A 455,874-nucleotide genomic window follows, 5' to 3' on the forward strand; every position below is an offset into this window, starting at 1 on the left:
AGGTGATCATGGCCACCGGGTCCGGCAAGACTCGGGTCGCGGCCCGCGGCGCGGAGAAGCTCCGTGCGGGCCGCGTGCTGGTGCTCGTCCCCTCGCTGGACCTGCTCACCCAGACCGAGGCCGCGTGGCGCGAGGCCGGCCGCACCGGCCCGATGATCGGGGTCTCGTCCCTGCGGGGCGAGGACGTGGCCTTCCCCAACACCACGGACGTGGAGGAACTGGTCGACTGGGTGCGGCCGTTCGACAAGGTCACCGTGTTCGCCACGTATGCCTCCCTCGGGCTCGGCACGCTGGAGCGGGCGCACAAGGGCGGCCTTCCGGGCTGGGACCTGATCGTGGTCGATGAGGCGCACCGGACGTCGGGTCGGCTGGGCAAGCCCTGGGCGGTCGTCCACGACAACACCCGCATCCCGTCCCTGCGCCGCCTGTACATGACCGCCACGCCCCGCCTGTGGCAGCTGGACGAGGATGCCGAGGGCGCGCCGGGCGAGCTGGTGGCGAGCATGGAGGACGACCCGGACGGCCCGTTCGGTGCGCGCTGCTTCACGCTGACCCTCTCGGAGGCGATCGACCGGGGGATTTGTGCCCCCTACCAGGTGGTGTGTGTGGACATCACCGACACCCAGCTCCAGGCCGCGCAGCTCCTGGGCGTGGAGGGCCGCTCGGACGAGGTCCGCGGGGCCCGGCTCGCAGCCCTCCAGACCGCGCTGCTCAAGGCGTCCTCGGAGGAGAACTTCCGGCGCACGCTCGTCTTCCACCATGTCGTCAAGGAGGCCGAGGCGTTCGCGGCCGGCCTTCCCGACGTCGCCAAGCGGCTGCACGCCGCCGACCCCGAGCTGTACCCGCGCACGATCTGGGCCAACTGGCTGTGCGGCGAGCACAAGCCGGGTCACCGGCGCCGGGTACTGGGCGAGTTCACGTCCGGGATCGCCACGGACGGCACGGTCGTGGAGAAAGGCTTCCTCGGCTCGGTGAAGGTCCTCGGGGAGGGCGTGGACACCCGGGAATGTGACTCCGTCTACTGGGCCGACGTCCGCGGCTCCATGCCCGACCTCGTCCAAGCCGTCGGCCGCGCGCTACGCATGCACCCAGGCGAGGGCAAGGTCGCCTCCCTCGTGGTACCGGTCCTGCTCGACCCCGGCGAGACCGCCGACAACATGCTGACCTCCAGGGCGTTCGGCGGACTGGCGAAGCTGCTGGAGGCGCTCAGGGCGCACGACGCCCGAGTGGTGGAACAGCTCGCCGAGCAGCAAGCGCAGAGCCGTGTCAGGGGCGTTCAGAGTCGCAGCGGGGGCGAGGAGAGCCGGGGCGAGGGGAACGGGTCCGGCGGCCCGTCGGCGCCGGCGCGGAAGCTGCTGAAGTTCTCCGTGCCGCGTGATCCGGCGCAGCTGGCCGCGTTCATCAACCTGCGGGTCCTCAACCCCGAGCACGAGCACTGGCGGCGTGGCATCGAGGCCGCCGTCATCTACAACCGGCTGCACGGCGACCTGAAGGTGCCCTTCACCTACCGGGTGCCCAGCGGCGAGGACCAGGTGGTGGAGGCCGAGGGGTGGCCGGCCTCGCTCGTGGGCTTCCCGCTCGGGCAGTGGATCGCCGACAACCGGCGCTTCTACGCCCGCGGCGACATGAACGAGGACCGCGTCGAGCAGCTGGAGAAGCTGGGCATGGTGTGGTCGCACTTCGACGTCGCGTGGGAGGAAGGTCTCGCAGCGGCCCGCGGCTGGGCAGCCGAGGCGGGCCACCTCCTGGCCCCGCTCGACGCCACCTACCAGGGCTACCGGGTCGGGATCTGGCTGAAGAACGCGCGGGCCGCCGCCCGCAAGGCGCAGGAGAACGAGCAGCGGCGTGCCGAGGGCCTTCCCGTGAAGTCGTCGGCCGGGACGCTGTCGCAGACGCGGCGCGAGCAGCTGGAGGAGATCGATCCGTCGTGGTGCCCGAGCTGGCCGGTGACGTGGCAGCGGTGCTTCCACCTGGTCCGGATGCACCTGGATGCGGGCGAGGCGCTGCCCACCGAGGCGGGCGACGTCGTGCGCCAGGGCGCGGACCTCGGGCGGTGGGTGCAGTCAGTGCGGCTCGGCTGGGACCAGCTCACGACCGTGCAGCAGTGGATGTGCGAGCAGGTCCTCGGGATCACACCCGCCAGCGAGGACGAGAAGCCGAAGCCGCGCCGTACACAGGCCGACAAATGGGCCCTCAACTACCAGGCCGCCAAACAGTACTACCAGCGCGAAGGACACCTACGGGTACCGAGGAAGCACATCGAACGGATCACCACCGGCGGCAACGGGAGCGGCGGCAGCGGCGACGACCAAGAGGTTCGGGAGCTTCGGCTCGGTGCATGGATCGGAAACCAGCGCTCCCGGGCGGCGACGCTGACACCGGAGCGAATCGAGCAACTCTCCGTCATCGGCATGCGATGGACGTGAGGGCCATCGTCATCACCGCAGCCACCGCGCTCACGACCGGCTACCTGCTCGGGCGGCTTCGCCCGTGACAGCGGCTGGGCGACTGGGCAGCCGATCAAGTCCGCTTCACGCTCGCCCATGCCGAGGCGGAACGTCCCTCACGGGTTGATGTCCGACCAGAACAACGCGGCATGGGCAGACCCCCGCTCTCGCCCCGAGCATCGCCAGTGTGGGATCTCAGATCCCGTGGCCGAATCTCAGGGGAAATGGCCAGCCCGTGGCCGAACGGCCACGGTCGTGAGACTGCCTGGTCAGCCTGTTCACTCTCGGGAGTGAGGGTAGATGTGGCCGAGGCGTCCTATGGACAGTCTGTTGGCAGGAGGGTCGGTCGCCATCCGGCCCGCGCTGGGGGACGCGGCCAACCTTGACCTGCCGGTGCAGAGCCTGAACGTGCCCGCCCTGGTCTTCAACAAATACAGCGACGTGCTCGCCGCCGACCAGTTGGCCCGAGCTCTGGCACCGGACCTGAAACCCGGGACGAACCGCCTTCGAGTGCTCTTCTCCGAACAGGCAGCCCATGACTACAGGCAGCCCATGACTACGGAGACGACTGGGAAGAGTACACAGCCACCGCTGTGGCCTACCTGCGCGCGCAAATGGGAACCGAAACGACGACGCACGCCTGCATTCCCTTGTCAGCGAGCTCTCCGTCGAAAACGAGCGCTTCAGGCAACTATGGGCGCGCCACGAAGTACGCACCGCGCACGACGTCACTTTTCGCATACGGCACCCTCAAGTCGGCCCATTGGAACTGCTGGTCCAGAAATTCCACGTACCGGGCCCCTACAGCTGGAAGCCTTGCTGCTCCACACCGCACCGGGCAGCCCATCGGCACACGCTCTTGCTCTTTTGGCAACCCTCAACGACTCGGAATGCTGAACTCGATCAGGTGGCCGTTCGGCCACGGGCCGGCCTTCTCCCCTGAACTTTGACCGCGGGATCTTTGCCGGCCCGCGCGCTGGACAGGTGCTCCAGCCCACTTCGCCCGGCGCCCGGCACCTGTGCCGGGTGCCACCTCTGCGCGCCGATGGGTCAGCTGAAGGTGCGCCGGTAGGTTTGCGGGCTGACGCCGGTGGTGCGCTTGAAGCGGTCACGGAAGGTGGTGGACGAGCCGAAACCGACCTGCTGGCCAATGCGCTCGACGGAGTGATCGGTGATCTCCAGCAGGTGCTGGGCCTGGCGGATGCGAGCCCGGTGGAGCCACTGCAGCGGGGTGGTGCCGGTCTGATTGCGAAAGCGTCGGATCAAGGTGCGCGTGCTGGTTCCGCCCTGCGCGGCCATATCGGCCAGGGTGAGGTCGCGGGCGAGGTTTTCCCGGAGCCAGGCCAGCAGCGTCTCCAACTCGGTCCCCTGCTGCGGGGCCGGCGCGTGGTCGTGGACGATGAACTGAGCCTGTCCGCCCTCGCGTTCGAGTGGCATCACGGACAGACGGGCGGCATCGGCGGCCACGGCTGAGCCGTAGTCACGACGGATCATGTGCAGGCACAGGTCCATGCCGGCGGCGGCGCCTGCCGAGGTGAGGAACTGGCCGTTGTCGACATAGAGCACATCCGCGTCGACGGTGACGTTCGGGTACAGGGCGGCCAGCAGGTCCGCCGTACGCCAGTGGGTGGTGACGCGCAGCCCGTCGAGAAGACCGGTGGCCGCGAGGGGGAACGTGCCCACGCACAGTGAGGCGATCCGCGTCCCGGACGCGGCGGCCGACCGCAGGGCATCGCATACGGCGGGAGGGAGCGGGGCCGTGGGGTCGGCGATGCCCGGCACGACGATCGTGTCCGCATCCTTCAGACCCTCCAGCTTCCACGGCGCGCGCAGGGTGAAGACGCCGGCGTCGATCTCGTCGCGTTCTGCGCAGACCCGCAGTTGATAGCCGGGCCGCCCGTCGGGCAGGCGGGTCCGGGCAAAGACCTCAATCGGCGTGGACAGGTCGAACGGGATCACCTGGTCCAGCGCGAGAACGGCGACGGTGTGCATGGCGAGAACCTACCTGTCCACAACATGACAGAACCTGGGACAAAGCACTGATACGCCCAGGTGACAGCAGCTTTGATGCCCGCGAAAGCGTATGGCAATTTCCCGTTGGAATATGTCACTCCTGCCACTGGGCGATCGAGTCGGCAGACGGTTGACTTTCATCACGACTCAGCGAACCCGATCCCGGAGAACCGCCCATGCACGTCCAGATCGTCCTGTTCGACGGCTTCGATCCGCTTGATGTCATCGCCCCCTACGAGGTGCTGTACGCCGGTGGCACGGCCACGGAGGGCGCGGTGAGCGTGGAACTGGCATGCGCGCAGGGGCCCCGCGACGTGATCAGCGGCACCGGGGGGCTGGTACTGCGCGCCACCGCCGCCCTCGATCCGAAGCGGGCGGACATGATCCTGGTGCCCGGCGCCTCCGGCCGCGTCGGTGAGCCCGGTGAGGTCCCGCAGGAAGAGGCGGGGGCCGGCGAGTGGAAGCAGGACGAGTTCATCCCGGTACTGCTCGGCCGCACACTGACCACCGAGCTGCCCACGCTCCTGAAGCAGGCGATGGACGATCCGGACGTGACGGTCGCCGCCGTCTGCGGCGGCTCACTCGTCCTGGCCATGGCGGGCTTGCTGGAAGACCGGCACGCCACCATGCATCACATGGGCCTGGACCTGCTGGACGCCGCCGGAGCGGACGCGGTGAGCGCCCGTGTCGTCGACGACGGCGACCTGATCACCGGCGCCGGCGTCACCTCCGGACTCGACCTCGGCCTGTACCTACTGGAACGCGCGGCCGGGCCGCGCATCGCACACGCCGTCGAGGAACTCTTCGCCTACGAGCGACGCGGCACCGTCTGGCGCGCCGAAGGCCCCACTCCCGCCAGCCTCTGACCCCCGGCCCGCACCCACCGCCGCGGGCCCGTCTCTCACGCCTTGGCGCACCGCAAGAAGGAGCATCACCATGCCTGTTGAAGGCAACTGGAACCTGTCCGTCTCCACCCCCATCGGCAAGATCAAAGCCGTGGTGGAACTGTGCAGGCAGGACGACGGCACCCTGACCGGCGTCGCTCACGGAACCGGCGAGGAGGTACCACTCAGCGACATCGCCCTCGACGGCGACCGGCTCACCTGGAGGCAGACCGTCACCAAGCCCATGCGACTCAACCTGGCCTTCGACGTGGTCGTGGACGGCGACACGCTCACGGGCACCTCCAAGGCAGGACGCCTCCCGTCCTCGAAGGTCACCGGCGAGCGCCTGACGGCCGTGGAGCGCCCGGCGTGACCAAGATCCTGCTGTCCTTGCACGTCCTGGCCGCCATCCTGGCCGTCGGCCCCGTCACCGTCGCTGCGAGCATGTTCCCCGCGACACTGCGCCGCACCACCGGCGACCGGGACGGCGCCCGCACGACCCTGCAGACGCTGCACCGCATCTGCAGGGTCTACGCCGGCATCGGCATCGCGGTCCCCGTCTTCGGCTTCGCCACGGCCAGCAGCCTCGGTGTCCTCGGCGACGCCTGGCTGATCACCTCGATCGTGCTGACCGCGGCAGCCGCCGGGATCCTGATCCTGCTGATCCTGCCCGGTCAGGACCGCGCCCTGACCGGCACGGCGGCCCCGTCCGAAACGCCGGCGCCCGCAGCTGCGCACCGTCTCGCCATGGCAACCGGCGTCTTCAACCTGCTCTGGGCGACCGTCACCGTCTTGATGATCATCCGCCCCGGCTCGACCACAGGAGCGTGATCATGCGTCCGCGTTCACCGCGCCACCTGCGCATCGCAGCTCACGCCGAGCTGATCTCCCTGATCGTGATGCTGGCCAACGTGTTCACCGTCCACCTCAAGCCCGTCTCGTCCGTGATGGGACCCACACACGGCTGCGCGTACTTGTTCGTAGTCGTCGCGACATGGCGCCTCAAGCCAGGTCCGGCCGTCAACACCGCGGCCCTCATCCCCGGAGTCGGCGGACTGCTCGCGCTGCGGCTGCAACCACGGCGCCGCGACCCCTGCCCGAGCCGAAGAGACCGCACCGTCCTGACCCTGCGCCCCGGGTGGCCAGCGCCGCATCGGCACGACAACCTCGCCGGGCCGTGATCGGAACGCCCGCCAGTCAGGGCGGCGGCACGGCCCGGAGCGCGGCCGGATCCGGGGGTCTGGGCGCACCGCGCGGGCCCAGGCCGTCCGGACGCCGGCGACGAGGGCCTGGCACCCCGGAGTTTGCGTATCCCAGGTGCCTCAGTTTCTCACTGCGCGGGGGCAGCCTGGTCTATTGCCGCCAAGCGGCAACGCTCTGTTCGAAGTCGTCCTTGTAGGAGCGGCGCAGGGTGAGGTCGGCTTCGGTCAGCTCCGGGTGCACCGGGGGAGCTTCTGGGGCGGCCCACAGTTGGATCAGGTGGTGCTCGCCGCGGTCGCCGACGCCCGGCTCGTGGTCATCGACGTGGCAGTACAGGCGCATCCGGATCCACGTCGGTACACGGTCGGGGAAGCGTGAGCGGGCCGTTTTCGGGTTCGGCTTCCTCGAGGTCGCCGCTGCCGAGCACGTAGACGACGGCGGTGTCCTCGACTGGCGTGGAGGCTGACTTCTTCCGCGGCGCTCCGTGCCGGGTCGGTTTCGGGTGGAGGCGGTCCGTCGTGGGTCTGGAGGGTGATGGTGAGGGTGCCCGTGTCGGTGTCGGTGTCGGTGATGTGTGCCATGTCTTTTGCGATGGGCCCGCGCCGCCAGCCGTATGGCCACTCGGGCGGCCATTCGTAGTCCTCGCCGACCGTGCGGAGGTAGCCGTACTCGCCGGTCTCCGGCGTCAGAGTGGTCTCCGTGGTGATCAAGGTGGTGTCCTCAACGCAGAGGGCGCCCCGGTGCGCGCGGGGGTGCCCTGTGGGGCCGTTGCGTTCAGCCTGTCAGGGCGTCAGGCGATGACGTAGAACGGGTCCTTGTCCATGACGTGCGTCGGCCGGCGCCAGTTCGTGATGCGGGCGCCCTGGGTGTTGTTCTCGTTCGGGCTCACCCATGTCGACTCGCGCTGCGAGGCGGGCAGTTTGGTGCCGCCTTGGTAGGTCGAGGCGAACGGGTACTCGTCGCAGTAGGTGCGGCCCGCCTTCCGCATGCCCGGCGGGGCCGTGCGGCTCCTGGGGCAGACCGCCTGGCGGTTCTTGGTCTTCTGCTTGCTGTGATCATCCATGTCAGGGGCTTGCCGCCCTGGGGGTCGCCGTAGTGGCCGCCGTGGGCGCGGAGCTTGCGGATTCCGTCGTCGATCCACGGAATGCACACCATCGACACCGCGGTGGGTGCATCGGTCATGGCGCAGCCGGTGGTGCCGTAGTAGTTGTCGCACCGCCAAGTGGCCGACTTGCAGCCCGCCGAGCCGGGAACGTAGCCGGTGAACGTGGCCGTGCCGACCTTGATGACGCGGCTGACCCTGACGCGGACGGTAGCCCACTCGCACCCGCAGACCCTGGGGCGTGTCGCCCTCGTCGGGTACGGACGTGGCCATCGCCGCTGGAAGCGGGGTTACGGCCGTGGCTGTCATGGGCACCTGGGAGATCCGCAACCGATTCGGGCAGGTGTTCATGGGAATGGCAGGCGGGCTCCTGGCTGCCTGGGTACGGCGTTCGGTCGGGTACGCGCGGGCCGCTCTGCGCTCGCCGGGGCCGGAGCGTGATGATGCGGTCCTTCTCGGGAAGTCCGTGGCGGCGGCGACCGCGGCGTGGTCGGTGGCGCGCTGGCTCCTGCCGAGCACCGTCTGGTCGTTCGCCCCTTTGACCGCGCTGCTGGTACTGCAGGCCACGGTGTACCGCTCCCTGCGCCACGGAGCGCAGTATGTGACCGCGCTGGGGGTCGGCGCGGGCCTGGCCGCCGGGCTGGCCTCGTGGGCCGGCATCCAGGTGTGGACCTTCGCGCTGCTGATGCTCGCCGCTCTTCTTCTGTCACGGCCGAGACCGCTGGGCGCGTACGGTTTCCAGGTGGTCGCGGTAGCGATCTTCGCGTTCAACGCGGGACAGGGAAGGATCGCTTACGTCGGGCATCTGATGGCCGCGGTGGCGATCGGCGCGGCCTGTGGTGCCCTCGCCCACGCGATCGCGGCGCCGGCCCGCCGCCCCCTGCACCGCCGAGAGCGCGTCGCGCGCCTGTACGAGCGCCTCGCAGACGTCCTGCGTGACATCAGCGAGGGCCTGCTGGAGGGGGACGACCGCGTGGCTCTGCGGGCATCCGGGCAGTGGAGGAGCAACGCCGCACGTCTGTCCGGCGAAGCGGAGCACGCCGAGGGCGCGGTCGCCGCTGAACAGGAGAACGCGTGGTTCAACCCGCGCCGGGATCCGACCGACTCCCGCCATCTGCTCCCCCGCACCCGTTGCGCCGTACGCATCGCTCATCTCTGCGTGAGCCACGTACGGTCTCTCACCCGTACCCTCGACCACGCCCGCGCTGACGGCCAGGAAGGCTGTCTGACGCGCTCCTTCCGGACCGGCTACGCGGAGTCGCTGAACTTCCTGGCGGACGCACTGGAGCACGTAGGAAGGGTCGAGCGCACGGACACCGATGCCCTCGACACCGTCCTGCGGCGGGCCCGGGACCCGCTGAACGGGCTCGACGCTCTTCCCGCCTGCGCCGACGGCAGCTGCCACGACTGCCTGATCCTGCGCGGCGCACTCGTCAACGACGCCGCCCGCATCGCCGTGGAGCTGGACCACGCCGCAACCGGCATGGACCGTGCCGAAGAAGCGGCCCGCGCACCCCGTCATCCGCGGCGGGGCAACCGGTCGGCGTCCTCATCGCATGCCGCATAGCCGCCCGCGGACGGCCGGCCCCGATCGAACCCAGAGCAGCAGGCCGGCAAGCCGCATCCCGACCGAGAGATGCCACCGCCCAGAGTGTCCATGACACGTTCTGGGACTTCGTCTCACTGCACACCGAGGCCTCCGCCTCGTCAACGCCGAGGGTGCCACGACACTGGTGAAGTTCCACCGGAAGCCCGAGCTCGGCGTGCACTTCCTGCTTTAAGAGGCCCAGATCGCATCCGGCGTGGACCCGGGGGCACCCGCACCGCGTCCAGCACCGTGTCGAAGACCGTTGAGTCGTTGACGTTGCCTGGGGTGACGATGATGGCCAGAGGAAGGCCGCGGCCGTCGGCTGCGAGGTGGACCTTGGTGGTCAGCCCGCCGCGGGACCGGCCGAGTGCCTGGCCAAGCGTCGGATGTGGCGGATCTTCCAGTTCGTCCTGTGCCAGTGCCCCCCTTTTGCGAGCTGCGGCGGCGTGTTGGTGGGCACAACCGGATCGAACAGGTCGTGGAGCAGTTCCCGGACCGGGTGTTCGCGTTCGACGAGTTCGGGCCGCTCGGTATCCGGCCCGCCGCCGGGTCGTGCTGGGCCGAGCAGGGACAGCCTGAGCGGCACCCCGACCTGTCACCGCACGCACGGGGTGCGCTGCTTACGGCTGCTGTTCGGTCGGCGACGACAAGTTGTGGGGCGTCAAACGCAGGGAGAAGGGCGCCGCGAACACCCTGGCCGCGCTGAGGCCGATCCACGGGCCCGTCGCGCACGTGCCCGCGTCCGCCGCGAGAAGGGCATCCGCTGGGGCGGGCGCCCCCTGGAAACCGCGGCCTGAAGAATCCGGCGATCTGTGTCCTGGACGGGCGAAGCTGCCGCAGGGGGCAATGAGTTGATCTTGAAGCTCTGAAGGGCCCGGCCCGTCACCCGTTCCACTGGGCTGGATCCTCCCCCCTCGCCGAACGTGGCGCGCCGTCCGGCGGCAGCGGGACCCCCATGCGAAAGGGGTGAAATGTGAAGCCCCACCCCCTGCGGACCAGGAGGCTTCGCATTGCCAAGGAGTGTGCGGGGCGGCCAGGTACTCGTGCGGGTCGTGGTCCGCGGCGGTCCGGGCGGGTGTCTCCGCCCGGTCGTGTCCGTGGCGTCACTTGGTGGGCCTTGTCGGTGTCCAGTCCGTATCGGCCCGCCCAGGTCCCCCAGGTGCGGCGTTGGTTGGTCACCGTGTCGGTCAGTGTGCGGTCGATGTCGAACAGGACGTACTTCAGGGAGTCCGGCTGTCCGGGTTCATTGGTCAAGGGGCGATCGCGCCAGGTGGCGGGCGGGCCGTCGCGGTGTGTCTGTCCGCCGTCGGCACCGGCAAAATTTCGTAAGGATGCGGCCACACGTCACACGGTTCAGGGACCAACTCCTGGTTTATCCGTCGCCGGAGAGAAGAAGTCATATACCGACGCCGTCAACAGGAGGATCGGTGCAGTGGATTCCATGCTCTGCGCAAGTATTTCGCCCCCATCAGCCAGTACTGATGCACCATCGGGGAAATCTTCCACGTATACGTGGCTTGTCCGATCTGTGAGGCTCACTTCTTCCCCGGCGACTTAGCTACCCAGAGTGATCATTACGATACGTCGAGTTGTCATGTGGCTCCGGACAGGAAATCAGTGCGCAGCACGTCATCCCTAACACCGCGGCGGAAAGGGCCGAACGGCGGCCGCTCTGGCGACCGGATTCGTTTACATCCGTGACGCGAACCTCTTCGGCTCGGTCGCCCCCCTCCGTGATTCCATGCCCGATTCGGTCTCTCTTTCGGCTGAGACGGCAGACTGCGCGAAAGTCCCCCTCAAGGACACTCCCCTGCCGTCTGTATCGGATTCGGCTTCGCGGCCTTATTCTGACGCTCGCCGACGGGTGCCGGTCGGGGTATTTTCACAGGGCGCTGACGAAATATCACAGAATTGACAGGTCATGAATCCATTCTCACGAGAGAGTTTTACATAGTGGAGTCGACGCTTTCCCTCGCGAACGTCAGCCGGCAGACGATTGTCCCGCTCTTCTCTCGCCTGCGTACCGGTCGGGGGCAGGCAAACCCTCTGGCCGCCTATCAGGAGCTCAGGAAACTGGGTGAAGTGTTTCCGGCGCCCTGGGGCGGGTATTTGGTGACTTCTCACCGGCTCTGCCATCAGGTCTTGCGTGACAGATCGTGGCGGGTTCCTGATCTGCATTGGCGTCTCAGTCAGGATGACTCCGCGCGCTGGAGTTCTCCTGCTTCGCGGCAGATGGCGGCCTCCTTGCCGATGCTGAATCCTCCTGATCATACGATGACGCGGAAGTCGCTCGGGAATATATTCGACCGTCACTCGCTGGCCAGATTGCGGCCGTTCATCGAGGAGACAGCGGATCGACTGACGGACCGGTTCTTCGAGGAAGCCCGTGAGGGATCGGCGGATTTCTGTTCACTCGTCGCCGATGAACTGCCGGTCATTACCATAGGGCAATGGATGGGGCTCCCCGAAGCGGATCATGAACTGCTGCGCACGCTGACTCATGACCAGGTCCACACGCAGGAACTGTTCCCTTCCCGAAGCCAGTTGGCGCTTTCCGATTCGGCCACGGCGCAGCTGCGTCAGTACTTCACCGACGTGATCCGAGAACGCCGAAGCAGTCCGGGGGAAGACCCGATCTCTTCTTGGCTCCGGGCGTGGGACGGTATTGAGTCCGATCGCGCCCGGGCTGATGCCGCGGTTCATTCTCTTGCGTTGTTCATGATTCTCGCGGCTCTGGAGACGACCTCGCACGTGTTGTCCGCGAGTGTGCGCCTGCTGGTCGACCGCCCTCATGAGTGGGAGTGGCTGCGCCGGCATCCGGAGGACGTGGGCGGCGCGGTCGAGGAGACGCTCCGATACGATGCTCCGATACACATGATCAGCCGGGTGGCGTCGATGGACTGTGAGGTCGGTGGCGTACTCGTACGCGAAGGGGAAATGGTTCAGCTCATGACGGGCGCGGCTCATCATGACCCGAAGCAGTATGCCGATCCGCATGTTTTCGATATTCGCCGGGCGCAGGCTCATCTCAGCTTCGGCGGGGGTATCCATTACTGCCTGGGGAACGCTCTCGCCCGGCTGGAGGCGACGGCGCTTCTCAACTCGCTGCTGAAACGGGATGCGCGGCTGTCCATCAGTGCGCCTCCGCGGTGGGAGCCGCGCATCGCTTTTCGCCGGATGACGTCCATGCAGTTGGCTCTCGGCTGAGGAATGATCATTTTCGATGTGCAGAGTCTGAAGAAAGAAGTAGACACATCAACAGCTACAAGACGCTTCTCGTCACGCTCGAATCCTCTGTCCTCACCGTTCAGTTGAATATCCCTGAGTCCGATAACGCCATATCGGGGAAGGTCCTCGATGATCTCCTTGACGTCCTGTTCCGTGCGGAGGCCGATCCTGGTATTCGTGTGCTGATACTGGCCGGCGCCGGGGACGACTTCAGCGTGGGAGGGGACCGCACCGAGTTCTCGACGCTTCTCGCACAGGATCCGTCGGGCGAGGCGCTCAGCGCGCTCCTGACCAAGGCGGAGCGCTTGTGCGATGCCCTCAGGGGAACCGAGTTGGTGACCATCGCGCGGCTGCACGGCCGGGTGATCGGTGCCGGTCTGGGACTGGCGGTGCTCTGCGATCTGCGGGTGGGGGCGGACAACTGCCGTTTCCGTATGCCGGAATTGGGGCTCGGTGTCCCGCCCGCGTGGGGCGGCATTCTCCCCCGTCTTCTGCGCGAAGGGGGGCAGCCGGAAGTCCGCGAGCTGCTGCTGACCTGTGCTGCCTTCGACGCCTCGAAGGCGAAGGAGCTGTCCCTTCTGAACAAGGTCGTGCCGCTGGAGCAGCTCGACTCGGCCGTCAGAGAGTGGAGCAAACCGCTGACCCGCCGTTCGCCGCTGGCGCTGCGTATGACCAAGAAGGCGTTGAACGCCTACGGCAACACCGCCCAGCTGGCCGTCGGTTCCTCCTTCGACACGGCGCTTCTGACGTCGGTGCTGTCCGCCCGGGAGTTGACGCGCCGGCCTTGAGAACGGCTCCGGTCACCCGCCGTAGGCCCCGTCCTCAGGGGCCGGTCCTGCGGCGGCTGCCGGTGCACCTGCCTCATGCGTCTTTCCGGCGGCAGTGCGTTGTGGTGGCGCATCGCGGCGGACCGGCTGGTGAAGCAGTACATCGGTCGGATCCGGGAGTGGTTCGCCGAGCTGAACCCGGCACTGGCCGACGAGCGCGGGGTGCCGGTCGCCGTGGAGCGGGGGTGGCCGCGGGTGATCGGGCCGGTCCGCCCGACCCTGGAGTCGCGGTACCCTCTCGCGCCGATCGAGTCGTTCATGGGGTGGGCCCGCCCGGACGGCACCTCGCTCGACCCGTGGATCCGCACCCACCAGCGTCCCGGTGCGCGCATCGTCGCCGCCGCGCCGGCCTCGCAGACGAGGACCGGCACGGTCTGCGAGTGGGAGCGGTGGACGGGCCTGGTCTTCCCGGCGTCGGGCGAGTACGTCGTCCCGCGGGGGCTCGGCCTGCGGCGTGTCGACAAGGACAGCGGTCAGGGCGCCTATGTGGAGCCCGGTGTGTGGATGCGGCACATGTGAGAACCCCTGGGATCCTGTGCTGTGACCGGCGGGGTCGGCCGGGGTGTCCGTTCTCTGGGCGCGTCCGGTGCGGTTGCCGCCCGCGGCACTACTGTGCCGGGGTGACCGAGAACCAGGATTCCCGCGCCGTCGTCGCTCTGAGGGGTGTCGCCGTCCACCGGCGTAGCAGCGGGCAGGAGATCGTCCTCGACGGGATCGACTGGATTGTCCGGTCCGGCGAGCACTGGGCGCTGCTGGGGGCGAACGGGGCCGGCAAGACGACCTTGTTGCGGCTCGTCGGGGCGGCCATGTATCCCACGCTCGGCAGCGTCGAGGTTCTCGGTGACCGGCTCGGCCGCATCGACATGCGTGAGCTGCGGGCGCGTGTCGGTCTGGTGTCCGCCGCGCAGAAGGTCCCGCCCGACGCCACCGCCCACACGGTCGTCCTGACGGGGGCGACGGGGACGGTGCAGCCGTTGTGGCGGGAGTACGGGACCGCGGTGCGCGAGCGTGCCCGCGTCCTGCTGGCCGAGCTGGGGTGCAAGGAGTTCGCCGACCGCCGGTTCGGTGACTGCTCGGGCGGCCAGCGGGCCCGGATCCTGATCTGCCGTGCGCTGATGGCGGATCCGGCGCTGCTGCTGCTCGACGAGCCGTTCAACGCCCTCGATCTCCCCTCCCGTGAGGATCTCGTGGACGCGCTGCAGCGCCTGGCGGCCGACCAGCCCGCCCTCGCCACCGTCACGGTCACGCACTATGTGGAGGAGCTCCCGCCCAGCACCACGCATGCCTTCCTGCTCAAGGAGGGCCGAAAGCTGGCGTCCGGGGCGGTGGACGGTGTGCTCACCGCGGACAACATGACGCTCTGCTTCGGGCGTCCCGTTCATGTGGCCCGCCACGACGGCCGGTGGTACGCGCGCTCGGGCCGCTGATGCCGTAAGCCGGCGGCCGGCCCGCCGGCTTACGGGCCGGCGCGGTGTGCCGGTGGGTCTACAGGTCGCGGCCGACGAGGTAGTCCAGCACCGTGAGCAGGTCTTCCACGGCGCCGGTGGCCAGGGGTGTGCGGGTCAGGAGGGCGCGGGCGGCGGCCGTGTGGGTGCGGGCCTCGGCCAGTGCCGCCGTGCGGCCGCCGGCCGCTTCGATCAGGGCGGCGGCCTCCTGGGTCCGCGCCGGTGAGTTGAGCAGGTCGGGCAGGGCGCGGGCGTCCGGGGAGACGAGGGCGGCCAGGACCGGGTAGGTCTTCTTGCCCTCCCGCAGGTCGCCGCCCGTGGGTTTGCCGGTGACGGCGGGGTCGCCCCAGATCCCGAGGACGTCGTCGACCAGCTGGAAGGCGATGCCGAGATGCCGTCCGGCCCGGTCGAGCGCGTCGGTGGTGTCCTCGCCGGCCCCGCCGAGCGCGGCGCCCAGGGCGCAGGCGCAGCCGAGGAGGGCGCCGGTCTTGGCCTCGGCCATCGCCTGGTACTCCTCGGTGGTCACCTTGCCGGGGCCGGTATGGGGGCGGCCGGTGAACAGCAGGTCGTCGGCCTGTCCGCGGACCAGGTCGGTCAGGGCTGTGGACAGGAGCCGTACGGCGCGGGCGCCTTGGGGGGCGGCGGCGAGGGTCTCCACCGCCAGGGCGAACAGGGCGTCGCCGGCCAGTACCGCGGGGCCGGTGCCGTATGCCTTCCACACGGCGGGGCGGCGGCGCCGGGTGGCGTCGCCGTCCATGATGTCGTCGTGCAGGAGCGAGAAGGTGTGGACCAGTTCCACGGCGACCGCGGCGGGTATTGCGGTGCGTGCGTCGGCGCCTGCCGCGCGTGCGCCGAGTACGGCCAGTGCCTGTCGAACGCCTTTGCCGCCGGCGGTGGTGGTGGGTGTGCCGCCCACCTCGCACCAGCCGAAGGAGTACGCGGCCATCTCGGCGGTCCACGGGTGCAGCCGGCCGATCGCCTCGCGCAGGGCGGGGCGTACCAGCGCGGTGCAGCGGGCGAGGACTTCGGGGGCTGCGGGCGGGGCGTGCAGGGCGGTCATCGTACGGCCTCCGCCTCGCGTGCGAACTCCTCCTGGGCGCGGGTCACCAGCCGTTGTACGTGTTTGAGGCCGCTGCCTTCCAGTGAGCGTGCCAGTGCGGTGAGTTCGGCGGTGGTCTCGGCGTGGGTGCGGTCGAGTCGTGCCCGTGACTTGGCGAGGCCGAGGCGGGCGAGTGCCTCGCCGCGGGGCTCGCTCATGGCGCGGAACTCGGTGAGTGCCAGCTCGTACATCTGCCGTGCTTCTTCGTGGCGGCCGGCCCGGTGGAGGACGTTGCCCTGCATCTTGTGGTTGTAGGCAAGGGCGCTGGAGAGGTTCATCGCGCGGCAGCCGGTCTCCGCGCGGGAGAGGAGTTCGAGTGCTTTCTCGGTGTTCTTGTCGCGTACCGAGAGGATGTCCGCGAGGCCGCGCAGGGCCCAGGCGTGGCCGCGGGTGTCCTCGGCGCGTTGGGCTATCTCCGCAGCTTCTTCGAAGAGGGTGTAGGCGCGGTCGTAGTCGCCGGTGTTGCGGTGCATCTGGGCGATGCCTTCCAGGGCCCAGACCGTGTGGCGGGCCTCGCCGCGCCTGCGGGCCTCGGCCAGCAGTTGTTCGTGGAGGCGGCCGACGGCGTCGTAGTCGCCCTGGATGCGGCCGGTTTCGGCGAGTCCGGCCAGGGAGTAGCCGCGGCAGACGATGTCGCCTGCCTGTTCGCCGAGTTCGGCGGCGAGGCCGAGCAGTCGCCAGGCCAGGGGGAAGGCTCCGCGCTGGCGGGCGAGGGTGCCGCCGCTCCACAGGGCCCATGCCATCGCGGCGGTGTCGCCGGCCTGGCGGGCGGTGCGGTAGCTGGCCTTCCAGGCCTGGTCGGCTTCCCGTACCTTGCCGAGGCGCCGGTAGGCCTCGGCCACGGCGAGTCCGCAGCGGGCGGCCTCGGCCGGGTGCCCGGACCGTTCGGCCTCGCGGAGCTTGTCGATGCCTTCTGTCAGCACGTCCGTCAGGGAGGAGTTCACGGACAGGGTGGTCAGGGCGCCCTGGTACTCGGGGGCGAAAGCCTTGCCGTACATGCATACCTTTCCATACACGACGTGTATACACAGAGTGTATAGGGGGTCGGGGGTACGCCCCGTCCGGGAGGACCGGGGCGTGGCGGTCTGTTGTGGATCAAGACGCGGGTACGGCGGCGGGGGTTGTCCGTGTGGTGCGGATCATGATGTGGAGGTTGTGTGCCGAGTAGCCCAACGCCGCTGCCCGGGGCCGTTGTTCAGCGCTGCGGGCCCGGTGGCGTGGTCTGCCGCAAGGCTGGGGTGCTGGGGGCCGCCGGGCGGGGGCGCGGAAGTTCCGCCCGGGTGTGCCGACGGGCCCCGGCCGTGGGGCCGGGGCCCGTCGGGGCCGGGCTGCGCGGATCGTCGTGCGTGCCCGCCGCGCAGAGGCGGGGTCCGCCCGGCAGGCCGGGGGTCACTCCTTGGGGGGCTTGACGGCGACGTCCAGGTAGAAGGTGTCGATGCTGCGGACCGCCGCCTCGAACTCCTCCAGGTTGACCGGCTTGGTGACGTAGGCGTTCGCGTGGTGGCTGTAGGCGCCGGAGACGTCGTCGGGGGCGGCGGAGGTGGTCAGCACGACGACCGGGATGGTGCGCAGCGCGGGGTCCTCCTTGACCACGGCGAGGAACTCGCGGCCGTTCATGCGCGGCATGTTGAGGTCGAGGACGATCAGGTCGGGGCGCGCGTTGTCCGGGTCGCGCAGGTAGTCCAGGGCGGCGACGCCGTCGCAGACCTGGGTCAGGTTGCGGGCCCCGCGCTCGGAGAGGGCGTCCTGGATGAGCATCGCGTCGGCGACGTCGTCCTCGACCAGCAGCACGTCATAGGGGCGGATAGCGGCGGCGGCCATGGTTCACAAGCTCCGGGGGGTGGGTTGGGGGGTCCGATGACAGGTGCTGCTGGTGATCAGTCCGGGCCAGCGGCGCCGGGCCCCCTGACGGCTCATGTTCAGGGCCTGGCCGATCTCGGGGTAACCCGCGCCGCTCGCGGCCGCGACATGGGCGGCCTGGTCCTCCAGGCGCCTGAGGGCCTGCTTGACGCCGGCGAGGACCTGAAGGCGCTGCAGCGCGCGCCGGCGGGTCTCGCCGGCCGTGTCGGCGCCTTCGTCCAGCGGCAGGACGGTGTCCGGCATGAGACGCCGGGCGAGTTCGTCCACCACCTGCGTGACCAGTGCGGCCGTCTCCGCGGACGAACGTGAGGCGGAAGATGGACCAGGCATGGGGTCACCCTACGTCGCCGATCTCACCTCGGACAACATGCGTTGTCGGACCCTGGGTACAGTGTCTGCGCCGTGCGCCGGGACACGGTCCGGATCACCGAGGGACACATGCGAACCGCACAGAACAGTGAGCCGCCCCACGACGAGGGCGTCTTCTCCCGCTGGACGACCCGGCGCTGGCTGCGCGCCGGGGTCTTTGTCACGCTGGCCGTCCTGGCCGTCCTGGGATCGCTGGGCGGCTGGGCGATGTGGCGTACGTCGCAGATCACCTCGGAGCTGGTGGACCGGCGCTCGCCGGCCCTCATCGAGGCGATGCGGGTGGAGCAGGCCCTGGTCAACCAGGAGACCGGGATCCGCGGCTACGGGCTGTCGGGCCGCCCGGACTTCCTCCAGCCCTACACGCAGGGCGTGGCCGACGAGAAACGCGCCCTGGGGCAGCTGCGTCCGCTGGTCGGGGACGACGCCCGGGCGAGCGCCGACCTGGCCGAGACCGAGAAGCTGGCCGGTGCCTGGCAGCAGCGCATAGCGCGACCCGTCTCGGCGGCCTCCCCCCGAAACGCCGTGAAGCTCGCCACCGAGCGGACGGCGCAGGGCAAGACCGCGTTCGACGCGCTGCGCAAGGCCCTGACGCGCCAGCAGGCGCACCTCCAGGACGAGCGGGCGTCGGCCACCGGTGACCTGCGCCGGGCCGTCACCCTGCGCAACTGGGTGTTCGTCGTCATCGCCGTCGTCATCGCCCTGGTGGCGGTGCTGGTCTTCGAGGGGCTGCGCCGGGGCATCACCGGGCCGCTGAGCCGGCTCGGCACGGACGCCCGTGAGGTGGCGCAGGGCCGCTTCGAGCGCTCCATCACCGGCACCGGCCCCGCCGACCTGCGCCGGCTGGCCGCGGACGTCGAGTCGATGCGCGGGCGTCTGCTGGAGGAGCTCACGTTCAGCGAGGCGTCCCGCGTCCTGCTGGACGAGCAGGCGGCGGATCTCAAGCGGTCCAACACGGAGCTGGAGCAGTTCGCCTACGTCGCCTCCCACGATCTGCAGGAACCGCTGCGCAAGGTGTCCAGCTTCACCCAGCTGCTGCAGCGCCGTTACGGCGGCCAGCTGGACGAGAAGGCCGACCAGTACATCGCCTTCGCGGTCGACGGCGCCAACCGCATGCAGAACCTGATCAACGACCTGCTGGCCTTCTCCAGGGTCGGCCGCCAGTACAACGACCACCAGCGGGTCGACCTCGAGGCGCTGCTGGACAGGGCCCTGGACAACCTGAGCGTGACCGTGGAGGAGACCGGCGCCGAGATCACCCACGACGCCCTTCCCACCGTCGTGGGGGACCCGACCCAGCTCGGCATGCTCTGGCAGAACCTGCTGTCCAACGCGGTCAAGTTCCGCAGCCCCGACCGCTCTGCGCGCATCCACGTCAGCGCCTCCCGCGAGGACGACACCTGGCACTTCGCGGTCAGCGACAACGGCATCGGCATCGCTCCCGAGTTCCGGGAGAAGGTCTTCGTGCTCTTCCAGCGGCTGCACACCAAGGACGCCTACCCCGGCACCGGCATCGGCCTGGCGATGTGCAAGAAGGTCGTGGAGTTCCACGGGGGCAGGATCCGCATCGACGCCGGCCACGAGCCGGGCACCCGCGTCGCCTTCACCCTCCCCGCCGCCGACAGCGCCCCGGCCGCCCCGCAGAGAAAGACGCAGCCGTGACCGAACACGTCGCGGGCCGCACGCAGCCGTTCCGTCTCCTCCTGGTCGAGGACGACGACGGAGACGCCCTCCTCGTCGAAGAGCTCCTCTACGACACCGGCCTGCCCTACGACCTCACGCGCTGCCGCACGGCCGCGGAAGCACGCCAGGCACTCAGGACGGACCCCGTCGACTGCGTCCTGCTCGACCTGCACCTGCCGGATGCCTCCGGCGTGGACACGGTCCAGGCGATCCAGCCGGACGCCGACGCCGCGGTCATCGTCCTCACCGGCCTGGACGAACCCCGCGCGGGAGTGGACGCGCTCGCCGCCGGCGCCCAGGACTACCTCGTCAAGGGCCAGGTCCAGCCCGACCTCATGCAGCGCGCCGTCCGCTACGCCGTCCAGCGAAAGCAGGCCGAACGCGCCAACGCCGCCCTGCAGATCGGGCGCCTGCGGGCCGAGGAGAACGCCCGCCTGGAACGCGGACTGCTCCCCGAACCCCTGCTGTCCTCCACCGTCGTCACCGCCTCCAGCCGCTACTACCCCGGCCGGGCGCAGGCCCTTCTGGGCGGTGACTTCCTCGACGTCGTGCAGACCGACGACGGGCAGGTGCACGCCGTGATCGGAGACGTCAGCGGCCACGGCCCCGACGCCGCCGCGCTCGGTGTCTGCCTGCGCATCGCCTGGCGCGCGCTCACCCTCGGCGGGCACCGCGACCAGGAACTGCTCGGCCTGCTGGAACAGGTCCACATCGCCGAACGCGCCGACGGCGACCTGTTCACCACCTGCACCCTCATCACCCTGGACCCGGACAGCCGCGTCCTGACCCTGCACCTGGCCGGCCACCACGAGCCCCTCCTCGTCACCGCCAAGGGCACCCAGGAGGTCGACGCGGCCCACGGGGTCGCCCTCGGCATCGCGCCCGGACTGGGCAGATGGCCCGCCACCACCCTCGCGCTGCCGGCCCGGGGCGCGCTCATCGCCTACACCGACGGCCTGGTCGAAGGCTTCGCGGACAGCACCGGCGCCCGGCTCGGCGTGGAGGGCCTGCTGCGGATCATCGACACGATCCCCTCACCGGACCCCGGCACCCACCTCGACGAGCTCATCGCCCGGACCCGCACGCTCAACGCGGACCGGCACACCGACGACCTCGCCGTCCTTCGCCTGGACTGGACCGACACCTCGGCGCCCGCCCTCTGAGAGCGCGGGCCGGGCCCGGACCGGCTCGGGTTCGGTGAGGAGGAGAAACCGCCCGCCGTCCCCGGGAAAGGGCAACGGCCCCGCGGGCAGGAGGAGCAGGGTTCCACTGCTGAGCCCGCGGGGCCGTTGCACGATTCACGTACCCTGCGGTGCGTCCGATAAGCCCGATCCCTCCTGCCCCTTCGGCCGGGCCCGTGCACGGCAGCGGGCCCGGCCGCTTCGGCCGGGCCCGCTCATTGCTCGCGCGGGGCGCGTTCCTCGCGCCGGATGCCTTCGTCTACCAGCGGTACCAGCGGCCCTTGCGGCCGCCGCTGTCCGCGGAACGGACGACGAAGCCCAGCAGCCACACGATGAGCACGATCACCGCGATCCACCACAGTGCCTTCAGCGCGAAGCCCGCGCCGAAGAGGATCAGAGCCAGAAGAAGAACGAGAAGCAGGGGAACCATAGTTATCAACCTCCTGGCCATCGAATGCCCTTACTTCGCCCCTACAAGCACACAAAATATGAGTTATTTCTGTGAAGCGAGGGGCATATGCAGACCCCGCGCCTGGACGGTTCCCCCTCTCCCCCGCCTCACGCACCACGGACACCCAGCACGTATCACCCGGGGCGATGCCGTGGCCCTGGATCCACCGAGGCCGTGACAAGGCCGGCCCCAGGGCCGCCGGCGCCGGGCATGCGTGCGTCCATGAGGGTGACGCCGGGGCGGAGTCGGGGCCCCGTGCCGGTCATCGGCCGCGGTCGCGGTGGGCGGCGACGCGGACCCGGGTTCCGCAGCGGGTCGAGCAGTAGCGCTGCGGGGCGCGGCGCCCGGTGTCGATGAAGCAGCGGTCGCAGCCGGGTGCCGCGCAGCGGCCCCACGCGCAGTAGCCGCGTTCGCCGAGCCAGAGGGCCAGGGCGAGCGCGGCGGTGGACAGCAGCCACCGGGCCGGGTCCCGGTGGTGGGGGCCATGGTGTGCAGGCTGGGCGGCGATACTTTGCGTGTATGGACGGCGAAAGGGACGGGGCGGTATGGAAGCGCGGCATCTGCGGTACGCGCTCGCCCTCGCCGAGCACGCGCACTTCGGCCGGGCCGCCCGCTCGCTGGGTATCGCGCAGCCCCCGCTGTCCAAACAGATCGCCGACCTGGAGCGCGAGACCGGGGCCCGGCTGTTCGACCGTACGCGCCAGGGCGTGTTCCCGACCGCCGCGGGCGAGGCGTTCCTCGTGCGGGCGCGGCGGGCGCTGGAGGAGATGGCCGGGGCCACGGCCGACGCGGGGCGGGCGGCGCGCGGGGAGACGGGCCGGCTGCGGCTGGGATTCGTCGCCTCCGCGCTGCTCGATCCGCTCCCGGACGTCCTGGGCCGGTTCGGCCGCGAACGGCCCGGCGTACGGCTGGAGTTGCACGAGATGGCATCCGGGCGCGGCGCCGCCGCTCTCATCGCCGGGGAACTGGACGTCGCCGTCACCCTCGGTGCGCCCCGGGGCGCCGGGGCCGAGCATCTGGTGTCCGTCCCGGTCGGACGCGATCACCTGACCGCCGTGGTCGGCAGCGCGCACCCCTACGCGGGCCAGGCGTCGGTGAGCGTGGACCAGCTGCGACGGCAGCCGCTGATCGTGGCCGCCGGGGAGGACGAGCCCGCCGTCGCCGCCTGCCTGCGCGTCCTGCTGGGCGAGGACACCGCGGCGCTGGACGGTGCCACCATGGCCAGGGACGTGCACACGATCATGGGCCTGGCCGCCTGCGGGGCCGGTGTGGGCCTCGGGCCCTCCCGTATGCGGGAGGCGCCGAGAGCGGGGATCCGGTTCTGCGAGGTGACGCCGAGGACGGCGCTGCCCGACCTGGTCCTGTCCTTCGCCGGCCGTGACCGCTCCCCGGCGCTGGGCGCCTTCCTCGACACCGTTCGCCGAACCTGCCCCCACGTCGGCGCCGCACTCGACGCGCGATCGGGCCGGGCGTGAGCAGCGCACCCGGTGGGTCCGTCCGGTCTCCTGCACGGCCGCGGTCAGGGCGGGCTCCCGCCCGCACCCCGCCCCCGCGGGCCGAACCGGCGCGAGGGCGGGGGCGGGCGCCGGTGCGCGCGGACCAGGCCGGCGAGGCGACGTTCCCCGCGTTCGTCCGCGCCTGCTGGGACGCCGGGGTCGCCCGGTACGACGTCGACACCGCCGCCCGCACCTGCACCTACTACGGCAGCGACGGCGACTCCTGCACCGAGGTCTGCCCGTTCGTCACGCTTCCCTGAGAGACCGGAGCCGCTCTTGTGAGAACCCCGCCGCCGGCCGGTGCCGCGGCCCCCTCCGGATCCGGGCGGCACTCCCGCGCATCCGTTTCGGGGGCGCGAGCGGAAAAACCACCGAGGGACCGGGTCTGCCGCCCGGTCGAGCGCCCGTCGGTCGAGGGACCTGGGAGGCGGTGCGCTCCCGGGCCCCGCACGGCGGTGCGGGGCCCGGTCCGGGGCCGGCGCCGGTCGCGGCCGTACGCGTACCACTTCGGGCGGGGCGTCACGCCGGCCCGCGGCCGCCGCCCGGTTCCAGGAACAACTCGTCGGCATAGCACCAGGCCCACTGGTGGCCGGGCTCCATCGAGCGCACGAGAGGGTGCCCGGTCGACTCGTGGTGGGCGGTGGCGTGAGCGCCGGGAGAACTGTCGCTGCACCCCACGTGGCCGCAGGTCAGACACAGTCGCAAGCGGCGCTCGTGACGTCCGCGGGCGACGCAGTCGAGGCACGCTCCGCTCAGGGGCGTCGGCTCCGGACCCGCGGCCGCCGCGTGCGGACACGCACGGCCCTGCGGGCGGCCACCGTCCGGTCGTACTCTCCACACCGTCACCCCAGCGCCTCGCTCCCTGCCATCGCCGGTCCGTACCGTCCATCGCCCGTTCTTTCGGGCGTGGGCGTGCGTGCGGATGCGACGAGAAGCCCCGTCATCGCGTACGACGCGCTCACCGCGGCGCGGGGAGCGGGCGGCCGTCGGCGAGATGTCCGCCTGGCGGGAGTCCGATGAGTCAGCGGCGGTTGTGCGGTCTACCCGTCGACGAAGGGAGCGCACCATGCGCAAGATCATCATCTGTACGTTCCTCACGCTCGACGGCGTCATGCAGGCGCCGGGCGGTCCGGACGAGGACACGCAGAGCGGTTTCGAGCACGGCGGCTGGCAGAAGCCCTCGTCCGACGACGAGGTCGGGGCGGCCATCGCCGGTTGGTACGAGTCCTGCGACGCGATGCTGCTCGGCCGCAAGACGTACGAGATCTTCGCGTCGTACTGGCCGACCGCCGACCCTGACAACCCGTTCACCGGTCGGATGAACCGCATGCACAAGTACGTGGCGTCCCGCACCCTGACAGCTGCCGAATGGCAGAACTCCACGCTGCTGAAGGGCGATGTCGTCGATGCCGTACGCGAGTTGAAGGCGTCCGACGGCCGCGACATCAACGTCGTGGGCAGTGGCGACCTCGCCCAGAGCCTCATGCGGCACGGGCTCGTCGACGAGTACCGGCTGACCATCCATCCGGTGATCATCGGCACCGGCAAGCGGCTGTTCGCCGACGGCGCGATCCCCACCGCGCTGGAGCCGGTCAGCGTCTCGACGACGAAGGGGGGCACCGTCGTCGGCGTCTACCGGCCGAACGGTGAGCCCCGCCACGACAGTTACTGAGGCGTGTGGGGGAAACGGGCTCGGGCAGGGAGCCGGTCGTTTCGTAGGGGTCGGGGCCGGCGGGCGCCGTTGTGGGCAGGGGCGGCCGGCCACGTCGCGGGCGAGGGCGAGGGTCCGGCCGTCGGCGTCGGGTCCGCGCGTGGCTCCGGGAGGCGGTGGGAGAGCCTGGTGACCGTGCCGGAGCGCCGCGGTGCGCAGCAAGGGGCCGGCGGCCTGGACGAGGCGGGGGTGGATCGGCCGAACCGGCCCGGGCCCACCTCGACGCCATCGAGGTGGGGGAAGGCTTCGGGCCGGCCGAGGTGTCCCTGGCCGAAGGCGCCGGCAGGCCGCGCGGGTGCGGGCCGGTCACGTCTTCGGGATGACGGGGATCTCAAGCGTGGAAGCGTTTTCGGGCGAAGAGGGTCGCCGAGGAGCTCAACGGGATGAGCACGTCGACTTCTTCGCCGTCCCGGACCGGCTGGAGCGTCCGGAAGGTGTGCTCGGGCTGGTGGGGGGTGCTGAGCACCGGGTCGAGTTCGCGCAGCGCGAGGCGCAGGCGGCCTTGTGCGACCAGGTCACGCCCGTAACCGTAGGAGCCCTCGAACGGGACCGGCGCGCCGTGCGACCGCTTCTCGATTCCGGCGAAGAGCCGCGGGTCCTCGGCGCCGGTGGTGGCCACGCGTAGTCGCAGCGTCATCGGGCCGCTCAGCTCCGTGTCCTCGTCGAAGCGGTGGTCGAAGACGGCCGCCTCAAGGAGACGCGGTGGAGCTGGGCCCGACGAACGGCGCAAGCGCCGCTTGAGCACCCACCCGGCCGCCCGGGCCGGTGCCATCGACGCCCTGCCTGAACGCCCGGCGCCGCCACCTGGAGGAAGGTGGCGGCGGCGGGCGTCAGCGGGCTGAGCGGGAGCCGGAACAGAGGCCGGCCGTATGTGCGGCTCAGACGACCGACAGCACGATCTTGCCTGCGGTGCGGCCCCGCTCGCCGATCTCGTGCGCCTTCGCGGCCTCGGCCAGCGGCACGACGGTGTCGATCACCGGCCGCAGCGCGCCCCGCTCCACCAGGGCGGTGATCTCGCGCAGCCCCAGGTGGTCGGGTTCGACCAGCATCCACACCGCCCGCACCCCGTCCCGGGCCGTGGGAACGTCGTCCGGGCCGGGCAGCGTGATCAGCCGGCCACCGGGCCGCAGGACCTTCAGCGACCGCTCGGCCGTCTCCGCGCCCAGTCCGTCCAGCACCACGTCGACGTCGCTCACGACGTCCTCGAACCGCACCGCGCGGTAGTCGATCACCTCGTCCGCGCCCAGCCGGCGCACCAGGTCGTGCTTGGCCGCTCCGGCCGTACCGATGACGTACGCGCCGCGGGCCTTGGCGATCTGCACGGCGAGGTGACCGACCCCGCCGGCGGCCGCGTGCACCAGCACCCGCTCGCCGGGACGCAGACCGGCGGTGTCGACGAGGGCCTGCCAGGCGGTGAGCGCCGCGAGCGGCAGGGCCGCCGCCTCCACGTGGGTCAGGGCGGCCGGCTTGGGTGCGAGATGCCGGGCCGGCGCCACCACGTACTCGGCATACGCGCCCGCCTGACGGGGGAACGACGGCATTCCGAAGACCTCGTCACCGGGGCGGAACATGCCCACACCGGGGCCGACGGCCTCGATCGTGCCCGACACGTCCCATCCGACCGCCGGCACCGCGCCCCACTCGATGAGAGCCCCACTGGCACGCGTCTTCCAGTCCACCGGGTTCACCCCGGCCGCGTGCACCCGGACCAGGACCTCGCCCAGCCCCGGTTCCGGGCGCGGCATCTCGCGCTCGACCAGGCTCTCGGCCCCGCCCCACTGCTCCACGACCACCGCACGCATCGTCTTCCTCATCCTTCGCTGTTCCCGGCTTCGTATCGGTCCGCGCCCGCAGTTCCCCGGCGCGACGCAGCCCAGCATCGGCCGCCGCGGCCCGTCACGGTGTTGGCCGTACGGCCACTATGTGCCAGGATCTGGCCATGGACAGCACCCGGTGGACAGCGGCGGAGAACGCGAGGGGCCGCGCGGACGACACCCCGCGACGGCACCGGATCGCCGTGCTGGCACTGCCGGGGGTCCCGCCGTTCGAGCTCGGCATCCCCTCCCGTGTCTTCGGCAGCGCGCAGGACGCCGGGGGCCGCCCGCTGTACGACGTCACCGTCTGCACCGCCGACGGCGCCCCCGTGCCCAGCGACGCGGGCTTCACCGTCCAGCCCGCGGCCGGCCCCGAGGCCCTGGCCGCGGCGGACACCGTGATCTTCCCGCCCACGCACGCCATGCCCGAACTGGGCCGCGGCGGACCCCTGCCCGACAAGATCGCCGCGGCCATCGCCGGCATCCGGCCCGGCACCCGGCTGGTGTCCATCTGCACCGGCTCCTACGTCCTGGCCGCGGCCGGACTGCTCGACGGCCGTCCGGCCACCACCCACTGGAACCTCGCCCCGGAGTTCCGCCGGGCCTACCCCGGGGTCAGGCTCGACGAGGACGTCCTCTTCGTCGACGACGGCGACCTGCTGACCTCCGCGGGCGTGGCCGCCGGCGTCGACCTGTGCCTGCACATGATCCGCCGCGACCACGGGGCCGCCGCCGCGAACCGGGCCGCCCGCATGTGTGTCGTACCGCCCTGGCGGGACGGCGGGCAGGCCCAGTACATCGACCGTCCGGTCCCCGAACCCACCGTCGCCGGCACCACCGCGACCCGTGCCTGGGCGCTGGAGCACCTCGGCGAGCCGCTCACCCTCGCCCGGCTCGCCGAGCACGCCCGGATGAGCCTGCGCTCCTTCACCCGCAGGTTCCGCGACGAGGTCGGCATGACCCCGGTGCAGTGGCTCACCGCACAACGCCTCGAACTCGCCAAGCAGTTGCTGGAGACGACCGACCTGTCGATCGACCTGGTCGCCCACCGGGCCGGGTTCGGCACGGCGAACTCGCTGCGCGCGCACATGAGAACGGCCTTCGGGGTGTCGCCCGCCTCCTACCGCCGTACCTTCGGCGCGACCGGGCCCCCGCAGGCCGGCCGGCACCGCACCGATATGCGCACCGGGTCCAGGGCACCCGCCGGCCCGGGTGCCTGTTCCCCCGCGGGGAGCTCGCTGGGCGCCTGACGCCGTCGGCGGCCGACGGTACCGGCGGGCCGAGGGCCGAGGGCCGAGGGCACAGCCTCGCCGCTGCCGACGACGCTCATGGTCAACGCCCTTGGGCGTCCCCGGTGGTGGCACCGGCCGCCGTGCAGCGGGAGACTTCTCGCCCGGCCCTGCACCGAAGGAGAGGCCCGTGGCGAAAGCACGGTTACGCACCGCGCGCGATTACGCGCTCGTCGTCGGCGTGCTGATCGGCCTCCTGTGCATCGTCTGGGGAGGAGTCGCGGCCACCACCTGGGCGCTCAGCGAGATGACCGGCTGCGGCCACCACTGCGCCGCCCGCGTCCCCGACACCGGCGGGGGCGGAGGCGGGGGCGGGGGGTAGCCGGCAGCTGCCGCACCGCTGCGCACCACGACCGTCCGCCAGGCCGTCCGGCCCGTCCGCTCCGGCCTGCGTGCAAGTGGCCGTCAGCGCCGGGGGGTTCACCGCGCCCCGGCCCCACGGGGCGTGTTGTTCGGCCTGGTCGGTGTGGCCGGACGAGGGTTCGAACGGCGCGGCCGGCGTGTGATCGGTTTCCGGCTCGGCCGGCGTCCTGGTCGTGGCGGGCCGGAGGCGTCGTGGCGGCCCCGGCGGGGCGTGGTGGCGGTTCAGATGCTGCGGGCGGTGATGTCGCCGTGGTCGGTGGTGGCGTGGATGTCGAGGGCGGGGGTGCCGTCGTTGCGGAGGGTGTTGCTGATGCGGCCGTGGGTGGTGCCGGCGTCCAGGGTGGCGGAGGTGCCGGGGGCGGCGCCGATCGTGATGTCGCCGGACCGGGTGCGGAGCACAACGGTGCCGTGGGTGGCCTCGGTGATCTGGATGTCGCCGTGGGCGGTGCTGATCTTCGCGGGGCCGCCCAGGCGGCCGACCTCGATGTCGCCGTCGACGGCGGTGAGTTGGAGGCTCGCGGTCTCGTCCAGCTTGATCCGGCGGTAGGCGCCGTCGAAGGCGACGTCGCCGAGGCGGCCGACAGCACGGAGTTCGGCGCCGGCGGTTTTGGCGTCGACGCGGGAGCCGGCGGGCAGTTTGACCGTCACCTCGACGGCTCCGGTGGGGCCGAGGTGCCGGTCCCCCGCCGGGGTGTCGATGCGCAGGACCCCGCCCGCGTATTCGACGGTGGTCTGCTGGGCCGCCTTCGCGTCGCGGGCCTTGGAGGCGTTGGCGGGCAGGACCTCGACCACGGTGTCGGTCCGGTCGGCGGCGATGAACTGGACGCGGCCCGCGGGGATGGTGAGGACGGCGGCGATCGGGGCGGGGGTGTCGAACTTCTGCATCACGGTCTCCCGAGTTCGTTCCTTGTTTCTGACACGGGAAACGCTATGTTGCGTTCACTGATCGGGCAATGGACTTGTTGCGCTTCAAGTAGATCACCGCAGGTCACAAGTAGTGAATCGTTGCGGCGATTTGACGGGTAACGCAACGGTCTTCGACGCGTTCGTTGCAATGAACTGGTGGTGAACGCTATGGTGGCGCTCCCGCCGAGCATGAAGGAGACCGCGATGCCGGGAGGCAGGCTCACCCAGCCCGAACGCCAGCAGATCGCGCTGGGCCTGGCCGACGGCCTCGCCTACGCGGAGATCGCCCGCCGCCTGGAGCGCCCCACCTCGACCGTCACCCGCGAGGTCATGCGCAACGGCGGGCCCACCGCCTACCGCGCCGACCTCGCCCACCGCGCCACCGGACACCGCGCCCAGCGCCGCAGGCAGCCCGCCCCCCGGGCACCGCGGACCCCGCCGCAGCCCTACGGACGCGACGCCGGGGCGGTACGCGCGTACGAGGAGACGCTCACCGCCGTCTTCATGCGGTCGGGCACCCCCAGGATGATGGCCCGGGTGATGGCCTGCCTGTGCGTCAGCGACGCGGGCACCCTCACCGCCGCCGAACTCGTCCAGCGACTCCAGGTCAGCCCCGCGTCCGTGTCCAAGGCGATCGCCTTCCTGGAGAGCCAGGACCTGGTGCGCCGCGAGCGCGACGAACGCCGCCGCGAGCGCTACTCCATCGACGACGACGTCTGGTACCAGTCCATGATCGCCAGCGCCCGCGCCACCGCCCAGGTCGCCGAGACCGCACGGCAGGGCGTCACCGTCCTCGTCCCCGGCACCCCGGCCGCCCGCCGGCTGGAGAACATCGGCCGCTTCCTCGACTTCGTCTCCGAGAGCCTCACCCGCGCCGCGGACCAGGCCCGCGAGGTCCTCCACACCAAGCCCGGCACCGCCGCGGACGGACAGCAGGTGCGACCGGGTACGCCACCGTGAGCGGCCCGGTGCCGGATGCCGGTGAGGGTGTCAGTGGGGTCCGGTCGGACGGCCGTACGACTGTTCACGATGTCGCTCGGTCTCTTCCCGACGCCGGTGCGCTGCGCGACCTGTCAGGGGCGCCGCCTGGATGCCGTGGCCGAAGCGGTCACCTACTTCAGCACCCTCATGGGCGACCTCGCCCGCCTGCGCCGCGGCAGCCCCGCCGACGACGTGACGACCACCCTGGTCCGGGCCACCGTGGACGGCCGGCTGCTCACGACGCCGAACTCGGCGCGTTCCTGCGCATCCTGCTGGTCGGCGGCAACGGCACCACCCGCAGCACCCTGGCCCACATGCTGCACCCGCTGACCGACAACCCCGGCCGGAAACAGCTGCTCCTGGCCGACCTGCCGGGACGTATGCCCGGCACCGTCGAGGAAACCCTGCGCCACGCCACCCCGGGAACCTGGATGCGCCGCAACGTCACCCGCAACACCACCGGGGTGTCCGTCCGCGGTTCGCGCGGCGGGCCCCTCGCTCGACGGCCGGTCCGGCCGGTCAGCGGGCGGTCAGGGGTGTGTCAGCGGGGCCTGGCACGGTAGTACCCGTGAACGGCGCTACCGCACAGGCCGGACACGAGGAGAGGTGCCCGGAGTGGTTTATCGGGGACCAGGGCAGTAGCCCGAAGTCGGATCCGCAAGGGTCCACGCAGGTTCGAATCCTGCCCTCTCCGCAACGGGAAGCACGCAGCCGGCCCCATTTCCCCCGCAGGGCCTGTCTCTTGACACCGCGGCGGCTTTTTGGCTTTTCCGCCCTTCGGTCATAGTCGCCGCCATGGACTATGACGTAGTGGTGGCCGGGGGCGGCCCGGTCGGGCTGATGCTGGGCTGTGAACTCCGGCTCGGGGGCGCGCGGGTGGCCGTCCTAGAGCGCCGCACCGAGGTGGACTCGACGATCAAGGGCGGGGCGATCACCACGCCCGGCGCGGAGGCGCTCTACCGCCGGGGCATGCTGCCCGCGATGGCCGAGGTGCAGCGGCAGGCGGTGGAGAGCTTCCGGGCGTTCATACGCGAACACGACGGCGGGGACGAGGGCGGGGGTGCGCCCGCGGGGCAGGGGCTGGGGGTCGTCGGGCACTTCGCCGGGATCATGCTGCGCGCCGACCTGGTCGACCGCACGGAGGCGGGCCTCGGCGACGCCGGGCCCGCCTCGGAGATCGCCTTCGTGGCGCAGCAGGACATCGAGCGGCTGCTCGGCGAGCGGGCAAAGGAACTCGGTGTCGAGGTGCGCCGGGGAGTGGAGCTGACGGGCTTCGACGCGGACGAGAGGGGCGTCACCGTGCGAAGCGGCCACGGGGCCGTGCGCGCCGGCTGGCTCGTGGGCTGCGACGGCGGCCGCAGCACGGTCCGCAAGCTCGCGGGGTTCGCATTCCCCGGCACGGAGCCGGAGATCACGTGCCACCAGGCGGTCGTGGAGATGACCGGCGCCGAGGATCTGAAGGTCGGCTGGACCGCCACGGACACCGGGGTGTACGCCTACGGGCCGATGCCGGGCCGTATCGTCACCGTGGAGTTCGACGGGCCGCCGGCCGACCGGGACGCGCCGGTCACCGCCGAGGACCTCCAGGCGCGGCTGCGGCGCGTCTGCGGCGTGGACGTCACGGTCACCGGGGTGCGGACCGCGACCCGCTTCACCGACCACGCCCGCCAGGTCACCGAGTACCGCAGGGGCCGGGTGCTGCTGGCGGGCGATGCGGCGCACGTGCACTCCGCGTTCGGGAGCCAGGGGCTGAGCCTGGGGATCGGGGACGCGATGAACCTCGGCTGGAAACTCGCCGCGGTGGTCGGCGGCCGGGCGCCGCAGGGACTGCTGGACACGTACACCCGCGAGCGGCACCCGGTCGGTGCGCAGGTCCTTGACTGGACCAGGTCCCAGGTCGCGGCCATGCGCCCGGACCCGCGCTCCCGGGCCCTGCGCGAGATCGTCAGCGACCTGGCGGGGACGGTCACGGGCACCACGTATCTCACCGCGCGGCTCAACGGCGGCGGGGTGCGCTACGACCTCGCGGGCACGCACCCGCTGACCGGACGCAGCGCCCCGGACCTCGAACTCGCTGGCGCCGGCCGCCTCGCGGACCATCTGCGCGCGGGCCGGGCGCTCCTGCTCGACCTCGCCGACGACCCGGGGCTGCGGGCGCTTGCCGCGGGGTATGCCGGCCGCGTCGACACGCTGACGGCCCGTTGCCCGTCCCGCCCGAAGCTGGCGGCGGTCCTCGTGCGTCCGGACGGCTTCACGGCCTGGGCGGCCGACGCGGGGGCACCGGCGCCGGCGGCCGGGCTGGCAGAGGCGCTCAGGGAGTGGTTCGCCGTGCCGGAGGGCGCGGTGACGCCGGGCTGATCCGCCGCTCTACCTGTCCGACCCGGACCGCGGCCGCTGCGCCAGAGGCCGCGGCGGTCTTCCCGGCGTGTTCGAGGTGCCCGTCCCGAGCGCGGCGGCCGCCCGCGCCGGGGCCGCCCCGGCTGCGGGTGCGAGGTCCGTGCCGGGCCGCGCCGCAGCCGGTCCGGGTCCGGCACCCGCTCCCCCGGCGGCGAGTCCGGCGCCGCCCGCTCTGCGCTGCCTGCTGCCCGGTGTGGGGCGTCCGGTGCGGGGTGTCCCGCAGCCGCTGGTCCGCCGCCTCGCGGACCGGGGCCGTCGGTCTCGCCGGCGTCGTCGCCCCCGGGAGCAGCACCCGCCGCTCACGCGGGCGGCCGGCCGCCCGGTCGCACGACGTCTTCGGGTCTTCGTCCGCCTGCGCGGCCCGCGCGTCCGCCCGCCTGCGCGGTTCGCCCTCCGCCTCGGTGAACTCCCGGTGCCGCACCGGCCGCTGCGGCTTTCGGGCGTGTCCTCGGGTGCGCAGTCGTGCGTCAGCGGGTGGTCAGGGGTGTGTCAGCGGGGCCTGGCACGGTAGTACCCGTGAACGGCGCTACCGCACAGGCCGGACACGGGGAGAGGTGCCCGGAGTGGTTTATCGGGGACCAGGGCAGTAGCCCGAAGTCGGATCCGCAATGGTCCACGCAGGTTCGAATCCTGCCCTCTCCGCAACGATCGACAACGCCTCCCGGCTCCCGGCTCCCGTGACAGCGTGAGGATCCTCGCAGGGCTGGTCGAGGAGATCGCGTGGGAACCTGGGGCATCGGCCCGTTCGACAGCGAGGCGGCCGCGGCGGAACGCGTGCCCGTGATCCGCCGGGTCCTCGAACGCGCCGCCGCCGGTGCGGAGTTCCTGGAGATTCCCGATGCCGAGCGGACGGTCGCCGCGGCGGCGCTGGTCGCCGGGCAGCATCCTGCCGGTGGGCCGGAGCGTCCTGTCGGTGGGCCCTCGGGTTCGGGCTACGGCCCGTCGGAGCCGCTGCCTCCATTGCCCGCAGAGTTCCGGACGCTCGCCCTCGCGGCCCTGCACCAGGTGGCCGGCGGGCTGTGCGGACTCGCCGTGGTGCGGGACGAGGCGGTGGACGGGCCGAAATGGCGCCGGGGCGTCGTCCGTCTCCGCGAGGTCCTCGGCCCTCCGCTCCCGCCGCAGGGGGAAGTCCTCTTCGCCGTCTGACCGGTGACGCGCCGTCATGGACCGCGGAAGCCGGGTCCGGGCCCCGCCCCGGGGGCCGCCGGAGCGCGCGGGGCATCACGCCGGCCGGCTGCTGCCGGGCCGTGCCGATGCCTCTGCTCTTGGATCCGGGGCCCTGGAGGCGCCGGGCGGCGTGGGAGGAGAGCGGGCGGCCGGGCCGGAGGCGTTCTCGCGGGCTCTGGGGCGGCTGTCGGCCGTCCGTGGTCCGTGGCCGGGCGGGATGCCCCCCCCGGGGGCGGGGGCATCCCGCCGCGCATGCCGTGGCCGCCCCTTCCGGCCGGCCGACGGCTGCCTCTCCACCCTGCGCGTCCGCCCCGTCCCGGGCCGTACCGGCATCGCCCAGGTCCAGTGGTCCGGCCGCTTCAGCCCCCGGGGCGCCACCGAGGACGAGGCCGTCGCCCTCTTCACCGGCACCCACCGCGACGGCCTCGACGCCCTCCACCGGGCCCTCGCCGTCTGACACCGCGCCGGGCGGGCAGGACACGGGTCCCGGGGGCGGCGGGGCGATCGTGGGAAAACGCTGGGGCGTATGGCGTAACCCCGGTGCGGTCCGTGGCGCGCCCTCGGCCGCGGGCCGGGAACATCGTGATCCCTGAGTCCGTCACCCAGGCCGCGACGGGCGGCACCGGGCAGCGCCGCGCCGGCGCCACCGCCTCGACGGGAAGAACCCCATCATGCAGATCGATCTCTCCGGCCGCACCGCCCTGGTGACCGGCTCCACCCAGGGCATCGGCCTCGCCATCGCCACCGCGCTCGCCCGCGCGGGCGCCCGGGTCGTCGTCAACGGCCGCGGGGAGGAACGCGTCGCCGACGCCGTGCGCACGGTACGCGCCGGCTCCGGCAGCGAGGACGTCACCGGCGCCGCGGGCGACCTCGCGACCGAGCAGGGCGCCGCCGATGTGCTGCGGGCCGTGCCCGCGCTCGACATCCTCGTCAACAACCTCGGCGTCTTCGGCAGCGCCGACCCGCTGGAGATCGACGACGCCGAATGGCGCCGCTACTTCGAGGTCAACGTCCTGTCCGCCGTCCGCCTCATCCGCGCCTGCCTGCCCGGGATGAAGGAACGCGGCTGGGGACGGATCCTCGACCTCGCCAGCGACTCCGCCGTGGCCATCCCCGCCGAGATGATCCACTACGGCATGACGAAGACCGCGCTGCTCGCCATCGGCCGCGGATTCGCCAAGGACGCCGCCGGCACCGGCGTCACCGTCAACTCCGTCATCGCCGGACCCACCCGCACCGGCGGGGTCGAGCAGTTCGTCCGCGAACTCGTCGGCGACGAACTGCCCTGGGACGAGGCGCAGCGCGCGTTCATGGTCAAGTACCGGCCCCAGTCCCTGATCCAGCGCCTGATCGAGCCCGAGGAGATCGCCAACATGGTCGTCTACCTCGCCTCGCCACTGGCCTCCGCCACCACCGGCGGCGCCCTGCGCGTCGACGGCGGCTACGTCGACTCCATCCTCCCCTGAGCCCCACCGGGCCACCGGGCCGAGGAGATGCAGGCCCTGGCCGCCCTCGACCGCGGCCTGCGCACCGGGCCCCACCCCGGCGAACTCAACTGACCCCGCACACACCCGCCGTTGCCCGCCGTGCCCGCCGTGGAGGGCGTACGGGCGGGCGCGGTCAGGGCTGTTCGTGGCGGGTGAACGCGGCGACCAGGTCGTGGACCGTGCTCTCGCCGGGGTCGATGCCGGGGATCCCGGCGGATTGCAGGGCGCGTTCGAACATGGCCTGCTCGTACGCGGCGAGCGCGGCCTCGGTGTCGCCGGGACGGGCGGCCAGCGCCCGGCCGAGTTCGGCGCCGTCGAGCATGGCCAGGTTGGCGCCCTCGCCGTTGGGCGCGGTCAGGTGTGCGGCGTCGCCCAGGAGGGTCACGCCCAGGACGCGGTCCCAGCGGGTCCCGGCCGGCAGGGCGTAAAGGGGGCGCAGGGCCGGTGCGGTGTCGGTGGCGGTGATCAGCGCGGTGAGTTCCGGCGCCCAGCCGGCGAACTCGGCCGCGATCCGCGCGGCCGCCGCCGCGGGGTCAAAGAGGTCGACGGCCGCGAACCAGTCCTGCGGCACGGACAGGCCCGCGTAGGCGTGCAGGGTGTCGTCCCGCTCCCGGTGGACGAAGATCTCCCGGCTCCGCGCGGACACCATCGTCGAGCCGGCGCCGACCGCCTTCGCGGTGGCCGGGTGCCGGGTGGCGGCGTCGTACAGGTAGGTCTCCACGACCGACCTGCCGGTGTAGGCGGGTTCGGCCGCGGTGAGCAGGGGGCGCACGCGTGACCAGGCGCCGTCCGCGCCGACCAGCAGGCCGGTGACCACGCTCCGCCCGTCGGCGAAGACCACTTCGTGGCGGCCCTCCCCCAGGGCGCGGGTGCGGGTGACCTTGCGGCCCCACCGCACGGTCCCGGGCGGCAGCGAGTCGAGCAGGATCTGGCGCAGTTCGCCGCGCTGTACCTCGGGGCGGCCGCCGGTGCCGTCGTCGCTCTTGTCGAACAGGACGGTCCCGTCCGTGTCGAGGATGCGCATCGCCTGCCGGCCGTCCAGGACGATGGCCCGGAACTCGTCCGTCAGGTCCGCTGCATGGATGGCGAGTTGGCCGTTGTAGTCGTGGATGTCGAGCAGTCCGCCCTGCGAGCGGGCGGTCGGTGAGGGTTCCGCCTCGTAGACCGTGGCCGGTATGCCGTGCAGGTGCAGGACGCGGGCGAGGGTGAGGCCGCCGAGCCCGGCACCGATGATCGTGACGTCCGTGGTCATGAAAGAGGGGTCCTTCCGCCGTCGGGGTGCTCCGGGGCCGGGCCCCGGCAAGGGCCGGTGTCCGGATGGGCTCCACTGTCCGGGCGGGCGTCGACAGTTCACCGACACGGCGCCGTCGGCGCCGACAAAGAGCCGACATCCCCCGGGAGGCCGGGCCCTGGGGGGCGGTGGAGGGGCGGGGTGCCCGGTCAGCCGTCCGGCATCAGGAGCCAGACCTCCGAGAAGGCGAGGCCGTGCTCGCGGGTGGCCGTACCGCACGCGCGGCCGAGCGTGATCGCCTGCCAGTCGCAGACCACCGTCCAGGGGCCCGTCGTGCCGCCGCACCCGGGGCAGCCGACGGTCTCGGCCGTCCACACCCCGGGGCCGGGCCTGCCGTAGCGGCGGAAGCGGCCTTCGTGGCGGGCGTGCCAGGGCTCGGCGGCGGGGGCGAGCGGGGCGGTGCCGGGCGGGGGTGGTGCGGCCAGGGTGGTGAACAGGGCGATCAGGGCGGGCAGGAGGGCCTCGCCCGCTTCCGTCGGCGGTGTCGGTGCACGGCCCGGGGGGTGCGGTGCGGCGGTGTGGGCGGGGACCGCGGCGGCGGGCGGCGGGTTCGGGTGGGCGTGCCAGGGCAGGAGGGCTCGGGCGACGGCGGCGAAGAGGGCGGCGGCGGGCGGGCTGACGGCGCCCGCGTCGAGGTGGTGCAGGGTGGTGCGCAGGATCCGCTGGAGGCGCCGGTCCCGGGCCACGGCCAACCGCCTCTCGGTCGGCGCCTGTCGGGCCGGGAGGGGGGCGGTGAGGCGGGCGAGGACTGCTGTCGCGGCCTCCGTGTCAGGGGCGGTGGGGCGCCACCGGCCGCCGGCCAGGAGGTGCCGGGCGCGGTCGGCCTCCCGGGTGAGGGCGCGTGTCACCAGCGGGCGGCCGTGTGGGGCTGTGGTGTCGGCGTCGTACGGGCTTGGCATGGTCCTCTCCCGGGGCAGGGACTCGGGGCGGTCTTCTCCAGGCGGCGCAGGGCGTCGTGGGAGGCGGGGTCGTCGGGGAGGTAGGTCAGCAGGTGGTGGCCGGGTTCGTCGACGGCGGCCAGTTTGACGTAGCGCAGGCGCAGTTCGCCCGCCGCCGGGTGGTGGAAGCGGCGTACGGAGGGCTGGAAGGCGGTGGTCTCGCGGTCGGCGTACCAGCGGGCCGCGTCGGGGTCGGTGAGGAGCCGGCCGAGGAGTTCGGTGAAGCGGGGGTCGCCCGGGCGGTGGGCGGCCCGGGAGCGGAACTGGCCGAGCAGGGCGCGGGCTTCGCGCGGCCAGTCGGCGAGGAGGGTGCGGGCCGGCGGCCAGCAGAACACCAGCCACAGCAGGTTGCGTTGCTTGGGGTGCAGGCGGGCGGGGTCGGTCAGCAGGGCGGCGTAGGAGGTGTTCCACGCCAGCAGGTCCCAGTGCGGGTCCAGGACCACGGCGGGGTAGGGGGCCATGCTCTGGACGAGGGTGAGCAGGTTGCGGGAGACGAAGGTGGGAGGGTTCGCGGGGGGCCTGTCCTCGGCGGTGAACGACAGGACGTGCGCGGTCTCCGCCTCGTCCAGGCGCAGGGCCCGGGCCACGGCGCGCAGTACCTGCGGGGAGGTGCGCACGCGGCCCTGTTCCAGCCAGGTGTACCAGGAGAGGCTGATGCCGGCGCGTTCGGCGACTTCGGCTCTGCGCAGGCCGGGTGTGCGGCGGCCGGGGGCGGCGGGCAGGCCGACGGTGTGCGGGGCGAGCCGTTCGCGGCGGGAGCGCAGGAAGGCGCCCAGTTCACGGTGGGGGAACGCGTGGGGCGTCGTCGGCGGCCCGGAGTGCGTCATCGGCGGGGGTTTCTCCTTCGGGCGGCGGGGTGTTCGCCCCCCGGGGTGCCGCCCCCTGGCCCCGGGGTGCCGTCCACCGGCCCTGGGGGGTGTCGTTCCACCGGCCCGTCCGGGGGGTGTCGTTCACGGTCCCTGGGCGGGCGTTGCCTCGATGGTGCCGTGACCGGGTGCGCGGGCGGGCCCGGGTGGGTGTGAGCAAGGGTAATAGCCTTCCGGCTTCGCCCTGCCGCCGGCCGTGGTGGGCTGGTGGCGGGCCGGGTCCGCCCCCGGGCGGCCGGTCCTGATTCACGTCCTCGCCCTCGCCCTCGTGGACTGCGTTCCGCGTCCTCGTGGGCCCTGTGCGGACTCCGTGCGGGCTTCATGCGGGCCCCTTTTTTCCGGAGCAGGGAGTGTCCCTCTTGTGAGTACCAGCATCGTCGCGGCACCGGTGGCGGCCCTGCCCGCCTTCGCGGTGCGGCTGTTGCGGGCGGCCGGGTTCGTCAGCAACTTCGACCGTTTCTGCATCGCCCCCATGCTCGTCGTCCTCGCCTCCCGGCTCGGGGCCCCGCTGCACAGCGTGGCGGCGGCCGCGAGCGGCTACTACCTCGCCTACGGGCTGGCGCAGCCGGTGTGGGGGGTGGCCAGTGACCGGTGGGGGCGGGTGCGGGTGCTGCGGGTCTCCCTGGCCGGGGCGGCGCCGGCCGCCCTGGTCTCGGCCCTCGCGCCCAGCGTCCCCGTGCTGATCGGGGCCCGTGTGGTGGCCGGGGGGTTCTTCGCGGCCGCGATCGCGGTGTGTCTGACGTATGTGGGCGACACGGTGCCCGCGGCGGTACGGCAGCGGCCGCTGAGCTCACTGATGAGTGCCTTCGCGCTGGGCACGGCGACGGCCACGCTGGTGGCCGGGCTGGTGGCGCAGTGGCTCAGCTGGCGGCTGGTGTTCGCGCTGCCCGGTGTCCTCGCCGCGCTCCTGGTGGTGGCGCTGCGGCGGCTGCCCGAGCCGCCCCGGGAACGCCCCACGCCGGTGGCGCCGCTGCGGGTGGTGCTGTGTTCGCGGTGGCAGTGGTACGTCATGGCCGTGGCGCTGCTCGAAGGGGCGGTGCTGCTGGGCTTCTTGACGTATCTGGCGCCGGCGCTGGAGGCGCGCGGGGTTCCCGTGGTCCTCGCGGGGGCGGTCGCGGCCCTGTACGGGGTGGGGTCGATGGGCGCGGCGCGGGTGGTCGGGCGGCTCGTCGGCCGGTGGAGTCCGGTACGGCTGATCGTGGCCGGCGGCGCCCAGACGGCTCTGGCGTATCTGCTCGCCGGGTACAGCCAGCGGGCCGGGGTGCTCGTGGTGGTGGCGCTGCTGCTGGGGGGCGGCTGGTCGTTCCTGCACTCCACGGTGCAGTCGTGGGCGACCGCCGTGTCCGCGGCGGCCCGGGCGACCGGGGTGGCCCTGTTCGGGGTCGCCCTGTACGCGGGCGGTGCGGTGGCCGGTGTGCTGGCGGCTCCGGCCGCGCAGGCGCACGCGTACCGGCCGTTGTTCTGGCTGGCGGCGGCCCTGACGGTGCCGCTGACGGCGGCGGGGGCGGTGGGGCGGGCGCGGTGGCGGTGAGCCGGGGGGTGAGCCGGGGGGTGAGCGGCGGGCCGGCGGTGGGACCGCCGGGTCCGTGGCCGCGGGGTCGTGCGAGGTGTCCGGGGGGCGCGGAACGCTCGCCCGTGAACGCTGCCGACGATCTGGACAACCGCCCTGCCGTGAGCACGGCTTTGCCGGGGCCGGGCCCCGCGGGCCGTCTCGCGTGCTCGCGCCGGTTCCCGAAAGTGGTGCCGCCCGGTGCCGGGGGGTCCGCGGGGCCGGGCGGGGCGCGGTGTCGTCCCGCCGGCGCCCTCCGGTGAGGGCGCCGGCTGCGGGGGCACGCGGCAACGTGGTCCCGCCGGGTTCCCGGTCGTCTTGGTGGAGCCCGCAACGCTCAGGAGTCGTGTTCCGACACCGGTAGAGGTTGCCGCCCGGCCCTGAACGACCGATGAACCGCGTCGCGGCGTGATTGGGACGGCCCGCGGACCGGGGGCCGTGCCCGCTCCGGGTGGCGCTTTCCGGAGCCGGGGGTGCCGGTGTGTTCGAAATGGTGTCCTTTGTTGTCTGACGGGTCGTCATTGTCCTTGCGGGACCTGTCTGACGTGCCGGAAGAGGTACGCGTCACAGCACACCGGCGGGCGTTGCCGTGTGTGTTCGTTCGTTGCTAGCTTCACTGCGCAAGTGAGTTGGAATTCCAAACTGAGATGGGACGAACATGAGCCTCCCTGACGGCCGGACCGCCGATACCCCCGGTCCCACAGAGCAACGACCGCGGCTCGGGGTGGTCTTCACGGTGATCGCCGCCGGGGTGGCGATGGCCAACCTGGACGTGTTCATCGTCAATGTGGCGCTGCCGGACATCGGGCACCAGTTCTCGGGGACGTCGCTGGCGTCCCTGTCGTGGGTGCTGAACGCGTACGCGGTGGTGTTCGCCGCGCTGCTGGTGCCGGCGGGCAATTTCGCGGACCGGGTCAATCCGCGGATCGCCTATCTGTCGGGCATCGCGCTCTTCACGCTCTCCTCGGTGCTGTGCGCGCTGGCGCCGGGGATCTGGCTGCTGGTCGGGGCGCGGGTGCTGCAAGCGGTCGGCGCGGCGATGCTGATCCCCTCCTCGCTGGGTCTGCTGCTGGCGACCGCGCCGCCCGAGAAGCGGCTCGCGTCGGTGCGGGGGTGGACGGCGATCAGCGGTGTGGCCAGTGCGCTGGGTCCGGTGCTGGGCGGGCTGCTGACCGATCTGAGCTGGCACTGGGTGTTCCTGGTGAACGTGCCGATCGGGGTGGCCGCGCTGCTGGGCGGTCTGCGGGTGCTGCCGCGTGTTGCCGCCCGGGACCTGCCGCGGGCGGACGTGCTCGGTGCCGCCGTGCTGACCGTGTCCATCGCGCTGATCGCGCTCGGCCTGGTCAGGGGCGACGACTGGGGCTGGGCGTCACAGAAGTTCCTCGGCGCCCTCGTGCTGGGGGTGCTGGGGCTGGTCTGGTTCACGGTGCGCTCCGCCCGCCACGCCTCGCCGGTGCTGCCGCTGCCGCTGTTCAAGTTCCGCGGTTTCAGCCCGTCCGCGTTCTCCAACGTGCTGTTCGCCGTCGCCTTCGCGGCGATGCTGCTGTCGAGCGTGCTGTGGTGCCAGGACGTGTGGCACTGGTCGGCGGTGCGGACCGGGCTCGCGATCTTCCCGGGCACGCTACTGCCGCCCGCGCTGGCCATGAGCATCGGGCCGGTCATCCACCGCTTCGGCTCCAGCGTGGTCGCCTTCACCGGGTGCGTCGTCTTCGGCGCGGGCATCGCCTGGTGGCTGGTCCTGCTGGGGCCGGACGCCGGCTACGCGGGCGGGATGCTGCCCGGCATGCTGCTCACCGGCATCGGGGTCGGCCTGACCCTGCCCACGCTGATCAGCGCCGGTGTCTCCGGCCTGCCGCCGCAGAGCTTCTCCACCGGTTCCGGTGTCATCACCATGGCCCGCCAGGCCGGCACCGTCCTGGGCATCTCGCTGCTGGTGGCCACCATGGGCTCCGGCGCCGCCCACCAGGCGGACTCCTTCGACCGGGGCTGGGAGATGACGCTGACGGCCACCGCGGCCGCCGCGATCGCCTGCTTCTTCGTCGGCAGCGTCGGCAAGACCCCCCGCACCACCCAGCCCGCCCGGCCCGCCGAAACCACCGAAGCCGGCGGGGCCGCGGGGGCCGGCGGGGCGTGAACAGCCCGTAGTCACCGTCCCCCGGCCCGGGCCGGGGGAGGGCGGGAACCGTGTGCGACGGCCGGTCAGATCAACCGATCTGACCGGCCGTCAGCTCTTTCCGGGAACCGCGGCACCGAATTCCGGTTTTGCGCGGCGCGTTCGGCCCATGGAGAGGACGGGGATTCACGACCGTCACATCCGTTCGACACATGGAGACATCACGGAGACATGACGTACGCCACACCGGTAATGCGGAGTGGATCACTGACAACGGTGTCTTTGCTTCCGCGGAGGCGGACTGCCGTATTCCGTCCGGGTGTTCACGGGCCCGCGCAGCGGTTTCATGCCCTCGATACACATTCCCGGCGGACGCGACCTTACCGGCGCGTAACTCTTGCGTATCCGCTGATCGCGGGGATTGCCCGGGGGCGAAGAAGATTGTTATTGTCGCTCGAACAATCGAGTTGGACATTCCAACTCGACGAGTACGACGAGTACACAGAGCCCATTGAGTTCGGGCTCTGCACCATTGCACCGCGAACCACGTGTCCGGCCCGGATCACCTGCCTCGGACACGCTGATGCACCGCGCACCACCGGCAATTACCGAACTCGCCCTGTACCGCCCGCAAGGACACCACCCCTGTACCGCACGCACCGCATGCCCGGCTGCCGTCGAATACCCGGAGTGAGAGTGAGTCCCACGAAAACCCTGGCAGACCCGATCGACGTGATGGGCCGTCTGCTGTCCTTCGAGGGCAAACAGGACCCCTACCCGCTGTACGAGCAGATGCGGGCCCACGGGCCGGTCGTCGACGTGGGCGGAGCCCACCTCTTCGTCACCGGCCACGCCGAGTGCGCGCGGGCACTGCGCGAGCCGGACCTGCTGTCGACCGACGCCGCCGTCCAGGACGGCAAGCTGCCCGGCTGGCGCGAACACGCCTCCTGGTCCTGGCTGACGAAGAACATGCTGTTCTCCAACGACCCCGACCACGAGCGCTACCGGCGCTTCTTCTCCAGCGCCTTCTCCGCGCGCAGCGTGGAGGCCTGGCGGCCCCTGGTCGAACGGCGGGCCGCGTACGCCGTCGAACGCGTCGCCCGCCTCGCCGCGGGCGGGGAGGCGGTCGACGTGGTCGCGGAGTTCTCCTTCCCGATGGCCGCCGGCGTCATCGGGGAACTGCTCGGCATCCCCGACGAGGACCACGACGCGTTCCGCGCGGACGTCGGCGACATCACGCTGACCCTGGAACCGATCCGCGACATGGGCCAGCTCACCGCCGGCGACGCGGCCATGGAACGCCTCGCCGTCTACTTCCACGACCTCGTCGCCCGCCGCCGCGCCCACCCCACCACCGACCTGACCAGCTCCTTCACCGCCGCCCGCGACGCGGGCGGCGAACTGAGCGAGACCGAACTGGTCGCCAACCTCATGCTGCTCCTGGTCGCCGCGACCGAGGCACCCCAGGACCTGCTCAGCAACATGGTCCGTCTCGCCCTCACCCACCCCGCCGAGGCCGAACGGCTGCGCACCGAACCCGGGTTCGCGGCCGGCTTCACCGACGAGACCCTGCGCTTCGACCCCGCCGCCCAGATCCTGAACCGCGTCGCCTCACGCGACCTGGACTTCTTCGGCGTCAAGGTCGCCCAGGGCGTGCCGCTGACCCTGCTCATCGCCGCCGGCAACCGCGACCCGCGCCGCTTCACGGACCCGGACGTCTTCGACCCCGCCCGCCGCGACAACAGCCCGCTCACCTTCAGCGGCGGCGCGCACTTCTGCCTGGGCGCGGCCCTGGCCCGGATGTCCGCGGAGACGGCGGTGCCCCTGCTGCTGCGCCGGCTGCCCGGGCTGCGGCTCGCCGGCGAGGCCACGTTCCGCGACCAGATCGTCCAGCGCGGCCACGGCCGGCTCCCGGTCACGGCCGACTGACCACACCCCCCACCCAACCCCAACCCCGACCCCGACCCCCGGGATCCCACCGCCCCGGACCGCCCCGGACCCCCCGGGACCGCCCACGGCAGGACCCGGGCGACCCCGGGGACGACCCCGCCGGGACGGCCTGGCCGGGACGGCCTTTCGGGGTCCCGGCGGTCCTTCGGGGCGGAGGTTCCCGGCCCGGCCGGGGTCCGGAGGGGGACGGCGGTCCCGGGGCGGTCCCCCGGGCAGAGCCGTCCCGACCGCACCACAGCAACGAGGGAGAGCACACTGATGGGCACGAACGTACCGTCCGACGAGGAACTCGCCGCGTCCCTTGAGGGCGGCTTCACCAGCGAGTACGCCGACGTCAACGGGGTGCGGCTGCACTACGTCACCGGCGGGCAGGGCGAACCGCTGTTCCTGCTGCCGGGCTGGCCGGAGACCTGGTGGGAGTACCGCAAGGTGATGCCCGCCCTCGCGGAACACTTCCGCGTCGTCGCGGTCGACATCCGCGGCATGGGCGGCTCCAGCCGCCCCGGCTTTGGCTACGAGAAGAAAAACATGGCCGCCGACATCCGCGCCCTGGCCGAACACCTCGGCCACAAGCGGATCAACATCGCCGGACACGGCATCGGCGCCATGGTCGCCTTCGCCTACGCCGCGAACCACGAAGCGGCCACCAACCGCCTCGCCATCATCAACACCACGCACATCGACGACAGCTACCAGAACTTCCGCCTGATGCCGAAGCCCGAGGACACCCCCCCGCACCGCTGGTGGCTCGCCTTCAACATCGTGCCCGGCTTCCCCGAACAGGCACTCGCCGGCCGCTACCGCATCATGATCGACTACATGCTCGGCCTGAGCCTGGTCAACCCCGACGCCGTCCTGCCGCAGGACCGCGACGTGTACGCGCACGCGTACGACACACCCGAAGCCATCCGCGCCAGCCAGGGCTGGTTCCAGGCCTACCAGCAGGACATCGACGACTTCCGCGGCTACGGCAAGCTGTCCGTGCCCGTCCTCGGCCTCGCCTACGGCGGGTTCTACGACTACATGAACCGCGTCCTGCCCACCTGCGGCAGCGACGTACGCGTCATCGAGGTCAAGAACACCCGCAACTACATGGTCGAGGAACAGCCCGAGACCGTCGCGGCCGAACTGACCGCCTTCTTCGGCTGACCCCCACCCCCGGCCCGGGGCAGGCTCCTGTACAGCCCGCCCCGGGGCCGGCACCCCCGCACACCCCCCTCTTTTCCACACACTCGGACGGGACGCTGTCTTCGCATGCTGAACACTGACGGGGCGACACCGGGAGCCCTCCTGAGAAAACCGGTGAACGGGTGGCTGCAAGCGGACGCGCACCTGCGCGGCTTCGGCGGGTTCCACGGCGGTCTCGCCCTCGCCCTGCTGACCTCCGCGATGCGCGAACACGCACCCGGACTCGAACTCCAGAGCGTCACCGGCCGGTTCGACCGGCCCGTCGACCCCGGCTTCACCGTGGACGCCGCCCTGGTACGGGCCGGACGGACCCTCAGCGTGGTCCGCGCCCAGGCCCAGAGCGAGAAGGGCACCGCGATCGAGGCGAGCGCCGTGTTCGCCCGCCGCGGCGAGAACACCTGGCAGCCCGTCACCCCCCAGGCCCCGCCCGCACCGCCCCCCGCCGAGTGCGAAGTGTTCGCCATCCCCGCGGAGTTCGTACCCATCGCCACCAGCATGGAGATCCGCCCCGTCGGCACCGCCCGCCCCTACGCCGGCGGCCCGCAGCCCGAACTCCTCGCCTGGGTACGGCTGACCGAGGACGACGAAGCCCCCGACCCGCTCCGCCTCGTCCTGCTGATGGACGCCCTCGCCCCCTCCTACGCGGCGATCCTGTCCACCCTCGCCGTCGTCCCCACCGTCGAACTGACCGTACGCCCCGCCCCGGGACTGGCCACCGCCACCTCCCCCTGGATCCTGCTGCGGGCCACCACCCGCACCGCCGGACCCGACGGCTGGGTCGACGAACAGATCGACGCCTGGACACCCGACGGCACCCACCTGGGCAGCGCCCAGCAACTACGCGTGGTCCGCACCCTCTGACACCACCCCCACCCCAGCACCACCCGCACCCCCTCCGCACACCCACACGCCACAGGCCCGCACATCACGAGCCCCGGCACCACGCACCACGGCACCACGAGCCCCGGCACCACGGGCACCGGTGACACGCGCCACGCGCCCGCCCCCGCGGGAACGCGGCGTCACAAGTCCCGGCGTCACACGCCCGCGCGCCGCGGGAAGGCGGCGCCACAGCCCCGTCACAGGCCACACGTCCGGGCCCCGGCGCCACAACCTCCCGGCCGCGGGCCCGCGCGCCACGGGCCACGCACCGCAAGGGGCCCTCCCGCTCTCCCGGCCCCACGGCCTCGGGGGGTTCGGGGGCTCGCAGCCTCGGAGGCCCGGGAGCCCGGGGCCTCAGGGGCTCAGGAGCTCAGGGCCGCAAAGGCTCGGGGGTTCGGGGCCCAGGAGCCTCGGGACCTCGGGGCCTCAGGGGCTCAGGAGCTCAGGGCCTCAAAGGCTCAGGGCCTCGGGGCCTGGAGGCTCGGGGCCTCCAACTCGGGGCCTCGGCCTCGGGGCCTGGAGGCTCGGGGCCTCCAACTCGGGGCCTCGGCCTCGGGGCCTGGAGGCTCGGGGGCTTGGGGGGTTGGGGGTTGGGGGTTCGCCCACAGATCACGCACGTGTCCCACACGCAGACCGACCCGGAAGGCCGTATTCCTGTGAGTCCGCTGCCACCGTCCGCCCACACCTCGCTGGTCCACGTCCTCGAACACCGCGCGACCCGGACACCCGACCGGCTCGCGTTCCGCTTCCTGCCCGACGGGACCGGCGACCACCCGATCGACTGGACCTACCGCGAACTCGCCGACCGCGCCGGCGCGGTCGCCGCCCACCTCAACGAACGCGGCCTCACCCAGGGCCACGTCGTCCTCGCCCTGGACCCCGGACTCGACTACGTCGCCGGACTCTTCGGCATCATGCAGGCCGGCTGCACCGCCGTACCCTGCTTCCCGCCGTTCGGACGACGCGCCACCGCCCGCTTCCTGTCCGTCCTGGACGACTGCAACCCACGCGCCGTCCTGACCGACCCCCGCTTCGCCCCCCAGGTCGACCACTTCCACCAGCAGCTCACCCCCACCACCGAACACCCCCAGTGGATCTTCCCCGAACCGGACTTCTACCAGCCGCCGGCCAACGGGCCCGTGCCCTCACGGGTGGTGGAGCCGGCACTGATCCAGTACAGCTCGGGATCGACCGGCGACCCCAAGGGCATCGTCCTCACCCACGAGAACCTGCTCAGCAACTGCCGGGTCCTGGACACCCACATGGGCTACGAGGAGGACCGCGTCGGCTGCTCCTGGCTGCCCCCCTACCACGACATGGGCCTGATGGGCACCATCATGCTCGCCCTGCACGGCGGCTGGCCCCTGGTCATGCTCTCCCCCATCCACTTCGTGCAGGACCCCTACCGCTGGCTCAAAGCCATCACCGACCACAAGGTCACCATCTCCGTCGGCCCGAACTTCGCGTTCGACCTGTGCGCCCAGAACATCACCGACGAAGAACTCACCACCCTCGACCTCAGCCGCCTGCGCCAGGTGTTCTGCGGCAGCGAACCCGTCTCCGGCAACACCATGGAACGCTTCGAGGAACGCTTCGCCCCCGTCGGCTTCGACCCCGGCAGCCTCATCCCCTGCTACGGACTCGCCGAAGCCACCCTCTTCGTCTCCGGCAAACCCGAAACCGCCGACACCATCCGCACCGAACAACTCGACAAGACCGCCCTCGAACAAGGCCACGCCCACCGCACCCACCCCCACAGCGACGCCGCTGACAGCGACGGCGCCGACAGCGGTGCGGCCGACACGGGCACGGTCAAGGTCGTCAGCTGCGGAATCATCGCCGACGGCCACGAGGTCCTCATCGTCGACCCCCACACCCTCACCCCGTTGCCCGACGGCGAGAGCGGCGAGATCTGGGTCAACGGCCCCAGCGTCGCCGCCGGCTACCTGGGGCGCCCCGAACTGACCGCCCGCACCTTCGGCGCCCGCCCCGCCCACGCCACCGACGACCACCGCACCTACCTGCGCACCGGAGACCTCGGCTTCCTCCTCGACGCGGAACTCTTCGTCACCGGACGCCTCAAGGACCTCATCGTCATCAGCGGCCGCAACCTCCACCCCCAGGACATCGAACACTCCGTCCTGCGCGCCCACCAGGACCTGCGCCGCATCGCCGCGTTCGCCCTGCCCCACGCCACACGCGACGAGGAAGAAGTCGTCCTCGTCGCCGAATTCCGCGGCACCGCCAGAGAATTCGCCGCCCAGGAGAAAGAACTCCTCGAGAAAATGACCGCCGCGGTCACCGAGGACCACGGCGTACGCCCCGGCCGCATCCACATCGGACCCCCCGGATGCGTCCTGATGACCACCAGCGGCAAAGTCCGCCGCCGCGACACCCGCAAGGCCTACCTCGACGGCACCCTCAAAACCTTCCCCGCACCCGCAGACACCGCGGCCGCCCCGGCGGGGGTGTCATGAGCAGCGCCCGCACCGGGGCCGGCCAGGCACCGCCCCGCACCACCACGGCCCCCGCCCGGATCGACCGGCAAGCCCGCAACCTCGCCTGGGTCACCGTCGGCGTCCCCACCCTCGGCACCGCCGCCGCGATCGTCTTCGCCGCACACTACGGCTTCACCTGGATTGACGCCCTGCTGCTGGTGGTGATGTACGCGATCACCTCACTGGGCGTGGAAGGCGGCTTCCACCGCTTCTTCTCCCACCGCTCCTTCGCCGCCGGCCCCGTCGTCACCACCCTGTGGGGCATCGCCGGAAGCATGGCCGCACAGGGACCGGTCGTGTTCTGGGTGGCCATCCACCGCCAGCACCACGCCTTCACCGACAAGGACGGCGACCCGCACTCCCCGCGGGCGCTCGGCCCGGGACTGGCCGGACGGCTGCGCGGATTCTGGCACGGACACGTCGGCTGGCTCTTCACCGTCCAGCGCCAGGACTGGGCCCGCCGCGCCCCCGACATGGTCCGCGACCGCCTCGTCATGCGCCTGAACCAGTACTACTTCGTGTGGGTGCTGGCCGGGCTCGCGCTGCCGGCACTCGCGGGCTGGCTCCTGTCGGGAGGAACGACACACGGCGCGGTGGGCGGACTGCTGTGGGGCGGACTGGCCCGCATCTTCCTCCTCGACCACGTCACCTGGGCCGTCAACTCCATCGGCCACACCATCGGCCACCGCCCCTACCGCACCCGCGACACCAGCCGCAACGTGGCCCCCCTCGCGGCGATCTCGGTCGGCGGCTCCTGGCACAACAACCACCACGCCCGCCCCTCCCTGGCCCACAACCGGCACAACCTCCTCCAGATCGACCCCACCGGAGCCGTCATCCGGGCCCTGGACGCCCTCGGACTCGTCCACGACGCCCGCTACCCCGACCGCATGCGCCCCCACCCCACCACCCGGCACCCAACCCCACACCCACCCGACCCGCACACACCCGCACCGGACGACCCGGCCACCCCCGCACCGGACAACCGGACCACGCCCACGCCAGACCGGCCCGAACCCGCACCGGAGCCCGCCCCCCGCACACCGGAGCAGTCCGCGCCCGCACCGCACCACACGGGGCACGCCCCGAAGCCCGTCTCACACCGAGAGGAAGGGAGTTGACGATGTCCGCGACCGCGGCCGCGAACGCCGTCGTCAGGCTCGACCCCGTCAGCCTGCGGATCAAACGGTTCTCCGCCCTGACCACCATGACCCTGCCACTGATCGGAACCGCGGCCGCCGCCTACCTGCTGTGGAGCGGCCACTACACCGCGACCGACCTGTGGCTGTTCGCCGCCATGTACTTCGTCCACATGTTCGGCATCACCGTGGGCTTCCACCGCTACCTCGCCCACAAAGCCTTCAAGACCTCACCCGCCTTCGAAGCCCTCATGATGATCACCGGATCCATGGGCGCCCAGGGCCCCCTCATGTTCTGGGTCATCACCCACCGCCGCCACCACCGCTTCAGCGACCAGGAAGGCGACCCCCACTCCCCCAACCTCCACGGCTGGGCCCTCAAAGCCCGCCTGCACGGCCTGTGGTACGCCCACATGCCCTGGATGCTCAGCCCCGAAGCCAGCAAGGTCACCGTCTTCGGACCCGACGTCCTGCGCAGCCGGCGCCTGATGTACTTCAACCGCACCTACCCGCAGTGGGTACTGCTCGGCCTCGCCCTGCCCGCCCTCATCGACTACGCGATCGTCCGCACCCCGATGGCACTGCTCGGCGGACTCGTCTTCGGCGGCCTCGCCCGGATCTTCGTCGCCAACCAGGCCGCCTGGTGCGTCGGCTCGATCTGCCACGCCTTCGGCGGACGGCCCTTCGACAACGAGGACCACAGCGCCAACAACTGGCCCGTCGCCCTGCTCACCTTCGGCGAAGGACTCCAGAACAACCACCACGCCTTCCCCGGCTCCTACCGCCACGGCGTCACCTGGTGGGAACCCGACCTCAGCGGCTGGCTCCTCATGGCCCTCGGCAAACTCCACATCGTATGGAACCTCCGCGAACCCGACAAAACCACCATCACCCGGCGCAGGCAAGAAGCCAGAACCACCACCTGACACAACAGCACACACACAACACGCCACCCGGCACCGGCAGCACGAGGCAGTACGACGAGGAAAGGCACACCATGTTCAACCGCAAGAAGGTCCAGCGCCCCCAGGGGCCCCTCACCGAGCAGGCCCTGCGCCAGTGGCTCGTGGACTACCTGGTCGTCCACGTCGAGATACCGCGTGAGGACATCGACACCGCCAAGACCTTCGAGGCCTACGGCCTCGACTCCCGCGTAGCCGTCCAGGTCTCCGGCGCCCTGGAGAAAGTCATCGAACGCCGCCTCTCCCCCGGCCTCCTGTACGAGTACCAGTCCATCGACGCCCTCACCGCCCACCTCGCCGCCGAACTCAAGCTCTGACACCGAAAGGACGACGACCACCATGGGGGCATTCGACTTCCCTTCGGCACCGCAGGACAACTTCCGGGCCTTTATGCGCCAGGCGGAACAGCTGGAGGGGGAACGCCTGGCCGGCGCGATACCCAAGGAGTACTTCGAACCGCGCGTCAGCCGCGGCCTGATCGGGTTCGCGGTCAGCTGGCTGCTGTACGCGGGCGCGATCGTGGGCGTGGCGTACGCGCCGAGCCCGCTGCTGTGGATCCCGCTGTGGATCGTGGCCGGACTCGGCGGCTGGGGGCTGCACTGCATCGCCCACGACTGCGGACACGGCTCGTTCTCGCGTTCACGCAGGTTCAACTACGCGATCGGGCACATCTCCCTGCTGCCGCTGATCTACCCCTTCCACGCCTGGCGGCACGTCCACAACATGCACCACTCCAGCACCAACCACCTGGAGTTCGACACCGACTGGCGCCCCATACCCGCCGGCATGTTCGAGCGGATGTCGCTGTGGGACAAGACGGTGTACGTCTCCACGCGTACGTGGGCGTTCTGGGGCGGCACCATCAACTACTGGGCCGAATCCGCCCTGCGCCCCGGCTTCTTCCCCAAGGCCGGCCAGCGGCGCGAGGTACGGCGCTCCATGCTGTTCGTCGCCGCGGTGGCCCTGCCCTACGCGGCCGTGCTGGTGTACTTCACCGGCTTCACCGGACTGCTGATCTACTTCGTCGCCCCCTGGATCGCCACCCACGCCTGGTTCAGCGCCACCACCCTCATGCACCACAGCGCCAGCGACATCCCCTACCTGACCGCCGAGTACTGGACCCGCAACGCCAGCCGGCTGCTGGTGACCACCGACTACGTCTACCCGCGCTGGCTGCTGTTCCTCACCCACAACATCTCCATCCACACCGCCCACCACGTCGCCCCCGTCATCCCCTACTACAACCTGCCCAAGGCCCAGGAGACACTGAAGGCCCGCTACCCGGGAATGGTCCGCGAACGCCGGTTCTCCTTCGGGCAGATGTGGGACATCGTCCGCCACCTCCACTTCTACGACACCGAGTCCGGGTACTACGCCGACCTCGCCCGCAACAAGGTCGAACCGAAGACAGCCCTGCCCTCGGCCGCGAAGGGCACCCCGTGACCAGCCGGTGGCTGCGCCGCCACGCACACCGCACAGCAGGCGCACTGGCACCCCGGCTGGCAGCACGCTGGGCCACCGACGTGTTCTCCAGCACCCGCACCTACGGACTGCGCCCCGACGACGTCCTGCCACTGGGCGCGGTCCCCTTCACCGTCCACGGCGACCAGAACGTCACCGACGGCTTCCTGTGGAACGAGAACGCCACCCAGGGCAGCGCCCTCCTCGTCCACGGATGGGCCGCCAACAGCAGCAGCATGCACTCCCTCGTCCCCCCACTGCGCGCCCAGGGCCTGCGCGTCGCCGCCTTCGACGGACCCGCCCACGGAGTCCGCAAAGGCGACCAGGCCACCATGACCCAGTACACCCACGCCACCGGCGCCGTCCTGGACACACTCGGCGACGTGCGGGTGGTCGTGGCGCACTCGCTGGGGTCCATCGCCGCGATCGCCGCCATCGCACAGCACACCGGACACCAGCCCGAATGCGCGGTCCTCATCGCCCCACCCGCCACACTCGGCAACGTCCTCGAACGCTGGGACGGCGGCGGGCTGCGCCTGACTCCCCCGCTGGTCCAGGGGATCTACCACGAACTGCACCACCGCAACGGCGTCCCCGTCAGCCACTGGGACCTGACCGCGCTCGGCGCCGCACTCGACCTGCCCACGCTCATCCTCCACGACCCAGGCGACCCCATGGTCCCCTACGAAGACGCCCGCACCGTCACCGCCAGCCTGAAAAACGCCCAACTCACCGACGCCGACGGCGGCCACACAGGCATCCTCATGAACCACACCACCACCACCCACCTCACCCACTTCACCACCGAACACCTCACCGCCCCCCACAGCCCGCACACGCACACGCACCACGAAGGAATCGCATGAACGACACCCCCGGCAAACGCGCCTGGATGTGCCTGCTGTGCGGCTGGGTCTACTACGAAACCCTCGGCCTCCCCGAAGAAGACATCCCCCCCGGCACCCCCTGGGAAAACATCCCCGACACCTGGCAATGCCCCACCTGCGGAGCAAGCAAGGAAGACTTCGTCATGGAACAACTCTGACACCCCCCAACACCCGCATGACGAACACGACAACGGGCCGGGCCGGGTGACCCGCCCCGGCCCGGCCCGGCCACCTGTGCGCACGCTACCCGCATGCCCCGGCTGTTTCCGGGGTTCGAGGCAGTGCCGCCGTCACGGCGCAATACGCGATGCGGCTCTGTCTGATGCACCCTGAGATACGCGACTTCTACGCCGACCGGGAGCAGGTGTTGCGGTACGAGGGCGCCCACCTGCGCGCGGCATGGGCCGCGCACCCGGAAGACCGGGAGCCGTCCAGTCTCATACTGGCCTCGACGACCTCGCCGAAGAACTCGTCAGGGCCACCAGACCCGGCGACACAACCATGTTCCGCGAGGCGGCGCAGCTGACGCCCGCACCTCGATGCGCCGCCGCTTCGACCGGACGGCTGCGAGTCTCTCCTCGTCGTCGTATGTCACTGGCATCAGTGAACGCGTGGTCAGCTCGAAGCTGTCGCCGCCCAGGGTGCCGACCACCGGGGCCAGGAGCTGGGAGGCGGCCGGCGCGGTGTACAACACCGACACCGTGGCCAGACCCGGCAGAGCCGCGGTCTCCCGATGCCGGCCCGCAAGTGATCGGCTGAGATGGCGCTCACTGGAGTGGAGGGGTGTGGTCCAAGCTGGTCCGCTCCCTCCTGGAACGGAGGCACCTTTCCGCCGACCGGCGCCCGGCGTTCACCGCCTTACCCCGCTCGGACTCCCTGCCGGACGTGATCTGGCCCTTCGACATGGGCACCGGCACCACCATCGCCATGGACCGGCGCGACGAGCCGGACCAGGAGGGGGCTCGTTGGCTCTCATCCGGCGTCTCGTCTGCGGTAGCGGATATGAGTGGTCAGAGGAGAGCTGAGCACCTCGACGGGCTCGAAGTCGAAGGTCTCGACGCCGTCGAACAGGCGCTCGCCGCTGCCGAGTAGGACGGGTGCGATGTCGAGGGTGAGTTCATCGATCGCGCCGGCGTCGAGTGCCTGTCGAACCGTCGAAGCACCGCCGGCGATGTCCACACCCCTGCCGTCGGCGGCCTCGAGCGCCTGCGCGTAAGCGGCGTTGAAGCCTTCGGTGACGAAGTGGAAAGTGGTTCCTCCTGCCATCTCGATCGGTTCGTGGGCGTAGTGAGTGAGCACGAAGACCGGGGCGTGGTAGGGGGGCTCGGGACCCCACCATCCATCCCAGCTCTCGTTCCACTCACCTCGGATGGGCCCGAACATGTTCCGGCCCATGACGTAGGCACCACGCGGGCGCATCAGCCAGCTGGTGGCCTTACGGTCGGCTTCGGTCGCGCGCGGGTCGCCGATGTGCCAGCCGTGCAGCTCTTGGCCGCGCTTGCCCAGCGGATGGTCTCGGCTCTGCTCGGCTCCGGCGACGAAGCCGTCGAGAGAGATCGACATATGGCAGGTGGTGTCGGACATCAGCTTCTCTCCGGAGGCAACGGTTGCGCTTGTCCTGGGGTCATCGGACCACACGGCATATACACAGACTGGCAGAGACGGCCGAACTCATCGCGACATCGGGTAGCCCTCGAAGCTCCGGCCGCCGCGTGATCGGACGGATCCTCGCCGTACCCGGATGAACGTGGCCCCGACCGGCAAGAACCATGAACACCGGTCACAGCGGTAGAGGACCGGGCCACACACCGAGGGCCAGAGACCGGGCGTCGGGGACCGTCATCGCAGCCAAGCCTGCCAGTCCCAGGGGAGAACTGACGGCGAGATCGCCAGGGCCGCCTCTCCCCCACCCGGGCCGAAACCCTGACCCTGATCGATCTGTGGTGGAATCCACCCTGGCCCCTGCCATGGCAGCAGGCCTACCACCGCCGCCTCCGCACGGCAGCTAACAGGTGCCGTCGGCGTATCGGCCATGAACCTCTCCCACACACCCGGCCACCCCGTCGAACCGCCAACTCCGCCTCTCAACAAACCCACAACACCCCAGGCCACCAACGACCCGGCACACCAACAAACCCCCCTCCGAGCGTTAATGTCCCCGAACGCGGTGATGAAGGGGACGACGTGTGCGCCAAGCAGGTGTTCGGTTCCTCGGACCGGCGGCCCGAGGAACCTCTTACCGTGAGGAGATCCGGCGAGGGACGGTCAGGAAGCGCTGCCGCAGCCGGAGAAGGTCTCGCTGGTCCGGGCCAGGTAGATGCTGGCACCGCCCTGGTCGTCGCTGAGCAGCGGGACGGTCAGGGTGTCGGCGGCGGTCCAGGGGTAGCCGTTGACGTCGAAAGTCCAGGTGCCGGTGACCTTCGTCGCCAGCTCCGACAAGGCGACCCAGCCGTACTGCGCCGGCGGCACGCTGATGGTGAGGCTGTTGCCGAGTTCATCGGTCAGGCTCTGGGTGACCTTGCCGCTGATCTGTGTGCTGATCTTCGCGGTGACCGGGGACGCGCCGCCGGTGCCGAGGTCGGAGCCAAGGCTGAAGCCCAGCTCGGACCCCCAGCCGGTGGTGCGCTTCATGGAGAACGTCCAGGGCACCGCCGCCGTCGTGCCGTTGTACCAGACGGGCGAGACGCACTGCTGCGGCAGCGGCGCGGCCGGGGCCTGGACCAGAGTGCGCCAGGAGCAGCTGGAGGTGTCCTTCACGCAGCGAGCCGCCGCGTGGTCGACGGCCGACGCGACGGCGGCCTCCTGGGCGCCCGCGGGGAGCCGCCACTGCTGGGCCTGGCTGCCGTTGCAGCCGTAGGTGTCGGTCCAGGCGTCATTGTACTGCGCATTGTACCAGACGTCCAGGCACTTGTCGTCCTGGACGTTGCGCACCATGAAGGCGCCGGAGCCGCCGGCCACGGGCTGGAAGTACCAGCGCTCGCCGTTGCGGCCGTCGCAGGGCTGCTGGGCGAGCGGCAGCCCGGCGGTGGCGCACTTGCCGGTGTCGTCGTTGACGAGAGTGAAGGAGCCGTCCGTGTCGAGGTGGGCGCTCCACTTCTGGTGGTAGCCGGGGGCGCTGTTGGTGACGAGGAAGACGCCGTCGCCGGTGTTGCCGTTCTGCACGTCCAGACCGCGGCCGTTGCTCACCGAGGTCAGCGTCAGGCCCGTCAGCTGGGCCGGGTCGGGGGCGGTGGTGGCTGCGCTCGCGGGGGCCGCTGTCCCGACGGTGACCCCCACGAGCACCGCGAGCGCGCCGAGCCCGACGGCGGCCGCGCGCCGGGCCCGGCGCCATCGGGATATGGGCTGGTGTTCCACGGGCTGTCCTTTCGCCGGTTGCAAGACCCGGGGAAACTAGGGTCTGTTGCGAAAGTGGATCTTGTTCGTTGATGATCACCTTTCGTGGGACGTGGGGATCTGACGAACGGCCAGTGGGCCCGGCTTGAGCCGTTGCTGCCGCAAGGCATCAAGCCGGGTCGTCCGCAGGTGTGGACGCGGCGGCAGCTGATAGACGGCATACGGTGGCGGACCCGGACCGGTGCCCCATGGCGTGACGTGCCCGAACGCTACGGGCCGTGGGACCGGGTTTATGACCTGTTCCGGCGCTGGCAGCGGGACGGCACCTGGGCGAGGATCCTCACCCAGCTCCAGGCCGAGGCCGATGCGGAGGGCCTGGTCACCTGGGACGTGAACGTCGACTCCACCGTCTGCCGGGCTCACCAGCACGCTGCCGGCGCGGTGAAAAGGGGGATCTCCAGAAGGAACCGCCCGGCGGGATCTTCGTCGAGCCGGCCGACCACGGTCTCGGACGATCCCGCGGCGGGCTGACCAGCAAAATCCACCTCGCGGTCGAGCAGGGGCAGAAGCCCTTGTCCGTCGTGATCACGGCTGGACAGCGGGGCGATTCCCCGCAGTTCGAAGCGGTCCTGGAAGCCATCCGGGTTCCGAGGCTGGGACTCGGCAGGCCGCGCAAGAGGCCGGACCGGGTGCGGGCCGACAAGGCGTACGACTCCCGCAGCAACCGCTCCTACCTGCGCAGACGCGGCATCAAAGCCACCATCCCAGTCCCTGCGGACCGCGTCCGCAACCGCCTCAAGCGCGGCTCGCGCGGCGGGCGTCCACCGGCGTTCGACAAGGACGACTACAGGCAGCGGCACGCGGTCGAGTGCGGGATCAACCGGCTCAAACGCCACCGGGCCGTCGCCACTCGGTACGACAAACTCGCCGTCCGCTACGAAGCGACAGTGCTGGTCGCAGCCATCAACGAGTGGCTTTGACCAGCACTTTCACAACACGCCCTAGCCGTGCAGGTTCCGGCGCGGCGCGCGATCCCGGCGAGCGCCCGGATAAACCACCCCTTTCCCGTCAACGGCCCTTTCCGGACACCTCCCAGTGCGCCCGCGCCAGCGCCAGCGCCTCAGGGTTGACGAAAAGCCGGTCCAGCCCAGCAGGGCCGCGCCGAGCACCAGGCGCGCGGTGACGCCCCGAACCCGGGCCTTGGGCGCACGGGCCGCCAGCAGGGTCCGGACGCCGCCATCCAGCCGTGGGTGCCCGGCGGCGAGCACGCTGCAGCCGGGCAGCACCGGAACCGGTTCGTCCAGCAGGTCGAGAGGCGACGAGGTGGTCAGCAGCAGCTTCCTCTTGATGGGCCTGCGGGAGTTCACGGAAGTCGCCCGGCTGGATGTGCTGGGACGCTGGTGGCATGTGCTGCTGACTCCATGGGGTAGATGCTGGTAGCTCGCACGCAGGTGACATCGAGCGGCTACGGTTGGGTCTGCTGCACGGACCGGTTGAACTCGCCCAGTTCCGCTCACGGAAGTTCGTGTCCGTCACCGCACATCACGACCTGGTCGGCTCAATGAGCCGGGTCGGCGCGGCCGGCGACAACGCGGCCATGGAGAGCTTCTTCGCGCTGCTGCAGAAGAACGTCCTCGACCGCCGTACCTGGGCCACCCGCCAGGAACTGCGGATCGCGATCGTCATCTGGATCGAGCGCACCTACCACCGACGCCGATGTCAGAGACGCCTGGCCCGATTGACCCCCGTCGAGTACGAGACCATCATGACCCCAGCCGCAGCCCTGGCTGCATAAACTCCGCCGTCACCCAACCCAGGTGAGTCGAGGACCTCGCTGACCTTCACGAAGCTGCCCTGGGTGCCGAGCGGATCGGTGCGGATCTCGATGTCAGGGAACGGGAGATGGAACCCCGTGGGTCTTGATCCCGTGGGTGTCGAGACGCCAGTCCTCGTTCTTGAGGGACCAGGCGGCAGCCGTGATGGCACGGCCGGCCTGGCTGAGGCCGCAGAAGGCCAGGACCGGGCTCGTGGCCGGGCCCACGCCGGCAGCAGCGCGGAACAGTTGCTGACCCTGCTCCAGGGCTGCTGAGTACGTCTTGCGGCGGGATTCGGTGTTGGCTCTGGCCGGCGGATTGGAGCGGCTGGCCCGTAGCCGCTCCCACGCCTCATCGGCGTCGAGATCGCTGTGCATGGCCGGGACGCTACCCGCTGTCGAGTTGACGCCGCAGGATGAATTTCTCCCTCGCGTACGCGGGCGCGGATCTAAGCGAATGATCTCAATTGGCACATCCTTCAAGACTCTTGACAGCCTTTCAGCACCCGGCCCCGTGTCGCCCCGAAGCCGAACTGCAAGTTCAGGTAGCCGCAGAGGAAGGACGCGGCGCCGAAGCCGATGCCGGCGGTCGCCGCGACCCGGCCCAGCACCTTGGACCAGCCGGTGGACCCGCCCAGGCCACCGAGCGCGGGGGCGCCGGCCGGGGGCCCATAAGAACAGGTCGGCCGACGTCGGGTAGCGGACAGATCTCGGCCATCGCCAGGCCCACGAGCAGGGCCATCGGCCCACCGCGACCCGGCCCCAGGTGGTCACCGTCGAGCCACCGATGATCACGCCGAAGAGGTACAGGGTGAGCAGCCGGACAGCACCGAGATGCTCGTGAAAAATGGCGTAGTTCGAGAACGCCGACAGCCGCCGGGCGAGGACCTGCGTGCAACCGAGCTGGGCCAGCCGTTCTTCGTCCACCAGGCCGGCTCACTCGCACTCGCGTCAGCCGTCATGCCCCCAGCAATTCCCTTACCGGGGGCGTGACATCACCTCAGCACCGGATGGCGCTAGAACAGGCCCTTGTAACCCTGCCAGCCACCGGAGATCTTCACCCGGGCCCCGAACGACCCTTTGCCGTCACCGGCGTTGCGGTACAGGTTGCCCGCCGTGTCCCGCTCGACCAGGTCGTTCCTGCCGTCACCGGTGATGTCGCCGACGCCGACGACCGCGTTGTACGTGGCGCCCCACGCGGAGAACACCTTCACCCGGTCCTTCAGCAGGCCGTTGCCCGCCCCGTTGTAGCGGTACAGCGTCCCCGCCCTGTCCCGGGCGAGGACGTCGCCGATGCCGTCGCCGTTCAGGTCCCCGGCGCCGACGAGCTTGGTGTAGCCCGTCCACCCGGACCGGATCTTCTTGGCCGCCGCCAGCGTGCCGTCGCTCTTGGCCGCGAAGAGGTACACGTCCCCGGTCGACGCCCTGCGGGCCAGCAGATCGGCCCGCTCGTCACCGGTCAGATCACCCGGCGAGGTCAGCACGTCGTACGCGTTCCAGCCCGTGCCGAGCTTTTGGTACCCCATCGAAGGCTGCGGCGCCAGACCGCACTTGACCTTGTAGCCGCGCAGCGAGCCGTCACTCATGCGCACCAGCACGTCGTTGCAACGGTCCCCGTCCAGGTCCCCGAACGGCACCGCCAACACCTTGGAGGACCAGCCGCCCCCGGACTCCTTGCCGGAGAACGTGCCCTTGCCCGTGCCCTGCTGGAAGGTCAGCGTGCCCGAGGAGTTGAGCGTGAGCAGGTCGGCGGCGCCGTCCGGCAGCCCGTCGGAGCCCACGTGATCGTGGCGCACCGGCGCGCCGTGCAACAGCCGGACGGTGCCGCGCACCTCCAGCGGCGCGCCGACGCCGTCCGCGGGAGTCACGGTCAGGGTCCAGTCGTAGGAGCCGTCGGGCACGAACGTGTCCCCCGGCTTGGTGGGGTCGAGGCCGTGCCAGCCGACGGCCAGTTCGCCGCGCGCCGGCCCGCCGTCGCGGCCGTCCGTGTAGACCTTGCCGGTCGCGCGGTTGCGGACGCTCAGGTCCCACTTCGACGACGGCTTGGACAGCAGCACGGTGGCCAGGGTGTCCGGCACCGTCTCGTACTCGTGCCCCTCGACGTACGGCGTCGTCCCGGCGGGCGCGAGCAGCCGCAGCGGCTGCTGACGCACCCCGGACGGCACGAGGTGCACCCGCTCCTCGCCGTCCACGTACGCCACGTTGCCGCCCGACTCGTCCACCGTCCAGCGGACGTCCCGCTGGGAGACACCCGTGTCGGGCAGCGCGCCGATCACCCGGCTCGCCGGGGTGCCGTCGGCGAACGTGGTGAGGACGAGTGCGCCGGCCTGCTTGTCGTGCGTGACGACGTAGCCGTCGCCGAGTTTCGCCTCGCCGGCCGGGACGGACACGGACGCGCCCGCCGTACGGTCGAAGACGCCCGCCCTGCCCCCGTCGCAGATCCAGTAGATCCAGCGGCCCAGTGCCTGCAGTTCCGTGGGCGCACAGCCGGCGCCGGTGTCCCAGGTGCCGGTGGTCTTCTTCTCGGTCAGGTCGTACGCCGTGACGGTGCCGGGGGCCGAGCCCGCCGTCCACAGCAGGTCACCGGAGAGTGCGGCGGCGCCCGGGGCACGGGTGACGGCCGGGGCGCCGTAGTTGCCGATCTCGTACACGTACTGCTTGTCGGCGCCCGTGAAGAGGAGGTGGCGGCCCGAGACGTCGGTGATGCGTCCGCCGGCGGGCACGGTCCGGTCCCAGAAGCCCCCCGTGGCCGGCCCGTTGACGCGGATGCGGTCCTCCGTATCCGAGACGTGCTCCAGCCAGGCGATGCGACCGTCCGTGGTGCCGTAGATCTGCGAGCAGGCCACGTCGGTGGCGGGGCAGCTGCCGATCGGCACGTCGGAGGAGACCTGCGGCGTGAAGTCGGAACGCTCGCCGTACTCGGGCGTGCCGCTGGCGGCGACCGTCCGTACGTAGTCGTCCCGGCGGCCGCGCCGGCTGGCGTCGGTGACGACGAGCCGTCCCTGCTCCAGGGACAGTCCCTGGATCCGCGCGGGTGGCTTGGGCAGGGCCTTCACCTGGGTGACGGACGGCCTGCCGTCGGGGCCCGGTTCGATGCGCTGCAGTCCCCAGTCGTCGGCGGTGGTACGGCCCAGGAAGACGGCGGCGCCGTCCCGTGTCACGGAGATACCGGGGTCGGACACGGCGAGCTGGACCGATGAGCCGCCGGCAAGGGGCTCGGCCAGCACGGCCGTACCGCTGCTGGGCCGGTACACCAGCCAGTCACCGACCACGGCGAGGTTCTGCGCGGGGTTGACGCTGCCGCCGCCGGCGAGGGTGACCTCGGTGCCGGGGGCCGACAGGTCGGACCGGTCGAGCACCAGGACCTTGGACTCGTTGATGTTGAACAGCACGACGTGACCGGCGGTGACGTACCCGTTGAGGTACGCCTTGCCGCGGGCCGGGGTCCAGCTCAGCGTCTCGCCCGTGCTCCGGTCGACCAGCACCGACACGTACTGCTGCCCCTGCACGGCGTTGAACAGCAGCACGGAGGCGTCCCCGCCCTGGGGCTTGAGCAGCTTCACCCCGTCCGGCAGCCCCGTGACCGGCACGTCGCGAGTGGTGCCACCCGGCTCCGGGAACAGCAGGTGCATCTCCTTGCCGGCCGTGCCGTCCCCGCCGGTCACGTTGCGGTACCCCACCGCCAGGTCGTCGTAAGCCGTGTAGAGCCCTTGGCCCGCGGGGACCTGAAGCGTGCGCGTGGTGCCGTCGGCCGCGTTCCACAGGTCGACCCGGCCGCCCTCGTAGCGGTACGCCAGGACGTCGGAGCCGGTGGCCCAGGTGGCGAGGACGCCCTCGGGCTGCGTCACGGGCACGGACCGCCCGTCCGCGTACCGCGTCCAGACCAGCCCGGAGTGGCCCTCCAGCCGGTGGAAGACGCCCTCGGCGCCGGCGCCGTCATGCCCGCCGTAGGTCGACGTGCTGTACAGCGAGGCCGACGTGTATGTGTCACGCGGCGTGGCCGGTACCACCGTCTCCTGGGGTGCGCCCACCGCCGCGGCGGACGGTGCCAGCGGGCCGAGTGCGGCTGTCAGTGCGGCCGACGCGACGACGGCCAACGCGGCGCGTCCCGTCCGGGCCGGACGTATGAGGGCATGGCGAACCAAAGCGGGTCCTCCCCGGGGAGCGGTGGGGGGACGTGTGCCGCTCGCGATCACCCCGCCCGGCCTGTCATGTCCCCTCGGAAGTCGCCCGATAGTACATGCGTCCCGCAGGTTGCCGGACGGTCCGTCGGGCAAATCGGTGGCCGGACACGAGGAAGGGCTTGAATGACCGGAGTCGTGCAGGCCCTTCATCGCCTCACTCGGCGTCAGCCGTTGCGCTTTCAGCGCGGCTTGTCGTCGCGGCGGCCGAAAGAGCCGGTGCCGCGCTGGTCGTCACGACGGCAATGCGGCACTCGTGGCCACCGGCGCGAAAGCCCGGGCGGTCGTCGCGGCGGTCACAGTCGAATGGACGGTCGCTGTCCCGGCGGCCGCCGCGCTGGTGCGGTCCGGGCAGCGCCGGCCGGCCCTTCCTGGACACTGCGGTGTGCCCCGGCCAGGAGCAGCGGCAGCAGCCGGTCGAGGTCTTCGTACGCGCCAGCCGTGAACAGCCGTTGTCCCAAGGAGACGCCGCCGGGCGGCCCGGGGCGAGGCCAGCGGATCCGCTTCCCGGGGGTCGTCGGCCCCGGGTGTTCCGTAACGGCGGTGCTGGTGGAGTGGCGAGGGCATGATGCTGGCAAGTCGTGGAGGGGGTTGGGAGATGGCAGAGCGTGGGGTGTCGCGGGCGGAGTTCATCCGGCGTCGGCGCGGATCGGACTTTGTGGGCCGGCGTGACGAGGTGGGTGTCTTCCAGGCCAATCTGGAGCGGGTGGCCGGCGCTGACGGCTTTGAGTTTCTGTTCCACGTCCACGGGATCGCGGGGGCTGGTAAGACCTCGCTGGTCAGGCAGTGGGACACCAAGGCACGTGATCGCTACGGCGCGGTGACCGCTCTTGTCGATGACGACGTGCACAGTGCCGTTGAGGCCATGGCGGCGGTCAGTGAGCAGCTGGGCCGGCAGGGCTGCGGGCTGAAGGGCTTCGACAAGCTGCTGGCTACCTACCACCAGCGTCGGCACGAGGCCGAGACGACGGCGGTCGGCGCGCCGGCAGCCGAGGCGGAGGGGTCACCGGCGTCGGTGTCGAGCACGGTGGCCACGCAGGTGGGTCTGGTGGGCTTGAGCATGGTGCCGGGACTGGCCCCGTTCACCAGCGCGGTCGATGCCAAGCAGGTGGCCCAGGGCGCGGATCGGCTGCGGGCGGCGCTGAGCTCCCGTTTCCGCAGCCATGACGATGCACAACTGGTGCTGTCACCCGTGCAGGTGCTCACGCCGGTCTTCGCCAGGGAACTGACAGAGGTCGCGCAGCGTGTCCCGTGGGTCGTGCTCTTCTTCGACACCTATGAGCAGACCGCCCCAGTCCTGGACAGCTGGCTGCGTGACCTCCTGGTCGAAGGAGACTACGGCAGCCTGCCGCTGAACGTGATCGTCGTGCTGTCCGGGCAGGGGCGACTGGACGCCCGCTGCTGGGGCGACTGCCTCGGCATGATCGACGAAGTGTTGTTGGACGTCTTCACCGAGGACGAAGCCCGGCAACTGCTGGCAGCCAAAGGGATCACCGACGAAAGGCTGGTCGAGGTGATCTTGGAAGTGTCAGGCCGGCTGCCTGTCCTCGTCGACGCGCTCGCCCAGGCCCGGCCGAGCGATGCCGCAGCCGTGGGTGACCCGGCCGACACCGCAGTCGAGCGGTTCCTGAAGTGGATAGCGGATCCGGCCGAACGCGCTGCCGTGCTGTCCTGCGCCTTACCGCTGCAACTGAACGAGGACATCTACCGCGCCGCCGTCGGCGAACCCGAGGCCGCCGGGTACCCGTGGCTGCGGAGCCTGTCGTTCGTCATCGACCAGGCCGGCCGCTGCCGCTACCACCAAGTCGTACGCAGTCCCATGCTGCGCGTCCAGCGCGCCGCTTCACCCACCCAGTGGAGCCGTGACCACGCACGCCTCGCCGACGCCTTCGGACAGTGGCGCGAAACCCTGGAGGCCACCCTTCCCGCCGACGGCCACTGGGACAACCAGCACTGGCGTGACCTGCGGCTCAACCAGACCTACCACCAGCTGTGCGCACAACCCCACAAAGCCCTGCCCGACGCCATCCACGAGACCGTGCAGGCCTGCGACCACGGAGAAGCCACCCTGCGCCGCTGGGCCCAGACACTCACCCAAGCCGGCCAGGACACAAACACCCCCGCCCTCGCCCAGCTAGGCCAGAACCTCCAGGACACCGGGACCGATGCCTCGTTCCTCATCGCGGCCCTGACACAGCTGCTGACCATCCCAGTTATCACCGCCACCACACGAACGCTGGCTCACACCATCCGCGGCCGCGAACACCGCAACGCCGGCGCATACGAGGCGGCCCTTGCCGACTACAACACGGCACTGGCCCACGACCCCGACTACGAAAGAGCGGTACAGGGGCGAGGGCTGACGTATGAGCGCATGGACCGCTACGAAGAGGCGCTGAATGACTACAACCGCGCCATAGAACTAAAACCAGATGACGCAGATCGCATTGCCGGTAGAGGCGCGATCTATGCGCAGTTGAACCGGCTTGACGAGGCACTCACCGACTTCGACCGCGCCATCCAACTCGACCCCGACTACGCCTGGGCCATCTATGAGAGCGCCGTCGTCCTTCGATTGCTGGGCTCTGAGGGTGCAGCGGAGCGGTGGCGCCGTGCGGTGGAGGCCTCCCAGGCCGAGGCAGCGGGTGAGGGCCTGGAAGCGGTCTGGGCGGCAGGCGGCTTGCTTGTGGTGCTATGCGGCCTACCGGACTGGCGAAGGGCGCAAGATCAGGTAGAAGTGTTCCTCTCAGCCAGTACCAGCCGTCATCAGATCAAGGATGTGCTCAACGACCTTGCAGACCTGCGGGGCGTCCTGCCCGTGGATGCCAGCCAGCTCGATCCCATCGTGAGCCGCCTGGAAGCAGCGTTGTCCCAGTCGTAGAGCTCTCGGCTGGCAGCGAGGGCGGTAGCCGGCCTCCGTACCACGACCGGATACACGGCGGCGGCCGCGGCGCGGCGGGCCTGGCCGCCGCGCAACCAGACCGAGCGCGCCCGCAGTCCCCGGCCGCAGCCGTACCGCCCATCCCGCCCCTCCCTTCCCTCCACACCAGCCAAGAGACATGGGCAAAGCGGCCGCAACGGGGATGCCAGCGCCCCGACCACGCCCGCGCGGCGGGGCTGATCTGCACCGATGCGGGCGACGCCGGCAGGCCCCGCGCAGGAGAAGTCGCAAGAGATGCCGCAAGAGTTTCCGCAGGAGATGTCGCCACGGCCGAGTCCCACGGTCTCCTGCCCGGTCGCACGCAGGAAGCACGAGCGAAGGCCACGAGCACGTACAGCGCCCCGGTCCGCCGATGGCCTGGGCCCGCCGGCCGCAGCGGCGACCGGTCTCCTGACGTCCGGTCCGGGGCGGACCGTGGGGCGCTCATGCGAGGTCGATGCCCAGCTCGGGCCGGCAGATCGGGCACAGCTCGGCCCCGATCACCGTGTCCGCGAGCACCAGGCGGGCCTGCTCCGCAGTGATTTAAGCGGGGGTCCGCCGCCCCTGCCGGATCGTGCAGTCGCCGACGTGGACGGGTGACCGGCCACGGGTCCTTCGGGTTCAGCTTCGTCTCCATCAGGTACTGCGCCGACGGCGGCCGCCGCGGCCGGGACTCCCGCACCTCGCGATCCCGCCCGGGGCCGGAAGACGTCTGGGCGTGGGCGAGGGCCTTGCGCACCGCGTGGCACTGCAGCCGCAGGTAGATACCCACGGTCTCGGTCTCGGCGATCTGCCGCTCCAGATACGCCAGGATCGCCCGCAGCCGCGCGGATTCAGGCGGCAGACCGGACACGGCCGGCACCCTGCAGCGCAGCCCACGCCCCCGAAGGCCGGCCCCGCCAATGCGGATGGGACACCACCCGTACCGACAGGTCCAGGAGACGGCGCCGCAGCTCAGCGCGGGGGCACTCAGCGAGCTGCCGGTAGGTGGCGTGCCACTCCTCGTGGGCTCGGGCGAGGTCATCAGGGATCGGCCGCATGACTCGATTCAATCACCTGTTCGAATTTATGTTCCAGTCGGCACTGCCCGGTCGCCTGCACCTGACCCCCAAGCTGCCGAGGGGTAGCCGGTCACAGTCCGACCAGTCCGCGCCCTCGTCGCCGCCACACGAACCCCTCCTTTTCGCGCGGCGGGCGGCCACGGGCAGACGCCGTCGGCTGTACCGGGTGGGCGGCGTGGAAGGGATCACGGCATGACCTGGTTCCTGCCCGAGCCGATGCTGACCGTGGCCGTGGACAACCCCGTGCTGCATGCCGGATGGGCGGCCGGACGGCTACCGTGCCCAGCTCGCCGTGTATGCGGGCGGGCGAGTGCTGCTGCGCTCCCGGCGCGGAACGGACATGACCGCAGCCTTCCCCGAGATCAAGGCAGCAGCCCTCACCCAACTGCCCGCGGACACCGGCCTGGACAGCGAACCAGACCAGCGAGCCCATCCCCCACTGATCCGCCCTGCCGGGCTCAGGCGGCGACCCGAGCCCGGCACCGCTGCCCAACCCGCAGGACGCTCCCGTGAACGCTGACTGACTGCCGGCCCGCTGTCCGGGCAGGGCGCCGGGCTGCCGCCAGCGGCTCAGCGTCAGGCGTTCTGCCTACGCAGGACCTCTGCCCTCAACAGAGAGGCTGCGTAGGTCAAAAGCAGGTTCTGGCTCACTTTCCGTGAAACCGCACCGGCCGGGTTTGCGCCCGCCTCCGGGTAAGCCCCCGACCTGCCGGTTCACCAGGATGTCCGGCCTCGGACGCCGGGGATCCACGCGAGTGCACGGAAGTTGCGCCAGAGCCCGAGTCTGGATGGCATCGGCGGGGCGTCGTGTTCGGTGTTCGTGAGAATCGACTCTGGCTCAACTTCTGTGGTGCCGACCCAGGCGTTCGACAACCGCCTGGCCCCTTCCCCATACGGCCGTTTGCCGCGTGACCTGAGCAGACGAGGACGCGTTCATACGGTATGCGAAAGATCATCACTTGCGGCCTGCTGGCCGCTGCGGCCCTGTCCACCGCCACTCCTGCATTCGCCGACAACGACAGCACCTTCGGCAGTGGGGTCAACGCGGCCAACAACTGGAACTTCACCGCCGCCGACGTGTGCAGCCAGGAGCTCGCCGTCGTCCCCGCCCTAAGCGACTGGACCGGCGACCACAAGAACGAGTGCTCTAACGGCAACGTCATCGACCACTCTGGCAGCTCAGCGACGCCCGGTCACTGACCAGCATCGTGGGTCTCAAGCCCGAAGGCCCTGCGCACCCGGCGCGGGGCCTCACCACAGAAGCTGAGCCAGAGCCTGAGAATCGACAGCGCCGCTACACCCCGCCGTCGCAGAGCCGCCACCCGGGAGGCCGCGACGCCCCCAGCGGCTCTGCGCAGTGTCTCCATAGCCCCGGGCGACAGGGGCGGGCAGAATCAGGGAGCGGGTGCCGTGACGCCCAACATCCAGGGCGGCCAGGGCGGGGTGATGTCCATGCTGGGGCGCCGGGTGTCCGGCGAGGCGACCCCGCTGAACCCGGCCATAGAGACTTGGCAAAAACCGTTTGACGGACCCGGTTCGGCCACTGCTACATTCGCGGAGGCCGTGCGAGAAACCGAGGAGGTGGTACCCGTGAACGTATCGACATGGGTGCTCTCCTTAGGGGTCACGGTCGGGCGATAGGCAGGTCGTCCGGGAGCGCCATTCCAGTGCACTCCCGAAAGGCACGACCATGCATGTCACCTCTGAACAGCTTCTCGACGACGGCGTCCGCGAGCGCGCCTTCACCCTCGGCGACATCCCCGGCTTCCTCTGGACGCCCGCCTCCGCCTCCGCCTGCGCACCGGTGCCGCTGATCCTGCTCGGCCATCCGACCCTCGGGCTGGCGAGGATGTATCCCCGACTTGCGGCCCGGGCCCGGCACTGCGCGGCGCAAGGCTTCGCCACGGCCACCGTCGAACTCCCCGGATGCGGGGACCGCCCCCGCTGGCCCGCCATGGAGCAGGCCCGCACCGAGCTCCGCCGAACCCTGCAGGCCGGTGAACCCGTCGGCGACGAGCTCGTCGACGCCCTTATCCTCCCGCTGGTCGACAAGGCGGTCCCGGAGTGGCAGACCGCCCTGGACACGTTCCTCGCACTGCCCGAGGTTGGCGGACCAGTCGGGTACTCGGGAGGCGTGATCTCCATCGGCATCCGACTGGCGGCGGTCGACCCGCGCATCGCCGCCGCCGGTCTCTTCGCCGGGAGTTACGTGCCGCGCGCCATGTTCGAGGAGGCACGGAAGGTCACCATTCCGCTGTACGTCCTGCTGCAGTGGGACGACGAGGGCAACGACCGACAGGCCGCCCTGGACCTGTTCGACGCCTTCGGCTCCACGGAGAAAACCCTGGAGGCCAACATGGGCGGCCACACCGGCGTCCCGCAGTTCGCGGGCGAGGCCGCGGGCCAATTCTTCACACGGCACCTGAAATGAGGCCGGGCCGTCAGACCGGCGGCAGCCGGTAACTGAGACCGGCGGCATACCGCTCGTCAAGGACGGTCCCGGCGTCCCGGCCTCCGTCCACACCGTGGGCCCCTCGCTGAACGTTCGGCAGGGGCCCATGCTGCCTAAAAGTCATGAACTCGATTTCTGTGGAGCCTTCGAGCGCTGCCCAGACTCGGGCTCTGGCGCAACTTCCGTGCACTCGCGTGGATCCCCGGTGCCCGAGACCGGACAATCCTGGTGAACCGGCAGGTCGGGGGCTTACCCGGAGGCGGGCGCAAATCCGGCCGGTGTGGTTTCACGGAAAGTGAGCCAGAACCCGAAAGCAGGAACGCTTGTCGACGGGTTCCGGGAACGACCGCAGTGGTCCCGCCCGGCAGATGTCGGCTCGAACGGCGCGTGGTCAGGTCGGCGACTCCCCCGAGCGCGGCCAACCCTGCTTCAGCGCACTGTTCGCCTGTCTCGGCGCGTCACCTAATACGTCCCTTACATGGCTGAAGGATCAAGAGCCCTCTGACCAGCGGATGCAATTGACAGGTACAGATAGGGCCCGCCGCGCGGTGCCGCTTCGGTCGGCACGGCATCGCCGCCGGAGGCACAGCTGTGCAGGGTGGCCGTGTTCGGGGTGCCGGTCGCCGCGGCCGTGCCGCTCCCCCGCGTGCCGGCGGACCGGCGGCGGGTCACGAGGCGCAGCCGCGGCGGGCGGGCCGGCCCGGGAGGTACTGGGCCCATTCGTGCGCGGTCAGTCCGCGGTGCAGGGCGTGGCAGATGCTGGTGACGGCCGCGTCCGGATCGCCGGGGGTGACGGGCCGCAGCCGTACGGTCCCGTCGTCGTCGCTGTCGGTGGCCAGGGTGTGCCCGTCGGGGCTGAGGAAGACCTGCGGCGAGGAGCGGGGCGTGGCCAGTGTCCGCTGTGCCTGGCCGGTGGCGAGATCCCACAGCCGCACGGTGCCGTCTGCGCCCCCGGCGGCCCGCAGGTGCCCGTCCGGGCTGAACGCCAGGGGGCTCGTGCCGGGGGGAACGGTGAGCGTGGCGCGCGTCCGGCCGGTGGCGGTGTCCCACAACTGCTCGGTGCTCTCGGAGGTGGCGGCGGCCAGCGTGCGGCCGTCGGCGCTGAAGACCACGGGGGCGTCCAGGACGATGTGGTGTTCGGCGATCTTTGTGAAGCCGCCGCGGGTGTCCCACAGCCGCAGCGGCTGTGTGGTGTCCGTGTCGTGCAGCGGCTCGTCCGCCGTGGCCAGCAGCCGGCCGTCCGGGCTGAAGGCCGCCGGCCAGCCGGCTGGCGCGGTGAAGGCGGTGCTCTGCCGTCCGGTCGTGACGTCCCACAGGTGTACGTCGTCTTCCTCGCCGCCTATGGCCAGCGTGTGCCCGCTGCGGACGAACGCCAGGGCCGTCACGGCGTGTCCGAGGCGGGCCGGGGTGGCGCGCAGCCGGCCGGTGGTGGTGTCCCACAGCCGTACGGTGCCGTCCTCGGCGCCGGTGGCCAGCAGGCGTCCGTCCGGGCTGAACACCGGTGCGCAGGTGGAGTCGGGGTCGCCCAGCGTGAGCCGGGGCCGGGGCGGGGCCGCTTCCACAGGCGCACGGTGCCGTCCTCGGCGCCGGTGGCCAGGGTGCGCCCGTCCGGGCTGAACGCGGCCGACACGACCAGGTTCGTGCGTCCGGGCAGGACGGTGCGCCGGCCGGTCGCGGTGTCCACCACGCTGACGGTACGGTCGTCGCGCGCGATGGCCAGGGTCCGCCGGTCGGTGCTGATCGCCACCGCGCTGACGGCCGCGCCCGGGTCGGGCGCCGCGGCGGCATGCGGGTGGCCGGTGGCCGTGTCCCGCAGCCGTACGGTCCCGGCCGTGTCCCCCACCGCCAGCAGCCGTCCGTCCCTGCTCAGCGCCACCGCGGCGGCGCCGTCGCCGTACCCCCCGGACACGCCGAGCAGGCGGCGGCCGGGGACGTCCCACAACCGCAGCGTGCCGGCCTGCTGGTCGAGGGCGGCCGCGGTGCGGCCGTCGGCGCTGAACACGAGCTGCACGCCGCCGGAGGCCACCGGACCGCCACCGGAGGCGGCCGATCCGCCGCGCAGGGCGGCGAACGAGGAACGGGTGCGGCCGGTCGCGGTGTCCCGCAGCAGGACCGTGCCGTCGGCCTGGCCGGTGGCCAGGGTGTGCCCGCCGTCGGTGAAGGCGACCGGCGCCACGCTCTCCTCGTGCCGGTCGAGGCCGCTTCCCGTGCGTGTGTCGCCCGTGTGCCAGGTCCGCACGGCGCGGCCGGTGGCGAGGTCCCACAGCCGCGCCGTCCGGTCGGCGCCGCCGGTGGCCACGCTCCGGCCGTCCGGGCCGAACACCACCGAGGCCACGGCGCCCGTGAGCCGTGCCAGGGTGGTCAGGCTGCGGCCGGTGGCGGTGTCCCACAGGCGTACGGTGCCGTCGTCGCTCGCGGTGGCCAGGGTGTGCCCGTCGGGGCTGAAGGCCAGCGAGCCCACCCAGGCGGTGTGGCCGGACAGGCGCTGTTCGAGCGGGGAGGAGGCGGCGGCGTACAGGCTGGCGGCCGCCTCGGCGGTCGGGTGGGTCCGGTAGGCCCGGACGGCCAGCAGCGACGCCAGGTCGGGGTCGGTGCTCAGCAGTCCGGCCGACTGCGCGGCCAGTTGGCGGGACAGCGCTGTCCGCCGGGCCGCGTCGGCCGCCTGCCGCCGCCGCTCGCTGTCGCGGCTCTGCTGCCAGGCGATCAGGCCTGCGGTGGTGGCCAGCACCAGCAGGACCGCGAGCGTGGCGGTGAGGGCGCGCAGTCGCCCGGCGGTGCGGGCGGCGGTGCGGGCCTCCTGGTCGCGCTGTGCGAGGGCGGCGTCGAGGAACGACTTCTCCAGGGCGGTGAGGCCGGTTGGCCGCCCCGGACCGGTGAAGACCTCCTCGGCCGCAGCCAGGCGGGTGCCGCGGTAGAGCGCGCCGGGATCTTGGCCGAGGTCGTGCCAGGCGCGGGCGGCCTCGGTGAGCCGGCGGTGCGCGCGCAGGCGCTCACGGTTGTCGTCGATCCATGAGCGGTAGCGCGGCCACGCGGTGATGAGGGCCTCGTGGGCGAGATCGGCGCCCTCGTCGTCCGGGGTGATCAGCCGTGCCCGGGCCAGGACTTCGAGGACGTGGCCGGCCTCGGGGGTGGCGGCGCCGAGTTCGACGCGGTCGGTGGGGCGGCGGGTGTCGGGGGTGCCCTCGCCGGGGGTGACCATGCGCAACAGGATCTCCCGCGCGGCGGCGGCCTCGGCGGGGGTGAGGCTGGAGTAGGCCTCCTCGGCGCTGCGTGCGATGGCCCGGTGGATTCCGCCGGCGGCCCGGTACGTCTCCAGCGTCAGCGTACGACCGCGGCGGCGTCGCCAGGTCTCCAGCAGGGCGTGCGAGAGCAGCGGGAGGCTGCCGGGCTGGTCCGCGGCCTCGCCGACCACCTCGGCGGTCAGCTCGCGCTCGACGACGAGCCCCGCCGCGGCGGCGGGTCCGACGACAGCCTCGCGCAGTTCCGCAGGCGACATAGGGCCGACCAGCACGGTGGCCTCGCGCAGGGCGTGAGCCAGTCCCGCGTGCTCGGCACAGCGGCCGAAGAAGTCCGCCCGCACGGCGATCACCGCCCGCAGCCGGCTGCCCGGCGCGCACGCCGCCAGCAGGAGGCCGAGGAACGCTCCGCGCTCGCCGGGGTCCGCGCCCAAGGTGAACAGTTCCTCGAACTGGTCGACCAGGACGACGGTGTTCCCCTCGCCGGCCGCCGGTTCGAAGGCGCGGGCGTGCGAGGCGGGACGGGGGCCCGGGGTGAGGATGCGGACGGCCGCCGGACGCCCGCCGGGGGCGTCCGGCGCGCGCAGGGCGGGGACGAGCCCGGCGCGCAGCAGCGACGACTTGCCGCTGCCCGACGCGCCGACCACCGCCACCAGGCGCTGGCGGCCCACCGTCGCCGCCAGTTGCGCGGTGAGCCCGGTCCGGCCGAAGAACAGGTCCGCGTCGCCGGGCTCGAACCGGCGCAGCCCCCGGTAGGGCGGTTCGGCGCCGTCCTGGTCGGCGCGGGGCTTAGCCGCGATCTCGCGGGCCGCCAGCCGCCACCGCCGCTCCCACTCGCACACGTCGCCGCCGCAGGCCCGCACGTAGGCCAGCACGGTGGCGAGCGTGGGCAGGCGCTCGCCGGCTGCCGCCTGTGACAGAGTGCTGGCCCCGGCTCCGGTGAGGGCGGCCATCCGCCGGTAGGTCGGACTGCCCGCCTCCCCCCGCAGCGTGCGCAGTTCGCACGCCAGGCGCTGTAACGGCCCCTCACCCGCATCCAGCGGCCTCTCGGGGCGTCCCGCCACCACCCCCACCTCCCCTTCGCTCCCTGCGGCGCCCCGCCGGCCGGGCCGCCGCACGGCCGCACGGCCGCACGGCACGGTCGGACGGTTTGCCGCCCGCCTTTACGGCCTCCGCCGGTCAGCGACGACGTGGACCCTCCCGCCGGTTCCCGCAGCCCGCCCATTGATCCGCCTGGTCAAAGGGGTCTGCCATTCAATTCCGGCCGCGGTCGAGTCGGTTGCGAGGCGCCAGCACCCCGCCTCGGGGGCCGCGCCCGGCATCCGGCACGAAGACACGAAGTCACAAGGAAACGAAGAAGGGGAAACACGCGCCATGAGGACCACCAAGCGCGCCGCGCTCGCCCTGACCGCCGCCGTGTGCGGTGCCGCGGCCGTCTCCGGAACGGCCGCGCAGGCCGTCGAAGCGCCCGCACACCACTCCGCCGCCGCATCCCACTCGTCCGTGCGGCCCGACGCGGCCCGCACCCCCGCCACCGCGGCCGTCAGGGCCGGCGACCACTACAAGTACTTCAGCTGCGGCGGCGGCCAGGTCAAGGTGTGGTACCGCGGCTACGACAACAACCGCACGATGCTGCGCGAGACGTACCTGCGTGACAAGGAGGGCCTGAAGTTCATGACCGCCTCGGCGATCTGGCGCGCGGACGGCGGCAGGACCACGATCCAGAAGCTCAGCATGGAAGCACGCAGCTTCCCGCGGGTCTACGACTCGCAGACCAAGGACGTGGCCATCGCCAAGCGCCGGCACCCGTACGTGAAGGTCACGATCCACACGGTCTTCGACTCCTGCCACGGCTACATCCACCTGTACTGACCGCCGGACGGGCAGGGCGGGGCCGTCCACCGGTGGACGGCCCCGCCCTGCCGGACTCCAGCCCCAGCCCCAGTGAGGGTGAGGGTGAAGGTGAAGGTGAGGGTGACGCCCGAAAGCCCGGATGTCCGGCCCGCGCGTTCGCCTTCCCGCGGGGCGGCCCGATCGGGGCCGCCCGCGGTGTCCGCGCCGGGCCAGGGCAGGTGCCAGCGCTGGGCGTTGGTGCCGTTGCAGCCCCAGATCCGGAGTCGCGTGCCGGCCGTCGCCGAGCGGTTCGGGTCGTCCAGGCACGTGCCGGAGTCCGGGATGAGCACGGACCCGTTGGACTGCAGCTGCCACACCTGCGCACCGGACCGTCGCAGTCGTAGAGATCGACGGTGATGCCGTCGGCGGTGCCGGCACCGTTGACGTCGAGACACTCGCCCAGGACCTGAAGGGTGCTGCCGGCGGCGACGGTCCGCTGCTGGGCCCCGGTACCGTTGCAGCCCCAGCTCTGGACCGGGGTGAAGTTCGCGGTGCTGAAGGGCCGTCCAGGCAGAGCAAGGAGGACACGCCCGAGGTGATCGCCCTGGTGTGCTGGGTGCCGCCGGTGCCGTTGAACGCGCCGAGGCCGCTGGGAGTGCCCAGCCTGGAGGGTCCGTCGTAGCCGATGGTGCCGGTGCGCAGGTAGGACGGGGCTGAGCCGTCCGAACCGGAGGTGACGCCGTTCAACGCACAGGCGTGGGCGTACAGGACCGAGGCCGCCGCAGTGGAGGGCGCGCCAGCGAGCGCGAACGATCATCGGCGTGAGGCGCTGGCGGCGCCGACGACGAACCAATCCCCTGACCGTAAGTGCCGTACACCGCGACGCCCGTGGCGGGGTCGGCGACCGCCGCGGCATCGGCGACGGTACGGCGGCTGCCGCAGCCGGTGTCCTTCTGCCACGAACACGGGGGCTGACCTGCAGACAGCACAGGGCCCCGGGCGGTGCGTCGCCCGGGGCCCTGTGCTGTCTGTTCGCTGTGCGGGGTGAGTCCTACGGGTGGTGCGCGGCGGGGGCCGATGCCGAGTGCGAAGGCGTGGTGCCGGCCGGTGCCTTGCTGCTGCTTCCCGGTCCGCTGGTCAGAGCCAGCAGGAACAGGAACAGCAGCAGAGTTCCGCCCCCGGTGCCCGTTACGAGGGCGACGGTGCGCGGGCTGATGGACCGGTGGTGCGCGCGTACGCGGATCCCGTCGGTGCGGTAGTAGGAGCGGACATAGGTCGTTGGCCCGGCGGGGACCGGGCGGGGCCGCGAGGTGGCGCGGCCGGGTGCCGTATGGGGCTGTGCGGTGCGCGGCCGGGTGCGGCGGTTGTGGCCTTTGACGTAGGTGCCGTCACGGCGGTAATGGGGGCGTACGTAGGTCACGGGCGGTCCTCGGCGGTGAAAGGGGGCAACGCCCCCAGGCGGGGCCGGGTGTTCCTCGGCGCAACATTCGACGGTAGCGGGGGGCACTGACAATCCAGAGCGGCCAACTCCTCGACTGTGCGCACCTGTTGGGCTTCTGCCAGCGATTTTCGGACGGGCGATCCCGACGGCGGCCCGGCTGTCAGTGCCGGGTGCTGTCATGAAGGCGGCGGGGAGTTGCAGGGAGGGGGAACTATGCCCGGGAACAGGGGATACGAAGGCGTCGATCACACCGGCCGGGATCGGCGCGGGAGGCTGCGCGCCGTGGCGGCGGAGGTCTTGCGGTGAGCCCGCGCCGGCGGCGCCGCAAGAGCGACGACGATCTGCTCGTCGCTCTGGGCGGGCTGGTGGTCGTCGGGTTGGTGCTGGTCAAGCTCGGACAGTGGGTGTGGGCGCACTGGTGGGCGCTGGTCGTGCTCGGCCTGCTGGCGCTGCTCGCCGGTGCGGGCTGGATCTACCAGAAGGTTGACCAGATGCGGTCCGCGCAGCTGCGGGTCGAGGGCCTGACCTACTCGCTCGGTCAGCTGGACGCGATGCACCACAGCGTCTTCGAGCACGCCGTACGTGACCTGCTGGCCCGGGACGGCTCCCGCGACGCGCTGCGCTGCGGCGGCCGGGGCGACCTCGGCGCCGACGTGAAGGGGCACGATCCGTTCGGCCGTCTGTGGGTGATCCAATGCAAGCACCGCAGGAAGGGGCTGGACGGCTCGGCTGTCGGAACTCCGGAGCTGCAGACGCTCAACGGCACCGGCCGGCCGGTGCACGGCGGGGACGTCGTCGTGATGGTGACCAACGGGAGGATCTCCGGTCCCGGCCGCGACTTCGCCCGTCGGCAGCGCCTGCACCTGGTCGACCGGCGGGTGCTGGAGCAGTGGGCCCGGGGCGGGCGACCGCTGTGGGAGATCCTTCCGGCTGTTCCACCGCCCCGGAAGCCTCCACAGCTTCGCTGAGTTTCATCATGCCGGTGGGCGGGACCGGTTGGTCCCGCCCACCGGCATGTCGCCCTTGCCGCAGAACAGATGCCCAGCGCTCTACGCTTCCGCTCATGACCAGTAAAATCCCCGTACGTGGGGGCAGGAAGGGGCAGCAGCACCGGGCGACCCCGGACGATCTGCGCTCCTACACCGTATCGCCGGCGTCGCCGGTGACGGTGGCCCGGGCCGACGGCTCGACGGAGACCCGGGCGGCAAAGGCGGCGCGCGAGACGACGTCGGCACTGCGGCGGCGGGGCCCGGCCGTGTGCGCGAGGTGCGCCGACCCGATCGAGGGCAAGGTGTGGGTGAGCCGGGAGCTGGGCTCCAGCTCGGCTGCACGGATATCCAAACTCCTGTGCACATGCTCACGACGCGGTGCGCTGTACCTCGACCTGGGCGTATGGCGAGGACCGGCCGGCCAGTAGCGGTTCCGGCAGGCCGCGGGCCACATGGTCGACGAACGCGGCCAGGTAGGCGTTGGTGATGGTCAGCGCGTCGTCGCTGTCGATCGACCCGAGCCCGACCACAGACCGGATCGGCGCGGCCAGGTAGTAGGCGCCGTAGTCGCTGAAGTTGAAGTGCTCGGCCCCGTTGAGCCGGTAACTCCAGACAGGCCCGCTGCTGGCTGCCAGCAAGGCGCGGGCGGCGTCGCGTTCGGATTGCTCGTCGGCATTGCTCGGCCGGCAGGTTCCGGTGATGCAGGAGCTCTGGCTGGCCAGCAGCATCATCGGTTTACCGAGTCCCGAGTGGACGACCGTGCCGAACTGGGTTCCGTCCAGGTCGGCTGCTCCGGCGCAGTGCGGGTCGTCGTGGCAGGCTTGCAGCGCGGCGGCTCCGCCGAAGGAGTGGCCCAGGTACATGGTGGTGGCCGCGTCGACGTGCCCGGCGAACCGGCCGGTGGCGTCCAGCGCGGCGACCCGGGTTGCGGCGAAGCGGTCGTCGGCCGCCCATACGCTGACCAGCCGGTCGTTGGCCGGGCGCATGGCGGCCGCGTCGGAGTCCTGCGGGTTACCGGCGGGTGTCGCGTTCGCCGGCCGTCCGTTCAGCACGGTCAGGTTCGCGCTGTAGGTGGGGGTGATTCCGGCGACCAGGTATCCGTGGCTGGCCAGGTTCTCCGCGAGCGTGGTGTACTGCGGCGCGGCCAGACCCAGCCCGGGTTCGAGCACCACCACGGGGAACCGGCCGGCGGCGACGGGGGCGTCGGCGACGGCGTGCACCCGGATGTCGTCGAAACTGGTCTCGCCCAGCCCAGGCAGGCCGCCCATGTGCAGTCCCGACCATGCGCCCGGGGCGTAGGGCGCGGGTGGCGCGCCGGGGGCGGGTGCGGCCGGGTACCACAGCCACGCGGACAGCTCCCGCGGCATGCCCGGCCGCGGGGCGAGTGGATCGGTGCGGGCAGGGTCGGTCCAGTCGGCCGTGGTCCGGCCGACTGGATAACGGCCGGTCGGGGCGGGCAGGGTGACTTGCTGCCCCCGCCGGACCGCCACATAGCCGATGTAGCCGCCGAGCGTCACCACCAGCACGATCACCAGGACGAGCAGGGTCTTCAGGGTTCGGCGTAGCCACCAACGGTCAGTGCGCATCGACGCTGGCCCGGGTACGTGCGATGGCGGCCCGCAGGCCGCGTGCGGAGGAGGTCGCCGCGATCACCAGCGTGACCGCCATGACCGTGCCGTAGCCGGTCAGTGCCGTTAACCCGGGCCGGTCGGCGAAGGTGACCAGGCCCCAGCCGACGCTGGCGGTAACGGCCACCGCCATGAGTGTCGTGGCGACCGCGCTGGCCACGGTGGCGACGCGTAGCCCCGCACCGCTCGGCGTGACGTGCCGCAGCGCGGCGGCCGGTCCGGCGGCGAAGGCGGCACCGGCCAACAGGCCGAGCCCGACCAGGACCAGAAACCCGGTGGGGCCGACACCCACCCCGTGGGTGATCAGCCGGAGAACCACCGCAGCACCCAGGAAGGCCGATACGGCGACCGGTGGGGCGAGCAACAGCAGGCGGGCGCGGCGGCGTCCGAGATGGCATTGCGGGGCGCGGAGGACGGCGGCCACCGAGGGCAGCCAGCCGACCGCCATGGCCAGCGCCGACGTGGCCGAGGCCAGCGCGTAGACGTTGTACCACCCTGCGGCCGAGTCGGTGTGCCCGGTGGCGTACCAGGCCCCGTCCCGAGTGGTCTTGGCGAACAGGACGGCGCCGGCCGCCAGCGCCGTCCACGCGCACAGGGTCACCGAGACGGTGGCGCACATCCGTCCGGTCCGGTCGTGCAGGTGCCTGCTGGGACGGGCCCAGACGCGCACCGCCGCAGCCGCGACGTCGACCACCTGCCGAACCCCGACGCCACTGTCCTCCAGCAGGGCCGCGAACTCCGTGGCGTAGCGGTGCCGCCACACGGGCGGATACAACCCGACCAGCACGCGCACCCGCCAGTCGGGCCTGTCCTCGGCGGCGTTCGGGATTTTCACGGCATGGCTCCTGCGGCCCGGAGCCGGCGTAGCCCCAGATCGGCCACCCGCTGCATCTGCTCCGCCTGCTCGGCCAGCGTGCGCTGGCCGAGACCGGTGATCCGGTAGGGGCGGCGACGCCCTTGCGCGGGCAGCGCCTCGATCAGCCCGTCGGCTTCCAACCGGGCCAGCACCCCGTACAGGGTGCCGGGGCCGAGGACAACACCGACCGAGTTCGCGATGTCCTGGGTGATCGCGTAACCGTGCCTGGGTTCGTCGGCCAGGCTCGCCAACACGAGTACGGCCGGATCGGTCTCGGACGCCATGATTCCCTCTCCGTCGACCTACGCGGGAGGATATAACGTGCCACGATCTATCGCCAAGCATGGTAAGCGAGAGGTCGCGGGCTTCTGGAGCGAGTCCCACGCTGTGGTGTTGAGCAATTCTCGTGATACTGGCGGGCTCGCGTATTCAAGTGTCGTGAGTTCGGGGTGAGTGCAAGCGGGGTTGGTCACTGTCGGTGCCCACCGGGAGCTGTTCCCGGCGGGCTGTCGTTGCTGGACTCGCGACTACGACTCGGCTACGGCGATGTAGAACGTCACCGCCGCGAGGAAGGGTCCGGTGGAGAGGTGCCCCAGCCAGCGTCCTGCCGCTTCCTCCGTGAGATATCCGGCGGCCATAGCGCGTTGCGTCGTCCGCTCCAGTCCAAGGATCTTGTCGGCTGCCTGGGCATCTCGGAATACGGGGGTGATCGGGATGACCGAGGGCACCGTGAATCCGGCCTCTGTTGCCAGTCGGGGGAGCTGCCTGCCGATGCGGGAGTTGCGGACGACCTTGTCCGTGACGTACTGGGTGTAGGCGCGCGAAAGGTCGCTGTCCGGATGGTCGACGGTCAGGGTGTCCCAGTCCGGCTCACCCATGACGAGCCGTCCGCCGGGTCGTAGGACGCGGTGAATTTCCCGGAGCGCTCGGGCAGGGTCGGCGACGTGTTGCAGTACCCGGTCTGTGCGGGCACGGTCGGCGGTGTGGTTGGGCAGCGGCAGGTCGTGGATGTCGCCGAGTTGCACTGTGACAGTGTGCTGGTCGGCGGTGCGTTCCCTGGCGGCGTCGACCGTGGCCTTGTCGTGGTCGACACCGATCACCGTGCCTGTCGCGGTGACAGCTTGGGCGAGCGAGGTGAGATCGGTGCCGGGGCCGCAGCCCAGGTCGAGCGCCGTTTGGCCTGGACGGATGTCGAGTTCGTCGAGCATGCGCCCTTTGTAGGAGCGGCCGAGGTCGGTCGCGGCAATCCGGTCGAGGTAGGCGATCGGGTCGGAGGCGGCGGTCTCGAACGCTGTTGAGGTCATGCGAATCAGTCAACCAACTCCGGCAAGCTGACGGTGTCCTGGCGGTGAGTTTGCGGTACCAACCGCTGTGAGTGCCCCGTGGGTTCAGCTCCACTCCGCACAGCTCGACCGCCAGCCACTCGGCGAGCTGGGCCTGGTCCTCCTCGGTGCACTCACGGAAACCGAACGCGCCCCGGATCTCCATCCGGTGCCGCTTGATCGCCCGCCCCGACCAGTCGTACGCGGCCCACTCCTCCGCGGACACCCTTACCTGCTGGGCGACGTAGGACACCGCGGCTTGAACAACCTTACCGAGTGGATCTCAGGCATCTCTGCGCCGTATGTGCAGATGACCCTCGTGGGGAAAGGAGGGCGGCGCTGCGGACAGGACTGTGTCGAGGCCGTACCGGCTCTTGTGTGCCACGCGGCATGAGGCCGCGTTGTCCACCTGATGCAGGAGTTCCAGATGCTCCAGCGCGTCGGCCCCCAGGACGTCGAAGGCCCAGCCGGTGAGAGCCTCCAAAGCGCGCGGCGCCACACCCCGTCCGCGGGCATGCGCCGCGGTCCAGTAGCCCACCTCGGCCGACGGTTTGCCAGAGGCTACCTCCTTGAGGACCGCATGGCCCACCAACTGCCCGCGGGGCGAATCGGGTCGCGCTTCAAAAACCGCGAACCCGAACCGGTCCTGCGCTGCCCAGCCTCGCTCCTGGCCCCGCACCCACCGCATCGCATCGCCCTCGTTCTCTACGAGCGAGCTGGTCCAGTGGCGCAGCGCGGGGTCCCGGAACACGTCGACGAGGGCAGCAACGTCCTCCATGCACCAGGGACGAAGGACGAGGGCGGGAGCGGACGACGTCGCGCCCGCATGCAGGATGACGATGTCGTTCACCTGCCGATCGTATGCGGCAGTGCTCCACCCCCACGCCGACGATCCCGGCCCATTACCGTTCCATTCGCACGCGCACGGCCTCGATGGACCAGTTGAACGCCGGCACGAGGCTCTCCGGAGCGGGCCAGCCGTTGATCACTGCGAGCAGCTGGAGGTGTCGATCCCGGCGTGGGTCGCTCACACTCTCCAGCCGGGCCAGCAGCAGGCGGCGCAGCTCGGCGTCGTCGGGGCGGCCAAGGACGTGTGCATAGTGAGCCGCAAGCGCCGCAACGATCGGATCGGCTTGGTGCGAAGCCGGGGCGATGCCCGCCGCCAGGGCGGGGCCGACCCGGTCACGGACGACCGCACCGAGGTCGCGGCGCGGGCCCGTGGTGTCGCCTTGTGCCTGTTCGGCCGCGTGGTCCTCGGCCATCCGCCGCACGCCGACGCGGAAATCTGGGTCTGCGGCCAGTTCGGCCCACTCCACCCATGCCCGGACCTGCTCCGCCTCGGGGCTGTCGGGTATCTCGGGAGTCATCGAGCGCCTGATCCCCGCCAACGCGGAGTCGGTGTCGAGACTGCCGAAGGCGGCATCAAGGAAGTCCCCAATCAGACGTCGGCGTTCGTCCTCGGAGAGCTGGGCCAGCTTGTGCATGAGATCCGTCTCTTCAGCAGTGAGCCCGCGCTCCGCCACCGCCGTCAGCACCGCATGCCGCAGGCGCAGGACGCGGATCTGCACGGCCAGGGCTTCGGCGTGCGTTGCGGCGACATCGGGAAGCGACAGTTCCCGATCCACGACCCTGCGGATCGTGGGCAGGTCAACCCCCAGGTTCCGCAGGGTCCGCACAAGGTCCAAGCGCGCGACGGCGTCGATGTCGTAGAGGCGGTAGCCAGCCGGGCTGCGGTCCGTCGGCGCCACGATCCCGCGATCGGAGTAGAACCGAATGGTCTTGACCGTCAGGCCGGTCCGCCGGGCCAGTTCGCCGATCGAGTAAAGCGTGTCGCCGTCCATGCCCCCACCTTGACGTTTCCCCCTACAGGAGACTCAAGCCCATCCACCTGCCGATCGCTCCACAAGTTCTGACAATGCCTCTGTGGTGTTGGGGTAAAACCGAAGCGGACTCGATCGTTCTGGATGCCAAGGGGCTGCGTACTTTCTCACCACGAACCTGACTGGGATGCGGCCGGAATGGCGTGAGATGGACCGCGCGAGCGGGCGAGACGCCCAGGATCGGCAACCCGAGGAAACCGTTCAGTCAGCCAGTGCGAATCCGGCTTCGGGGATCAATCAGGACGTGGTTACCGGTAGTTCGTTAAATCCGGTGGTGGTGCGGGTTGACGACAGGCCGGGTTGGTCGTAGGCCGGTGGTAGGAGTCAACTGCCTTGCTGGGGGCTGAAGATGACCTCTCGTCGTCCGTGTCCGCCTGCGCCGGGGCCGTTGGAGGACTACGCGGCCCGGTTCGACAACCTCTTCTTCAGCCTGGCCCAGCGGCGAGGGTTTCGCGAGTACCTGACCGGGCTGCTGGCGCCGCGGGAGCGGAACAAGACGATCACCTGCCTGGCAGGGGCAGAACCGGTGGCCGGTGCAGGGACGCCGGGGGGGGGCAGCGGCTGCAGTTCTTCCTGTCCGAGTCGCCCTGGGAGGCCGAGCTGATCAGCGACCGGCGGCTTGAGCTGCTACGCGAGCAGCCGGCCACCGCCCCGCACGACGACGGGGTCATCGTGATCGACGACTCCGGGGACCGCAGGACGGCACGGCGACCGCGCACGTGGGCCGGCAGTGGCTGAGCCGTTTACAAGTCATCTCATTTGGCGAGCCGGCGGTAGCAGATGAGGGTGCAGGCGAGGCTCGTGAAGGCGAGGAAGTGCTCGGCTTTGCGCTCGTAGCGACGGTGGAGGCGACGACATCCAGCAAGCCATGCCATGGTGCGTTCGATGGTCCACCGGTGCCGGCCGAGCCGCTGTGAGGTATCGACTCCTTTTCGGGCTATGCGGTGCCGGATGCCCGGCTGGGATAACCATCGCCGCAGATGGGAGTAGTCGTATCCCTTGTCGGCGTGCAGTTTCTCGGGCTTGCGCCGTCGGGGGCCTCGCCGGGATCGGATCGGCGGTATGCCCTTCACGAGCGGGATCAGGGCCTGGCTGTCGTGGACGTTGGCACCGGAGATGCCGACAGACAGGGGCAGACCGGTCCACTCGGCGATCAGGTGGATCTTTGAGCCGCACTTGCCCCGGTCGACAGGATTCGGACCTTTCAGGTCCCCCTTTTCAGGGCCCGCATGTTCACCGAGTCGATCGCGCAGCGGGACCAGTCCAAGTCGCCGCGTGCGCCGAGTTCGTCGAGGACCAGGCGGTGCAGCTTGGCCCACACGCGGGCCTTCGCCCACTCCGTGAAGCGTCGGTGGGCTGTCGCGCCGGACGGCCCGAACGAGGCGGCCGGAAACTGCTGCCACGTGCAGCCTGACGTCGCCACGAACACGGTCGCGGCCAGTACTTCGCGGTCGCCGTGCCGACGCCGGCCACCACCCTGAGGTCGCGACGGTGCCTCCGGCACCACCCGCTGGAACAGCTCCCACAACTCGTCCGGCACCAGCCGCTCAACGATCCTCGACACGACCAGCAGCTTACTCAGCCAAATGAGATGACTTCTTAAGACCGTGTCCTATGTGGTGAGGCGTCGTTGACCTCGGTATGGGGCGGGGTACGTGGAGTTGGATTGTTCCGGGCGGGCTGTGGGAGATCGCGAGGCCGCTGATCCCGCCGTCAAGGAGGCGGCCGCAGGGCGGCGGAACGCAAGACACCCCTGATGAGACGCTGTTCGCGGCTATCGTCTATGTCCTGGTCAGCGGCTGTGCCTGGCGCCAACTGCCGCCCTGCTTGGGCATATCGAAGTCGACCGCCCACCGCCGGTTCCTGATCTGGTCGAGAGCCGGCGTCTGGGGGCGGCTGCACGAGGCGGTGCTGCACCGGCTCGACGACGCCGGCCTCATCGACGTCACCCGCGTCGTCCTGGACACCGCCCACGTCAGGGCTAAAGGGGGGGCGAACACACAGGTCCGAGCCCCGTGGACCGGGGCAAGCCGGGCTCCAAGATGCACATCCTGTCGGACGCGAACGGCCTGCCCCTCCTCGTCGGCGTCTCCGCCGGCAACACCCACGACAGCGAAGGACTGAAGCCGATGGTGGAAGGTCACCAAACGAGACACGACCCTCACCGCGGCCGGTACTTCAAGCCCCAGCGCCTCCACGCGGATAAAGCCTATGACCGCGCTGATCTGCGTAGATGGCTGCGCGGTAAACGCATCGGAGTGCGCATCGCCCGCAAGGGCATCGAGTCCAGCGAGCGATTAGGGCGACGTCGCTGGGTCATCGAGCGCACCATGTCGTGGCTGTCCGGCTACCGCCGACTCAGCCCCCGCTACGAACGCGATCCCCGCAACTACCTCGCCTTTCTGGGCCTCGCCGCCACCCTAGGCTGCTACAAGCGACTGATCCGCCTCACCACATAGGACACGGTCTTAGTACTGCAACGGTGCTTGTTGTGATGGGTGGTCGGTCAGGGGCTGTGTCCGCGTCGCTTGTAGTGGCTGGTGCGGGCCTGGTGTTGTCGCCGCCGGCGCCAGGTCGACCAGTGCGGGATGTGTTCGACGGTCATGGGCTGGCGGCGGGTAAGGCGGGTGATCAGCCGTCGTATCTCGGCGAGGCTGAGGTGGATGAGCTACCGCCCCACAGCCCGGCTTGGAGCAGTGCGCAGACGATACGGGAGGCCCGGACACCGGGTTCTCGGGCGGAAGGTAGACGGCCCCGCATCCGACGCACAGGAAGATCGGTCGCATGGTGCTCTCCTCCGTCAGCCCTGGCCACTGCCATGACAAACTCCACAGGACCCGGTCCACGGCCAGCTCAACCGGACGGCGTGTCTGGGGACCACACGACGAACCACTGCTCGGCGCCGTTCTTCTCGAACCACTCCTTCTCGGTGAAGCCCACTTCGCCGCTGGACCCATGCTGCAGGCAGCAACTGCTCCCGTGACGTGGCGCAGTTGTTCCGTCGCTGAGAACGACACCGCCAGCGAGGCTGGCACCACGTCGGCACGCGGTGCCCGGAATCAGTGCATGAACTCGCTTTCACTTTGCGTCATGCCTTCGCACGGACGGGAGCGCCAGTACCACCGTGACTGCGGTCAGCTGCCACAGCACACCGAGCCCCAGGAGCCGGTCTGCTCCCACGAGGCCCGACACCGGCCCGGCCAGTGCCAGTCCGAGCGGTCCCAGAGCGAAAGCGCCCAGGCTGTCGAAGGCGCTGATGCGTCCGCGGATCTCGGCGGGGATCTCACGCTGGATGACCGTCGTCACGAGGGTATTGCACACCGCTGCGCCGCCCCCCGCGAAAAGTGCAGCGACCCCCACCCAGGCCAGGGGCACCCGCGCGGCCAGCGCGGCCGCCGGAATGGCCCAGCCGACGGATGCGACCATGGACCAGGCGAGTGCCCGCCTGGGGTTCCTGCCGAGCAGGAACAGGCCGCCGACGATAGAGCCGATGCCGTACAAGGCCAATACCAGCCCCCAGGCCCTCGCGCCGCCGAGCCGCTGCTGGGCGAGAGCCGGTCCCAGTACCAGGAACGGAGCCCAGAGGAGGAAGTTGAACAGGCTGATGTGGAGGGTCGTGACCCACAACCAGGTGCGGGAGGTGAACTCCTTCCAGCCGCGCCCCAGTTCGGTGAACAGCCCGCGGCGGAGCGCGGCCGCCTGCGACAGGGGCAGTCCGGCCAGGGCCACGACGCTCACGCCGTAGCTGACCGCGTCGACAGCCACCACTGAGCCTGCATCAGAAACCACGATGAGCAGACCGGCCAGACCTGGCCCCGCGACCGAGGCCACAGCCTGGGCGATCTGCAGCACCGCGTTGGCGTCCCCAAGGTCGTCTGCAGGAACAAGGCCAGGCACCAGAGCTGTCAGGCCCGGGCTGAACCCTCCCTCACCGATTCCGAGGACCACCGCCAGGGCGACCACTTCCCAGATTCTCGCGCTGTGGGTGAGCAGCAGCACGGCGAGCACGCCCTGGGAGGCGAACCGGAGCAGATCCGCTGTCAGCATGACCGCACGGGCCCCGAGCCGATCGGTGAACACTCCGCCGAGCAGCAGCACGGCCAGCACCGCGAGAATCCGAGCCGCCATCACCACGCCGACAGCGTCGACCCCTCCGCCAGGGAGCTGCAGTACAGCGAAGGTCGTAGCGATCGTGTTCATCCCGGAGCCGAGCAGCGACGTGCTCTGGCCGACGAGGAAACGGCGGAACCGAGGGTGCCGCAGCGTGCGCAGACGGTGAGCAGCCGTCCGGGGCCTGGATGCAGCGGGAGGGCGAGTGCGAAGCGTCATGGGTCCGCACTCTTCCTCCACCAACCTTTTCCCGGCAAGCGATTCCAGGAAGAAAGCTGATTCTTTCACGAGCAATTTTACATCGGCATGAATTGCCGCAGTAAATGGCCCGCATTTACTGCAACATGCCTGGTGATAGGCTCAGTTACGGAAGAGCAAGGCAGTCCTCACGAAGCTCATTTACTGCGGATGGCTAGCATGAGTAAGCGCCAGACCGACGGCGTTGGCACACTCCGTCCGGCCCCGGTGGAATACAGCGCCGCCGTCGACCGCTACCTCGCTGCGGCCGATCTCGGCGGCGCCTCCCGCCGCGTCTACCGCATCTCGCTGCACGGATGGGCCTGGCCACTGGTCGATCGCCGGGCCCCGTCCGGTCGCGAGCGCAGGGGCGCCCACCCACCCGTCGTTCCTCTTGCCCTGCTCGACGACCCGAGGGCCCCAAAGCGGCTGCAACGGGGACTGGCCGACCGCGCCGCCGCCGCGCAACCACGCACACTGACCCGCGAACTTGCCTGCCTTCGAGCAGCTACGGCATGGTGGCTGGCCCAGGGCTGGACCACCACAGACCCAGCGACCGGACTGGCAGCGCCAACACCGGGCCCTGGACTGACACCCGCCCCCGCTGGTGCTTCTACGGCTGCGAGGGCGACCGCCGCTAACCCGGATCGGGCCCGCGCCGCCCTCGCCTTGCGGGCTCCACTCAGGGAGTTGGCTCTGTGGCACCTCATCCATGAGTCGCGAGCCCCCGTTGCACAGGTACTCGCCCTCGACATCGACCACCTAGACCTACCCCGCCGACGCACCAAGGAGCATGCGGTAGGACCCCTGAGCTGGGGACCCGGCACAGCACGCCTGCTGCCCATGCTGCTGGCCGGACGCACCGCGGGGCCGGTGTTCGTCACCGACCGACGGGCCCCCGCCGCCACACCGGCAGCTGAGCGCTGCCCAGTGACGGGCCGCGGACGGCTTTCCTACCGCCGAGCCGCAGAACTCTTCACCGCCGCGACCAGACCACTCGATCCAGCCGGCCGCGGCTGGACCCTGCTTGTCCTGCGCGACCGAGCACCCCGGAACTGGGCTTGATCCGCTTTGACGGACATCGGAGATCAGGGGTTTCGGCCCCGGAAGGATGATGTTCATCATGGAGAGTATGGGGAAGAAGAAGCCGCGTCCTCGCCGCTCGTTCACGCCGGAGTTCAAGGCCGAGATCGTCGAGCTGTGCCGGCGTGGGGACCGCTCGGTCGGTCAGGTCGCGAAGGACTTCGACCTGACCGAGACCGCGGTCCGCGACTGGGTGAAGCAGGCCGAGATCGACGCTGGCGAACGCGATGGGCTGACCAGCAGCGAGCGTGAGGAACTGGCCGCGCTGCGGCGCGAGAACCGCCGGCTGCGGGAGGACGTCGACATCCTCAAGCGTGCGACGGCTTTCTTCGCGAAGGAGACCCGGTGAACGTCGACCCGTTCATCGAGGCGGAGAAAACTGCAGGTCACAACGTAAAACGGACGTGTGAACTCCTCAAGGTCTCCCGGACCGCCTACTACGCCCGCCGCACAGGCACCCCCGCCCCCCGCGCGGTGCGGGATGCCGAGCTGACCGAGCAGATCACCGCCGTCCACCAGCGGTCCCGCGGCACCTACGGGGCACCACGCATCCACGCCGCCCTCCAGCGTGAAGGCGCCGGCTGCGGACGCCGCCGCGTCGCCCGGCTGATGCGGCAGGCCGGCCTCACCGGCCGGCACCGCCGACAGCGACACCGCACCACGATCCCCGATCCGCACGCGGTCACCCGCCCTGACCTGGTCCTTCGCGACTTCCGGCCCGACCCGGCAGGCCTCGACACCCGCTGGTGCGGCGACATCACCTACATCGCCACCCAGGAGGGCTGGCTCTACCTGGCGACCGTCATCGACATCGCCTCCCGACGCGTTGTCGGCTGGGCCACCGCCGACCACCTGCGAACCGAGCTCGTCGCCGACGCCCTGCGGACTGCTTGCCACACCCGCCGCCCGCACAGTCCGGTGATCTTCCACTCCGACCGGGGCTGCCAATACACCAGCCGTGAACTCGCCACCCTCGCAACGGAGTTCAACGTCCGTCTGTCGGTCGGACGGACTGGCCAGTGCTGGGACAACGCCCTCGCCGAATCGTTCTTCTCCACCCTCAAGAACGAACTCGGCGACAACCGGCCCTGGCCATCCAGAGCCGCTGCCCACACCGCGATATTCGAGTGGATCGAGAGCTGGTACAACTTGCACCGGCTTCACAGCAGCCTCGGCTACCGCAGCCCCGCAGAATACGAGACAGCCTTGGCGGCCTGACCAACACACCAACGGTGTCCGTCAAAGCGGAACAAGCTCACCCCATAACCGAACCAACGACCAACTGGCCATGTAGGACACGGTCTAATACTCCAGCAGCGGATCGTGTCTTGAGCTGGTGATTGTCGTTGTCCCGGCATGGAGGGCATGACTGAAGTCGATTGCTGGGCTGCGGAGTTGGAGTCGGTGTTCGCTCGGGTGGCGGGCCGGTTCGCTCGGGCGGATCTGCGGTGGCGGATGCGGGACTACGTCCGCGGTCTGCTGGGCCAAGCGGCACGGAAGAACGGCTGGCAGCTCGCGGAATGGGCCGGCCACCGCACGCCGGACGGCTTCCAGCGGCTGCTGAACAGCAGCCGCTGGGACGCGGACGCCCTGCGCGACGATGTCCGTGCCTACGTCGGTGAGTCCCTTGGCCCCAATGGAGTGTTGATCATTGACGACACCGGGTTCATCAAGAAGGGCACCACCTCGGCCGGGGTCGGCCGGCAGTACACCGGCACCTCGGGAAAGATCGACAACTGTCAGATCGGCGTGTTCGCCGCCTACGCCACCCGCTCGGGCCGGGCCCTGGTGGACCGCGAGCTCTACCTGCCCAAAGCCTGGACGTCCGACCGCGACCGCTGCCGGGCGGCGAAAATCCCCGACGACCGCGGGTTCGCGACCAAGGGCGAGCTGGCCCGGGACATCGTCCGCCGGTGCCTGGCCGCCGGCCTGCCCGCCACGTGGGTCACCGCGGACGAGGCCTACGGGCAGGACTGGCACTTCCGCCGCCTGCTCGAGCAGTTCGACCTCGGCTATGTGGTGGCGGTGCCCAAGTCGCAGCAGATCAAGTCGCTGGCCGGGATCTGGCGCATCGACCAGCTCATCGAAGACGCCCCTGCCGATGCCTGGCAGCGGCTCTCCTGCGGCGACGGGGCCAAGGGCCCGCGCGTCTACGACTGGGCCGCGGCCAAGCTACCCGCCAACTTCATCTTCGACCCCGACCCGCCGACCCATCACCGGTGGGTGATGGCCCGCCGCAGCCTGTCCGACCCCGGCGAACTTGCCTACTACCTCGCCTACGCACCCGTGGGCGTCGAGATCGCCGAGCTGGCCCGCATCGCCGGCTCCCGCTGGGCGATCGAGGAGTGCTTCCAGGCCGCTAGAACGAATGCGGCCTCGACCAGTACGAGGTCCGCCGCTATATCGGCTGGTACAGGCACATCACCCTGGCAATGCTCGCCCACGCGGTCCTGACAGCACTCGCCGCTCAGGCCGCCGAGGCCGCAAAGGGGGCTGCAGAAACGGATCAGCCCTCGTCCCGCTCACCCTGGCAGAGATCCGGAGACTCCTGGACGCTCTCCTGCCCCACCCACGAGCCAACCGCGACCCCGCAACCCACGCACTGAACTGGTCGGCCTGGAGAAGACACCGCCAAGCCGTCGCCCGCCGCTGCCACTACCGAAAACGCAGCTCAGAATACGATCCGCTGCTGGAGTACTAAGAAAGTCACAGACGATGCCCACGCCATCACCGGACCGGCGGCGGCACACCAGGCCGGCCTATGTGCTGCGATGGGCCGCAGGCCGCCGACAAACGTCAGTTGGCGGGTCCCCAGCCGGTAAGACCGTTGGCCTCGTCGAGCACCTCGACCTGGAGGTTCTGGCCGGGTCCGTCGTAGACGTCGCCCTGGTTGCCAGCGGGTGACATCGACGAGTAGGCCGCGCGGCCGGCGTTGTTGTCCCAGATCACGTAGAGGCACGAGCTCTGGTCGACCGTCGGGTCCACGTACATGTGGTCATGACCCGATTCGATCCTGGTGAACTCCAAAGCCTGGCAAGCCGCGTCAGCCGCCACCTTGACCGGGGCCACGCTGGCGTTGGCCAGGCCCGATGCGGCAAGCACCATTGCGGAGGCGCCCACCGCCAGCGCACCGACCCGGACGAAACCCTTGCGAGGCATTTGTGCTCCTTCGATCTGCAGCCCAAGTGGTCGCCACACTCCCAGGATGCTGGGGTGCGGCCGATCGCCTTCTGTGCCGGCGCCCATCGTGCGACCAGCGGCACCCCAGGGTCAATACCGTTGTTTTAAGCCTCGGGCGTTGGTTCCTGGGTCGTAGAGCAGGGCCTCGCATGCCTCGCTGCGGAAGAGGATGGACCGCCATCAGAGCGCTGTACGACGGCCGGCGAATCCGTTGCAACTGAGCTTTGCAGTCGGCCCAGTTGAGCGCATGGGGTGGGGGGCAGGTTCTGGGCGATACCCCAGCTGTAGTCCCGGGCCGCCAGATCCTCGACGAGGAAGGCGCGGCGGGCCGGGCGCACGCTGGTGAGGCAGCGGACCAGCGGCGCGCCGATCGCGGTGTCGCAGGGGCGCAGCTGGAACACGGACGACGCGGGGTGCTTCATGTCCACGGCGGCGTACAGGCAGTCCGAGCCCGCCCACGCCGTCACCATCGGCAGGAGCGCCTTCTTGTACCGGTCCCCGCGGCCGCGAGGGCCGTGGCGTGGGACGTCGGACCGATCACCGCGCACACCCGGCCGTCCGTGACGAGGCGTTGAGCCGCCTTCTCGGCCCGGTCCGCGTCTCCCGTGTCGCCGAGGATCGTCGGGGCCAGGTCGAAGGGACGGTCGGCGCGCGTTGTGCTGTTCCACCGCCAGCCGGACACCGTGCTCGACCGAGGTGCCCAGTGCCTTACCGGGGCCGGAGAGGCCGGCCTGCACGGCGACGGCACGGCGTGAGCGGGAGACGGCGGTGGACGGCGGATCGCCGCGGCCGGTCAGCCAGGCGGCCCCAAAGCCACTGGCGGTCAGCGCGGCGGCCGCCGCACCGCCCAGTACCAGCAGGCGCCGCCGGCTCGGCGCGGGCGGCTCGTCCACCGGCGTCCCGGGGGCCGCGGGCCGCTCGGGCTCGGGCAGGTGCAGCACCCGGGCCGAGCGTTCGGCGATCACTGCGGGCAGAGTGGGCGGCAGCCAGTCGTCGGTGGCGAAGTCTCCGAGCGCGGCACGCGGTTCCGGCACGGTCGGGCGGGCGGCGCATCAAGGTGTCTGGAAATACCAAGAAGATGGGCTGCCTCGACGCCATGGAGGCACAGATCGCGATGGGCGAGCCGGGCATCGAGCCGTACCAGGTGTGCCGCCCGCAGGACTGACCGGGAGCGGAAGGCGTCAGCGCGATCGTGCGGGGCGCTGGTGTTGAAGGTGACGTGGTCCTTGCCCGAGCCGATGCCGGACTCCGTCGCCGGCACTGAATCCAGCACGCGGAATCGCCAATGACCGTCGTCCGTGCAGTCAGGAGGTCGCCGGGCCTTCAGGCGCGCCCAGTTCTCGCGCTACCACGTCGTCTGCATCACCCCAACCGACGACAAGGTCGGCCGAGCAGCCGTCGACCAGCCGACTCCGCCACCCAAACCCCTCCGTTCGAATTCCGAGCTGGGCAAACGCCCGGACACCACCGGTTGCCACGTCATGCCCAGCTCAGAGGAAGAACTCAGGGAGTGTGGACCACATCCAGGTTGGTCACCTTCGCGCAGACCGCGAAGGCCTGGAGCGTGCCCGGGTTGTTGGGGTCACTGTTCGTGGCGTAGGCCCACCACGTCTCGTTGCCGATCGGTCTGCTTGCCGCGAGGTTGTAGCGCTGGACGTAGGAGTTTCCGGCCTTCACCTCGGCACCGCCGCCCGTGAGGACCTCCCCGGCCGGACACGTGGCCGAGGCCGCCGCGTCCCCGGCGTAGCCGTTGCCGGGCGATGGGGGAAGGGTGACAGTCTTGCCCTCGACGATGTGCATCGTTCCCGTGCTGGCAGCTGTCGCAAAGCCGGCCGGACCGACCAGCATCGCCGCAGCGGCTGCTGCCACGAGACCGTACTTCACCGCGCGTTTGACCACTGAGGTCTCCTTACTTTTCCGCGGCGGGAGGGGGAGCCCTCCGCTCGATGCACCATGCTGGCGTCGACCATGACCGACACGCCCGAATACAGAAAAGAAGCGCACTTTCTATGGAATCGACGGAAGACTCCGCTTAAAGCTACAACTGACGGGGATCCTCAAGGGCTTTCCGAAAGCCCTACGCAGCGGCTCGAACCTTCGATTCCTGACCTGAGCGAACCTCAACCCCACGGATTTTCATGTCATGTCCAACTAAGAAACAGGCACTGACCTTGTTCTTTAAGGTCGGACCCGCTGGCGAGATGCGGCCGCGGGTTACCAACCGCCCCGAGCAAATCCGATGGCACCGACAACCTACGGCGACAAGACTGCACCGGTGAATACCCTGCCACCGCCGCCCGACCCGCTCCTCCTGCCGGGACGAGACCCGCGCGCCCGCGACCTCGTTCTCGACTATGCGGAGATGCACGCTCTGGTTGCCGACCTGGTGCTGCCCGGCGGCGCGTCGATGTACGTCATGAGCGCGTTGGAAACTTCCCGCGAGCTCATCCGGCACTCCTACTACCGGTACGAGTTCGCCACCGTCGCCGTCACGCATTCCCTGTTCGCCCTGGAGCACGTCCTCGCTGAGTGTCTGGCCACGAACGAACCGCTCCACGTCCTCATCGAGCGGGCCACCGACGCCGGGCTCATCACGGCCGAGCTCGCCATCGAACTCGACCGCAGCCGATTGCTGCGCGACAAGCTCACGCAGGGCGCCGAGTCAAGTGCCGCCCTCCGCCCGGTCCGGGCCGTCGCAATGCTGCGTGCCGTCTTCGATGCCGTCTCCCTGCTCCTTCGCCCACCGTCCGCGGCAGAGGCGACAGCCGCCGACGTGGGCGGAGCACAGCCCGAAGGAGGACTCGCCCGTTTGTGGGAGGACCACCTGCGTGCATTGTTCCCCGACGGCTTCCGCGGTGTGGACTTCGACGGCGTGGATCTGGTCCTCCTGGACGCCGACGTCGCCGGCCTCGTGCAGAGGGAGCTGAAGGGCGGGCTCGACGGCAGTGGCATCGCCTACCTCTGGGGCTGCATCGCCGACCTCGACAAGATCGTTCCTCTGATCAACGAGGAGTACTGCGCCTCCTACTTTGCGAATCTTCGGACGATGGCCCAGGTCGCAGCAGCGCCCTACGTCCCCACCGCGACGTGACCACCGAGGTTGAAGCAAACGGTCTCCCACGGCCTCGTCAGGGTCTGGCTCGGTTCCGTTCGATGATGCTCTCGGGTCGCTTGACCGTTTTGCCCACGTCGTAGCGGGTGGCGGGTCGCTGGTTCTTCGAGCCGAGGGGTCTGCCGGGGCCGGGCCGGGTGGGTTTGGGTGCACGGGCCGGACAGGGCAGGTGGGGGCGGAGGTTCCTGAACCCCCGGCGGACCCGGGCCGGGGTGAGCCTGTTCGGTTCCACCGGTCTCTCCCAGGGGCGGCGGATGTCCTCCGCGAGTGGCCGGGCAAGACGGAGCTGAGTGTGCGCGACGACGATCAGCCACGTCCAGCGGTCTGCCGCTTCTGGGGTACGGAGCTTCGGGCGGGTCCAGCCGAGCGTCTGCTTGATCATCCGGAACGTGTGTTCCAGGTCGAATCTCCGGAGGAACGCCTGCCAGCGCAGATCGACATCAGTGCCAGTCATTCCGGTGGCGGAGGACCACAGCCAGAGCGGAAGCGGGTCACCGCCGCCGGGTAGGCGGTCGACCTGCAGGCGGATCAGCGTTCCCTCGATGATGGGCAGTTCGCGGTCGTGGTCGATCCAGGCGGAGCGGGTGGTGAGCCTCGGGTGGAGACGGTCCCAGGCCATCGCTTGTGCGGTGCCGTAGCGGTCGGTGACCTGGACGGTCGCCGCATCGGGCTCGCCCCAGGTCTCGGGTTTGGCGAAGCGGAACTCCTTGCCGTGCTTCGGCGGCCGCCCGCCTCGGGGATAGGCGTTGGCGTACTCCAGCTGTGTGGGTGTGGGCCGGCGCATGACGCGGTCCGAGCGCATCCGGCCCAGGATCTCGACGGGCAACCCGTCGAGAAGGTGGGCCATGCGCGGGGCGTCGTAGCCGGCGTCGAAGACGACGAGGATGTCCGGATCGCCCTCGCGCCACCGACCGTCGGCGATGAGGTCTTCGACCACGCGGCGGACCTGGACGGCGGTGACCTCGGCGACGTCGTCCTCGGGCCCGAGCCGGACTGCGTCCAGCAGCTGGCACCAGGAGGTGCGGCCTGATTCGAGGGCGGCGACGAACGAGTACGGCCAGCCGGGGATCATCAGGTGCTGGTCCCGGCCTCGGCCGAAGGTGTGGCAGAACAGGCGATCCGGGCTGCACTCGGCGTCGGGCCGCAGCCAGTTGGTCACGTCCACGGCCAAGACGAGTCGGTGGTCGGCGGCCTGTGGCTGCGGCAATGCGGCAAGCGTCCGCCGCAGCCGGCCGACGTCGATACGGCCTTCGTTCAACGCCGCGTACAACGCGCCGTGCCCTCGGCGATGCTCGGCCAGCAGTGTCAGATCCACCGGCGTCCTCACCGGCCCGTCCGCACACAGCAGGGCGTCCGTCAGCTCGAACAGTTCGTCGCCATACGCGCGCAGGCACGCGTAGAAGTCATCTCGGAAGTGTGACGCCACAGCGAACGCATCCCGCCCGGCATCGTGATGCAGCAGACTCATTCCCCCACGGCCTTCGTGCTGGTCAAGTGCCTCTTTCGTCGGAGCACAGGATCAGGCGAAGGCCGTGTTCACGTCCCCGGAATCCACGTATGAGCGATCACGTTCGGGGCATCGTTCGAGGTCAGACCTTAAAACACAAGCTGACGGGACAGTCATGCTGCGGACCGTACGCGCGCTCTGCGTGCCGAGTCGTCGTTCCTGCCGCTGGCGTCGGGGTGCGGCGTCCTGTGGTGCACGGCCCGGCGTGGGTGCTCCGGGCCGGCGCAACCACCCTGATGGAATCTCTCTGGTGCGCTGCCTGCCCGCCCACGTCCCCGTGGGTCAACCGGAGTGTCTTGCCGCCCGACCTGCTGGTGTTGTCCGTCGCTTCTGCGGCCAGCGCCATCACCCTCTGTGGGTAGTCGCAGCGCTGTTGTTCCTGGTGTTCGTACTGCTGACGGTATGTCCGTACCGGATGCGCGCGGGCGGACGTGCGGTTCGAGAGTGACAGCAGGTCTTCGGTGTCCGGCAACCCAGGCCGCGCGCGGCATACCGCGGCCTCGCACTGGATCACGCCCGAAGGCCGTGGTCATACGGTCGTCAACTACCGGAGTTTGCCGCGTCCGCCTCCGGGCGCCGCAGCGCCACGCTTGCCGTGGACGGGCCGGCGTCCCAGCCGGGGCCGACGGGGTTCGCCTTCCAGCCCGCCCGCTCGCCGGGCCAACTCCCCCAGCTTCTCCTCCGACAGCCCGGACATCTCCACGGCCTCACGGACGACCGCCCCACAGCCCGGCTTGGAGCAGTGCGCAGACGATACGGGAGGCCCGGACACCGGGTTCTCGGGCGGAAGGTAGACGGCCCCGCATCCGACGCACAGGAAGATCGGTCGCATGGTGCTCTCCTCCGTCAGCCCTGGCCACTGCCATGACAAGCTCCACAGGACCCGGTCCACGATCGCGTGACGGGTACCTGATTGCCGTTCTTGTCGAGTTCGACAGTGTGCTCGGTGTGTTCGGTCAGTCCGCTACCACCGCAGGCACCGCAGGACTGGTCCTCAGACATGTGACCAGGATGCCCTATTCGTAGGAGGGCTGTCAGGGCGTGGGGCGCATAGTCGCTCTTGTGGTGGGTTCCTGACCGAGCACGCCAGGCAGTTCGTCCTCGTTTCGTCCACCACCACGCTCCACGCGCAAAGGCAGGCCGCCACCTGCTCGCTGACCAGTACGGCGGCCAACTCCTCGGCCGCGTCGGAACGTATGCAGCAACAGGGCAGCGCTCGCGCCACCCTGGTGACGCCCTTCGCGGGGCATCTCGGCCTCGCCGAGCATCGGAAGCAGGAGAGAAGGCGCTGTGTGCTGTCGGTCGGATCCTCACTGCTGTTCTGTGCGGCCTCAGCGAGCGGGACAAGCTCCGCCCAGGACAGTCCAGGCCGGCCTCGTGGCAACGAGACCTCGCCTGCCCGGGTGCTGGTACGCCGCCGGATCGCCGCGAACATCTCGGCCAGGTACTTCGTGATCGGAAAATCGAGGAACTGACCATGAGAGGGGCACATCTCGCGACATGCGGAAGGACTCAAGCCCACCACGACGGGGCATCCCTACGGGCGCAAGGAGCAGACGACCGGAGACTTCCGCCCGGTCGTGAACCAGGGATCATCCCCGCAGCCGCGGGGAGCAGACTTCCTGACCGGCGGCTTTACCGCTCCACAGACGCGTTTCCGTGGACTTTTGCAGTCTCCGGAAAACGCCGCATGTCTCCTATCTCCTCATGCCGTGGCAGCAGGCAAGCATCGTCATTCGGGGGCCGGGACTCCGCTGCATCGTCCGGCTGCCTGGGTGTTCATCCATGCACGAGCGGAGACGGCCTTGGGTCCAAGGGTCCCAGGGTTCTCCTGTAGCCGTGCGGCTTCTCCAGCAGGACTCCGGCTGGACGCCGGGCTGCTGGCTGGAAGCCGCGGCCTCAAACTCTGGCCGGCTGCGCGGTCCCGGACAGGGCCGCTCATGCCGCTCGGCCGGGAAGGAGTGCGGGACGTGGCTGTCGCGAGCTGATTCCTTCCAGTTCGTCGACCGGAACGGAGGCGCACGTGGTGCAGCGGTCGTCGCTGTCGGGGCGGGCGCGGCGGGGGGTTGGGCCGGGGCATGTGCGGCAGAGCGGCCAGTGGAGGCAGGCGGGGCAGAGGTCTTCGCCGGGGGCGGTTCGGGGGGCGCCGCAGCCGGTGCATTCGACGAGGGCGCGGTAGGCCAGGGCCTCGCTCACTGTGCGCGCGGCTGCGGAGGTGGTTGGCTGTGGTGGCGGGGTGTCCCGCGGGGGGTGGCCGTCGCGGTCGGCGCCGGCGAGGGCGGGTGGTGGGTATGCCTGGGCGGTGCGGAGGCGGGCGGCGATGATCGCGCCGACCGTGGTGCGGACCGGGTGTGGCAGCGACCGGGCAGCGATGACGTGTTGTAGCTGCTCTCGGCTCCAGCCCAGAGACCGAAGCGCAGACGGAAACCGACCGGCCGGGGCAGACACCTGCGCGGCGCGTCAAAGGCACCAGGACGGAGGAGAACAGGACCCTGGGGCGGACGCCGCAGAGAAAGGCAGTGCGAGGAACCCCGTCAGCCACGCTCGGTCGCTTCAGCAGCTGCTCGCCTGGCCCCCACCGCGTTTGGTCGCGCCTCGTCTCTTCGGTGATCAACAGCCTCGCCAGTACGTTGCCCGGCGGCGACAAACCGGAAGGGCAGGCAGCACGGCGAGCGGAACGGGATGAACGGGTGTTGCGGATTGCGGTGTGGTGCTGATCGAGAGCGACTGATCCCCACCCTTGTGAGTGACAGCGCCCTGGTGGGCGTTGGCGCCTGGCCGCTACGTTCCCCCTGACTTGGTGATCGAAGGGGGAGGGCGTGGGATGGGCAAGCAGCGGGTCGCGTTACGGGGGCTGCGGATCCTGATGTGGGTGGTGATCGCGGTCGAGGTGCCGATGTACCTGGTGTGGCTGGTCCAGGTCGGCTACCGGACCGGGCAGCAGCTCCCCCGCGGCGACGTCGCCCGGTGGGCGCCGCCTGTGCTGCTGCCGCCGGCCGCCGTGCTGTTCTGTGTGGCGGCGGGCTGGGCGTGGTGGGGCGCGGTGATGGCCGGCACTCGGTCGCCGCTGCGGGAGCGGTGGATCCTGGCGTCGTTGGCGTTCGTCGCCGCCTTCTCGGTGTTCTGCGGAGTGGCCTCGGTCGAGGACCCGTCGTTCCCGGTGGGCCTGCTGATCGCCACCGTGACCGCGCTCGGCATGACCGGGCTGTTCTTCATCCCGGCCGCCGCCTCCCGCCAGCTGCCCGACGTCATCCGCCGGAGCTCCCGACGCACGACGGACACGCCGGGCGAGGCGGCCCCGGGTCCGCGGTAGGCCCGGCCGTCCGATTGCCTGGGGAATGGTGCGACGAGCATGCTTCACGTTCTGCGAGGAGAAGGGAGAGAGTGTCCGAACATGGCGACGCTGGCGTGGCTGAGGCGGCGCTCAGGAAGGCTGCTGAGCTGCTGCCGGACGGCGGCACGGGCGACGGAGCCGAGCCGGCGCAGCAGGCGGTCCAGGAGGCTCTCCGGGCGCTTTCTGGCACGCAGGAGCTGGGCTGGACTCCCCGAGCAGGAGAAGCAGATCCAGGCGATGGTGCGCGAGCTGCGCACGGTCCGGCAGATGGACCGGCCGGGCGCCGGTCTGCTGCGTCGGCGTCGTCAGGGGCAGGCCCGCAAGCGCTACGTCGGCCTGGCCGTGTTCAGCGCCCCTCAGCTGGTGGACGAGGCCGAACTGCGTGGCCATCCTGCCATCCGCGGACGGTGCTGTAACCGGCCCCTTCCGCCCCCAGCGGCCCGGCCACACCGTCCAGATACCGCGGCATGATCACGCCGGCCCCCGCCACTGTCACCCAAACGCCTCCGACACGCTTTCGTCGCGTCGATCGAGTGCCGGTCCCCCGGACAGAAGCTGGACGCGAAGCGTCTCGCCGCACTCACGCCGCCCTCCGGGAAGGCACCGGGCCTCCTTGTTCCGCACCGACAGCACTTGGCTTCTGGCCGCAGCGCCAACCAGCGTGTACGCGACATCAACGCGCTCCGCAGACATCACGCACATCCGCTCTGTCTTCTCCTACCGATGCGTCCTGTCACACCCACCGTCGCGGAGGACGGAGGTGACGCACCAGGGGGCCAGGTCTCGTCCGCTTCGCAACGGGCTGCTGGATCGAGCCCGGCTCAAGGTCATGGTCGATTGCCGGAAGCGGAGAAGTGGTTCGTCTCGTCTCCTCGCCCCCAAGATGAGGAGACGAACCCTTTCCGCGCCAGAGCCCTGTGCCGCGTACCGCCTCCGCCGGGGCTGTCCGGGCGGCGGATGCCGGAAGCGCGGTGCCATGCCCCGCTCGACGCATGCGCGGGGTGTGGCCCGCCTGAAGTCACCGCCCTCCGGGAGGGGAAGTTCGAGCCGCCGGGCGTTCAGTCGTTTCGCTCCGCGGACTTGAGGCGCAGCGCGGAGATGAGGAAGAAGACGCCGCCGAGGAAGGCGTACCCGGCGAGATTCGTGAGCGAGGCTCCGTCCTTGTCGGCCTGGAGGAAGAAGCTCGTGCCGGCGAGGGCGGAGATGGTCCCGCTCACGAGCATCGGCCACTGCCCTCCCATCCGGCGACGGACCAGGCCCACGGCAAGTTGCGTGATACCTGCCGTGACGGCCCAGACGCCCCAGACCCGCAGGACGGCCGGGATACCGGAGGCGAGTGCGAAGGCCAGGGCGATGCCGGCGAGAACGCTGAGCGCGATGTTGACGGACAGCCTCCTCACCGCGTCGTCGGCCGTCCGGGCCGACCGCAGGTCGACCACCGCGCAGGCCGCGTCGAAGAGGGGGTAGAGCACCAGCAGTGTCCCGCTGAGCGGGCCCAGCCTGTCGGCCGTCGCGAACAGCAGGGCAGCCCAGACGGCGGCGAACGCGAAACGCAGGAGATACAGCCTGCGCAGAGCCGACGGGAGCTTTGTCAGGGCGGTGGGAGCGGGCTGGCTGACGGTGTTCATGGCGGAGCACCTCTCAAGAGGAGGGAGAACGTTCGGTCTCCTCTTATCGTTGGGCTCGCCGGACCACCTGTCAAGACCGAACGTTCTCCCCCGCATGTAGGGTGGGAGCCATGAACCGGAAGACAAAAGAGGGCGGCACATCCGCGGCCAGGGCGCGGCTGCTCGGGACGGCCGTGAGGATCTTCTACGCGGAGGGGATCCACGCCGTCGGTATCGACCGGATCATCGAAGAAGCGCAGGTGACGCGGGCGACCCTGTACCGCCACTTCTCCGGTAAGGAGGATCTCGTCCTTGCCTACCTCGAACAGGCCGACCAGGGCATCAGGGCCCAGCTGACGGCCGCCCGGAAGGATGCTCGAACGCCCGATGACAAGGTGCGCGCGGTCGGCCGCGCCATCGCCGACGGCATCCGGTCGGAGGGCTTCCGCGGCTGCGCCTTCCTCAACGCCGCGGCTGAGTATCCCGATCCGGCGCACCCGATCCACCAAGCCGTTCTCGCGCACCGGCAGTGGTTCCTCGACACCGTCACGGACCTGCTGGCGCAGGTCGGGAGTGCGCCCGCCGGGCCGGCGGGACGGCACTTCGTCATGCTCCGGGACGGCGCCATGGCCGCGGGGTGCCTCTCTGATCCGGGGATGATCACCGAGACGTTCATGGAGGGCGTCGAAGGGATCCTGCGGGCCCGATCCGCGGCATATACGGCAAGCTGAGCCCGCCTGCGTCGACGCGCTGCGGTCCACCCGGTGCGCACCGCGTCAGTGCGATCGGACGGTCCGGCACCGGCCCGGCGGGAGCGAGGGCGGGGCGCGGGACCCGCGGGACCGAAAAGCGGCGCCGGCCTGCCGGATGCCGGCTCGCCATGAAGCGCAGACAGCGGCCTTCTCGTCGCTGTGGATCTCGCTGCGGGCGAGGCGGCCGTGGTCGTCGACGGCGAAGTGGACGCGGTCGAAGCCCACGCTGCTTCGCCGGGCCCGGCCGGCTTGCCGGCCCAGGACCTTGTGGCCGCCGCCGTCGGGGACCCGGCCGAGCTTCCTGACGTCGACGTGGACCGGTTCGCCCGGCCGGTCCCGTTCGTGGCGTCGGATCACTTCCCCTGTGGACCGGTGCAGGAAGGCGAGGCGGTTCAGGCCGTGCCGGAGTGAGGGTGCGGTGCACGGCGGAGGCGGGCAGGCCCAGGATCGGTCCGATATGTGCGGGGCCCAGCTCGCGGTTCTGCCGCGGCCTGCAGACATGTGTCCCGGTGGCGGCCGCGGTCCGGTGCGCTGTCCTGTGGAGACGGCTGGAACGGTCGATGAGTCCGCTCTCGCCCCCGGACCGCCAGCCCCGGATCCACTTGTGGGCTGCGCAGCGGGAGACGCCCTTCTCTGCGGCGCTGGGGGCTGCCGGAGCGGACACGTTCGACGAGCAGTCGCCCGCCGTGAACGGTCAGCCGGGCCGGCGCCATTCCATGACCGCCGCCGCTTCGGACAGGGAGTCAGGCGGGACCGCGACCGGTATCCGGTTCGCGATGAGTGACGCCGCGTCGGAGGTCGAACGGGCCCGTGGAGAGTCGGCGCCGGGCGAGGGCATGTTCACGGTCAGGGACTCTTCGTTCCGCCGGGCCGAGGGCATCGGCGTGTCCTACCGGACGGCAGCGGGCGCCGGGCAGGCGGTGTCGAAGCAGCCGGCTCGTCAAGCTTGTTCAGCAGCCGCGCATACGCCTCACGCTCCGGCCCGCGCGGCTCGGTCGTCTTCTTGACCGCCTCCCGCCCGGCACCGGCGCCCGGCGCACCTTCAGCGCGGCGGCGGCCTCATCCGGCGTCAGGCCATGTGCGACCCGCAGCCGCTCGCACTCCTGCGCCGGCGGCAGCGGGGACCGGGACGCAACCAGCGCGTCGAACAACTCGGACATGGCACACCTCCCGACGGCCTCCTCTGTCGGCGGGAGCACGAAGTGCCGACGTTCAACCGTGCGGATCGCCTTCGAGGGGGCGGTGGCCTGGTACGGCGGGCGGCGCCCCGTGCAGATGGCCAAAGGCCCGCCACCGGACACCGCCGTCAGGCGTCCGCGACCCAGCTGCCGTGGAAGCCCAGGGGTACCCGGCCGGGCAGGTGTACCCGGGCCAGCGGGTGGCCGGTGAAGTCCTGCGCCGAGAGGATCACCAGGTCGGTTGCGCCGCGGTCGGGGTCGTTGACGTACGCCAACAGGTAGCCGTCGTCCTCGTCCCGCGCCCCGCGCCGCGGCACGAACACCGGCTCGCTGACCGCCGCGCCCCCGGGGAAGCGGTGGAGCTGCCCGCTGCCGCGCAACATGTCGTGCTTCACCAGGTAGTTCGAGAACTTCTCGTCGGGCGGCACTCCGTCGGCCGTCTCGTACGCGCGCCACATCTCGGCCGCGCTGGCGGTGTACGCGTATCGGTGCCGGCGTGAGACCAGGGCTTCGTTGATGCGGGGGAACTCCTGCGGGCGGTCGTCCAGCCGGCTGCCGCGGAGCCGGCCCGCGCGCACGTCGACCGTCCAGCGGTCGAGCGTCGGCGATCCGGTCGCGGAGGGACCGCCCATGCCCCGGCCGGCCGCGTAGAACGGTGCGGGGAACCCTATGTACTCGAGCACGACGGTGTCGCCCTCGTCGTAGGCGTTGAGGGTGTGCGAGTAGTACACCGGGTCGATCTCGAACCAGCGTGTGGTGCCGCCGGTTCGCGGCAGCAGCCCAACACGCATGGGGTGCCGGTCGTTCCACACGTACGGCACGATCGCGCCTGCCTGCGCGGCGGCGGCGTCGAAGGTGATCGGTACGTCCACGATCACCACGTACTTCTCGGTGAGCGCGAAGTCGTGCATCATCGGCGCGTCCGCGACGGGGATCCGTGTGGTCCGCACGACCCGGCCGGTCCGGTCGATCATGATGTGCCTGACGTGGTCCCAGGTGGGGTAGTACGCGATCGCGTGCAGTTCGTCGGCCACCGCGTCGTACTTGGTGTGCGCGGTGAACGCGCCCGTGAGGGTGGAATGGAAGTCGTACGGGCGGACGGTGTTGAGCTCACCGTCCAGTTCGTACGGCAGCGGCCCGCTCTCCTGCAGGGCCAGGATGCGGCCCTTGTACGGGATGACGTGCGTGTTGCACGCGAAGTCGTCCGGCGGTACCTGGCCAGGGTAGGTCTCCCCCAGTTTCGCCGTCACCTGCGAGGAGCGCACCCAGCGGTTGCGGTACCACTCCGCGTGCCCGCCACGGAGGCGGACCCCGTGCACCATGCCGTCGCCGAGCATCCAGTGATGAGCACGGACGTCCGCAAGGCGCAGCGGGTTCGGTCCGTTGCGCAGGTAGCGGCCGTCCAGATCGTGCGGGATCCGGCCCGTCACCTCGAGACCGAAGGCGGTCAACTCCTCGGTGACCGGCGCGAAAGCACCTTCCAGGTACGGTGTCGCCCCGATCGCCTCGCTCTTCCCTGCCGCGGGAGCCGCCCGTGCGGCGGCCGTGAAGAAGCCGGGACCGAGACCGCTCCCGACCACGCTGCCCGCTGCCGCGACCGCGGCGCCCTTGAGGAGTCTGCGCCGTGTGTGACTGGCCATCACGTTTCCCCGCTCCCGTGTCGATGTCCGGCGCCGCCCCGGCTCCGGTGACGGGAACAACCCTCCTCCCCGGCGGCCCGTGAAACAGTCGGCCCAGCCCCCGAAACAGGGGTGCTGCTGACACCACCACCCCCGGCGACATGGCTCCACCGGAGGACGGCCAGGCTGGTGCGATGCCACTCAGTCCTGTCGCGGTCGCGCAGGGACGCCGTACCCGCAGTCGCACAACTCGGCGACGAGGCCGCGTGCGTAGTCGTCGTTCGTTTCCGGGATCGAGAACACCACCCGGAAGTAGAGGGGCGCGACCACGTGATCCAGCACCCGCTCCAACGGTGGCGCGCTCTCGCCCCGCCGGGCCGCGGCCTCCAGAGCCGCGTGGAAGCGGCCGCTGACCCGCTCCAGGCACTCACGCAAGCCCGCTCGCCGCTCATCCACATCCGGGGCCACTTCGGCCCGGAAGAAGGCGACCCCTCCCGGCTGGGAGAGGTCGGTGAGCGTCCAGACCGCGGCCCGTTCCAGGTCCTTGCGCAGATCTCCGAGCAGCTCCGGCGCGCCCTCGTCCTGGCGCTGGGCGGCCACGTCCGCCAGGAGGGCTGAGACCGTCCCCCAACGGCGATAGAGGGAGCTGGGGTTGACGCCGGCGCGGCGTGCCACCACAGGGATGCTGACTTTCTCGGCTCCGACTTCCTGCACCAGGTCCACGGTCGCCCGGTACACGGCGGCGCGTACGCGGGCGCTGCGGCCACCGGGGCGGCTGTCTTTGCTTTTGGCGGGCATGCCTCCACCTTAAAGCATTGAGTTGCGCTTTAGTGGGTGAGGTACTTACAGTCTTTAAAGCGGAGATCGCCGCTTTAACTGTCGTTCCCAGGGAGATCCGATGGCCCGGTACGAGGTCCAGCACCAGCTCGGCAAGAAGTTCCACGCCTATCTCACCGCGGGTGACTGGGAGGGCATCCGCAGCCTGCTCACCGACGACGCCACCTGGACGCTCCCGGGCGACAACACCATCTCCGGTACGGCGGTGGGAGCGGAGGCCGTCGTGGAGCGGGCGAAGAAGATCGCCTCCTACGGTCTCGACTTCGAGCTGCTGCACATCCTGGTCAGCCGGGAAAACATGGCCCTGTCCCTGCACAACACCGCCCGCCGGGGCGATGTCCGGCTGGACGAGCACCTCTCCACCGTCTGCCGCCTCCGCGACAACAAGATCGCGAACATCGAGACCTACCTGTCCGACGTTCCCGGCATGAACGCGTTCTTCGTCTGAGCGGCACCCCGCACACCGTTCACCGGGCCGGCGACCGCGCGACGGCGCCCCCGCCCCGCCGACCCCGAGCCGTCGGCCGCCGCCGATCACCGGGTGCGGCCGTCGTACTCCTCGCGGGCGGTGATGACTTCTTCGATGTGCAGCACGGACCACTCCGTGAGTGCCTTCAGCGGTTCCCGCAGCGTCTGGCCGAGCGCGGTCAGCTCATACTCCACGTGCGGCGGCACCTCTGGGTAGACGGTCCGGCTGACCAGCCCGTCGCGTTCGAGGGTGCGCAGCGTCTGGGTGAGCATCTTCTCGCTCACGCCCGCCAGAGCCTGCCGGAGCCGGCTGAAGCGAGAGGTCCCGTTCTGGCCGAGTTCGCCCAGCACGAGGACCGCCCACTTGCTGCCGATCTGGTCGAGCAGGTCCCGCGACGGGCAGCCGCGCTCGTACGGATCGAATGACGGCACGGGCCCGGTCGCGTTCTCGACAGCAGTCATACGGCTCACCTCAATGCTTTCAGTTTGGTAAGTACCGTACCAAGAAGTGGCTACTTCCCAACAGAGAGTGTCCAGGTCATTCTGTGTTCCATCCCGCCGCGGACGGACCGCAGCAAGCGTGCGAGGCACGCTCGGAAGGAAGGAATGACCGACATGCCGATCGTCGTCACCGGAGCCACCGGCCAGCTGGGCAGGCTCACCATCGAGGCGCTGCTGCGGCGCGGGATCCCGGCCGCGGACGTCATCGCGACCGGCCGGGACATCTCCCGGATCAAGGACCTGGCCGATCGGGGCGTCACGGTACGCCGCGCCGACTTCTCGGCCACTGACGGCCTGGCCGAGGCCTTCGCGGGGGCGGACAGGCTGCTGCTGATCTCGGCCTCGGTCCCCGTGGGCGAGCGGGTCGCCAACCACCGCCGCGTGATCGACGCCGCGGCGTCCGCAGGCGTGTCGCTAGTGGCCTACACGAGCACGACGCACGCGGACACGGCCACCACCGTCATCGGTGCCACACACGGCGAGACCGAGGAGTATCTGCGCGACCGCGGAATCCCCAGCGTGCTGCTGCGCAACGGCTGGTACCTGGAGAACTACACCAGCCAACTGCCGCAGATCCTGCACAACGGCGCCGTCGTCGGCGCCGCAGGCGAGGGGCGGATCAGCGCCGCGTCCCGCGCCGACTACGCCGAGGCCGCAGCGGTCGTCCTCACCACTGAAGGCCACACGGGCGCCGTGTACGAGCTCGGCGGCGACGAATCCTTCACCCTGACCGAGCTCGCCGCCGCGATCTCCGCCGCGGCCGGAAAGCAGGTCACCTACGCCGACCTCCCGGTGACCGACTTCGCTCAGGCACTGGCCGCCGCGGGCCTGCCCGCCGAGCTGGCGGAGGTCCTCGCTGACGCCGACCGCGGCATGAACCGCGGCGAGATGTACACCGACTCCGGCGACTTGCGCCGCCTGATCGGCCGCCCGCCCGTGACCCTGGCCGAGGCACTTGCGCTCGCCCTGCATCACCGAGGCTGAACTCGTGATGCGGCCGGGCTGCCCAGGTGGCACGGAGCGCCCCCGCGAGGGGGAGCCAAGGGGACTCTGACACCCTGCAAGATCCGCATGACGGACGTGACGGCGGGGCCGGCCGGGTGGCCCGCCCCGGCCCGACCCGGCCAACTGTGCATACGCTGCCCGCACGTCCCGCCCGCGGGTCGACAGACCCCGCCCGACCCAACCCGCCAGCCGCCGCCCGGAGCGGCGTGCGACGCGGCCTGCCGCACGAGCCGGGTGACGGCCCCAACGCCGGGCACGCCTGAGACCCGGACACCCGCGGAAAGCGGCCGCCGGCCCACCGACGACAGCAGGAGCGTCGCCGGCCCTGGCCCGGTGCGTCAGCCCGGAAAAGCGCGGTGAACGGCCAGCGCGTCCAGACGACGGGCTCTCGCGTCCGACGGTGCGTACACCAGAGGGCCGACCCGCATCGCCGGGCCGGCCGGAACGCGCTCCCCGCGCAGCGCCGTCTCGACGAAGCACCGCATGCGTCCGCCACAGCGACGGTAGAACCGCAACTGCGTGCGGCGGCCGAACAACCGCCATCCCAGAGAGGTGACGGGACCCAGCGAGGGCGCGCCCTGGGAATGGCAGGTGGCCACGAACTCCACCGCGCCGCTCAGGCCGTGCTTCACCACCTCGTAGGTGACCTTGCCCCGCTCCAGGTGGCCGTCGAGGGTCTCATAGGCCCACCCCCAGGAGTGATCCTTGCCCCCGCGCGTCTCGTCGACCACTTCGGTGACGCGCACACCGCAGTAGAAGTGAAGGCCGTGGAACCGCGCTTCGAGGAGCATGTCGCGACCGAGGAGGGGCTCCGCCGGGTCGTACAACGCCCGGACGATCTCCGGCGGCGAGAACTCGTAGTCACGCACCAGACGGCGGGCATGCTCCCAGGACCCCCCGGGGACGGGAGGACCAGGCGGCTCGGCGGGCAGCGGGGTGCGGTACGTGTCGATGTTCCACGCGGGGCACCGCACCTCGTCGATCGAGTAGTTGACGGACGCGTCGGCGAGCTTGCGCCACGCCGCTGCCGCGTCGAACCGCCCGAAGGCCCGGTCACCCAAGGGTCATCACTGCGGCTCCCGCAACGACTCGCCGATCAGCCACAGCATCGGCGGCCACAGACCGACGAAGAGCGCGCGCCGTTCGGCGTTCCCGCGCTGCTCCTGGTCGATGGTCTTCGCACGCACCCACAGCGTCACGCACAGACCGATCGCACCGAACGAGGCGAGGTGCAAGTGAGCACTGCGCGCACCCGCCCGGTGCAGCAGCCCGACCACCATGTACGCCTCCGGGTTCGCCCGCTCGTGTCACGCCACCGTGTCACCAGCCCTATACCAGGGTATGCACCCATTCATACCTAATTGCGACAAATATGATGACGTGAGGGAGCCCGATGTCCCGTCCACCCTGCCCGCGGGCGCTGACCGTGCTGGCACGGTGGCTCCTGGGCACGATGCTGGTCACCTGGCGCTACCTCTGGCAGACGACCCCCCTGCACCGCACCGACGTACGCGAGGAGGACGAGCGGATCCGGCCGCCGCGGCTTCCTGACGCGGCGGCCGGTGACACGGTGCAGCGGGCCGAGGACGGCCACGGCCCCCTGTTCCACCGCGTCTTCCGCGTCCGCATCGCCGAGGCCGACATCGACGGCCCCCGGCTCCTCGAACACGTCTGCCGCCATTTCGAGCACTTCGTCCCGTCCGAGGTCGTCGGTATCCGTGCCGACGAACTCCGCGCACAGGGCTTGGACGTCGCGGACGAGCTGCTGGTGGAAATGCCGGGCCCCTGGAACGGCCCGGTGCGGGTCGTGCGCCGCGACCGCGAATCGCTGCACCTGGTGACCCTGCGCGGCCACATGGAGGCCGGACAGGTGCAGTTCTGCGCGCACACGGACGGCGACCTGCTGGTCTTCGAGATCGAGTTGTGGGCACGCGCCGCCACCCGCCTGGTGCACGTGCTCTACTCCCATCTGCGCGTGGCGAAGGAGATCCAACTCAACATGTGGGTCCGCTTCTGCCTGTCCGCCGTCAAGATCTCGGGCGGCCGGCTGGTGGACGGGGTGCACATCCACACCCGCCGGCTCAGCCCGCCAACCCGGCCAGCACGGAAGAGGTGAGGGCGCGGCCCACAGCGAACAACCCCCTCAAGAACCGGACCGCCGTCATCACCGGAGCCACACGCGGACCGGGCGCAGCACTGGCACACGAACTCGGCCTCCGTAGAACACGCCTGGCGCTCCTGGGACACGAAGAGGCCGGGTTACGCACCATGGCCGCCTCCCTGCCCACCGCGTCCGTGGCCATCGAAGTCGACGTCACCGACGCCACCGCCCTCACCCGCGCGGCCGCCCAGGTACGCGCCCGCCTGGGCCGGCCCTCCGTGGTCGTGGCGAACGCAGGCTTCGCACAGGGCGGTCCCTTCGCCACCTCCTGGCGCCGCGTCATCGACGTCAACCTCACCGGCAGCGCCCACACGGCACGGGCCGTCCTGCCCGGCCTCATCGCAACCGCCGGCTACTACCTGCAGACCGCCTCGCTCGCCTTCCTCGGCGCAACCCCCATGATGAGCGCCTACTGCGCCTCCAAAGCAGGCGTGGAAGGCCTTCGCCCACGCCCTGCGCGCAGAAGTCGCCCATCAAGGAGCGGCGGTAGGCATCACCGGCCCCTCCTGGACGGACACCGACATGATCCGCGACGCCGAACAACACACCACCCTGCGCGAATTACGCCTCCACATGCCCCCTTGCCTGCGCACCATCCACCCGGCCGACGCCGATGCCACCGGCCTGGCAGCGCAGTCGGACAGCGCCGGACAGAGCGCACACACCGTCCTGACTACACGACACCCAAACCACCCACTGCGCCCTCCCCCGCAACCCACCAGGCGGAACACGGGCCCTGCGCTGCCGTTGCGCCGGCATGGTCACGGACAAGGGCGGCTCGACGAGCAAGCCGTACGGCAGTGAGCTCGATCTGCGCAAACTGCGGGTGCTGGTGGAACTGGACCGGCGGGACACGGTCAGCGCCGTGGCGGCCGCGCTGCATCTGACCCCATCCGCGGTCTCCCAGCAACTGACGTGACTGGCGGAGGAGTTGAGCATGCCCACAACCGAGCCGGTGGGGCGGCGGCTCACCGGCGCGGCGAAGGTGGTGCCGCGGCGCGCCGAGGAGATCTTCGGGAACACCGACCGGCTCCATCGCGCCTCGCCGAGCACAGGGGCGGTGCGCGCGGCGAGGTGTCGGTGTCCGGGTTCGGCACCACCCTCGCACCGCTGATCCTGCCGGCCGCCGCCATACTCAAGCAGCGCCTGCCCGAGCTGCGCACGACGCTCGCCGAGCTCGATCCGCCGACCAGCTTCGAGCTGCCGCAGCTGGGGCGCACGGATGCGGTCATCGCCGTGGAGTCGCCGCTGGCGCCCGCCGCGGACGCTCGCTTCGACAAGCGGCCGCTGATGACAGAGGTGTTCGACGTGACTGTGCCCGAGGACCATCCGCTGGCGCAGGCGCCATCACTGACCCTGCGAGACCTGGCCGACGAGACGTGGGTCTTCGCCACGGTCGGCATGTGCCAGGAGATTCCCCTTGCCGCCTGCACGGCCGCCGGTTTCACCCCGCACGCGACGCATGTCATCGGCGACTGGAACGCCACCTTCGCCGCCGTCCGCCAGGACCTGGGCATCTGCCTGATGCTCCGGCTGGCCCGCCGGTCGTCCGAGCCCGGTGTCACGATGCGGCGTTTCGACGACGCGCCCTGGCGCGGGGTGTTCGCCGCCATACGGCCCGGCAGCGGGGACGTGCCGCATATCGAGCCGGTACTGGAGGCCCTGGGTGAAGGGGCTCCGGCGGCCGAATCAGAGCTCGACAGGGCGCCGCGGGGTTAATTTCGTAGGCGATAGGCGCCGAACTACCGAAGCATCGAACGTTTCAGGCGGCCTTCGCGTTGATCGGAAAGATTTTATTGCTGGACCGCGGGTGGGGGCGCGAGCGACGCTCTTGGTGCGGTTCGGCGGAGCGCTTCCGCCCCGCCCCTGCCTTCCCCCTTCGCTCTTGTTGTCCGCTGAAGGTGAGGGCCCGTCATGAAATCGGGCGCGCTGCTGCACTGTCCGGCCTGAGTCTGCTGTGGGGCTCGGTCTTCCTCTGGATCAAGATCTCCGGGTACGGCTTCTCGCCCGTGGAGATGGTGTTCGTGCGGCTCGTCCTCGGGGCCGCCATGCTGATGGCCACCGGACTGTCCCGAGGGCAGAGCCCACTCCGGGACCGCAAGCTCCTCGAGCACATGGCCCTGGCCGCGCTGCTCGGCAACGCCGTGCCCTGACTGCTGTTCGCCCAGGGTGAGGTGCACGGTTCCAGCAACGTCGCCGGCATCGTCAGCGGCACTGGCCCGGTCTGGTCACTCGGCGCGGCCGTGCTGTTCGGCACCGAGAAGGTGGACAAGCCCGCCGAGCAGACACCGGTCACCGCGAACACCGACACCCCCGCACCGGCCAAGGGGCTCGCGGGCGCACGGTGAGGGCCGGGGTCCTCGCCCCACGAACCGCACGCAATGAACGGCGCCCGGCGGGACGGTCCGCTCCCCGGCCGCTCTCCGCACCACCTCCCGCCGTCGGAGACGCAGGCCGCTCGCATCGCTGCCGTCACCGGACCTGCACAGATGCCGACGATCGAGCTGGCGGACGCCGGGCCGGCTGACGAGTGCGTCGAGGTGTCGCCCGCCCGCTTGTCGAGCGGGGCGCCTTGTCGGTCTGCTGCATTGGCAGCACCAAGGTCACCGGGTAGGAGGAACCAGCCCCTGGCCACCAGGCCGGGGACACACTCCGGTGTGATGATCACAAGGAGATGACACCACGGCTCCGGTCGATGACCCTGCCCCGCAGGAGGATCCAAGAATGAACGCGACTGTGAAACACCTTTTCGGCATCGGCGCGGCGATCACCATAGGCGCGCTGGCCCCGCTCGCGTCCGCAGCTCCCGCCGCAGTCGCGGTCACGGGCGCGCATTGCGTCCGTGCCGAGCAGGACGTGTGGGACAGCGGGCCGAGCCGCACCGTGACCGCTCGGGGCTGCGGCATCCCGTCCCAGGAGCATCGGTGGTACAAGGTGGAGATCGACACCCTCGTCGAACGCCACTACAAAGGTGACAGCGTGGAGTCTGGAGTCGACCGGTCCACGACCGTGCGCAGTAGGACCATCAGGTGCCTCGGTTACACCTCTGATGCCGGCACCGGCGCGGTCGACTGGTTCGGCTGCCCGCCCGTCTGACGCGCCCGCTGCAAACCGCTGTCCGACCCCCGTTCCCCGGAAGTGATCGACCCGCACGGCCGCGCCCCCGGAGGAGCGCTGTCCGGCGGCGGTGCGGAGCGGGTGGCAAGACGGCCGGGTCCGGGGATCTGTGCCAGGTCGCGAACATGCCCGCCGGCCATCAGCCGTACCGCTCCGCGCGGTCCCAGCGTGGCGGCCCGTTCCTGGGAATCATGGAGGAGGTTGTGCGTCACGTGCGGGAGTTCAAGCGCTGGCGGCGGCGTGTTCGGCCTGTTGGCGGGTGCCGTGGGCTCCCCGCACGGCGCGGGTTGCCGATCGCTTCGAGGAGGGTCCTGTGCGTCGGGCGGGGGCGCGGCGCCGGAAGACCGCCCCGCCCCGACATTGCGGAACGGCGGAGACCACCGCGCGGAGCGACCTACGCCTGACCGTGCTCCTTGAGCTGTTTCATGCCGATGACCACGATGATCAGCTTGCCGTCGTACGTGTGGAAGCCGGGGCGGGCGGTGCCACCGGCCGGGCTATCGGCACCAAGCAGGGCCCGCAACCAGCTCGAAGGTTTGTCTGAGCTTGCGTCAGCCGACCACCTTCCCCCCGGCCGACCCCCCGGCCGGCGTACGGCGTCCTCACCCACGACCGCTGGAGCGCGTGCGGCCTCGCTCCCCTGCCCCCGTGGCGCGAGCCCCTCGCGCGGGCCCTGCGGACCTGACCGCTCCCGCGGCAGGGCCGCCACCGCAGCGCGTCGACCGGCTCCCCGCGAGCGGATCGCGGGGACCTCACGACGGCTCACGGCGACTTCGGCCCGGAGACGAAGGCGCCGTTCCTGTCGTAGGGCCAGGCGTTGGCGACGCATCCGTGCAGCCCCTTGATCTGCTGCATCATCACGGGGGCCAAGCGGCCGGGCCCGGCGCAGGTGGTGTGCGTGTAGCCCAGGAAGTGCCCCATCTCGTGGTTGATGATCAGCGCCCGGTAGTCGTGGATCGGGCCGTCGAACGTGGGCGAGCCCTCGACCCAGCGCTTGAGGTTAACCACGACTCCGCCGGGGACCTCGCAGTTGTACTCGCCCCCGGTGTCCTGGTGGATGCCCGCCCAGCACAGGGCATCGGCCGTCCCCGGCGTCGCGATGCTCACCGTGAGGTCGTGCGGCTGTCCCGCGCCCACCAGCTGGAACGCGTAGGCCGGGTTGTGGCTCCAACCCCGGGGGGCGGCGAGTATGCCGGCGATCTCGTCGGCCGCCTGGGCCGGCGAGAGGTCGAGGCCGGTCTCGGTCTTCACGACGTAACGGAGCGGACGCGGGCCCCGGCCGACCTTCGCGCCGCCGGCCCGCGCGGTGACGAATACGCCGGTGCCCTTCGAGGGGACCTCGGTCCCGGTGTCGGTCGGCGAAGGGGAGGGCGGCGGAGCGGTCTTCCTCTTCGCCGTGTTATTGGTTTTGCTCTGGGTCTGGGCCTCGGGTGGAGCGCTCACTGCGCTCCGCTGACGCGGCGCGCCGCTCGACGCGTCGCTCCGGCCGTCCAGGAGGACGGCGGCGGAGCCGAGCAGTCCGACGACCGTCAGTGCGGCGACCGGCCAGCCCCTGCCCCGACGGCATGGCCGTCGCCGGCGGCGGGAGGGCCGGCGGCGTTCGGCCCGGTGAGATGCGTGCATGGCAGCTCAAACTGGCCATTTCAGATGATCGCCATGAGCGCGAATCGTCACGGAAAGGTAACGAGCGGCTTTCCGGCGGTGCCCATCACCGCGGGCCCGGCGGGCGGCCCCTCGGCCCGGTGTGATCATTTGGTAACAGCCCCCGCCCGGGGCCCCCTCCTCCGGACGGTCAGCCGCCGGCATCTGCCTACACTCCCGAGGTGCCACGAGTTCTGCTTGTCGAGGATGACCCAGACGTACGCGAGGCCGTCCGGCTGGGCCTGCGACATCAGGGACATGAGGTGATCGCCGCCGAAACGGGCGAAGAGGGCTGGGAACACCTCGGGCTCTTCCGCCCGGACGTCGTCGTGCTGGACCTCATGCTGCCCGGCATGTCCGGCCTCGACGTGTGCCGGCGCATCAGGGACCGCGACCAGGTGCCGATCATCATGGTGACCGCCAAGGGGGACGACATCGACGTGGTCGTGGGGCTGGAGGCCGGCGCGGACGACTACGTGGTCAAACCCGTGCGGGCCCGGGTGCTCGACGCGCGCATACGGGCCGTGCTGCGCAGGCAGGACCCCTCCGTCTCGAACACCGCCCGGCCACGGCCGGAGTCGCACGGGGACCTGGTCATCGACCGGGCCGGACTCGTGGTGACGCACAGCGGTGAACGCGTGACGCTCGCCCCCTCCGAGCTTCGGCTGCTGCTGACCCTCTCGGCCTCGCCCGGCCAGGTGTTCAGCCGCCAGCAACTGCTGGAACTGGTCTGGGAGCACAGCTACTACGGCGACATACGGCTCGTGGACGCCTGTGTGAAGCGACTGCGCGGCAAACTCGGTGAGCCCGCCGGCCGGCCCCGGTACATCCAAACCGTGCGCGGCTTCGGCTACCGCTTCGGCACCTCGTGAACGGCCCGGTGTCCGGGCGGGCGCCCTTCCTGCGGGCGGCCCTGGCGCGCGTCCCGCTTCCGCTGCGGGGCCTGCGCCCCCGCCTGATCGCGGCTTTCGTCCTGGTCGCCACGGTCAGCGCCCTGAGCACCGGGGCACTCGCCTTCCGGGGCGCGCGCACCGGAGTGCTCCAGCAGAGCCAGGACGCCGTCATCCGGCAGTTCCGGACCAGTGTCAACGCCGCGGCCGTCTACACGCCCCCGGTGCCGGGCGCCTCGGACCTCCAGCGGGCGGTGGACCAGGTGCTGCACGCCAACCCGGAACAGGGGTGGCGGGTCCTGGCGACGTACGGCGACCACCGCGCCTGGGCGCCGAGCGCCGGCTTCGACAAGCTGAGCCCGGAACTGCTGCGGTCCGTGCGGACCAAGCGCGCCGCGGTGTTCCAGCGGGTGAACACCCAAGGGCATTCCTTCCTCGTCGTCGGCATGCCGGTCACGTACACCACCGCCGCGGACCAGACGCCCAGGCTCTCGGGAATGGCGATGTTCCTGGTGGTGCCGCAGAACACCGAAGAGGCGTACGTCGACGCGATGGTCGGCAACATCGAGCGCGCCACCCTGGTGGCACTGTGCCTCGCCGTCGCCTTGGCGCTGATGGCCGCGAGCGGTGTGCTCCGTCCCGTGCGGGCGCTGCGCGGGGCGACGCGCCGGATGGCCGAAGGGCACCTCGACGTCCGGCTGGCGGTCAGCGGTTCCGACGAACTGGCCGATCTGTCGCAGTCCTTCAACGACACGGCGGCCGCGCTGGAGCGGTCGGTGGCGGAGCTGCGCCGGCTGGAGGCCCAGGCGCGCCGCTTCGTCGCCGATGTCTCCCATGAACTGCGGACGCCGCTGGCCGCGATGTCGGCGGTCACCGACGTGCTGGACGAGAACGCGCTCCACCTGGACCAGGAGACCGGCCACGCGCTGCGGCTCGTCCGTGAGGGGACCAGCCGGCTGAGCGGACTGGTGGAGGACCTGATGGAGATCTCCCGCTTCGACGCGGGCGCGATCGAACCCCACCTGGACGAGCTCGACCTGGCCGAGTCCCTGGCGAACACCCTCGCCGCACGCAACTGGCAGGACTAGGTGGAGACACACGTGCCCGGACCGGGCGTGCTCCGGACGCGTGTGGACCCACGCCGGTTCGACGTGGTGATGGCCAATCTGGTCGGCAACGCGCTGCGGCACGGGGCAGCGCCGGTGCGGCTGACCATGGAGCGGGAGGAGCGAGCGGACGGGGCGTGGGCGGTCGTCAAGGTGAGCGACAACGGGCCGGGGATCACGGAGGAAGCGATGCCGCACATCTTCGAACGCTTCTACAAGGCGGGCGCCTCGCGGACCAGGAGCGAGAGCAGCGGACTGGGACTGGCCATCACGGCGGAGAACGTCCGTCTGCACCAGGGACGCATCAGCGCGGCGAACCTGCCCGGCGGCGGCGCGGAGTTCACGGTCGAACTCCCGCTGCGGCGCGACTCCCCGGACACCGACGACGAAGCCGCCGGGGGACCCCGGTGAAGGGCTCACGCGTACCCGCGCTGCTGGCCGGATTCGCCGCGGCGCTCCTGACGGCGGCCTGCGGAGTCCCCCGGTCAGGTGTCATCGAGGCGGGTCAGCCGGCAAGCGGCATGGCCGCTCCCGATCACCAGTCACCGCCGCCCACCATGACCCCCGTCTACTTCCTGCACGACGGCGAACCGAAGCCGTACCCGCGCGGGATCGACGGCCCCGGGGACTACGAAGGCGCCGTGCGCGCGCTGTTCGACGGACCGTCCACGAGCGAGGCCCCGGCGATCACCACGGAACTGCCCCGGCTGACCGCCGCGCCGGACGTGACGACCGTCGACGACGACACCATCTCCGTCCGGCTCCCCGCGCGCGCCCCTGCCCTGAGTCAGGCCGCCCTGATGCAACTGGTGTGCACGGTCGCCGGCGTACCCCAGCCGCCCGCCCTGCAGCCCACGGACCCGACCGGCGCCGAACGCCTCGCGGCCTCCGCCGTCCCCACCCGGCACCCCCTCACCTCCCTGACCGTCCACGTCCGCGGAACCGGCTGGGCGCTGACCCGGCCCACCGACTCGTGCCCGGACTCGGCCCTGCCGTAGGAGCACCCGGCCGGGCGGCGGCTGCGCCGTCGCCGCCGCAGAAGAGCTGAACTGCGTACGAGGGATCAGCCGTCCAGACACGGGAAAAGGAAAAGGACCCGAAGGGGGGCCTTTTGATCCCGCATGTCCGCGAGATCGGCGACGCGTCGATACGCGATACGTTGCCACTACACATTGAACGGGAATGTCCTGCAGTCTGATCCTGACCTGCGGCGGAGCACTCTGGCTTCCGGCGGCCGTTTACGGGTGTCCTGCGGACTGGCCGGGGGCTCCGAGGCGGCGAAATCCCTGGCACACCGGCGGGGTCTGCTGCCCCGTCTGCTTCTGGGAGGACGACGGGGTCCAGTTCCGCTGGCCCGCCATGAGCGGCGGCGCGAACAAGGTCTCCCTGGTCGAGGCCCAGCGGAACTACCAGGACTTCGGCGCCTGCGACGAACATGGCCGACGGTACGTCCGCCCTCCGGCCGACGACGAGCCCCTCGACCCCGCATGGCGCCCCATCGATCTGGCACGGGATTCCTTCGAGGACTGGTCGGCTGAGGAGCGCGCCCCGTGGCCCGACGACCGCTTGGTGCTCTGCTGGTGGCTGCCCACCTTCTGGCGCCGGGACCACTCCGCGTCATGACCTCCCGCATCGAAACACTCGTCCAGCAGCTCGACGGCAAGGCCGACGAGTCCTACGACGCCCGCGCGGAGCTGATCTAGATAGGCGCCGACGCCATATCCGCCGTCATCAACGGCCTGCCCTCCCTCGGCGGCTTCGGTCAGCTGACCGCCATCGAGGTCTTCGAGGAGGTGGGCGATCCCCGTTGCGGCTCGCGCAGGGACGGACTGGGCCCCGGAGGCCCGGACCGCGATCCCAGTGGCACGGCCGTTCCTCTCCTCCGTCGGTGCAACTCCTGGGCCGACACGAAGTCCTGGCAGCCCGCGAGTGCCCACGTGACCGCCTTGCGTTGTCGGGTCGTCCGGCCGTCGGCAACCGGACGGCAGGCCGGTGCCTTCGGGACGGTGGGATGTGACGGGAACCTCCCCCTGGAGCACCTCCCGGACTCCCGACCCCCGTCGATAATGACCTTGTGCGCTCGCTAACCAGGAATGCCGTCCTGCCCCTGACGCTGGTCATCATCGGGACAGCCGCAGTGGCGGGCGACGCCGCGTGGGAAACTCATACGGCCAGAAGCAGTGGGCGCAGCGGTTTCGGCAAGTCCGGCGAGCGGGGTCAGTCCCCGCAGGACCAGGACCAGGCCCTCTCCGCGACGGCCCCGGCCAAGGACGGCACCGCGTACACCCCCCGCAGGACCGAGCAGAACGCTCGGATCGGCGCGGTCTTCGAAAAGGACGACCAGGGCGCCCACTTCTGCACGGCGAGCGTGGTGCAGAGTCCGGGCCGGAACATGCTGATCACTGCGGCCCACTGCGCCTTCGACGCCGACTCCGGACAGCCACTGAACGACCTGGTCTTCGCCCCCGGCTATCGCAACGGCGACGAACCCACCGGCCTGTGGAAGGTCAGCAAGGTGGTCGTCGACGAGCGCTGGGCCAAGTCGCAGGACGAGGACCTCGACGTCGCCTTCCTCGTCCTCGACCAAAAGGAGGGCAAGAACATCCAGGACGCCCTGGGCGGCAACACCCTCGGCATAAACCGCGGCTTCGACAACAAGGTCAAGATCACCGGCTACCCCGCCAGCCGTGACACCCCGATCTCATGCCAGAACCACACCACGAAGTTCAGCGACACCCAGCTGCGCATCCAGTGCACCGATCTCGAGGATGGGACCAGCGGCAGCCCCTGGCTCGCCGACTACGACCCCAAGAGCCACACCGGCACGGTCATCGGCGTCCTGGGCGGCCACGAGGGCGGCGGCGACCAGAACGACGTGTCCTACGCCGCGTACTTCGACGACGACATCGCCAAGCTCTACCGACGAGCCCAGGACGAGGACTGAGCCCAGTTCATCCGCACCCGGCTCACGGCGAAGGGCCGTACTCCGGTGGCGCTTCCGGCGGGCTTCCTCGCTGAGGCCGGCGCTCATGGGCTGCGCTAGTGTCCTGAGTCCTTGATCCATCGTTGGTCAGGACATGGGACGTCCTGGGCCGAGACTGGCCGAGTTGGTGTTGTCGGATCACGAGCGGCGGGTGCTCGGTGGGTTGGTGCGGGGGCAATCGACGCCGCAGGCTCTGGCGTTGAGGGCCCGAATCGTGCTGGCGTGCGCCGAAATGGAGCCTGATGGACTGCCCCGGTCGGCCAGTTCGGTGGCCGCTGCCGCCGGGGTGACCACGGAGACGGTATCCAAGTGGCGGGGCCGTTTCCTCAGAGACCGGCTGGACGGCCTGGGTGACGCGCCCCGCCCGGGCCGGGAGCGGACGGTCACCGATGAGCAAGTCGCCGAGCTGGTCCGGATGACGCTGGAGACGAAGCCGAAGAACGCCACGCACTGGTCGACACGCTCGATGGCCGAGCGGGTCGGCCTGTCCCAGTCCACCGTCTCCCGGGTCTGGCGGGCCTTCGGCCTTCAGTCCCACCGGGCCGAGTCATTCAAGCTGTCCACCGATCCATTCTTCGTCGACAAGGTCCACGACGTGGTCGGGCTCTACCTCGACCCGCCCGAAAGGGCACTGGTGCTCTGCGTCGACGAGAAGTCCCAGATCCAGGCACTGGACCGCTCTCAGCCTGTGCTGCCGATGATGCCCGGTGTCCCGCAACGGGCCAGCCACGATTACGTGCGCGCGGGCACCACGACGCTGTTCGCCGCTCTGAACACGGCCACCGGCAAAGTCATCGGCTCACTGCATCGCCGCCACCGCACTGCCGAGTTCAAGAAGTTCCTGGCCAAGCTGGAGCGCGAGATCCCGACCGGCCTGGAGGTGCACCTCGTCCTGGACAACTACGCCACTCACAAGACCGAGACGATCAAGAAGTGGCTGCTGGCCCATCCCCGTTTCCAGCTGCATTTCACACCCACCGGCTCGTCCTGGCTGAACCTGGTCGAGCGGTGGTTCGCCGAGCTGACCAGCAAGAAGCTCCGCCGCGGCGTCCACCGCTCCGTCCAGGCCCTCGAACGAGACATCCGGGCCTGGGTCGCCGACTGGAACGACAACCCTCGCCCATACGTCTGGACCAAGACCGCCGATCAAATCCTCGAATCCCTCGCCAGCTACTGCCGACGGATCAAAGACTCAGGACACTAGGGCCTGTCTGACGGCGCTGGAGCGGCTGCTCGGCGAGCACGCGCCGCCCGCCGCCACCGAAGACCGCCATGACGGCCGACGACGTCCAGCCCCAGCAAGCCCAGCCGGTGAAGGTGGAGACGGGCCGCAGTGGGAACCGGGCAGCGAGCCTACCCGGGTGGCGGGTGCTATCTCGGGTGTGGCACGCATGGGTGAGTCGGCTGGCCCCGGGCCGGGGCCAGCCGACTCACCATTGCTGCCTTCCGGCTGCTCAGCCGCGAACGATGTTCTGCGCCTGCGGGCCCTTCTGCCCCTGGCCGATCTCGAAGGTGACGTGCTCGCCCTCGGTCAGCTCGCGATAGCCGCCGCCCTGAATCTCGGAGTAGTGCGCGAAGACGTCCGGGCCTCCGCCGTCCTGCTCGATGAAGCCGAAACCCTTTTCGGCGTTGAACCACTTCACGGTACCGCTGGCCATACTGGTCGATCCTTCATGTCATACCTGGGAACAGCCCTTCGACCGGGCATGCTCCGGCTCGCGCAACTGCACCAGCCAACAACTGTTCTACCCCGTGTTCCTTTACTCATCCAGTTGAAACTCAGCCGTAGTCATGGGGCACGGGGGCTGTTCGTGCCAGCGGACCGGTGGCGCCCGCGACGGCCGCCGCTCCCTTGCCCCGATGACCGGGTTTGGGCGGTGGCCCGGTGCCTGGCCAAACAATGCAGGGCCTTCCGTCAGCCGGAAGGCCCTGCATTCGAGAGGACTGAAACGGAGGAGGGACGTCAGTGCTTGAAGGCGTCCTTCGTCTTCTCCTTGGCCTCGCGGGCGTCGCCCGTGCTCTTCTCCGCCTGGCCCTCGGCGGCCATCCGGTCGTTGCCGAGGGCGCTGCCCGCGGCTTCCTTGGCCTTGCCCTTGGCCTGCTCGGTCTTCGCCTTGGCCTTCTCGCCGGCACTCATGAAAGACAGCCTCCTCGAAGTGTTCGTTCGCTTGCGGTGACCAACTCGTGCCCCGGCGCAGTCCCGGTAAACAGAGGCGCAGCCGAGGAGTGCCCTCCCAGGTGGAGGGCATACGGCGCTCAGGAGGTTGATAACTATGGTTCCCCTTTTGCTGGTACTGCTTCTCGCGCTCATTCTTTTCGGCGCCGGTTTCGCCCTCAAGATTCTCTGGTGGGTGGCTCTGATCGTCCTGGTGGTATGGCTGCTCGGGTTCGTGGTGCGTTCCACGAATTCCGGCGGTGGCCGTGGCCGCTGGTATCGATGGTGACCTGAGGTCGAACACGTCTGTCTGTAGGGCCCGGCCGGTTCAACGGCCGGGCCCTACAGACATGTCTGCGGGGCCCGAACCACACCCGGCGAATGCGTCCGAGACAGGAACCGGGGTAGACACGTAGCAATAGGGGGTGGGGCGGACACGCGCGCCAGGAACCCCCGGCGGGCCGGCCAGGACGGGGGCCCTCTCGGCACGCGGACACCCCATGAAGCAGGTGCCGGGCGCCGAGTTCTGAAGGCTCCTCGCCGACGCACACAGCGCCCCCAGGTCACCTTGCACGCAGGGCAGGCGGTCACCGGCATCATCGAGCGCCCGGCATCGCCTGGCGGGCGATGCCCACGGACTTTCCCGCGTGGGACGGCGTCTACGCCTTCTTCCGGCGCTGCCGCGACAACGGCCTGACCTCCGAGTTCCACGACCGGTTGCGCGACCGTGTCCGCGGGGCCGCGGGCCGCGATCCGGAACCGACGGCCGGTGTCATCGACGCGAGTCGGTCAGAGGAGCCGCGTCGGGGCCTGCCGCGACCAGGGGTTTCGACGGCGGGAAGAAGGTCAACGGCCGCAAGCGGCGCCTCGTGGTGAACACCCTCACCGACCGGGACGGGGGCCTGACGCTGCTGGTCCGGCTGCACGAGCGGCACTGGCGCGTCACGCGGGTCTGGGCCGACGGCGGCTACACCGGACAACTCGTCAACTACACCCGCGAGGTCCTGCGCGTCGTATAGACCGTGGCCGGACGCAGCGACAACACCAGCGGCTTCACCGTGCTCCCCCAAAGGTGGCCGGTGGAACGCACGTTCGCCTGGCTGATGCACTCACGCCGCCTGGCCCGCGACTACGAGGCGCGCACCGACACCTCCGAAGCGGTGATCCGGCGGTCGATGAGCATGGTCATGAGCCGCCGGCTCGCGCGACGGGCACACTGAACAGGCCCGGCCGTTCCTCCGTCAGCCAGCCCCGCGCGGCCAGGCGCTTCGCCTTCGACCGCACTCCTTCGACGTTCGCCGGGACCGGCTCCAGCCCGAGAGCCGCTGCGAGTTGACGGCAGTCCATCGCCTCCCCGCCCGCGCCGTTCCCACCGGCCGGGATGTCCGTGATCCGCCGGTAGTCCGGTGCCAGAACCGTGGGCGCGAGTCCTTCCTTCCAGTGCAGCACCACCGAACCGGACACCGCGGCCGTGACCTGCACCGGCCGTTCGCCGGCCACCACCGCCTGCGGGGTGTCCCCGGCCTTGCGGGGCTCACCCAGGACCTCGCCCACCGTCTCGCGGGCAATCACGAACCGCTCCCCCACGGCCTCCGCCTCGCGCAGCTCGGCCTGCAGAGCCTCCACCCGCTGCCGAGCGGCGCGTTCACGCTCCTCCAGCAACCTCATCACCGACGGCGTCCCGGCACCTCCACCGAAGAGACGACACGACACCTCGTCCCTGCCGCCGAAACACCGCCCCTATACCTGAACGCCACCAACGTAAAACAGGGCGTGCGGGTGGAGCTGGCGTGGCCGCCAAGCGGCACGGCATACCGACCGTCGCGGTCATCGTCGCCACACCGCTGCCGCTCTGTCTGGAGCGCCTGGGCCCGCGGCCGGCCAACTGGCGCGTGCCCGAGGACACCGTCCGCTTCCAGCACCAGACCAAGGTCGCTTCGCATCAGCGGCTCGGCGCCGAAGGCTTCAACACGGTGGTCTTCGCCGACGCCCTGTACCGGCTGGAGCCGTTTCTGGAGCGGCTCTCGCAGGTGCGGGAGGCCGACCTCGGGCGCGACGGCAGCGAGGGCCTGGGTGTTGCGGGACATGACGTTGGTGACAGAGACCAACGCCCGTGCAATCAAGGTGCCTCGACGGACAGTGGTCGGGTAGCGTGCAGGCCATGTCGAGTCCTGAGTCAGACAAGGTGGGGGCTTTCGGTCACGCCGTCAGCCCCCTGAACCATTGAGCTCCTAGACCTGCCGTCGCACCGCGTTCTGCCGTGCGACGAGGGCGCCCTTCAGGGGCTGGCCGCGGTGACGAGATGACCTTGTCGTGCTTCTCCTCGCCCCGGAGCCACTCGATGTCTCTTCCGCTGTATCTGCTCGCCGTGGCCGTCTTCGCCATGGGCACCTCGGAGTTCATGCTCGCCGGCCTCTTGCCGGACATCGCCTCCGATCTCAACGTCACCGTCGGGACAGCAGGCGTGCTCACCTCGGCCTTCGCAATCGGCATGATCGTCGGCGCCCCCCTTGTGGCCGCACTCGCCCGCAGCTGGCCCAGGCGCTCCAGTCTGCTCGGGTTCATCCTCGCTTTCGCGGCAGCCCACGCCATGGGCGCCATCACCACCAGCTTCCCGGTCTTGTTCGCCACCCGGGCCGTCGCCGCGCTCGCCAACGCAGGTTTCCTCGCAGTCGCCCTGGCGGCTGCCACCACCCTGGTCTCGCCCGACAAGAAGGGCCGTGCGCTGGCCGTCCTGCTGTCAGGCACGACGACCGCCACGATTGCCGGTGTCCCCGGTGGCTCGGTGCTCGGCACCGTGCTCGGCTGGCGGGCCACATTCTGGGCTGTCGCCGCTCTCTGTCTACCTGCAGCTCTCGGCATCCTGAAGGGCATCCCAGCGGGACAGGCGAAAGACCAGACGCCTGGCGGACCAGCCCTGCGAGCGGAACTCGCCCAGCTGGCACGGCGGAGGTTGCTCCTGGTGATGCTGCTCGGCGCGCTGGTGAACGCGGCCACCTTCGCCGGCTTCACTTTCCTCGCCCCTGTCGTGACCGGCACAACCGGGCTCAGCGAACTGTGGATCTCTGTCGCCCTGGTGCTCTTCGGTGCCGGTTCCTTCGCTGGGGTCACGGTCGCCGGTCGACTGTCTGACCAGCACCCCGGCACGGTCATCGCGGTCGGCGGCCCGCTGCTGCTCATCGGCTGGCCAGCCCTGGCCATGCTGGCCGCCAAGCCGGTCGCCCTGCTCACCCTCGTATTCATCCAGGGAGCCCTGTCGTTCGCACTGGGCAGCACCCTGATCACGCGGGTCCTTTACGAAGCCGCAGGAGCCCCGACCATGGCCGGCTCCTACGCGACCGCGGCACTCAACGTCGGCGCTGCCGTCGGCCCCCTCATCGCCGCGACCACCCTCGGCACCGGAGCCGGAAACCTCGGGCCGCTGTGGTCGAGCGGGCTCATGGTAGCTGTCGCGCTGCTCATTGCGCTCCCCCTCCGCACCGTGATCGCGGCCGGCCGAAACACCGAGGTGCTCCAGTGACGCATGCGAACGCCCCCTTGACCATCCAGGGACGCCGAAGGCTCGAACGCTGCCGCACCCGTCCGATCACCCACGTCGCCGCCGAGACTGGAGTCTCCCGCGCCTGCCTGTCCAAATGGAAGAGCCGCTACGACCAGTACGGCGAAGCCGGGCTGCAGGACCGTTTGAGCGTCCCGCACACCTCACCGACCCAAACTCCGCCCGACGTCGTCGAACGGATCGAGCAGCTGCGGCGGGACAGCAAGCGGTCCGCCCGCAGGATCGCACTCGAACTCGCGGGCCACGGCGTGCGGATCAGCGAACGCACCGTGGGCCGGTGGCTGGCGCGTCTGGGCATAAACCACCGCCGGTTCCTCGATCCCGACGGCTCGGTCAACCGGCGCCCGCCGAAACGAATCGTGGCCCGCTACCCAGGCCACATGGTCCACTCGGCGCTTCGTGGCCAGTGCAGATAGCGGGTGGCGAAATGGGCACTGCCCGCCCACCCACCGCGCCCATAGCGAGCCCCGAGTCCACCGCCCCGTGCGCCCACCACCCGGCTCTACCCGCCAGCACCCGGCCCAGAAATCGGTGTACGTAACCGTTCCAGCCCGGACCCGTGACCGCCTCGGGGGGCATGTACCGCCCTCATATGGGTCTACCTCCGCCGTGGAACTGACTTATTCGTAGGCGCCTTCTTCGCCGGTGCCTTCTTCCCGGGCGCCTTCTTCGACCGCCACGAGGGGACCGAGTTGCGCACCATGGCCGCCTCCCTGCCCACCACCACGGTGATCGAAGTCGAGGATGCAGCACCGGTGACAGACCTGCGGGGTCCGACCGTGATCGCTACCGGCGGCGCAACGAGGTCGAGCGGACCAGCAACCGACAGCCCGGCAGGACCCGGTCCCAGGCGCCGCCCGCCGACCAGCGGCGATGCCGCTCGCAGACCGTCTTCCAAGGCCCGTAGCGTTCCAGCAGGTCACGCCACGGGACACCGGTCCGAACCGGGAACAGAATCCCCTTGATCACCCTGCGATGGCCGCTTCACCAGCTTTCCCGACCACCCCCGGACGGCAGATGCGGCTCGAGCAGCGACCACTCGCGATTCGTCAGATCCCCCGGCTCATGCCCCGCCCGACGAGCAACCCGGTCGGAAAGTCACATGATCCGCCGGACAGTGCCTAATGGTCCAGGCTCAGGGCATGCTTGAGTTCGCGGCGACCGTGCTGGATCCGCCAGCGCATCTTCGCCCACCGCACCAGGTCGGCGACCGGTGTCGTGGCGAGCAGGTTCGATATCCAGTAGTCCGTCGGAGTGTCCTGGCCGTCCGGCCATTCGACGAGGAGCGTCTGGACGAGCAGGACGCCGCAAGGTGGGAACAGGCCCGCGTGAATACTGAGTTGCGACGCTCTGTGGCCGTTGGCGAGACCTGCGCGGATCCTTCGTTTCAGGTCGCCTGCGTGGCCAGCCTGCGCAAGGCCCGCACGGCAGGTGATCCGGGGTCGGCCGTCATCAGGACGACTTCCTGGTCATCCTCGGGCACGAGCAGGACGTCGCAGTTCAACCGCAGCGCACCGGCCTCCGGATGGTCCAGGGTCTTGGTGCGATGCCCGGGAGCGTGGACCGGACGCGCCTCCCAGATCTGCCGGAACTCCTCACTGCCGGCGCGCAGTTCGGCCAACAGCGCGGCCAACCGCGGGTCATGCGGGTAGCGGTCCGCGGCCCGGCGCAGCCGCGCCACCACGATGTGCCCGAATTCCTCGGCGCTGGAGCTCCCGTACATCCGCCCCTGGCCCAGGAAGCGGCGTCGGGCCAGGTTCGTCGTCCCGCACCCAAGGTCGGCGCCGAGCAGTGCCCGGGCCAGGGGGTTCCAGGCGACAACGTCGTACGCCGCGTCAGTGACGATGGCACCGGTCTCCGGCAGCCGCTCCAGCATCCGGGCCACGTGCGGGCGCACCCGCCGCACGGCGGTGATGCCGGGCGGCGCGCTCGAACCCGCCAGGCGGAACAGATGGCTGCGCTCGGCCGGCGTGAGCCGCAGCGCGCGGGCCAGCGCGTCCAGGATCCGGGCCGATGGCCGCGGCCCCCGGGCCTGCTCCAGCCGCGTGTAGTAGTCGACCGACATGTGGGCGAGCTCCGCCACCTCTTCGCGGCGCAGACCCGGTGTGCGGCGGTCGGTGCCCGTCGCTGCCAGGCCGATCTCGTGCGGACGCAGGGCCGCCCGGCGGTCCCGTAGGTAGTGGGCCAGCTCCTGCCGTGCCATGTCGCCTCCTTCCACTGCCTGGTACAGGCTGTCCCTGGCAGGGCGCTCACGACCAGGGAAGTGTGGTTGCCATGAACGAACGCACAGCTCTGGTCACCGGTGCCAACAAGGGCATTGGCAAGCATATCGCCCGGCTGCTCGCCGCCGAGGGCCTCACCGTGTACGTGGGCTCCCGTGACCCCGGGCGCGGGCAGCGGGCCGTCGAGGAGATCGGAGCCGGGGCCCGTCTGCTGGTCCTCGACGTGACCGATCCCGACGGCATCGCGCGGGCCGCGGCTCAGATGGACCGCCTGGACGTACTGGTCAACAACGCCGGCATCTCGCCGTCACTCGCCCCGCCGGCCGACACCGGCGTCGAGGAGTACCGGCGCACATACGAGACCAATGTGTTCGGGGTAGTGGCGGTGACCAATGCCTTCCTGCCCGTCCTGCGCCGGTCCCCGCGCCCGCGCATAGTCAACATCTCCAGTGGCACGGCGTCGCTGACCTGGAGCACCACCCCCAACCCCCAGTTCACCCCGGGAAGCGGCGGCGGCGCTGCCTACCGGTCGTCCAAGGCCGCCCTCAACGCCCTCACCGTCTTCTACGCCCAGACGCTGGCCGAGGACGGCTTCAAAGTCAACGCGCTCGCCCCCGGCCTGCGGGCCACCGATCTCAACCCCCGGGCCGCCGATACCGGCGGCGACCCGGCGGAGGCCGCCCACGGTGCCCTCCGCCTGGCCCTGCTGCCGGATGACGGCCCCACCGGCGGCTTCTTCTCCTGGGACGGAACGCCCGTGCCCTGGTGATCAGCCATGGGCGGCGCCGAGAACGGGTGTCCCAGAAGTGCGTGGTCCATACCTGCCGGACCAGACGCCTCGATCCCGCGCTGCCAGGCGGTCGCTCCCGCCCTTTGCGCCCTGCGTGGATGCCGGGCCCGAGGCGGCGCGTAACGTCCCTCGCCGTATTCCGGTGCCCGCAGTCGGCGTTCTCGTCTGACCGCGGGTGCCCGGCGAGCTGGTGGGCCTCTGGCGCCCGTCAGCCGCGCGGGACGACCGTCGACTGGACGTCCGGCAGGGCCTTCCAGTCATTGGACGCCACCGTGGCGTGTGCTTTGGCCAGTTGGGTTACCCGGGCCTGCGCGTCGGCCGTTGAGGGGTTGACGTCGTCCAGCGCCGGCGGCACGTTCTGCGCGTCGGTCATGAACAGCAGATAGTGGTGGGTGTCGTACCATCCGGTGTCGATGCTGCCGTTGAGGTATGTGGCCGCGTCGCCGTCGAAAACCACGAACCAAGGGCGCAGCGACGTGTCGGAGTAGCGCGAACGGGGATCGCCTGCCTGGGCATTGTGCACCGAAGGGAAGACGTTCGCCTGTGACGTCCTGCCCTGGGTGTGCAGGTCGCGCAGGTAGCCCGCGTACTCCTGGTCGGTCCACAGAGAGTCGGTCGGGTTGCTCTCCTCGACCGTGCCGGGAATGACCTCGAGGATGACCTTGCCGGCCAGTTGCTGCCGAGTGGGCCAGTTGCCGGCGCGAGCGGCCTCGTCGAGCGTGGCATACTGCCCGCCGCCTGGCTTGTCGAGCAGGTCGGACGGCTTGAACACCAGCCCGCCGAGGTGCGCGCTGATGGACTGGTCGAGCTTGGCCGGGCTCATGCCGAACGTGGCCTGGAAGCCCGCCTTGATCTCCAGCTTGATGTACAGCGGGCCGTGCCCGGGGTGCGCCCCGAGCCACAGCCGGACGTCGTCCAGGCAGCTCTCCAGGTCCTTGTTCGCCCCGCCGGTGTAGAGCTGGGAGGCCGAGGACGCGTTGACGCAGTTGTTCGCGTTGCCCGTCGGATTGGAGTGGCTCACCTTCCACTCCTGGGTGAAGAAGTCGTCCCAGACATCGAGTTCGATCATCGAGGTGCCTGTGTCGAGAGCCTGGGCTAGATACGTGAAGGCGCCGGGGTCGTAGCTGTTGTGCAGGCCTGACGTCGTGGCGCCGGACAATGGTAGCGCGTCCGTACCGGCGGCGGAGGCGGTGACGCCCCCCGGGCCGGCCATGGTAAGCGCCAGGCACGCGGTGAGTGCCCCGAGCAGCGCGGCGCGCACGACGGCGTGTGGTCGGAACAGAGCTCGACGGGTGAACGGTCCGGTCACGTGCCCTCCTGTGGGTGTGGCTCTCCGTCAAGGACGGTGACGGCCACGTGTGAATCGACGGAGGCATGACACGTAACACGACTTGGAATCCTCCTGACAGCTCCACTTCGAGCCGAACTCCACTACGCGGGACGGGGGTTCATGTGAATGAAGCGCTCCGGGTCTGGTGGAGGCTCTGATGTGCTCCGGCTTGCGTGGAGGCGAGTTGCTGGAATCGAAACCCTCGTCAGGGGGTGGGTGGCCAAGCGTGCCGGCGGGGTCAGGGCTGCGGCGGAGCAGGGCGCTCTGGATCAGGCCCATGTGGCTGAACGCCTGCGGGAAGTTGCCGAGCCGGCGCTGCTGGACGGGGTCGTACTCCTCCGCCAGGAGCGCGAGGTCGTTGCGCAGAGCGAGGAGGCGCTCGAACAAGGCGCGGGCCTCGTCGAGGCGGCCGGTCAGGGCGAGGCCATCGACGAGCCAGAGGGCACAGGAAGAAAGTGCCCTCGTCGCCGGTCAAGTCGTCCACCCCGGCGGCCTCACCGCAGGCCCGGTAGCGGTACACGATCCCGTCGTCCGTGGAGAGCTCACGACGTACGGCGTCCACCGTGCGGAGGACGCGCGGCTCGTCGGGCGGTGGGAAGCCGGTGCGCGGGACGAGCAGCGTGGCAGCGTCCAGTTCCTTCGAGCCATAGGCCCGTGTGAAGGTGTTGCGCACCGGGGCGAAGCCCTTGTCACAAACCTCCCGGTGGATCGGCGCCCTCAGTTCGACCAGAGGGGCCACGTCCATGTCGAGCGCGCCGGCTTCGGCCAGGCGGATGGTGCGGTCGATCGCCACCCAGGCCATCACCTTGGAGTGGACGAAGTGCCGCCGGGCCCCGCGGATCTCCCAGATGCCCTCGTCGGGCTCCTGCCAGCGCCGCGCCAGGCGCTCGACGAGCCGCTGGTGCAGGACCGCGGTGGCGGCGCAGTGGGCGACACCGCTCTGGTGTCCAGCCAGGGGCTATTGCCTGATCGAGGCCGTCCGGGTTTCATCCGGTGAGGCCGAGGGCGGCCAGGGGCCTTCGTCAGTCGTGGGCTGTGTGACGTAGGGCGGCGGCGATGTTGGTGTGGCCGTCTTGACGGTGGACGCCGATGGCGAGGTTGCGCAGGCCGGCCATGATGCGCGGGAGATGGTCGGCATGGATCTTGGAGTCGTCCTCGCGGAACGTCCGGTCGCGGACGTGGTGCGGAAGGTTTCCGATCTTCCAGTGCCCGCTGATCCAGTCGGCGAGCTGGGCGCCGGTGACCGCGCCGGGCGGCAGGCTGGTGATCAGGTAGGCGCGCTCGATGGTGAGCTTGCCGCTCGTGAAGTCCTTCCCCCAGCGAACGACTTGGAGGGCCTGACGTGCGTCGGGAAAGTGGAGGTGAGCGAAGGCGGTGGTCTTCAGCCGTCGGATCTCCAGGCGGTGATGGCCCCGGGTGCGGTCGCGGTGGTCGAGCGTGATCTCGCGCCAGGGCAGACGGCGGACGAGGTCGAAGGGGCCGGGATGGTCGGCATCGACCTGGGCGATGTAGTGGGCACCGCGCTCGCGGAGGTAGGTGCCGTGGGCGTGCTGGGTGTGCAGGGCGTCGGCGGTGATGACCGTGCTGGTCAGGTCGACGCTGTCGAGCGGGGGCCGGAAGGCGGGGAACTCGTTGCTTTGTCGGCGACCTGGCGCGGGGCCAGGACATGACCGGTGTGGTCCACCGCGGCGAGCAGGGTGATCTCCCCGGTGACGTGGGTGCGCGAGCCGCGCAGGGCTTGCCGTCGACAGCGATCGCCCGCAGTCCGGGGCGGGCCGGGGCTGCGCGGGCGGCGGCATGATGCCGGACCGGACCACCCCGCGGGCGCGGGGACAGGCCGGTTCAGCCTCCGGCCCTGGCCGATCACGGGGGTTCATGGACGTTATCGAGACGCCGACCCCACTTTCCAGCCAACTGTCGAACACGCTGCGATCACACCACCTCGGCCCCGACACGGCCCCGGGGCGTCGGTAATCGGCGACATCGCATGCGGATGAGGGCATGGGTGACGGCCCACCCGCGCGGATGGTCGCGCCGGCGGAGCATTCGCCACCGCATCGCCCATCGCGGGCCGAGCAGTGACCTCACAGGCACGAGCGGGCAAAACTCCAGCAGCCGGAAATTGTCTTCGCAATCTGTGCTTCGCCGGGTCCGGCGGCCTTGTCGTGCAATCCCGGCCGCTCCCCTCCCCCGACCGGCCCCTTGACCACCTGGTCTTAAGCCAGACCCGGTCCCGTGCGCTGGGTGTGAACAGCGTGACGCATGGGAAATGTTGGCGCGACACGCGGACGACGGACACGACCGTGGGTCCGTGTCGGCGGGAAGAGGGGAATGGGATGCGGTACTTCCGGCTGCTGGTCGCGGGCAACGCGATATCCGCCTACGGCAGTTATCTGAACATGGTGGCGCTGAACGTGTTCGTCTACGACGTGACGCACAGCGCCCTGGCGGCCGGGGTGTTCATGGCCGTTCGGCTGGTGTCCGGAGTGGCCTCCGGATTCGTGAGCGGACGCCTGGTGTCGTCGTTCGACCGCAAGCGGCTGATGGTCGGCGCCGACGTCTGCCAGGGCGCCGCCCTGGTGGTGCTCCTGCTGGCTCCGCACGGCGCCCGAGTCACCCTGCTGTACGGCCTTGCCCTTGTCACCGGCTGCTGCTCGACCCTGTCCCAGGTCGCACTGCGCAGCAGCGTGCCGGAGATCGTCGGCGCGGAGCACCGGACCCGGGCCAACGGACTGCTGGTCACCGGCCGCTCGCTCGCCATGATCGCCGGCTTCGCCTCGGCCGGTGTGGTGGTCGCCCAACTCGGCTACGGCTTCGCGTTCACCCTGGACGCCCTGACGTTCGCGGTCTCGGCGACCGCCCTCCTCCTGCTCCCGATCCGCACCAGGGCGGCCGCCCCCGGCTCGGTGGGCGAGGAGAGGACCGAGGGCGGCGCGAAGCCGGCCGGCGGCCGGACACGGCTGCTGGTCCGGCAGGTCGGTCCGGTGATCCTGGCGATGATCGCCGTGCGCGCGGTGGACGGGCTGGGGTCCTCCTCGCACAACGTCGCCCTGCCGGTGTACTCCAGCATGCTGAACCCGGCGCACCCGGCCACCTTCGTCAGCCAGTTCTGGGCGACCTGGGCGATCGGCAACCTCGTCACCCAGCAGGTGCTGGCGGTGCTCACCCGCCGCTGCGGGCGCACGCCCGGGGAACGCGCCTTCGCGCTGGGTGCCTGTGTGATGTCGGCCTGCTTCATCCTGGTGTTCTGCTCGCTGCCCACCCTCGCGGCCATCGCGGTCGCGCTGATCGCCGGGGGCGCCGACGGGTTCACCGAGGTGGTGTACGTCTCCCGGCTGCAGGCGGCGCCCGACGAGCAGCGCGGGCGCCTGTTCGGGCTCTCGGCCTCGGCCGAGAACGGCGGCTTCGGCCTGGGCATGCTGGTCAGCGGCGCCCTGATGGAGTCGTTCACCCCGCTGACGGTGGTGGCCTGGCTGCACGGAGTCGCCATCGTGCTCTGTCTCGCCCTGCTGGTCTGGCTGGTCGTCCGCGGCAGAGGGCCGGTCCCGCAGGAACTCGCGGCGGACGGATCCGAGCGGTTGCCGAGGACTGCCACGCCGGAGGGGTCCGGCCGATGAGCGGTTCCCCCGACCCCCGCATGGCGGTCATCGGCATGGCCTTCCGGCTTCCCGGGGCGGACACGCCCGAGCAGTTGTGGCGGATCGTCCGCGACGGCGAGATCCGCATCACGCACTTCGGCCGGGAGGAACTCGCGGCCGCCGGCGTGCCGCCGGAGCTGTACACGCGCGACGACTTCGTCGGCGCCTCGGCGATCCTGGACGACATCGCGGGGTTCGACGCCCGGCACTTCGGGATGAGCGCCCGGGAGGCCGAACTCACCGACCCGCAGCACCGGTTGTTCCTGGAGTGCGCGCAGCACGCGCTGGAGGACGCCGGCTACCCCGGCGAACGGGGCGGCACCCGGATCGGCGTGTTCGCCAGTACCGGCTACCACCTGTACTCCATGCAGAACTACCTGCTCAACAACGTGCTTCCCGACCGGGAGATGACCGACTGGCTGTCCAGGATGCAGGTCATGGTCGGCAACTACGCCGACTTCACCGCCACCCGGACCTCCTACCGGCTGGGCCTGACCGGCCCTTCCGTCAACGTCCAGACGGGGTGTTCCAGTTCACTGGTCGGCGTGCAACTGGCCGCGCAGTCCCTGTTGTCGGGGGACTGCGACATCGCGCTGGCCGGCGCCACCGCGATCCACCTGCCGCAGGTCCTCGGCTACCACTACGTCAAGGGTTCGATCCTCTCCAAGTCGGGCCGGTTACGGGCCTTCGACGCCACTGCGGACGGCACCGTCGGAGGCACCGGCGTGGTGGCCGTGGTGCTCAAACGGCTCGACCGGGCACTGGCGGACGGCGACACCGTCCACGGGGTCGTCCGGGGCTGGGGCGTCAGCAACGACGGCTCCCGGAAGCGGGCGTACACCGCGCCCAGCGCCGAGGGGCAGCGCGAGGCGATCCGCTACGCCCTCGCGCGGGCCGGGGTCGGCGCGGAGACCATCGGTTACCTGGAGACCCACGGCACCGGCACTCTCAAGGGCGACCCGATCGAGTTCGAGGGCGCGACCGCCGCCTTCCGCGAGGACACCGAGCGCACCGGCTACTGCGCGCTCGGCGCCGTGAAGGCCAACATCGGGCACCTCGACGTCGCGGCGGGGCTGGCCGGACTGGTCAAGACCCTCCTGGTGCTGCGGCACGGTGTGATCCCTCCGATGGCCGGGTTCAGCGAGCCCAACCCGCTGCTCGCCCTGGACGGCAGCCCGTTCCGCATCCCCCGTGAGGCCACGCCCTGGCGCCAGGGCGCCACCCCGCGCCGTGCGGGTCTCACCTCGCTCGGGGTGGGCGGAACCAACGTGCACCTGGTCCTGGAGGAACCCCCCGACCCCACGCCCCGCACCGCGCGCCACGCCGCCCCGGACGTGCTGCTGGTGTCCGGGAGCTCGGCCGAGGCCCTGGCCGACAACGCCCGCGCGCTGCGCGACCGGCTCCGGGAACGCCCTGCCCTGCCGATCGCCGACCTGGTGACCACCGCCGCGCTGGGCCGTACCCACGGACGTCACCGCGCCGCCGTGCGGGGCGACCGGCCCGGCGCGCTGGCCGAGGCGCTGGACGCCTGGCTGGAGGGCACGGACGCTTCGGCGGCCGGGCGCGCCACGACCGCGGCGGGGCCACGCGAGGGCGCGCCTCGGGTGGTGTTCCAGTTCACCGGCCAGGGCTCCCCGTACCCGGGGATGGCGGCCGCCCTCCACGACCGGTTCCCCGTCGTGCGGGAGGTGCTGGAGGTCTGCGACCGCGCCCACCGGCAAGAGACCGGGGACCCGTTGCTGCCGGTGCTCCTGGAGGAGGGGGCGGGCGTCCGGGAGGCGTTGCGGCGGACCGATCTCGCGCAGCCCGCGCTCTTCGCGCTGCAGTGCGCGCTGGTGCGGCTCTGGCATGAGGCGGGCGTGGTACCCGACGCGGTGACCGGTCACAGTGTCGGCGAGTACGCCGCCCTGTACGCGGCGGGGGCGCTGCCACTCGCCGACGGCCTGAGGCTGGTCACCGCTCGCGGCCGGCTGATGCGGCGGTTGTGTCCGCCCGGCGCGATGGTGGCGGCGGCGCTCGACCGCCCCGGCGCGGCCGCCCTCACCGCGTCGGTTCCGGGAGCGGAGCTGGCCGTGACCAACGGCGCGCGGGCACAGGTGCTCGCCGGGCCCGTCGCCGCGGTGGAACGTTTGTGCTCGCTGCTGGAGGCGCAGGGCACGCCGCACGAGCGGCTACCGGTGGACCGTGCCTTCCACACCGAGCATATGCGGCCGATGCTGGAGGCGTTCCGGGCCGTGCTGGAGGAGGTGCCGTTCACGCCGACGCGTCTGACGTTCGTCAGCGCGCTCGACGGCATCGCCCGTCCCGCCGGCTGGGTCCCCGACACGGACCATCAGGTGCGGCACACCAGGGAACCGGTGCGCTTCGACGAGGCGTTGCGCGTCGTCGGCGAGCGGTCGCCGGACATCCTGCTGGAGATCGGACCGCACACCACACTCAGCTCCCTGGCCCGGCGCGCCCTGCCGGACGTGCGCACGGCCCCGTCACTGCGCCGGGGCGACGGCCTGGGCGCGCTGTGGGGCGCGGCGACGGAACTGCACTGCGCGGGTGCGGACGTCCGCTGGGAGCTGTTCCTCGACGGCTGCGGCGGACGGAGGATCCCCCTGCCCGGCTACCGGTTCCAGCACCGGAACCACTGGACGGGGCCCCGGCCCGGGGCCCCGCAGGACGCGACGACCACAGGAAAGGAACCCGCCGTGGCAGCGGAGCAGGTACAGCGTGAGGCGCTGGTGGAGCAGATACTCGGCGCCATCGTGGAGTCGACCTCCCGGAATTTCGGTGAGGACCCCTCCGCGGTGGCAGGCGACACGCCCTTCTTCGACCTCGGGGCCGACTCGCTACAGATGATCAACGTGCTGCGCGAGTTGGAGAAGGAGTTCGAGGTCAAGGTCACCATGCGGGAACTGTTCGAGGAGACGGGCACGCCGCGACTGCTGGCCCGGCTCATCGCCGAGCGTGTCCCGGCGGGGGCGCTGACGGCCGCGGCGGGGCCGGCGCCGGCGGAGGGCCCCGCCCCGACGGACTCCCCGGCCTCGTACGCGCCACCCGCTCCCGCCCCGGCCTCCTCCGCGCCACCCACTCCCACCCCGGTCTCCTCCGCCCCGCCCGCTCCCGCCCCGGCCGCCGCCTCCGCTCCCTTCGTGCCCGCCCCGCCCGTCGCGGCACCGGCTCCCGTCACCGCGGCCACAGCTGCGGCCGCCCGTCCGGTCGCGCAGGGCGTCGTCCCCGCCCCGGCCGCCGGAGACTTCGTGACCCGCGGTGAGCTGGAGGAACTCGCCCGCCGTGTCGCGCAGTTGTCGCAGATACAGCTGCAGATGATGTCCCAGCTCTCGCAGTTGCTCGCGCTTCAGGCCGCCGCGGTGACGGGCCGGCCGACCGAGGTGGCCCGGTGAGCGATCTCGACGAACTGACCGCCTCCCTGGACCGCGACCTGGCGGCCATGACCGACCTGGCGGGGCACATCGCCGGCCGACTGGGCACACCCGCGTCCGCGCCCCCCGCCTCCGAGGCGCCGTCCGCCTCGCCCGCCGCCGAGGTGCACGGCCCCCGGGTGACCGTCGCCCCCGGTTCCGGCATGGTGCGGGACGCCTCGCCCCCGTCGCAGCGCGCCCATCTGGACGACCTGGTCCGTCGCTTCACGGCGAAGACCCCCACGTCCAAGAGCATCGCCGCCCGCCACCGGCGCGTCCTGGCGGACAGCCGCGCGGTCGTCGGCTTTCGCCGGGCCACCAAGGAGATGCTGTACCCCCTGGCGGGCAGCAATGCGAGCGGATCACGGCTGGAGGACGTCGACGGCAACTCCTACGTCGACATCACCATGGGCTTCGGCGTCCTGCTCTTCGGCCACGAACCCGACTTCGTCCGCGAGGCGGTCCGCGAGCACCTGGCACGCGGCATCCGGCTCGGGCCCCGCAGCACCGAGACCGGCGAGGCGGCGGAACTGCTGGCCGGACTGACCGGGATGGAGCGGGTCGCCTTCGCCAACTCCGGTACGGAGGCCAACGCCGCCGCCATCCGGCTGGCCCGCGCCGCCACCGGCCGGGATCGCATCGTCACCTTCCAGGGCGCCTACCACGGGCACGCCGACAATGTGCTGGGCCGCCCGTCCGGCGGCGGCGCCGTCCCCGTCTCCCGGGGCATTCCGCAGAGCGCCGTGGCGGACCTCACCGTGCTCACCTACGGCAGCGAGGAGGCGCTGGAGGCGATCGAGCGGGATGCCTCGCGGATCGCCGCGGTCGTGGTCGAACCGGTGCAGAGCCGCCACCCGGCCCTGCAACCGGTGGAGTTCGTCCGCCGGCTACGGGAACTGACCCGGCGGCACGGGATCGTGCTGCTCTTCGACGAGATGCTCACCGGATTCCGGCCCGCGGCGCGCGGCGCGCAGGAGCTCTACGGAGTCGTCCCCGACCTGGCGACCTACGGCAAGCTGATCGGGGGCGGCTTCCCGATCGGCGCCATCGCGGGCCGCGCGGACATCCTGGACGGTGTCGACGGCGGCTACTGGGCCTACGGCGACGACAGCACACCGCCGTCCGACACCACCTTCTTCGGCGGCACCTACCTCCAGCACCCCGTCTCGATGACCGCCGCGCGGGCCGTCCTGGGGCATCTCAAGGAGCACAGCCCCACTCTCCAGGAACGGCTCAACGCCCGGACCGCCGCCCTCGGCACGGGGCTCAACTCCTTCTTCGAGGAGGAGGAGTTCCCGCTGCGGGTACGGTGGTTCGGCTCACAGTTCCGCTTCGAGCATCACGCGGACATGGAGTTGCTATACCAGCACCTGCTGCTGCGCGGGGTGTACGTCTGGGAATGGCGCAATTTCTTCCTGTCCACGGCCCATACGGACGAGGACGTGGCCTTCGTCGCCGACGCGGTCCGCGGCTCCCTGCGCGAGCTGAGAGCGGCGGGCTTCTTCCCCACCCGCCGCCCCGCCGCCTCCGGGCAGGCTCCCCGCGCCACCGTGCCGGTGCTCGACTCCGCCTCCACCGCGCCGACGGCCCACCGAGGCTCCGCCACGCCGCCCGCCGTCGCGCCCGCCCCCGCCCCGGTACCCGCCCAGCCGCCGGCCCCCCGCCGTGTCTCGCCCTCCGCGCCTCCCCCGGCCGCCGAGCCCGTCTCGGCCGCCGCCTCCGTCCCGGCCGCACCAGTCCCGGCCGTGGCCGCGCCGCGCCCCGGCTCGGGAACCGAGGCGGAGACGGCGTCCGCACCCGCGTGCCAACGCCAAGTCCGCCGTCACACACCGGACTTCAGCCTCTACTTCTTCGGCGACTACCCCCAGCCCCCCGACGGCGACCGCGCGGGGCGCTACGAACTGCTGCTGGAGGCCGCCCGGTTCGCGGACAAGCACGGCTTCCACGCGCTGTGGATGCCCGAACGCCACTTCAACTCCTTCGGCGGGCTGTTCCCGAACCCCGCCGTGCTCGCCGCGGCCCTGTCCCGCGAGACGCGGCGGGTCCGCCTCAACGCCGGCTCCGTGGTGCTGCCGCTGCACGACCCGATCCGGGTCGCCGAGGAATGGTCGATGGTCGACAACCTCTCCGGCGGCCGCGTCGGCCTCGGCGTGGCGAGCGGGTGGAACGCCAACGACTTCGTCTTCTTCCCCGAGCGGTTCGGCCGCCACAAGGAGGAGATGTTCCGGCAACTGGAGGAGGTGCGCCGGTTCTGGCGCGGCGAGCCCCTGCTGCGTGCCACCGGAGACGGTGATCGCGAGGTCCGGCTCTTCCCCCGTCCGGTGCAGGACGCCCCGCCCATGTACACCGCCGTGGTCGGCAACCCGGCCTCCTACGAGCAGGCGGCCCGCCACGACCTCGGCATCGTCACCAACCTGATGACCCAGAGCGTCGAGCAGCTCGCGGAGAACATCGCCCGCTACCGCGACGCCCGCGCGCGGCACGGCCTCGACCCCGACGCCGGGCGGGTCGCGGTCCTTCTCCACACCTACCTCGGGGAGTGTCACGACACCACCCGCGCCGAGGCGTTCGAGCCGATGGCCCGTTACATGCGGGCGTCCTTGGCCCTCTTCAACGGGGTGACCAACAGCCTCGGGCACCAGGTCGACCTCTCCACCTTCAGCGACGCCGACCTCGACGCCCTCTTCCGGCAGGCCTACGGGCGCTACTGCGACCAGAGATCGCTGATCGGCACCGTGGAGGGCGTGCAGCCCGTGGTGGACGCGGTCGCCGCGGCGGGCGCCGACGAGATCGTGGCGCTTGTCGACTTCGGCGTCCCGCCCGCCCTGCTGCGGTCCGGGCTGCCGCACCTCGACGCCCTTCGGCGCCGCACCCGGCAGCGGGCCGCGGAGACCGAGGCACCCCTGTCCCCGGGTCAGGAACGCATCTGGTTCCACGAGAACCTGCTGCCCGGCCGCACCGCCTACAACGAGGTGAAGGCCGTCCGCCTCGACGGCCCTCTCGACACCGTGGCCCTGCACGAGGCGCTGCGCACGCTCGTCGCCCGGCACGCGAGCCTGCGCACCGTCTTCCGCGAGTCCGGCGGCGAACCCCGTCAGGTGGTCCGCGCGGCGGGCGAGCCGGACTTCGCGGTCGTGGACGGCGGGAACGACGGCGACGCCGCCGTCGCGCGCGTCCTGGCGGAGGAGAGCGCACGCCGCCACGACCTCGCCGAGGGCCCGCTGTTCGTCACCCGCCTGGTGCGCACCGGCCCGGACCGGCACGTCCTGGTCCTCTCCTTCCACCACCTGGTGGTGGACGCGGCCTCGGCGGCCGTGCTCAGCGGCGATCTCTCCGCCCTGTACCGGGCCGCTCGTGACCGCACGGAAGTCGAACTCGCACCCTTGACCTGGAGTTACGCCGAACACGCGGCCGAGCGGCGGGCTGCCGGGGACGGCCGCTCGGCCGCCGCCGACCTCACTCACTGGCGGAGCGTCCTGGGCGGTCCGCTGCCGGTGCTGGACCTGCCCGCGGACCGTCCGCGCCCGCCGGTGATGACCTCCAACGGCCGCGCCGTCTTCCGGACCCTGGACGCCGGACTGTCCCGAAGGCTGCGGGAACTGAGCCGCGCCAACCGGAGCACCCTGTTCATGACGCTCCTCGCGGGGTACGCCGCGATGCTGCACCGGGTCACCGGCCAGGAGGACATCGTCGTGGGCACACCCGTCTCGGACCGGCCGGAGCGTGCGAAGGGGCTGATCGGGTTCTTCGTCAACACCCTCGCCCTGCGTTTCGACCTCTCCGGCGACCCGTCCTTCCGCACGCTGCTGCGGCGGGTCCGGTCCGTGGCCCTCGACGCCTACGACCACGCGGGGGTCCCCTTCGAGACGGTGGTGCGGGAACTGTCCCCAGAACGCCGGACCGACCGTACCCCGGTGTTCCAGGTGCTCGCCGAATTCCAGCCGACCGAGCCCTTCCGCTTCGATCTCCCCGGTATCGCGGCCACCCCGCTGGACGCCGGCCCCGACAAAGCGCTGACCGACCTCACCGTCTACTTCACCGACCAGCCGCAGGGCATCCGCTGCCACCTCGAGTACAACAGCGATCTCTTCGACCCGGAGACCGTCGACGGCTTCTTCGGGGTCCTCGACGCTCTGCTCACCGCGGCGGCCGACGCCCCGGACACCCCGCTCTCCGCGGCGCTCCGGACGGCGGCGGAAGGCGACCCGGTACCGGAGAGCTGGGAGCACGGGGCGGAGCGTCCGGTGGACGCCACCACCCTCGACGCCTGGGTGGCACGCCGGGCCGGCGAACGGCCCGACGCGCCGGCGGTCCTCGACCGCGGCTCGGTGCTGACGTACGGCGAGCTGGACGAGCGCGCGAGCCGTCTCGCTGCCGCGCTCCGGGAGCAGGGCCCCCTCGCGGACGACCCGGCGGCGGTGGTCGCCGTCCGGCTGCCGCGTTCCGCGGACCTGGTCGTCGCCGCCCTGGCCGTGCTGAGGACAGGCCGCGCCTACGTGCCGCTCGACCCGTCCCTGGGCGCGGCGCGGGCGGCCCAGGTGATCGCCGAGTGCGGGGCCCGGGCGGTGGTGTGCCTGCCGGAGGCCGCGGCCGAACTCGGTCTGCCCGCCACGGTCGCCGTCGTACCGCCCGACGCGAGCCCCACGGGACCGGCCGGCGCCACCGTGTCCGGCGTCCCGGGGACCCGGGACGGCGCCTCCCCCTGCTGCGTCCTGTACACCTCTGGCAGTACCGGCGTGCCCAAGGGGGTGGTACTGACCCACCGGGGCCTCGTCGACCTCTGCCAGTGGCACCACCGGCGGTTCGGCCTCCGGGAGAGCGACCGCTCTGCGCTGGTCTCCAGCCAGAGTTTCGACGGCTCGCTGCTCGAACTGTGGCCCGCGCTGACGGCCGGGGCGTCCGTCGCCGTGGCCGACGACGCGGTCCGTCGCGACCCGCGCGACCTGGCGCGCTGGTACGCCGCCCACCGTGTCACCGTCGCCTTCCTCCCCACCGCACTCGGCGAGCAGGTGCTGCGCCTGCCCGCCGGGGACCAGCCGCCACTGCGGGTCCTCATGCTGGGGGGCGAGGCACTGCGCACCAGGCCGCGCCGGGAAGCGCCCTACGAGACCGTGAACATCTACGGGCCCACCGAGACGACCGTGCTGTGCACCACCGACACGGTCGCCCCGGACGGCGAGGGCCCCGTCCCGATCGGTCGGCCGGCCGACAACGTGCGCCTGCGGGTGGTGGACGAGGCGGACAAGCCGGTCCCGGTCGGCGCGGTCGGTGAGCTGTTGGTGGGCGGACCGGGGCTGGCACTCGGCTATCGCGGGCTTCCCGATCTCACGGCCGAGCGCTTCACGGCCGACCCCGTCGGCGGGGACAGGGCGGCCGACCGCTTCTACCGCACGGGTGACCTGGTGCGATGGACGCCCCTGGGGCGGCTGGAGTTCGTGGGGCGCCGCGACGACCAGGTCAAGATCCGCGGTTTCCGGGTCGAGCCGGAGGAGGCTGCCCGCGCGCTGAACGAGCTGACCGGTGTGGCCCGCGCCGTGGTCCTCGGGCTGCGGCGGGAGAACGGTGAGGCGTATCTCGCCGCGTACGTGGAACCCGACCGCGCGCTCGGCGACGACCGCCCGCAGCGGGAGGCGTTCGCCGGGCGTCTGGCAGCGGAGCTGGCCGCACGTCTGCCGGACCATCTGGTTCCGCGCGCCTGGCGGATCGTCCCGGTGCTCCCGCTGACCGGGACCGGCAAGCTGGACCGCGACGCCCTTCCCGCGCCCGACCTGGTCACCCCTGCCGCCCGGCCCGCGAGCCCCGCCGGATCCGCGCGCCCCGCGGTGGTCGCGAAGGCCACCGAGCCGGTGCACCCCACCGAGCACGGAACGACCGGGGACCACGGCGAGCGCGGCATCATGGAGAGCGGACGGACGCCCGGCACGGACAGACGCGGCCAGGTCGAGCGGCGGCTGTGGGAGTTGTGGGCCCAGGAGTTCGGCCTCGCACCCGAACAGCTCGGTGCCGACGCGCATTTCTTCGACCTCGGCGGCCACTCGCTCAGCGCCATGCGGCTGGTCAACCGGGTCCGCGAGGAGTGGGGCGACGACTACCCGATGGTCCTCTTCTACCAGGAGCCCACCCTCGGCGCGATGGCGGCCCGCCTCACCGGGAGTGGTGCCGCCCCCGCCCTGCGCGAGGGCCCGGCCACCGAGACGCAGGCCCGGTTCGCCGAACTGCACGCCGTCCACGACCGGCCCCAGGTGTTCAACGTCGGTCTGCGCGTCACCTTGCGGGGACCTCTCGACGAGGACGCTCTGCGCCGCGCCCTGGACGGGCTGGTGGAGCGTCACGAGGCGCTGCGCACGCGGCTGGTGCGCGACGGCGAAGGCGCCTGGCGGCAGGAGGTGCTCGCCCCTCGCCCGGTGGACTTCCCGGTGGAGGACCTGACCGGCCTGTCCGGTCCGGACCGCGAGGCCGCACTGCGCCGGGCGGCCGAGCGGGCCGCCGAGACACCGCTGGACCCCTCTACCGGGGAGGTGCTGTCCGGCAGGCTGCTGCGCGCCGGGGAACAGGAGCGGACCCTGCTGCTGGTGCTGCACCACTGCGCCTGCGACGGGTGGGCGGTGAGTCTGCTGCTGCGCGAACTCGCCGTGCTCTACCGGGCCTTCCTGGACGGCACGGACCACGGGCTGCCGTCGGCGCCCCAGCAGATCGAACACGCCCACCGCGAGGCCGAACGGGACGCCGCCACCTTCGGGCGCCGGCTCGAGTACTGGCTGCGGGAGCTGGACGGGGCGGACTTCTCGGCGACCGTGCCACCGGACCGGCGACGCCCCGAGACCCTGAGCGGGCGGGGTGGCGTGGTGACGTTCACGGTGCCGGCCGAGGTGCGGGCCGACGTGCAGCGGCTGGCCGCGCGGCGCGGCACCACCCCGTTCGCGGTGACGGCGGCCGCCCTCGGCCGCACGATCGCCGGGGAGGCCGGCGCGGCCGACGTCCTGCTGAACATCTCCTACGCCAACCGGGAGAGCAGTGCCGACGAGGCGCTGGTGGCCTGCACGGTCACCGGGTTCACCCTGCGGGTGAGGGACGCGGCCGCTGGTCCCTTCGCCCACCTGGTGGACCGGGTGTCCCTCACAGCGCTGCGGGGCATGGACCACGCCTTGCCGGCCCGACGCATCGCGCCCGCGATGCGCGAACGCACGGGGGCGGAGATGCCGGCGATGCTGCCCCTCGGGTTCGCCTACCAGAGTTCGCTGGACACCGGATTGTCCCTCCCCGGGGTCACCACTTCTGTCGAGGACCTGGCACCGGCCGCGGCACGTTCGGAGTTCATCGTCGTCCTCACCCCCGCAGGGGATGTGCTGGAGGGTGCCGTGGAGTACTCCGCGGATCTGTGGGACCGGGAGACGGTCGAGTCCTGGACCGGCCGGTACCTCGGGGTCCTGCGGAAGTCGGTGCGGGAGGCGCTGGACGGCTGACGCCGCCCGGGGTGCCGGCCACGGGGGTGAGTTCCTTTCGCGGAACTCACCCCCCTGCGGCACGACGGCTGCCTCGGTGTCGTCTGCCCAGACCCTGGGCCGTAGCCATCCCGCGACACGGGGCTCGCCGCCAGCGCCTGTTGTACGCCGGGTCGCGCCTCTTCATCTCGGCGTCTACAGGGAGATACGTGGCACCGCAAAGCGGGGGCGTTCAGTCCAGAGCAGCGAGCACTGCCCCTGCCGGTTTCGGCTTATGGCGCACCGACCTGACGGGGTGTCGGCTCGTGCCGCTGTTCCCCCGTCGGAACCACCGTGGTGACCGCTGACGGCGGCTACCGCGCCACCCTCCCGGAGGCGGCCCACCGTGAAGGACGCCGCACAGGCGACGAGCCACGGTGAAACTGGATGGTGGTCCCGGACCGTCTCTGGTAGTCGACGCCCTCAACGCCCGCACCACCGACCACGACTTCACCGGATTGGCCCTACTACGACCACGGAGCCACCTCAGATGATCCGATCGGCTGGCGCGGCGTCCACGTCCCCCTTCACACGGCGTGCCTGGCCCACCTGGAGGAGGCTGATCACACCGCCTGCCTGGCCGCTCTGGTACAGCTGCCTGCTGCCGACATCGACCACCGCGGCACTCTCTTCACCGACGAGCTGTCGAACGAACGGCTGACCGCGCTCACAGACCCCGCTACGGGCCGTCCCCGCTTTGGCCAAGCAAACTTCGAGCAGGCGACGTTCAGCGGTGACGCCGTGCTCGAAGGGCCGAAGTTCGACGGCGATGCCTGATTCCGTGGCGCGGAGAGATCGGTGGCATCGCCGATTTCGGCGGGGCGACGTTCAGCAGCGATGCTTCGTTCCGCGAGGTGGGGTTCACAGGCGGCGCCTGGTTCGGTGGTGCGGAGTTCCGCGGCGACGCGAGGTTTTTCAATGCCGAGTTCGAACGCGCCACAGGGGTGGGGCCGTTGGTCTGCACAGGGACGCTGGATCTGTCTGAATCAGTGTTCCAGGCCGCCGTGCGAGCAGCGGGGCCTGCTTTCGCGCCTCGATCTCCTCGATCGGCTGCCCGGGCACGGTCGCGCGTCGTGCCGTGTCCGGGTCTGCGCCGTCGTCCAGGAGGTGCCGCTCGATGCGGTCGGCGTCCGGGTGTCAGTAGGGCGTGTATCGAGAGCGCGGACAGGCCGGCGGGGTGGTGCCCCTGCCGGGCCCGTCCGCTCTCTGCTAGAGGTCGAGCTGATGCTGGTGTGCCGTGTGGGTGGGTGTGTAGCCGAGACCGTCGTTGATCTCTCTCATGTGCGTGTTGCTGTCGGCGGTGTCGGTCAGGAGGCCGCCGAGCTCCGGGTAGCCCCTACTGGCCTGTCGGATCGACTCGGCCTTCATCCACCGGCCGAGGCCGTGACCACGATGCTCGGGCAGCACAGCGGTGCCGTAGTGCTGGCCGTCACCTGCGCCGTTGCCGGGGACGACGAGTTCGGTGAACCCGGCGATTGAACCGTTGGAGGTGTCGATGGCGACGACGGTGTGCAGGTGGTCGCCGCGCTGTTCGACGGCCTTCGCCGCGGCCCGCACGCGGTCCACGTCCCAGGTCACAATGCCCCAGTCGCTGTCGTCCGTGGGCATGTCGTCCATGGCGCGGCGTGAGGCGGCGAACGTCTGGGCGAGGTCGTCGGGGACGGTTCCCTGCCATGACGTCAGCCGGTAGCCGGGATGCGGACGCTCGATGATCTCGGTGAGGATGGCGGTGTCCACGTCGGCCAGCGGCAAGCGGGTGTACCTCAGGGCGAGGACTTTCCGGAAACCGCGCGCTGCCAGGAAGTGGTCGCCGGGCGATCCGGCTTTTGCCTGTGCGACAACGCGGCGTCGGGCGTTGCCCCGGGCGGTGGCCACGGCGGTGTCGAGGAGCCGGGAGCCAACGCCCCTGCGGCGCTCCGCGGGATGAACATGGAGGTCGTTCGACCTCGGCACAGCCGGTGAGGATGCCGACCGCCGCCTTGTCGTCGGGGCCGAGGTCGCGTGCGAGGCGACCTCGACCGACCACCCCGCCCACGGATACTTCACGGACCGGTACACCTGTGTGCTCGACACGGTCGCAGCTCAGGTCCGCGCGTTCCAGACCAGGGACTCTTCCGCCCTGACCTTGACGCCGAGGCGGAGGCGGCCTGGTTCGCGGCCTTGTGGGACGGGCTTCAATCACATAGGGCACGGTCTCAGCCGCTCGACCTGGGATGCCCGACGGGGGCGCCGAAGTACTGGGCGATCGCCTCGGCCCGACCCGTAACACCGAACTTGCGGTATACGGAGTGCAGATTGTTCTTCACCGTGCGCTCCGCAATACCGAGTGTGCGACCTATCTGACGGTTCGACATTCCGGTCACCAGTAGATGGAAAACCTCATTCTCGCGGTCCGTCAGGGATTCGATCCTGTTGTCGGGCAACAGGGATTCAGGGACGGACGAGTCGGAGCCCGGCTGACGCTCCTGAACCAGGATCTGTAACAAACGAACGATTTCATTGACATCCCGGACCAGCGCCCGGAGACTGCACGCGATTTCCTGGCAGCAGAGTTCTTCTTCGTCAGGCATGACGTCGCCCCCGAGGGATGAGTCTGTTGCTCACACACGGGTCAGCGGCATTGACGCCGATATGCGGGACAGACAGAGCCGTTATTCCCTGGTTCGCGTAACGGGGAACCCACGATCCGGTCAGCGTTGGTTGCCCAGTGGACGTCCACCTCCGCGCCACGTCTCTGCCTCTTCGTCAGGCCGCCCACACCACCGGTGCGCCAGCGCCCCTGTGGCACCTGGAACCACCCGATGGCACTCCTTCGTACGTGCCGGTCTGTGGCTCATTATAAGCGGGATTGCCGAGCCTTTACGACGGCACGGGTGAATAAGCGACCAAAGGACCTGGTGCCGTATCGAAGGTACCTAATGCTTCACTGTTTCCGGGTACGAGGCGCGGGCACTCGCGGCTGCATCGAACAAAGAAGGAAAATCACTGACGAGGGAATTCATGGATACCGGTCCCGCATCTGCTGCAGCACGGTTACTCTTCGAACAGGAGCAGATCATCAGGCAGCGTGACAACGCATTGCTGCGCTCAGCACGTGACGGCCGGGTAGGCCGACAGGATCTTCGCCGCATGGTGCAGGCCGACCAACTGTGCCTGGAAACCGAGACAGTGGCCTATGCGGTACTTCTTGCCCGGTTCCCGAGTGGACCGGCTGCTGATCTCTTCACCGGGCTGAACGCTGCCCTGCGCTCGCTCAAGCCGAGCCTCGACCGATGCGCGAGGGCTCTGGACTCGTCACCCTCCTCCGCTCTCGACCCGTCAAAGGACGCCAACGCGTTCGCCTTCCCCAGGGCGGTTTCCTGGATGTGCCTGCACGCCGGACCCGTCGAGGCCGCGCTGGCACTGCGTTCTGACTTCGCGGCCTACGCACGGGAGTCCCGGGAACTCCTGCGGACGCTGACCGACAATGACATCGAGGTGCCCGAGGCATTCCGTGACCACTACAGCCTGCCGACACCCACGGAGCTGCTCGACCTTGCCGCCGCCGTCGTAGAGGACGGCGTCCGCAAGGGTGAGTCACCTGACCGCGCCACTTCTGTCGCCGACATGCTGCTGGCCGGCCTCGACGGCTTCTGGCTGTTCGCCGCCGGTGCGCGCCGAGCACCGTCCGCGGTCGCCGCAGGCCCACGAAGTCGGCAGGGGTGACTGCCGTGCGCGTAGGAATAGCGGGCGGCGGGATCGCGGGTCTGACGCTGGCCTGGTTACTTGGCGAGAGCCACGAGGTGCTGCTGCTCGAAGAACGGCCAAGGCTCGGCGGGAACGCGGAGTCCGTCCAGACGACCGTACGAGGCGGTACCTGTGTCGTCGACCTCGGTGTCAGGGAGACACCCGTAGAGTCGTCTCCGCTCTGGCGGCACATGGCGGCGTCAGTGGGTATTCCTGCGGGGGATCTGGTGGAGACCACGTCCTCTCGCGTGGTGTTCCGCGAGCGCGAGCGCTCAGCCCTGTGGGTCTCCGCCGCAGGCCCCACCGACACGGTGCGGCCGGTCACGGCCGGCGGCCCGGCGTACCGGGCCATGGCCCGCTTCGCCGAGGAATCCGCGCGGTGGGAGGCGGAGGGGATGTCCTGGGACCTCACGCTCGACGAGGTCCTGAACTCCTGGTCGCTGCCATCGTCCTCGGTGGAGCACCTCCTGTGCGCACTGCCGGCTTCGCTCCACGGCTGCACACTGGACGAGGTACGGAGCCTGTCCGCGCGGGCGGTAGGGGCGACCCTCACCCCACCGGACGCGGTTCCCCGGACGACGTACCTGCGTTTCGGGGCCACGTCCCTCGTCCACGGACTCGCTGCGGGCTCCCCTTCGGTCAGGATACGACTGGGCACCGGCCTGCTGGCGGTGCGCCAAGCAGGGACGGGCTTCGAACTCGTGGACGGAGCCGGGGCCGTTCACCCGGTGGACGCGGTGGCCCTGGCCCTTCCGGCGGACCGTGCCCTGACCGCACTCTCCGGTCTGGCAGGCACGAGTGCCTGGCAAGCCGCGCTGAACTCCGTCGCGTACCGGAAAGTGACCTACGTCCTGCACCGCGACCCGTACGGGATGCCCGAGGACCGGCACCTGTGGTCCGCCGGCAACACGACCGTGGACGAGCACCGGAGTCAGACGACGACCTGGTATGGCCCCTCGCTGGGTGTCGACCTGTTCGTCAGTCAGGTCGATCACCGCAGCGGGCGGCCGCGCGAGGAACTCGCCCGCTCCTCGTTCCGGACGACTCTTCCCACCCCGGCGGCCTGCCGGGCGCGGCAGCGGCTGGGCGAGATCGAAGCCGGGCAGCGCCTGCTCTTTCTCGGACATTGCACGACCCCGGTGGAAACGCAGGAAGCGGCCATGAGATCGGCTCTGGCCGTGGCACTTCACCTCGCGCCCCGCGGCGCACGGCCGCGGAGGCTGCGCGACTACCTGGAAGGCGGATGACTGATGCGGCATGGCAGCAGTACCACGTATTCCCGGGCTCAGGTGGCCCGGCAGGTGATCCCTTGCATCGACGTGCGCGACGGCGTGGCGACCGACCCGTCCGGAATCCCCGGTCTCGCCGATCCCCTCGACGTCGTAGGCATCGCCGTCGGCTACGCGCACGACGGGGCCGGCCAGTTGTTCCTGGATGTCGTCGACCCCTGCGCTGCCGTCGGCTACCTGCCGGACCTCCTGCGCGAGTTGCACAAGACCGGTCTGGAACTGCTCGTCTCCGTGCAGCACGGAGTCTTGCCGTCGCCTGCGGAGTGTGAGGACTTACTGTCCGCGGGCGCGGACGCGCTCTCGGTCAGTACCAGTATGGTCGAGGAGCCCGACCGGGTGGCGGACGCGGTCCGCCTGCTCGGGGGACGACGGTTCGTCGGCGTCGTGAACTGCTCCGGGGACCGGCAGCGGGGATGGCGGGTGCTCGTCCACGGCGGCGCCACCCGCACAGCCGCGGACGCGCTCACGGTGGCCCGTCGGTTCGGCGAGCTGCGTCTGCGCGCGCTGCTCGCCAACAACGTGGACCGTGAGGGCACGGGCATCGGTTACGACCTGGATCTGACTCGCGCCACCGCCCGCGTGTCCCAACTCCCGGTCATCGCCTCCGGCGGCGCGGGCTCCGCGGGGCAACTGGCCGACGCGCTGTGCGGCGGCGACGCCGCCCACGTACTCGTCAACAAGGTCGTCCACAGCGGCCGGGAGACGATCGGTTCGCTGAGCGAGGAACTGTGCCGACGCCTCCACGGGGAAGCGGGCTGATCGTGCGGGCCTTGGCTTTTCGCGAATACGGCGAACCTTCCCATGTGCTCCGCCTGTTGGACCTTCCACGGCCCGAACCGGGGCCGGGTGAGGTGCGGGTACGGCTCTCCGCCCGCCCGGTCAACCCCTCGGACCTCCTGTTCGTCCAGGGATCCTACGGTCGCGACGCACGCTTCACCCTGCGACCGAACGGTGGCGGCCAGGAGAGCGGCTGGGCTGTCGCCGGGTTCGAGGGCGCAGGCATCGTGGACGCTCTGGGCCCCGGTACGAGCGGCCCTGTACCAGGCACCCTCGTGGCGGTCTCCGCCACGGGGACCTGGCAGGAGCACGTCTGCGTACCCGGCACCTCGGTGATCCCGGTCTCACGCGGCGTTTCCGCCGAGGCCGCCTGCCAGCTCACCGTGAACCCCTTCACCGCCCACCTGCTCGTGCGTGACATCGCCCTCGGCCCCGGCGACACGCTGCTCCTCACCGCGGGTGCCTCCGCGGTGAGCCGAATGGTGATCCGCCTGGCGAGCGAGCGCGGTGTCCGGTGCTTGCCCGTGGTCAGGCACCGCGAGCAAGCACGCGCGCTGACCCGCCCGGGTACGCGGCCCCTGACGGTCGGCTCCGCCGACGCTCTCCCCGGGGCGGTGCGCGGCGCCCTGGAACACGGCCGAGTGGACGCGGTGCTGGACGCGGTCGGTGGGGCTCTCGGCACCGCGGGGCTACGGTGCCTGCGTCCCGCCGGGCGGTTCGTCTCCTACGGCATGCTGTCCGGTCACCCCCTCCTGGTGCGTCCCGACGACCTGGTCTTCCGACAGGTGAGCATCAGCGCTTTCTGGTTGCCCGCCCGTATGGAGCGTCTGGGCGAGCGCGAGCTGAGCACCCTCACCCGGCAAGTCCAGGAAGCCGTCGTGCGTGGCCTGCCCGGCCTCGATGTCGCGGAGCGCCGTGACCTCGCGGACTTCCAGTCCGCACTCGAACGCACGATGCGGCCCGGACGCGGCGGAAAGGTCGTGCTCACTGGCTGATCACGACCGCTCCCGCACGCGCCGACCGGACCTCTCACGAAAGGACGCACGCATGCCGTCGACGGCGCCCACCCCGGACTGCCGCACCCCCGGGCACGTCCGCGCATACGACGACACCCGTACCGGCTACCCCCGCGACGTCCTGCTCCCGGACTTGTTCACCCAGCGGGTACGGCAGTCCCCCGACAGCGAGGCGCTGGTGTGGAGCGGCGGCCGCTGGACGTTTCGGGAACTCCACGACAGGGTGCTCCGCGCCGCCGAACGGTTACGGGCCCGCGGCGTGGGCAACGGTGACGTCGTCGCCGTGCTCCTGAACCGCTCCCCGCAGTCGGTGGTGACCACGCTCGCCGTCCTGGAGGCAGGCGCCGTCCACCTGCCCCTCGACCCCGGCACCCCCGGCAGACGGCTCGCCGCGATGATCCGGGACGCCGCTGCGAAATGTCTGGTGACCCTGCCCGGCGCCGCTGTCCCTTCGTCCCTCCCGCTCGTCCGTGTCACCACCCACGAGCTGGAAGGGACATGGGCGGCCCGGACGGAACCGTGCCGCACCACGGGACGGCTGGCGACAGACGCCGCGTACCTCATCTACACCTCCGGCTCGACCGGTGTGCCCAAGGGCGTGCTGTGCCACCACCGGGGACTGGTCCGCTTCGTGACCGCCGACCATCCGGCGGTTCCCGGGCCTGGCGACCGCCTGCTCGCCACGGCCAGCCCGACGTTCGACGTCTCCTGCTACGAGATCTTCTGCACCTTGCTCAACGGAGCGTGCCTGGTGCTGCCGGAACCCGACGTCCTGCTCGACACGGAGGCGCTGGCGCAGTGCCTGCGCGATCAGGGCATCACCACCCTGTGGCTGGCTGCCGGGCTGTTCCACGTTCACGCCGGATCCGCGCCCCACATGTTCTCCGGACTGCGCTGTCTGATGGTAGGCGGCGACTCGGTCAGCCCCGGCGCAGTCCGCGCCGTACTGGCCCACGGCGCGCCGGGCGCCATGGTCAACGGCTACGGGCCGACGGAGAACGGCGTCATCAGCACCTCGTACACGGTTCGCGACCTGTCCGAGCAGGCGGAGCTCGTACCTATCGGCAGGCCGGTACCCGCCACCACCGTCCACGTGGTCCGACGCGACGGCAGCCTGGCCGAGGCCGGGGAGGAGGGGGAGCTGTGGGTGGGCGGGGACGGCGTGGCGATCGGCTACCTCAACGACCCGGAACGGACCGCGGAGCGCTTCGTCCCCGACCGTTTCGGTGACGATCCGCGCGGCCGCCTCTACCGGACGGGCGACATCGTGCGCCGGCGGGACGACGGCGTGCTGCAGTTCCTGGGGCGCACGGACAGGCAGGTGAAGCTGCGGGGCTTCCGGATCGAGCTGGACGAGGTCGAGGCTGTGCTGTGCGGCCATCCAGACGTCCGGGAGGCCGCTGTCGACATGCTGGGCGAAGGACCGGGGCAGCACTTGGGCGCGGTCGTGGTAGGCCAGCCGGGCATTGACGGCACCGTCCTGGCCGCGCGTCTGCACGACCACGTCCGGGGCCGCCTGCCGGCCCACATGGTGCCCAGCAGGCTGGTCTGCGTCCCGGACCTGCCGCTGACGACGAGCGGCAAGGCGGATCACGCCCGCCTCATGGCCCGGCTCACGCAGCCGGCGGCCGGTGGATGCGGGGGCGGAGCGCCGGCACGCGCGGACGAGAGGACCGTCGAGCGGATCTGGTGCGAGGCGCTGGACAGGGAAACCCTTGGCCGGGAGGACGACTTCTTCGCTTTGGGCGGCACCTCGCTGACGGCGACACACGTCGCCGCGGCCACCCGCCGCCACTTCGGCATCGCCCCGGCCAACAGCAGTGCCCTCGTCCGCGAGCTGCTGAACAATCCGACCCTCGGGGCTTTCACGGAGCGGGCGCGGCATCTCGCCGAGCAGGGGACGGCGCGGGCATCACACACCAAGCCGGACTTCCACGCGGAAGCGCGACTGCACCGGGCGATGCCCTTCACCGGGCCCCTGCCCCAAGCCGGAAACCCCGGACGGGCGTTCGTCACCGGTTGCACCGGCTTCCTTGGCGTCCATCTCGTCGATCGGCTCCTGCGGGCCGGTGCGGAACACCTGTACTGCCTCGTCCGCACCCGGGACAAAGCGCACGGCGCCGCGCGCATGGCTGCCCGGATGCGACGCTACGGCCTGGACCCGCACATCCTGGGCGGCCGGGTCACGGTGGTCCCCGGCGACCTGTCCACCGAGCGGTTCGGGCTCGACCGCGCCGCCTGGGAGCGGCTGGCACAAGACACCGATCTCATCGTGCACTGCGGCGCACGGGTCAACTTCGCCTACCCCTACGAAGCGTTGGCTCCTGACAACGTCGGCGGCACACGTACGGTCATCGAACTGGCCGCCACGCACCGGCTCAAACCTCTGCACCACATCTCCACCGTCGATGTGCTCGCCGGCCTTGGCCTCGCGGGCGTCCGACACGCGACGGAGCGCACGCCGCTCGCCCATCCCGACCGGCTGCCAGGCGGTTACGCGCAAACCAAGTGCGTCGCCGAGAAGCTGGTGGCGGAAGCCGCGCGTCAGGGGCTTCCCGCGTCGATCATCCGCCCATGCGAGGTCACGGGCACCAGTGACCGGGGGGTGTGGAACGCCGACACCCTGATGTGCGCGCTGTTCCGCACGATCGCGCAAGGCGGCGAGGCCCCCGACGTGCCGTTGCCGCTCGACCTCGTCCCCGTGGACCACACGGCGGACGTGATCACCCGGGTGGTCACCCACCAGCATCCCGACGGCCGCGTCTACCACCTCACCAATCCCGACCCGGCACGCCTGTCCCTGCTCGTGGACCGTCTGCGTGCCATGTCCTACCGGGTGCGCACGGTCACATACCGGGACTGGGTCTCCGGGGTCGTCCGGGCGATCGATACGGACCCCCGGCACCCGATGACGCCGTACCTCCCCCTGCTCGTCGAGTCCGCGTCCGGCACGGGCCTCGCCCCCGAGCAGCCGTACTTCACGAGCACGTTTCCCCGGCTCGGCCGCGACAACACCGGCCGTGTGTCGACGGACACCGGGCTGGCCTGCCCGCCGGTGGACGCCCGGCTGATCGACCTCTACCTCCGACGTCTCCGGGAGAGCGGGTACCTACCGCCACCGGAAACCACCGACGTCGTCGCCTGAGGCGTACACCCACCCGAACCGGCGACGGTCGCCCGTCGCCGACCACCACCGAAGGGAATCACATGACCACCCGAAACCACACCGACGCCAAAGCCCTGGCGGAAGACGTCCGGCAGCGCCTCACCGGCGAAGCGCCCGGCAGCCCGCTCGTCCTGGCACCCGTCACGGGCCCCGGCGTCCTGGAACCCCTGCGCCGTCTGGTCGCGGTCGAGTACCAGGCCCACCCGGTCGAACTCGTCGCGTACGGCACCCTGCTGGCCCGGTTCCCCCACCGGCCCGCCGCCGAACTCTGGGTGACTCTGGCACGCATCGTCCACGAGGCCACGCCCAAGCTGCGCGAGGTAGCCCGGGCCCTCGGGATGTCCGAGACCGACTTGGCGGGCCGGACGGCGGACGGCGGCGCCTACGCCTTCCACGGCGCCATGTCCTGGATCGCCACATCCGGAAGCCAGAGCGCGGCAGCCCTGGCCGCCCACACCGACATGCAGGTCTACTACTCCGGCGCCACCGCCGTCGCACGACGCCTGCGGGAGACGGGCGCCCCGGTGCCGCAGGAGTTCCTCGACTACTACGACGACCCCGGCGACGGCGCTTTGGAGGAACTCGCCCTGGCCGTCGCCCAGGACGGCCTCGACCGCGGCGACAACCCCCAAGAGGCGCTGTTCCACGCCCACCGCGTCTCGGACGCGCTGCTGGGCGTCTGGAAGGCCACGACGGCCGACCCGGCCTGAACCAGTGAACCTGCGGTGCCGGAACGACCACCCCGGCACCGCACGACCTACCGAAAGGAAGCCGTCTTGAACGGCACCGACGAATCGACGTACGAGGTACTGCCGAGCCGCCAAAGCGATCCGTTCCGAGACCACGTGGTCCGGGCCTACGAGGACTCCCCGGCAGACTGGCAGAAGGTCATCGGCGAGCAACTGCACTTCCAGTGGGGCGTCTTCGGCCATCCGGACGCGCCTCGCCCCGTGTCCCTCGACGAGGCAGGGCTCCGGTACCTGGAACAGCAACTCGCCCTCGCCACAGGCGAGAGGACCGGACACACGCGCCCGCAACGCATCCTGGACGTGGGATGCGGGTGGGGAGCGACGCTGAGGCACCTCGCGCAGGTCTTCCCCGGCTGTCCACGCCTGGACGGCGTGAACATCAGCGCCGAGCAACTCGCGCACTGCGCCGGCCTCGTGCGCGACGTGCCCCGACCGGGCCGCGTCCGCCTGTATCTGTGCGACGCCGCCGACATCGCCGAGCTGCCCGACCCGGAACAGCCCTACGACCTGGCGCTCGCCCGGGGAGTCATCACGCACCTCCCCCCTCGGGTGTACGAGGCCGCGACCGCGGCGCTGTCCCGGCGCATGCGGCCGGGGTCGCTGCTCGTCGTCTCCGAGACGCTCTACAGCGAGGAGTTCCTGGCCCGTGAGCCGCGGCTGCCCGCGGACGCGGACCATCTGGCGCTGGAGCACCGCAAGTCGCTGCGCTATGTCACCGACGTCATGCGGGACAACGGCTTCCGGATCAGGGACGAGCGAGTGCTGCCCTGCGCGGAGGACGCCGCCCGCTGGGTGCTGGAGCTCAAGAGCAACATCGACGTCCACTTCCCCAAGGAGGCGAGCCCACCCCTGGAGGCGATTCGGCGCATGGCCGCGGATTTGGCGGTCGCCCTGCTCCGGCGGGAAGCGTCGGTCCACAGCATCGTCGCCGAACGAATTCCCGCATAGGGCACTCGGTACCGGCCTCCCTTGGCGCGGCGCCGAGCGGCCCCTCCTGGGCGGCGGATCGTGAGGTCCGCCGTCACCGCGGCGCCGTGCGGCAATTCCCGTACGCGCGCCCGACATCTCGCCCCGGGTACTGGCGCGCAAGGCGCCCGACGGGCCGAACCGCACACATCCGCGTCAGCCATCAGCGGATGACGCCGGAGAACGACGACCTCGACCACCTAACCGAATCCAAGGAGTCGACGTGGCAACACCAGGCGAAACCACCCCCACCTCCCTGCCCCAGCATGCTCATGACTGGAATCAGGTGTCCGCGACCTACTCCCGGACGGCCACCATTCCTCTGCTCTTCGCGGAACAGGCCGACGCCCGGCCCGAAGCGACGGCCGTCGAATGGGCGGACGGCGCATGGACTTACCAGGAGCTGGCAGCACGAGTCCGGCGCGGCGCCACGGCGCTGCGGGCGCACGGGATCGGCGCCGGGGATGTGGTAGGGGTGGCAATGCGGCGGTCCCCGGCGGCGGTGGCCGCCATCCTCGCGGTCCTGCACGCGGGCGGGGTGTATCTCCCGCTCGGTCCGGATCAGCCCGCCGACCGGCTGACCGGGATCATGCGGGACGCCGGCGTCCGGGTGGCTGTGCACGGTGCGGACGAACCCGTGGAGGTGCCGGACTCCACGACCGCCGTCTGCGCCGACGACTTGTTCGGTGGCCCCGAGGACGCCGATCCCCGGTGGTGGGGTGAACGTGCCGCCGATGAAGCGGCGTACGTCATCTACACATCGGGATCGACCGGCGCTCCCAAGGGCGTGGTGTGTCCCCACCGCGGCCAGACCAGGCTGGCCCGCGGGGCGGGGGAACTGCGCATCCGGCCCGACGACCGCGTCCTCGCCACCACCGATCTGACGTTCGATGTCTCCTGCTTCGAGATCTTCGCCACTCTGCTGAACGGCGCCTGCCTCCTCCTCGCGCAGGACTCGGAGCTGCTGGACTCCAAGGCGCTGGAGAACGTGGTGAGCGGCCGGGGCGTCAGCTTGATGTGGCTGAGCGCGGGCCTCTTCCACCAGCACGCCCACGTCGCACCCCACCTCTTCGCCGGGCTGCGTCTTCTCGTCGCGGGCGGTGATGTACTCAGCCCTCGCGCCGTGCGGGCCGTTCTGACGGAGAGCCGGCCCGCCGTGTTCCTCAACGGCTACGGGCCCACCGAGAACTCCTCCTTGTCCACCGTCTGCCGGTTGGACGAGCTGTCCTCGCAGGCCGAGAACGTGCCCATCGGGACGCCGGTCGCGGGCTCGACCGCCTACGTGGTGCGCGAGGACGGCACGGTCGCCGCCCCCGGTGAGACGGGCGAACTCTGGGTCGGCGGGGACGGGGTTGCCCTGGGGTACCTCGGCGATCTGCACAGGACGGCGGAACACTTCGTCGAGGACCGGTGGAGCCCCGCCGACATACGTGGACGGCTCTACCGCACCGGCGACATGGCACGGTGGCGCGAGGACGGAGCGCTCGAATTCCTCGGGCGGCGCGACCGGCAGGTCAAGATCCGCGGCTACCGCGTCGAGCTGGACGAGGTCGAGTCCGTGCTGTCGGCACATCCGCACGTGCGTCAGGCGGCGGTCGATGTCGTCGGCGAAGGGGCGGGGCAGCGGCTGATGGCCGCTGTCGTGGTGCACAGCGGACGTGACCAGAAGGACCTCACGGCTCACCTGCACGAGCACGTACGCGACCGGCTGCCCAGCTACATGACGCCGACGCGCATCGCGCTGGTGGACGCACTCCCCCTCACCTCCAGTGGCAAGGTCGACCGCAGGTCGCTGTCCGCCCTCGCCACACCCGCCGCTTCGGCCCGCGACGACGCGCCCCGCGGAGAGGTGGAGGAGATCCTCGCGAGCGTGTGGCGCGATGTCCTCAATGCGGACATGGTCGGACGCGATGCGCACTTCTTCGCTCTCGGCGGTACTTCGCTGCGTGCCACACAGGTCACCGCCGCGGTGCGCGAACGCCTCGGAGTGCCGGCCGAGTTCGGGCGTGCGATGATCCGCAGCCTGGTCGCGGACCCGTCCCTGCGGGACTTGGCCGCGACGGTGCAGGATTTACTCGACGGTCACGAAGAACCCATCGCCCCGGACACCGACTTCGCGATCGAGAGCCGACTCGACCCGGAGCTGCGTTACACCGCGCCCGCGACGGTCGCGGCCCGGGTCCCGCGCCAGGTGCTGCTGACCGGCTCAACCGGCTTCCTGGGGGTCTACCTCGTCGACCGGCTGCTGCGGGACGGCGTGGAGCGAGTACACTGCCTGATCCGCGCCGGCGACTCACCTCGGGCCCTCGCGCGGCTGGCGGCCAGGATGCGGCGCTACGGCCTCGACCCCGAACCGCTGCTGGACCGTGTCGTCCCCGTCTGCGGAGAGCTGGCCGAGCCGCACTTCGGGCTGTCCGACGAAGAGTGGGACCGGCTCGCCCGTGAGATCGACCTGATTGTGCACTGCGGCGCCCGGGTCAACTTCGCCTACCCCTACCACGCGCTCGCGCCGATCAACGTCGGTGGCACCCGCACCGTCCTGGAGCTGGCGGGCGAGCACACCACCAAGCCGCTCCATTACATCTCCACCATCGCGGTGATCGCCGGGTTCGGCACCGCCGGTGTGGCGCACGTCGACGAGAACACGCCTCTCGACCACGTCGACCGCTTGTCCCTGGGCTACCCCGAGACCAAATGGGTCGCGGAGAACCTTGTCGTCTAGGCCGGACAACGCGGCCTGCCCACGGCCGTCCACCGCCCCTACGAGGTGACCGGCACCGTGGACCGGGGCGTGTGGAACACCGACACCATGATGTGCGCCCTGTTCCGGACCATCGCCGAGACCGGCCTCGCCCCGGACATGGCCCTGCCGCTGGACTTCGTGCCGGTGGACTACACCGCGGACGCGATCACACACCTCATCACCCACCAGGAACCCGACGGCCGCGTCTACCACCTCACCAACCCTCGCCCCGCCCGCCTGCCGCTGATCGTGGAACGCCTGACCGCCATGGGATATCCGGTACGGACCGTGCCCTACAACGCGTGGACGGAGATGCTCGCCAATCTGACGGCCCGGCTGCCCGACCACCCCATGGCCCCATATGTCGCCATGTTCATCGAACCGGCCCGGGACAGTGAGGTCTCGGTCAAGCAGATGTACACCGATGGTGTCTTCCCCGCCTTCAGCCGCCACAACACCGACGCCGCACTCGCCGGCAGCGGACTTGTCTGTCCGCCCGTCGATGCCGGGCTGCTCGACACCTACCTGCGCGAATTCAGGCGCAGCGGGTTCCTTGCGCCGCCCTCCGCGTCCAACCGCGCCGCATCTGATCCCGGGGACATCGCATGACGTCGCGCCACCATATCGGCATGTCGCGTAAGTTGTCGGGTGTCTCCTACAGTCTGCGTGGGCCGCTCGCGGCACAGGCCGAACGCATGCGAGCCGCCGGGGAGGACGTACTCACGCTGAGTCTCGGAGACCCCGCCACGCACGGTCTGCCACCCGCCCGTGAAGTGGTGCAGGCGGTACGTGACCGCCTCGACGACTCCTGCGGATACAGCGGCGCCGCCGGGCTCCCGGAGGCCCGTGATGCGGTGGCCCAGCACTACCGCGGCAAGGGACTCGACACCGTACGGTCGTGCGACGTCTACCTCGGCAACGGAGTTTCGGAACTCGCACCGCTGTCCCTGCACGCGCTCCTGGACCCCCACGACCAGGTTCTCATCCCGGCACCGGACTATCCCATGTGGACCGCCCCCGTCGTCGTGGCAGGCGGGCGGCCGGTGCACTATCCGTGCGACGAAGCCTCCGACTGGTACCCGGACCCGGGCGACATCGCCCGCCGGGTGACCGACCGGACACGGGCCATCGTGGTGATCAACCCCAACAACCCCACCGGCGCAGTATGGCCTCGCGGGGTCCTCGACGGCATCGCCGACATCGCCCGCAGGCACGGCCTGGTCCTCCTGGCCGACGAGATCTACGCCGACTTCCTCTACGACGACACCCGTCACACGCCGCTCGCGAAGTGCGCCCCGGACGTACCCTGCCTGACGTTCGGAGGGTTGTCCAAACGCAGCCGCATCCCCGGCTACCGCATGGGATGGCTGGCACTGACCGGTTGCCGCGGCCCCGCGCGCGACTACGTCGCCGCGCTCGACACCCTCGCGTCGCTGCGGCTGTGCCCGAACGTTCCCGCGCAAGGCGCCGTGGCAGCCGCGCTGCGCATCGACGACACAACGGCGTTGACCGCCCCAGGAGGTGCACTGTGCCTTCGACGAGACCACCTGTGTCGCCTGCTCGCCGACATCCCAGGCGTACGGACCGTCAAACCCCGCGGCGCGTTCTACGTCTTCCCCCGCATCACTCCCGGTCAGTACCGTCTGGGCGACGACGAGAGCCTGGCCTCCGACCTCCTGCACGAGGAGGGGCTGTTCCTCGTCCCCGGATCCGGCCTCGGACCGGTTCCATCCGGCCACCTGCGCATGGTCACCCTGCCCCCGCCCGATGTCCTCACCGAAGCGGCCACCAGGCTGGCCCGTTTTCTCGACCGCCGCAGAACAACCGGCCCGTCGACGACGAACCGTGGCAGGTCGCCCAGGCCCCGCCTCCGTAACGGTGAGGAGCGTCAGCCTCCTGTCTGAGGAGCACGACGGCACCCCGCCTGGTGCAGCACCTCACCAGCTACGCCGGCCCGCTCTCATCTGCGCTGCAAACGACTCGACTGCCTCATCCCACGGTATGGAATTCCGCGGTGTTGTTGAAGGCTTTCGTGTCCACCTGGATCAGGGCACCGGTCTCCCGCTGCCAGTTCGGTGCCTCGTCGCGTATGTGTTCCACGAGGTCCTTGGTCTTCTCGTCCGCCGGGCCCTTCTTCGGCACGACCTGGACGACCGCGCTCCTGCCGCCGTCGAGGAACTGCGGCCTGCCGACCGCGGCGACGCCCTCGGTGGCCTTCAGCTCCTTGGTGAGAGCGGTTGTACCCTGCCGGGGTCATCCGTGTGCGAGGTGTCCGCGAGGATCAGCAGCGGGCCGTTGAAACTTGGGCCGAACTTCTCCGAGACGACGTCGTACGCCTTGCGTCGGGTGCCGTCGACGGCCGCGGAGCCGTTGTCCGGTAGGGCGAGCTGGAGGTCCCTGGCGCGTACAGCGACGGCAAGCAGGCCGACCAGCACGGCGAGCAGGGTCGGCATCGGACGCCGTACGGCGGCACGGCCCCAACGTTCGCCGGAGGGCCGCCGCCCACCGTGGTCCGGCTGCTGCGTGGCACGCTCGCGGCGGGCGGCACGCGAGCCCGGCTTCGGGCACAGCCACTCTCCTGCGAAGCCCATCATCGCGGGCAGCAGGGTGGTCGAGACGGCGACCGCGATCAGAACGGCGCCGGCCCCGGCCAGCACCATCACGGTCAGAAAGGGGGGTCCCGTTCCCGGTCGGGCGGAACGTGCAGCGGGCCGCCCGGCTTGTGGCGGTAGGCACTCGCCAGGCCCGGCGCGCTGTCACGCGGTCCCGCACCGCCAGGCGGCCCCCCGGCGTCCAGGGCGCCGGCGTCAACGGTGTCCCAGTGGTCTGCGTACGGGGCGAAGGCGCGCAGTACGGATTCGTGCAGCAGGTCCAGCGCCCTGGGGTCGTCGGCCCACAGCTGGGCGTGACCGGTCCACGGTCCGTCGAAGGGTTCGGGCGGGTGGCTCCGTGGTGCCGGCAGCAGCTGGGCGGCCAGCCGGGCGCGGTTCCACAGGCTCATGGCGACGCCGCCCGGTGTGCGTTGCAGCAGCTGCCGGGCGGCGTCGACGGTTTCCGGGAGGCGGCGCTGATCGGGCAGCCGGAAGACCACGGTCCGGGTCAGCCCGGGGCGGGGATTCAGCCACAGTTCGGCGGACACCACGACACCCGGGCCGCCCTGGAGGAAGAGCCCGGTCAGCGCGGGGCCCGGGCCCGGGCCGGTCGACAGGCGGCTGCCGTCCGGGCGGACGACCTCCAGCCGCCGCAGATGGGAGGCCATGTCCTGGTACGGCCCCTGCCCGATGCCGCGTTGCAGGGCGTTGGCCAGGACGGAGGTGCCCCCTCCAGCCCCGGTGGACGGGGGCAGCAGGTGCGACGAGCGCCGCCGAAGGGCCCCGGCCAGCTGCCCGAAGGTGACACCCGGCTCCACGGTGACCAAACCGAGCTGCTCGTCGTGGCCGAGGATCCGGTCCAGCCGAGCCAGCCGCAGCACCACGGTGTGGTCGGTGGGCGGGCAGCCTGAGCCGTATCCCCAGTTCCTGCCGGTGCTGACCGGATGGACACGGATGCCGTGGCGGTGGGCGATCCGCAGGCAGTTCCGGGTCTGAGCCGCGTCGGCGGGGCGCAGGACCGCTGCCGGTAGCGGGGCCGGGAAGGTGCACCGCCCGGCGGCGGCGCGGTCCTCCGGCCCGGTGAGCACGTGCGCCTCCCCCAGCACCCGGCGCCAGGCCGCCACGGCAGCGGGGGGGCAACTCCGGGCCCGGGCCGGACAGCCCCCGGCGGTCACCACCACCCCGCAGAGGGAGCCTAGTCGCCCCGCAACCGGCTTCTGCCCGCGCGGCCACCCCGTCGGGTCTCTGCGGGCGGGGGACCACTCGGACGAGGGACGCCCGGGGGCGTCGGTGGCCGGTGAGGGCTGCGGGGTCAGCCAGAAGGCATCCCCCAGTGCGGGGAGTTGCCCGCGGCACCAAGGGGGAGCTCCCACAGGGGACGCGGGTTACGCAGGAGCAGGCCAGGCCCCGGGCCGAGGGCAGGAGCGTAATCCCTGGACGCGCCTGCCCAAGTACGACGAAGAGTTCAACGGTCACCTCGCTCTCGGCGCGCCCTCCGGGAACTGGTATCAGCACTCGTGATCGTACAGCGACAGCGCCCGGTGGACATTGGAGTCACGGCTGGGACACCTAGGGCGTGTTGTGAAAGTGCTGGTCAAAGCCACTCGTTGATGGCTGCGACCAGCACTGTCGCTTCGTAGCGGACGGCGAGTTTGTCGTACCGAGTGGCGACGGCCCGGTGGCGTTTGAGCCGGTTGATCCCGCACTCGACCGCGTGCCGCTGCCTGTAGTCGTCCTTGTCGAACGCCGGTGGACGCCCGCCGCGCGAGCCGCGCTTGAGGCGGTTGCGGACGCGGTCCGCAGGGACTGGGATGGTGGCTTTGATGCCGCGTCTGCGCAGGTAGGAGCGGTTGCTGCGGGAGTCGTACGCCTTGTCGGCCCGCACCCGGTCCGGCCTCTTGCGCGGCCTGCCGAGTCCCAGCCTCGGAACCCGGATGGCTTCCAGGACCGCTTCGAACTGCGGGGAATCGCCCCGCTGTCCAGCCGTGATCACGACGGACAAGGGCTTCTGCCCCTGCTCGACCGCGAGGTGGATTTTGCTGGTCAGCCCGCCGCGGGATCGTCCGAGACCGTGGTCGGCCGGCTCGACGAAGATCCCGCCGGGCGGTTCCTTCTGGAGATCCCCCTTTTCACCGCGCCGGCAGCGTGCTGGTGAGCCCGGCAGACGGTGGAGTCGACGTTCACGTCCCAGGTGACCAGGCCCTCCGCATCGGCCTCGGCCTGGAGCTGGGTGAGGATCCTCGCCCAGGTGCCGTCCCGCTGCCAGCGCCGGAACAGGTCATAAACCCGGTCCCACGGCCCGTAGCGTTCGGGCACGTCACGCCATGGGGCACCGGTCCGGGTCCGCCACCGTATGCCGTCTATCAGCTGCCGCCGCGTCCACACCTGCGGACGACCCGGCTTGATGCCTTGCGGCAGCAACGGCTCAAGCCGGGCCCACTGGCCGTTCGTCAGATCCCCACGTCCCACGAAAGGTGATCATCAACGAACAAGATCCACTTTCGCAACAGACCCTAGTCCGTCGAGGATGCTCTGCGCCTGGTCGGGCGTGAACCACTGCGGCGGTTTGACCGCGATAGGCGGCAGGTCGATGCTGCGGCACGGACTCACCGCGATCACATCGTCATCGACCGCCGCACGCATGAGGGACGACGTCAGGTTGTAGGCCCGCTTGATCGCGGCAGGGCCTGCGCCCTTCTCGACCAGGGAGCGTATCCAGCTCTGGACGTCCATGCGGGTAATGGCCCGCATCTCCCAGTCAGCCCAGTACGGCATGACGTGGTTCTTGATGCTGGACGCGTCGCCCCGAAGGGTGTGGGGTTCGACGATGCGGGCGTTCCACCACCGGTCGTGCCACTCCCGGAACGCGATCTCGCCGGCCCGCGGGTCGCGCATGCCTCCGCGGGCGAACTGGGTCTCCAGCTCGATGCCCCAGGCCCGCGCCTGGGCCTTGAGGGGGAAGGACTCGCTGAACCGGTCTCCGGCCCGGTTACGAACGGTCGCCTGCCACTTGCCGGACTTCAATTTGCGCAGGTACGCGGTACTACTCCTTTGTTCGGAAGCGGTGAGGGCTGGACTGGGGGCGAGAGTTCACCGACGGGGGCGCGGGGAACCAACCAATCTCCTGGCGATGAACTCCTCAAGCCCGGCAGCAGGGACACGGACGCGAGATCGTTCCGTCCCGGTGCGCAGGTCGACGACGGGGAGGTCGTCGGCGGCGATGAAGCGGTAGACGGTGCGGCGGTCGACGTCCAGGGCGGCGGCGACAGCGGGAATGGACAGCAAACGGGCAGGCATGCGCGAGTCCTCGGAAACAGAGGAGGAAAGACCAAGCAGGTGAATTGATTCAGCCGGGCTGCCGGCAGTCCACGGCGCAGGTCAACCGGCCCTGTAGGGCGGTGGGAGCCAGATCGCTGGGGGTCGAGCCATGTGACACGGCCGCATGCGGCGTGGACCGCCGACGTTCGAAATGTACTCGGCGGGTGGTCTTCGCGCTCGGAGCGCGAGAGGGGAGACTACCGCTAGGGAATGTCCGGAAGGCGCAGGATCTCTTCCAGGTGCTCCCAGTCGATCTCGATGTCTTCCAGCCGGAAGCGGTGCGGGTACCGCAGCGCAATCCAGCTCGCACTCACGCCAGCCCACTCGGCGACACCCCACGCAGGAACGCCCGCCTCGAGCCAGCGGTCCAGACAGGAGTCACGCAGGCTGGAGACCTGCTCCCCCAAGCCCGCCTGTACCTCGTCCGGGCTCAACACCGCTTGGCGAGCGTGCCTCCACGGTGACGGACAACAGGGAGATGGTCGAGGACTTTTGCGTATTGAAGCGGTGCTTCAACAGGTACCTGGAGGGCCTGGCGCCGACGCACCAGCGATAGACGTCCTGTTTCTCTAGGCTGGCGCCCTTCCGGCCCCGGGTCTGGAGCCGGGCTGGCCGGGCCTGGCCGAGCAGTTGCAAGATGCGCTGGAGGCCCCGTCGGCCGGATCCGCCCAGCCCCCCTGGGCGGCCCACGGTCGGTCGCGTCACCCGGACAACTGCGTACTTTGCTGGAGGCACGGGTGGCTGACTTCGCCAGGGACCCCCTCTGGACAGCAGCCAGGCGGGCTCGGGGGCTGTGGGCCGGTGATGGTGGTGGCTGGGCGAGCGGCTCGATGTCCGCGACAGCCCGCCACACCTACGAACCCAGGAGACCGCCTGAACAGCATCGAGAGGCACCTGATACCCCATCAGAACGAGCATCAAATGAGCGTCGAGATACCTTGCAGAGCGTCATTTCAGCGTCAAGATATCGCCCGTAACGCCCACATCGCACATAATGCGCACGCACAAAACCGCAGGTCAGGAGCCCTTTTCGGTCGGTTCGAGGATGGCGACGCACTCCACATGATGCGTCATCGGAAAGATGTTGACTTGAGCAGGGCACACAAAAGACCAGGTCAGGCCCAGTTTTTCGGTCCGCCGCCCCGCTTGCGGGCGCCCAGAGCGTCAAACGAGCGTCACGGCCGGCGGTCGATTCTCCGGCCGCCACAACGCGGTCATGCCTTCCGACTCTCTTGCATGTGGGCGGTTCCGGCCATGGCGGCAGCCCCCGCGCTCGGCGAGTCGGGCACCGAGGAACAGGCCGTCCTCCCTCGTCGGTGGCGTCCAGCCCCCATGCGGTGAACTGGCGGGGCGGCGCCCATGCCCGGGCGTCCGAGACAGCAGCCGGATCGGCTGGCATCTGCCAGTGAGCGGTGTCCTCGCCCGGTACGGCGCGGGTACGTGCACCAGCAGGGGCGCGTCGTCACGCGGTGCTGTGTCCACCAGATCGGCGAGCAGCACCCTGCCGGTCTCGTCCAGAGCGCGGTCCGGGCGGCAGGAGGTGGGGAGCGCCCGTACGAGATGCCGCAATCCGCGGCGGGTTCCTCACCTCAGCGACGGTGGTGCGCGGGTGAGCGCCCGCTGGTGTACGGAATGCTCTCGGCCATCGCCAGGTACTCCTCGTCGGGCGACGGTTCGCGGGGCCTGTGTCCGCGCCGCCGCTCATGCCACGTCGGGCCAGACGGCAATACCGGTCACCGTGACCGCGACGGTGACCGGCTCCGCGGCACCGTGGGTGGCGAGGTGGGTGATGAGGGCGGCTGTCACCCGGTCGTGGACGTTTCGGGCGATGTCCAGCGCCCGCCGACTCTCCGTCAGGACGCAGCGCACCTCGATGTGCCATCCCGAACCGTCCGGAGCACGGTCGGCGCGTATGCCGGCCTCGGGCGGCGTGGTGTCCGCCCGGGTGGGCGCGGCGGCTGCCGCGAGGCGCCGGGCGAGGCGGGGTTGCAGGGCGGCCACGCCAGGAACCGCGAGGGCTGCCTCGGCCGCTACGCCGAGGAGCGCGGTGGTGCCGGTGGCGGTCATCACGCGCCGGCGCCCGTCGGGAGGCGGGGACCCAGGGGCGGCCCCGGTTCCAGTACGTCGGCCACGGTGATGTCGACGGCTGTCACCGTGAGCCCCAGGTCCTGGCCGGCCGAGCGGAGGACCGATCGGCGTACCTGGTGGACCCGGTCGGGCAGCGGGCGGTCGAGGGCGACGGCCAGGGTCATGGTCACCCGCACGTCGGTGCCGTTGCCCTCGGGTACGAGCCGGCAGGTCGCGGCCCTGGAACCGGGGACCGTGTCCGCGGCCCGCCTCAGCACCTTCGCCGCGGCGCTCTCGACGATCCGCAGGTCCCGGTCGGGGTCGGCCAGGGGCAGCAGCCGCCCGGACCGGACCTCTGCCCTGACGGCGTCCATGACCCGGTCCGCGAGTGCGCGCAGGCCCGGAGGGTCCTCGTCGCGCAGCGCCCGGGCGGCCGCGTTCACCGTGGCCAGTCCCTCGACGGCCTCGCGGCAGTGAGGGCAGGACACCGTGTGCGGGTCCGGGGGCGGTGCCGCGTCGTGCGCCTCCTCCCAGGCGCGGCTGAGCAGGCGGCCGCAGGGCAGGACCTCATCGCCTGCGAACGGGGGCACGTCGGCGGCGGAGCCGCTGCGGGGCCGGCCGGCTCCGGGCGGTGCGGAAGGCCGCTTGTGCGGGTCGTCTAGCGCCATGGGCCCATCGCCTCCTGCAGGGACCGGCGTGCCCTGAACAGTCTGCCGCGTACCGTCTGCTCGCTGGTCCGCGTCACGTGGGCTATCTCCTTGTAGGGCAGGCCCTGCAGTTCCCGCAGGATCCAGCAGACCCGCTGTCCGGCGTCCAGCTCGGCGAGCGCGCGGGACAGGGCGGCTGTGGCCGCGTCCTGCTCGGCGGTCCGGGCGGGCTGGCTCCACGCGTCGCCCGTCGCGGGTTCGGCGACGACGTCCAGGGGGAGGAGCGGCGGTCGGCGACGGCGCATGGTCAGGCAGCGGTTGACGGTGATCCGGTACATCCAGGTGCGGAACTCCGCGCTGTGACGGTATTCCGGCAGTCGCCGCCAGGCGCCGACGAAGGCGTCCTGAACGGCCTCCTCGGCGTCCTGGGGGTTGTCCAGCATGCAGCGGGCCAGGGCCAAGAGGGGCCGGCTGTGCCGCTGGACGAGAAGGGCGAAGGAGTCGTCGTCTCCCTCGGCCGCCCGGACGGCCAGCAGTCGGTCGGGCAGGTCGGCTCCCGGTCGTGGGGAAGCAGTTTGTTCGATCATGACGCTCCCACGCAGGCTCGGAACGAGCGTGTACCCCCACTCAGAGATGTGATGCATGTCACACGACATGCGCGTGAGGCGTACGCCGCACTGTGTGTCCAACACTTTGACGGGCACCACTCCGGTGTCCGGCCGACCGATCGAGGCGACCGCCATGACGGACAACATCACCAGCGTCGGCGGGGGCAGCCGGCCCGACACAGGCGTGAGCGCGCTGAAGGGCCGCACCGGGGCCGGAGCTCCGGCCGAGACCCGGGGGAAGACCACCATCGCCGACGGCGTCGTAGCCAAGATCGCGGGCATGGCCGCCCGCGAGGTACCAGGCATCTACAGCCTGGGAGCGGGGATGGCCCGCGCCTTCGGCGCCATGCGCGAGCGCGTTCCCGGAGGCGGAGGCGGAGCCGTCACGCGAGGAGTGAAGGTCGAGGTCGGCGAGCGTCAGGCCGCCGTGGACCTGGACGTCGTCGTCGAGTACGGCGTCCCCATCGTCGATGTCGCCGGCAGTGTCCGCACCAATGTCATCAGCGCCGTGGAGCGGATGACGGGCCTGGAGGTCGTCGAGGTGAACATCGCCGTCGACGACGTCCACCTGCCCGACGAGGAGGAAGAAGCCGAACCGGACGAGGGCCGTGTGAGGTGATCCACCGCCGCGCCCGAGCGGGCGCGGACGATCACGCGCACGGCGACGCTCCTGCGCGAGACGGGTGAGTGCATGATGAACGCAGCAACGACGGGCCTCGCGGCGGGCATGGTCCTGGGCTTCGCGGGTTACTTCGGCGGCTTCTGGGCCTTTCTGCTGGTGCTGGTCCTGGGCGCGGCGGGGCTGATCGTCGGCCTCGTCGTACAGGGCGACCTCGACCTCCGGACACGGAGGCAGCGATGAGGACCCGGCCCGGTTCCCCCGGCGAGGGGCCGGGCCCGCCGGCGCCGGCCGCCGGGCTGCCGCCCCCGGCCGAGCGAGGCGCCACCGTCATCCCGGACAGGGTGGTCGCCCGGATCGCCGAGCAGGCCGCGCGCGCGGCGCAGTCGCGGCGCGCCGCCGTACCGCCCGAACGGGGCGGGCCTGCTGCACCCCACGCCTCCGCCGCCGTCCGTACCGGATCGGTGCGCCTGCATCTGACCATGGACCTGCCCTACCCCACCGACATCCCCCGTGTCTGCGAGCGGATCCAGCGGGACGTCGCCGAACGGGTCGCCCAGCTGACCGGGCTGCGGGTGGGAGAGGTCCTCCTCACCGTCCGGCGGCTGGTGACCGCCGCCGACTCGAGCCGGGGGCGGGTCCGGTGAGCGGCCGGGCGGCCCGGGTCACCGGGCACGCCGTGCAGGAAGGGCGATCGCGATGACATCCGATCCACGTCCCCCGGGCCGCGGCTCCGCGTCGTCCACGCACCGTGCCGAAGTGCCGCTGACGAAGGAGCCCGACCCTGCCGAACGCGACGTGTCCACCTCGGACCTCACAGCCGGTGAGCGCGAAGGAGGGCACCGAACCCGTCGCAAGTGGTCCGCGCGCCGCATCGCGGCGGCGCTGGTCGCCGCGGTGATCCTCGTGGCCGCGGTCGCAACGCTCGTCGATGTCATCGCCGTACGGGCGGGACGTCCGGCCGCGGCCTGGCGACGGCACCTGGCCGACGAACTGGCAACCCGCCCGGTGGACGACGTGTGGATGCTGACGGGGGCCGCCGTGGCCGCCGCCGTCGGCGTCTGGCTGATCGTCCTGGCCCTCACCCCCGGTCAGCGCCGTTGGCTGTCCCTGCGCTCACCCGGCGGCTGCCCGCGAGTGCGGGCCTTCGTGGACCGCGACGGAGCCGCCGTCCTGCTGCGCGACGCCGCCATGTGGGTCCCCGGAGTCGGCGCGGCCCACGTCATGGTGGGCCGCCACCGCATCAAAGCCCGCGCGGAGGTCCGCTTCCGAGACCCCCGACAGGTGAAGGACGACCTCACCTCCGTCCTCGCCGAGGAGCGCGACCGGCTCGCCCTCGCCCGTCCTCCCCGCATCGCCGTACGGACGCGGCGACCCACCCGCTGACACAAGACCCGCAGCACCGGAGCCCGCCATGACGCCGCGATCCGCTCTCAACCGCACTCTGCTGGCCCTCGCCGGACTGGTTTTCCTCGGCGGCGGACTGCTCATCCTCTTCGCCGGGCTCGACCTCTACCGGCGGCACGATCTGGCCCCGCCCGCCGGCTGGCCCCTGACCCACCCGGCCGACGTCCTGCTCGGCTCCGCCGACCGGGCACGCTGGAGCAGCCAGGGCTGGTGGTGGTGGCCCGCAGTCATCGCCGCACTCGCCCTCACCGCCCTGCTCGCCCTGTGGTGGCTGCTCGCCCAGCTGCACCGACGCCGCCCCGGCTCACTGCCCGTCGGCGACACACCCTCGCAGGAGGGCGTCGACCTGCGCGACCGCGCACTCAGCGAGGCGATCGGGAACGAAGCCGGTGCCCTGCCAGGGGTAGGCGATGCGTCCGTACTCATCACCGGCCGACCGGGCCGCCACCGCACCCTCATCAAGCTCACCCTCACCCCCGAGGGCACGCCCGGCGCCACTCTCGGTGCCCTGTGCGAAGGCCCGCTCAGTACCGCACGTCGGGCCACCGGCATCGACATGCCCGCCGAGGTCCGTCTACAGGTCAGCCGCCACGGACCACACCGCGTGAAGTAAGGAGGAGATCGGCCGTTCCCGCCGACGCCCTTGCGAACCACAGCAGTTCGCGGGCGCGTCGGCGCCACTCCCCGAAGGAGAGATCATGATCATCCTGGGCGTCATTCTGCTCGTCGTCGGCTTCCTCACCGGCCTGTCCATCCTGTGGACCATCGGGATCATCCTGTTGGTCGTCGGAGCCATCCTGTGGATCCTCGGCGCGATGGGCCACGCCGTCGCCGGTCGACGCCACTACTGGTAGTCGGGATCACTGCCCTGCAGGGCAGTGATCCAGGCCGCGGGCAGGCCGGCAGACGGCGCGGACCCCACCAAGGCGTTCGCGGCGGCGGACGACGACGGCGGCGGAGAGGTCGATCCGGCTGAGGCCGCCGCCGGGGCCGACCAGCCGCCGCGGCTCTGCCGGGGCGGGCCCGGTGGCCGTTGTGCCGGTCCCCGCCGCACGAGCGCACGGCCGACTCGTTGCGGAGTCGGATCGGCCCCCACGATCCGGACGGAAGTTCCACGCGTCGGCCGGTGAGTCTCCGTCGGGAGTTCGTATGCACAGCACCTTCGTGAAGATCCGCCAGAACGTCCCCCCGGGCCACGACGATGACGGGCGGTGAGCGGCAAGGGCCCGCGGAAGGCTCCACCTGGTCGGAGCACTTCGGGGAGGAGCTTCTGGGAATCCTGTTGGACCAGGGGCACGAGTTGCCGCCGCACCAGCTCGGTCCGCTCGTCGCACGGCAGATCGGCAGGCTCGACGGCCGCGAGACCTCGCTCTTCTTGCAGGACTACGGCCAGAGGTGGCTCGTCCCCCTGCCGGGTGACGGGCTGGCAGCCGGGGAACCGCAGCCGATCGACGGCTCCGATGCCGGTCGTGCCTTCCAGGAGGCGCGTCCCGTCGAGGTGCCGCAGGCCGGCGGTGTGCGGGTCTATCTGCCCCTGCTGGACGGTGGCGACCAGGTGGGCGTCATGGCCGTCACCCTGGACCGCCTCCAGGACGACCAGCGACGGCTGCTGCGCAGGCTCGCCTCACTCGTGGCCGACATGCTGGTGACCAAGCACGGTTACACCGATCTGTTCTTCCGACTGCGCCGCAGAGAACCGATGACTGTCGCGGCGGAGATCCAGTGGTCGCTGCTGCCACCCCTGGCGATGTCCACGCCCCGGGTCGAGCTGGCCGGGATACTGGAACCTGCCTACGACGTGGCCGGCGACAGCTTCGACTACGCCCTCAACGGCGATGTCCTGCATGTGGCCATGATCGACGCGATGGGCCACGGACTGGATGCCGCCACGATGGCCACGGTGGTCATCGGAGCCTACCGGCATGCCCGGCGCATCAGCGTCGGCCTGCCGGAGATCTATGCGTTCATGGACCGGGCCGTCGCCGAGCAGTTCGGCCCCGACCACTTCGTGACCGCTCAGATGATGCGGCTCAACACGGCCACGGGCAGGCTTCAGTGGGTCAACGCCGGACATCCCGCTCCTTTGTTGATTCGTGGACACCGTGTCGTACGACGGCTGCAGGGCCCGACGACGCTGCCCGTAGGCTTCGGCGGTCACGAGCCCCGGATCAGTGAAGTGGCTCTCGCCCCCGGCGACCGGATCATGTGCTTCACCGACGGACTGGTAGAGGAGCGCGATGTCGGCGGCGAGGAATTCGGTGAGGAGCAGCTCATCGCGTGGGTGAACCGCCTTGAGCCCACGGCCCGACAGATCCGGACGGTGGCGCGCTCCCTCTCCCACACGCTGCAACGGGCGCGGGGCGGGATCACCACGGACGATGCGACGCTCCTGCTGATCGAATGGCACGGGGGCCCCACCGACCACCTCGCCTTCCCGGCGTGAGCCGGCAGCGCACGACCGGGGACATGGCCGCCGGCACGCTGGACGTTCCCCTCCCGCCGCTCTCTGCGTAAGTCCTACCGGCGGAACCGGCCCCGCGATCCTCCTTGGAGCGGGTTCACTTCTCTGTGCGGTGCCATGGCGAGAACCGCCACCGCCGGGTACGGCCGGAGGTCAGGGTCTCATCGTGGCTCGCGGTGAACAGCTGAATCACGATCACACCAATGACGATCATTGCGAGGAGCACACTCACCGTCACGAAGGTGCCCATATCTCTCACACTCCTACTGCCGTGGTGGGCCCGTGACCGGTGACCGGTCCGTCAGGAGTGCGTGAGGCGGGGTGGCGGGCGTCGTGTCCGCCTTCGGAGTCCCAGACCGCCTCCCGGAGCGAGTCCGAGTCGGCCGCTGCCTCTGCCGCGGCCCGGAAACGTTCGGCCCATGGATCAGGCGGGTCGCCGTGAGGCTACGCGACGGGTCGGTGGCCGTGGCCATGAGCCGGGCCGCGGTGGCCGGGGCTGTCTCCGGTGGGATCACCAGCAGGTCCCAGCGGCCGAAAGTGTGGGACAGCAGCAACAGCGTGTGCGGGTCCTGCCCGGCGTGGGACCAGCCGACGCGCACCATGTGGCCGTGCGCGGGCACTGCTCCCGGGATGACCAGCCAGAACGCGCGGCTCACCGCTATCCGGGTGATCCGCCCCCACAGCGGGTCGAGATATTCGACGAGCGCCGGGAGCTGCTCCGTCAGGTTGCGCGAACGGGGCCACCAGGCACCGTCGATCAGGGCCGGAGGGGCGCCGGCCGGCGCCAGCGTGAGTCGGAGCGGTGACGAAGACGGGATCCGGCCTCCGACTGCGGGTGTGAACGGAATCGCGGTCATGGCGCGGACCCAACCCCGGGCCGGTCACGGCCGGCCCGGTTGTCATGAATCGCCGAGGACGACCCGGCGTGGAAGCCGGTGTACGAGATGCTCTCGGTAATCACCACGATACTCCTCGCCGAAGCCCGGCGGACCGGCGGGGAGCGACGGGCTGAACGGAACACGGGGAACACCCCCACGTCACACAGCCAGGGAGTGCCGGGCCAGGGCATGCGGGCCGTCGGGCGTGAGACCGGTACGGGAGCCGGCACACGAAGGGCCCCGGCGCCCTCGGCCCACTGCCGCCGGTACCGACAGCCGTTTCACGGAACGCGGCGGCGTCTCCAACCGCCCCGGCGTGTGCGGAGTACCGTGGACAGCACCGAGAGCATTTCGCACACCGGCTTCCACGCCGGGTCGTTCCCGGCGAGAGACGAAACCCGGGTCGCCGCCAGGGCGGCCCGGAGACGGGTCCGCATCATGTCGGCGACCTTGCATCAACCCCTGCCACACCGCGAGCCCGTCGCAGCCCCGGCCGCGCGTCTCGCGCTGAAGACCGACGGCCCGTCGCGCGGCCTCCTGGACGGTGCCTGGTGGCCCCGCTCCCGGGACCTGGCCAGCGAGCTGCCCGCACTGACCGATGTGCTGGACCCTCTGTGGGGCCGCATCACCCGCATCGTCGTCAACCCGAAGTTCTGGCCGGTCATCCCGCACAAGATCCCCGTGGGCGGTCATGTCGTCAAGGTCGGATGGTTCACCCCGGAGATCGATCCGCACAAGCTCTTGCTGCTCTCCTACGGCACCGGCCGCTGGGACCTGCTGGTCATCCCACCCGAGACCGAGACGGATTCGGCGGCCCGCCTGATCGCGGCCGCGTCCGACTGCGACGGCCCACCGCTGACCGCAAGCGCTCTCATGGCCGCGGACGAGACCCGGCACGCCGTCTCCGCCGCCGACCGGCCACTCGAACCGGGCGAGGCAGGGAAGTACGGGGACGGCCCCGCCTCAGCGGCCGTCGAGCGTCCGGCACGGACCGATCGCGCCAGTCGCCTGGTCATCGGCATGTGAGACAGCCACGGCCGACTTCTCGGAACACGCTCCCCGGGACTGCGGTTCATCATCCCGTTCGCCGACGCCCTGCACCGGGTGTCGCTGCGGGTCGTCACCATGCCGATCCAGTCCCAGGGCATCATCACCCGGGACAACGTGAGCGTTGACGTGTCGGCGGTCGCCTACTTCCGGGTCGTCGACACCGTGAAGTCGGTCGTCGCCGTGGAGAACGTCAACGCGGCGATCAACCAGATCGCCCAGACCACCCTGCGGAAGGTCGTCGGCCGGCACACGCTCGACGAGACGCTGTCGGAGACGGACCGTATCAACCTGGACATCCGCCAGATCCTCGACGTCACCACCGTCGACTGGGGTGTGCAGGTCACGCTGGTCGAGCTCAAGGACATCCAGCTGCCCGACACCATGAAGCGCGCCATGGCCCGCCAGGCCGAGGCCGAGCGGGAGAAGCGAGCGAAGATCATCAACGCGGAGGGCGAGTCCCTGGCCGCAGCCGCGCTCGGCGACGCCTCGGACACCATGATGGCCCACCCCCTGGCGCTTCAACTGCGCAATCTCCAGAGCCTGGTGGAGATCGGTGTCGACCAGAACACCACCGTCGTCTTCCCAGCCCCCCTCATGAGCACGATCGGCGAGCTCGGCTCCTTCCTCGCCCGGGAATCCGCTGCCGCCGCACCCGCCGCGGCAGCGCCACCGGCCGGCACCGGCCGCACCGACACGTCCCCCAGCCCGGCAGGCAGCGCGGCGTGAAGCCGACTACGGCCCGAGCGATCCGTGGCACCAGGGAGGATTCGTGACCGTCGCCTGTCGCGCGCGTCCTCCGGGCACCGGCTGATGATGGGAGTACGGCCGAACACGCGGAGCTGCTCATGACGGGTTGGCGGGTCAGGGACTACACCCAGGACGATCTCGAAGCGGTGATCCGTGTCGACATGCGGAGCGGCACGACCGAGTTGCCGCCGCTCTTCCCGCTCTCGGACGCCGTGACGGCCCTCCAGACCCGCCACCCGGCCGTGGTGGCCACGGCCGACGACGTGCTGATCGGCGCCGCGGTGAGCAGGGTGGAGGGCGAACGGGCATGGATCCTGCGCATCTGCATGGCGCCCGGCTGGCGGCAGCGCGGGCTGGGCAGTGCCCTGATCACCGCCCTTGAGCAACGGCTCTTCGCCTCCGGTGTCCGCGCGGTGCACGCCGCCCTGCCCGAGGGCGAGACCGGTGCCACCGCCCTGCGCAACTGCGACTTCGCGGCCCACCCCGGCCTGGTCTTCTTCGAGAAACGCGGACCGGTGACCCCGCAGTCGGCCGACACGCTGTCCTCGCTCGGAGCGGAGCTGCCGCCAGGGGGGCTGTGGCAGAAGGTCGCGGGCATGCAACGGGAGAAGCAGCTCATCGAGCGGCGCTTGGTCCTGCCACTGGCCCATCCCGAACTGGCCGCGCAACACGGAGTGGAACTGCCGCGGGCGGTGATGCTGTTCGGCCCGCCCGGGACCGGCAAGAGCACGTTCGCGCACGCGATCGCCAGCCGCCTGGGATGGCCCTTCCTGGAACTGTTCCCCGCCCGTCTGGCCGCCGAGTACGGCCTGGCGACCGGGCTGAACCGACGCTTCGACGAGATCTCCCGGCTCGACCACGTCCTCGTCTTCATCGACGAGGTCGAGGAGATCGCCGGCGAACGCGGCGGCGCGGACGCGACCGCTGTCGGCGTCGTCAACGAACTGCTCAAGGCGATCGTCCGGTTCCGCAGCCAGGACGGACGGCTGCTCGTGTGCGCCACCAACAACGTGACCACGCTCGACTCCGCGTTCCTGCGGCACGGCCGCTTCGACTACGTGCTGCCGATCGGCCCTCCCGACCACACCGCCAGGACCGCACTGTGGGAAAGCTACCTGGCACGAGCGGGCGCGCGGGCCGACAGTGCGGTACTCGCGTCCGCCAGCGAGGGGTTCACCCCCGCCGACATCGCCCACGCGGCGCGCACCGTCTCCCAGGCCCAGTTCGAGCGCACCTTCGACACCGGAACCCGGACCACCCCCACCACCGACGACTACCTGGACACGATCCGCAACACCAAGCCCACGGTCAGCGCCGCCATGGCCCAGGAATTCGCCCAGCAGACGGAGGAGTTCGCCCGCATCTAGCGCCTCTGTTTGGATCATGCCGGGCTCGCGGGGCCCGGCACCGCGCCTCGCCGCTGCCGTCGCTCCTCCGCCTTGCGATGCACGGCACCGGGCCCCGCTCCCTGATCCGGCCTGATCCAAACGAAAGACCCTAGCGTCCAGGCAGGTGGAGAGTCGATCTGCGACGGACGTGTCAGGCCGGCGTAGGTGGCGTGTCGCTGCCCGTCTCGATGAGGATCTGCCTGGCCGCGGTGACGTTGTCGGCCCGTACGGCCCGGGCCATCGCGGCGCGTGCCGCATCGGGCGGCGTGTCCGGAGGGACCAGCATCAGGGAGAAATGGTCCCGGTCGCCCCGGGTGATGAGGACGGTGTCGTCACCGACCGGAAAGGAGTCGATGTGCACGACTCGGCCGTCGACCATCACCCGGGTCGGCAGTTCGTCCCAGGCACTGCCGTCCAGACCGACCCGGGTGACAGGTCCGAGGTGCTCGGTCAACGCGGAGATCAGCGAGGGGAGTTCCGCACCGATGTCCCGGGACCGCGGCCACCATGCGCCGTCCAGGATTCCCTCGCGTGCGTGTGTGGTCTCCAGCCGCACCAGGGCCGTCCCGGGGTGCACCGACCGGTGGACGGCGTCCGGCAGGAGCCTGGGGAGGTCGGGGGTGTCTGAGTCGGCCATGGTGTCCGCCCGTCCGCAGAGAGCAGTGCGACCGCAGGACGCGCTGCCACGATACGACCCTGCTACCTCACGGTACTCCGCACGACGCTCCCGCAGGCGCTTCGCCGCAGGGCGCGGTTGCGGAAACACGCAACGGCTCCGGCGTATACCCGCCGGAGCCGCCCTTCCGGGTCATTGCACGTGAGCGTGCGCCGACCCGCCTTCCAGGTTACGCCAAAGGGACTAATCCGCCATAAGCAATCCTTGCGAGGGTTCACTTCGGTCCGAGAAGCCGACGCGGCGGCTCAGCCACGCCCTTCCTCTTCCATCTCCATCTGCCGGATCCCCTGGTGCGTCAGCGTGATCATCGCGGGCGTGTTGCCCCTCCCCCAGTCCACGACGACCCAGCCTTCGCCCGCCAGGTACATACAGGCAGCGGCCATGTCCTGCTCAGGGATCCCGAGGTCGGTGCGGAGCTTCGCCCCACCGACGCCCAGCAGGCGATTGCCCTCGGCGGCTTGGTACAGAGCCTGCATGATCCTCTCGCGGTACGTCTTCCGGTCTCGCAATATCGCCATGACGCGCCTTCCTCTACTGCCCACGGCCGGGCCGAAGTCGATGTCATCCGCGGTAGCCGTCGCGGTGGGGCGCGTCGGAACGATCGCGTCCACCGCCGGGCGACCGTACCTCCGGGGCCGGCGCCCGATCCCCGGCAGAACATCGCTGTAGTGGAAGGCGATGATCCGTTCGTCGTGCTGAGCGTTGAGCTGGTGGATCAGAACGACTCCGACGGCGGTCAGAAGGAGCAGCGCGGCCGCGGCGATGACCGTCATGGTTCTCTCACCTCCGTCGAACGGCCGGCGAAGGGCCTGCCGATCCGATATGCCGGGGCAGGGACGCCGGCCCGGCCTGCTCCGCCGTCGGTCTCCCACGCTTCTTCCCTGATCCGGGCGTCGATCCTTTCTGCTGCTTGCCCCCGGTCCGGGGCGTCGATGCCGTCGCCCGCCATCAGCTGCGCGGCTGCCTCTGCACCGGTTTCCGGCGGAATGACCAGCACGTCTCGGTGGCCGTCGGGCAGGGAGAGAGTCAGCCTGTGCGGATCCTGGGCCTCGGTGGACCAGCCCACCTGCACGGTGCGCCCGGCGACGGACACCCAGTGCGGGATGACGGGCCAGTGGGCCGGGTGCACGGTGACACCTGTGATGCGGCCCCAACGTTCGCCCAGTGCAGCCGTCAGGGCGGGCAGCTCACGGGTGAGGGCACGGGAGCGAGGCCACCACGTGCCGTCCAGCCCGCCGGGCGCGGGCGTCAGGGACAGCCGAGCCGGCTGCGGCGGCGCGCGCCTGCTCGATGTCGTACGGTCAATGGTCACGGGCATGGCGCGGACCTGTCCCCGGGCTCGTGGGTGCGGCCCGGCATTGTCGATCTCCGGAAACGGCACCCGCAGCGGAGCCGGTGCGCGAAGTACTCCCGGTGCCTTCACACTACTCCGCCCACCGGCCCGAAAGCCGGGGGTGACCAGGTGTTTTCCTGCCTCAGGAGCCTGGCCGCCAGTGCCCGGCACCGGGCCGGTCAGAGCCAGTCCTTTCGCTTGGACGTCACGTACAGCAGTGCGGACGGGTCCAGGATGACGGCGACGGAGGTGATGGATACGGACTGGCGGCCGAAACCTGTACAAGCAAGGTTTCGGCCCTGGTAGCCGGTCATGCGACTGGCTTGGACCCAGAGGTTCGCCTCCATGACCGGGGCCACCAGGTCCCGCAGTGCGGGCGACGACATCCCTGATGTCGAGACCGTCGTCCTTGCGGACGGTGAAAGATCAGAAAAGGGCGGATGCCGCGCTCCTCGAGCTGTTAGGAAAGCAAGGGGCCGACTCCGCTCCGAGCGGTAGGAGACAGCGGCGTTCCTCCAACGACGCGTCACGTCGGCCGGAGCGGTCGAGTCGAGCAGTTGCATGAGGCGGCAAGCTCAGGAGGTCCTGCCGGGGTTCCGCGAACATGCGCACAAGTGTGCTGGCGAGAGCCCGAGGGGCGCATACGGCCACACCCTGAGCAACCCGAGAGAACTACAGGTCAGAGCCCCTTTGTAGCGGGCTCCAAAATGGCCACGCACTCCATGTGCGAGGCCATCGGAAAGATGTCGGCCTGAGCAGATGCTGTGAAATACCAGGTCACAGCGCTATGTCGGCTCTCTGCCTCCCTCTCCGCGTGCGCAGAGCGTCAAACGAGCGTCATGACGACCGGCTCGTCACTTCCCCGGGGACCGAACGGCTGCCACGACGCGGCCACCGCGCCCGTGATCAGCCTGCTTCAGTCAAGGCTGCGTGCGCGGCGGCGAGGATCTCCCCGGAGAGCGGGGAGCCCTTGGTGGCCCGGGACAGGACCAGCGCACCGAACAGGGTGCAAAGGCGGACGATGCCGTCCTGGTCGTCACTGGCCAGGAAACCGGCGAAGTCGGCCACCCCCTCGGCGTAGACGCGACGGGCCTCGCGCCCCCCGCCCTCGCGCGCGATGTCGGTGGCGAGCGCGGCGACCGGGCAGCCGTCCGCCGGGTCGTCGCGGTGCTCGACGGAGAGGTATGCGTCGATCAGCGCCTGCTGGGCGGCGGCGCGCTGCCCGTCGTGCCGCTCGAGCCCGGCGCTGTAGCGCTGGGCGAGCTCGGCGAAGGCGTGGGCGGTGGCCTCGTCGACGAGCGCCTCCTTGGAGGCGAACTGCTTGTAGAAGGCGCCGTGAGTCAGACCGGCCACCTTCATCAGGTCGGCGACGCTGACCTGCATGCCCTGCTCCCGGAACAGCCGGGACGCGGTGTCCACCACCCGCCTGCGATTTTCCTCCGCCTGCGCCAGCGATACGCGGCCCATGGTCACCTCCCATTTAGATGTCGACTGGCATCTATCATAGACCCATGTTTAGATTGCATCCATAATCTAAACAGTTGCGGGTGGCCGCCGCCGCCCGCCACGGCCAGGAGTGAACATGGAACTGAGGAACGCGGTCGCAGTCGTCACCGGCGCCAACCGGGGCTTCGGGCGGCACCTGGCCGCCCAGCTCGTCGAGCGCGGCGCGAAGGTGTACGGCGGGGCCCGACGCCCCGAGACAGTCGACGTGCCGGGCGTCATCCCGCTGCGGCTGGACGTCACGGACGAGGCGTCGATACGAGAGGCCGCGCGCGTGGCGTCCGACGCGACACTGCTGATCAACAACGCGGGCATCTCCACCGGCGCGACGCTGACGGGAGGCGACGTGGCTGAGGTGCGCCGGGAGATGGAGACCAACTTCTTCGGCCCGCTCGCCGCGACCCGCGCCTTCGCCCCCGTCATCGAGGGCAACGGCGGCGGCGCCGTGCTCAACGTCCTGTCCGCCCTGTCCTGGTTCCACCCGGCAGGACTCGGCTCCTACGCCGCGTCCAAGGCCGCCACTTGGGCGCTGAGCGACGCGACCCGTGAGGAGCTGGCACCGCGCGGGATCACCGTCTCGGCGCTGCACGTCGGCTACATGGACACCGACATGGCCGCCGGCGTGCCCGCCGATCAGAAGGTCGCCGCCGCCGACGTCGCGGCCCAGGCCCTGTACGGCATCGAGACCGGCCTGCCCGAGATCCTCGCCGACGAGACCAGCCGGTACGTCAAGCAGAGCCTGTCCGCGGCACCCCAGCCGAACGCGGACTGACGCTCACCCCTCCGCCCCGGCGCGACCACCCTCACACCCCTCATGCAAGGACATCTCATGCGCTACACGACCTTCGGCCACCGGACCGGACTGCGCGTCTCCGAGTACGCGCTCGGCACCGCGAATTTCGGCACCGGCTGGGGCGCAGGCGCCAAGCCCGACGAGGCCCGGCGGATCTTCGACCGGTTCGCCGAGGGCGGCGGCACCTTTCTCGACAGCGCGGACGGCTACCAGTTCGGCGAGTCTGAGGAACTGACCGGAAAGCTGATCTCCGCCGACCGCGACCACTTCGTCCTGGCCACGAAGTTCACCCTCGGCGCGGCCCCGCAGCCGGACATCTCCAAGACCGGCAACAGCCGCAAGACCATGGTCGCCTCGGTCGAGGCCAGCCTGAAGCGCCTGGGGACCGACTACATCGACCTGTTGTGGGTGCACTTCCCCGACGAGCTCACTCCGATGGAGGAACTCCTGCGCGGGCTCGACGACCTGGTGAGCGCCGGCAAAATCCACCACGCCGCGCTGTCCAACTTCCCCGCCTGGCGCGTCTCGCGCGCGGTAACCCTCGCGGACCTGAAGAACTGGGCCCCGATCGTGGGCATCCAGCACGAGTACAGCCTCGTCGAGCGCACCGCCGACCGTGAGCTCCTGCCCATGGCCGAGAGCCTCGGGCTCGGCGCAGCCCTGTGGTCCCCGCTCGGCGGCGGACTGCTCACCGGCAAGTACCGCAGCTCCGCCGAGGGGCGCCTGAGCGACCTGGGCATGGTCATCCACACCGAGAGCACCGGCCAGAAGACCGCCGTCGTCGACGCCGTCCTGGCGATCGCCGAGGAGACCGGCGTGACGCCCGCCCAGGTGGCGGTGGCCTGGGTGCGCGAGCGCGCCGCCCGCTCCGTTGCCACGCTCGTCCCGATCATCGGCCCGCGCAGTCTCTCCCAGCTCGACAGCTACCTCGGCGCCCTCGACGTCCAGCTGACCGATGAGCAGTACACCCGCCTGGCCGAGGTCAGCGCGGTGCCGCTCGGCGTGCCCCACGAAGGGATCGCCGCCACCTTGGACCGCCTCCAGGGAGGCGCCGCCGACCGCGTCACCGCCTCGGTCGTGCCGGTGGCCTGATGGGTGAACGCGGCTGAGGACGAGGTGCGCCCGCGCCGCAGCTAGGAGCGCAACACAGCTGTCTCGTACTGGGAGAAGCCCGGGGCGAGCGGAGACCCCGACCTTTCCCGGACGGGAAACGGAACGGAGACAACTATGAAAGCTTTCATGGTCGAGAAGTACGGCGACCAGGCCGGGATGCGCGCCGCCGAAGCACCCGACCCCCAGGTGGGCGCCGACGACGTCCTGGTCAAGATCCACGCGGCGGGCGTCAACCCGCTGGACATGAAGATCCGCAACGGAGACCTCAAGGCGATCCTGCCCTACCGCCTCCCGCTCGTCCTGGGCAACGACCTCGCCGGGACCGTCGTCCGGGTCGGCCCGTCCGTCGACCGCTTTGCCGTGGGCGACGAGGTCTACGCCCGGCCCCACAAGGACCGCATCGGCACCTTCGCCGAACTCATCGCCGTCCACCAGGACGACCTGGCGCCCAAACCGGCCACCCTCACCATGGCCGAGGCCGCCTCCCTCCCCCTGGTCGCCCTCACCGCATGGCAGGCACTGGTCGAGCGGGCCCGCGTGCAGCCGGGCCAGAAGGTCCTCGTCCACGCGGGCGCCGGCGGCCTCGGCTCCATCGCCGTCCAGCTGGCCAAGGCGCTGGGCGCTCACGTGGCCACCACCGTGAGCACCGCCAAGGTCGACCTGGCCTGGGACCTCGGCGCGGACGTCGTCATCGACTACCGCACCCAGGACTTCGAAGAGGTCCTCGACGACTACGACGTCGTACTCGACAGCCTCGGCGGCGAGAACCTCGCCAAGTCGCTGCGCGTTCTCAAGCCCGGCGGCATGGTCATCAGCGTCGCGGGGCCGCCCGACCCGGCCTTCGCCCGCGAACTGGGTGCGAACCCGATCCTCCGCCTGGCCATGACCGCCCTCAGCTTCAGAACCCGGCGCAAAGCCAGGCGCCACGGTGTGACGTACTCGTTCCTGTTCATGAAAGCCAGCGGCGACCAACTGCGCGAACTGACCCCCCTCATCGACACCGGGAAGATCCGCCCCGTCGTCGACCGCGTCTTCCCGTTCGAAGAAACCCTCCAGGCCATGGAATACGTCGAGAGGGGACGGGCAAAGGCCGGCAAAGTCGTCGTCGCGATGACGTAAGGGGAAAAAGAGTCCCAGGCGCCAGTCACCTCCGACAGCAACAAGACCCTGCACGCCCCACTCCCCCGCCACACCACCTCAGGACCCGGCCATGAGCACACCGTCCAGTTCGCCCGCCCCGATGTCGTACAAGAACACGCCGAACCACTCCGTGTCCGTGCGTGGCGTGACCTTCGCCTACCGGCGGCTCGGCACGAACGACGGCGTACCCCTGATCCTCCTCAACCACCTGTCCGCAGTCCTTGACAACTGGGATCCCCGCGTCGTCGACGGACTCGCCGCCCGGCGCCCCGTGATCACCTTCGACAACCGCGGTGTCGGCGCGTCCGGCGGTTCCAGACCCGACACGATCGAGGCGATGGCTCGCGACGCCGTGCTGTTCATCCGGGCCCTCGGGTACGACAGAGTCGACCTGCTCGGCCTGTCGATGGGCGGCTTCATCGCCCAGGTCATCGCGGCAGAAGAACCCGATCTTGTACGCAAGCTCATCCTCGCGGGCACGGGCCCCGCCGGAGGCCCCGGCATCGACAAGGTCACAAGCCTCACCATCAAGGACACCGTCAAGGCAGTCCTGACCCGCAAGGACCCCAAGCAGTACCTCTTCTTCACCGACACCGCGGGTGGCCGCCGGGCGGCCCACGCCTTCCTGGACCGGCTGAAGGAACGCACGAACGACCGCGACAAAGCCATCTCGCTCTCATCATTCCGCGCCCAGCTGAAGGCCATCCACCGCTGGGGCCGCCAGGCACCGGCCGATCTGTCGCGCATCCACCAACCGGTCCTGGTGGCCAACGGCGAGAGCGATCGCATGGTCCCGAGCGTCAACACCGTCGACCTGGCGGCCCGGCTGCCCCAGGGCGAACTGGAACCCCTCTACCCCGACGCCGGACACGGAGGGATCTTCCAGCACCACGACAGATTCGTCCCGCGGGCGCTCGAATTCCTGGAACGGTAGCCAGCCGCCGGACAGGTCCATGGCCCCTGCCCCGCACTCAGCGAGACCGGCACCAGGAAATCCGTCCTCACACATCGCCGCCACTCTGGGAGCCCCACCGACTGCGGCTCGCCTGCTGACCACGGCCGGACAGCTCGTCACCACCGGCCGTCGGTGAAACCTCCGCCTCGCCGGCACTGGCCCTGGACCGGTCACATCACCCCAGCCCTCGACCGGCTCACCCCCCGTGCCCGCCCCATCGGATCTTCGGCATGCGCACCCTCAACCCACGGCACGAAAGCGGTCCACCGACTCCGCCGACGAACCGTCATGAAACTTCGAGGCCGACGCGCTGCTCGACGGGTCAAGCCCGACACGTCGATTGACCCACGCTAGCTGATCCAGGACGACCACCTCACGCGCCGTCAGAAACAGCGTCGAACGAGCGTCAAGACATTTCCGAACCCGTCCCTGACGGCGTTGAGACAGAGCGTTCTCGACCCACGCCCCACTACGAAACCGCAGGTGAGGCACGTGACGGAAACCGGCAACATGCTCCACCCGGTGGGCCTACAGAAACAGGTCGGCACAACCCGCCCGCAACCTGGGGAATCAGACAATCAGCAGGTCAGGAGCCCTTTGCTACGGGCCCAAGAATGGCCACGCACTCCACATGCGAGGTCATCGGAAAGGCGTCGGCCCGGACGGCTGTGCACGAAACAGCAGGTCAGACGCCGTTTTCCGACTCGACCAGGGAGACGGACAGGGCTCGGAGCGTCAAAAGAGCGTCACGGTGATGAGTGGATGACGCTGGGGTAGACCGCTGCGAGACCCTATACCGCCGCCATAACGGCCGCGGTCGGTAACAGCCTGAGGTACCTGTATGGAGGACCATCGCACGCCAGGTGCGGTCCACTCCCCTAGGTTGGCCTTCCCGTCCACGGACCGCCGAGGAGCCGACGTGGTGAAGTACGCGTTGACGGAGCCCCAAGTCGATTTGCTCCGCGAGATCGCGGCAGCTTCTAGTGCGATGCCTATCCCACCTGCCCGGATCCAGACGTCCTGGGCATTGGAACAGCGGGACTTGATCAAGCGAACCTGGCGTGGAAGCGGACACGTCGCCGTCGTCACTGCGGACGGCCGTTACTACCTCAAGCACGGCAAGCATCCCCGGCAGGTCCAGGTCGAGAAGGAGCGGCTGGAGGGCGATGCCGCCCAGGCCGCGCGGGCTCCGGCCGACGGAGCCGAGCTAATCTCCCGTCTGCAGTCGGCCCCGGGGAAGATCGCGGTTCCCGATCCTGCCGCGCAGACCCGGGGTCGATGGCGGGCGGCGTACTACGACGCACTCCACCATGGGCACGTACCCACAGGGCACAAGCTGCGGTGGAACGGCCGACAGCGCGGCGACTGCGTCTTCACGCTGATTGACGAGGAGGCCGAGAAGGCCGCTCAGCCTCTTCCCGTGCCTGCCATCGACGTGCCCGAGACCCTAGTGTCCTGAGTCTTTGATCCGTCGGCAGTAGCTGGCGAGGGATTCGAGGATTTGATCGGCGGTCTTGGTCCAGACGTATGGGCGAGGGTTGTCGTTCCAGTCGGCGACCCAGGCCCGGATGTCTCGTTCGAGGGCCTGGACGGAGCGGTGGACGCCGCGGCGGAGCTTCTTGCTGGTCAGCTCGGCGAACCACCGCTCGACCAGGTTCAGCCAGGACGAGCCGGTGGGTGTGAAATGCAGCTGGAAACGGGGATGGGCCAGCAGCCACTTCTTGATCGTCTCGGTCTTGTGAGTGGCGTAGTTGTCCAGGACGAGGTGCACCTCCAGGCCGGTCGGGATCTCGCGCTCCAGCTTGGCCAGGAACTTCTTGAACTCGGCAGTGCGGTGGCGGCGATGCAGTGAGCCGATGACTTTGCCGGTGGCCGTGTTCAGAGCGGCGAACAGCGTCGTGGTGCCCGCGCGCACGTAATCGTGGCTGGCCCGTTGCGGGACACCGGGCATCATCGGCAGCACAGGCTGAGAGCGGTCCAGTGCCTGGATCTGGGACTTCTCGTCGACGCAGAGCACCAGTGCCCTTTCGGGCGGGTCGAGGTAGAGCCCGACCACGTCGTGGACCTTGTCGACGAAGAATGGATCGGTGGACAGCTTGAATGACTCGGCCCGGTGGGGCTGAAGGCCGAAGGCCCGCCAGACCCGGGAGACGGTGGACTGGGACAGGCCGACCCGCTCGGCCATCGAGCGTGTCGACCAGTGCGTGGCGTTCTTCGGCTTCGTCTCCAGCGTCATCCGGACCAGCTCGGCGACTTGCTCATCGGTGACCGTCCGCTCCCGGCCCGGGCGGGGCGCGTCACCCAGGCCGTCCAGCCGGTCTCTGAGGAAACGGCCCCGCCACTTGGATACCGTCTCCGTGGTCACCCCGGCGGCAGCGGCCACCGAACTGGCCGACCGGGGCAGTCCATCAGGCTCCATTTCGGCGCACGCCAGCACGATTCGGGCCCTCAACGCCAGAGCCTGCGGCGTCGATTGCCCCCGCACCAACCCACCGAGCACCCGCCGCTCGTGATCCGACAACACCAACTCGGCCAGTCTCGGCCCAGGACGTCCCATGTCCTGACCAACGATGGATCAAGGACTCAGGACACTAGATCGACCTCATCGTCTCGTTCGTGCAACGCGCAAGGCTCTCGGCCGATCCCAGAGGGTGACCGACACCAGGGGCAAGCCGGAAGTCATCCCGCTGTACCTGTCGCGTCCCCTCGCCGACCGAGCCCTTCGGATCATGCACGCACTGAGGTCTTTCAGCGTTGACGCTCCAGGGTGAGGACGGCGGCGGAGATTGACGACAGGCGGTTGGGGCTGCAACGGGCCCGGCGGAAGATCCGCCAGGACTTCAGCCTCGCGACGCTTCGTTCGACTGGAGCTCGCGCTGCTGACAGAGCTCGGTTGATTGTCCGTTGGGTCGGGCTGAGGTCCTGGTGCGGGAGCCGTCTGATCGGTGTGGTCACCCAGTAGCCGGCGCCGAGGACGGGAACGCCTTGGCGTTCGCAGATCCGGATGATGCGGTGGGTGCGGGCCGCGGTGAGATCGTGGGTGCGGCCGGGCAGTGCGGGCGAGATCCACAGCAGCTTGCCCGTGGGATCGGCCACGACCTGTACATTCACGCCGTGGCGGCGGTGCTTCTGGGAGAAGTCCGCCCGGCTGTCGCCGACCCGGTCGCACTCGGCGAGGGTCCCGTCGAGCAGGACGTGCTCGGGATCGGTCTCCCGCAGAACTCGCAGCAGGCCGGGCGCCCGGTGGGACAGGTGATCCACGAGGGCCGTCACGTAGGCATGGGCGGTGCCGACGGATATGCCGAAACCAGCGGCGATCTGCGCGAGTGGGTCGTGCCGGCGAAGGTAGATCAAGCCGACGAGAGCACGCTGGTGAGGCGGTAGCTTGCAGCGGCGGTCACCCTCACGGGTGACGATGAGCATGGTTACCCACTCGACCAGGGCGTGAGGCAGGTCGAGTGCGGCAGGATACGGAACCAACGAGGCTCCTGCGCTGATGAGTTGAGACGTCGAACACCTCTCTCAACGGCACAGGAGCCTCGTGCGTTGCGGACGTTGACCTCGTCACCCGATCAGTGGCCACCCTGAAAATGCTCACTGTTCACTGAAGCAGAAAGACGCGGCTACACGGTCGAGGCCCAGAGCGATCTGCAACGCGGTGAAGCCGTACACATGGTCGCGATCGTGATCCGGTGCCGAGCCTTTCACCTCGCTCTCACGGAGCGGACGACTAAGGTGCCGCACGACCCGACCCCGCAGGAGCGCCGTCAACAGGAGCGCAATCCCTGGACGCGCCTGCCCAAGTACGACGAAGAGTTCAACGGTCGCCTCGCTCTCGGCGCACCCTCCGGGAGCTGGTACCAGCACTCGTACTCGTACAGCGACAGCGCCCGGTGGACATTGGAGTCACGGCTGGGACACCTACTGCAGGATCTCGAACGCCTTGCGGCGGAAGCCGACCGCCGGGAGCGGGAGAAGGAGCTGCGTGAGGCCGAACAGCGGCGCCGTTGGTACGCGGCCGTCGCGCGGGCTCGCGAGCAGCAGATCGAGCAGCAGAGGGCGACGATTCTTACCGGGCAGATTCGGGCCTGGCGGCAGGCCGAAGAGATCCGCGCCTTCTGCCAGGCAGCCCGCGCCCGAGCAGACGACGCGCCGGTCGCGGCGGACGAGGCGGACTGGCTGGAATGGGCTGAGGTGTACGCGGCGCAACTCGACCCCATACGGGAACCCTTGCGCACTCCTATGGATCCGCCGGCCGGGCAGGAGGTGCTGCGTGAGCTGGCGAAGATCGACTCCTACGCCTACCCGTGGCCTTTCGACACCGACGGCCGCTGGACGCTTCCCGACGACCGGCCAACCGACCCACGAACGTGACCCGGCCCTATCCGACCAGGAAACGACTTCGCCCTGTCCGTGAAGGGCAGGGCGAAGGAACGTTCATGCGGCGATGGTGAGCGGGGTTTCCATGCGTTCCCAAGCTCCAAGGACGGCCTTGTGGGCATCCGGCTGAAGGTGGGCGTAGCGCTGGGTGGTCTGGAAGCTCTCGTGGCCGAGGAGGTGCTGGACCTCGTAGAGCGAGACTCCCTTCTGGACCAGCCACGAGGCGCAAGTGTGGCGCATGGAGTGCGGTGGGTAGTGCGGGACGAGCTGCAGTTCACCGTCGTCGCCGAAGTGGTAGGCAGCCTCGACAGCGGGCCACCAGGTCTGCCGGCGCCAGTTGCTGTCAGCGAGTAGGCGCCCGGAGCGGCCCTTGGTGATGGTCGTGAAGACCACTGCGTCGCGGTCGAGCCGGTGGATGTGGCGTTCGAGGGCCTCCAAGACGTGGGGCGGGAGCGGGACCTCCCGGCGGCTCTTGGAACTCTTCGGGTACTCCTTGATACCGCTCTTGGTATTGACCTCCACCACGAACAGGCGCGAGCGGCGTGTGTCGATGCGGTGGCGGTGCAGGCCGGAGAGCTCGCCCCAGCGCAGTCCGGTGTAGAAGCCGAGCAGGCACATCGTCCGCCAGACGGGGGCGAGTCCGTCGAGGATGCTCTGCGCCTGGTCGGGCGTGAACCACTGCGGCGGTTTGACCGCGATGGGCGGCAGATCGATGCTGCGGCACGGGCTCACCGCGATCACATCGTCGTCGACAGCAGCGCGCATGAGGGACGACGTCAGGTTGTAGGCCCGCTTGATCGCGGCAGGGCCTGCGCCCTTCTCGACCAGGGAGCGGATCCAGCTCTGGACGTCCATGCGGGTGATGGCCCGCATTTCCCAGTCTGCCCAGTACGGCATGACGTGGTTCTTGATGCTGGACCCATCACCCCGAAGGGTGTGGGGTTCGACGATGCGGGCGTTCCACCACCGGTCGTGCCACTCGCGGAACGTGATCTCGCCGGCCCGCGGGTCGCGCATGCCTCCGCGGGCGAACTGGGTCTCCAGCTCGATGCCCCAGGCCCGCGCCTGGGCCTTGAGGGGGAAGGATTCGCTGAACCGGTCTCCGGCCCGGTTGCGAACGGTGGCTTGCCACTTGCCGGACTTCAATTTGCGCAGGTACGCGGTACTACTCCTTTGTTCGGAAGCGGTGAGGGCTGGACTGGGGGTGAGAGATCACCGACGGGGGCGCGGGGAACCGACCAGCCTCCTGGCGATGAAGTCCTCCAGTCCCGCAGCAGGGACACGGACGCGGGAGCGTTCCGTCCCGGTGCGCAGGTCGACGACGGGGAGGTCGCCGGCGGCGATGAAGCGGTAGACGGTGCGGCGGTCAACGTCCAACGCGGCGGCGACAGCGGGGATGGACAGCAGATGGGCAGGCATGCGCGAGTCCTCGGAAACAGGAAGGGAAAGACCAAGCAGGCGGATTGATTCAGCCGGGCTGTCGGCGGTCCACGGCGCAGGTCAACCGGCCCTGCCAGGGCAGTGGGACCAGATCGCTGAGGGACCGAGCCATGCGACACGGCCGCGTGAAAGGTGGACCGCCGACGTTCGGGATGCACGCGGCGGTGCTCCCGCGCTCGGATCGTGAATCGGAGCGCGGGACGGGAAACTACCGCTCGGGAATATCCGGAAGACGGAGGATCTCTTCCAGATGGTCCCAGTCGATCTCGGCATCTTCCAGCCGGAAGCGGTGCGGGTACCGCAGCGCAATCCAGCTCGCACTCACGCCAGCCCATTCGGCGACGCCCCATACAGGAACGCCTGCCTCGAGCCAGCGGTCCAGACAGGAGTCGCGCAGGCTGGAGACCTGCTCCCCCAAGCCCGCCTGCACCTCGTCCGGGCTCAACACCGCTTCGCGCGCTTGCCTCCACGCCCTCTTGTACTCGGAGGACGCCAACGGCCCACCCCGCTCAGCCGGGAACAGCAGATCTTCAGCTTCCAAATCTGCCTCGTCGATCCAGCGCCTCAGCACACCCACGATGTCCGGGGAGACAGGAGCCCTTCGGCCCTTGCCGGCACGGACCAGCACCTCCCCGAATTCCCCGTCCGGGAGCGTCACGTCCTGCACCCGGATCGAGGCTGCTTCACCCGGCGAAAGCGCGGTGCCCGCCACAGAGGCGAGGAAAGGGAAAACGGCCCCCGAAGATGCCTCCTGGATCCACTCCAGAAGGGCGCGAACGTGGTCCGCAGAGAGCAAGGACGATTCGTCTATTGCCAGCTTCGACAAGCTACATGACTCCTCACACGAGACATCGGGACGCGTCGGCGTCCCCTGGTCATTCAATGGTCTGGAGAAGCGCCGGTTTGACCAACCGGCGATCGTCGGCTATGTTGCGCCCGCGACGCACCTGTCGCGGTTCGGTCGATGCGCAGAGAGCAGGTTCTGCTTTCCCAAGACCGCTCTAGGTTTGCTTCCTTCGCCGAGTTAATCCAGTCCGTATGGGACTCAATGTGTCTGCTGTCGGCGAATCTGCCCTAACCCACCCATACCTGCACCTCGACGGCCAGGAAACGTGAGGACAGAGCAGGCGCCTTCTAAGCGCCTGTCCTGTCGAACGGAACATCGCGTAGAAATGCGGAACGCGAATCGCGGAGAACTGGCAAGATGGAGCGCGCCAGCACCGCTCTCTTCGGCGACACAAAGGGTCGCGCTGAACAGAAACGCACCCTTCTCGACATGACGCTGGCCGATGAAGAACGATCAGGCGCGCCAATACGCCGCTCGACTCACGTCTGCTCACGCGGAGAACATTCCGTGCAGGCGGAGTGCCACTTCCCCGCCCGCGGCTCACCTACGCGCACGCTGAGAGCACTCGTAGACCGCCCGGGAGCGCGGGGCGCCGTACGTCGCAGCTCCGCTCGCGCTATGAACACCACGCGGTGCCGCCTCAGGTGCGGCGTCCCTGCGGTTCACCTACGCGTCAGCGGAGCGGTCGTCGCCTGCACCAACCCCACCGGCAAGCACGGCGGTTCACCTCCGCCTGCACGGAGCGGACACGTGCCGGGCGTGCTCGGTGTTGTGCTGGCGCGGTTCACCTCCCCCTGCGCGGAGCGGACCGCGACGAGCGCGAGGGCTGGCGACCAATCGGCGGTTCACCTCCGCCTGCGCGGAGCGGAAGCCGATGCGGGGGTCGAGGACGCGGATGATGTCGGTTCGCCTCCGCCTGCGCGGAGCGGACTCCCCGAAAAAGCTGGCGATGGGCCCGAGCGTCGGTTCACCTCCGCCTGGGCGGAGGTGAACCGCCGCTCGCGGATACCTTTGACGACCCACGCTGGTCCGCTCCGCGCACGCGGGGGCGCCCCCGCCGCCCATCGGCCAGGCCGCCCGCGCCGCCGTAGTCCCCGCGTACGCCGGGGTAGTCCCCCGTCGCCGGCTGGAGGTTGGCCGCGGCGTGTGGTCCCCGCGCACGCGTAGGTGGTCCCAGCATCGCGAAGTCCCGCGGCACGCAGGGGGTTTGGTCCCTGCATACGCGGGGTGGTTCCTGAGCGAGGTCCTGGCCAGCTCGAATCACGTGATGGTCCCCGCGCGCCAGCTCACACCGCGCCTCCCAACGGCATAGGGCCGAAAGAGTGGCTGCGGACTGTGGAAGCGCCTTGGGACTTCTCTGGGACTTCCGGCTGCATCAACGAGCACGAGCGGGAACAGCGGAAAGGCCATTCGTGCAGTTCAGTGGCCCGTGATCGGCCATCACCGTAGATGCCACCGCTGGCTGGCCTCTTCCGGGACATCGACCAGGGAGGACCCACTGCTCCGCGCAGAGCGTCGCCCCCGTACGCGGCCTCACTGAGGTACACCATCCTGAACAGGCCCTGACCTGCCCAACAGAACTCCTGACGCCCCATCAGAACGAGCGTCAAATGAGCGTCGAGATACCTTGCAGAGCGTCATTTCAGCGTCAAGATATCGCCCGTAACGCCCACATCGCACATAATGCGCACGCACAAAACCGCAGGTCAGGAGCCCTTTGCGGTCGGTTCGAGGATGGCGACGCACTCCACATGATGCGTCATCGGAAGACGATCCAGGCACGTGTGTTCACGGCCCCTTTTTGATGCGCGGCCACTCGTGCGCGATCCAGCGGGTGATCTCCGACTCGTCCCGCTCGACCGCCCGCCGTTCGGGCCGTGCAGGCTCCATCCGAGCCGGCCGGTCAGCAGCCGCCACACCGACGCCCTCGACAACACCACCCCCGTTGCCCGGGTGACGACCGTGCCGACTCGTTCCAGAGTCCACAGGTCGGCCTCGAAACCATGAGCCTGGGCACCTTGCTCCAACGCGGCCCGGACCCTCTCGACCTGGGTGTCGTCCAGCTTGGGCGGGCGTCCGGTGGCCGCACGCCGCCGCAGGGCCGAAGCACCGCCTTGCTCCCACACCCGACGCCAGCGCCGCACACTCTCGCCACACACCCCTACGGCCCTCGCGATCTCCGCGTTGGAGACGCCGTCCTCGAACAACTCGACTGCCCGAACACGCCGTGCCTCCGCCAACTGCGGCCGTGACAAAGGAGGAAGAGAGGAGCCGGCAGCCGAGGGGGAAGGTCGATAAGCCACCCGGACATCCTTCCACCCACAGACCCAGCACACCCACCGAACTTACGAAAAGATCAGTAGTACGCTGACCGGGATCCCAGTACCTGCGAGAGTATGACTGTGACTTCCTTCGACCGCCGCCCGGAGCCCGACGGGATCGCGCGCGTGACCTCCACCGCCGCGGAGTTGCTGGAAGTCCTGTGGGGACGGGCCTCCACCGCGCCCGCGTCGGCGTCCCAGCTGCGCCTGCTGCATATCCTGGAACACCACGACGGCATCAATATGCGCACGCTCGCCGCGTCTCTCGCCTCGACCCCGCCGGCGACCAGCCGGCTGTTCGACAGGCTGCAGGCGGCCGGCTTCGTGGAGCGCGAGCACAGTCCGGAGGACCGGCGCGAGGTGCGGCTGCGACTCAGCGGCCGGGGCCGCGCCTTCCTCACCGACCTGCGCGGACGCCGGGAGGCGGAGTTGCGGGCCGTGCTCGACCTGATGCCGAGGACGAAGCGGACCGCCCTCGCCGAAGGGCTGCAGGCGTTCTGCGCCGTGGCGGCCGCGCGGATACACGACGGCACGCAGGGCTCCGACAGCAAGTCCGCCCGAACCACCCCGCCCGGCGCGGCCGTTCCCCCCGTGACCGGTGTCCGCGCGACCGGCCTCCCCTGACCGGAGCATTCCCTGTCCTCCCCCCGTGTGTGCGAGACACGGCTGCCTCGTGTTGACCCGCTGTGGTCGCTGGTCGCCGACGGCGCGAGTGTGACGTCGTGTACGGGTACCTCACGATCCCGCGCACAACTCCGTCCACCCCGTGGAGCGCCGGATCCTCGCGAGGTGTGGCACAACTCTTCGCGACGCCGGGCGCGGCGGGGCGCGGGACCCGGTCAGGTGACCCCGGCGCGGGTGGTGTCGTCCTCCTCCCCGAGACCGTGCGGTGCCGCGGACATGGCGGGGCCGGTGAGATGGTCGAGGATGTCGGTGAGGCGCAGCCGCTGGTCCAGGAAGCCGGGGCGGTTGTCCAGGCACAGGACGGCGCCGATGGCGCTGGTGGTCCGGCGGATCATGAGCAGGGCGGACAGACCCGAGGAGTCGATCCAGGTCAGGCCGCTGAAGTCCAGTCGCACCGCGGAGGTGCGCGGCCGGTGTCGGAGAAGCACGACGACGGTCTCGACCAACTCGTCGCTCGTGTCGTAGTCCAGCTCGCCCGCGACGCGCACGGTGCAGCGCGTCTGCTCTTCCGCGATCTCGACACTGAATTCGGGAGGAACGTATCCGGTCATGCTGTGGTCTCGTGGTCGGCGGTCGGCGTGCTGGGGCGGGCGTCCAGCGCGTGGACGCCCTCGTTCAGGATGTTCAACGCCCGGGGGAAGTCGTGCAGTTGCCGGGCCAGGAGGTCCAGCCCCGCCGACAGGGACCGCGCCGGGACACCGCGCGCCTCCAGGATGTCGGCGGTCCAGGCGAGGAACGCGGTGAACACCTCGGCGTCGTCCACGTAGAGGGCGCACGCGAGGAAGTCGACGAGGTGGGCGACGTCCTCGGCGGTGCGCTCCCGCTGGACGTCGGTGTAGGAGCGCGCCGCGGGAAAACGGTCCTCCAGGTCGGTGAGCGTCTGCTTCACCAGGGGCCCCTTGGAGTGGATGACCAGTGTGTACTCCTGGTCGGCCAGGTGCGGGAGGTCGTCGGCCGCCTGCCGGACCGCTGCCGGGGTGGGGCGCGGGAGGCCGCCCGCCAGCACGTCCCCCACTCCGCGGGCGTCCGGGGCCCATCCGTCGGCCCCCAGCGCTCGGGCGTATCTGCCGTTCGCGCCGAAGGCCCTGCCGCCCGCGAGAACCGGGACGCCGACGGCCTGGCAGGCGGTGATCGCCATGTGCGCGGCCGGCAGCCGGGTGGGCAGCGAGCTGGACAGCAGCACGGCCTGCGGATCGGTGTGGTGCAGGTGGGCTATGAGGTGGGGGGTGGGCGTCTGGGCACCCAGGTAGTCCACCTGCCAGCCGCGCAGCCGCAGCACCTCCGCCACCAGGCGGGCCGGGAATGAGTGCCACTCCCCGTCCACGCAGCCCACGGTCACCCGGCCCCTGGCCGCCCGCTGAACTCCGTCCGGCCGCGGTCGCAGGGCCAGGGCAGCGACCACCCGTTCGTTGATGGCCGTGGCGGCGTGTTCGCGAGCGACGCTGATCCGGTTGGCCGCCCAGTCCGTGCCGATCGTCTCCTGGACCGGGGCGACCACTTCGAGCAGCACCGCCTCCTCGCCGATCCCGTCGGCCAAGGCGTCCTGGACGGCTGCCACGGCGGCATACTCGTCACCGGCCACGACTGCCTCCCACAGCCGCTCCCGGAACGGGGCGACCCGGGCGAGCTGGTTCACCTGCTCCTCCTGTTGTGCGCATGCCGGACTTCGCCTCCCACGACCGACAGCGGGCCGGTCTTGGGAGCGCTGATGGCGAGGACGGCCATGTCGTCGTGCCTGCCCCCGCCGAGCCACTGGGCCGCAAGCATCTGGACCCGTTCCACGACGGCTTCGGCCGGCATGCCCACGCACTCCGCAAGCGCCCGTCGAAGCCGGTCCTCCCCGAAGAACTCGTCGCCGAGCGGACCGCCGCGCGCCTCGGTGATCCCGTCGGTGTACAGCAGACAGGTCTCTCCCGGCGCCAGCGTGGTCTCGACCGTGCAGGCGCTCACCTCGGGAAGCGCGCCGACCAGGGTGCCGCGGGTGGCGGCCTCCTCCACCTCGCCGCTGTTGCGGACGATCAGTGGGGGCATGTGTCCGGCGCTGGTCAGCCGCGCCTGCACCCACCCGCCGCGCCTGGACACCGAGGCCAGCACCAGCGTGGCGAACCGCGCGTGGTGCGAGGTCAGCAGGGCGCCGTTGAGCAGGGACAGGACCTGCTGGTGGTCGGCGGCGAGCGGTAGCAGCGCGTGCAGGGTGTTGCGGATCTTGCCGGTCAGCACGGCCGCGTCCAGGCCCTTGCCCGCGACGTCGCCGAGGACCACGAGCGTCTCCTGGGTGGGATCGGCGCCCGGGTGGAAGTCGTAGAAGTCGCCGCCGACCCGTTCGTGATCCTTGGCCGGACGGTAGCCGGCCGCGTACTCCACGCCGTGCACGCGTTCCAGGACCGGCGGGAGCAGCTCCCGCATCAGCGTGGCGGTGATGGCGGCCTGTTCGGTGTACAGCCGGGCCGCGGACAGGGCGGCGCCGGCCCGTGCCGCGAACAGCCGGGCGAAGGCCTCCTCGCCGTCGGAGAAGCATTTCCTGGTGCTGGAGCGCAACAGGACCAACGCGCCCGCGGGCACGCCGTGGCCGGGCAGCGGGGCGATGATGACCGAACCGACGGGCTCCGTGAACCCCTCGGGAATCAGCCAGTCGGGAATGTCGTCGGGGTTGATCCAACGCGCCGGGACAGGTGGGTAGCCCTGGAGTGCCTCGCTGAGACCGGCCACGCCGCGCGGATCGATCTTCCGGGTCACCTGGCTGACGGGTCCGCCGCGGTGCGCGTACGTCAGGGTGTGCCGACGGCCGTGCGGCGGGGCGACGAGCACGGCGGCCTCGGCCAGGTGCTCGGCGGCCATCGCGGCGGTCACCTCCATGCAGCGCGGCACGTTCAGCGTGGCCAGGAGCCGGCTCGAAGCCTCCGCCAGGACGGAAGACCGTTCCTGGGCGCTGTGCAGGGCCTCCTCGGCCCGGTGGCGGTCGGTGCCGTCGACCAGCCACCACACCACGCCGCCCTCGGCGGACGGCGAGGGGTATGCCTCGAAGTGGCGCTCGTCGATGGAGCCGGTCAGCGGGCCCGGCGAGACGCCCGGTTCACCGGCGGCCATGTGCCGGTGGGCGTCGGAAAGCCAGGACGGAGCGATGTCAGCCAGCCGGACGCCGCCGCAGGCCCGCGGCAGCAGGGACCGGGCGGCCCGGTTCAGCTGCACGAGGGCGCCGTGCCGGTCGACGACGAGTACGGGGCAGGGGGCCTCGCTCCACACCGCCCCGACATGGGCAGCGGCGTTGCGCGGACTTGCCGGGGAGCCGCGGAATGCGCACACAAGCAGAGGCACGCCTGGTGCGCGCCCCACCACCTTCCCGCCTTCGGAAATAGATGTCGTGTGGCAACAGTTCCCCATCCTGCTGCCGGACGCAAGTCGCTCTGCCCGGCCACCGGCGATTCGCGCCCGACGAACCCCGTACGAGGGACGGTCGCACGCGCGCGTGCCAGATGAACGCGCGGGCGCGCAAGAAGGCCGTCCGCGCGTGTGAGAGGGACCTCGTGCACTGAGTGCTTCCCCAGTCGACGCAGAGGTCGATGGTCGACGCAGGATTCGATGGTGGGCATGCGATACAACACGGGCAGGACGCGGGGGTCGCGCAGGAACCCTGTCCCGGCGCCGGGCATCGCTCGGGCCAGGCCCTTGAGGCACCTCTCCCCGCACGCTCAAGCGCACATCTCGCGTACCGACTGCGTGCGCTTTGGTGATGCCGCCGCTTCCTCTTATCTTCCGTGCGCTGCTCCCGCTGCGCCGGCTCGTCGGTTCTACAGGGGCGTGCGACCGGTAACCGCGCCGCCGGAGCGTCAGCCAGGGCGAGGCGGCCGGTGATGCGTTTGCCGACCGGCTCGCGCTGGACCTCGAAGCCCTGGGCCACGGCCATCACGATCTCCAGGCCATGGTGGCCGACCCGGTCCGGGCTATGGGCAGGACCGGGTCGGAGTCCCACACCACGACCTCGATCAGGTCGCCGAGGATGCGCAAATCCAGCAGCACCGGGGCGGGAGCGTATTTGCGGGCGTCGGTGACCAGCTCGCTGACCACCCGCGAACCGCTCCAGAGCGGCCTCCTCGGTCGGCGCCGTGTAGACCGGCTTCAGAAGCTTGGCGATCTTGTCCCAGTCCTGGCGGGCGGCATAGCGGAAGGAGTTCCGCAGCAGATGCCACCACGCACGTCTGCACGACGGTCCGCGGCCAGACGGTCTCCACCGCCTCGGGCAAGCCCTTGAGCCCGTCGCAGACCAGCAAGAGGACGTCGTTCACGCCGCGGTCCTTGATCTCGGTGAGGATGTGCAGCCAGTGCTTGGCGCCCTCACCGCCGTCGCCGGCCCACAGGCCCAGGAACTCCCGCCGGCCCTCGGTGGTGACCGCCAGAGCGACATAGATCGGACGGTTGGCGACCGCGCCGTCGCGGATCTTCACGTGGATGGCGTCGATGAAGACCACCGGATAGACGGGGTCCGGAGGGCTGCTCTGCCGCTCGGCCACGCCCGCGAGAACCTTGTCGGTGATGGTGGAGATGGTCTGCCGGGAAACCTCGGCGCCGTAGACCTCGGCCAGGTGGGCCTGGACCTCACCGGTGGTCAGGCCCTTCACCGCCAGCGAGATCACCATCTCGTCGACGCCGGTCAGGCGCTTCTGCCACTTCTTGACGATCTTCGGCTCGAAGGAGCCGTCCCGGTCGCAGGGGCACGGCTATCTCCACCGGCCCGACCTCGGTCAGGACGGTCTTGGAGCGCTTGCCGTTGCGGGAGTTGCCGCCGTCCTTGGCGGCTGGATCGTGCCTTGCATAGCCGAGGTGGTCGGTGATCTCGCCCTCCAGGGCGGATTCCAGTAGCCGCTTGGTCAACTGCTGCAGCAGTCCGCCCTCACCGGTCAGCTACAGGCCCTCGGCCTGAACCCGGCTCACCAGTTCGTCGATCAGCTGGTTGTCCACGGCCTTCGCCGACACAGCCGCTGCCGACTCGACAGTCTCCTGCCCGGCCACGTTCTCACTGGTCATCGATGCATCTTCCATGATCGGGAGTTACACCGAACGATTTACAGTCCCTGTCCAGGACGGTGACCGTGGCACCGGAGGCCCTGACCGGCCGAGGAGCGAGCGGACATAGGCGGAGCCGATGAAACCGGCTCTGCTGGGGCCTGGCCACCCGGGTACACATGGTGGCCGCCCGCCCGGAATTCCGGCGCCGCGGCTACGCCCGCACAGTGGTCACCGCGCTGCTCGACCACCTCGCTGACGCCGAGGGCGTCACCTTGTTCGAGCTCCACGCCGGCGTGGAGGCCCAGCCGCTCTATCGGAAGCCCGGCTTCAGGGGGCATACGACGCTGATGCGCAGGACACGTCCCAACCGCAGCGGGCACCCGTGAGAGCGGCACTGCGCGTATGCCGCCCGAGGAGTACGCCGAGACGGCCTTGCGGGCCACCGCGTTCGCGTGCGTCTACTTCACCGACGCGGACGACCGGCCGTCCAACTGCACTCCGTCTACTCCCACGCCCATCCGTGGCAGCTGGTCGGCGGCACGATGGACATCGGCGAGCGGCCCTACGAAACGGCTGTGCGAGAGTGCCAGGAGGAGACCGGCCTGACCGCGCCCGGGCCGCCCCGGCTGCTGGCCACCGCGTACGGACTGCTCGGCGCCCAGTGGCCCCATAGCACCATCGGCATGGTCTTCGACGGCGTCCGACTCACGGCGGCGCAAATCCGCGGCACCGCCCCTCGACCCGAAGGAGCACGACCAGTTCCGTATACCTGTCCCCGGACGAGTGGAAAGCCCTGATGCGGCCCGTGACTTCGCGCGACCGAGCGCGGTGGAGGGGGCCCGCCGCACCGGCGTGGCCGCGTACTTCGGCATCTGGGACTGGGGGAATGAATGAGCAGCAGCAGCAGCATCGTGGTGGTATCCCGCGCCGACTGGTCCGTGCACTACGACAGGGGTCGGGCCTCCATCGGCTCGGGACGAGGAGAAGGGCTAGGGCGTGTTGTGAAAGTGCTGGTCAAAGCCACTCGTTGATGGCTGCGACCAGCACTGTCGCTTCGTAGCGGACGGCGAGTTTGTCGTACCGAGTGGCGACGGCCCGGTGGCGTTTGAGCCGGTTGATCCCGCACTCGACCGCGTGCCGCTGCCTGTAGTCGTCCTTGTCGAACGCCGGTGGACGCCCGCCGCGCGAGCCGCGCTTGAGGCGGTTGCGGACGCGGTCCGCAGGGACTGGGATGGTGGCTTTGATGCCGCGTCTGCGCAGGTAGGAGCGGTTGCTGCGGGAGTCGTACGCCTTGTCGGCCCGCACCCGGTCCGGCCTCTTGCGCGGCCTGCCGAGTCCCAGCCTCGGAACCCGGATGGCTTCCAGGACCGCTTCGAACTGCGGGGAATCGCCCCGCTGTCCAGCCGTGATCACGACGGACAAGGGCTTCTGCCCCTGCTCGACCGCGAGGTGGATTTTGCTGGTCAGCCCGCCGCGGGATCGTCCGAGACCGTGGTCGGCCGGCTCGACGAAGATCCCGCCGGGCGGTTCCTTCTGGAGATCCCCCTTTTCACCGCGCCGGCAGCGTGCTGGTGAGCCCGGCAGACGGTGGAGTCGACGTTCACGTCCCAGGTGACCAGGCCCTCCGCATCGGCCTCGGCCTGGAGCTGGGTGAGGATCCTCGCCCAGGTGCCGTCCCGCTGCCAGCGCCGGAACAGGTCATAAACCCGGTCCCACGGCCCGTAGCGTTCGGGCACGTCACGCCATGGGGCACCGGTCCGGGTCCGCCACCGTATGCCGTCTATCAGCTGCCGCCGCGTCCACACCTGCGGACGACCCGGCTTGATGCCTTGCGGCAGCAACGGCTCAAGCCGGGCCCACTGGCCGTTCGTCAGATCCCCACGTCCCACGAAAGGTGATCATCAACGAACAAGATCCACTTTCGCAACAGACCCTAGATCGTCGAGCACGCGCCGCCTGACTCCCGCCACACCTCACCACACACGATTTCGTCGTGACCGGCAGCTTCACCAAGCCGGCCGCGAACCTGGCCAGAAAGCTCGACATGCACCTGGTCGACTGCAAGGACAGCTGCGGTGGGCGCTGAGCGTTCCGACTGCTCGACCTGCTTGAGCCGCACACCGCGCCGGCCACGTCCACTGCGGCTGTCGCTTCGGGACAGCACGGGGGCCGCTGGCGAAGCGGCGGCCACAGCTGGCTGAGGAAGGCCCGGCTGGGTCAGGAGTCTTGCCGTCAGCCGCTCGCCCAGGGCGGCGCCCTGTTCCCTTGTCGGATTCTGGCGGTGTGCTCCACGTGGCATCCGGGCAGCGCTGCTCGGTCCCGTCGACGACGCAGTAGCGGCAGGTGGCGGTGCTCAAGCACTTCCCCGCCACCGAGCGGCGACCGGCCTGGACGCAGCAGTAGCCGCAGGGCCGACACCACGATCCTGGCAATTCGCAGGAGGTCGGCGGGCAAACATCAGGAACGCGCCACGGATCGGCCCGCCCGTCCCGTGCGTGGGCGGGAGGGCCGCCGGCACGGTGACTCGCCCGGCGCCGGGCTGTCCAGGCCTACGTGACCGGCGTTCCAGAGGCGGACAACCGCCCGGTGCGTCCAGCAGGGAGGGGCGCCGTCGAGCGGTTCTGACCGACGACGCCGGGCCTGCACCGGAACACCTGGCGCGGCACTTGCCATCTGGGCGTCAGCCCTTGATCACGACCCTGGCGGCGCCAGACCAACGGCACCGGCCCGGGTGTGCCTCTGCTGCCTGCCACGGCTTACGCGCTTGGTCTTTCGTCGTCGATCAAGACTTGTCGCACGACGCGCTATGCGACACCTCGTCTCTCCCGCCGAGGAGAGCCTCACAGGCCGCGTCCGCTGTGTCGAATATCCGGCAGGTCATGCCGACCCCGGTCAGGTCGAGAACACGTCGCACCACTTGGGTGGGCGCGGCCAGGGACATGGACCCGTCGATGTGCCGCATCTCGTTGACGGTCCGTACGATGACGCGCAGCCCGGAGGAGTCCATGAACGGCACGTTCGCCAGATCCAGCACGAGATGACGTCGTCCGTGCACCACCTGGCCGGCCAGTTGGTGCTGAAGGGCGAGTCCGGTGTCGGTGTCGAGCTCTCCGCAGACGGTGATGACAGCGGCGTCGGAGCTGATCACAGCCACCTCGACGCCCAGACCTTCTGGTTCGCTCACAAGTTCTCCTCGCTCGGGTGCTACGACAGCAGCCCGGCTACCCCGTCCGACGACGTTCATCCACGCTGGACGCGGTTTCCCGGCCGGGCCGGCCTCATCGACACCCACTGCGCGCGTCGCGCGGTGATCGAGCCCTTCGCCCGCGCCGGTTTCCGCCTCGAACCGGTTGAGCCAGGAGCTGTCAGTCGAGGTGTAGGCGATCTCCACATTGTTCGCCTCTGCTCAGGTCCCGACGCGCTGGCATCGCCTGGTCGTCAGAAGGTGAGTAGTTGTCGCAGATGATCGTGATACGCGTGCCGGCCGGGTGGAGGGAGCACAGGTAACGGCTAGGTTCTGTCGTCTACTGATGGTGCGGCGGCCGGTGTCCGCGTCCCACTCCTTGGGCAGGAACAGCCGCCACTGCAGCGGGCAGGAGGCGGTGTCGCCGGCGGCGTGGACGCTGACCGCGACCTGGCAGTTGGCGCGTTTGCCCGTGGCCCCGCAGTACCGCGGGGCCACGGCGACCGACATTCTTCCGTCCTCGGGCAGCGACACGTCGTCGATCACCCAGGCCGTCGGGGCGATTAGGACGGGGGCAGGCCCAGCTTGGACAACGCAGTCGTCCAGTCGTTGACGATGGCCTGCTGCGCGGCGCGGAGGGTCACCTTCCCGGAGCAGACCGCGGTGTGCAGCTTCGACTCCACCGGGTCCTTCCGGTTGTTCACGCCCGAGCCGGCCCTGTGCGCGGGGTCAGGGGGCTCGACCCACAGGTTGCGGGCGTCGTTCGGGTCACCGCCGAGCTCGAGGGAGATCAGGTGGTCGTACTCGGCGTCGCCGAGACGGCCGGTGTACTTGTAGGAGGCGGCGTTCGCGCGCTTCTCCTGGCCAGTCACAGTCTCCGGGGGCCGGATGCCCTTGGTGTAGCCGCCGCTACGGCAGATCGTCGACGCCAACGTCGTCTGCGTCACCGCCGGCGAAGTGGCGCCCGGCGTGCACGCGGGGTCCTCACGGGGCTCGCCCTTCTCGTACCGATAGCGGCAACTGCCCGCGGCCGGCTGTCGCTGCACCGTGTACGTCTTCTGCGGCCCCGCACCCACCGGGATCTTCGCCGCCCCTGCGGGTGCACCCGTGCCGGACGGTCCCGCCGCCGGCGCACCGCCCTTGCCCGAGGCAGCCGACCCGGATGGCGACGCGGACGAACAACCCGTCAGCAGCAGGCAGGACAGCAGCACCGGCGGCACCGAACGGCGGACAAAACCCATGACGACCCCTCACGGACGACCAGCGGCCAACCACATGCTCCCCCTCCCGGCGGTTTCGCTACCCTCCGCGGCCGGGTGCACAGATGTGCGTGGTGTGCAGTGCACTCCGACGCGGCTGCGTACGTTCTGGTCTGGCATGTGCGGGCGGTGCCGCCCTGGCCGCGATATTCGGTCCACCTACGCGGTGGGACGGGGCAGTTCCCCGGCGGGGCGGCCGCCGGCGCCAAGCGTCCGCCGTACGGTCGGGGTCGTCGCTGCGCGGGTGTTGAGAACACCTTGCTTCGACCACTTCACCTGGCTCGTGGTGCGGGCCGTGGGGCGTGCACGGGGAGTTCGGGCCGGCCTGGCACTTCGGGCAAGTGACCTCCTCTCCCATGCCAGATCCGAGCTGCCGGGCACGTGGTCTCCTGCGTTTCCCGCTCTGCCCTGCGTCGCCGAGGAGGCCGGGCTTTGCCTGGGGCAGGCGGTGTCATGCTTCGTGGTCGGGGTCGAGTACCACTCTGAACCTGTTGCCTTCCGGATCGGTCATCAGGGCTTCGACGCCGTCGTGGAGTTCCACGAGAGAGGCGCCCTTGGCGGTCAGCGTCTGGACCTGTTCGGCGAGCGCTCCGACGAGGACGGTGACGACCGGCAGCACTGCCGGAGATTCCGCTTGGCCGACGCTGTATGCGCCATGGCCGGGGATGCTGCCCCAGAACCTGATCATTTTCTCGGGGTCCACGGCTTCAAAGTGAACATGCATGCTCGCTGTCTGCCTTTCATCTGTGCGACTGAAACCGGTAACGGCCCGTCGAATCGCTCGGCAGGCCGTTACGGGTGAGCGGGCTTTTCAGCAGTCGATCACGGTGTTGTGCGAGTCCGCGATTCCGGGCGTGCTGAAGCGTCCGCGGTACTCGACCTGAAGGGTCACCTGGGTGTTGTACGTCTCCTTGTGGCCGTCATGCACGCACTTGAGCCCCGGGGCGGTGTAGCGCCCGCTGCACTTCGTCCACCCGCTGCCCTTGTGCATCACCGCGTGCGCACACTTGCTGTCGGGGACAAGGACCCACTGGTGAGCACGGCGCCGAACCCGCCATGTCCGACGCGCCTTCATAATCTACGGAACGAGCGGGCCCAGCGCGAATGAGGGAAGGATTCTTTTTGGCTTCATATCCGGTAGCAGTCGTCTGCGGGCAGGATCAGCCGGTAAATGCTGCCGTGTCGGTGGCGGATGTCGGCGACCGTGGCGTGACGCGGCTCGTGTACGTGCCGGTGCAGGCCGGGACTCTCCTCTGGCTCCGGCAGGGTGTGGATGCGGTTGTCCCAGTCGAGGACGCGCCCTGCGCGGACCCTGTCTCCACCGTGAGGTCCAAGTCGAGCAATGGCTTCACCATTGCGACAGTCCGAGGCCTATCAGGATCAGGACCCCTGAGAGCCACCAAAGCCTCCAACAAGGGCCTCACGTTCTCCCATCCCGGCCCCGGCACGAATCGCCCAAGAAGAACGGCTGGTCATAGCCGTACTCACTCAGCTCACCGAGCAGGTTGTCACCCTGCCGAAGCTGCCACTGCATCACGACCTGCCCCGTCCTCAACCACTCAGCCGAGAACGCATCCTCGCAGCGCGCAACCACCCGGCCAAACGGCATTCTGAAATGATCAGTTAGTTGATGCAGGTCGTCCATGACCGCAGCGAGTAGCCGCTCATGGACGTCCATGCGGCCGCAGAGGCGGGGGGAGCGGGCGAGACCGGGCCGGCGTCCAGGTCACGCGGTCAGCCGGGGCGATCCGGGTGCCGCGCCCGGTGGAGGTTCCACACGCTCACTCATTCAGCCGACGGGTGGAGTCACCGCAAATCAATTTCCGGCACATATTCTGCGAAAAACCCCGTCGGCGCCCACTCCATCGGAGATCAGAAATGCATGACCAGCAGGATGCGAAGGAATTCCCCCGGCGTCAATTCGTCGCGCTGTCCGGTGCCCTCGGTGCCGCGACGGTCCTGACGGGCGCGGCCGCGACGGTCGGCGGTTCCGCTGCGGCGGCGAGCGGTCTCGATGCTGGTCCGACCTCCGACTCGTGCCCCACAACGCCTCCCCCGGGCGGCACCAGCCCGTGCCCGCCTACTAGCCTCCAGGGCATCTGCGGCCGGCCCACGGACAACGATCCGCTGTGGCACGACGTCCAGTACTGCACCAGCGGAATCGTCCCCCCGCCGCCGCAGCCCAAGCCGGACTGCCTGAAGGTGACATCGAATTACGTCGTGCTGCACGGGCAGCCGGAGACGACACACAACTATCTCCTGTCGCCGACGTGCCGGGTCACGGGCATCGAGTGCCCGTTCCTCGTGACCAGCGGGCCGCCCAACTACTGGAACGAGGCGTGGCAGAACGCGCGCAGCGGCGGAGACGTCCCCGTGCAGTACCCGAACATCGGCCTGGGCATCAACTCACAGACCGCCCGCCGCTTCAATCAGCTCCACATCCACATGGCCGGCGTCCGGGCGAGCACGCAGCTGCGCCTCCAGGAACTCGAGTCGCAGGGCCGCATGGCCACGTCCCCCTCCCAGTGGGCGAACCCGGCCAACCAGGCCGCCGTCACGGGCTCGGCGGGCGACCGCGTGTACCGCATCCTCCGGCTCCCCAACCTCCAGGACAACCTCTTCGGCCTGCTCTACACGAACGTCGTCCGCCCCAACTCGCTGAACATGGCCGACCAGACGATCATCGTGGTCCCGAAGATGACCGCCGCCGGGTTCGCGGGTGCCTTCTACGTCCTCAACAGCGACACGTCGATCCACGACGGCACGAGCACATGCGACTACCTCCTCGTGTACAGCTGACGCACCTGTGCCGGGCGACCACTAGGGTCCTTCGTTTGGATCAGGCCGGATCAGCCCGGCAAGATCCAAACGAGAGGCCCTAGCTGGGTTTCATGGCTGATTGGGTGAAGGTCGCGGGCGGCCTCGCGGCGATCTCAGCAGGGTCCAGGACGACGGTGTGGGGGTGGACTCCGCCGGCGACGTCTACCGGTACACCAACTTCGACGCCAGCGGCACCAACCCGTGGATCGAGATCCCCGGCACCGCCACCGACATCACGGCCGGCGCCGATGGCAACGCGTGGCATGTCAACAGCGCGGGAGACATCTACCGCTACACCGGCGACCAGCCCAGCTGACCCCCGCCCCGACGCAACATGCGGGCTCCCGGCCGAAATGCCGACAGCCCGCACCGGCGTCCGGGTGTTCACCAGTGATGTGAAGCGAGAGCAGGGCAGGCCTCCTCAGGTGGTCGGCGACTGACGTGGTCGGGCCGTGTTCCTGGTAGCCGAGCACAGCAGGCGAGACCGGCTGATCTGGTTCGGCGTCAATCGCCGAGGGGCGCCGCCTTATTTACATAGATATACCTTTTAACTCACATTGGTTCTGATACAGGTTTTTTCCTCGAAGGCCGGCACATGACGGAAGGATGTTGTCGGGCTGGCCGTTCGGCCTGCTTGCCTCGCTGTAAGGAGACCGCACATGCTTCGCGCTTCTTCTCGCCGCCGCGCCGCCGGGCTAGCAGCGGCGATGGCCGCTGTCGCCCTCCTGCCCATGGCCTCCGCTGCACCGGCGAGCGCCCAGACACTGCCGGCGCACGTGTGGTACGTCCAGCAGGACGGCTGGGGCAACACGAAGTACGACGTCACCTTCAATGGCATCGTCAGTCCTGACGGCCCCGAGCACTACACGATCGACGGAGAGCTGGACGGCTACTGCTCACACGGTGCCGCCACCCGCCAGTCCGTCACCTTCGGCTACAGGAACTGGAACGGAACGTGGCACTACAAGAGCGCCTGGTGCGATGAGACGCCGGTCCACATCTCCGTGCGGGGCACCCGGCATGACGGAGGCTCGGTGGAAATGATCGTGGGAGCGACCAGCGGTGTCTTCAACCTCTACGACTACGGGCCGGTGGAGTTCTACAAGATCGGTTACTGACCGGCGCCGTAGCGGCGCAGTCCGCCTGGTGAACCGCGGGCCTGCTGCGTCCAGCGCCGCGCCCGCCTCATGCGGGCCCTGTACACGCGGCTCGACCGTCTCCCCAAACCTCTCCCGGCCATACGCAACCCGAGAGAGTCCGCCCCACAGACGCCCCCAGCCGTCACGCAGGCAAGAGACCGGGCCCCAGATCCCAGGTCGGGGGTTGAGGAACATCGGAACGGAAACCGATGCTAAGCCATCCCCGTTCTCCGGAGCCCGTCGACCTGTGCTTCCGTGGTGGTCGAACCTCTGGCGGTCGTGTTGATCAACTGTCTGGGGGTCCGGGGTGCCGGTCGGATTTCTGACGGATGAGCAGGCCTCGGGGCACGCGGCGTTCCGGTGGGGGGCACCGGCCCGCGCGAGCTGGAGCGGTTCTTCTTCCTGGACGACACGGACCGGGAGCTGGTCGAGTCGAAGCGGCGCTCGCACAACAGGATCGGCTTCGCCGCCCAGCTGACGACCGTGCGCTACCTCGGGATGTTCCTGAACGACCCCACCGACATCCCGCTGGGAGTGGCCAACTACCTTGCCGAGCAACTGGACATCGAGGACGCCCCGGTGCTCAAGGCGTACAGCGAGCGGGAGAACACCCGGCTGGACCATGTGCGAGAGCTGCGGCGGCTGCTGGAGTTCCGGGAGTTCGCCGAGGTCGAGCCCGAGGTGCGGGCGTGGGTGACGCGCCAGCCCGGACGACCGGCGAGGGGCCGAAGGCGCTGTTCGACGCGGCGGTGGGGTGGCTGCGCGAGCGGCGGGTGCTGCTGTCGAGGATGACGACAGTGGCCCGGCTGGTGGCGTCGGTGCGGGAGGCGGCGAACCAGCGGCTGTGGGACAGCCTGCGCGGCATGCTGACGCCGGGACAGCGGGCGGTGCTGGACGACCTGCTGGCGGTGCCGGTGGGCAGCGGGTCTCGGAGCCGGACCGGTGCGGGTGTCGGGGCCGCAGACGAACGGCCTCGGGAAACATCGGTACGGCGGTTGATCGACAGCGCGTGCAACGCGACGTTGGTCGGCCCGAACACCGTCCAGGCGATGTTGCTGCTATCGGGCACAGCGCGCGCCGCCGGCGACGCACGCTCCCTCAGCCGCTCACGCGCCTCCCACCACCGCCGGCGCCGAGCCGCCCCAACCACCGCGACGAGCTGAAGCGCCCCACCCATGGCCGTCCGCTCCACCTCCGGCATCTGGGCGACGGCGACTTGCTCAGCGGCGCGCAATGCCAGTTCCTCAGCCTCGACCGGCTGCCCCGCGGCGAGCAGGACGTGGCCCAGCTTCCACTGGGCGGCAGCGATGCGCAGTGGATCGTCGGCGTCCTCGGCTGCGCGCACGGCCCGGTCCGCGGCGAGAGGCGCCAAGTCGACACGCCCTGTGCGACGCAGGTACGAGCGGAGCAGGCAGTACAGATCGGCTGCAGACCGCAGTACAGCCCGTCGTTCAACCTCATCCGTGCCAGCGCGCGCCGCGCGGACGGCGTGCTCGACGTCGGCCACGAGAGTGGGCAGCGTCACGGCGGCCTGCGTGAATCGGTCCCCGGCGGTCTGCCAGCTCGTCCACGCCGCCTCAACCCGGTGCCGCAGCACGGCCGCCCCCACCGGTCCACTGCTGCACACGGGCCCGTACCCGAGCAGAGCGCGGCCTACCGCGGCCTCGGCCGTGTCCATACTCGCCTCCGCCGTGGGCTCTTACTCCGACAGCAGTGCGGAAGCCGGGACGCCGAGCTCCTGCGCGAGGGCGTACAGGGATCGGCAGCAACGGCACCTTGAGCCCGCGTTCGGTCTGGGACAGGTAATCCGGGCTGATGCCCACCAGCCCGGCAACGGCGTCCTGCCGTCGTCCGCCGCGGTAGTGCCTGGTCCTGTCCCCGATGGGGAGATCTGCTGCAAGCACGCGCCATCTCCTGCCTGTGTGCTCCGAGCGCAGGGTGCCCGGCATATGGGGACTCGGCGCCGGGGCGAGATGAGACACAGGTGTTGGGACTTGTGTTGTGGGACATCTGGGCCTGGACCGGCGCCTACGCCAAACTGCCCGACGCCGACCACCCGCACCTGGCCGCGGCGCGCGCGGAGTTGCCCCTGATGGCGGGCGGCTCGTTCGAGTCGGCGTGGGTTCGGCCCCGGTTCGTCGCCGCCACGCGAGAGCGGTCCCGCCGTGGTTTCATTCTGGGGTGGAACAACCGGTGCGGCCCATGACGGAAGAGGCTTCCGGCTGCGGTGTACGGCGGCGCGAGGACGCGGATCTCGACGCCTGCGTGGAGCTGCTGGCCGAGGTGCACAAGCGGGACGGCTACCCGGAGAACTGGCCCGAGCGTCCCGGTGACTGGCTGGCCCGGCCCGCCCTGTTCGCCGCCTGGGTGGCCGAGCTGGAGGGCCGGATCGTCGGTCATGTCGGCCTGTCCGAGGGCGGGGTGGAGGACCGGGCGCCGGGCCTGTGGAGCCGCCGGGCCGGGACGCCCGTCGAGGCGACCGCCGTGATCAGCCGGCTGTTCGTGTCCCCCGCGCTGCGCGGCCGGGGGGTCGGCGCCCTGCTGATGGAGCGGGCCGCGGGCGAGGCCCGGCGGCGACGGCGCCATCCGGTCCTGGACGTGCTGACGTCCGACACCTCGGCCGTGGCCCTGTACGAACGGCTGGGGTGGACCTTGCTGGACACCGTCGACCAGCGCTGGGGCCCCACCGAGACGGTGACGGTGCACTGCTATGCCGCGCCCGTCACCCCCAGCGGCGAGCGGCGGGCCCCGTCCGGGCCATGAGCCGGATGCCGCCGTCGCGGGTCACTCGAAGGTGAAGGTGAAGACCGAGCGGACCTGTTCGGCGATCTCATGGAGATCGGCGACGCCCTCCGCGATGATCATGGCCTCGGCGAAGAAGTTCTCCCGCTCCATCGTCACCACCCGGAAGTTGTCGAACAGATAGCCGTCCACCACTCCGGGGATCCGCTTGAGCTCCTCGACGGGGGTGGCGCTCACCAGGGTGCCTACCCGGTCGGCCTCGAAGGGGAGCATGGCCAGCAACTCGCCCCCGCCGCGCGTCGCCCCCGCCAGGGCGTCGTCCAGCCGCTCGCCGAGCGCCATGCGGACCGACATGTCGATGGGGTCGACCCCGCAGGTCCGCTGGGTGGCCGCCCGGTACATCCGGCCACCGGGACGCGGGTTGATCTCGACCAGCTCACAGCTGCCGTCCGCGCGCGCCCGCCCTTCGACATGGAACCAGCTGCCCTCCAGGCCCAGAGAGGCGCAGAGGGTCCCGATCCGCTCCGACAGATCGCGCACGGCCTGCCGGACGTGCGCGGAGGGCGGGGGCGAGATGAGGAGTCCCGCGTCGTGGTGCCGCTGGTTGTCGTGCTCGGTCTTCTCGACCTCGAAGAGCGGGTGGAACAGGCCCTCCAGCACCGGACCGTCGACCGAGAACTCGACGCCGTCGATGTACTCCTCCACGATGGCGTCGGTGTCCGGGCCCATGATGTCGGCCAGGTCCTTGAGGCGGGAGCGGAGTTCCACGGCGTTCTCGGCGCGGCGGACGAGCCGTGAACCACCCGAGTCCTGATCGGGCTTGACGATGACGGGGTACGCGGTGACCGCCTCGACTTCCAGGGCGGCGACGGTTCCCGCGACGAACGGGAGCGAGGACAGGCCCCGTTCCGTCATGGCCGCCCGCACCCGCGCCTTGCTCAGCAGAACCTCCCGGCCGCGCTCCCCGCCCGGCAGCCCGTAGTGCCGCGCCGTACGCACCTGCCAGGAGATCAGCGAGTCGACGAAGTTGACGACGGCGGTCGGCTCCACGCCCGCCGCGTCGACCGCCGCCACCAGCTCCGCCAAGCTCGCCTGCTCCCAGTCGACGACGATGTGGGCCGCGCAGTGATCGCGGTTGACGTCCTTCGGCTCGTCGGAGACCAGGACGGGGCGGCGTCCCATGTCCGAGAGCATGCGCGAGACGAGGCGTACGCCGCCCTCGAAGCGCTTGGAGTAGATCAGGACATCTCGCTCAACAGCCACGTCGTTTCTCTCTCTGTGTCCGGGCAAAGGGGCGGGAGGTGATGCGGGGCGGGCGTGCGGCCGGTCAGGAGGTTGAGGGCCGCTCACCGGCGGTGTCCGCGGTCCGCGACCCCTCGCCCAGCACACGGGCCTGTTCGAGGGTGGTGGCGGAGCGCAGCGGCGAGAACATCAGCCAGAAGGAGACGCACAGGTACGAGGCCCCGACGATCCAGATGGCCCGGCCGGGCCCCAGCGCGTCGGCCAGCGCCCCACCGGCGAAGGCACCGAGCGGCAGCGTCCCGAGGGCCACCAGCCGGTAGCTCGCCGTGACCGCGCCCAACTGGTCCTCCGGCGGGATGGTCTGGCGCAGACTCACCGCGAAGACGTTGAAGAGCGCCACTCCGAAGCCGTTCACGACGAAGGCGAGGGCGAAAAGGGTCACCAGGACGACGGTACCGAGGTCGAAGACCGCGACGGCGGGGACGAGGAGCAGGCCCACGGCGGCCAGGACCACGCCCCAGGTGAGCGCCCTGCCCACGGTGAACCGGGCGCCGATGCGGGCGGCCACCAGCGAGCCGACCAGCGCGCCGACGCTGCCGATGCCGATGGCCACGCCGATGGTGGTGCCGTCGAGGCCCAGCTCGCGGACGGCGAAGACCAGGAAGACGGTCAGGAAGCACTGCTCGTGCAGGTTGGACAGGCCCGCCTGGGTGCACAGGTCGCGCAGCGGCCGCAGGGACCAGGTGTACCGCAGCCCCGTACCGATCGAGCGCAGTGCCGACTGCCGCGGCACCCCGGGGGCCTTGACGCCGCGGAGGAGTGATCCGCTGAACGCCGCGCCCGCGAAGAGCGCGGCGGTGACGGCACAGGTCGACGAGAGCCCCGCCCTTCCCACCAGGAAGCCCGCCGCCGAGGGGCCGGCGAGCTGACTGATGGAGTAGGTGGCCTGGTGCAGTCCGTTGGCCGAGGAGATGGCGTCCACCGGGACGATCTTGGGGAGGACGGACTGGTAGGCCACCTCGTAGAAGACGGTGGCCGTGCCGATGACCGCGGCAGCCGCCACGACCTGAGTGGCCGTCAGCCCCCCGGCGGCCTGGGCGAGGCCGAGGAGCCCCAGCGCGGCGCCCCGCACCAGGCTGGTGAGCACCAGCGTACGGCGGGGCGGGTGGCGGTCGACCACCATCCCGGCCACCAGCGACAACAGGACGACCGGGACGAACTGCACGGCGGAGATGAGGCCCACCTCGGTACCGCTGGCGTGCAGGGCGGTCACCGCGACCAGTGGGAGCAGGAAGTTGGTCAGCTGGGCCCCGAAGTGGGCGGCGGACTCCCCTGTCCATACGTTTCGGAAATCCCTGTTCTCCTTGAGGAGAACTCGGATTTCGTCGTCTAGGATCGCCATCTCGTCCTTCGATCGCACCAATTTGAAAATGAACCTAGCACACGCCTCACCCATACGCTAGAGTGCGTTGCGGACCGACGGTTCGACAGACGTCCAGAGAGACGAGGATACGGTGTCGGAATATTCGGTATTGACAGAGGAAGAATTAAAGCTGCTGCCGTCGGACGAGGATGTCCTGCGCTACGAGAAAAACGGCTGGTATCTATCGCAGAAGCTCCTCAGCGACGCGGAGACCGAGGCTCTGACCGAAGCCAGCGAGCGCTTCTACGCAGGTCACAGGGATCGCGAACTACCTGTTCGACCGGACCGGCTGGCCGACTGGTCCGCCGCCGACGGCGAGATCCAACGCAACAGCGACTACATTCATTACCGGGACGAGACCATCGCTGGAATTCTCCGTAAACCCCTCGTAGCAGCCGTGGCCGCACGATTGGCGAGAACTCCGGAGATACGCACCTTCCAGGCGACTCTCATTTACAAGCCGGCGGCCCCGGAAGAAACGTCGAACATTGTCTCCTGGCATTTCGACAAATACTTCTGGCCCACCTGCTCCTCCGACAACATGCTGACCGCCTTCATCCCTTTCCATGACTGCACGGAAGAGGCGGGCACCATCACGATGGTGCCGGGAAGCCACCGGTGGGAACGGCGCCACGGCGCCGAGCGACCGGCCGGCGATCCCGCCGACGTGGCCCGCGAATACCTGCTGGAGGGAGACGCGGAGCGCAACGGCGCCACCGTCGAACGGGTGCCCGTGCACATACCGCGGGGTCATATGACCTTCCACCACTGCCTCCTGTACCACGGCAGCGGGCCCAACCGCAGTCCGCACCCCCGCCGCGCGATCTCGTTCCACCTCCAGGACGGGTCCAACGCCTACCGGCACTACCGGAACTCCGACGGCCGCCAGCAGCCGTACAAGCACGACGTCCTGGTACGGCGGACCCCGTCCGGCGAACCGGACTACGCGGACCCGGAGTTCTGCCCCACCCTCTGGCCCGCCGGGGGATGAGGGCTCCGGCCCCCGGGACCCACGCGGGTCCCGGGGCCGAGGCTCGCCCGGGGTGCCGTACCGGTCGGCAGGCGCGTCACCCCGCGAAGTCCGTCGTACGGGTCACAGCGGGGTGATCCGGCCGAGCTCCCACTCCGCCTCGTCCATTCCGCCGCCGGCCTCGGCCCGCAGCGAGTCGGCGAGGGCCTGGTCGGCGGCGGTGTCGCGGGTCAGTCCCGCGCCCCGGACCAGCGGCAGCGGCAGCACCGCCGCCCAGACCGGATGGAGCCGCGCCCCGCGCCTGACCTTGGCCTCTACCGCCGACAGGCCCAGATGCAGGGTGTCGAGCCGGCGCCGCTCCATGTGCCGCAGCGGGCCGTAGTACACGGCGTTGAAGTACTCGTAGGCGCCCCGGGTGCGGGTGTAGTCGAACCCGGCCACCCGGGCGTAGAGCATCTCCCGCCAGGCGAAGGCGACATGCCCGCCGACCAGACCGCCCTCCTCGTCGACGACACGGAAGACCGTGCTGAGGCCGTCGAGGTGCTCGGCCTGGACCTTGAGGAACGCCCGGATCTCCGCCAGGTCCAGGGACGCGTCGTACCGGTCCATGGTCTGGCCGATCAGCGGCGCCAGTTCGTCCACGCACTCCGACAGGGGTGCCGTCGCCAGCGAGAGCCCGGCCTGTTCGAACTTGCGCACCTCGTAGTCACGTTTGCGGACGTTGTGTCCGAGCAGTCGGCGGTACGACTCGAAAGTGCCCTCCTCGTTGTGGATCACGGCCTCCGCGCTGCGCAGCTGTGCCCGGACCGGGAACAGAGCGGCGAGCGACCGCAGGCTGTCGGTGGTGAGGAAGTCGAAGAGGAGGGCGTCGCGGCCGAGCCGGGCGGCGTGGTCCGCCAGGCCCTCGACCAACTCGGTCAGGGCGGCCCGCCGTTCCGCCTCCGCTCCGGCGAGCAGGAATTCATTGTGGTAGCCGGTGCGGGTGCCGACGCGCAGGACCGCACGGTCGGCGGCGACCGGCGGAAGGGGCGGGGCGTTCTTCGCGGGGAAGTCGTAGGACGGCGTGGCGGCGAGCAGCCTGCCGTCCGAGGACACCACGGTGTAGGTGGCCGCGGCGAAGTCGGGGCGCTCCTGCCCGGCGAGCCAGCCGTGGCTCTGGTAGAAGCAGGAGGCGGGCACCAGGGAGTCCCAGGTGTCGCGTGCGATGTCGCCGATCGATGTCAGATGCCTGGTCTCGGTCATGGCCGGGGCCTCCTCGCGCACCGTTCGGTCCGCGGCGCGGTACGCGTCTTCACAGCTGCCAGTCCTTCGTGTCGACTCCGCCCACCACGTGCCGCGCGTACGCGGCCCCGAACGCCTCGGTCTCCTCGCGGTTGCGTTCCCGCACGGCGTCCGGGTCTGCCCCGAGGGGTCGGTCCACGCCCACGAGCACCGTGTACAGGGGAACCGGCTGGGCACCCCGGCTCAGCTTGGCCTCGAAGGTGCCGAGTCCGAGGTGGATGGCCCGGGTGGACCGGCCCGTCCCCTGCGCGATGGGGTGGTAGACGACCAGGTTGAAGTAGTCCGCCTTGTTCTCGTAGCCGTAGTCGAAACCGGCCACCCGGGCGTACAGCATGTCCTGGTGGCGGTAGCGCAGGGCGAAGCCGACGGGGTTCTCGCCCTCCTCGGCCAGCAGCAGGGTGCTGCGCTCCCCCAGGTGCCGTCCCTGCCTGCCGTAGACCTCCGCCGCCTTGGCGACCCCGTAGTCATGGCCGTGCTTGCGCATCAGCGCGCTGTTGAGGGGGGCGATGCGCTCCACGACCTCGGGCAGCGCCACCTCGCGCACGGTGCGCCCGCTCTCGCGGAAGGTGCGCACCTCACGCCGGGCACGGGGGCGCCGTTTCGCGGGGAGCCACGCGTAGTAGTCCTCCAGGTCCTCCCAGAGGCCGACCGGGAGCACCGTCTCCACGTCGTGGAAGAGGACGACGGCATCCTCGTGGGCGCGGGCGAGATCGAGCGCGTCCTCGCGGGGAAGGTAGTAGTAGGCGAGGACGGACGCCTCTGCCTTCCCGGCGAAGGCCAGGGCCTCGGACGTCAGGGCCTCGACGGCCGCCGCCCGCCGCTCGGGCCCGGCGTCCGGGTGGTGGACGACCTGGCCCCGGAACTCGGACCAGCCCGCGCCGATCGCCAGGGGCCGCGCGGCGACCGCCGCGCGGCGCTCCTCGTCGACGAGTCCGGCGAGCAGATCGGCGGGCGTGTAGAGCGCGTGCGGAGGCCGGGCGAACGTGTAGACCTCGAGGCCTGCCGCCATGGCGCCCTGGGCGTCATGGGCCGTGACGCGCCGGGCCCGCGCCCCGGGCGGAAGCTCTTCCTCACGTACGCCCTGGAAGCCCGCGGTCGAGTAGATGGTGGACCCGGACGTGAGAGAGTCCCAGTCGGCGCCGGGCAGCGCGCCGACTGTGTCGTAGGTGCGGACATCCATGGGTAACTCCCGACATTGACAAAAGGGTTGGTGCATCGGCCTGGAGAGGATCAACGGGGGATCCGGCCGACGAGGTCGCGTACGTCGCCGCCGCGGAACCGGACGAGGCGCACGCCGGACCTCGCCAGGCGTGCGAACAGCTCCTGGTTGGCGCGCTGTTGGTCCGCCCGCACCTTGAGGGCATACCAGAGGATCGAGCGGGGGCCGACGACGGTCCACAGGGTTTCCCGGGTACCGCCCCAGAGCTTCTCCCGGCGTATCCAGCGGCGCAGGGTGCGGCGCAGCAGCCGGGGCCAGGCCAGGCGCAGCGGCGGGTCGACCCAGACCACGCAGTCGGCGGTGTGCGCGTAGGCCGCGACGGCGGCGGGGAACTGGCCGTCCACCACCCAGCGTTCGCCCTCAAGTGCCTTGCCGACCTCGGCGATGAACTCCTCCTCCGGCACCGGTGTCCACCCGGGTCCCCAGAACAGGGCGTCCAGGCATACCGGGGGCGCCTCGGACCGCGTCAGCAGTCCGGCGAGGGTCGACTTACCGCAGCCCGGGCCGCCGACTATCCATATCTTCCCCGCCGGTGGGCCGCCGAAAGGGTTCTCTTCGCTCACAGCAGGTTCCTCTCCACCCACATGGCCACCCCGTCCTCGTCGTGGGAGGCCGTCAGTTCCGTCGCCGAAGACCGTACGTCAGAAACGGCGTTGGCCATGGCCACCCCCCTGGCGGCCGCGCGCAGCAGGCTCAGGTCGTTGGGCGCGTCGCCGAAGGCCACGACGGCGCTCCAGTCGAGACCCCGGGTGCCGAGGAGCCATGAGACGGCCGACCGCTTGTCGGCCCCCGGCGCCGAGACCTCGACCAGTCCGGCGTCCGAGGAGGTCCAGCCGAGGCCGGCGGGTGCGAGGAGGGCGGGCGGGGGCGGGTCGGCGCGCAGGGCCATGAGGCAGAGGACGTCCTCGTCGTCCGGCACCTGGCCGACTCGGGGCGCGTCGGCTCCCCCGCTGCTGAGGACGTCCGGCCAGTCGGGTCCGAGCAGCCGCCCGGAGGGGCGGTCCAGAGCCCAGGGCACCGGGCCGAGGAGGGTGAGCGCCTCGCGCACCCGGGCCGGTGCCATGGCGCGGACCCGCCGCGGCCGGAGGTCGTCCAGATCGCCGGTGACGGCGCCGTTCGAGGAGACGAGGGACGCGCCCAGGCCGCGCAGCGGCAGCAGCACCTGCCGGGCGGACCAGGCGGGGCGGGCGGTGGCGAGGACCAGGTGCACGCCGGCCGCCACGGCCGCGGTGAGGGCCTCGGCGGTGCGCTCGCCGACCTCATGGTCCGCGTTCAGGAGGGTGCCGTCCAGGTCCGAGACGACGACCGCCGGGCGGGCGCCCCCGGGAAGGTGGGAGCGCCCGCCGGTCCGTGCGAGGTCCGTGGAGGTCACGGGGCCGGTTCGGGGGTGGTGGGCAGCGGCATGCGGTGCACGATGGCGGCGGCGTACCGATGGTAGTGCCATTCTTCGTAGCCGAGGTGGCTCTCGCCCCGGATGCCGAGGTCGGCGTTCTCGAAGAGCTGCCAGCCGGGACGGTCGACGATGGTGTCCATCTCCTCCCTGGGCGGGTAGTAACCGCACCGACGCTCCTCGTCGTTGAGCCCGATCAGGTACTCGCCGAAGAAGATGCCGCCCGGGGCGACCATGTCCATCGCGTGGTGGATGAGCGCTTCCAGGGTGTGCGCCCGGTTGGGGGGCATCGACCACAGGCCGCTTCCCATCACCAGCTGGAAGTCGCCCGAGGCCGGGAGGGTCATGTAGTCCTGCTCGACGATGACGCAGTCGTCGGTGAGGCCCTCGGAGGCAAGCCGCTGCCGGAGGCCGACGACCTCGTGGTGGCCGTCGACCAGGTCGAATTCGCCCCCGTTCAGGAAGAGCGCGTCGGTCTCGACGCCGACGACCTCCCAGCCGGCGCGCAGCAGGGGAAGGGCGAACTTGCCGTCCGAGGCGCCGAGCACGCAGGCCCTCGGGCGGACCCGGCGGGCATACTCGCCCAGCGGGATGTAACGGGCGAGCGCGGGGAAGTACGAGTAGTACGGCCCCCAGTAGCTCTTCTCGTCGACGTCCAGCACATGGTCTTTCAAGGGAATCCTTCCGCTGGTGGGCGTCATGCGCCTACGGGGGTCGCCGACTCGGCGGCGCTGTTGCGGGTGCTGCCCCAGCGCTTGGCCGAGGCCTCGTGGATGAACCAGATGTCGTCTTCGTCCAGGAGCCGGGAGACCACTTCTGGGTACGCCTCTTCGAAGTACGTGTAGGGTGGCCGGTTGTCCTTGCGCGAGTGGTAGTCGAGCCGGTCCTGACCGTGTGCCGCGGTGATGGCGGTGCCGGGGTGGTAGGTGAGGATGTTGGGGCTGGCCATGACGAGCAGTCCGTCGTCGATGAGCCGGCCTATCTCCTCGATCGTCTCCTCGATGGAGTCGCGGTCCTCGCCGTCGAGTCCGAACAGGACGGAGCTGCCGACGCGGATCCCGTGGTCCCTGATGGTGCTCAGGGCTTCCCGTACCTTGCTCACCCATGCCTCGGGGTTGCGGCGCAGCAGGTTCTTGCCGACGTTGCGCATGACCTGCTGGGCCATGCTCTCGATGCCGATGTAGACGTAGGTGCAGCCGTTCTCCCGCATGAGGTCGAGGGCCTCGTGAACCTCCTGCGCCTTGGCACGGTTGAGGACGACGTCCACGGTGAGCTGTGCGCCCCACTCGAACGACCGTGACCGCGGATTGCGGGCGCGCAGGCGTGCCAGGTCGTGGCAGAAGTCGGTGATGGCCTTCCAGTTGCCGCCCCAGAAGACGGGGTCGTCGAAGAAGGCGGCTTCCGTTCCCCAGCCGACCAGTTGCTCGATGCGCTGGGCGACGTGCTCGGTCTCGGACACCGCGAAGCGTGTGGGGCGCTTGGAGACCTGGATGCTCTCGGAGCAGAAGGTGCACTTGAAGGGGCAGGCGTCCAGTGTCATCACATGGGCGGTCCGGCTGCCCAGGGGGGAGCTGCCCGCGCGGGTGAAGATGCCGAACCGGGCTCGCACGGAGAATGCCTGGTACGGCGAGGGGAGTTGCGAGGCGTCGATGCGCTCACCCCGCACGGGGACGAGCACGGCCTCGTCCGCCGTGAGGCCGACGATGTTGCCGGCCCCCTTGATCGTCCCGTCGTGGGCGGCGACGAGTGCGAGGGCGTCGAGGACCTCCTCGACGGAGGTGGGGCCTGGTTCGGGGGTCATGACCAGTGCGGCCGCGCGTAACAGCAGGTCGAGGAGGGGTGATCCGTCCCCCGCGACCACGAAGTCGACCACGGGCCGGGCGCGCCCGTCGCGGATGACTTCCACGGTGCTGCTCCAGGACAGGTCGGCCGTGCCGGTGGCGCCCTGGTAGCGGACGGTCTCGTCGGCGTGTCTGCCGCCGACGATCACCAGGCAGCCGGGGGCTTGCTCCTTGGCCAGTTCGGCCATCTCCAGCGCATAGCGGTGGCCGGCCGACACCGAGCTGAGCAGCAGCACCTTGGGGCGCAGCGCCCGGAGTTCGGTGATGAACGCCGTGCGGGCCACATCGTCCCAGATGCGCGGGTCGAAGACATGGCCGTCGGTGGTACGGCTGTCCGCCACGAGCACGGAGCGGGGTCCGTCCTCGGCGAGGCGGTAGGCGTCGTCCGGGTAGCGACCCCAGTCGGCGGCCACGTCGTCCAGGGACGGCTGTTCGGGGAGCCCTCGCTCCAGGCGTGCGACGGACCGCTCGACGGTGAGGGAGAGCGCCGAATAGAGGCACATGGGGTCGCCCGGGTAGGCGACCTCGCCGCCGCGGCTGGTGGCGACGGGGACCAGGGCGGCCATGATCGGGAAGAGGTAGGGGTCCCGGACCGGGTGGGAGGTGGGGTCAGCGGCCCGCTCGAAGAGCTCGCGGCGGCGGGAGAGGCGGTCGGCCAGCTCCTGCTGGGCGGTGGAGTCGGGACATCGCGGTTCCATGGGGGTACGAACCGTCAGTATCACGTGGGGGCCTGCAATTCCGGTGATCAGATCGAAGAGATCAGCTCGGCCACGGCGGGTTCGGCCGCACGGCTGGTCACCAGGGAGGTGGTGTCGCCGAGCTTGCGGTAGGCGTGGGTGGCCAGACAGGCGCGGGCCACGTCCGCGTAGTCGGTGACGGCCGGCGTCGCGGCTATCTTGTCGACCGCGGCGGTGTCCTTGGCCAAGGCCGCCTGACGGAGCCGGGATTCGAGATCGACGAGTTCCCGGGCCGCCTCGCGGGCGCCCTCCGGGGTGGTGGGGAAGGCGGGCAGGGAGGCGGGCACCGCCGGGTCGTCCGTGATCTTCCGGGCGAGCGCCGTCTCGTTCTCGTAGAAGTGGAACGTGCCGGCCTGGTGGATGTACCGGCCGGCGGGTACGCCGAGCAGACCGGCGGCGTACTGCTGCAGGCCCATGAACAGGAAGGCGTCGTACGGCAGGACGGTCAGCGCCTGCTGGGCACGCATCACGGTGAGCCAGACGAGAGCCCCGTCCCGCAGGAAGAGGTGCACGCCCACGGCGCAGGGGTATTCCCGCGACTGCCGGAAGTTGTCCTGCGGCTCCAGGACCAGGGCGAAGGCGCGGCGGTGGGCGGGGTCGCGCTCGATGCGGCCGACGACCTCCTCCAGCTGGTTGCCGTTGGCCGTGATGAGCCGGTGGCCGAAGGCGCCGCTGAGGGTGTGCTGGTCGTCCGAATACTCGTGGGCGCCCCGGCGGTAGTACGCGGGGGTCTCCACGTCGTTGCGCCCGTCGAGCGACCATGCGAGGAGACCGAAGCAGTAGGAGAGGTTCACCGGCAGGTGCGGGGTCACGGCGAGACAGGACGTCGGGTCCTCGACCGTGCTGCGGTGGGCGATGACTTCGCGGTAGGGACGGTCGTTGCGGCCGAAGTCGGATGCCTTGGAGAGCGGGTCGCGGACCGAGGCGATGTCGCTTCCCTCGTCGAGGACCGCCTGGAGGCCGGCCGTATAGGCATCGGCAAAAGAACGGAAAACATCCATGCCACGTTCCTTAATTCTGAGAGCTGTCCGAGAGATGGCGAAGAGTTCACCTCACGTCAACCCGGACAAATGATCGTGACCGGTTGGCCAGCTACCCGAGCGATCCCACACCAGGTACCCGATCATTGTCAACCAACCCCCTGGATAAGCGAGTTACCGCCCCCTGCCACCTCGCCGGTTGCCCAGGAATCGGCAAAGTCGCCGAGCGTTGACACGCATTGGAGAGGCCCTGCTAGTGTGCGCGCTTGAATTTCCGGTAATCACCTGGCTGCCGGTGGAATGAGGTCAAACAATGGCTGGTTTCAATCGCTCCGCCCCGCCATGGCTGAACGAACGATGGCGCATCGGCATGGGCACCGGCGTGGTGCTCGTGACCTACGCGGGGCTCATCGCCGTCCACCCCACTTCGAAGCACGGCGTGGGTGGCCCGATCGCACTGCTGGCGCTGGTGGGTTACACACTCGGCGCCCTGCTGATCGTCTCCGGCGCGGTGGCCCGGCTGCCTCCCACCACCGTGGCTCTGTTACCCGTGGCCATCACGGTGAACATAGTGATGGGCAAGATCGTCTATTTCAGCGGCCTTCCCCTGCAACTGGACTCCATCGGCACCGTGCTGGTGGGAGTGGTCGCGGGGCCTGCCGCCGGGGCCGCCACCGGGGCGCTGGCCAGCGTCATCGTGGGCATGACGATCACTCCCGGCGCCCTGCCGTACGCTGTGACGGCGGCCATGATCGGCTTCACCGCGGGCGTGCTGGCCCGCGCCGGGATGTTCCGGCGGCTGCCCACCGCGGTGCTCGCCGGTGGCTTGATCGGAGTGGTGGCGGGCGTCATCTCGGCCCCCATCACCGCCTTCGTCTTCGGCAACGCCAGCGGATCGGTGGGCCAGTCCGCGCTCATCGCGACCTTCCAGGCGTTCGGGAACGGCATGCTCAAGGCGGCCACCCTGCAAGGGCTGGTGGCCGATCCGCTCGACAAGGCGCTGACGGTGGTGCTCGCGATGGCCATTCTCAAGGGCCTGCCACCGGGATTCCTGTATCGCTTCCCGTTCGTCCGGGAGCGGCATGTCCTGGCGCCGCGTGCCGAGTTGGTGAGGGCGGCGTGAACGCCGTGCGGAACGCCGCCCGCACGGACGGCGTTTCCGGGATTCACGGGCTCAATCCCCTGACGAAACTCGTCTTCGCCGTGACCGTGACGGTCTGCGCTTTCGCCGTGGTGGATTACCGGTGGCCCTTGCTGCTCTTCGCCGCCCTCCTCCTTCCGGCCGCGATCGGCGCGCGAGTATTACGCCGATTCCTCCTCCTGCTCGCCACGTTCTGGGTTCCGGTGGCCGTGGTCCTGTTCGTGATCCAGGGATTCTTTCTTCCCGGCGCCCACGATGTCATCGCCCGGCTCGGCCCGCTGGAGCTGAAGAGCGAGGGTGTCTCCTTCGCCCTGCAGACGGCGCTGCACATCCTGGTGCTGATGAGCGGGTTCTTCCTTCTGCTCCTCACCACCCACGCCGGCGCGTTCATGAGCGCCCTGAGCGAACGCAACGTGTCGCCGAGCCTCATCTACATCGTGTCGGCGGCGCTTCAGATCGTGCCGGCGCTCAACCGCCGCGCCACGTGCATCCTCCATGCCCAGCAGGCACGCGGCCAGGTGATCCACGGGCTGCGCGGGCGGGCGCGGGCGCTGGTACCGCTGATGGGCCCGCTGATTCTCGGCGCCTTCACCGACGTGGGTGAACGCGCCGCCGCCATGGAGACCCGGGGCTTTGGCGCCACCCGCCGTCCCACGAGCCTCACGGAGGTACCCGACAGCGGGGTACAGCGCTGCCTCCGCGCCGCGATGCTGCTCTGCGCCGCGCTCGCGGTCACCGTGAACGTCTGGGGAGTACTGCGTTGATCGAAGTCAAGGGTTTCTCCTTCACCTACCCCACCGGCTCCCGGCCGGCCCTCACCGATGTCGCCTTCGAGGTCGCCCCGCGCGAACTGTGCGCGGTGGTGGGCGGCGGCGGCACGGGCAAGAGCACCCTGGCCGGAGTGGTGAGCGGCACCGTTCCCCATCTCACCGGCGGTACGGCGGAGGGAGTGGTCCGGGTCAACGGCCGGGATCTGGCCGAAACACCGCTGTCCGGACTGGTCGGCGAGGTCGGGCTGGTCATGCAGAATCCGTTCAACCAGATATCCGGCGCCCGCTTCTCCGTACGCGAGGAGATCGCCTTCGGCCTGGAGAATCTCGGCGTCCCGCGGGACGAGATGGCGGCCCGGATCGACCCCGTCCTGGAGGACCTCGGACTCACCGGGGTGCGCGACCGGTCGCCGTACGAACTGTCGGGCGGCCAGCAGCAATTGCTGGCCATCGGGTCGATCCTGGTCATGCGGCCGACCGTCATGGTGCTCGACGAACCGACCTCGCAGCTCGACGCGGCCGGGAACGCGCTGGTCTTCGACGCGCTCGGCACCCTCAAGGAGCAGGGCGTGACCGTGCTGCTGATCGAACACCGCATGGAACGCCTGGCCCGCGCCGCCGATCGTGTCCTGGTCCTCGACCGGGGAGCGATCGTGGCGCAGGGCCCGCCCGGTGAGGTGCTGGCGGACGAACGGCTGGAGGAATGGGGGGTCTCACCCCTGCGCTACACGGTGGCCGCGCGCCGTGCCGCGGCCCGGCGGCTCTGGCCGGACCGCAAGCCGCTTCCGGTGACCCTCGACGCCGCCGCCGAGGGATTCGGCGAGACGGCGGGCCGCCTCTACCGAGGAGACCGAGGAGACCGAGGAGACCGAGGAGACCGAGGAGACCGGCGATGATCATACGGATCGATTCCCTGACGTTCCGCTACCCCAACGGCACAACGGCCCTGGACGGGGTGTCCTTCGGTGTCGGGGCCGGTGAACGGGTGGCGATCGTCGGTGCCAACGGCGCGGGCAAGAGCACCCTCGCACGGCACCTCGTCGGCATTGAGCGTCCGGCTTCCGGAACCGTCGAGATCGACGGCCGGCCGACCGACAGGCTCGGCATCGCCGAACTCGCCCGCACCGTGGGATTCGTCTTCCAGAACCCGGACGACCAATTGCACGCGGCGAGCGTCGTCAAGGAGGTGGGGTTCGGGCCGCGCAACCTCCGCTTCCCGGCCGCGCGCCGCGCGGAGCTGGTCGAGTCGGCCCTGCGGCGGACGGGCCTCACGGCGGCCCGTGACACCCACCCTCATCACTTGTCGCTCGGCGAACGCAAGCGGGTCGCCCTCGCCTCGGTCCTGGCCATGGACACCCCGGTCGTCGTCCTCGACGAGCCGACGACCGGTCAGGACCACGCCTCGATCGTCCTGCTGGGGAACCTGGTCGACAGCCTGGCCGCCGACGGACGGACCGTCCTCGCCATCACCCATGACATGGACTTCTGCGTGGAGCACTTCGACCGGGTGATCGTCCTGGCGAACGGCCGGGTCGCCTGGGACGGCCCGGTCGTCGACTGGCCGGCACATGTCGCCGACACGGCGGACGAGAGCCTGGAACTGCCCCAGATGACACGGCTCGGCCGCCGACTGGGCTGGGCGGGACCGGTGACGACCGTGGCAGGCTTCCTGGAGCGCCTGCCCGCCGAGGCCGGCCCCGCGCCGGTTCCGCCAGGCGGGTGACCACCGTCCGCGCGGCGGCGCGGGCGGTCGCCCGCTTCCGTTCCGTACGCTCAGACCCCCCTTGACCATCCAGGGACGCCGAAGGCTCGAACGCTGCCGCACCCGTCCGATCGCCCACGTCGCCGCCGAGACTGGAGTCTCCCGCGCCTGCCTGTCCAAATGGAAGAGCCGCTACGACCAGTACGGCGAAGCCGGGCTGCAGGACCGTTTGAGCGTCCCGCACACCTCACCGACCCAAACTCCGCCCGACGTCGTCGAACGGATCGAGCAGCTGCGGCGGGACAGCAAGCGGTCCGCCCGCAGGATCGCACTCGAACTCGCGGGCCACGGCGTGCGGATCAGCGAACGCACCGTGGGCCGGTGGCTGGCGCGTCTGGGCATAAACCACCGCCGGTTCCTCGATCCCGACGGCTCGGTCAACCGGCGCCCGCCGAAACGAATCGTGGCCCGCTACCCAGGCCACATGGTCCACTCGGCGCTTCGTGGCCAGTGCAGATAGCGGGTGGCGAAATGGGCACTGCCCGCCCACCCACCGCGCCCATAGCGAGCCCCGAGTCCACCGCCCCGTGCGCCCACCACCCGGCTCTACCCGCCAGCACCCGGCCCAGAAATCGGTGTACGTAACCGTTCCAGCCCGGACCCGTGACCGCCTCCGGGGGCATGTACCGCCCTCATATGGGTCTACCTCCGCCGTGGAACCGACTTATTCGTAGGCGCCTTCATCGCCGGTGCCCTCTGGCGCCTTCTTCGCGGGCGTCTTCTTCGCCGGTGCCTTCTTCGCCGCCACGAGGGGACCGAGTTGCGCACCATGGCCGCCTCCCTGCCCACCACCACAGTGATCGAAGTCCAGGATGCAGCACCGGTGACAGACCTGCGGGGTCCGACCGTGAGCGCTACCGGCGGCGCAACGAGGTCGAGCGGACCGGCAACCGACAGCCCGGCAGGCCCCGGTCCCAGGCGCCGCCCGCCGACCAGCGGCGATGCCGCTCGCAGACCGTCTTCCAAGGCCCACGGCGACGGTCGGGTCCGGCGGCCGCGGAAGTCCGCCTGCGGCGGACGGCACGGAGGTTCTTCTCGCACGTGCCGCCGGCGGTCCACCTGATCGGCCGTGTCCTGCGCCCTGATCCACGGTTGCCGCTCGGGTTCGGTCGCTCCCACCAGGGCCGTCACGAAACGTCTGCGCGGATCGTCGCTCTCCCGCCGCGCTCGCGCCCCACCGTCCGGCACAAGGTACCGAGGCGGCCCGCGATCAGCGTCGGAGGCAGGTGCCGGTCGCAGGCCCCCGCGATGTGCAGTGGACCGAGCGGTGGCCTTCCTTCTCAGGCGCAAGTGCCTTCGTCGCCGGTGAATCGGCTGATGACGGCACCCCCGGCCCGGCGGCGGAGCGAGGACTTCGACGGTCGTGCGATCGACCGCGCCGAAATCGAGGAACGACTTCGGATGCCGCCACCCGAGCTGTTCCCACACGCCGTCACCCATGCGCGGGAGCTCACCTGGGGCACCGGGCACGACCGGTTCAGCTTCGCCCTCACCCTGCTGCTGCAAGGGCTGGCCCTACCACGGCCCTGAACACCCCCCTGCTGACGGCCTCGTGCGCGGTCGGGCACGGCTCCTCCCCGGGTAACTCGTGAAACGCGCATGGACGGTGCCCGGGCGCGTGAGCTGATCGTGGCGGATTCCCCGGCAACCGGGCTGCCACCACTGATGACCACCGAACCCTTCTCTGCGGTTGGGCCGTCGCGACACGAAAGGGTCAGGCACGTCCGGTGGCTCGGCCGCGGTGACGGGGGCTGTAGGAGCCTGAGCGAGGAACGAGTTCGGATTCGCAGGCCGGTTCGCGGCCGCGCTGGTGAATACGGAACCCACGGCTACCGGTTCACGACTGCTGCAGAGCCTGCACGTCCCCGCCCGGGAGCCGCTCGGCCATCCGCTGGATCTCCTTCCGCCGCGGGCCATCCGGCATCAGGGACCGTCCGGCCGTCCTCGGCGAGGCCGAGGACGTCGAGCAGGACCGGGAAGTGGCTGGACGACGCGTGGTTGGTTCCGGTGACGGTAGATCAGCGCTTCCAGCCGTCGAGCCGGGGTCGGCTCGCGGCCAGCTGGGGCCCTCGGCGCCATCCGGCAACCGTTCTCGTCGCCTCCCCGCACGGCACGGCACGGCACCGGCGACCGGACCCTCGAATTCCACCCGCTGGAGCCCAGGAGTCTCTGTCCTGCTGCGCGCGGCCTCCCGGGACCAACGCCCTTGAGACTCCCCGGCTTCGGCTCCTTCTCCTGGTCGCTCTTCCCAGTCCGGCGCCCGCTTGCGGACCAGCTGCCGGCGAGGGTGCTCCCCCGCGTCGTCCGGCTCCAGGGCTCGGCGCCGGCGTGGAACTCAGCGGCGGATCGGAATCTTCAGCTCGCCCCGGGTGACCGCGCGGATGTGGTCGCTCGCGAGCAGCTCGTGCGGGTGACCGAGGCTGACCGTGCTGATCTCGTCGAGGCGGGCCAGCTGGGCTACGGTGAAGTCGACTTCCAACGCGCCCAGGTTGTCCTCCAGTTGAGCCGGCGTGCGGGCACCGATGATCGGGGCCGTCACACCGGGGTTCCGCAAGGTCCACGCGAGTGCAACCTGCGCGGGGGTACGGCCCGTCTCCTCGGCGACCTCACCGACGACTTCAGCGACGGCGAGGTTGCGTTCGGTGACCGCACCGAGTGCGACGTTGAAGGCCCTGCGGGTGCCGTCGCCGACACCCGCGTCCGCCGCCAGGTCGGCGCGGCTGTACTTGCCGGTGAGGACGCCGCCGGCTAGGGGCGAGTACGGGACGACGCCCAGCCCCATCTCGCGAGCCATGGGGATCAGATCTCGCTCCCCGGTGCGCTCGATCAGGTTGTACTCGATCTGCAGCGCGATCAGCGGTGACCAGCCGCGCAGAGCGGCGGCGGTCTGCATGCGCGAGACCTGCCAGGCGGGGGTATTGCAGATCGCCACGTAGAGGATCTTGCCCTGCCGGACAAGGTCGTCCATGCCGCGCAGGATCTCCTCGACGGGTGTCGTGAAGTCCCAGACGTGCAGGTAGAGCAGGTCGACGTAGTCCGTGCCGAGCCGTCGCAGACTCTCCTCCACCGAGGCGAACAGGCTCTTGCGGTGACTGCCCGAGGAATTCGGGTCTCCGGGGCGGCGCAGAGTCGTGTACTTCGTCGCCAGTACCAGGCTCTCGCGCCGGTTCCGCGCGAACTCGCCCAGCAGGCGTTCCGAGGTACCGCCGCTGTAGGTGCTGGCGGTGTCGATGAAGTTCCCGCCTCGCTCGACATACAGGTCGAACAACTTGCGCGCCTCGTCCTGTTCGGCGCCCCAGCCCGATTCGGTGCCGAAGGTCGCCGCGCCCAGTGCCAGCGGTGAGACCCGCAGCCCCGACCGGCCCAGCAGTCGGTAGGTGTCGAGGGTGAGTGGCATCGCGTCCTCCAGTGGTCGTGATCGTGATCGGTGCCGGGAACAAGGCTGCGACGGAGGCGGGCCCGGGGTAAGGGAAGGGACATCCTGGGAACGCCGGTCCTACCCTCGCTGTTGCACCGAACATGACGACGCACACCGCCTCCCAGACCGTGGACACGACACAGGAGCTGGCCGCGTTCCTGCGAACCCGGCGCGAGCGGCTGGATCCGCGCGACTTCGCCCTGCCACCGCGGCGAAAGGCCCGACGGACCCCGGGACTCCGCCGTGAAGAGGTCGCCGAGCTGGCCGGGGTCAGCGTCGACTACGTCGTACGGCTGGAACAGGCTCGCGGGCCGCGGCCCTCGGCGGAGGTTCTGGAGGCACTGGCCCGGGCGTTGAGGCTGGGCGCCGATGAACGTGCCTACCTCTTCGACCTGGCCCGGCAGCGGGCCCGCGACGTCGACGGCCCGGCCACCACCGCGGCACCGCCGCTGGCCCGGCTGGTCGCCGACCTGTCACCGATGCCGGCCATGCTGATGAACCACCGCACCGACATCCTCGCCTGGAACGACGAGATGGCCCGCCTCCTGCTGGACTTCGCCACTCTGCCGCCGGAGCGGCGCAACGCGATGTGGCTCTGCCTGATGCACCCGCGAACCCGTGATCTCTACGTCGACCGCGACCGGGTGCTGCGGGAGGGTGCCGCACACCTGCGGGCCGCGTGGGCCGCGCATCCGGATGACCAGATGCTGGCCGCTCTCATCACACGATTCACCACACACGTCGACGGCTTCGCCAGCCGGTGGGCCGAGCAGGACGTCAGAGGGAACGGCCGCGGCAGCAAGGAGATGCGCCACCCCGAGGTCGGCCCGGTCGCCGTGCACTACGAGATGCTGGCACCGATGCAGGACCCGGACCAGCGGCTGATGATCTGCCGGCCTGCGGACGAGCGCAGCCAGGCAGCCTTCGACCGACTGGCCGCACGATGAGGTCGTGCACCTGGGCTGTTTCTGACGGCTCTTGCCGGGGTGGTGGATCAGTGCTCTGGCTGGGCAGTTGCGTCGTATGGCGCGGCGACATGAGCTCACGGACGCGCTGTGGCAGAAGATCGCGGCGTTGCTGCCCGCCAATGGCAAGCCTGGTGGGCAGTGAGCCGATCACCGCATAGTGATCAACGGGGTGCTACTCAGGGCCCGTACGGATGTTCCTGGCCGGACCTGCCCGAACGGTACGGCCCCTGACAGGCCGTCTACGAACATCACCGCCGCTGGTCAGCTGACGGAACCTGGCAGCAGATCCTGACCGAGCTACAGATCGAAGCAGGCACCACCGACCCCGACGGGACCCTGGCCAAGGACATCGAGAAGGAAGGTGTGCCGCGTCGTCGGCCACCGCGGGACTTTCCGCAAAAGGGGGCGATGCGTGTGTGGACACAAAGGGGCGTGAGGCGCTGGGGCGCTCGCGAGGTGGACCGACCAGCAAGGTCCATCCGCTGGCCGATGACCGGGCTCGCCCGTTGACCTGGCAGACCTCTCCAGGTCAGCGAGGCGACAGCCCCATGTTCATCCCCGTGCTGGAGGGGCTGCGGATCCGACGGCGTGGGTCGGGCCGGCCCCGCAGCCGTCCGGATCGTGTCCGCGGTGACAAGCCGTACTCCAGCTACGACAACCGTGCTTACCTGCGAAGACGGGGTATCAAGGCGACCGTCGCGCAACCCGAGGATCAGCGGGCCAACCGCCGGCGCAAGGGCCAGGCCGGCGGAAGTCCTCCAGCCTTCGACAAGACGCAGTACTGCCGCCGCAGTGCCGTCGAGCGCTGCGTCGGCAAGTGGATGCAGCACCGCGCGGTGGCCAGCAGGTACGACAGACGCGACTACATCTTCAACGGCACCCTCACCGTCGCAGCAATCGTCATCTGGCTCCGCGACACCGTCCAAGAGCCATCACAACAGACCCTGATGCCGCATCGAACAACGTTCGCCTCTTAAGTCGCCGCGCTCCTGGACGTGAGAATGCCCGGGCGTCGCGTACGGAGACGCTGTCGTATGGGGGCAGGAGGGCCGCTCAACCTCCCCAGGCTTACCCGGCCCTCCTGCATCCCGACAACCTGGTGCCCGGCCGCGCCCCCGTCATGCGCCGCCTGGGCGCACCCCTGCGGCGCTTGGAGGAGGGGCGGGCGTCGGGATCGGGCGCAGCTTCCGCGCCGCACAGCACGGCCGGCCATGAGCAGTGCCTGACGGTGTCGGGGATCTTTACGACGGCCACGTTCTGCCGGAGCGAGCATGCGCGGAGCGAGCCACGTGTGTGGGATGTCAGGCCGCCGCCAGAACCCGCTCCAGCCAGGAACGGCGGGCCTGCCACGCTGCTCGGCTGATCGCCGCGTCCGGGACCACCAGGTCGAACGCGTGGTAGCCGCCGGACCACACATGCAGCTCGGCAGAGCCGCCGGCCCGCCAGATCCGGTCGGCGTAGGCTACGGCCTCGTCGCGCAGCGTCTCTGCCGAGCCGACGTCGATGAACGCCGGGGGCAGTCCGGACAGATCCGTGGCGCGGGCCGGTGCGGCGTAGGGCGAGACGTCCGGGGTGCCACATGCGGAGCCGAGCAGGGCCGTCCACCCGAAGCCGTTCCAGCTGCGGTCCCAGAGGTCGACACCGTCCATCTGGTGGGCCGAAGCAGTGTCGTTGCGGTCGTCGAGCATCGGGCACATCAGCAACTGCCCGACCAGCTGCGGGCCTCCCTTGTCGCGCACCGACAGACTCAGCGCGGCGGCCAGGCCACCGCCGGCACTGGTCCCCGCGACGACGATCCGGTCCGCGTCCAAACCGAGTTCGGCCGCGTGCTCAGCGGTCCACAGCAGCCCGGCGTAGACGTCGTCGAGCGGTGCGGGATACGGATGTTCCGGAGCGAGCCGATACCCTGCCGAGATCAGCGATGCCCCGAGCCGTTCGGCCTCGCTCAGCAGCGGCTTGATGAAGAACAGGTGCCGTGGATCGCCGCTGAAGTAGCCGCCGCCGTGCACGAAGTAGAGGACCGGGCGCGACGCGGCAGGACCCGCCACGGCGGCAGGCGTGCAGATCAGCAATTCGGTTTCAGAGGCACCGGACGCCCCCGGAACGGGGACCGAGGTCACCTCGAACTGCCCACCCCGCCGCAGCTCGTCGAGTGTCGGCACCTCCGCGGCGTCTTCGGTACGGACGGACGACAGCCGCTCCAGGCTCATCGGGCCCGCACCGGTCTCCCGCACGGCGCGGTATCCGTCCAGCAACGCCGCGTCAAAAGGTATTGCCGCCATCAGTCCACCCTCGTCAGAATGCGAGCGCCATCCCCGAGCATGGCGCTCATGAACTCCGAACGCCCGCCCCGTGATCCCTCACTGGAGGCGGGAGTCCAGTCGCCATGAGCAGTGTAGATCTTGCTCCACGTGGCCAATCCCCGCGGTCCTGCGGAGGGCCGGGGCGCAACAGACAGGAGCACCTCGTCTGTGGTGAGGCCTGGCGGGCCGCGGGGACCCGAATGCCTGACGGCACCCCCTCATGTGCTCGGCGGGTTCGGGGCGCGCGGCCGGACGATCGACAACGGTGGTTTCACGGTGTCGGTCACCGGCGGGTCGCGCGCCTGCGCCATCGACCTCGCGGACTACTGGACGCCCCTTGGAAGCGGGCCCTACCACTCGGGTGCGACCAAGGCCGCGGTGCTCGCCGTCTGGGCGCTTGTCGTCGGCGTCGCTGTTGCCGCCACGGTAATCGCCGGCCAGCAATCACAGGCCGGCGAAAAACGAATTAGCACGGGGGCTACGGCAGATCGGCGCGCGCCGGCGTGCGCGTACTACCGCTGGGCAGAGCATGTCACCGGCCGGCCTGCTGCGCCCTTCCGTTGATCCAGGACGCGACCGTCGGCTTCCATCAGGACGCAGTGCGCCACGCCCTTGCCAGTAGGCACGACCTTGAGGCGTGGAGCATGCCCGCCGTCCTCCCGTGCGCTCCAGCTCGCTCCGCTCACCTTGGCCGGCACGCTTACCGCACCGTTGAGGCCATCGGTGTAGTCGTGCCTGACGGATTGCAGGTTGCCTCCTTCGGTCCACGCTTTGTACGTCACGTCGGAACTATCGGCACTGCAAGCCGTCAGGAGTCCGCAGGTAACAGCCAGCCCCGCCATCGTAGTGATGAGCTTAATGGGTGCTGGTACGGGGGATGCGGGCATGGCTTGGCCTCTCGCTCGGTGGGGTCACTTGGTTCTGGGGTCGGGGAAGGATCTCTTGCCGAAGAGGGCTCGGCCGGCCGCGGCCCGACCGAACAGTGCGCGTAGCAGAGTGAAGGCCGCTGCTGCTGTGGTTGTGGGCCTCCGCACGTGGGCCAATGCTCGGCGCAGCATGAGTCGTCCGCGGAAGTGAGGGCGGAGTGCGGCCCCGTCGTAGTCGGTGAGTGCTTACGGTCTTCCGGTGCGCAGTGCGTCGTCGAGGACCTCAGCTGCCAGTTGCGACTGCCGTAGACACGGGTCCAGGCCGCCGGCAGTGAGTGGGGAGACCGCGCCTGCCGCATCCCCCACGAGAAGCCCGTCGGCGCAGCTGATGCGGCGCAGCAGGCCGCCGACGGGTATGGGGCCTGCGCGCCGCTCCACCGCTCCGGGACGTTCGACGCCGGCCAGTCAGGGCGCTGAGGCGCTGAACCGCTCCATGGCTCGGCGAAGACCGTCTGGATAGCGGTCGGCGTAGCCTGCGACTCCGACATGTGCGTGGTGGCCGTCGTTGACTACCCAGGCCAGATAGCCGGGGGCGAGTGAGGGGTCGAGTACGCAGTGGAATGTGGGGGGCCGGTCGCTGCCGGGTAGCGCGAAGACTTCTTCGGCGCCAGGTGGTGGTTGCGGTCGAGAGCGAGGTCTCGGGCGACTCCTGAGCGGGCTCCGTCGGCGCCGACGACGAAGCGGGCCCGGACCATGGTCGGTCCGTCGCGACCGGCCAGGTGGAAGATGTTGCCCTGTCGGCCGGTGTAGCGCATGCCCAGTGCGATGCGTACGCCGGTGTCTGGTCTGTCTTGTTCCTTGTGGAGTCCGTCATCGGTGTTCGGCGCACGGCAGGCACCGACCGCCTGCGGACAGCACGGAGCGGCCCGTGGCGCGATGAGGCGTGCGGACGTCATTACCAGGTCATCACTCGTGAGCTTGCCGACGACCAGGCGGAGCGGGTCGCGCGGCAGTGATGGTCGAGTGCGTCGCACCTGGTGATCGTGGGCAGGCGGCCGGCTACCGCGACTGCGGTCGTCACGGCGAGGATCCAGCTGGGACGGATGCTCCGGATTCGTGCGCAGCCCTGTCCCGGTCCCCGGGGTCATCGGGCTCCCAGCACAGCAGGTCTCCAGGCTGGCACTTGAGCACCTCGCACAACGCGGCGAGCGTGGTGAAGCGCACCGCCTTGGCGCGGCCGTTCTTGAGCACGGCCAGGTTGGCGGGTGTGATCCCCACCCGTTCCGCCAGTTCGCCCACGGACATCTTCCGCTTGGCCAGCATCACGTCGATGGCGACAACGATCGGCATCAGATCACCTCGGCCAACTCGGCCCCCAGCTGCGACGCCTCGATGTCGCGCGCGACGGCCTGGGCGAGCAGCAACCGCAGCACGAACACGATGAGCGCGTTGCCGAAGAGCGCCAGGCAAACCCCGCCCAGCAGGGCCACACCCACAGGGGGCACGACCTCGCCAGGTGCCAGCACCGCTCCGAGCACGAACACCAGGAGCGCGGCTGCCGCGAACGCGCCGATCACGATATGGACGTAGCGGAATGCGGCGTGGGAGAACACGGTTCCGCGCTGTGCCATCGTCACCAGCCGCCACACGCAGACCAGGACGACCTGGACCGTCACAACGCCCAGGACTGCGATCACGAGGACCGGAGTGCGGCGGCCCGCAAGCACGCTCTCCTCCATGGCGCCCGTCAGCATCGCCACCATCACCGTCTGAGCGCAGACCGCCCCGGTGTGCAGCACCACCATCACGGCGCGCAGCGCCAGCGCCGTCAGCTTCCCCAATGCCACTCCCTAGATCGAATCGCGATGGGAATCTATCGAATATCGATAGGGGTGGCAAGTCGGATCCGTCGGCGTGATGGGCCTGCGCGCCCTCCCGAACCGCTGACGCAGTGAGGCGAGCTGCCTCCAGTGCCCAGGTGGAGCGGGGAAGGGCCGGTCGGGCGGTCAGGCGGTCAGCGCCGCAAACTCGGACTTCTCCTGGTCGTGCTGGTCACACCGGTGTCCGTGACCGACCGGGACGGCGCCCGGGAACTTCTGCCACAGACTGCGGGCCGCTTCCGGCGGCTGGCGCGAGTCTGGGCCGACGGCCGCCACACCGGCCACCTCACCGACTGGACCGGCCGGCATCTCGGGATCTTCCTCGACATCGTCCGCCGCAGCGAGGTCGTCCGCGGCTTCCAGCCACTGCCCCGCCGCTGGGTCGCCTGGGTTCTGCGCGGCCGGCGCCTGGTTCGGGACCACGAACGACGCACCGACACGAGCGAAGCCGTCATCCGCTGGTCGATGATCGCCCTCATGAACCACCCCCCGGCCGCACAGCCTCATCCGTGCGCTGTTCTGCCGGCAGCGTGAACCTTCCGGGCATTGCCTCCACCAGCCAGCCCCGTTCCACCAGCCCCTTCAACCGTGCTCTCAGCCCCTTCAACCGTGCTCTCGCACCCTCGACGCGTGAGGCCGAGGCACGGTCCCAGCCGAGCACCACGGCCGCCCGCCGAGCACCCGGCCCGTCACCCCCGGCCTCGGCCGCCGCTGCCATCACTGCCTGGCAGTCGACGGACAGATCATCGGGCCCGGCCGGGTTCTGACGATGCGGCACCGCACAGCGCGGCCCCACCGGCTTGCCCGGCGACGGGCCGACGACCGTCCCGGCCGGCTGTTCCTCCTCGGCGAGCGCTTCCAGATACCGCTCAGGGCCGATCGTCCGAAGCCTGAGAACCTCCTCAGGTTCGTCAAGGCCGCCCGCAACCTCTCCAGTTCGGCTTCGAGCTCCTCCACCCGCACGGCAGCAGCCTTCCGCCGCGTTTCCAGCACCGCCCGCATCCACAGCATCCGCCACCCCCCACACCGACTCGATCACCAACGAGTCGCGACCCCGCCACAGCCGCAATCTCATACCTGACCAGCGGAATCCGCACACGGCATTCGGAAAGCGAACGGCCTCTCAGGGATTGGGGTTCCGGTAGATGGTTGCGGCCATGGCGCCCAACTGCTTGTTGGCTTTGAGTGCCAGATCGATGGCACCGTTCACGGTGTTGCCCGGTGCGGGGATGCCGTTGACGTAGATGGCGAAGGCGTAGCGGCGGCCGTTCTCCGCATCGACGTATCCGGCGAGTGCCTTGGTGGTCAGTACCAACTTCCCGTTGGCGGCACCGATCAGAGTGCCGGTCTTGGCTCGGATGTGGCCTGCGGCCGGGTCGGTGGGCTTGATGACGCCGGCCAGCGAGCCGTCCACACCCATGGCCGGCATGGAGTCGTACAAGACGCCGAAGTAGTCCTTCCGGGAGAGATTCCGCAGTAGCTGTGTCTGGGCGGCCGGCGTGGCCCTGTCACAGGTGAGGCCCTGGGCGTCCACGAGATCGAAGGAATCACGGTCGATTCCGGCACGCATAAGAAATTCCCGTTCGGCCTTCATGCCGTCGGCGTAGGTGTGCTTGCCGTTTTGGACGGCCATCAGAGGCGGCAGAAGGTTGGCGCCGAGGTTGTGACTGACCTTGTTGATCAGTTTTGCGTATTCCTTGAAGGGGGGTGACGTGTAACTTGCGGAGACGGGCAGCCTTTTGACTTTCTGCACCGGCGGGAGTTTGTTGCTGGGATTTTCCCCCAGGGCTGGAGAGTCGACGGAGACGCCATGCTTGACGAGTGCCTCGATGAGTACTGTGCGGGCGAACGCGGCCGGGTCGGGCACTTGGTACGTCGCGATGAAGGGCGCGGTGGCGTCCGCCGGTACGGAACCCCGTATCCGGATGCGTCCGGCAGCGGGAGAGTCGGTCTTCACGGCCGGCTTCGTCCCCGCGGGAGTCGTGGTGACGCGCGAGTCGACGGTGAACGCTGCGGTCTTGGGGCGCCAGTCGACGGTTGCCTGCCTGCCGGGCTCTGCAGGGGTGATCAGCAGATCGATGAGGTTGTCGTTGACGACTGTTGGCGTGAGGGGTGTGCCTCCGATCGCCACAGGTGCCCAGAGACGGTCGTCGATGACCACGTCTCCGTCGATGTGCCGGATGCCGCTCGCCGCGACCTGTCGGGCGAGGTCGTTGATGCCGGCGAGGGGGTCCTCACGCGTGAGGGTGGCCATACCAGGCACGGCATTTGCATCGGTGTGGTCGAAATCCGGGATGTCGACCTTTCCGAGCGCGTTGGTCCGCCCGCCGAGTGTCAGATCACCGCTTCCCACCATGATGAGGTCTCCGGAGAGGCGGCCGTCGTGCGATATCGAACCGGAGCGAACAAGGGGGGTGCGGAACCGATGGCTACTCCCGAGTGTGTCGAGCGCGGCGCCGACGACGAAGGTCTTGGCCGTCGAGCCTGTCACGAACTTGGACGTGGCGTTCTTGGACTGCACGACCTTTCCGGTCTTCAGGTCGGTGACCTGAAGACCCCACTGTCCCGAGGACCATGGGACACCTCGCATGAGTTTCTGCAGCTCTGCGCTCACTCCAGCAGCGCTCGATGATCCTGGAGCCGAAGGATGCCTGTCGGTTGTGCCGGTGTGGCACACGGAAGCGGTGAGCGCAGCGACCGTCGAGGCGGCGGCGACGGTGCGGGGCCATCGGCGTCGTGCCTTCGGCTTGACGGCGTGTGCGCTGTTCACGAGAGTGCGCTCCTGCAAGGCGACGCCTTGGTGGTCCGACGGGGTATGACGGCGCACGAAGCCAGTGATCCTGGAGAACATTTGGGGTCGATCCTCATCTTGTTGCGCGGCGGTGACGCGAGTGGTCTTGCCGGAGTTACGAACGCAGGACCCTGGCAGCGACCGTGCGTGACGTGCGGGCAGCCTGGAGGGCAAGGGCGAGGCAGGTGGTCAGAAGGGTCACAGCGGCGAGTGCGCCGAGCGTTTCCCACGGGAGACCGTTCAGAACGCGGGCGACACTGATCCTGGCTCCCGCGGCGATGGTGACACTCGTGACGGCGATGGAGATCGCGCCGAAGAGGATTGCCGTCCCGGCGTAGATGGCTCCCTCATAGATCGTCGACCGGGTGACCACGCCCGGTCGTGCGCCGGCGACCGTCACGACGGCGGAGTCACGGGTGCGCTCCCGCCCGACCAGGGCGATCACGGCGAGGCCGCCGACCCAGGACACGACGAAGACCCAGCCCAGGACAACCATGACGTCACCCAGCCCGGCTGTGCTTCCGGGCATGACGTTCCCCATCACCATGAAGAGCCCGACGAACGACAGGGAGAGCGCGAAGGGCAGCACCGTAGTGACGCTTCGAGCTGCCCGTGCACGGCACGATTGCACGGCAAGGTGCCAGGTGATGCTGCGCGACGGTACGAGTGCGGTCCAGAGCTTCATCAGAGGCGTGAGAACCCACGGTCCCATCAGCAGCGCGAGGCAGATGAGGAACAGGTCACCGGCGAAAGCGAAGGCCGTCCGCTGTTCGACGCCGCCTTCGAGTTCCAGTCCCAGCCCGGGAATCCACATACCGACCACTCCGGCGAGGAGACACAGGGCGAGAACGCTGCGTGCGGCACCCGGCCGGGCCGGCGGATCCGAGAGGTCCCGGAAGGCGCGCATCTCCGGTGTCTTGGCGGCGCGGCGTGTGACTCCCCAGCCGCCCAGCAGACACGGAACCACCCCGAACAGCACGGCTACGCCCACGTGCCAGAGCTCGAAGCCGACCGTCGCTCCGTGCAGATCGAGTCCCGTGGCCGTCCACTGGTCGAGGGCGATACCCGCGACCAGCGGAGCCAGCGGCACCGCCAGCGCACCGGCAATCGTGCCGAGCACCATCAGTTCGGTGCGCAGGATGCGCCTGACTCGATTGCGGGGGATCCCGAGGATCACCCACAGGGCGTGTTCGCGTCGCTGGGTCTTCAACGTCAGACCGACCGCGGACGCGACGATGCCCACGGCGGCGAACAAGGTGAAGAAGACGATGTTTCCGCCCAGCGCGATCGACGCCGAGGACATGCGTGTATCGCCTGCTGCGCGCGCCGCCGAGACAGCGGTGAACATGGCAATGACCGAGCCGGATGAGCATGCCGCGCCGACCGCCGCACACACGAGCGTCCACAGCCACATGGATGCCTGCATGCGGATGTCCGACAAGACGAGTCGCATCATGCTGCTTCGTCACCTGCCTCATCCACGGACTGCGCCGCGAGGACGGCATCGCTCACCGCGCGGGAGTCGCCGCCGGGAATGACGGCGTGAATGCGCCCGGACCCCATCACCACGACCTGGTCGGCCCGTGCGGCCGCGTGAGGGTCGTGCGTGACCATGAGGACCGTGGTCCCCTGCGCGGGGAGCGCCTGGAGCCAGTCGAGCACGACATGACCGGACTTGAGGTCGAGCGCCCCGGTCGGCTCGTCGGCGAAGACGATCCGCGGCTGATTCGCGACGACCCGGGCCACTGCGACGCGCTGGCGTTCCCCGCCGGAGAGGCGGTCGGGACGTCGCCGGGCGTGCTTGGCGATGCCGAGCCGCGTCATCGCGTCGTCAACACGGGGCTTGGGCACACGGTGGCCGGCCAGCCGCGCCGGAAGGGAGATGTTGTCCTCGACGGACAGAGAACTGACGAGGTTGTACTCCTGGAAGATGAAGCCGACTTTCTCGCTGCGGAATGCAGCCTGCCTGCGCGGCGAGAGCGAAAGGATGTCCGTCCCGAGGATCTCGATGGAACCTGTGGTCGCTCGCTCCAGGCCCGCCGTGCACAGCAGGAGCGTCGACTTGCCGGACCCGGACGGGCCGACGACAGCGGTCAGCCGGCTTTCTGGAACGTCAAGGTCGATAGCGTGCAGCACACGTGTTGTCTCGCGCCGACGCCCCGGGACCGGAAAGTCCATCTGAAGGCCACGCAACCGAATACACGGAGCAGAAGAGGAAGCTGAAAAAAGCATGCCTCAAGGCAAGCAGGGCGCGAGGGCCGATGCACGGGTGCCTGCACTGCTTGAGGGTAGACCTGGGTCTACCCTGTGACTGTGTGCGACAATGCTCGCCATGACGCAGATTCGCTTGGCCCGGAGGGTACTGACAGAATTTGTCGCAGCAATAACCTTCCCGATTCTGCTACTTTCTCTCCTCGTTGTGCCGGTAGCGGCCCCAGTGGTGGCAGAGGTAGACCGTTCACGAGCCCATTGGTGTGGCACTGAGACACTCCCCCTGAGGCCCGCTGCTCAGAGCTGGACTCGATGGGCGATACTCCGGCTGCGTTCAAAGTCAGTATGGAGAACCGACCTCCCTGTTTTTCTCGGCACATTGTTCCTGTCCGTGCTGTCATTGTTGATTTCCTTCTTCGGGTTCATCGGCGCCGCCGCCTTGGTATTCTCTCCCGTATTCTGGGCCTTCGGTATCGCAGCACAGGTCGGCCCGTTCACGCCGAAATCAGTACAGCAAACTCTTCTGGCCGTGCCCGCAGGAATCGCTCTGGGTGCAGTCACCGTGAGTTCTTTGACCGGAGTGTCCCTTCTTCGCGACCTTCTCCTGCGCGCTTTCTCGAGAAGCCGGGACTCAGACCTGCTGGCGAAACTTGAGGAGCTCCGCAGCAGCAGGGCGTCCCTGACCGCCGCCTTCGAGATTGAGCGACAGCGAATCGAACGCGATCTGCACGACGGAGCCCAGCAGGAGCTCGTCGCCGTCGTCATGCGTCTTGGGATGCTGGAGGCGGCAGCCGCCGACCACGAGCGAACCGTGCAGCTGGCACGCCAGGCGCAGGCCCACGCGGAACGCGCCCTGGAACGGCTGCGGGAAACAGTGCGTGACATCCACCCCCGTGAGCTGAGTGACCTCGGCCTCATCGCAGCTGTCCGGGAACTGGCTGCGCGATCACCCCTGCGCGTCGAGTTGACCAGCAATGGCGACGACTCTCAGCTTTCGTCCCCAACAGCGACGGCGGTATACTTCACAGTCTCCGAAGCTCTGACAAACATCGCGAAACATGCAGGTGTGGGCACCGCGCAGATCGACATGAAATGCACTAAAACCGACGTGGAAGTGCGCGTTCGTGATAACGGTGCCGGCGATGCGAGAATCGACGCGGGTTCCGGACTCGCAGGACTGCGTGAGCGAATGCGGAGCGTCGGCGGGGATCTCGAAATCCTCAGCCCGGCCGGTGGCGGAACAGAGGTTACAGCGTCCGCCCCCACCCAACCCCCATGGTAAATGAAACAGATTGAGCAACCCGATAGGGGTGGGCATGAGAATCGTCCTGGCGGATGACAGTGTGCTGATTCGTGCGGGTATCCGGGAGATCTTGACCTCCAACGCACATGACGTCATCCATGAATGCGAAGACGCCGATGAGCTGGTGGCCGCTGTCGATACACTGGCGCATGCCGGGACTGCCCCAGACATCGTCATTACAGACGTTCGCATGCCACCGGGAAACACAGATGACGGGCTCCGTGCTGCAATCGATCTGCGCTCCCGGTACCGGGATCTGCCAGTGGTGGTCCTTTCCGCATATGTCACGGGACCATATGTGCGAGAGCTCCTCAACGGACCAGGCGCTGACGGAGCCGTCGGGTACCTGCTCAAGGAGAAAGTGGGAAGAGTCGCCGACTTCCTCCGGGCTCTCGAGACGGTCTCCAGGGGCGGAGTAGTGATCGACCCCGAGGTCGTCCGCCACGTCACGCGCGCCCACTCTCCCCAAGGACCGCTTGCCCGACTCACCGCCCGCGAGCGAGAGGTGCTCGCCCTCATGGCTGAGGGGAGCTCCAACGCGGAGATCGCATCGAAGTTGTTCCTTTCGGGCGCTGCTGTCAGCAAGCATGTGGCGAATGTTTTCGCGAAGCTCGGCATGGCTCCCGGCGAGGACAACAGACGAGTCAAGGCCGTTCTGACCTGGTTTGAATACAATTGACTCGATGCCGATACCAGCCGGTGAGCGAGTCCCCGAACTTCTGGTCCGGGCTCGAATCCGTCGACGTTGAGCTGGCCTTCCCCACAAAGAAGACCCAGCCCAGCACGAGCGGCAGGGCCACACGACAGACGCGGTGGATGCGGACGGCGTCGGCGCGGCTGGTGCGGTGTCCGACCGCAGCAATGACCGCAGCTGCAAAGGAACGCGACGCCCGTGCTTCATTGTGAGCTGAGCACGCTGCTTGTCGACTGGTGTCACCTACAACGCTCCGTCACAGTCAGCACAAGCAGAATCGTTGACATCCAAGTCAGTCGGCTCACGTCAGAGGGCTGCACGCGACTAACTTCGCCGTCCTCGCCGGGAGTGATCACCGGGTCGAGGGCGGTGGGCTCGGTCCTGGGGTGGTGCTTTCCTGCTTGTTCCGGGGTGTTCAGCGGACCCAGGTGTGGGTGAGGGTCTGAACGGCGGAGCCGTCGAGGTCGGCGAGAGTGGTGGCGACGAAGTCGCGGGCCCACTGCGAGGTCTGGACCCGGAACGGCGGGCGCTCAGCGGTCAGGGCGTCGATGATCGGGGCTGCGGCCTCGGCCGGGGTCTGGGCGTTGCCGAAGGACTCCCGGGTGCGGGCAATGTACGCCTGAAGGGCAGGGGCGTAGGGACCGGCCTCGGCGAGCAGGGCGGGGACGTCCAGGCCGAGGTTGGCGACGAACTCACTGGCGACCGCGCCCGGTTCGATGACGGTGACGTCGACGCCGACGGTGGTGGCGACGGGGGCGAGGGACTGCATGAAGCCCTCGACGGCGAACTTGGCCGCGCAGTACGCCTCGTTGAAGGGCTGGCCGACGGCGCCGCCGACGCTGCTGACGGTGATCACCCGGCCCTGGGAGGCGCGCAGGTGCGGCAGGGCGGCCCGGGTCATGGCCACGACGCCGAAGAAGTTGACCTCCATCGCAGCGCGGATGTCGTCGAGGCTGCTCTGTTCGATGGTGCCGACCTGGGCCGCGCCGGCGTTGTTGACCAGCGCGTCCAGTCGGCCGTGGTCGGAGATCACCTCGTCCAGGCAGACCGTGACGCTCTCGGGGTCGATCACGTCCAGGCGCTTGACCTGAACACGGTCGGCCACCCCGGCCTCGGCAGCGGCCGCCAGCAGGGCTTCGGCCTTACCCGTGTCGCGCATGGTCGCGATCGCCGTCCATCCGGATCGGGCGGCGCCGACGGCGGCGGCCAGCCCGATGCCGGAGGACGTGCCGGTGATCAGGACGGTCTTCGAGGAGGTCATGCGGGTCTTCCTTGCGTGGGGGGGGCGTGACGGGCCGGACATGTAAACGGGGAGTCCCCCGGTTCTCTTCCAACGTAAACGGGGAACTCCCCGATTGTCCAGTTAGACTGACCCCCTGACGAAGGGAGCAGCCTTGACCACCCAGCCGAGCGCACAGCGCGCCGACGCGCGACGCAACCGGGAGCGCATCCTCGAAGCGGCCGTGCGCGCCTTCTCCGAGAAGGGCGCGGAGGTCCCGATCGACACGATCGCCAAGGCCGCGGGCGTCGGATCGGCCACGCTCTACCGCCACTTCCCCACCCGCGAGGCACTGGTCGAGGCGGCCTACCGCAACGAACTGGCCCGCGTCTGCGACAGCGCCGCCGACCTGCTGGCCGACAACCCGCCGGACCGGGCGCTACGGCTGTGGATGGACAGGTTCATCGACTACCTGGCCACCAAGCACGGCATGGCGGACGCCCTGCGGGCCGCGGTCGCCAGCGGCGCGGACCCCTTCGCCGAGACCCTCGACAAGCTCGGCACCGCGCTCGGCACCCTGCTACGCGCCGGCGCCGAAGCCGGACTCCTGCGCCGCGACGTCGACCCCCTCGACGTCGGCTTCAGCCTCGCCGGCCTCGCCCTCGTCACCAGCGCCCCCGACCACCGCGAACGCGCCGGCCGCCTCCTCGACCTGCTCCTCGACGGCCTCCGCCACAAAACGGCCGAGCCAGCGCCGACCCCAGAACACCCCCTCGGGCTTTCGAGGTGACGGGCGGACCGAGAGTGATCGCCTCGTTGCCGGCCACAGGGGCCGGCGACTACCGGAGGGACGAGTTGCACAACGCAGGGCGCCTGCGTAGTGCTTCGGCGCGGAGTCCGTCCACGGCGGTGCTCTCCGTCGCGCAGTCTTCCGGTCCCGCAGCCAGGCATGCGCGACGCCGGCGACACGGTCACGGCTCGCAGGCCGCCACTCGCGCTCCCCCGTCCACCTCGACAGCTGCAATGGGCCGGCTGCTGCGCATGAGATCGGCAAACGTGCCGCTGAGAGCAGCCTCGGAATGGGCCAACAGCACCGAACGGCTTGCCTGCTCGGGTGCGGGCAGGCGGTCCAGCCACTCCATCGGGCGGGGGAACATCGCGTCACCGGTGGCCATCGTCGGCAGCGCGAAGAACACACCGACCGCCCCCGACTGCGCGGCCAGACGGCGGCGAGCACGGCTTCCGCCGAGGGCCGGCGGGAGATCCTGGGCCTGCGGGCCGGCGACGGCGGCGAGGGCGCCAAGTACTGGTTGCACATCCTCACCGAGATCAAGAACCGCGGCGTGAACGACGTCCTCATGCTGGTCTGCGACGGGCTCAAGGGCCTGCCCGAGGCGGTGGAGACCGTCTGGCCCCGGACCGTCGTGCAGACCTGCGTGGTGCATCTGCTGCGGAACTCCTTCCGCTATGCCGCCCGCCAGGACTGGGACAAGATCGCCAAGCTTCTGAAGCCGATCTACACGGCGCCGACCGAGGAGGCTGCCCTGGAGCGGTTCGCCGAGTTCGCCGACGCCTGGGGCCGGAAGTATCCGGCGATCGTGAAGCTGTGGGAGAACGCCTGGGAAGAGTTCACCCCCTTCCTGCGGTTCGACACGGAGATCCGCCGCATCGTCTGCACCACCAACGCGATCGAGTCGGTGAACGCGCGGATCCGCCGGGCGGTCAAGGCCCGTGGACACTTCCCCAACGAGCAGGCCGCCCTGAAGTGCGTCTACGTGGCGATCATGTCCCTCGACCCCACGGGCAAGGGCCAGGCCCGCTGGACCATGCGCTGGGAGACCGCGCTGAACGCCTTCGACATCACCTTCGACGGCCGCCTGTCGGCAGCCCGTCAGTAGCCCCAACTACCCTAGTTACACCGCTCCTTTGACAGACCCTGCTGGTGCGGTCCGGGAACGCCCGACGCGTTTGCGTGGTGCCTGCAGCGGTTCAGGAGGGATCGGCGGCGTAGATCAGCCGGCGGAGGGCGCCGTACAGGGGTTGTTCCGTAACGGCTTCCCGCATGCCCTGGGCTGTTCCGTCCTGAACGCCGAGGGGCGACCGCCTGCGTTGTCAGGGGCGCGCGCACGGAGAGCGAGAGCGTCTCGTCGTCCACATAGCCGTAGTGAGTGGCCAGAGCCGCCGTCGGTCAGCACGGGAACCAGCTGCGAACAGCCTGCGGTGCCACGGCCGGCCGCGCCGTAGTCCGCGAAACTGCGGACTCCGGCGCGGCCAGAGCAGTTGCGGTGCGGCCTTTTCAGTCGCTGGGGTCGTGGGAGAGGCCGTCGTCGAGGACGATGCGGATGGCCTCGCCTTGCCCGGTGGCGTCGCCGAGTTCGGCCGCGATGCGGTTTCAAAGGTGGTCATGGCCAGTGCCCAGTCGCCCTGGAGAGGGGTGGCGGTGGAGCGGGTGTTCCACAGCTCGATCAGCAGGGCGATGAGGGAGCGTCCGGACAGGACAGTCTGGACGCGGCCTTCCTTGATGTCCTCGACGGATGAGGGAAGTGGTCCATCCGGTCGTCGGTCAGGGTCGGAGCACCGAGCGCCGTCGCCCTCGGGTCGAAGCGGTACTCCCAGGTGGCGAGCAGCCTTGTACGCCCGCCTGCCCAGAGCGGGCGGGCGGGCGTATGTCTCTCAGGCAGGAGTGCGCAGCGGCGGCACCGCCGGGACCTCGGGGGCGGCCTCTATGTCGTCGGCGGTCAGCCGGAACTGCTCGGGATAGGCCTCGCGCCGGGTGCGGCGGGCCGGTTCCGTAGTGCGCCAGGTGTACAGACAGCGTCCGCACTGCAGGACGTCCCAGACGTCGGGGACGGGTGAGGAGTGCAGCGTCTCGACGGTCTCGAAGGCGCAGCGGGGGCACACGGGCATGGGGGGCTCTCCCTCTCGAAGGCGGGTGCCGGGATTCTCGGCAGATGTCGGGCGGGTGGGCGCCGGGCGGCTCAGCCGCGTGCGGCCATGAGGTTCTGGATCCTGGTCACCCACTGGCGCGTCTCGGGCAGGTCCTTCGCCGGTGTCGAGAAGTTGCCGCGCACGTCGGGGGCGACCGGCGTGGTGGCGTCGATGATCATCTTGCTGGTGATGCCGGCGGGCTGCGCGGCGGGCGCCAGTTCGACGACCGGCAGGTTGGGCATGACCAGTACGTCGCCGGACGGGTTGACCTTCGCGGACACCGCCCACATGACCTGGGGCAGGTCGAACGGGTCCACGTCCTCGTCGACCACGATGACCGTGGTGATGTACCCCAGACCGTGCGGCGTGGTCATGGCGCGCATCGCTACCGCCTTGGCGAAGCCGCCGTAGCGCTTCCTGGTGGAGATGATGGCCAGCAGGCCGTGCGTGTACATGGCATTGACGGCCTGGACCTCGGGGAACTCGGCGCGCAGTTGCTTCAGCAGCGGGACACAGGTGTTGGGGCCGACCAGGTAGTCGCACTCGGTCCACGGCATGCCCAGGTAGAGCGACTCGAAGACCGGGCGGGTGCGGTACGAGATCCGGTCGACGCGGATCACGGGCATCCGGCGGCCGCCGGAGTAGTGCCCGGTGAACTCACCGAACGGTCCCTCGATCTGGCGCTTCCGGCCCTCCACGACACCCTCGATCACGACCTCCGACCCCCAGGGCACGTCGAAGCCGGTGAGCGGCGCGGTGGCGATCGGCGCGGGCGCGCCACGCAGGGCGCCCGCCATCTCGTACTCGCTCTGGTCGTAGCCCATCGGCATGCCGGCCACGATGGCCATGACCGGGTCGTTGCCGAGGGTGATGGCGATCGGCAGGTCCTCGCCCCGTTCCTCGGCCTTGCGCAGGTGCAGGGCGACGTCGTGGACGGGTACGGGCTGGATGGCCAGCCGGTCGCGGCCGACGACCTCCAGTCGGTACGTGCCGACGTTCTGCTTGCCGAAACTTCCGGGGTCCTCGGGATCGCGCGAGACCACGGCGGCCTTGTCGAGGTAGAAGCCACCGTCACCGTCGTTGAGCCGGAACAGGGGCAGCACGGAGAAGAGGTCGACGTCGTCGCCCTCCTGGGTGTTGGCGCGCCACGGCGCGTCTTCGCGCCGTTCGGGCGGGACGGGGAACGCGTCCCAGCGCCGGGCGAACTCGGCCACCTGCTCCTTCACCGGGGTGTGCTTGGGCAGGCCGAGGGCGAGCGCGTGGTTGGCCCAGGAGCCGTGCACGTTGAGGGCGATACGGGCGTCGGTGAAGCCCCTGACGTTGTCGAACCAGAGGGCGGGGGCGCCTTCTCCGATCCGGCCGGCGGCGTTGGCGGCGGCGGCCAGATCCGGTTCGGGGAGGACTTCCTCGCTGACCCGCAGCAGTTGCCCCTCCTTGTCGAGGGTGTCGAGGAAGGAGCGCAGATCGTCGTAGGGCATGGGTACTCCGTGGAATGTCGCTGCGGAAGCGGGGGCGGGGGTGGCCGGTGCCTCGTCAGGAGGCCGGCCGCAGGGATCGGGCGGCACGCATCCCCTCCCACCGCTTGGCGGCCGGAGCGGGCAGGTCGAGCTGGTCGAGGAGACGCGCGACGACGTGGTCGACGATGTCGTCCACGGTCTGCGGATGGTTGTAGAAGGCGGGCATGGGCGGCACCATCCGGACGCCCATCCGCGACAGCATGAGCATGTTCTCCAGGTGGATCTCGCTCAGCGGAGTCTCCCTGGGCACCAGCACGAGCGGGCGGCGTTCCTTGAGGACGACGTCTGCGGCCCGGCCGACCAGACCGTCGGCGTAACCGGCGCGGATGCCGGCGAGGGTCTTCATCGAGCACGGCACGATCACCATGCCGTCGGTGCGGAAGGAACCGGAGGAGATGACGGCTCCCTGGTCCTCGGGGCGGTGCACGACATCGGCCAGTTCTCCGACCGCGTCCGCGGACAGGCCGGTCTCCAGCTCGATCGTGGTGCGCGCCCACCGGCTGAGGACCAGGTGTGTCTCCACCTCGGGCAGCTCGGCCAGGGTCTGAAGGAAACGGACACCGAGGACGGCGCCCGTGGCCCCCGTCATTCCCACGATCAGTCTCATACGGCGGTCACCTCTCGGCCCTGCGGCGCTGACCTGCGCCGACGTAAACAGCCTAGGAGCGCGGGCACGGCACCCGGCGGTAAGCTCGGGACTCACGATGGGCAAAAACGGACAGTCTTCGACGCCGGTGATCCGGGAGCTGGTGTTCCGGCACACGGCGGGGTCGCCACCCGGTCTGGAGCTGGTGGACCTGGCGGCGCTGGCCGAACGCGCACTGCGGCACGGCAACGATCCCTACGCGCCCCTGCGGCCGGCCTTCCACCAACTCATCGCGGTGCGCTCCGGTCGGATCGGTGTCTGGGTGGACTTCACGGCGTACGAGCCGGGCGCGGGCGACTGGCTGTGGATCCGGCCGGGGCAGGTGCAGCGCTGGGGGCCGGGTCTGACAGAGGCGGACGGTGTGGTCGTCGCCTTCCCGCCGGGATTCCCGGACTCGGCGACCACCGCCGCCAGCGTCGCCGACCCGACCTTCGCACGGGGCCCGATCAGTCCGGCGGGCCCGGAGGCCGAGGGGTTGCGCAGGGCCCTGGACCACCTGCGCTACGAGTACGACAGCTCGTCGCAGCTGCCGCTGGAGGCTCACCTGAGAGCGTTGCGGCACCTGCTGGCGGTGCTGGTGGAACGGCTGACGGCGGCCTACGGGTCCGAGTCCGGCAGGGCGGTGCCGAGCGAGACGTTCCGTCGCTTCCACAGAGCCGTCGAGCGCGATTTCGCCGTCACCCGGCGGGTGGAGGACTACGCTGCCGCCCTCGGCTACAGTCGGCGCACTCTCACGCGGGCCACGGAGGCGGCCGTCGGGATGTCGGCGAAGCGCTATGTCGATGAGCGGGTGGTTCTGGAGGCCAAGCGGGAGCTGGCCCAAGGTGACCTGGCTGTGGGCGCGGTGGCCGAACGACTCGGTTTCGCAGGGGCCGGCGACTTCACCAAGTTCTTCCGGCAGCGCACCGGCGCCACGCCGACGGCGTTCCGGCGGAGGGCACGCGGGGCGTAGCGAGAGGGGCGGGTGGTGGCGGGTGGCAAGAGACCGGGCCGTTCGAACCGGGTGACCGCCTCAGCACACGTACTCTGATTCGGCAGGGACGGCGGAGCTTTCCGGAAGGGCCGTTCGCGGACCGCCTCCGGCCGCTCCGGACATGCTGTGCCGGCGCCGGCCGAACGTGGACCGGCACCCGCGTCTCCCCCGCGCTCCCGGCCCCACCCTCATCGCGCCCTATGCGGTCGCGCAGCTCGCGGCGGGGTCGCTTGAGCTGGCCGGCCACGTACCGTTCCACGATGTGCTGGGAGATCCCCAGGAGCTGAGCGACGGCTGTCCAACGTGGAGGACACCGCATGCCTGGAGGCGTTCGGCCGGGCCGTCAACGCCACGACCGCGCCGCGGCTGTCCTTGGGAGCGCGCCGTCGTGCAGCGTGCAGGGCCCCGACCGACGGCCCTTCCGTAGGATGCGAAACGCCTCGCCCCGGCAGCTTGAGTGCCTGTTGGTAATCCTGAGTTGCGCGTTTGCCCAGCTCAGGATTCGAACGGAAGGAGAAGGGGTGCGGGCCTCGCTGGGGGTGGCTGGGAGAATCGCCCGGTGAGTGATGTGAAGGGGACCTCGCGTCAGAGCCTGCCGCGTCGGGGCTTTGCCCTTGAGTACGTGACTTTGAGCTGGAATGTGGTTGGCATCGTGGTGCTGGCCATCGCCGCGGTCGGGGCGAAGTCGGTTGCTTTGGCCGGGTTCGGACTCGATTCCCTGATCGAGATCGGCGCCTCGACGGTGGTGATCTGGGAACTGTCCGGGACGGGTGAGGACCGGCAGCGTCGTGCCCTGCGGCTGATCGGAGTTGGTTTCGCGCTGTTGGCGGTGTATCTGCTGGTGCAGTCGACGTGGGTGCTGGCCAGCGGTTTCCGCCCGCGTCATTCGCTACTGGGGATCGTGTGGACCGCGATGACCGCCGGGGCGATGTTCGCGCTGGCCTGGGGCAAGGCCCGCACCGGTGCCGCGTTGGGCAATCCGGTGCTCAAGACGGAGGGCCGGGTCACGCTGATCGACGGCCTGCTGGCCGCCGCGGTGCTGCTCGGTCTGGTCCTCAACATCGTGGCCGGCTGGTGGTTCGCCGACCCGGCAGCGGGCTACGTGCTGGTGTACTACGCGGTCCGCGAAGTGAAAGAGATCTTCTTCGGGGACCACTGACCGGGCAGCCGGAGACGGAGCCGAAGCGGCTGCCGGGTGGAGGATGCGGGCATGGTGCCGACCGCAGCCCGGCGACGCGGGCGCGAACGAGAGCCTGGCTGGGGTGGCACTGCTGACCGGCAGTGTCGCGCAGATCAGTCGCGTTGGGCCTCGTGGGGTAGCAGTACACGGCCGCAGGCCGACGCACGGCTGAAAGCACGGACGCCCCGCCGTGCCCCGAACTCATCCGGCTCCTGGGCAACGGCCCCACCGGAGTCGGCTGGGAAGTCGAACGGCCTTCGTCTGATCCCAGCCGGGACCGCCCGACGGAGCTCACGACACTCTCACGTCCTCACGCAGTGAGACGTTCGTCGTCCCAGTGGACCATGGCGTGTCCCAGCTCGTCAGCAAGCGCATCGCCGGACGGGAGGCGCAACTGGCGGCCCAGCCGTTCATCCCGGCGCTGCGCGCCGAGCACGTGGGTGAGCAGATTGAGTGGCGGCCACGATAGGCATCGCCGGTCATCTTCTGCGGTCGCACTCCTTCTCCTTCACATTTCACGCCCTGTTGTTCCCTCCCGAACCATTGCTAGCCTCCCGGCACGGCAAGCGAGATCGGCAAACTGGCGGGGGCGTCGTGGACGTGCGAGTGGACGCGGAGGGTCCGGACGCTGCGGACCGACTCCGTTCCTTATACGGCTGGTTGAGCGACGACCAACTGTTGCGGGGGCGGCTCGGGCTGCGTGAGCGACCGCCGGAGCCGGGGACCCTCGGACCGGTGCTGGAGGCGGTGTTGGTGGCGCTCGGCCCCGGGGGCGCGGCGACCGCGCTGGCCACCGGGGTGATCGCCTGGCTGCGTAACCGGCGCGGGGACGTGCGGCTGAAGGTGACGCTGGAGGACGGCCGCTCGCTGGAGCTGACTGGCAAACGCGTGGCCGGTCTCGATGCCGCCGCGCTGCGACGGCAGGCCGCGGACCTCGCCGCCCTCCTGGGGCAAGGGGACGAGAACCCCGAGCGCCGGCACCCCGAGCCCCGCGAGATCCCCGAACGCGGAGGACACGGGGACCCCGAACGCCGCGAGCTGTCATGACCGATCCAGCCCCGGCACGTCCGAGTACCGATCTGACCGGCGCCGGCGTCCGCGTCCTCCTCCTCGCCACCGCCGAGCACGACGGCCCCGGCCTGTCCCCGGTTCCGTCCGCCGCCCTGGGCCACCGCGCTCTGCGCACCGCCCTGATCGAGCGCTGCGGAGTGCCGCCCGAGCAGATCCGGGGCGAACTCGACCCGCCGGATGCCAGGTTCATGGCCCAGGCGGTCGCCGAGGAGGCTCAGAATGCGGACAGCGTGCTGCTCGTCCACTTCGTTGGGCACGGTCTGCTCGATGTGGACGGGGAGCTGTACCTCGCGGCCCGCGCCACCGACCGGCTCACCCCGGGCCTCGCCGCCCACCAGGCGCTGTCCTTCGCCGCGTTGCGCCAAGCCCTCGCCTCAAGCCGCGCCGCGTCCATCGTGCGTGCTCCTCCTCGACTGCTGCTTCTCCGGCCGCCCGGTGCTCGGACACGGCGCGTCCGTACCGGCGTTCAGCACGGAGCCCACGCCGGGCGTGTACTTCGTCGGCTCCGCCGAGCAACTCGCTCTCGCATCCTCGGACTCCGAACGCACCGCGTTCACCGGCGCGCTCATCGATGTACTGGAGGAAGGGGATCCGCGCGGGCCGCACCCGATGACCCTGGACTCGGTGTACGACGCGGTTTTTCGCGTGATGCGGGAGCGCCAGCTCCCGTTGCCGCGGCGGCAGGCCGAGGGGCTTGTCGGCAACCTGGTCCTCGCGCCCAACCCCGCGGTGGCCACGCCGGAAGGCGCCCCGGAAGCGCCGGCCCCGCCCACCCCGGGCCGCTCCCCCTACCCCGGCCTGAACCCGTACGCCCCCGACGATGCGCGGCTGTTCCACGGGCGCGAGCGAATGGTCGCACGACTGCTCGCGGCGCTGCGCGAGGAGACCGAGCCCTCTGATCCCGGAGAGCCACCGGCGCCTCCGCACGGCCTCTGGATCCTCGTCGGCCCCTCCGGGTCCGGCAAGACGTCCCTGCTCAACGCCGGTCTCCTGCACCGGCTGCGGGATGGCGCGCTTGCCGGTTCGGCCGGCTGGCCCGTGTTGCGGATGGCCCCCGGCGCCGTACCGCTGCGCCGCCTCGCCGACCGGTTCGCCGTACCGCCAGACGATCTCGGGGCGCTGCGCACGAACCCCGAGGGGGCCGCGTCCGGGCTGGTCAACCGGATGCTCGCAGAGCGGCCCGGCCAGCGCGTGGTGCTCGTGGTCGACCAGTTGGAGGAGTCGTTCACCCTCTGCCGGGACGAGTCCGAACGGGCCGCGTTCCTCCGGGTACTGACTGTCCTGTCCAGAAGCATGCTCATCATCCTCGCCCTGCGCGCCGACTTCTACGGCCGGGCCGCCGCCGAGCCCGCGCTCCTCCCCGCCCTGCGCGACCGCGCCGTCCTGGTGGAGCCGATGACCGCCGGGGAGCTGCGCGCCGCAATCGAGGAGCCGGCCACCCGCAGTGGCCTACGACTGGACGACGGCCTCGCCGAGTTGATCCTGCACGAGTTCGGCGCGGTGAACGGCGAACGGCCCGCCGCCGGTGCACTGCCCCTGCTGTCGCACGCCCTGTGGGAGACCTGGCGACGGCGCGAGGACACCCGGCTGACCTTCGCCGGCTACCGTGCCGCCGGGGGCATCGCCCAGGCACTGGCGCGCACCGCCGAGGAAATCCACGACAAGCTGGACGCCGAGGGCCGGGCCGTCCTGAAGCACCTGCTCACCCGACTGGTCCGGGTCGGCGACGACGGCTCCCCCGACACGGCCCGTCCGGTGGAGCGTAGGGCCCTGGTGCATGGACTGCCCGGGGAACCGGCCCGCCGGTTGATCGAACAGCTCACCGCCGCCCGGCTGCTCACCCACGACCAGGACACCACCCGGCTCAGCCACGAGGCGCTGATCCGGGCCTGGCCGCCGCTTCAGGGCTGGGTAGACGCGGACCGCGCGTGGCTGCGGCTGCGTCAGCAACTCACCGACGACGCCGCCGTCTGGGACCGCTCAGAACGCGACCCCTCCCTGCTCTACAGGGGAAACCGACTGGCCACCCTGCGCGACCGGCTGGAGGACGCAGCCGAGGGCGCGCGGGAGCTTGACTCCCTGCCCGCTGCGTTCAAAGACGCGTCAGTTCGGCTGGAACAAAGGGGCGTCCGCCGCCGCCGGGCCGCTGTGGCAGTCCTCGCCACTCTGTTCCTGCTCGCCACCACCGGCCTGGTCGGCTCACTGGTCTTCCAGCGGCAGGCTGAGCAGGCGCACCAGCGCGATCTCGCCCGCTACCTCGCGGCCGAGGCCGAGGACCTGCGCACCACCCAGCCGGGCCTGGCGAAACAACTCAGCCTGCTGTCGTTCGAAATGAACAAGGACGCCGGCCGCTCCGCCCTGCTGAACAGTCGGCGCGCCCCTGGCCTGATCAACGGCGGACAGTCCGCAACCGACCTCGCCACCAGCACAGACGGCAAGATGCTCGCGATCTCGTCCGGGGACTGGATCGTGCTGCGCACCAAGGACGGCCCGGTGCGGGTCGCAGCGGACTCGGTGGGTGCCGTCGCCGTCAGCCGGGATGGCCGGGCGCTGGCCGCCGTCACCCACCCGGACAACGGCTCGGAGCCCGCGACGGTACGGCTGTGGGACCTCACGCGCCCGGCGAAGCCCCGGCCGACGGCGGCCTTGAAGGCGGACGGCCCCGTCGACACGCTCGTCTTCGGCGCCGACGGCAAGGTGCTGTACGGCGGTGCCAGGTCCGGGCGAATCCTGCGCTGGCGCCTCGCCGGCCCGGCCGCACCCGCCGCGCTGCCGGCATTGGACGACCGGTCCGGGACGATCGACTCGCTGGCCGTCTCTCCTCGCCGGGACCTGCTGGCCGCGATGAGCAAGGACGGCCGGATCGCGGTGTGGAAGGTGGCCGACCCGGCGCGTCCCGAGCGGGTGACCACGCTCAGCGGTGCGCCGTACTCGGTGTCCGCCGCCGGCACGTTGCACCGGGTGGCCTTCGATCGCACCGGGATGCTGCTGGCTGCACCGATGGCGGTGAAGAGCGAGTACGGCCTGGGGCTGTGGCGCCTCGACGAACCGGGCAAACCGCAGCGCATCCGCCGGGAAGGGGAGGACGGCGACTACAGCTCCAGCAACTGCATAGGCGATCTGACCTCCCTGGCGTTCAGTCCGGCGCACGACCAGATCGTCGGCGCGTGCGACACCTGGCACGCCTGGGCTTACCGGTCCGACTCCCTCGATCACCTGATCGTGGCCGGTGCGACGATCTCGATCCCGACGGGGTTCAAAGCGACCGGGACGATCCTGTTCGATCCGGGCAAGAGCCGTCGGCTGATGCTGACCACCGACCACGGCGTGCTCATCTGGTACCTGTCCAACGCCATGCAACCGGGCGCCGACACCACGCTGCCGCTCCCGGTCGGCGTCGGGAGTCAGGTGGACTACCGCAGGGCCGGCCGCAGGCAGCTGATGGCGTGGGAAGGCGTGGGGGCCAACTACCTGGCCGACGTGACCGACCTGGACAACCGCCGTCTCGTGGCGGCCACCCGCGCCCCCGACATGTTCACCGGCGGGGACATCGCGCTGAGCCCTGACGGGAAACTCCTCGCCGACGTCGAGCTGTACAAGAAGGACAAAGGCAAAGCCCGGTATGTCGGGGGTGCGGCTGCGGGACACCACGCGCGACAACACGCCCCTGTTGAGCACGATCGGTGACGAGCTGCACAACGGCGTCCAGGTGATCGCCTTCAGCCCCACCGAGCCCTTGCTCGCGATCTCCGATGTGAACGGCTGGCGGAACGGGAACAAGGCGCCCACCGCCGTCCGGCTTTTCGACGTCAAGGACCCGCGGCATCCCCGGGAGGTCGGCCATATCAACACCGACCCCGTGGAGCTGGCGTTCTCCCCCGACGGCAGGACGCTGCTCGCCTCCGTGGGGGACGTGGCGGACAAGACCACCGGCCGGGCCGCCTGGTCGCGGCTGGACAGCTGGGACGTCACCGACCCTGCCCATCCGGCCAGACTGTGGACGCACCGCCTGCCCACCGGCATCAGCTCCCTGAACACGGCCTTCCGGCCCGACGGCAAGCTGCTCGCGCTCTATCTCGGCGACGGCACCCTGACCCTGTGGCCCGTCGCCCACGACCGCCTCGCCGGCAAACCCGCCGCCACCACGCAGATCGGGCAGTACAGCAGCCCCCTGTCGTTCACCCCCGACGGCTCCCGCCTCGCGCTGATCTCGACCATCATCTCCGAGGGCGACGACTACACCCGGCCCGAGATCTGGGACGTGAGCGACCCCAGGGGCCCCACCCGGGAGTCGTACCTGGCCGAGGACTCCCCCGGGGAGCTGTACTCGGTCATCTTCAGCCCCGACGGCCACCGCCTCGCCGTGGCGCGCGGCTCCAACGCGGGTGGGGTCGACCTGTGGAGCATCACCCCGACGCCCCTCGTCAACGACCTGTGCGAGTCGGTCGGCGACCCGATCAGCAGGAAGCAGTGGCGGCAGTACCTGCCGGGCCGGCCGTACGACCCCCCGTGCGGGACCGGCGGTTAGCCTACGCATCGATCTTGGCCGGGAGGCCCAGAAGTCGAGCCGGTCGACATCGCGCTGGGCGTTCAGTTGAGGCCAGTGGAGAGCTTCAGGAGTGGCCCGGCGGTCTTGGAGCGGGGATCCGCGGCCGGGAAAGGTTTTCACCGCAGCTTCCCTCGTGAGGACTCTGCCCACAGGGCCGCAGTTCGAGCATCGGGTTCGAAGCCGCCGCGATCGGCGGGGCGGCCCGTCGTTCAGGAGCCGACATGCCCGACACACGTGATGCACGAGAGGCGGTACTTCAACGACCCCTTCGGCGCGCCGGCCTGGCGGGCCGCGCTCGCGGAGCGGATGCCGGGCCGGACCTTCGCCGGAGCCTAAGGATGTCTCCCGATATGCCGCCGGGCCCTGTCACCACGAAGCCTTCCGCACCGGTTCGGGGTCCCACTTGACGGGGTGTACGCAACCTGATCAAGGACTGGCCGAGTCCGGCCGGGTGCCGTCGCCGGTCTCCAGCGCGGTGACCAGCCGGTCCAGGGCCGGCAGCGCCTGGTGCAGCGCTGCCCGGTCGGCGTCGGACAGCTCCTCCACGACGCGGGTGAGGGCCGCGGTGCTGGCCCGGTCGTAGCGCTCCAGCAGGTTCAGGGCTTCCGCCGACGCGGTGAGCACCACCGTCCGTTGGTCGTGCTCGGGCCGGACCCGTTCCACCAGCCGTGCGGCGGACATCGCCCGGACCAGGTTGCTCACGGTGGACGGTGCCACCCGCACGCGTGTGGCCGCAGCGCCGGGGCTGAGACCCTCAGGCGAGGAGGACAGGGCCCGTAGCAGTTCGATCTGTGCCTCCGGCAGGTCGGGCAGCCCCTCGGCGTTGCGGGTGGCACGAAGGACGGCACGCCGCAGCGGTCCCAGAAGTCCGCCCAGTCCCGCCGCGACGCGCGCCGCCTCCGGCGCCTCGGTTGCACCGCGGTCAGCCATCCCGTCCGCCGCTCTCTCTGTGTTGCGCATGCTCCATTGTGTACCGAGCAGATAAGATTTTGTGGCAAACATATTTTGTGGCAAAGTGGAGTGGAGGGTGATGGCACTGGACCGGCCGAACCCCACGCCGACGGCTGACCGCCCGCAGCACAGCAAGGAGCACCACCATGACCACCGTGCACGACACCCCGACGACCGTCGAGAACCCGTCCCGCCGCAGGATCTGTCCGGCATCGTCGGGCACCGGTTCATCTACACGTACGCCAACAGCTGGCAGTACGAGATGTACGTCAAGAACGCCACGACCATCGACTACCGCATTCACTCCGGGATGGTCGGCGGCCGCTGGGTGAAGGACCAGGAGGTCGACTTGGTGCGACTCTCCGACGACATATACAAGGTGTCCTGGAACGAACCAACCGGCACCTCGGTCGTCGTCAATGTCCTGCCCCGCCAGCGGGTCCTGCACGGCACCATCTTCTTCCCTCAGTGGATCGAGCAGGACGGCAGCAAGACGGTGCTGTACCAGAACGACCACCTGGAGGAGATGCGCGCCTACCGGGACGCCGGCCCCACCTACCCGATCTACGTCGTCCCTGAGTTCGCCCGCATCACCCTGTTCGAGTACGTCGGCGAGAACGACGAGAGCGTCGTCGCGGTCGGCCCCGAGGAGCTGCCCCGAGGCTTCGCCGACCGCACCAACTGAAGGCGCTGGCATCACCCCGCCGCCTCCTGCGGCGGGTACCCCGCGGTGGCTTCGCTGCGGAGGTTGTCGGCGTGGGACTGGTGAGCGCGGAGCCGGTAGGACGGTCCGTCGATGCCGACCACGGCAGCATGGTGCAGGAGCCGGTCGAGCATCGCGGCGGCGACGGTCGCGTCGCCGAAGGCGCCAGCCCAGTCGGCGGAGTGCCCCATCTGCCGGACGTCACTTCAGGTCAACCGCAATGCGGAGACCCGGCACACCTACCGCAGCCCTCGCTGCAAGGCAGAGGCTGCTCGGCGCCGACGCCGCGAACGCGACGAAGCCGCCGATGTTGCTGAAGGCGAACCGATGACGTCAGTGTCGCCAGACCCGACACCACTCGCACCCATGGCCGTCCGGAACTGCCCACACTGCGACAAGCCCGTCACCATCGTCGCCCTGCTGGCCACTCCCGGGGCCGCACGACCCACCATCCCAGCAACAAGCCGGGACGTGATCCCGATGCGCAGACGGCACCACCTACCGGTGGCGACTCCGCGGACGGCCGACCTACGACCAGGGCCTGGTCCGGTCACCCCTCGCTCCACACTGGTGGTCACCACCAACCAGCCGCACCTGAACAACTGGTTCGGAACACAAGGCAGTCCGATCCTGACCGGCCAGGTGGCTGACAGGAACCGCACCGCACTCAGCGACGGCTGGACGCCCGAGGACCCCGGCTCACCATTCCACCTCGACCAGTCAGCGGGCTTCGCCTCGTCCCACTGAGCCCCCTCTTCGCCCCGGTTGGTTCACTCTTGAACCAACCGGGGCGAAGAGTAGCAGTGGGGAAAATTCGAGATCGGCATCAACGTCGCCGTCAAGCCCCCCAAGGAGTAGGGCACGCGCGCCGGACGCCTCCCGCCGAGCGGGCGGGGGCGCGGCGCTCACAGTCGTCCCCCGCCCCCGGGTGTCGGAAGCGGTCCCCGGGGCAACGGCGAGATATGGATGCACAGTCATGGGCACCAAAGGCGCGCGGGGAGGCTCGCCGGGCCGCGGACGGCAAGACGATGGAGGTGGCGGCCCGGTCCGGTTTCGCCGCACAGGGACTGATCTACGTCCTCGTCGGCGTCATCGCGCTGCGGATCGCCTTCGGTGGCGACAGCGGACGGCAGCAGGCCGACCGGGGCGGCGCCCTGGAGGAACTCGCCGGCCGCACCCTTGGGACGGCGATGCTCTGGATCGTCGGCGCCGCGCTCGCCGGTATGGGGGTGTGGCGGCTGTCCGAGGCGGTCTTCGGCGGGGCGGATGCGCAGGCCGGCAAGCCCTCGAAGCGGGTGGCGGCGGCGGGCCGGTGTGTCTTCTACGCCTTCCTGTCCTTCTCGGTGCTGTCCTACGCGGTGGGCGCCCGCGGCAGCGGCAGCGGCTCCTCCGACCGGGGCACGCAGGACGTCACCGGCACGATCCTGCGGTGGCCGGGCGGGCAGTGGCTGGTGGGCCTCGGCGGCGTCGCCGTGGTGACCGCCGGTCTGTGGATGTCGACACGGGCCCTGCGCAAGAAGTTCCGGAAGGAACTGCTGACCGGCGCCATGTCGCCCGGGGCCCGGCGGTTCACGGACTTCTTCGGTGTGGTCGGGGGTACGGCGCGCGGTGTCGTCTTCGCCGTGGCGGGCGTGTTCGCCGTCGTGGCGGCGGTCCGGCATCGGCCCGGGGAGGCGAAGGGCATGGACGACACACTGCGTTCCTTCCGTGATCTGCCGGCCGGCCCCTGGCTGTTGGCCGCCATCGCGCTCGGTCTGGCCGCGTTCGGTGTCTTCTCCTGGTGCAACGCGCGCTGGCACCGGCTGTGACCGCGGGGCGGGGGTCGCGCGGCCGTCCGCCGCGGCCGTCCGCCGCAGACGGCGGCGGCCGGGACCGCCCGGTGCGCGGGGGCGGAGACGGGCGATCACCGGGAGGGCGCGGAGCGCCTCACGGCTTTTGCGCTCGCTTTGGCAGTCGCCTGGTCCGTCCAACGCCACCAACGCTCATGACAGTGGCGGCGCGACGGCTCCCGGCTGGGAGGACGCGCTCGTTGAGCTGAGCTTCGTCGGCATGGGAGTGGGGCTGGCCGCCTGTCTGTCTCGCCGTTGGCCCCACGCTTTCACCGGCCGGCTCGGCGCCGGGGCGCGTTCTGGGGGCACGGAACGCGGGAGTCCGGTGTGGCGGCACTGGGCGGCCGGTTGCACGTGGGGGCTGTCCCATCCCAGTGATCGCGACGGTGACTGGCGCACGCTGGATCTGGTCTTCGGTCTGTGGGCGTTCATCGGCTCGGCTGCCGTCTGGGTCGCCGCCAGGGGCCGCCCCGCGCCTTTACCGCGCTGGCTTCCGATGATCCTTGGTCCCCTGGGGTAGGGAGCACTGTTCGCCTGCAGCGCCTGGATGCTGCCGTTCACCGACTATGCCGCCGTAGCGGGACGTACGGCGGGCTCGGTGATGCCGGAGAACCTGGCGGTCGCCACGGTGCTGCACGGGGCCGCCGCGCTCGCCGGAGCCACGGTGCTGCGGTCCCTGTTGCGGACCTACGTCCGACTGGCCGGGTCCGTGTGAGTGATCGGCCGCCGCCCCGTAGCGGGGTTCGACGACGGCATGATGGTGAGCGACGGCCGGTGGAGGACCCGAAGTCCTAGGTCGAAGGTCGCCTTTCGTCGCCGGGATCGGCTTGTGATGATGCCGAGGTGCCCGGTCTTCATCAACTCCTCGCGTTCTGTGCGCTGTCCGCGTTCATCGCCCTCCTTCCCGGCCCCGACGTGCTGTTCGTGGCAGGACGGCGCTCGCCTTCGGGCGACGGGCAGAGGTGGGCTCCGTCATAGGTAATGCGATCGGCGGCTACGCCCTCGTCGTCGCGGTGGCGCTGGGGCCGGGGACCATGGTGGAGCGGTCAGCCCCGGTGTACAGCGTCATCAAGCCCGGTGGTGCGGCCTATCTGATCTTCCTGGGGGCGAAGGCGGTCCGAGCTCGTCCGGTTGTGCCGAAGGCACGGGCGGCGTTCAGGTCGCGGCGAAGCCGCTGCGGCGCACGGTGTGGGAGGGCACGATGGTCGGGGCGACGAACCCGAAAGGCATCTTGTTCCTCACGGCCGTGCTGCCCCAGTTCGTGGACCGGGGCCGTGGGCACGTCATGGGTCAGATGCGCTTCTCGGGCTGGCCGGGGCCCTGCCGGCCCCCTCGTGCGACTGCGTGTGAGGGCTGACCGCCGCGGCGACGCGGGAACCGGTTCGGCCGCTCTCTCGGCGGTTGGCTTTCGCCGACCGCGCGGGCGGTGCGGCCGTGATCGGGCCCGGTCTCAAGCCTTCGCTGGACCGCACCGATTGACGCCCGTTTCACCAGCAAGGACAGCGGCCGACGGCCGTCAACTCCAGGGACAGCAGGTCTTCCATGAGCTTCCATCAGCAGCGGGTCGTCATCACGGGCGCTTCCCGAGATTTCGGCCGCACGCTCGCCATCCGTTCTGCCCAGAAAGGCGCGGAGGTGTTCTTGTCCGCCCGTAGCCTGGAGGCGTCGCGGCGTGTTGCGAACGAGATACGCGCGCTGGGTCACGAAAGGGTTCACGCCTTCGCGTGCGACCTCAGCGATGCCGCCTCGATCCGGCGGTTCGCCGATGAACTGGCCCAGTCCACCGACCGGGTGGACGTCCTGATCAACAACGGCGCCCGCTGGCTGGAGGGGCCGGACATCCTCTCCGCCAGCGACGAGGACGTGATCGACACGATCGCCTCCGGAGCCACCGGCACGGTCCTGATGGTGAAACGCCTCCTGCCGCTGCTGCTGGCGTCCGACCATCCCGACATCGTCAACATGATCTCGGCTGCCGGGCTTCCGGCTCACTACCGCTCCACAGCGCATGACGCGTTCTACGCCGCGAAGAGCGCGCAGGCCGGCTTCGCCGACATCCTCTCCAGGCGGCTGCGCCCCCGGGGCGTGCGCGTCATCGCGCTCTACCCGCCGGACTTCTCCAACCCTGACCCGCTGTCGCCGCAGTGGGAGAGTACGCCGCGCGGTTCCGGTGACGTCCTCACAGCCCACTCCGTCGCGGAGTGCGTGTTCTTCGCTCTCGGGCAGCCCCGGGACTGCTTCATCAAGTCGTTCCACTTCGAGCAGGTTCCAGACGTGCTGACGAACCAGCGGTAGCGATGCCGGCACCGTCCTGTGAAGCGGATCACAGCAGATCATGGAGCGAAGGGGTGTCTCGTCTTTCCGTGTGTAAGCACGATCAAGGGAGGCACTCGTGAAGATCTTCGTCGCCGGCGCGACCGGCGCCATCGGCAGCCGGCTTGTGCCCCAGCTCGTCGCGCGTGGGCACGACGTCGTGGGCACCACCCGGTCCGCCGCAAGGGCCGGTACGCTGCGGGTACTCGGGGCCGAGTCCGTCGTCATGGACGCGCTGGACCCCGACTCAGTGGCCGACGCAGTGGCCAAGGCCGAGCCTGAGGTGGTCGTCCACCAGCTCACCGCGCTGAGCGGACCGGCCGATATGAAGAGTGTGAAACGGATGGCGGCGGCCACCAATGAACTGCGCGTCGCTGGGACCGACCATCTGCTGGCAGCCGCACGTGCCGTCGGCGTGCACAGGTTCGTGGCCCAGAGCAACGCCCTGTGGATGCAGCGCACCGGAGGCTCGGTCGCCGACGAGAGCGGCCGCATCGAGCCGAACCCGCCGGCGGACGGGGCGGAGGCGGTGGCCGCGCTGCGCCACCTCGAGGACTCGGTGACGGGCATCAGCTGGGCCCAGGGCATCGCACTGCGCTACGGCGGCTTCTACGGGCCGGGCACCGGCATGAGCGCGGCGCCGGACGCAGTCATGGCCGAGCAGATCCGCAGGCGCAAGTTCCCGATCGTCGGCGGGGGCGGTGGCGTGTGGTCGCTGGTGCACATCGACGACGCCGCCTCGGCCACGGTCGCGGCCGTCGAACGCGGCACATCCGGGATCTACCACATCGCCGACGACGAGCCCGCGCCGATCCACGTGTGGCTTCCGGAACTCGCCCGCGCGCTCGGTGCGAAACCGCCGCGCCGCGTCCCTGCGTGGCTCGTCCGTCCCCTGGCCGGCAAGGCTGCGGTGGATACCATGACGCAGGCTCGGGGAATCTCCAGCCAGAAGGCCAAGCACGAGCTGGGCTGGACGCTTCGATACCCCAGTTGGCGCACGGGTTTCACCCGGGGATTGGAGTAGCCGGACATGTCTGACTCCGATCTGTACAAAGAGCTGCGCCCCCCGGCGTTCGCGATCGCCTACCGCATGCTCGGCAGCGTGAGCGAGGCCGAGGACGTCGTGCAGGAGACGTTCCTGCGAATGCACCAGACCCTGCAACGCCACGAGCCCATCGCCTCTCCACGCGCGTACATCGCCACGCTGACCACCCGGTTGGCCATCGACCATCTCCGCTCGGCACGCGTGCGGCGGGAGAGTTACGTCGGTGAGTGGCTCCCGGAGCCGCTGGTCACCGGTCCGACGCCGGCCGACCTCGCCGAGACGGCCGACTCGCTGTCGCTGGCGTTCCTGGTGCTGCTGGAGAGCCTGTCCCCGCGCCAGCGGGCAGCCTTCCTGCTGCGCGAGGTGTTCGACTACCCGTACCCACAGATCGCCGAGATCCTCGGGACCAATGTCGACGGCACGCGGCACCTGGTAGCCCGGGCGCGCAATCACCTCTGTGAGCGCCGGCCGCGCTACCACGCTTCAAGGCGGCAACGGGAGCAGCTGGCCAAACGGTTCGTCGCCGCCGCCCAGAACGGCGATCTGGGGGCGCTGGAGGCGCTTCTGGCCCAGGACGTGGCGCTGCACGGCGACGGCGGCGGCAAGGTGCCAGCACTCGGCCGGATGGTGAGCGGCCGGGAGCGCGTAGCACGAACAGTGCTCCGGGGGTTCTCCGTGTACGCGCACCACGGCGTGCACATCCGCCTCACCGACGTCAACGGCCAGCCCGGCGCCCTGGCGTTCGACGAGCGGCACCGGCTGGTCGGCGTCATGGGATTCGACATCGCCGAGGGCCGCATCCATTCGATCCACTCCGTCAACAACCCCGACAAGCTGCACCACCTCGGCCAGGTCAGCGATCTCGGCCTCGATGTGCGCGCGAGCGGTCACCGAGCCGACGGCAACAGCTGAACGGCTGGTCGCCCTCTTTTCACCGGCAGGTTGCCGCCCGATCATCTGTCACGGTCCGCACCCCGAATCAGCGGCGGACGGTCGCGCGCTCAATCGCCTCCACGCCCCATGGACGAGGGAGCCTGCCCGAGGAAGGCGCGTGCCGTGCGGGCCAGGTGGGCATGGTCGGCGAAGCCCGCTGTAGCCGCGGCCGCCGTCGACCCGGACCTGCCGAGCGCGGACATCCGCATCGGCTGCGCCCGCTGTTCAGCTGTCGACGGCGGCCAGTACGTACTGGCGATCCCGGCCCAGCGACCTCGCCCAGTAGCCAAGATCACCTGTGGCGGCGCCGAGTCGGCGCCGACCCCAGAGCACCCCGTCGGGCCTTCGGGGTGACGGGTGGACCGAGAATGATCGCCCCGGTGCCGGCCACAGGGGCCGGCGAGTACCGGAGGGACGAGTTGCACAACGCGGGGCGCCCGCAGAGTGCTTCGGCGCGGAGCCTTTCGACGGCGGTGCTCTCCGTCGCGCAGGCTTCCGGCCCCAGCCAGGCCTGCGCGACGAGTTCGGCGCCGGCGACACGGTCACGGCTCGCAGACCGCCACTCACGCTCCCCCGTCCCGTCCACATCGACCGCTGCAATGGGCCGACTGCTGCGCATGAGATCGGACAAAACCACGCGTGGGGCCGATGCCGGGCGGGTGACCCGGCAGCGGGCCGGTAGGGCTGGTCGTGGTGCCTCGGCCGCCCGTCAGCGGGTGACGGTCACGGTGGTGGTCTCGGGGTTGCTGCTGTCGCCCTGGTAGACGGTGTCACCGCTGTAGACAGCAGTGATGGTGTGTGTGCCAGTGGTGTGGAAGGCGGTGACCAGGCCGGCGGCGGCGCAGCGGCCGAGGCCCAGGAGCAGGCGTGTGCTACCGAGGGTCTCGCCGGTGGTGGTGTCGGTGAAAGTGACGGTGCCGGTGGGCCTGGTCGTGGAGCCCGCGGTGGGACAGACCAGGTCGCTGAGGACGAGCGGAAGGCCGACGCGCGTGTGGGGGAGCATCGCGGTCAGCACGGTCGTCACGGGCTTGCCGGGAGTCGTGTAGCTGATGGTGATGCTCGCGGCGCTACTCGTGAGCGTGGGCCCGGTGCCGCCTGCGGGGACGAGGGACGATCCGCCGCCACCGCCCCCCGCGCTGCCGAACGGAGTGGCCAGGCCGTTGAGGCTGCCGCCACCGCCACCGCCATAGAGGCCGCCACCGCCCGCGCCGCCCGTCCCGGCACCGCCGTTGCCGCCGGTGCCGAGTGCACCGGAACCGCCGGGAGTGCCACCCGGGGCGCTTCCGCCCGCGCCTCCCTGGGTGCCGGTGCCGGCACCGCCACCCATTCCTCCGTCGCATGCCCCGTTCTGGCCGGGCTGCCCGGCGTCACCACCATGGCTTCCCGGGCAGGACGAGCTGAAGACCTCGCCTGCCCCGCCGCCGCCCGCGGCCACAATGAGCCGGGAGTCGGTGGTGGTCAGGGGCGTGGCGGCCGGCTGCGTGCGGACGTCGGAGGCACCGCCCCCTCCGCCGCCGAAGCGGCTGGTGCCTCCGCCGTTGAAGCCGCCGATGCACGGCGAGAACACGTAACAGGCCGACGTGTTGATCGGGACGCCGCCGACCTCGACGTAGAGGGTCTGACCGGCGGTCAGGCCGCCGAGGGTGCCCGAAACCTGAGCGCCACGGCCGCCGGCCGTGTTGTTGACGCCCTCCAGGCCGCCGGCCGCGCCGATCGCCGTGACGTCGACCTGGGAGACGCCGCCGGGGACAGTGAAGGCCTGCTCCGCACCAGTGAAGGCGAACGTGCAGGTGGTGGTGGGGCCAGAGACTGTGCAGGAGCCCTGCGCATGCGCGGTCCCCGGCAGTACCAGCGGGGCGACGGCGGCTGCGCAGAACACCCCGGCCGCGACGGTCGCCGCGCGGCCCCGGAGAGCAGCCGAAAATACACGGTGCCCTGCACCAGGACGTTGCCGGTCAGCTGCGGACAATGGTGAGAACGTCACGATCCACTCCAGGAGGCGGATAAGGACAAGCTGGCGCGAGGTCTTTCCGCCACTGTCGATCACGCAGCCCGGTTCATGGCATCGTGCCGCTCTGACACACCGACACCTCACACCAGCGGACGCCCACCTGGCCTTCGTCAGCAACCCCTGGACCGAGCGCGCCACCAACCATGCACACAACCAGCCGGCAAAGTGACCGGACGCGACAGTTCGACCCCCGCCGCCCCGAAGACCCGCCTCTCCTCGGCCGAGGGGCCACTACGGCTCCAACCGACTGGCGCGGTCGCCGACACCAGCGGCGACCTGCCGTGCACATTGGCACCAGTCGCGGGCGGTCCGCACTGTCCCGACCCCAGGCGGCGGGGTATCCGGTTCGCTTGCGCCACACAGCCGATCATGGTTCCGGCCGGCAGGACGGCGGTCTGACGGAGGCTGAGATCGCCAGGGCGGCCGGGACCAGCGACCGAGCAGTGAGCTTCTACCTGAGCGGTCGGCGGCACCCACAGGCCGAGGTGCTGCCCCGCCTGGCCCACGCGGTCGGGGTGGCTGATCCGCTCGGCCTGTGCGGTCTACCGAAGGACGGCGAGCGGATCGTCCACCTGTGCGTGCGGGCCGCGAAGAGCCGGGCGAAGATGGCAGCCGAGCTCGGCTGGCACCGGCGACCTACCGGGGGTGGGAGGCCCGCGGCCACGCCCCGGACAAGATGGCCGACCCCCGCGACGGCTGGGAGGAGAACCCCCAGCGGCCTGGCTGGGGCTGGCGGGTGCACACCCCGTCCTTCATCAGGCCCATGGTCGAGAAGGGCGCGAGCATCAAAGGCACTTGGCGGCCGGTTTGCTTTACTCGTGTGGACCGTACCCCGGTGATCCAGTACCGCGCAGGTTGAAAGAGGCTCACTGGGTGGGTGCCTCGGCGAGCGAGAGGCTGTTGCCGTCGGGATCCAGCACGACGACGTGGCGTACGCCGTTGCTGTAGGTCTCGAGGGGTTCGTGGTCGATCCCGTGTGCGGCCAGTCGGGCCAGGATGTCGTCGAGGCCGTGCACGCCGAGGGTGATCATGGCTTCGCCTACTCGCTCAGCGCGCACGTCTCGATCGTCAACGACAACCCACGCGTTCTCGCCGACCCGCCACAGGTACTCCTCGCCAATGATCTCGTCCGCCGGGCACCCGAAGAACACCTCATACCACTCCAGTGCCTTGATCCGGTTACTCACGCACATGACGCTGTACAGGTCCACTCGGATCACTCCTCATAGTCGTTTCGGAAGTTGGACCACTCCCGTGGCCAGAACTCATCGGAGGAGGTAGCCCGGTTCTCCACAAGGAAGGTGAGGCCAGGCGCCGTTGGGGTCATCGAACCCCTGCCAACCTCGCATGTCGGCTGAGCAGTTGGCCTGACAGAGGGATGAAGCCACTGGTAGATGGGTTTTCGACCAAGAGAACCGTTTCCACCAGGGGCTTCGCATGCTTGTCGACCCGTCCGGCGTCGACGTGTCCAGTTCCGCCCTCCGCTTCCTCGCCACCCGCCTGAGGGAACACCGTCGCGCTCTCGGCACTCGATGGCGTCGCTTGAGCGCGGGGCGGCAGGCCCTGCTCACCCTTACCCACCTCCGCAACGGCCAGCCTTATGCCCAGCGCGCGGTCGGTTTCCGGATCGGCATCACCACCGTCTACCGGTACGTCACCGAGGCCGTCGAACTCCTGGCTGCCCCCGCCCCCACGCTCGCCGAAGCAGTACGGTCCGCGTCGATGAAGGCGTACCTGATCCTGGACGGGACGCTTCTGCCGATCGACCGGATCGCCGCCGACCGTCCCTTTCTACTCGGGCAAACACAAGAAGCACGGTATGAACGTGCAGGTCATAGCCGACCCGAAGGGGCGCCTCCTCAGGGCTTCACCTGCCCTGGCCAGCGCCGTCCATGACGTCCGGGCCGCACGTCAACAGGTCCCACGCGACGGTCCGGGCACTGGTCGAACAAGCCATCGCCATCCTCAGGTCCTGGCGGCTCCTGCGTAAACTGCGCTGCTCGACGACCCGGATCACGAGCCTCGTCCGTGCGATCCTCACTCTCCATCTGACCAGCTCAGACTGAAGTCGGAAAGGGCTCACTGCAACGGACTCGGGCCGACTGGGAAGCCGAGTGCCGGCGCTGGAACCGGGAGAACTGGGACTACGCGGCAGACCTCGCTCAGGTCGCCGAGCACGCCCGCCGCTGACGTGCCGTACTTGCCTTACGGCTCCTGAGCACCCCAGATAAGAGCAACTCTTCTAGCCGGAGCAGTACCTCCGCGCCGAGTGCGGGTCGGGGACCAGGTCCCGGCCGCAGCCACCGAGGGGCGGTGTCCTCCGGTGCGAACGGCCTCCAACACCGCCAGGGTGATACCCGGAGCGCCGGTGATCGCCCACAGGGCGACCGCCGCCGTCGCCCCCCGTATTCGGCGTTCTCCATGACCTCACGCACCCGTCCGGCGTGCGCCGCGGCGGCGGGGCCGAAGTCGGACAGGAGGAGGACCGGCCCGTACGGCGACATCTGCTCGTCGTGCACCGCTCGCCCGGGAGCCGCAGGGCGGTGCCGTCGTCGCTCCCTGCGATGCGCCACGCGGCCCACGCGATCCTGTGATGGTTGCCCGGGTGGTCGAGGACGACCGCGTCGCGCACGGCGGACGCCGTCGAGGCGGCACCGGGACCCATCGCCAGCAGCACGTCGACCACGCGCAACGAATACCGCGTGTCCTTCAGGAGCAGCAGGACGACGGGGAGCACGGGCAGCGCGTCCGGCCCCCACTCTTCGGCGACGTGCAGCAAGGTGCCCATGATCTCGCCGTGGTCGCCGTGCCGCTCGTGGTCCTGCCGCACCTCCTCCAGCAGTGCGGGCAGCAGGACGTCCGCGTGCTCGCGCAGCGGCGCGAGGACTTCGTGTATCTCCGGCCGACGCGAATCGCCGCCACCCAGCTGCGCCCGAACTGCTCCCGGTAGGGCGCCCAGAGCGACTCGACCAGGCCGGGGAGGCCGCGGGGATCGCCCAGCCGTACCAGGGCCCAACGTGCGAAGTCGCCGACGGTCCCCTCGATCCAGGAAATCTCGTCGGTCCCGGGATCGTCGAGCAGTGCCGCCAGGCGGTCGGCGTACGGGCCGGAGTCAGGGGCGAGCATTGCGAGGAGGTGCGCGGCCTTGAGCCGGACGCAGTCGTCGGCACAGTCCAGCAGCCGTGCCGCGAGGGGCAGCACCGTCGGTGCGGCGGAACGCCGCAGCACCAGGTGCCGCCACGCCTCGTCCAGGACGACCCGGCGCAGCCCGTCGTCCGCGGTGCGTTCCGCCGCCTCGGCCAGCCGGGTCACGAACGACAGGGCAACTAAAAGGACGTGGTCGAGGAGACCGGACACCCATGCGGCGACGTCGTCACGGGTGAAGGGAGTCTCGACGTCCGGCAGCCACCAGATCCGCTCGAACCGGGGGCGTACGGCCGGATCGGCGAGGACTTCCAACAGCAGATTGGCATGCCGGAGGGGGGTATCGCGGTCGAGGGAGGCCCGGGTGATCACGGCCGCCACTTTCATCACCGGCTCGTCGTCGCGCAGCACACGGCTCAGCACCGCCTCCACCGCGGCGGCGAACCGGTGCCGTCCGTCGGGAGATCCGGTCTCGGACGTGCCGTCGGTCGTCTTGGCGCGGGTGCCCAGAGCCAGCAGGAGGGGCAGGCGTACGGCCGGGTCCGTCTCGGCGTGCCCCCGTTCCAGCAGCGCGTCGTCGTCCGCGAGGAGGAGGGCGGCCCGCCGGACGCTCGGCGCGGGGTCCGCGAGGAACGCCGTGATCTTGTCGCCCTGACGCCGCCACTCCTCCCGCCACGCTCCGTGCGTGTCCTGTGCACCGGCGTCGCGCGCCGCACCGTTCAGGTCGCCGACAGTTCGACGAGAGTGACTCGTGCGCCGTTTGCGGGATCGGAGGCAAGCGCCGTGAGGAACGGCAGGGCCGCAGCCGCGACCGACGGCAGCCCGCCTCCCTGGGCGAACAGGCAGGAATACAGCGGGTGGCAGTCCTTCTCCGCCGCCGCCGGGCCTCGCCTGACCAGGCGGCGCAGCGCTCGCGGGACCTCCTTGACCGGATGGTGCTCCGGCACGCCCGTCCGGAACCCGCCCCGGTCCACCGCCTCCACCGCCTCGACTGAAGCCACTGCCGCGGATCACACCGAGCGTCCCTCACGCGGCCCCTCCCCCGTACCACACCCTTCTCGGTCCGGAAGGAGTGCGACTACAAAGCATATGGCGCAGAATGCGTCATATGTCAGATGTCCCTGTGGGGCAGGAGGCTTCCGGCCCGCCCGACGATGCGGCCGATTCCGCGGCAGTTCCCGGTGCGGTTTGCTGTTCCTTCGACTTCAGCGACGGCCTCACTTTCGACCCGCTGCTGACCCACCTCATGGAGCAGGGTGCCGTCACCCGTATTCGTCTGCCCTACGGCGAGCACGAGGCATGGCTGGTCACCAGCTTCGACGGCGTCCGACAGGTGACCACCGACGCGCACCTGAGCCGTGCCGCCATCGTCGGCCGCGACTATCCGCGGCTTACCCCCGAGCCGATCGTCTCCGCGGAGTCCGTCAATGTCCTGGACCCCCCGCACAGCACCCGGCTGCGCCGCCTCGCCGCCCGAGCGTTCACCCACGCGAGCGTGGAGCGGATGAAGCCGGCCATCGAACGCGTGGCCGGAGGCCTGCTGGAGAAGATGGCCGAGCACGGGCCGCCGGTCGACCTCGCGCGCCACCTCTCCGCGCGTCTGCCCGGCCACACCATCTGCGAGTTGCTGGACGTGCCCGTTGCCGACCGGACCGAGTTGCTGCACCGCACCCAGCAGATGCTGGCCACCTCACCGAAGGCGCAGCCGGCGGCCGCGGCCGCGAAGGCGCACTTGCGCGCCTACTTCACCGCCCTGGTCGCCGAGCGGCGGACAACGCCGGGAGAAGACCTCATCAGCCGGATGACCGCCCCCAGCCCGGAGGATGAGGAGCCCTTGAGCGACCAGGAGGCGGCCGTCCTGGCGCTCACCCTCATCCTCAGCGGCAACGACACGGCCACCTGCCAGATCAGCAACATCGTCTACACGCTGCTGACCCGCCCCGGGCTATGGGCACACCTGCTGCACCACCGCGACGAGCTGCCTGCGACACTGGACGAACTCCTGCGCTACCTGCCGTTCCGCAAAGGCGTCGGCATCCCCCGCCTGGCCCTTGAGGACGTGGAGATCTGCGGCAGCCGCATCCGGGCCGGCGACTACGTGCACGTGTCCTACCTGACCGCCAACCGCGACCCGGCCGTCTTCCCCCACCCCGACGTACTCGACCCCCACCGCCCCGCCCATCCCCACATGACATTCGGCTGGGGCGGACACCACTGCCTTGCCACGCACCTCGCACTGGCCGAACTCCACACTGCTGTCAACGCTCTCCTCACCCGCTTCCCCCGCCTGCAACTCGCCGTTCCCGCACACGAACTGCGCTGGGACACCGCCACCATCCGCCGCTTCCCCCTCCACCTCCCCGTCACCTGGTAAGAGGGCGTTCTCGCCCGCATTGCCCGTCCATTTAGCACCTCTCGGCCTGCCGGTTGTGGTGGGTGGCACTGGGGATTCTTGCCGGCAAGGCTGGGTGGACGGGTGGGGCGGGAAGCGGCTTTGCGCCTGTCTCATGCCCAGGCTTCGCGGCCGCGTACTTCCGTTTTCGTCGCTGTGCGCCCGCGCGGTCGGCTCTCGAAGTCCTTCGGGGACTGATCAGGCAGCCAGGACGACGGAGGATTCTTCTTGTCGGTCGGCGAAGGCGTGTCGGTCGAGTCGGGCCAGCAGAGTGCGGCCGTTCCATTTGGGGCGGTGCGGCTGGCCTGTTGCAGAGGGCACCGACCGGTGGGTTCGGGTTCGTTGGCCTGCGGTTTCAGCCTTCGGGATGGGCCAGGCGGCCGAGCAGGGCTACCGCGTCGTCGAGGGGCACCGGTTGGAAGAACCGCGCGTCGGCGCGCTCAACTGCGGCAATCGCGCGTGGGGCCAGGTCGGCGCCGGTGTCGGTGACGCGCAGTCGTTTGGCGCGGGTGTCGGCCGGGTCGACTTCACGCTCGATGAGTCCTTTGTGTTCCAGGGTGCGTAGTACCTGGGAGGTCATCTTGACGTCGATGCCGGCTTGGCGGGCGAGGGCCAGCTGGTTGGGATGCTCGCCCTGCGTGTTGAGCCACCAGGCACAGGCGAGCAGCACGAACTGCACGTGGGTGAGATCGAGCGGGGCCAGGGCTGTGGCGATGTCGCGCTGCCACCGCAGGGTGGCGTGCCACAGCAGGAATCCGGGGCTGTCGCCGGGGCTGAGGGACATCAGCGAAGCGCCAGCTCGGCCAGCGAGGCCATGGTCTCGGGCCAGTCGGCGGTGATGCCCGGGCCGATCTGCGGGCCGGCCTCGTCGGCGCCGGTGCCGGTGATCTCCATCCGGTACACCACGCGGATCCGGTTAGGGTCGATCCGGTCGATCCGGTGGGTGGTGCGCAGCAGCAGGCCGTCGAAGCGCGCCTCGTCGACGAACAGTTCGTCTTCGACCGCCTCGGCGATGCGCAGCAGTACCGGGTCGTCCCCGGGCGGCGTCATCGTGATCTGCGTGCCCGCCGCGAACGGGCCGTTCATCTCGATCTTCTCGATCTCGGCGTTCCAGGTGCCCCAGTTCTCAACGTCGGCCCAGAGTCGCCAGATCGCCTCAGGGGTGGCGCTGGTCTCGATGCTGTGCTCGTACTCCCACATGAGCGGTCTCCTCGCTAGGTGATCTATCTATAGATTATCTATGCGGAGACTATCTGTCCAATGGGTCACAGACCCCATCCCGCGGCGCGCGACCGCCCACCTGCGGCCGCCATAGGCCCGGCCCGTCGTGTTCGACCGCGGCTCTGGTCCGGTGTCGCTGAGGTCAGCGTGCAGGATCGTCGGCGGAGGACCCGGCTCGGCATCGATCACCAGATCCGATGACCGCGCTCGGCGGAAGCTACCCTGGCCATCCGATGCTGCTGGGCATACCCGTCACCGTGGCCACCGCCATGCTGCTCGGAACGGTGATCGCCACCATCCGGCTGTCCACCGGGTCGGTGTGGGCGGCCGTCGCGGCGCACCCTCGCCGTGCTGGGGGCATCTGACTGACCTCCCGACGATGCGACGGGCATCATGAGCCCGGCTACGGCGCAGCGGTCGAATTCGCTGAGACCAGCAGGCGATGACCAAGCTGACCGGCGAGTCCTACCCGGAGCTGACCCGCCGGCTGCTGTTCGAGCCGCTGGGCCGTGACCGGTTCGTGCTTCGACCCGGGCTGGCCCGACACCGAGGGGCGGCCGCTCGCGCACGGACACGACGCCGACGGTCGGCAGGTCTCGGCCGGCTACTCCACCAACCCGGAGCCGGCCGCCGGCGGCCTCTGGACCACGGCCGTCGATCTGGCCGCCCTGGCCGCGAGCTGCGGCGGTGCTACCTGGGCTGGCGGCGACCGAGCTGGTGCGGGGGATGCTCACCCCCAGTCGTACCGCGCCTACGGCTGGAGCACCATCCTCCACACCACCTGTGGCGACCGGGAGTTCGGCCACGGCGGCCAGGCATACGACTACCGGGCGATGGCCTGGATGCGGGTGCACTCCGGGTGCGGCCCGGTGATGCTGAGCAACGCGGTGACCGACCGGGAGCTGATCAGGCACCTGACCGCCACCGAGCTGTCCGGGCGGATCCGGCTGACCGGTGAGTGGCAGCGGGCCATCGAGGCGGCCGTGGGCCGCGAGCGGGGTGGGACCGCGTAGCCGCCTATGGCGCCGCCCACTCCGTTTGTCCGCGCGTTTCGGCAGCACTAAATGCGGCAGAGTGCCTCGGACAGCCCGGCGCAGCACCGCGATGCGGCTTCACCCGGCGCGCTCTGAGCCGATGTGGGCGAGCAGCGATGCGGTGCCGTCCTCTGCGGCGATCCCGCGGGCGAGTTCGGCCGCGCGGCGACGGTGGGACGGCTCGGACAGGCAGGCCGTGATCGCGTCGCCGAGGGCCTCGGCGGTGAGCTCCTGGAACGGCACAGGCCGCGGGGCAACTCCCAGCGCGTAGAGCCGAGACGCCCAGAACGGCTGGTCGGCCATGACGGGAACGGGCACTGCGGGCACGCCGGCCCGAAGTCCGGCTGCGGTGGTACCTGCCCCGGCATGGTGGACGACGGCGGCGGTGCGAGGGAACAGCCAGTCGTGCGGGACGTCGCCGACGGACAGGACATCGGCGCCGTAGCCGTTCAAATCGGCCCACCCCGCCTGTACCACCGCACGCACACCTGCCCGCTTCACCGCCGCAGCCACCAGCTCACTGAGCCGTTCCCCCTGCCCCGCCCCCATACTGCCGAATCCGATGAACACCGGGGGCGGACCGGTCTGGAGGAAGTCGACCAGTTCGGCCGGGGGTTGCCAGCCGTCCGGCCGCGCGGGCCACCAGTAGCCCGCCACTTCAACCCACGACGGCCAGTCCTCAGGGCGCGGCACTACCAGCGGGCTGAAGCCGTGGAAGACCGGCCGAACGTCCACCGGTGCCGAAGGCGCGCCTGCGGGCAGACCGAGGCGCGCACGCAGCCGGGTCACGGCGCCCGCGAAGACCCCTTCCGCACGCTTCAGCACATCCCGGCCCGCGGCGAGGTTGCCCTCCGGCCCCAGGTCATCGGCGCTCCGCGCGTTGGGCAGCGGGAACTCTCCGGTGGCGAAGGACGGTGCGAGGTAGGTACCGATGACGGGGACGCCGAATGCTTCGCCGGCCATCCGGCTGAGCGGTGCCGGGCCGAAAGCTGTGAGCAGCAGATCGGCTCCGCCCGCCACGGCCTCCGCCACCCCGTCGGCGAGCCCGTCCGCGTACGCCCTCGTCAGCGCCTGAGCCTCATCCCGCGACGCCGCCCGGGCCAAGTCCCGGATCAGTCCCTGCGGGTCTCCCGGCACAAGCCGGTAGCCGAGACCGCACCCGCCGACCAGCGCGGCGAAGGACGGGTGAGCGGCCACGGCGACCTGATGGCCCACATCCGACAGACGCCGCCCCAGTCCCGTGAAAGGCGCGATGTCTCCGCGTGAACCGGCAGTGATGACCAGAATTCGCATGGAGTGATCCTCCTCGGCGAGTGCCGTCCGGCCACCGTCGCCAGCCCTGTGCCAGCGAAGTTGATCAGTGCCATCGAAGTCTGAGTGGCTCAGGTAGAGGCGGCTGCTGTGACTGTGATGACCAGGGCGTCGGCGGGAAGGAGAGTCCGTAAGTTAGGGAGGCTGCAGTGGAGCGTGATCAGATCGGGCTGGCCGAGGTACTGGCAGCAGCGGAGGGTGCCGCGCCGGTGCGCTCCCTCGATGTCGTCGCGCAGAACCTGCGCGAGCGGTTCGGTGCGCGTTACGTGTCGTTCCTGTTCGTCGACGTCGTCGGCCGGCGCCTGCTACGGGTCAATGACGAGGCGAGGGCGCCACAGGAGCACGGCGCCGATCAGGTTCCCCTGGCCGGCAGTGTCTACGACGATGTCCTGCGCACTCAGAAGGTGGTGCGAGTGCCGGAGGGCGCGCAAGGGCAGCGGGTGCTCGCCCCGGTGAGCAACCGCGGCGACGCCATCGGGGTTCTGGAGCTGCACCTCACCCACGTCACACAGGGCGTCCTGCAGCAGGTCCAGGAGGCCGCTCACGCGCTGGCGTACATCATCGTCACCGACCGGCGCTTCACCGACCTCTACCACTGGGCCAATCACACCGCCACGGTCACGCTGGCCGCAGAGATCCAGCGCCAGCTACTCCCGTCGGCTCCCTCGTGCGAGGCTCCCGAGTTCACCCTCGCCGGCGCCCTCGTCCCGGCCTCCGACATTGCCGGCGACAGCTACGACTACAGCCTCGACCACGACACCCTGCACCTGTCCATCACCGACGCCATGGGCCACAACGTCGATGCCTCCCTCATGACCACCCTCCTGGTCAACGCCTCCCGCGGCGCCCGCCGCGCCGGCACCGGCCCTGCCGAACAGGCCCGCCAGACCCACCAGGCCCTCATCGACCACGGCAGAAGGACCTTCGCCACCGGACAACTGATGCGCATCGCTCTGGACGGGAGCAGCGCCCAGCTCGTCAACGCAGGCCACCCGTGGCCCCTACGGCTGCGCGACGGCACCGTCGACGAGATCAAGCTGCACATCGACCTCCCGTTCGGCGTCCCCGCACAGGACGCCCACCAGGTACAGGACATCGACCTGTGCCCGGGTGACCGCCTCGTCTTCTACACCGACGGTATGCAGGAGCGCCAGGCAGAAGCCGTCGATCTGCCGCGCCTTGTCCGCGACACCGCAACCGAGCATCCCCGCGAGGCCGTACGCGCCATGGTCACCGCCGTCACCAACGCCTGCCACGGCCACGTGAGAGACGACGCCACCGTCCTGTGCCTGGACTGGCACGGCCCTGTCCCCGTAGACCGAAGCGCGCAGACCGACGCTTGACCTAGGGCCCGTCTTCAAACGCGCGCCGTCCGGCCGGGACCTCCCCGCGGAGGCCGAGCTGACCAACGTTGACTGGCTCGGCGCGCGGTGCTGGACGGCTGCGGGCCGCCGGACGAGCTGCCCCTTCGTCCACGTGGCTACTGATCCGACGGGCGGACCGAACTGCACCGGGCAGCCAGGGTCGGTTCGTACTTCCGGGGTGTACGGAGTCGTCGTTGAAGGTTGAACGTGACGTCTGAATGCCGCCGGACCGGCAGGGCGTTCCGGTCTTGGATTGAGCGTGTCCAAGACCGGAACAAGGAGTTCTACGGAGATGACGATGAACGGTGCGACGGCGCTCGACGGCAAGGTGGCCCTGGTGACCGGCGGCAGCCGGGGGATCGGGGCGGCGGTCGCACTGCGGCTGGCCGAGGACGGCGCAGACGTGGCGCTGACCTACCAGGGCTCGGCCGAGCTGGCCGAGGAGGTGGTCGCCAAGATCACCGCGATGGGGCGGAGCGGCTGGGCCGTCCGCGCGGACAGCGCAGACCCGGAGGCGGTGTGCGGCGCGGTGGCGGCGGTCGCCGAGCGGTTCATGCGGCTGGACATCCTGGTGAACAATGCGGGTGTAGGCGCCGTCGGACCCATCGAGGCGGTGACATGCGACCAGATCGACCGGGTGCTGGCGGTGAACGTCCGCGCGCCCTACCTCTATGCCCAGGCGGCGTTGCAGTACATGGTCGAGAGCGGACGGATCGTGAGCATCGGCAGCTGCGTCGCCCAGCGCGTGGCCTTCCCCGGAAGCACGCTCTACGCGACCAGCAAGGCCGCTCTGATCGGCTTCACCAAGGGCATGGCCCGGGAGCTCGGCCCGCACGGGGTCACCGTCAATCTGGTCCACCCGGGCCCGATAGACACCGACATGAACCCGGGCGACGGCGATTCCGCCGACTTCCAGCGCGGCTTCACCGCGCTCGGCCGCTACGGCACGGCGGTGGAGGTCGCGGATGCCGTCTCGTACCTGGTCGGCGAGAGCGCCCGATACGTCACAGGCGCGGAGCTGGCGGTGGACGGTGGCTTCGCAGTCTGAGCCCACACGCTCCGACGCAGGCCAGGTAGTCCTTGGCGCTCGGTCCGTCACGGCATCGACCCGTGATCTTGGGCAGTGGATCATGGCTGGGTAATACGCCGCCAGGAGTTGTCCGATGCCTAGCGGGACCTGCTGCGGCCTTTGCCGCCCACGGCTGCGACAGGCCGTCCCACGGCGGCCAGCTCCACGGCCTCGCCCTGGCCTGCCTGGTCGCGGCCGCCCGCTACCGGCACATCGAGACCGCCCTCGCCCCCGCACTGCTCATATCCGACCGGTACCCGGCATCGACGCTCGCCCGCAACGGCTACGCGGCGCTCAGCATCGACGGCGGCGCCGAGCAGCGTCTCGACTACTACGGCGCGATCCGCACCGGCGAGACGCTCCAGTTCCTCAGCCCGCGCCTGCCCCACGGTCGGCACACGCTGCGGGTGCGGGTGACGGGCGAGCACGACGCGCAGTCCGGGGCGTCGTTCGTCAGCGTCGACCGCGCGGAGGTGGATGTCCACTGAGTCGAGGAAGCGAGAGGGTACGGGGCCGTACCTTCTCGCTTCCTGACCTCAGGTCAGGTCAGTGCGAACCGCTGTGCTGCCGAGCTGTTGCAGTCCCAGATCTGAGACCGGGTGCCGTTGGCGGTCGCGCCGCTCGGCGAGTCCAGGCAGCGGCCCGACTGCGGGCTGCGCAGTGAACCGTCAACCTGCTGCACCCACTTCTGACCGCCGACGCCGTTGCAGTCCCACAGTTCGACCTCGGTGCCGTTGGCGGTGCCGTTCCCCTCGATGTCCAGGCAGCGGCCGATGATGCTCAGGGAGCCGTCGGCGTTGTGCTGCCAGTGCTGGTCCTCGGCCCAGGTGGCAGTCCCACAGCTGCGCGGCGGTGCCGTTGGCGCCGGTGTCGTCGGCGGCGGCGTCCACGCACTTGCCCCCCGGTCCGGTGACCGTGCCCTGGGAGCCGTTGGGCACGTCGGTCCCGCCCGCGTAGCCGACGGAGACGATGTCGGCCTGGACGGCGTTCTCGGCGGCGTCGCTCGGGTGGCCGGAGACCATGACGCCCTCGAAGAAGGTGCCCCGGTTCCAGTTGCTGTTGTCCCCGCCGGTGCCCAGGATGATGCCGGCCATGAGCAAGGGTTCCCCGGGCCCCACGCCCGGTTTCCTGGTATGGCGGCTCGCCAACAAGTGGCGTGTCGCAGTCGATCGCGCGGTGGCTCCGCTGGGCATCACCCACGCGCAGTACTCACTGATCGCGTCGCTGCACGGCATGCAGCGCGCCGGTGAGCGGCCCAGTCAGCGCCAACTCGCCGACCACACCGGTTTGGAGGCGCTCTACGTCTCGAAGCTGGCGCGCGCCCTGGAGTCGTCCGGCCTGATCGAGCGCACCCGCGATCCCCGCGACCCGCGCGCCGTACAGCTCGCCCTCACCGGGCAGGGCCAGGCCGTCACGCGGCAGGCCATCGCGGTGGTCCAGGAACTGCATCAGCAGCTGCTGGAGCCACTCGGCGGCCTCGACGCCCCGCGGACACACGCGCTCACCGTCGAGCTGACGACCCTGCTCAACGCACCTCTCACGCCACCCGCACCGAACAACAAGAGCACTCGGGGGACAACACCATGACCACCACCGCATCCGCCACCGCACCCGTCGCCGACGCCCGCGCCCTCGGCCTGGCCCACTACGCGGCACGCGGCGTCCTGGAACACGTCCTGGCCGAGCACGGCATGACGTTCCAGCAGCAGATCGTCCTGCGCGCGGCCGTCACCGCCGGCGTCCCGCAGACGCCGGACGATCTCATCACCCAGGTCCAGGGCTCCCTCAAGGCCGATCCCGCCGACGTCCGCGCCACCCTCGACGAACTCCTGGCCGAGCAGCTGCTCGTCGCGGACGGCGCACACCTTCGCTCCACGGACGCGGGGCACGAGCTGCTCGCCGCCGTCGGCGCGGAGACCGCCCCCGTCACCGCCCGGATCTGGGGCGGGATACCCGCCGAGGACCTGGCCGCCGCCGGCCGCGTCCTCGCCCTGGTCACCGAGCGCGCCAACACGGAGCTTGCGGCGCTGACGGCCTGACCGCCCGACCGGACCTGTAACCGAATGTGATCACAGGGTGGTTCGAGTGAGATCCGTGAGCCAGATCATGGAGGCGCGGAGATGCAGGCCGGCGAGGTGACTGGCCGGGGGGGTGTCGTCGCGGATGGCGATGCCCCGCCAGGCTTTCACCTTGTTGACCAGGCGCGCCTCTACCCGACTGATCTGCTCGTTCGCCCCACAGGCGACCCACGGCGGCACGCACCGGCGGAACGCTGGCCAACCACCCTTCCGGGCCGGTACCGGCCACGCACCGCAGAGGCACGGCGGCTCTCGACCGCCCCGAGCCCCATCGCGGCTCGACCGGGGAGACCTGGAGGAGTCGGAGTCGTCGGCCTGTCCGACTCCGCGCTCCCGGGCCGATCTGGCGGCAGGAGCAGAGGGGTTGCCTTTGGCTGCCTCTGAGCGATCCGGGTCGATCCAGGTCGAATCAGAGCGCTTTCCTCTGAGTACCTCCGGTCGCCTCTGTAACCCGTCCTAGCAGGTCACAGTCGGTTTGCCTGGCAAATCCGCAGGTCAGAAGGGGACTTCTGGAGAACGCGGCGTACAGCGGGGCAAAGGCCGAGATCCTCGGCCGGCCTCAGCTCGCGAAGGGCACCTGTGCCGCCTGCTGTGGCCGGGGGGTGTGCGGGTGGCGCCACACGCCCTGGGCCGCGAGCCGCGGCAGCACACCCTCCCCGAACCAGTAGGCCTCCTCCAGGTGCGGATATCCGGAGAGCACGAACTCCTCGATGCCGAGGGTGTGGTACTCTCGGATCCGTTCGGCGACCTCCTCGTGGCTGCCCACCAGCGCGGTGCCCGCGCCGCCGCGGACGAGGCCGATGCCGGCCCAGAGATTGGGGTGGATCTCCAGACCGTCCCGGCTCCCTCCGTGCAGGGCGAGCATGCGCCGCTGCCCCTCCGACTCGCTGCGGGCGAGCCCGGCCTGCACGGATCGCACCGTCTGCGGGTCGAAGCCCGCCAGCAGACGGTCCGCCTCGGCCCACGCCTGTGCGGAGGTGTCGCGGGTGATGACGTGCAGGCGGATGCCGAAACGGACGGTACGGCCCTCCTGGGCGGCCAGTTCCCGGATCCAGGCGATCTTCTCGGCGGCCTGGGCGGGCGGCTCGCCCCACGTGAGGTACACGTCGGCGTACCGGGCGGCGACCTCGCCCGCCACCGGGGAGGAGCCTCCGAAGTACACCTGCGGCACCGGGTCGGGCACCCGTGCGAGCCGGGCCTCCTCCACCCTCAGATGCTCGCCCGCCAGATCGACCGTCGCGCCCTCCCACAAGGCCCGCACGATGTGCAGGAACTCGCCGGTACGGCGGTAGCGGGCGTCCTTGTCGAGGAAGTCTCCGTAGGCGCGCTGCTCGTGGCTCTCGCCGCCCGTGACGACGTTGAGCAGGAGCCGTCCGCCGCTCTGCCGCTGGAAGGTGGCGGCCATCTGTGCGGCGAGCGTGGGGGAGACGAAGCCGGGGCGGAAGGCGACGAGGAATTTCAGGCGCTCGCTGTGCTGGGACACCATCGCCGTGGTCAGCCACGCGTCCTCGCACCAGGCGCCGGTCGGGGTGAGCGCACCGACGAACCCCAGTTCCTCGGCCGCGCGGGCGATCTGGCTCAGGTATGCCACCGTCGGCGGCCGGTCCCGTCCCGACGGGGTGGCCGGGGTGCCGTGGCCGCCGCCGACGACATGACGGCTGTCGCCGTTGGTGGGGAGGAACCAGTGGAAGGTGAGGGACACGAGAACTCCGATCTGCGGGTCCGCCGCGGGCAGCCGGCTCGCTAGAGCAGGCCGTGGCGTGGCGGTCGGGTGCCGTTCAGCACGTATCGGCCGATGTGCTGGATCTTCCAGCGCGCCGGGTCGTGCAGAGTGTGGGTGCGGGCGTCGCGCCAGTGGCGGTGGAGGTTGAGCGAGTCGAGGGCGGCCCGGGTGCCGGCCACCTCGAACAGGGCGCCGGCCACTTCCACCGCGGTGTCGGCCGCGTGGGCCTTCGCGGCGGCCACGGCGATCGACGCCTCGGCCGCGGAGTCGTCGGTCGGGCCGGTGCGTGCCGCGTCCACCGTTCGGGCGGCTTCGCGCAGCAGCGCCTCGGATGCCCGCACCCGCAGGGCGAGTTCACCGAACCGCTGGATGAGCAGCGGGTCCTCGGCCGCCGTGTCGGTGCCGCTCTCGAACCAGGGCCGGCTCTTGGTGCGGACGAACGCGGCGGCTTCGGTCAGGGCACCCCCGGCGATCCCCGTGTCGATCGCGGCGTGCAGCAACTGGGCCACCGCGCCGTGCAGTTGGGGTCCGCGGAAGGTGAGGTGATGGGGCAGGACACGGTCGGCCGGTACGGGCACGGCGTCGAGCCGCACGGTGCCGCTGGCCGTCGTGCGCTGCCCCATGCCGTCCCAGTCGTCGATCACGGTGAGGCCGGGCGCGTCCCGCGGGACGTACGCCACGTGCAGTTCGTCGTCCTCGGCGCGGGCGAGGACCGGGATCCAGTCGGCGAACAGCGCACCGGTGGCGTAGTGCTTGACGCCGGTGAGGACGTAGGAGCCGTCGGTGCGCGGTGTGAGGCGGGTGCGGATCTCCTGGACGTGCCGGGTGCCCGCCTCCGACTGGGCGTTGCCGAAGCGGCGCCCGGCGAGGACCTCGGCGAAGAAGAACTTCCGCTGTTCCTCGGTGCCCTGGCGGCGGATGACGTTGACGTAGACGAAGTGGCTCTGCGGGATCTGGGCGAGGCTGCCGTCGGCCGACGCCAGCAGCCGGAAGATCTCGGCGAGGGTGAGCGCGCCGACGTCGGCGCCGCCGTGTGCGGCGGGGACGGTGACGGCGAGCAGGCCCGATGCGGAGAGCTTGTCCACCTCGGCGTGCGGCAGGCGGCGTTCGGCGTCGCGGGCGGAGGCGCCGCCGCGGAACTCCTTCGCCAGGGCGGCGGCGACGGTGAGGGCTTCGGCGTCGTCGGCGATCACATGCGCGGTCATGGGGCTCAGCCCGCCGCTGCGAGGGCCGGGCTGCGGCCCAGCGCCGCCGAGAATTGGTCGACCACCCGGGCCAGGGACTCGTCGGCTTGGGCGGCGACGGCGAGGGAGCCGTCGTGGCGGACGGTGATGTCCCGGTCGAGGGTGAACCAGCCCTGCACGATGTGCGCCGCGCCCATGGAACTGAGGACCGGACGCAGCGCGTAGTCGATGGCCAGGACGTGCGCGGTCGATCCGCCGGTGGCCAGCGGCAGCACGGTCTTGCCGGCGAGGGCGTACTGCGGGAGCAGGTCGAGCAGTGCCTTGAGGACGCCGGAGTACGACGCCTTGTAGACGGGCGTGGCGACGACGACGCCGTCCGCGCGGGCGAACAGATCGGCGGCCTCGACGATGGCGGGATGCCGGAAGTCGGCGCCCAGCAGGGCCTCGGCGGGAACGGTGCGCACGTCCAGCGCGATCACGTCGTGGCCCTGCGCGAGGAGCCGGTCGTCGAGGTGGCGCAGCAGGCGCTGGGTGCGTGAGGAGACGGAGGGGCTGCCGGAGACGGACAGGACGGTGGCCATGGGTCCTCTTTCGGGGCGGGCGGGGCGCCCGGGAGGCGGGCGCCCCGGGGGGTTAGGAGTACCAGGTCGGTTCGGGCAGTTCGCCCTCGAGCACCCAGCGGCCGACCTCGCGGCGCTTGTAGGCGACGGGGTCGTGCAGAGTGTGGGTGCGGACGTTGCGCCAGAAACGGTCCAGCCCCTCGGCGGTGGTCGTGGAGCGGGCGCCCGTCACCTCGAAGATACGGCTGGTGACTTCCAGGGCGACGTCGGTGGCGCGCGCCTTGACCGCGGCGACCCGCACCTCGAACTCGCCGCGCGCCTGCTCGGTGACGGCGTCGGGGTCGTCGTGCAGCTTCTGGCCCTCGGCGGCGACGGCGTCGGCGAGCGCCTCGGCCGCCCACAGCTTCGCGGTGAGAGCGCCGTAGGTGTCTACAACGTACGGCTCGTCGACCGCCCGCTCGTGGCCGCCGTGCAGCCAGGGCCGGGTCTTGCTCCGGGTGTAAGTGACCGCCGTCTCCAGCGCGCCGCCCGCGATGCCGAGGTAGAAGTTGACGAAGACGAGCTGGATGGTGGGCACGTTGAGGGTGTTGTAGGTGCGCGCCTGGAACTGCTTGTCGACGTAGCCGGCCGCCGAGGACCACGGGGTGCGCACGCCCTCGATGGTGACGCTTCCGCTCTCGGTCAGCCGCTGGCCGATGTTGTCCCAGTCGTCGTGGAAGGTCAGGCCCTCGCTGTCGGAGGGCACGATCGCGAAGACGTGCTGGCCGGTGCCCTCCAGGACGCCTTCGAGGACGGTGACGTCGGAGACCTTGCTGCCGGTGGAGAAGGTCTTGCGGCCGGTGAAGACGAGGGCGTCGCCGTCTTCCGTGACGACGACGTCGTTGTCGCGCGGGTTGACGGCCCCGCCGAAGAACCAGCGGTTGCGCGCGGCCTCGGCCTCGACGTGCTCCCACTGCTCGCGGGTGCCGACGAGGCGGGCGGCCCAGTTCCACAGGTAGTGGTAGCCGAGGAGCTGGCCGATGGACCCGTCGGCCTTGGCGACCTCACGGACGACGCGGTAGGCGGTGGGCCAGTCCTGGCCGGCGCCGCCGTGCTCGACGGGCCCGAGCAGAGTGACCAGGCCCGAGTCCTTCAGCAATTCCACCTCGGCGTACGGGGTGGCTCCAGCGCGGTCCCGGGCGGCGGCGTCGGTGGCGAGGACGGCGGCGACCTCGGCGGCGCGCGTGATCCAGTCCTGGGCGGTCGTCGGGGCGGGGCGGTTCTGCCAGGTGGTGGCCGTGGGGGTGCTCATGCGGGTGACCTCTTTCGTGGTGCGGTGCCGTGGGGTCCTCGGCGGTGCGGGTGTGGCGTCGGGGAGGGGTGAGGCGGGGCCGGACAGGAGATCAGGCATGCGCGGGCGCGGGGCGGGGCTCGTCCTCGGGGAGCTGCGCCTCCAGCTCGCGGACGAGGGGCAGCACGCGCTTGCCGAAGTAGGCGACCTCCTCGTGGTAGTGCAGGAAGCCGAGCAGCAGGAGGTCGACGCCGAGGCGGCGGTAGGCGACGATTCGTTCCGCGATCTGTTCGGGGGTGCCGATCAGGCCGGTGCGGAAGCCGTCGTTGTACTGGACCAGGTCCTCGAAGGTGGAGTCCTGCCACATGCCCTTGCCGTCGGCGGTGGACCGGCCCGCCTGCCGTACGGCGGCGCCGAAGCCCTCGACGGCCTCGGAGTCGGCCTTGGCGACGATCTCGCGGAGGGTGTCGCGGGCCTCGGCCTCGGTGTCGCGGGCGATGAGGAAGCCGTTGAGGCCGAACCGGGGCGCCGTGCGGCCCGCCCGGTCTGCCGCGGAGTGTACGTCCTGGATCTGCTCGATGACTCCGTCGAAGCCCTTGCCGTTGGAGAAGTACCAGTCGGAGACCCGGCCGGCCATCCGGCGGGCGGCCATGGAGTTGCCGCCCTGGAAGATCTCCGGGTGCGGTCGCCCGGGAGAGCTGAGGGGCTTCGGCTTGAGGGAGAAGTCCCGCAACCGGTAGAAGTCCCCGGCGAGTTCGGTGTGGTCCTCGGTCCAGATCTGGCGCAGGGCGCGAATGAACTCCTCGGAGCGGCGGTAGCGTTCGTCGTGCTCCAGCCAGGGCTCGCCGAGCGCGGTGAACTCGTCTTTGAACCAGCCGCTGACGACGTTGACGGCGAAACGACCGCCGGACAGGTGGTCGGCGGTGGCGCCCAGTTTGGCGAGGACGCCCGGGTGCCACAGGCCGGGATGAACGGCGGCGATCACCTTCAGGCGCTCGGTGGCGAGGAGCAGGGCGAGGCTGATGCTGGTCGACTCGTGCTGGTACTCGGCACCGTAGCTGGCCATGTAGCGAACCTGGCTGAGCGCGTACTCGAAGCCGTTGTTCTCGGCGAGGACGGCGAGTTCGCGGTTGTAGTCGTACCCCCAGTCCGTGCGCTGTTCGATCGTGCTGGTGACCAGTCCCCCGCTGACGTTGGGGACCCAATAGGCGAATTTCACGGGCGCGGGCATGCGGAACTCCTGTTGCTGAATTCTGTGCGACCCGGGACGTCATATCCCGGCGAAAGGAAACACCACATCACTCACATGAGCAGGTGTGTACGAACACCGCTTTGCTGCAACGGCGCTGACGGGAACGCGGCAGCGAACTGTGCGACGAAAGCCGTGGCGTGGATAAGAAGCGACGGATCCCTGAGGGGTCAGGCCGCTGAGCGACAGGAGGCACTGGAGACGCGCGCGAGGTCGACATGGCGTCGCCGCGTGAGGTCCAGTCGCATCGTCATGCCGCCGATCGTGGCAGCCGCCGATCGAGGCCGTCAAGGGAAACCCGACCGGTTTTACGGCGCACCCCACTGAATTTCACGAAGGTGTGACAGGGAAACCCTTGAACAGCTCCTCGCACGAGGGGAATTCTGCTGCCGTGCGAACGGAACAGCTGGAATACATCGCCGCGGTGACCAGGCTGGGCTCGCTGCGCCGGGCCGCGGAGGAACTGCGCCTGTCCCAGCCGGCGCTGAGTGAGACCGTCAGGAACCTGGAACGCGAACTCGGCGTCGTCCTCCTGGAACGCAAACGCTCCGGGGCGACGATGAGCGCGGAGGGCCGCGAACTGCTGCCGCACATCGTCGGCGTCCTGGAGGCGGTGGACCGGCTGCGGGCCGCGGCGGGCGAGCAGCACCGCGTCAGCCGCATGGTGCGGGTGGCAACGGTGAACGCGGCGACCGTGCCGCTGCTCGTTCCGGTGGTGCGCACCTTCCGCGCCGCACACCGCCTCACCCAGGTCGAGGTGGTCGCCGCGCAGCAGACGGAGATCCACCGGGCCCTGACCGAGGGCGGCTTCGACCTCGGCCTGGTCAATCACCTCGAAGGGGACGACATGCCGGCCGCACTGGAGTCGACGCAACTCCTGCACGGTCGGCCAGTGGTGTGCGTACGGCCCGACAGCCCGCTCGCCTCCCACTCCGAGGTGACCGTGGACGACCTGCTGAGCCAGCCCCTGATCGCGATGCGCTCCGGTTATGTCATGCACCGGTACGTGCACCGGCTGCTGAACGGCCGTACCCCGTCCTTCTCGTACTCCACCGACGGGGCCGAGATGGGCAAGCTGATGGTGGCGGAGGGGCTCGGGGCCACGGTACTGCCAGACTTCAGCGTCGTCGGAGATCCGCTGGAGCGGCTGGGTGCCATCACCTACCGGCCACTGGCGGGCGCCGGGACACGGGTGCTGCTGATGCTGCAACTGCGCAGGGCCACGTCCGTGCCGCGGGCGGCACGCGGACTGCGGGAGGAGTTCCTGCGCCGGGCGCAGGAACTGGGCGGCACGCTGAGCCCGCCGGGGGGCCGGTCGTACGACGGGGCGGACTGAGCGGCCCGTCGCCGCAAGGCGGGAGTCTGTCGAACGAGCGGCCCTGTCCGAGCCACGAGGTCCTCCTCGCCGAGCTCCGCGGCGCGAACGCCCTGGACTTCTCCCGAGTGGCGGTCGGCGGCTGCCATATCCGGGCATGAAGACATTCGTAGGGTTGGCTCACCCAGCGGTGCCGGGTGTGGCTTTCAGGCGTCTGCCGCTGCTGTGGCTTCCTCCGATTCGCTGTCCGGCACCCCACGACGACTCGGCTGCTCATGAGTTGGCGCCAGGCGCAGCCGCTGACCAGCACGTGGACGACGGCTGCGAACAACGTCTCATCAGGCGTGTCCTGCGTTCCGCCGCCTTGTGGCCGCACCTTCGACGGCGGGATCAGGGGCCTCGCGACAACGACCGCCTCACCACGTAAGCCACGGTCTTAGGAAATGTCCGTTCGATCACGCTTGGCCAGATGACGAGGGGCTGCTGCGGATGCGGCACCGATGTGGGCATCCGGTCGGAGCCGGCAGAGGACGCCGGACCCGCCGGGGGCGGGTCCTACCCGTGCGCGGGCGACGAGTACGGCGGGAGGCGGCGGACGAAGTCCAGCAGCAGGGCGCAGAACGCCGCGGGCTGTTCCAGCGGCGCCAGATGTCCGGCGGCGGGGATGACGGTGGTCCGACCCGCATCGAGCTCTCGGGCAAGTCCCGCGCCGCCTTCGTGGAAGTCGGGCATGTCGTGCTCGCCGACGCTGACCAGCGCGGGCACGCCCTTAAGCGTGCGCAGTGCTGCCGGGCCCGTGCCGAGGGGATCCGCCGCCTGCGGCGGTTCGCCGTGGGTGAGTTGTTCGGTCAGCTGGCGGTGGAGCATGCGGGCGGCGTGGGTGCGTACCTCCTCGGTGGCCCCGGCCGAGGTCCACGCCTCGACGCCGGCTTTCACCGCGGCGTCCAGGTCGCCGACGGCCAGCGCCTTCCGTTCGGCCTCCCAGGCGGCGTCCAGACGTGAGGAGGCGGGCTGGTCGTGAGGCCGGTAACCGACCAGAACCAGGCCCTCCACCCGCTCTGGTGCCGTGACGGCGGCCTGGAGTGCCACCAGGGCGCCGAGCGAGTTCCCGGCGAGCACGAAGCGGTCGGCCCACAGGTGGTCAAGCGTGTCAAGCACGTCCGACCAGGGGGCCACCTCGCGGCGGTCGGGAACGACCGCGTCGCCGTGGCCGGGCAGGTCCAGGGCGATGGCCCGCACGCCCGCCTCGGCGAGTGGCGGCAGGTGGGCGTCCCACATGGTGCGGTCGGTGGGCCGGGCGTGCAGCAGGACGACGGGCCGTCCTCGGCCTGCTTCGGTGAAGGGGAGCAGCATGGCGTGAGGTGCCTTCTTCGGTGAGTGGGTGGGGCAGGGCCGGCGGGTCAGCGACCGGTCCCGCGGGGGTGCAAGTCATGCGGTGTCGGTGAGTTCGCCGAGTTCTGTGTCGGTCAGGCGCAGCGCTGCCGCGGCCAGGTCCTCCTAAAGGTGCGCGACCTTGGAGGTGCCGGGGGTGGGCAGCACGACCTTGGAGCGGGCGAGCAGCCGGGCCAGTGCCACCCAGGACGGCCGGGCGCCGTGGGCGGTCGCGATCCGGTCGAGCGGCCGCCGGGGCGGGCGAGCTCGCCCGCAGCTACCGGCATGAAACCGATGCGGTGGTGGGTGCAGGGGTCCAGGACGTCGGCGGAGCTGCGGCCGGTCAAGGTTGTCGCATCTGGACAGTGGCGATCTCCGCGATCGGGCACGCGTGCTCGATCTGGTCGACGGTGACCTGGGACAGGCCGCTCGCGGTCGATGTGGTCCAGGCCGAGCCGGCGAAGGCTCATCAGGGTCTGCTCACACAGGTACTGCGGGCGCCCGACCGGCGGCCACGCCCCGAGGCCCAAGCGCACCAGTCCGTCGCGAGTCCTGATCGTGTCCGGGCCGCTGCGAGTCTGTCCGACCTTCGTCGCGATGAGCGCCTCGTCGAGGTAGGAGTGGATCGCCTCGCGGATGATCTCCTCGCTGACGTGGGGGCCGTAGGAGTCCGCGGTGTCGATCAGCTGCACGCCGAGCTCGACGCCACGGCGTTCCACGCAGACTGACTCGTCGCGGTCGTCGGGCTCGCCCCCACACACCGAGCCCGGTCAGTCGCACGGCGCCGAAGCCGAGACGGGTGGCTTCCTTCCCGGCGGTGCCGGCGGCGCCGGACAGGGCAGCGGTCATGATCGGACGTCTTGTTCCTCTGTGGTGGTGTCCTGAACGGTGGAAGCCGAGTCCTGCTCGGCCAGTCGGCGGAGCAGCAACAGGGCATCGGCGCTGGCGCTGCCCGGTTCCGCGCTGTAGACGGACAGGTGCTGACCCGGGGCGCTGGTGACGGCCAGGGCCTCGAAGTGCAGCCGCACCTCACCCACGCGTGAGTGCCGGAAGCGCTTGTCCTCCTGCGTGCGGGGACGAACCTCGTAACGTGCCCACAGGCCGGTGAAGGCGGGGCTGCGCACGCTGAGCTCGCCGACGATCCGCTCGATCCGCTCGTCCTCGGGGAACTGCGAGGAGGACGCCCGCAAGTTGCCCACGGCGGTGCGCGCCGCCTTGTCCCAGTCGACGTAGAACTCCCGCGCGAACGGATCGAGGAAGATCATTCGCAGCAGGTTGTCGTACCGGGCGAACCCGCAGTACAGCTCGGACGCCATCGCATTGGCGGCCAGCACGTCCTGCGCCGCACCGACCACGAAGGCAGGCACGTCGCGCATGCCGTCCATCAGCCGCACCAGCTCCGGGGCCACGGTAGGTGCCGCGGACGCCGCGGCAAAGACGGGCAGGCCGAGCCGGAACAGGTGCCCCGTGGCGGCACCGTCCAGCCACAGTGCCGCAGCGATCGCCCGGAGCACCTGCTCAGACGGGTTCCGCTCACGACCCTGCTCCAGGCGGATGTAGTAGTCCGTGCTCACCCCGGCCAGCAGCGCCACCTCGTCCCGCCGTAGCCCCGGCACCCGCCGGTCCCCGCCGTCGAGCAGCCCGACGTCTCGCGGCGTGACCATCGCGCGGCGAGCACGCAGGTACTCACCGAGCTCGTTATTGCTTCCCATGTCCGCCACGCTAGACCCACCCCACGGGCCGGGGCGTGGGTGCGATGCACCCACCCGGGCTGCGGCTACCCGGCATCCCGCGGGGAAGCGGGACGCCGGCCGTGCCCCGACCTCGCGAGCCAGAACACCTGCTGGTACTGCAACGGTTCGTGGCCGCCACGGAAGGAAACGACCTGCTGCCCCTGCGCAACGGAGATGAGATCTTCCCCGCGATGCTCGGGGCGATCCGCGCGGCTCGGCACACCGTCGACATGATGACCTTCGTGTACTGGCAAGGTCGGATCGCGCACGACTTCGCCGCCGCTCTGGCCGACCGCGCCCGTGCGGGGGTCCGCGTACGGCTGATGCTCGACGGCTTCGGCGCCAAGGAGACCGAACAACGGCTGCTCGACCTCATAGCGCCGCGGGCGTGCAGGTGGCCTGGTTCCCCGACCCCTGTGGCTGTCGCCCTTCAAACGGAACCACCGCTGCCACCGCAAGGCCCTCGTGGCCGACGAGCAGACCGCCTTCACCGGCGGCGTCGGCATCGCCGAGGAACGGTGCGGCAACGCCCGCAAGCCCGCCGAATGGCGCGACACCCACGTGCGGGTGCGCGGTCCGGCCGTGGACGGCATCGGGGCAGCGTTCGCGCAGAACTGGGCGGAGTGCCACGACGAACTCTTCGACGACCATGACCGCTTCACGGAACACCCGCAGACCGGCTCGTCGGTGGTGCAGGTCGTCCGCGGCTCCGCGAGCATCGGCTGGCAGGACATGCAGACCCTCATCCGCGTCACGCTCACTTCCGCCGAGGAACGTTTTCGGCTGGCCACCGCCTACTTCGCCCCCGACACCTACTTCATCGACCTGCTGTGCGAAACCGCCCAGCGCGGCGTGCGCGCCGAAATGAGGGGCGGGCCGGCCGGGCGCGGTGACCGTCACAGGGCTCCGGCGTCCCGGGCCGTCCAGACGCTCGGGTAGATCGGCCGGAAGCCGAGCTCCCGGCGGATCCGCTGGTTGGATGTGATCCCGAACCACGGGTCGGGGTCCGTGAGCTCGTGGAGCCCGGCGGGCACCTCGACGCCGTTGAGCTGGTACAGCTCGACCGTCGTGACGGGGGCGTCGTCGGCGATGTTGTAGATCCGGCCGGCGATGCCCGGCGCGTACAGCAGACGCATCAGGCCCTGGGCGACGTCCGCGTGGTGGACCATCTGCAGGCGCTGGTGCGGCGCCCAACGGGAGGCCCAGTGCATGACGTTGGCGAGGTGCGGGTCGCCCTCGCCGTAGACGAAGGGGAGCCGTCCGATGCGTACGTCCAGGCCCTCGAGCGCGAGCAGTTCGCGCTCGGCCTCGGCCTTGGACTCGGGGTAGGCGCCCCACAGCGCGCCGCCCGGCCGGCTCTCGTCCTCCTCGGTCAGCGGGCGGCCCCGGCCGAGGCCGTACACATTGTTCGTGCTGACCTGCACGAACCGGGACACGCCCGAGGCCCGCGCGGCGCGGCCCAGGGCCGCCGCGGCGTCCCGGTTGACGGCCCACGCCTCCTCGTCCGGCACCCCGCGGAAGGAGGCGGCGACGTTCACGACGGCGTCCACACCGGCGAGCGCCTTGCCGAGTGCCTCCTCGTCACGCATGTCGCCCACGGCGACCTGGGCACCCAGCTCCGCGAAGCGCTCGCCGCGGGCCGCGTCCCGTACCAGGACTCGCACCTGCTCGCCGGGCTGCCGCTGGGCCAGCAGCCTCGGCACGAAGCGGCGCCCGACCTGTCCCGTCGTACCGGTCACCAAAGTCAGCATGATGTTCTCCTTGCGCACTACGTCGTCGTTGTCGACAACCAGCCTCGGCCGACACGGGGGGCGCGGGGAGAGACCCCTTCATCAGGGGATCGCGGGTCCCTGGATAAGCCGTCCGGCCTCCCGCACCCTGGAAAGGTGAACCGAGCCGAACTCGCCGACTTCCTGCGCCGCGCCCGCGCCCGTCTGGACCCTTCCGACGTCGGCCTCACGGCCGGAGCCCGCCGCCGTACGCCGGGGCTGCGCCGCGAGGAGGTGGCCCAGCTGGCCGGCATGTCCGTGGACTACTACACGCGGCTGGAACAGTCCCGGGGCCCGCGTCCGTCCCGCCAGATGCTCACCGCGCTGGCCCGCGCCCTGCGCCTGACGGAGGACGAACGCGACCACCTGTTCCACCTCACCGGCGAGGAGCCGCCGCGCCGGGAGGCGACCAGCACGCACGTACGCCCGGGCCTGCTCCTGGTGCTGGACCGGCTGCACGACATCCCGGCGATGGTGGTGACCGACTGCGGCGAGGTCCTGGCCCAGAACGCGCTGTCGCGGGCACTGAGCGGAGACGTCCTCGCCCGCCCGCCCCGAGAACGCAACATGATCCGCCGCTTCTTCCTGGACCCGGCGGCCCAGGAGCTGTTCCCACCCGAGGACCGCCGGGAGCGCGCCCGCGAACAGGTGGCCGGCTTGCGAGCGGTGGCCTCGGCCCGCCCCGCGGACCCCGGACCCGCCGCCCTCGTCGCCGAACTGCGCGCCGCGAGCGAGGAGTTCGCCCGCCTCTGGGACCAACACGAGGTCGCCGTACGCCGCGCCTCCACGAAACGGTTCCGGCACCCCGCGATCGGCATCCTCGACCTCGACTGCGAGGTCCTCGTCAACTCCGACCACGACCAGCGGCTCGTCATCCACACGGCCCGCCCGGGCACGGAGTCGTACGAGCGCTTGCAGTTGCTGCGGGTGGTGGGCTTGCAGGACCTGACGCCGACGGGCTCCTGACCCCATGCGCGCCTTCGAGTCCGCTCCCTGCCCACCGCGCCTCGCCCACGATCCCGGACGCGCGCGCCATCCGGGCGCGACGGCGGCACATGCAGGCAGGGGACCACTCCTCCCACCAAGCCCTCAAGCCCCTGCTCGGCGCCCATGGAGATCGCCGCGGACGAGGGCCGCCATCACCGCGACGCCGTCGGCACGGGCCCTCGCAGCCGTTCCCGCCGGACCGTTGCAGGTGCGTGGCACCGCCCGTACGAGGACCGGCCTGACCACAGCAATACGCGGTGAGGCCTGCTTACGCCACGTACATGCTCCTCGCCGCGCACGCGAAGCAGTCGGGTACCGCGCGCCGGCCCGTCTGCGAAGGGGCGGCCGCCACTCGGCCACCGGGGCACTTCCCCAGCGAAGTGCTCCCAGCCGCTCGGGTCCCGGCACGCCGCCGTCTTCCGGACGGCGCTGCCGTCGCATCCGGCTGATGGAGCAGGCTGTCGCGAGCGGCCCGTCTGGGAGGCGGAGATCCCGCTGGAGGTGATCCGGGGCGCCGCCCTGCCGATTCTGGTGATCTGCGGAACCTGGGAGCACGCGCCGGCCCTCCACCGCGAGCACGTGGGGCTCCCTCTCATGGCCGTGGCCGAGTCCCTCACGGACTCCCTCGCAGGCCGCCTCCTGTGCGGGTGCCCGGGTACTACCCGCACACCCAGGAGCCCACCGCCGTCAACGCGACGGCGCCGGTCCGGAGCTGGCCCGGACGGTCAGCTCCGGTGCGATGAGCACCACGTCGTCCGTCTCGCGCCCGTCGAGTCTGCCCACCAGGAGGTCGACCGCGTGCCGGCCCATCTCCTGGGCAGGAACGGCGACCGAGGTGAGCCGTACCGAGGCCTGGACGGCGACCTGGTCGGGGCAGACGGCGACCACCGACACGTCCTCGGGCACGGCCCGCCCCAGCCGGCGCAGCACGGCGAGCAGGGGCTCCACGGCGGACTCGTTCTGCACGACGAAGCCCGTGGTGCGCGGGCGCTCGTCGAAGATCCGGGACAGGGTCGCCGCCATGGCGTCGTAGCCGCCCTCCCAGGGGCGGTGCAGTACCTTCAGGCCGAGTTCGCGTGCCCGCGAGCGGAGGCCGTCGAGAGTGCGTACGGCGAAGCCGGTGTGCCGCTCGTAGACGGCGGGCGCCTCGCCGATGACGGCGACCTCCCGGTGGCCGAGCTCCGCCAGGTGCTCCACGCAGAGCGCGCCCGTCGCGCTCCAGTCGAGATCGACACAGGTCGCACCGGCGGGGTCGGTGGGCAGACCGATCAGCACAGCGGGCTGCTCGGTCGCCCGCAGCAAGGGCAGCCGGTCGTCGTCGAGTTCGACGTCCATGAGGATCATCGCGTCGGCAAGTCCGCTGCCGGTGACCCGGCGCACCGCGTCGGGGCCCTCCTCGCCGGTGAGCAGCAGGATGTCGTAGCCGTGCGTGCGGGCGGTGGTCGCCACAGCGGTGGCGATCTCCATCATCACCGGGACGTACATGTCCGTACGCAGGGGGATCATGAGGGCGATGATGTTCGACCGATTGCTGGCCAACGCGCGTGCGCCCGCGTTCGGGTGGTAGCCCAGTGCCCGGATGCTCCGCCCGACCCTCTCCCGGGTCTCCGCGGAGATGGACCGCTTGCCGCTGAGGACGTAGCTCACCGTGCTCGCCGAAACTCCGGCGTGCTGGGCGACCTCTGCGAGAGTGACCAACCGGCTCTCCAGGCTCTACGAAACGCTTCGACAGGACACGTGATCCGACAGGAGTGGGCAGGGGCGACTTCACCCTAATACCAGCTGGAGGGGTGTGTCCATCTCCGTCGAAGCGCTTCGACTCACCCTCAGGCCGACGGCACCGTGACCCGGCCGGTTCCCGTGCCGCCCGGGCCGCCCGCGACCTGCACGGTGAACGGCTTGTCGCTGCCCTCCGCGGTGACGCGCAGAGTGCCTCCTTCCCGTCGGAGGCGGAAGGTGGCGCTGGTGGCGCCGGCCTGGTCCGGGACAGTCACGGTTCGCTCGTATCCGTGCTCGGGGGTCGGGTGGACCAGCAGGGTGATGCCGTCCAGCCAGTCGTCGTCCGGGTGCCGGCCGTCGGCGGCCAGCGGCAGGACGGCTCCCTCGCGGACGTACAGCGGGAGGCTGTCGTAACCGTGGCGCTCGGTGCGCCAGAGCGGGCCGGTGACCGTCTCGCCGGTGAGCAACTGCGTCCAGGTGCCCTCGGGCAGGTAGACCTCGACCTCGCCGTCTTCGGTGAAGACCGGGGCGACCAGCAGATGGGCGCCGAGCATGTACTGGCGGTCCAGCGGGCGGCAGGCCGGGTCGCCGGGAAACTCCAGCAGCATCGGACGCATCGAGGGCACGCCCGTGCGGTGGGCCTCGACGGCGACACCGTACAAGTAGGGCATCAGGCGCTGCTTGAGCAGGGTGAAGCGGCGGGCGACGTCGACGGCCTCGTCGCCGAACTCCCACGGCACGCGGTAGGAGGAGGAGCCGTGCAGACGGCTGTGCGAGGACAGCAGGCCGAAGGCCAGCCAGCGCTTGAACACCGAGGCGTCGGGGGTGCCTTCGAAGCCGCCGATGTCGTGGCTCCAGAAGCCGAAGCCGCTCAGCGACAGCGAGAGCCCGCCGCGCAGGGACTCGGCCATGGCCTCGAAGGAGGACCAGCAGTCCCCGCCCCAGTGCACCGGGTACTGCTGGCCGCCCACGGTCGCGGAGCGGGCGAACAGCACAGCCTCGCCCTGGCCGCGTTCCTTCTCCAGGAGGTCGAAGACGGTCTTGTTGTACAGCTCGGTGTAGTAGTTGTGCATCCGCTCGGGGTCCGAGCCGTCGTGCCAGACGACCTCGGTGGGGACGCGCTCGCCGAAGTCGGTCTTGAAACAGTCGACGCCCTGGTCCAGCAGTGGTTTGAGCTTCGACTGGAACCACGCGCAGGCCTCGGGACTGGTGAAGTCCACCAGCCCCATGCCCGCCTGCCACAGGTCCCACTGCCACACGTCGCCGTTGGCGCGGCGCACAAGGTGCCCCAGTTCGGCGGCCTCGTCGAACAGCGGGGACTTCTGGGCGAGGTACGGGTTGATCCAGACACTGATCCTCAAGCCCTTGGCCTTCAGCCGGGCCAGCATGCCCTCAGGGTCGGGGAAGACGTCCGGGTCCCACCGGAAGTCACACCACTGGTACTCACGCATCCAGAAGCAGTCGAAATGGAACACGGACAAGGGGATGCCGCGCTCGGCCATGCCGTCGACGAACGACATCACCGTCGCCTCGTCGTAGGAGGTGGTGAAGGAGCTGGTCAGCCACAGCCCGAAGGACCAGGCCGGCGGCAGGGCCGGACGCCCGGTGAGACACGTGTAGCGGCTGAGGACCTCCTTCGGGGTGGGACCGGCGACGACGTAGTACTCCAGGGTCTGGTCCTCGACGCTGAACTGGACCTGGCCGACGGATTCCGAGCCGACCTCGAAGGAGACCTTGCCGGGGTGGTTGACGAAGACGCCGTAGCCGCGTGAGGAGAGGTAGAACGGGATGTTCTTGTACGCCTGCTCGCTGCTCGTGCCGCCGTCGGCCTGCCACATGTCGACGACCTGTCCGTTCTTGACGAACGGGGTGAAGCGCTCGCCGAGGCCGTAGACCTGCTCGCCGACGCCGAGCGCGAGCTTGCCCACCATGTGGTGCCCGCCCCGGTCGGTGGTGGCGAACGCGGCCCCCTTGGCACCCGACCGGGTCAGTTCGCGGCCGTCGGCGTCGCGAAAGCTCAGCGCGAAGGGGGCGCAGCGGTCCAGGCGCAGGCTGAGCGGGCCGCTGGTCAGCTCGGTGACACCGCCTTCGGTGCGCACCTCGCCCACCCCGCCCTCGTCACCGCCGACAGTGAAGCAGGGGCCGGTCCGACGCTTCCCGGAGTGGTGGGTGAGGCGGATGCCGATGACGCCCTCGGCGGGCGAAAAGCAGTCGACGGAGATGAGCGGCGCGTTGAGCGTGTCACCCCTGCGCGTCACGCGTTGCACCGCGGCGTGGACGGTGATGCGCTTCGACTCCATGCGGACGTCACGCACGTCGGTGGCGTAGTCGATGTGTACGCCATCGCGAACGCGCCAGAAGCCGTCGGTGAACTTCATGATCTTCCTCAGGGGTGCGGAGGCCGTCGAGCCGGGACACAGGCATCGCCACGAAGGCTCTGAAGAGGCTTGATTGTGCAGGCGACACCTTGCTGCACGCCGAGCCGCGAAGCAAGAGGCGTCCGCACGGGGCTAGCGCGCGGGCGACCTCGTGACGTATTAGTCATCCCACCAAACGAACTGTCCGGCGACGTCTCCGGACCCCGCGACAGCAAGGGCCGCACATGTCGATTTTGTCGAAGCGCTTCAACTCCGCCTCCGAGAACCGGTTCTCCTACGGCTTGCCGACCGTCCGCTGCCGTCCGCACCAACCGTTCCGTGTTCCGCGCCCCCCGCGCCGCGCACGGGGCTGAGCCACGCCCGACGGGCGCGTCCTCCAGCGCCGCGTCCAAGGCCCCTGGCCCGCGCTCCGCCGCCCCGAAGGGCGATGCGTTCACCGGATCCGGCACCCCTCCCACCCAAGGGCAGCATCGTGACAGCACACCCACCGAACGGACCATGGCCTCGCCGCCGGCGGGCCCGCCGGCCCGTCCTCGTCGCACTCACCGCCGCCTCGGCGGTCGTCGCCGGCGCCGCGCTGGCCGGCTGCGGCCAGTCCCGCGATCCCGGCGTGTACACCGTCCTGAACTCCTCGACGGACGACTCGTACCACAGCTGGGACGCGGCGACCCTCGAACGGTGCAGCAAGCGGCTCGGCGTCACCGTCCGGCAGCAATCCGTCCCGGCCGACCAGGTCATGACCAGGTCTCTGCGGATGGCGTCCTCCAAGTCGCTGCCGGACATCATCCAGTTCGACGGCTCCGAGATGCCGGCCTTCGCCGAGACCGGCGGCCTGTTGGACCTGAGGAAACTGGGCGTCGACACCACCGACGTACCGCAGGGCATCGTCGACTACGGCTCCTACAAGGGCACGTACTACGGCGCGGCGCGCACGGTGAACACGCTCGCGCTGTTCTACAACAAAGACGTCCTCGAAAAGGCCGGCGTCAAGGTGCCGACCACGTGGGACGAGATGCGCGAGACGGCCAGAAGACTCACCCAGGGACACCGATACGGCATCGCCCTGAGCGCGGGTGGGGCGGAGGACGGCGTCTACCAGTTCACGCCGTTCATGTGGTCCAACGGCGGCGACGAGACCCACCTCGACAGCCCGCAGGTCGTCCAGGCGCTCGACTACTGGAAGTCGCTGCTCTCCGACGGCTCGCTGTCGAAGTCGACGATCAACTGGACCCAGGCCGACGTCAACGACCAGTTCATGGCCGGGAACGCCGCCATGATGATCAACGGCCCGTGGCAGGTCGAGACCCTCGACACCAAGAAGAGCCTGCACTGGGGCATCGCCCAAATTCCCGTCCCCAGGGCCGGGGAGGACTCCGTGGGGCCGCTGGGCGGCGGTGAGCTGACCATCCCGGACATCGGCGACACCGCGCGCGAGAAGACATCCGCACAGATCGTCAACTGCCTGACGAGCGAGCAGGAGGAAGTGACCTACGCGCTCAACAGCTGGATGATCCCGGCCAACCGGAAGGCCGCCGCCATCTGGCGCAAGAAGGTTCCCTCGCTCAGCTCACTGGCCGACCAGGTCGCGGTGGCACGCTCGCGCACCGCCGAGGTCGGCTCCGGCTGGACCTCCGTCTCCCTCGCCCTGCAGAGCGCCTTCCAGTCGGCGCTCACCGGCCAGTCCTCCGCGTCGGCCCTGAAACACGCGCAGGCGCGCGTCGAGAGCGGGAAGTGAGGCAACCACCGTGTCCACCACCACTGTTCCGGGCCCCGCGGCCATCGGCAGCACCGCCGAAACCGCCCCCGACCCGGCCCGCACCCGCCGGCGGCGCACGCTCGCGCAGTGGGGCTTCGTGGCCCCAGCCGTGCTGTTCATGCTGCTGTTCTTCGGCTACCCGCTCGTGCGCAACATCGTGATGAGCTTCCAGCACTACACGCCGTCGACCTTCTTCACCGGCAAGGCCCCCTTCAACGGCCTGGACAACTGGCGCAACGTCTTCGGCGACGACCTGTTCGGCAAGGCCCTGTGGCAGACGATCGTCTTCACGATCGGCTCGCTGATCGGGCAGTTCTGCATCGGTCTGGGCCTGGCGGTGTTCTTCAACCGCAGGTTCCCGCTGGGCGGTGTACTGCGCGCACTGATGCTGCTGCCCTGGCTCGTGCCGATGGTCGTCTCCGGCATCGTCTGGCGGCGCATCCTGGACCAGGACACCGGTGTGCTGAACTCCTTCCTCGGGCTTTTCGGCATCGGTCACACGCCCTGGCTGACCAGCACGCACGTGGCGCTGCTCGCCGTGACCCTGGTGAACATCTGGATCGGCATCCCGTTCAACACGGTGATCCTCTACGGCGGCCTCCAGGAACTTCCGCGTGAGGTCTACGAGGCCGCCTCGCTCGACGGCGCCTCCGCCTGGCGCACCTTCCGCTCGATCACGCTGCCGCTGCTGAGGCCCGTCGTCACCGTCGTGCTCGTGCTGGGCTTCATGTCCACGGTCAAGATCCTCGACCTGGTGCTGGCGCTCACCGACGGCGGCCCAGCCGACTCCACGCAGACCCTGGGCACGCTGACCTACCAGGACTCCTTCGTCCAGCTGGACTTCGGGACCGGTGCCGTGGTCGGCAACGTTCTGGTGCTGATCTCCGCCGTGTTCGCGGTGTTCTACCTGCGGGCCAACCGCAACGAAGGGAAGTGACGGCGCATGGCGACCATCACCAACGCCACCAGGGCCGTCGGCAGGCCGAAGCGCCGCTGGGGCACCACGGCCCTCGGCATGCTCATCCTGTGCGTGATGCTGTTCCCGTTGTACTGGATGGTCAACACCGCACTGCAACCCGACTCCGGCCTGCTGGAGGTGGACCCGGTGCCGCACGGCCTCGACCTGTCCGGCTTCTCCTCCGCGCTGACCGAGCAGGGTGGCCATCTGCTGACCTCGCTCGCGGTCGCGCTCGGCGCCGTCGTGATCTGCCTGGCGTTCTCCGCTCCGGCCGCCTACGGCCTCGCGCAGTTCAAGCTTCGCGGCGCGAGGACCGTGGTGTTCGGCACCCTGATCACACAGATGGTCCCGGGGATCGTCATCGCCAACGCGCTGTACAGCACGTACGTGCACCTCGGCCTGGTCAACTCCTACTTCGGTCTGATGCTGGCCGACGCCTCCCTGGGCATCCCCTTCGCGATCGTACTGATGCGGTCCTTCATGGTGGCCATCCCGCGCGAGGTCATCGAGGCCGCCGAGGTGGACGGAGCCGGCCGGATGCGCACCTTCGTCCGGGTCGTGCTGCCGATGAGCCGCAACTCGCTGATCACCGCCGGGCTGTTCTCCTTCCTGTACGCGTGGAGCGACTTCATGTTCGCGCTCACCCTCAACACCACCGACCACGTCAAACCGGTCACCCTCGGCATCTACCAGTACATCGGCGCGCACGTCGGCGACTGGGGCTCGGTCATGGCCGCTTCCGTCCTCGCCGCGATCCCCGCGGCGGTCCTGCTCGTCCTCGCACAGAAGTACATCGCCGCCGGCATCACCGGCGGTTCCGTCAAATGAGAACGTGCGCTCGCTCCCCCGCGCCCGCTCGCATCGGCTGCCGGGGAAAAGGGGCGGGCGCCGGGGCGGGCACGCAGGACGTGGCCTTCACCCTGGCCGGGGGCAGAGCCGCCCTCCGGCACCGGGCGGCCGTGACCGGCGCCGGCCGCACGCCCCCGCTGCACGGACTGGCCGGGCTCGCGGCGGGCCGCACCGCGCCGACCCGGCCATCGGCACGGCCGGCCCGCCGCGGCGGGAGCTGCTCTTCCCCTCCGCGGAGCACGGCACGGGCAGGCGCACGGGCTCACGGCGGCGTCGAACGGCCAACTCGTTCTGGAGCAACCGGCGTTCAAAAGTGCCGCTGTGGCCGGCCTTCCACCGGTTCGCAGCCGGTCACCGCGTCGGCATCCAGGTCGCCACAGGCGCGCATCCGGGCTACACCCGCAACCCCGGCACCGGGGAACCCGCCCTCACTGCCACGGTCACCGTCCGCGCCGACAAGGAGATCTCCCACGACACCGCCCGTCCCTCCAGGATCGACCTGCCGGTGCGGGTGTGATGTCCGGCTGGGCGGTCGCCGCCTGAGATGCCTGGCGCGGGCTGGACGCCTTCCGCGGTCATGCGGGTGTGGGGCACCCGACAGTTTCGACGACCTGGCACGCGGGTCAGCTCCGCGCCTTCCGCGCACGGTTGAGGGCCGGGACACGGTCATGTGTGAGACCCGCGGAACGGTCCACGTCGTCACGGATTCCTACCGGTCCCGCCCTGGTGCGAGGAACCCGGCCGACGGGCGGCCGGGTTCGTCGATGCGGTGAGCACCGGCATGTGCGATCACCGCGGAGCGGGCAGGTCAGTGCTGCAGGGTGAGGACACCCGGGCGCCACGGCAGTTGGTCGTAGGGGCCGCTCGCCGTGGGGGACTTGCCCTGGTAGAGGAACTGCAGGTTGCAGGCATCGATGGTCATGGTCTGGTCGGGGTTGTCGCGGACCAGGTCACCGTGGCTGATGTCGTTGGTCCAGGTGGCGCCGCTGTTGGCCTTGCCCGCGAAGGGGCTGCTCTCGCTGGCGGCCTGCGGGGTCCACGAACCGCTCAGGCTGGAAGCCGTGAACGAGCGGAAGTAACGTCCGTTCGCCCCCATCGCCTCGACGATCATGAGGTACTGGTTCTGGCCCTGGACCTTGTAGACCTGCGGCGCCTCGAACAGGTTGGCCTTCGCGTCGCTCATGACCGTCGTGTACGACGAGCCGAAACTTCCCGGGAAGTTCCCGATCGGCATGCTCGCCCGGTAGATGCTGCCGTTGTCGCCGGCGAAGAACAGGTACATGTTCTGGCCGTCGGCGATCAGCGTCTGGTCGATCGGGCCGGTGTCGGAGCCGGAGATGCTGCCGGTGAACAGCGCCTGCGGCGAGGACCAGCCGTTGGGGTTGGTGGGGTCGCTCGACGTGCGGTACATGAAGGGCGACGAACCCCACTGGTACGCCAGCACCCAGATGTTCTTGGGCGCGAAGTAGAACAGCGTGGGCGCCACCGCGGCCTGGCCCATCCCGGTCTGGCCGGCCGACGCCATGTCCGACCAGCTGGTGAAGGGAGCGAAGGCCATCGAGCCGTACGACGATCCGTTCACGTTCGACGCGTAGACGAGGTGCTTGCCGTTGTACATCACGCTGGTGAAGTCCTTGAGCGAGACCCATCCGTTCGCCGGCTGCGCCAGCACACCCGTCGACGTCCAGCGGTAGGTCGACGGCAGAGAACACGTGCTGCCCGTCGGCGGGGGGCTCGTCGGGGTCGACGTCCCGGACAGGCCGGTCCACTTCTGGTTGCTGCCGCCGTTGCAGGTCCAGAGCTCCAAGGCCGTGCCGTTGGCCGTACTGTTGCCCGTGACGTCCAGGCACAGACCGGACTCCACGCCTACGATCGTCCCGTCGGAGTTCACCCGCCACTGCTGGTTCGCGGCCCCGCTGCAGCTCCAGATCTGTACCTTGGTGCCCGCCGTGGTCGCGTGTCCGGGAACGTCCAGGCACTTGTTGCCATAGACGGTCAGCTGGTTGCTGTCCGTCAGCGTCCACTCCTGGTTGGCCTTGCCCGAGCAGTCCCAGATCTGCAGGGATGTGCCGTCGGACTGACTGGCGTTCGGCACATCGAGGCACCGGCCGGAGCCGACGCTCTTCAGGGCGCCGGTGGTGGCCGCCTGTGCCGGGTCGGCGAGGAGCATCGCCCCCAACGCGACCAGGGCCGCGACCACGGCCGCGAGCACTCCGGAAAGATGTCTGCGGCTTGGACTTCGTCTGCCCATGGGTCCTCTCCATACGTGGGCGGGCATCCCCGGTCAGCCCTGTCGGAGGCTGACCGGACTGTCGGTGTGGTGCGTTTCGTGACGGTCCTGGGCGCCGGACCGATCCCTTGCGAAGTGGGCATCGAGCGTCACCGGGCCCGATGGACGGGTGGAGCTGTCACACGGCTTCGTGACCCACCCACCGCATGGCGCGCGCGGACGGACTCCCCGTCGGGCCTCCACGCGTGGTGGCCTCGGCGGGGAGTCGACGGCCCTGCCGGTCAGGCCGAATCCGGCGTGCAGAAGCTCGGACGACGCGCACCGGCAACCCTGGGATCGAGATCAGCCGAGGGTCCATTTCTGGTTGCTCTGGCCGTTGCACGTCCACAGCTGCACACCGGTGCCGTTGGCGGTGGCGGCTCCCGAGACGTCCAGGCACAACCCGGACTGGACCCCGGTGACGGTGCCGTCCGAGTTCAGTCTCCACTGCTGGTTGGCCTGGCCGTTGCACGTCCAGATGTCCACCTTCGTGCCCGGCGCCGTCTGATTGTCGTAGGCATCGAGGCACCGCTGCGATCCGCCGGAGTAGACCGTGAGCTGGTTCGAGGAGCTGTGGGTCCAGGTCTGGTTCGCCTGGCCGCTGCAGTCCCAGATCTGCAGGTAGGTACCCGCTGTCGTCGAGGCGTTCGGCACGTCCAGACACCGGCCCGCCCCCACCGTCCGCAGCGCACCGGTGGAGCCACCGCCGCTGCTCGACGAGCCACCGAGCGCTGTTGTCACGGCACTGTACGCCGCCTTCTTGTTGCCGTTGCTGTCGAAGAGCAGGGGGGTCTCCGAGGAGCGCCAGGAGTCACTGTCCCGGATGCCCCACGTGGTGATGCCGGTGCAGCGGGAGACGTTCATGCACGCGTTGACCGTGTTGGCGTAGGCGGTGGGGGACGCCTGCGCGATGTCGAGTTCGGTGATCTGGACATCGACACCGAGAGCGGCGAAGTTGGCCAGCGTGGTCTGATAGCCGGCGGGGGGTCCGCTGGAGCCGAAGTGGCTCTGGAAGCCGACGCAGTCGATGGGCACGCCGCGGGACTTGAAGTCCTGGACCATGCGGTAGACGCCCTGGGTCTTGGCGTCGGTCCAGTTCTCGATGTTGTAGTCGTTGTAGCACAGCTTGGCCGCCGGATCGGCCGCCCGGGCGGTGCGGAACGCTTCCTCGATGAAGCCGGTGCCGAGCACGTTGTGGAACACCGAGCTGCGCTGCTGGCCGCTGCCGTCGTCGGCGAAGGCCTCGTTGACCACGTCCCAGGCGTAGATCTTGCCTTTGTAGTGGGCCATTTCGGTGGTGATGTGGTTGTCCATCACGCTGCGCAGCGTGTTCGCGTCGGTGATGGAACTGACCCAGCTCGGCAGTTGGCTGTGCCAGACCAGAGTGTGGCCGCGCATCCGCTGCCCGTGGGCGGTCGCATGACTGACGATCTGATCGGCAGGCCCGAAATTGAACGAACCGCGGGACGGCTCCGTGGTGTCCCACTTCATCTCGTTCTCGGGGGTGATCGCGTTGAACTCGCGATCGAGGATGCCCGTGTAGCCCGAGTCGCCGAGTTTGCCCGCGGGGACGGCCGTGCCGAAGTAGCGACCCGACTGGGCCGCGGTGGCCCCCAGCGACCCCGCGTCCACCGCATGGGCGCTCGGGGGCGCGGCGAGGATCAAAGCGGCGCCGGCAGTGACCAGACCGGCTGCCGCCAGCGCTGCTCCTGGGCGTATCCGATCCAAGATCTGTAACACTTGGCTTCTCTCCTTGATGGCAGGTGGGGGTGTCGATGGCCGTTCGCCCGGCCGGCGGCTGACGTGGCCTGTCGGGGACCAGCTCTGCAGGCGACGACGCCGCGGCGGTCCGCCCGGCCCCCGTGAGCTCGGTCGGCCGCACTCGGGGCCGATGCGGTCACGTCACCGTGGCCGCATCGGGCTGCGTCGCGCGTCACAGATCGTCGCGGACCGGGCCGCCGGACCGGGTGACCGCGTGACGGCGGCCCGGGTGACCTCATACGCAGGGGTGGGCGGCGGAGTTACGGTGCCCACCCCTGCGTCGCCGCAGCGCTCAGTTCCGGCCAGTGGTGGTTCAGCTGGTGCTGCAGGAGAACGTCGGCCAGGTGGTACTGCCGTTCTTCATGATCGTCAGCCCCCAGTTGCTGCCGTTGCCGTTGGGCGTGGCGACGAGCGTCTGGGCGTCGGGGTAGGAGGCGTTGACGTTCCAGGTCGCGCTGACCTTCTCCGGGGACGGGACCTGGGCGGTCACCTTCCAGTTGCTGGAGCCGGACACCGCGACGTTGAGGTTGTACCGGTCGCTCCACGAGTCACCGGCCGTGACCGAAACGGTGCAGCCGCCACCGCCGCCCGACGGCGGAGGGGTGGTGCCGCCACTGCTGCCGCTGTTCACGGTGATGTTGGAGCTGCCGCTGCTCTGGTAGCCCTCGGTGGCCAGGATCTCGTAGTTCGCGGTGCCCATCTTCAGGCCGAGGCTCTTCTAGGCGTTGAAGATGTTCGCGACGGTGATGGTGCCGCCGGTGCGCTTCGACTGACGGACGGCCCAGTACTGGTCGAACGTCGAGTTGTTGCCCTCGATGGACGGGGCGTTGACGCGGGTCGTCTTGTACAGGTCGTACGTGCTGCCGTCACTGCTGACCGAGCCCAGCCGGGTCGCGCCCGAACTCGGGTTGTAGTTGCCGTAGTTGTCGACGATGTACCACTCGACCAGCGGGTTCTGGAACCAGCCGTACAGCGACAGGTAGCAGTTGCCATTGCAGTTCCACGTGCCTGAGTACGTGACGGGGTTGGCCTGGTTGCCCGGGTTCCAGCCCTTGCCGGCGACGACGTTCTGCGAGGCGGTGTTCCAGTTCAGGCTGTAGTTGCCGCCCGATCCCAGGGTCATGGTGGCGCCGCTGGACTGCTCCCAGAACGAGTAGAAGTAGCCGTTGTCGGTGCCGGTGCTGTTCGAGGTGATGGTCGTGTCGGCCTGGACCGCGCCGGGCAGCGCGAAGACGACCACGACCGCCGCCGCCGCGGCGAGGAGACTGCGGACGGCGGCCACAAGGCCGCGTCTGCGACGCGTCTCGTGGGTCAGCGTGTTCATGAGGTTTCCCTCTCGTGCGGGTGTGAGGGGATGCGCGCCATGCCCCAGCGTCGTCGCCGCCGGGGCATGATGACACGGGCATGACACATCCGGTCGCCGAGACCAGCGCGACCGGAAAGCCGGGTCAAGGTGCGGCCCGAATCGCCGGCGACCGAGCACCGGTGACGACGAACAGTCTGGACGGCACCCCGTCGCTGTCAACGCTTTCGGTAGAAGTTTCGAAAACTATCGACCGAGCAGAATTCGACGGGCACCACAACTTTCCTGGTCAGAGGCTCATTTCTTCGATCGACCCCGATCGACCGGTCAACATCGACAAGGCAAGCCAGATCTGATGTTCCGCGAAAAGATCCGTAATCCGAAAGTTTCGACAACGCCCGGGTCACATCGACGGGTTGCCAGTACCGCGCCCAGCACTCGTCCGCCGCCGTCCCACGGATACGACCTCCGCGACATCGGCCCTGCGCGTTCTCCGCAGCGCCGGCGACCGGATCCGGACCATTCCCGGCCATGACCAGCGCCGCCTCCTGCTGCATCACCAGCATGACGGCGACGGCCCCGGTCAGAGGACTTCACGAGGCTCCGCGAACTCCTCCTCATGTGGGGGTGTTCAGTGTGACCTGCGTTTCCCGAAGCTGTCCGCCTTCTTGACGGGGACGCGGGCTCCTCGCTTTGATGGCGTCCGCACACCCTGGGAGCGCTCCCACACTCTCCCTCGTATCTCTCATCCATCGCCCACACGATTGCGAGAGTCCGACCCGTGCGTCCCATCCCCAAGGCCAGACCGCTCCTCGCCGCCGCGGCCGCGGCTGCCGCCCTTTTCGGTTTGTGTGTCACGCCGACCGCTGCACAGGCCGAACCGACCGCTTCCGGCCACCCGCCCACCACTCCCTCGTCCTCGGCCACCGACCACACGCTCGCCCCGGGCACCAAGTTCTACATCGAAGGAGACAGCAAGGCGTTCCAGCAGGCCCTCGCCGACCGCCGGGCCGGCGACCGGGCGAACGCGAAGCTGATGGACGCGATGGCCTCGTATCCGGTCGCCCAGTGGTTCACCGGCGGCAGCACCCCCGAGCAGACCACCTCGGCGATGTCCCTGCTCCAGTCGAAGGCCGCGCCGCAGAACCGGGTGCCGATCGCCGTGGCGTACAACGTGCCGGGCCGCGACTGCTCGCAGTACTCCGCCGGCGGCGCCTCCGACAGCCAGGAGTACGCGGCCTGGGTCGACGCCCTGGCCAAGGGCATCGGCGACCGGAAGACCGTGGTCATCCTGGAGCCCGACGGCCTGGCCCTCTCCCCCGCGTTCTGCGGGGGCACCGCCGAGCAGCAGGCAGACCGGCTGGCCGAGATCAACGCGGCGGTGGACCGGCTGCAGCGGCAGCCGGGGGCGGTCGTCTACCTCGACGCCGGCCACAGTTCCTGGCACGACGTCGGCGAGATGGCCCAACTGCTCCTGGACGGAGGCGTGTCCCGGGCGCAGGGTTTCTTCCTCAACGCCTCCAACTACCGCGCCGACAGCGAGCTGATCCGCTACGGCACCGAGGTGTCCAAGTGCGTCTGGTACCTGCGCAACACCGCCGGTGCTCAGCCGGGTGACTGCGCCAACCAGTGGTGGCCCGCCGCCGACGCGGACGCCTGGTACGCCGACCACGTGCCCGCCGACGCGCAGCTCACCCACTTCGTGATCGACAGCAGCCGTAACGGCACCGGGCCGTGGACGCCCACCGCGTCCTACTCGGACCCGCAGGACTGGTGCAACCCGCCGGGCCGCGGCCTCGGTGTGCGTCCCACCAGCCAGACCGGTGTCCCCCTGCTCGACGCCTACCTGTGGATCAAGGTGCCCGGCGAGTCCGACGGAAGCTGCACGCGCGGCACGGCCGGTCCCGAAGACCCGGAGTACGGCGTCGTCGACCCGGCCGCCGGCGCCTGGTGGCCCGACCAGGCACACTCCCTGGCCGCGCACGCGGCGCCCGCGCTGGAGTTCAACACCGATTGGTGACGACGAGGCGGCGGTCGCCGCGGTGAAGGACGGCCACGCCCACCCCGGCGTGGCCGTCTGCTGTAGGTGCTGCCCCCGCGGGCGCGGGGACGGCTGTCCGGCCCCGGACCGAGAGGTGCGCCCGGTCCTCCGCAAGTTCCGCGCCGCCGACGGCATGTACGGGGAGCACGCCGCCGGTCTCGCTGCGGCCGGCACGAGGAGCGCGGCGATGGTCGGGGGTTACGGCGATCGGGACACGGCCGTCGATACCGTCGAAGACGAAGCGGGGCGGGTGCCGAACCACCCACGCCGCCTCGTAACCGCCCTCGGAGAACACGTTCAGCGAGCCCCCTGTGTCAGGTTCGTGATGAAACCGCAGGCCGACTGTGAATATCCCCGCTCTTTTCCGTGTCCTTCACCACAGCATTTCTGCAAAGCAACGAAGTCGAGGTGCGGCGAAATGGTCGGATGATGTACTGATATGTGGTCTCGCATCCGCCGCCAGAGGGACTGAGCAGCTTCGACATCGACTCGAGTGACGTGCTTGCGGGAGGACTTATGATCGTCGGCGAACTACTCGCTTTGCGTCCGCCCTCCTGTCGTTGACGGTTCTTGGCGAACGCGAATGTAAGAACTCTGAGCGGGTCGGGTGACCGTGACGCAGGGGAAGAAGGGTGGACTCCATGGCTCTCGGGCTGCTCCGTCGTCGGCGGTCCCGTGGTGCCTCCGGTGCCGGATCGAGCATCTCGGTCCCCCTGCCGCCCGGTGCCGGGGCGTTCGGCTTCGAGGTGCTCGATCCCATGGGACAGCCCATGAGCGGAGCCGAGGTCACCGTGACCGCACTGGACAGCCACCGGGTCGCGACGCGTGGCACCACGGACCCCCATGGCTACTTCATAGCGACGCTGCCACCGGGCCCCTACAGCGTGATGATCGTGGCCGAGGGCCTGTCACCTGCCCGCGAGAACCTCGACATCGCGGCCGGGGTGGCCCTGCCCACCGTGCGCATCGCGCTCCAGCCCGCCCGCCAGATAGAACTCCCGACAGCCGGAATCTGGCTGTTCGACCCTCCGCACACCGCGATCCGGTTCATCGCCAAGCACGTGGGCATGGCCCATGTACACGGCCGGTTCACCCGCTTCCAGGGCAGCATCCGCATCGCTCCGGACATGGCGGACTCACAGGTGGCGGTGCGCATCGACGCCTCCAGTGTCACCACGGGCAACAACACCCGCGACAACCACCTGCGTTCCGCCGACTTCCTGGACGTCGAACGCTACCCGTACATCGACTTCACCAGCACCCGGTTCGCCCACCGCGGCGGCTCCAAGTGGACCCTGCACGGCACCCTCACCATGCACGGCACCAGCCGCTCCGTCGGCCTCGACACCACCTACCTCGGGATGATCAACGGGGGCTACGAGCAGGAACTGCGCTGCGCCGCCCTCGCGAAGGCCGAACTGCATCGGGAGGACTTCACGCTCAACTGGCGCTCCATGCTCGCCCGCGGCATCGCCGTCGTCGGGCCGACCGTCCAACTGGAGTTGGACGTACAGGCGATGTACCGCACCCACGACACGCCCACGCCGCCGCAGTAGACGCACACTCGGGCGCCGCACACGGGCCACCGACCGGAGCCGTTCCCGGCGACACCGTGACAGCACAGAGCAAGCAGATGGGAAAGGGCTCACCATGGGCATCTTCGGCCGACGCCAGACCGCCGTCAGCGAGCCGACCCCGACTGTCGGCACCGGCGCCTTCGCCGCGGAGTCCACGTCCCGGGGTGTCGCGCTCGACCCGGCACTTCGCGCCCTGACCGGGCAGTGGACCATCGACCGCCCGCACAGCCGCATCGGATTCTCCGTGCGGCACGCCATGGTCACGACAGTCCGGGGGGCTTTCACCGATTACGACAGCACGTTGTACTTCGACGGGGCCCAGCCCTCCGAGTCACGGGCCGACCTCGTCATCCGGGTCGCCAGCGTCGACACGGGCGTGGAGCAAAGGGATGCGCACATCATCGGCGCCGACTTCTTCGACGCGCGCCACTACCCGGAGATGACCTTCCGCAGCACCTCCACCGTCCACGAAGGCGGAGAGACCTTCCGCATGACCGGGGACCTGACCATCCGCGACGTCACCCGGCCCGTCGACCTGCAACTCGACTACCTCGGCTCGGTCCTGGACCCTTTCGGCTTCGAGCGAGCCGGATTCGACGGCACCACCACCATCGACCGCACCGAGTGGGGTCTGGTCTACAACCAGCGCCTCAAGGCAGGCGGCACCATGGTGAGCGAGAAGGTCCGGCTGCAGCTCGACATCTCCGCGATCCGGTCGACGTCGTAGCGGCGTCAGGGCGATATTCCTGCGCCGCCCTGGCGACTCTGCCAAGTCGCAGGAAACCGTTGGCCTGACCGGCGGCAGTCCCGCCCCGCCGGACATCGTCCGCGAGCGCCGTCTGCCGAACGTCCTCGCCGACCACGAGAAGCGGGCCGGTGGCCTCGGACTGTTCACCGCGCGCGGGAAGCAGGCGGCGCGTTCAGAGGCTGGTTCCTCCGGCGCCCCGAGCCGAGGGCCCGCTGGACGGAGCCGAACACGGGTACCGGCTACTGCGTGGTGGCAAACGGACGGCGACCGCGTCGTCCGCCCGTGGGCCGAGCGTGCCGTTCAACGGAGAACTCGACGGCCGTGGAGGAGATGACGGACAAGGGCTGGGACCGGGTGCTCGTCCGGGCGTTCCGCGACCAGCACCCGGCCTGGTCGTGTGCGGTGTCGCAGTGCACCGGGTGACGAGCCCGACGTAGGGGCCCGGCACGAAATACGGCCGTCCACCGCCTGACCAAACCGTTCGACGAGGTCCACCGGCTCCTTCCTGGGGGCAGCGGCTGGCGGCACAGGTCTCCGGGGGCCCACACCGATATCATATTGCTACCAGTTGCAGATCCATACCATAGGGAGTCCTTGTGGCGGACAAGACACGGCCGGTCGTCTTCCAGCACGGGCAAGCGTTCCTGGCGGCAATCTCCGAGCGCTGGAACTACCAGATCCTGCGCGAGGTGTTCTTCGGGGTCCGACGGTTCGGCGAACTCAAGCGCGAGCTGGGCATTTCGGCGACGATGCTCACGGCGCGGCTGAACCACCTCACCGAGCTGGGCCTGCTGGAGAAGCACGCGTACCGGCAGGACAAGCCCTGGTACGAGTACCGACTGACCGAGGGTGCGCGGGAGTTGGTCGTACCGGCCGTCGTCGCGGTCACCCGCTGGGCGGAGAGCCGCGCCGAAGGCGAGGCGGCGCCGGCGCGGGCCCTGCTGCATATCTCCTGCGGATACGAGACAGAGCCCTACCTCGCCTGCAGCCACTGCCACCAGCCGATCGAGGCGGCCGATCTGCACCCACTCCCCGCGAAGGAGGCGGCAGGCACGCAGGGAGCGGCCGAGGAAGTCGACCTCGCGTAGTCAACATTTGCTACTACTTGCAGTATGCTACGAGTAACGGCTCTACTCGAACCTCGGGTGAGGAGTGACCATGTCACGGACGGACTGGCTCGACGACGTCACCGAGAAGCTGATACCGACATCCCTCGGCCTGATGAACGTGCGGGTGGGCGGTCGGACCGACGGCCCCGCCATGGTCTTCTGGCCGAGCCTGATGATGGACGGCACCATGTGGCGTTTCCAGTACGAGCACTTCGCCCCTACGCACCGCGTGGTGCTCGTCGACAGTCCCGGACACGGCAGGTCCGACGCGCTGCGCCGGATCATCGACCTCAGGGAATGTGCCGACGTGCTGGTCGAGGTCCTGGACGCGCTCGGCATCGGCAAGTGCGTCCTGGTGGGCAACAGCTGGGGCGGCATGTTGGCCGGGGTCTTCCCGGCGTACCACCCCGAGCGCACCGCCGCTGCCGTCGGCATCAACTGCACCGCCTCACTGCCCACGGCGTTCGAAAGCATCTGGGCGACCGGACTGGCCGCCTACCTCGCGGTGCACGCCCGCATGCCACAACTGGCCGCCAGGGCCGCCCGCTCGGCGTTCGCCGGCCCGACCGCCGAGGCCGAGAACCCCGAGTTCGTGGAGTACATCGACGTCGTGCTGGACAACGACCCCAAGTCCGTCGCGTGGGCGCTTCGCGGTGTTCTCATCGGGCGCAGGGACGAGCACCGGTTGCTGGCGACCGTTCCCGCCGACATCCCTGTCCTGATCGTCGCCGGCGAGGAGGACAGCCAGTTCCCCGTGCACGCGGTGCGGAGGATGGCCGACGCCATCGAAGGCAGCACCTTCCGCGTGCTGCTGCGCACCGGTCACCTGGCCGCCCGGGAGAACCCGGACGAGGTCAACGCGACGATCGACACCTTCCTCGCGACCTGCCCCGCTGCCTGAGCAGACGGCGGCGGCAGATGATCACAGGAAGACAGGAAGGACAGGGCCGATGACGCAGCATGCCGCTCCAGCCCCCGTGCCGGCATGGGTCCGGCAGTTCATGCGCGAGATCGACACCCTCGATTTCGGCGAGGGTGCCGCCCGGGCGACCGACGACACCGAGATGTTCTTCGGCACCGCCCACGTGGTGGGTGCCGACGCCATCAGAGCGTTCTTCGTCAAGATCGACGAACCGCTGCACATCGAGCACACCGTCCTGGAGTGCTGGGACGCCCCCGACGGGGTTCTGTTCCTGCGCGGGGAGGCCACCATGGCGAAGAAGACCGAGCCGGACACCACCGTACGGGCCCCGTTCATGCACCTGTACCGCCTCGACGACAGCGGGAAGATCCGCACCATGCACATCACCGCCGGCCCACTGCACACCGATTCCGTGATGTGAGACGCACGGACGACAACCGAACAGGCGGCCGCGCCGCGCCAGGGGTGACCGCCGGCCGGACCCTACGGGTGCTGTCGCGCTGCTCATGCAGCTCGGCGGAAGGCCTTGCAGCGATCGGGGGCACCGCGCGGGCGGTGGCCTACCTGATACCTGCCCGGGCTCGGATCCGAACCGGGCAGCGGCAGCGGCAGCGGCTTCAGGCATAGCCCTTGCGCTGTACGGCGCGCAGCGCGAGGGTGCCCAGCGGGACGTGCAGCCGGAAGGTGAGGAGCCGGTGGACGAGCACGGCCGAGGTGGCTGCGCCGCCGGCGACGCCGAGCGGGATGAGACCGGCGACGAGGCCGCTTCGAGCGGTGCCCAGTCCGCCGGGGACGGCGACCCCCTGTGGGGCCGGCCAGACCGCGGGGCCTCCGGCCAGCAGCAGCATGGCAGTTCGACCCCATCTCCCTCCCACGGCGAGCGCGACGGCGGCCTCCGGCGGCATGTCTGCGGCGTCCGCGACGCTCAGCCCGGCGCACACTACGGTCTGCATCCACCGCGTCCGGCGCGGACGCGTGTGCGGCCAAGGGCCTGCCGCGGCGCCCCGCCGCACAGGCGGCCGGGGCGAGGAGCCCGGGGAACGCGGCGGCCGCGGCGGCGGTTCGGGGCAAGCGCCCATGGATGCCCTCTCGAAGATCACGAAGCACCCGTGATCTTCGTAGTGACTCCGGTCGGCGGCCGGCCCGGGAAGGTGGGTCCACTCGATCGGACGGCAAGCGAGACGGCGTGGCGACCCCGACGCGGCACGGCCGGCTCCGTCGAGTCCCGTCAGCCACGCCGGTTCACCGGGTTCGTCCCGTTTCGCGCGATGGGTTGTCACGGCTCATCAACTCGGCTGTCACAGCGGCATCTTGATTCAACCCGCATCGCAACGGCCCGCCCCGAAGCAGACATCCACAGAAACGACAGCGGCTCGCCAGTTCGAGCGGACCGGACAAGACCACTTCGCAGGAGTGCACATGCGCGTCAAGAAGATCTCCGCCCTCGCCGTGATCGTCGCCGCGGCTGGCCTCTCCCTGACCGCGTGCGGGGGCAGCGACGGTTCGAGCACGGCCGCGTAGAACAACCCGCCGGCTTCCGCAAGCAGTTCCACGGGCGGCCAGGACGCGGCCGGCGCTTCCTCCGCCACCTCCGGCAACACCAACGGCGGCACCGGCACCAGTGGCAGCACCGGTGCCGGCACCGGCACCGGAAAGAAGGCCGCCGCCCGGACCGGGACCACGCCGTCGGGCACCCTGTGCAAGACCGACCACCTCGGCTTCAGCGCCGCGTCCGCCGGAGTCAAGAACGAGATCGTCGTCAACCTGAAGAACACCGGCTCCACCACCTGCAGCATGCACGGCTTCCCCGGCGTCCAGCTCCTCGGTGCCGACGGCCTGGGCGACAAGGGCCCCGACGCGGCCCGCACCGACACCACCGCGCCCACCGTGACCATCGCCCCCGGCGAGGAGACCCGTTTCCTCCTGCACTACATCCCCGACACCAGCGGCTCGGGCAAGACCTACACCAGGCTCGCCGTCACCCCGCCCAACGAAACCGTCTTCGACGTCATGAACCTCGACGGCCTGAACATCACCGTCCCCGCCACCACCGGCAACGCCCCCGACGTCTACGTCGACCCCGTCGGCTACCACACCGGCACCGGCAAGTGACCTCATCGACGCTTCCTGCCCGCGGACGGTTCGCGGAGGACCGCCTCAGGAACGGCCCCGGAAGGTCCCCCTGCGCCGGGGACGGCCGTGGTGGACGGGCGAGGCCGCGGGCCCCCGGTCTTTGACATGTCAGTCCCGCGTCAGGGGCTCGTGCCACTCTCTTTCACGTGAACGACCCCGGGAAAACAAAAGGGGTCGGGAGCGAGGAGAGGTGCCCGGAGTGGTTGATCGGGGACCGGCGAGCACGCCTCGAGGTCGGATCCGCAAGGGTCCACGCAGGTTCGAATCCTGCCCTCTCCGCATCGAACGGCACGCCGCCCACCGCGGAACAGCCGACGGGCGAAGGTCCTCGGCACCCTGCCCGAGCACGTCGAAGACATGGTGCGGGATGTCCTGGACGCCGCTGCCGACCCGCAGGGCTTCCGGCAGTGGAACGCCCACGGCCCGACGCCCCCATCGGCCAACTCTCCCCTGAGTGAAGCACCTCACGGGAGCGTCCCCCACCGCTTCCACGGAATCCTCGACGATCGATGGGGCGTGAGAGCGGTTCGCCCCACCCGGCTGGACGGCACCACCTTTCTTGCGAGCCGGAACCATGCCGAACGTGATGGAACCCCTGTTGCGCCCCTTGCTCTACGACCCCCGCTTGCCGCCCCTGACCCGGCAGGAGTCGGGAAACGCGCAGAACCAGGACCGGTCACATGTCCGCAGGCCCCCCGTGCCGTTGCTCAGCCATGGCCTGGGAGCCCGCTCCCAGGCGCGGAGCGTCAGCTCGCGCCGCGGTCGAGCCCTGCGGTCGGAGCGTCCTGGGTCGAATCAGCCCACAGGGAGCGGACCTTGCCGAGATGGCGCCGCATGCACGCCTGCGCGCCCTCGGCGTCGCCGGCCAGCATCAGGTCGAGCAGTTCGAGGTGCTCCTCGGCCGACTCCACCAGGCGGCCGTTGGCATCCAGAGCGGTCAGTCCGTACAGCCGCGAGCGCTTGCGGAGGTCGCTCACCACCTGGACCAGGTGGGAGTTGCCGGCAAGGCCGAGCAGGCCGAGGTGGAAGCGGCGGTCGGCCTCCAGGTAGGCGATCAGGTCGTGTCGCCTGGCGCCCTGGACTATCTCCTCGGCGACCGGGCGCAGCGCCTCCAGTTGCTCGGCGCCGGCGACGTCCGTGACGCGTCCGATCGTGGGGACCTCGATCATCTCGCGGATCTCGGTGTACTCGTCGAGCTCGCGCTCGGTCACCTCGGTGATCCGGAAGCCCTTGTTGCGCACCGGCTCGACCAGGCCCTCCCTGGTCAGGTCAAGCATGGCCTCGCGCACCGGGGTAGCCGACACGCCGAGTTCGGCGGCCAGGGTGGGCGCGGAGCAGACGACGCCGGGCCGCAGCTCGCCCGCGATGAGCGCGGCACGCAGCGCGTTGGCCACCTGGTCGCGCAGGTTCTCCCGCACGGGGGTGACGCTGCGGGACGACAAATGGCCCATGACCGATCCTCCAGACGTGCGCGGACGCCAGAATACAATGTCACGTTGTCCCGGACAGTATGACCGGTCCCATCCGTCGACTCGGACCCGGGCCGGCCAGGGAACACAGCGGGAACCCGGCGATGTCGGCCCCGGAACATCCTCGGGGTCTCGGCGAACCGGCGGACCCGGCGGCCTTGTGGGCGCCACACACAGCTCAGTAAAATGTCACACACCACAGAGGGGGGTTCCTTCATGACCGCCATCACTGCGTCCACACCCGGCACCGGCTGGAACGCCGAGCGCCCCTGGCGCGGCATCATGGTCGCCACCGCACTGCCCCTGCGCGACAGTCTCGCCGTCGACTACGACGCCTACGCCGAGCACGTCCGCTGGCTCCTCGACAACGGCTGCGATGGGGTGGTGCCCAACGGCTCTCTCGGCGAGTACCAGACCCTCACCGACGACGAGCGCGCACGTGTGGTCCGCACCGCCGTCGAGGCCGCGGGGGACGGCGCGCGCGTGATGCCGGGCGTCAGCGCCTACGGCAGCGCGGAGTCACGCCGCTTGGCCGAGGAGGCCGCCGAGCAGGGCTGCGGAAGCGTCCTGCTGCTGCCGCCCAACGCCTACCGTGCCGACGAGCGGGCGGTGCGCGCCCACTACTCGGAGGTCGCGCGGGCCGGGCTGCCCGTCGTGAGCTACAACAATCCCATCGACACCAAGGTCGATCTCACCCCCGCACTCCTCGCCCAACTCCACGGCGAGGGCAGCATCGTGGCCGTGAAGGAGTTCAGCGGCGATGTGCGCAGGGCCTACGAGATCGCCGATGTCGCACCAGAACTCGACTTGCTGGCCGGCGCGGACGACGTCCTGCTCGAACTTGTCCTGGCGGGCGCGGTCGGCTGGATCGCCGGTTACCCGAACGCATTCCCCGTCGCCTGCGCCGAGCTGTACCACGCCGCCGTCAGCCGCCCGGACACCGCGCTCCCGCTGTACAAGTCCCTGCACCCCCTGCTGCGCTGGGACTCCAAGACCGAGTTCGTGCAGGCCATCAAGTTGTCCATGGACCTCGTCGGCCGCCGCGGCGGCCCCACTCGCCCGCCGCGTATGCCGCTGGACGCCGCCACGGAGAACTCGGTCCGCACGTCTACCGAGAAGGCCGTCGCCAGCGGCCTCCGCTGACCCGGAACCCGGAACGGCTCAAAGGAAGGGACGTTCAGTGCGTACCCGTCACGTCTTTCACGCCGTCGACTCGCACACCGAAGGCATGCCCACCCGCGTGATCACCGGTGGCGTCGGGGTGATCCCCGGAGCCACGATGGCGGAGCGGAGGCTGCACTTCATCGAGCACATGGACCACCTGCGCACGCTCCTGATGTACGAGCCACGCGGTCACGCCTCCATGAGCGGCGCGATCCTCCAGCCACCGACGCGCCCCGACGCAGACTACGGAGTGCTGTACATCGAGGTCTCCGGGGTGCTGCCGATGTGCGGACACGGCACCATCGGCGTGGCCACCGTCCTCGTGGAGACCGGCATGGTCCCCGTCACCGACACCACGACCGTCCGCCTCGACACCCCGGCCGGACTCGTCACCGTGGACGTCCACGTCGAGGACGGCGCGGCCAAGTCGGCGACGCTCACCAACGTCCCCGCCTACTGTGCCGGCCTGGACCGAAAAGTGGACGTGCCGGGGTACGGAACGGTGACGTACGACCTCGCCTTCGGCGGGAACTTCTACGCCTTCGTCGAACTGGGCGCGCTGGGCGTGCCGTTCGACCGCTCACGAAAGGGCGAGCTGCTCACGGCGGGGCTTGCCATCATGGACGCGATCGACGCGTCACCGGACCGGCCTGTTCACCCGGAACAGCCCGGCATCGCCGGGGTCAAGCACGTCTACCTCGCCGCCCCTGGCTCCGACGCACACCGCTCCCGTCACGCCATGGCCATCAAACCGGGCTGGTTCGACCGCTCACCGTGCGGCACCGGCACATCGGCACGCATGGCCCAGCTGCACGCCCGCGGTGCGCTGCCGCTGCACCGCGACTTCGTCAACGAGTCCTTCATCGGTACCGAGTTCACCGGCCGTCTCATCGCGGAGACCGAGGTCGGCGGAATGCCCGCCGTCATTCCCCGCATCACCGGGCGTGCCTGGATCACGGGCACCGCCCAGTACTTCCTCGACCCGGATGATCCCTTCCCCGGAGGCTTCCTCCTGTGACCACCGTCCCGGCCCCGATCATCTCGCAGAACCCGGCCGATCCGTCCGACGTCCTGGTCAGCGTCCCCGCTGCGGGGGTCTTCGCCTCGGTCCGCGCCGTGGAACAAGCTCGCGCCGCCCAGCCCGGCTGGTTCGCGGTCGGCGCGGCCGCCCGATCGGCGGCGCTGGGTGCGGTCGCCGCTGCCGTGGACGCCGCCGCGGAAGAACTGGCAGCCCTCGCCGTACGCGAGGTGGGGAAGCCACTCACCGAAGCACGTGCCGAAATAGCACGTACCGCCGCGATCTGGAGGTACTACGCGCAGGCCCCCTTCGAGCCCGAGGGCGCCGTCCACGAACAGCCCGCCGGTGGGGGGCTGTTGTTGACCCGCCGACGCCCGTACGGTGTCGCGGGGCTGATCACGCCGTGGAACTTCCCTTTCGCCATCCCCGCCTGGAAGGCGGCCCCGGCGCTCGCGACCGGCAACACCGTCGTCCTGAAGCCCGCTCCGGAAGCGACAGCCTGCGCCCAGCGCCTGGCCGAGATCGTCCACCGAGCCGTACCCCCGGGGGTGTTCACCGTGCTGCCCGGAGGGGCTTCCGAGGGGGCCGCCGTCGTTTCCGCCGCCGACGTGATCTCCTTCACCGGCTCCACGGGGGTCGGCCGGAGAGTCGTCCGCACCGCCACTGAGCGAGGCATCCCGGTGCAGGCCGAGATGGGCGGTCTGAACGCGGCGATCGTCCTGCCCGACGCGGACATCACCCGGGCCGCTGGGCACATCGCCGACGCGATCGCCGGATACGCGGGGCAGAAGTGCACCGCCACCAGCCGTGTCATCGCGGTCGGCGCGGCCCTCGATCCGCTGCGCGAGGCTCTCACCGAGGCGCTGCGAGCGCGGCCGGCGGGGGACCCCGCCCATCCGGCGACGGTGTGCGGACCGGTCATCAGCCGGCAGGCCCGCGATCGCGTGCTCCAGGCGAGACAAGGCCTGCCCGAGCTCGTGGGCGCCGCCGTCTCCGCGAGGCCGGACGGCTGGTACGCGGCCCCCGCGCTCGTCGAGAAGGTGCCATCGGGCCATCGGCTGCTGAACGAGGAGGTCTTCGGGCCGTTGGCGGCGCTGCTGCCCGCCGAGGACCTGGACCACGCGGTACGGATGACGAACTCCGTCCCTTACGGTCTGGTCACCTCCGTGCACACCGCCTCGCTCGACGCGGTGCTGCACGGTCTCGACCACCTCGACACCGGCATGATCCGCGTCAACGCCCCGTCCACGGGCGTGGACTTCCATCTGCCCTTCGGCGGAGTCAAGGCCTCCAGCCACGGCCCGCGCGAACAAGGACACGAGGCCCTGGCGTTCTACACCAGTGGCCGCACGTACTCCTTGGCACCCGCGCATCCATAGGGCCGCTCGCCTCTGTGCGGCGCCGCCTCGCTCGATGCGGTGCCGCACGGGCTCGACCTGTGGCCGCGTGAGGATCGCACCCTCGTCGGCCCGCTACGTCGTCGATGGCGGGCACGGCAGCCCGCTAGCCGCGGCCTCGACCCGGCGCGAGCCCGGGCCGAGCGCCCCAGGACCCCCGTGCCGGAGCCGAGTCGCCGGCCGCCGCGACCTCGGCGCGGGTCGCGGCGCTCCCGGCCGGTCAGCGACGAGCACTGTGCCGGCGCCGGCGGACCATCGTGTCATTCGGGGTCCAGGCTCGGGCAGTCGGCAAGTTCGCCGAGCCGGATGGGCTGGGCGATCGGCCGGTGGTGCGGGCCGGCCACCGGCAGCCCCTCGACCGGCCGGTCGAGGGGCTCGCCGCGCAGTCGCGCGCTGAGCTCGGCGACTGTGGGCCCGCACATGCGGGCCTGGCACGGGCCGAGGCCGGCTCGTGTCTCCAGCTTGACGACTCTCGCGGCGGCAGTCGCCGCATGGGCGACGGCTCGGCAGAGCGACGCGTAGTCGGTCTCCTCGCAGCGGCAGACGACCGTCTCCGGCCGCAGCCACCCGGGCCAGGCCGCACCGACGGGGTGCGCCCGGGCCAACCGCTCGGCGAAGGCCCTGCCCTGGTCCCGGTTGCGGCGTAGGTGGCGCAGGGCGGGGGCCGCCGGATCACCGCCGCCGGCCAGCCACCCGGCGAGCGCGCCCTCCGCCCGTGCGGCCGGGGCGCCCGCGATTCCGGTGATCTCGCCGCAGGCATACACCCCGGGACAGCTGGTCCGCTGGTCATCGTCGACGTCCACGAACTCGCCGGCCGACGAGCCGCGCAGCGCGCAACCGGCGGCCACCGGAAGCTCCAACTGCGGACTGAAACCGTGGGTGACGCACACCGCGTCGACCGCGATGGTGCGCTCACTCCCCGGCACCACCGACCAGTCACCGCGCAACCGGGCGGTGACGACCTCCTCCACCCGGCCGTCGCCGCGCGCCTCGATCACGGCTCGGCCCGTCCGACAGGGCACCCGATGCCGTACCAGCGCCGCCGCGTACTCGACGAGCTCGCCGGCTTTCCCGGCCTGCGCAGCCAGCTCCCAGAGGCGCTGCGACCAGCCGCGCGCCACGGTGGGCGTCGCGTTGGCCTCAAGCACTGCCAGCACCCTGGAGCCTGCTTCCAGCAGCGACGCGGCCACCGGAAGCAGGAACGGTCCGGTGCCGGCGACCACCACCCGGTCACCGACCACCACCCGCTCGCCCTTGGCCAGCGCCTGCGCCGCGCCGCCGGTGAACACACCGGGCAGTTCCCAGCCGGGGAACGGGAGCACCCGGTCGTGGGCACCGACGGCGAGCACCACCGCGTCGGAGTCGAGCCCGAGACGACGCCGGTCAGCGCCATCGGCCGGCCCGCGCAGGACGTGGACCCTTGGCGGTCCGGGCTCGTGCGGGGCCGGGCGCTCCAGCGCCCACACCGTGGTGTCCGGCCACCAAGTGCAGCGCGGATGCTCCAGCACCCACCGACGGCGCCGGTCGAAGGCTCGCCAACCATGCTGGAGCCGCTCCGGCCGGGCGGCGGCGTAGGCGTCCGGCATCATGCGGTGGTACTGACCGCCGGGCTGTTCCGCCGAGTCGAGCAGTGTCACCTCGGCGCCGGCGATCAGCGCGGTCTCCGCCGCAGCGAGGCCCGCGGGACCCGCGCCGACGACGGTCACATGAGGGGGTGTCACCTGTCCTCCGATCCGGACTCCCGCGCGGTCCCCGGTATGCCGGGCCACCGGGACTGAAGGGTCACCACGTCGCCATCACGGGCCCGGCGGCGACAGGCGCGCACGTCACGGTCGGCATTCACGGTCACCAGACAGTCGAAGCAGACGCCGATTCCGCAGAACACCCCTCGGGCGGCGCCGGAGACTCCGCGGCGCCAGCCAAGACGGCCCGCCGCGAGCATCACTCCCGCGATGGTCTGGCCGTCGATGCCCCCGACGGCCTCGCCGTCGACGGTGATCAGCAGCGGCCGCTCCCGCCGCCCCACCGCGTCGGTCTCGGCACGGACACGTCTCGGGCTCATGCCCTCTCCTCACTGGCGGGCTGTGCCTTCACACCCAGCACGGCCGGGCGGTCCACCCGGAACGCGTGCACGTCGATCTTCGTCGGCTGATCCAGCAGCAAGTTCCGCAACAGCCGGGCAGTGCCCACGGACAGGCCGATTCCGGCGCCCTCGTGACCGCCGGCGTGCCAGAGGCCGGTGAGGCGCGGGTCGGCACCGATGATCGGCAGGTGGTCGGGTACATAAGGCCGGAATCCTCCGTACGCGCGCATCACCGGGACACCGGCCAGCCCGGGAAACAGCCGCAACGCCTTGGCGGCGATGCCGGACAGAACCTCGGGGCGCAGCCGGTCGTCGAAGCCGACCCGCCGGCGCGAGGAGCCGATGAGGACGCTGCCGCCACGGGTTGATTCCACCACCGCCGACGTCTGCAACTGCTCGGCGCTGCTGCCGACCGCACCCACGTAGTCGGCGTCATAGACCTTGTGGAAGACCGTCGGCGGCAGCGGCGTGGTCACCAGCACATCGCCGCGGCGGGGGCGGACGTCCACCGGTGCGCCGAGGCGGGCGGCCAGCTCGCCGGCCCACGGTCCCGCGGCGTTGACGAACGCATCGGCCTCGATGAAACCGGCCGGGGTACGCACCCCGGTCAGACGCCCCGCGCGCACGACCGCGCCGACCACCTCGCATCCCGTCCGCAGTTCCGCGCCGGCCCGCAACGCGTCCGTGAGCAGGGCGGCGGCCGCCGCCGCGGGCTGCACCTGGGCATCGTCGGGATAACGCAGTGCCGCGGTGTGGTCGCGGGTGACCCACGGCTCGGCCGCGGCGAGCGCGTCGGCGTCGAGAACCTCCGCGCGCACACCCGCCGCGCGCTGCGCGTCGGCGAACCGGGTCAGCTCAACGGCCCCGGCATCCGTCGTCGCCACGACGATGCCCCCCTTGGGCTCCCACTCCACCGCGCGCGCCGCGCGGGGGGAGCTCTCGGCGATGCCGGCGAGCACCTGCGGCCACAGCCTGCGGGACATCTGGGCGAGCTCCAGCTCCGGTCCGGGAGCCTTGTCGGAGACCAGCACGTTGCCCTCGCCGTGCGCGGTGGTCGCCTGGGCGGCGCCGCCGCGGTCGACGACGGTGACCTGGACGCCCGCCAGGGCCAGCTCACGGGCGCAGGCGGCCCCCACGATCCCGGCACCCAGCACCGCTACTCGCGTTCTCTCCACCGATCCCCCAGTGTTCGCTATACCGAACGAACGGGAGATTATGACGCCCTGTCGGACGAGTCAACGGTCACACCCGGCCGGAGTTCCCTACGGCGAGCTCCGGCCCCGTCCCCGTCGCCGGCCCCGCGCAGGGGACGCCGGGTTCGGGGGCGGACAGGTGCAGCCGCTGATCCGTTCCGTACTGAAGCAGCAGCACCGAGCGCACCTCGCCGCCGAGTGCCGTGTAACTGTGCGGCAGCGCCGCGTCGAATCCCACGTAGTCGCCCGGACCCAGCTCCACCTCGCGCCCGTCCACCTGGACGCCGAGCCTGCCGGCCTGCACGACGGTGTGCTCCGTCCCGACGTGCCCGAGGGAATCCTGTCGGCCGCCGTCGCGCACCCGCTGGTCGAAGACCTCGAAGACGGCGTCACCCGACTCGATCCGCCGCAGTGGGCGCAGGTCGACCCTCTCGCCCCTGAGTACCTCCACGTCCTCGCCGCGCACCGTCACCAGCCCGTCGGAGGGCCGGGCGTCCAGCAGATCGGAGATCGGAACCTCCAGCACGCGCGACAGGCTGAAAACCGTCTCGATGGTGGGATTCCCCGTGCCGGACTCCAACTGCGACAGGGTCGCCTTTCCGATCTTCGAACGTCGGGACAGCTCGGAGATCGTCAGCCCTCGCCGAGTCCTCGCGCGCCTCAGGTTGACGGCCAGCATGCCCCGGATCGAACCCTCGGAGACACTCACGCTCTTCCCTCTTCTCTCCCACCTCCGTTCGCTATACCGTACGGAGCGGCGACTGGTGCGTTCGCTATCCCGAACAGCTTCAGCGATCGCGCCGGGGCACTGCAAGAGGCCCGGCCGCGGCTCTCGCGGTGAGCACGCTCGACATCGTGGAAGCCGACCGCCGGAAGCCTGAGCACCCGCACCGGAGCTGCCGAAGCCCACGGGCGGCAGTGGCACCGGCGCACACCTCATAGATCAGGGACGGGTGCTGATGGAACTCGAGCTCCGACACCTGCGGATTCTGTGCACGATCGCCGACACGCTGAGTCTCGGCAGGACAGCGACGGTCCTCGGGTGTTCGCAGCCGGCGGTCAGCAGCCAGCTGATGCGCATCGAGCGGCTGCTGGGCGCGGACCTGTTCGTCCGGGGCAATGCGGGGGTGACGCCGACGCGCTTCGGCGTCGAAGTCGTGGTGCGGGCGCGCGAAGTGGTGGCGCTGGCCGACGCGATCGGGTGGCGGTCGACCGCGGAACGGCTCGGGGCCGAGCGGGTGCTGCGGCTGGCCGCGACGAACACACCCATTCTGCCGGGCCTTCTGCAACGGGCGCGCGCCGTCCTGCCGGCGCTGACCACGCAGGTGAGCAGCGTCTACTCCTCGGCCGAGATCGTGGCTCTGATCGAGGGGGGCGGACAGGACGTCGGCGTCGCGGTCGACTACCCGGGAAGCGAGTTGCGGCATTCCAAGGCCGTGGTGCGACGTGGCATCGTCACCGAGCCGAGCTTCGTCGCCCTGCCCGTCGGCCACCCGGCGAGCGCGCGATGGGACGTGTCATTGCTCGAACTGGCGGGTGACGCCTGGTTCCTGACACCTGACGACGGTGCGGGCTGGCCCGGCGTCTGTTACGAAGCTTTCCGGGCGGCCGGCTTCTCCCCCGCCGCGGTACACGAGTTCCTCGGGGACCGCGACCAGTTGCAACGGATGATCGCGGACGGGCTGGGGGTCTCCGTCGTCCAGGCGACGTGCAAGCCGTACCCGGGCGTGGTCGTCAAGCCGTTGGCCGGCACGCCCCTGTGGTGCCGCTACGTCCTGGTGTGGCACCGCGAGCGCGTGTCCGACGAGATGGCGGAGACACTCTTCGGTGCCGCCTTGGCCGCTTACGAGGAACTCATCGCCCGGGCTCCGCACTTCCAGGCGTGGGCCGCCCGTCATCACCGGACCTCGCGTACGTAGGCCGAAGAAGACGAGCGGCCGGTTCGCCGCCGAGGCCGCGGCCTCGGATCAGTCGGTGCCGGTGCCGAAGGCTCAGTAGGAGGTCGTGACCGTGACCCCGCTGAAGTCGGTCACCGCGTACAGGCTGATGTACCGGTAACCTGCCTCGGTGTTGGTGACGGTGAGGCTCTCGGTGTTGCCGGAGCCGGTGGATCTCTTGGTGTAGGCGGTCGGACCGGCCCATGTCACCGGGTCGTAGTAGAGGTCGGCGTTGCCGCTGCCGCCGCTGGTGGTGACCTTCAGGGTGGTGGTGCCGGCCGGCAGGTAGATCCAGAAGTAGTCGGTGTCACCCGCCACCCTGGACTGGCCGGAACGGTAGCAGTTGCGGTCCAGTGCCTGGGTGTTGGAATCGGTGCACGCCGTGGCCGAGCCGTGGCCGCTGCCACCGGTCAGGGTGTCGAGCCAGGCGTCGAAGTCGGCGTCGTAGCCGGTGCCGACGCTGTTGTAGACGGTGTAGGCGCCCTGGTAGTCCCCGGTCCGCATCTTGGCCAGCATGGCTTGGACCAGGGTGGGGTGCTGCTCGGTCATGTACCGGACGGCCAGATAGCCCCACGGGTAGGTACGGGTCTCGTCGTCGATGGCGTAGGTGTTCTGGAACAGCTGGCTGAGCTTGTAGGTGTGTTTGGCGGCCTCGGTGATCGCGCCGTCGTCGGTGATGCCGCGGTAGGTGTAGGAGATGTACTCTGCCTGGCCCTCTATCCACCACACGTCCGGCACGGTGACCTGGGTGCCGAAGTCACCCTTCATGTCGTAGACGGATTGAAGCACGTGGGCGAACTCGTGGTTGAGGTTCCAGGCGTTGGCCGGGAAGCCGTTGTCGGTCGGCCACTGGTAGAGGATGGAGTAGGCGATGTTGTGGGGGTCGGTGGGCGTGCCGGTCAGTGTCTCGCCGCCATTGTCGGTGTCGTTTCCGAAAATCGCCCACGAGTAGGTCGCGTAGTCGGTCTTGCTCCCGAAGATGACCATCTTCAGGTCGAAGTACTCACCGGCTATCGGCGTGGTGGTCTTGACCTGGTTCTGGTAGAACTTCACCTCGTTCGTCAGGCTCGTGCAGACGGCGGTCTGCTCCGTCGCCGTGAGCGCCTGCGCCATGACGGTGAAGTCGGCGCAGGGGTAGTTGATCGGCAGGGCGGCCGCGGTGAGCTGTTTCGCCAGATCGCAGACTCCGTAGTAGGAGCACTGCCCCGGATCCCCGATGTCGGCCCGATAGGCGACGTGTACCCACAGGTTGGCCGTGGGGCCGGTGATGGACGAGCCGCCCAGCAGACCCTTGATGAGCGGGCGGACCCTGCTCTGGAGGGCCGGTATCTGGATGAAGTTGGCCAGGTCGTTCCCCGCGTTGGAGTCGAGGACGTCGTTGCCGCCGCCGAGCAGGTCGCGGTGGTCGAGGGTGAAGTCGTAGAGGGTGTCGGTGATGCCGGGGTCGGCGGTGATCGCGGTGACGAAGTCCGGGAGCGACGGGCCGCGCCACAGCGGGGTGTAGATCGCGTTCAGCGCCCGGTCCATCTCCGGGACGGCGTCCCAGGTGCCGCTGTCGTAGGCGTCGAGGTACCGGGAGTAGACCTTCAGGTAGTCGGCCTGCGCCTGCGCGCTGTCGGAGAGGACGAACGCCTGTTCCAGCACACCGCCGTTGCCCGCGCTGACGTCGTTCGCGTGGCTGCTGGCGAACAGCGTGTCCAGCCCCTGCTCGAGGGCGTCGCGCAGTGAGGAGTCGTAGGTGCCGACATCCTGGGAGTCGCCGTACTGCACGTAGTAGCCGGCGCGCATGAAGTACATCAGCTCGTACAGGCCACCGGAGTCGTCACCGGTGTAGGAACCGGCCGCGCTCGTGATTCCGTTCGCCACCGCGAGCATCTGCGACTGGTGGAACACCGCGTGCGCGTCCGCACCGGTCAGGCTGAACAGCGGGTTGAGGCAGGAGCTCCAGTCCACTGTCTTGATGTACGACACCAGGTCGTTGCCGGACCGGTTCGCGAAGTCCGCTGTGGTGCACCCGGCACCTGCCGCGTTGGGTGCTGCGTGCCCGGACAGGTGTGGCTTGGACGGCTTGGCCGAATCCAGGGCGGCCGGTTGTCCGCGGAGCTCCGCGGGCAATGGCTTCGCCCGCGTGGTGGCGGCTTGGGAACGACCGAGCTCGGGTCCGGTCGGTGTGACCTTTCCGTGCTCTCTGGCCGCCGCTACGGCCGCGGAAGGTGCCGCGGCAGGCGGGAGAGGCCCCGTCACTCGGGGGGCCGCGGCGGCCTGGGCGGTCATCAGGCTCGCGACAAGCCCTCCGGCCGCCAGCCCGGCGGCCAGGATTCTGGGCAGGAGTGGTCGAGACTGCATCAGGTCTCCAGTGGGGAAGGAGAGGAGGGGAGGCCGCCCAAGGAGACGGGCAGCGGTATGTAACATTTCACTGAGGGGAAATCACGGGCAATGCTTCGGGGCCCAGCATTGTCTCCGGCCCACCCATAACACCGGTGCGTGCGAGTGCCGGTGCGCCAGGTCGTCCGCGCATTGCCTGAGCGAGAAGCCGATAACGTGCGGTGGGTACGGATGCTGCCGGGCGGTGAACCCCGCCGCCGCGCGTACAGGTACGGCGGTCTGCTGATGCCGCCGGCCGACGGCCTGACCGACGTGGGCGACGCCCCCTCAGGATGTGTCACGGCGGGTGTCAGGACCGGCAACGGGCGTGTCCGGCCTCGCGTTTCACCGACCCGCCCGCTTGTGTCCACGCGAGCGGCGTGGACCTGCCAGCGCCCGGGATCGTTCTGTGGTGACCCAACTCCTCGACGTCGCACGGGCCTTCGCACTTGGGCCGACCGGCGCCGTCCGGCTCTGGTTCTATACCATGTGAAATGTTACTGTCGCCCGCGACGGGTTTGCCGAGGGAGGGAGCTGACGGTGGATCAAGCAGACGTACGGCAGCGCGCGGGCGCGAGCCACGACCGCACGCCGTCACCGACGCTGGCGGAGTGCTTCACGCGGGGCTGGGCCGATCCGGCCCAGGCCGCGCCGGCGCTCTCAGGAGCGGCGTACGCGGCCGAACGCCGCGCGCGGCTGTCCGCGCGCTTCCCCGGGGAGCGGATCGTGGTCCCGGCCGGTGGGCTGAAGACCCGGAGCAACGACTTCGACTACGCGTTCCGCCCGCATTCCGCGTTCCTCCACCTCACCGCCGAAGAGGGCGCCTGCGCAGTCCCGGACAGCGTCCTCGTCCTCGAACCGACGGGCAGCGGCCATGAGGCCGCCGTATTCACGCGGCCGCGCTCCCCACGCGGCCGCGGCCCGGACGGCACCGAGTTCTACCGCGACCGCCGCTACGGCGAGTTCTGGGTCGGCCGGCGCCGCACCCTGGCGGAGACTTCCGACGCGCTGGGCCTCACGGTCCTCCCGCGCGACGGCCTCGAACGCGCCCTCGCCTCGCCCGTCCCGACCCGGGTGGTGCGCGGCCAGGACACGTTGGTCGACGCCGTGGTGCCGGCCGCCGCGAAGGAGGAGTCCGAACTGCTCGCGTTCCTGGCGGAGTCGCGGCTGGTCAAGGACGAGTGGGAGGTCGAGCAGATGCGCGCGGCCGTTGACCACACCGTGGCCGCCTTCCACGATGTGGCGGACGAACTCCCCACGGCCGTGCGGCTCGCACGCGGCGAGCGCTGGATCGAGGGCACGTTCAACAGGCGAGCCCGGCTGGAAGGTTACGGCCTCGGCTTCGAGACCATCGCCGCAGCCGGCGCGCACGCGTGCGTCCTGCACTGGACGCGCAACGACGGTGCCGTCCGCGACGGCGAACTGCTCCTGCTGGACGCCGGCGTGGAGACTGACACCTGCTACACCGGCGACGTGACCCGCACCCTGCCGATCGGCGGACGCTTCACCGACGCACAGCGCCGGGTCTACGACCTGGTGCACGCGGCCCAGACCGCAGCCATCGCCACGCTGCGGCCCGGCGCGCGGTTCGGTGACTTCCACGACGCCGCAACACGCGTCATCGCCGACGGCCTGGACGCCTGGGGCTTGCGCCCGGGCGGCCCCGGCCCGCACGACCGGTCCTTGTACGGTCGTTACACCGTCTGCGGCACCGGACACATGCTGGGCCTGGACTGCCACGACTGCGCCGGCGCCCGCGACAGCGCATACCTGGACGGTGTCCTGGAGCCGGGTCACGTACTGACCGTGGAGCCCGGCCTGTACTTCCAGCCCGACGACCTGACGATCCCCGCGTTCCTGCGCGGCATCGGTGTGCGCATCGAGGACGACTTCCTCATCACCGCCGACGGCGCCGTCTGCCTCTCGTCGGCTCTGCCGCGGGCCGCCGACGATGTCGAGGCATGGGTGACCGCCGCACGCTCCGGGTCGTCCGGTCGAAGGTAGCAGGACGCCTTTTCCGTTCACCGGCGGGCCCGACAGCGCTCGGACGGGCGGGGCCCGCTAACCCAGCCCCGGCGATATGACTGGTTCCCAAGCGTTGGTCGCCACCGCCCAGTGGGGTGGCGAACCGAGGCCCTGAAAGATGCTCGCCGGGGCCCTGCCCGGCCTCTACGCCAACATCGGCCTCCCAAGGCGCTGTCCGCGTTCTTCGCAGCGAGGGCGAGAGAACGGGAGAACACCGGTGAGTCCATGCGGGAGGGCTCGACACCGCGGACCGCAAGGGCAGGCACGGCGGCCGGACCCCGGTCATCACCGACGACATCCTGCACAACATGCTGCGGCGGAGGACACTCGGCGGGTACGTCGTACGCTGACCTGGCGCTCCGACCACAAGCGGGCGAAATCCTCGTCCGCGTGTCGAACTCGGCGTTGAGGCCGGACAGTTCCCGGTCCTGCGGGTGCGCGGCCCATACCGCGCGCAGGTGGGCGCCCATGTCCCGCAGCACCTGCTCCCGGTCGGCGTAGAAGCCGCGCATCGCCGGGTGCAGCAGGCACAGCCACATCGCGTTGCGCCGTGACGGCGGCACGGCCTCGAAACCCGGTAGCGGCCGGGCCATTTCGGGGGTCCGGGCGAGGATACGTACGCCATCGTGGACCGTAGGGCCAGGAACGTCGTGGCGATTCCGCCTGGAGTAGAGGAGTCGGAGCACACCGTCGCGGTCCTGGCACTCAACCGGGTCATCCCGTTCGGCCTCGCCACGCCCTCGGATGTCTTCACCCAAGTCCGGCTGCCGGACGGGCGCCGCCCCTACCAGGTGCAGGTGCGCGGACCCGGGGCGCAGATCCCGGATCGTTCCCGGGCGGGCGAAGGACGCGTCCTGACCGGGCCGCGCGACGGGCTGGCGGCGACCACGCACTGGATACGCACGGGGCTGGTCCAGATGGTCGCCGAGCGCGGCATCCGCCTGAGCCGACGCCACCGCGGCACCGCCCTACCTGGAGGGAGTGAACCCTCGGGACATCGAAGTCCCCATCCGGCGTGCCTGGGTCGCAGTGCCTCGACGGCTCGCGTTGCACGCTCCGTCCCGTTGCGGGCCGACGGCTTGCGGCTGACCGCACCGACCGAGTCCGTGCGCCTTTCCTCTGCCCTCCCGACGCCGTGCCCCGCCGCGGGCCGCGAGAGGGCCATCGGCCGCGCCTCTCCACGCCTCCACCGGCGTGTCTCACGGCGCCGGATCCTCCGTTTCTCCATGCTGCCGGTGAACGGCGCCCGCAGGTCCGACGCTGCGTCACCTGGCTGGGGGACGTGCATGGACCGTAGGACACAGGACCGCCCGCACCGCCAACAGGAGCACGCCGCGTGAATAGCTGATCAACCGTGCGCCCAGGCATGGAGCGGTGTCGCGATGGCTCTGAAGCTGGAGGTGGCGGAGCTGGTACAACGGGAATGAAGTCGTGCAGCGCTCACCGGGCAAGGAGGGATACGCCGAGGGCGGCGCGGTGAACACGAAGCCGGCCGAAGTCGCTGGTGCCCCGGCACTGTCACCGGGGCATCAGCGGGGGCAGTCACAGGACCGGTCTACTCGGAGGCGTCGGTGAACCGAGGGTCCTTCTTCTGGTTGTAGATCTCCTTGCCGGTCGCGTTGTAGGCGTGGACATACGGGGTCGACATCGCAGCGATGAGCTTGGCGGTGGACGACCCGGTGGAGAAGGACGCCGTGTAGAAGAACGCGCCACCTGCCATGACCACGGGGTACTGCTTCGGGTCCTCGCCATAGCTGACGGTCATCTTGGCTACGCCGGTTGTGTAATGTCCGGCGCCGAGTGAGACGTACCGCCCCTTCCCGGCCGACTGGCCGACGGCGTCGAAGTACTCCACGATGTGACCAGTGCCCCACAGGCGGTCGTTGATGAACGTCGGCGGGACGTCCGGGCTGCTGCCCCGCTCGCCCTTGGTCTGGCATTGCACGTACTGCCCGGCCGCGTCGACGGCGATGACCGTGCCGTCCCAGTCCTTGGAGGCGGCAGGGGTACGGACGGCGATCACCGGGTGGAACCTCCCGGCATCCGATCCCAGGCACGAGGACAGGATCCTGTCGACGCCCGCCTTGATCGGGGTCGTGGTCGCGCTGGTGACGGTAACTGCGGACGGCGCAGAGGCCGAAGGCGCCGAGGACGGCGTCGTACCCGCTCCGGCGCTCGAAGAGCCCCTGCTCGGACCGGGTGACGCGGCGGCACTCGTCGGACTTCCACCACTGCCGGCCTGGACCGGCTCGGCGGCCCCCTCCCCACCAAAGACGCTCACCGCCCCGACGCTCAACGCCGCGACACCGGCGGCGACACTCAACGGCAGCCCCCACCTGCGCACCAGCGAAGTCTGCTCGTCCTCTTGATCGATCTTCATCACTCGAAGATCCACCTGATCACCGAGCGGACCGGTCTGCCCCTGTCTGTCGACATCTCCGGTGCCGACGTCCACGACAGCCAGGCACTGATCCCGCTCGTGAAGGGCATACCGCCGATCCTCTCCCGGCGAGGCGCCCGTCGACGAAAGCCTGGCAAACTGCACGCCGACAGGGGACACGAGTACGTCCACCTGCGGCGATGGTTATCCCAGCGGGGCATCCGGCACCGCATAGCACGCAAGGGAGTCGAGACCTCGCAGCGGCTCGGCCGGCACCACTGGACCATCGAACGCACGATGGCCTGGCTCGCCGGATGCCGTCGTCTCCACCGTCGCTTCGAGCGCAAAGCCGAGCACTTCCTCGCCTTTACGAGCCTCGCGTGCACCCTGATCTGCTACCGCAGGCTCGCCAAATGAGATGAACTCTTAGTCGACCACCAGGAGGCGAGCTGGGCGGGCAGGCACTTCTCCGTAACGGTGCCGGACAATTCCCTGGCCGGAAAAAGCCCGCAGAGGTCCGATCGACCCTTCTCGGAAATACATGACCTGCTCACGTCACCAAAGAGACGCCTCCCCTGTGTCGTGCCGCGGCGCCAAGCGTGTACACGACCACGGAAGCCCCAGACGGGAGAGCGCACCGGTACGACGACATGGCCCTTCGGCTCACCTGCTCGGCCCTCGCGGCGGTGGCCCGCCCGCAACGACCGGCACGACGCTCCCGGACCGCCCGAGTCGCAGAGCCCTGACGAGAGTTACCGGCATCGGTTGCGGTTCGCGGAAAGAATCCCGCCAGAGAAGTCGAACCGTTCTCACGCCGTGTCCTTGCCGGATTTTCAGGCGGCATATCCCATTCACTCAAATCCTCCTCGATCTGGTCTGCACTTCATCAATTTCGCACCATGAGTCGGTTGTGAATAAATTGCGATGGATTGGCGAACCACCGCGTGGAACGAGCGCGTCTCACGGGCTGTACAAACGAACCAACGCCCGTCGGGGCCGAACACCAGAGGCACGACATTGTCTTCGTCCGCACTCGATGCGCCTCCTCCTTCCCGCGAACCGGTCGGCTGCAAAGCCCTGTTCCATTCCGGAACAGCCGCCTCGCCCCGCACCCTCGTCGCCGTCCTCGAGTCCACCGCCGCCAGACACCCCGACGCACCGGCCCTTGACACGGGCATCGAGGTGCTGACCTACCGTGAGCTGTGCGCCGAGGCCGGACACCGTGCACGCCGGCTCTCCGCGCAGGGCATCGGCCCTGGAGACCGGGTGGGAGTCCGCGTTCCGTCGGGTACCGCGGAGCTGTACCTTTCGATCCTCGCAGTCCTGCACTGCGGAGCGGCCTATGTGCCGGTCGACGCCGACGACCCCGAGGAGCGTGCCACCACCGTCTTCCGCGAGGCCGGCGTGTGTCACGTGCTGGGGCCGTACCCGCAGCCCGCGGAACTGTCGCCACCGACGAGGAGCGCTGCGGAGCGCTCGACACCCGCCCCCGGCGACGACGCGTGGATCATCTTCACGTCCGGTTCGACCGGCGCGCCGAAGGGCGTGGCCGTCACCCATCGTTCCGCGGCCGCCTTCGCCGACGCCGAGGCGGACCTTTTCCTGCGCGGCCGCCCGCTGGGCCCCGGCGACCGCGTCCTCGCGGGGCTGTCTGTCGCCTTCGACGCCTCCTGCGAGGAGATGTGGCTCGCCTGGCGCTCGGGCGCCTGCCTGGTGCCGGCCGAACGCTCACTGGTGCGGGCCGGCCACGAGCTGGGAGGCTGGCTCGACGAGCGTGACATCACCGTCGTCTCCACCGTCCCGACCCTGCTGGCCATGTGGCCCGAAGAGGCATTGCGCCGGGTACGTCTTCTCATCCTGGGTGGCGAGGCATGCCCCCCCGGCCTCGTCGACCGGTTCGCGGATCCCGGGCGGGAGATGTGGAACACCTACGGGCCCACCGAGACCACCGTCGTCGCCTGCGCCGCCCGGCTGGAGCCCGACCGGCCGGTCCGCATCGGGCTGCCGCTGCCCGGCTGGGAGTTGGCCGTGGTCGACGAGGCCGGGGAGCCGGTCGCCTACGGAGAGCAGGGCGAACTGGTCATCGCCGGCGCCGGCACCGCACGCTACCTCGACCCCGCCAAGGACGCGGAGCGCTTCCGGCCGTGCCCGGCACTACCCTCGCCGCGTGCCTACCGCTCGGGCGATCTCGTGCGCGCCGACCCCGAGGGACTGGTGTTCCTCGGCCGCGTCGACGACCAGGTCAAGCTCGGTGGGCGGCGCATCGAACTCGGCGAGATCGACGCGGCTCTGCTCGCCCTGCCCGGAGTACGCGGGGCGGCCGCGGCCGTGCAGTCGACACCGGCCGGCGCCCAGGTGCTGGTGGGTTACGTCCTGACGGAGCCGGCCCACGAGGGGCAGGCCGCCTTCGAGGCCGACGAGGCCAGGGCCCTGCTGGCCGAGCGGCTTCCCGCCGCGCTCGTGCCGCTGCTGGCCGAGGTGACCGACCTGCCTACGCGCGCTTCGGGAAAGGTCGACCGGAAGGCCCTGCCCTGGCCGGTAACGCTCGTAGGTGGCGCGGGCGCCGGGCAGACGGCGCGCCCGTTGAGCGGGACCGTCGCCCGGCTGGCGGACGTGTGGGAGCAGCTGCTCGGTCTGCGGCCCGGCCCGGACAGCGACTTCGTGGAACTCGGCGGTACCAGCCTGACCGCGGCCCGGATGGCGTCGATGCTGCGCGAGGAGTATCCGGGACTGTCCGTCGCGGACCTCTACCGGCACTCGGTGCTGCGCCGCATGGCCGACCATCTCGACTCCCTCGCGAGCCCGATGGAGGCCGTACAGCCCGCCAGGCCGGTACCCCGGCGGACCGCTGTCGTGCAGTTCTTCGTCTCCATGGCTGGATACTGTCTCACCGGGCTCCGGGCGCTGGTCGGCCTGGCGGTGGCGGACAACGTGTGCGGCTGGGTCGCGCCGCACAAGTGGGCTCCGCACACGGCGTGGTGGCTGGTCCTCGTCGGCTGGGCCGTCCTGTTCAGCGCGCCGATGCGCTGCCTGATCGGGGCAGGCTTGGCCCGCGCGCTGGCAGGCTCCGTCACACCAGGCGCCCATCCACGCGGCGGAGCGGTCCACCTGCGGCTGTGGAGCGCCGAACGGGCGGTGGCGGCGTTCGGTGTGCCATCCCTGCTGGGCACCCCGTGGGCCGCGTGGTACTCCCGACTTCTCGGCTGCCGGACCGGGCGGGACGTGCGGTTGCACGCCATGCCCCCGGTGACGGGGCTGGGCGAATTTGACGACGGATGCAGCATCGAGCCCGAGGCGGACATCGCGGGCTGGTGGCTCGACGGTGACACGCTGCACATCGGCCGGATCTCCGTGGGCGCGCACGCGCGGGTGGGCCACCGCAGCACCTTGCTGCCGAACGCGGTCGTAGGACGCGGTGCGGAGTTGACCGCCGGGAGCTGCCTGGCCACCCGCATCCCTAACGGTCACGTGTGGACCGGCTCGCCGGCCCGGCCGGCCAGGCCCGCCGAACCCATCGCCGGCGCCGGATGGCCCGCGCCGCCGCAGGACCGCCGGCGCCGCTGGCACCTGGCCTACGGGCTCTCCCTCACCGTACTGCCGCTGCTGTCCCTGCTGGCGGCGGCACCGGCGCTGTTCGCCACCTGGCTGCTGGTCCGCCACACCCTGACGCTGTCCGGCGCCGCGCTGCGACTGCTCGCCGCCGCACCGTTGTTCGCGGTGACGACCACAGTGTGCGGGATGGTCGTCACGGTGGTTCTCGTGCGCCTGCTGAACCGCTCGATCACACCCGGTCTGCACCGCGCGGACGGTGGGGTGACATGGCGGGTGTGGCTCGTGACACGCATCCTGGACGGCGCTCGCGGAAGCCTGTTCCCCTTGTACGCGAGCCTGGCCACACCGCACTGGCTGCGGCTGCTCGGCGCACAGGTCGGCCGCGGCACCGAGATCTCCACCGTGCTGCCACTGCCCTCCCTGCTGCGGGTGGACGACGGGGCGTTCCTCGCCGACGACACGCTCGTCGCACCGTTCGAACTGCGCGCCGGATGGATGCGGCTGGGGCCCGTACGCATCGGCACGCGGGCCTTCGTCGGGAACTCGGGGATCGTCGGTCCCGGCCACGATGTCGCCGACCACGGCCTCGTGGGTGTCCTGTCCGACGCCCCGGCTCAGGGCGGTCCCGGAATGTCGTGGATCGGGCGGCCGGCGATGCCGTTGCCCCGCGTGGCCGAAGCCGCCGATCCGGGACGGACGTTCGCGCCGCCCCGGCGGCTTGTGGCGGCCCGCGCGGCCGTCGAGCTGTGCCGTCTACTACCGGTGATCGTCGGCACGCTGCTGGCAGAGGCCGTGCTGCTCACGCAGCAGGCGGCTCTGGACGTCGGCGGACTGCCTCTGGTGGCGCTCCTGAGCGCCCCCCTGCTGCTGGCCGTCTCCGCGGTGGCATGTCTGACCACGACCGGTGCCAAATGGATCCTCGTCGGCCGCTTCCGGCCGAGCGAGTGTCCGCTGTGGTCGCCGTTCGTGTGGCGCAACGAGTTGTTCGACACGTTCGTGGAGGTGCTGGCCGTGCCGTGGGCGATGGGGGCGCACCTGGGAACGCCCGTACTGAACTGGTGGCTGCGCAGCCTCGGCGCGCGAATCGGACGCGGAGTTTGGTGCGAGACCTACTGGCTGCCGGAGACCGATCTGATCCGCCTGGACGACGGGGTCAGTGTCAATCGCGGGTGCGTCCTGCAGACCCACCTTTTCCATGACCGGGTCATGCGCATGGACACCGTGCACCTGGCGGCCGGCGCCTCACTGGGACCGCACAGCATCGTCCTGCCCGGCGCCGCCATCGGCACCGGCGCGTCCATCGCCGCTTCCTCGCTCGTGATGCGCGGTGAGACGGTGCCCGACGGCACCCGCTGGGCCGGCAACCCCATCGCCGGTGTCCCCAGGGCCGGAACTGCCTCGGCGCTGGCCGGAGGTGAGGCGGCGTGACCCGGTGCAGCCGAAGGGCGGTGATCCGCGGCGCGGCCCTGATGCCGCTGACGGCGACGGCCGAGGACCAGGGGCAGAGGCGGGCCGAACGCTACTTCCCGACCCATGGGACGTATGACCACCGCACCCTCTCCTACGACCTGAGCCTGACGTACGAGCCGGCCGCCGGCGTGCTCCGGGGCAGGGCGCACATCCGAGCGGTGGCCAACCGGCCACTGCGCCAGGTCGAGCTGGATCTGGCACGGCTGACCGTGCACGACGCCCGCGTCGACGGGGCCGTGGTCCGTCCGGGCCGGCGGCGAAACAAGCTGGTCCTGCCCGTGCGGTACCCGCTGGCGGCGGGCACGCCGTTCACCATGGAGATCACGTACGGCGGGCGGCCCGGCCCGGTTCGCACGCCGTTCGGGGAGATCGGCTGGGACCGCACCGGCGACGCGAACGACGGGACGCTGGTGGCGGCGCAGCCGCTTGGCGCCCCGTCATGGTTCCCGTGCAATGACCGTCCGGACGACAAGGCCGAGTACATCTTCCGGGTGACGGTGCCGCGCGGCCACCAGGCACTCGCCAACGGCACTCTCGTGGAGCGGCGTTGCACGGGGGCCACCGAGTGCTGGACGTACCACCATGCCGGCCCCATGGCTCCGTATCTCGCCGCGCTGTACACGGGCCGCTTCACCCACAACACCTGGGAAGCCCGGGACAGCTCGACCGGCCGCCGGGTCACCGGCCGCGACGCCTACCCAGCCCGTCTCTCCCCCCAGGCCCGGCACGACCTCGGTCGGCAGCCCACCATGTTCGCAGCGTTCACTCGCTGGTTCGGTCCGTATCCCTTCGAAACCTATGGCGCGGTCGTCGTGGACGCCGACTTGGACCAGCCGGTGGAGAACCAGACGGCATCCGTCTTCGGCCGCAACCACATCGACGGCGAGCGCACCTGGGAGACACTGGTCGCCCACGAACTTGTCCACCAGTGGTACGGCAACAGCGTCAGCCTGCGCGACTGGCGCGACATCTGGCTCAACGAGGGTTTCGCCACCTACGGCGAATGGCTGTGGTCGGAGTCCCTCGGCGAGGACTCCGCGGACAGCATCGCCCGCGCGACCTGGCACACCCTCGCACAGCGGGGCACGGGCCTGCGGATCACCGAGCCCGGCCCCGACCGTATCTTCGACGACCAGGTGTACGACCGGGGCGCGTGCACGCTGCACGCGCTGCGTCTTACGATGGGTGACGACCGCTTCTTCGCGATGTTGCGCGGCTGGCACCACGCCCACCGCAGCGGGAGCGCCGACACAGCGGCCTTCGTCGCCCACGCGAGCCGGCCCATGCCGAACGTGCTGGAACCTCTGTTGCACTCCTGGCTCTACGACCCCCGCCTGCCGCCCCTGCCCCGGCCGGAGCCGGGAAAAGCGCAGAGCTGAACCGGCCGCATGTCCGCGGGCCCCCGTGACCGCCTCGCCGGAACGAGGACCGAGACGGACGAAGTACGTGTCGGGCGCGACGTGGGCGGTGGCCGGCCGGGAGCGTTCCTCGGCGAGAAGTGAGCGTGACGCGGATGAGGTCCGCACGTCGTTCCAGCCGGTGCTCGTAGCCTCGTACGACCTGCACCGCCGCGGAGCCCACCTGCGGCGGGCAGAGCGTACGCAGTCGTCAGGTGTTGGAGCCGCCGTTGGTCCGGCGCTGTCCCGAGCAGCCGCCGTACCAATCCAGCACCAGGACGGTGGCATCGTCCGGGAGATGGTCGCCGCAGGCTTCCTGCACCGCCGTGGTGAGTGCGCGGACCACCTCCCGGGGATGTGCGTCGCGGGTGTCGAGGACGAGGGAGGGGAGGTCGACCTGAGCGGCGCGGCGCTCCTGCATGCCGTCAGTGCTCAGCACCAGCCGGTCACCCCGGTTCAGTTGGAGCCGTTGCGCCTCGTACGTGACCGGGGCGAGCGCCCCGAATGGGAGGTTCGCCTTGAGAACCAGTTCTTCCACGCGGTCTCCACGCAGCAACAGCGGCCGGGGACGGCCGGCGTTGACCAGGTCGCAGGCGCCCGTCTCGAGCTCGATGCGCAGCAACTGCCCGGTGGTCATGCCGCGGGCGTTATCGGTGATCGCCTGGTGAGCGGCGTACGCCTGGTCGAGCAGGCCGCGGCCGGCGCGGCGGGCCCCGCGCAGGGCGTTGACGGTGAGTGTGGCCAGCAACGCGGAGGCGGTGTCGTGTCCCATCGCGTCCGTGACGGACACATGCAGGATGTTCTGGTCGAGGGCGTAGTCGTAGCTGTCGCCGCCGACGTCGTCGGCAGGCGCCAGGCCGCACGCCAGCGTGAACTGGGCCGCCTCGCAGCAGGGCGCCGTCGGCAGCAACTGGTGCTGGATCTCCGCCGCCAGACTCATGGTGGTGGTGCGTCTGCCGCAGTGGTAGAGGTCGGTGAAGCGGCGGTCGGTCACCACGATGTATGCCAGCGCGTGCGCTGCCTGCACCACCGCGTCGAGGACCGAGTCGTCCGCGTGCGGCACCACCATGTCCAGCACCCCGATGCAGTCACCACGGTTCGTCACCGGTGTCACCAGCCGCCGGCCGCCCTCCCCGTCGTCCTCCTGGTGCAGTCGCTGAGTGCGCAGCACCCGTTCGTAGACGCTGCCGGCCAGCCCCACCCTCTCCACCTGGGCGCATGCCTCCCCCGCCCGGCCGGCTCTGGGCAGCCGAACGGCTTCCTGCCCGAGGATGTCGACGAACAGGAACGAAACCTCTGTTGCCGAGAGCCGCTTCTCCAGATTCCGGGCCACCACGTCCACCGACTCCACCGGGGCGGCATCCTCAGCCGCTTTCAACACGTCATCCAAGCCCAAGCTTTCTTCACCGGCCATAGCCACCTCCCTGGTCTGTTCGGCTTCTGGTTCCCCCGCATTGCGTCCTGGATTCGCCGGACTCCTGTGACTTCCGACCCGGCCAGGTGGGGCGAGAGGACCATCGCCAGGCCGGACCACCGTCGGCTGCCCGTCCGGTGCCGCGTCAGCGAGGCTCACGCCCACCGGACGACGGACGTACGGGACCTCGGTCAGGGGCGGGGTCGGATACGGGCGGCGGGGGCCGGTGCCGGGCGCCCGCGGACGGGAGGGCGGCGAGGCCCGGGCCCGACGGAGGTCGTCCCTCCCCCGGCCGGCCGGACGTCGAAGAGGTCGTGCGGCCGATGGCACGTGGTCGCCCGGTCTGCGACCGGCCGCTCTGGCCCTCACATGGACGACAGGTCAGGGCCACCTCGACTCCGAGGCCGGCACCGGCAGCGCGGCGACGGCGGTGGTGGACGAGGGAGACGTCCACAGCGTGCCGCGGGCGCTGGAAGAGCTGACCCGGCAACTGGCGCGGCAGGAGGGTCCGCTGAGGCAGTTCGACGGGGCGGCGGAGCAGCAGCGCCCTGGCCGCGCCGTACGGTCATCCCCTGGTCGAGCGCAGCCCGCTCGGCAGGCTCGAGTTCATTGGCGCGGAGAGAGCCGGTGCCCGGGTCGGGCATGCCGAGGGGTGAACGGCAGTTCCAGAGCCGGACGTCTTCCTGATCGATGGTGGTGCGGTCGCGCATGAGGTCGGCGTCAGCCGTGCGGATCGCGCGGCTGACGCCATGCTCGCGGGCCCGGGCGGTGATGGAGCGGCCCCTCCGGGCAGGCGGTGCGGACGGCGCCCAGCCTGTCGGCCGCCACGGCGGCGCGGCGTCCGCCCTTCCTTGCCGGCCCTTCGCCGCGGCGGCCCGCACCCCGTCACAGGCCAGCTCGCGCTGGAGGTCGCCGGCCGGCGACAGGCGGCTGTGCCGGGTCCGGTCCGATCGGCTGGGAAACGAGACGACCGTCTGACTCACCTGCGATGTGGCCTCAGGCCCGGGTGGCTGCCCGGCACGAAGAAAGCGACCTGAGAGCGGCTACTTGTCCTCCGGGGGCAACCCGGCGTTTTGCCGGTCGAATGCCCGCTGGCGATCAGCGTACGACCGCTCGGTGTTCGCGGGCGCTGCCGTCCGGGTGGGCTCGGTCACCTGGTCCGTGCCGTAGACATAGCACGTGGACTCATTGTTGTACGCGGGCCTGTACAGCGTGACGGCGTACAGGTTCTCGTCGGCGTTCGCGCACGTGACCGAGCGCACGATCCCGTCGTGGTACACGCCGCTGCTGCTCTGGCGGTAGCTGACGATGCGCACCTCTCGATTCGGGTCGGGTTGGAGTTCCGCAACCGTAGCCATGGTGGATCTCCTTCACTTCGGGAGAATGGGGGTGAAAGTGGCCTTTCGTTACCTTCGCATGCCGGTCTTCCGCCGGAAAGCTACTAATGGGTGACTTGCTGGCTCGCGGCGAGCAAGCTGTCGCGTGCTGGGCCCCCCGTGGCCCCGCCCCGGTGCACGCAGTGCGGGTTCTCATTGAAGACGGCCAGGGCGGGGCCTCCTTGCCTTGGTGGTCACCGAGGCTCCAGCGCATGTTGGCGAGTGTCCCGCTCAGCGCGCTGCTGGAGCGGTTGGCCGACGCCCTTACACCAGTTGGGGCGACACCCCGCGAGGTCGGTGTCCCGGGCACGGCGACACTTCTGCCCGTCGTCACTGTCAAAGCAGCAAAGGCTGCCCCGGCCTCATCGGCCCGCGCCCTGGAGGAGGCCCAGCGGAGCGCCACTCACTGGTCCGGGCGGTTCGAGGTGAAAATGGCCAGCACTGTGGCGACCAGCTCGCAGAAGGCGAGGACGGTGCAGGCCCCCGTCGCTGTCCACGGCCACATCCCCGTGGTGGCCGGGTCGCCCAGGAAACCGGCCCCGAGACCACCTCGCTGCGCCAACCGCCGGGCCTGGCCGGATCGACGGGCTGGCCGCCGCCACGACCGCGGCGGGCGTGAGGGCCGACCTCCAGTGGCAGGGCGAACGGCGTCCGCCGCAGCCGGACGTCGACCTGGCGACCTTCCGCGTCATCCAGGAGTCGGTCGACGCCGGTGATCGGCCTGATCGGCGACGGCTCCTTCCAGTACTCCGTGCAGGCCATCTACACGGCGGCCCAGCACAACCTCGCGATCGTGCACGTCGTCATGCTCAACCAGGAGTACTCCATCCTCAAGTCGTTCGCCGTGCTGGAGGAGCCCCCCGGCGTGCCGGGGCTCGACCTGCCCGGGCTGGACATCGCCTCCGTCGCCCGCGGCTTCGGATGCATCGCGGTCGACGTGGAGACCACCGAGGAGCTGGAACGCGAGTTCAAGTCCGCCCTGACCGCCGGCACCACCACCGTCATCGTCGTCGCCACCCAGCCCCAGCAGGCTATGTTGTGGGCCGCGCGGACCGGCAGGCAGGCGTGGGTCAGGGTGTGCTTCCGGACCGCCGGCGTACACGTCGCGCTCGAGTACGGAATCACCAGGGCTTTCCAAGAATCGCCGCGCCCGACACCGCGCGGGCGGCCTGCCCCGGTGAGTGGCTGTACGGGCCATCGCTCAATCCTTCAGTTCACCGGCAGAACTCACCAACCGAGTCCCGCTCGGGCCAGTCGGTCCAGGGCCTCGTCGAGTACGCAGCCCGGTTGGGCCAGGAAAAGGCGCACGTATGCCTCCGAGGGGTCGCGGCGTCGGCGCGGGCCGAGGCGCGGACCGGTCATGCTGCCCGCACCCGGCAGGACGCCCGCTTGAAGGCACAATCGCCGGTAACGCGCTTCCGAGCCCTCGTGTACGTAACGCGTGGGCACGCGAAACCGGAGGTAGGCGCTGCAAGTCCCCGGGTGCACGGCGTACGACGGAAAGCCCAAATCGGTACGCAGGCGCTCGCTGACGCGTCCGCGGGCGGCGGCGTACGAGCCTCTCAGGCGCTCGACGAAGTCGTCCGCCTGCTCCGTCCGCAGCCAGGAGGCCATGGCTGCCTGCAGGGGCAGTGCGCAACCGTACGACCGTGCATGCATGGCCCGGGCCAGGCCGGCCAGGGTGGCCGGCCGGGCGGTGAGGGCTCCGATGCCCCAGCCGTTGCAGTGGAACTGCTTGCCCAGCGTCCTGGTGGCGAGCCAGGGGACAGTGGATCCCTGTGTTTCCTCCACCAGGATGCGCAGCGCGTTGGTGGGCAGCTGGCCCGGTGTGTAGAGGGCGTAGTACGCGTCGTCGAGCAGGATGGCCGCGCGGCGTGCGACGGCTGCCTCGACGATCGCTCTGACCGTCTCGGGAGCCCAGTTGGCGCCGGTGGGGTTGTGCTGCGGATTGAGCACCACCAGAGACCAGTGCCCCGCCCTGTCCAGCAGTGATTCGATCTCCGCGGGATCGGGCTGCCAACCGCGCACGGCGCCCAGGTCGTACGGAAGCAGTCGGTAGCCGAGCGGCGCCAGCACGCCCCCGTAGTCCCAGCCCGGGGAGGGGACGAGTGCCGCCGGTGCCGTGTCCGGCGTCCGGGCGTCGGTCAGCAGCAGGCGGCCGAAGTCCGACATGGCAGCGCGCGTGCCGCTCTGGCTGACGGCCACGTCGTACGTTTCGGTACCGGCCTGTGGCAGACGGTGCGTGCGCCTGACGTAGTCCCTCAGGACGTCGCGCAGGGCCGGCAGCCCGTAAGGTGACAGTGTGTAGCCGTGGCTGTGAACGGGAAGGCCGCTGGCGAGGATGGCCGCCAACCCCGGTGCCACAGCGTTCCATGTCTCGCCCAGGCTCAGGTAGATGAGGCGGCGGATGTCCCCGCCGCGCTCCTCGTACTGCCGGATGAGACCCGCGTCTTCATGGTCGTTGGGAAGTTCGCCGCTGTCCAGCACCAGACGTGTAGGTTCCATGCCGTCAGTCCGCCCTCGCTGGTGAGCGGTCGGGGAAGGTTCGGGTCAGGGCGGCGAGTTCGGGTTCCGTCAGCGTGATGCCGAATCGGCCCAGCACGCGGGGAAGCGCGTCCACGGTGACCCGGTCGACGCTCCGTTCCGTCGGTGTGACGCGTTTGAGCAGGTCGCCGCGCAGTTGGAGCGATGTGCCGACGGTCAGTAGCTGCAGAAGCGGTGCCTTGCGCAGCATGGACCCAGGGTGGGTACTGAGGAAGTGATGGGCGACGGTGAAGTCCATGGGTTGCTGGGACTCGTGCGTGAACTGGTACATCGCTGTCCACCCCTGCGACATCCGGACGTCTACGCTCCACTGGAAGCGGTCATGGGCGACGACGCGGAAACCCCTGCCGAACTGTGTCGTTTCAGCTCCCTCTCGGGCCGGAAGCGGGTCGAGGTAGCCGTCGGACCCGAACCCGACGTCACAGAGCCACTCATCGTCCCCGATCCGCGTCTTGAGCAGCATGTGGGTGCGGGGGCGGGGGCCCACGCCGCCGAGAAGAACACGCGCCGCGAGGCGTTCGACGGGAAGTCCCAGGCGCTCCAGCACCAGGCCGAACAGCAGGTTGTGCTCGTGGCAGCAGCCTCCTCGGCGACGTCGGCACAATTTCTCCACGATCGCCTCGGGTTCCAAGCTCACTGGCGTGTCCAGCACGAAGTCGATGTTGTCGAAGGGGATGGCCGCCAGATGAGCACGGTGCAGCTCGCACACTTCGCGAAGTGTCGGTTGGGACCGGACGGGGCCGCCGATGGGGGTGAGATGGGGCATGCCCACGCGTTCGAGGTAGGCGCCGAGGTCGAGGCGTTCCGCTCCCCAGGAGGAGACGGGTCGGCGGCTTCGTCGGCCGGCATGGATCATAGGTTCTCCAGGACCATGGGGTGGTGGGGTACGGACAGGTCCTGCCAGCAGCGGTGGCCGAGGGCAAGCAGGCGCCGGTCGTGGTGGCGCGGTGCGTCCAGCAGGAGTCCGACGGGGAGTCCCTGGGAGGTGTGCCCGGCAGGCAGGGACAACGAGGGCCAGCCCCAGACCGCCGCGGGCGCGGTGTTGCGGATGTAGGTGGTGAGGGACGGAACCTCGCGGCCACCCCGTGTCAGCCACTGGCCGGTTCCGAGCGGCGGAGCGGGCGTGATCGTGGTCGGGGAGAGAAATGCCGCGGCTCCGCTGCGCTGAAGTGCCCGCCGGGCGGTGTGGCCCGTCCTGCGCAGCGTCTCCCGTGCGGCGCGATACCGGCTGGAGCCCACGACGGGGCCGTCGAGGAGGGGGGTCAGAACAGCACGGACATCGGGCGAGGCAAGAGCTTCGAGCACCGAATCGCACGTCAGAGGGCAGCCGTGGCCCCGCAGGTAGTCGTCCACCGCCGCCCGCGTCTCCGCCAACGGCACGGCGGTGGCCGCTTCCAGCAGGTCGGCGGGGTCATACAACGGTTCCGGCAGGTCTCGCAGGGACCACCCAGCAGCTCGTAGCGCGTCGCACGCCGCTTCCGCCACGCGGGAGATCTCCGGATCGAGGTCCGTCCAGGCAGTCGCCCTGGCCAGCGCAAGCACCGGCCGCGCCGGGGACAGGGGCGGCAGACCGGGCGAAGGCTCTCTGCCGAGTACCGCGTCGAGCAGTCGCACGTCATCGACGCTGCGCGCCATGACGCCGACTGTGTCTTGGGTGAGTGATATGCGGACGACTCCCTGGCCCGGGTAGCGACCCGTGCTCGGACGGAAACCGACGACACCGCAGAGAGCCGCAGGAATGCGGATGGATCCCCCCGTGTCCGTGCCCAGCCCGGCCGGCACGATTCCGGCGCCCACGGCTGCCGCGGTCCCGGAACTGCTCCCTCCGGCCAGTCTGGCGCGGTCCGCCGGGTTGCGGGCGGCGAGGCGATCGACGTGCGCGCCGGTAGTGCCATAGGCCAGCTCGTGCATGGTCGTCTTCCCCATGAACGCGGCTCCCGCCTCCGCGCACAACCGCCAGACGGCGGAGTCCCGCGACGGCGAGTGAGCGTGCAGAGCGGGGGTGCAGGCGGTCGTCGGGGTGCCCGCTACGTCGATGTTGTCCTTCACCGCAAGCGGGATACCGCCCAGCGGACCCGGCAAGCGCGACTCATTGGACAGCGTGGTGTCGGCGCCGTACACGAAGGCACAGAGATCCTCCAGGTGGGCTCTGCGCCCTGTCAGCTCCGCCATGTACTCGGCAGAAGAAATGTCACCGCGGCTCATCGCCGCGCGTGCCTCCGCCAGTGTCCACAGATGCGGTCGTGTCATCCCACTGCCCCGCCGGCCGGGGTGGTCCGTGACGCGGCCTGGTCCGCCCGTCCGGCGCTGAGGAGTTCCGGATGGTGGTCGCAGAGGTAGGGCCGCAGCAGCCGGAGAGTGTCGGCGAACGCCGCGGCGAAAGCGTCCACAACCGGTGCCTCGGTCACGATGTGCTGACACATCAGCCCGTGCCGCGCCGTCAGGAACCCCTCATTGAGCAAGTGCAGGTGCACGAGCGCCCGCAGCTGGTCCCTCCCCTTACGGGCTGCCACGGTGTCCGCGGCGGCCCGCGGCGGCTGCGCTCCGAAATGGAAGTAGCTCATACCGCCCTCACCGATGGCCTTTCCGACAACACCTGCCTCCTGGGCTGCCGCGTCCAGACCGCAGCGCAGCCTGTCACCGAGACGGTCGAGGTATGCGACCTCGGCGGCCCCAAAGCTCTCCAGTGCGGCGATGCCGGCGGCCAGGGAAAGACTGTTCCCGCCGAACGCGCTGGCGTGGTACAGCGGTCGCGGCCGCGCAGGGTCGAAAATGGACATGATGTCCGCGTTCCCTCCGAAGACCCCGAGGGGCATACCCCCTCCCACGATCTTGCTGAAGGTACTGAGGTCGGGCCGCAGCCCGTGTTTGACCTGCCAGGGGCCCAGCCGGAAAGTGGCACACTCGTCGAAGATCAGCACGACTCCGTCCTGCGCGGTGAGCCGCCTCACCTCTTCCAGATACCCGGGGCGGGCGGGGATGCCGCCGCCCACCCCGAGCACCGGCTCCACGATTAACCCGGCCACCCGTCCGCGAAGGCGGGACAACACGTCTTTGACGGCTTCCGTTTCGTTGTAGGGAACGGCCACCACGGATTCCAGCACGCTCTCCGGCACTCCGGGGGCCAGGTCTGCCGCAGGCAGGTCGGGGAGCAACTGGTCATGCGTCGCCCCGCCGGACAGGAAGGCGCTGACGTGACCCCAGTCGTGCGTTCCGTGGTAGCCGCCGTCGATCTTGATGATGATGTCCCGGCCGGTATACGCACGGGCCGTCCGTAGTGCCCACATAGTGGCTTCGGTGCCCGAGTTGCAGTACCTCAGGCGTTCAAGGGACGGTACGCGGTCGCGCATCAGCTCGGCGTGCCGGTACTGGAGAGCGCTGGGTCCTCCCAGAGCCGTACCCTGCTCGATCTGGCGGTGGACGGCCCGTGTCAGCTCCGGATGGTTGTGTCCGTGGGTGAGGGCGCCGTAGTTGGCCACCAGGTCGTGATACCAGCGGCCGTCGAGATCTTGGACTCGCGCACCCTCACCGCGCTGGAAGTACAGCGGGTGAGGCGCGTACGTGGTCATCGTGCGTGTGTCACCTCCGGGCAGGGAACTCGCCGCCCTGGCGAAAGCCCGTGCCGAGGCAGGACTCAATGCCCGGTAACGTTCTGCGATGTGCTCAGCCCTATTCCGGCCGGTTGTCATGTGCCGTCTCCCTCAGCGTGTCTTTGGTTTGCTTGTTCGTTCCCTCACCACGGAGGAGCCCCCGACGGCAGCCCAGACCGGGCCTGCCACAGGTCCGGGAAGAAGCGGTGCTCAGCCGACTTCCGCAGCCAGTCGACTCCGGTGGTGCCGCCGGTGCCGCGTTTGTTGCCGATGGTTCGCTCCACCAGAAGCAGGTGGAGCGAACGCCAGCCGCTGAAGGCGTGGGCGACATCCATGAGCGTCTCGGCGAGCCGGAACAGGTCGCTCGACGGGCCGTACTCCTGGTAGACGAGGGCCCACGCCTGGCGCGCGGCCGCTGTGTCCCAGCCGCCGTCGGCACCTCGATGTACGGTCAGGATGCCGCGCCGGTACAGCAGCCCCAGTGCCTCGTCGTAGAGGCTGCTCGAGTGCAGGGCACGATGGACGGACTCGGACACGCCGGCCACACCCGCGTACCGGCGCGCCAGGGCCGCTGATTTTCTACCGAGCGCGAATTCCAACATGCGATACATATAGGAATCGATACCGGAAGCCGATCCTAGACTTCCCCGGAAAGCATTGAACTCTGCCGGCGATATCCCGGACAGGACGTCCCATGTCCGTGCCAAAACCCCTAAAGCAGTGGCTGCCCGACGGAGGTTCCATACCGCTTCATCGACCCGGTCGACAACAAGGGCCAGCCGCGCGGCCGAGACCTCTTCGTACACGAGCTTGAAGAACAGCTCCTTCGCCTGGCCGACCAGATAGAAGGTCATCTCGGCAGGATGGGCGGTGCGTGGCCGCTGGAGCGAGAGCAGAGTGTCGATGCTTTGGTAGTCGATGTATGCACTCGTCGGAGCTCCACCCGCCTTCGCCGATTTATAAAGATCGACAAATCGCTGCGGGAGATGAGCGGCAGAGCGGACGTCGGCGTAGTGGTCGCCGAACCGGCGATCATATTCGCTAAAATGCCGGGCATCGCCGTGCAGGAACAGGATGTCATGCAACGACATGCGGCGGATGGCGAACAGCGGTTGAGGTGCCCTGGAGACCGCGAATCCGGGGTTCCACACGGAGGGTTCCGGACAATCGGGGTGGAACTGTCCGATCATCAGACCACGCCGCACCGCTTCTCCCTTCACGTGGCGCTGCGCCTCGTCGAGCAGGGGCCAGTGATGATCGGGCATGTCGCGCAGGACGGTGACCAGCGACGCGATGGACTCCTTTCCCTCGGGCCACACGCGTCCATCGTAGGATTCGATCTGACAGCGCATTTGGTCGGCTATCCCCGCCCAGCCGGCGGCGCTGTCATACCCGACCGATTCGACGTGCAGGGTTTTTGCCCGTAGAGCGGGTACCACGAACGGGCAGACATTCCCTTCTCGGCCCAAGTCTTGGTGAGGGCGCGCCAAAAACCCGGTGAGCCACGCCCGAACGTCACCGATCTCATTGATCCCGTGCTCTTCAGAACTTGATGTGGCGTCACTCATGAAGTGCCTCTCCAGCGAATCGCAGCGCCAGTGCCAATCGCGGATCCGGGTGCCCGTGTGCCGATGCGCCAGTCTCGGTACCTTCGGTACGGCACCAGGCACTTAAGTCCTGCCGGGCGGGAGGGCGACGAAAGCTGACTTCTCATTCGAGCGCATCCGCACGCCGATCGATCACGCCTGGGTGCCGGAGCGCGCACAGGGGAGAGTTCGGCCACTCGGGCCCCTTGAAAACTCGGCGCCTCTGGCACCGAAAAAGCGCTCTGGGTCATTGTATGGAAGGCCTCACCGTTGCCTCATTCCTTGAAAATTTTGCACCACTAGAATGTGCTCACGAACCGCCGGATAGGTGCTCAGCCGTAATCCCACTCCCGCATGACGCGATGCCCCTGAAGCCAGCCGCTCCCGCGAGATGTTCAGGCCAGTCGCTGCGGCCTACGGCCTCGCCAACCTCCGCTCCCGCGCACCGCCGGCCACCGATCCGGTGACGGCGCGTCAGTTCGCCAAGGTCGCCACGAGATCGCCTCGATGCCGCTCGGCGCCCCTGTCCGTGAGCCCGGGCACGACCGGGCGGTGTCGGTCACCTCGCCGAATCCGGGAAGTCCCCCGCGCACGGGACGACCACCCCCGGCGCCACAGCGTCGCCCGCGCAGCGCTGCACCCTCGCCCACGGCCACCTGGCGGCGGCGATGGACCAGGGCCACTCGGTCGCGATCGGCACATCGCCCGCCGCGATGTCCGGTTGTACGGCTGGAGACATCGACTGGCTGATCCAGATCGACTCATCCGTCGTCCAAGACCTCAGCCGGTCCCGAGGCGGCCGGCGTCACGACGGCGTCTGCGCACGCCCGCTTCTCGAACGGATCCGAGCACTCCGCACCGGTCGGGACCGACCGCGCTGCCGACAGGGCCACCTGGTCGCGGACGATGACAATGCCTCCCGCGCCTGTCTCCGCAAGCCGCGGCATCAGCCACACCGGCTGGAGCTTCCCGGCGCCCGTCCGCCACGCGATCGCGCGGGACGAGAACGTAGTGGTCGGCCTGGTGAGGAAGATGTGGCCCCGGCTAAAGGAACCGCGGCGACCCTCGATGCCTGGCTCGTCTTCGAGGACGAGGCACGGCTTCTCGATGGCGCCGCCGGCCATCCGCATCTGCTCCCGCCGGGTCGCCGCCCTCGTCTGTCATAAAGCCGGGAATCCTTGAGTGATCTACCGGCCCTCCCCCGACAACCGGCCCGATGGGGCAAAAGCTTCTCCTGGAAGGAATGCCGCGACCTCATCCAGAGCGCCCGCCACCAACTCGGCGGGCCTATTGCGCCGGTCCGGGACAGCCTCCACACACACTTGACCGCCGGCATGCGCCGCTACGTCACCGACCGCGACTGGCTCACCGTCTTCCAACTGCCGCCCTGCGCACCGGCCCTCGACCCGGTCGAGGGCGCCTGGTCCGTGCTGCGGCGCACCACTGCGGCCGGGCGAGCCTTCGCCGGCCTACGCCATCATCACCACCGACACGACGTCAACTGCTCGACCCGCGGTGCCGGACGGGTGCGCCGAAGTACTGGGCGATCGCCTCGGCCCGACCCGAAACACCGAACTTCCGGTGGTCGGGCAACTTGGACTCAGGGGCCGAGCAACGCACAGATGCAGCGAGAACGGTGCTTGCCCGGCCGTGGAGCACGCGCGCGGCAGCCGTCGATGCCGTGGTGGCGCGGCGGCCAGTCCGTTGGCCGAAGGGCCTCGGCGAGTCGGGGCGAACCGGGAGTGGGTGACGGCTGACCAGGGTTCGACGACACGGTCTGGAGCCTGGGGTCGAGTCCTCCTGCGGCTTGTCAGGGGTGTGTAACAAGCACATGTGACCTGTGAGAAACCGGGTTCCAGTGTGATGAACTGCGGATTCCTGGGGAACTCCCCCAGCACACAAGTGTTTTGTGCTCAGAGACCGAAATGGAGCGAAGAATGCGCAACACCCTCAAGAAGGCCGTAGTCGTCGGTGCCAGCGTCTTGGCGTTCTCCGGCGTCGCTGCCGGCGCGGCTCAGGCGGCGCCGCGACAGGGCGCGGACATTCCCGGCAAGGGCCCCCTCCAGGAATGCACCAACTGGGGTAACGCCCTTCAGGCCAACGGGACGATCGTGGGATTCGCCTGCATGGAGGATGAAGGCGGCAACTCGTGGGAGCTGACCCCCTACTACGCCAACTGACCCTTGGCGCCTCGGCTGTCACCGAAGCGGTCACACTCGGTGAGGGCCCAGTCCAGAAGGACGAAGCCGAGATCGTGCTCACGCGGGGACTTCGTCCCTGGGCCCGGTCGGCGAGGAGGCCGGTGACGCCCGTGACGTCGGCAGGGGGAACGCTGACGGACGTACCCAAGGCAGCGATTCTGTGCCCGCCGTAAGGGAAGCTCGGCGCGATGCCCCAGGCAGAAGCCTGGGGCATCTGCGTTCACGAGTCAGGCGGGCCGCCCTCAACCGGTGGACGAACCGATTCGGCATGCGCCGCGGTTCCGAGTGCTCGGGACCGCGCGCACTCTTCGCTCTGTCATCATCACGTCGCCTCCCGTGCCCGCGCCCGTGCCGAGTCCGCGCTGATCCGGTCCGCCAGGGTGTCCCGGGAGCCGACGCCGCGTCCCGGCGGCTCGCTTCCATGACGCGGCGTCACCTGTGCGCAGTATGGGGCCGGAGCCGGTCGTCGAGTCGGCACCGACGTCGGGGCAGTTCTTCCGGATGGTGTCGGGGAAGGCGCGCAGCACCGGGGAGTGATCGCGGGACGCGAAGGACAGGATGAGACCGGGCGGGGGTCTGCGCGGGGTCACCTCACAGAACCGCACGCCCAAACGCGGGACCGCCCTCATGCGGGACGGCCCCAGGCCGACGCCCAAGCCGGAGGCGGCGAGGCCGATGATCGTGTGTACGTCCCTCGCGACGGTCGCGCCGCTGAGAGCCGAGGAGTCCATGCCGAGCAGGGTGCGCAGTCCGGCGACCACGGCGCGCTCGTCCTCGCCGGCCGACACGATCAGCGGCTGTGTCAACCGGGCCGCTGCGGCTGGTCGCCATCTCGTGCAGTTCCAGTCTCACGTCGGGCCGTTCACGACCGAACCGGCCCAGGACGCCCGGCAGCAGGTCGAGCAGGGCCGAGGCGATCAAGCCGAGGCGCAGGCGTCCTGTCTCGCCGCGCGCGGCGCGGCCCGCGTCGACCGTGGCCGCCGCCACCTCGTCGAGCGCCCGGCGTGCCCGCGCGAGGAACGCCTCACCGGCGGCGGTGGGCAACACTCCCTGACGGGTGCGGTCGAAAAGCCGGGCCCCGGCCTCGCGCTCCAGGTCGGCGGTCTGCTTGGACAGCGGCGGCCGCGCGATGCCCAGCGCGCCGGCCGACCGGCGCAAGTGTTCGTGCGCGGCGAGAGCGACCGCGTACCGCAGGTGTCGCCTCCACGACCCACCCTTCGTCGACGTCCCCTCGGCTGCTGGCAATACCTCAGAGATATCGCCAAGCCGCCTACCGGATCTAGGAATGGATGGCGCTGTGGATCCTGTCTGGAATGGAGCCATGAAGAACGTCTCTCTGACCGACACCGTCTTCGTCTTCGTGCACGGTGCCTGGCACGGCTCCGGACAGTGGGCGGCGACGCAGCGCGTGCTGGCCGGACTGGGCGCCGCGAGCGTGGCCGTCGACCTGCCGGGGCACGGCTTCGACGCCCCCCTGCCCACCGGATACCTGCTGCCCGGTCAGCCGGGCCTGCTGACCGAGAGGTCGCGGCTCGCCTCCTTGACGATGGACGACTGTGCCGAGACCGTACAGAGCGTCCTGCGCCAGGTGCGTCACCATCGCACTGTCGTGCTCGTCGCGCACAGCGCGGGCGGCGGTCCCGCCTCCCTGGCCGCGGAGCGGGCGCCCGAACTGGTGGACCGGATCGTCTACCTGTCCGCGTTCGTCCCGGGCGGGCGGCCGCGGTTCTACGACTACCTGGGCGCACCCGAGAACGCCACCGCGCTGGGCAAGGACCTGAACCTCGGCGACCCCGAGGCCCTGGGCGCCGTACGGATCAATCCGCTCTCACCGGACCCCGCCTACCTCGACGAACTACGGGAGACCCACTACCACGACACCCCCCTGGACCGCTTCGACCGGTGGCGGTCCGCGCTGAGCCCTGACCTGCCCCTGGCGATCGCGACGACTCCGGTCGCCCTGACCGCGGCACGGTGGGGACGAATTCCACGGACGTTCCTGCGCTGCGCCGAGGACCGGGCGCTGGCACCGGCCGCGCAGGACCTGATGATCGCGGAAGCCGACCGGGCCTTCCCCGGCAACCCGTTCACCGTGCGTACCCTGCCCGGCAGCCACAGCCCGTTCGCCGCCCGGCCACGCGAACTGGCCGCGGCCCTCGCCACATGAACCCGGAACTGAGATGCCGGCCGTGGTGGTGAAGGCGCGGGTGTAGCCGCCGACGGCGATGACGGCATGGACGGGGGCGAGACCGGTACCCGGGGCCGCCCGTACTGGGCGTGGAGCGAGCTCTCTCTGCGATCCAAGCCCGCGGGCCGCCCACTGACCGGATTCACGTGGGGCGGTCGTGGTGTTCGGCGAGGTGGTCGAGGCGGACGGCGTCGAGGTCGACACCATCCGCCTGGACGTGCTCGCTCTCTTCGACGACGGACGTCTGGCCCTGCGCAGCCGGTAGAGGCGGCCGCCCCGGTGGCCGGCGCCCAGCGCCGTGCTCGGCATTGCATCAGGACGGTCGGGCGGGCCCGCTCGGACTCCGGGAGAAGGCCGTGTAGCCGGCCGTCGCCACGATCGCGTCCTTGACCAGCAGCACTCGCGGCGGATAGGCCTGCGTCTTGTCCCCGGGGTCGTCCAGCGCGGAGGTGCGCCAGACCTCCGCTCCGGTGCGGCTGTCCAGGGCCAGCAGACGGCCGAAGCGGTTGGCGAAATAGACCCGCTTGTATGTGGCCGACACGGCGGGCGCGGACAGACTCTCCACGTCCGTGACCTTCCGCCACAGTTGTCTGCCGCTGACCGCCGACACGGCGGTGACCGACCCGTCGGACCGGACGAAGTAGACGACGCGGTCCACAAGGGTGGCCACGCCGGTCAACGGATGCGCCAGCGGTATCCGTTTGATCTGCCCGGTCTCGGGGACGACCCGCAGCAGCGCGTTGTACGGCCGTTCGTACCCGGCTTCGTACACGTCTTTCGCGGTCTGGGGGGCGAGGAACAGAGGCTGCCCGCCGACAGCGCCGAGCGCTTCCGCCTTCTCGGGCAGTGTGGCGGTCGCGGTCAGGCTGCCGGGGCGGAGCCTCATCAGCTCGACCGGGGCCTGGCCGGGCTCGGTGCCCTTTGAGCACATGGCGTAGGGGACGCCTCCCAGCGCCGACGGAGTGCAGATCTCGTCCGGCGAGGGCGCCCGCCACAGTTCCCGGCCGGAAGGCCCGTAGGCCACGAACGACGCGTTGTCCGGGGACAGGGTCAGCAGCCCGCCGTCGTAAAGGACCGCGACCTCGGACTTGTTGATGCCGCGTTGCCACCGCTGGTGCCCGGTAGCGGCGTCCAGGGCCACCACGCGTCTGGTCGCGTCGTCCGGGTCCTCGTACACGTAGACCAGACCGTGGCGAACGCCGATCGGCTGCGCACCCTGAGGTCGGGTGCCGGTCCGCCACAGGGTGCGACCGGACGCGGCGTCGACCTTGGCGACCGTGAAGCCCGTACCGCCACAGAACAGGGCGCTGTCCTCAGCCACGCATCCGGGGCTGTCGTAGTCGAGAGGGACGCCGTTCACATCGTCCCGCAGCTCGGTGCGCCACGGCCGCCAGCCGTCGGGCAGGGACGCCTTGGGGGCGCTCTCGGAGGTGGCGCCGGTGTGCGCATCGGACGCGAAGACCCCCGCCCCGACGACCAGCGCCGTGACGGCCAGCCCCGCGCCGAGGCCGGTGAGCAGCGCTCGTGTCCGGCGGCGCCTGCCGGTTCCGTTGCCGGTCGCGGCATCCATCGGGGCGCCGGCCGCGCTCCGGGAAGCGGGGCGGGGCCCGGGTGCCGCGGACCGCTCGGTCTTCGCGGACCCGGTGACGTCGGACTCCGGCAGCGCCTCGATCATGCGGTGCAGTTCCGTCAGGTCCGGCCGGGCGGCCGGGTCCTTGTCCAGGCAGCGCTCGACGATGTCCAGGAGCGCGTCGGGTACCCCGTCGAGGTCCGGGGTCCCGTGCATCACCTGGTAGCCGGTGATGTACGGGCTGTCGGCGTCGAACGGTCCCGAGCCGACGGCCGTGAACACCAGCAGGGACCCCAGTGAGAACACATCCGAGGCCGGGGTGACGTCCCGGGGAGCGGCCAGTTGTTCCGGCGACATGAAGGGCGGAGTGCCGATCATCCGCCCGGTCGTGGTCAGGTTCTGGTGGTCGTCGGCACGCGAGATGCCGAAGTCGATGACGCGCGGCCCGTCCTCGGTCACCAGGACGTTGCGGGGTTTGAGGTCCCGGTGCACCAGACCCGCGCGGTGGATGTCGCGCAGCGCCTCGGTGAGCCCGAGACCAAGCGCGCGCAGTTCCCGCAGGTTCAGCGGGCCGTCCCGCTCCACGACTTCGGCCAGGTTGAGCCCCGGTACGTAGAGCGTCGCCATCCATGGCCGGTCGGCCTCCGGGTCGGCGTCCACGACCGGCGCGGTGAAGGCACCGCTCACCCGGCGAGCCGCGGCGACCTCCTGCCGGAAGCGCGTCCGGAACTCCTCCTCCTGGGCACGGGGCTCGCGCGCGACCTTGACCGCGACCTGCCGTCCCGAGGCGGAGACCCCCAGATAGACGACTCCCATGCCGCCCGCCCCGAGCCTGCCGAGAATGGTGTACCCGCCGATGGATTCCGGGTCCCCGATACTCAGGGGCGTCATCGCCGATGGTCCTTCCGAGCGCCTGTCTGCCTCACGGGGATCAGACTAGGGCCTGCGCCCACGCGTCTCGCGCGTCGGTCAGCTGGACCGTCGTCTGACCCGGCATGTACGCAGGGGGATCCAGGAGCGCAGGAAGCGGGAAACGGCTGGGGAGATGTCGTCGCAGGAGCTCACGGGGTGGCCTGCTCGCCGCTGCCCGTCTCCAGTGCGGAGCCGGACACCACGGTCAGGACCACCGGCCGTCTGCCGTCGGACAGGCCGGGCGCGGGGACGGATCAGCGCGGTCACACGCGCCGGTGCCATGGACCGGGCCCATGTCGCCGAGGGCCGTCCGGGTGGGTTCGACGGCGGTGAGCCGTACAGCGACCCGGCAGCCGTAGGCGACACGCGCCATCGACTCGACGCCGACGCCGACGACCGCGCCGATCCCACCCTGACGGATGGTCAGCGTGAAGACCAGGGCGCTGGTGCCGGCCGCGTCGTCGCCGGCGGACCCGCATGCCCACGAAGGCGTCGGGCGCCCTTGGGCGTCCGGGACACCGTGTCCGGCCCACGCCGGGCCAGATGACGCGCAGGGCCCGAACGTCCGGATCGGGAGGGTGAGTTGGACAGGCCGCTGGGCGTGAGCCGTCGGCACCCACCATGAAGTCCGACCGGGCGGTTCGACGATCGCTATTCGGTGACCTCCGCGAGTAGCTGGGGGCCGTTGTTGCGCACGTTGTTGACGGCCGTGGAGACGGGCCGGGCGTCCAGGTGGCCCCCTGCGGGCTGATCGAGCAGGGAGCGCAGCTCGTCGGGGGCCTGGTGGCGGGGGTCGAGCCAGGCGTCGTAGTGATCGGGAGTGAGTGCGAGAGGCATGCGGGGGTGCACGCGGCCGGCGGCGTCGGTGGCCTCAGTGGTGATGATGGTGCAGGTCATCAGCCAAGCCGCGGGATCGTCGTCCTGTCTGATTTCTGGGTCGCGCCAGTACTCGTACAGCCCGGCGAGCGCCATCACCTGGTCGCTCTCGGGGTGGATGAAGTACGGCTGCTTGCGGGCCTTGCCTGTCGCAGGGTCCTTGGCCTGCTGCCACTCGTAGAAGCCGTCGGCGGGCAGCAGGCAGCGGCGCTTGAGGAAGGCACGGCGGAAGGCGGCCTTCTCGTGCACGGTCTCCACACGGGCGTTGATCATCCGCGCGCCGATCTTGACGTCCCTCGCCCACGACGGCACCAGGCCCCAGCGCACCGGTCTCAGCTCCCTGCTCACCTGGCCGGCGTCGTCGCCGTCGCGCGGGGCGCTCTCAAGGACGGCCCACACGTCGTCGGTCGGGGCCACGTTCCAGTTCGGAGCAAGCGTCTCTTCGGCACGCCAGTCGGTGACGTGGAAGAGCTGGACGAGGTCTTGAGGTCTGCGGGTGGAGACGTATCGACCGCACATGCGGCCACTCTCCCACCGCCGCGCTTCCGGCCACCGTGTTGGTCGCCGTGTCGGAGACCAGGCCGCAGATGATGGAGCCGGGGCGGAGTGGTGGCCCCCTGGCCAGGGCGCGAGGCATGGGGCCGACTGTGAGTGGGGGGCGGGACCGGCGGGCAGGGCCCCGGGGCCGCGAGCGGCGGTCGGGCAGGACATCGCCGAGGGACGATCCCAGGAGGACCGTCCCTGATGACGTCCCGGCCCGCGGCGGCGGCTGCGGCTGTCCGTACGGGCCGTCCAGCCAGGCTTCGCTGGGATGTCAGAGCTGGTAGAAGTCGGTGTAGTGGTCGGGTGAATACCAGACCACTCCGGTGTTCGAGTCGACGACGATCCGGTAGGCGTCCCGATGAGCGCCGCAGGCGCGCGGGTAGACGTCGTACTCGTAGAAGGTGTCACCGGACGGCAGTTGCCCGTCGTTGTTGTAGAACTCGCCACCAGCGTAGCTGCACTCGCCATCCGGCCAGTCGTACCAGCCCCGAGCGGTCGGATAGCCCAGATCGGACCACGTCGAGTTCGCCGAGGCGGCGTCGGAGCATCCGCTGGTGCTACAGGAGCCGTAGACCGCCGCGTTCGCGGCGGGACCGTTGACCGCGGACACACCGAGCACGGACGCGACGGCGGCGATCAGCACCGCGAGCCGCTTGGGCCAGGACAGTTGGGGACGTCGCATAGTCAGCAAGTGAACCTCCAGATGAACGAGTCCATGGACATGACACCCTGGTGGTCCCGTGTGACATCCGGATGTACCGCTGGTTGCCGAGAGGAGGTGATCCTCTTTCCTGACGATACGTAAGAAAAGGGCAATGACCAGGCGCGCGTCGGCTGGTACGGAACGGTCGCCGGGACAGGTTCGGTGAGGACGGGGCGTGCCGCCCGAGGGCGTACGTACGCCGACTCCGACGGATGAGTTGAGCGCGGAGGCGGCCGCGGCCGACCGGGTGGGCGACGACCGCCCGTGGGCGTCAGCCGCCACCGCAAGGGCGCCTCCGACACCCCGGCCGCGCCGAAGGCAATCCGTGCCGCCCGACGCGAGGAACGCGCCCGCACTCGCAGCGAGAAGGGCGTCCGCTGGGGCGAACGCCCCCTCAACGCCGTGGCCTGACCGACCGCGAACCGCAGCCCCGGAGTGCCGAAAGGGACAAGTAAGGCGTGGTGAAGACCCGCTGGTCCCGGGTCCACTCGTCAGGCATGTCCACCACGGAGCAGCGCACCATCGTGCCGGTCTCCGCCGGCTGGCGCCGGATGTCCAGCACGAAGCGCTCGACCGCCGCGATTCCGTCGCCGCGGCCCAACGACCCCCAGAAGACCACGTCCGAGGTCAGGGCCTGACAGAGCAGGGCCGTCGCATAGCTGTTGTCCGAGGCTTCGAGCGCGGAGACGAACGCGTCGATCGCAGAGCGCGCCGTCTCTTCCTGCGTGCCCCGGTAATACCAGCCGTTGCGCGTGCGCCGGTCCCGCGAGCCGCGTTCCGGTCACGGTGGACCATCCCGGTCACAGCAGCCCCGATCGCAAGCGGGCCGACAGGACGTACGCTTCCCGCGAGAACCGCGCCTGCCCGCGCCGCCGCGGGATCTGCGTCATCCCGGACAAGGCCGACCAGGCACGCGACCGCGAGAAGCCCGGCTCCTGCGGCGGCCGCCGCGCTTCGACCCGACCGACTACCGCGAACGCCACGCGGTCTGGTGCGGCGTCAACCGTCGCAGGAGACATCGCGCTGTCGCCACCCGCTACGAGCAAGCCCGCCGTCCGTTACGAGGCGACCGTGCCGGTCGCAGCCGTGCGCAAGCGGCCGTGAGCAGCCCCCTCGCAACGGCCCTCAGACGACGTCGAACTCGTTCCCCTCGGGATCCTGCATGGCCGCGGCGTAGAGCCCCATGCCCGGCTCGTCCTTGATCCTCAGCACGGTGGCACCGGCCTCGACCAGCCGGTCCACCGCGGCCCTGACCCGCCGCGCGCGGACGTCCAGCGGGACGTCACGGCCACCACCGACCTTCAGGTCGAAGTGCCACCGGTTCTTGGCGGTCTTCGGCTCCGGAACCTGCTGGAACCACACGCGCGGTCCGCGACCCGCCGGATCGACGATCGACTCCGGAATATCGCCGGCCCCGGTCGGCAGCTCTTCCGCGGGCACTCCCATCGCCTGCCAGTAGGCGCGCCACGTGGCGTGCCCGTCCGGCGCGGGCTCGGGCACATAGCCCAGGGCCCGGGCCCAGAACGCCACCATTCTCTGCGGATCGGAGCAGTCGATCGTCAGCTGCACTGTCATCTCCATGCCTGGAGCCTGCCAGACAGGTGTGACAGGCGATCCGCCTTCGCAACCGGCCCTGGGGAGCCCCATGAAGGCAGGGCCACGCCGGCCTCGGTCCAGTCCCGCAGCCGACGCCATGCGGTCCCCTGGGTGTGACCGAGATACGCATCTAACAACTCCTGACATCGTCCTGCACACCGGGATCGCCGCTCCTCCAAGCCGTGCCGTCCGTGCGCGGCAAGCGCGGTCGGCACGGGCGCCGCCCAGACGGATGCTGGCCGACCGCGGATACGACAACGACAGGTACCGCCGACTGGTCCGGGACCTCGGCGTGAAACCGCTGATAAACCGCCGCGGCATCGATCACGGTTCCGGACTCGGCACCCAACGCTGGGTCGTGGAGCGCGCGTTCGCTCACCTGCACTGGTTCCGTCGCCTGCGGATCCGCTGGGAGATCCGCGACGACATCAGTCCCTAGAACTTCAACAAAGTGACAGGCTGATCAGTCGGCTGACCCGAACGAGGCCAGGAATCAGGTTCCAGCGATCGTTCGGCCTGGCATCGGCTCTGCGAGCGCGGCTCGCCAGGGCGGCGCTCCGAAGGGGTCGGCGAAGTACTGTGTTTCGTGCACCACGTGCTGATCAGCGAATTCCATGATGCTCACCGAGTACGAAGGCACACCGTCGTAGGTGATCACGCACTCGCTCACCCACAGATTGGCGTGGCCGGTGATCCGCTGGACGGTGAAGTGTCGGTCGGCCGGGTGTCCGCCGCGTTGCGCCGAAATCGTCGCGCGGCCCCGGAACCGCTCACCTGACTGCGGGTAGTCCAGGATCGCGTCCGTGGCGTAGATGGCGTGCTCGACATCGGTGTTCCCGCGTTCCGAGGCCCGCCAATGCTCCTCGATCGCGGCCCTGGTCCGGGAGTCCTCATCCATGGCACCGCCCTTCCGTAGCGGTGACAGCCTAGGCGCCCCGGGCCACAGCCGGCCCCCGGTCGGGCGGACATGGGCCGCCAAGTCCTCCCTTTGGGCGGATCCCAGGCGACAGCCGTCCACCGTGGCAACGGCTTCGAGAGATCGTCACCCGGCTCACTCCAGGGTGTCGCGCAGGCGTCCACCGCAGCGCATCCGGTCGGCTCCGGCGCGCCGTCCCGCCAACCTCAAGACGAAGATCACGCAGGACGCCGCCAGCTCCGGGCACCGCCACTACCGCGTCACGCTGGCCGCCGCCCCCAGGACCAGCGCCTGCCAGCTGGGCGGCTCGCCCCGCGATGTGAAGTTCTACGACAACAGCTCCCTGAAGGGTGTCACCGCGAAGCCCTACGGCTCGCAGGGCACCAAGGTGACCTTCGGCCCCGGCCACCCCGTCCACTTCGACATCCAGGTTCCCAGCACCACCAAGGGCGCGAAGGCCAACCGGGTCGTCTTCACCCTCAGGACCCCCGCCAGCGGGATCATCCCGGGTGACCAGGAGTCCGACGGCAAGCTGTCCGCGCAGGGCATACGTCCGCGCCGCCCCCGACGTGGGGTCGCCCGGACAACGCGAGCCGCCGGGGAAGAGCTCGCCATGACGGCGGTTGTCGCCGCTGTGACGTGTCGAAGCAAGCAGCCTCACTTCTCCCGTCAGCCGGCACCGGGGCGGGCGATTCCCTGGTCGTAGGCGAAGATCACGGCCTGGACGCGGTCGCGGGCACCGATCTTGGCCAGGACGCGGCCGACGTGCGTCTTCACGGTGGACTCCGTCACGACGAAGCGGGCGGCGATCTCGCCGTTGGTCCACCCCTTGCCGATGGCGACGAGGATCTCGCGCTCGCGTTCGGTGAGGGCGGCCAGTCGCGGGTCCTTGCCGGGGTCACCCCTCTTGAGGGGCACGTGCCGGGCGTACTCGTCCAGGATGCGACGGGTGAGGGCCGGCGCGATCACCGCGTCACCGCCGGCGACCGCACGGATCCCGGCGAGGAGTTCCTCGGGGCGCGCGTCCTTGAGAAGGAAGCCGCTGGCTCCGGCCCGCAGGGCAGCGTGCACATACTCGTCGACGTCGAACGTGGTCAGCACGAGGACACGGGAACGCCCCCCGGCCTCGGTGATCCGGCGGGTGGCCTCGATGCCGTCCATGCCGGGCATCCGTACGTCCATCAGAACGACGTCTGGGCGCAGTTCGGCGGTCTTGCGCACGGCCTCGGTGCCGTTCGCCGCCTCGCCGATCACCTGCGTCTCGGGAATGGAGTCGAGCAACACCCGGAAGCCGTAACGCTGGAGTTGCTGGTCGTCGACGACGAGCACCGTGGTCACCGGGTACCCGCCTGGGAAGTCAGGTCAAGGACTGCCTCCACGGCCCATCCCCCGTCGACCGCGGGTCCGGCACTCACGGTCCCTCCGTACAGCGCCGCACGTTCGTGCATGCCCACCAGTCCGTGTCCTTCCTCATTCCATGGTCCGGGGTCTCCGGCCGGCCCATTGTCGCGGATCCGGATGACGAGCCGTTCGTCCTCGACGACGACCGAGAGATTGACCCGGGTGCCGGCGCCGGCGTGCTTCAGGGTGTTGGTCAGGGCTTCCTGGATGATGCGGTAGACCGTGAGCTGCACGCCCCGGTCCAGGGCGTCCACCTCGCCGACGGTCCGGTAGACGATCTCCAGTCCCGCGGTGCGTACGCCGTCGCACAGTGTCCCGATGTCCGCGAGGCCGGGCTGCGGGCTGAGTTCGGGTGTCTGTCGGGCGCCGTCCGACGCTTCGCGCAGGACGCCGAGCACCCGCCGCAGTTCACCGAGGGCCGTCCGGCCCGTGTCGCCGATGAGTCGCAGGGCCTCCTTGCCACGTTCAGGAGCGGTGTCGGTGGCGTACGCGCCGGCGTCGGCGAGGGTGATGATGACGGACAGGTTGTGGCCGACGATGTCATGCATCTCGCGGGCCACCCGGGCGCGTTCGGTGGCGGTCGCGAGTCTGATGCGCTGGTCACGTTCCGTCTCCAGCCGCGCCGCCCGCTCCCGCAGCCCCGCGAGCTGCGCCCGCCGGGTCCGCACCGTGAGACCGACCGCCAGGGCCGCGGTCGCCGTGCTCAGCAGGAAGAACAGGGCGTCCCAGACGGACACGGCCGGCGACACACGTACCGCGACCAGTACCATTCCCGCCGCCATCACCGCGCCGGCCCACGGCAGCCGCCGCAGTTGCCCGTGCAGGGCCAGGCTGTACAGGGCGACGAACAGGGCGACGTCCGCGCGCAGCGCGGCCCCCAAAGACCACTGCAGGACGAAGACGGCGGCGATGGCGACGAAGGCCGCCATGGGCCGGCGCCGCCGCCACAGCAGCGGCAGGACCAGACCCGCCTGGAGGGCCAGCACGGCCGCCGGGGGAAGCTGGGTGAAGGCGAACCGGAACCTGTGCCGGCCGTCGCCGTCCCCGTCCCCCGCGCCGCCGTGGTGGAGCAGGTCCGGCAGGCAGAAGATGAGGAAGACCAGCGCCGCCACCGCAGTGTCGAGCACCCACGGATGAGCGCGGTCCGCCTGCCGCAGCCGCTGGCCGGCCCGGACGAGCCGGGCGGCCGGCGGTCCCGCCGCGCCGGTGTCCCCGGCCGAGAAGGTCGTCGTCAAGGTGGTCACCTGACCATGGTGCAGGTCCTCAGACGTCGCGGCGCACCAGCCGGTACGCCGCCCCCGCCAGTGCGAGCACCGTCCAGCTGAGGAAGACCAGGAGCCCGGCGCCCGGCGCCAGCGTGGTCGAGTCGTGGGTCAGGGCGAACATCGACTCGCCCGCGTTGCTCGGCAGGTAGGGGCCGATGTTCTCCTGCCAGGAGCTGGGCAGCAGGGAGATCAGCCCGGGGACCAGCATCAGGGAGGCGACCAGTACCGAGATCCCGCCGGCCACCGACCGCAGCAGCGCACCCAGGGCGGTGCCGATCACGCCGACCAGACCGAGGTAGAGGCCCGCGCCCAGCAGGCTGCGGACGACTCCCGGGTGCGTCATACCCATCGCGGCGGGGGTGCCGGAGACGATGCCGCTGCCGAACCCGAAGGCGACGAACGCGCCGATGGTGCCGACGACCAGCGCGACAAGCCCGAACACGGCCGCCTTCGACCACAGCACCGGCAGCCGGCGCGGCACGGCCGCGAGCGTGGAGCGGATCATGCCGGTGGAGTACTCCCCCGCCGTGACCAGCACGCCGAGCACACCGAGGGCCAGCTGGGCGAAATTGGTACCGAAGAGGGACAGGCTGACGGCCGTCGCGGTGGCGAAGTCCCGGTCCCGGTGCGGGGAGCCGATGCCGGACGTGTAGTGGTTCGCGGCGATCAGTCCGAAGGCGACGAGGAAGAGCAGGCCGAGGCCCAGGGTGATCCAGGTCGAGCGCAGCGACCACAGCTTGGCCCACTCCGAGGCCAGCACACGCCGTCCTGTCACTCGGTAGGCGGGGCGAGCCGGGGCGGCCGGGGACGTCTCGACGGTCGCGGTAAGCGTGCTCATGCCGTCCTCCCGACGGTCTCAAGGGTCTCGACGGCAGCTGAGCCGTGGTACTCCACGGCATCCCTGGTCAGGTTCATGAACGCCTCCTCCAACGACACGGTCCGCGCCGTCAGTTCGAACAGGGCGATCCCGTGCTCGGCCGCCTTCAGACCGATCTCCCGGGCACTCACCCCGGTCACCTGAAGCTCCTCGGAGCCGGCCCGGCCCGTGATCTCGACCCCGGGAGCGGCCAGTGCCTCCCGCAGTCGTGCCGGCTCCTGGGTGGCCACCTGCACCGTGTCGCCGCCCGCCTCCCGGACCAGGTCTCCCACCGTGGTGTCGGCCAGCAGTCGCCCGCGCCCCACGATGATGAGGTGGTCCGCGACCAGCGCCATCTCACTCATCAGGTGAGACGACACGAACACGGTCCGTCCGTCGTCGGCCAGCGCCTTCAGCAGGTTGCGGATCCAGAGCACGCCCTCCGGGTCGAGCCCGTTGACCGGCTCGTCCAGCATCACCGTCTGCGGATCGCCCAGCAGGGCGGCCGCGATGCCGAGCCGCTGCCCCATGCCGAGGGAGAAGGCGCCGGCGCGCTTCTTCGCCACGCTGCCCAGCCCCGCCATTTCGACGACCTCGTCGACCCGGCGCCGCGGAATCCCGTGCGTCAGCGCGAGCGCCAGCAGATGACTGTAGGCCGAGCGGCCCGGATGGATCGACTTGGCCTCCAGAAGCGCCCCCACCTCCTGCAGCGGCGCCTGGTGGCGGGCGTAGCGGCTTCCGTTCACCGTGACGGAGCCGCTGGTCGGGGCGTCGAGTCCGACGATCATGCGCATGGTCGTGGACTTCCCCGCGCCGTTGGGCCCCAGGAAGCCCGTCACCGTGCCCGGCTTCACGGCGAAGTCCAGCCCGTCGACGGCCGTCTTCTCCCCGTACCGCTTGGTCAGCTGCTGTGCGTCGATCATGCGCGCCTCTCCCTGTCGGAACCGGCGCCCGTCTACCGCCCTTGACGCCTCACCGACCACGCTAGGAGGCGAAACACCCCGATCCGGTGGTACCGCGGGACCGATCCACGTCCGCGGGGTCGTACCGCAGTACTACGCTCCACCGCACCCTCGGTCTCACACGTCCGCGACGACCGGCCCCTCACCCTCGTTCACCAATGGGCGAACAGCTCTTGGCGACCGGCTCCGTGAGGAAGTCACCCGCTGTGGCACCGGGCGGGCGCGTGAGGACGACGCGATCCGGAACAGCAGGGCGGTGCCGAGAGCGAAGGCGAGCAGGACGGCGAGCCAGTAAAAGGACGCGCGGCCCATGGTGTCGACGCTGTGGATGGACGGAGTGCGCTCGCGGTCCTCGCGCGCCATGTTCCAGCGCAACCGGCGCGGCTCGGGCGGCACCTGGTCCCGGGTCGGCACGTCGACGGCCCTTGCACCACGGATGCGGTGCCCCGGGAGAGAGTGAGCGGCGGCGGCCTCGGGGGAGCCGCCGCCGATCAGCTCCGTCAGCGCATATCGGTGAGAAGGGTGCGGAGTTCGGCTTCCTGTCGCGTCGGCGACATCGGCGGGTTCGGGTGGTCGATGCCGAAGGTCTTCAGGACCTGGTCCATCTGGGCGTCGAGGAATGTCCAGCCGGTGTTGTCCAGCGGCTGGAGCGTGGCCTGGTCGGCGTCCCAGAGGTCGCGCAGCGACTGCGCGGCCGCGTGAGCCCCGCCCGCGTTCCCCGCCCGCGCATCCTTGAGCGAGGTCGATGCCAGTGCCTTCAGCGCGTCGACCTTCGAGGCCGGAAACTTCTTCACGGCCTGGCCAGGAGCGAGATGAACGGTGGAGGTGGCGTCGGTCTCCGGGGCCGGACCGACGTGCGGCTGGCTGTGAGCCCAGACCAGCAGGCCCCCGGTGGCGACGGCGAGGAGGCCGAAGCCCGCCAGCGCGATGCGCTCCCTGCGCGGGTTGGCGGCGGCCGACGGGGTGTGCGTGGTCTCGTAGGTGCCGGTCACGTCGGAGCGCGTCACCGTCAGGTAGACGACAGTCGCCAGTATCAGCCCGAGGAAGATCAGGCTGGTGGTGAAGGTGCCCAGCGCAAGGCCGGTCGGCTCGCCCGGCTGAGCGACCTTCGGGGAGGCGAGCCAGTCGCCGATGTTCGCGCCCAGCGGTCGGGTCAGGATGTAGGCGAGCCAGAAGGACAGCACCGGGTTCGCGCCGAACCTCCACAGCAGCGTGATCGCCGCGATGAGGCCGAGCGGGAGCAGGACCGAGGCTCCCGGGCTCCAGCCGGTGAGCTCGAGGGTCCAGTCGCCGGTCGCGGTGCCGAGCGCGAAGGTGACGAGAACGGTGAGCCAGTAGAACGACTCGCGCGAGGGCGTCGTCACCGAGTGGATCGAGAGGGTGCGCTCGCGCAGCCACCACGCGCCGAAGACCACGGCGAGCAGAACCGAGAACACGGCGGAGCTGATCCACAGCGGCACGTTGAGCTGGTCGGTCAGGATGTCGGTGTACAGCGTGCCCGTGACACTGACGACGACCACGGTCAGCCAGTAAGGGAACGGGACGTACCGCTTCAGCCGCAGCTGGATGCCCAGAACCACCACGAACACCGCGGTGAAGATCCAGGCCGTGTTCACCAGGCCGACGCCAAGCTTCATGTTGATCCAGTCGGCGAAACTCTCACCGACGGTCGTACACAGGACCTTGATCACCCAGAACCAGATGGTGACCTCGGGAACCTTGTTCAGCATCAGCCGCCCACCGCGGCGCGTGCGGGTCTCGCCTGTCATTGTCATGCGACGAGGTTGGCTCGGCCAACCTGCACTCAACCTGACTGCGCGAGCGCCCCCGGCGATGGGAAGGTCACCTCGACGCGACCGTGACCACCCGCGATCGCACGGACCGCCACTCCCGCGGACGCGGCGAGACGCTTTACCACGGCCAGCCCCAACCCGTGCCCGTTGCCGCTGGTCACGCCCGCTTCGAAGACCCGGTCGACCTCGGCCGGATCGAACCCCGGGCCATCGTCGAGGACATCGGTCACGACCCCTTGGGGCTGGACGCTCGCCGTGACCCAGACCCGCGAATTCGCATGCCGCAGGCCGTTCTCCAGCAGGGGTGACAAGACAGCCACGACGACCTCGGTCGCCACGGCGACGTCGACGTTCGTTGGGATGGCGAGTTCGATGGAGCGACCAGCGATCGCCTGGCGCGCCGCCGCCCTGAGATCGCAACGGGTACCGCCATCGATCCGTGTCCGGGCGGAACTCAGAATCGTCGTGATCGCCGTGTTCAGACGGTCGACCTCGGTCAGAACAGTCTGCGGTGCCAGAGGATGACCGGAAAGTTGCGCCAACTGCGCCTCGCCCCGCAGGGCCGTCAAAGGCGTCCGCAATTCGTGGGCGATCTCGTCGGTGAGCCGGCGTTCGTCCGCGAGCGCGTTGTCCACGCGGTCAAGCAGACGATCGAGGGTTCGCCCGAGCTCCCCGAATTCATCGCGAGGAACGCCCAGGTCGAATCGGCGCCCGGGTTCGTGTTCGCCCCAGTCGTCGGCGAGTGCGGCCATTTCATGGACCACTCCCAACGCACGACCCACCACGACGTGGGCGACGACGCCTGCGAGCAGGATCGAGATGCCGCCCAGCACGAGCGACATCGTCAGGCTGCGCTGCTCCGATGTCTCGTACGGCGTCAGATCCACCCTCACGACCGCCATGACGTGGTGGCCTTCGAGCCGGATCGGCTGGGCATACAGAAGGTGGCTGCCGACCGTGGTGGTCTGGGACCGCCCGGAGGCGACGAGCGCATGGACGCGGTCAAGGACGCCGCCCGGCACGATCCCGTCGATGAGGTGCCCATCGGCATACACCCACGAGACCGTGTCCAGCGCTTCGTTGCCGCTCTCGATCAGCACGACGTGGCCATCGCGTACGGCCACGTTCGCCGCCACCGCCTCTGCGCGTGTACGCGCCAGAGCGTTCGCGTCGGCGTCGGTCACCTGGCTCAGCAACACGTGTGAGACCACCACCAGCACTGCGACCACCGCGGTCGCGATCAGAGCCGCGAGCGCGACGACCCTTCCACGGAAGCCGGTCACTCCCATCGATAGCCCACCCCACGGACCGTCGCCAGGCGATCGGCCACGCCCAGCACACCGAGTTTGGTCCGGAGCCGGCGCACGAAGGAGTCAAGGGTGTTGTCGCTGACCTGCGCGCCGTGCGGCCAACCGGCGGCGACGAGGGCGTGGCGGCGTACAGCGTCGCCCTGCGAGGCGATGAGTCTGCCCAACAACCGAAACTCGGTCGGCGTCAGGCTCTCGCTTGTCGAACCGTAGACCACGACATGTTTCGCCGGATCGAGGACGACGCCCGTCGGTGGACTTGTCGCGGTTGTTCTGCGCAGGAGGGCGCGGACCCTCACCAGCAACTCCGGGATGTCGAACGGTTTCGTCATGTAGTCGTCGGCTCCCGCCTCGAAGCCGCCCACCTTGTGATGCATGCCATCAAGAGCGGTGAGCATCAGCACCGGGGCGTCGACCCCACGCGCGCGCAGCGCCAAGCAGACATCGCGGCCGTCGGCGTCCGGGAGCCCCAGGTCCAGGACGACCAGGTGAGGGACCGGCTCGAGTTGCCGCAGCAGGTCCTCCGCCGTAGCGGCGACTGCGATTTTATGGCCGTCGTGCTCGAGTGCACGCTTGAGGACGTCACGGACGGCTGCGTCATCCTCACACACCACAATAAAAGCCACGCGTAGACCCTAGGTACTCCAGCGAAACTTCTCCATCCTCCCTGGTCAGCGCAGTCCGCGAGGCCCGCAGCGGCTTCCGCTCCCGGTGTGGCTGGGCTGTGCCCGCCCCCGGCGGGGCTTCGGGCTCGACCGCTTCACCCTGCCCTCAGGCTCGGCGTCGGCGACGATCAGTGAAGTGAAATTCATGCACCAGAAGTGACAGTGTGGGCGGATGGCAGCCGAGGGCCGACCGGCTGGGGCTTGGTGGGGCGGCTTTGCCACCGGTGAGCAGCTGCTCCGGCTCGGTGGCGCGGGAGAAGCGAAGGACGGTGTTGAGGCCGCCCTCGACACCGCAGCCGGCGACCTCTCCGCGACCGCCGGACGGCTACCTGGGCTCGGTCGTCCTCTTCGCCGCGGCGATCCGCGCTCCCGCACTCGCCCACCGTTTCGGCGTCCTGGCCGCCGTGCCTGCCTTCTGGACGGCGTACGTCACGTCACCACCCGTCCCCTCGGCGCATCCCTCGCCGAGGGGACGCACGCGGCGGCCTCGGTCCGGTCGCCATCGCCTGCTTCGCGGGCTACCTGGCGGTTTCGCGCAAGGACACGTCCTACGGCAAGTAGGAGGTGGGCGGGTAGCCTGTGGGCAACGACGGCGAGGGAAGGCGGATGGCGAGGTGGCGGGCCAGGGAGGAGAGGAAGCCCACGAGGCATCCGGCAGGCGGGCACGCGGCGAACTGGAGAGCGATGTGCTCGCCGCGCTCTGGGCGGCCGACGGGCCGCTGACCGCGCGGGACGTCCGCGGGCGGCTGCGAGGCGACCTCGCCTACACGACCGTGCTGACCATCCTGTCGCGGCTGTATGACAAGGGCATGCTCGCACGGCACCGCGAGGGCCGTGGCTACGCCTACGAACCGGTCCGCGACGAGGCGTCGCACACCGCCCAGCGCATGCACTCCCTGCTGAAGGGTGGCTCGGACCGTGAGGCGGTGCTGGCGCGCTTCGTCTCGGAACTGTCCGAACAGGACGAGCGATTGCTGCACCAGTTGCTCTCTGGGCATGACGGCATACTGCCCGACAACCGACGCTCACCCGGGGAGCGTTGAGCCGGTGCTGATCAGCGTCTACATCCCGTTCCTCGTCACGGTGACACTCGCCGTGCTCGCTCCCCCGGTGGCGCGCCGGCTGCCCCCGCGCCCAGCCGCGCCGGCGCTGGCCTGTGCCGCGCTGGTGACGGCGGCAGGCTGGGCGGGATCACTCGCCCTGCTGGCTTTCACCGAAGTGGCGCAGATCCCCCAGGTCGCCGAGGAGGGCCGCTGGTCCGTGTCCGCACTGCGCTCCCAGGACCCCGTCTACGCCCTGGTCGCGGCCGTCAGCACCCTGGTACTCGCCGTCTGCCTCATCTCCCTCGGCGTGGCCGCCGTCCGGCAGGGCCACCACCTGCTCCGGGCCCGACGGGAGTGTGCCGAACTGCCCGGGCACACGGAGCTGGCCGTACTTGATGACGAGGTGCCGGTGGCCTTCGCACTGCCCGGGACACCGGGCCGGATCGTCGTCTCCCGCGGGATGCTGCGCTGCCTCGGTGACCGCGAGCGCGAGGCGCTGCTCGCCCACGAGCGGGCGCATCTGCGCGGGCGTCACCACGTCTTCCAGAGCGTGTGGCGGCTCACGTCCGCTCTGAACCCGTTGCTGCGGCCGGTGGCTGTCGCGGGCGACTTCGTCCTGGAGCGCTGGGCGGACGAGGAGGCCGCCGAGCGGGTCGGTGACCGTACGGTCGTCGCTCACGCCGTGGGCCGCGCCGCTCTGGCATCCGCCGGTGTGTCCGGTCCCGCCGCCCTGGCCGCGACCGGCGGGCTGGTGCCCCAGCGGGTACGGGCCCTGCTGGCCCCGCCGCCCGCCCGCCGGAGCCTGCCCTTGCTGGCGGGCGGCCTGCTGCTGGCGGTCTGCTGCGCGAGCCTGGCAAACGCCGCCTCGGAGAGCGACCGGATGCTGGACAGCGCGCAGTGGGCACTGTGCACGGCACACGCCGGCACCACCGCCGCGCCGACCAACCGCGACGATGACCCCGGGCACGGACCGCGCGGCCGCTGTGCCGACCCCGGCCGTCCGGAGCGTGGAGAGCGGCACCTCTGACCTGTGCCGGTACCGCGACGAGGCTCTCGTGGAGCAGTTGCGCGCGGGCGGCATCGAGCACGACCTGGAAAATGCTGGTCTGGCGGCCTGGATACGCGACCCGGCGGACCTCGGCCCGGTGCCGGCGAGCCTCCTCCACGGACCGCGGCCGGGCCCAGCGCGCGGTGGGACTCGGCCTGCACCGCCTGGCTCCCGGAACGGTAACCGCCATCGCCGCCAGAGCCCGGCAAGAGCCCACGCCGCACGTACAGCCGGCGGTGAGGCGCTTCTCCGGCCAACGACGGAACGCGCTGACGGCCGTCACCGTGGCGGCCACGGCCTGTCTGGGCGTCGCCGCCCCGGCCGGCCTGCGCCTACAACGAGACGCCCGCCCGCTTCACCGCCGTCGCCCGACACCTGGATGGAGACGGACGATGACCCCGGCTCCTCTCGCCCGTGCCACGACTCCCGCCTCGGCAGCGGCGGTGTCCGTGCTCGCGGCATCGCACGCGGCACCCGTGATCTCCGCGTTCGGGCCGCTGCGCGACGTGGCCATGCCGCGCCTGGCCGGCCGGATCACATCGCGCTCACCTTCGACGGCGGCCCCTACCACTTGTCCTGGCCCGCTCACCGGAGCCGGCCGAGGACATGGCCGCGGCCGGGCACGAGATCGCCGTCCACGGCTGGCACCACCGCCCACTGCTGCTCCGCGGTTCCCGCGCCGCCTACGACGACCTCGCACGACCCGCGACGCCGTGGCCGACACCACCGGCAGGCCAGCCGTCGATCCGTCGAGTACACCGTCCTGGCGGACCTGCCCGGTAGCGGCACCATCCTGCTGCACGATTCCGACCGCACTTCCGCCACCGGCTCCTGGCGTACCACCCCCGCTGCGCTGCCCCGCATCCTCGGCACCTGCCAGGAACGCGGCCGGCAGGTTGGCCCCCTGCGCGAACACGGCGTCCCCGGGGCCGGGGCCGGGCACAGTGTGGTGAGTCTGTCCAGCCAACAGGTCCGGCCCGTCGGTGGTGGTGTCGAGTAGCCGTTCGCGATCGAGACGGCGGTGGCCGTGGTCACGGCCCGCACCCTGGAGGACGCGGTGCCGTGTGCGGTGTGTGGGGTGCCGTCGGCGAAGGGGCAGGGGTGAGGCAGATACAGAGTCAGACCCGAGACCGTACAGACCCCTTCCCGCTGGCGAGTTGGGCAACGCCGAACCGCCATGGGTCCCCTCAGGGCCGACCGCGGGCGCTTGTCGGCGTCGGTGTACCTGCCGTCGGTGTCGGCGCGGGTGCGGTGTTGCCGCCGGTTGTGCCGCCGAGGAGGCCGCCGCCGGTACCGGCAGTGGTTCCGGCGGTGTCGGTCGGACTCGGACTGACACAGTGCTTCCCGTGCCCGTGGCACGGTTCGGTGGTGGGGGTCGGGGTGGCCGGCGCGGTCGGGGTGGCCGGGGGTGTGCTCTGGGCCGCGGTGGCGGAGGGGGTGGGCGAGGGCGCGCCGTATTCGTCCGTTCTCTGGCTCAGTTGCGGTGCGGGCGGGAACTGCTGCACGGGTTGTCCCCGAAGGGCGGCTGTCATATACCCGGTCCATACTTCGGTGGGCATGTCGGCGCCGAAGACCTTGGCATAACCGCCGACACCCTGCATCGACTGGAGGCCGGCGTTCTTCGGGTCCTCCTTGAACATGCTCACGGCCGTGGTCAGCTGCGGGGTGTAGCCGATGAACCAGGCCGACTTGTAGTCGTCGGTCGTACCCGTCTTGCCGGCCGCAGGGCGCCCCAGCGCCTGGGCGTTGGTACCGGTGCCGTGCTCGACGACGCCTCGCAGGACGTCGGTGACGGTGTCGGCGGTCGAGGCGGGCATGGCCGTGATGCCCTTGGGCTTGTCGAAGCCGGGCAGCTGCCGGCCGTCAGCGACAACCTTGGTGACCGAGTACGGCTCGTGCTGGACCCCACCATCGTCGAAGGTGGCGTACGCGTCGGCCATCCGGATGGCCGACGGTGTGGAGGTACCGATGTAGAAGCCAGGGGTGTCGTACTGCAAGGTCGTGCGCAGGAGCCCCGCCTTCAGGGCCTCCCCCTCCACGTTGTCGTAGCCGACGTACTCGCCGAGCTGGACATAGGGCGTGTTGACCGACTGCTCCATCGCCTTGCGCAGGGTGATGTAACCCCACCTCGTGGGAACGTCGTTGCGCTGGTGCAGGAGCCCCGTGGGGTCCTTAGCGTCCGGTAGTTCCTGGCCTTGCCGGTTCTTGATGGTGATGCCGTCGTCGCCGTCGAACTTCGAGTCCGGGGTGACCGGTGCGGCCGGCTGCCCGGGCGAGAAGACGGCGCCGTGGTCGAGGGCGGCGGCCAGGTCGACGGGTTTGAAGGTGGAGCCGACCGGCACGCCGGTTGCGTCCGCGTTGTCCGTCCAGTGCCCCTTGTTCCAGCCAGGCCCTCCGTACAGCGCGACGATCGCGCCGGTGGACGGATCGATCGACGCCGCGCCGACCTGGACGTCCTTGTCGGCCGAGCGGCGCTGCGGGTCGAGATGCTTGCGCTCCATCGCGGTGACGGACGTCGACAGGGCGCTGACCTTCTTCTTGTCGAAGGTGGTGTAGATCTGGTAGCCGCCCCGGCCAAGCTGCTGGTCCGTGAGAGACCCATGGGCCTCCGCGTACTTCTCTGCGGTCTGCACCAGGTAACCGGCCTGCCCGGCCATTCCCGCCGACGGCGTGTACGGCTTGGGCGTGGGGAACCCGGCCGCCAGGTACTGCTGTTCCTGGGCGTCGGTGAGCTTGTGGATCTTGACCATGCGGTCCAGTACGTACGTCCAGCGCGCCTTGGCCTTGGCCTTGGCCTGCGGGTCGGTGTCCGCGTGCATCAACAGGCTCGGCTCGTTGACCGTCGCGGCGATGAAGGCCCCCTGGCTGACGGTCAGCTGGGAGGCGTGCACATGGTAGTAGGTGCGGGCCGCGGCCTCGATGCCGTAGGCGTCCCGGCCGTAGTAACAGGTGTTGAGGTAGCCCTGGAGGACCTGCTGCTTGGACATCTGGCGGCCGATCTTCAGAGAGATCATGATCTCCCTGAGTTTGCGGGAGACCGACTGGTCCTGACTGAGGTAGGTGTTCTTCACGAACTGCTGGGTGATGGTGGACCCCGATTGGACCTCACCGCCCGTGGCCATGTGGTAAACGGCTCGGAGCATGCCCTGCGTATCGACGCCCGGATCGGAGTAGAAGGTGGCGTTCTCCGCGGCGAGGAAGTCCCACTGCACCAGCCTCGGCACCTGGGCGAGGTCGACGTTCTGCCGGTTGGTCGCCCCCTGCGTGGTCATCACCGAGCCGTCCGACCAGTAGAAGGTGTTGCTCTGCGCCTGGGTGTCGGGGTTCGCACCCGGAATGGTCGTCGTGGCGTAGGCGTAGCCGAACAAGCCCAGCAGACCGGCGACGAACAGCAGGAAGGTGCCCGACACCAGCTTCCACGACGGCAGCCACCGCCGAAGACCACGTCGGCCGGCCCGCGGGTAGTCCATCAGGCCGCGCCGACGGGACGGCGCAGCCCTGCGCGCCGCGGCCCGGCCGCCGTTGTGCGTACCGTCAGAGCCGGACGGTACGGTCCTCCCCGATGATCGGCGCCGGTGTTCACTCATTCTCGCCACTCCTCAGCCGAGGGCCCGGCCCCGTCGGCGCCGAGAGGGCCGCCCACGGAGTGCCCCCTCGGGGTCTGCCGGAGCGCGCTCACGCTCCCCGGTAACTCCTACATGTTGTAAGAGTAAGGTGCGCCCGCACTACCCGTGCAGCCGCCCCCTGGCGAGTGGGCAAAGCACTCCGGACACTTGCCGCATCCGACTTGACCTCGAAGGCCGCCGCTCCGGTCTCGGCATCTGCCTGCGGGCCCTCGGCCCGCACCGCTCGGGCGACGACCGAATGGGTCAGAGGCCGGGCTGCCGCTCTCCCTTCGACTGGGCTGAAGCAAAAGGTGAGCTGGTCACAGGTGCCGGTTCCGTGATGCGGAGACGCCGTCGGCTTTGGCTCGCGAACGAGACGGAGAGCGCGAGAGCGGTGATGAGCGATACGAAGCCGCCCAGCATCAGACTGGAACGGGAGCCGAAGGTATCCGACACCAGACCGACCAGCGGGGCGCCGACGGGGGTGCCGCCGAGGAGGACGAGGAAGTAGACGGACAGGACGCGGCCCCGCACATGTGGGTCGGCATGGAGCTGGATCAGCGCGTTGGCCGTGGTGGTCACGGTCACCGCGGCGCCTCCGGTGAAGAACAGCAGGATCAGGAACGAGCTGTAGCCCGGCATCAGGCCCTGCGCGACTTCCAGCGCGCCGAAGCCGATCGTGGTGGAGGTCAGACGGCGTGCGGTGGGGGGCTTGGGGTGGTTGGACCAGTAGATCGCTCCGAGGAGGCTGCCCAGAGCGTAGGCGGCGGAGAGGTAGCCGAAGGTGGCGGCGCCCGTGTGGAACACCGTGACGGCGACGAGCGAGATGGTGACCTGGAAGTTGAGGCCGAAGGTGCCGACGAAGGCGATGAGGCTGATCGGCAGGAGCAGTTCCGGGGTGGTGGCGATGTGACGGAGCGCGTCGCGCGCCCGGGTGGGGCCAGCTCGCGGGCGGGCGGGGGCGTCCGGTGCGTCGTTACGGATGGTGATCAGGCCGTAGAGGACGGCCAGGTACGAGGCGGCGTTCAGGAGGAACACCGGGCCGGTGCCGAAGGCTGCGACGGCCAGGCCGGCGAGGGCCGGGCCGACGCTGCGGGCCATATTGAATTGGGCGGCGTTCAAGCTGACCGCGCTGGCCGTGCGCTCGTGGGAGACGAGTTCGCAGATGTAGGCGTTGCGGGCGGGACCGTCCACGGCGGTGGCGGTGCCGAGGGCGAAGGCCAGGACGTAGACGGACAGCAGGTTCACCGTTCCGGTGACCGTGAGCAGTCCCAGGAGAAGTGACTGGGCGGCCATCGCCGTCTGGGTCAGGAGCAGGGTCCTTCGCTTGGAGTACCGGTCGGCCAGAACGCCTCCGGTCAGGCCGAGCAGGGTCTGCGGCAGGAACTGCAGCGCGGTCACGATGCCGACCGCGCTGCCGCTGTTGCCGGTGGTGTGGAGGACGAGGAGGTCCTGGGCGGCGCGCTGCATCCAGGTGCCGATGTTGGAGACCAGCTGTCCGAGGAGGTAGCGCCTGAAGTTCCGGACGGCGAGAGCATGCGTCACCGGCATGCGAAAGACGGCGCTCACGACGTCCGGCGGCCGGATGTGTCGCCTGTCACGGGCGCGCCGACGTCGTCGAGGTGATGGAAGGTGGGGTGGGGGTGCATGAGGAACGCGTGGTGGGAGATGTTCCATGCGTAGGCACCGGCCATGGCGAAGGCCACACGGTCGCCGACGCGCAGCCGTTCGGTCATGATCCGGCTTGCCAGTACGTCCTTGGGCGTGCACAGCTGTCCGACCAGCGTCACCGGCTCGTCGCGGACCTCCGGACGGTCCCAGGGGCGGAGCCAGGTGTCCTCGGGGATCACCTCGAAGGGATGGTCGTGCTGTTTCGCGGCCGGCGTGCGCAGGTGGTGGGTGCCTCCGCGCAGCACGGCGAACGCGTGCCCTCGGCTGAACTTGATGTCCAGGACCTCGGTGACGTACCAGCCGCAGTAGGCGGTGACCGAGCGGCCTGGTTCGATCCGGAGGGTGAGGTGGGGGTGGCGGGCGAGGACCCGGCGCAGTCCGGCGCCAAGGGCGGCCCAGTCGAACACTGCGGGCGGAGATGCGTAGTCGACGCCCATTCCGCCGCCGACATTGACTTCACGCAGGTCGATTCCGCGGTCACGGGCCCACTTCTCGGCCCAGGCAAGGATCTTGTCGACGAGCCGGAGGTGGGACTGGGCCTGGAGGCCGCTGGCGAGGTGGAGGTGGAGGCCGCGCAGTCGGACGCCCGGGGCTGACTCCATGACCTCGAGGCAGCGGTCCAGTCGTACGGGATCCATGCCGAACGGCCCGCCGCTCATGGCCAGGGCGACTCGGCCCACGTCGACGGGCAGGTTGACGCGCAGCAGTACCTCCACGGTCCGGTCGCCCAGCAGGGTGGTGAGCAGGCGGAGTTCGTGTTCGCTCTCGATGTGCAGGCGTTCCGCTCCTGCGTCCAGCGCGCGGGTCAGCTCCTGCTCCGTCTTGCCGGGGCCGCCGAAGGCGATCGGTGCGTCGGGGACGATGGCGCGGACGTGGTCCAGTTCACCGCCGGAGGCCACCTCGAAGCCGTGCACGTGTCCGGCGAGGGTTCGCAGGATCCCGGGGTCGGAGTTGGCTTTGGCCGCGTACAGCAGCTCTACGCGTTCCGGCAGTGCGGCCCGGATCGTACGCACGTGCTCACGCAGGTCCGCCAGGTCGTATACGTAGGCGGGCAGATCGTCGCCGGGCAGTGCGACGAACAGGTCGGACGCCCCGGGCCTCATCGGACCACCTCGCGGGGGAAGCCCCTGCCGAGTGGGCTGGGCACAGGCACGTAGGTCGCGTGGCGGTCCGCCTTGCGGGACCAGCGCAGCAGAAGGTTGGCCTTGGCCGGCAGCGGTACGCCGCACAACAGGGCGCGCAGGCGCGGCGGTTCGGCCGCGGTACGGGCATAGGCGGCGAGGTGGTCGCGGACCAGGCCCCAGAGGGCGGGTTCCAGCGTCGGATCGAGGTCGGCCAGGGCGCCGAGCATTTCGGCGGTGTGGTTGACCAGGAGGCAGTACGCGACCCGGTTCCAGCCCTGCTCGGGATCGTAGGTGAGGGCACCTCGCACATCGGCCGGGATGTCGGCGAGGGCCTGCCGGTGGCGGCCGGGCAGGAGCTTGGTGCCCTCCAGGTCACGGAAGAGCATCTGCGCGGGTGTGCCGTCGGTATCGACGCCGACGACGACGTTCTGCAGGTGGGGTTCCAGTACGACACCGTGTTCGAAGTAGGCGGCCAGCACCGGCGGCAGCAACAGCCGCAGGTACGCGTCCCACCAGGCCAGGACATCTCCGTCGCCGCGGGCGAGCAGTCGCGAGACATGGGCCGAGCCGGTCGGATACTCGTCCGCCACCGCGGCGGCGAGGAGGGGTGTCACCCCGGGACGCAGATGGTGGCGCAGACCGGAACGGACGACGACGCCGAAGCCCTCCAGGAGGGCGGTGTCGCCGGCCGTGTCGAGGGTCCGGTAGCCGGGCTCGGCCAGGAGCGCGCACCCCGGGAAGCGGCCGGCGAGTTCGGCGAAGACGGGCTGGAGCAGCCGTGTGAGGGCGACAGCGCCGGACAGTTCGTAGCCGGCGTGTTTGCGGACGCAGTTGGTGATGCGGACGTTGAGGCTGAACTTCAGGAACTCGTCGGTCTCGGGGGCGTACAGGGTCCGCACCGATGCGGTCGGCACCCACTCGGGGCCGCCCGTGCCGGTGTCCACGACATCTCCGGCGGCGACCGCCTCGCGCATTCGGTCGTGGTCCTTCAGCATCCGGTACTGCCAGGGGTGCACCGGAAGTACGGCGAACTCCGGGTCGACGCCCGGGTGCACCGTGTCCAGCGCGTGGGTCTCGCCCTCCTCACGCACGAGGTGGCGGCGTACGGCCAGATAGCGCAGACGGAAGCGGGCACCGGTCTCCGGGCCGAACACCAGCCAGTCCGCCGGGTCGCCGGTACGGGCCTTGGGGGTGGGGTGGAAGCGGTGGCCGAACACCAGGGACTGCTCCGAGGCCACGTACGGGTCCGCGTGCGGCTGGGCGCCCGCCCGCTCTTCCAGTACGACGCGGATCGTCTCCCGGCTGTCGGCGACCTGGCTCAGGAACTCCTCGTTGCCGAGCCCGGTGCGCTGTTCCAGCTCGTCCTGGACGAGGGCGGCCAGCTCGCGCCAGTCCACGCTCACCCAGGCGTCGCCGTCGAGCCGTTGCACCGAGCCCTGGAAGCGGTGCGCTCCGATCAGCGAGACTCGGCGCAGGGCCGTACGCAGGAGGAGATCACGGCGGGGCAGTCGTAGCAGGAGATGGTCGTCGACGACTGTCATCTGGTGCTCGGGGGCGGACACCTCGCGGATCAGGCAGTTGAGCAGTGTGTGGGTCGTGACGATGTCGGCTGTCCGCGACGGCTCCGTGGTCCGGGCGAGTACGGTGGTGGCGATGTCGGTGTGGGGGGCTGCGCTGGTGGTCATGTGGTCGCTCCAGTGGGACAGCGGTCGGTGCCGGCGGTCAGCGGCACAACGCCAAGGGGTTGGGAACGGACGTCCATTGCGCAGCGCCCGGGTTCTCGGCCAGTCGCATGGCGATGGTCGCCTTCAGCGGCACCGTGTCCGCGAAGAACGCTGCCGCGTCCCCCTGATCCGGCAGGCCGGCGAAAACGCTGCGCCCGACCTCGGCGACCGCGCCCCACAGCACCTGCGGGTCAGCCGCCCGGGCCCTGCTGAGGACGTCGACCAGTTCGCTGAAGACCCCGCTGATCAGGCCACCGAAGAGCTTGGTGTGCAAGGCGCCCACGTCGTCGGTAGCGCGGCTGCCGAGCAGCGGCGGCAACGTGAAGCCGTATCGGGCCAGGCGGTGCGGGCTGACCCGTACGCCGTCCAGGTCCCGGTACAGCACCCGCACCGGCCGCCCGTCTCGCAGGACGACCAGGGTGTTCTGACCGTGCGCCTCCAGTGCCACCCCCATGGACAGCAGCGTCAGGACCGGCGGCAGGACGAGCCCGGCCAGGTCCGCCAGCCAGCGCGTCGGGTCGCCCGACACCATGGCGGCTCCGGTCGCGTGGACGGCGGTGAGCGGCACCGCGATCTCCCCGGCGTCGAGGTGGCGTTCGGTCGATTCGCGGATCATGGCGGTGAGGCTCGCGGCGGGACGTCCGTCCACGCACACCGAGCCGCCGCCCAGCTCCCGCAGCACCCGCAGGCTGCCGCTGTGTCCGGCCTTGTCGACGACGGCCTCGACCAGGTCGGACAAGGGGGGCCCATCGGCGGCCTCGGCCGGAGAGATGGTGCGCCGGTAGTTGGTGACCTGAACGTCGAGCGAGGTCTTGATGTGGCATCCCGGCAGGACGCCCAGCGGTGCGAGGGTACGCAGCGACAGCAACGGGCGGGCCGGGATCGTCTCCTCCACGACGGCCAAGTCGGGGTGGTGCACGAGCACGTGGTCCCGCTGCCAGGGATGCATCGGCAGCAGGTACGCGTCGCCGTCCCGCAGTGTGCGCGGCCAGTCGCCGGCGCCCAGCCAGTGGTCGGCCGGAACCCGCAGCAGCGCAAGCCGGACGACCGGGTGGTGCTCGGGCGCGTAGGCGAGCACATCGGCGAGGGACATGCCGGTGCGCGTCCGGCAGCAGGGGTGCTGCGGGTGGCCGTCGACGACCGCCTGCTCAGCATCCGCCGAGTCGGCCGGAGGAACCCTGCGGCCCGTGTTAGCGGCCCTGGCCAGGGCCAGGTTGACGACGCTGTTGTCGAGCTCGGCCGCCAGCCGCTCCGCCGCGGGGGTACGCGGGCCGAGCTGCGCCAGCAGGTGGGCCGGTTCGCTGATCGGCCCGTCCGGCCCCGATACGGCGAAGTCCCGTGCGACTTCGGCGAACGGCCGGGCGTCGGCCTCGGCCGCCGTGAGTGAACCGCCGCCTTGCAGCTCGACGACCAATGATTCGGACTCACGGCGACGCGCGGTCACACCGGGCAACGGTTCTCGTGCGAAGGCGCCCCACAGGCGGCTCAGCACGGTGGCACGTGCTCCCGGGAGTGCGGTCGCGAAGGGCTCGGCCAGGTCAGGGCGGAGGAGACCTAGTTCGTCATGGGGCATGCGGTGTCCCTGGTTCTCGCGGTGGCGGTTGTCCGGTGGTGCTCTGGTGGCACCTGCCGCGCAACCGACGCTACGGGAAGACGATCAAGCGAATTGCCAGAGCAAAGACAGCAGGCTGCATGGGATCTGCCCGAAGCGGCGTCTCGCCTCGCGCGATTCCAGCCGCACAGCCGAGGAGGACGCCGTCTCCCGCGAGCTGACGTTGGATCAGATTGCGACTGCCACCTGGGCGCGCGAGGGCCGGCGGCCGACGTCTTAACTCTTGGCTAGCGCCACGCTGGCCGGCTCCTTGATGTCGTCAACACGACGCGCCTCAGTGAATGGGCCGATCGTGGAAGATCACTGACTCGGGGGAGCTTGCGGCGTTTGCGCCACGCGCGGTGGCCGCCGTCTGTGAGCCTTCCGGCATGCGTGTCTTGCTGATCGAGGACGACGACCGGGTGGCCGGGCCGTTGGCGGAGGGACTGCGCCGTTTCGGGTTCACCGTGGAACACGCCAGAACGGGGGCCGAGGGGCTCGCCGGGCCGGAGGTGGCGATGGTGCTGCTGGACCTGGGGCTTCCCGACATGGACGGCATCGACGTCTGCCGGGCGCTGAGGTCCCGCTCGTCAGTGCCGATCATCATGATCACTGCCAGAGACGACGAGGTGGACCGTGTACTCGGTCTCGAACTGGGTGCGGACGACTACGTCTCCAAGCCTTTCGGCGTACGGGAACTCGTCGCCCGGATCCGTGCCGTGACCCGCCGCGCCCGCCCCGCGGTTGCGGACACTCAGCGTGGATCCGCAGAGCCCTCGGACGAACTCAGGCACCCCGGGACACCCGACATCCAGCGGCTCGGCCCTCTGACCATCGACTGTCGCACCCGGCAGGTGCGCCTGCACCAGTCGTCCATCGCCCTCGCGCCCAAGGAGTTCGACCTGCTCACCTGTCTCGCCGAGGACCCTGGTGCCGTCTGCTCCCGCCGACAGATTCTCGACACGGTCTGGGAACCGAATTTCTTCGGCCCCACCAAGACCCTGGACGTCCACATCGCCGCGCTGCGCCGCAAACTCGGCGACGCGTCCTGGATCGAGAACATCCGCGGAATCGGCTTCCGCCTCGCCCTCCCGGCACACCTCGACGCCACGTCCGCCGCGGTGCAGGTGCGCGGCGAGGAGATCCGGTGACGCGTCGCCTCCTGCTCAGCCACCTGAGCCTGATACTGCTCGTCCTGCTCGCGCTCGAAGTGCCCTTCGGCGTCTTCTACGCCCGAAGCGAGCTGTCCCGCTTCTCCCACACTGCGGAGCAAGGCGCGATGACACTCGCCGAGGTCTGCGAGGACAAGATGGAGCACGGTCTGACAGCCGACCTGCCCGAACTGGCCGACGCGTACGGGCAGCGGACCGGCGGCACCGTGCTCGTCGCCGACCGCCGGGGCGTCGTCCTCACCGACACCGCTGCCCACGCCATGGTCGGCAAGGACCTGTCCGCCGAGCCCGACATCTCCTCAGCACTTCACGATCACCCCGTTGTCGGCACGCGCAGGGCCCCGCCCACGGACGATGAACACCTCTTCGTCACCGTCCCCGGCGGCTCCAACGCATCCGTCGCCTGTGTGGTGCGTACGGTGTACTCACTGGTCCCGCTCAAGGCCAGGGTGCACACCGCCTGGCTGGTCCTCGCCGCCGCCGGGCTCGGGGTCCTCGCCGCCGCCTCCCTGATCGGGTTCGCTCTCGCGCGCTCCATCACCCGGCCCGTGCGGGCCCTGGAACGCGCCACCGCTCAACTCGCCGAAGGCCGGATCACCGATCCACCGGCCACCGACCGCGGGCCACCGGAACTGCGCCGGCTCGCCGCGTCGTTCACCCGGACCGCGACCCGGCTCCAGCACCTGCTCCAGGCTCAGCAGGCGTTCGCCTCCGACGTGTCACACCAGCTGAAGACCCCCCTGACCGCACTACGGCTGCGCCTGGAGAACTTCGAGCCGCACCTCGCCCCCTGCGCACAGGGCAGCCTCGACAAGGCGCTCGGGGAGCTGGAGCGCCTCAGCCGCATGGTGCAGGGTCTGCTCGCGCTCGCACGGCTGGAAAACACCGAGATCCGGGCAGAGGCGGCCGACCTCAGTGCCGTCGTCGCCGACCGGGCGGCCATCTGGACTGCCTTCGCCGACGAACAGCAGGTCGAAATCCTCGTGTCCGCAGGGACGTCCGTGCCGGTCCTGGTAGTCCCGGGCGCTCTGGAGCAGATCATCGACAACCTGCTCTCCAACGCGCTCCGTGTGTCCGCACCGGGAACCTCGGTCACGCTGGCCGTCGTCAACACCCCCGCGCAAAGCGGCCACGCCCCGCTCATGGCCGAGCTGCATGTGATCGATCAGGGCCCCGGCATGACCGCGGCCGAACGGCACCGAGCCTTCGACCGTTTCTGGCGAGCTCCCCATGCCGACCACGACGGCACCGGCCTCGGTCTGGCACTGGTCCGGCACCTGACCCGCGCCGGAGGTGGCGAGGTCACCCTGGAGGCAGCCCCCGGCGGCGGACTCGACGCCGTCGTCCGCCTCCGGCACGCCGAATGCGGCACTCAGCAGGATCGCCTTGCCACCACATCGGACATCGACTCAGCCGCCCGATCCGCACCCGCACGGTGGAGCGCGGGTGTTCCGTAGATCGACCCTGGCTACCCGTCGGTGGAGGGCCGAGCACCTCGAGATGAGCCACCTGCGTCCGCCGTCCGCGTCCCGCCCCAGACCTGCGCTCCGGTCCCCCACCGAGTAGCGATCGGCCGGGTCGGGGATGAGATTCATGTCCTCGCCACAGGCGGTCAGCGGCCAGAAGGCGTCGACCGGGGGCAGGGCGTCGCCGGGGAAGCGCAGTTCGTACCGGCCCGCGGAGGACAACTTGTCGCCGTCCGCGTCGTCGGAGTTGAGCAAGTAGACCGCTTCGGCGGGATTGTTGCACGGCGTAAGGCCATGCTCATCGCCCTGCTGCGAACGCTACTGCTGACCAGGACGGCGCTTACGGGCGACGTCCGCCGCGCTGCCTTTGGCCGCCGGAGGCTGCACAACCACCTGGCCAAGGCAGCCGTCGACGCTGGTGCTGTTGCGGGGAGAGTACTGCGTGGGCAGGACTCGCGCCGCTTTCGATGCCGTTCGCGCCTGCCCGAGGGACCGGGTGGGGTCATGGCTGAGCGTGTTAACGAGTCGGCAGCCCTTTCTCTGGCTCGGAGTGCGTTGCGGGCAGGGGTGTCGGCGGTTCCCCCAGAGCCTTGAACGAGGCCAGGCCGGCCTCGATGAGCCTGGCTGCACGGCGGACGTCGGCGGTCACCGCCTTATGAACCTGCTCAGGTGCGCGAACGACCTTCAGGTGCTTTCCCAGGCTCCGGAACTGGATGGGCCACAGCCCGATCAGAGCCGTTGCCGCGATCTGCGGCTCGGGATCATCCGGGCTCATCCCGGTGCGCTGGGCCAGCGCCTCGGCTGCGACTCCGATGAGCCGGTCAGTCATGTCGCGGTGATAGGCCCGTAGTGAGGGCGTGGACCGGATCAACTCGCGGAAGCGCCTGATCATGGCGGCAGCCTGACCCGAGTCGTCCTGTGCGGCAATCCAGGACGTCATGCCGTGCAACTCGTCGGACAGGACTCGCAGCACCGCGTCGACCGGGCAGCGGCCAGGGATGGCCAGACCGGTGCGCAGGGCGGTCATCGTGGCCTCATCGAGGTCCAGGATGAGCGATTCCTTGGTGGGAAAGTAGTTGAAAACCGTCTTCTCCGAGACACCGCATGCCTGGGCGATCTCCGCAACGCGAACACCGTCGAAGCCGTGCTCCAGGAACATCTCGGTCGCGGTGTCCGACAGACGTTGCCGCGTCAGACGCTTCTTCCGCTCCCGCAGTCCCTCGGGCGCGGGCTCCCCGACCTGTCTGCGCCATCCCGTCCAGTCCACCGTGCTCACACATGACAGCGTAGTCCAGCGACTCGATTATTACTGCTACTGTATATTTTCAGTTGCTGTAACTTTCTCTACGGCGAGACGTCCGCACTGCCTTGGGAGCCCCCATGAGCGCCATCCACATCGTCTGCGACTACCCGCACTCCCCCACGAAGGTCTGGCGCGCGGTCACCGATCCGGCACTCATTCCCTTGTGGACGGCGACGGGCGCCGGGGCACGACCGGAAGGATTCGCCACCACCATCGGCACCGAGTTCCGGTTCATCGCGAAGCCGAAGCCGGGGTGGAGTGGAATCGTCGACTGCGTCGTGCTGGACGTGGACGAGCCGCGACTGCTGCGCTACTCGTGGACCGACCACGGCGGCGGCGAAACCACCGAGGTCACCTACCGGATCGAGCCTCAGGCCACAGGAACGCGCTTCACCTACGACCACGCGGGCTTCGCAGGAACCGGCGGGTTCTTCATGGCCCAGATCCTGGGCCACGTCCGGCGCAAGATGCTGCGCGTCGGCCTGCCCGCGGTACTCAACGACCTCGATGAGGCGGGCAGGCTCCGCCCCGGCAGCAGTCCCAAGCGCGGGATCTGACGACTGCCGACCACAGGGCACGCGACTGACGGGCCCGGATGCGCGGGGCTCGTCGGAACGCGGGCCCTACAGCGCCCGGCCACCGGACCACCGCCCGGCTCGGTCATCAGGGCGACGCCGTCGTCGACCTCTTCCGGCCTCCAGCCCGTGAAGTCGAGCAGCAGCCCGTCCAGCGGACCGCCGACCAGCGCGGCGTACGTCCGGTGCGGCAGCGGGCCGGGGTGGGGATCGTCGTGGTCAGAGCCGTATACCCGGCCCGCTGCCGAACCAAATGCAGAACTCCACCGTCGACGCTTCCGCAGGCGCGCGTTCGGCATCCTCCGCCTGACGGCGCGCGACCAAAGCCTCGGCACGGTCGGCGACCTCCTGCGCGCACGGCCCGCACGGCCGGTCCCACCCGCCGGGCCACGAGTGCTGCCTGATCTGCTGCCAGCGCTCGTTGGTGGACTTCGCCCCGTACCGGGTGCACACCGGCAGCTGCGCCTCCCTGTGCGGCTGGAACGGATCACTGCCGATCCGGCCGGGGTACCTCTCGCCCCGGTGGTGCGTCCGCAACGGTACCGGAGCGGGCTCGGGTCACGTCCCGCCTGACCGAACCGAGGGCGTGCGAGCGGCCAGCCCGGAACAGGCCGTGCTCGGTCACCAGAACCGGCGTCAGGAGCCAAAGGTGGATACCGACGGTCTCGGTCTCGGCGGTCGGCCGGAACAGGGGCTGCCCGGTGGCCCACCTTCCAGGCCTGACGACGCGGCGGGTCCCCGACCCCGGCTGTGCCGGTGGTGGCGGGCCGGCCCCCTGCCACCTCCGCTCACGCAGCAGCCGGGTGACCCGCCTGGCGCATTCCGAGCACGCGATCACGCCAACCGCGTTGCCAGAGAAGCGAGTTGATCGGCGTCCCCTACACTCGCTCCGGTCGCACACTGGCACAGACGCATGGTGATCGGGGGCTTCATGGCGTGCGCTGCAACGCAACGACGTACGAGGCGGGGACACACGGTGCTGGCCGTGTGCGGGGTACTGCTCGCAGGCTGTTCCGGCTTGAGCGACGGTGGGCACCGGACCGGTCCGAGCGCCTCCGCCGCCGCGTCTTCACCGGCTGGACAGCGCGGGACGAATGTGACCAGCGAGCGCTTGACGGTCGACCCCGCGCGCGTCCCCACCACGCCGTCCACCGCCCTGGGCCTGGTCCGCGACATCACCGCGGGCCCGGAGAGCTACGGTCCGGGCTACGTCAAGCGTTCCCCCTACGAGAGTGACCCGGCCGACTGGCCCGTCCTGGGCGCCGATTGCGTCTGGCGGCAGGAGTCACTGCCTGGCGACGTCCTCGCCACCTTCACCCGCTACAGCCGGCTGCCCGCGGCCGGCGCGCAGGGCGAGGTCCGCACCGCCGCCACCGTCACCCTGCACCACACCGCCGGGCAGGCGGACTGGGAGATGGCCAAGACGCTGGAGGAGGCACTGCGCTGCCCCGATCAGCAACTGCGTGCCACCGAGCGGATCATCGGCCTGAACTCCATGGGCGCCGGCTACGGCACGAACGGCAACACCTCCGCCGACGACTACCTCATCGAGATGGGCACGTACGACAACCCGGCCCTCGGCAAGGGGTCGACGTATTACATCTGGAACCAGGTCCGGCTCGGCCCGGTGACCATCGCCGTCGTCGTCGAGGGCGGCAAGGGCTTCGACCAGAGCGACCTGCTGACCGTCCAGGCACGGGCGGTGGCCGGGATGGAGACCAAGGTGCGCAGCGAACTGGGGGCCCAGAAGTGACCGACCGCTCCCTCCGTCCCTCCGACCCGTCGTTCATCGGCGGTCACCGCTTGCTCGCCCGGCTCGGCGAGGGCGGCATGGGCGTCGTCTATCTCGGCCGTACGGAGTCGGGTGCGCTCGCCGCCATCAAGGTGATCCAGTCCGAGTATGCGCACGACGACGCCTTCCGAGCCCGTTTCCGCCGCGAGGCGAACGCCGCCCGACGTGTGGACAGCCCGTGGGTGGTCAAGGTCACCGGCGCCGATCCCGACGCCGAACAGCCCTGGCTGGCCACGGCCTTCGAGCCCGGTCCGTCCCTCGCGGACGCGGTCGGCCGGCACGGCCCGCTGCCCGTGCGGACGGTACGGTTGCTCGGCAAGATGCTGGCCCGCGCGCTCGCCGCCGTGCACGAGGCCGGTCTGGTGCACCGGGACGTCAAGCCGGGCAACATCCTGCTCGCCGCCGACGGCCCCCGCCTCATCGACTTCGGGATCGCCCGCTCCCTGGACGACACCGCGATCACCTCCGCCGACCTCGTCGTGGGCAGTCCCGGCTTCCTCTCCCCCGAGCAGGCCACGGCCGGCGGCGAGCACCTCGGGCCCGCGAGCGACGTGTTCTCGCTGGGCTGCGTGCTGGCCTACGCGGCGACCGGCCGGCCGCCCTTCGGCAGCGGCGCCGTCGCTGCCCTGCTCTACCGAGCCGTCCACGACGCCCCCGACCTCGACGGCGTGGAGGAGGAGACGGCCGCCGTCCTGCTGCGCTGTCTGGCCAAGGACCCCGCCGACCGGCCCTCCGCGGCCGAGCTGGACGCCGCCCTGGTGGAGGACGTGTCCCCCGGCACCGCCGAGTGGCTGCCCGCCGACGTCGTCCGCACGGTCGCCGAACGGTCGGCCGCGATGCTGGCCCTGCCCGAGATCCAGGCCACGCTCGCCGAGGCGCCGCCTACGCCCGCCCCGTCGCGCCGCAGGTTCCTCGCCGTCGCCTCGGGCGGTGCCGCCGTGCTCGCCGCGGGCGGCGTGGCCGCCTGGGCAGCCCGCGACACCGGCGGCAGCGGCAAGAGGCAGGCGGCCGCGCCCGGTTGGGCGCTCGGTGTGCAGGCCGATCTCAGCGGCGCAGGCCGGGGGGCCGGGCAGGCACAGGAGCAGGGGGCACGGCTCGCGGTGGAGGAGTTCAACGCCCGGCGCGACAAGCCGTTCACGCTGGAGTTGAAGACCTCCGACGACGCGGGCCGGGCCGAGCGTGCCGCCGCCGCGGCCAAGCGGCTCGCCGACGACCCGGACGTCCTGGCCGTGCTCGGCTCGAGTACCGACCAGACGACCCAGGCCGCGCTGCCCGTCTACGACGCGGCCCTGCTGCCCGTGATCAGCATGTCCGCCGGGCAGAACCTGTACCAGAACATCCGCTCCTTCGTACGCGGCCGCCCCCTGCACGGCACGGTCGCCATGAAACTGGCCTTCCACCTGGAGGCGACCAGCGCGGCCACCCCCGTCGGCGTCCTGCTGGACCGCACGGCAGGCGATGTGTCCTGGCAGACCATCCAGATGGTCAACTTCATCGTCCGGAAGTACGGCGACGCCACCCACCCCCGCGTCGTCCCGGCCGGCACGACCGACCTCGGGCCCGTACTGAAGGACATGCGGGGCGCCGGCATCAAGGCGTTCGTCTACGCCGGGCCGCTGGAGGGGGCGATCCGGGCGGCCAGGGGACTGGCCGGCTTCGAGGGGCCGAAGTACGCGGCCGAACCCGCGCTCGATCCCAGGTTCGCCGCCGAGGAGAGCGCGGCGGGCTGGACGGTCGTGGCCACGGCGATCGGTCCCGACGCGGCTCGGGTCCACTCCTTCGCCCAGGCGTTCCACAGACGGTACGGCCGCGCACCCGCGTTCTGGGCGGCCGAGGGATACGACGCGGCGAACCTGCTGATACACCGGCTCACCGCCATCCGGGGCCAGCGCCCGGCGCGCAAGGCGCTGGTCGCCCCGCTCCAGGCCGCCACGTACCGGGGCATCAGCCGGGACTTCGCCTTCGACCAGAAGATGCTGCAGCTCAGCACCCCCGCCAGCTTCGTCCACCGGGTGCGCGACGGCGCCTTCCAGTACCTCGGACCCGCCCCGGACAGGGCGCCACAGCCGAAGGGGAGGTGACGGTGCGTCCGCTCACCGCCCAGGACCCGGTGTCGGTCGGCGGACACCGCCTGCTCGCGCGGATCGGCGCGGGCGGTATGGGCGTCGTCTACCTCGCCCGTTCCAAGGGCGGTGCCCTTGCCGCCCTGAAGGTGATCCGCGCCGAGCACGCCGCCGATCCGGGGTTCCGGGCCCGTTTCCGCCGTGAGGCACAGGCCGCCGCGCGGGTCGACGGCCGCTGGACCGCGCCCGTGACCGCCGCCGACCCCGAGGCGGCCGAACCCTGGATCGCCACCGCCTTCGTCCCCGGGCCCTCGCTCGCCGAGACCGTCGCCGGGTACGGGCCGCTGCCCCCGCGCACCGTACTGGCGCTGGGTGCGCGGCTCGCCGAGGCGCTCGCCGCTGTCCACACGGCCGGGCTGGTGCACCGCGACATCAAACCGGGCAATGTGCTGCTGGCCCTCGACGGGCCCCGCCTCATCGACTTCGGCATCGCCCGCGTCGGCGGCGCCACCGCCCTGACCGCCACCGACGTGGTGATCGGCACGCCCGGCTATCTCGCACCGGAACAGGCACGCGCCCGCGACGAGGAAGTCGGCCCGCCCAGCGACGTCTTCGCCCTGGGCTGCGTCCTCGCCTACGCGGCGACCGGCCGGCCGCCCTTCGGCGGCGGAACGGTGCCCGCCGTCATCTTCCGGACCGTGCACGAGGAGCCCCGACTCGACGGCATCACGGAGGACGGGCTGCGGAACCTGGTCGCCCGCTGTCTCGCCAAGGACCCGGCCGCCCGCCCGACCGTGCCCGAACTGCGTGCCGCGCTCGGCGACTTCTGCACCGACGACTGGCTGCCGCCCACTCTGCCCGCAGTGATCGCCGAACGGTCGGCCGAGGTGCTGCGCCTGCCCGAGCCCGAGCGGCCCACGACACCGGAAACGCCGGTGGACGAGCCGCCCGCCCCGAGCCGCCGGCGCCTGCTGGTGCTGGGCGGTACGGCGGCCGTCATGCTGACCGTCGGCGGCTCCACGGCCGCCTGGCTGACCGGCCGCGGCAATTCACCGTCCGCCGCCCCCTCCCGCCCACGCCGTACCGTCGCCGTGCAGGCCGACCTCTCCGGTTCCGGCAAGGAGCTCGGTGCCTCGGTCGAGCACGGCGTCCGGCTGGCGGTGGAACAGCACAACGCGCGCGCGGACCGCCCCTTCGACCTGGCCCTCACCGTCCTCGACGACGCGGGAGACGCGGGCCGGGCCAAGGAGGCGGCCCGACGCCTCGTCGCGGACGGCCGGGTGTGCGCGGTGATCGGGCCGACGTCCGACACCACGGCCCTCGCGGCCGCGGACCAGTACAAGGCGGCGCTCCTGCCGATGGTGACGGCCTGGGCGGGCTCGGACTCCCTGTACGCCGCGGTGGACATGAAGAACTCCACGTCGTCCGTGTTCCAGCTGCGTCCTTCCGACACCGCGATCGACACACCCCTGGTCCGCTATCTCACCAGCGTGCGCCCGGCCCGCCGCACCTTCCTCGTCGAGGACCAGGCGGCCCGCGATTACAGCTGGCTGATCGCCCAGAACCTGGCTGCGAACCCTCCGTCGAACGGCACGATCGTCCGCCACCAAGTCGCCGCCACGGCTGACTTCGGTCCCGCGGTCACCGCCGCCATCGCGGCACGCGCACAGGCCGTCGTCTACTGCGGTAGCTCCTCTCGGCGCGCGGCCTCCTGCGCACGGGCGCTACGGGCGGCGGGGTTCACCGGCACCCCCGCGGCGACCGAAGCCGTCCTCACGCCCGAGTTCCTGCGCGCGGCCGGTCCCGCGGCCGAGGGATGGGTCTTCTCGGCGACGTTCGTGGACCCGTCCCGTCTTGCGCCTGCCGCCGCTTTCGTACGGTCGTTCAAGAAACGGTACGGCGTCCAGAGCGTCGGCCGGGGCGCGGCCGAGGGCTACGACGCCCTCGGTCTCGTCGCGCACGCCCTCGGTCTCGTCGCGCACGCCCTCGCGTCCCCGGGAACGGGCCCTGTGGACCGTAGCAACCTCACCCACCGGCTGAGGGCCGTGTCGTACCGGGGCATCACCCGGACGTTCGCCTTCCGGAACCGCGCCGCGGAGGTGGACGAGGAGCCAGGGCTGTTCCTGTGGCGGGTGGAGCACGGGACGCCGATCTTCCTGGGCCAGTACCAGGAGGCAAAGGTCTAGCGTTCGCGGCCGCTCCCCAGGTGCCCGCCGAGCCGGTGTAGCACAGGAGGCGCCAGCCTGAGCCGACGTGCTGCCGCGTCGGGCGAGACCATTGCCGACGTGCACCTCCTGGTCGTGCTCGGTGCGCGTCCTCTTCGTGGAACCAGGGGCAGCCGCGAGGGCAACGGAATCGCGCGACCCCCAACCGGGGGAACTCCGGCATCGGGATGGTGCTCGGCCCCACCCGGCGGCGTGCGGCGACCAGATCGACGGGCGGCAGGCGGCCGGCAAGGGCATCCAGGGCTTCGTAGCTCCCCCCGGCAGTGTGCCCGGTCTGCCGCCGTACCTGCTTCAGTGCGCACGTGAGGCGTTCACCTGTCAGCGTCGTCCACGACGGCGGTACGGTCGTCCCCCCGCTGCGGGATCAGCGGGGGGTGCGTACGGCGAGGAGAGCGACATCGTCGTGGCCCGTCGGGCGGGCGCGGTGCAGCAGTTGGTCCGTGAACGACGCGAGCGGGCGGTGCGCGAGCGCTGCGGCGTGCTGCCGAAGACGCTCCATCCCGTCGTCGAGGGAGCAGCCCGGAGTCTCGATGAGACCGTCGGTGTAGAGGACCAAGGTGGAACCCGGCGGGAGCTTTGCGACGGCGTCGGGCCGGGTCGTGTGCTGCCGCAGGCCAGTGCCCAGCAGGAGGCCGTGTCCGTCGGTGAGGTAGTCAGCCAGGCCGTCCCGAGTGACCAGCAGCGGCGGGGGGTGGCCGGCGTTCGTCCAGGTGAGTTCCCACGTGTCGTCGGTGGTCTGGGCCAGACGGGCGAAGACCAGCGTGGCCATGGTGACGTCGGTGAGGGGCTGGATCGCCTCATCCAGGTGTGCCACGACTCGGCTGGCGGGGCGCTGCTGGGACCAGGCGTAGGCGCGCAGGATGTTCCGCATCTGGGCCATGCCCGCGGCCGCCTCCAGGTCGTGCCCGACGACGTCCCCGATGGCCACGGCGATCGCGCCGTCCGGCAGGGTGAAAGCGTCGTACCAGTCCCCGCCGACCTGCGAGGCGTCGGGTGCGGGCAGGTAGCGGACGGTCATCTCCAGCCCCTGCACCTGGGGCATCTGCGGCAGCAGGTGCTTTTGCATGGTCTCGGCCACCGCGCGCTGGCGCTGGTAGAGGCGGGCATTGTCCAGCGCCAGTGCGGCGCGGCGACCGATGTCCTCGAACAGCGGGATGTCGGAGTCGGTGTAGTTGCCCGGCGTCGTGGACCGGCCCAGCGTCAGGGCCCCCAGGACGTCACGCGCGCCGCGCAGCGGCACGATGGCCGCGGAGTGGATGCCGGTGGCCTCGAACAGCTTGTGCTGTTCCACCGCGATCCCCGAGTCGGGCGCGCCTCGGTAGTTCTCAGGTCCCGCCAGCGTGGACGTGACCCCGCGCAGCGCCCGCGACAGCGGCATAGGCGACTCCTCGGGGATCGGCGGCATCGGCCCTTCGAGGTCGGTACGGTGCTTCAGCGCCGTACCGTCGGCCTGGACCACGGCCTTGCGCCACACTTCGTCCCGCTCCACGATCAGGTCGACGACCACCCAGTCCGCCAGTCTGGGCAGGAGCAGATCCGTGAGCCGCCGTACCGTCTCGTCGGCGTCCAGGGTGGAGGTCAGCCGCGTGGTGGTCTCGGCCAGCAGGGCCAGCCGCTCCACCTCCGTCAGCGGCACAGCGGGGCGGTCGGCAGTCCGTGCCGCCGGCGCCGAGGGATCAGGGCAGTGAAAAATCACGAGCGTGCCGGTTTCCTGACCGCCGAGCTCGTACGGAGTGATCAACCACGAGACAGGAATGACGGAGCCGTCACCGTGAGCGAAGAACTCCTGGTCGCCCTGGGCGGCTCGTCCACTGTGGAACGCTTGGCGCATCCCGCACTGCGCCGCGGCCAGCGGACGACCGTGTGCCCCACGGTGCAGCAATTCGTGCGCGTCCTGCCCGACCACGTTCTCCGCGCTCCTGCCCAGCAGACGAAGCGCGGCGCTGTTGACCGCCAGTATCCGGCCCGCCTTGTCCACCACATAGGCACCACTGCCGATGACCTCCAGCGCACTCGCTGCGGGCCCCAGCGACGCGTCTTTGGCCTGCACAGAGTCCTCTCTGTGTCCCTGCTCCGGCACCGCTGCCGCCTCCTCAAGCCGTACGCTGTGTCGTCCGATTTTCCCTCAGCCCGACATGGTGCGCGCTCACATCTGCCCCAGTGGGCTCGGTCCAACCCCCGGCACGGCCTCGCGCACCAGCCAGGTGTGGAGCGCGCCAGTAGACCTGGGCTCGTCGGATGCCGAGATTCCGCCGGCGCCGGCGGCCGCGGCTGCCGTGGATGCAAGCCCCAGATCGGTGGTGCACCTGGCGAAGGTCTCCGCGCGCTCGCTCCGCATGGCGCCACCGAGGCGGGCAGGCGGTCGGCGACGGTGTCCGCGCGGACGGCGGTTCGCCCATGGTTGATCCGCACCCGGGTGCTGCGGGCGACGGCCAGGACGTATGTGATCCGGCGGGACTCGAGCAGGGCGCGCAGGCTCGGGTCCTGGCCATATGCCTCGTCGCCGGTCACCCGGGAGGCGTCCAGGGTGCGGCGTTCGGCGTCCTGGCACCAGGAGTGCTGGGGCAGGTAGAGCCGGCGGTCGATCAGCACCCGTCCCTTGCTGGAGGCGAGCGAGGAACACGCCCCGACCTGGGTGTTCTCGATCCGGCCGACGGTGCTGGTGTACTGCCGCTGCACGCGGACCTCGTCCGCGTCCCAACGGGCGCTTCGCGGTAGTCGTCGCATCGGACCTGGGCGGGCGTGCCCGGCCTGTTCGGCCAGCCGCCAGCAGTTCTTCCGCTCGATAGGACAGCAGGCCGAGCACGAAGACGCGGGCGGACGCCCGTGGTTCCACCCGTCGAAACCGGCCCGCGGCCATCGCACGATCTTCAGGAGTCCACACAACCCCCAATGATCATGCCCTGGCCGTTCCAGCCGTCGCGCGCGTCGGACGCGATCGCAAGGTCACACCGAAGTGCGCGGCTGATCGAGCGTAAGCTGCGGCACAGCTCGGCTCCTGGTCAGGCAGAAGGGATGACCGGCCGGGTCGGTGAGAACCCGCCACCTGTCGCCGCCCGGTTGGCACTCCGGCTTGATCGCGCCCAGCTCCAGCAGCAGGGCCTCGGCCTCATCCAGGTCGTCAACCGCAAAGTCAAGGTGCAGTTGCTGCGGCGCGGTCCGGTCGGGCCACTGCGGAGCCCGGTAGTCATCAACCCTCTGAAAGCCGATGAAGAGCCCGTCCTCGCGAGTGAGACCAGCGAAATCGCTGTCCGACCTGGGGTGAAGCTCGAACCCGGTGGCTTGCTGATAGAACGCGGCCAGCGTCTCGGGGTCGGCACAGTCAAGTGTTATCGCGGTCAGCTTCATGTGCAGGGGCATGGCGTCACACCGTAGTAATCGGCTCCCACGTTTGGCGATCTGATTTTCAACACCGATCCGGCAAGAGAGGAGAGCCAGGTGGGCACTCCCCGCGCATGCGCGGCCCCCGCCGAGATGATCGGGGCAGGTCAGCAGCGTGCCTCCAGGCGAGCACCCCTCGGGCTCGCAGCCCTCCGACCGCCCGTTCAATCCACCGACCAGTCCCGGCGGCTTCGGGGACCAATTTTGGGCGCCCTCGTTCTCAATTCCGCAGGCACCCCTTGAACCGCAACACCAGGAGGAACCGGTGTCATACCCGCAACTGCTCACTCCCGAGGAGAAGCTCGCCGACGCGAAGAAGCTGTTGAGCCTCCCGCACATCGTCGTGATCTGCGGCTCCGCCCGCTTCCTGGCCGAGATGAACGAGGCCGATCTACGGGAGACCAAAGCCGGGAAGATTGTCGTCAAACCGGGCATCGACATGAAGTCGCCGCGCGGACTTTGGTCCGATCCCGTCGACGCCGAGGCGCTGAAGGGTCGACTCGACGATCTGCACCGGGCGAAGATCCGGCTCGCTGATGACGTGCTCGTAGTCGGCGACTACATCGGAGACAGCACCCGAGCCGAAATCGTCTACGCCCGGTCGCTGGGAAAGCCCGTGCGGTTCGCGCACCCCGAAGCGGACCCTGGCGCCTGACCGTGGTGCCGCAGGCGGACGTGCCGTCGCTGGCGATGACGTAGTCGAAGTCATGGGCGTGTTCGTCGCCCTCCTCCGTCATGGACGCGAAGGTGTTGCCGTCGTACCAGTAGGGCAGACGGCTGCCCGGATCCGTGAGGGAGCCGCCCGCGTCCGTCAGGGTGAACGCGCCGACGGGACTGCGCTCATTGTCGCCGTAGACGACCACGGCCTGACGGCTGCCGGCCGGCGCGCCCTTCCACATGCGGCTTCCGGGCCGGGGGAACCGGACGCCACCGGGTTGTTGGAACCCGGTGCGCCGACTCGGCTCCGGTGCTCGCCGTCTCCGGCGACGCCGCGGTACCGGCCGGCAGCACGCCGCAGGCGAGGGCCACGGGTCAGGCGGCGTCCGGCCCAACGGTCCATCCAGTGTGCCGGCGAGGACCGGCACGGTCGTTCCCCTGTGGCTCCGGCGGACGGGTGCCGCCCCGGAGCGGGCGGCACCCGTACGACGAGGGTCAGGAGGTGCCGGTCAGGCCCAGGGCGAGCCCACCACCCAGCTGGTGTCGTCGTTCCAGGACGTGGCGCTGTCCCAGGCGTTGGAGCCGCCGTTGCTCGCGAGGTACACGGTGTAGTCGTAGTGGCGCAGGTACTTGTCGGTGTAGTTGACGGACTGGAACGAGTAGCCCTGCCCGTTGTGCCCGCTCTGCGGGCAGAAGGTGGCGTCCTGGGCGAACTGCGAGGTGCCGTCGTCGGTGTTGAGCTGGAGTTTGAAGTTGGAGTGGCGCAGGTACTGGCCCGAGGCGTTGGCGGACTCGAAGGAGACGCAGGAGGTGTTGGCCAGGCCGGCCCGCACCACCCAGGTCGCGTCGCCCTTGTCGGTCGCGGAACTGGAGGAGGTGACGGGGGCGATCACCACGTTGCTGTCCGCCGCGTCGTGCTGGATGTAGTCGGTGGTGCAGCACGACGTGGTGGCCCGCAGTGAGATCTTCGAGCCGGGTGTCAGCGAGCCCGGGCCGGTGGACGAGCCGTTGCCGTAGCCGACGGAGGTGAGGTTGGCCTGTACGGCGTTCTCCGTGGCGTCGGAGGGGTAGCCCGAGGTCATCACGCCCTCGTAGAAGGTTCCCGCCGCGCCCTTGCTGTTGTCGCCGCCGATGCCCAGGATGATCGCCCCCTCCTTGTGCATGGGGTTGTAGCCCGAGACGTTGGGGCGTGCGCCGCTGTAGTAGGTCGACAGGCTTCCGGCGGCCGCGTTGCCGCCCCGGATGGCCCACTGGTTGGGGCCGCCCTTGACCATGGCGGTCTGGTACCGGTTGCTGACGCTGGGATCGTTGGCGTTGTAGCCGGCGTTGACGCCGGAGAACAGGCCGTTCTCCAGGTCGGCCATCACCCACGGCCCGTTGCCCGAGCCGTAGCCCCAGACCTTGATGTTGCCGAAGTAGATGGCCTCCATATGGCCGTTGCCGGTGTCGTTGTTGCTGGTCTCGGCGTTGCCGTAGTCGAAGCAGCAGCCGCCGTTGTAGTGCGTGCCGTCCAGGACGGCGTACATCCCCTCGGCGGCGTCACCGGTGGCGATCCCGGAGGTGTGGTCGTTGCGGTAGCCGGTGCCGGGGGCCACGAAGACTCCGTACGCCTTGTGGCCGGCGACCGTGGTCGGGGCCGCGGTGGCGTTGGCGAGGTTGTCCGGGCCGCCGGCCGCGCCGCCGCCGGGGGCCTGGGTGAGGTTGTTGCCCCTGCCGGACTGGTCGTAGATGACGGTGATGACGCAGGTGGTGCCGGCGCAGAAGGAGTCCTGCGCCGCGGCGTTGGCATAGCCGCCGGCGCTCAGCACGCCGATGTCCTTCGTGGTGTTGTCGGAGGCGCGCCGGACCTGGTAGAGCGCGCCGTTGTAGGAGGAGTACAGGGCGCGGGTGGTGCTGTGGGCGGCTACGCACGGGGTGTTGCCCGAGGCGTAGATGTCGCAGGGCAGAGATCCGGCGGCCTGTGAGGTCTGGGCGCCGCCGACGAGGACGCCGGCGACGAGTGCGGTGGCGGCGGCAGCGGACAACGCCCATTTTCTGAGCCTGCGCAGCAGGCGCGACGGTGCGGGTGCGGACACGGGTGTCCTCCTTCGAAAGGCGGATGTGAGGGTCCCGGACCGGTACTCGGCCACGGGGTGCCGGCCAGGTGGTCGTCAGGGAGTTGCGCCGCGGCAAGTCGTGGGAGGAGGGCCGGTCACGGAGTGCCGGGCGTCGCTCTGGGGGCCGCCGGGCGCGGTGCGGCCGGGCGCCGGGGGGTGCCGGGGTGCCGCCCCCAGGGCGGGGTCAGGGGCGGAGGTTCAGCCGCGGCGGGCGATGCTGCGGGCGCGCAGTCGGTCGGCGGTGATGGCCAGTCCGAGCACGCAACCGAGCACGATGTCGGTGTAGTTGGGGTTGATCTGGAGGGTCGTCAGGCCGTTGTTGATGAGTTCGAGCAGGATGGTGCCCGCGACGATGCCGATGATCCGGCCCTGCCCGCCGACCAGACTGACGCCGCCGATCACCGCGGCGGCGATCGCCGAGAGCTCCCAGCCCACGCCGACGCCGCTGGCGGAGCCGACCCCCATCCGGCCGAGCACGAGGATCCCGGCGAACGCCGACAGCAGCGAGCTGGTGACGTACATGGACACGACGCGCCGGTCGCCGCGGATGCCGGCGAGCCGGGCCGCCTCCGGGTTGCCGCCGACGGCGTAGACCTGCCGGCCGGCGTACGTGCGTTCCAGGAAGAACCAGGCGACCAGTGCGACCACGACGAACAGGATGAGCGGGAGGGGCACCTGCGCCACGTACGTCTGGCCGAGGTCGCTGAACGTGCCGCCGATGCCCGTGATCGACGTGCCGGAGGTGATGGCCAGGGTGACGCCCTGCGCGACGGTGTACGTCACCAGGGTCACCACGAACGGGGCCATCTTCAACCGGGTGACGGCGAGTCCGTGCACCAGGCCGACGGCGCCCGCGATCAGCAGCGTCAGCAGGATCGCCACCACTGGAGGGAGTCCGGCCCGGACGTCGAACCAGGACATCAGGATGACGCTGGTGCCCAGCAGCGCGCCCACGGACAGGTCGATCCCGCCGGTGAGGATCACCAGTGACTCGCCGATCGCGATCAGCCCGTACTGGGCCAGGTCGAAGCCCATGCCCTGGAGGTTGACCGCGCCGGCGAAGGACGACTTGTCGAGTGCCAGCGCGACGAACACGACGACGCAGGCGGCCACTACTCCGACCTCGGGTGTCTCCAGCAGCCGGACGAAGGGCCGGCGCCTCTTGTCCTCGGTCACCGCCGCGGTCGGCGCCGCGGCCGTACTGGTGTTCATGTGCTTGCCTTCCGCTGGGGGGCCGCAGCGGACTGTGTCCCGGCCGCCGCCGTCATGATCACTTCCTTGCCGAACCGGTCGCGCGGGAGGTCGGCGACGATCCTGCCGTGTGCCATCACCACGATCCGGTGGCAGATCCACAGCAGTTCCTCGAGCTCCGAGGAGGCGACGAGAACGGCGAGGCCGCCCTGTGCGGCCTCGTCGATCAAGGCGTAGATCTCCGCCTTGGCGCCCACGTCCACCCCGCGGGTGGGTTCGTCGAGCAGCAGCAGCTTCGGCCGGGCGGCCAGCCACCGCCCGAAGACCGCCTTTTGCTGGTTGCCGCCGGACAGGTCGGAGATCGGCTGCTCGTGGCTGTGCAGCCGCACCCCCAGGTCCTCGATGATGCGCGCCGCGTGTTCCTTGTCCCTGCGCGGCCGCAGGACCCCGCGCCGGCTGATCCGGCGCAGGGTGGCCAGGGTGACGTTCCACCGCACCGAGTGGGCCGGCAGCAGCGACTGCGCCTTGCGGTCCTCGGGTACCAGCCCGACGCCGGCCTCGACGGCGTCGGCTGGGTGGCGGGGCCGGAAGTCCGCCCCGTCGAGGAGGACCTCGCCCGCGGTCCGCGGCTGGGCGCCCATGAGGGTGTGCAGCAGCCGACTGCGGCCGGAACCCATGAGTCCGGCCACGCCCACGATCTCGCCGGCGCGCACCTCCAGGTCGACCGGGCCCAAGCCGTCCGCCGTCAGGCCGCGCACGGACAGCGTCCGGGCCCGCTCGACGGAGGGGGGCGGCGCGAGGTCGGCCCGCGCGAGTTCGCTGCCGACCATCTCCCGGATCATTCTCTCCTCGGTCGCCTCGTGCGGGGAGAGGTCGGCCACCAGCCGGCCGCCGCGCAGCACGATGACGCGATCGGCGACGGCCCGTACCTCGTCCAGGCGGTGGCCGATGAAGAGAACCGCTCCCCCGGCGGCGGCGTGCCGACGGGCCAGCTCCAGCACGCGACCGGCTTCCACGGGACCGAGCGAGGAGGTGGGCTCGTCGAGGATGAGCACCACCGGGTGGTGGCCCCACGCCTTGGCGATCTCGATCATCTGCCGCACCGGCACCGGGTAGCGCTCCACCATGCGGTCCACGTCGACCTGCCCGACGCCGACCTCGGCCAGCAGCGCCCGAGCCTCGGCCCGCGCCGCGGGGCGGTCGACCACGAGCCGGCCGAGCAGGGTGCCGGCCGCCCCCGCCGGGCGGCGGCCGAGCAGCAGGTTCTCCGCCACGCTCAGCCGGCCCACGAGCGGGAACTCCTGGGCGACCAGCGCCACCCCGAGTTCGCGGGCGTGGTCGGGCCGGCCCGGTGCCAGCGGCCGACCGGCCACCTCGATGGTTCCGGTGCTGGGGGTGACGGTGCCGGACAGCACGCCCATCAGCGTGGACTTGCCGGCTCCGTTCTCGCCGACGACGGCGACGATCTGCCCGCGTGCCAGGTCCAGCCGGGGGATGTCCAGCACCTTCACCGGCCCGTACGTCTTGGTCACCTGGCGCAGACAGGCGGCGCTCTCGCTGCCGGCGGCCATCAGCTGATGCCCAGGTGCTTCAGTTTGGCCTGGTAGTCGGCGAGGTTGGCCCGCGTCACCAGACCCACCCCGGAGCTGAGTGTCGTCCCGTCCTGCTCCAGGTAGGGCCGGACGATCTTCATCGTGGCGCTCTCGCCCAGCACCTTGAGCGCGGTCAGCAGGTACGCGCCGGTGTATCCCTGCTGGTAAGGCTGTTGCAGCACGGTCGCCTGGATGACGCCGGAGCGGATGAACTTCAGCGTCTGCGGGTCGCTGTCGTCGGAGATGATCTTCACCTTGCCGGTCTTCCCGGCTGCTTTCACCGCCTGCCCCGCGGACGGGCCGTCGTAGGAGTACACGCCGTAGAGCCCGTTGACGTCGGGGTTGGTCTGGATGGCGGTCTGGGCGTTGGTCAGAGCCTTGGAGGCGTCCATACCGTCGCTCAGCTTCTGCACGACCTTCACGCCGGACCCCTTGAGGGCATCCTCGAAGCCGGCGATCCGCTGCACGGCGTTGGACGTGGTCAACGAGCCGACCAGGACGACTACTTGCCCCTTGCCGCCGAGTGCCTCCTTCATCGCCTCGCCGGCCTTCTGCCCGGCCTGGTAGTTGGGGGTGCCCAAGTAGAGGGCGGCGCCGTCCTCCTTGGGCAGCGGCGAGTCGATCGCCAGCACGGGGATGCCGGCCTTGTTGGCCGAGCTGATCGGCGCCTTGATGGCGGTCGGGTCGATCGCGGACACGCTCAGGCCCGTGATCCCCTGGCCCCGCAGCGTCTGGATGATCGACAGCTGCTGGTCCAGGCGGCCGTTGGCCGGAGCTTGGTAGGTGCCCTTGACGCCGAGCGAGGACACGCCCTTGTCGAACCCCACCTTGCCCGCGTTCCAGTAGTCCGTCGCGACGTTCACCACCATCGCCAGCTCCTGCTTCGACACGTCCTTGCCGGCGAGGGCGGCCTTGAGGGCGGCGTCGAGCTCGGCGAGTTTCGCGTCGTTGAAGGTGATGTCGCCCTTGATCGCCACTCCCGCCGAGGAGGCCGACGCGTCCGCCCCCGCTCCCGAGGAGGAGCCGCCGGCGCCACTCTTGCTGCATCCTCCGGTCGCCAGCAGCGCCATGGCGGCGACCCCGGCGACTCCCCAGCGCACCGGCCGAGTCACCAGGCCGGTGCCCTGTCCCGTTCCCGCCCGCCGGACGGACCGCACACCACGCATGTTCGACATCCTCTGCAGAAAGGGCCTCGCGGCCTGTTAGCGCTCACATTTGCTTTACCGGAACACGTCCGCGCCAGTCCCCGCCCCGGCCGGCGCCAACCCGCCGCCGCCGTAAGGGCGCCACCGAAGCGGGCCCTGTGCGACCACAGGGCGGACCGAACGGGGCTTTCCCACAAGGCTGCGCCGCCGCGGCCGGAGCGGGAGACACACTTCCACGCACCGTCCACCGGACGCCCGCCGGACGCCGTCCCCGGCATCGCGGCCCTGCCTCCGCTCCCTTGCTTGGCTGAGATTGTTAGCGCTCACCGCTGTGACGTCAAGGTGTTACGCGGAAGAAAAACGCCCTGGATTCGCCCCGGACGGAGGCGAGTTGGGCTCAGGGTCAAGGCCGCCCCGACACCCCGTCGGCTGTCGTGTGCGGGCCGTGCGCGGTGCATCGGCAGGGCCCCCGGGAGTCGCGCCGTAACATGCCTCCGGCGCCACGAGTGCGGAGCCGTGTGATGGCCACGTGCATGGCGGGTGTACGGGCGGGGGCATGGCTGGACTGCCGCTCGAGAGCACCGCGTGCCCGCCAGGCAATCGGGCATGACGGGCACGCGGTGCCGGTGCTCGGGTGGTGCGGCGGTTTGCCGGTCGGCCGCGTACGGCGGTTCTCGGTCGGCCGTCTGCGGCACGCGACGCTCAGGGCCGCCCGTACCCGCCGGCCGCGCCGCTCGGATCGGTGACCGCTCCCCCGCCGGTGGCGGATCCGCGAGCCGGTGCTCGGGCTGGGCCCAGGGTTGGGCTCACAGGCCGCCGGCGAGCCGGTAGTACGCCTGGTTCCAGCGGATCTCCTTGATCAGCTGCCGCAGGTCGGTGGTCTCGTCTATGAGCAGCAGTTCCGTGCGGAGCATGTCCGCGAGGTCGGCCAGTTCCTCCGTGCCCACCGCCGAGGTCAGCACGGTGTGGTGCGGGCCGCCCGCAGTCAGCCAGGCCTCGGTCGCGGTCCCGAAGTCGGGCGCGGGGCGCCACAGGGCCCTGGCCACCGGCAGGCGGGGCAGCGGCTCCGGCGGCGGGACGACGTCGACGCGGTTGGCCACCAGCCGGAACCGGTCGCCGAGGTCGACGAGGCCGACCAGCGTGGCCGGGCCGGGTGCGGCGTCGAAGACCAGCCGGACGGGGTCCTCGCGGCCGCCGATGCCGAGCGGGTGGATCTCGCAGCTGGGCTGTCCCGCGGCGATGCTGGGGCACACCTCCAGCATGTGGGCGCCGAGGACGAGCTGTTCGCCGGGGACCAGGTGGTAGGTGTAGTCCTCCATGAAGGAGGTGCCCGCAGGGCGTCCGCTGCCGACCGTCTTGAGGGCCGCCAGCAGTGCGGAGGTCTTCCAGTCCCCCTCGGCACCGAACCCGTACCCGTCGGCCATCAGGCGCTGCACCGCGATGCCGGGCAGCTGCCGAAGCCCGCCCAGGTCCTCGAAGTTGGTGGTGAAGGCGCCGAAGCCGCCGTCGGCGAGGAAGCCGCGCAGACCCAGTTCGATACGGGCTGCGTAGCGCAGGGCGTCGTGCCGTCCGCCGCCGGCGACCAGTTCGGGGGCTACGCGGTAGGTGTCGGCGTACTCTTCGACCAGGGTGGCGACGGCCGTGTCCGGCACCGAGTCCACGGCGTCGACCAGGTCGGTGACACCGTAGGTGTTGACCGAGACGCCGAACCGCAGCTGCGCCTCGACCTTGTCGCCCTCGGTGACGGCGACGTCGCGCATGTTGTCGCCGAACCGGGCCAGCCGCAGCCGGCGCAGCGCGTCGTACCCGAGGGCGGCACGCATCCAGGCGTGGACGCGGGGGGCGGTCGCGGGATCCGAGACGTGGCCCGCGACGGTCTTGCGGGCTACTCCCAGCCGTGTCTGGATGTACCCGAACTCCCGGTCCCCGTGGGCGGCCTGGTTGAGGTTCATGAAGTCCATGTCGATGGTGGCCCACGGGAGTTCGGCGTCGGCCTGGGTGTGCAGGTGGAGCAGCGGCTTGCGGAGCATGTCGAGGCCCGAGATCCACATCTTGGCGGGCGAGAAGGTGTGCATCCAGGCGATGAGGCCGACGCAGGCCGGGTCGGCGTTCGCTTCCAGGACGAGGGAGAGGATGGCCGCGGAGTCGGTGAGCACCGGCTTGTGGACGACGCGGACGGGGGCGCCGGGGACGGCGGCGAGCCGGTCGCTGACGGACCGGGACTGCTCGGCGACCTGGTGGAGGGTCTCCTTGCCGTAGAGGCCCTGGCTTCCGGTGACGAACCAGACCTCGAAGGCGGCGGGCGGTGTCATGGCCTGTTGGCTCCTCACTGGGCGGACGTGCCGGGCTGGCCGTAGGCGTGGCGGTAGCGGTGGTGGAGCCGGTCGACGGCTTCGGGGTCGATCGGCAGCGGCCGGCCGAGCTGGTGGGATATGTGCACGCTGCGCGCGACGTCCTCGCACATCACGGCGGCTTTCACGGCGGCGCGCGGGCTGGGTCCGATGGTGAACGGCCCGTGATTGCGCATCAGTACGGCGGGCGAGCGGTGACCGGTCAGGGTCTCCACGATGCCGCGGCCGATCGAGTCGTCGCCGATCACCGCGAAGGGTCCGACGGGGATCTCGGCGCCGAACTCGTCGGCCATGGCCGTCAGTACGCACGGCACCGGTTCGCCGCGAGCCGCCCATGCGCAGGCGTAGGTGGAGTGGGTGTGGACGATGCCGCCGACCTCGGGCATGTGCCGGTAGACGTACGCGTGCGCGGCGGTGTCGGAGGACGGCTTGAGTCCGCCGCCGTCGACCACGCGTCCTTCGAGGTCGCAGACGACCATGGACTCCGGGGTCAGCCGTTCGTAGGGGACGCCGCTGGGCTTGATGACGAACAGGTCCTGCCCCGGAACGCGCCCGGACACGTTTCCGCCGGTCCACACCACGAGGTCGTAGCGGACCAGTTCCTGATGGAGTTCGCTGAGCTCCTCGCGGAGCGCGGCGACCACGGTGGCGGCGTCCGGGGAGAGCGGCTCTGCGTTCATGACGGCGACCTCGGGGTTCTCGGGGACGGGCAGGGCGGGGCGGGCCTGGTGCGGCGGGGCAGGGCGAACGGGGCGGGCGCGGGTGAGCGCTGACAACCCGCGTTGTGAGCGCTAACATTCCCGGCGCTCACGTCGTCGGGTGCGCGGCCAGGGCGGCCGAGCGCAGCGCTCGGAGCCGGTGCATCACATCGCTGCCGCCGCGCCCGAAGTGGTCGTGCAGGGCGCGGTACTCGGCATAGAGGCGGTCATAGGCGGCACTCCGGGCCGGGTCGGGGATGTAGGCGTTCTCCTGTCGGCGGCCCATGGCGGCGGAGGCGGTACGGATGTCGGGGTGGGCGCCGGCGGCGACGGCGGCGTGGACGGCGGCGCCCAGGGCCGGTCCCTGCGTGGAGGCGAGCACGTGGACGGGACGGTTGAGAACATCGCTGTAGACCTGCATGAGGAAGCGGTTGCGCAGCAGTCCGCCGGCCGCCGTGAAGTCGGTCACCGGGACGCCCGCCGTCTCGAACGCCTCGACGATGGTGCGGGTACCGAAGGCGGTGGCCTCGATCAGGGCCCGGTAGACGTCCTCGGGCCGGGTGTCGAGGGTGAGGCCCAGGACCAGCCCGGACAGGTGGTGGTCGACCAGTACCGAGCGGTTGCCGCTGTGCCAGTCGAGGGCCAGCAGACCGTGTGCGCCCACCGGTTGGGCCGAGGCGCGCTCCGTCAGCAACTCGTGCACGTCCATGCCCCGGCGGCGGGCCTCGGCCGCGTACTCGTCCGGTACGGCGTTGCGCACGGCCCAGGCCAGGATGTCGCCGACGCCGCTCTGCCCGGCCTCGTACCCCCACAGCCCCGGCACCACCCCGTCCCGCACCACGCCGCACATGCCCGGAACCTCGGCGAGCACGTCGGAGTTGAGGATGTGGCAGGTCGAGGTGCCCATGATGGCGAGCATCCGGCCCGGATCGAGGGCCTGCGCGGCGGCGCAGGTGACGTGTGCGTCCACGTTCCCCACGGCTACGACCGTGCCCTCGCGCAGCCCGGTGAGGGCGGCGGCCCGGGGGGTGAGCCGACCGGCGGGGGCACCGAGCGGGGTCAGAGGGTGTTCCAGCTTGGCGGTGAAACCGGTGAAGTCGGGGTGCAGCCCGGCCAGGAACGCCTCTCCGGGATAGCGGCCGTCCTGGTGGATGCCCTTGTAGCCCGCGGTGCACGGGTTGCGGCTCTCCGCGCCGGTGAGCTGCCACACGATCCAGTCGGCCGCCTCGATCCAGCGGTCGGCGGCGGCGTAGACGCCGGGGTCCTCGCGCAGCACCTGGAGTGCCTTGGCGTACTGCCACTCGCTGGAGATCCGGCCCCCGTAGCGGGCCAGCCAGGTCTGCCCGCTCCGCAGCGCGCGCTCGACGATGAGGTCGGCCTCCGGCTGGGCGGCGTGGTGGCGCCACAGCTTGGGGTGGGCGTGGGGGCGGTCGCGGTATTCGGGCAGCTCGCACAGCGGGGTGCCGTCCCAGGTGGTGGGAAGCACCGTGCAGGCGGTGAAATCGGTGGCGATGCCCACGACCTGCTCGGGGGTCACATCGGCGTCCGCGAGCGCTCGCGGTACGGCGAGACGCAGCACGTCGCGCCAGTCCTGCGGGATCTGGAGCGCCCAGTCGGGCGGCAGCGGGACCCCACAGGGCAGTTCCCGGTCGACGACACCGTGGGCGTACTCGTGCACGGCACTGCCCAGTTCCGCGCCGTCGTCGACCGATACGACCAGCACCCGTCCGGAGAGTGTGCCGAAGTCGATGCCGAGGGTGACCGCGGGGGGATCGGTGGTCAAGGTCTCCTCCAGTCGTGGCCGACGCGGGCGGGGCCCGGACCGTGCCGGGCGCCGCGGGCGCGATGCGTGCGCCGGAAAGGGGTGCGCTGGGTGGCGACGGCTCGCCGGAACGCCGTCGGGAAGTCGTGGAGCACTGTCGGGGGGCCTGGAGCGCCGCCGGGGACTCCTGGAGCGCTGTCAGGTGATGCGTCGTGCGGCGGGAAGGGTGGCGCCGGTCAGGAAAGGGTGCTGCTGCCTCGGACGATCAGCCGCGGCTCGATCACCACGCGCTCGTCGTCGTCCTCGGTGGTACCGGACCCCAGCCGGCTGATCAGCAGCCGGATGCTCGCCTGGCCGAGGGCGGTGAAGTCCTGGCGGACGGTGGTGAGCGGCGGGGTGAAGAACTCGGCCTCGGGGATGTCGTCGAACCCCGCTATGGCCACATGGCCGGGGACCGACAGGCCGGCCTCGCGGAAGGCGCGCAGCACCCCCAGCGCCATCTGGTCGTTGGCGACGAAGACCGCGGTCACTTCGGGAGAGCCGCGGCCCGCCGCTCCCGCGGTCACCCGGCCCGCGAGCTCCTGCCCGGCCCGGTAGCCCGACAGCGGGGTCCAGTCGCCCTGGATCGGCGGCGGTACGACGGCGCCGGCCTCCTCCAGCACCGAGCGCCAGCCGTCGGCCCTTGCCTCCGCCTCGAGCCAGCTCGGCGGGCCCGCGACGTGCCAGACCGTGCGGTGGCCGGCGGCCAGCAGGTGGCTCGTCGCCATCCGCGCCCCGAGCCACTGGTCCACCGAGACCACCGGTATCGGCAGGCTGTGCCCGCCCTCCACGGTCACCACGGGGAAGGGCAGCCGCAGTTCGGACAGCGCGGTGACCGCCTCGCGGTGCGGGACGATCACCACGATGCCCTCCACCCCCCAGTCGCTGAGGTGGTCGATCGCCTCGTTGAGGGCGGCGGCCGAGTAACGGCGCAGGGTGACCGCCGAGACCATGTACCCCTCGTCCCGCGCGGCCTCCTCCAGGCCGAACAGCGTGCTGGACGGCCCGAAAAGCGTCGGATTGCAGGCCACCACGCCCAGGGTGAGCGTGCGCCGGGTGACCAGTGCCCGAGCCGAGGAGTTCCGCCGGTACCCCAGCTGCCCGATCGCCCTGAGCACATCCGCGCGGGTCGACTCCCGCACGTTGGGGTGGTCGCTCAGCACCCGTGACACCGTCTGGTGCGACACGCCTGCGAGTTGCGCGACGTCCGACATGGTGGGCGCCTTGCGGGGGCCGGTGCGGCCAGCGGTCTGCGACATGAGGCTCCGATCCGTGATGGCAACATTGTTAGCGCTCACAGAGAGGGTCGTCAAGGGACGTGAAGCCGCACGGCACTCCCGGTCGTACGGGCCGGTTCTTGCCTGCGCGGGGCCCCTCTTTCGCCTGGATCGGGACGGATGAGGGAGCGGGGTCTGGTGCCGTGCGGGTTGGTGACGTGGGATCAGCAGGAGGTCCGGGTTGACGAACTTGGTGGCGAAGGATGCCTTGGCCGTGGGCCACTGGCGGAACGCTCGCACCAGGTCCGCCGTGTAGCCGCAGATCAGGGCGTCCACCGCGCCGTACATTGCCCTCGTTGCCGTGGAGTCCGGGATGCCCCAGCGCGAGTCGACCTCAATCACACGGGCCTGCGGAAACCGGTCGAGAATCTGCCGGCCGCGCGGAGACGCCGCCGACCCGCCGTGCCTGCCACCTCGTGGTCCGCGAGCGGGAACCCGGCGCACCCAATCTTCGTCACATCATGTGAAGATCATCTTATGGCCAGTCAAGTTCCAGACCCTTTCCCGGCCTTGGAACGCTGCGGCGGTGACTTCCAAGGTCCGGAATCGACGAAGGAAAGTCAGGTACCTACACGTGCATGAGCACAGACCGCGCCGGCGGCTGTCACGGATTCTCGCGGCAGGAGTGCTGGCCGCCGCGGGAGTCGCGGCCGCATCCCCGGCCGCCCAAGCGGTAGGACATCGGACAGCGGCCGACAGCCGTCAGCACGCCTTTGAGAAGGCCGCGACGGACTACCACGTCCCGTTGCCCGTCCTCCTCGCCGTCGCGTATCACGAGTCCGCCTGGGATGCCCATGATGGTCAACGCAGTACCGGCGGTGGCTACGGGCCCATGCACCTGACCGATGTGACGACCGGGATGCTGGCCGCGGGCGACGCGGGTGCGGTCGGTCGTGCCGATCTCGCCGAACTGGCCTCCGATCCGTCCCTGCACACCCTCCAGGCCGCCGCCCGGCTGACGGGGCTGCCCGGGAAGCGACTGCGCGCGGACGACGCCGCAAACATCCGCGGGGGTGCCGCCCTCCTCGCCTCGTACGAGAAGAGCGCGGTCGGCAGTACGCCGAAGGACTCGGGCAAGTGGTACGCCGCCGTTGCCCGTTACAGCGGTTCCTCCGGGCAGCGGGCGGCGCGAGCCTTCGCCGACCGGGTGTTCGCCACCATCGAGAACGGCGCGCAGGAGACCACCCGGGACGGACAGCACATCGAGCTGCCCGCCTCCCCGAGCGTCCAGCCGGCCGTCAAGCATCTGTCCGTGCTGCATCTGAGAGCGACGGCCGCGACAGGCGACTCCGAGTGCCCCGCCACCATCGACTGCGCCTTCCTGCCGGCCGCGGCGGCCAATGGGCAGGTGTCCGACCGTCCCGCCAACGGGATCAGGATCGACTCCATCGTCATTCATGACACGGAGTCGTCCTACGACGCCGCCCTGAACACCTTCCAGAAACCGGGCGGCGGGTCGGCGCACTACGTCATACGCTCCTCCGACGGCGCCGTGACCCAGATGGTGCCCACCAAGGACATCTCCTTCCAGGCGGGCAACTACTCGACCAACCTGCACTCGATAGGCATCGAGCACGAGGGGTATGCCGCCGCGGGCGGCACCTGGTACACGCAGACCGAGTACGAGACCAGCGCGGAACTCGTCCGGTACCTGGCCGAGCGCTTCGGCATTCCGCTGGACCGGCAGCACATCATCGGGCATGACAACGTGCCTGGGCCCGGCTCGGCCCTCGTCTCCGGCATGCACTGGGACCCGGGCCCGTCCTGGGACTGGGAGCGCTTCATGCGGCTGCTGCACGCCCCGGTGGACGGCCGGCACGGCGTGGGCAGCGTGGGCTCCGTGGTCACCATCACCCCTGGGTTCGCCCGCAACCAGCAGACCGTGCGGGTCTGTCCGTCCGACGACCCCACCGGCGCCACCCCCGAGTGCACCGAGCGGACCCAACCCTCCGACTTCGTCTATCTGCGCACCGCGCCCAGCGCCACCGCGCCGCTCTTCGGCGACCAGGCCATCCATCCGGACGGCGTCAGCAGCGACAGCGTCAACGACTGGGGCAGCACCGCGGCGGCCGGGCAGCAGTTCGTCGTCGCCGACCGGCAGGGCGACTGGACGGCCATCTGGTACAGCGGCACGAAGGTCTGGTTCCTCAACCCGCACGGCTGCAACACCACGCCCGCCCGTGATGTGACGGTGGTGGGCGCCGCCGGCACCTCACCGGTGGGGGTGTACGGATCGAGCTACCCGGACGCGAGCGAATACCCCGCCGGACTCTCCCCCTCCACCCAGGCCCCGCTGTCCTTCTACACCATCCCCGTCGGCCAGGCCTACGTCACCACCGCCGCACCCGCCCCCACCGACGACTACTTCCCCTCCACCGGCCGGGTCGTCACCGGAGGGAAGAGCATGTACACCATCCAGTACAACCACCGCACAGCTCTGGTCTACGCTTCCGACGTCACCGCGCGGTAAGTACCGGGCGGTGACCCGCCGCGACGGTCCGGGGACGCAGTGGCCGGGTCCTCAACTCGCCATGATCCGTTTGCCGCCTCATGGTCGGCCCGTCAGGCGGTGGGGCACTCGTCCCCCATGCCAGCGCGGACCCGCGGTCCCGGAAGAACCGGCGGAGGCCGCGGCGGGCGAGGTCGGCGGGGCGGCCCGCGCCGAAGCGGGCGATGGCGGTGGCGGTGGTCAGGTGACTCGGCCGAGCCGTGGGCCGCCCCGGGCGCGCAGGCGTCTGAAGAAGCCCAGGACGCCCGCGGAGCCGCCGGCCCAGGTGGCACTCGGCCCGGCGAGCCCGGTGTCCGGGAACACGGGCCGGGACCAGGTGCCGCCGCTGCGGCCCAGGATGAGCAGGGCGATGGTCTCGGCCGCGTCCCAGAACTCCTCGGACCCGGACGCCTCCGCGACATCCACCATCAGCTCGCCCACCCCGGCCAGCCCGCAGCACTGCGTGACGAGCGGCATCCTCGGTGCCAGTGCGGCGCAGGCGCGCGCGGACCGTCGGGCCAGGTCGAGATGTCCGGGTTCGTCGAGTCGTTCGGCGGCCCGGACGAGTACGGTCCCGATGCCGGCCAGGCCCCGGCACCACGAGCCGTAGCGGCGTGTCGCTCCTGGCCCGGTGGCCGCCGCGATGATGTCCGGTGTCACGGCGGCCAGGTGCGCGCCGGCCTGCTCGGAGCGGCTGATCGCGTCCATGTCCCCGGTCACGCCGCCGTATTCGAGGAGGAACCAGGCCACGCCCGCCTCGCCGTGGGCGATGCCCTCGCGGAGCGCGGCACTGCCGGCCGTGTCCGTGCGGCCCGGGGACAGCCGGGCGGTGCCGGAGGCCAGCATCCGGTCGCAGTCGGCGGCGACGGCGAGGTGCCGGTGTGCGGCGTTCCGGTGACCGGATCGGAGGGCGAGGCGGGCCAGCTGGAGCCGGCCGAGGCCGATCCCGGCGGCGCCCGCGATCAGGTCCGCCTCGGGCGGTCCGCCGTCCGGTGCGCGGCCCGGCAGGGCGGGGTGCCCGGGCAGTGGGTCTTCGTACGTCCCTGCCGCTCCTGCTGTCAACTGGGCCTGGGTCAGGAAGAGTTCGACGCCCGTGCGCCCGGTGTAGAAGCCGGGTGGGAGGTTCCTCGACTGTTCCGCGGTCCACCGCGCCAGCGCGGTGACGGTCGAGCGCACGCGGGGCCGGTGCAGGTGGTGGAGGAGTTCCAGTCCCAGTCCCGAGCTGCCGCCGTAGACATCGATCGAGGTGGGGACGTTCAGTCGGGCGGCCCGTTCCGGGTCCACGATCGCGCTCGCCTCACCGGCGCAGAACGCGGTCGTGTGCTCGATGATCTCGTCCAGCAGGTCGTCGTCGATCCGGAGCCGTGCGGGCCGGCGTGCGGTCCCGGCCGTGCCGGCCGTGCCGACGGTGCCGGTGCGCAGGCGGTCGGCGGTGGCGGTCCGTTCGGCCGGGTCGAAGCTCAGGAGGCCGGATATCCGCGACCGGATCTCCCGGTGGGTGGGCCCGGGCAGTGCCCATGCCAGGCAGGCCAGGGTCCGGTCCCGGTTGACCGTGTGGTCCTCGTCGACGATCACCGGGTCCATGCCGGTGGCGGCGAAGAAGAGGGTCGCCCCGAGGGCGTAGTAGTCGTCGGCGGGGGCGGCCGGGCCGGTCGTCCGCAGAACCGGCGCGCCGTACCCGGGGGTCGCCCCGCCCGGGCCGGTGCCGTCCCGCTCGCTGATCCCGAAGTCGATCACGTGGCAGTGGCCGGGGCGGGAGGAGTCGAGCACGACGTTGTCGGGCTTGAGATCGCGCACGACCACGTTTCGGCCGTGGATCGCGTCCAAGACGCGAAGGAGCCGGGAGGCCAGGGCGGACAGGGCACGCTCCGGCCGGGTGCCGTCGTCACGGTACGGGCCGTCGCGCAGGACCTCCCGGCGCAGGTCCCGGTCGCCGCAGGCGCTCATCACCAGGTACTCGTCCGACCGGTGAGCGAAGTAGTCCAGCGCGCGGGGCACGCCCGCGACGCCGTCGAGGGCGGTGAGGACCGCGCGTTCGTTGCGCAGCCGGTGACGGGCGTCCGCGCCGGACTCGTCCTCGCCCACGAAGGCCCTCGCCTGTTTGACCACCACCGGCTGCCCGTGGACGCGGTCGACCGCGCGGTAGACATTGCCCTGCGGCGAACGCGCGATGCCGGCGGTGACCGTGTAACGGCCGCCGCCGAAGTGGGGTTCGGACGGTTCGTCGCCGGGTCCGGAGCCGCTCGCGAAGGGGTCCTCGGCCCAGGGCGGGCACCGGTAGCGGCCGACGGCCAGGCCGTCGAACATCCGGCCGTCCGGGCCGGTCATGACGGATTCGAGCCGTCCGCTCCGGCCGGTCCGGTAGTCGCCGGTGAAGGGGCCGTAGCGGTAGTAGACCGGTGCCCTCGGATCGACCCGCCGGTCGCTGACGACGCGCGGGCCCTCACGGTCGCGCAGTACGGCGGCGAGTTCCCGGGCGATCTCGGCCACCGTGTCGGCCGGGGCGTAGACGGTGATGGCCTTGCCGACGGCTCCGGCGCTCACCACCCCGGAGTTGAGGCGGCGCAGGACGTCCGGATCGCGGGCGAACTTGGCATGGCAGACGTGCCGGGACAGCACCGGCAGTACGAGCGCGGTCACGGTGTCGAGGTCGGCGGGACGCGCCGAGACATGCAGTTTCCAGCCGTGTTCCATCGCCGGCATCCGTGGATCGTTCAGGTACGACCACGTCTCGTCGGACCAGCCGCCGCGGCCGGCGATGGAGACGGCCACCGCTACGAGTTCAGGTCACACGAGAAGCGGGTGGTGGCGGTCACCCAGGGGTCGGCGAGGCATGCCGTGGGCTCGCGGTCGTCACGGTCGTCGTCCTCGAACACGATCGCCTCGTCGTCGATCTCCAGCGGACCCGCGTCGCGGAATCCGTCGGCTTGAAGAAGATCCGGCACGGCTACGGGCATGTGACGCCTCCATGGTGTGTCGTGCGCTGAGGGAAGGACATCGGCCGACGCGGGACGCTGGACCCGCCGGGCCGAGGACTGCTGCACAAAGGTAAGGAGGGGTACGCCCGCTGACAAGAGGTCAGATCACCCAGCGGGGCCGCTTGACCTGCCGTCATCGGGCCGGCCGCCGCGATGCGGAAGGGGAACGAGGGACTCCCTCTTCGCGCGGCGACGCGCTCGGGCCGTGGTCCCGGCGCGCGTGTCGTTCCACGGGCCGGGGAGCCGCCGGCCCACTCCGTCGTCGCCGGAGCGGGGACGACATGGCCGCCGACCGTACGCCGTCTCCGTCAGGTACCGGTCCGGGCGGCCCGCGTTCGGCCAGGAGGGCCGAGCACGGAATGCGCGCGTCCGCCGGGCGCGGTGTTCATTGCGGAATCTCCGGTCGGCGCCGCACGGCCTCCGGGGACGTGTCCGGCGCGTTCTTCGTCCCGGGCCACGCCGCCGATCCGGAGCCGCCCGCAGTGACCACCCCCGGCGCCGCCCACCCGGTCCGGACCGGTTCGCCCACCCAGGCCGGCGGTCTGCGGGCCGGTGACCGGATGTTCGCCGTGGACGGAAACCTCGTTCCGGACGCCCGGGTCGCGGTCGCGGCCCTCCGGTCCCGACGGCCCGGATCCACCGTCGTCCTCACCGTCGGGCGCGGCAACGGGCGCCTCCACCTGTCCGTCCGGCCGGCCACCGGTCTCCCGCGCTCTGCTCCCCGCTGACAGCGTGGATTTCGCGTCGGCGGCCCGGGGGCGCGGGCGCCTTCAGGCCGGGCACCTCGTGCGGGCCGTCACACCGGGCTGGAGGGGTGGGCCGCCGTGGGTGAGCGGGGTGGCCAGGCGCGCGGTGAGAGGAGGCCGAGGACGTAGGCGCGGGCGACCATCGCCGGGCGGGTCGGCGCTTCGAGGAGGACGCGGAGCCGGCTCAGGTGGTAGTCCAGGGTCTGCCGGGACAGCCGTAGTTCCTCGGCGATGTCCGCGTTGCTGCGGCCCGCCGCGAGCAGGGCGACGATGCGTATCTGGGCGGCGGTCAGGGTGGGCTGGGTCTGCTGGCGTCGGCCCAGGTGGGTGACGACGGCCCAGACGCCGGTGACGCCCGGCGCCGTCGCGCCTACGGTGGTCAGCCGGATGCGGGCCCGGCGCTGCCAGCCCTCCCCGTCGACGAGTACCGCGGAGGCGCGGGCGCTTCTGCGCCGGCCGGCGATCAGGTCGTCCCAGAGTCGTAGCAGGGCGCCGCGTTCGGGTGTGTCGGCGAGAAGGGAGGCGGCCCGCAGCCCGGTCAGATCGGAGAGGCGGACGCGCAGGATCTCGGCCGTGGCGGTGCCGGCCTCGCTCACTCTTCCGTCCGGGGCGAGACGGAGGCAGGCCAGTCCGCTGTGGTCGCGCAGTGCGCGTAAGTCGGCCTCGGCCCGGTGCCGTTGGTCCATCGCCCGGACGTAGTCGGTGACGTCGACGTAGATACCCGCGACGCAGCGTTCGGCGCCCCAGCGGACGGGAAACCGGTAGCCCGCCGCGTGGGCGGGAGTTCCGTCCGGGCGGCGATAGGTGAGGGCGTGCCGTATGGACTTGCCGTCGGTCAGGACCTGTTGGTCCATGGCGAGGAAGCGGCAGGCGTTGGCGGGTTCGTCCAGGTCGGACAGATGGCGGCCGATCACCGCGTCGCGTGTCGTCCCGTACAGGTGGGCGTAGGCGTGGTTGGCCCACACATAGCGGCCGGCGCCGTCGCGCATGAACGCGGCGGCCGGGGTGAGTTCGGCGAGGGCTCCGAAGGGGTTCCGGCCGGGCGGGCCGGCCGCTTCGTCCGAAGGTGCCTTGCGTTCCGTCTCGTCCACGGTCCCACTCCTTCAATACCGCACGATATGACGTTGGGTGACGTCTCGTGCGTAAGCCGTAGCACCCCGGGAACACGGGAGAACCGGGCGCTCTCGGGCTCTGCACCAGCTGGGTGCTAGCGCATCACAACACCTTCACATGACATCAACCGCCCGGCGGGATAGGGCGTTTGCCTGAATGGTTCGCGTGGTGCGGCCGCCGGGAGGTGAGTTGGGACTGGTTCGCTTGAAGGGGGAGAACCGGCGGGCGTGAGTGCTCCCGACATCAAGTGCCCCGACATCGAAGGAGATGGGTCTACGTGAGCCAGGTGCTGTACGTGCATGCCAAGGGCGGCCCCCCGGTGGGTCATGCTCTGACGCGGGTGGCCGGGCGGGCCGCGGTGCACCTGCTGGCGCTGAGCGGGCTGCCCGTGGGGGTGGCCGAGGACGCGGCGCGGCTGTGCGCCTCGGTGGTGACGCCTCCCCGGGCGGAGCACGCGGACCTCGTCGAGCTGATCACCACCCGCGCCCGCGCGGTGGGGGCGGACGCCGTCCTCACCTTCTCGGAGTACGCGGTGGTCGCAGTGGCCGAGGCGTGCCGACGGCTCGGTCTGAGGGGTGCCGGGGCGGCCGCCGCTCTCGCCCGCGACAAGCGGCTGATGCGGGCCACGTGGGACCGTCACGGCGTTCCGCAGCCCCGTTTCCGCCCTGTCCCGGGGCTCGCCGAGCTGGAGCGGGCGACCATCGAATTGTCATGCCCCTTATTACTCAAGGCCGCGTGGAGCGCGGGGTCGACCGCGCACCAGATCATCGACGAGCCCGGGCAGGCGCGGCACGCCTGGCACCGTTCGCGTCAGGTCATGGCGGAGTCGGCACAGCTCGGCTTCGCCGAGATGCATGTGCGGGGCGCGTCGGAGGACTTCATCGTCGAGGAGATCGTCACCGGGCGGGCCGAGGAGTGGTTCGACGGCCCCGGCTGGGGTGACTACGTGAGCGTCGAGGGCGTCGTCGTCGACGGCGATTTCCGGCCGGTCTGCCTGAGCGGGCGCATGCCGACGGTGTGGCCGTTCACCGAGCGCGCCGGGATCACTCCGGCCGCCGTGGACAGCGGGGCCCAGCGCAGGATCGTGGAGCTGGCCCGGCGGGCCGTGGACGCGCTGGGGCTGGAGAACTGCGGCACCCACACGGAGATCAAGCTGGGCGCGGACGGCCGTATGTGGGTCATCGAGACCGCCGCCCGGTTCGGGGGCGCGATGACCGTGCCGCAGATCGAGGACGTCTTCGGCCTCGACCTGGTCGGCATGTTCACCGATCAGCTGCTCGGCCGCTCGCCCGGCTGGCCCGCGCGGACGCTGACGCCCGCGGACGCCGAGGGCGCGGCGGGTTCGCTGGTGGTGCTCGCGGTCGACGGCGACGGCACGCCATGGCCGCGGCGGCATCTGTGGGACTCCTCGACGGTGCTCCGCAAGGCACCGATCGGGGCCGGCAGCACGCTGTCCGTGGTCCGGGAGAGTTCCCTCCCCGACGGCTCGCCGGTCCCCGTCTACGACCCCGCGGGCGGCGCCAACACCATGGCGGGGCTGTGTCTGCTGTCGGCCGACCGGCCGCAGTCCGTCGTACGCGACTTCACCGCCCTGGTGGCCGCACTGCCGGACCTCCTGCCGGTGGACGCCGCCGAGGAGGCACGCGCATGACGTTCGCACCGGACGAGGCCCGCGCGGCCGATGCGGCGGGCGACCGTACCGTGGTCGGCGTCAATCTGTCGCTGCCGCTGTTCCGCACGCTGTCCGGCGTGCTCGCCGGACACCCGTACCTGAAGGTCGTGGTGGACCGGGCCGAGGACACCTGGCATCTGCTCGACACCCGGGTGCACCCCTTCCACGTCGACTACATCGCCACGCGCGTCCTCGGCATGACACCGCATCAACTCGACGCGGAGCTGGACGCGTTCAACGCCCAGGTGTACATGGCGCCGGACCGCCGCTTCCTGCTGGGAATCCTCTCCTTGCACACCGACGAGGATGCCGACGGCGCCGAACGGCCCTTCCTCGTCCTGGAGACGACGGAGGCGGACACCATGCACGGTGCCCTGCTCCAGGAGTTCTACGACTACGTCCGCCATCGCGTGGACGGGCGCCTCCCGTTGCTGCTGAAGCCGGCCAACCACGGCCAGGAGCATGAGCTGGCCCTGGTCGGCGACACCCGCATCCCGCGCATCCTGAGCCAGGAGCTGTTCGGCAGCCGCACCCGGACCTGCCTCAACCCGGGCGTGGCGGAAGGGCGTCTGCGGTATTTCCGCAGTCCGCAGGAGTACCGCGCAGGTGCCGCGGACCTCGGCTGGGCGGACATCGTCGCCATGGCGGGCCTGCCCGACGACGTGCCCCGGGTGGCCGGATTCATCAACACCCGTCCGACGACACCGCTTTCGCACACCAACGTGCTGGCCTCGGGCTGGGGTATCCCGAACGCGATCGTCCGCGACCTGGACGCCCTGGTGGAGCGGCACGGCCTGGACGACGCCTGGGTCCGTTACCGGGTGCGGGAGGACGCCGTCACCCTCGAACCGCTGTCCTGCGCCCCGGCGTTGGAGCGGCCGGTCTGGGACACCCAGCGCATCCATATCGGCGCGCCGCTCATCGGGGACGCGCCGATCATGGAACTGCACCGGCTGCGGCTCGCCGACCGCGACAGCTACGGCACCAAGGCCGCCCACCTCGGCGAACTGCACCATGTGCTGGACAGCCGCACCGCGGACCTGACGGCCTTCTACGCCCGCCCGCGCCCGCCGCGGCCGGATCTGCTCGCCCATCTCGGCTCCCGGCTCGGTGAGCCCGAAGCACCCCTGGAGCGGCTCCGGTTGACGGCCGCGGAACGCGTGGCCCAGACGGTCCGGGCGCCGCGGGGTGTGGCGCTGCCGTTCCATCTGCACCATCTCTATCTGACCTCGTCGCCGGCGCTCCAACAGGGCATCGGCAAGCTGAAGTTGGCGCTCGAACTCGACGCGCTCGACATGATCGACCCGCTCTCGCTGGATCTCCAGCACCTGATGCGGAGCACGCCGATGCCCGAGGAGGTGGCGCGAGCCATCACCGGAGCCGTGCCGCGGCTGCTGGCCGACGGTCGCCGTCTGGTGGTGCGTTCCTCCTCCAACGCCGAGGACCTGCCCGGGTTCTCGGCAGCGGGCATCTACGACTCGGTGACGACCGTACGGGGCGCGGAGCAGCTGATGGACGCCGTCATCCATGTGTGGGCATCGCTGCTGTCGCCGCGCAGCGTGCGGATGCGGCACCAGGTCGGCATCTCGCTGGACGACACGTACATGGGGGTGATCGTCCAGGAGTACACGCCGGCCGACCTCGGGGGCGTGCTCGTCACCTGCAACCCGACGCGCCGGGAGGACTTCCGGAACGTGTACCTGAACTGCACGGCCGGTTCGCCCGAGCGCGTGGTGGACGGCACGGTCCTGCCCCACCAGTACCTGTACAACACGGTCGAGGGCGGTGGCCGTACGGTCGCCGTCGGATCCTCGGGCACCGACCTGCCGGCGGACACGAGGCAGACGCTGGCCGAACTGGCCCTGGCGGGACGCCTGTTGCAGTCCCACTTCAGCACGGACGACCCGGACGACGCCCTGGACATCGAGTGGCTGATGACCGGCGAGGGGGCGTTCCAGCTGGTCCAGGTCCGCCCGTACGCCCGATGAGGCGCCGTGGGCCCGCGCTGTGGCGCCGCGCTCCGCACGAGGACCTGACCCCGGCGGCCCGCCGGGTGATCCGCCTCAACAACGGGTTCCAGCTGCTGTTCAATCTGCTGTGGTGGATGCCCGTCTTCTACGCCTACCAGCGTGACGCGGGCCTGTCCGACGGCCAGATCTTCGGCATCCAGAGCATCTACTACATCGCCTTCTGCCTCTTCGAGATCCCGACCGGACTCGTCGCCGACCGCATCGGCGCGCGCAACTGCCTGTGGGCGGGCGCGGTGGTCATGACGGCGGCGAACCTGATGCCGGTGTTCTCCCCCTCCTACCCGGGTTTCCTCCTCCACTTTCTGGCCATCGCCGCGGGGCGCTCCCTGACCTCGGGCGCGGCCAGCGCCTGCCTCTACGACGGGCTGCGCGCGGAAGGTGCGGACGCGCACTACCTCCGCGCGGAGGGCACGGCGCGGGCCCTGGGGCTCGCGGCGAAGGTGGTCTGCTGGCCGCTCGTCGGGCCGCTGATGGTGCTCGCGCCGCAGGCTCCGTACGTACTGAGCGCGGCGAGCGCGGCGGGCTCGCTCGGCTGCGCCCTCGCCCTGCCGCGGCTCGTTCCGCGCAGGGCGAGCGGGGCGGGCCGCGCCTCCGGGCGGCGCGAGGCGGCGCTGCTGCGTGACACCGGTGCCGCACTGCGGGCCCTGCGGTCGTCGCCGTGGCTCGCCCTGCTCATGGTGCAGGGCGTGGCCGTCTTCACGCTGTCGCGGATCTGCCAGGTCAACCTCTTCCAGCCGATGCTGCTGGACCACGGCATCGGCGAGAGCGCCACCGGCAGTGTGCTCGCGGCGATGACGGTCGCCGAGGCGGTCGCCTCCGCGCGGCCCCAGTGGCTGGGTTCCAGGCTGTCGCCCACGGCGTGGGTGTCCCTGCTGAGTGTCGCGCTCGCGGCCACACTGGCGGGCACCACCGTCGGCGGCCCGTGGGCGGTGGCCGCTCTGCTCTGCGTGTTCGCCTCGATCACCGGCTTCTGCTATCCGGTGCAGCGCAAACTCATCAACGACGCGATCCCGAAGGACGCTCCGCGCGCCACCCTGCTGTCGGTGGAGAGCATCGTGGACCGCGGGGTGTGCGCCCTGGCCGCGGTGGCCGCGGGCGCCTATCTGGCGGCGGGCCGGCTCGACGCCCTGCTCTGGCAGTCGGCCGCCGTCACCTGTGTGCTGATCCCGGTCCTCCATCTGGCGCTGCGCCGCGCGAACCGGCTGGCGCGGACGCGGGGGGCGGGCACGGCACGCGGCGCGGATACGGGGTCCGGGCGGGCGCGGACGCTCCCGGCCGACGAGCCCGTCGCGCTGCCCGTCGACGAGGGGGCCGCCCCGAGGGCCTGACCGGGGCTCGGGGCGGGCCGCGAGCACAGCGGGTACCGGGCGGCCCGCCCCGTCCACCGTACGAGCGCGGCGGACGCGCCTTCGCGGGAATTCGCGCGGCGTACACATGCGGAACAGGCTGTGCGTCGCCTGTGAAGGAGGCGTGGGGTTGTTGTCGCTTGTGACCCATGAGTATGGCGCATGCGGTCGCTGCTGGGGTTTTCTCTGCATGTCACTGCCAACCCCCCACGCAATGAGGGGAATTGAAAGACCGCAGAGCCCTGCTTTGCATTGGCATGCCCCTGCCATTCCGGGGTGTGTCCTTCATGTGGCTCACACCGGCCGGCCCCACACCGACCGGAAAATCCCCCCACGGAAAGAGAAGCCCGCATGACCCACGGCAACATACGTCACCAGCGCACGACCCTCGCGGTGGCCACCGCCGTCGCCGCTGCGGCCGCCCTGCTGAGCACCTCGCTCACCGCCTCGGCCGCCGCCCGGCCCGCCGCCGGCTCCGCACGCCCGGCCGGTGCGCCCGTCGCCCTGTCGGCCGCCGCCCACACCGGTCTCATCCGCAACGCGCAGGCCGAGCTCGCCGGGACCGCCAAGGCCCTCGGCCTGGGCAGCCAGGAGAAGTTGGTCGTCAAGGATGTCGTCAAGGACGGCAACGGCACCGTCCACACCCGGTACGAGCGCACCTACGCCGGCCTCCCGGTGCTCGGCGGCGACCTGATCGTGCACACCTCGAAGTCCGGCAGGACGGAGGGCGTGACCAGAGCGTCGAAGGCCACGCTGAAGCTCGCCTCGCTCACCCCGCGGATCGCCGCGGCCACCGCGCGGAAGCAGGCCCTGAGCCTGGCGCGGAAGGACCGTTCGGCGAAGCCCGCCGTCGACCGGGCCCCGCGCAAGGTCGTCTGGGCCGCGAGCGGCAAGCCCGTCCTCGCCTACGAGACCGTGATCGGCGGCTTCCAGGACGACGGCACGCCGAACCAGCTGCACGTCATCACCGACGCGGCCACCGGCAAGAGGCTCTTCCAGTACCAGGGCATCGAGACCGGCGTGGGCAACACCCAGTACAGCGGCAAGGTCGACCTGACGACGGCGCAGTCGGGTTCGTCGTACACCCTCACCGACGACTCACGCGGCGGCCACAAGACGTACAACCTGGACCACCAGCAGGACGGCACCGGCACGTTGTACTCCCAGGACAACGACACCTGGGGCGACGGAACCACGTCGAACGCCGCGACCGCCGCGGCCGACGCCGCCTACGGCGCGCAGGAGACGTGGGACTTCTACAAGAACACGTTCGGGCGCAACGGCATCAAGAACGACGGTGTCGGCGCCTACTCCCGCGTGCACTACGGCAACTCGTACGTGAACGCGTTCTGGGACGACAGCTGCTTCTGCATGACCTACGGCGACGGCGAGGGCAACAACGACCCGCTGACCGCGCTGGACGTCGCCGGCCACGAGATGAGCCACGGTGTCACCTCCAACACCGCGGGCCTCGAGTACTCGGGCGAGTCGGGCGGTCTGAACGAGGCCACCTCCGACATCTTCGGCACGGGCGTGGAGTTCTACGCGAACAACAGCTCGGACCCCGGTGACTACCTCATCGGCGAGAAGATCAACATCAACGGCGACGGCACCCCGCTGCGCTACATGGACAAGCCCAGCAAGGACGGCGGTTCCGCCGACTACTGGTCCTCGTCCGTCGGCGACGAGGACGTCCACTACTCGTCCGGCGTCGCCAACCACTTCTTCTACCTGCTGTCCGAGGGCAGCGGCGCGAAGACGGTCAACGGGGTCGACTACGACTCGCCGACCAAGGACGGCTCGACGGTCACCGGTATCGGCCGGGACAAGGCCCTCCAGATCTGGTACAAGGCGCTGACGTCGTACTTCACGTCGACCACCAACTACGCCGACGCCCGCAAGGGCACACTGTCCGCGGCGACCGACCTGTACGGCGCCGACAGCGCCGAGTACAAGGCCGTCGAGGCGGCCTGGACCGGGGTCGACGTGCACTGAGCCGTCCCGCTCCCGCTCGACCGACGGTGGCACCCGGGCCTGGGGTCCGGGTGCCACCCGTGTCAATGCGTCGGCGTCGCGGGTCAGCCACGCCCTGGCCGCGTCCGGCGTGACGGGTCCGGTCACGGGTGCGGCAGCTGCCGGAAGCGGCCAAGTGCCGCGGTGGCACCGGTCCCTCACCGGGGCCCGGGTGTTGGGCGCCGACCTCGCGGTGCCCGCGACGGGTCGGCCACGGCCGCGGCCGGTTCGTCCTCGCCTGTCGACATCCCGTCAGAGGACTCTTGCCGGTGGCCCCCGCGCGGCTCCGCGGCATGGGGCTTCGGTCGCGGAGCGCGGCCGGATCGTCGCGCGCGCCTCACCTCGACCAGCATTCGGGCAGCCCGCTCACGAAGTGCCGGGCAGCCCGCTCACGAAGTGCCGCGCAGGCCGGTCAGCAGGATCTCCAGGGCCAGGTCGGTCGCCTCCCCGACCGGTGTGTCGTCCAGCAGATCACCGACGGCGAGCACGGCCAAGCCATGGACGGTGGAGAAGGCGACCTGGGCGAGGCGCACCGCGTCGCCGGAGCGGACGGCGCCGGACCGCTGGGCCTCGGCGATCACCTCGGCCGCGATCTCCAGACTGCGGTGCCCGAGCACCCGGATCTCGGCGTCCGGCTCCACCTCGTGCTTGGCGGTGAACATCAGCTCCAGCAGCGCGGGCCGCTCGGTCGCGAACCCGACGTAGGCGCGCCCCAGTGCGACCAGCCGGCCCTCGACGGGTCCGGGGACTCCCGCCGCCGTGCAGGAAGGCGATCGTCGGCCGGATGGCCACGGCCGCCGATGTGGTGGCGGCGGCCCGTAGCGCCCTGGAGGGCCGCCGCACCCCGTCCAGCGTCATCGCCGGGCTCGGCAACCGCGTATCGGCCACGGCGGCCCGGCTCGCCCCGCGCCGCATCGCCCTGGCCGCGGCCGGCCGGGCCCTGGGGGCCTGACCGGCCGAACGGGGCCGCAGGACAGACACGGTTGGCGCGCGGCCGTGCAAGGTCTCGGAGTAAGGGGCGGTGCCACGGTGGCGCGGGCGTGGAGAACGGGGACGGTACGGACGACGGCTCTCGGCCCGGTTCGTGCGGCGCCGTTCGTGCGGCACTGGCCGTGGGATCGTCAGAACGCAAGAGACTCAACAGCTCGTACGAGGAGGGGGCGCGGGGGCCGAGCCCGTGCGGGAGGCCGCCGCGGCGACGGGAGCCGTCCGTCCGCGAACCGTCCCCTCGACGCCCGTCTCGCCTCACGCGGCACCGTGTCGAAGGGCCGCGGCGATGAACCGGCCCACTGACGACGCAGGAGCAGACGAGGCCGAGCACCCTGGTGAACAGGTTCCGTCCGGTGGCCCTCGCGGCGATCGCCGCCGTCCGCCGGCCCCTGGAGGTGGCGGATCCGTTCGCCGACGTCCGGGCCGCGACCCGGCGGCACCGGCGCGCCCACCCCTGCGGAGCGTTCGCCTACGGGGAGGGTTCACTGCCCGCCGCGATCGTGGCGGCGGTCGGCGCCGGGCGGACCGTGCAGGTCGGTACGGCCTTGGGCTACACGGCTCTCGCGATGGCCCACGTGGCGCCGGGCGCGCGGGTCGAGACCATCGAGATCGACCCCGACCACGTCCGTCTGGCCCGGGAACAAATCAGCGCGCACCGGGTCGTCCGCGAACTCCACCGACTGCTGAGGATCGGCGGGACGCTGATCGCCGGCAACCTCATCCTGGGCCCGGGCCGGGCGGTCACCTCCCATCTCGGCGACACGTCCCGCCGGCGGACCCACTCCTTCGGCGAGACGGCGCTGTGCGTCAGACTCGCCTGAGCCGACCCACCAGTGAGGCGCTGCGGGCCCGCGGGCCCGCAGCCCGAGCATCTGAGACCCCCCGTCACCTTCTGCGGTACCAGCCGCTGCCGATTCCCGCGACGTGCAGGGCCAGCGCGGTCAGTCCCAGGAGCATGATGTTGACGGACGAGAACGTGTGATTGGTGCTGATCTCGGCCGCGTTGACGAGGAACGACACGAAGAACAGCACTGCCGCGACGATGCCGAGCATGACAAGCCCCTCTCGGTAGGAAGTGAAACCCGTATGCCCGGCCGGCGCGGTCTCAGGCGTGGGCGTGGGTCTGGGAGCTGGCGTGGCGGGAGCCTGTCGCCTGGTGCGGGGCGGCGTGATGTGCGGGCCGGCCCGTCGCGGGGACGGCGAGACGCCGCAGGGACAGGCCCGCGGTGACCAGGAGAGCGGTGAAGACGGCCAGCAGGAGGACGGACACCCACATCTCCCGGCTCCCGGGCGCCTGCCGGCCGGACCACACCGCGGACCCCGCCCACAGCAGGACACCCGCGGCGTAGAAGGAACGGACGCGGCGCAACTGCCTTACGGCCCGCAGGAATTCGATACGTTCGATCTTCGGTGCCATACCGAGCCGGGTACCCCGATGCGTGACGATCATCAGTGCCGGCCGGCACCCCGCACACCGACGACCACGGGCACCTCCGTCGACGAACGGTCCGGCCGCGTGTCATCCGGGCGACACACCGGCATCAGCCCGCCCTCTTGGTGGTAGGTCTGACCGGTGTCCGGGCGCGAGCGCGACCTCCCGGTCACTCAGGCCACGATCAGGAGTGACTATGCCCCCAAGCCTGGCGTCCCGGCCCGCGAGCGGTTTCCGGCGCCTCCCGCTGCGGGATCGCTGGCGCAGGGCGCTCAGCGATCACACGGTGCCCGCTCAGCGCTCACTCATGGCTGCCTGGCTCGGCTTCGGCTGCACCTTCGGCGCGGCACGGCTGATCACTCACGGCATCCGGGGCGGCTGGCTGCCCTGGGGAAACATCTCCGCCGGCCGGACACATCTGCACCACTACAACTTCGGCATCGCCACGCTCGCTGGCGTCGGACTGGTGGCGGTCCGCGGCGACGATGCCTATGTCGGCCACCCCGGGATCGGTGCCCTGTACGGCGCCGGTTCGGCGTTGATCGCCGACGAGTTCGCCCTGCTCCTCGACCTCAAGGACGTGTACTGGGCCCGAGAGGGACGCATCAGCGTGGACGTCTCCCTGGGCATCCTCAGCGCGTTGGGTCTCTATCTGACCGCGGTCCCGTTCTGGCACGAGGTCACCGAGATCACCCGCGACCATCTCCAGGGGCGCCCGGCCGGCGCGGCGTGAGCCCCGTGAACCGGCACCGCTGACGCCGGTCCGACCGGTGGGCGTCTCCGGCTCGTACCGTCAGCCTGGTCTATCCGGTCGGTTCGGCGATGACGCCCCGGCCGGAAGGTGAATGGAGCTGCTCACGGGCCGGGCCACCGCAATGCGCGCACACCACCGCCGCCTCGAAGCGGTGCCCGCACGCGTGCTGGAAGCGCATCGGCGGGTCCTCGGCGTTCAGATGCCGGTCACCCCACGCCATCAAGGTCAGCAGCACATCGTTGAGTTCCGCACCCGCCTCGGTCAGGTGGTACTCGTAACGCGGAGGATGCGCGCTGTACAACTCACGGCGCACGATGCCGGTGGCCTCCAGCTTGCGCAGCCGGGTGGTCAGAATGTCCCGCGGCGCACCCGTGTTCGCCGCGATCCCCCCGAAGCGCCGTACACCATGGCTGAGCTCACGCACGATGAGCAGGGCCCACCGCTCCCCCACCAGACTCAAGGTGTCCGTTATAGAGCATTCCCGAGGCGACATGACTGCGAGAATAACCCGGGGCCGAGCCGGCGAAGACGCGCGGGGGACGGACCCGGGGGATCATCGGCGTGCGTGCTCCGCTGCGCGTCCTGCCTGGGGGCTCACGCGTCGTACGTCCGTGTGGCGGCGGGCCGTCCCGTGCCGGATCCGGTCTTCCCACCCGGCCGGGTGGTCGGGGAGGGTGAGGCATGCGTGCGGATGACTGGCACCTCACCCACGACGTCGACGGCTTCCTCGACCGGACCGGTACGTTCCTGCGCGCGCGGCCCGTACGGCACATCGTCACCCTGTCCATGTTCCAGAAACTACGGGAGCGGGAAGCGGACGCGGGCGGCACGCGAACCGCCGCCGCGACGGGAACGCGGGTCCCCGTCTTCGGATGGGTGGAGCGGGCCGGTGAGGTCGGCGGAACCTTCTACCACCTGCCCTCCGGTGGCATCGGGCTCACTCCGCTCTCCCCCGCGCGGGCGGACGCTCTCGCCGCCCGGCTGGCCGGCCTCGGCTGTTCGTTGCCCTATGTCAGCGCGGACCGCGACACCGCGGCCGCGTTCGCGAGGGCGTGGCAGCGGTATGCCGGGGTGGGGGCGGCGGTGCGGGTGCGGCTGTGTCTGTACCGGCTCGGGGAACTGACACCGCCGCGGCCGGTTCCGGCGGGGCGCGGGCGGTCTGTCGGCGAGCACAGCGGCGACCGGGACCAACTGATGGGCTGGTGCCGGGAGTTCGCGGCCGATGTCGAAGAGGACGTGATCATCGACGCCGGCACCTGGGCGGGCACGCGCTTCGCCCGTAAGCGGTACACGTTCTGGGAGTCGCCCGACGGTGTGCCGGTCTCCATGGCGGGGGTGAACCCGATGCTCGCCGGGGTGGCCCAGGTGGACCCCGTCTACACCCCGGCCCGCTTCCGGGGGCGCGGGTACGCGGGCGCGGTGACGGTGGAGGTCAGCCGGGCGGCGCTGGCCGCGGGCGCCAAAAGCGTCGTCCTGTTCACGAACGCGGCCAACGCGACGAGCAACGCCCTCTACCAGCGTCTCGGATACGTCCGGGTGACCGACTGGGCGGTGTACGACTTCACACAACCCCGGCCTCAGACGTAGCCGTAGCCGTAGCCGGAAGGATCCTGGTCTCGGCCCTCCTGTGAGGGACCGGGCGGGTCGAGCGAGTCGAAGTCGCAGAGTAAGTGCCGCACCGCACCGGTGAGTTCGCTCAGCTCGGCCGCGACGATCGGTGATCCCGGACTCGGGAGTGTTCGACGCCGGCCGCTCGGCCGGTCCGGCGCGTGCGGTGTCCCCGGACGATCGCGCCGAGGTGCAGCGCGAGGACGAGAACTCGAACTGGAAGCCCGCGCCGGTGAGAAAGCGATCCCCGTGAAAGGGCCGGGCCGCGCTCTGCCACGGGGACATCGGTCGGGCGGCAGAGGTCCGGCCTGGCTGGTATCGACGACCGCACCGGCGCTGCTCGCGACGCCGCTCGCGACTGCGCACGGCTGAATCGTGACCGGGCGACGGGCGCGGCCACTAATCTCACGAACAGCCTTTCCATTCGTTCGAAAGCGAGTCGCACATGGCCTCTCCCAGACCCCTCAACACCGCCACCGCATGGCTGGTGCGCCTGTTATCCGCGCTCACCCTGGTCGCGGGCGGAGTCGTCTTCTTCTCCGGTACCGCCGAGGCCGCCACCATATGCGGCAACGTCTCGGTGCCGCCGGGCTACGTGATCACCTCGGAGTCGCTCACCGCGAGTTGTACCGGCGGCTACCTGACCGAGACCATCCAGCCGCCGTCCAACGGTCTCGCCGTCTGTCTGAACGGCCCGGTCCCGAGCGGCTACGCGGTCACCTCGATCTACACCACCAACAACTGCGGCCCGTACCAGACCGGCCGGATCAACACGGTCACCAACGGCATGCGGATCTGCGGCAACTCCAATGACTCGCTGCCGAGCGGCTACGTGATCACCAGTGAGGGACCGGACAGCACGTGCTCGCAGTGGTACGGCGAGACGGTCAACGTCGCGAGCAACAGCATCGCGGTCTGCGGCAACTCGCCGATCCCGGCCAACTACGTGATCACGTCCAGCTACCAGAACGCGGCCTGCGGCATCTACCTCGGCGCCCGGCTCAACACCGCCTCCGACGGCATGACGTTCTGCGGCAACTCGCCGATCCCTGCCAACTACGTGATCACCGCGAACTTCCAGGTCAGCAGCTGCGGCCAGTATCTGGGCGGCCGTCTGAACGTGGCCTACAACGGCATCATCGCCTGCGCCGACTCCCCCACTCCGCCCGGCTACTGGGTCTCCGCCAACGGCATCCAGTCCTCCGCGTGCAGCCCCTACCAGGCGGAGCGCCTGAACAACAGCTGATCCCCGGCACCTCCTCCCGGTCCGGCCTGCCGCCGACGACAGCGGCCGGGCGGACCGGGAGTGATGACGTCACCGGCCCACCCGGTGAGCGGTCGGCTCCGATGACGGTCTCCGGGGCTCGGGCGCCCCGGACCTGTCCGGTCGGTCACCCGAACCACTTGCGGCGAGGACGGGCGCCGGAAGCGCCACCGCGCGGCTCCTCCGATCCGAGGTGTGGGCAGGTTTACGGCCGGTCGGCAGACCCCGGATCTGTACGCATGCCGAGAAGACTCATCTGCACCAGAGCGGACGGACCGTCGTCACGGCCTGTGCCATCGGCGACGAGGGAGACCATGCGAGTGCGCAGTTCCGCTGCGGGTTCGGACAGGGCATACGTACGCAGCACCAGTTCCAGCATCACCGCGTCGAAATCCGCTCCGAAATCCCGGTACCGGTCCGGATCCCGCTCTGCCTCGGCCCGGACGATGCGCCACCCGCCGCCCTCGGACGCATCTACCGGGCCGAACTCGGCCCGGTAGATCGGATGTCCCGTCCAGCTCCTCAGCAGCAGGACGCTGTCGCCCTCGGAGACCACATTCCATTTGCCCTCCATCGCGCGACTGATATGACCGAGCGAGATCACCTCCCGCTCGGTATCGGTCCACACGCATGCGGGGAGAACGGTCAAAGGCTCTGGACGCACCATGGAAGCTGCCATGGGCGAGATCGTAGTCACCCGCTTTCCCGGCCGCGCAGGGCGAGCCCGAGGTGCCGGACCTGGGCACAGTGGCGTGATCTGCTCGAACGGCTCGGGCCGTGAGGGATCGGCTATGGGCGTCGCCAGCTGTGGTCGGCCGGCGGGGCGTGGCGCTACCGGGAGTACTGCCGTACGCCGTCGGCCCGGAGACGGCGGCCCGCCTCCGGGAAGTCAGCGAACGGCTCACGGTCCGACGCTCGCATCGGCAAGCGCACGCCCTCCGGCGTCGTAGCCCGGGAAAAGCACTGTCCGCCGGAGCCACACTGGTGGCATGCATCTGCACATCGAAGCTCACACCCTGCCCGGCCGGAACTGCGGTCCCGGCCCCGGCTTCCCGGGGATCAGCGGGATCGAGATCGCGGTCCAGCGCAAGGACCGGCCCGCCGAACTGCTCGATCCGCAGCCCGGTGACGCGCCGACGGCGACCTGGACGCTCCCCTGCGCGTTCACCGAAGACGGTGAGCTGCGCGGTCCGTACGTGCAGAACCGGCTCGGCGGGCGCTTCGTCTACCTCTCCTGGCTCGGCAGGCGGCCCGGCGAGGAGGTCTCGCGGATGTTCCGGCGCGCCAAGCTGATGCTCGACGAGGTCGCCCCGCACATGCTCGACGAGGCGCGGCTGAGCGGCGTACTGGTGGCCCGGCTCGCCCTCACCGACGCCCGGGGCGGTCCGCTGTGCGGGCGGGTGCCGCTCCCGGCGGTCGTCTGGAGCGCCGGCGAGCCGTCGGACGCCTGAGCCCGCGGCTTCGCCCGGTGGCGTCGGCCGTACCGCCGCCCAGGCCGGCCCTTCGCCAGCCTGGGCGCCGGGGCTCGGCTTCTTGGCCCCTGACACGCGTGCCTCGCCGTCGGCCACCGCCGAGCGCGACCACCCGCTACCGGCCGATCCGCGGTCAGCGGCCCCGGTCCTGGCCCTGAGCCGGATGCGGCAGCGGAGCGGTGGGCGGTACGGGCCCCCGTCGTAGCCCCGGTGGTGTCCCTCTGCCGGGAGCCCCACCGGGCCGGGGTCGAACGCCAGGCGAACGTCAAGCTGCCGTCATGGAGACGCCGCCCGGGGGCGCCGAGGATGTGGTGCAACGGCAGGGGCGAGAACAGGGGCCGGCCCGGCACCCGTCGCCTCCTGTCGGCAGAAGGGACAGCTCCGATGCAGTTCCGCACAAAGCTCGCCGTGGTGGCGACGGCCGGCCTGCTGGCCTCCGGGCTCGCGTTCGCCGGTGAGGCGCAGGCCGCCACCGGGTCGCCCTCCGCGAATGTGTCGCCGAAGTGCTCCGGCTCCTACGGTGCCCTGCGGGCCTATTACCTGACCGGCTACTCCGGGCCCTGCGAGGAGTTCTGGGCGACCTGGCACGACACCTCCGGCATCACCTTCAGCAACGGTGTCACGGTCACCGGCGGTCAGGTCTGGAGTGCGGAGAACGACAGCTGGCGCAACGCCAACATGTACTCCGGCGCCTGGGGCCAGGGGAACCTGCACATCCAGTACGCCGGGACCTCCAGCAACAACCTCACGGGCCTGGGACTTCTCAACTCGCTGAGCTGGACGCCCGACTGGAACTGACACCGGCGTCCTGAACCGGACGCACGGACCGGTCGGCATCCGTGACCGCGAGCCGGTCGGCGTCCGGTGTCGCAGACCGGTCGGCGCGGCGTGCCACGCGAGTGGCCGCCGGGCCGGCTGCCGGTCTGTCGTACCCCCGCCACATCCCCGCCGTATGCACATCGCGATGGAGCCGAGGTCCCACCCGTGATCCCGAAGCCGCACCGCCTTGGCCGCGTCACCGGGCCGCTCCTGCTCGCGGCCGTACTGACGGGCGCCGCGACCGCCTGCGACGGCCCCCCGACGGCTCGGCCCCACCCAGGCGCCGGGCACCCCACGGTCAGCGCCGCCGACATGCCCCTGCCCGCTCGGGTCCCGGTGACATCGGTCGGCGCGTCCCCGACCGCCTGGCAACTGCCCATGGACGCCTACCAGTACACACCGGCCCAGTCCGCCGAGGTCCAGGGCGCCGTGTACTCGCTGGCCAACTCCTGTATGCGAGACCTGGGTTACTCCACCGACCTGCCCACGCGGCTGCACCCGGGCCCCGACCACAACGCCTTCCGCTACGGACCGGTGACGGACGCCCAGGCGGCTCAGGGCTATCGCTGGATGCTGCGCGAGGCCGCCCCCGACGGCGCCGGCGCCCTGACCCCGACCAGCGAGGAGTACGGCGCGCTGCTCGGCAAGTCCCGCCAGGGGCGCAACGGGCGTCCCGTCCCCACGGGCGGCTGCCTCGGCTCGGCCCGCGGCGCCCTGGACAGCCGGGGAGGCCGCGTCGACCTCCCGGACGTGATCCGCGCCATCGCCGATGACAGCTTCGCGCTCTCCCAGCGCACCGCCCAGGTTCGGACGGTCTTCCACGCCTGGTCGGCCTGTATGCGGCGGGCCGGGTACCGCTATCCGGACCCGACCGCGCCCGCCCGCGACAAGGCGCTCGTCGGTACGGCGCCCAGCGGGACCGGCCCGGTGCCCGCGGCGGGCCCCCGCGAGGTGGCGGTGGCCCGCGCGGACGTCGCCTGCAAACGTCAGGTCGGGCTCCTGTCGGTCTGGTACTCCGTCGAACGGACCATGCAGACCGAGGCGGCCGCCCGCCACGGCGCCCAGCTCGCTCCCGTCCCAGCCGCCATCGCCCGGACCGTGCGCAACGCCACCGCCGTCCTGACCGCCGGCGGCCACCCCGGCTGAACCGGGCCCGCCCGCTGAACAGGGGACCCGCGCACCACGCTTCCCCCGCGCCTGAGCGGCCGCGAACCCGGTGCAGACTTGCCCTCCCCCAGAACAAGCGGCAGTTGAACCCGTACCGGCTGTTGACCGAGAATGGTTCGGCTGACTTGCGCCGTTTCGACGGCTAACCGTTTCCAGGGGGGGAAATGGGCGGTAGTGCCTTTGGGGAGCTTCTGCGCGACTGCAGGCTCTCGGCCGGCTGGACACAGGACGAGTTAGCCGACCGGTCAGGGGTGTCGTCCCACTCGATCAGCGTGCTGGAGGCGGGGCGGCGGCAGCCGCGGCTCTCGTCGGTGAGCCGGCTCGCCGAGGCCCTCGCTCTCGATCCGCGCCGCCGTGAGCAGTTGCTCGCGGCGGCGCGCACCGTCCCCGCCCCGCCCCGCCCGGCCGTCGCCCCCGCGACAGCGCGGCCGCGCCCGGGTGCGCCCTGCCAACTCCCCTACGACACCCGGCTGTTCACCGGCCGAGCCCGGGAGCTCGACCAACTACTGGCCCTGGCCAGGTCGGCGCCTGCGGGCAGCGCCTCCGGGATGGTGGTGATCTCGGCGATCGACGGCATGGGCGGCGTGGGCAAGTCCGCGTTGGCCATCCGAGCCGGGCACCGGGCGCGCGGCCAGTTCCCCGACGGGCAGCTCTTCGTGGACCTGCACGGCCACACGGCCGGGATCCCGCCGGTCATGCCCGCCGACGCCCTGGACTGGCTGCTGCGTTCGCTGGGCGTACCGCCGCAGCAGATACCCGAGGACCTGAGCACCCGCTCCGCCCTGTACCGGGAACGGCTCGCCGACACCCGCACCCTGATCGTCCTCGACAACGCCGCCAGCAGCGCGCAGGTGCGACCGCTCCTGCCCGGCACGCCCGGCTGTCTGGTCCTGATCACCAGCCGCAAGCGACTGACCGGCCTCGACGACGCGCACAGTCTCGCCGTCGACGTGCTCCCGGAGGCGGACGCGGTCGCGCTGCTGTACGAGGGCGCGGGCCCCGGCCGTATCCCCGCCGGTCATCCGGCGACCGCCGAGCTCGTACGGCTCTGCGGCCATCTGCCGCTGGCGATCCGCATCGCCGCCGCGCGGCTGCGCCACCACCGCGGCCTGGACCCGGCGGACCTGGTGGACAGGCTCCGCGACGAGCATCAGCGCCTGGCTCATCTGGCCGACGAGGACCGGAGCCTGACCGCCGTCTTCGCGACCTCCTTCACCTCCCTGGCCCCCGACGAACAGGACCTGCTGCGGCTGCTGGGCCGATTCCCCGGCTACGACGTCGACACCTGTGCCGTCGCCGCCCTGGCCGGCGTCGACCACCGCGTCGCGGAGCGGCTGCTGGAATCCCTGCTGCACCACAACCTGCTGCTCCAGCGCACCCCGGGGCGCTACCTCTTCCATGACCTCGTCGGCCTCTACGCCCGGTCGAAGGCCGAAGAAGAGACGGGGGAGACGGACCCGGACGCCCCGCTGCGCAGGCTGGCCGGCTACTACCAGGACACCGCCGCGCGGGCCAACGCGCACCTGGCACGCCGTACCCGTCCCGGCCGGCGGCCGGAGCCGGCGGCGCCGGCCGCCCTCCCGGTGCTGACCGACCGGACGAAGGCGCTGGCCTGGATGCGCAGCGAGCACCGCAATCTGCTCGCGCTCCTCGGCCACCCGGCCCTCGTGCCCGTCCCCTCGTTCACCGTGTCGATCTCCGCCGACCTGGCGGCCTTCCTCCTGCTGGAGGGGCACTGGGGCCAGGCCGCCGCGCTGCACCGGTCGGCGGTGGCCGTCGCCGCGGCCGCCGGGGACCGCCGCGGCGAGGCGGACGCCCTGTGCGATCTGGGCCGGGCCCGGCACGCGACCGGCGACTACCGGGCCGCCGCGGAGCTGTACGAGAAGGCCCTGGCGATCCACCAGAAGCTGGGCGACGGGCACGGCGAGGCCAACGACCTGCACGAGCTCGGCCGTATCCGGCTGCTGACCGGAGAGATCCAGGAGGCGGCCTGGCTGCACGAACGGGCCGTGGCCGCCTTCCGGGCCCTCGGCGACCGGCTGGGCGAGGCGCGCGCGCTGTGTGATCTGGGCCGGGCCCGGCACTCCTCGGGCGACTCCCCCGCCGCGGTCGAGATGACCTTGCGGGTGCTCGCCCTCTACCGGACCATGGGAGACCGCCGCGGCGAGGCCGCCGCCCTGCATGATCTGGCCTATGTCCTGGACGACATGGGTGACCGGGACGGCGCCGGGGACTTCTACCAGGAGGCGCTGTCGATCTACGAGGACCTCAACAGCGTGCAGGGCGTGGCCAACACCCTGCGCGGACTCGGCCGGGTCCGGCACGCCGTCGGTGACCACCGCGCCGCGGCCGAGCTGCACCAGCGCTCGCTGGACACCTGCCGGAAGGCGGGCAGCCGCCATGGAGAGGCCGATTCACTGCTCGGTCTGGGCCGGGCCCGCGACGCGCTGGGTGACAGCGCTGACGCCGTCGGGCTCTACCGGCAGGCGCTGGCGCTCTACCAGGAGATCGGCAGCCGGGTCGGCGAGACCGACGCGCTGCTCGCTCTGGGCGCGCTGACCGAGCGGACGGCGGACCCGTGCTCGGCGCTGCTGCTCCATCAGCAGGCGCTGGCGCTGGCCCACGACACCCACAGCCCGCTGAACGAGGCGCGTGCCCTGGAAGGCGCCGCCCGCTGCGCCCTCGCTCTCGGTGACAGCGCCGCCGCCCTGGCCGGTCTGGAGGATGCCCTCGCCCGCTACCGCCGACTCGGCTCACCCGCCGCCGAGGACACCGCCGCCCGGCTCTCCGCCCTGCGGACCGCTCCCGCTCCGGCCACCGGGGACCGGCCGCCGCAGTGGTCCACCAGTGCCCCGACACGCCCGGCACCGTGACCGCACGGCCCGCTGAGCTGTGGAACAACTCGCCGAACCGACCGCGCAGATCGCGCGTCCTTCCGCCCGGCGGCCGGCGCGACCGTCACCTCCGGGTCCCGGGTCTCATGGCGCAGCGCGAGCAGGGCGTCGACCAACTTCGGCATGTACGTCTTCGGACTCTCCTCGGCCAGCACCCGGTACGCGTCCGGCAGTTGGGCCCGGCTCGGCTGCCCGGACCCCAGCAGCAGCACACGGGCCCGCGGCACCTCGTCCTGATCGATCGTCACCAAGTCCCCCTCCCTTGCCCCTGGATGGCGTACGAAGGGGATTCGAAGGCCTCAGGCCGCCCGCGCCACGGGCTCGCCCAGCTGGGTTGCCGCGGTCTTCCAGGCGGCGGTGACGGCGAGATGGGCCTGCGCGGTGGCCGCCTGTCCGTCTCCGTCGAGCAGCAGCGGCAGTCCGACGTGGAGGTGCAGGCGGGGGCGCCGCAGCGGTGCGGTCGCCAGGCCCGCGAGCTGCTTCATGGCCGAACCGGAGGTGACGCGGCGCGCACCGGCCTGGCCGACCGGGATCACGGGCGCGCCGGTGCGGTGCGCGAGCCGGGCGAGTCCGCGGCGGAAGGTGCCCGGCGCGGCTTCGGTGGCGTCCTTGCGGTCGGGCAGGCCGCCCTCGGCGTAGATGAGGATGTGCCGGCCCTGCTCCAGCGCCTTCTGGGCGAGGTCGATCGCCTGGGGCGCGCGGGGGTCGCCGCGGTGGACAGGTATGTGGCCTTCGCGGGCGAGGGCGCGGCCGAGCAGGGGCACCCGCCACAGGCCGGCGGTCGCCATGATGACGGGCCGGGCGCCCAGGCGGTGCAGTGCGGCCAGGACGATCGCCGGGTCCGCGAGTGAGGTGTGGTTGGCCGCGATGATCCCGGCCGGGGGGAGGTCGGCGTCGTCGGCGGTGATCGTCAGCCGCCCGACGGCGGGGACCAGGTGATCGGCGAGGCGGCTGAGCACAGGGTTCTCCGGTTCACTCGGGATGAGCCCCATCGTCGCCGATGGAGCGGCAGTGCGCCTGAGTGTCCGTACTCATCTCGCGGTCGATCGGTTCGTCCCTGTTCCCGCGTGCCCGCGCTTCCGCCCGCACGCGGTTCCGTGGGCGGAGAGGGCAGGATTCGAACCTGCGTGGGCCCCGAAGGGCCCGACGTCGAGACGGACTCGGCGGTCCCCGATCAACCACTCCGGGCACCTCTCCCTGTTCCCGGCCCCGGTGGTCCCCGGTGCCGTTCACAGGAAGAAGACTGGCAGGAGCCCCTGACGCCCCGCTGACACGGACGCGCCGCCGCGCGGGCGGCGCGTCAGCGTCGTACGGACGCGCCGCCCGTGCCCTCGGCTAGGCCGCGCGCAGGTCGATGACCGTGCGCAGCTTCCCGCTGGTCGCGGTGCGCTCGAACGCCTCCCTCGGCACCGTCTCCACGGTGAGGGCCAGCAGACCCTCCGCCTCGGCGGATCCCAGCTCCGGCACTTCCGCCGCCAGCGCGCGGTGCGCGGCCCCGGGGTCGTCGGCGTACTGCTCGTCCAGGCGGATCGTCAGCTCCTCCCGGCCGGCGCCGGAGCGGACCACGAGCTGCACCTCGCCGTGGTAGGCGAGCCGCTCCTGCGCCGCGGCGACGACGCGCCGGTAGTTGAGGAAGTACGTGCCGACGCGCACGACATCGCCGTAGCGGCCGAGCAGTTCCAGCCGGGGTACATGGCTGCCGCAGGCGCACGGGCCCTCGACGGCGCGTCCCAGGTCGCCGATCTCGTAGCGTTCCAGCCGCTGGCCCGCGCGTGCCCGGGTCGTGAACACCAGCCGTCCGGGCTCGCCGGGCAGCACCGGCCGGTCGGCCTCCGGGTCGAGGATCTCCAGGGTGTGCAGATCGGTCAGCACATGGTGGACGGAGCCGTCGGAGGAGGCGCACTGGTAGCCGAGCGGCCCGAGGTCGGTACTGCCGTACGCGGCGGACCGGATCACCTCGACGCCGAACTCCTCCATGAGGACGCGGCGCTGCTCGCCGGTGAAGTGCTCGCCGCCGTAGAACACCGTGCGGATGCCGCCGTACGCGCGCAGCCGGTCGGCCTCGGCGTGGAACAGCTGCCACAGGTAGGACGGCATGCCGAAGACGGTGTCCGCCCGGTGGGCGACCAGTGCCTCGGCGACCGTGGCGTGGTCGGGTCCGGCGGCCATCGGCAGCTGGGTGGCGTTCAGCCGCTCCAGGATGGAGAAGAAGCTGATGAAACTCCCGTACATCCCGCCGCAGTAGAACAGGTTGGCCGCGCGGTCCCGCGCCGGATCGAAGCCGGCGGCGAGCAGCCCGTCGGCCGCGGCCCGCATCTGGTTGTCGTAGTCGTCGACGGTGAAGACCGACAGCGCGGGCGCGCCCGTCGAACCGCCGCTGCGGAAGTACAGGTGGGCGTGGCGCGCGTCCAGTTCGGCCAGCGCGCGCTGCACGCCCGCCTTGCCGAGCAGCGGCGCGTCCGGGACGGGGGGCAGGACGGGGGCGGACACCAGGTCGTCCAGGCAGGCCACCGGCCCGAACTCCGCGTCCGCCGCCCGGACGCTCACCCGGCGGCTGTAGCGCTGGAGGGCGTACACGCCGTCGTGCGGCTCGCCCTCGTAGCCGTCCAGCATGGAGCCGACCGGGGTGACCCGGGTGACACCGGCGGCGAACAGGGCGCGGGACAGCGCGGCCACGTCCGCCCGGCCGCCGCCGACGGCCGCGGTCTGGAGGTAGCGGCGCATGGGCCGCAGGGTCCCGGTGATCCGGTGCCGGGGCAGCGGCTTGACCCAGACGCTGCGGTGCAGCGGGGAGGCCGCGAGCGCGGAGCGGGTGTCCGCCAGCACCCGCCAGGAGCCGTCGTCAGCGGTGAACACCCGGGTGAGGCCCAAGTGCTGTTCGAGCCGGGCGAGTTGCTGCACGGTGGTGATCTCCGCCAGCTCGGCCGGACCGGGGCGGGGCGCGGGGCGGGCACCGGAGACCTTCGCGAGCCGCTCGGCGAACCGGCCGGCGAACGCGAAGACCTCCTCGGTGTCCTCGGTGTCGAGATAGACCACCTGCGGGCTGGAGCAGGCCTGCTGCTCGAACCTGCAGACGTCCTCGGCCAGCGCGTCCAGCAGGCCGTCCTCGGCCGCCGCCGCCCGGGTCAGGTAGGCGAAGGAGATCCGGTGCCCCCAGGCGACGACGCGGCAGCCGGGCGGCGCCAGTTCACGCACCGCGCTCTCCGCCTCCTCACCGCCCCAGACCGCGATGGCGTCGGCCTGCCCGCACAGGGTCTCCAGCCAGTCGCGGCGCGCGGAGGGGAAGCGCAGGGCGATCACCCGCTCGGCGATCAGCCCGCTCGGGTCGGCAGCCGCGAGCGCGGCGAGCAGGTCGAGGGCGAGCGCCGTGTCCGAGCCGCTCGTCTTCAGGACGTTGACGTTCCCGGCGAGCAGGCCCTCCACGACGCTCAGCGGGGCGACCGCGGCCGCGTTGCCGGGCGCGATGTGCACCAGGAGCCCCACCGGCGCCCAGGACTCGAACACCGTTTCGCGGCCGTCCGGCCGGGTCAGCCGTTCCGGACGCAGACCGCCCAGTTCCCGGCGCAGCTTGCGTTCCAGTGCCTGCCGGGTGAGCGCGCCCGCGAGTTCGGCCAGGGTGGGTCCGGCTTCCGCGGCGGGCAGGTGGGCCGCCAGCCTGGTGTGGAGGGCGGAGCCGGGGTCGGCCAGGTCCGCGGCGAGCGCCGCGCAGGCGCCGAGCACGACGTCGGTGGGCAGCGGGCGCTCCAGGACGCGGGCGGCCGTCTCCGGCAGACCGGCCATCCGCCGTTCTGCCTCGGCGTCGTCGACGAACTCGCCCTGCCAGAGGTGGAGTACGGGTACGGAAGCGGTCACGACATTCCCTTCATCATTTCGGCGGCGGCGACCGCGCAACTGCGGTTGCGGCTCACCCCGGCACGGCCGAGCACGGTGAACCAGTCGGTGGACAGCGGGCAGGGGCACTCCTCGCCCGGGTGCAGCGAGGCGAGGTCTCCCATGACGACGCTCTGCGCCGGTACGGAGGTGATGTACGGGCTGACCAGGTGCAGGAAGCCGGGTTCGCCGTACGGCAGCGGGCGCAGCGTCCCCGGGTCGCGGACCGCGGCGCGCGACCACACGGGGACGTGCAGCCGGTGGTGCGCGCACTCGACGTACGGCACGCAGTGCTCGACGGAGCCGAAGGTGTCGCGGACGGACTCGGCCGGGATGCCGAGGCGTTCGGTGACCGCGGCGCGGAACTCGTCCTTGCCGATCTGCCGGTCGGTGTGGCCTTTCCAGCCGCCGCCGAGCACCACCAGCGACCCTTCGGGCAGCCGCAGCGGGGCCATGCCCATGGCCTTCATCCGCTCCAGGGTGAAGTACAGGAACGCCGGGAAGCCGAGGATGCGGACCGGCGCGTCCTCGTCGGCGTAGCGCTGGAGCGCGGCGATGCAGCCGTGCACGTCGAACTCGTGGCCGGAGCCGGTGTGCCGCAGCGCGTGCGTGGTGTGCCGGGCCGGGGCGAAGTCGCAGAGGTAGTTGTCGGTGAACGACGTGCCCAGTTTCAGCGACGGTGCGGGCTCGTAGCTGTAGAGCAGGTAGTTGACCGACCGGTCGGGGGTGATCCAGCCGTAGTGGTCGAAGATCCGGGCCACCATGCGCTGGGCCGAGCGGATCGTCCACCGGTCGAAGAACATCTGGGACTTCTGGCCGGTGGTGCCCGAGGAGGTCAGGTGCAGGAACACCTCGTCGCGGGGGACGGAGAGCACCTCGTGGCGCTTGAAGAACGCGGCCGGCACCAGCGGGGTGCGCACTCCGTCGCCGACGGTGGGCGCCGGGATCTCGGGCTGCTCCTGGAGCAGGGCGGCGAAGAACGGGGACCGTGCGGCGTGCCAGGCGTTGGTCTCGGCCATGGCGGCGGCGAACAGCGCGTCGGCGCCGGCGCCGGTCGCGTACGGGTCCGCCAGGTCGCACAGGTGCTGCACCTGGCCGAGCGCCGCCGGGTCGGGGACCTCGACGGGAGCGAGATGGGGGTTCATCGGGACACCTCGTGAAGGGGCAGATAGGTGGAGGCCCAGGCGCTCAGATAGGCGCCGAGGTAGGGCTGGAGCAGCGGGCTCACGGCCGTCGTACGGAAGTCGATCTGCCGGCTGGTGCGGGAGAGCACCACGTAGTCGTGCAGCCGGTCGCCGACGCGCCGCATCGCCGGGTAGACCGCGCTCGGTACGAACCCGGAGGCCAGGAAGATCTCCAGGGCCTCGGTGTCGGCCAGCGGCAGCAGGGTCTCGGCGTAGTCGGCGCCGGCCCGGGTGACCGTGGTCATCAGCGCCTCCAGGGCGCCGGTCAGCGCCGCGGGGCGCGGGTGGACGGCCACGAGCGCGCAGCTGCCCGCCACCGGGTCGAGGTCGGCGTACGCCTCGAAGCCGCCGTCGGCCGCGACCAGCAGCGCGTTGGGGGTGTGCAGGGGGAAGAAGCGGTCGGCGGCGCGGGGGAACCGTTCGAGGAAGCGGCGCCGTACGAAGGCCGGGGCGGAGATCAGCTCGATCGGCTCGGCCCCGAAGGCCCGGCGCGGCGCGCTTTCGAGGGCGACGGCCCGTGCCGTGCCGGCGCAGTCGATGCCGATGCCCGCGGACGCGGCGGCCAGCAGCCCCGTGAGGCGCTCGGGCACGCGGTCCACGGGAGCCCGCCGTTCCAGCACGCCGTCGGCGTAGCGGGCGAAGAGCGCGAGGCTCTCGCAGCCGTCGACCTCGACGGCGTTGGGCAGCAGGCCGAGCGGCCGGAACCCGTTGCGTACGACGACGTGCTGGGGGCCCTCGGTGACGACGCGCACGGTGGCGTAGAGCGAGTCGAGCACACCGGTGGCGAGGGCCGTCTCGCACACCGCGCCGGTCAGCCGGGAGGCCAGTCCGCCGCCGCGGTGCCCGGGGTGCACGGCGAGTCCGAGGAGTTTGCCGACGCGGCTGCCCTCGTCCGTCTGCACGACGGCGGAGCCGACGAGGTCCCCGCGGGGCGTACGGGCGGTCAGCCAGTGCGCGGAGCCGTCGGTGATCATCCGGCGCATCACGGCCGGGTCGCTGCCGAGCGGCACCGGGTAGCCGTGCCCGTACACGTCGAAGTACAACTGCCGCAGTTCGGCGATGTCCTGGATTGCCGCAGGGGCGAGGACGACGGTCATGACGTCTCCCCCGCCGGGGTGAGGTGCGCGGCCGTCGCAGCGTCGCCGGGCCCGGTGCGCGGTGCGTCGGGCCGCGCGCGGCCGCCGAGCCACCACAGCGCGAGCGCGACCGGGACCAGTCCGGCGCCCTGGACGAGGCAGAGCGCCCGCGCGCCCAGGTGGTCGCCGAGCGCGCCGAAGACGAGGGAGGACAGCGGGAAGGTGGCTCCGAGGAGGGCCTGCATGACCGCGAAGAAGCCGGGTTTGTCGGCCGTGGGCACCAGGCGCTGGAACAGGGCCACGAAGCGGACGCCGATCACGCCGACGCACCATCCGGCGACGGCCAGCGCGCCGATCGCCGTCGCGTGCCCGGCCCGCAGGCCCGGCAGTCCGAGCGCCACGGCCATCACGGTCAGGCAGGCGCTGCCGACGGCGATCGGGCGCCCGGGAACGCGCGCCCCGGTGAAGGAGCCGACGAGGGTGCCCGCGCCGAGCGCGGCCTCCAGGGTGGCGACGGTCGATCCGGTGGAGTGCAGCACCCCGCGGGTGTACAGCGGCATGACGACGTAGACGGCGGTGGTGAACAGGTTCGCGGCGGCGAAGCAGAGCAGCACACGGCGGATGAACGGGAGCCCGGCCAGGATCTGGCGCAGCGTCCGGGGCGCGGCCGGCGTGCCGTGCCCTTCTCCTCCGGCCATGGAGCCGTCTTGCGGGTCCTGCGGCGCGTCGGACGTGCCGGTCGCGTGGCGGAAACGGGCCGAGGCGACCAGCAGGGCGGCGAGCAGATAGGCGGTGCCGCAGACGGCCACGACCGCCGGGAGGCCGCCGGAGTCGACCAGGAGCGGCCCGAGCAGGCCGCCGCCGAGTCCGGCCAGCGACTGGGTGGACAGTTCGAAGCCGGTGGCGGCCTCGATGTCGGTGTCCTCGACCAGTTCGGGCACCGATGTCGTCAGACACGGGTCGAACACCGCCTGGCAGGCGGCCAGGGCCAGGCCCACGGCGTACACCGCGGGCATGGGCAGATCACCGGCGTACGCCCAGAGCGCCACCGGTACGGCGACGGCGCCCGCCACGGCCGCGGCCACGGCCAGCACCGTGCGGTGCGCGTGGCGCGCGACGACGCGGGCGACCACGGGGGCGAGCGCGACCGCGGGGAGGGTGCTCACCATCAGGAAGAGGCCCGACTCCAGACCGCGCCGCTCGCCCCCGGCGAAGCCGACGAGCCACCAGACCGCGCCCACCTGGAACATCCGGCCGGCGGCCTGGGTGAGGAGCTGAGCGGTCCACACCCGGCCGAAGGAGGGGTTGCGCAGCACCAGCGGCAGGCGCCGGCCGCGCGGGGCGGCCGCGTTCATGAGTGCGGCCGTTCGTCGACGACCCGTACCAGTTTCCCGGAACGGGAGTTGACGGCGAGGTCCTGGTGCCGTGCCCACTCGACGGTGAGCGGGTTCACGTGTCCGGCGTCCGCCGCGCCGGTGTAGGCCGGCCGCTGAGCGAGGACGGCCGCGGCCACTGCGGCGCCCAACGCGCGGTGCCGGTCGGTGGGTTCGCCGGTGGCGAGGCGCAGTACGAGGCCGTCGCGGCCGTCCTGGCGGCGGATCACGAGCTGGAGCCCGGTGATCTCGTCCGCCGTGTCGGCGCCGCGCACGATGTCGTGCACGTCCTCGGTGTAGAGGGAGACCGGGCCGACCCGTACGCCCTCCTCGGCGCGGCCGAGAATGCGGAAGACGCCCGCGTCCCGGTCCACCCACTCCGCGCGGTCACCGGCCGGATAGCGCAGCACCGGCATCAGCCGGCGGCGCAGATCCGTGACGACCAGGCGTCCGGGGACACCGGTGTCCTCGACGGGCGCGTCCTCGTCGTCGAGGATCTCCACGGCCGTGTGCGGGACGAACGCGCGGTGCACCCGCGGGTCGCCGCCGGGTACGGCCTCGCCGAGGAGGCCCGCGTCGACGCTCGCGTAGCCCAGTGAGCGTGCCTCGGCGTTCGGGAACGCCTTGCCGAGCAGCGGGAGTTGGTCGCCGAAGAGGCACTCCCCGCCGAAGAAGAGGAGTTCGACGTCGGGCAGGGTGCGGCCGGCCGCGGTGAGGCGTTCGGCGAGCGCGCACAGGGTGGTCGGGGTGCCGGCGACGACCTCGACGCGGAACTCCTCCAGGGTGGCCGCGGTGGATTCCCAGGGCGTCGCACCACCCAGCGGAAGCCGTACGTTGGCCACCGGGGAACGGTGCAGTGAATCCAGGATGAAGGTGAAACTCGCGTACAGGTCTCCGGCGTAGAACAGATCGGCCACTCGATGGCCCGGCCGCAGACCGGCGTTGACAAGTCCGGCGCCGAAAGCGGAGGTGAATTCCCGCCATTCCGTGCGGGTGTAGCAGGAGAACTTCGGGGATCCCGTGGTTCCGCCGCTGCGAAAGACGACCGCTTCCTGGAGCGGGGCCGTCAGCAACCTGTTCTCGCGGGGTGAGTTGGCCCGCCAGAATTCCGCCTGGGGCACGACCGGCAGGTCCGTGAGCTCGGTTACCTGGTCGGGAAGGTGCGAGTAAAGCTCTTGGTAGAACGGTGAGTTGAGGCGCGCGAAGCGTACCAGCTCCGCCAATGATTGAACGGGCATCAATTCCTGCTCGAAGAGGAGTACCCGTCGGCGGCTTATGGGCACGACGGGGGTACGGAGGATTCGGTCCACCCCGGAGGTCGGGCCGGAGGACCGTTTCATCAACCGCTGTCACTAAGCGTATCTCACCATTCGGAACGGGCTTGCATCAACAAGCCGTTCAGATAAGGGGCTTGATCCGGTGGCGACGAATTCGCGGCCCTTCCGGTTCCCGGCGGAGCGGAGACGGTGGTCACACGTCGACCCCATTCCATAAGGGATGGTTGGCCATGCCGAAAGGACCCTTTGTATGCGGGATGGAGGCCGGCGGACAGCACCGCGCGGGGACGCCGGGGCGACGGACCGGAGTGCGGCACGTACCCTTTGCGAATATTTGAACTGGTCGTCCGTGAGCGACGGTTGGGACGAGCGGGACCGGGGCCGCGAGTCTCCGATCGCTCGCACGCATGTGCTCACTTGGGAGCGTCCGGCCCGCGGCCTACAGTGACCGGCGGTCCGCCGCCGCTGCGCGGGGCGTTCACCGGGATCCGCGGTTCGGTTCGATGCCGAGGGAGGCCGTTCATGGCCAGCGAGTTTCAGGAGCGCAAGCTCAGGGGGATGTTCGCCGCGTTCGACGCCGACGGGGACGGCTGTCTGCGCGAGGAGGACTTCAGGGCGCTGGTCGCCCGCTGGAGCCGACTGCCCGCGGTGGGCCCGGGGACGGAACTGCGCGCGCGGGTCGAGGCCCTGCTGATGGGGTGGTGGTCGGCACTGCTCGAGGCCGGGGGTGCCCAGGGAAGCGGGACGGTCGACCTGCCCGAACTGCTCACCGTGGTCGACAGGCTGCCCGCGATGGCGGCGGAGGTCACCGCCACGGCGAACACGGTCTTCGACGCCGTGGACGCCGACGGGGACAGCCGCATCAGCCCGGCGGAGCACCGGCAACTCGTGGAGACCTGGAACGGGCGGCCGGTCGACCTGACGGGCGTCTTCGAACTGCTCGACGCGAACGGCGACGGCCAGCTCGACCGCGCGGAGTTCGCGCTGCTGTGGCGCCAGTTCTGGACGAGCGACGACCCCACGGAACCGGGCAACTGGCTCTGCGGCAGGTTCGCCGCCTGAGCGGAGCCACGGAGCCAGCCACGGAGTCGGGGAACACTCACCCGTTCGGACACCGGACGATCCCGGCGGGGTTCGGAAATCCCCTTGCTCAATGGTCAAGAAACGTTGACCATTGCTGGCATGCCTACCGATGATCTTCCCGAGACGTTGCGCGTCAGCACCGACGAACAACTGCGCGCCGTCTCCAACCTCACGCGCCACCGGATCATGGCCGTGCTCCGCTTCGAGCCGGCGACGATCACACAGATCGCCGAGCGGGTCGGCCTCGCGAAGGGGAGTTCCAGCTATCACGTGCGGCTGCTGGAGCGGGCGGGCCTGGTGAAGGTGGTGCGGACGCGGAAGGTGCGGGGGGTCACCGAGCGGTACTACGCGATGGCCGCGCGGTCGATCGTGCTGCCGGATCCGGGCGAGGGAGGGCCGGACGTGCTGATGCGGCACGCGGTCGCGGACCTGGAGGCCTCGCCGGTGGACGGCGAGCGGCAGGTGCGGATGGCGCATCTGCGGCTCACCGAGGAGCAGTTCGCCCAGTTGGCGGCGCGGCTGCACGCGCTGGCGGACGAGTACCGGGAGCTGTCCGATCCATCACTGCCGGACGCCTCACTCGTCTTCGCGCTGTTCCACCCGGCATCCCGCGCGCAGGCCGAAGGGAACGCCAAGTGACCTCGGATTTCGTGAAGTTGCCGACGGGGTTCGGGCGGCTGTGGATCGCGCAGACGATCTCCTCGCTCGGTGACGGGGTCACATATGCCGCGCTGCCGCTGCTCGCGCTGACATTGACGCGGGATCCGATGGCACTCGCCGTCGTCACGGCCGCGGGGACGCTGCCGTGGCTGCTCTTCGGCGTGCTCGGCGGTGCGCTGGTGGACCGCTGGGACCGCCGGCGCGTCATGTGGGTCGCGGACACGGCGCGTGCGGTGCTGCTCGCGATACCGGCGGCGGCCCCCGTGCTCGATGCGCTGAGCATCGGGCTGCTCGCGGCCGTCGCCTTTCTGCTCGGCCTAGGCGGACTCTTCTTCGACACGGCCGCCACGGCCTATCTGCCGGATCTGCTCCGCCGCGACCCCGCACTCCTGGAGCGCGCCAACTCCCGCCTGCGCGGCGCCCAGACCGCCATGTCCGGCTTCGCGGGACCACCTGCGGGCAGTGCGCTGCTCGCGCTCGGGCGCACGGTTCCACTGCTCGGCGACGCGGTGTCGTTCCTGCTCTCCGCGCTGCTCGTACGTACGCTGCCCGTCCTGCCCCGGCCGGCCCCGGAGGCCCACGAGTCGTTGCTGCGGCAGGCGCGCGCCGGGGCCGCGTACGTCTTCAAGGACCGGGTGCTGCTCGGGCTCGCGCTCCGCCCGGCGGTCGGGAACGTCGCCTTCCTCGCCGTGGAGACCGTCCTCGCCCTCTTCGCCCACGACCGTCTCGGCATCCACACCTACGGCTTCGGCCTGCTCCTCACGGCGGAGGCCACCGGCGGACTGCTCGGCGCGGGTATCGCCTCCCGGCTCGGCCGACGGCTCGGCACCGGCACCGCGCTGACCTGTACGGCCACGGTCGAAGGCCTTGCCGTCCTCGGGCTCGCCTGCGCCCCGAACCCGTACGTGGCCGGGGTGGCGCTCGCCGTCTGCGGGGCCGGCATGGGTGCCACCATGGTGCTCGCGCCCTCCCTCCGGCAGGCGATCGTCCCGGCCCGCCTCATGGGCCGGGTCGCCGCCACCTCCCGCATGCTGGCCATGTGCGCCGCCCCCGTCGGTGCCTTCCTCGGCGGCTGGCTGGCCACCGTCTACGACATCCGCACCCCGCTCTACGCCGCCGCCGTCCTCCTCTTGGCGATGACGGCCGTCACGGCATCCATGACCAGCAATCGCCGGGTCGAAGCGGCGCTGCGTGCCGCCGCCCCGGCCGGTGGTCCGGAGCGCCCGGCGTCCGAGGTTCCCGCGCTGGAGTGTGCGACCGACCTGTCGTGACGCCTTCGCGGCCGGACGGCACGACAAGTCGGGGGTCGGGTTCCGCGGGGTGCTCAGCCGCCCCAGATCGACCAGGACGTGGCTCCGTGGACGGACGCCAGTACGGCGAAGACGACCAGGTCGGCGATGCCGAGCCCCAGTCCGAGCAGGGCTCGGAACCGGCGGGGTGTGTCCCGGCGCAGGGCGATGACGGCGAGCACGATGGCGATGGGGCCGAGCACCAGGTTGAGGACGAGCAGTCCGAGGAGCCCCAGGACGAAGGAGGCCACCGCCATGCCCTCGGTGTCCCGTCGGCCGGTGTGCGCGGAGGGTGGTGCGGTCAGCCGCATGATCAGGCCCTCCTCGTCCGGCCGCGCCGACGCCGCTCGCGTCCGGCGAACACGACGAGCCAGCCGACGATCACCGCGCCGACCACCAGCGTGACGGGCCAGGGGAGGTAGGCGGCCGAGCCCAGGATGATGCCCAGCAGGAGCAGGGCGACGACCAGGAAGAGCACGTCTACCTCCTCGGTCCGACGGTGACGGTGCCGGCGATGGACGGCGCTTCGCCGTCATGTCCGTACGGTGGCCTCAGGGGCCGTTTCCTCAACGCGTTCATGTCATCGCCGGTTACCCGGGGGCACGCGTCTCACGCGCTCAGCGGCGCGACGGACCGGTCCGCAGGTGGCGCGTGTACCGCCGCACCGTCGGATGCGGCCCGGCAAATTCCGTTGGCAGGGGGCGAGTTGGCCCTGCGGCACGGGGATGGGCGAGTCGGGCGAGTCGGGCCACTGAGCCCAGAGCGTGCGGCGGCGTCCGTCGGCGGTTCAGAACGCGGTGATCTCGTGCGGCCGCGGCGTTCGGTTCTTCCCTTTCCGCTTCCGCTTCAGCGCAGTTGCTCGGCCAGTCCGACGATGACGCCCTCCGGGCCGCGGACGTAGCAGAGCAGATAGCTGTCCTCGAACCGGGCGATCTCGCCCAGGAGTTCGGCGCCGTGCGGGCGCAGGCGGGCAACGGTGTCCTCGATGTCGTCGACGGCGAACATGACGCGGTGCGTGCCCAGAACGTTGTGCGGCCGGTTGCGCGGCCCCGCGCTGATCACCGCGGGGCTGCGGTACTTCGCCAGTTCCAGCCGGCTGTGACCGTCCGGGGTCCGGACCATCGCGATGTCGCAGCGGACGCCGTCGAGTCCAGTGCACCGGTCGGCGAAGCGGCCCTCGATCTCCGCCCGGCCCTCCAGTTCCATACCGAGTTCCACGAAGAACGCGATGGCGGCATCCAGGTCGTCGACGACGATACCGACGTTGTCCATCCGCTGAATCGCCATGCTGGTCGCTCCTTCTTCGTCACCTCTGATGTCCCTGGGCCGGGGCCGGTGGCCGCAGGTTTTCCTCGCCCCTGGTCGGCGGATCCCTCGACGAGTTCGATGAGGGGAGCCAGGATACGGGGCAGGTCGGCCTCCGAGGTGAAAACCCGCTGGTCCTGCCAGGTGTGCTCGGTCCGGGAGTCGATGAAGAGCAGCAGAGCGCTTCCCGACTCCCACACGAACAGCTTTCCCAGGCGTTCGTCCGGCTCCAGAGCGAGACTCACGGCCGTTGCCTCCGGGCGACCTTTGATTACCGGGCCGAGGGCCGGCCGACGCACCGTCGGGCTTATCCCGCGGGAGCGAAGGCCATGTCCTGGTGCGGCGTGCCAGTCCACGAGCCATTGAACGTACTCCGGCATTTCGCGCCCCGCTGTCACAGTCGAACGAGTTGCCGAACTTGATCGTACGGATGGCCTTCGCTCGACGGCCGTGCTCGGTCACAGCCGGGTGGCCAGCCACAGAGCCACGGCCGCGGTGAGGGTGAGCCCGGCGTTGAGCGCGATACGGCGGTCGTGGCCGAGCAGGTGGACGGCGATCGCGCCGATCTGCAGGAGTACGAAGCCAGTGGCCGCGGCCGGCGCCAGCGCGGGGGCGAGGCCGGTCAGCGGCGGCAGGATCAGGCCGGTGGCGCCGAGTATCTCGACCGTCCCCAGCGCCCTGAGGGCAGGCAGGGGCATGTGGTCGACCCAGGTCATCATCGGTCGGAGTTGGTCACGGCTGCGGATCACCTTCAGCGTGCCCGCGTAGGCGTAGAAGAGGGCGAGCAGCCCCGCCACCGTCCAATAGGCGATGTTCATCGTTCCCGTTCATGATCCACGTGCTCACGGACCCGTCGATTGCGGACGAAAGGAATGCGGCCGGGCGCCGTGCGGTGCCGGCGGCTTCAGGTGAGGTCGATGGCGGGCTCGGTCGCGTAGTGGCTCATCACGTCGATGTTGGCCTGGGGCGTCAGCGGGCGGCCGGAGGCGAGTACGTCCTGGAGGTCCCGGAAGTACTGCACGTACAGGTCGGGGGTGAAGGTGCTGAGCATGACGGCGGGTTGGTCGGTCGGGTTGGCGAAGGTGTGCGGGGTGCCGGGCGGAACCATCACGAGCGTGCCCGTGCCGGCGTCGTAGTCCTCGTCCCCGACGGTGAACCGCACGGTGCCCGACAGGACGTAGAAGCCCTCGTCGTGTCGGGCGTGGCGGTGCTGCGGCGGCCCCTGCGTGTGCGGGGCGAGGACGGACTCGGCGATCGCGAGGCGGTGCCCGGTGTGGCTGCCGTCCTCCAGGATGCGCATGCGCGTGGCGCCCAGGACGATCACCTCGCCATCACCGGGACCCGTCACCGATACGGCGGGGCGGTGCTGCGGCTCGCTGTTCTTCGCTTCTTCGGTCATGCCTACGAGTTCACCGCCGGCGCCCCCGACCTGTCCAAGACCTGTCCCGCGCAGCCGATACCTCACGGGTATCGTCGCAGCGTGGAGCTACGGACCTTGCGCTACTTCGTGGCGGTCGCCGAGGAACTGCACTTCGGCCGGGCCGCCACCCGGCTGCACATGAGCCAGCCGCCGCTGAGCCGGGCGATCAAGCAGCTGGAGGCCGACGTCGGGGCTCTGCTCCTCGCCCGCTCGCCCGCCGGTGTCACGCTCACTGCGGTGGGCACGGTGCTGCTCGAGGAGGCGCGGGCCCTGCTCGACCATGCCGACCGCGTCCGGGTGCGCGTGAGCGAGGCGGCCGGCGTCGCGACCCTCACCGTCGGCATCCTGGGCGACGGCACCGACCCGGGAGTGACCAGGCTGGCCGCCGCCTACGGCCGCCACCACCCCGGCATCGACATCCGCGTCCGTGACACCGATCTGACCGACCCGGCCTGCGGGCTGAGCGCGGGGCTGGTCGACATCGCGCTGACCCGGGCACCCTTCGACGTGACCGGCCTGACGGTGCGTGCGCTGCGGACCGACCCGGTCGGCGTGGTCCTGCGCGCCGACGATCCACTGGCCGACCGCGACGGGCTGCTGCTCGCCGAGCTGAACGACCGCCGCTGGTTCCAGTTCCCGCGGGGCACCGATCCCGTCTGGCAGTCGTACTGGAACGGCGGCAGGCCGCGCGAGGGCCCGGTCGTGCGCACCGTCCAGGAATGCCTGCAAGCGGTGCTGTGGAACGGCACGGTCGGCCTGGCCCCGCTCGGACACGGCCTGCCCGCGGAGCTGGCCGTGGTGCCGCTGACCGACATGCCGCCGAGCCGAGTGGTGGCGGTGTGGAAGGAGGGTGACACCAACCCGTTGATCCGGTCCTTCGTCGAGATCGCGACATCCGCGTACCACCGCTGAGCAACGGCAACCGCCGCTGCTGGTTCGGCGTTCCCGTCGCCCGCGCGAACCCGTCCGGGCGCGGACCGTCCGGCCGTCGCCGTCTCCGCCCCGCCGTCGGCGGATCTCGCCGCTCGGGCCACCGACCGACGTGGCCTCATGGACGACGGAGGTGTTCGCGGGCTCGATCCGGGCAGTGGCGGGGCTTTCGGGCCAGATCCTCATCCACGGTCTCTTCGGAGGTCTGCCCCAGGATCACACCCGTCGTACACCCGGCGTGCCCGGGCGGAAGACGGCGGCCGCCGCCGTACGGCGCAGGTCTTCCACCGCGTCAAGCTGGTTACGTGCGCGGTCGAGCAGATCGTGCAGCTGTGCCCCGTCCAGTTCGGTCCGTTGCGGAGCCAGTGCGAGCAGGGTGAGCCAGAGCAGGGACTTCCCTTCGATCCCCAGGCGCAGGGTCTCGAGTTCCATGACCGTGTCGAGGCCGGAGTGCCGGCGCAGGACGCCATTGGGTTTCAGCCGGCGCAGCCGCTCCGCGGTCCACCCCGCGATCACCTTGTAGCGGTGGGCGGGTACGCCGAGCTCGTCCATGATCGTCAGAAGAGCGCGCCGGTCCTGGGCGATCTCGTCGGCCATGCGTTCCAGGAGGGAGGCGCGGGCGCCACGCCGGTGACGACGGGCCAGGTGCCGCGCGAGGCCGGCGCCGAGCGTGGCCCCGGCCAGGTGGTCGTTCAGATAGATACCGAGTACGTCGTGTTGCACGGTCAGCCCTTCGCAGCTCTCCTGCCGAGTCCCGGCCCTCCGCGATCGTCCGTCAGACCCGTCGCCGCGGCGGCGCGGCGTGTCCGCACAGTCACCTGGACCGCTCATCGGCACGGCGCACTCGGCGTACCAGGTCACCTACGAACCGGTGGGCCCTCCCACCTGATCAGCGCCGGCCATTGTCGAAGTGCTCGTACGCCGACGCCGCCTCGTACAGTCGAGGTTCGTAGGAGACGACGAAGCCGGGTTCGGCCCGGCCACCGGCGATCAGGTCGCGCAGGGCCCGGTCGTACCGCTTCACGGGCGCCTGGCCGGTGCCCATGTGCTGCCCCTTGAACCACATCAGGCCGTAGTCGGCCGACCTTCCACCACCTCGCCGAGGTTCTCGTGGCCGAGGCTCCGGCCCGTTTCGAACGACGTACGCCCCTCGTACATGTGCGGGTCCGAACCGCAGATGTTGGTGGTCGTGATCTTGACGAGGATGTCGCAGGGGTGCTGGATCTTCGCGTCCGGCACGTCCTTGACCGTCACCGTACGCGGTCGTTCGTATACCGCGGCCTTCCTGATCGCTCCCTTCCTTCTCCGGCGGTCCTGCGCACCGGACGACGGATACCGGCCTCTGGATCAGCGGGGGTCGTCCGCCCTGACCAGCGACGAGTCTCCGAGCCGCCCCTCCGACGAGCCTCCGGGCCGCCCTGGACCCGACGAGGGAACGACACGGCCTCCGTCCCAGGGCTACCAGCCCGGTCCCCACCCGCTGGACCGGGCCCCGGTGCTCCCTGCCGCCTCCACGTGCGGCGGTGGACGGAGAACCTCGAATCCGACGAGCGGCGACGGTCAGGCCCGCGGCTGCGACGGCCGGTGCGGACCGAGTACTGGATCTTGAGACCACGAGCGGACCATGGCAGGCTCGTGCCGCGTGATCGATGAATTCGCGAAGGACAGCCTGCACGGGAGACTGCGGCGGGACCGCAAGGCGCTGCTCTGGAAACTCGACGGCCTGTCCGACTACGACGCCCGCCGGCCTTTGACCGCGACCGGTACCAACCTCCTCGGCCTGGTCAAACACGTGGCCACCATCGAGGCCAGGTACTTCGGCGAGGTGTTCGACCGCCCTTCCCCGGAACCGCTGCCCCGGTGGCAGGACCACGACGGCAGCGACCTGTGGGCGGCCGAGGACGAGAGCCGCGATCAGATCGTCGGATTCTACCGGCGTACATGGGAACACTCGGACGCGACGATCGACGCGCTTCCCCTCGACGCCCCCGGTCATGTGCCGTGGTGGCCGGAGCCCCGTCCCAACACGAACCTGTTCGCCGTCATGGTCCATGTCCTCGGCGAGTCCATCCGGCATGCCGGGCACGCCGACATCCTGCGCGAGGGCCTCGACGGCAGGACCGGGGTGCGCGCCGAGAACGAGCGGCCGATCGACGAGGAAGCCCGCGCGGCCTGCCGCGCGAAGATCGAGCGGGCCGCCAGGTCGGCCGCACCGATCACGGCCTGAGCCGCCGGGCATCAGATCCGCGGCCCCGGGCGACCGGCGGGTGGTGGCCGAGGAACTGGGGCCGGTCGTCATCAGGTTGAAGTCCGGCTCGAAGACGGTCACGAGCTTCGTGCAGACGGGGCCGGGGCAGGAAAGCAGACATGCATTCCTCTCTCGGACGTATCGGAACACTCCTGGCGGCTCCGATCGTCGCCCTCGGCCTGGTGGCCGCCGGCCTCACCATCGGCGCCACCTCGGCGTCCGCCGAAGTCTTCTGCGGATCCCACTCCGTGGACGGCGCCATCTGGACCGAGTACACCCAGACCCCGGGCGTCCAGCGGTCGTTGGGCTGCCCCACCACCGATGAGCTCGGCACCCCCGACGGCGTCGGCCGTTTCCAGGCCTTCGACAACGGCTCGATCTACTGGACCCCCGACACCGGCGCGCACGCCGTGTGGGGCGCGATCCGCCAGCACTGGGCCGACCTGGGCTGGGAGCGCGGCTATCTGGGCTACCCCCTCACCGACGAGATCACGAACCCCGACGGCTACGGCGTCCGCCAGCAGTTCCAGGGCGGCACCATCTACTGGAGCCAGTACAGCGGCGCCCACGCCGTCCACGGCCTCACCGGCTGGTGGTGGGGACAGAACGGGTACGAGAGCGGCTTCTACGGCTACCCGACGTCCGATGAGTACAACGAGGACCACGTAGGAGGCGACGAGGACAACAACACGGGCGTACGGCAGAACTTCCAGTCCGGGCGCTACATCCTGTACAGCGGCGGCCAGTCCAACGCGTTCGAGAGCTGCCACACCGCTTGCATCGGCTACGGCGGCATCACCAACACGAAGTGGGTGAAGAAGACCGAGGTCTACATGAACCTGGCGGACCAGAACAAGCGCTCCACCCATGTCACCCCGACCGACGCCGCGTTCGCGAGCACTTCGAGCTCGGACACCGCCTCCAGCGACTCGGCGGACGACTGGAAGCAGGTCTGGTCCAACACGCTCATGTTCCCGCACGCCACGCAGGGCGAGATGCACTCGACGTACGAGCAGCTGTACTGCCACGCGTCGTACTCCTACCCCAACGGCAGCGGCGGCCACTGGGGCGGTCCGACCTGGGACCTGGAGGCCTGGCACTACGACATGGTCCCCTACGACGCGAGCAAAGCACTCCAGACCGGATGCAACTGGGGAGAGTAGCCCACCGCACAGGGCCGTGAAGAGTGCAGCGGCGGTCCTGCGCGAGCCGGTGCCGCCGCCGCCCAGGGCATCCGGACGGCGTGCGGCACCGGGGGTGATCAGTCGAGGCCGCGCACGATGTGGGTGTCGTCCGGGTCGTCGGGGTAGCCCGCGAGGTGGAGGGGGCTGGGAGCGAGCCACAGGCCGCGTGCGCATACCTCGCCGAGCTGGGACGGCGCCCCCGCGGGGGGCTGTCCGGGGGTGGCGGGGCGGGGCTGGTCGCCGGGCGGTTCGGCGCCGAGGGCGGGTGCGGTGCTGTCAAGGGTGGTCATCGCTCGTTCCTCCTCGAGTGGGTGCCTGTTCCGGTCAGTTGAGTGCCTGGGCCGGGCTCGCGGTACGGGCCCCGGGCCGGGCGGCGAGGATCACGACGCCGGTGACGGCGACGACGGCGGCCGAGCCCCACATGACGGCGGGCACATGGCCGGCGCCCAGGCCGAGTCCGCCCAGGACCAGGACCAGGGTGTTGGCGCTTCCGGTGAGCTGCTCCATGCGGACGGTCACCCGGCCCCGGGTGGGACCGTCCAGCGCGGACAGGCCGTCCTGGGTGAGCGGGCGGGCCGCTCCGGCGCCGAGGCCCAGCAGGGCGATGGCGACGATCACGGGCACCAGACGGGACGTCGTCGCGAGCACGACGAGCGAGGCGGCGACGCAGGCGAGGGTGGCGGCCAGCAGCAGCGCGGCGGGCTTGGTGCGCAGCAGCTTCGCGGTCCAGCGGGCGACGAGCAGCGCCGCGACGTTGAACACGGCGAGCAGGACGCCGAACAGGGCGAGGGAGACCTTGGTGCGCACGAACAGCAGGTAGGGGATGAAGCCGACGAAGGCGGCCAGGGCGACTCCGCGCAGGCACACGTAGTAGGCGATCCACCATCCCGCCCCGCCCGTCCAACTCCCCTTTTCCGCACGGGCATTGGCGTTGGCGGTGGGCCGGGTCGCGGGGAGCCGCACGGAGCCGATGCCGGTGGCGGCGGTGGCGGCGGCCGCGCAGGCGAGCGCCGACAGCAGGAACACGGTGAGCCGGGTGTGCTGGAAGATCACGGCGCCGGCGATGCCGGAGACCATGACGACCGCGAAGATCCAGCTCTGGGTGCGGGCCTGGATCTTCGAGGCCCGCTCGCGGTCCGGTTCCAGGACGCCGACCAGCGGCGACTCGACGCTCGCGGTCAGCGCGTAGCCGAAGCCGCTCAGGATCTGTCCCGCGACCAGGCCCGGGGTGCCCCCGGCGACCGTGCCGATCAGCAGCAGGCCCGCCGCCTTGACGATCTCCCCGCCGACCAGGAGGGTGCGGGGCCCGAACGCGGCGGAGAAGCGGCCGACGAACGCGCCGGAGACCATCACGGTGAACCCGTACAGGGCCAGCAGGGTCTGTGCGAGGGCGATGCCGAGGTGGTGCAGATAGAGGAAGGCGAACAGGACCGGCAGATGGAAGTAGGCGCGGGAGATCAGCCGGTAGACGAACAGGGCGCGCAGGGCGCCGGGGCGGGGCGTGGCGCCGGCCCCGCCCGGAGCGGCCTCGGCTCCGGGCGGGGTGGCGGACTGGCGGGCACTGCTCACTCCATGGCTCCCGAGGAGGCGAAGTAGTTCTTGCCGGCGCCGCTCTGGGTGGTGAACACCGAGGAGGAGTCCTGCGCGCCGGGCAGCGGCAGATGGACCGGGACCGAGGCGAGGCGGACCTGGCGGTCCTGGCCGCGCACCAGCAGGTCCTGGTAGGCGTCCCAGTCGCCGCCCGCGCACAGGTGGCGGTCGCCGGGGGCGCCGCAGCCCACGAGCGGCCAGGCGTCGGCGGCGGCGTAGTTCTGGAAGATGATCCGGCGTGAACCGGTGGAGCGGTTGGGGCCGCTGGCGTGGACGGCGCGGACGTGGTGCAGGGTGATGGACCCGGCGGGCGCGGTCAGCTGGACGGCGTTGTCGAGCATGTCCTTGATCTGGGTGTGGTCCAGGGCACCGGCGAAACGGCCGCCCTGGTTGTGGGAGTACACCTCGCCCAGGTGCGATCCGGGCACGACCAGGAGGGGCCCGTTCTCCTCGGTCATGTCGTCCAGGAGGACACCGACCGCGACGAGGGAGTCGTTGGTGTGCGGGTAGAAGCCCCAGTCCTGGTGCCACTGGATGGCGTCGCCGGTGCCGGAGGGCAGCTTCAGGTTGATCTTGCTGCCGTACAGGCGCAGGTCGTCGCCGAGGAGGTCGGCGACGATGTCGAGGATGCGGGGGTGGCGCACCGTGGCGTCGTAGACCGGGTGGTGGCGGTGGGGCGACTTGACGCGCCGCACATAGGGGCGGCCCTCGTGCTCGCCGATGTCGAGGATGCGGCGGTCGGCGTTCTCGTCGCCGGCCTGGGCGGCGAAGCTGTCGGTGACCTCGCGCAGTTCCTGGAGTTCGGAAGCGCTGAGGACGTTCTCCACCACGAGGTAGCCCTTGGCGGCGTACTGGTCGAGCTGGGTTGCGTCGAGAGCGTGCATGTCTCACCTCTGCGTCAGGAAAAGAAATGCGGGGCCGGGGCGGAACGCTCCGGCGGCAGGTCGGGGCCGTGGCGGCGCGGGTGTCGTGTCGTCGCGGCGTCCTGTCGGCACGGCGTCGTGTCGGCCCCGGGATGTCGGCCCGGAGGACCGGCCCTCGGGTGGCCGGCCCCGCGGGGTGGATCAGGTCGCTGCGGGCCGGTCAGGCGGTGGCCGGAACGGTCAGCTGCTCCGTGAGGAAGGTCAGGGTGCGCTTCCAGGCGAGCTGGGCCTGGGTCTCGTCGTAGGTGCCGAGGAGGTTCTCGTCGTTGTGGAAGGCGTGGCCCGCCGGGTAGAACTGGAGCTCCACGGGGGCGCCGGACTGGCCGCGGATCTGCCGGGCGAGGTCCTGTGCGCGCTCCGGCGGGGCGTAGGTGTCCTTCTCCCCGAAGTGGCCGAGGACGGCGGCCTTCATCCCGGAGAAGTCGGGGTCCTCACCGGCGAAGACGCCGTAGAAGGGGACGGCCGCGGCGATCTTCTCGCCGGCGGCCGCGGCGAGCGCGAGGACGAAGCCGCCGCCCATGCAGAACCCGACGGTGCCCAGGGCGTCGCCCTTGACGGCCTCGTGCTCCAGGAGCCAGTCCACGGCGCCGACCAGGTCCGCGACCCCCTGTTCCAAGGGGAGGTCGCTCATCATCTTCCCGGCCTCGTCGGAGTCGTGGGTGGTACGGCCGCCGAACAGGTCGGGCGCCAGGGCGACGAAGCCCGCCTCGGCGAGCCGGTCGGCCACATCGGCGATGTGGTCGGTCAGCCCCCACCACTCCTGGATGAGGATCACGCCGGGCCCACGGCCGGACGCGGGCAGCGCGAGGTAGGCGTGGATCTCTTTGCCGTTGCGGACGAAGTGGGTGTTCTGCCGTGCCTGGGGGGCGCTCATCTTCTGCGGTTCTCCTTGAAGGGGACGAGTCCGGTGGCCTGGGCGGCTTTCGGGTGTGAAGGGGGCCGGGGGCCCCGCCGGGGCGGCGGGGCGACCGCGGCCGGGCTGCGGTGTGTCAGCGGCTGGGCTGAAGGGCGCGCTGCACCAGCAGCGCGGACAGCCGTCGTACGGAGTCCAGCGCGGGCAGGTCGTGGACCATCTCGCGGATGTGGGCGGCCTGTTCGCCGTCCAGGGCGTCGGTGGTGATGCGGGAGAACTTGCCCCACACCTCGTCGCCGGTCATGGGGTTCTGCGGGGTTCCGGTGGCGTAGCGCACCCGGCGGCGGTAGGTGTGCCCGTCGGTGGTCGTCAGGGTGACGACACCGCCCCAGTTCTCCGGGTACTCGGACTCCGCGACGGGGTCGGTCTCGACCTTCACACGGTCGGCGAAGGCGTGGAAGCGGGTGTCGGCGAGCTGTCCGTCGCTGTAGCTGTCCAGGCCGGGCAGCTCACCGTAGGCGGCCATGCCGAGGGTGAACTGGACGCTGAACTGGCCGCCGAGCGGGTCGACGGGGTGCACGATGGTGCCGACGTGCACGGCGCCGTGCGCCGACAGCCCCACCGTTACCTCGGCGATGTCGTCCGGGGCCAGGTTCTTCTGCCGCATGAGGAACTGGAATGCCTCGAGCGGGGCGTGGATGAAGTAGCAGCAGTTGTACGCCTTCAGACCCACCTTCTCGATGATGTACCGGGTGCCGAGCTGGTCGGTGAGGCGCTCGACGCTGCCCTTGTCGGCGAAGACGTTCACAAAGCCCTTCGCGCCGTCCAGGACGGTCAGGGGTCCGGTCATGCCGCGCCGGGCCAGGGCGACCGCGCGGATCCCGGCGGTGGTCGGGATCGCGGTGTGGATGCGCTTGACCGAGCCCCCGGACTGGGTGTACTCGATCAGGCCGCCGGAGAAGCTGCCCGCGATCGCCAGCGACTGGGCCAGCTCCGTCGGGTTCTGGCCGTGCAGGAGGCCCGCGGCGATCGCGGCTCCGAACGGGCCCGCCGCCGGGGGTGTGTGGTGCCCACGGCGCAGGCAGTCCGGTGAGACCGCGTGCGCGGCGCGGAGCATGACCTCCAGGCCGGCCGCGGTGGCCCGCAGCAGCTGCTCGCCGGTGGCGTCGACCTCCTCGGCCACGGCCAGCGCGACCGGGATGATGACGGCACCCGCGTGGGTCTGCACCATCTGGCAGGTGTCGTCGAAGTCCTGCCCGTGCCCGAACGTCGCGTTGGCGAACGCCGCGTGCTCGGGGTGCGTGCGCAGCCCGTGGAAGAGCACGGTCGACGATCCCGTCGCGCCGAAGTCGCGCACGTAGTCGTAGGCGGCCTCGCTCCACGGAAGCCGTGAACAGGCCAGCTGGAGACCGAGCTGGTCGATGATCAGCTTTGTGACGTAATCCTGGACGGACGATGGAATTCCATCGCGATATATCTGATACGCGAACTCCGCGAGCGTTTCCGCCGCGGTGGCCCGGGAATCGTTCTCTGAGGGTTCTTTCCGCTGCTCCGGAATGAACACTGTCACCCTTTCCCTCCCCCTGGGGGATCGACTACACCCTCGTCCCACAAAACTCACGCACTCATGGGATCTCAAAGGCGCTCGACTGAGATATTCGCCGCAGGGAAAGAATCCGGTCAAGGTTGATCGGCGAATCAGCATCAGCGAAAGTTGATCCATACACGAAAGCAAGAAGGCGCAGTTCCGGTACGGAGGGCCGCACAGCGGAAAGCATCATGGAACACCATGGAAAAGAACACGAAACAAAGGCGTGCGACGAAAGAAAGAACACGGGTGCGGGGCACGGACCGTAAGACAGCCGGGATACGACGGCCGCCGAAAAGCGGAGCGGCGCGAACCGGAACGGAGCGGGATCGGCCGGGCCGGGAGAGGGGCTGCGCGCGCCTCTGTGAGGGAGAGACGCGCGCAGCCGTCCGTGGGGCGCCCTTCCGGCGTGCGGGGGCGCGGGTGGGGCGGTGGTTCAGAACTGGAGGTCGCGGGTCTCGGGCCCGGTGTACAGCTGGGCGGGCCGGCCGATGCGGCGCTCGGGGGCGGTGGCCGCCTCCGTCCAGTGGGCGATCCAGCCGGGCGCGCGGCCGACGGCGAACAGCGCGGTGAACATCTCGACGGGGAAGCCCATGGCCCGGTAGATCAGGCCGGAGTAGAAGTCGACGTTCGGATAGAGCTTGCGTTCGAGGAAGAACTCGTCGTTGCGAGCGACCTCCTCGAGCTCCAGGGCCATGTCGAGCAGCGGGTCGTGGGCCGCCTTGCCGCACACCTCGCGGGCCACTTCGCGGATCACACGGGCGCGGGCGTCGAAGGTGCGGTACACCCGGTGGCCGAATCCCATGAGGCGGAAGGGGTCGTTGCGGTCCTTGGCCTTGGCGACGTACTTGCCCAGGTCGCCGCCGTCGTCGCGGATGGCCTGGAGCATCTCGATCACGGCCTGGTTCGCGCCGCCGTGCAGCGGTCCCCACAGGGCGGACAGGGCCGCGCTGACGGAGGAGAAGAACCCGGCGTTGCTGGAGGAGACCAGGCGCAGCGTGGCGGTCGAGCAGTTCTGCTCGTGGTCGGCGTGCAGGACCAGCAGTGTCTCCAGGGCGTGGACCATCGCCGGGTCGGTGGCGACCGGGCTGTCCCCGAAGCACATGTACAGGAAGTTCTCGACGTACCCGGCCGACGGGTCGTACGGCCGTCGGGGCCGGTCCTCGACGCGGGCGAAGGCGTGGGCGGCCAGGGCCGGCATCGTCGCGAGCAGGTCGAAGCCGGCCTGCTCGATGGAGGACGCGCCGTCGGGGGCGAGCGAGGTCATCACGGAGGTCGCGGCGGCGAGCATCGCCATGGGGTGCGTCCCGGCCGGCATCGCGTCGAACAGCGGCCCCCAGACCGGGTTTCCGGGCAGTGTGCT

General features: G+C 70.6%; 408 protein-coding genes, 3 tRNA genes and 43 pseudogenes (1 of these 454 only partly in view). 224 read left to right on the forward strand and 230 right to left on the reverse strand.

The genetic code is table 11. The features are described from left to right. The 3 genes and pseudogenes from HEP81_RS00005 to HEP81_RS42485 form a co-directional block, all read left to right on the forward strand. The coding region (locus tag HEP81_RS00005) for a DEAD/DEAH box helicase (protein WP_421673918.1) at positions 1–2,426 on the forward strand (2,426 nt) is incomplete at its 5' end. Between the two features lie 339 nt (positions 2,427–2,765). After that, positions 2,766–2,978 (forward strand): annotated as a pseudogene (locus tag HEP81_RS42480) (hypothetical protein); the annotation flags it as partial. Positions 2,979–3,087: 109 nt separating this feature from the next. After that, complete coding sequence (locus tag HEP81_RS42485) at positions 3,088–3,390, forward strand: MmyB family transcriptional regulator (RefSeq protein ID WP_359513139.1); 303 nt, start codon at positions 3,088–3,090, stop codon at positions 3,388–3,390. A 107-nt stretch (positions 3,391–3,497) separates the two neighbouring features. Here HEP81_RS42485 and HEP81_RS00015 read toward each other — a convergent pair whose 3' ends face one another. Then, on the reverse strand, positions 3,498–4,439 hold the full coding sequence (locus HEP81_RS00015) for a GlxA family transcriptional regulator (protein ID WP_037661796.1): 942 nt from the start codon (positions 4,437–4,439) through the stop codon (positions 3,498–3,500). Between the two features lie 197 nt (positions 4,440–4,636). On the opposite strand from HEP81_RS00015, the gene HEP81_RS00020 reads away from it, so the two are divergent. The 4 genes from HEP81_RS00020 (at position 4,637) to HEP81_RS00035 (ending at position 6,525) form a co-directional block, all read left to right on the forward strand. Then, positions 4,637–5,326 (forward strand): DJ-1/PfpI family protein, encoded by a 690-nt coding sequence (locus HEP81_RS00020; RefSeq protein ID WP_037661799.1) that lies wholly within the window; start codon positions 4,637–4,639, stop codon positions 5,324–5,326. A 70-nt stretch (positions 5,327–5,396) separates the two neighbouring features. After that, entirely contained in the window at positions 5,397–5,717 is a 321-nt protein-coding gene (locus HEP81_RS00025) for a hypothetical protein (RefSeq protein ID WP_037661800.1), read from the forward strand. Then, on the forward strand, positions 5,714–6,175 hold the full coding sequence (locus HEP81_RS00030; protein ID WP_037661802.1) for a DUF2269 family protein: 462 nt from the start codon (positions 5,714–5,716) through the stop codon (positions 6,173–6,175). The genes HEP81_RS00025 and HEP81_RS00030 overlap by 4 nt, the downstream gene beginning before the upstream one ends. A gap of 2 nt (positions 6,176–6,177) precedes the next feature. Then, positions 6,178–6,525, forward strand: a complete 348-nt coding sequence (locus HEP81_RS00035; RefSeq protein ID WP_051850552.1) for a hypothetical protein — start codon at positions 6,178–6,180, stop codon at positions 6,523–6,525. Positions 6,526–6,697: 172 nt separating this feature from the next. Here HEP81_RS00035 and HEP81_RS00040 read toward each other — a convergent pair whose 3' ends face one another. Next, positions 6,698–6,886: a hypothetical protein gene (locus HEP81_RS00040; protein WP_051850553.1), complete on the reverse strand. Its 189-nt coding sequence runs from the start codon at positions 6,884–6,886 to the stop codon at positions 6,698–6,700. 448 nt (positions 6,887–7,334) lie between these two features. Further along, the gene (locus HEP81_RS40975) at positions 7,335–7,607 is read right to left on the reverse strand and encodes a NucA/NucB deoxyribonuclease domain-containing protein (RefSeq protein ID WP_220450503.1); all 273 of its coding nucleotides are present in this window, start codon (positions 7,605–7,607) and stop codon (positions 7,335–7,337) included. A gap of 394 nt (positions 7,608–8,001) precedes the next feature. Between HEP81_RS40975 and HEP81_RS00050 the strand changes: the two genes are divergently transcribed. Next, complete coding sequence (locus tag HEP81_RS00050; protein WP_157854572.1) at positions 8,002–9,213, forward strand: aromatic acid exporter family protein; 1,212 nt, start codon at positions 8,002–8,004, stop codon at positions 9,211–9,213. Positions 9,214–9,398: 185 nt separating this feature from the next. Here HEP81_RS00050 and HEP81_RS42490 read toward each other — a convergent pair. After that, a pseudogene (locus tag HEP81_RS42490) lies at positions 9,399–9,692 on the reverse strand (transposase); the annotation flags it as partial. A 2-nt stretch (positions 9,693–9,694) separates the two neighbouring features. On the opposite strand from HEP81_RS42490, the pseudogene HEP81_RS40985 reads away from it, so the two are divergent. From HEP81_RS40985 to HEP81_RS00075, 5 genes and pseudogenes are all read left to right on the forward strand, one after another. Next, positions 9,695–9,948, forward strand: a pseudogene (locus HEP81_RS40985) (IS630 family transposase); the annotation flags it as partial. Positions 9,949–11,187: 1,239 nt separating this feature from the next. Continuing rightward, positions 11,188–12,441 carry a cytochrome P450 gene (locus HEP81_RS00060; RefSeq protein ID WP_037661804.1) on the forward strand — a complete coding sequence of 418 codons (1,254 nt, stop codon included), beginning with the start codon at positions 11,188–11,190 and terminating at the stop codon, positions 12,439–12,441. A 47-nt stretch (positions 12,442–12,488) separates the two neighbouring features. Next, positions 12,489–13,250, forward strand: coding sequence for an enoyl-CoA hydratase/isomerase family protein (locus HEP81_RS00065; RefSeq protein WP_037661866.1), 762 nt, complete (start codon positions 12,489–12,491; stop codon positions 13,248–13,250). A 75-nt stretch (positions 13,251–13,325) separates the two neighbouring features. Then, entirely contained in the window at positions 13,326–13,808 is a 483-nt protein-coding gene (locus HEP81_RS00070) for a hypothetical protein (RefSeq protein WP_157854574.1), read from the forward strand. Positions 13,809–13,909: 101 nt separating this feature from the next. Beyond that, positions 13,910–14,716, forward strand: coding sequence for an ABC transporter ATP-binding protein (locus tag HEP81_RS00075; protein WP_037661805.1), 807 nt, complete (start codon positions 13,910–13,912; stop codon positions 14,714–14,716). 58 nt (positions 14,717–14,774) lie between these two features. Here the strand turns inward: HEP81_RS00075 and HEP81_RS00080 are convergent, their stop codons facing one another. The 4 genes from HEP81_RS00080 to HEP81_RS00095 all read right to left on the reverse strand — a co-directional run bounded on the left by HEP81_RS00080 (position 14,775) and on the right by HEP81_RS00095 (position 18,023). After that, a complete protein-coding gene (locus HEP81_RS00080) occupies positions 14,775–15,794 on the reverse strand; it encodes a polyprenyl synthetase family protein (protein WP_037661807.1) in 1,020 nt (339 codons plus the stop codon). Next, positions 15,791–16,831 (reverse strand): tetratricopeptide repeat protein, encoded by a 1,041-nt coding sequence (locus HEP81_RS00085; protein WP_037661809.1) that lies wholly within the window; start codon positions 16,829–16,831, stop codon positions 15,791–15,793. The genes HEP81_RS00080 and HEP81_RS00085 overlap by 4 nt, the downstream gene beginning before the upstream one ends. A gap of 391 nt (positions 16,832–17,222) precedes the next feature. After that, on the reverse strand, positions 17,223–17,654 hold the full coding sequence (locus tag HEP81_RS00090) for a response regulator (protein WP_037661811.1): 432 nt from the start codon (positions 17,652–17,654) through the stop codon (positions 17,223–17,225). Positions 17,655–17,657: 3 nt separating this feature from the next. Next, entirely contained in the window at positions 17,658–18,023 is a 366-nt protein-coding gene (locus HEP81_RS00095; protein WP_051850557.1) for a hypothetical protein, read from the reverse strand. A gap of 108 nt (positions 18,024–18,131) precedes the next feature. Between HEP81_RS00095 and HEP81_RS00100 the strand changes: the two genes are divergently transcribed. Together HEP81_RS00100 and HEP81_RS00105 are read left to right on the forward strand one after the other, a co-directional pair. Then, positions 18,132–19,721 (forward strand): sensor histidine kinase, encoded by a 1,590-nt coding sequence (locus HEP81_RS00100; RefSeq protein ID WP_037661872.1) that lies wholly within the window; start codon positions 18,132–18,134, stop codon positions 19,719–19,721. Continuing rightward, a complete protein-coding gene (locus HEP81_RS00105; RefSeq protein WP_037661812.1) occupies positions 19,718–20,905 on the forward strand; it encodes a PP2C family protein-serine/threonine phosphatase in 1,188 nt (395 codons plus the stop codon). Before HEP81_RS00100 ends, HEP81_RS00105 begins: the two co-directional genes overlap by 4 nt. Positions 20,906–21,182: 277 nt before the next feature. Here the strand turns inward: HEP81_RS00105 and HEP81_RS00110 are convergent, their stop codons facing one another. After that, on the reverse strand, positions 21,183–21,353 hold the full coding sequence (locus tag HEP81_RS00110) for a DUF5670 family protein (protein WP_037661814.1): 171 nt from the start codon (positions 21,351–21,353) through the stop codon (positions 21,183–21,185). 283 nt (positions 21,354–21,636) lie between these two features. After that, a complete protein-coding gene (locus HEP81_RS00115; protein WP_243279233.1) occupies positions 21,637–22,020 on the reverse strand; it encodes a CGNR zinc finger domain-containing protein in 384 nt (127 codons plus the stop codon). Between HEP81_RS00115 and HEP81_RS00120 the strand changes: the two genes are divergently transcribed. Then, positions 21,920–22,849, forward strand: a complete 930-nt coding sequence (locus HEP81_RS00120; RefSeq protein ID WP_037661816.1) for a LysR family transcriptional regulator — start codon at positions 21,920–21,922, stop codon at positions 22,847–22,849. The genes HEP81_RS00115 and HEP81_RS00120 overlap by 101 nt on opposite strands. Before the next feature lie 113 nt (positions 22,850–22,962). Further along, entirely contained in the window at positions 22,963–23,130 is a 168-nt protein-coding gene (locus HEP81_RS40990) for a DUF1398 family protein (protein WP_243279234.1), read from the forward strand. Positions 23,131–23,389: 259 nt separating this feature from the next. On the opposite strand, the gene HEP81_RS40995 is transcribed toward HEP81_RS40990, so the two are convergent. Next, on the reverse strand, positions 23,390–23,626 hold the full coding sequence (locus tag HEP81_RS40995; RefSeq protein WP_063755279.1) for a UBP-type zinc finger domain-containing protein: 237 nt from the start codon (positions 23,624–23,626) through the stop codon (positions 23,390–23,392). A 310-nt stretch (positions 23,627–23,936) separates the two neighbouring features. On the opposite strand from HEP81_RS40995, the gene HEP81_RS00135 reads away from it, so the two are divergent. After that, positions 23,937–24,542 (forward strand): dihydrofolate reductase family protein, encoded by a 606-nt coding sequence (locus tag HEP81_RS00135; RefSeq protein ID WP_037661819.1) that lies wholly within the window; start codon positions 23,937–23,939, stop codon positions 24,540–24,542. A 370-nt stretch (positions 24,543–24,912) separates the two neighbouring features. Here HEP81_RS00135 and HEP81_RS00140 read toward each other — a convergent pair whose 3' ends face one another. After that, positions 24,913–25,353, reverse strand: coding sequence for a CocE/NonD family hydrolase C-terminal non-catalytic domain-containing protein (locus HEP81_RS00140; protein WP_037661822.1), 441 nt, complete (start codon positions 25,351–25,353; stop codon positions 24,913–24,915). 106 nt (positions 25,354–25,459) lie between these two features. Further along, positions 25,460–26,395 carry an NADP-dependent oxidoreductase gene (locus HEP81_RS00145; protein WP_037661825.1) on the reverse strand — a complete coding sequence of 312 codons (936 nt, stop codon included), beginning with the start codon at positions 26,393–26,395 and terminating at the stop codon, positions 25,460–25,462. A gap of 125 nt (positions 26,396–26,520) precedes the next feature. On the opposite strand from HEP81_RS00145, the gene HEP81_RS00150 reads away from it, so the two are divergent. Continuing rightward, the gene (locus HEP81_RS00150; RefSeq protein ID WP_243279235.1) at positions 26,521–27,645 is read left to right on the forward strand and encodes a GlxA family transcriptional regulator; all 1,125 of its coding nucleotides are present in this window, start codon (positions 26,521–26,523) and stop codon (positions 27,643–27,645) included. A gap of 169 nt (positions 27,646–27,814) precedes the next feature. Beyond that, on the forward strand, positions 27,815–28,006 hold the full coding sequence (locus HEP81_RS00155; protein WP_037661827.1) for a hypothetical protein: 192 nt from the start codon (positions 27,815–27,817) through the stop codon (positions 28,004–28,006). 263 nt (positions 28,007–28,269) lie between these two features. On the opposite strand, the gene HEP81_RS00160 is transcribed toward HEP81_RS00155, so the two are convergent. Further along, positions 28,270–28,932 carry a DUF4097 family beta strand repeat-containing protein gene (locus tag HEP81_RS00160; protein ID WP_037661830.1) on the reverse strand — a complete coding sequence of 221 codons (663 nt, stop codon included), beginning with the start codon at positions 28,930–28,932 and terminating at the stop codon, positions 28,270–28,272. 225 nt (positions 28,933–29,157) lie between these two features. Between HEP81_RS00160 and HEP81_RS00165 the strand changes: the two genes are divergently transcribed. From HEP81_RS00165 to HEP81_RS00205, 9 genes are all read left to right on the forward strand, one after another. Next, positions 29,158–29,913, forward strand: coding sequence for a helix-turn-helix domain-containing protein (locus tag HEP81_RS00165; protein WP_037661877.1), 756 nt, complete (start codon positions 29,158–29,160; stop codon positions 29,911–29,913). Positions 29,914–29,982: 69 nt separating this feature from the next. Further along, positions 29,983–30,264, forward strand: coding sequence for a hypothetical protein (locus HEP81_RS00170; protein WP_157854576.1), 282 nt, complete (start codon positions 29,983–29,985; stop codon positions 30,262–30,264). Further along, positions 30,249–30,497: a hypothetical protein gene (locus tag HEP81_RS00175; RefSeq protein WP_157854578.1), complete on the forward strand. Its 249-nt coding sequence runs from the start codon at positions 30,249–30,251 to the stop codon at positions 30,495–30,497. The genes HEP81_RS00170 and HEP81_RS00175 overlap by 16 nt, the downstream gene beginning before the upstream one ends. A gap of 37 nt (positions 30,498–30,534) precedes the next feature. After that, a tRNA-Ser gene (locus HEP81_RS00180) sits at positions 30,535–30,628 on the forward strand. A gap of 101 nt (positions 30,629–30,729) precedes the next feature. Beyond that, positions 30,730–32,292, forward strand: a complete 1,563-nt coding sequence (locus HEP81_RS00185) for an FAD-dependent oxidoreductase (protein WP_037661833.1) — start codon at positions 30,730–30,732, stop codon at positions 32,290–32,292. A 587-nt stretch (positions 32,293–32,879) separates the two neighbouring features. After that, positions 32,880–32,973, forward strand: a tRNA-OTHER gene (locus HEP81_RS00190). A 78-nt stretch (positions 32,974–33,051) separates the two neighbouring features. Further along, complete coding sequence (locus tag HEP81_RS00195; protein ID WP_051850558.1) at positions 33,052–33,477, forward strand: DUF4259 domain-containing protein; 426 nt, start codon at positions 33,052–33,054, stop codon at positions 33,475–33,477. A gap of 238 nt (positions 33,478–33,715) precedes the next feature. Further along, positions 33,716–33,955: an SRPBCC family protein gene (locus tag HEP81_RS00200; RefSeq protein ID WP_051850559.1), complete on the forward strand. Its 240-nt coding sequence runs from the start codon at positions 33,716–33,718 to the stop codon at positions 33,953–33,955. A gap of 214 nt (positions 33,956–34,169) precedes the next feature. Beyond that, positions 34,170–34,964, forward strand: coding sequence for an SDR family NAD(P)-dependent oxidoreductase (locus HEP81_RS00205; RefSeq protein ID WP_037661836.1), 795 nt, complete (start codon positions 34,170–34,172; stop codon positions 34,962–34,964). Between the two features lie 154 nt (positions 34,965–35,118). Here the strand turns inward: HEP81_RS00205 and HEP81_RS00210 are convergent, their stop codons facing one another. The 3 genes from HEP81_RS00210 to HEP81_RS00220 all read right to left on the reverse strand — a co-directional run bounded on the left by HEP81_RS00210 (position 35,119) and on the right by HEP81_RS00220 (position 38,041). After that, positions 35,119–36,237 carry an FAD-dependent oxidoreductase gene (locus tag HEP81_RS00210; protein WP_037661838.1) on the reverse strand — a complete coding sequence of 373 codons (1,119 nt, stop codon included), beginning with the start codon at positions 36,235–36,237 and terminating at the stop codon, positions 35,119–35,121. 188 nt (positions 36,238–36,425) lie between these two features. Continuing rightward, the gene (locus HEP81_RS00215; protein ID WP_051850560.1) at positions 36,426–37,175 is read right to left on the reverse strand and encodes a hypothetical protein; all 750 of its coding nucleotides are present in this window, start codon (positions 37,173–37,175) and stop codon (positions 36,426–36,428) included. Further along, on the reverse strand, positions 37,121–38,041 hold the full coding sequence (locus tag HEP81_RS00220; protein WP_051850561.1) for a helix-turn-helix transcriptional regulator: 921 nt from the start codon (positions 38,039–38,041) through the stop codon (positions 37,121–37,123). Before HEP81_RS00220 ends, HEP81_RS00215 begins: the two co-directional genes overlap by 55 nt. A 400-nt stretch (positions 38,042–38,441) precedes the next feature. On the opposite strand from HEP81_RS00220, the gene HEP81_RS00225 reads away from it, so the two are divergent. The 13 genes from HEP81_RS00225 (at position 38,442) to HEP81_RS00285 (ending at position 53,235) form a co-directional block, all read left to right on the forward strand. Next, on the forward strand, positions 38,442–39,611 hold the full coding sequence (locus tag HEP81_RS00225) for an MFS transporter (RefSeq protein ID WP_051850562.1): 1,170 nt from the start codon (positions 38,442–38,444) through the stop codon (positions 39,609–39,611). A gap of 676 nt (positions 39,612–40,287) precedes the next feature. Continuing rightward, positions 40,288–41,763, forward strand: coding sequence for an MFS transporter (locus tag HEP81_RS00230; RefSeq protein ID WP_051850563.1), 1,476 nt, complete (start codon positions 40,288–40,290; stop codon positions 41,761–41,763). A 675-nt stretch (positions 41,764–42,438) separates the two neighbouring features. Beyond that, the gene (locus HEP81_RS00235) at positions 42,439–43,671 is read left to right on the forward strand and encodes a cytochrome P450 (RefSeq protein WP_051850564.1); all 1,233 of its coding nucleotides are present in this window, start codon (positions 42,439–42,441) and stop codon (positions 43,669–43,671) included. Positions 43,672–43,950: 279 nt separating this feature from the next. Further along, on the forward strand, positions 43,951–44,841 hold the full coding sequence (locus HEP81_RS00240; protein WP_037661848.1) for an alpha/beta fold hydrolase: 891 nt from the start codon (positions 43,951–43,953) through the stop codon (positions 44,839–44,841). A 105-nt stretch (positions 44,842–44,946) separates the two neighbouring features. Further along, positions 44,947–45,741, forward strand: a complete 795-nt coding sequence (locus tag HEP81_RS00245; RefSeq protein WP_233361065.1) for a thioesterase family protein — start codon at positions 44,947–44,949, stop codon at positions 45,739–45,741. A 638-nt stretch (positions 45,742–46,379) separates the two neighbouring features. Further along, positions 46,380–48,239 (forward strand): fatty acyl-AMP ligase, encoded by a 1,860-nt coding sequence (locus HEP81_RS00250; RefSeq protein WP_243279236.1) that lies wholly within the window; start codon positions 46,380–46,382, stop codon positions 48,237–48,239. After that, positions 48,236–49,381 carry an acyl-CoA desaturase gene (locus HEP81_RS00255; protein ID WP_274599473.1) on the forward strand — a complete coding sequence of 382 codons (1,146 nt, stop codon included), beginning with the start codon at positions 48,236–48,238 and terminating at the stop codon, positions 49,379–49,381. The genes HEP81_RS00250 and HEP81_RS00255 overlap by 4 nt, the downstream gene beginning before the upstream one ends. Before the next feature lie 2 nt (positions 49,382–49,383). Beyond that, positions 49,384–50,325 carry an acyl-CoA desaturase gene (locus tag HEP81_RS00260; RefSeq protein WP_037661850.1) on the forward strand — a complete coding sequence of 314 codons (942 nt, stop codon included), beginning with the start codon at positions 49,384–49,386 and terminating at the stop codon, positions 50,323–50,325. Between the two features lie 71 nt (positions 50,326–50,396). Then, positions 50,397–50,678 carry an acyl carrier protein gene (locus HEP81_RS00265; RefSeq protein WP_037661851.1) on the forward strand — a complete coding sequence of 94 codons (282 nt, stop codon included), beginning with the start codon at positions 50,397–50,399 and terminating at the stop codon, positions 50,676–50,678. A gap of 22 nt (positions 50,679–50,700) precedes the next feature. Continuing rightward, entirely contained in the window at positions 50,701–51,804 is a 1,104-nt protein-coding gene (locus HEP81_RS00270) for a fatty acid desaturase (RefSeq protein ID WP_037661853.1), read from the forward strand. Then, positions 51,801–52,688, forward strand: a complete 888-nt coding sequence (locus HEP81_RS00275) for an alpha/beta fold hydrolase (RefSeq protein WP_190275928.1) — start codon at positions 51,801–51,803, stop codon at positions 52,686–52,688. Before HEP81_RS00270 ends, HEP81_RS00275 begins: the two co-directional genes overlap by 4 nt. After that, a complete protein-coding gene (locus HEP81_RS00280; protein WP_154821573.1) occupies positions 52,685–52,867 on the forward strand; it encodes a rubredoxin in 183 nt (60 codons plus the stop codon). Before HEP81_RS00275 ends, HEP81_RS00280 begins: the two co-directional genes overlap by 4 nt. A 164-nt stretch (positions 52,868–53,031) precedes the next feature. Next, on the forward strand, positions 53,032–53,235 hold the full coding sequence (locus HEP81_RS00285; protein WP_243279237.1) for a hypothetical protein: 204 nt from the start codon (positions 53,032–53,034) through the stop codon (positions 53,233–53,235). Positions 53,236–53,681: 446 nt separating this feature from the next. Here HEP81_RS00285 and HEP81_RS00290 read toward each other — a convergent pair whose 3' ends face one another. Together HEP81_RS00290 and HEP81_RS00295 are read right to left on the reverse strand one after the other, a co-directional pair. Beyond that, entirely contained in the window at positions 53,682–54,293 is a 612-nt protein-coding gene (locus HEP81_RS00290) for a dihydrofolate reductase family protein (RefSeq protein ID WP_037664651.1), read from the reverse strand. Positions 54,294–54,974: 681 nt separating this feature from the next. Then, entirely contained in the window at positions 54,975–56,063 is a 1,089-nt protein-coding gene (locus tag HEP81_RS00295; RefSeq protein WP_037664652.1) for an RICIN domain-containing protein, read from the reverse strand. A gap of 84 nt (positions 56,064–56,147) precedes the next feature. Here HEP81_RS00295 and HEP81_RS00300 point away from each other — a divergent pair. Beyond that, a protein-coding gene (locus HEP81_RS00300; RefSeq protein WP_106980134.1) for an IS5 family transposase occupies positions 56,148–57,022 on the forward strand; the annotation gives its coding sequence in 2 pieces (ribosomal slippage) (positions 56,148–56,483 and positions 56,486–57,022; 873 coding nt in all). Positions 57,023–57,043: 21 nt separating this feature from the next. Here the strand turns inward: HEP81_RS00300 and HEP81_RS41000 are convergent. After that, the gene (locus HEP81_RS41000) at positions 57,044–57,409 is read right to left on the reverse strand and encodes a hypothetical protein (protein ID WP_243279238.1); all 366 of its coding nucleotides are present in this window, start codon (positions 57,407–57,409) and stop codon (positions 57,044–57,046) included. Positions 57,410–57,543: 134 nt separating this feature from the next. On the opposite strand from HEP81_RS41000, the pseudogene HEP81_RS00310 reads away from it, so the two are divergent. Then, a pseudogene (locus tag HEP81_RS00310) lies at positions 57,544–57,837 on the forward strand (IS3 family transposase); the annotation flags it as partial. Between the two features lie 93 nt (positions 57,838–57,930). Here the strand turns inward: HEP81_RS00310 and HEP81_RS00315 are convergent. The 3 genes and pseudogenes from HEP81_RS00315 to HEP81_RS00320 all read right to left on the reverse strand — a co-directional run bounded on the left by HEP81_RS00315 (position 57,931) and on the right by HEP81_RS00320 (position 61,952). Continuing rightward, a complete protein-coding gene (locus tag HEP81_RS00315) occupies positions 57,931–58,233 on the reverse strand; it encodes a YaaC family protein (protein ID WP_037663702.1) in 303 nt (100 codons plus the stop codon). A 122-nt stretch (positions 58,234–58,355) separates the two neighbouring features. Beyond that, a pseudogene (locus tag HEP81_RS41005) lies at positions 58,356–58,785 on the reverse strand (amino acid permease); the annotation flags it as partial. Positions 58,786–58,871: 86 nt separating this feature from the next. After that, on the reverse strand, positions 58,872–61,952 hold the full coding sequence (locus HEP81_RS00320; protein ID WP_037663701.1) for an FG-GAP repeat domain-containing protein: 3,081 nt from the start codon (positions 61,950–61,952) through the stop codon (positions 58,872–58,874). Positions 61,953–62,634: 682 nt separating this feature from the next. Between HEP81_RS00320 and HEP81_RS00325 the strand changes: the two genes are divergently transcribed. From HEP81_RS00325 to HEP81_RS00345, 5 genes and pseudogenes are all read left to right on the forward strand, one after another. Beyond that, a complete protein-coding gene (locus HEP81_RS00325; RefSeq protein ID WP_051850710.1) occupies positions 62,635–64,917 on the forward strand; it encodes a tetratricopeptide repeat protein in 2,283 nt (760 codons plus the stop codon). Positions 64,918–66,267: 1,350 nt separating this feature from the next. Next, positions 66,268–66,537, forward strand: coding sequence for a DNA ligase-like domain-containing protein (locus HEP81_RS41015; RefSeq protein ID WP_243279239.1), 270 nt, complete (start codon positions 66,268–66,270; stop codon positions 66,535–66,537). A 422-nt stretch (positions 66,538–66,959) separates the two neighbouring features. Continuing rightward, positions 66,960–67,217: a hypothetical protein gene (locus HEP81_RS00335; RefSeq protein ID WP_037663699.1), complete on the forward strand. Its 258-nt coding sequence runs from the start codon at positions 66,960–66,962 to the stop codon at positions 67,215–67,217. A 150-nt stretch (positions 67,218–67,367) separates the two neighbouring features. After that, positions 67,368–67,508, forward strand: a pseudogene (locus tag HEP81_RS42495) (AIM24 family protein); the annotation flags it as partial. A gap of 199 nt (positions 67,509–67,707) precedes the next feature. Beyond that, the gene (locus HEP81_RS00345) at positions 67,708–68,448 is read left to right on the forward strand and encodes a dienelactone hydrolase family protein (protein ID WP_037663698.1); all 741 of its coding nucleotides are present in this window, start codon (positions 67,708–67,710) and stop codon (positions 68,446–68,448) included. Between the two features lie 689 nt (positions 68,449–69,137). On the opposite strand, the gene HEP81_RS42275 is transcribed toward HEP81_RS00345, so the two are convergent. Continuing rightward, positions 69,138–69,968, reverse strand: coding sequence for a WD40 repeat domain-containing protein (locus HEP81_RS42275; protein ID WP_338058733.1), 831 nt, complete (start codon positions 69,966–69,968; stop codon positions 69,138–69,140). After that, complete coding sequence (locus HEP81_RS00350) at positions 69,851–72,769, reverse strand: nSTAND1 domain-containing NTPase (protein ID WP_078967776.1); 2,919 nt, start codon at positions 72,767–72,769, stop codon at positions 69,851–69,853. The genes HEP81_RS42275 and HEP81_RS00350 overlap by 118 nt, the downstream gene beginning before the upstream one ends. Before the next feature lie 310 nt (positions 72,770–73,079). Between HEP81_RS00350 and HEP81_RS00355 the strand changes: the two genes are divergently transcribed. Continuing rightward, positions 73,080–73,577: a hypothetical protein gene (locus HEP81_RS00355; RefSeq protein ID WP_037663696.1), complete on the forward strand. Its 498-nt coding sequence runs from the start codon at positions 73,080–73,082 to the stop codon at positions 73,575–73,577. Here the strand turns inward: HEP81_RS00355 and HEP81_RS00360 are convergent. Next, a complete protein-coding gene (locus tag HEP81_RS00360; RefSeq protein WP_037663694.1) occupies positions 73,559–73,915 on the reverse strand; it encodes an RICIN domain-containing protein in 357 nt (118 codons plus the stop codon). The genes HEP81_RS00355 and HEP81_RS00360 overlap by 19 nt on opposite strands. Before the next feature lie 674 nt (positions 73,916–74,589). After that, positions 74,590–74,958 carry a hypothetical protein gene (locus HEP81_RS00365; RefSeq protein ID WP_037663691.1) on the reverse strand — a complete coding sequence of 123 codons (369 nt, stop codon included), beginning with the start codon at positions 74,956–74,958 and terminating at the stop codon, positions 74,590–74,592. Between the two features lie 323 nt (positions 74,959–75,281). On the opposite strand from HEP81_RS00365, the gene HEP81_RS00370 reads away from it, so the two are divergent. After that, complete coding sequence (locus HEP81_RS00370) at positions 75,282–75,947, forward strand: restriction endonuclease (protein ID WP_037663689.1); 666 nt, start codon at positions 75,282–75,284, stop codon at positions 75,945–75,947. Positions 75,948–76,116: 169 nt separating this feature from the next. Here the strand turns inward: HEP81_RS00370 and HEP81_RS00375 are convergent, their stop codons facing one another. The 8 genes and pseudogenes from HEP81_RS00375 to HEP81_RS00410 form a co-directional block, all read right to left on the reverse strand. Beyond that, complete coding sequence (locus tag HEP81_RS00375; protein WP_157854669.1) at positions 76,117–76,320, reverse strand: hypothetical protein; 204 nt, start codon at positions 76,318–76,320, stop codon at positions 76,117–76,119. Positions 76,321–76,336: 16 nt separating this feature from the next. Then, positions 76,337–77,554, reverse strand: coding sequence for an alpha/beta hydrolase (locus HEP81_RS00380; RefSeq protein WP_051850709.1), 1,218 nt, complete (start codon positions 77,552–77,554; stop codon positions 76,337–76,339). Continuing rightward, positions 77,544–78,431, reverse strand: a complete 888-nt coding sequence (locus HEP81_RS00385; protein ID WP_051850708.1) for a hypothetical protein — start codon at positions 78,429–78,431, stop codon at positions 77,544–77,546. The genes HEP81_RS00380 and HEP81_RS00385 overlap by 11 nt, the downstream gene beginning before the upstream one ends. After that, on the reverse strand, positions 78,428–78,736 hold the full coding sequence (locus tag HEP81_RS00390; RefSeq protein ID WP_037663685.1) for a PadR family transcriptional regulator: 309 nt from the start codon (positions 78,734–78,736) through the stop codon (positions 78,428–78,430). The genes HEP81_RS00385 and HEP81_RS00390 overlap by 4 nt, the downstream gene beginning before the upstream one ends. 243 nt (positions 78,737–78,979) lie before the next feature. Further along, a complete protein-coding gene (locus HEP81_RS00395; RefSeq protein WP_037663683.1) occupies positions 78,980–79,756 on the reverse strand; it encodes a methyltransferase domain-containing protein in 777 nt (258 codons plus the stop codon). A gap of 118 nt (positions 79,757–79,874) precedes the next feature. Continuing rightward, positions 79,875–80,033 (reverse strand): annotated as a pseudogene (locus HEP81_RS42500) (DUF4158 domain-containing protein); the annotation flags it as partial. Positions 80,034–80,057: 24 nt separating this feature from the next. Then, complete coding sequence (locus tag HEP81_RS00405) at positions 80,058–80,624, reverse strand: GNAT family N-acetyltransferase (RefSeq protein WP_078967768.1); 567 nt, start codon at positions 80,622–80,624, stop codon at positions 80,058–80,060. A 52-nt stretch (positions 80,625–80,676) separates the two neighbouring features. Continuing rightward, the gene (locus tag HEP81_RS00410; protein ID WP_037663678.1) at positions 80,677–81,615 is read right to left on the reverse strand and encodes a MerR family transcriptional regulator; all 939 of its coding nucleotides are present in this window, start codon (positions 81,613–81,615) and stop codon (positions 80,677–80,679) included. A 388-nt stretch (positions 81,616–82,003) separates the two neighbouring features. On the opposite strand from HEP81_RS00410, the pseudogene HEP81_RS42505 reads away from it, so the two are divergent. Continuing rightward, a pseudogene (locus HEP81_RS42505) lies at positions 82,004–82,400 on the forward strand (transposase); the annotation flags it as partial. A 9-nt stretch (positions 82,401–82,409) separates the two neighbouring features. On the opposite strand, the gene HEP81_RS00420 reads toward HEP81_RS42505, so the two are convergent. Continuing rightward, a protein-coding gene (locus tag HEP81_RS00420; protein ID WP_167739893.1) for an IS5 family transposase occupies positions 82,410–83,209 on the reverse strand; the annotation gives its coding sequence in 2 pieces (ribosomal slippage) (positions 82,410–82,870 and positions 82,870–83,209; 801 coding nt in all). Between the two features lie 86 nt (positions 83,210–83,295). Here HEP81_RS00420 and HEP81_RS00425 point away from each other — a divergent pair. Next, positions 83,296–84,113 (forward strand): IS5 family transposase gene (locus HEP81_RS00425; RefSeq protein ID WP_106980098.1). Its coding sequence is split into 2 segments (ribosomal slippage): positions 83,296–83,641 and positions 83,641–84,113, totalling 819 coding nucleotides; the frame shifts between segments, so codons are not numbered across the junction. A 619-nt stretch (positions 84,114–84,732) separates the two neighbouring features. Here HEP81_RS00425 and HEP81_RS00430 read toward each other — a convergent pair. After that, the gene (locus tag HEP81_RS00430; RefSeq protein WP_051850707.1) at positions 84,733–85,983 is read right to left on the reverse strand and encodes an MFS transporter; all 1,251 of its coding nucleotides are present in this window, start codon (positions 85,981–85,983) and stop codon (positions 84,733–84,735) included. 1,141 nt (positions 85,984–87,124) lie between these two features. Here HEP81_RS00430 and HEP81_RS00435 point away from each other — a divergent pair. From HEP81_RS00435 to HEP81_RS00445, 3 genes and pseudogenes are all read left to right on the forward strand, one after another. After that, positions 87,125–87,433 carry an IS3 family transposase gene (locus HEP81_RS00435; RefSeq protein WP_037664786.1) on the forward strand — a complete coding sequence of 103 codons (309 nt, stop codon included), beginning with the start codon at positions 87,125–87,127 and terminating at the stop codon, positions 87,431–87,433. Continuing rightward, positions 87,430–88,302, forward strand: coding sequence for an IS3 family transposase (locus tag HEP81_RS00440; RefSeq protein ID WP_190275929.1), 873 nt, complete (start codon positions 87,430–87,432; stop codon positions 88,300–88,302). The genes HEP81_RS00435 and HEP81_RS00440 overlap by 4 nt, the downstream gene beginning before the upstream one ends. A gap of 138 nt (positions 88,303–88,440) precedes the next feature. After that, positions 88,441–89,690, forward strand: a pseudogene (locus tag HEP81_RS00445) (IS701 family transposase). A 190-nt stretch (positions 89,691–89,880) separates the two neighbouring features. Here the strand turns inward: HEP81_RS00445 and HEP81_RS00450 are convergent. From HEP81_RS00450 to HEP81_RS00460, 3 genes are all read right to left on the reverse strand, one after another. Then, a complete protein-coding gene (locus tag HEP81_RS00450) occupies positions 89,881–90,243 on the reverse strand; it encodes a hypothetical protein (protein ID WP_037664612.1) in 363 nt (120 codons plus the stop codon). 125 nt (positions 90,244–90,368) lie between these two features. Then, on the reverse strand, positions 90,369–91,298 hold the full coding sequence (locus tag HEP81_RS00455; RefSeq protein WP_157854712.1) for a type 1 periplasmic-binding domain-containing protein: 930 nt from the start codon (positions 91,296–91,298) through the stop codon (positions 90,369–90,371). 469 nt (positions 91,299–91,767) lie between these two features. Beyond that, the gene (locus HEP81_RS00460; RefSeq protein WP_154821600.1) at positions 91,768–92,163 is read right to left on the reverse strand and encodes a hypothetical protein; all 396 of its coding nucleotides are present in this window, start codon (positions 92,161–92,163) and stop codon (positions 91,768–91,770) included. A 463-nt stretch (positions 92,164–92,626) separates the two neighbouring features. Between HEP81_RS00460 and HEP81_RS00465 the strand changes: the two genes are divergently transcribed. Further along, positions 92,627–93,355 carry a hypothetical protein gene (locus HEP81_RS00465; protein WP_243279240.1) on the forward strand — a complete coding sequence of 243 codons (729 nt, stop codon included), beginning with the start codon at positions 92,627–92,629 and terminating at the stop codon, positions 93,353–93,355. A gap of 37 nt (positions 93,356–93,392) precedes the next feature. Here the strand turns inward: HEP81_RS00465 and HEP81_RS00470 are convergent, their stop codons facing one another. Together HEP81_RS00470 and HEP81_RS42510 are read right to left on the reverse strand one after the other, a co-directional pair. Next, positions 93,393–94,844, reverse strand: a complete 1,452-nt coding sequence (locus tag HEP81_RS00470) for an NF041680 family putative transposase (RefSeq protein ID WP_037664675.1) — start codon at positions 94,842–94,844, stop codon at positions 93,393–93,395. A gap of 1,977 nt (positions 94,845–96,821) precedes the next feature. Beyond that, positions 96,822–97,289, reverse strand: a pseudogene (locus HEP81_RS42510) (hypothetical protein); the annotation flags it as partial. Positions 97,290–97,707: 418 nt separating this feature from the next. Between HEP81_RS42510 and HEP81_RS00475 the strand changes: the two are divergent. Further along, positions 97,708–98,196, forward strand: coding sequence for a hypothetical protein (locus HEP81_RS00475; protein WP_037663869.1), 489 nt, complete (start codon positions 97,708–97,710; stop codon positions 98,194–98,196). Between the two features lie 1,079 nt (positions 98,197–99,275). Here HEP81_RS00475 and HEP81_RS00480 read toward each other — a convergent pair. Further along, positions 99,276–99,845 carry a membrane protein gene (locus HEP81_RS00480; protein ID WP_037663871.1) on the reverse strand — a complete coding sequence of 190 codons (570 nt, stop codon included), beginning with the start codon at positions 99,843–99,845 and terminating at the stop codon, positions 99,276–99,278. A gap of 110 nt (positions 99,846–99,955) precedes the next feature. On the opposite strand from HEP81_RS00480, the gene HEP81_RS00485 reads away from it, so the two are divergent. Beyond that, complete coding sequence (locus HEP81_RS00485) at positions 99,956–100,555, forward strand: TetR/AcrR family transcriptional regulator (RefSeq protein WP_037663874.1); 600 nt, start codon at positions 99,956–99,958, stop codon at positions 100,553–100,555. Between the two features lie 102 nt (positions 100,556–100,657). Here HEP81_RS00485 and HEP81_RS00490 read toward each other — a convergent pair. The 4 genes and pseudogenes from HEP81_RS00490 to HEP81_RS00500 all read right to left on the reverse strand — a co-directional run. Then, a pseudogene (locus HEP81_RS00490) lies at positions 100,658–101,289 on the reverse strand (leucine zipper domain-containing protein); the annotation flags it as partial. 181 nt (positions 101,290–101,470) lie between these two features. Then, positions 101,471–101,736: pseudogene (locus tag HEP81_RS41025) on the reverse strand (telomere-associated protein Tap); the annotation flags it as partial. A 146-nt stretch (positions 101,737–101,882) separates the two neighbouring features. Continuing rightward, positions 101,883–103,394, reverse strand: coding sequence for a carotenoid oxygenase family protein (locus HEP81_RS00495; RefSeq protein WP_037663878.1), 1,512 nt, complete (start codon positions 103,392–103,394; stop codon positions 101,883–101,885). Positions 103,395–103,574: 180 nt separating this feature from the next. Then, a complete protein-coding gene (locus HEP81_RS00500) occupies positions 103,575–104,171 on the reverse strand; it encodes a TetR/AcrR family transcriptional regulator (protein WP_037663883.1) in 597 nt (198 codons plus the stop codon). A 100-nt stretch (positions 104,172–104,271) separates the two neighbouring features. Here HEP81_RS00500 and HEP81_RS00505 point away from each other — a divergent pair, with 100 nt between their 5' ends. Continuing rightward, complete coding sequence (locus HEP81_RS00505; RefSeq protein WP_037663885.1) at positions 104,272–104,658, forward strand: nuclear transport factor 2 family protein; 387 nt, start codon at positions 104,272–104,274, stop codon at positions 104,656–104,658. A gap of 86 nt (positions 104,659–104,744) precedes the next feature. Here the strand turns inward: HEP81_RS00505 and HEP81_RS00510 are convergent, their stop codons facing one another. Next, positions 104,745–105,140 (reverse strand): winged helix-turn-helix transcriptional regulator, encoded by a 396-nt coding sequence (locus HEP81_RS00510; RefSeq protein ID WP_037663886.1) that lies wholly within the window; start codon positions 105,138–105,140, stop codon positions 104,745–104,747. 144 nt (positions 105,141–105,284) lie between these two features. On the opposite strand from HEP81_RS00510, the gene HEP81_RS00515 reads away from it, so the two are divergent. Then, complete coding sequence (locus HEP81_RS00515; RefSeq protein ID WP_078967789.1) at positions 105,285–106,163, forward strand: SDR family oxidoreductase; 879 nt, start codon at positions 105,285–105,287, stop codon at positions 106,161–106,163. A 359-nt stretch (positions 106,164–106,522) separates the two neighbouring features. On the opposite strand, the gene HEP81_RS00520 is transcribed toward HEP81_RS00515, so the two are convergent. Both HEP81_RS00520 and HEP81_RS00525 read right to left on the reverse strand, forming a co-directional pair. Beyond that, positions 106,523–107,245 (reverse strand): DUF1990 family protein, encoded by a 723-nt coding sequence (locus HEP81_RS00520; RefSeq protein ID WP_037663887.1) that lies wholly within the window; start codon positions 107,243–107,245, stop codon positions 106,523–106,525. Positions 107,246–107,251: 6 nt separating this feature from the next. Beyond that, positions 107,252–107,464 (reverse strand): hypothetical protein, encoded by a 213-nt coding sequence (locus HEP81_RS00525; protein WP_037663889.1) that lies wholly within the window; start codon positions 107,462–107,464, stop codon positions 107,252–107,254. Between the two features lie 113 nt (positions 107,465–107,577). Here HEP81_RS00525 and HEP81_RS00530 point away from each other — a divergent pair, with 113 nt between their 5' ends. From HEP81_RS00530 to HEP81_RS00555, 8 genes and pseudogenes are all read left to right on the forward strand, one after another. Beyond that, entirely contained in the window at positions 107,578–108,300 is a 723-nt protein-coding gene (locus HEP81_RS00530) for a DUF1990 family protein (RefSeq protein WP_051850729.1), read from the forward strand. Continuing rightward, a pseudogene (locus tag HEP81_RS00535) lies at positions 108,297–108,972 on the forward strand (SDR family NAD(P)-dependent oxidoreductase); the annotation flags it as partial. The gene HEP81_RS00530 and the pseudogene HEP81_RS00535, both read left to right, overlap by 4 nt. A gap of 130 nt (positions 108,973–109,102) precedes the next feature. Then, on the forward strand, positions 109,103–109,264 hold the full coding sequence (locus tag HEP81_RS40900) for a LysR family transcriptional regulator (RefSeq protein ID WP_207748321.1): 162 nt from the start codon (positions 109,103–109,105) through the stop codon (positions 109,262–109,264). An 18-nt stretch (positions 109,265–109,282) separates the two neighbouring features. Next, complete coding sequence (locus HEP81_RS40905) at positions 109,283–109,459, forward strand: hypothetical protein (protein ID WP_172636739.1); 177 nt, start codon at positions 109,283–109,285, stop codon at positions 109,457–109,459. Beyond that, on the forward strand, positions 109,426–110,064 hold the full coding sequence (locus HEP81_RS00540; protein ID WP_207748322.1) for a LysR substrate-binding domain-containing protein: 639 nt from the start codon (positions 109,426–109,428) through the stop codon (positions 110,062–110,064). Before HEP81_RS40905 ends, HEP81_RS00540 begins: the two co-directional genes overlap by 34 nt. 182 nt (positions 110,065–110,246) lie before the next feature. Then, a complete protein-coding gene (locus HEP81_RS00545; protein WP_051850730.1) occupies positions 110,247–110,498 on the forward strand; it encodes an EamA family transporter in 252 nt (83 codons plus the stop codon). Between the two features lie 21 nt (positions 110,499–110,519). After that, positions 110,520–110,693 (forward strand): hypothetical protein, encoded by a 174-nt coding sequence (locus HEP81_RS00550; RefSeq protein WP_157854673.1) that lies wholly within the window; start codon positions 110,520–110,522, stop codon positions 110,691–110,693. Positions 110,694–111,069: 376 nt separating this feature from the next. Next, on the forward strand, positions 111,070–111,441 hold the full coding sequence (locus tag HEP81_RS00555; protein ID WP_037663890.1) for a hypothetical protein: 372 nt from the start codon (positions 111,070–111,072) through the stop codon (positions 111,439–111,441). A gap of 415 nt (positions 111,442–111,856) precedes the next feature. On the opposite strand, the gene HEP81_RS42065 is transcribed toward HEP81_RS00555, so the two are convergent. Further along, positions 111,857–111,985 carry a hypothetical protein gene (locus HEP81_RS42065; RefSeq protein WP_259332216.1) on the reverse strand — a complete coding sequence of 43 codons (129 nt, stop codon included), beginning with the start codon at positions 111,983–111,985 and terminating at the stop codon, positions 111,857–111,859. A gap of 239 nt (positions 111,986–112,224) precedes the next feature. Then, entirely contained in the window at positions 112,225–113,085 is an 861-nt protein-coding gene (locus HEP81_RS00565; protein ID WP_051850731.1) for a DUF3152 domain-containing protein, read from the reverse strand. A 200-nt stretch (positions 113,086–113,285) separates the two neighbouring features. On the opposite strand from HEP81_RS00565, the gene HEP81_RS00570 reads away from it, so the two are divergent. The 7 genes from HEP81_RS00570 to HEP81_RS00595 all read left to right on the forward strand — a co-directional run bounded on the left by HEP81_RS00570 (position 113,286) and on the right by HEP81_RS00595 (position 119,286). Further along, the gene (locus HEP81_RS00570) at positions 113,286–113,975 is read left to right on the forward strand and encodes a response regulator transcription factor (RefSeq protein WP_037663891.1); all 690 of its coding nucleotides are present in this window, start codon (positions 113,286–113,288) and stop codon (positions 113,973–113,975) included. Continuing rightward, positions 113,972–115,081 carry a histidine kinase dimerization/phospho-acceptor domain-containing protein gene (locus tag HEP81_RS00575; protein ID WP_421673919.1) on the forward strand — a complete coding sequence of 370 codons (1,110 nt, stop codon included), beginning with the start codon at positions 113,972–113,974 and terminating at the stop codon, positions 115,079–115,081. Before HEP81_RS00570 ends, HEP81_RS00575 begins: the two co-directional genes overlap by 4 nt. A 12-nt stretch (positions 115,082–115,093) precedes the next feature. Continuing rightward, positions 115,094–115,510, forward strand: a complete 417-nt coding sequence (locus tag HEP81_RS42515; protein ID WP_421673920.1) for a sensor histidine kinase — start codon at positions 115,094–115,096, stop codon at positions 115,508–115,510. Then, on the forward strand, positions 115,507–116,097 hold the full coding sequence (locus HEP81_RS00580; RefSeq protein WP_037663893.1) for a GerMN domain-containing protein: 591 nt from the start codon (positions 115,507–115,509) through the stop codon (positions 116,095–116,097). The genes HEP81_RS42515 and HEP81_RS00580 overlap by 4 nt, the downstream gene beginning before the upstream one ends. Before the next feature lie 184 nt (positions 116,098–116,281). Continuing rightward, positions 116,282–116,722, forward strand: coding sequence for a CPCC family cysteine-rich protein (locus HEP81_RS42070; protein ID WP_259431764.1), 441 nt, complete (start codon positions 116,282–116,284; stop codon positions 116,720–116,722). A gap of 451 nt (positions 116,723–117,173) precedes the next feature. After that, on the forward strand, positions 117,174–118,043 hold the full coding sequence (locus HEP81_RS00590; protein ID WP_037663894.1) for a trypsin-like serine peptidase: 870 nt from the start codon (positions 117,174–117,176) through the stop codon (positions 118,041–118,043). 133 nt (positions 118,044–118,176) lie between these two features. Beyond that, a complete protein-coding gene (locus tag HEP81_RS00595) occupies positions 118,177–119,286 on the forward strand; it encodes an IS630 family transposase (protein ID WP_190275930.1) in 1,110 nt (369 codons plus the stop codon). A 250-nt stretch (positions 119,287–119,536) separates the two neighbouring features. On the opposite strand, the gene HEP81_RS00600 is transcribed toward HEP81_RS00595, so the two are convergent. Together HEP81_RS00600 and HEP81_RS00605 are read right to left on the reverse strand one after the other, a co-directional pair. Beyond that, complete coding sequence (locus HEP81_RS00600; protein ID WP_037664566.1) at positions 119,537–119,740, reverse strand: cold-shock protein; 204 nt, start codon at positions 119,738–119,740, stop codon at positions 119,537–119,539. A 305-nt stretch (positions 119,741–120,045) separates the two neighbouring features. Continuing rightward, positions 120,046–120,219: a CsbD family protein gene (locus HEP81_RS00605; RefSeq protein ID WP_078967832.1), complete on the reverse strand. Its 174-nt coding sequence runs from the start codon at positions 120,217–120,219 to the stop codon at positions 120,046–120,048. A 136-nt stretch (positions 120,220–120,355) separates the two neighbouring features. Here HEP81_RS00605 and HEP81_RS00610 point away from each other — a divergent pair, with 136 nt between their 5' ends. From HEP81_RS00610 to HEP81_RS00620, 3 genes are all read left to right on the forward strand, one after another. Further along, complete coding sequence (locus HEP81_RS00610; protein WP_037664568.1) at positions 120,356–120,526, forward strand: hypothetical protein; 171 nt, start codon at positions 120,356–120,358, stop codon at positions 120,524–120,526. 580 nt (positions 120,527–121,106) lie between these two features. Beyond that, positions 121,107–121,256, forward strand: coding sequence for a hypothetical protein (locus tag HEP81_RS00615; protein ID WP_157854708.1), 150 nt, complete (start codon positions 121,107–121,109; stop codon positions 121,254–121,256). A gap of 3 nt (positions 121,257–121,259) precedes the next feature. Then, positions 121,260–121,457 (forward strand): transposase, encoded by a 198-nt coding sequence (locus HEP81_RS00620; RefSeq protein WP_078967834.1) that lies wholly within the window; start codon positions 121,260–121,262, stop codon positions 121,455–121,457. Here the strand turns inward: HEP81_RS00620 and HEP81_RS00625 are convergent. Next, positions 121,423–121,905, reverse strand: coding sequence for a hypothetical protein (locus HEP81_RS00625; RefSeq protein WP_037664571.1), 483 nt, complete (start codon positions 121,903–121,905; stop codon positions 121,423–121,425). The two genes, HEP81_RS00620 and HEP81_RS00625, sit on opposite strands and share 35 nt — an antisense overlap. 122 nt (positions 121,906–122,027) lie before the next feature. Between HEP81_RS00625 and HEP81_RS00630 the strand changes: the two genes are divergently transcribed. The 3 genes and pseudogenes from HEP81_RS00630 to HEP81_RS00640 form a co-directional block, all read left to right on the forward strand. Beyond that, positions 122,028–122,456 (forward strand): ATP-binding protein, encoded by a 429-nt coding sequence (locus HEP81_RS00630; RefSeq protein ID WP_037664574.1) that lies wholly within the window; start codon positions 122,028–122,030, stop codon positions 122,454–122,456. A 122-nt stretch (positions 122,457–122,578) separates the two neighbouring features. Then, positions 122,579–123,757, forward strand: coding sequence for a Cmx/CmrA family chloramphenicol efflux MFS transporter (locus HEP81_RS00635; RefSeq protein WP_037664577.1), 1,179 nt, complete (start codon positions 122,579–122,581; stop codon positions 123,755–123,757). Next, positions 123,754–124,185, forward strand: a pseudogene (locus HEP81_RS00640) (helix-turn-helix domain-containing protein); the annotation flags it as partial. The gene HEP81_RS00635 and the pseudogene HEP81_RS00640, both read left to right, overlap by 4 nt. A gap of 445 nt (positions 124,186–124,630) precedes the next feature. On the opposite strand, the pseudogene HEP81_RS00645 reads toward HEP81_RS00640, so the two are convergent. The 3 genes and pseudogenes from HEP81_RS00645 to HEP81_RS00650 form a co-directional block, all read right to left on the reverse strand. Beyond that, positions 124,631–124,849 (reverse strand): annotated as a pseudogene (locus HEP81_RS00645) (transposase); the annotation flags it as partial. Between the two features lie 71 nt (positions 124,850–124,920). Further along, positions 124,921–125,103: pseudogene (locus tag HEP81_RS41030) on the reverse strand (IS701 family transposase); the annotation flags it as partial. An 80-nt stretch (positions 125,104–125,183) separates the two neighbouring features. Then, positions 125,184–125,999 (reverse strand): helix-turn-helix transcriptional regulator, encoded by an 816-nt coding sequence (locus HEP81_RS00650; protein ID WP_037662904.1) that lies wholly within the window; start codon positions 125,997–125,999, stop codon positions 125,184–125,186. Positions 126,000–126,070: 71 nt separating this feature from the next. Here HEP81_RS00650 and HEP81_RS00655 point away from each other — a divergent pair, with 71 nt between their 5' ends. Next, positions 126,071–126,787 (forward strand): SDR family oxidoreductase, encoded by a 717-nt coding sequence (locus HEP81_RS00655; protein ID WP_037662903.1) that lies wholly within the window; start codon positions 126,071–126,073, stop codon positions 126,785–126,787. 229 nt (positions 126,788–127,016) lie between these two features. Here HEP81_RS00655 and HEP81_RS00660 read toward each other — a convergent pair whose 3' ends face one another. The 3 genes and pseudogenes from HEP81_RS00660 to HEP81_RS00670 form a co-directional block, all read right to left on the reverse strand. Then, a complete protein-coding gene (locus tag HEP81_RS00660; protein ID WP_243279243.1) occupies positions 127,017–128,117 on the reverse strand; it encodes a phosphatidylinositol-specific phospholipase C domain-containing protein in 1,101 nt (366 codons plus the stop codon). A gap of 273 nt (positions 128,118–128,390) precedes the next feature. Further along, positions 128,391–129,084, reverse strand: a pseudogene (locus tag HEP81_RS00665) (glycoside hydrolase family 15 protein); the annotation flags it as partial. Positions 129,085–129,160: 76 nt separating this feature from the next. Then, entirely contained in the window at positions 129,161–129,937 is a 777-nt protein-coding gene (locus HEP81_RS00670) for an ISAs1 family transposase (RefSeq protein WP_243279244.1), read from the reverse strand. A gap of 537 nt (positions 129,938–130,474) precedes the next feature. Between HEP81_RS00670 and HEP81_RS00675 the strand changes: the two genes are divergently transcribed. From HEP81_RS00675 to HEP81_RS00685, 3 genes are read left to right on the forward strand one after another with little or no spacing between them, the layout of a single operon-like run. Beyond that, a complete protein-coding gene (locus HEP81_RS00675) occupies positions 130,475–131,755 on the forward strand; it encodes an MFS transporter (protein WP_051850635.1) in 1,281 nt (426 codons plus the stop codon). Further along, positions 131,752–135,168, forward strand: coding sequence for a type I polyketide synthase (locus HEP81_RS00680; RefSeq protein WP_037662899.1), 3,417 nt, complete (start codon positions 131,752–131,754; stop codon positions 135,166–135,168). Before HEP81_RS00675 ends, HEP81_RS00680 begins: the two co-directional genes overlap by 4 nt. Continuing rightward, positions 135,165–142,649 (forward strand): non-ribosomal peptide synthetase, encoded by a 7,485-nt coding sequence (locus HEP81_RS00685; protein WP_037662897.1) that lies wholly within the window; start codon positions 135,165–135,167, stop codon positions 142,647–142,649. The genes HEP81_RS00680 and HEP81_RS00685 overlap by 4 nt, the downstream gene beginning before the upstream one ends. Before the next feature lie 504 nt (positions 142,650–143,153). Here HEP81_RS00685 and HEP81_RS42075 read toward each other — a convergent pair. Continuing rightward, positions 143,154–143,285, reverse strand: a complete 132-nt coding sequence (locus HEP81_RS42075) for a hypothetical protein (protein WP_274599474.1) — start codon at positions 143,283–143,285, stop codon at positions 143,154–143,156. A 185-nt stretch (positions 143,286–143,470) separates the two neighbouring features. Between HEP81_RS42075 and HEP81_RS42280 the strand changes: the two genes are divergently transcribed. Further along, the gene (locus HEP81_RS42280) at positions 143,471–143,938 is read left to right on the forward strand and encodes a pentapeptide repeat-containing protein (protein WP_338058768.1); all 468 of its coding nucleotides are present in this window, start codon (positions 143,471–143,473) and stop codon (positions 143,936–143,938) included. Here HEP81_RS42280 and HEP81_RS00695 read toward each other — a convergent pair. Together HEP81_RS00695 and HEP81_RS00700 are read right to left on the reverse strand one after the other, a co-directional pair. Then, positions 143,877–144,620, reverse strand: a complete 744-nt coding sequence (locus HEP81_RS00695; RefSeq protein ID WP_037662896.1) for a GNAT family N-acetyltransferase — start codon at positions 144,618–144,620, stop codon at positions 143,877–143,879. The two genes, HEP81_RS42280 and HEP81_RS00695, sit on opposite strands and share 62 nt — an antisense overlap. Positions 144,621–144,862: 242 nt before the next feature. After that, a complete protein-coding gene (locus HEP81_RS00700; RefSeq protein ID WP_078967726.1) occupies positions 144,863–145,237 on the reverse strand; it encodes a helix-turn-helix domain-containing protein in 375 nt (124 codons plus the stop codon). A gap of 430 nt (positions 145,238–145,667) precedes the next feature. Here HEP81_RS00700 and HEP81_RS00705 point away from each other — a divergent pair, with 430 nt between their 5' ends. The 9 genes and pseudogenes from HEP81_RS00705 to HEP81_RS00750 all read left to right on the forward strand — a co-directional run bounded on the left by HEP81_RS00705 (position 145,668) and on the right by HEP81_RS00750 (position 159,003). Then, on the forward strand, positions 145,668–146,372 hold the full coding sequence (locus tag HEP81_RS00705) for a hypothetical protein (RefSeq protein WP_157854644.1): 705 nt from the start codon (positions 145,668–145,670) through the stop codon (positions 146,370–146,372). 5 nt (positions 146,373–146,377) lie between these two features. Further along, positions 146,378–147,640 (forward strand): NAD(P)-binding protein, encoded by a 1,263-nt coding sequence (locus HEP81_RS00710; RefSeq protein WP_157854642.1) that lies wholly within the window; start codon positions 146,378–146,380, stop codon positions 147,638–147,640. 54 nt (positions 147,641–147,694) lie between these two features. After that, positions 147,695–148,441 (forward strand): HisA/HisF-related TIM barrel protein, encoded by a 747-nt coding sequence (locus tag HEP81_RS00715; RefSeq protein WP_157854640.1) that lies wholly within the window; start codon positions 147,695–147,697, stop codon positions 148,439–148,441. Positions 148,442–148,497: 56 nt separating this feature from the next. After that, entirely contained in the window at positions 148,498–149,454 is a 957-nt protein-coding gene (locus tag HEP81_RS00720) for a zinc-dependent alcohol dehydrogenase family protein (RefSeq protein WP_157854638.1), read from the forward strand. 52 nt (positions 149,455–149,506) lie between these two features. Next, entirely contained in the window at positions 149,507–152,620 is a 3,114-nt protein-coding gene (locus tag HEP81_RS00725) for an amino acid adenylation domain-containing protein (RefSeq protein WP_051850631.1), read from the forward strand. A gap of 62 nt (positions 152,621–152,682) precedes the next feature. Continuing rightward, a complete protein-coding gene (locus HEP81_RS00730; protein ID WP_037662891.1) occupies positions 152,683–153,351 on the forward strand; it encodes a hypothetical protein in 669 nt (222 codons plus the stop codon). A gap of 66 nt (positions 153,352–153,417) precedes the next feature. Then, a complete protein-coding gene (locus HEP81_RS00735) occupies positions 153,418–154,338 on the forward strand; it encodes an SAM-dependent methyltransferase (RefSeq protein WP_037662890.1) in 921 nt (306 codons plus the stop codon). A gap of 304 nt (positions 154,339–154,642) precedes the next feature. Beyond that, positions 154,643–157,708 (forward strand): annotated as a pseudogene (locus HEP81_RS00740) (amino acid adenylation domain-containing protein). 20 nt (positions 157,709–157,728) lie between these two features. Next, on the forward strand, positions 157,729–159,003 hold the full coding sequence (locus HEP81_RS00750) for an aminotransferase class I/II-fold pyridoxal phosphate-dependent enzyme (protein ID WP_167739885.1): 1,275 nt from the start codon (positions 157,729–157,731) through the stop codon (positions 159,001–159,003). 85 nt (positions 159,004–159,088) lie between these two features. Here the strand turns inward: HEP81_RS00750 and HEP81_RS00755 are convergent, their stop codons facing one another. From HEP81_RS00755 to HEP81_RS00800, 10 genes are all read right to left on the reverse strand, one after another. Next, positions 159,089–159,241: a hypothetical protein gene (locus HEP81_RS00755; protein WP_157854636.1), complete on the reverse strand. Its 153-nt coding sequence runs from the start codon at positions 159,239–159,241 to the stop codon at positions 159,089–159,091. Positions 159,242–159,315: 74 nt separating this feature from the next. Beyond that, a complete protein-coding gene (locus HEP81_RS00760) occupies positions 159,316–159,759 on the reverse strand; it encodes an MMPL family transporter (RefSeq protein ID WP_157854635.1) in 444 nt (147 codons plus the stop codon). Positions 159,760–159,764: 5 nt separating this feature from the next. Beyond that, positions 159,765–160,778 carry an FAD-binding oxidoreductase gene (locus tag HEP81_RS00765; protein ID WP_157854633.1) on the reverse strand — a complete coding sequence of 338 codons (1,014 nt, stop codon included), beginning with the start codon at positions 160,776–160,778 and terminating at the stop codon, positions 159,765–159,767. Between the two features lie 506 nt (positions 160,779–161,284). Beyond that, positions 161,285–162,159 (reverse strand): IS5 family transposase gene (locus HEP81_RS00770; RefSeq protein ID WP_207748323.1). Its coding sequence is split into 2 segments (ribosomal slippage): positions 161,285–161,766 and positions 161,766–162,159, totalling 876 coding nucleotides; the frame shifts between segments, so codons are not numbered across the junction. Between the two features lie 12 nt (positions 162,160–162,171). Next, a complete protein-coding gene (locus HEP81_RS00775) occupies positions 162,172–162,714 on the reverse strand; it encodes an N-terminal phage integrase SAM-like domain-containing protein (protein WP_243279245.1) in 543 nt (180 codons plus the stop codon). Positions 162,715–162,780: 66 nt separating this feature from the next. Then, the gene (locus tag HEP81_RS00780; protein ID WP_037664009.1) at positions 162,781–162,987 is read right to left on the reverse strand and encodes a helix-turn-helix domain-containing protein; all 207 of its coding nucleotides are present in this window, start codon (positions 162,985–162,987) and stop codon (positions 162,781–162,783) included. Positions 162,988–163,211: 224 nt separating this feature from the next. Then, the gene (locus tag HEP81_RS00785) at positions 163,212–163,415 is read right to left on the reverse strand and encodes a hypothetical protein (protein ID WP_157854684.1); all 204 of its coding nucleotides are present in this window, start codon (positions 163,413–163,415) and stop codon (positions 163,212–163,214) included. A 1,294-nt stretch (positions 163,416–164,709) separates the two neighbouring features. Continuing rightward, positions 164,710–165,075 carry a hypothetical protein gene (locus HEP81_RS00790; protein ID WP_037664014.1) on the reverse strand — a complete coding sequence of 122 codons (366 nt, stop codon included), beginning with the start codon at positions 165,073–165,075 and terminating at the stop codon, positions 164,710–164,712. Beyond that, positions 165,075–165,743, reverse strand: a complete 669-nt coding sequence (locus HEP81_RS00795; protein WP_051850741.1) for a hypothetical protein — start codon at positions 165,741–165,743, stop codon at positions 165,075–165,077. The genes HEP81_RS00790 and HEP81_RS00795 overlap by 1 nt, the downstream gene beginning before the upstream one ends. Next, entirely contained in the window at positions 165,734–166,309 is a 576-nt protein-coding gene (locus HEP81_RS00800) for an RNA polymerase sigma factor (RefSeq protein ID WP_051850742.1), read from the reverse strand. The genes HEP81_RS00795 and HEP81_RS00800 overlap by 10 nt, the downstream gene beginning before the upstream one ends. 154 nt (positions 166,310–166,463) lie before the next feature. Between HEP81_RS00800 and HEP81_RS00805 the strand changes: the two genes are divergently transcribed. The 7 genes from HEP81_RS00805 to HEP81_RS00835 all read left to right on the forward strand — a co-directional run bounded on the left by HEP81_RS00805 (position 166,464) and on the right by HEP81_RS00835 (position 170,799). Next, positions 166,464–166,949 carry an Asp23/Gls24 family envelope stress response protein gene (locus tag HEP81_RS00805; protein WP_037664048.1) on the forward strand — a complete coding sequence of 162 codons (486 nt, stop codon included), beginning with the start codon at positions 166,464–166,466 and terminating at the stop codon, positions 166,947–166,949. A 72-nt stretch (positions 166,950–167,021) separates the two neighbouring features. After that, positions 167,022–167,192, forward strand: coding sequence for a hypothetical protein (locus tag HEP81_RS00810; RefSeq protein ID WP_157854685.1), 171 nt, complete (start codon positions 167,022–167,024; stop codon positions 167,190–167,192). Then, positions 167,189–167,596, forward strand: a complete 408-nt coding sequence (locus HEP81_RS00815) for an Asp23/Gls24 family envelope stress response protein (RefSeq protein WP_037664016.1) — start codon at positions 167,189–167,191, stop codon at positions 167,594–167,596. The genes HEP81_RS00810 and HEP81_RS00815 overlap by 4 nt, the downstream gene beginning before the upstream one ends. A 112-nt stretch (positions 167,597–167,708) precedes the next feature. Further along, positions 167,709–168,335, forward strand: coding sequence for a DUF6286 domain-containing protein (locus HEP81_RS00820; RefSeq protein WP_243279246.1), 627 nt, complete (start codon positions 167,709–167,711; stop codon positions 168,333–168,335). 28 nt (positions 168,336–168,363) lie between these two features. After that, the gene (locus tag HEP81_RS00825; RefSeq protein WP_037664018.1) at positions 168,364–168,969 is read left to right on the forward strand and encodes a hypothetical protein; all 606 of its coding nucleotides are present in this window, start codon (positions 168,364–168,366) and stop codon (positions 168,967–168,969) included. Between the two features lie 85 nt (positions 168,970–169,054). Further along, positions 169,055–169,210 carry a DUF6131 family protein gene (locus tag HEP81_RS00830; RefSeq protein WP_099054839.1) on the forward strand — a complete coding sequence of 52 codons (156 nt, stop codon included), beginning with the start codon at positions 169,055–169,057 and terminating at the stop codon, positions 169,208–169,210. A gap of 347 nt (positions 169,211–169,557) precedes the next feature. Next, positions 169,558–170,799 carry a PP2C family protein-serine/threonine phosphatase gene (locus tag HEP81_RS00835; protein ID WP_037664019.1) on the forward strand — a complete coding sequence of 414 codons (1,242 nt, stop codon included), beginning with the start codon at positions 169,558–169,560 and terminating at the stop codon, positions 170,797–170,799. A gap of 115 nt (positions 170,800–170,914) precedes the next feature. On the opposite strand, the gene HEP81_RS00840 is transcribed toward HEP81_RS00835, so the two are convergent. Then, positions 170,915–171,067 (reverse strand): hypothetical protein, encoded by a 153-nt coding sequence (locus tag HEP81_RS00840; RefSeq protein ID WP_157854686.1) that lies wholly within the window; start codon positions 171,065–171,067, stop codon positions 170,915–170,917. Positions 171,068–171,080: 13 nt separating this feature from the next. Then, a complete protein-coding gene (locus tag HEP81_RS41040) occupies positions 171,081–171,674 on the reverse strand; it encodes a DUF5994 family protein (protein WP_338058734.1) in 594 nt (197 codons plus the stop codon). Between the two features lie 351 nt (positions 171,675–172,025). Here HEP81_RS41040 and HEP81_RS00845 point away from each other — a divergent pair, with 351 nt between their 5' ends. From HEP81_RS00845 to HEP81_RS00855, 3 genes and pseudogenes are all read left to right on the forward strand, one after another. After that, positions 172,026–172,721, forward strand: a complete 696-nt coding sequence (locus tag HEP81_RS00845) for a DUF5994 family protein (RefSeq protein ID WP_037664053.1) — start codon at positions 172,026–172,028, stop codon at positions 172,719–172,721. Positions 172,722–172,739: 18 nt separating this feature from the next. Then, positions 172,740–173,471, forward strand: a pseudogene (locus HEP81_RS00850) (slipin family protein); the annotation flags it as partial. Positions 173,472–173,590: 119 nt separating this feature from the next. Beyond that, entirely contained in the window at positions 173,591–174,859 is a 1,269-nt protein-coding gene (locus tag HEP81_RS00855; protein ID WP_037664022.1) for an ATP-binding protein, read from the forward strand. Between the two features lie 172 nt (positions 174,860–175,031). Here the strand turns inward: HEP81_RS00855 and HEP81_RS00860 are convergent, their stop codons facing one another. From HEP81_RS00860 to HEP81_RS00880, 5 genes are all read right to left on the reverse strand, one after another. Next, on the reverse strand, positions 175,032–175,517 hold the full coding sequence (locus HEP81_RS00860) for a DUF5994 family protein (protein ID WP_037664024.1): 486 nt from the start codon (positions 175,515–175,517) through the stop codon (positions 175,032–175,034). 284 nt (positions 175,518–175,801) lie between these two features. Further along, the gene (locus HEP81_RS00865) at positions 175,802–176,074 is read right to left on the reverse strand and encodes a hypothetical protein (protein ID WP_037664056.1); all 273 of its coding nucleotides are present in this window, start codon (positions 176,072–176,074) and stop codon (positions 175,802–175,804) included. 251 nt (positions 176,075–176,325) lie between these two features. Then, positions 176,326–176,874 carry a DUF5994 family protein gene (locus HEP81_RS00870; protein WP_063755304.1) on the reverse strand — a complete coding sequence of 183 codons (549 nt, stop codon included), beginning with the start codon at positions 176,872–176,874 and terminating at the stop codon, positions 176,326–176,328. A 194-nt stretch (positions 176,875–177,068) separates the two neighbouring features. Beyond that, the gene (locus tag HEP81_RS00875; protein ID WP_037664026.1) at positions 177,069–177,275 is read right to left on the reverse strand and encodes a hypothetical protein; all 207 of its coding nucleotides are present in this window, start codon (positions 177,273–177,275) and stop codon (positions 177,069–177,071) included. Positions 177,276–177,795: 520 nt separating this feature from the next. After that, positions 177,796–178,356 carry a TetR/AcrR family transcriptional regulator gene (locus tag HEP81_RS00880; RefSeq protein ID WP_037664027.1) on the reverse strand — a complete coding sequence of 187 codons (561 nt, stop codon included), beginning with the start codon at positions 178,354–178,356 and terminating at the stop codon, positions 177,796–177,798. A 115-nt stretch (positions 178,357–178,471) separates the two neighbouring features. Here HEP81_RS00880 and HEP81_RS00885 point away from each other — a divergent pair, with 115 nt between their 5' ends. From HEP81_RS00885 to HEP81_RS00905, 6 genes and pseudogenes are all read left to right on the forward strand, one after another. After that, the gene (locus tag HEP81_RS00885) at positions 178,472–179,164 is read left to right on the forward strand and encodes an SDR family oxidoreductase (RefSeq protein WP_037664029.1); all 693 of its coding nucleotides are present in this window, start codon (positions 178,472–178,474) and stop codon (positions 179,162–179,164) included. Positions 179,165–179,221: 57 nt separating this feature from the next. After that, complete coding sequence (locus HEP81_RS00890; RefSeq protein WP_037664031.1) at positions 179,222–180,277, forward strand: aldo/keto reductase; 1,056 nt, start codon at positions 179,222–179,224, stop codon at positions 180,275–180,277. Positions 180,278–180,412: 135 nt separating this feature from the next. Beyond that, a complete protein-coding gene (locus HEP81_RS00895; RefSeq protein ID WP_037664034.1) occupies positions 180,413–181,417 on the forward strand; it encodes an NADP-dependent oxidoreductase in 1,005 nt (334 codons plus the stop codon). 91 nt (positions 181,418–181,508) lie between these two features. Beyond that, a complete protein-coding gene (locus HEP81_RS00900; RefSeq protein ID WP_037664037.1) occupies positions 181,509–182,372 on the forward strand; it encodes an alpha/beta fold hydrolase in 864 nt (287 codons plus the stop codon). An 83-nt stretch (positions 182,373–182,455) separates the two neighbouring features. After that, a pseudogene (locus HEP81_RS42520) lies at positions 182,456–182,609 on the forward strand (IS1380 family transposase); the annotation flags it as partial. Positions 182,610–183,312: 703 nt separating this feature from the next. Then, positions 183,313–183,852 (forward strand): hypothetical protein, encoded by a 540-nt coding sequence (locus HEP81_RS00905; RefSeq protein ID WP_037664039.1) that lies wholly within the window; start codon positions 183,313–183,315, stop codon positions 183,850–183,852. Here HEP81_RS00905 and HEP81_RS00910 read toward each other — a convergent pair. Both HEP81_RS00910 and HEP81_RS00915 read right to left on the reverse strand, forming a co-directional pair. Continuing rightward, on the reverse strand, positions 183,841–184,950 hold the full coding sequence (locus HEP81_RS00910; RefSeq protein WP_182786078.1) for an IS630 family transposase: 1,110 nt from the start codon (positions 184,948–184,950) through the stop codon (positions 183,841–183,843). The two genes, HEP81_RS00905 and HEP81_RS00910, sit on opposite strands and share 12 nt — an antisense overlap. A 191-nt stretch (positions 184,951–185,141) precedes the next feature. Next, a complete protein-coding gene (locus tag HEP81_RS00915) occupies positions 185,142–185,873 on the reverse strand; it encodes an IS5/IS1182 family transposase (RefSeq protein WP_037664472.1) in 732 nt (243 codons plus the stop codon). Positions 185,874–186,065: 192 nt separating this feature from the next. On the opposite strand from HEP81_RS00915, the gene HEP81_RS00920 reads away from it, so the two are divergent. Continuing rightward, entirely contained in the window at positions 186,066–186,767 is a 702-nt protein-coding gene (locus HEP81_RS00920) for a hypothetical protein (RefSeq protein WP_078967822.1), read from the forward strand. Positions 186,768–186,830: 63 nt separating this feature from the next. Here HEP81_RS00920 and HEP81_RS00925 read toward each other — a convergent pair whose 3' ends face one another. The 4 genes from HEP81_RS00925 to HEP81_RS42525 form a co-directional block, all read right to left on the reverse strand. Further along, positions 186,831–187,919 (reverse strand): tyrosine-type recombinase/integrase, encoded by a 1,089-nt coding sequence (locus HEP81_RS00925; protein WP_037664474.1) that lies wholly within the window; start codon positions 187,917–187,919, stop codon positions 186,831–186,833. Positions 187,920–187,985: 66 nt separating this feature from the next. After that, on the reverse strand, positions 187,986–188,192 hold the full coding sequence (locus HEP81_RS00930) for a helix-turn-helix domain-containing protein (protein WP_037664476.1): 207 nt from the start codon (positions 188,190–188,192) through the stop codon (positions 187,986–187,988). 229 nt (positions 188,193–188,421) lie between these two features. Beyond that, positions 188,422–189,039, reverse strand: coding sequence for a tyrosine-type recombinase/integrase (locus HEP81_RS00935; protein WP_037664478.1), 618 nt, complete (start codon positions 189,037–189,039; stop codon positions 188,422–188,424). Positions 189,040–190,766: 1,727 nt separating this feature from the next. Then, a complete protein-coding gene (locus tag HEP81_RS42525; protein ID WP_421673921.1) occupies positions 190,767–191,396 on the reverse strand; it encodes a helix-turn-helix domain-containing protein in 630 nt (209 codons plus the stop codon). Between the two features lie 60 nt (positions 191,397–191,456). Between HEP81_RS42525 and HEP81_RS00945 the strand changes: the two genes are divergently transcribed. After that, positions 191,457–192,005, forward strand: coding sequence for a MarR family transcriptional regulator (locus HEP81_RS00945; protein ID WP_172636760.1), 549 nt, complete (start codon positions 191,457–191,459; stop codon positions 192,003–192,005). Between the two features lie 215 nt (positions 192,006–192,220). Here the strand turns inward: HEP81_RS00945 and HEP81_RS00950 are convergent, their stop codons facing one another. The 6 genes and pseudogenes from HEP81_RS00950 to HEP81_RS42530 form a co-directional block, all read right to left on the reverse strand. After that, entirely contained in the window at positions 192,221–192,616 is a 396-nt protein-coding gene (locus HEP81_RS00950; protein WP_051850785.1) for an STAS domain-containing protein, read from the reverse strand. Further along, on the reverse strand, positions 192,613–193,701 hold the full coding sequence (locus HEP81_RS41045) for a cobalamin B12-binding domain-containing protein (protein ID WP_037664479.1): 1,089 nt from the start codon (positions 193,699–193,701) through the stop codon (positions 192,613–192,615). The genes HEP81_RS00950 and HEP81_RS41045 overlap by 4 nt, the downstream gene beginning before the upstream one ends. Further along, a complete protein-coding gene (locus tag HEP81_RS41050; RefSeq protein WP_421673922.1) occupies positions 193,698–195,380 on the reverse strand; it encodes a SpoIIE family protein phosphatase in 1,683 nt (560 codons plus the stop codon). The genes HEP81_RS41045 and HEP81_RS41050 overlap by 4 nt, the downstream gene beginning before the upstream one ends. 502 nt (positions 195,381–195,882) lie before the next feature. Beyond that, positions 195,883–196,130, reverse strand: a pseudogene (locus tag HEP81_RS41055) (ATP-binding protein); the annotation flags it as partial. A gap of 16 nt (positions 196,131–196,146) precedes the next feature. After that, positions 196,147–196,964 (reverse strand): annotated as a pseudogene (locus tag HEP81_RS00960) (IS256 family transposase); the annotation flags it as partial. After that, the gene (locus HEP81_RS42530; RefSeq protein WP_397912824.1) at positions 196,965–197,087 is read right to left on the reverse strand and encodes a hypothetical protein; all 123 of its coding nucleotides are present in this window, start codon (positions 197,085–197,087) and stop codon (positions 196,965–196,967) included. A gap of 158 nt (positions 197,088–197,245) precedes the next feature. On the opposite strand from HEP81_RS42530, the gene HEP81_RS00965 reads away from it, so the two are divergent. Both HEP81_RS00965 and HEP81_RS41060 read left to right on the forward strand, forming a co-directional pair. Next, positions 197,246–197,455, forward strand: coding sequence for a GNAT family N-acetyltransferase (locus HEP81_RS00965; RefSeq protein ID WP_051850788.1), 210 nt, complete (start codon positions 197,246–197,248; stop codon positions 197,453–197,455). 156 nt (positions 197,456–197,611) lie between these two features. After that, a complete protein-coding gene (locus HEP81_RS41060; protein ID WP_243279762.1) occupies positions 197,612–197,866 on the forward strand; it encodes an NUDIX hydrolase in 255 nt (84 codons plus the stop codon). 217 nt (positions 197,867–198,083) lie between these two features. On the opposite strand, the gene HEP81_RS00975 is transcribed toward HEP81_RS41060, so the two are convergent. The 8 genes and pseudogenes from HEP81_RS00975 to HEP81_RS01010 all read right to left on the reverse strand — a co-directional run bounded on the left by HEP81_RS00975 (position 198,084) and on the right by HEP81_RS01010 (position 203,157). Beyond that, positions 198,084–198,958 (reverse strand): IS5 family transposase gene (locus HEP81_RS00975; RefSeq protein ID WP_207748323.1). Its coding sequence is split into 2 segments (ribosomal slippage): positions 198,084–198,565 and positions 198,565–198,958, totalling 876 coding nucleotides; the frame shifts between segments, so codons are not numbered across the junction. A gap of 893 nt (positions 198,959–199,851) precedes the next feature. Continuing rightward, positions 199,852–200,313 (reverse strand): anti-sigma factor antagonist, encoded by a 462-nt coding sequence (locus HEP81_RS00980; RefSeq protein ID WP_106980105.1) that lies wholly within the window; start codon positions 200,311–200,313, stop codon positions 199,852–199,854. 63 nt (positions 200,314–200,376) lie between these two features. Further along, positions 200,377–200,578 (reverse strand): annotated as a pseudogene (locus HEP81_RS42285) (IS630 family transposase); the annotation flags it as partial. Positions 200,579–200,604: 26 nt separating this feature from the next. Further along, positions 200,605–200,916, reverse strand: a pseudogene (locus HEP81_RS42535) (transposase); the annotation flags it as partial. Next, on the reverse strand, positions 200,817–201,494 hold the full coding sequence (locus tag HEP81_RS00995) for a hypothetical protein (protein WP_037663781.1): 678 nt from the start codon (positions 201,492–201,494) through the stop codon (positions 200,817–200,819). The gene HEP81_RS00995 and the pseudogene HEP81_RS42535, both read right to left, overlap by 100 nt. A gap of 469 nt (positions 201,495–201,963) precedes the next feature. Continuing rightward, positions 201,964–202,215 (reverse strand): VOC family protein, encoded by a 252-nt coding sequence (locus tag HEP81_RS01000; protein WP_154821632.1) that lies wholly within the window; start codon positions 202,213–202,215, stop codon positions 201,964–201,966. A gap of 108 nt (positions 202,216–202,323) precedes the next feature. Continuing rightward, a complete protein-coding gene (locus HEP81_RS01005; RefSeq protein WP_037663783.1) occupies positions 202,324–202,503 on the reverse strand; it encodes a hypothetical protein in 180 nt (59 codons plus the stop codon). A 429-nt stretch (positions 202,504–202,932) separates the two neighbouring features. Beyond that, positions 202,933–203,157 (reverse strand): hypothetical protein, encoded by a 225-nt coding sequence (locus tag HEP81_RS01010; RefSeq protein ID WP_157854670.1) that lies wholly within the window; start codon positions 203,155–203,157, stop codon positions 202,933–202,935. Between the two features lie 233 nt (positions 203,158–203,390). On the opposite strand from HEP81_RS01010, the gene HEP81_RS01015 reads away from it, so the two are divergent. The 7 genes from HEP81_RS01015 to HEP81_RS01040 all read left to right on the forward strand — a co-directional run bounded on the left by HEP81_RS01015 (position 203,391) and on the right by HEP81_RS01040 (position 208,234). Further along, positions 203,391–204,311 carry a CDP-diacylglycerol diphosphatase gene (locus tag HEP81_RS01015; protein WP_078967783.1) on the forward strand — a complete coding sequence of 307 codons (921 nt, stop codon included), beginning with the start codon at positions 203,391–203,393 and terminating at the stop codon, positions 204,309–204,311. 157 nt (positions 204,312–204,468) lie between these two features. Further along, the gene (locus tag HEP81_RS01020; RefSeq protein WP_051850716.1) at positions 204,469–204,648 is read left to right on the forward strand and encodes a tectonin domain-containing protein; all 180 of its coding nucleotides are present in this window, start codon (positions 204,469–204,471) and stop codon (positions 204,646–204,648) included. Between the two features lie 391 nt (positions 204,649–205,039). Then, entirely contained in the window at positions 205,040–205,450 is a 411-nt protein-coding gene (locus HEP81_RS01025; RefSeq protein ID WP_037663784.1) for a hypothetical protein, read from the forward strand. A 381-nt stretch (positions 205,451–205,831) separates the two neighbouring features. Beyond that, the gene (locus tag HEP81_RS01030; RefSeq protein ID WP_037663785.1) at positions 205,832–206,263 is read left to right on the forward strand and encodes a DUF4158 domain-containing protein; all 432 of its coding nucleotides are present in this window, start codon (positions 205,832–205,834) and stop codon (positions 206,261–206,263) included. After that, positions 206,161–206,634 (forward strand): DUF4158 domain-containing protein, encoded by a 474-nt coding sequence (locus HEP81_RS41065; RefSeq protein ID WP_243279248.1) that lies wholly within the window; start codon positions 206,161–206,163, stop codon positions 206,632–206,634. Before HEP81_RS01030 ends, HEP81_RS41065 begins: the two co-directional genes overlap by 103 nt. An 821-nt stretch (positions 206,635–207,455) precedes the next feature. Beyond that, entirely contained in the window at positions 207,456–207,677 is a 222-nt protein-coding gene (locus HEP81_RS01035) for a hypothetical protein (protein WP_037663790.1), read from the forward strand. Continuing rightward, entirely contained in the window at positions 207,674–208,234 is a 561-nt protein-coding gene (locus tag HEP81_RS01040) for a GNAT family N-acetyltransferase (protein ID WP_051850725.1), read from the forward strand. The genes HEP81_RS01035 and HEP81_RS01040 overlap by 4 nt, the downstream gene beginning before the upstream one ends. Positions 208,235–208,255: 21 nt before the next feature. Here the strand turns inward: HEP81_RS01040 and HEP81_RS01045 are convergent, their stop codons facing one another. Together HEP81_RS01045 and HEP81_RS01050 are read right to left on the reverse strand one after the other, a co-directional pair. Then, positions 208,256–209,476: an ATP-grasp domain-containing protein gene (locus HEP81_RS01045; protein WP_051850717.1), complete on the reverse strand. Its 1,221-nt coding sequence runs from the start codon at positions 209,474–209,476 to the stop codon at positions 208,256–208,258. A 64-nt stretch (positions 209,477–209,540) separates the two neighbouring features. Continuing rightward, positions 209,541–210,857, reverse strand: coding sequence for an MFS transporter (locus HEP81_RS01050; protein ID WP_037663791.1), 1,317 nt, complete (start codon positions 210,855–210,857; stop codon positions 209,541–209,543). Between the two features lie 112 nt (positions 210,858–210,969). On the opposite strand from HEP81_RS01050, the gene HEP81_RS01055 reads away from it, so the two are divergent. After that, positions 210,970–211,869 (forward strand): phytanoyl-CoA dioxygenase family protein, encoded by a 900-nt coding sequence (locus HEP81_RS01055; RefSeq protein ID WP_037663805.1) that lies wholly within the window; start codon positions 210,970–210,972, stop codon positions 211,867–211,869. A 102-nt stretch (positions 211,870–211,971) separates the two neighbouring features. Here the strand turns inward: HEP81_RS01055 and HEP81_RS01060 are convergent, their stop codons facing one another. Genes HEP81_RS01060 through HEP81_RS01090 form a run of 7 tightly spaced genes read right to left on the reverse strand, consistent with a single transcriptional unit; the run spans position 211,972 to position 219,317 of the window. Next, the gene (locus tag HEP81_RS01060) at positions 211,972–213,090 is read right to left on the reverse strand and encodes a hypothetical protein (protein ID WP_037663792.1); all 1,119 of its coding nucleotides are present in this window, start codon (positions 213,088–213,090) and stop codon (positions 211,972–211,974) included. Between the two features lie 49 nt (positions 213,091–213,139). Beyond that, entirely contained in the window at positions 213,140–214,309 is a 1,170-nt protein-coding gene (locus HEP81_RS01065; RefSeq protein ID WP_037663793.1) for a GNAT family N-acetyltransferase, read from the reverse strand. 50 nt (positions 214,310–214,359) lie between these two features. Further along, positions 214,360–214,911, reverse strand: coding sequence for a P-loop NTPase family protein (locus tag HEP81_RS01070; RefSeq protein WP_051850718.1), 552 nt, complete (start codon positions 214,909–214,911; stop codon positions 214,360–214,362). Next, complete coding sequence (locus HEP81_RS01075; RefSeq protein WP_037663795.1) at positions 214,908–215,720, reverse strand: HAD family hydrolase; 813 nt, start codon at positions 215,718–215,720, stop codon at positions 214,908–214,910. Before HEP81_RS01075 ends, HEP81_RS01070 begins: the two co-directional genes overlap by 4 nt. Further along, positions 215,717–216,412, reverse strand: a complete 696-nt coding sequence (locus HEP81_RS01080) for a class I SAM-dependent methyltransferase (protein WP_143664182.1) — start codon at positions 216,410–216,412, stop codon at positions 215,717–215,719. The genes HEP81_RS01075 and HEP81_RS01080 overlap by 4 nt, the downstream gene beginning before the upstream one ends. Before the next feature lie 23 nt (positions 216,413–216,435). Further along, positions 216,436–218,277 carry a B12-binding domain-containing radical SAM protein gene (locus HEP81_RS01085; RefSeq protein WP_051850720.1) on the reverse strand — a complete coding sequence of 614 codons (1,842 nt, stop codon included), beginning with the start codon at positions 218,275–218,277 and terminating at the stop codon, positions 216,436–216,438. A gap of 47 nt (positions 218,278–218,324) precedes the next feature. Further along, on the reverse strand, positions 218,325–219,317 hold the full coding sequence (locus tag HEP81_RS01090) for a thymidylate synthase (protein ID WP_051850721.1): 993 nt from the start codon (positions 219,315–219,317) through the stop codon (positions 218,325–218,327). 349 nt (positions 219,318–219,666) lie between these two features. Here HEP81_RS01090 and HEP81_RS01095 point away from each other — a divergent pair, with 349 nt between their 5' ends. From HEP81_RS01095 to HEP81_RS01120, 6 genes and pseudogenes are all read left to right on the forward strand, one after another. After that, on the forward strand, positions 219,667–220,419 hold the full coding sequence (locus tag HEP81_RS01095) for a hypothetical protein (RefSeq protein ID WP_051850722.1): 753 nt from the start codon (positions 219,667–219,669) through the stop codon (positions 220,417–220,419). Further along, a complete protein-coding gene (locus HEP81_RS01100; protein ID WP_051850723.1) occupies positions 220,416–221,201 on the forward strand; it encodes an energy-coupling factor transporter transmembrane component T family protein in 786 nt (261 codons plus the stop codon). The genes HEP81_RS01095 and HEP81_RS01100 overlap by 4 nt, the downstream gene beginning before the upstream one ends. Then, a complete protein-coding gene (locus HEP81_RS01105) occupies positions 221,198–222,103 on the forward strand; it encodes an energy-coupling factor ABC transporter ATP-binding protein (RefSeq protein WP_063755300.1) in 906 nt (301 codons plus the stop codon). The genes HEP81_RS01100 and HEP81_RS01105 overlap by 4 nt, the downstream gene beginning before the upstream one ends. Next, the gene (locus HEP81_RS01110) at positions 222,100–222,930 is read left to right on the forward strand and encodes an energy-coupling factor ABC transporter ATP-binding protein (protein WP_051850724.1); all 831 of its coding nucleotides are present in this window, start codon (positions 222,100–222,102) and stop codon (positions 222,928–222,930) included. Before HEP81_RS01105 ends, HEP81_RS01110 begins: the two co-directional genes overlap by 4 nt. 61 nt (positions 222,931–222,991) lie before the next feature. Then, positions 222,992–223,402, forward strand: a pseudogene (locus tag HEP81_RS01115) (helix-turn-helix domain-containing protein); the annotation flags it as partial. Positions 223,403–224,286: 884 nt separating this feature from the next. After that, complete coding sequence (locus HEP81_RS01120; protein WP_037664108.1) at positions 224,287–224,499, forward strand: hypothetical protein; 213 nt, start codon at positions 224,287–224,289, stop codon at positions 224,497–224,499. A gap of 805 nt (positions 224,500–225,304) precedes the next feature. Here the strand turns inward: HEP81_RS01120 and HEP81_RS01125 are convergent. Then, positions 225,305–226,366, reverse strand: a complete 1,062-nt coding sequence (locus tag HEP81_RS01125) for an aldo/keto reductase (RefSeq protein ID WP_037664109.1) — start codon at positions 226,364–226,366, stop codon at positions 225,305–225,307. Between the two features lie 122 nt (positions 226,367–226,488). Here HEP81_RS01125 and HEP81_RS01130 point away from each other — a divergent pair, with 122 nt between their 5' ends. Both HEP81_RS01130 and HEP81_RS01135 read left to right on the forward strand, forming a co-directional pair. Then, positions 226,489–227,334, forward strand: a complete 846-nt coding sequence (locus HEP81_RS01130) for a helix-turn-helix transcriptional regulator (protein WP_037664111.1) — start codon at positions 226,489–226,491, stop codon at positions 227,332–227,334. Between the two features lie 437 nt (positions 227,335–227,771). Then, complete coding sequence (locus HEP81_RS01135; protein WP_078967800.1) at positions 227,772–228,332, forward strand: transposase; 561 nt, start codon at positions 227,772–227,774, stop codon at positions 228,330–228,332. A gap of 324 nt (positions 228,333–228,656) precedes the next feature. On the opposite strand, the gene HEP81_RS01140 is transcribed toward HEP81_RS01135, so the two are convergent. Further along, on the reverse strand, positions 228,657–229,637 hold the full coding sequence (locus HEP81_RS01140) for an alpha/beta hydrolase (RefSeq protein WP_037664112.1): 981 nt from the start codon (positions 229,635–229,637) through the stop codon (positions 228,657–228,659). Positions 229,638–229,880: 243 nt separating this feature from the next. Here HEP81_RS01140 and HEP81_RS01145 point away from each other — a divergent pair, with 243 nt between their 5' ends. Continuing rightward, on the forward strand, positions 229,881–230,222 hold the full coding sequence (locus HEP81_RS01145) for a hypothetical protein (RefSeq protein ID WP_037664114.1): 342 nt from the start codon (positions 229,881–229,883) through the stop codon (positions 230,220–230,222). A 347-nt stretch (positions 230,223–230,569) separates the two neighbouring features. Here the strand turns inward: HEP81_RS01145 and HEP81_RS41075 are convergent. From HEP81_RS41075 to HEP81_RS01155, 3 genes and pseudogenes are all read right to left on the reverse strand, one after another. Beyond that, a pseudogene (locus tag HEP81_RS41075) lies at positions 230,570–231,360 on the reverse strand (FAD-dependent monooxygenase); the annotation flags it as partial. A gap of 241 nt (positions 231,361–231,601) precedes the next feature. After that, positions 231,602–231,874 (reverse strand): helix-turn-helix domain-containing protein, encoded by a 273-nt coding sequence (locus HEP81_RS01150; protein WP_037664116.1) that lies wholly within the window; start codon positions 231,872–231,874, stop codon positions 231,602–231,604. Beyond that, positions 231,874–232,365 (reverse strand): DUF2975 domain-containing protein, encoded by a 492-nt coding sequence (locus tag HEP81_RS01155; RefSeq protein ID WP_037664118.1) that lies wholly within the window; start codon positions 232,363–232,365, stop codon positions 231,874–231,876. The genes HEP81_RS01150 and HEP81_RS01155 overlap by 1 nt, the downstream gene beginning before the upstream one ends. Positions 232,366–232,590: 225 nt before the next feature. Here HEP81_RS01155 and HEP81_RS01160 point away from each other — a divergent pair, with 225 nt between their 5' ends. Further along, positions 232,591–232,938: a hypothetical protein gene (locus HEP81_RS01160; RefSeq protein ID WP_157854689.1), complete on the forward strand. Its 348-nt coding sequence runs from the start codon at positions 232,591–232,593 to the stop codon at positions 232,936–232,938. A gap of 589 nt (positions 232,939–233,527) precedes the next feature. Here the strand turns inward: HEP81_RS01160 and dacB are convergent. From dacB to HEP81_RS01175, 3 genes are read right to left on the reverse strand one after another with little or no spacing between them, the layout of a single operon-like run. Next, positions 233,528–235,255, reverse strand: a complete 1,728-nt coding sequence (gene dacB / locus HEP81_RS01165) for a D-alanyl-D-alanine carboxypeptidase/D-alanyl-D-alanine endopeptidase (protein ID WP_078967801.1) — start codon at positions 235,253–235,255, stop codon at positions 233,528–233,530. Positions 235,256–235,310: 55 nt separating this feature from the next. Further along, the gene (locus HEP81_RS01170) at positions 235,311–236,651 is read right to left on the reverse strand and encodes an FtsX-like permease family protein (protein WP_037664120.1); all 1,341 of its coding nucleotides are present in this window, start codon (positions 236,649–236,651) and stop codon (positions 235,311–235,313) included. Next, complete coding sequence (locus tag HEP81_RS01175; protein WP_037664121.1) at positions 236,648–237,331, reverse strand: ABC transporter ATP-binding protein; 684 nt, start codon at positions 237,329–237,331, stop codon at positions 236,648–236,650. Before HEP81_RS01175 ends, HEP81_RS01170 begins: the two co-directional genes overlap by 4 nt. A 466-nt stretch (positions 237,332–237,797) precedes the next feature. Between HEP81_RS01175 and HEP81_RS01180 the strand changes: the two genes are divergently transcribed. Together HEP81_RS01180 and HEP81_RS01185 are read left to right on the forward strand one after the other, a co-directional pair. Then, entirely contained in the window at positions 237,798–238,688 is an 891-nt protein-coding gene (locus HEP81_RS01180; RefSeq protein WP_243279249.1) for a sensor histidine kinase, read from the forward strand. Positions 238,689–238,722: 34 nt separating this feature from the next. Then, positions 238,723–239,388 (forward strand): LuxR C-terminal-related transcriptional regulator, encoded by a 666-nt coding sequence (locus tag HEP81_RS01185; RefSeq protein WP_037664131.1) that lies wholly within the window; start codon positions 238,723–238,725, stop codon positions 239,386–239,388. A gap of 430 nt (positions 239,389–239,818) precedes the next feature. On the opposite strand, the gene HEP81_RS01190 is transcribed toward HEP81_RS01185, so the two are convergent. After that, positions 239,819–240,664 (reverse strand): SDR family oxidoreductase, encoded by an 846-nt coding sequence (locus HEP81_RS01190; protein ID WP_037664124.1) that lies wholly within the window; start codon positions 240,662–240,664, stop codon positions 239,819–239,821. Positions 240,665–240,797: 133 nt separating this feature from the next. Between HEP81_RS01190 and HEP81_RS01195 the strand changes: the two genes are divergently transcribed. Together HEP81_RS01195 and HEP81_RS01200 are read left to right on the forward strand one after the other, a co-directional pair. Further along, complete coding sequence (locus HEP81_RS01195) at positions 240,798–241,412, forward strand: TetR/AcrR family transcriptional regulator (protein WP_051850751.1); 615 nt, start codon at positions 240,798–240,800, stop codon at positions 241,410–241,412. Between the two features lie 439 nt (positions 241,413–241,851). After that, a pseudogene (locus HEP81_RS01200) lies at positions 241,852–242,520 on the forward strand (IS256 family transposase); the annotation flags it as partial. Between the two features lie 775 nt (positions 242,521–243,295). On the opposite strand, the gene HEP81_RS01205 reads toward HEP81_RS01200, so the two are convergent. From HEP81_RS01205 to HEP81_RS01215, 3 genes are all read right to left on the reverse strand, one after another. Further along, the gene (locus HEP81_RS01205; RefSeq protein ID WP_037662643.1) at positions 243,296–243,529 is read right to left on the reverse strand and encodes a non-oxidative hydroxyarylic acid decarboxylases subunit D; all 234 of its coding nucleotides are present in this window, start codon (positions 243,527–243,529) and stop codon (positions 243,296–243,298) included. 71 nt (positions 243,530–243,600) lie between these two features. Beyond that, on the reverse strand, positions 243,601–245,028 hold the full coding sequence (locus HEP81_RS01210; RefSeq protein WP_037662641.1) for a non-oxidative hydroxyarylic acid decarboxylases subunit C: 1,428 nt from the start codon (positions 245,026–245,028) through the stop codon (positions 243,601–243,603). Between the two features lie 55 nt (positions 245,029–245,083). Then, entirely contained in the window at positions 245,084–245,674 is a 591-nt protein-coding gene (locus HEP81_RS01215; RefSeq protein ID WP_037662639.1) for a non-oxidative hydroxyarylic acid decarboxylases subunit B, read from the reverse strand. A gap of 97 nt (positions 245,675–245,771) precedes the next feature. Between HEP81_RS01215 and HEP81_RS01220 the strand changes: the two genes are divergently transcribed. Next, the gene (locus HEP81_RS01220; protein WP_172636765.1) at positions 245,772–246,665 is read left to right on the forward strand and encodes a helix-turn-helix domain-containing protein; all 894 of its coding nucleotides are present in this window, start codon (positions 245,772–245,774) and stop codon (positions 246,663–246,665) included. A 211-nt stretch (positions 246,666–246,876) separates the two neighbouring features. Here the strand turns inward: HEP81_RS01220 and HEP81_RS41085 are convergent. Next, positions 246,877–246,981, reverse strand: a pseudogene (locus HEP81_RS41085) (telomere-protecting terminal protein Tpg); the annotation flags it as partial. A gap of 264 nt (positions 246,982–247,245) precedes the next feature. Here HEP81_RS41085 and HEP81_RS01225 point away from each other — a divergent pair. From HEP81_RS01225 to HEP81_RS01240, 4 genes are all read left to right on the forward strand, one after another. Then, complete coding sequence (locus HEP81_RS01225) at positions 247,246–247,845, forward strand: cation diffusion facilitator family transporter (protein ID WP_037662635.1); 600 nt, start codon at positions 247,246–247,248, stop codon at positions 247,843–247,845. Positions 247,846–248,472: 627 nt separating this feature from the next. Then, positions 248,473–248,913 carry an effector-associated constant component EACC1 gene (locus tag HEP81_RS01230; protein ID WP_274599511.1) on the forward strand — a complete coding sequence of 147 codons (441 nt, stop codon included), beginning with the start codon at positions 248,473–248,475 and terminating at the stop codon, positions 248,911–248,913. A 423-nt stretch (positions 248,914–249,336) separates the two neighbouring features. Continuing rightward, positions 249,337–252,624, forward strand: a complete 3,288-nt coding sequence (locus HEP81_RS01235) for an AAA family ATPase (RefSeq protein WP_051850619.1) — start codon at positions 249,337–249,339, stop codon at positions 252,622–252,624. After that, positions 252,608–253,465 carry a WD40 repeat domain-containing protein gene (locus tag HEP81_RS01240; RefSeq protein ID WP_157854629.1) on the forward strand — a complete coding sequence of 286 codons (858 nt, stop codon included), beginning with the start codon at positions 252,608–252,610 and terminating at the stop codon, positions 253,463–253,465. The genes HEP81_RS01235 and HEP81_RS01240 overlap by 17 nt, the downstream gene beginning before the upstream one ends. A 447-nt stretch (positions 253,466–253,912) precedes the next feature. Here HEP81_RS01240 and HEP81_RS01245 read toward each other — a convergent pair whose 3' ends face one another. Further along, positions 253,913–254,446 (reverse strand): MarR family winged helix-turn-helix transcriptional regulator, encoded by a 534-nt coding sequence (locus tag HEP81_RS01245; RefSeq protein WP_243279250.1) that lies wholly within the window; start codon positions 254,444–254,446, stop codon positions 253,913–253,915. 70 nt (positions 254,447–254,516) lie between these two features. Between HEP81_RS01245 and HEP81_RS01250 the strand changes: the two genes are divergently transcribed. After that, a complete protein-coding gene (locus tag HEP81_RS01250) occupies positions 254,517–255,122 on the forward strand; it encodes a phenolic acid decarboxylase (protein WP_106980072.1) in 606 nt (201 codons plus the stop codon). Positions 255,123–255,133: 11 nt separating this feature from the next. Here HEP81_RS01250 and HEP81_RS01255 read toward each other — a convergent pair. Continuing rightward, positions 255,134–255,307, reverse strand: a pseudogene (locus tag HEP81_RS01255) (ATP-binding protein); the annotation flags it as partial. Between the two features lie 403 nt (positions 255,308–255,710). Here HEP81_RS01255 and HEP81_RS01260 point away from each other — a divergent pair. The 7 genes from HEP81_RS01260 to HEP81_RS01290 all read left to right on the forward strand — a co-directional run bounded on the left by HEP81_RS01260 (position 255,711) and on the right by HEP81_RS01290 (position 261,239). Then, on the forward strand, positions 255,711–255,887 hold the full coding sequence (locus tag HEP81_RS01260) for a hypothetical protein (RefSeq protein ID WP_243279251.1): 177 nt from the start codon (positions 255,711–255,713) through the stop codon (positions 255,885–255,887). A 215-nt stretch (positions 255,888–256,102) separates the two neighbouring features. Then, positions 256,103–256,948 carry a DUF1206 domain-containing protein gene (locus tag HEP81_RS01265; RefSeq protein ID WP_172624496.1) on the forward strand — a complete coding sequence of 282 codons (846 nt, stop codon included), beginning with the start codon at positions 256,103–256,105 and terminating at the stop codon, positions 256,946–256,948. 568 nt (positions 256,949–257,516) lie between these two features. Next, positions 257,517–257,684, forward strand: a complete 168-nt coding sequence (locus tag HEP81_RS01270) for a hypothetical protein (protein WP_157854627.1) — start codon at positions 257,517–257,519, stop codon at positions 257,682–257,684. Between the two features lie 247 nt (positions 257,685–257,931). Continuing rightward, positions 257,932–258,624 carry a LysE family transporter gene (locus tag HEP81_RS01275; RefSeq protein WP_243279252.1) on the forward strand — a complete coding sequence of 231 codons (693 nt, stop codon included), beginning with the start codon at positions 257,932–257,934 and terminating at the stop codon, positions 258,622–258,624. Continuing rightward, entirely contained in the window at positions 258,512–259,264 is a 753-nt protein-coding gene (locus tag HEP81_RS01280) for an SDR family oxidoreductase (RefSeq protein WP_037662622.1), read from the forward strand. Before HEP81_RS01275 ends, HEP81_RS01280 begins: the two co-directional genes overlap by 113 nt. A gap of 97 nt (positions 259,265–259,361) precedes the next feature. Next, positions 259,362–260,306 (forward strand): NAD-dependent epimerase/dehydratase family protein, encoded by a 945-nt coding sequence (locus tag HEP81_RS01285; protein WP_037662620.1) that lies wholly within the window; start codon positions 259,362–259,364, stop codon positions 260,304–260,306. Positions 260,307–260,312: 6 nt separating this feature from the next. After that, positions 260,313–261,239: an RNA polymerase sigma-70 factor gene (locus HEP81_RS01290; RefSeq protein ID WP_037662618.1), complete on the forward strand. Its 927-nt coding sequence runs from the start codon at positions 260,313–260,315 to the stop codon at positions 261,237–261,239. Positions 261,240–261,969: 730 nt separating this feature from the next. Here HEP81_RS01290 and HEP81_RS01295 read toward each other — a convergent pair. Beyond that, complete coding sequence (locus HEP81_RS01295) at positions 261,970–263,139, reverse strand: glycine-rich protein (protein ID WP_051850616.1); 1,170 nt, start codon at positions 263,137–263,139, stop codon at positions 261,970–261,972. A 275-nt stretch (positions 263,140–263,414) separates the two neighbouring features. Between HEP81_RS01295 and HEP81_RS42540 the strand changes: the two genes are divergently transcribed. Then, positions 263,415–264,110, forward strand: a complete 696-nt coding sequence (locus tag HEP81_RS42540) for a helix-turn-helix domain-containing protein (protein WP_078967711.1) — start codon at positions 263,415–263,417, stop codon at positions 264,108–264,110. A 27-nt stretch (positions 264,111–264,137) separates the two neighbouring features. Here HEP81_RS42540 and HEP81_RS01305 read toward each other — a convergent pair whose 3' ends face one another. Beyond that, the gene (locus tag HEP81_RS01305; RefSeq protein WP_078967710.1) at positions 264,138–264,482 is read right to left on the reverse strand and encodes a VOC family protein; all 345 of its coding nucleotides are present in this window, start codon (positions 264,480–264,482) and stop codon (positions 264,138–264,140) included. A 226-nt stretch (positions 264,483–264,708) separates the two neighbouring features. Between HEP81_RS01305 and HEP81_RS01310 the strand changes: the two are divergent. Continuing rightward, positions 264,709–265,337 (forward strand): annotated as a pseudogene (locus HEP81_RS01310) (transposase family protein). Positions 265,338–265,980: 643 nt separating this feature from the next. Here the strand turns inward: HEP81_RS01310 and HEP81_RS01315 are convergent. Together HEP81_RS01315 and HEP81_RS01320 are read right to left on the reverse strand one after the other, a co-directional pair. Next, complete coding sequence (locus tag HEP81_RS01315) at positions 265,981–266,838, reverse strand: hypothetical protein (protein ID WP_157854621.1); 858 nt, start codon at positions 266,836–266,838, stop codon at positions 265,981–265,983. A 296-nt stretch (positions 266,839–267,134) separates the two neighbouring features. Next, the gene (locus HEP81_RS01320) at positions 267,135–267,416 is read right to left on the reverse strand and encodes a hypothetical protein (RefSeq protein WP_157854619.1); all 282 of its coding nucleotides are present in this window, start codon (positions 267,414–267,416) and stop codon (positions 267,135–267,137) included. A 107-nt stretch (positions 267,417–267,523) separates the two neighbouring features. On the opposite strand from HEP81_RS01320, the gene HEP81_RS01325 reads away from it, so the two are divergent. Beyond that, entirely contained in the window at positions 267,524–268,789 is a 1,266-nt protein-coding gene (locus HEP81_RS01325) for a cytochrome P450 (RefSeq protein WP_051850615.1), read from the forward strand. 373 nt (positions 268,790–269,162) lie between these two features. Here the strand turns inward: HEP81_RS01325 and HEP81_RS01330 are convergent, their stop codons facing one another. After that, positions 269,163–269,591: a MarR family winged helix-turn-helix transcriptional regulator gene (locus HEP81_RS01330; protein WP_182789892.1), complete on the reverse strand. Its 429-nt coding sequence runs from the start codon at positions 269,589–269,591 to the stop codon at positions 269,163–269,165. Continuing rightward, positions 269,591–270,007: an SRPBCC family protein gene (locus HEP81_RS01335; RefSeq protein ID WP_037662609.1), complete on the reverse strand. Its 417-nt coding sequence runs from the start codon at positions 270,005–270,007 to the stop codon at positions 269,591–269,593. Before HEP81_RS01335 ends, HEP81_RS01330 begins: the two co-directional genes overlap by 1 nt. 254 nt (positions 270,008–270,261) lie before the next feature. Between HEP81_RS01335 and HEP81_RS42085 the strand changes: the two genes are divergently transcribed. Beyond that, positions 270,262–270,393, forward strand: a complete 132-nt coding sequence (locus HEP81_RS42085) for a hypothetical protein (protein WP_274599476.1) — start codon at positions 270,262–270,264, stop codon at positions 270,391–270,393. 144 nt (positions 270,394–270,537) lie between these two features. Further along, positions 270,538–271,041, forward strand: a complete 504-nt coding sequence (locus tag HEP81_RS01340) for a serine hydrolase domain-containing protein (protein WP_037662608.1) — start codon at positions 270,538–270,540, stop codon at positions 271,039–271,041. 99 nt (positions 271,042–271,140) lie between these two features. Here HEP81_RS01340 and HEP81_RS01345 read toward each other — a convergent pair whose 3' ends face one another. Further along, complete coding sequence (locus tag HEP81_RS01345) at positions 271,141–272,355, reverse strand: glycosyltransferase (protein WP_037662606.1); 1,215 nt, start codon at positions 272,353–272,355, stop codon at positions 271,141–271,143. Positions 272,356–272,522: 167 nt separating this feature from the next. On the opposite strand from HEP81_RS01345, the gene HEP81_RS01350 reads away from it, so the two are divergent. The 3 genes and pseudogenes from HEP81_RS01350 to HEP81_RS01360 all read left to right on the forward strand — a co-directional run. Further along, on the forward strand, positions 272,523–273,716 hold the full coding sequence (locus HEP81_RS01350) for a PP2C family protein-serine/threonine phosphatase (protein WP_037662604.1): 1,194 nt from the start codon (positions 272,523–272,525) through the stop codon (positions 273,714–273,716). Positions 273,717–274,029: 313 nt separating this feature from the next. Then, the gene (locus tag HEP81_RS01355; protein ID WP_243279253.1) at positions 274,030–274,785 is read left to right on the forward strand and encodes an SDR family NAD(P)-dependent oxidoreductase; all 756 of its coding nucleotides are present in this window, start codon (positions 274,030–274,032) and stop codon (positions 274,783–274,785) included. Positions 274,786–275,084: 299 nt separating this feature from the next. Beyond that, a pseudogene (locus HEP81_RS01360) lies at positions 275,085–275,294 on the forward strand (hydrolase); the annotation flags it as partial. Between the two features lie 53 nt (positions 275,295–275,347). Here HEP81_RS01360 and HEP81_RS41090 read toward each other — a convergent pair. Beyond that, positions 275,348–275,590: an RICIN domain-containing protein gene (locus HEP81_RS41090; protein ID WP_338058769.1), complete on the reverse strand. Its 243-nt coding sequence runs from the start codon at positions 275,588–275,590 to the stop codon at positions 275,348–275,350. Further along, complete coding sequence (locus HEP81_RS01365) at positions 275,475–275,900, reverse strand: arabinofuranosidase catalytic domain-containing protein (protein ID WP_037662600.1); 426 nt, start codon at positions 275,898–275,900, stop codon at positions 275,475–275,477. Before HEP81_RS01365 ends, HEP81_RS41090 begins: the two co-directional genes overlap by 116 nt. Between HEP81_RS01365 and HEP81_RS01375 the strand changes: the two genes are divergently transcribed. Both HEP81_RS01375 and HEP81_RS01380 read left to right on the forward strand, forming a co-directional pair. Then, positions 275,899–276,393: a MarR family winged helix-turn-helix transcriptional regulator gene (locus tag HEP81_RS01375; RefSeq protein WP_037662654.1), complete on the forward strand. Its 495-nt coding sequence runs from the start codon at positions 275,899–275,901 to the stop codon at positions 276,391–276,393. The genes HEP81_RS01365 and HEP81_RS01375 overlap by 2 nt on opposite strands. Beyond that, positions 276,390–276,845, forward strand: coding sequence for a hypothetical protein (locus HEP81_RS01380; RefSeq protein WP_037662597.1), 456 nt, complete (start codon positions 276,390–276,392; stop codon positions 276,843–276,845). Before HEP81_RS01375 ends, HEP81_RS01380 begins: the two co-directional genes overlap by 4 nt. 598 nt (positions 276,846–277,443) lie before the next feature. Here HEP81_RS01380 and HEP81_RS01385 read toward each other — a convergent pair. The 6 genes from HEP81_RS01385 to HEP81_RS42545 all read right to left on the reverse strand — a co-directional run bounded on the left by HEP81_RS01385 (position 277,444) and on the right by HEP81_RS42545 (position 283,124). Next, on the reverse strand, positions 277,444–278,586 hold the full coding sequence (locus HEP81_RS01385; protein WP_037662594.1) for an LLM class flavin-dependent oxidoreductase: 1,143 nt from the start codon (positions 278,584–278,586) through the stop codon (positions 277,444–277,446). Positions 278,587–278,627: 41 nt separating this feature from the next. Further along, complete coding sequence (locus tag HEP81_RS01390; protein WP_037662593.1) at positions 278,628–279,812, reverse strand: SfnB family sulfur acquisition oxidoreductase; 1,185 nt, start codon at positions 279,810–279,812, stop codon at positions 278,628–278,630. Positions 279,813–279,817: 5 nt separating this feature from the next. Then, entirely contained in the window at positions 279,818–280,372 is a 555-nt protein-coding gene (gene ssuE, locus HEP81_RS01395; protein WP_037662591.1) for an NADPH-dependent FMN reductase, read from the reverse strand. Positions 280,373–280,424: 52 nt separating this feature from the next. Continuing rightward, positions 280,425–281,642 carry an acyl-CoA dehydrogenase family protein gene (locus tag HEP81_RS01400; protein WP_037662590.1) on the reverse strand — a complete coding sequence of 406 codons (1,218 nt, stop codon included), beginning with the start codon at positions 281,640–281,642 and terminating at the stop codon, positions 280,425–280,427. A 91-nt stretch (positions 281,643–281,733) separates the two neighbouring features. Continuing rightward, positions 281,734–282,852, reverse strand: a complete 1,119-nt coding sequence (gene sfnG / locus HEP81_RS01405) for a dimethylsulfone monooxygenase SfnG (protein WP_037662588.1) — start codon at positions 282,850–282,852, stop codon at positions 281,734–281,736. A 188-nt stretch (positions 282,853–283,040) separates the two neighbouring features. Then, entirely contained in the window at positions 283,041–283,124 is an 84-nt protein-coding gene (locus HEP81_RS42545; RefSeq protein WP_355151906.1) for a putative leader peptide, read from the reverse strand. Between the two features lie 137 nt (positions 283,125–283,261). On the opposite strand from HEP81_RS42545, the gene HEP81_RS01410 reads away from it, so the two are divergent. Then, complete coding sequence (locus tag HEP81_RS01410; RefSeq protein ID WP_037662587.1) at positions 283,262–284,206, forward strand: LysR family transcriptional regulator; 945 nt, start codon at positions 283,262–283,264, stop codon at positions 284,204–284,206. Positions 284,207–284,462: 256 nt separating this feature from the next. Here HEP81_RS01410 and HEP81_RS01415 read toward each other — a convergent pair. From HEP81_RS01415 to HEP81_RS01430, 4 genes and pseudogenes are all read right to left on the reverse strand, one after another. Then, positions 284,463–284,579 (reverse strand): annotated as a pseudogene (locus HEP81_RS01415) (IS5/IS1182 family transposase); the annotation flags it as partial. Positions 284,580–284,740: 161 nt separating this feature from the next. Further along, the gene (locus tag HEP81_RS01420; RefSeq protein ID WP_037662586.1) at positions 284,741–285,538 is read right to left on the reverse strand and encodes an alpha/beta fold hydrolase; all 798 of its coding nucleotides are present in this window, start codon (positions 285,536–285,538) and stop codon (positions 284,741–284,743) included. Between the two features lie 113 nt (positions 285,539–285,651). Continuing rightward, positions 285,652–286,317, reverse strand: coding sequence for an aldo/keto reductase (locus HEP81_RS01425; protein ID WP_338058735.1), 666 nt, complete (start codon positions 286,315–286,317; stop codon positions 285,652–285,654). Positions 286,318–286,401: 84 nt separating this feature from the next. Then, complete coding sequence (locus HEP81_RS01430; protein WP_037662581.1) at positions 286,402–287,268, reverse strand: helix-turn-helix domain-containing protein; 867 nt, start codon at positions 287,266–287,268, stop codon at positions 286,402–286,404. Positions 287,269–287,312: 44 nt separating this feature from the next. On the opposite strand from HEP81_RS01430, the pseudogene HEP81_RS01435 reads away from it, so the two are divergent. Further along, positions 287,313–288,156: pseudogene (locus HEP81_RS01435) on the forward strand (phospholipase D-like domain-containing protein); the annotation flags it as partial. 29 nt (positions 288,157–288,185) lie between these two features. On the opposite strand, the gene HEP81_RS01440 reads toward HEP81_RS01435, so the two are convergent. After that, on the reverse strand, positions 288,186–289,040 hold the full coding sequence (locus tag HEP81_RS01440) for an NAD-dependent epimerase/dehydratase family protein (protein ID WP_037662653.1): 855 nt from the start codon (positions 289,038–289,040) through the stop codon (positions 288,186–288,188). Positions 289,041–289,175: 135 nt separating this feature from the next. Between HEP81_RS01440 and HEP81_RS01445 the strand changes: the two genes are divergently transcribed. Continuing rightward, a complete protein-coding gene (locus tag HEP81_RS01445; RefSeq protein ID WP_037662579.1) occupies positions 289,176–290,024 on the forward strand; it encodes a helix-turn-helix transcriptional regulator in 849 nt (282 codons plus the stop codon). A gap of 708 nt (positions 290,025–290,732) precedes the next feature. Here HEP81_RS01445 and HEP81_RS01450 read toward each other — a convergent pair. Beyond that, positions 290,733–291,743 (reverse strand): LacI family DNA-binding transcriptional regulator, encoded by a 1,011-nt coding sequence (locus tag HEP81_RS01450; protein ID WP_037662577.1) that lies wholly within the window; start codon positions 291,741–291,743, stop codon positions 290,733–290,735. 128 nt (positions 291,744–291,871) lie between these two features. Next, positions 291,872–294,142, reverse strand: coding sequence for an alpha-xylosidase (gene yicI, locus HEP81_RS01455; protein WP_037662574.1), 2,271 nt, complete (start codon positions 294,140–294,142; stop codon positions 291,872–291,874). A 472-nt stretch (positions 294,143–294,614) separates the two neighbouring features. Between yicI and HEP81_RS01460 the strand changes: the two genes are divergently transcribed. The 4 genes from HEP81_RS01460 to HEP81_RS41095 all read left to right on the forward strand — a co-directional run bounded on the left by HEP81_RS01460 (position 294,615) and on the right by HEP81_RS41095 (position 298,222). Next, positions 294,615–295,877, forward strand: a complete 1,263-nt coding sequence (locus HEP81_RS01460; RefSeq protein ID WP_037662572.1) for an ABC transporter substrate-binding protein — start codon at positions 294,615–294,617, stop codon at positions 295,875–295,877. Positions 295,878–295,887: 10 nt separating this feature from the next. Further along, positions 295,888–296,835 carry a carbohydrate ABC transporter permease gene (locus HEP81_RS01465; protein WP_037662570.1) on the forward strand — a complete coding sequence of 316 codons (948 nt, stop codon included), beginning with the start codon at positions 295,888–295,890 and terminating at the stop codon, positions 296,833–296,835. A 6-nt stretch (positions 296,836–296,841) separates the two neighbouring features. Further along, positions 296,842–297,684, forward strand: a complete 843-nt coding sequence (locus tag HEP81_RS01470) for a carbohydrate ABC transporter permease (protein ID WP_037662568.1) — start codon at positions 296,842–296,844, stop codon at positions 297,682–297,684. Between the two features lie 334 nt (positions 297,685–298,018). Beyond that, a complete protein-coding gene (locus HEP81_RS41095) occupies positions 298,019–298,222 on the forward strand; it encodes a CocE/NonD family hydrolase C-terminal non-catalytic domain-containing protein (protein ID WP_037662566.1) in 204 nt (67 codons plus the stop codon). A 291-nt stretch (positions 298,223–298,513) separates the two neighbouring features. On the opposite strand, the gene HEP81_RS01480 is transcribed toward HEP81_RS41095, so the two are convergent. The 3 genes and pseudogenes from HEP81_RS01480 to HEP81_RS01490 all read right to left on the reverse strand — a co-directional run bounded on the left by HEP81_RS01480 (position 298,514) and on the right by HEP81_RS01490 (position 303,059). Further along, the gene (locus tag HEP81_RS01480) at positions 298,514–299,956 is read right to left on the reverse strand and encodes a non-reducing end alpha-L-arabinofuranosidase family hydrolase (RefSeq protein WP_051850614.1); all 1,443 of its coding nucleotides are present in this window, start codon (positions 299,954–299,956) and stop codon (positions 298,514–298,516) included. Positions 299,957–300,277: 321 nt separating this feature from the next. Further along, positions 300,278–301,714: an endo-1,4-beta-xylanase gene (locus tag HEP81_RS01485; RefSeq protein ID WP_051850613.1), complete on the reverse strand. Its 1,437-nt coding sequence runs from the start codon at positions 301,712–301,714 to the stop codon at positions 300,278–300,280. Positions 301,715–302,048: 334 nt separating this feature from the next. Then, positions 302,049–303,059, reverse strand: a pseudogene (locus HEP81_RS01490) (glycoside hydrolase family 11 protein). A gap of 80 nt (positions 303,060–303,139) precedes the next feature. Here HEP81_RS01490 and HEP81_RS01495 point away from each other — a divergent pair. The 7 genes from HEP81_RS01495 to HEP81_RS01525 all read left to right on the forward strand — a co-directional run bounded on the left by HEP81_RS01495 (position 303,140) and on the right by HEP81_RS01525 (position 309,856). Next, the gene (locus tag HEP81_RS01495; RefSeq protein ID WP_154821667.1) at positions 303,140–303,394 is read left to right on the forward strand and encodes a hypothetical protein; all 255 of its coding nucleotides are present in this window, start codon (positions 303,140–303,142) and stop codon (positions 303,392–303,394) included. Positions 303,395–303,819: 425 nt separating this feature from the next. After that, positions 303,820–305,058 carry a glycoside hydrolase family 6 protein gene (locus HEP81_RS01500; RefSeq protein ID WP_243279254.1) on the forward strand — a complete coding sequence of 413 codons (1,239 nt, stop codon included), beginning with the start codon at positions 303,820–303,822 and terminating at the stop codon, positions 305,056–305,058. Between the two features lie 662 nt (positions 305,059–305,720). After that, positions 305,721–306,635 carry a YceI family protein gene (locus HEP81_RS01505; protein WP_037662649.1) on the forward strand — a complete coding sequence of 305 codons (915 nt, stop codon included), beginning with the start codon at positions 305,721–305,723 and terminating at the stop codon, positions 306,633–306,635. A 94-nt stretch (positions 306,636–306,729) separates the two neighbouring features. Next, on the forward strand, positions 306,730–307,383 hold the full coding sequence (locus HEP81_RS01510; protein WP_037662559.1) for a YceI family protein: 654 nt from the start codon (positions 306,730–306,732) through the stop codon (positions 307,381–307,383). A gap of 617 nt (positions 307,384–308,000) precedes the next feature. Beyond that, positions 308,001–308,492, forward strand: a complete 492-nt coding sequence (locus tag HEP81_RS01515; RefSeq protein ID WP_051850612.1) for a winged helix-turn-helix transcriptional regulator — start codon at positions 308,001–308,003, stop codon at positions 308,490–308,492. A gap of 70 nt (positions 308,493–308,562) precedes the next feature. Beyond that, a complete protein-coding gene (locus HEP81_RS01520; RefSeq protein WP_037662557.1) occupies positions 308,563–309,414 on the forward strand; it encodes an alpha/beta fold hydrolase in 852 nt (283 codons plus the stop codon). A gap of 49 nt (positions 309,415–309,463) precedes the next feature. After that, a complete protein-coding gene (locus HEP81_RS01525) occupies positions 309,464–309,856 on the forward strand; it encodes a nuclear transport factor 2 family protein (protein ID WP_037662555.1) in 393 nt (130 codons plus the stop codon). Positions 309,857–310,052: 196 nt separating this feature from the next. Here HEP81_RS01525 and HEP81_RS01530 read toward each other — a convergent pair whose 3' ends face one another. Both HEP81_RS01530 and HEP81_RS41100 read right to left on the reverse strand, forming a co-directional pair. Then, positions 310,053–310,388 (reverse strand): hypothetical protein, encoded by a 336-nt coding sequence (locus tag HEP81_RS01530; protein WP_157854615.1) that lies wholly within the window; start codon positions 310,386–310,388, stop codon positions 310,053–310,055. Positions 310,389–310,751: 363 nt separating this feature from the next. Then, complete coding sequence (locus HEP81_RS41100) at positions 310,752–311,231, reverse strand: hypothetical protein (RefSeq protein ID WP_051850611.1); 480 nt, start codon at positions 311,229–311,231, stop codon at positions 310,752–310,754. Here HEP81_RS41100 and HEP81_RS41105 point away from each other — a divergent pair. Together HEP81_RS41105 and HEP81_RS01540 are read left to right on the forward strand one after the other, a co-directional pair. Continuing rightward, on the forward strand, positions 311,188–311,547 hold the full coding sequence (locus HEP81_RS41105; RefSeq protein ID WP_243279767.1) for a DUF4232 domain-containing protein: 360 nt from the start codon (positions 311,188–311,190) through the stop codon (positions 311,545–311,547). The two genes, HEP81_RS41100 and HEP81_RS41105, sit on opposite strands and share 44 nt — an antisense overlap. 205 nt (positions 311,548–311,752) lie before the next feature. Continuing rightward, a pseudogene (locus tag HEP81_RS01540) lies at positions 311,753–311,847 on the forward strand. A gap of 467 nt (positions 311,848–312,314) precedes the next feature. Here the strand turns inward: HEP81_RS01540 and HEP81_RS01545 are convergent. Continuing rightward, positions 312,315–313,019 (reverse strand): GntR family transcriptional regulator, encoded by a 705-nt coding sequence (locus HEP81_RS01545; RefSeq protein WP_037652252.1) that lies wholly within the window; start codon positions 313,017–313,019, stop codon positions 312,315–312,317. A 234-nt stretch (positions 313,020–313,253) separates the two neighbouring features. Between HEP81_RS01545 and HEP81_RS01550 the strand changes: the two genes are divergently transcribed. Genes HEP81_RS01550 through HEP81_RS01560 form a run of 3 tightly spaced genes read left to right on the forward strand, consistent with a single transcriptional unit; the run spans position 313,254 to position 316,598 of the window. Next, positions 313,254–314,180 carry a dihydrodipicolinate synthase family protein gene (locus HEP81_RS01550; RefSeq protein ID WP_037652250.1) on the forward strand — a complete coding sequence of 309 codons (927 nt, stop codon included), beginning with the start codon at positions 313,254–313,256 and terminating at the stop codon, positions 314,178–314,180. A gap of 37 nt (positions 314,181–314,217) precedes the next feature. Next, positions 314,218–315,219, forward strand: coding sequence for a proline racemase family protein (locus tag HEP81_RS01555; protein ID WP_037652248.1), 1,002 nt, complete (start codon positions 314,218–314,220; stop codon positions 315,217–315,219). After that, positions 315,216–316,598, forward strand: coding sequence for an aldehyde dehydrogenase family protein (locus tag HEP81_RS01560; RefSeq protein WP_037652247.1), 1,383 nt, complete (start codon positions 315,216–315,218; stop codon positions 316,596–316,598). Before HEP81_RS01555 ends, HEP81_RS01560 begins: the two co-directional genes overlap by 4 nt. Before the next feature lie 278 nt (positions 316,599–316,876). Here HEP81_RS01560 and HEP81_RS01565 read toward each other — a convergent pair whose 3' ends face one another. From HEP81_RS01565 to HEP81_RS01580, 4 genes are all read right to left on the reverse strand, one after another. After that, positions 316,877–318,337, reverse strand: coding sequence for an FAD-dependent oxidoreductase (locus HEP81_RS01565; RefSeq protein ID WP_037652245.1), 1,461 nt, complete (start codon positions 318,335–318,337; stop codon positions 316,877–316,879). Beyond that, positions 318,334–318,678 carry a (2Fe-2S)-binding protein gene (locus HEP81_RS01570; RefSeq protein ID WP_051849928.1) on the reverse strand — a complete coding sequence of 115 codons (345 nt, stop codon included), beginning with the start codon at positions 318,676–318,678 and terminating at the stop codon, positions 318,334–318,336. Before HEP81_RS01570 ends, HEP81_RS01565 begins: the two co-directional genes overlap by 4 nt. After that, positions 318,675–319,874 (reverse strand): NAD(P)/FAD-dependent oxidoreductase, encoded by a 1,200-nt coding sequence (locus HEP81_RS01575; protein ID WP_037652243.1) that lies wholly within the window; start codon positions 319,872–319,874, stop codon positions 318,675–318,677. Before HEP81_RS01575 ends, HEP81_RS01570 begins: the two co-directional genes overlap by 4 nt. A gap of 67 nt (positions 319,875–319,941) precedes the next feature. Then, entirely contained in the window at positions 319,942–320,601 is a 660-nt protein-coding gene (locus HEP81_RS01580) for a helix-turn-helix domain-containing protein (RefSeq protein ID WP_207748324.1), read from the reverse strand. 250 nt (positions 320,602–320,851) lie between these two features. On the opposite strand from HEP81_RS01580, the gene HEP81_RS01585 reads away from it, so the two are divergent. Further along, on the forward strand, positions 320,852–321,811 hold the full coding sequence (locus tag HEP81_RS01585; protein ID WP_037652241.1) for a LysR family transcriptional regulator: 960 nt from the start codon (positions 320,852–320,854) through the stop codon (positions 321,809–321,811). A gap of 72 nt (positions 321,812–321,883) precedes the next feature. Here HEP81_RS01585 and HEP81_RS01590 read toward each other — a convergent pair whose 3' ends face one another. Further along, a complete protein-coding gene (locus HEP81_RS01590; RefSeq protein WP_243279255.1) occupies positions 321,884–323,800 on the reverse strand; it encodes a M9 family metallopeptidase in 1,917 nt (638 codons plus the stop codon). A 933-nt stretch (positions 323,801–324,733) separates the two neighbouring features. Between HEP81_RS01590 and HEP81_RS01595 the strand changes: the two genes are divergently transcribed. Beyond that, complete coding sequence (locus HEP81_RS01595; RefSeq protein ID WP_037652237.1) at positions 324,734–326,197, forward strand: aminopeptidase P family protein; 1,464 nt, start codon at positions 324,734–324,736, stop codon at positions 326,195–326,197. 17 nt (positions 326,198–326,214) lie between these two features. On the opposite strand, the gene HEP81_RS41110 is transcribed toward HEP81_RS01595, so the two are convergent. Beyond that, a complete protein-coding gene (locus tag HEP81_RS41110; RefSeq protein WP_455754020.1) occupies positions 326,215–326,904 on the reverse strand; it encodes an MmyB family transcriptional regulator in 690 nt (229 codons plus the stop codon). Between HEP81_RS41110 and HEP81_RS41115 the strand changes: the two are divergent. Beyond that, positions 326,875–327,018, forward strand: a pseudogene (locus HEP81_RS41115) (AraC family transcriptional regulator); the annotation flags it as partial. The gene HEP81_RS41110 and the pseudogene HEP81_RS41115 sit on opposite strands and share 30 nt — an antisense overlap. A 755-nt stretch (positions 327,019–327,773) precedes the next feature. Here the strand turns inward: HEP81_RS41115 and HEP81_RS41120 are convergent. Continuing rightward, positions 327,774–328,241 (reverse strand): hypothetical protein, encoded by a 468-nt coding sequence (locus HEP81_RS41120; protein WP_233359837.1) that lies wholly within the window; start codon positions 328,239–328,241, stop codon positions 327,774–327,776. 61 nt (positions 328,242–328,302) lie between these two features. On the opposite strand from HEP81_RS41120, the gene HEP81_RS41125 reads away from it, so the two are divergent. From HEP81_RS41125 to HEP81_RS01620, 4 genes and pseudogenes are all read left to right on the forward strand, one after another. After that, positions 328,303–328,587: a hypothetical protein gene (locus HEP81_RS41125; protein ID WP_233359838.1), complete on the forward strand. Its 285-nt coding sequence runs from the start codon at positions 328,303–328,305 to the stop codon at positions 328,585–328,587. Between the two features lie 14 nt (positions 328,588–328,601). Continuing rightward, positions 328,602–329,015: pseudogene (locus HEP81_RS01610) on the forward strand (IS5 family transposase); the annotation flags it as partial. 600 nt (positions 329,016–329,615) lie between these two features. After that, positions 329,616–333,578 (forward strand): Pls/PosA family non-ribosomal peptide synthetase, encoded by a 3,963-nt coding sequence (locus HEP81_RS01615; protein WP_037652233.1) that lies wholly within the window; start codon positions 329,616–329,618, stop codon positions 333,576–333,578. Continuing rightward, positions 333,575–334,999: a M1 family metallopeptidase gene (locus HEP81_RS01620; RefSeq protein ID WP_037652232.1), complete on the forward strand. Its 1,425-nt coding sequence runs from the start codon at positions 333,575–333,577 to the stop codon at positions 334,997–334,999. The genes HEP81_RS01615 and HEP81_RS01620 overlap by 4 nt, the downstream gene beginning before the upstream one ends. 229 nt (positions 335,000–335,228) lie before the next feature. On the opposite strand, the gene HEP81_RS01625 is transcribed toward HEP81_RS01620, so the two are convergent. Together HEP81_RS01625 and HEP81_RS01630 are read right to left on the reverse strand one after the other, a co-directional pair. Next, positions 335,229–336,431, reverse strand: a complete 1,203-nt coding sequence (locus tag HEP81_RS01625) for a PP2C family protein-serine/threonine phosphatase (RefSeq protein WP_037652231.1) — start codon at positions 336,429–336,431, stop codon at positions 335,229–335,231. 1,043 nt (positions 336,432–337,474) lie between these two features. After that, positions 337,475–337,789: a hypothetical protein gene (locus tag HEP81_RS01630; RefSeq protein ID WP_093892888.1), complete on the reverse strand. Its 315-nt coding sequence runs from the start codon at positions 337,787–337,789 to the stop codon at positions 337,475–337,477. Between the two features lie 769 nt (positions 337,790–338,558). On the opposite strand from HEP81_RS01630, the pseudogene HEP81_RS41135 reads away from it, so the two are divergent. Continuing rightward, a pseudogene (locus HEP81_RS41135) lies at positions 338,559–338,759 on the forward strand (thiamine pyrophosphate-dependent enzyme); the annotation flags it as partial. A gap of 275 nt (positions 338,760–339,034) precedes the next feature. Here the strand turns inward: HEP81_RS41135 and HEP81_RS01640 are convergent. The 6 genes from HEP81_RS01640 to HEP81_RS01665 all read right to left on the reverse strand — a co-directional run bounded on the left by HEP81_RS01640 (position 339,035) and on the right by HEP81_RS01665 (position 346,651). Beyond that, complete coding sequence (locus tag HEP81_RS01640; protein WP_243279257.1) at positions 339,035–340,294, reverse strand: pyridoxal phosphate-dependent aminotransferase; 1,260 nt, start codon at positions 340,292–340,294, stop codon at positions 339,035–339,037. A 22-nt stretch (positions 340,295–340,316) separates the two neighbouring features. Continuing rightward, positions 340,317–341,060 (reverse strand): arylamine N-acetyltransferase family protein, encoded by a 744-nt coding sequence (locus HEP81_RS01645; RefSeq protein ID WP_167739835.1) that lies wholly within the window; start codon positions 341,058–341,060, stop codon positions 340,317–340,319. A 143-nt stretch (positions 341,061–341,203) separates the two neighbouring features. Continuing rightward, positions 341,204–342,601, reverse strand: coding sequence for an amidase family protein (locus HEP81_RS01650; RefSeq protein ID WP_063755200.1), 1,398 nt, complete (start codon positions 342,599–342,601; stop codon positions 341,204–341,206). Continuing rightward, on the reverse strand, positions 342,598–343,920 hold the full coding sequence (locus HEP81_RS01655) for an aspartate aminotransferase family protein (RefSeq protein ID WP_207748325.1): 1,323 nt from the start codon (positions 343,918–343,920) through the stop codon (positions 342,598–342,600). The genes HEP81_RS01650 and HEP81_RS01655 overlap by 4 nt, the downstream gene beginning before the upstream one ends. A gap of 164 nt (positions 343,921–344,084) precedes the next feature. Beyond that, positions 344,085–345,509 carry a tryptophan 2,3-dioxygenase gene (locus HEP81_RS01660; protein WP_051849923.1) on the reverse strand — a complete coding sequence of 475 codons (1,425 nt, stop codon included), beginning with the start codon at positions 345,507–345,509 and terminating at the stop codon, positions 344,085–344,087. A gap of 779 nt (positions 345,510–346,288) precedes the next feature. Then, complete coding sequence (locus HEP81_RS01665) at positions 346,289–346,651, reverse strand: hypothetical protein (RefSeq protein ID WP_154821691.1); 363 nt, start codon at positions 346,649–346,651, stop codon at positions 346,289–346,291. Positions 346,652–346,705: 54 nt separating this feature from the next. Between HEP81_RS01665 and HEP81_RS42550 the strand changes: the two genes are divergently transcribed. Together HEP81_RS42550 and HEP81_RS01670 are read left to right on the forward strand one after the other, a co-directional pair. Continuing rightward, a complete protein-coding gene (locus HEP81_RS42550; RefSeq protein WP_375139870.1) occupies positions 346,706–347,284 on the forward strand; it encodes a transposase in 579 nt (192 codons plus the stop codon). Between the two features lie 180 nt (positions 347,285–347,464). Next, positions 347,465–347,707 carry a hypothetical protein gene (locus HEP81_RS01670; protein ID WP_037652217.1) on the forward strand — a complete coding sequence of 81 codons (243 nt, stop codon included), beginning with the start codon at positions 347,465–347,467 and terminating at the stop codon, positions 347,705–347,707. A 470-nt stretch (positions 347,708–348,177) separates the two neighbouring features. Here HEP81_RS01670 and HEP81_RS01675 read toward each other — a convergent pair. Continuing rightward, positions 348,178–348,973: pseudogene (locus HEP81_RS01675) on the reverse strand (LysR family transcriptional regulator); the annotation flags it as partial. A gap of 76 nt (positions 348,974–349,049) precedes the next feature. Between HEP81_RS01675 and HEP81_RS01680 the strand changes: the two are divergent. Further along, positions 349,050–349,895, forward strand: coding sequence for an alpha/beta hydrolase (locus HEP81_RS01680; protein ID WP_037652215.1), 846 nt, complete (start codon positions 349,050–349,052; stop codon positions 349,893–349,895). Positions 349,896–350,229: 334 nt separating this feature from the next. Here HEP81_RS01680 and HEP81_RS01685 read toward each other — a convergent pair whose 3' ends face one another. The 3 genes from HEP81_RS01685 to HEP81_RS01695 all read right to left on the reverse strand — a co-directional run bounded on the left by HEP81_RS01685 (position 350,230) and on the right by HEP81_RS01695 (position 354,499). Next, on the reverse strand, positions 350,230–352,377 hold the full coding sequence (locus HEP81_RS01685) for a protein kinase domain-containing protein (protein WP_037652213.1): 2,148 nt from the start codon (positions 352,375–352,377) through the stop codon (positions 350,230–350,232). Positions 352,378–353,049: 672 nt separating this feature from the next. Then, positions 353,050–353,793, reverse strand: a complete 744-nt coding sequence (locus HEP81_RS01690) for an SOS response-associated peptidase (protein ID WP_037652211.1) — start codon at positions 353,791–353,793, stop codon at positions 353,050–353,052. A gap of 295 nt (positions 353,794–354,088) precedes the next feature. After that, positions 354,089–354,499, reverse strand: coding sequence for a ribonuclease domain-containing protein (locus HEP81_RS01695; protein WP_037652209.1), 411 nt, complete (start codon positions 354,497–354,499; stop codon positions 354,089–354,091). Between the two features lie 285 nt (positions 354,500–354,784). Here HEP81_RS01695 and HEP81_RS01700 point away from each other — a divergent pair, with 285 nt between their 5' ends. Continuing rightward, entirely contained in the window at positions 354,785–354,931 is a 147-nt protein-coding gene (locus tag HEP81_RS01700) for an integrase (RefSeq protein WP_106979844.1), read from the forward strand. Between the two features lie 43 nt (positions 354,932–354,974). On the opposite strand, the pseudogene HEP81_RS01705 reads toward HEP81_RS01700, so the two are convergent. Then, positions 354,975–355,220: pseudogene (locus tag HEP81_RS01705) on the reverse strand (nuclear transport factor 2 family protein); the annotation flags it as partial. 425 nt (positions 355,221–355,645) lie between these two features. After that, positions 355,646–356,101 (reverse strand): VOC family protein, encoded by a 456-nt coding sequence (locus tag HEP81_RS01710; RefSeq protein ID WP_037652206.1) that lies wholly within the window; start codon positions 356,099–356,101, stop codon positions 355,646–355,648. Between the two features lie 182 nt (positions 356,102–356,283). Here HEP81_RS01710 and HEP81_RS41140 point away from each other — a divergent pair. After that, positions 356,284–356,555 (forward strand): annotated as a pseudogene (locus HEP81_RS41140) (transposase); the annotation flags it as partial. Between the two features lie 54 nt (positions 356,556–356,609). Here the strand turns inward: HEP81_RS41140 and HEP81_RS01720 are convergent. Next, positions 356,610–357,014, reverse strand: a complete 405-nt coding sequence (locus tag HEP81_RS01720; RefSeq protein WP_037652204.1) for a nuclear transport factor 2-like protein — start codon at positions 357,012–357,014, stop codon at positions 356,610–356,612. Positions 357,015–357,177: 163 nt separating this feature from the next. Here HEP81_RS01720 and HEP81_RS01725 point away from each other — a divergent pair, with 163 nt between their 5' ends. Beyond that, on the forward strand, positions 357,178–357,738 hold the full coding sequence (locus tag HEP81_RS01725) for a DUF4232 domain-containing protein (RefSeq protein ID WP_063755199.1): 561 nt from the start codon (positions 357,178–357,180) through the stop codon (positions 357,736–357,738). On the opposite strand, the gene HEP81_RS01730 is transcribed toward HEP81_RS01725, so the two are convergent. The 8 genes from HEP81_RS01730 to HEP81_RS01765 all read right to left on the reverse strand — a co-directional run bounded on the left by HEP81_RS01730 (position 357,702) and on the right by HEP81_RS01765 (position 365,242). Then, on the reverse strand, positions 357,702–358,370 hold the full coding sequence (locus HEP81_RS01730) for a response regulator (protein WP_037652202.1): 669 nt from the start codon (positions 358,368–358,370) through the stop codon (positions 357,702–357,704). The genes HEP81_RS01725 and HEP81_RS01730 overlap by 37 nt on opposite strands. Beyond that, entirely contained in the window at positions 358,367–359,668 is a 1,302-nt protein-coding gene (locus HEP81_RS01735; protein WP_037652345.1) for a sensor histidine kinase, read from the reverse strand. The genes HEP81_RS01730 and HEP81_RS01735 overlap by 4 nt, the downstream gene beginning before the upstream one ends. 28 nt (positions 359,669–359,696) lie before the next feature. After that, positions 359,697–360,536 carry an ABC transporter permease gene (locus HEP81_RS01740; RefSeq protein WP_037652201.1) on the reverse strand — a complete coding sequence of 280 codons (840 nt, stop codon included), beginning with the start codon at positions 360,534–360,536 and terminating at the stop codon, positions 359,697–359,699. Then, positions 360,533–361,477 carry an ABC transporter ATP-binding protein gene (locus HEP81_RS01745; protein ID WP_037652198.1) on the reverse strand — a complete coding sequence of 315 codons (945 nt, stop codon included), beginning with the start codon at positions 361,475–361,477 and terminating at the stop codon, positions 360,533–360,535. The genes HEP81_RS01740 and HEP81_RS01745 overlap by 4 nt, the downstream gene beginning before the upstream one ends. Before the next feature lie 156 nt (positions 361,478–361,633). Further along, positions 361,634–361,930 carry a hypothetical protein gene (locus HEP81_RS01750; RefSeq protein WP_037652196.1) on the reverse strand — a complete coding sequence of 99 codons (297 nt, stop codon included), beginning with the start codon at positions 361,928–361,930 and terminating at the stop codon, positions 361,634–361,636. Positions 361,931–362,016: 86 nt separating this feature from the next. Then, positions 362,017–363,291: a COG4705 family protein gene (locus HEP81_RS01755; RefSeq protein ID WP_037652195.1), complete on the reverse strand. Its 1,275-nt coding sequence runs from the start codon at positions 363,289–363,291 to the stop codon at positions 362,017–362,019. A 29-nt stretch (positions 363,292–363,320) separates the two neighbouring features. Next, complete coding sequence (locus tag HEP81_RS01760) at positions 363,321–364,598, reverse strand: sensor histidine kinase (RefSeq protein ID WP_037652193.1); 1,278 nt, start codon at positions 364,596–364,598, stop codon at positions 363,321–363,323. After that, the gene (locus HEP81_RS01765; protein WP_037652190.1) at positions 364,589–365,242 is read right to left on the reverse strand and encodes a response regulator transcription factor; all 654 of its coding nucleotides are present in this window, start codon (positions 365,240–365,242) and stop codon (positions 364,589–364,591) included. The genes HEP81_RS01760 and HEP81_RS01765 overlap by 10 nt, the downstream gene beginning before the upstream one ends. A gap of 653 nt (positions 365,243–365,895) precedes the next feature. On the opposite strand from HEP81_RS01765, the gene HEP81_RS01770 reads away from it, so the two are divergent. Continuing rightward, on the forward strand, positions 365,896–366,324 hold the full coding sequence (locus HEP81_RS01770; RefSeq protein ID WP_106979843.1) for a BlaI/MecI/CopY family transcriptional regulator: 429 nt from the start codon (positions 365,896–365,898) through the stop codon (positions 366,322–366,324). A gap of 4 nt (positions 366,325–366,328) precedes the next feature. Next, a complete protein-coding gene (locus tag HEP81_RS01775; RefSeq protein ID WP_078967176.1) occupies positions 366,329–367,351 on the forward strand; it encodes a M56 family metallopeptidase in 1,023 nt (340 codons plus the stop codon). A gap of 1,208 nt (positions 367,352–368,559) precedes the next feature. Here HEP81_RS01775 and HEP81_RS01780 read toward each other — a convergent pair. From HEP81_RS01780 to HEP81_RS01800, 5 genes are all read right to left on the reverse strand, one after another. Continuing rightward, entirely contained in the window at positions 368,560–370,782 is a 2,223-nt protein-coding gene (locus tag HEP81_RS01780) for a transglycosylase domain-containing protein (protein ID WP_051849921.1), read from the reverse strand. Positions 370,783–371,241: 459 nt separating this feature from the next. Continuing rightward, complete coding sequence (locus HEP81_RS01785) at positions 371,242–372,528, reverse strand: MFS transporter (protein WP_037652188.1); 1,287 nt, start codon at positions 372,526–372,528, stop codon at positions 371,242–371,244. A gap of 14 nt (positions 372,529–372,542) precedes the next feature. Then, a complete protein-coding gene (locus tag HEP81_RS01790) occupies positions 372,543–373,751 on the reverse strand; it encodes a type III PLP-dependent enzyme (RefSeq protein ID WP_037652186.1) in 1,209 nt (402 codons plus the stop codon). After that, complete coding sequence (locus tag HEP81_RS01795) at positions 373,748–375,457, reverse strand: IucA/IucC family protein (RefSeq protein ID WP_037652184.1); 1,710 nt, start codon at positions 375,455–375,457, stop codon at positions 373,748–373,750. The genes HEP81_RS01790 and HEP81_RS01795 overlap by 4 nt, the downstream gene beginning before the upstream one ends. A 37-nt stretch (positions 375,458–375,494) precedes the next feature. Then, positions 375,495–376,940 (reverse strand): IucA/IucC family protein, encoded by a 1,446-nt coding sequence (locus tag HEP81_RS01800; RefSeq protein WP_243279258.1) that lies wholly within the window; start codon positions 376,938–376,940, stop codon positions 375,495–375,497. Between the two features lie 536 nt (positions 376,941–377,476). Here HEP81_RS01800 and HEP81_RS01805 point away from each other — a divergent pair. Both HEP81_RS01805 and HEP81_RS01810 read left to right on the forward strand, forming a co-directional pair. Next, positions 377,477–378,238 carry a response regulator transcription factor gene (locus HEP81_RS01805; protein WP_037652340.1) on the forward strand — a complete coding sequence of 254 codons (762 nt, stop codon included), beginning with the start codon at positions 377,477–377,479 and terminating at the stop codon, positions 378,236–378,238. Then, positions 378,235–379,716, forward strand: coding sequence for a sensor histidine kinase (locus HEP81_RS01810; protein ID WP_037652180.1), 1,482 nt, complete (start codon positions 378,235–378,237; stop codon positions 379,714–379,716). The genes HEP81_RS01805 and HEP81_RS01810 overlap by 4 nt, the downstream gene beginning before the upstream one ends. Here the strand turns inward: HEP81_RS01810 and HEP81_RS42555 are convergent. After that, the gene (locus tag HEP81_RS42555; RefSeq protein WP_037652177.1) at positions 379,669–379,980 is read right to left on the reverse strand and encodes a DUF1214 domain-containing protein; all 312 of its coding nucleotides are present in this window, start codon (positions 379,978–379,980) and stop codon (positions 379,669–379,671) included. The genes HEP81_RS01810 and HEP81_RS42555 overlap by 48 nt on opposite strands. A gap of 262 nt (positions 379,981–380,242) precedes the next feature. Then, on the reverse strand, positions 380,243–381,001 hold the full coding sequence (locus HEP81_RS01820; protein WP_243279259.1) for a TetR family transcriptional regulator: 759 nt from the start codon (positions 380,999–381,001) through the stop codon (positions 380,243–380,245). A 104-nt stretch (positions 381,002–381,105) separates the two neighbouring features. Between HEP81_RS01820 and HEP81_RS01825 the strand changes: the two genes are divergently transcribed. The 4 genes from HEP81_RS01825 (at position 381,106) to HEP81_RS01840 (ending at position 387,644) form a co-directional block, all read left to right on the forward strand. Then, the gene (locus tag HEP81_RS01825) at positions 381,106–381,585 is read left to right on the forward strand and encodes an SRPBCC family protein (protein ID WP_037652175.1); all 480 of its coding nucleotides are present in this window, start codon (positions 381,106–381,108) and stop codon (positions 381,583–381,585) included. A gap of 1,114 nt (positions 381,586–382,699) precedes the next feature. Next, positions 382,700–383,356: a hypothetical protein gene (locus HEP81_RS01830; RefSeq protein ID WP_051849920.1), complete on the forward strand. Its 657-nt coding sequence runs from the start codon at positions 382,700–382,702 to the stop codon at positions 383,354–383,356. Continuing rightward, entirely contained in the window at positions 383,353–385,476 is a 2,124-nt protein-coding gene (locus HEP81_RS01835; RefSeq protein WP_037652171.1) for a bifunctional serine/threonine-protein kinase/ABC transporter substrate-binding protein, read from the forward strand. Before HEP81_RS01830 ends, HEP81_RS01835 begins: the two co-directional genes overlap by 4 nt. Before the next feature lie 2 nt (positions 385,477–385,478). Continuing rightward, entirely contained in the window at positions 385,479–387,644 is a 2,166-nt protein-coding gene (locus HEP81_RS01840; RefSeq protein ID WP_037652333.1) for a bifunctional serine/threonine-protein kinase/ABC transporter substrate-binding protein, read from the forward strand. Between the two features lie 403 nt (positions 387,645–388,047). Here the strand turns inward: HEP81_RS01840 and HEP81_RS01845 are convergent, their stop codons facing one another. From HEP81_RS01845 to HEP81_RS01850, 3 genes and pseudogenes are all read right to left on the reverse strand, one after another. Then, positions 388,048–389,733: a SpoIIE family protein phosphatase gene (locus HEP81_RS01845; protein WP_037652169.1), complete on the reverse strand. Its 1,686-nt coding sequence runs from the start codon at positions 389,731–389,733 to the stop codon at positions 388,048–388,050. Positions 389,734–390,035: 302 nt separating this feature from the next. Next, positions 390,036–390,543 (reverse strand): annotated as a pseudogene (locus HEP81_RS42560) (transposase); the annotation flags it as partial. Between the two features lie 86 nt (positions 390,544–390,629). Then, positions 390,630–391,043, reverse strand: a complete 414-nt coding sequence (locus HEP81_RS01850) for a VOC family protein (protein WP_051849919.1) — start codon at positions 391,041–391,043, stop codon at positions 390,630–390,632. Between the two features lie 286 nt (positions 391,044–391,329). Between HEP81_RS01850 and HEP81_RS01855 the strand changes: the two genes are divergently transcribed. Beyond that, positions 391,330–391,719: a hypothetical protein gene (locus tag HEP81_RS01855; RefSeq protein WP_037652167.1), complete on the forward strand. Its 390-nt coding sequence runs from the start codon at positions 391,330–391,332 to the stop codon at positions 391,717–391,719. Positions 391,720–392,230: 511 nt separating this feature from the next. On the opposite strand, the gene HEP81_RS01860 is transcribed toward HEP81_RS01855, so the two are convergent. The 8 genes from HEP81_RS01860 to HEP81_RS01895 all read right to left on the reverse strand — a co-directional run bounded on the left by HEP81_RS01860 (position 392,231) and on the right by HEP81_RS01895 (position 403,854). After that, complete coding sequence (locus HEP81_RS01860; RefSeq protein ID WP_381127174.1) at positions 392,231–393,796, reverse strand: alpha-L-arabinofuranosidase B; 1,566 nt, start codon at positions 393,794–393,796, stop codon at positions 392,231–392,233. Between the two features lie 219 nt (positions 393,797–394,015). Beyond that, the gene (locus HEP81_RS01865; protein ID WP_078967173.1) at positions 394,016–395,029 is read right to left on the reverse strand and encodes an ABC transporter permease; all 1,014 of its coding nucleotides are present in this window, start codon (positions 395,027–395,029) and stop codon (positions 394,016–394,018) included. Further along, positions 395,026–396,579 (reverse strand): sugar ABC transporter ATP-binding protein, encoded by a 1,554-nt coding sequence (locus tag HEP81_RS01870; protein ID WP_037652165.1) that lies wholly within the window; start codon positions 396,577–396,579, stop codon positions 395,026–395,028. Before HEP81_RS01870 ends, HEP81_RS01865 begins: the two co-directional genes overlap by 4 nt. Further along, on the reverse strand, positions 396,579–397,766 hold the full coding sequence (locus tag HEP81_RS01875) for a substrate-binding domain-containing protein (RefSeq protein ID WP_243279260.1): 1,188 nt from the start codon (positions 397,764–397,766) through the stop codon (positions 396,579–396,581). The genes HEP81_RS01870 and HEP81_RS01875 overlap by 1 nt, the downstream gene beginning before the upstream one ends. A gap of 785 nt (positions 397,767–398,551) precedes the next feature. Further along, the gene (gene araA, locus HEP81_RS01880) at positions 398,552–400,057 is read right to left on the reverse strand and encodes an L-arabinose isomerase (protein ID WP_037652163.1); all 1,506 of its coding nucleotides are present in this window, start codon (positions 400,055–400,057) and stop codon (positions 398,552–398,554) included. 14 nt (positions 400,058–400,071) lie between these two features. Then, positions 400,072–400,776, reverse strand: a complete 705-nt coding sequence (locus HEP81_RS01885) for an L-ribulose-5-phosphate 4-epimerase (RefSeq protein WP_037652161.1) — start codon at positions 400,774–400,776, stop codon at positions 400,072–400,074. A 127-nt stretch (positions 400,777–400,903) separates the two neighbouring features. Next, positions 400,904–402,577 (reverse strand): ribulokinase, encoded by a 1,674-nt coding sequence (gene araB / locus HEP81_RS01890; RefSeq protein ID WP_037652158.1) that lies wholly within the window; start codon positions 402,575–402,577, stop codon positions 400,904–400,906. A 215-nt stretch (positions 402,578–402,792) separates the two neighbouring features. Next, positions 402,793–403,854 carry a LacI family DNA-binding transcriptional regulator gene (locus HEP81_RS01895; protein ID WP_037652157.1) on the reverse strand — a complete coding sequence of 354 codons (1,062 nt, stop codon included), beginning with the start codon at positions 403,852–403,854 and terminating at the stop codon, positions 402,793–402,795. Between the two features lie 592 nt (positions 403,855–404,446). Here HEP81_RS01895 and HEP81_RS01900 point away from each other — a divergent pair. Next, the gene (locus tag HEP81_RS01900) at positions 404,447–406,342 is read left to right on the forward strand and encodes an N-acetylmuramoyl-L-alanine amidase (RefSeq protein WP_037652155.1); all 1,896 of its coding nucleotides are present in this window, start codon (positions 404,447–404,449) and stop codon (positions 406,340–406,342) included. Between the two features lie 219 nt (positions 406,343–406,561). On the opposite strand, the gene lanL is transcribed toward HEP81_RS01900, so the two are convergent. Together lanL and HEP81_RS01910 are read right to left on the reverse strand one after the other, a co-directional pair. Further along, on the reverse strand, positions 406,562–409,132 hold the full coding sequence (gene lanL / locus HEP81_RS01905; RefSeq protein WP_037652154.1) for a class IV lanthionine synthetase LanL: 2,571 nt from the start codon (positions 409,130–409,132) through the stop codon (positions 406,562–406,564). Between the two features lie 2 nt (positions 409,133–409,134). Then, positions 409,135–409,317 carry an SflA family class IV lanthipeptide gene (locus HEP81_RS01910; protein WP_037652153.1) on the reverse strand — a complete coding sequence of 61 codons (183 nt, stop codon included), beginning with the start codon at positions 409,315–409,317 and terminating at the stop codon, positions 409,135–409,137. A 449-nt stretch (positions 409,318–409,766) separates the two neighbouring features. Here HEP81_RS01910 and HEP81_RS01915 point away from each other — a divergent pair, with 449 nt between their 5' ends. Further along, positions 409,767–410,066: a PDZ domain-containing protein gene (locus HEP81_RS01915; protein WP_037652151.1), complete on the forward strand. Its 300-nt coding sequence runs from the start codon at positions 409,767–409,769 to the stop codon at positions 410,064–410,066. 68 nt (positions 410,067–410,134) lie between these two features. Here HEP81_RS01915 and HEP81_RS01920 read toward each other — a convergent pair whose 3' ends face one another. Beyond that, the gene (locus tag HEP81_RS01920) at positions 410,135–411,175 is read right to left on the reverse strand and encodes a helix-turn-helix transcriptional regulator (RefSeq protein ID WP_051849917.1); all 1,041 of its coding nucleotides are present in this window, start codon (positions 411,173–411,175) and stop codon (positions 410,135–410,137) included. Positions 411,176–411,474: 299 nt separating this feature from the next. Between HEP81_RS01920 and HEP81_RS01925 the strand changes: the two genes are divergently transcribed. From HEP81_RS01925 to HEP81_RS01940, 4 genes are all read left to right on the forward strand, one after another. Beyond that, positions 411,475–412,848 carry an ATP-grasp domain-containing protein gene (locus HEP81_RS01925; protein WP_037652149.1) on the forward strand — a complete coding sequence of 458 codons (1,374 nt, stop codon included), beginning with the start codon at positions 411,475–411,477 and terminating at the stop codon, positions 412,846–412,848. Continuing rightward, a complete protein-coding gene (locus tag HEP81_RS01930; protein ID WP_037652148.1) occupies positions 412,845–414,857 on the forward strand; it encodes a PEP/pyruvate-binding domain-containing protein in 2,013 nt (670 codons plus the stop codon). The genes HEP81_RS01925 and HEP81_RS01930 overlap by 4 nt, the downstream gene beginning before the upstream one ends. Further along, positions 414,854–416,227 carry an MFS transporter gene (locus HEP81_RS01935; RefSeq protein ID WP_051849916.1) on the forward strand — a complete coding sequence of 458 codons (1,374 nt, stop codon included), beginning with the start codon at positions 414,854–414,856 and terminating at the stop codon, positions 416,225–416,227. Before HEP81_RS01930 ends, HEP81_RS01935 begins: the two co-directional genes overlap by 4 nt. 369 nt (positions 416,228–416,596) lie before the next feature. Next, positions 416,597–418,240, forward strand: a complete 1,644-nt coding sequence (locus HEP81_RS01940) for a M4 family metallopeptidase (protein WP_037652146.1) — start codon at positions 416,597–416,599, stop codon at positions 418,238–418,240. Between the two features lie 407 nt (positions 418,241–418,647). Here the strand turns inward: HEP81_RS01940 and HEP81_RS01945 are convergent, their stop codons facing one another. Further along, entirely contained in the window at positions 418,648–418,983 is a 336-nt protein-coding gene (locus tag HEP81_RS01945) for a WHG domain-containing protein (RefSeq protein WP_078967170.1), read from the reverse strand. A gap of 59 nt (positions 418,984–419,042) precedes the next feature. Here HEP81_RS01945 and HEP81_RS01950 point away from each other — a divergent pair, with 59 nt between their 5' ends. Further along, positions 419,043–419,210, forward strand: a complete 168-nt coding sequence (locus HEP81_RS01950; RefSeq protein WP_157854330.1) for a hypothetical protein — start codon at positions 419,043–419,045, stop codon at positions 419,208–419,210. Between the two features lie 373 nt (positions 419,211–419,583). Continuing rightward, entirely contained in the window at positions 419,584–420,069 is a 486-nt protein-coding gene (locus HEP81_RS01955; RefSeq protein ID WP_037652144.1) for an O-methyltransferase, read from the forward strand. Between the two features lie 64 nt (positions 420,070–420,133). On the opposite strand, the gene HEP81_RS01960 is transcribed toward HEP81_RS01955, so the two are convergent. Further along, positions 420,134–420,301, reverse strand: coding sequence for a hypothetical protein (locus HEP81_RS01960; protein ID WP_093682311.1), 168 nt, complete (start codon positions 420,299–420,301; stop codon positions 420,134–420,136). 52 nt (positions 420,302–420,353) lie between these two features. Beyond that, positions 420,354–420,665: a hypothetical protein gene (locus HEP81_RS01965; protein WP_037652317.1), complete on the reverse strand. Its 312-nt coding sequence runs from the start codon at positions 420,663–420,665 to the stop codon at positions 420,354–420,356. Positions 420,666–420,876: 211 nt separating this feature from the next. Between HEP81_RS01965 and HEP81_RS01970 the strand changes: the two genes are divergently transcribed. Further along, complete coding sequence (locus tag HEP81_RS01970) at positions 420,877–421,413, forward strand: hypothetical protein (RefSeq protein ID WP_037652143.1); 537 nt, start codon at positions 420,877–420,879, stop codon at positions 421,411–421,413. 70 nt (positions 421,414–421,483) lie between these two features. On the opposite strand, the gene HEP81_RS01975 is transcribed toward HEP81_RS01970, so the two are convergent. Further along, positions 421,484–421,885 (reverse strand): winged helix-turn-helix transcriptional regulator, encoded by a 402-nt coding sequence (locus tag HEP81_RS01975; RefSeq protein WP_239695744.1) that lies wholly within the window; start codon positions 421,883–421,885, stop codon positions 421,484–421,486. 230 nt (positions 421,886–422,115) lie between these two features. Here HEP81_RS01975 and HEP81_RS01980 point away from each other — a divergent pair, with 230 nt between their 5' ends. Together HEP81_RS01980 and HEP81_RS01985 are read left to right on the forward strand one after the other, a co-directional pair. After that, a complete protein-coding gene (locus HEP81_RS01980; protein WP_037652139.1) occupies positions 422,116–423,021 on the forward strand; it encodes a GNAT family N-acetyltransferase in 906 nt (301 codons plus the stop codon). Between the two features lie 466 nt (positions 423,022–423,487). Continuing rightward, positions 423,488–424,288, forward strand: coding sequence for a hypothetical protein (locus HEP81_RS01985; RefSeq protein WP_037652137.1), 801 nt, complete (start codon positions 423,488–423,490; stop codon positions 424,286–424,288). 223 nt (positions 424,289–424,511) lie between these two features. On the opposite strand, the gene HEP81_RS01990 is transcribed toward HEP81_RS01985, so the two are convergent. Next, the gene (locus tag HEP81_RS01990; RefSeq protein WP_243279262.1) at positions 424,512–424,985 is read right to left on the reverse strand and encodes a hypothetical protein; all 474 of its coding nucleotides are present in this window, start codon (positions 424,983–424,985) and stop codon (positions 424,512–424,514) included. Between the two features lie 310 nt (positions 424,986–425,295). Between HEP81_RS01990 and HEP81_RS01995 the strand changes: the two genes are divergently transcribed. The 4 genes from HEP81_RS01995 (at position 425,296) to HEP81_RS02010 (ending at position 430,637) form a co-directional block, all read left to right on the forward strand. Next, complete coding sequence (locus tag HEP81_RS01995; RefSeq protein ID WP_037652135.1) at positions 425,296–425,757, forward strand: DUF5990 family protein; 462 nt, start codon at positions 425,296–425,298, stop codon at positions 425,755–425,757. 405 nt (positions 425,758–426,162) lie between these two features. After that, positions 426,163–426,576 (forward strand): hypothetical protein, encoded by a 414-nt coding sequence (locus tag HEP81_RS02000; RefSeq protein ID WP_037652133.1) that lies wholly within the window; start codon positions 426,163–426,165, stop codon positions 426,574–426,576. Between the two features lie 186 nt (positions 426,577–426,762). After that, positions 426,763–427,743 carry a hypothetical protein gene (locus HEP81_RS02005; protein WP_037652130.1) on the forward strand — a complete coding sequence of 327 codons (981 nt, stop codon included), beginning with the start codon at positions 426,763–426,765 and terminating at the stop codon, positions 427,741–427,743. 185 nt (positions 427,744–427,928) lie between these two features. After that, positions 427,929–430,637 carry an ATP-binding protein gene (locus tag HEP81_RS02010; RefSeq protein WP_078967169.1) on the forward strand — a complete coding sequence of 903 codons (2,709 nt, stop codon included), beginning with the start codon at positions 427,929–427,931 and terminating at the stop codon, positions 430,635–430,637. Positions 430,638–430,957: 320 nt separating this feature from the next. Here the strand turns inward: HEP81_RS02010 and HEP81_RS02015 are convergent, their stop codons facing one another. From HEP81_RS02015 to HEP81_RS02045, 7 genes are all read right to left on the reverse strand, one after another. Next, positions 430,958–431,617, reverse strand: coding sequence for a lysophospholipid acyltransferase family protein (locus HEP81_RS02015; protein ID WP_037652128.1), 660 nt, complete (start codon positions 431,615–431,617; stop codon positions 430,958–430,960). Between the two features lie 143 nt (positions 431,618–431,760). Further along, positions 431,761–431,855: transfer RNA gene (locus HEP81_RS02020), tRNA-OTHER, on the reverse strand. A 138-nt stretch (positions 431,856–431,993) separates the two neighbouring features. Next, positions 431,994–434,510 (reverse strand): acyl-CoA reductase, encoded by a 2,517-nt coding sequence (locus HEP81_RS02025; protein WP_037652126.1) that lies wholly within the window; start codon positions 434,508–434,510, stop codon positions 431,994–431,996. Further along, positions 434,507–435,673, reverse strand: coding sequence for a LuxE/PaaK family acyltransferase (locus HEP81_RS02030; RefSeq protein WP_037652123.1), 1,167 nt, complete (start codon positions 435,671–435,673; stop codon positions 434,507–434,509). Before HEP81_RS02030 ends, HEP81_RS02025 begins: the two co-directional genes overlap by 4 nt. Beyond that, positions 435,670–436,809, reverse strand: a complete 1,140-nt coding sequence (locus HEP81_RS02035) for a GNAT family N-acetyltransferase (protein WP_037652120.1) — start codon at positions 436,807–436,809, stop codon at positions 435,670–435,672. The genes HEP81_RS02030 and HEP81_RS02035 overlap by 4 nt, the downstream gene beginning before the upstream one ends. After that, a complete protein-coding gene (locus HEP81_RS02040) occupies positions 436,806–438,143 on the reverse strand; it encodes an MFS transporter (RefSeq protein ID WP_078967168.1) in 1,338 nt (445 codons plus the stop codon). Before HEP81_RS02040 ends, HEP81_RS02035 begins: the two co-directional genes overlap by 4 nt. After that, a complete protein-coding gene (locus tag HEP81_RS02045) occupies positions 438,140–439,399 on the reverse strand; it encodes a phenylacetate--CoA ligase family protein (protein ID WP_037652118.1) in 1,260 nt (419 codons plus the stop codon). The genes HEP81_RS02040 and HEP81_RS02045 overlap by 4 nt, the downstream gene beginning before the upstream one ends. Before the next feature lie 561 nt (positions 439,400–439,960). Here HEP81_RS02045 and HEP81_RS02050 point away from each other — a divergent pair. The 3 genes from HEP81_RS02050 to HEP81_RS02060 all read left to right on the forward strand — a co-directional run bounded on the left by HEP81_RS02050 (position 439,961) and on the right by HEP81_RS02060 (position 442,452). After that, on the forward strand, positions 439,961–440,500 hold the full coding sequence (locus HEP81_RS02050; protein ID WP_037652116.1) for an EF-hand domain-containing protein: 540 nt from the start codon (positions 439,961–439,963) through the stop codon (positions 440,498–440,500). A gap of 120 nt (positions 440,501–440,620) precedes the next feature. Then, the gene (locus HEP81_RS02055) at positions 440,621–441,160 is read left to right on the forward strand and encodes an ArsR/SmtB family transcription factor (protein WP_037652114.1); all 540 of its coding nucleotides are present in this window, start codon (positions 440,621–440,623) and stop codon (positions 441,158–441,160) included. Beyond that, the gene (locus HEP81_RS02060; RefSeq protein WP_190275933.1) at positions 441,157–442,452 is read left to right on the forward strand and encodes an MFS transporter; all 1,296 of its coding nucleotides are present in this window, start codon (positions 441,157–441,159) and stop codon (positions 442,450–442,452) included. The genes HEP81_RS02055 and HEP81_RS02060 overlap by 4 nt, the downstream gene beginning before the upstream one ends. 53 nt (positions 442,453–442,505) lie before the next feature. Here HEP81_RS02060 and HEP81_RS02065 read toward each other — a convergent pair whose 3' ends face one another. The 5 genes from HEP81_RS02065 to HEP81_RS02085 all read right to left on the reverse strand — a co-directional run bounded on the left by HEP81_RS02065 (position 442,506) and on the right by HEP81_RS02085 (position 445,174). Then, the gene (locus tag HEP81_RS02065) at positions 442,506–442,781 is read right to left on the reverse strand and encodes a hypothetical protein (RefSeq protein ID WP_037652113.1); all 276 of its coding nucleotides are present in this window, start codon (positions 442,779–442,781) and stop codon (positions 442,506–442,508) included. A 2-nt stretch (positions 442,782–442,783) separates the two neighbouring features. Beyond that, positions 442,784–442,948, reverse strand: coding sequence for a hypothetical protein (locus HEP81_RS02070; protein WP_037652110.1), 165 nt, complete (start codon positions 442,946–442,948; stop codon positions 442,784–442,786). A 368-nt stretch (positions 442,949–443,316) separates the two neighbouring features. Beyond that, complete coding sequence (locus tag HEP81_RS02075; protein WP_037652108.1) at positions 443,317–443,757, reverse strand: VOC family protein; 441 nt, start codon at positions 443,755–443,757, stop codon at positions 443,317–443,319. 476 nt (positions 443,758–444,233) lie between these two features. Next, positions 444,234–444,593, reverse strand: coding sequence for a DoxX family protein (locus HEP81_RS02080; protein WP_037652106.1), 360 nt, complete (start codon positions 444,591–444,593; stop codon positions 444,234–444,236). Between the two features lie 86 nt (positions 444,594–444,679). After that, the gene (locus tag HEP81_RS02085; RefSeq protein ID WP_037652104.1) at positions 444,680–445,174 is read right to left on the reverse strand and encodes a cupin domain-containing protein; all 495 of its coding nucleotides are present in this window, start codon (positions 445,172–445,174) and stop codon (positions 444,680–444,682) included. Between the two features lie 81 nt (positions 445,175–445,255). Here HEP81_RS02085 and HEP81_RS02090 point away from each other — a divergent pair, with 81 nt between their 5' ends. Continuing rightward, a complete protein-coding gene (locus HEP81_RS02090; protein WP_243279263.1) occupies positions 445,256–446,107 on the forward strand; it encodes a LysR family transcriptional regulator in 852 nt (283 codons plus the stop codon). 234 nt (positions 446,108–446,341) lie between these two features. Here HEP81_RS02090 and HEP81_RS02095 read toward each other — a convergent pair whose 3' ends face one another. From HEP81_RS02095 to HEP81_RS41155, 3 genes and pseudogenes are all read right to left on the reverse strand, one after another. Further along, on the reverse strand, positions 446,342–446,848 hold the full coding sequence (locus tag HEP81_RS02095; protein ID WP_037652101.1) for a hypothetical protein: 507 nt from the start codon (positions 446,846–446,848) through the stop codon (positions 446,342–446,344). A gap of 166 nt (positions 446,849–447,014) precedes the next feature. Further along, positions 447,015–447,170 carry a hypothetical protein gene (locus HEP81_RS41150; RefSeq protein ID WP_243279264.1) on the reverse strand — a complete coding sequence of 52 codons (156 nt, stop codon included), beginning with the start codon at positions 447,168–447,170 and terminating at the stop codon, positions 447,015–447,017. A gap of 41 nt (positions 447,171–447,211) precedes the next feature. Further along, positions 447,212–447,415: pseudogene (locus HEP81_RS41155) on the reverse strand (alcohol dehydrogenase catalytic domain-containing protein); the annotation flags it as partial. Positions 447,416–447,767: 352 nt separating this feature from the next. Between HEP81_RS41155 and HEP81_RS02105 the strand changes: the two are divergent. Further along, positions 447,768–448,352, forward strand: a complete 585-nt coding sequence (locus HEP81_RS02105) for a DinB family protein (RefSeq protein WP_037652307.1) — start codon at positions 447,768–447,770, stop codon at positions 448,350–448,352. A gap of 140 nt (positions 448,353–448,492) precedes the next feature. Further along, the gene (locus tag HEP81_RS02110) at positions 448,493–449,536 is read left to right on the forward strand and encodes an LGFP repeat-containing protein (RefSeq protein WP_051849913.1); all 1,044 of its coding nucleotides are present in this window, start codon (positions 448,493–448,495) and stop codon (positions 449,534–449,536) included. Between the two features lie 98 nt (positions 449,537–449,634). On the opposite strand, the gene HEP81_RS02115 is transcribed toward HEP81_RS02110, so the two are convergent. The 6 genes from HEP81_RS02115 to HEP81_RS02140 form a co-directional block, all read right to left on the reverse strand. Continuing rightward, on the reverse strand, positions 449,635–449,847 hold the full coding sequence (locus HEP81_RS02115) for a hypothetical protein (RefSeq protein ID WP_037652096.1): 213 nt from the start codon (positions 449,845–449,847) through the stop codon (positions 449,635–449,637). A 34-nt stretch (positions 449,848–449,881) separates the two neighbouring features. Further along, complete coding sequence (locus HEP81_RS02120; RefSeq protein WP_037652094.1) at positions 449,882–451,126, reverse strand: MFS transporter; 1,245 nt, start codon at positions 451,124–451,126, stop codon at positions 449,882–449,884. Next, a complete protein-coding gene (locus tag HEP81_RS02125; protein WP_037652093.1) occupies positions 451,123–452,031 on the reverse strand; it encodes a phytanoyl-CoA dioxygenase family protein in 909 nt (302 codons plus the stop codon). Before HEP81_RS02125 ends, HEP81_RS02120 begins: the two co-directional genes overlap by 4 nt. 199 nt (positions 452,032–452,230) lie before the next feature. Next, complete coding sequence (locus HEP81_RS02130) at positions 452,231–452,944, reverse strand: dienelactone hydrolase family protein (protein ID WP_037652092.1); 714 nt, start codon at positions 452,942–452,944, stop codon at positions 452,231–452,233. Between the two features lie 115 nt (positions 452,945–453,059). Then, positions 453,060–454,493, reverse strand: coding sequence for an MmgE/PrpD family protein (locus tag HEP81_RS02135; protein ID WP_157854326.1), 1,434 nt, complete (start codon positions 454,491–454,493; stop codon positions 453,060–453,062). Between the two features lie 454 nt (positions 454,494–454,947). Beyond that, on the reverse strand, positions 454,948–455,874 hold the 3' portion of the coding sequence (locus HEP81_RS02140; protein WP_078967166.1) for a citrate/2-methylcitrate synthase. It continues 357 nt past the right edge of the window; the window shows 927 of its 1,284 coding nt (coding positions 358–1,284); its start codon lies off the right edge, out of view; it ends in the stop codon at positions 454,948–454,950.

The sequence above is a fragment of the Streptomyces griseofuscus genome (genome assembly GCF_014673495.1).
In the GTDB taxonomy this organism is placed as follows: domain Bacteria; phylum Actinomycetota; class Actinomycetes; order Streptomycetales; family Streptomycetaceae; genus Streptomyces; species Streptomyces murinus.

Bases quoted from the DNA above. Each gene is read 5' to 3' on its own strand.
- HEP81_RS00900 (WP_037664037.1), top strand. From the start codon at position 181,509: ATGAGCACACCGTCCAGTTCGCCCGCCCCGATGTCGTACAAGAACACG.
- HEP81_RS00185 (WP_037661833.1), top strand. From the start codon at position 30,730: ATGGACTATGACGTAGTGGTGGCCGGGGGCGGCCCGGTCGGGCTGATG.
- HEP81_RS00650 (WP_037662904.1), bottom strand. From the start codon at position 125,999: ATGGCACGGCAGGAGCTGGCCCACTACCTACGGGACCGCCGGGCGGCC.
- HEP81_RS02045 (WP_037652118.1), bottom strand. From the start codon at position 439,399: ATGCCCGTTCAATCATTGGCGGAGCTGGTACGCTTCGCGCGCCTCAAC.
- HEP81_RS00795 (WP_051850741.1), bottom strand. From the start codon at position 165,743: ATGGCGCTAGACGACCCGCACAAGCGGCCTTCCGCACCGCCCGGAGCC.
- HEP81_RS01760 (WP_037652193.1), bottom strand. From the start codon at position 364,598: ATGGGAGTGACCGGCTTCCGTGGAAGGGTCGTCGCGCTCGCGGCTCTG.
- HEP81_RS01885 (WP_037652161.1), bottom strand. From the start codon at position 400,776: ATGAACGCAGAGCCGCTCTCCCCGGACGCCGCCACCGTGGTCGCCGCG.
- HEP81_RS01545 (WP_037652252.1), bottom strand. From the start codon at position 313,019: ATGGGCCATTTGTCGTCCCGCAGCGTCACCCCCGTGCGGGAGAACCTG.
- HEP81_RS40905 (WP_172636739.1), top strand. From the start codon at position 109,283: ATGCCCACAACCGAGCCGGTGGGGCGGCGGCTCACCGGCGCGGCGAAG.
- HEP81_RS00465 (WP_243279240.1), top strand. From the start codon at position 92,627: ATGCACGCTCTGGTTGCCGACCTGGTGCTGCCCGGCGGCGCGTCGATG.
- HEP81_RS00865 (WP_037664056.1), bottom strand. From the start codon at position 176,074: ATGGCGATATTGCGAGACCGGAAGACGTACCGCGAGAGGATCATGCAG.
- HEP81_RS00080 (WP_037661807.1), bottom strand. From the start codon at position 15,794: ATGACCGCCCTGCACGCCCCGCCCGCAGCCCCCGAAGTCCTCGCCCGC.
- HEP81_RS00515 (WP_078967789.1), top strand. From the start codon at position 105,285: ATGACCGACATGCCGATCGTCGTCACCGGAGCCACCGGCCAGCTGGGC.
- HEP81_RS01570 (WP_051849928.1), bottom strand. From the start codon at position 318,678: ATGAGCCCGAGACGTGTCCGTGCCGAGACCGACGCGGTGGGGCGGCGG.
- HEP81_RS00335 (WP_037663699.1), top strand. From the start codon at position 66,960: ATGCGAAAGATCATCACTTGCGGCCTGCTGGCCGCTGCGGCCCTGTCC.
- HEP81_RS01960 (WP_093682311.1), bottom strand. From the start codon at position 420,301: ATGCTCGGCATCGTCGCGGCAGTGCTGTTCTTCGTGTCGTTCCTCGTC.
- HEP81_RS01655 (WP_207748325.1), bottom strand. From the start codon at position 343,920: ATGACCACGTACGCGCCTCACCCGCTGTACTTCCAGCGCGGTGAGGGT.
- HEP81_RS00760 (WP_157854635.1), bottom strand. From the start codon at position 159,759: ATGGTGCTGGCCGGGGCCGGCGCCGTTCTGATCGCGGTCGCCGTCTCG.
- HEP81_RS00025 (WP_037661800.1), top strand. From the start codon at position 5,397: ATGCCTGTTGAAGGCAACTGGAACCTGTCCGTCTCCACCCCCATCGGC.
- HEP81_RS00095 (WP_051850557.1), bottom strand. From the start codon at position 18,023: ATGCCTGGTCCATCTTCCGCCTCACGTTCGTCCGCGGAGACGGCCGCA.
- HEP81_RS01120 (WP_037664108.1), top strand. From the start codon at position 224,287: ATGACGGCACCCCCGGCCCGGCGGCGGAGCGAGGACTTCGACGGTCGT.
- HEP81_RS01170 (WP_037664120.1), bottom strand. From the start codon at position 236,651: ATGATGCGACTCGTCTTGTCGGACATCCGCATGCAGGCATCCATGTGG.
- HEP81_RS01990 (WP_243279262.1), bottom strand. From the start codon at position 424,985: ATGGCAGCTTCCATGGTGCGTCCAGAGCCTTTGACCGTTCTCCCCGCA.
- HEP81_RS00215 (WP_051850560.1), bottom strand. From the start codon at position 37,175: ATGCCAAGCCCGTACGACGCCGACACCACAGCCCCACACGGCCGCCCG.
- HEP81_RS42070 (WP_259431764.1), top strand. From the start codon at position 116,282: ATGTCCTGCAGTCTGATCCTGACCTGCGGCGGAGCACTCTGGCTTCCG.
- HEP81_RS01325 (WP_051850615.1), top strand. From the start codon at position 267,524: ATGTCAGATGTCCCTGTGGGGCAGGAGGCTTCCGGCCCGCCCGACGAT.
- HEP81_RS00410 (WP_037663678.1), bottom strand. From the start codon at position 81,615: ATGGACGGCGACACGCTTTACTCGATCGGCGAACTGGCCCGGCGGACC.
- HEP81_RS42545 (WP_355151906.1), bottom strand. From the start codon at position 283,124: ATGACGATGCGACTGGACCTCACGCGGCGACGCCATGTCGACCTCGCG.
- HEP81_RS02065 (WP_037652113.1), bottom strand. From the start codon at position 442,781: ATGCGGCTGACCGCACCACCCTCCGCGCACACCGGCCGACGGGACACC.
- HEP81_RS01400 (WP_037662590.1), bottom strand. From the start codon at position 281,642: ATGAGCACCCCCACGGCCACCACCTGGCAGAACCGCCCCGCCCCGACG.
- HEP81_RS00830 (WP_099054839.1), top strand. From the start codon at position 169,055: ATGATCATCCTGGGCGTCATTCTGCTCGTCGTCGGCTTCCTCACCGGC.
- HEP81_RS01420 (WP_037662586.1), bottom strand. From the start codon at position 285,538: ATGCTGCTCCCCTTCACCGAAGCAGGCCGAGGACGGCCCGTCGTCCTG.
- HEP81_RS01695 (WP_037652209.1), bottom strand. From the start codon at position 354,499: ATGCGACGTCCCCAACTGTCCTGGCCCAAGCGGCTCGCGGTGCTGATC.
- HEP81_RS00605 (WP_078967832.1), bottom strand. From the start codon at position 120,219: ATGAGTGCCGGCGAGAAGGCCAAGGCGAAGACCGAGCAGGCCAAGGGC.
- HEP81_RS01060 (WP_037663792.1), bottom strand. From the start codon at position 213,090: ATGACCGAGACCAGGCATCTGACATCGATCGGCGACATCGCACGCGAC.
- HEP81_RS00730 (WP_037662891.1), top strand. From the start codon at position 152,683: ATGACCACCCGAAACCACACCGACGCCAAAGCCCTGGCGGAAGACGTC.
- sfnG (WP_037662588.1), bottom strand. From the start codon at position 282,852: ATGCCCGCGCCCGTGAAATTCGCCTATTGGGTCCCCAACGTCAGCGGG.
- HEP81_RS01950 (WP_157854330.1), top strand. From the start codon at position 419,043: ATGGCCACGGCCGCCGATGTGGTGGCGGCGGCCCGTAGCGCCCTGGAG.
- HEP81_RS00625 (WP_037664571.1), bottom strand. From the start codon at position 121,905: ATGAGGTTGCTGGAGGAGCGTGAACGCGCCGCTCGGCAGCGGGTGGAG.
- HEP81_RS01670 (WP_037652217.1), top strand. From the start codon at position 347,465: ATGCGCAACACCCTCAAGAAGGCCGTAGTCGTCGGTGCCAGCGTCTTG.
- HEP81_RS01755 (WP_037652195.1), bottom strand. From the start codon at position 363,291: ATGACAATGACAGGCGAGACCCGCACGCGCCGCGGTGGGCGGCTGATG.
- HEP81_RS01245 (WP_243279250.1), bottom strand. From the start codon at position 254,446: ATGCGCAACACAGAGAGAGCGGCGGACGGGATGGCTGACCGCGGTGCA.
- HEP81_RS00145 (WP_037661825.1), bottom strand. From the start codon at position 26,395: ATGAGGAAGACGATGCGTGCGGTGGTCGTGGAGCAGTGGGGCGGGGCC.
- HEP81_RS00980 (WP_106980105.1), bottom strand. From the start codon at position 200,313: ATGAACGTCGTCGGACGGGGTAGCCGGGCTGCTGTCGTAGCACCCGAG.
- HEP81_RS01380 (WP_037662597.1), top strand. From the start codon at position 276,390: ATGACCACCACCGCATCCGCCACCGCACCCGTCGCCGACGCCCGCGCC.
- HEP81_RS00680 (WP_037662899.1), top strand. From the start codon at position 131,752: ATGAGCGGTTCCCCCGACCCCCGCATGGCGGTCATCGGCATGGCCTTC.
- HEP81_RS00635 (WP_037664577.1), top strand. From the start codon at position 122,579: ATGTCTCTTCCGCTGTATCTGCTCGCCGTGGCCGTCTTCGCCATGGGC.
- HEP81_RS00655 (WP_037662903.1), top strand. From the start codon at position 126,071: ATGAACGAACGCACAGCTCTGGTCACCGGTGCCAACAAGGGCATTGGC.
- HEP81_RS00355 (WP_037663696.1), top strand. From the start codon at position 73,080: ATGAGGACCACCAAGCGCGCCGCGCTCGCCCTGACCGCCGCCGTGTGC.
- HEP81_RS41150 (WP_243279264.1), bottom strand. From the start codon at position 447,170: ATGGGCACCGGCCAGGCGCCCGTGAAGCGGTACGACCGGGCCCTGCGC.
- HEP81_RS00150 (WP_243279235.1), top strand. From the start codon at position 26,521: ATGGACAGCACCCGGTGGACAGCGGCGGAGAACGCGAGGGGCCGCGCG.
- HEP81_RS00920 (WP_078967822.1), top strand. From the start codon at position 186,066: ATGGTCGCGATCGTGATCCGGTGCCGAGCCTTTCACCTCGCTCTCACG.
- HEP81_RS00160 (WP_037661830.1), bottom strand. From the start codon at position 28,932: ATGCAGAAGTTCGACACCCCCGCCCCGATCGCCGCCGTCCTCACCATC.
- HEP81_RS02040 (WP_078967168.1), bottom strand. From the start codon at position 438,143: ATGAACGCGGCCGCCCCGCGCGGCCGGCGCCTGCCGCTGGTGCTGCGC.
- HEP81_RS00610 (WP_037664568.1), top strand. From the start codon at position 120,356: ATGGTTCCCCTTTTGCTGGTACTGCTTCTCGCGCTCATTCTTTTCGGC.
- HEP81_RS01470 (WP_037662568.1), top strand. From the start codon at position 296,842: ATGGCGACCATCACCAACGCCACCAGGGCCGTCGGCAGGCCGAAGCGC.
- HEP81_RS01335 (WP_037662609.1), bottom strand. From the start codon at position 270,007: ATGTGGGAGTACGAGCACAGCATCGAGACCAGCGCCACCCCTGAGGCG.
- HEP81_RS00885 (WP_037664029.1), top strand. From the start codon at position 178,472: ATGGAACTGAGGAACGCGGTCGCAGTCGTCACCGGCGCCAACCGGGGC.
- HEP81_RS01895 (WP_037652157.1), bottom strand. From the start codon at position 403,854: ATGTCGCAGACCGCTGGCCGCACCGGCCCCCGCAAGGCGCCCACCATG.
- HEP81_RS00255 (WP_274599473.1), top strand. From the start codon at position 48,236: ATGAGCAGCGCCCGCACCGGGGCCGGCCAGGCACCGCCCCGCACCACC.
- HEP81_RS01210 (WP_037662641.1), bottom strand. From the start codon at position 245,028: ATGCCCTACGACGATCTGCGCTCCTTCCTCGACACCCTCGACAAGGAG.
- HEP81_RS02130 (WP_037652092.1), bottom strand. From the start codon at position 452,944: ATGAGCGCCCCCCAGGCACGGCAGAACACCCACTTCGTCCGCAACGGC.
- HEP81_RS00285 (WP_243279237.1), top strand. From the start codon at position 53,032: ATGCACCCTGAGATACGCGACTTCTACGCCGACCGGGAGCAGGTGTTG.
- HEP81_RS01785 (WP_037652188.1), bottom strand. From the start codon at position 372,528: ATGCCGGTGACGCATGCTCTCGCCGTCCGGAACTTCAGGCGCTACCTC.
- HEP81_RS00870 (WP_063755304.1), bottom strand. From the start codon at position 176,874: ATGCCCGTGACCATTGACCGTACGACATCGAGCAGGCGCGCGCCGCCG.
- HEP81_RS00210 (WP_037661838.1), bottom strand. From the start codon at position 36,237: ATGACCACGGACGTCACGATCATCGGTGCCGGGCTCGGCGGCCTCACC.
- HEP81_RS01910 (WP_037652153.1), bottom strand. From the start codon at position 409,317: ATGCCCGTAGCCGTGCCGGATCTTCTTCAAGCCGACGGATTCCGCGAC.
- HEP81_RS02080 (WP_037652106.1), bottom strand. From the start codon at position 444,593: ATGAACATCGCCTATTGGACGGTGGCGGGGCTGCTCGCCCTCTTCTAC.
- HEP81_RS40975 (WP_220450503.1), bottom strand. From the start codon at position 7,607: ATGGATGATCACAGCAAGCAGAAGACCAAGAACCGCCAGGCGGTCTGC.
- HEP81_RS00325 (WP_051850710.1), top strand. From the start codon at position 62,635: ATGGCAGAGCGTGGGGTGTCGCGGGCGGAGTTCATCCGGCGTCGGCGC.
- HEP81_RS02050 (WP_037652116.1), top strand. From the start codon at position 439,961: ATGGCCAGCGAGTTTCAGGAGCGCAAGCTCAGGGGGATGTTCGCCGCG.
- HEP81_RS00930 (WP_037664476.1), bottom strand. From the start codon at position 188,192: ATGCCTGCCCATCTGCTGTCCATCCCCGCTGTCGCCGCCGCGTTGGAC.
- HEP81_RS02110 (WP_051849913.1), top strand. From the start codon at position 448,493: ATGCATTCCTCTCTCGGACGTATCGGAACACTCCTGGCGGCTCCGATC.
- HEP81_RS01995 (WP_037652135.1), top strand. From the start codon at position 425,296: ATGCATCTGCACATCGAAGCTCACACCCTGCCCGGCCGGAACTGCGGT.
- HEP81_RS01790 (WP_037652186.1), bottom strand. From the start codon at position 373,751: ATGAGGCCCGGGGCGTCCGACCTGTTCGTCGCACTGCCCGGCGACGAT.
- HEP81_RS01345 (WP_037662606.1), bottom strand. From the start codon at position 272,355: ATGCGAATTCTGGTCATCACTGCCGGTTCACGCGGAGACATCGCGCCT.
- HEP81_RS00035 (WP_051850552.1), top strand. From the start codon at position 6,178: ATGCGTCCGCGTTCACCGCGCCACCTGCGCATCGCAGCTCACGCCGAG.
- HEP81_RS01440 (WP_037662653.1), bottom strand. From the start codon at position 289,040: ATGCTGACTTTGGTGACCGGTACGACGGGACAGGTCGGGCGCCGCTTC.
- HEP81_RS01865 (WP_078967173.1), bottom strand. From the start codon at position 395,029: ATGAACACCAGTACGGCCGCGGCGCCGACCGCGGCGGTGACCGAGGAC.
- HEP81_RS00090 (WP_037661811.1), bottom strand. From the start codon at position 17,654: ATGGCCGCCGCCGCTATCCGCCCCTATGACGTGCTGCTGGTCGAGGAC.
- HEP81_RS00500 (WP_037663883.1), bottom strand. From the start codon at position 104,171: ATGCCCGCCAAAAGCAAAGACAGCCGCCCCGGTGGCCGCAGCGCCCGC.
- HEP81_RS01110 (WP_051850724.1), top strand. From the start codon at position 222,100: ATGATCATACGGATCGATTCCCTGACGTTCCGCTACCCCAACGGCACA.
- HEP81_RS00245 (WP_233361065.1), top strand. From the start codon at position 44,947: ATGCTGAACACTGACGGGGCGACACCGGGAGCCCTCCTGAGAAAACCG.
- HEP81_RS00565 (WP_051850731.1), bottom strand. From the start codon at position 113,085: ATGCACGCATCTCACCGGGCCGAACGCCGCCGGCCCTCCCGCCGCCGG.
- HEP81_RS00120 (WP_037661816.1), top strand. From the start codon at position 21,920: ATGGAAGCGCGGCATCTGCGGTACGCGCTCGCCCTCGCCGAGCACGCG.
- HEP81_RS00805 (WP_037664048.1), top strand. From the start codon at position 166,464: ATGACGGACAACATCACCAGCGTCGGCGGGGGCAGCCGGCCCGACACA.
- HEP81_RS00265 (WP_037661851.1), top strand. From the start codon at position 50,397: ATGTTCAACCGCAAGAAGGTCCAGCGCCCCCAGGGGCCCCTCACCGAG.
- HEP81_RS00485 (WP_037663874.1), top strand. From the start codon at position 99,956: ATGAACCGGAAGACAAAAGAGGGCGGCACATCCGCGGCCAGGGCGCGG.
- HEP81_RS01935 (WP_051849916.1), top strand. From the start codon at position 414,854: ATGAGGCGCCGTGGGCCCGCGCTGTGGCGCCGCGCTCCGCACGAGGAC.
- HEP81_RS00200 (WP_051850559.1), top strand. From the start codon at position 33,716: ATGCCCCCCCCGGGGGCGGGGGCATCCCGCCGCGCATGCCGTGGCCGC.
- HEP81_RS01525 (WP_037662555.1), top strand. From the start codon at position 309,464: ATGACGCAGCATGCCGCTCCAGCCCCCGTGCCGGCATGGGTCCGGCAG.
- HEP81_RS00910 (WP_182786078.1), bottom strand. From the start codon at position 184,950: ATGGGACGTCCTGGGCCGAGACTGGCCGAGTTGGTGTTGTCGGATCAC.
- HEP81_RS00750 (WP_167739885.1), top strand. From the start codon at position 157,729: ATGTCGCGTAAGTTGTCGGGTGTCTCCTACAGTCTGCGTGGGCCGCTC.
- HEP81_RS00555 (WP_037663890.1), top strand. From the start codon at position 111,070: ATGAACGCGACTGTGAAACACCTTTTCGGCATCGGCGCGGCGATCACC.
- HEP81_RS01090 (WP_051850721.1), bottom strand. From the start codon at position 219,317: ATGGATGTTTTCCGTTCTTTTGCCGATGCCTATACGGCCGGCCTCCAG.
- araA (WP_037652163.1), bottom strand. From the start codon at position 400,057: ATGACACCGCCCGCCGCCTTCGAGGTCTGGTTCGTCACCGGAAGCCAG.
- HEP81_RS42085 (WP_274599476.1), top strand. From the start codon at position 270,262: ATGCTGCTGGGCATACCCGTCACCGTGGCCACCGCCATGCTGCTCGGA.
- HEP81_RS01010 (WP_157854670.1), bottom strand. From the start codon at position 203,157: ATGGACGACCTGCATCAACTAACTGATCATTTCAGAATGCCGTTTGGC.
- HEP81_RS00020 (WP_037661799.1), top strand. From the start codon at position 4,637: ATGCACGTCCAGATCGTCCTGTTCGACGGCTTCGATCCGCTTGATGTC.
- HEP81_RS00810 (WP_157854685.1), top strand. From the start codon at position 167,022: ATGATGAACGCAGCAACGACGGGCCTCGCGGCGGGCATGGTCCTGGGC.
- HEP81_RS00675 (WP_051850635.1), top strand. From the start codon at position 130,475: ATGCGGTACTTCCGGCTGCTGGTCGCGGGCAACGCGATATCCGCCTAC.
- HEP81_RS01685 (WP_037652213.1), bottom strand. From the start codon at position 352,377: ATGACGCCCCTGAGTATCGGGGACCCGGAATCCATCGGCGGGTACACC.
- HEP81_RS01185 (WP_037664131.1), top strand. From the start codon at position 238,723: ATGAGAATCGTCCTGGCGGATGACAGTGTGCTGATTCGTGCGGGTATC.
- HEP81_RS01690 (WP_037652211.1), bottom strand. From the start codon at position 353,793: ATGTGCGGTCGATACGTCTCCACCCGCAGACCTCAAGACCTCGTCCAG.
- HEP81_RS00315 (WP_037663702.1), bottom strand. From the start codon at position 58,233: ATGCACAGCGATCTCGACGCCGATGAGGCGTGGGAGCGGCTACGGGCC.
- HEP81_RS01985 (WP_037652137.1), top strand. From the start codon at position 423,488: ATGGCCTCTCCCAGACCCCTCAACACCGCCACCGCATGGCTGGTGCGC.
- HEP81_RS01065 (WP_037663793.1), bottom strand. From the start codon at position 214,309: ATGGATGTCCGCACCTACGACACAGTCGGCGCGCTGCCCGGCGCCGAC.
- HEP81_RS00205 (WP_037661836.1), top strand. From the start codon at position 34,170: ATGCAGATCGATCTCTCCGGCCGCACCGCCCTGGTGACCGGCTCCACC.
- HEP81_RS00860 (WP_037664024.1), bottom strand. From the start codon at position 175,517: ATGGCCGACTCAGACACCCCCGACCTCCCCAGGCTCCTGCCGGACGCC.
- HEP81_RS01390 (WP_037662593.1), bottom strand. From the start codon at position 279,812: ATGACCGCGCATGTGATCGCCGACGACGCCGAAGCCCTCACCGTCGCC.
- HEP81_RS00220 (WP_051850561.1), bottom strand. From the start codon at position 38,041: ATGACGCACTCCGGGCCGCCGACGACGCCCCACGCGTTCCCCCACCGT.
- HEP81_RS00705 (WP_157854644.1), top strand. From the start codon at position 145,668: ATGGATACCGGTCCCGCATCTGCTGCAGCACGGTTACTCTTCGAACAG.
- HEP81_RS01375 (WP_037662654.1), top strand. From the start codon at position 275,899: ATGAGCAAGGGTTCCCCGGGCCCCACGCCCGGTTTCCTGGTATGGCGG.
- HEP81_RS00135 (WP_037661819.1), top strand. From the start codon at position 23,937: ATGCGCAAGATCATCATCTGTACGTTCCTCACGCTCGACGGCGTCATG.
- dacB (WP_078967801.1), bottom strand. From the start codon at position 235,255: ATGTTCTCCAGGATCACTGGCTTCGTGCGCCGTCATACCCCGTCGGAC.
- HEP81_RS01265 (WP_172624496.1), top strand. From the start codon at position 256,103: ATGGATGCACAGTCATGGGCACCAAAGGCGCGCGGGGAGGCTCGCCGG.
- HEP81_RS00170 (WP_157854576.1), top strand. From the start codon at position 29,983: ATGTCGCTCGGTCTCTTCCCGACGCCGGTGCGCTGCGCGACCTGTCAG.
- HEP81_RS00530 (WP_051850729.1), top strand. From the start codon at position 107,578: ATGTCCCGTCCACCCTGCCCGCGGGCGCTGACCGTGCTGGCACGGTGG.
- HEP81_RS00835 (WP_037664019.1), top strand. From the start codon at position 169,558: ATGACGGGCGGTGAGCGGCAAGGGCCCGCGGAAGGCTCCACCTGGTCG.
- HEP81_RS00470 (WP_037664675.1), bottom strand. From the start codon at position 94,844: ATGAGTCTGCTGCATCACGATGCCGGGCGGGATGCGTTCGCTGTGGCG.
- HEP81_RS01125 (WP_037664109.1), bottom strand. From the start codon at position 226,366: ATGCCACTCACCCTCGACACCTACCGACTGCTGGGCCGGTCGGGGCTG.
- HEP81_RS01875 (WP_243279260.1), bottom strand. From the start codon at position 397,766: ATGCGTGGTGTGCGGTCCGTCCGGCGGGCGGGAACGGGACAGGGCACC.
- HEP81_RS00380 (WP_051850709.1), bottom strand. From the start codon at position 77,554: ATGCGCACTGACCGTTGGTGGCTACGCCGAACCCTGAAGACCCTGCTC.
- HEP81_RS00280 (WP_154821573.1), top strand. From the start codon at position 52,685: ATGAACGACACCCCCGGCAAACGCGCCTGGATGTGCCTGCTGTGCGGC.
- HEP81_RS00875 (WP_037664026.1), bottom strand. From the start codon at position 177,275: ATGTCGTCGCCCGCACTGCGGGACCTGGTGGCCCCGGTCATGGAGGCG.
- HEP81_RS41060 (WP_243279762.1), top strand. From the start codon at position 197,612: ATGGACATCGGCGAGCGGCCCTACGAAACGGCTGTGCGAGAGTGCCAG.
- HEP81_RS01430 (WP_037662581.1), bottom strand. From the start codon at position 287,268: ATGGGAAGCAATAACGAGCTCGGTGAGTACCTGCGTGCTCGCCGCGCG.
- HEP81_RS00800 (WP_051850742.1), bottom strand. From the start codon at position 166,309: ATGATCGAACAAACTGCTTCCCCACGACCGGGAGCCGACCTGCCCGAC.
- HEP81_RS01660 (WP_051849923.1), bottom strand. From the start codon at position 345,509: ATGAGTGACGCCACATCAAGTTCTGAAGAGCACGGGATCAATGAGATC.
- HEP81_RS01250 (WP_106980072.1), top strand. From the start codon at position 254,517: ATGGCACTGGACCGGCCGAACCCCACGCCGACGGCTGACCGCCCGCAG.
- HEP81_RS01740 (WP_037652201.1), bottom strand. From the start codon at position 360,536: ATGAGCACGCTTACCGCGACCGTCGAGACGTCCCCGGCCGCCCCGGCT.
- HEP81_RS00815 (WP_037664016.1), top strand. From the start codon at position 167,189: ATGAGGACCCGGCCCGGTTCCCCCGGCGAGGGGCCGGGCCCGCCGGCG.
- HEP81_RS00165 (WP_037661877.1), top strand. From the start codon at position 29,158: ATGCCGGGAGGCAGGCTCACCCAGCCCGAACGCCAGCAGATCGCGCTG.
- HEP81_RS01680 (WP_037652215.1), top strand. From the start codon at position 349,050: ATGAAGAACGTCTCTCTGACCGACACCGTCTTCGTCTTCGTGCACGGT.
- HEP81_RS01520 (WP_037662557.1), top strand. From the start codon at position 308,563: ATGTCACGGACGGACTGGCTCGACGACGTCACCGAGAAGCTGATACCG.
- HEP81_RS01495 (WP_154821667.1), top strand. From the start codon at position 303,140: ATGACACATCCGGTCGCCGAGACCAGCGCGACCGGAAAGCCGGGTCAA.
- HEP81_RS01585 (WP_037652241.1), top strand. From the start codon at position 320,852: ATGGAACTCGAGCTCCGACACCTGCGGATTCTGTGCACGATCGCCGAC.
- HEP81_RS00270 (WP_037661853.1), top strand. From the start codon at position 50,701: ATGGGGGCATTCGACTTCCCTTCGGCACCGCAGGACAACTTCCGGGCC.
- HEP81_RS01795 (WP_037652184.1), bottom strand. From the start codon at position 375,457: ATGACCACCAGCGCAGCCCCCCACACCGACATCGCCACCACCGTACTC.
- HEP81_RS00790 (WP_037664014.1), bottom strand. From the start codon at position 165,075: ATGACCGCCACCGGCACCACCGCGCTCCTCGGCGTAGCGGCCGAGGCA.
- HEP81_RS01665 (WP_154821691.1), bottom strand. From the start codon at position 346,651: ATGGCCGGCGGCGCCATCGAGAAGCCGTGCCTCGTCCTCGAAGACGAG.
- HEP81_RS00390 (WP_037663685.1), bottom strand. From the start codon at position 78,736: ATGGCGTCCGAGACCGATCCGGCCGTACTCGTGTTGGCGAGCCTGGCC.
- HEP81_RS02115 (WP_037652096.1), bottom strand. From the start codon at position 449,847: ATGACCACCCTTGACAGCACCGCACCCGCCCTCGGCGCCGAACCGCCC.
- HEP81_RS00725 (WP_051850631.1), top strand. From the start codon at position 149,507: ATGCCGTCGACGGCGCCCACCCCGGACTGCCGCACCCCCGGGCACGTC.
- HEP81_RS00995 (WP_037663781.1), bottom strand. From the start codon at position 201,494: ATGGGTTTTGTCCGCCGTTCGGTGCCGCCGGTGCTGCTGTCCTGCCTG.
- HEP81_RS41100 (WP_051850611.1), bottom strand. From the start codon at position 311,231: ATGCTGCAGGTGGTGGAGCCGGTGTTCTTCAGGTTGACGACGATCTCG.
- HEP81_RS01480 (WP_051850614.1), bottom strand. From the start codon at position 299,956: ATGGGCAGACGAAGTCCAAGCCGCAGACATCTTTCCGGAGTGCTCGCG.
- HEP81_RS01965 (WP_037652317.1), bottom strand. From the start codon at position 420,665: ATGGCACCGAAGATCGAACGTATCGAATTCCTGCGGGCCGTAAGGCAG.
- HEP81_RS01095 (WP_051850722.1), top strand. From the start codon at position 219,667: ATGGGCACCGGCGTGGTGCTCGTGACCTACGCGGGGCTCATCGCCGTC.
- HEP81_RS01630 (WP_093892888.1), bottom strand. From the start codon at position 337,789: ATGGCTACGGTTGCGGAACTCCAACCCGACCCGAATCGAGAGGTGCGC.
- HEP81_RS40900 (WP_207748321.1), top strand. From the start codon at position 109,103: ATGGTCACGGACAAGGGCGGCTCGACGAGCAAGCCGTACGGCAGTGAG.
- HEP81_RS00890 (WP_037664031.1), top strand. From the start codon at position 179,222: ATGCGCTACACGACCTTCGGCCACCGGACCGGACTGCGCGTCTCCGAG.
- HEP81_RS01270 (WP_157854627.1), top strand. From the start codon at position 257,517: ATGCTGCCGTTCACCGACTATGCCGCCGTAGCGGGACGTACGGCGGGC.
- HEP81_RS00040 (WP_051850553.1), bottom strand. From the start codon at position 6,886: ATGCGCCTGTACTGCCACGTCGATGACCACGAGCCGGGCGTCGGCGAC.
- HEP81_RS01005 (WP_037663783.1), bottom strand. From the start codon at position 202,503: ATGCACAAGGGCAGCGGGTGGACGAAGTGCAGCGGGCGCTACACCGCC.
- HEP81_RS00855 (WP_037664022.1), top strand. From the start codon at position 173,591: ATGACGGGTTGGCGGGTCAGGGACTACACCCAGGACGATCTCGAAGCG.
- HEP81_RS02125 (WP_037652093.1), bottom strand. From the start codon at position 452,031: ATGCACGCTCTCGACGCAACCCAGCTCGACCAGTACGCCGCCAAGGGC.
- HEP81_RS00510 (WP_037663886.1), bottom strand. From the start codon at position 105,140: ATGACTGCTGTCGAGAACGCGACCGGGCCCGTGCCGTCATTCGATCCG.
- HEP81_RS01085 (WP_051850720.1), bottom strand. From the start codon at position 218,277: ATGGAACCGCGATGTCCCGACTCCACCGCCCAGCAGGAGCTGGCCGAC.
- HEP81_RS42540 (WP_078967711.1), top strand. From the start codon at position 263,415: ATGCACACAACCAGCCGGCAAAGTGACCGGACGCGACAGTTCGACCCC.
- HEP81_RS00430 (WP_051850707.1), bottom strand. From the start codon at position 85,983: ATGACGCTTCGCACTCGCCCTCCCGCTGCATCCAGGCCCCGGACGGCT.
- HEP81_RS01870 (WP_037652165.1), bottom strand. From the start codon at position 396,579: ATGGCCGCCGGCAGCGAGAGCGCCGCCTGTCTGCGCCAGGTGACCAAG.
- HEP81_RS00495 (WP_037663878.1), bottom strand. From the start codon at position 103,394: ATGGCCAGTCACACACGGCGCAGACTCCTCAAGGGCGCCGCGGTCGCG.
- HEP81_RS00700 (WP_078967726.1), bottom strand. From the start codon at position 145,237: ATGCCTGACGAAGAAGAACTCTGCTGCCAGGAAATCGCGTGCAGTCTC.
- HEP81_RS00965 (WP_051850788.1), top strand. From the start codon at position 197,246: ATGGTGGCCGCCCGCCCGGAATTCCGGCGCCGCGGCTACGCCCGCACA.
- HEP81_RS01850 (WP_051849919.1), bottom strand. From the start codon at position 391,043: ATGCCCCTGCACATGAAGCTGACCGCGATAACACTTGACTGTGCCGAC.
- HEP81_RS01825 (WP_037652175.1), top strand. From the start codon at position 381,106: ATGAGCGCCATCCACATCGTCTGCGACTACCCGCACTCCCCCACGAAG.
- HEP81_RS01930 (WP_037652148.1), top strand. From the start codon at position 412,845: ATGACGTTCGCACCGGACGAGGCCCGCGCGGCCGATGCGGCGGGCGAC.
- HEP81_RS02055 (WP_037652114.1), top strand. From the start codon at position 440,621: ATGCCTACCGATGATCTTCCCGAGACGTTGCGCGTCAGCACCGACGAA.
- HEP81_RS01980 (WP_037652139.1), top strand. From the start codon at position 422,116: ATGCGTGCGGATGACTGGCACCTCACCCACGACGTCGACGGCTTCCTC.
- HEP81_RS00670 (WP_243279244.1), bottom strand. From the start codon at position 129,937: ATGCCGCCGCCCGCGCAGCCCCGGCCCGCCCCGGACTGCGGGCGATCG.
- HEP81_RS00525 (WP_037663889.1), bottom strand. From the start codon at position 107,464: ATGGTGGTCGGGCTGCTGCACCGGGCGGGTGCGCGCAGTGCTCACTTG.
- HEP81_RS01510 (WP_037662559.1), top strand. From the start codon at position 306,730: ATGGGCATCTTCGGCCGACGCCAGACCGCCGTCAGCGAGCCGACCCCG.
- HEP81_RS00070 (WP_157854574.1), top strand. From the start codon at position 13,326: ATGCGTCTTTCCGGCGGCAGTGCGTTGTGGTGGCGCATCGCGGCGGAC.
- HEP81_RS00260 (WP_037661850.1), top strand. From the start codon at position 49,384: ATGTCCGCGACCGCGGCCGCGAACGCCGTCGTCAGGCTCGACCCCGTC.
- HEP81_RS02010 (WP_078967169.1), top strand. From the start codon at position 427,929: ATGGGCGGTAGTGCCTTTGGGGAGCTTCTGCGCGACTGCAGGCTCTCG.
- HEP81_RS00475 (WP_037663869.1), top strand. From the start codon at position 97,708: ATGGGCAAGCAGCGGGTCGCGTTACGGGGGCTGCGGATCCTGATGTGG.
- HEP81_RS00780 (WP_037664009.1), bottom strand. From the start codon at position 162,987: ATGCCTGCCCGTTTGCTGTCCATTCCCGCTGTCGCCGCCGCCCTGGAC.
- yicI (WP_037662574.1), bottom strand. From the start codon at position 294,142: ATGAAGTTCACCGACGGCTTCTGGCGCGTTCGCGATGGCGTACACATC.
- HEP81_RS01625 (WP_037652231.1), bottom strand. From the start codon at position 336,431: ATGGCCGGTGAAGAAAGCTTGGGCTTGGATGACGTGTTGAAAGCGGCT.
- HEP81_RS00450 (WP_037664612.1), bottom strand. From the start codon at position 90,243: ATGCCTCGCAAGGGTTTCGTCCGGGTCGGTGCGCTGGCGGTGGGCGCC.
- HEP81_RS01365 (WP_037662600.1), bottom strand. From the start codon at position 275,900: ATGGCCGGCATCATCCTGGGCACCGGCGGGGACAACAGCAACTGGAAC.
- HEP81_RS41040 (WP_338058734.1), bottom strand. From the start codon at position 171,674: ATGACCGCGATTCCGTTCACACCCGCAGTCGGAGGCCGGATCCCGTCT.
- HEP81_RS00240 (WP_037661848.1), top strand. From the start codon at position 43,951: ATGGGCACGAACGTACCGTCCGACGAGGAACTCGCCGCGTCCCTTGAG.
- HEP81_RS00175 (WP_157854578.1), top strand. From the start codon at position 30,249: ATGCTGCACCCGCTGACCGACAACCCCGGCCGGAAACAGCTGCTCCTG.
- HEP81_RS01215 (WP_037662639.1), bottom strand. From the start codon at position 245,674: ATGAGACTGATCGTGGGAATGACGGGGGCCACGGGCGCCGTCCTCGGT.
- HEP81_RS01130 (WP_037664111.1), top strand. From the start codon at position 226,489: ATGACGACGCACACCGCCTCCCAGACCGTGGACACGACACAGGAGCTG.
- HEP81_RS00505 (WP_037663885.1), top strand. From the start codon at position 104,272: ATGGCCCGGTACGAGGTCCAGCACCAGCTCGGCAAGAAGTTCCACGCC.
- HEP81_RS01330 (WP_182789892.1), bottom strand. From the start codon at position 269,591: ATGTCCCTCAGCCCCGGCGACAGCCCCGGATTCCTGCTGTGGCACGCC.
- HEP81_RS00600 (WP_037664566.1), bottom strand. From the start codon at position 119,740: ATGGCCAGCGGTACCGTGAAGTGGTTCAACGCCGAAAAGGGTTTCGGC.
- HEP81_RS02075 (WP_037652108.1), bottom strand. From the start codon at position 443,757: ATGGCGATTCAGCGGATGGACAACGTCGGTATCGTCGTCGACGACCTG.
- HEP81_RS02035 (WP_037652120.1), bottom strand. From the start codon at position 436,809: ATGACCGTCGTCCTCGCCCCTGCGGCAATCCAGGACATCGCCGAACTG.
- HEP81_RS01550 (WP_037652250.1), top strand. From the start codon at position 313,254: ATGACCGCCATCACTGCGTCCACACCCGGCACCGGCTGGAACGCCGAG.
- HEP81_RS01710 (WP_037652206.1), bottom strand. From the start codon at position 356,101: ATGGAGATGACAGTGCAGCTGACGATCGACTGCTCCGATCCGCAGAGA.
- ssuE (WP_037662591.1), bottom strand. From the start codon at position 280,372: ATGGCCACCGTCCTGTCCGTCTCCGGCAGCCCCTCCGTCTCCTCACGC.
- HEP81_RS00880 (WP_037664027.1), bottom strand. From the start codon at position 178,356: ATGGGCCGCGTATCGCTGGCGCAGGCGGAGGAAAATCGCAGGCGGGTG.
- HEP81_RS01940 (WP_037652146.1), top strand. From the start codon at position 416,597: ATGACCCACGGCAACATACGTCACCAGCGCACGACCCTCGCGGTGGCC.
- HEP81_RS01050 (WP_037663791.1), bottom strand. From the start codon at position 210,857: ATGGCGATCCTAGACGACGAAATCCGAGTTCTCCTCAAGGAGAACAGG.
- HEP81_RS41015 (WP_243279239.1), top strand. From the start codon at position 66,268: ATGCCGGATGGGCGGCCGGACGGCTACCGTGCCCAGCTCGCCGTGTAT.
- HEP81_RS01205 (WP_037662643.1), bottom strand. From the start codon at position 243,529: ATGCCCGTGTGCCCCCGCTGCGCCTTCGAGACCGTCGAGACGCTGCAC.
- HEP81_RS00825 (WP_037664018.1), top strand. From the start codon at position 168,364: ATGACGCCGCGATCCGCTCTCAACCGCACTCTGCTGGCCCTCGCCGGA.
- HEP81_RS00435 (WP_037664786.1), top strand. From the start codon at position 87,125: ATGGAGAGTATGGGGAAGAAGAAGCCGCGTCCTCGCCGCTCGTTCACG.
- HEP81_RS01970 (WP_037652143.1), top strand. From the start codon at position 420,877: ATGCCCCCAAGCCTGGCGTCCCGGCCCGCGAGCGGTTTCCGGCGCCTC.
- HEP81_RS01530 (WP_157854615.1), bottom strand. From the start codon at position 310,388: ATGCAGACCGTAGTGTGCGCCGGGCTGAGCGTCGCGGACGCCGCAGAC.
- HEP81_RS01720 (WP_037652204.1), bottom strand. From the start codon at position 357,014: ATGGATGAGGACTCCCGGACCAGGGCCGCGATCGAGGAGCATTGGCGG.
- HEP81_RS00140 (WP_037661822.1), bottom strand. From the start codon at position 25,353: ATGGCACCGGCCCGGGCGGCCGGGTGGGTGCTCAAGCGGCGCTTGCGC.
- HEP81_RS00290 (WP_037664651.1), bottom strand. From the start codon at position 54,293: ATGTCCGACACCACCTGCCATATGTCGATCTCTCTCGACGGCTTCGTC.
- HEP81_RS00945 (WP_172636760.1), top strand. From the start codon at position 191,457: ATGACTGTGACTTCCTTCGACCGCCGCCCGGAGCCCGACGGGATCGCG.
- HEP81_RS01650 (WP_063755200.1), bottom strand. From the start codon at position 342,601: ATGACACGACCGCATCTGTGGACACTGGCGGAGGCACGCGCGGCGATG.
- HEP81_RS00950 (WP_051850785.1), bottom strand. From the start codon at position 192,616: ATGACCGGATACGTTCCTCCCGAATTCAGTGTCGAGATCGCGGAAGAG.
- HEP81_RS01025 (WP_037663784.1), top strand. From the start codon at position 205,040: ATGGCCGCTGTCGCCCTCCTGCCCATGGCCTCCGCTGCACCGGCGAGC.
- HEP81_RS00015 (WP_037661796.1), bottom strand. From the start codon at position 4,439: ATGCACACCGTCGCCGTTCTCGCGCTGGACCAGGTGATCCCGTTCGAC.
- HEP81_RS01290 (WP_037662618.1), top strand. From the start codon at position 260,313: ATGTCTGACTCCGATCTGTACAAAGAGCTGCGCCCCCCGGCGTTCGCG.
- HEP81_RS00595 (WP_190275930.1), top strand. From the start codon at position 118,177: ATGGGACGTCCTGGGCCGAGACTGGCCGAGTTGGTGTTGTCGGATCAC.
- HEP81_RS00085 (WP_037661809.1), bottom strand. From the start codon at position 16,831: ATGTACGGCAAGGCTTTCGCCCCCGAGTACCAGGGCGCCCTGACCACC.
- HEP81_RS00110 (WP_037661814.1), bottom strand. From the start codon at position 21,353: ATGGTTCCCCTGCTTCTCGTTCTTCTTCTGGCTCTGATCCTCTTCGGC.
- HEP81_RS01805 (WP_037652340.1), top strand. From the start codon at position 377,477: ATGCGTGTCTTGCTGATCGAGGACGACGACCGGGTGGCCGGGCCGTTG.
- HEP81_RS01150 (WP_037664116.1), bottom strand. From the start codon at position 231,874: ATGCCGATCGTTGTCGCCATCGACGTGATGCTGGCCAAGCGGAAGATG.
- HEP81_RS00395 (WP_037663683.1), bottom strand. From the start codon at position 79,756: ATGACCTCAACAGCGTTCGAGACCGCCGCCTCCGACCCGATCGCCTAC.
- HEP81_RS42530 (WP_397912824.1), bottom strand. From the start codon at position 197,087: ATGACCAGTGAGAACGTGGCCGGGCAGGAGACTGTCGAGTCGGCAGCG.
- HEP81_RS01190 (WP_037664124.1), bottom strand. From the start codon at position 240,664: ATGACCTCCTCGAAGACCGTCCTGATCACCGGCACGTCCTCCGGCATC.
- HEP81_RS02000 (WP_037652133.1), top strand. From the start codon at position 426,163: ATGCAGTTCCGCACAAAGCTCGCCGTGGTGGCGACGGCCGGCCTGCTG.
- HEP81_RS00100 (WP_037661872.1), top strand. From the start codon at position 18,132: ATGCGAACCGCACAGAACAGTGAGCCGCCCCACGACGAGGGCGTCTTC.
- HEP81_RS00050 (WP_157854572.1), top strand. From the start codon at position 8,002: ATGGCAGGCGGGCTCCTGGCTGCCTGGGTACGGCGTTCGGTCGGGTAC.
- HEP81_RS01280 (WP_037662622.1), top strand. From the start codon at position 258,512: ATGAGCTTCCATCAGCAGCGGGTCGTCATCACGGGCGCTTCCCGAGAT.
- HEP81_RS00895 (WP_037664034.1), top strand. From the start codon at position 180,413: ATGAAAGCTTTCATGGTCGAGAAGTACGGCGACCAGGCCGGGATGCGC.
- HEP81_RS01505 (WP_037662649.1), top strand. From the start codon at position 305,721: ATGGCTCTCGGGCTGCTCCGTCGTCGGCGGTCCCGTGGTGCCTCCGGT.
- HEP81_RS02085 (WP_037652104.1), bottom strand. From the start codon at position 445,174: ATGACCGAAGAAGCGAAGAACAGCGAGCCGCAGCACCGCCCCGCCGTA.
- HEP81_RS00480 (WP_037663871.1), bottom strand. From the start codon at position 99,845: ATGAACACCGTCAGCCAGCCCGCTCCCACCGCCCTGACAAAGCTCCCG.
- HEP81_RS01355 (WP_243279253.1), top strand. From the start codon at position 274,030: ATGACGATGAACGGTGCGACGGCGCTCGACGGCAAGGTGGCCCTGGTG.
- HEP81_RS00230 (WP_051850563.1), top strand. From the start codon at position 40,288: ATGAGCCTCCCTGACGGCCGGACCGCCGATACCCCCGGTCCCACAGAG.
- HEP81_RS00345 (WP_037663698.1), top strand. From the start codon at position 67,708: ATGCATGTCACCTCTGAACAGCTTCTCGACGACGGCGTCCGCGAGCGC.
- HEP81_RS02030 (WP_037652123.1), bottom strand. From the start codon at position 435,673: ATGAACCCCCATCTCGCTCCCGTCGAGGTCCCCGACCCGGCGGCGCTC.
- HEP81_RS01220 (WP_172636765.1), top strand. From the start codon at position 245,772: ATGGGCAAAAACGGACAGTCTTCGACGCCGGTGATCCGGGAGCTGGTG.
- HEP81_RS00840 (WP_157854686.1), bottom strand. From the start codon at position 171,067: ATGGGCACCTTCGTGACGGTGAGTGTGCTCCTCGCAATGATCGTCATT.
- HEP81_RS01140 (WP_037664112.1), bottom strand. From the start codon at position 229,637: ATGGCGGCAATACCTTTTGACGCGGCGTTGCTGGACGGATACCGCGCC.
- HEP81_RS01015 (WP_078967783.1), top strand. From the start codon at position 203,391: ATGCATGACCAGCAGGATGCGAAGGAATTCCCCCGGCGTCAATTCGTC.
- HEP81_RS01745 (WP_037652198.1), bottom strand. From the start codon at position 361,477: ATGATCGACGCACAGCAGCTGACCAAGCGGTACGGGGAGAAGACGGCC.
- HEP81_RS01040 (WP_051850725.1), top strand. From the start codon at position 207,674: ATGACGGAAGAGGCTTCCGGCTGCGGTGTACGGCGGCGCGAGGACGCG.